This is a genomic window from Thalassospira sp. (assembly GCF_040218635.1).
Classification (GTDB): domain Bacteria; phylum Pseudomonadota; class Alphaproteobacteria; order Rhodospirillales; family Thalassospiraceae; genus Thalassospira.
The window spans coordinates 1-461373 of record NZ_JAVJRB010000012.1; the positions used below are offsets into that span (position 1 = coordinate 1).

Sequence of the window (461373 nt, forward strand, 5' to 3'; positions counted from 1 at the left end):
CTTCTTCATTGACGCGGCGTTGTCTGTTTAAAGCATAAAAGCACCAAACAGACACACCCACTGACGCGGGGTGGAGCAGCCCGGTAGCTCGTCAGGCTCATAACCTGAAGGTCGTAGGTTCAAATCCTACCCCCGCAACCAACATTAAAAAAGCTCGCCCCAGTGGCGGGCTTTTTTAATGTCTGGTAGGTGGGGCAGGTGGACTTGAAACTTATGTTCAAACCAAGTAAAGCAATGCTTTGTGCAGGTTCAGAGGAGGGGAAGCCTCTAGCTAAATCCTACAGAGGGAAAAACTCAGGATGGCTACGTCGCATAGGAATACTTCAGGTAGGAATAATTAAAAAGGCGGGAGTGTTCATTACGAAATAAGCATTGACCGTCGGGTTGCCTTGAATACAGAAACCAGTTAAGTGATATGGGTATAAATATATCTTCGTGTTTTATTTGCAAAATAGAATTGCTAGCTTATCGGGTACCTTTTCCTGTTTGACATCCTGTCTAGCAGAGCAGTGGAAGAAAGAGTCTTTCATGATCGATAAACTAACCGGTCTAATTTTACGGTCAGCTTTGAGAATTAATCCTCCCCTCTATAAATCTCGCTTAGCAAGATGGGCGGAAGAAAACGATCTGCAGCGACCGGCTGTCGTTCTTTCCTTTGATTGCGACACTGATCGGGATGCTAAGGCAGCGCTTTCTTTGCAAACTATTTTCTTCAAAGCCGGAATCCCGGCCCTTTATGCGGTTCCAGGTGAGCTATTGAGGGACCATTGGAGTATTTACCAACAGTTGCCTCGCCTTGGTGGAAGGTTTATTAATCACGGTTTCCGTCGTCACGCTGCAGTGGATCCAGATACAGGGAGAGTGTATTCGACTTTAAGCTACAAGGGGTTGTCGGAGAATGCCTGGAGGGAGGATATTCGAAAAGGTCATGAAAATATTATGGAACTGACAGGTGAAGTTCCAACCATTTTTCGAACACCTCATTTCGGAGAGTTTTGCCAGCCGAAACAATTGAAACTACTATACGATTGGTTGAGTAAATTAGGCTATACCTATTCGAGTTCAGTTACCCCACGTTTTGCGGCGCATCATGGCAGCCAGTATGAACCGACGAATGGGTTGATTGAGACCCCTCTTTCAGGGTGCTTAGCCAAACCAGCTCAACTGATTGATTCATGGGGGTTTGTTTCTGCGCCTGATGCATTAGGGGTCGAACAGCTTGTTCAGGCTTTGCAGCAATATCTTGATTTGTTTGAATGCGAAACTCCTCTTCTACTGAATATCTATTTTGATCCTGCCGACATTGTAGGAGAAACTCAGGTAATTGATTTATTGGTCTCTTTTGCATCTTGGGCCCAACCAGATTATCAAGCAGTGACAGTTGGGTTGACGGAAAGATCTTTGGTTGAGGTAAAAAGAGCGTGACGCGGAAATTACTGGTCATAGGTTACTGTTTTCCGCCAACAGCGTCACCGGAGGCGTTTGTTACAGCAAAATTGCTCCATCACCTGTCTAGACAGAAAAACATTAGTGTCGACGTTATTTCTTTGGAAGCTCTTGCTGTCGCGGGATACAGTGATTTTGAGGCAGGGCGCTATGCTAAGGAACATCTAAACCATCTTGAAGAAATTGCCCAACCGCAATTGGTTAGATGGATGACGGGACTATCAAGGCTGCCGTTACGCCCGGACCGGTGGGTTCTGATGCATTGTGTTGTGAAACGCAGAGCAAGAGAGATGATCTGTGCGAACAATTATGATGTACTAATAACAAGGTCTCAATATCACTCAGCCCATCTTGTAGGGTTAGACCTAAAAAAAGAATTTCCTGATTTACCCTGGATTGCGTGCTTTTCAGATCCTTGGAGCGGTGCAGACCATCAGAAGACGATCCCTTTATTTTCATCTTGGAGTACAAGGCAAGAGAGAAAAGTTCTTGAGGCGGCAGACAGGTTAGTTTTTCCTACTGATGGCTTGCGTGACTTTATGACGAATGCGTTGTTTCGACTTATAAGTAAGTCCATAACGCTTCCGCACAGTTTCGATCCAGCCCTATATGCTTTTGATGAACATTTAGCTAGGTTTGATGGTACAGAAGAAGTTCCGGTTGATGATGTTATCATGTTTCGCCTCTTTGGCTCATTCTATGGGGCCCGTCATCCGGAGGTTTTGCTCAAAGCATTAGATCACATAAAAGTTCCGAAGGGGAAAAGAGTATCTTTTGAGATCTATGGAAGTCCACATGAGGCGTATAAAGGGTATAATGGACAGCGTTCATCTGCTTCTAGCGACAAGGTAGAGGTGTTCTACATGGGTATTGTACCCCATACTGAAGCGTTGCGCTTGATGGGTGAAGCTGACTTCCTCGTTACCATTGACGCTCCGCAAGACGGGGTAAGCTTTTATTTGCCGTCAAAGCTTGTTGATTACATCGGTAGTGGGTCGGCTTTAGTTGCTATTTGCAGTGAGGGCACCGTTGCTACGTTAACAGAAGCTGCAGGGGGTACAGTCATTAAAAACTTCGACCCCGCAGAGATCGCAGACACGTTCCAAAGATTGATTGACTTCCCTGATGAAGGCAAAAAAAAGTCAATGATTGATACGCATGTTTTCGAAAGTGGTAATGTTGCTAAGATGATGGCGAAGCAGATTGAAGCTCTGATACAGGATCGCATATGTTCGACATCTGTTTGATCAGTGAGTGGGAACTGGAAAAAGTTCGTCAAGCTGCATGCGATTGGGACACATGTTGGGCGTGGCATGATCCAGTACTGCAGGTTGCTAGGGCACAATGGCGGAATACAACGGATCTTGGTTTTTTAGTTCTCGACAAGACACGTGGTGATAAAATTTTGGCGATTGTACCGCTTGTGCTGGTGCTACCGCATAAATTTTCTACTTTGACAGGTGGGTACTTGGAAAGTACCGGGGGACCGGCAATTGACCCAAATTTACCTGCAAAAACAGTTGGAAAAACGTGGCGCACAATTCTTGCTCATTTTAAAGATACGGCGAAGAATTTTGGTAGTCGTCGGTTGGACATATCTTGTCCCCCCCTTTCTCGATCACAGTTGCTCGCCCAAAAGGCTACTGTGAATCCGCTATGTCATCTTCCTGTAAGTGACAGTTCTAGCCAAACTTGGATTCTGCAACTTGACGATAAAAGTGAAGATGACTTGTGGCGAAACCTTGAACATCGGAGCCGAAAGCAAATCAATAAGGGCCGTCGGCAAGAGTTGTCCCATGAATGGATAAAACCGTCGCCAAAATTGCTAGAGACCTACGTGGCTCTGCATGAGCAAACTTGCAAGCGAAATAAAATCCCATCCCATCCAGAAGGATACTTCCTGCAAATATTTGGTCGGATTTCCGCGGACGGTTTAGCTAGAACAGGGATCATCCGGTGCAAATCAAAAGTTATTGCCATACAGAATTTTCTTCGGTGGCAGGACACTGCTTTGTACTGGACTACTGCCTGTGAAGATCAAGCTCTACAACTATGTGCCAATGATTTTGGTATGTGGCATGCAATTCTTGCGTTGAAACGTGAAGGGGTGGTTTGGTTGGAATGTGGAGAGGCATTTCCCGGAGCACAGTCTGGTAAACTTAAAGGACTTAATGATTTCAAAAAATCTTTTGGCGGAACGCTGTATCCTTACTTTCGCGGAACAATGAACACCCGCCCAGTTATTGAGTCAATTTTCAATGTCATTCGTCATTTACGCAAAGGCTGTTAGTTATGATGAGTGAGCGAAACGACGCTGCTCATTTTGATGCTCGAGCAGCAAGATATGAAACGGAGATTGGTGAGGAGTATTCTCAATGGCTCAAATGGCATTTGCTACAGAAATACAGTCAAAGTGGCAATCTCGTTGCGGATATCGGTGGTGCGAGCGGCCGCCATGCAATCAAGCTCGCAGAGAATGGGCGAAAGGTTTATAGCCTCGACCTGAGCGAGGGGATGTTAAGACAAATGCAAAAATTGCCCGGATGGAAGAAGTTACCAGCTTCAAACCGTCCTCACGCGATCGTTTGTCGAGGGCAGGAATTGCCTATTTCCGATAGTTCGTTCGATCTGTGTTGTTGTTTTTCCACATTGCTTCTTATGTCAGACCAAACCCAAGCGATAAGGGAACTGGTTCGTATCGCCCGTCCGGGAGGGTACGTCATTTTGGATGTAGCGATGAGGTTCAATATAGGCTGGCTGTATTGGAGACGGTTTTACCGTAAGCAGGGTTTTTCTGGTATTTACCCTTTGTCGATGCAACAGGTTACCAACCTAGCAAATTCAATGAATTGTGACATCGTTGAAAATGTTGCAACAGGTATGTTAAGCCAGATGCTCTATATCCCCTTTTTGGAGCAGCATACGCCATTGCGGAAATGGATACATAAAGAAGGAGATCATCCTGATTTGGATGGTCTTTGTACCCGTTTATTCCCAATGTTCGCAAACCGTCGTTATATTGTTCTGAAAAGAGCTATGGGGTAAGGATGAGAACGTCTCTTATCAAAAAAGTTTTGGCTAGTGATCTTGGCCAACGCTTTCTGGTCGAGGGACTTGCGCGTGGTACGGCATTCATGCTGGTTCCGCTGCTCTCGTGGTCCATGGGGGCGATTGCATGGGGTGGGTATAGCCAAACAATCAGTCTGTCTTTTGCTTTTGTGCCGCTTGTGTCTGCGGGGCTCGGTTTTTCCTTGATTCGTAGTTTGGCTGGTGAAAGGAATAGTGTGCATGCGGTGCCTTTGTTATCTCTTTCAATCGGAATTATAACTGCATTATGCTTGTTTGTAGCTGCTGCCTTATTATTTTGTGGGCCGTCGATTCTGGCGTTTCTATCCTTTCCTGACTTCTTGGTCACTTCATTGTGGTTGGGCCTCATTGTTTTGTTATCTTGGGTGTCGGCAGTGGATGCGGTAATTCAGGAATTCTTGCGGGCACAACAAAATGTTCCTTTGTCGGTCAGACTGCAGTTAATAACGGCAGTAGTACATTTTGGATGCCTCGCTCTTCTCTCTTTGTCAGGCAGTGTATCCATACATACTGCCGTTGGTGCCTTGCTGCTGGCGCGTATTGCTACGGTGGGATACGGCCTCGTGGTTGTATATCGTGTCAAGTTAGCAGAGCAGCGATTGCCAGCGAATTGGCGACGTTTAGTAATATCGGGTATTCCATTTATGATTGCGGGTCTTGCTGAATGGGCTAGCAATATGGGGGATAGGCTTTTGGTAGGCTATTTCTTGGGTGCAGAAGCTGTCGCGCTATATTCTGCTATTTTGCTGTTGCTATCATTACTGATCGCATGTGGTGCTCCTTTCTGGTGGTTGCTATTTCCTGCAATGGTTTCAGCAGAAAAATCCAGTGGAACTGATCTTTTGATTCAGACCGCAAAAAGGTACAACCTTGATTACCTGTGTTTGGCTTTGGCCGTGGGCGGGCTGGTTGTAGTTGTTGCGGAACCTTTGCTTTCTTTGATGCTGGACATGAAGGTATCAGGAGTGACAAGACTTGCTCTTTTGATGGCCTTGGCTTTGTTGTTTAATCAATTAACTACTGCATGGGAATATTTTTTGGTTCTAAGAACGGGTGGCAAAAGATTGATGGTAGTTGCTTTGCTCGTAAGTCTTTTGGGGCCTGGTTTTGGAATTCTCGTTGCTCCACTTTGGGGAGTTGAGGGAATTGCCGCTGTTTTGCTATTTGCTCGTTTGGTTGCTTCTGCAAGCTTTGGGTGGATGGCTTGGCAGTTAGGTTTTCAAGATTGGCCTCTGGCTAAAGGAGAGACTTTCTTCTTATTGCTTGCTGTGACCGTTTCTTCTGCCTGCGCACTCCTAATTGCTGTAGATACTTCGGATTCAGTCGAGTCAGTTACTTTTCGCGCTAGTGCATTTGTTGTAATTTACTCTGTCTTCTTGTTGGCGTGGTGGAAATTTATTCGACAGGAATATGATGACTCCATTTAATACTTATTCCGAAGAGATGAAAGACTTTACGTGACATGCAATTATTTTTGATGATCGTCCATTACCCTGCATGTTCTGCCAAACCCTGACTGACTTCTTGTCGACAGGGGTGTTGAGGAAATGTTCAAAGGATGAAAGTAACCCCCGACCATCCGCTCCAGCGAGCAATCCCAGTCCAAGATCAAGAACTTCTTGGCGCTCTGTACAGTCCCTAATGATGATAACGGGTACGCCAGAATAAGGGGCTTCTTCTTGAAGGCCACCTGAGTCGGTGATAACTAGGCGAGCTCTGGAAACAAGAGGAGCAAGTTGGTGGAATGGTAATGGATCACAAAATAGTATAGGTGACTGGCCGCGATGCCCCATATGTCTGACGACAGTAGACTTAACTGCAGGATTGGGGTGCAACGGCCATACAACTTGCAAGTTGGGATACACAGCCATTGCTGACTTAAGGGATTGACAAAAAAGATCTAGGGCCCCGTGTAACGATTCTCGACGATGCATCGTCACAATTACCCAAGGCTTTGTTGTATCAAGGCCAGGGATGTGCGGTAGTTCGGTGCTGTTTTGCTTGAGCGTGTTTACAAGACTATCAATACCGGGATTGCCTACAATGTGAATGCGGTCGCTGGAAATACCCTCTTCCAACAGATTAGTGCGGGACAACGGTGTTGGGGCCAAATGCCAGGTTGCTATCCGGGCAATCATCTGACGTAAGCCCTCTTCGGGCCAGGGATTATGGGGGTTATGGGTTCGTAATCCTGCTTCAACATGGACAATAGGAATCATGTTTAAGTAGGCGGCCATCGCTCCACCAAAAGCTGAAACTGTGTCCCCTTGAACAATGACAAGCTCTGGGCGGTGCTCCTTAAAAGCATGATCGGAAGCTGATACAACTCTTCGCTGTATTTCGGACGCGCTTTGAGCGTGAGTCATTAAGTCAAAATCATAATCCACTCGGACATGCAGTGCATTTGCTGCTTGCTGCAATAGGCTTCGATGCTGTCCTGTGGAATAAACTCGAACGAAATTGTCGCCAAGGAGTTGACGGATTTCTTGGATTACAGGAGCCAGCTTGATAAATTCTGGACGCGTTCCAGCGATTACTGCTATCGAGGGGGATATGTGTGCGTCAAAGCAAGATCCGTCGTTAGAGTTGTGAACGAAAGGTTGGCGGCTAGGGCCCATATTTAGTATCCTTTGTGAGTGGGCTAGCAGATGGATAGAAGTTTTGTTTTCCAGTTTCTAGCAAATCGGCCATCGCTACTCCAGCCTTGTTTGGATCAAAATGTTCAAGCAAGGCAGATCGTGTCTGGTCGCCTAAAATTTTCATTCTTTCTGGCTCATTCGTAAGATCACGTAATATCTCCCCATATGAACGACTTGATGTTGTCCATATTATTGGTACTGGGGTTAGTTCTGGGGGAGTGGCGATTGGCAGAGGATTCTGCACAATAGGTAAACCAGAAAGACCTGCTTCGATTAAAGTTTTAGGGATTTCAGCGTAAGCCGTCCAACCCATGTAAATGTTGTACTGATCTAGTCTACTCAGCAAGTGCTCATTAGGCATCTGGGGGATATGCAAAATTTGATTGAGCAGTCCATTCTTCGCTGCAAACGCTAGGACCAGAACGACTTCAGGGCCGTCTCCAATGATCGTTAAATGCCAATTCTGTTCTTTCGCAAGGGCTAAGAGTATAGGGAATGCATTTTTACCTGGAATTTGTCGTCCAAAGGTTATGATTTTGACAGGGCTTTTATCATCGAAGTGTTTTTTTTTGTGACGCTTGTTGATCGCCACTACATTGGGGATGACAAAAGTTTTGTGCATATAGGATGCACTTATTGCTGCTAACGCGGGGCTGTAGACCGGTATAAGATAGTCTAGATGCTGTTGGGCATAAATACGTGCACGGCCCTCAAATAGATCCATTAGTCGGGCTTTTAGACCTTTGTTACGGCGAGCAGGGTCAATTGTGCATGTTGTATGGATGCTGGCAACAGAACGACAATCTAAGATGCGCCCCAGAATTACAGCACATTTACCAGCAAGACCATCCCCATAAGCTCGTACGGCCAAAGGTCTTTTACTGGCGATGTCCGGTGGAATGCATGCTTTCATCAATCTCCGGACTAACAGCGAGTGGAAACCACAAGTTATGAGAATCGACAGCGGGGTAATTAATTTTGCATTTATATACTCGACCTTTTCCATTCCAGCCAATTTGACAAGGTCTGCCTGCGACGGATTATCAGGAACGAGTCCAATTATAACAATATGGTCAAAGCGTTTGTCTGGATTAAAGTAACCCGGAGTAACTTCCCCTTTGGTAACCCATTCAGATATCCGAGTTGCAAGTATAACGACCAATAGCTTCGCCGTCATGGTAGGTTGAGCGATTGATTTGAGCGCTTGGCTTTACTTTTCAGCATGAGTGACCTGCTTGCGTAAGGGAGTAGTTTCGTTTTTTTGGCGACGTAGTATAGCCAGCTGTTCCGAAACTAGGCCGAAGCAAAAGAAAATTATCCCTGAAATAGATAACAAAACGCTCGAACCAAAAACCCCACTATGTTGTTTTATTTGGTAAACACCAATAGAAATCCCAACCAAGAATGTCACAAGTGCCAGCGGAAAGAAAAAGCGCTGAGGGCTAAACATAATTAGAATGCGCATCATGATGTTCACAAATCTAAAAAAGTCGCTCATTGGGCTGATGCCACTATTTCCGTGCTTGCGCGCTTGGATGTTTCTGATAGGAACATACTTAACGAAATGTCGCCCAAGGATCAGAGCCATTGTAATCGTTGTCGGATAGCTGTAACGAGCCGGGAATAGATGAATATATTCCAGTAAAACCTCTTTCTTAATTGCTCGAAATCCACTTGTTAGATCGTCGATTTGATGTTGAGCAATCCAACTTCCCAAATGGTTCAGGACATAGTTCCCTAAATTGCGAAACTTAGAGGTTTTTGATTGTGTCGTTCGCGCTCCAACCGCCATATCGTACTCATCAAGATAACTGACCAGCTCGGGTATGTTCTCCGGTGGATGTTGTCCATCTGCATCGATCATAACGATGACATCCCCGCTGGCATGAAGACTTCCTGACGTAACGGATGCTCCATTTCCCAGATTATAGGCATGACGTATGACCATAGCTCCCGCCGCTGCGGCGTTGTTGGCAGTTTTGTCGTTGGAGCCGTCGTCAACAACAACAACCTCATAATCTGGGTTCACAGTTAAAATTCGAGATACAATACCTGCAATCGTCTGTTCTTCATTAAGTGCGGGAATTACTACCGAGACCTTGTACTGATCATGCTTCATACGCTGCGTCCAATAATGATCAATCCTGAAGCTATCATCCCAATACCAATCCACCGAACAGGCGGGATCGGCTCATGGAATAGCAAAAATGCGACTAAAACGACCAGTACATATGCACAGGCACTTACGCTAATTGCAATGTTCAACGGCGTTAAGGAAAGAGAGATGAACCAAAAAACTGCGGCCAATCCATATGACATCACACCCAAAATGACATTTGGAGAGGTCACAACATGCGACAGAACTTCCTTCTTCCAAGCCAAATCAATTTCGTCGGCCCCTCGTTTCAGAAAAATATTGCCACCAATTGTGAAGACCAAAAAAACGGTCAAAAACATAACTGATTTCATTTTTCCGGGTCCAAATTTCTGAATTGTCATGCTGAGGTTGGATTATGCAAGTCCTTCAGGACTTTAGCATTTTCTCAAGTGAAAGGGCAATGCCGTTGATATATATTGACTGGAAAGGTATTACCTTAACGTGGGATAGATAGCTGTTTTCTGATTGGTGAGGTTAAGCGCTCGTATCTAAACGTATTCGAGAGCTAAGGGAAGGAATGACGGCAGTTATGTGGAAGATCGCTTTTCCTTTCGTGGGAGACTCTGTAGGTGGATCCCATATATCCGCTCTTTCTCTCATCCAAGCTTTGCCGACCGATAAGGTTGAAGCACGGTTGGTCATACATGAGGAAGGTCCATTGACATCATATTGTGATCGATTGGGCTTGCCTTACGAAGTTGTGGATCTTCCGTTTGTTGGTGCAACTGGTGGACTGAGAGCCCTCCAGCAATTGACTTTTTCAGCGCCGCAGTTGGCCATGTGGTTGCGTAGCCGCAATTTTGATCTGGTTCATGCAAATGACGGTCGAATGATCCATTCTTGGATGCCTGCTGCGGCACTGGCAGGATTGCCAAGATTGGCTCATCGCCGCACGAAATGGGTTCCATCACGAATTAGCGACAGATTGTTTGGTTTTGCTGAAAGAATCGTAACTATATCTGATTTTGTTTATGAAACAGTTCCGCCTGCTCTGAAGGCAAAGACTTGTATTGTTTCCAATCCAGTCGATTTTCCTGACTTCGATAAGGGAGAGGGACGAACTTCGTTGCGGGAAATCACAAGAAATGACGATCCTGTCGTTATGTTTGTTGGTACCCATCAAGAACAGAAACAGCCGCATGTTTTCATTGAGGCCGCAGCCAGAATTGTGGACGAGCGTCCTCGAACAAATTTTGTTTTAGCGGGCAGAAAAACTGAACTGACAAGCACACTAGAGGCTCAGGCATTCAGATTGGGGATCGGGGACCGAGTGTTCTTTACTGGGTATAGTGAGCACGTATTGCGGTGGCTTGCGGGTGCGGATGGGTTGATCGCACCAGCTATAGATGAGGGCCACGGACGTTCTTTGCTTGAGGCGATGCAGGCTGGGATACCAGTAGTTGCTTCAAATTCTGGCGGGCATGTAGAAGCCCTAGGAAATGGTCGGTGGGGAGATTTAGTGGATGCCGGTGACAGCGATGCCATGGCGAAGGCTATGCTAGATCGATTGCGGTATTCTAAAGTAAACCTTGCTCGCTGTGAAATGGCAGCTAAACACGCTCGGTGTGCTTATAGCTCAGTCAGTCATGCGAGGCATATGTTCTCGATTTACCAAGAGATGCTGGTATTATGAAACAAGGCGTGACCTTTGTTGTCGAAAGTATGGGCGGTGGAGGGGCTCAGCAGGTAATTGCTCACTTGATCCGCCATTGGTCGGCTAGAGGGGTTGAAGTTGCACTGATTACCTTTCAGGGACAGGAAGAAGACAAGGTTGAATTGCCCAAAGAAATTACACGAGTTATCCTTGATGGGCAGGGTGCCATGAGAAGCAGTAATGCGTTTCAGGCTGGTTTTTTCAATCTTCGACGTCTTTGGAGATTGCGTCGAGCCGTAAATTTACTTGAACATCATACCGTTTTCCCCTTTGTCGGAACAACTTTGGTCTTGACCATTTTGGCCCTATTCATGTCTGGAAAAAGAGTGATTGCCTGTGAACGTAATGATCCGGGCCGACAGAGTTTGGGCAAATCGTGGAATGTGATGAGATGGCTTGTTACTCGCTTTGCCTGGAAAGTGACGGCAAATTCTAGAGGTGCGCTGGAATCTATGAGTGGCTGGGTTCCAGCAAGCAAGCTTGTTTGGGTCCCGAATCCTATTCGTCGTGATAACTCTAGAATAAAATATGTTTCGGACCGTCCATTTGTTCTCGCTGTTGGGCGTTTGAACAAACAAAAAGCCTATGATGTTTTACTTGAAGCCTTTGCAGAGTTTTTGACTGCAAACGCAGAATGGAATTTGGTGATTTTGGGGGAGGGGCCAGAATACTCGCATTTACAGCGCCTGATTTGCGATTTTGGACTTGAGGATTGTGTCTTCATGCATGGATTTAAAGATCCTTTTGCTTATTATCGAACTGCTCAAATGATGGTGCAGGCCTCTCGTTACGAAGGGTTGCCAAACACTGTGCTAGAGGCGATGAGCTGTGCCTGTCCGGTGATTGTTACGGACAGTCAGACAGGACTGAAGGGGGTAGTTACAGACAGAAAAACAGGTTTAGTAGTGCCTGCAAATGATGTCGCAGCACTTGCTGAAGCTATGAAGTCGCTCGCTAGTCGATCTGGTTTGGCGCAAGAGATAGGACAGGCAGGTTGCGCGGAAGTTGCTGTATTTTCCGATGAACATGTCATGGAAATCTGGGATCAGTTGATTGCGGTTGGCCCTAAGGTAGAGGAATGAAACAGGATCTTCAGGAAAATTCGTGAGCAAGTTTAGAAAGCCGAAAATTACAATTGTGGTCGGCAGCTTGGAACGCGGTGGATGTGAGACTCATCTACTACAAGTTATGCCAGCCCTTGTTGCTTTGGGATATGAAGTATCCGTCTTCCTGCTCTTTGGGGAGGGGGTTCTTGCTGACGCTATGAGGGCGAGCGGAGTTTATGTTGATGTCGGTCACCCAAAATGGCAGTCAAGGAAGGTGCCGGGGGGGCGTATTGTTAAGCTAGCTTCTGCCGTGGCTCGTTTGATCAGGCATTTGGCAAAGCATCGACCTGACATCATCCATTTCTTTTTGCCGGCAAGTTACTTGATAGGAGCCCCAGTTTCCTTGTTGATCCCGGGGTTGATACGCGTGATGAGTCGTCGAAGTCTTAATAAATATATGGACCAAAAACCTTGGGTGGGAGCAATTGAGCGAAAGTTACATGGGCGCATGGATGCGATCTTGGCCAACTCGCAGGCCGTTCTGAGGGATTTAGTGGTCGCGGAGCACGTCAATCCAGGAAAGGTTGGAGTGATATACAACGGTGTTGCAAGAAGTGCTGCGGATTCAGGGCAGAATTCAAGTAATTGGCGTGCGAAAGTAGGGGCCGTTCCCGATAGTTTATTGATCTGTCAGGTTGCCAATCTGATTCCATACAAGGGGCATGTTGATCTATTCAATGCTCTTGAACGACTTAAGGATCGGGATTGGAAGCTGGTTTTGGCTGGGCGGGATGATGGGCATGGAGATTTCTTAAGAAGGCTCGCAACAGATACGGGATTAGTGGATCGGATATGTTTTGCTGGACCTGTGGAACTCATCGGCGAGCTTCTGGAGGAATCGGACATACTGGTTTTGCCTTCTCACGAGGAAGGGTTTTCCAACGCATTGCTAGAGGGGATGTTGGCAGGCCTTCCATGTGTGGCGAGTAATGTAGGTGGTAATGCGGAAGCTCTTGGCTATGGTTCAGCTGGGATATTGGTGCCGCCGAAAAATCCAATAGAGCTGTCCGAAGAGCTGGGTAAATTAATGGATGATTCCAGTTTGAGAAGGTCAATTGGTGAGATGGCTAGGAGCAGAGCTCAAAGGAAGTATTCCTTGCAGGCGTGTATCGATCAATATGATGCTTTTTATACAGCAATCTGGCGCAGGGAAGATTTGCATAGATTGGAAGGGTTTAAGCATCATGTTTCTAATGAATTGACTCGGTTCAAGGCAAAGTGAATAAAGAGAAATATTGGAAAAGTTTTGGCCGGTAGTTAGGGTGCTCCATCAATTTATCACCTTTGGTTGCCGAGGAGCGGCTTCTTACCTTGTTAGGGTAATTACCAGCACACCTACCTTGCTCGAAACTATGGGACACAATTTCTATGATCCTTATGGATTTTCCTTATACAAAAGACTATCGATCCCTAAACAATAATCCAGCACGCTATGCACGTCTTGACAAACGCTTAGAGGATTTGTCAGGCGAACTAATGCCTCTACGAATTGCCATACTGTCTAGCTACACGGCGGACGGCCTTAGACCGTTTTTGCGTGTCGAATTAGCGCGCCGGGGGCTGCTTGCAACATTGTCTGTCATGCCCTTTGGCCAATTTGAAGAGCTGATTCTTGACCCGGCTTCCTTGTTGTACCGCGAAGACCCGGATGTAGTGGTGATTTTGACGCGGCCAGAAGAGATGGCTGCAGATGGGACCGGGCAAGTTCAGGATGACCTGTTGAATGCTAACGTTGATAGAATCCGACTCTGGGTTGAAAATATTCGGCATTTCAGCGATGCTCAAATCCTAGTGTCTAGTCAATCCATTTCGACACCATCACTGTGGCATATCAGTGATGTCATGGATTGTCACTCAGGACCGGAGCTAATGGTCGCGCAAGCAAACAGGCAGTTAGCGACGATTTGTGGAACTGTCTCGGATTGTTATCTATTTGACAGCGATGCTGTAATCAAGACTACAGGTTTGCAGGAATGGTCTGACGAGAAGATGTATTATCTTGGCAGAATACCTCATTCGACGACCGCAAAAATTGCCCTTTCTAATGCTCTCGCACGACACGTTTCAGCGTTGAGAACATTGCCGAAAAAATGCCTAGTGTTGGATGCTGACAATACTCTTTGGGGAGGTGTAATTGGTGAAGATGGTTTAGGGGGAATCAGATTGGGGGGGGCATGGCCCGGCAATGCTTTCCAAAACTTTCAGCGTTACATTCTAAGATTACGCGAAAAGGGTGTAATTCTTGCTCTGTGTTCAAAAAACAATAAAGAAGATGTCGAGACGGTCTTTTCCGATCATGAAGATTGCCTGCTCAAATTGGAGCACTTTGGTGCCATAAGAGCAAATTGGAATGATAAGGCTAGTAACATTACGGAGTTGGCGGAAGAGTTAAATATTGGTGTCGATTCAATGGTTTTTGTCGATGACAGCCCGGTGGAGTGTGGTTGGGTTCGGGAAAACTTACCTCAGGTAACGGTAGTTCAATTACCTAGTTCTCCACTGGCATATATTGCGACGGTCGAGGCCTTTGAGGCTTTTGATATCTTGCGTTTGACGCAAGAAGATAAGCACAGGGCAAATCAATATGGCGAAGAACGCCAGCGTAAGGTGGCCCGATCGGAAGCAAAATCTCTCGAAGATTTTTTGTACAGTCTAGGAATGAAGTCCCAAATTGAGCCAGTTAGTCCTAGTAGTTTAGCTCGAGCGGTTCAATTGATACACAAGACAAATCAATTCAATCTGACCTTGCACAGGCACAGTGAGGCAGAGCTGTGTTCGCTGCTGGATGCTGGTGCGATAGCTTTGACCCTTAGACTTGAAGACAAATTTGGGGATAGTGGCATTGTTGGTTTGGCGATCGGGGTTCCTGTTGATGACAGTGATACGCAAAGCAAGGAATGCCAGTGGCGCATTGATACATTGCTTTTGAGTTGTAGGGTGTTGGGACGCGGCGTAGAGGACTTGCTGCTCGCCAGTCTCGCCAGTTATATTGAAAAGCGGCTTAAGAAAGGCTGTAACTTGATTCTGATTGGTGAATTTATACAAGGGAAAAAAAATTCTCAGGTCGCTGACTTCTACCCGAGCAGAGCGTTTGATGCTCTGGATGATGAAAAACGTTTATGGATAAGGAACTTAAACAAAACTCCGCTGGAGACACCAGCATGGTTTGATTTGGAGTAGGCTTGTGAACATGGAAGGCGCAGCTTGGATACTAGATGTTCTTAACGAGATATATGCTTTTGGTGTTGCGTCCATTTTTATGTTTGCTGCTGGCCGTGTCTTGTCAAATATAGAAACGATCGTGCCAAAAACTGATGCGGTGATGGGCCGGAGTATATTTAGTTCATTTGCGGGGGCTCTGATCCTTGCTGTACTTTCAGTGTTGGCGCTGACACGTGGTTCACCATCTAATAACGATGCTGTTTACGAGGCTTTTAGCTCTTTTGGCCTTCTCGGGCTTGTAGGTTGTTGTCTTGTTGTAATTTCAGGAGCATGCGGGTTAGCAATTTTTCACCGCTTATCGGGTCTTGACCCGGTGAAAATGGTCTATAGGATTCCAAGGTTACTATTGGCTATCTGCGCCTTGTTCGGATTTTTGGCAGCCCTTCAACCGGTTATAGCAGCTTGGAACGTACCGGGTTGGGGAGATGCCATCTTCTGGGATCGAATTTCACACACGATTGCACGTGGAGATGCGCCTTTCGGGTATGATTATTATTTGCCTGTTTATCAGTTTGGAACGGCGCTGTTATACAAGGTTTTTGGGCATCAGTTCTTTGTTCAACAGATGATGAATGTTCTGTTGGCCCCACTAACCATTCTGCTGTTGGCGGCTGCTTTGCATGAAATCACCGGAAAAGTATTACCGGTGCTAGGGGTCGCAATGCTAGCGGCGAGTCAGGATTATTTGCGCTATGAGTCGCAAATTCAGCAAATTACAAGCTGGTATGTTCCAGCCATTGCTTTGACAATGTTTGCCGTAGCTAAAGTTATCAATAGACCAGGGCAAGCTAGCTTCGTTCTGCTGGGGGGGGCGGCAGGTCTGGCTTTTTCCATTCGAAATCAGGGAGCGTTCTATGATTTTCTCATTTTGTTGGCGCCGCTATTGGGGAGAAAATTGCCATCTAAAGCGGCGCAAATCCGTGGGTGCCTGTTGGCTGGTCTCGTGTTCATCGTAGTTTTAACTCCGTGGACTTTACGTAACTATTGGGTTGATGATCGTCTTTCTCCGACAGGGGCACAGACGGGCATTCACATGGCCCTTGGCTTACACCCTGATGGGTTCCATGGTATCCGGCGAGACTTGGTGGATCCAGAATGGAAGAAGATGATAGGTTCGGATACGGGCTACGAAGAAAAGAGCCTGGTTCAAAGAAATTACATAAAACAACGTATTAAAGAGGATTTAGGGTACTTTTTTCAAGGAGCCTTTTGGCGTAGTGTTGCCTTCTGGGGATTGCTACCTGACGGTGTTTGGGCGGAAGGAGGCCCGGTGGCAACAGATTGGCGGGAAAGTGGTGTGGAATGGCTTCTCAGTAATGGTGTTAAGATATTGTTACTAGGTGCATTTGCTGTAAGTTTTTTATTAGTTGGTTTTTTTGTTTCATGGTCTTTAGCAGGTTTTTTTTTCCTCGCTGTATTTGCAAATATGATGGTGGTTTTATTTGCAGGTTTCACTGAGGAACGGATTCATTATCCTGTTTTGCCTATAATATTTGCATCATTGTTTGTTGGCTTATCTCCTCTAGTGAACAAAACATTGACTGGTCCTGAAGTTTTTCGAATGCCCGGAAGGCATGTAATTACTGTTTGCGGGATAATAATGATATTGTCATCAATTTATCATGTTAGTATTGGTAAGTATTTACTTTACAGCACTATTAATGCTCGGATTACAAGTGACGTCAATACAGCTTCGATACAGGCTGATCTTGAACGTTTTTCAGTCTTGTCCTCAAGCACAGAACTTAGATCATTTCGTGCAGGCGAATATGCTAGGGTGAGATTGGCATTAACTAATCACCATCTGCCGGTGAAGTGGTATGCTCGCGAAATACAAGGTTTTCCGCTTTGGGCATCGGACCCAAGCCAGCCAACCGTTTATCGAAGCTATTTCTTACCTGAAGGTGCGAGCGGCTATGTCTGGGGACTATCAGAAAAGGTTGGGTTGGTGCTGGATGGGATGCGGGCGCCGCGGCAACCTATTGAAGATGATATCTGGGATATGATCGTAGAAATTCGCGAGGTCGAACAGACAGGCATGGTTTTTGCCCAAGCAATAAGCGGCTTACCTCGCGGTAGAGCTGAAGCCAACGAATTGCGCTAAGGCCTTGAACGCGTCCGCTCTTCCCTTTAAAAAAAACATTCCGAATACAAGTGGCTTCCTCCCCTGTTTGGGTTGGTTCTGAAGACAAAAAGAAAGAAACGGCATGCATGATTTTGAAAATAGACTTAAACAGGTAATGGCGGATATCTTAGAAGTGGAAGTGTCTGATATTGTAGAGAATTCAAGTCCGGACACAATTGAAAGTTGGGACTCTTTGCAGCAATTAAATTTGGTGTCTGCGCTGGAAGCTGAGTTTTCAATTGCTTTGGTCCCGGATGACATTGCAGACATGCTTTCATATGCGTTGGTCCGCGACATTGTTCAGGAACGTTTAGGTGCGTGACTATGTATGAGCTGGGGCAACGCTTTACTACGGGTATCGATATTGACCATGCTTTGGTAGCAAAGTTTGCCGAGTTTTCTGGTGACTTGAACCCAATTCACGTTGATGCAATTGTCGCGCGTGAATATGGTCACCCAAAACCGGTAGCCCATGGGGCAATTTTGGTAGCTATTATATCTCGTATGATTGGTATGGAGATACCTGGCCCAGGAGCTGTTTGGCTAAGTCAAAATGTAGAATGGCTGCAGCCTGTCTATGTAGGTGATCGGATTTCTGTGACGCTGGAAATCACAGAATATTCAAAAGGGGCTTCACTTTTAACGCTGGCAGTCTGTGCTGTAAACCATGACGGAACCAAGGTGATGCAAGGACAAGCCCGAGTTAAGCAGGGGCACAATCTGGCACGCACGAGAGAAAAAAAAATGGACAAAAAAGGTCTGGCGATTCTTACTGGAGGCTCTAGGGGGATAGGTGCAATGATCGCTGCAGCATTAGCCGAAGACGGCTACGATGTTGCAGTAATCTTTCGCAGTAATAGGGAAGTAGCGAAAAAGGTTGCGACATCTGTTCAGTCGTTTGGCAGGAAATGCCATTTAGTCCATGCTGATTTAACCATCCCGGGCCAAGGAACAGAAGACCTTATCGCTTTAGGGCCATGTAATTTGTTTGTCCATGCGGCTTCTGCTGATATTGGAACTGTTCGGATTGATGAAGGTGGATGCAGCAGTCAAGATTTGTACGACTTGCACTGGCAGGTAACCTGTAAAGCCGCAATGGAATTAGTTAGGCTTGTAATACCCAGTATGGTGGAGGCTGGGCACGGGAGGTTGATTTTCATGGGAACTTCTGCACTGGATAGTTTGCCGCCAGTCGGTTGGTCTCCCTATCTTATGGCAAAACATGCGTTGTGGGGATATGTTCGCAGCCTTGCCGTTGAGCTGGGGCCGAAGGGAATCACGTCGAACATGGTTTCACCATCAATGATTGTTACAGATTTGACGAGAGGTGTTCCGCATCGGGCAAAGGAGGTTGAAGCACGCAAAAATCCTGTACGCCGACTTGCTCAACCTGGAGATGTGGCCGACGCCGTAAGGTATTTGGCTTCCGATGGGGCATCATTTGTAAATGGACAAAACATTTTTCTGACGGGCGGGATTTAAGAGCAAATGTATAGTGTTGTAAAGGCGACACTAGATGATCAGGAACCGGTGATTTCTTTTCTGTTGCAACACCTTGGTGGTCGAGAAGACGCATATCGTCGTATTTTTCGCTTCAGTTCACATTTTTGCATTGATGAAAGTAACTGCCCACCCCCGGGGTTTTGTATCAAGGGAGATGATGGCTCTATTGCCGGGTTTATTGGTTTTCTGGCATCTCGTCCGGCATGGTTAGCGGATCGGTGGCTGGTGAATATGACTAGTTGGGCTGTTTCGGCAAATGCGAGAAGCCTTAGTTTAAAGTTGTTGCTAGAAGCCACACGTCAGGAAAACTGGATCATCACGAACTACTCAGCAACGGAAGCTGTACAAGCAATCCTGCCACGTTTCCAATTCCACCAGATCGACAATGCCGAAGTCTCACTTTCTACTGTGATCCCCGGCATCTTCGGGGGGGGGAGGGCTTTGTTCGTTCGCTTGGGGCAAGCGGCAATCGATCATATTAACGATGTTGATGAAAACAGAGTTCTACAGCAACACTTTGATGCAGGTGCCGTCATAATGTATGTCCCGGGATCGGGGCGAAGCTATGTTTTCTTTAGAAAAAGATGGGGGCGCATGCATGCTTTGCAGTTCATGCATGCCTCTTTTGGACCAAGTCAGATTTTGATTAAAGACTGGAAAGCGTTGGCAGCAGTAGCATTTATTAGGTTCCGAGCTGCGAGGGTCATAATGGACGAGCGCTTTCTTCCCATTGGCGTGGTTCCTGCAGAGAGAAAGCCAAGAGCTATGTTTGTTAAAGGCCTTGGTGAAGGGGATACGGTCCCTGATCGGGCGTATAGCGAGCCGATTCAGTCCCTAGGGGTCTTTTAATGTCGCGGCGGTTGGTCCACATTCAGACCGCAGGGTTTGCAACGCCAAACGGCAGGGCCTTTCTCATGCCATTGTTGTTGCATAGCCAATTGCTTCTAGATGCTGGGATCGAGTTGAAATTGTTTTCAGCAGAATATGCAAAAGACGATCTTCCAGACTGCGATTATCTGATTGTTGACAGTAAGGCTTTGTCCCCTCGATGGGCCAAAGGGAAAGACCGAATTTTATCAGAGATGCAAAAAAATCGGTCTAGAGCGGGAGCGTTGATATTCTGCGATATTTCAGATAGTGCGTCTTGGGATCATGCTCAGATCCTTCCTTTTGTTGACCTGTACTGCAAATCACAACTTTTGGTTGATCGATCATTGTACCTACAGCCACTTTATGGCCACCGTTATTATGCAGATTATTATCATCGTTTTTTTGGTATCAAAGATGACCAGAACGAGAGCTCTGAGCCGGTTTCAAACCCTGATGACCTTAAAAAACTGTGTTTAGGTTGGAACTCGGGCCTCGCTGACTACAGTTTGTTTGGACCGTTGCGTATGGCGCTATATGAGAAGGCCCCTTTGAAGACTTTGCTACGCTTTCCTTGGAATTGTAAGGCCCCATCTGTCGGGCGCCTAATGAATGCAAGTTTACGTATGGGGACAAACTACTCACGCCGTTCTGTTGCATTTCATCGAAAGCATCTTGCGGATATGCTCGGTTCACGCCTGCAAACAGGAAAACTGTCACGACTGGCATATTTTAGAGAGCTCAGCCGAAGCAAATTGGCCGTATCTCCTTTCGGCCTTGGCGAAATTACTCTTCGGGATTTCGAAGTCTTTTTGGCCGGTGCGATGCTTGTCAAGCCTGATATGAGTCACATGGAAACTTGGCCAAACTTTTATGTGCCGGGAGAGACATTCCTATCCTATAAACTCGATTTTTCTGACTTTGAAGTAGTCCTTGAGACTGCACTGAGTGATGAACACAGATTGCTTGAAATTGCTCGGGAAGGACAATTACGTTATCTAGCGTATGTGTCCGGACCGGAGGCGGGACTGCTATTTGTCGATCACTTTAAGGCTATTCTTGATCGTAGTATAATTAGGAAAGGTCATGACTGAAAAAGAAGGGCGATGGTTCTTTCATTTATCAATGTCTTTAGATCGGGCCCAGCCTTACGATGACAGGACGGTTATCTACCGGCAAGGTAGTGTGGTACTCTCAGCAGACAACATGCATCCGATTATTCGTCAAACAAGTGTTGTTTTGGCTGACCTTGGAGAGTTCGAAATATTTCTTATCGGACATCCGGCTGTTGACGGTCAAATAAATGATGAAGCTGTATTCGCCCTAATGCAACGGGGCCTATCATCCTCGCTTGAAGATGAGTTGGTGCGTCTTAATGGTAGTTTTGCCATTTTAATAGTTAGTCATTTACAGCAGCAGATTCTAAGTATTGTTGATAGGTTTTCATCAATACCCTTTTTCTGGCATTGGGAGCAAGGACGACTTGATATTGCGAGTAATCTATCTGTGTTGCGGTCGGTGTTGCCGACGCTTGCTGTCGATGACATGGCTGCAGCAGAGTTTCTCTATTTGCGTCGTCTGATGGGCGAAAAGACGCTTCTGAAAAACACCTATTACCAGCGCAGCGCCAGTTTAGTTCGGTTTACACCAGATAATGAACCAGTTAGTAGTGTCTGGTGGCAACCAGATTTTTCCTTGTCACCGATCGCGGATAAGGAGTTGCCTGAGGTCATCGGAAGTACCTTGCAATCCGCGATGTCTTTGTATCTTTCCGATAGCAAGAAAGTTGGATTGTTGCTGAGTGGGGGCTTGGATTCTCGCGCGCTTGTTGCTGCATCGCCAACACAGTTGGATTGCTATACGACCTGCATGCAAGAAAACAACGAAAGTGATGTTGCCAGAGATGTCGCCGCCGTCGCAGGAATGCCCTTCACCTTTTTGCCCCGCAAGTCGGGTATTCTAAATGATTACTTTGAGACGGCTGCATTTTTGACTGGTGCGCAGCAGATATACAGTGAATGCCAGTTTATGGGCTACGGAGATAGGTTGTCGAGGCAGTGCGATGTCCTGCTAATTGGGCTTGGACTTGATATTTTTTTTGGCGGGCTATACCTACCTACCTGCCTTGGAACTTTGTTTGGTCGGCCTGCTATTCATTCACGCCTTTTGCCTTTGGGGGATGATTTACCGGAAACTTATCTGAAAAATGTATCCTATCGCTTGAAGCAGTCGGATTTCTGGTCTCTTGTTCACTCAAATAGTAGGCAGGGTATCGAACAGGCGTTGCGCGAATCTGTTGAGAATATAGAGGACCGTGGCAGAAGATTAGGTGCTGAAGGGTATACTTTGTGGGAGTATTTTCACGGTCATAATTTGTCCCGCCACTATTCATTCCCAATGATGATGTCAGTCCGCAGCTTCATGGACTGCAGAGCCCCAGCCTTGGAAAACAACGTTTTCGACTTGTCTTGGCGAATGACCGGTCGTCAAAAGCTGAATGGAACAGCCTATCAAAAGGGACTTGTTCAATTGGCTCCCGAGTTGATGGAAATTCGAAATGCCAACACGAACTATCCTGCAGGTGTGTCTTTGTCTAAGCAAACCTTTTCAAAAGTGATGCAGTTTGCAAAGCACAAATTATTAGGTTCTGACATGCAACGTAGCCCATCGAGAGCAGACAGATCATGGCCTACAGCGAAATCACAGCTTGCTGCATCACCGCGTCTTGAGAATCGATATAGATTTCTTCCGCAATCAGAAGCCCTTGCCAGCTTGTCTTTTCTGAACATGGATGCAATTGCTGAAACCATCGCGGCCCATGATCGGGGAGCACATGATCACGCAGTACTAATCAATTTATTGTTGTCGCTGGAACATTTTTTGATTTCTTCGCAAGTGAAGCACTGACCGTTCCAATCTCTAAATCTTCCGAAGAGCGTAACCATAATTCTATGTTGACCAGGTGGGCTAACGGAGGCATCCCTGGAGTCGATGAGCCCCGACGGAAATTCTCGACCATCGAGCGTAATATCTTTTGGTTAGCATATTGACCAAGACGCGAGGAGCTCTCGGTTAGCAGGGGCAGATACCCTCCTAACCCTTGTTCGTCCCTCAACCATTCGTCAAGTGGCAGATTGAGGCCAACCTTGCGCCGAAAGACTACGTCTTTAGGAAGCCACTTGGCAGCAATCTGTTTCAACAAGGGTTTGGTTTCTCCACCAGGAACTCGCAAGCCCATGCCAATGCTATTTACTATTCTTGCTAGTGGTAAATGTGTGAATGGCACCCTTGCTTCGACACTAGCAGACATAGCCATTTTATCTTGCCGCATTAACAACGATGATAAATAGCTGGTTTGGTCCACCGCCATCATACGCGTGGGGAAGTCATTGAAACGACGAGCTGTTTCTTCTCTTGCGCCACCTTGCCAATTTAGTTCTGGGAACATGCTTTGCATCTGCATGAAATCAAAATAGATTGATGAAACAACTGCTGCATCGTTGCCGTGGAAACGATGAAGGAACTTATAGCGCTGAAGAAATGGCCAAAGCACTCCCGGTACAAGCTTGGCAATGCGGTTAAATTTGTCCAGTTGTTGCCAGCGGGCATAACGGTCATAACCACCGAAAAATTCGTCAGCTCCTTCACCAGTCAACACAACCTTATGCTTCCGCGCCAGTTCCTTGCACAATAATTTTAGCATTACGCACCCAAAATGAGGAACTGGGCCATCCATATACTTTACGGCATCCGGTAAAGCTTCAGCGAAATCCTCGCCGGAGAGGGAAATGTTTTTGTGTCGAACAGGATACTGCAGCGTAACCATGTCACGCCACTTCCCTTCGTCATACCGGTCATCATTTATGCTTACAGCATAGCTATCAAGCGGCTGATCCGCATACTTTGATGTCATCGCCAGTACAAGACTTGAATCCACGCCACCTGATAGCTGTAGCGCATATCCGACATCACTTTGCATATGATCTTTGATCGATTGGCTGATTGCTTCTTCACATTGAGCGAGGACTGTCTCCTCGTCCAATTGTTCACTTGGATTAAGGGTGTCAAGTGGGTCCGAAAAGACAGTTTCTGACCACTCTGATCCATCTAGGCGAAAACGCGCGAATCTACCGCCAGGCAGCAAATCAATATCTCTGTAGTTTGACAGACGTCCGGCAGCAAAGCGATGCATTAGTAGCTCACTAAGAGCATTGGCGTCAATTTCTGAACGGTTAATCAAACGTCTCAGTGGCCGCGCTTCGCTGGCAAATGCGGTATAGCCGTCCTTACGTGTTAAATACAATGGCTTGATGCCAAAGCTATCACGTGCAGCGTATCCTTGTTGTAAGTTGTGATCAATGATAACGCAGGAAAACATGCCTTCTAAACGGGCGAAAACTCCGGGTCCCCATAAGATAAACCCTTGCAACAATGTTTCAGTATCTCCTTTGGTGCGAAATACGCAGCCAAACCCTTCGAGTTCGTAGCGTAATGTTTTATAGTTATATATTTCCCCGTTAAAAACGAGTTCATAGCGCCCTGTCTCGTCGCGCATTGGCTGGTTAGACTGAGCATGGGGATCAATTATTGCGAGCCGCCGAAATATCAATACAGAATTAGAATGACACATGATGCGGCCATCGTCTGGGCCACGGTGATATAGGTCACGGTCAATGCCATCGATTAACTTGGGGCACCATTGTCCATCTTGATTATGCTTTCCGGATCCAATAATCGCAGTAAATCCACACATTAGGTACTATCCTTACCGCAATAATGGCTAATCAAGCTTATATACTCATGGCATGGCATAACCATAAAACCTTCTGCCCAAGCTTCGTTACCGTCAGTTTTTAACCACCTTGAAGTCCACGCATTAAGACCTAGGGTGAAATGCACCCAATCACGCGTTTTCATTTGCGATTTATGAAAACGAATGTAGGTGGCCTTTTCTCGTATGACAGTGGAAATATCAACGACCACATTGGGAATAATCGCAGAATAGACTTGATAAGCATACACTTCGCTGGTCTTTAGTGCCATCCGCGTGGCTTTCCATGAGTTGTACAGAACTTCATTTGCGTGTCGGTGATCAGGGTTGTCGTCCAAGACGAAGGGAAGCATTAATATGTCTGGCTGCAGCTTATTGATGATTTCAGTGAGATTGTCTGCTTTCCAAGGATGCTTCCCAGCTGTATTGCGGCCAAAAAATGGTGTCCAACCTGCTTCTTGGCATAAGGCGCGACTTTCTGCTTCACGGATCTCAAACTGATCAACTTGCCCAGAGGAGAGGTAGAAAATTGAGATTTCACAGTGTCGTTTTCTTGCCATCAGAAGAAAGCCACCTGGGCCGATTATTTCGTCATCTGGATGCGGAGCTATGACTAGGATTTTACGGTTTTTCGGAACCATGGCCGACAGTGGACGTATATGATTTGTATAAACCAAGCTCGAGATCAGATCGCGTGCTTTTGTCAAATCCTCCACGTTAGTTAGATTGCTGACCAAGAATTTGTATCTTCGCTTGGCCCAGATCAGAGCTTCAAAACGTGTGATCAGGTTTTTGACCTTGCGGAGCATATCAGGCGTCCTAGGATTCGGAGAAGTCTTTAGGTACTATATTGTTACTTTGATTTCCGGAGTTGCATGGTTCGGGTTAAGTTTAGGTCAATACTTGGCAGAAACGGGAACGGAAAATGGCTGGTTTTTTCTAACTTGAAATGCAATTTTAACGCTTTGTTGATTTTCAAGGCGGTATTGCAGTGTTCCAGAGCAATGTACTTGCGATAGTCTATGTTATATCTTTTAGACATTGATCGCTCTGAAGTAAGTTTACGGCCCAACGTCCAGCCAAGTCCCCCTTCGCATGGAATACCAACATGAAATGCGGCTTCTGGTGCGAGGATACGATGAATTTCTTTAAGTCCTTCATTGAGAAAGTATATGTGTTCTAGCGCATAAATTGATACTGCGCGCGTAAAAGCATTCGCCTTGAACGGTATAGACAGGATATTTCCTTGCACGAGCAGCGCATCAGGGAAGATTTGTTTAATTTTTTCTAAACTTTCCATGCGGATATCCAAGCCCACAAATCGACTGTTATCCTTAACAAAGGGCCAATGATAACCTTGACCGGTCCCGATATCGATTGTCCAGTTGGATGCGTTCCCAGCTTTACTTTGGTGTTTATCTTCCCAGAAGGCGACTTTTTTGTGTGATGATTCGTGGATCATCCTAAATACCGGGTTAGATTCGGTGAAATAAGACGAAGAATCATCGAAATTGTCGCTCATTTTGAGGTAATCCGGATCCTTGTAGCTATCTGGTAAACTCTTTGATTCAGTAGGCAACATGCAAATAATGCCATTGATTACGGCGAAAATCCGTTCGCAACCCTTGCAATATAGAGCGTGCTCGTTTTTCTGAGCAATTTCTCCAGCGCAGTCAGGGCATTGCAGAATATTGATAAAATTACAAGATAACATGACAAAACCGAACTTGTCTCAGCGTTTTGGATGAAGGAGACCGAACGCACTCCTGACCAACTGGAAGTAATTTTCTTTACCAAAAGGGTCTATTTATGTAAGAAAAGCGAAGTACGTTAAGATATGCAGAAATGCAAGTATTTTTAAGCCGTAGTTCAGGGGCAGGCACAAAAATGAGAATCGCCGTAGTCGAACCTTGCTTGGAAAATAAAAAGAATGTCATCAGGGACGTTATTTACGGTTGCTGGTGCGGTGGCAAGAGGATTGGCGGAGCAACAGTTCCGCCGTTCGAGCTGTTGACAGTTGCGACGATCTTGCAGCAGGAAGGCCATGACGTAGTCTTTGTAGATGCTCAGGCTGAACAAATTGAGATTGATGAGGTTAAGAAACGGATTGCTGGTGCTCGTCTTGCCATCATGTCGACGTCGGTGATGACAGCAAATAGTGATACAGATTATCTGCGCCAATTGAAAGCAGCAAATCCGCAGATGTTGACTGCTGTTTACGGATCTCACCCCACTTTTCAGCCTGAGGCTACGCTAGAAAAGGGGGTGGATTTTGCAATTCAGAGAGAGCCGGAATGGGTGATCCGTGATCTAGCGCGGGCGCTTAACAATAATGACATGGTGACCGCGCGCGCGGTACAGGGTACTGTTTCTAAAGATGATAACGGCGAAGTTATCAAGAACAAGCGTTATGATTACATTGAAGATCTCGATCAAATTCCACCGTTAAACGTCAATTTCCTGCCTAAAGGCGTTGATTATTTCAACCCGATCGTGAAAAACTTACCGTATATTACTGTCTCTAGCTCTCACGGTTGTCCAGCTAAATGCAGTTATTGCACGGCTCCCTTCTTCCACGGCACTCGCACCCGCTTCCAGTCAGCAGGAAAAGTTGTTGAGGATATTGGCTACTATCTGCAAAACGGGATGAAGGAGATTTATTTCCGAGATGAAACGTTCACCGCTGACCGGCAACGGGTTTTCGATATCTGTGCTGGCATAGACAAGCGTGGTTATAAATTCTCTTGGATCTGTAACGCGAGGGTCGACACCGTTGACTTTGAAATGCTGACAGTCATGAAAAAAGCTGGCTGCCACCTGATCAAGTTTGGCGCAGAGTCCGGTAACCAAGATGTGCTAGACGCGGTAAAGAAGGGGATTACCCTTGAACAAACGCGTGAAGCATTCAAATGGTGCAACGAGGTGGGCATTGCCACACATGGACATTTCATGGTGGGAATGCCGGGTGAAACCTACGATACCATGGAAGAAACGCTCGACTTGGCCATTGAAATCAAACCGACCACAGCAACTTTCGGTATCTGCACGCCATATCCAGGGACGCCCTTGTTCCGCGACGTGAAGCGTATGGATGAGAGCATTGACGACGGTGCGAAAAATGCAGCGATGGATCGCTTGCATGTTCAGGGATCTTTTAACCATCTTTACTGTGATGTAGATGCTGATGATCTGAGCAAAACGGTTAAACGTTTCTATCGTCGCTTCTATTTGCGCCCTTCCTATATTTGGTTGCAACTTACCCGGATTCGAAACAGTAACATGTTGCGTAATGTTGTGATCGGCGGCATGAACGTATTCAACTTTGCAACCAACAAAAACAGCAGTTAAGGTCTCTTCTTATGAGGCAGTTTTTGGATCTTGCGTTGGAAACAATACCGAGGGTCTTAGGTGGGACTGACAGGGACTCCACAGCAGAAAGCTATGGCAGTTGTGATCGGCAGTACTGGCATTATCGACTACATGACATGTCGAATGCCAGACTGCAGGAGGCAGGCCTGTTATTTGCTCTGGCGTATAGTATCGATTCACCGGAGAATCCCTTTTTTCGATCGCAGAAGCTATTAGCATGGATTCGGGGAGTTTGGAGGTTCTGGCTTGCTGACAGAAACAGCGACGGTTCTTGTTCGGAAGTCTACCCTAACGAACGTAGTTTCTGTGCTACTGCCTTTTCCGCAGCAGGGTTTTGTGAAACTATTCGTCTAACCGGTGGCGATGCTGGCTGGCAGCAAGAATTAGTAGACGCTAAAAAAACAATAGCCTGGCTGGCAATGAATACCAATCCGGATGTGGCAAATCAGATGGCCGCTAGTGCTCTTGCCCTTCAAGCATGGAAGAAATTATCCGGAGATGATGAATTTAGTGCTGTATCTCAACGCAGAATCAGTGACTGTATTGCGCTGCAGAACGATTCAGGGGTGTTCCCGGAATACGGTGGTTTTGATACCGGTTACCAAACTATTACTATGTCCGTGCTTGCATGCTTGCTCAAATGGCTGCCTAAGAACAGCTTAGAAGCCGTAGACGTATTGTCTGCCTTGAAAAAGGCAGAGCAGGCCGTCAATAGGGTTGTTGATGACAAAGGTGGCATTGATGAATCTGCGTGCAGCCGAAATACTGACTACCTTTATCCCCACGCATTTGCGGCTTTAAAAAGTTCTGTTTTACAACGCATAGAGACGGGCTTAAGTGGGCGGTCAGTTCTGCGGCCTACTTGGATGGATGATCGCTATTGTATCGCCTTGGCGGCGGATTATTTGTATGCCTTTAGGGAACTTGCACATGTTGATGACGACATCCCGGCTCATTCTACTGCGCCTGTTTAACGTGACATTGGGGCGCTCAGCGCTTGCGAACAAGATATTACGCAGAATTCTGATTAACGTATTGATACAAAAGAAGGATCAATCAAAGAAATATATGGCTAGTTCGCGATTTTTCAGTTTTGGTGAGCTGGAATAGAGCGAAATGTGCGGTATAGCGGGTTTTTTGGGGCCAGAAGCGTCTGAGCACGTATTACATGACATGATGTCGACTATGCTTCATCGGGGACCCGATGGGCAGGGTGTATGGACTGGAGCAGACGATAATATTGCTCTAGGGCATCTTAGGCTGTCGATCATCGACCTTGATCATGGCGGTCAGCCGATGACCAGCCCTGACGGGAGATATGTCTTCGTTTACAATGGAGAGGTCTATAATTACGCGGAATTGCGAGGCGGGTTGGAACAGCAAGGTTGGCAGTTCCGGACGGACTCGGATAGTGAAGTCCTGATGGCTGGCTTGATCCTTGAGGATACTGGATTTCTGATTAAAACAATTGGGATGTTTGCATTTGCCCTATGGGATCGTAAGGAGAAGGAGCTGCTTCTGGCGAGAGATCGTATGGGTATTAAGCCTCTTTATTATACTCTTTCAAAACAGACGGGTTTGGTTTTTTCTTCTGAATTTAAAGCCTTGGTTAATTGGCTTCCTAATGGAGCCAGCGTGAATCCTTCTGCGCTAGATGATTACTTGACCCTACGTTATGTAGCTGGACCAAAAACCATGGTCGCGGGAATTAACAAGTTTCCGGCGGGCCATTGGGTTCGCTTGGGTTACGATGAGATACTGTCAGGTTCATTCCAGCCCGTACGCTGGTGGTCGATGCAGTTCAATTCTACCGGTCCAGCGTTCACAAGAGCCGAAGATGAAGAATTGGAATTTTTGCTCGAAGATGCGGTTCGGCTTTGTATGCGCAGTGACGTACCTTTCGGAGCTTTCTTATCCGGTGGTATAGATAGTGGTGTCGTTGCCGGGTTGATGGCCCGGCATCATGGTCAGGCCATCCGTACATACTCTATTGGGTTTGAGGGAGAGGAAGACGAGCTTGCCGAAGCTGCGCAGGTTGCTCATGCGTTGAATGCCAAGCACAGTGAAGTTGTTATGAGGCCGGAAGATCTAAGGTCTTTGCCGGACATTGTACACCGGATTGATGAGCCGTTTCCTGACCCGATTGTCATTGCAATGGATATGTTAGCTGCCCGGTCTGCCGAAGACGTAAAGGTAATTTTGACAGGTGAGGGAGCAGATGAGATTTTTGGTGGCTATGTCCATCATCCTCACATGCAGCTTTTCGATTGTATTAGTAAAGTTCTACCGAAATGGTTGACCGGTACGGCAGGTGCGGGCGTAAACTTGATCCCGATAGCCTTATTGGATGCTATGGTCGACTATCAGGTGAAGCCAGGTAAGCTTGGGAGGGATAGGCTTGCGAAGATTGTCGTCAATTTACCAGACAAGGCACGCCGTTATCTAACTTACGTGGGGCTCTTTCCTGAGGATTTGCGGGAGGTACTCGTTTCGTCCACTTTTCATCCCGGTCAGGGAGAGGCTACATTGGATCGTGTAAGTAGGACATTGTCAGTTTGCGAACAGGATGGAGTACATAGTTTTCTCGACCAAGTGATGGCGATGGAGTACGAAACTTGGCTAACAGACAATATATTGTTTAAGCAGGACAAAGTCCTGATGGGACATTCACTCGAAGGGAGAGTACCGTTCTGTGATCATCGCTTGGTCGAACTCGCTGCAAAGCTTCCGTTGGGACGCAAGCTAAAGAGGGGAAGGAACAAGATTGCTCTGCGAGATATGGCTACAAAGATCCTACCAAGCTTACCTCAGATAGGTAAGAAAAAGGCGTTCATGATTCCTATGAACGGTGCTTGGGGGGGAGTGTTAAGAGAAATGGCAGGTGACTATCTGTTGTCAACACGGTTTCGACAAAGCGGTATCTTCTGTCCGAAGACCATTGATAAATTGCTAAGTGGTTTTCCTTCATCGACTTTATTGGAAGGAAAACAGATTTTGGCATTAATGATGTTTGCCATGTGGCAGGATAGGGTACTAATTCCTTCGGCTTGAGCCGACCTGACTATATGAAAACCCTCCTAAAATGACCCAGACAACGAAGTCTACAGCAAAAGAAGTTTTGTTGGCCTACGTCCTGATAGCGGAATGAGAATTGTGTCGTTACCCCGTAATCTCAGCGAGCAAAGAGGGTGTGTTCTCGATAATTCATTGATCAGGCGTGTTTTTTGATCTTCGATCAACTTCATATTCACTGCGCAATAAACTCATCATGTACGCATCATAGTACAAGCCGTTGCGATATATTATCTGCCGCCGGACACCTTCTTTTTGAAAACCAACCTTCTCATAGGAACAAACTGCCCGTTTGTTTTCTGTGTTTACGCCAAGGTAAAGTGTTTCCAAGTTCAGTTTGTCAAATGCATAGCCTACCACTTCCTTAAGTGCGGCTGTGCCCAAGCCCTTACCTAGGGCGTCTGTTTCGCCAATGAGAATACGAAACTCGCCACGCCGGCAAACCCACTGGATTAAGTATAGGCCGCAGAAGCCGACGCTTTCGCCGCTTTCTTTGTTTTCTATGATGAAAACGACATTGTCAGAGCTGTTAGTGAAGCTGTCATATATCGCTTCAAGTTCTTTGTCTGGGATAGGGCGCGAGCCCGTTTCCATATAGCGGGTTGCTTCGGGGTTTTCCATCCAGCGCCGAATGTTTAGCAAATCTTCCCGTCTCACGCCACGAAGGCCAATTAGGTTATTTTCAGCAAAATACGTCATTCACTTTCCTACGTGTCCCAAGACGGTGCTTTTTGGCCATCGACATAACCGCGTTGCAAGATTGATGGTTCCGTTTCGGCATTGTTAGGGTTGCGAGATTCTCGTATTGGAAACTGCCAATCGTCACCGCTTATTTTCAATCGCTGCTCATCTACGTTTTCTGGCACGTAAGCGGTGATAGCAGATCTATGCAAATTCCACTCACCTCTAGATGAGCAGCTCCATAAATTCTGGTTTCGATGTTTTTCAAGTTCTTGTATCAGGCTTGCCTCGGAAATGCCGAGCCAACGGGCAAAGATGGCACTATCATCAGGGATAATGTCTTGATACTTAGCGACTTGGGAAATGCCTTGCTCTCTGGTCATGCGGTGCAAGCGGATTTCTCTACTCGCATGGTCGCTGACCTTTCCGTATCCATGTTTTAACAATTTAATATAATCATGAAGTCCACTATAAAAGGCGCAATCTACATGATTATAGTGATCGAACGTACGTTTTTGAGCACCTGTTTCAAAGCCATAATGTTGAATCATCTCTTCATGTTGGGCTTTGGAATCCCATCGGATATAGTTCCCTAAATAGATGCCGCGCACTCCGACCTGATGTAACTCGCGATCATTAGGGTAGAACAAAGGAGCCAGCATACGTTCAGGTAGGCCATCACTTTCGTTCACAAGATCTTCAGCCTCGAACCCCATCAGGTCGTGATCTTTACGATACTTCCGGGTCATCTCAACTTCATCGGTATGCGAAAACATACCGACCTGATCTAATCCTTGATGTGCCCCCCAGATGATCAGGGGAATTTGGTGACGGACAGCCATTTGAACAGGAAAAACAGACTGCCCAGCAAGGCAGTGCCAGTAGATGCTACCTAGTTTGTCAATTGTCTTTTCAGTGATACGCCGCAGAGATTCCTTGCCGAGTATCATTGTTTGACAATCTAAATCAAAAACAGTGCGTAAATAAGACATATTACGATGGCCTCGGTCGACCATATAATGGGTGTTATAGGATACAAGCAGCGGGTTGAGTTTCAATTTGCGCCGAATAGTATCTACAATAAACCAGGAATCCCTTGCCCCTGAAACAGGCACTATACAATCATACTGCCCGTTGTTACGGCTTCTATAGGCATCAGTGATGCTGCGAAGGCGGCTAAACCTAAGATCCCAGTCCAGATCATCTTTTTCTTCATGGATACGGCAACCACTACACACTCCGTCTGCGTCAAATATCAGACCAAGAGGATGATTTTCTGGGTAGATGCATCGAGCACAAAACTTCATATTACTTCTTCCGCAGGATGAATGAAGCGTGCCTGCTTCAGGCTATCTTCAGTATATTTTCTAAGTCTGCCGCGTTCTGAAAGACAGCTTCTATTGTAACTGATTGGTAAGTCTTGGCGCAGTTGGGCATCACTTTCCAGAAGCATGGAGCGAATGAGAAACAGGCTATGTTCGGTATAATGCAGCATGTTACCAATTGCTGCGGCGGACACGCCACCAATTGCCAAAACATTCGCTATATCAAGCGGTTGCCCAGCTCCACCCATAGCTATTACCGGAACATTAGCTCGTTTAGCCAATATTTTCAGAAGAGAAAGGTCATACCCATTTCTTCGACCGTCTCTATCTACCGAATTTATAAGCAGTTCACCTGCTCCGAATTCTTGCAATTGTTCAATATGCTCTTCAGGACTGAATGGCGCGATAGATCCGTCCTTGTCGCGAATGGTATAACTCCCAGTCCTATCCGTGACGATATCCATGGCTCCAATTACTGCTTGTTGTCCCAACACGACTGCAGTTTCGGCAATCAGCTGAGGACGATCAAGGGCATGTTGGTTAATTGCCACTTTGTCTGCTCCATCATGGACTGCTCGGATGGCGTCATCAGCGTTGCGAATGCCTCCTGCGTATCCGAGAGGGACAAAAATTTGTCCCGCGATACGTTGGATCAGATTGAAATCTGGCCCGTTTCCGTGATGGCGGGCGGAGATATCGACAAGCAAAATTTCGTCAGCCCCCCAGCGATAAAAATATTCTGCTGTGATCACAGGGTTGCCAACGGGAAGGTAACGATTGAACCCGATCGACTGGACGGCAAGTCCGTCCTTTACTAGGATTACAGCAATCAAACGGTTCTTAAGCATGTTCCGGAAGCCCCCCGTTCTCTGCCTTGGTGTGTAGTCCACCATTGGCGAATGAGAGGAATGTTTTAATTAGTTTCAATCCGTTTAAATGGCTTTTTTCTGGGTGAAATTGAGTTCCAAAAATATTATCTTTCCAGATGGCTGCCGTTACCCGTGTTCCGTAATGAGTAGTCCCGACAACATGGGCTTCAGTGTCCGTAAGCGCAAAGCTGTGGTCGAAGTAATAATGGCCATCAATAAAAGACAGTGTTCTTGGAGCTATGAGGGGGCGGATCCACTCTACCTCGTTCCACCCGACATGAGGTAGAGGCAGGCCATGGATATTTTCCATTTGCCTTACGCTTCCCTTGATCAAACCTAACCCACGGCAAGCATGAGGCTCCATACCGGTTTCTGCAAATATTTGCATGCCGAGGCATATACCGAATACTGGAATTGTTCTCTGATTTGCAGCGTCTCGAATTGCGTCCCCAAGGCCGCTTCTCTCTAGTCGACGCATAGCTTCTTCAAAGGAGCCAACACCAGCTAGTACGAGAATTTCAGCTTTCTGAACTTGTGTGACTGTCTTTATGATTTGGCAGGGGGCTCCAAGGCGACCAAACGCATTGGCCAAGGATGTTATGTTTCCCGTGCCATAGTCAAGAATGGAAACTATTTTCATGACAGACTCCGGTTACCACACTGATTCGGCATTGTTGTGGCTGTAAATAGCCTCTTTCAATTCCCATTCGCCATGATTGTTAAGATGCCACAAGTCCTTGTTGCGATATGATGCGATTAGATCGTCCAGTTCTGATCGTGGAATATCTAAATAGTTTGCTAGTTTGTCTAGATAGATTTCGTTGCATTTACCGTCATACTTGCGAACAAGCTCAATCCCTTCATCTCGGGTGATTTGCCCGTGCCGAACCTTAACGCTAGCTTGTTGGGTAACCTTGCCATAGCCTAGTTTTAAATATTTGAAGAATTGGTTGATATGAACAAACTCTTCATCCAAGGCATCTGCAGGATTGATGGAACCCGTCCATTCAGGGTTTGCATCGTCACCAATTCGTGGTTCAAGTCCGTGATTGAGAGCAAAGTCCGTATTAACGATGTCATTGAAGTCACGCATGAAGTATCCAAGATAGACAATGCGTATATCTGCTTTGTCGAACTCCCATTCATCAGGATAGCAATAGGGGACAAGCTCGCTGATTTTTACCCCAGCAGGAAGCCAGTCGGCCACTTTAGCCCCACCCAGTGTATTATGGCTGCGCTGGTTGTTGGCGTCGCTGTCAAAACTACCGACCTTACCGCCAAAGGTGAGGCTAGGGTTCTCGCCAAGAAAAATAAGGGGGATACCATAGGAGATAGCAGTCTGAGGTAGCGTAGCATAAAGAGCGAGTTCAGTGGCTCGGAATAGGTTGCCGTGTTGATGTAATGAGTAGTTCATTAGCTTTTTAGATACGACGGGAGCAGGCGACAATACATGCAGATCAAAGCCGCATTCGGCGAGGTTCGCTAAATTATGGGCCCCTCGTTCTGTCATCTCTTCTGGCGGGTAAGTGCAGCAGACTAGAAGCGGGTTCAGTCCGAGTTCATCTCTGACGTAGAAGGCTTGTCGAGTACTGTCTTTTCCGCCGCTGACACCGACGATACAATCATAGTGACTGTGGCTGTGGTCCCTTCCCCATTTTCCTATACGGTGAAGTTCATTCAGCCGCTCATTCCAATCAATATCCTCCATTGTCTCTGCTACGCGGCAGGGGAGGCATACACCTTCTTGGTCAAACACTGCATCTGGCCAAGTGTCAGGGGTTAGGCATCGTTTGCAGTAACCAATCACTTTCGCTCTCTTTAATTTTTTTGAAGACTATCTATTAAGGCATCAACGGCTTTACTAACTTGTTCATCGTTGTAGCTTTCAAGATTGAGTGTATCGAATTTTTCCATGTCAATGGAGAGTCGTTCAAGAGCTGAGGCTAATTTAGCACCATCAGTGCGAGCTTTGTCCCTATCTACATGCCCGTCAAATATATGAACAAGAAACTCTCGAACTTGACTCTCTTGCTTTACAGTAAGGACATGGTCAAGAAAGTCATAATTGTTATGCTGCCCAAAGCTTATTACCGGTACTCCGGCCAATGCGGCTTCTAAGTTCGCAGTTCCCGAAATATTTGCAACGGCGTCTGCTTTTTGGGCGACTTTCCAACCTGGTTCGCGAGGATCCATCAATTCGACATTTTTCAGCAAATCAAGAGTTCTGTAGAAGTCTCGCGGACGACGACCGTAAGAATACACTGCTTCCTTGACAACCAACGTAACATCTGCAGGCAAATCTCGGGATATTTTCGCAATAGTCTCAAGCTGATAGAAGTATTCAGGTGACATGGCCTGTAGGGAATATTCAGGTTCTGTCTGCAACGGGAAGTAAATGAATTTTTTGTTTTTTAAGTCGCTTAACTTCAGGGTATGGTTTTTAATTATTTTCTTTTGAGTCCAGTAGTAATTTATGTAGTAATTTATGCGTTCGGATAGATAATACTGGCTTGAGTCGTCGTATTTTTTGAATTTCACATAAATGAATCTATGCAAGGCGTTGAGAATGTTTTTTATTATTAGTATTTCTGGCGATAATGATTTGTAGCGTGTCTTGCTTATGACGTCTTGGTAGTATTGCTGGTTCATATTAACATCCTCTGATGTTTCAATCATTTTATAATGATCCTCAATGCGAGGGAACTCAATGAATTCGTTCTCCGCCCAAAAGTAAAAGTTCTTATACCTAGTGGCGTAAAAATATCTAAATGGAATACCGTGCTTACGTGCTACGACAGCTTCTACCTTCAGGTGATTGACGAATAGCGATATGTTCTTTTTTTTGATTTCTTGCTCCCAAAAATCAATAGCTTCACTGAAGGCGTGAAGTGATTGTGTCTGAGTAGCGTGCTTCGCTGCTGGAGATAGGGGGTGGTTCACACCGCCAAGCGAGTATCCTAAGCCAGTTTCGCGACGATGCATGTACATGACACCAAATGGGGTATCGTATTTCTGCTCCTGTTTTTTGGCTCTATCTTGGACTGTTTGTTGGTTGAGGTTTGTTTTAAGGAGGTTTTTGCCAAAAACATCGTACACGACAATTTCATCAATTAAATTGTCGTCAACATGCTTGCTATAGGATTTTACGCCTTCTGATGTCCCTACATAAATAATTGTATAGTAGCCATAGCGCTGTTTTAAATGCCTTAGCATTGCCAAGTTCAGGCGAGAAACTTCGGCCTGCATGAACAGTGCAACTGACTTCTTGTGAAGGTGTTCTTGGGTCATTTAAATGAGCTATGTCCAGGCAATTATCAGGGGGGGGGTCGGGGCAAAGCCGTATGGCGATATTTTTCTCACTATCTCGTCGCTGCAACACCCGATTTACTGAGGTTTCTAGAATATATAAAGGTATGGGTCAACGATTTATCTTTTACAGTGTTTGTGCCAACTAGAAACAAGATATTCATGAAATCATCTTGGTCAAATTAGGTTGAATTTGATGGCTACACTGCATATTGTCGCTGCTTATGAACAACTTGGTTCAGAGGGTGAATGTCGCCCTTGTTTCATGTGTATTGTAACAAACATTAGATTTGAGAGTTTTTTGTAATGCCGGGTACCATTACTGCCCGATTGCGGCACCTGCGCCATGGAAAGTTAAAGTTCATGTCCCCAGTTTGGCAAGTTATGGGGAAGATGTTTCGATTTGGAGTAAAGAGCTTTGCCGATAAGGCTAAGGTTAGCCAAATGATCGGAGCGTATGGGCCTTTCAAGCTGTCTGCTTATTTCGCATTTTCTAATTTCGAAGCTTGGGGAAGTGGGCATAATAATGGTTTTGTCGCGACTGTTGAGGCTTGTCGAGGCAAAACATGTTTTCTGGATGTAGGCGGACATATCGGTCTTGTTGCCTTGCCGGTGGCCAGCGTTTTGGCGACAGGAGCCAAAATCTTTGCATTTGAGCCTAGTAAGGTAAATGCATCCTGCTTGCGGCAGCATGCCCAATGGAATGGTTTTGATAACATCACAGTTATTGAAGCACTGGTTGGTGATGAAGCTAAGCTAATGCGCTTCTTCGAAAGCGCTGAGGTCTCAGGGCAGAATGCGCAGGTTGTGAAAAAGAACCCTGCCGCTTATGAAGAAGTAGAGCGTCAGCAGATAACGCTTGATGAATTTTGTGCTGAACATGGACTTGTTCCGGATGTCATCAAAATAGATGTTGAGGGGGCGGAATTAAAAGTTCTCGCGGGTGCACGGGAACTACTTCATGAGCACAAACCAACGATCCTTTTGAGTGTACATCCTTTTGAAATAGGATTAATGGGGGAGAGTATTGAGAATCTAACGAGTCTTATTGCTTCCCTAGGGTACAAATGTACCGAAATAGACGGTGCACCTGTGCAAGAGTTTCGTCTGTCTGAATATTTGCTAACACCTGAGAAAGTTCCAGAAATTGTTTAATAGTGTTTTTTCTACCCTATCGGATAGGGGGGCTCCTGCTCTAATCCGGGCTGTGTACGGGCATTTTTACAGCCTGTTTTATCGTAAAGTATTGCGTAGGCGATTTGTGTGTCGGCCAGTCTATGATTACCGCATGTGGCTCGACCTAGAGGACAGAGGGATTTCACGGACATTGATTTTGTTCGGTGAAAGGGAGATCGAACACAAGCGCATGCTTGAAATGATTCTCAAACCAGGTGTCAGGATTTTCGATATTGGTGCTAACATTGGCTATTATGCCATTATGGAAAGTAAGAAAATAGGAGAGGATGGGCACATCTTGGCAATAGAGCCGTCTCCGTCCAATGTTAAGCTTCTAAAGCGTAATTTGGAGCTTAACGCGGTCACTCACATAACGGTCCGTGAAGGTGCCGTCTCGGATACTGTTGGTACGAAACAGTTTCACCTTGCCCATCAAAGCAATCTCAATACTTTTCACAATAGTGGAAGTGGAGTAGAGCACCTCAATGGAGAATCTATTGACGTTCAGACCTACGCGTTGCCGCAGTTGGTCGATGAGTATGGTGCTCCAGATTTGATCCGTATGGATGTAGAGGGTCATGAGGTTGCCATCCTGCGCGGATTAGTGGAAACATTGAAGGCTGGTACAGCTAAGCCTCAGGTCATTTTTGAAACTCATTTGTCACGTTATCATGGCGATAACGCCTTTGCGCCTGTGCTGCGAGAGTTGTTTGATTTGGGGTATACTGTTCCGTTGGCGGCATCGTCTTGGGAGGCGGGAAGCAAAATTGTCGATAGTAAAGGTTACAAAGCAATTGAAACTGTAAAATCTGACGCCGTTTCAAGAAATATTTACAAGGACATCTCCTGCGAGGATGCGATCAGTCTGATATGCCACGAGGGGGGCTTGCGTACGGTGTTGCTTGCTCCTTCTGCATTATAAAAAACGTTGGATCGAAAAATGTTCAATAATAAGTCTATTCTGATTACAGGCGGGACAGGGTCATTTGGCAAAAAATATGTGGAAACGATTCTAAGTCGCTATAAACCTGCTAGATTGATTGTATATTCCCGCGATGAGTTGAAACAGTATGAAATGGAGCAGCAATTTAACGACAATTGCATGCGTTATTTCATCGGAGACGTACGTGATGGCGAGCGGCTAGATATGGCAACTCGTGATGTGGATTTTATTATTCATGCAGCCGCGCTCAAGCAAGTCCCCGCTGCGGAATACAATCCGATGGAAGCTATCAATACGAATATCCACGGTGCAGAAAATGTCATCAAATCGTCGCTTAAAAATGGCGTGGAAAAAGTCATTGCGTTGTCAACGGATAAGGCTGCAAATCCAATTAACCTCTATGGGGCGACCAAGTTGGCTTCAGACAAGCTGTTTGTTGCAGCCAATAACCTGAGTGGCTTCAATGGAACTAGGTTTTCTGTAGTACGCTATGGCAACGTTGTCGGTTCAAGGGGGTCCGTGGTTCCATTTTTTCGGAAACTGATTGCGGAGAACTCGGACCATTTGCCAATTACGGACAAGGACATGACGCGTTTCTGGATCACGTTGCAAAACGGGGTTGATTTTGTGCTTAAGAACTTCGAGCGGATGCATGGCGGTGAAGTCTTCGTTCCCAAAATCCCGTCTGTTAGAATTTGCGATCTAGCTGAAGCAATGGCACCAAACCTTCCCGTGAAGTTTGTTGGTATTCGGCCAGGTGAGAAATTGCATGAAGCGATGTGTCCTTTGGATGATTCTCATCTAACTCTTGAATTCAAAGATCACTTTGTCATTCAGCCAACAATCCAGTTCTATGGTTCTCCCCACGACTATTCTTTGAATAAACTGGGGGAGAAAGGTCAGCCCGTTGAGCGGAGATTTGAATATGTTTCTGGCGGCAATGACTGGTTCCTGTCAGTTGAGGAGATCGCTCAGCTGAACAAAGAGCTGAACCTATGATCCCATATGGCCGTCATCATATTGATAACGACGACATTGAAGCAGTGATAGCTGCTTTAAAAAGTGATTCTTTGACAGGTGGAGCATGTGTCGGTCGGTTTGAGGAGGACTTGGCTCGTTTCACGTCCTCTCGAAATGCGGTCGTTTGTAATAGTGGCACTGCAGCCCTACATTTGGCACTCATGGCGCTAGATATAGGGGCTGGAGATATAATAGTTGTGCCTTCTTTGACGTTCTTGGCAACTGCTAATGCCGGTATTTATGTCGGCGCGGACATCAAATTCGCCGATGTAGATCCAGAAACAGGTCTTCTTACTTCTGAAACCCTTAATGCAGCCTTGAGGGAGCTTCCTGCCGAAAGGGTTAAAGCAGTATTACCAGTCCACTTGAACGGTGCTATGTCCGATGTACGTTCGACCAGCTTGCCTTCGGGCATGGGGCATGTCGCTATCGTCGAAGATGCTTGTCACGCAATCGGTGGTGCATACTCTGGATCTGATATACTCGTTGGATCCGCGCCTTGGGCAGCGATGACCTGTTTTTCTTTTCACCCAGTAAAAACCATTGCAATGGGCGAGGGGGGAGCGATAACAACAGAATTTGACGACCTCGCAGAACGATTGCGTCTGCTGCGAAATCATGGAATGGAGCGTGATGCCGCACGCTTTGTTATGCCAGACCAAGGTGTCGATTCTGTAGGAAAACCATTTCCTTGGTTCTATGAAATGGCGACAGTTGGTTATAATTATAGAGCCAGTGATCTTCATTGTGCTCTTGGCACAAGTCAGTTGAAAAAGGCTCCGGGTTTCCTCGCAAGGCGCCGAGAACTCGCCTGTCGCTACAATGACTTGATTGGTGAGCTTGCTCCAATTGTCAAGCCAGTTCCGCGATCTGCGCCTGACGGAGATGGGTGGCATCTCTTCTCCGTCCATATTGATTTCCATGCTGTGGGAAAACCCCGTGAACAAGTAATGCAGGAGCTACGTGAACGCGGCATCGGGAGCCAAGTTCATTACCTGCCAGTACACAGGCAACCATTCTATCAACAAAAATACGGGAAACAGCATTTACCCGGAGCTGACTCCTATTACCAGAAACAACTTTCTTTGCCTCTTTTCCCGGCAATGGAAGACACTGATGTTGATCGTGTTCTGGAAGCCCTTGCTCAGGTTTTGAACCTGCGGGCAGTCGTATGAGCGCAGTGATGGCGATTGGAACAGCGCAGTTTGGTATGGACTACGGTATTAGCAATGAAACCGGCAAGCTTTCGTCCAAGGAGACCAAAGATGTTCTTGACCGGGCAAGAGCAGCAGGTATTGGAATTCTGGATACAGCGCCTGCATATGGTGCAAGCGAACGGATTCTTGCGGGTTCTCGTCTGGACGGCTTTTCCGTCATCACAAAGACGATCCACTTGCCATCTGATGCGGCTAGCCAGTCCGAACTGGAGCTCGAGAAAATCGTACGTGCTGGTTTAGACAGATCCTTGGAGCTATTGGGGGCTGTTGATGGTATGTTAGTTCATCAATACTCTGATCTAATGGGGACCTTTGGTCCACGATTTTGGGATATTTTGACAGAGTACCGGGGAGCAGGTCTTGTCCGGAGGATTGGCATGTCAATCTATGACGGAGAGCAAATCGATCACCTGCTAAGTCATTTTGATGTCGATCTTGTTCAATTACCCTTTAACATCCTTGATCAGCGGTTGCTGCATAGCGGTCATTTGGCCCGTTTAAAAAATGCGAATGTAGAAATTCATGCTAGATCTCTATTCTTGCAGGGGTTGTTGGTTGATCTCAAAAGTCAGGAACTTGACTATTTCACTCCATGGAGAAAGTTGCTGACTGAGTGGAATGTTTTTGTCGCGGATTCTGGTCGGACGGCACAAGATATCGCAATTTCCTTTGTTCGAGGTCAGAAAGAGATTGATGTTGCTGTTATTGGCGTGACGAGCTGCGGCGAACTCGAAGAGTGCTTGCAGTCTTTTGAGAAGTCCACGGTGAATAATGCCGAGAGTTTGGCTTGTGATGACGCACAATTGTTGAACCCCGGAAATTGGAAAATCTGATGATTGTTCGGCTTGGGATTATCGGGTTTTCGGAGGGAAATGGTCATCCTTATTCTTGGTCGGCTATTTTCAATGGATACGAACCAGAGTACATGAAGGATTGTGATTTCCCTATAATCGCGGAGTATCTAGCGGAACGAAAATGGCCTGACGATCAAATTCAATCGGGCAGAGTTACTTACATCTGGACTCAGGATTCTAGATTATCTGACCGAATAGCTAGAGCCTCCAAAATTGACAATATTGCTTCTACTCCCGAAGATATGATTGGCAAGGTTGACGCTATTTTACTGGCTCGGGATGACGCACAAAATCATGCCAAATTTGCTGCCCCCTTTCTAGATGCAGGGTTGCCTGTATATCTTGATAAACCGATGGCCCTGTCCATGCGTGATCTTACCACCTTGCAATCTCTGTGTAAGTTTGACGGGCAAATATTTTCATGTTCAGCACTGCGCTACGCCAACGAACTGCAGCTTAGTGAGAAACAACGGTACGAGATCGGAGAATTACAGCGGATCGTTGGCAGAACTCCTAAGAGTTGGGATAAATATGCAGTGCATGTCATTGAACCTGGATTGCAGATGTTGGACCCTGCTGATCAACCCATACGGCATGAGAGACGGTATTCCAATAAGGATGCTGTGAGATTGACTTCTCATTGGGAGAGTGGAGTGGAAACCGTTTTCGAAAGTCTTGGTTCTGAGAGCAAAGAAGGAATAAGCTTAGAAGTTGAAGGTAGCAACGGGAAAGTAATTCTAAAGTTTCACGACAGTTTTTCGGCGTTCCGTTCTGCGTTGCTGGCTTTTATGCGTCAGATCGAAGATCCGCAGACTGACAATAATTTCGGCCTTGTATATCGATCAGTTTCTCTGATTGAAAAGGGGCGGAGTCAATGACTGTTCTGGTTACTGGGGGAACAGGTAAGATAGGCCGGGTTCTGGTAAAGGGGCTGATTGAGGATGGATATCAGGTACTGTTCACTGGGCGTCGAAAGGACCGTGTCCGTGAATTGATATCGTCCCTTGCCGTCAGCAATGATCAAGTCAGCGGTTTAGCGGTCGACTTTACGGAACCACATGCCATTAACATAATTCTTGATCATTGCGATCTCAACAAGGTTTCGATTTCAGGGTTGGTCAACAATGCAAGAAGTCTTGAATATCTGACCATTGAGGACGACGGTAATATTTGTCGGGAAAACTTCATAGGTGAATATATTGTTGATGTAGTTATCCCTTATGAGTTGTCGATGGCGCTTGTCCGAAAAATGCCGAATACGCTGAAGAACATAGTAAACATTGGCTCCCAATATGGTCAAGTTGCAGCAAGTCCACGTCTGTATGATGACTATGAGCGGCAATCGCCGTTGCATTATGGTGTAGCTAAGGCTGCGCTCGCGCATTTGACCAGAGAGTTAGCTGTTCGATTGGCTCCAAAGGATATTATGGTCAATACAATTTCTTATGGCGGCATTGAAGGTAGAGTTGACCCAGCTTTTCGTCAACGATACGCGAGTCTTGTACCAATTGGTCGAATGTTGCATGAAGAAGAAGTTTATGGAGCAGTACAGTTCTTACTTTCCCAACGCAGTTCTGGCATAACAGGTCAAAATTTGCAAGTTGACGGGGGCTGGACCATATGGTGAGAGCAAGGCGAGTTCTTGCCGTGATTCCTGCACGCGGTGGCTCCAAACGAATTCCTCAGAAGAACATAATTGATTTTTTGGGCAAGCCAATGCTCGCGTGGACTGTTGAAGCAGCGCTTCAAAGCGGTTGCTTTGATAGAGTATTGGTTAGTACAGACGATCAATCTATCGCAGAAGTTGCTAGACAGGCAGGAGCTGAAGTTCCTTTCCTTCGCGCTGCTGCGTCCGATGATCATGCCCATGTGTCAGCAGCTACTCTGTTAGCACTGGAGCAAGCGGAGGAATACTGGCAGGTTACATATGACCTAGTCGTGCAGTTAATGCCCAATTGCCCTCTTCGTGACGCGAAAGCTATCAACAAAGCTGTTGATAGCTTCATCCGCGGTGATCGAGATTTCCAGATTAGTTGTTTTGCCTATGGTTGGTCTAACCCTTGGTGGGCAAACACTCTGTTGGTTGATGGTAGCCCGAGACCAAAGTTTCCAGAAGCAGGTCAGGCGCGATCTCAAGATTTGCCTGAATTGTACTGTCCTACTGGCGCAATTTGGATCGCACGGGTCCCTGCTTTTCGTAGTGCGGGAACATTTTATGGGCCCGGCTACAAGTTCGAGCCTATGCCAATTTGGGCGGCTGCGGATATTGATGAGCCGGATGATTTGATTTTAGCGCGTGTTCTGGCCGCAGGCCGTGCTGCCATAGGAACAATACAAGTATGAAGCTCCCCGGCTATTTTCGGAGGGACCTGAATATGATCAGGCAACTGGTTGCGGTTGCGCCATTACGCCTGATCATATGTGTTGGACTGTTGCTTGTTGCTGGACTTGCAGAAGGTGTCGGTATCGTTGCGCTGTTACCTGTGCTGACCATTGTAACGGAAACAGGAAATCCCGATGGTCCAGCTACGATTGTGATCAACTTTCTTGAACAAATGGGCGTTCGTCCAACTTTGGGAGTGCTCTTGGCAGTTCTAGTGACGGGTATATTGGTCAAAGCCTTTCTCTTGCTGTTGTCTCAGCGTATTGTTGGTTATGCAGCAGCGGATTATGCTTATGAACTGCGCGATCGGTTGCTGAAAGCTCTAAGTTCGGCATCCTGGAGCTATTTTGTTCGTCAGAAAACGGGATCTCTGACCAATGCGCTGATAACAGAAACGGCACAATCTGCATCTGCCTACAATGCATTGAATAATTTCTTCGCTGTATTGATGCAGGTGTTTGTTTTCGTGATGATGGCCCTTTTGTCGTCATGGGAAGTGACTGTCGTTGGTCTTGGCGGCGGTTTTTTGATGGTGCTGATTTTAAACCGAGCTGTGGGCCGTGCAAGGGCGGCTGGCGCAAGACAAGCGAGGAATATGCAGGCGCTGACTACGCAATTCGCGGACAGTTTGCTGCTGGTTAAACCACTGAAAGCCATGGGTATGGCCAATCGGTTGAATGAGGTGGTTAGTCCTGACAGCAAGAAAATTAACGTTGCACAACGGGACTTGCTTATCGCTGTTGCATCGCTGAGTGTTTTTCAGGAACCTCTTTTCACTACTCTCCTTGCTGTGGCAATTTACGTCGCCATCAATTTTGGAGGATACGAATTATCTGAATTGTTATTCTATGGCATTTTGTTGCATCGAACCGTAGGAAAAATAGGACAGATGCAAATCCAGTATCAGAAATTAGTTGCTCAACAACCATATTTCTCATCCCTTCAGAGTATGCTCAAGGCCACGGAAGCTCAGGCTGAGCAGCGAGGAGGGCATCTGCCTCCTCCTATTGTATCAAAAGAAATACGATTTTCAGATGTCAGCTTTGCTTACGATGTAGCTCAAGAAAAAAATTCAGTATTTGCAGTTCTGAGTCATGTCAACATGACCTTCCCAGCCTATAAGATCTCAATGATTTACGGTCCTTCCGGTAGCGGAAAGAGTACTGCTGTTGACTTGTTGCTGGGGCTGTTTCGTCCCCAATCGGGTGCGATTCTAGTGGACGGTCAGGATCTAGCAGATACAAATTTGCAGGCTTGGCGAGATGTTATCGGCTATGTCCCACAAGATCTGTTTTTGTTGAATGATTCCGTTCGGGAAAATGTTGCCCTCGGGAACTCTGAATATAGTGACGATGACATTTGGCAGGCTCTGAAACAAGCCGATGCGAAGTCGTTTGTGCAGCAGATGGCTGACGGGTTGTACAGTTCCGTTGGTGAGCGGGGAAATCTTCTTTCAGGTGGGCAGCGACAGCGAATTTCCCTTGCCAGGGCGTTGTTGCGAAAACCCTCTGTTCTGATTCTTGATGAACCTACTTCAGCTCTTGATGCGGGATCTTCACTGCATTTTGCTGAGACGCTAGAAAAGCTAAAAAGTCTTGCTACTGTAATTATTATCTCACATCAGGAAAGCTTGATTCAGATTGCCGATTACCGCCACGATTTTGGTGTAATATCGCCAGTTTTGAGGGAAAAGACATGAAGACAATCATTGTCGGCCTTGGTCGTATTGGCAGCGAGAACGATTGTACCGACTTTGGATATTCCCGAAGCCATGTCGGCGCCCTTTACTTAAATGGGGGGTTCGAATTGGTCGGGGCAGTAGAGACTAACTTTGATAGAGCCTCTGCAGCACGTCAGCAATGGCGTTGGCCCTCGGATTTTCCCATTTCAGAAAGTCTGACTACATTCAAGGGTACTGAGCCAGAACTCGTGGTTTTGGCCACAGGTCCGAATGGCCGGGCTGATCTTGTACGACAGGCAATAGAACTTTCCCCACGCCTCATCCTCATTGAAAAGCCAGTCACAACAAGCCTAGTTGAGGCGGTTGAAATTAACCAACAGCTGGAAAAGGCAGGTATTGCAAGTCAGGTGATGTTTCATCGCCACTATGATCCACGACATTTGGCCTTGAAGGCTGAACTTGGCGAAAGTAGACCTCTTTTTGTACAGGCTCGCTACAACAAGGGGCTTTTCAATTATGGTAGTCATATGCTGGATCTATTACAAAGCCTGTGCGGTTCAATAGCGACAGTTCGTCATATACCTATGGACCGGGACGTTTCGGAAGCTATTGATCCGTCTTTGTCTTTTCATTGCTGCTTTGCAGCCGGAGGATCCGCTACGGTGCAAGGTATGGATAGAGTGCCCTATGACCAGTTTGAAATGGATTTATTTTTCAGCGATAAAGTCGTTCAGCTGAATAACGGGGGCTGCGAAATCCTAACTAGGCAAGTCACTGCAGATCTTTACTATCCGGGGTATGCTCATATGGCTCATCCTGAAACTCTGCAAACTGTTGCTGACTTAACTTCAGGCCCTGTGCGAGGTTTTGACGGTCTTTATACCGCAATTGCCAAGTTTCTTGAGTATGGCAAAAGTTTGTCTGGGTGTGATATGGGGGGCGCTGTTATTATTCAAGCAATCCTAGAAGCAGTTAAGGAGTCTGCTCGTCGGAAAGGTCAGGAAATTTCTGTTGAGGACGTTTTGCCGCCGGGCAATCATCATTTTTCGATGTGACGCGTTACAGTTCAAGCTGCTGCAGACGACTGGTAAGTCATGATACTATGATGTCTGTACAAAGTTCATATTGGTTCAGTCTTCTTGGAATTGAGTATGAAAAAACGTATTTTTGGGCTGGTTCAGGCAAGAATGGGTTCCAGCCGATTGCCTGGAAAAGTTATGAAACCACTGCTGGGAAATCCGTTGGTAGGCCATATATTTGATCGACTTGGAATGCTGCAGGGATTGGAAGGCATCATTCTGGCTACTACGTCTGATCGACGAAACTATCCGCTTGTTAAGTATGCAATGGAACGCGGGGTTGTTGTCCATCAAGAGACAGCAGAAGATGATATTACCGGACGCCTGTATCATGCCGCACACGCCTCGGGTGCAGATGCCATTTTGAAGGTTAACGCCGATTGTCCGCTTGTGGACATTCGTATTATGCAGGACCTTTTGAACAAGTTCTTTGATCAACCGGACATACATTATGTTTCGAACAAAATAGAATGGACTTGGCCAGAAGGTATGAGTGCTGAAGTTATCGCAACTTCTGCTCTTTCTTGGTGTGATGATCATCTTAAAAATGCCGTCGATAGGGAACTGGTTTGCAACTGGATCCGTGATCATAAAGACAAGTTTTCTCAGCTTTCAGTCGTAAGTCCTTTTAATTGGTATACACAGCTTCCTTCATTGGCAGTTGACACTCCCGACGATTTTGTTCTAGTCGAGAAGTTGTTGAAACTTCACGGAAATAGGGGGGAGGCGCTCGCCTTTGAAGCCATTCCTGCTTTGTTGAAAAGAATGAATAGCAAAAACCATGAATAAGCTCAATTTGCCCGCAATTCTGGGCGGCACCCCGATACGTTCTATTCCTCTTCCGCGTTACAACATGATTGGTGCCGAAGAGAAGGCTGCGGTGATGGATGTTCTCGATAGTGGGGAATTATCCGGTTTCGTTGCGAGTGCAGGTCCTGAGTTCCATGGCGGGAAACAGGTGCAGGCATTGGAAAAGGCCTTTTGCGAGAAGTTTGGCAGTCTGCATGCGATATCAGTAAATTCCGCGACGTCTGGTCTGCATTGTGCCTTGGCGGCCATGGGAATTGGTCCGGGAGATGAGGTTCTCGTCCCGCCATATACTATGTCCGCAAGCGCGACGACTGTACTGTTTACCGGTGCGGTGCCAATTTTTGTCGATGTTGAAGACAGTTATTTCTGTATTGACCCGGAAAAGGTAGAGCAAGCGATAACAGCACGAACGAAAGGGATCGTTGCTGTTAATCTTTTTGGTCAATCTGCCAACTTGAATGCTTTGCGAAAGATAGCAGACGAACACGACTTGTTCCTGGTTGAAGACAATGCTCAGGCTCCCGGGGCGTTGCACCATGAAAAGTTCACTGGAACTATTGGCGATGCCGGTGTCTTCAGCTTTAATCGTCACAAGACCATGCAATCAGGTGAAGGCGGTGTAGTCTTAACCAATGATGGCGATCTGGCATTGCGGATGCGATTGATGCGTAATCATGGTGAAGTTGTCGTGGGGGCGATGAATATTTCAAATATTGTCAATACGGTAGGGCTGAATTACCGGATGACAGAAATGGAAGCAGCAGTAGCAAGGATCCAAGTGTCAAGGCTAGACGCTCTGAATGCGCCCAGAATAGCTCTTGCCAACAGGCTAACAGAGGGGCTTCAAACTTTGGATGGCATTATGCCTCCGCAGATTGCCGAAGGTAACTCCCACGTTTATTATTTTTATCCTCTGTTATTTGATGCGTCGCAAACAGCCCTTTCAAGAGAACAATTTTGCAAGTCAGTAGAAGCCGAAGGTTTTACCCTAAGAGCCGGTTACGTTAAGCCATTGTACCTTGAGCCATTATATCAGCAAAAGATTTGTTTTGGACGGGAAGGTTTCCCATTCTCCGCTAACACAGCTAACAGAAATCTAGCGTATGAAAAGGGGATTTGTCCGGTTGTAGAAGATCTTGCTGAAAACCGGCTGATGGTTACAAACATAACTTATCCACCGCTAACGATCTCGGATATGGACGATTTCGTCGAAGCTTGCCGACGGGTTCTTGCCCATGCTGAAGACATTATTGATGCCGGGATTACTTAATGAAACCTATTCTGTTTGTTGTTGGACAGGCTGCTACAGCCGCTTATCTGTTGCCGCTGTGGCGGCGATGGATGAGAGAGGGGAAATACCGGGAACAAGACTTGGCATGGAACATTGTCATTAATGACGTCGTGGCCAGATACCTTGAACGAGAGAATGTCTCCGACATGCCGATTATTCTTGATCACGCGGACCTGTCCTTGCCAGAAATGTTCTCTACAAGTGAATATTGTATGGTTATGTCTGCAAGTTTTGCCCCCATCGAACAAAAATATATAAGACGAGCTCGTAAGGGGAACATACCGGTCGCCCGGATCATTGATACTTGGTACGGATATCATCGTCGACTAGTGGAAAGCAGTGAAGAACTTTCCTCTGGGGATAAGGTTCTTGTTATTGACGAATTTGCATTCCAAGAAGCTCTGGCAGAAGGGATAGCTCAAGAATATCTTGAAATAGCGGGGCAGCCTGCTTGGGAGAGCATTGTTGAAAAACCGCCCCAGAACATGCGTGATATCCTGTTTATCAGTCAACCAGTAGAACGTTTCTATGGGCAAAGCCTTGGTTACACTGAAAAAAGCGCATGGGAGGAATTTCGAAAGGCAGTCTCGGATTACCCCAACCTTTTTGACAAGGTCTATTTCGCACCTCATCCCGATGATGATATGCAGGCACCTGTGCATGACGACAGAGTTATTGTGGTAACCTCTGGTCTTCAAGCCCTCAACCATGTTGGAACTGTGGTTGGTATGTTTTCATCTTTAGTAACAGATGGCCTTTTGGCAGGGAGGAGAACTATCAGTTTTCAGCCAGATGCTACTGGACCTGATCTTTGCGCGATGGGTCGGGTAGGTATCATCACAAGGGCGACAACCACACAAGAGTTGATTAAAGCACTACAACATAGAGATAATACTCATCTGGAAAGTCTGAAGTCTGTCCTTGTTGGCAGTACAGATCGGTTAGCGGATTTTTGCCGTGAGTTCATCAAAACGAACATGAAGAAGCCATGAACAATATTGCTAACTACGATATTTCAACTATGGTTTTACGTCCGGATGGAGTGGAAGGTTTTTACTGGCCAATTCGGAACGACGAGCTGGTTATTCTTCGGGACCATTTCCTCCAAGGTCTAACTGAATTTGTGCACGGGAATAGTCTTTCGCAAGAAGAGAAAGAAATGGTGATTTGTTTTTTCTCTATTGTAGGAGAAGTAAGTAAAGTTTGGAAAACTCAAACTTTGATCCGCCGTGCAGAATCTGATGGAAAAACGCCTGTCTTTCCTAGCGTCGCAGCATTTTCAAATGCATTGAATTGCGGCCAGAAATTTCATTCAAACAGCGTCCATCAATTGCTGGTAAAAGGTCTTCCTGAACAGCCTGAATGGAAACAATGGTTGCGTTGTTTTCGCAGCATGTGGAAACGTGAACCTCTTCCCCAGTCCTGTCTTTCTTTTGTCGACCTGAAACAGGATACTGTTTCGATTGCAACGGGTCAAACCATAAGACTTCATGCCCAAAAGACTGATGAGCCGGTGAAATACTTGCCGTTGCGATATTGGTTTAGTCCGCTCACAGCACAAGAACTCAATTTTGATAATGCTCGATATAAGGACATTGCAGAATCTATTGTCAATATAGCTTCAAAGTCCTTTGAAGAAACGGGTGAAGCTCTTTCTGAGACTGGGCGTGACTACTTACTATGGTGGTTGTGTCAAGTATATGCCTATGGTCAGGGGTATCTGAACCGCATATCGCGCAAACCCGAAACCATCCCTTTGAAACTCTGGCGCGGGACAGGAGGCTTGTTTTGGGGGCGTCTGTTAAGTATTGCAACACGCAGGGCAGGCGGCACGGTCACGGGGCATGATCATTCTCATGGTCAAGGAGCTTGGAAAAGTAGCAGTGATAGCTTAGTAGAATATCCATTTTGCGATGAGTTCTATGTGCATACTGATTTGCAAGTGGAAATGTCTAAGCGAAATTTGCGCGAAGAATATTGTTTCCCTGTTGTTCCTGTTCTCAAATCATTGGCGCCAAGTGTATCGGTCAATAAAGGCTACAACAAATACACGAAGCGGAACCCTTCCTCGAGGAAAGTACTGTCGGAGATTAAACATCCTAAGATTATGTATGTTGGAACGTTATATAACCCAGAGATGGTGAATTTTTCTCCTTTGGTACCTATGCAGATAATGGTTGATTGGGAAGCACGGCTTTTTGCGAAGTTTGTATCGTGGGGGTGGAGGGTTATTTATAAGCCTCATCCAGAGAGTAGTATAATGCCGTCCAATGTACTTTGGGAGCATCCCATGATTACTTTGGAAAATCGAAGATTTGAATCTGTCTGCAATGATTGTGACATGTTATGGTTCGCTCAGTCTAATTCATCTTCATTCTTACATGCTTTATACAGCGATAAACCTATTACCATAGCAAATACCGATCACAATCCTTGGCACGAAGAAGCCAAAAATTTGGTTGAGAAACGGTGTGTTCTGGCAAGCATTGACATGAATGAGAGTGGTCGCTTTATGACGGATTGGCACCGACTGCGCCAGGAGATTGAAGCCAGCTTTAGTCGGACAGATAATTTGTTCCGTGACGCGTTTTTTTTACGATAAATCAGGAAAAGATGATGACCGGAAACGGGAATGATCGCAAAAATTCATTGCTGAAAAGATTTAGCAATCAATATATTAAATCGAAAACTGGATCAGTGTTAACCACATTGCCGCCAGTGCCAAAAAACATGATGGTAGAGCTGTCAAATGCTTGCAATCATGCGTGTATTTTTTGCACTAGTCCAAACATGACCCGAAAGATTTCCCGTATCAATAGTGGGTTGCTGGACGACATTATGCGCCAAGGGCGTGAAATCGGCGTTGACGAAATCGGATTCTATACGACGGGTGAGCCTTTCGTGCACAAGGATCTAGAAAAATTCATCGCGCGGGCTAGCGAGTTGGGATATCGGTATATTTACATATCCACCAATGGTGCCCTAGCGACACCTGACAGGGCAAAGAAAGCGATTGATGCAGGGTTGAACAGCATTAAATTCTCGATCAATGCGGGGACAAAAGAGGCGTATAAACTCGTTCATGGATATGACGACTGGGACAAGGTCATGTCCAATCTGAAGTTCATTTCATCGTATCGGAAAGAAATAGACCGTCCTTTAAATTTGTTCGTAACGTATATTGTTACCAAGCAAAGTGCCCCCCAGATGGAGGTGTTCAAAGAAGAAGTTTCCCATCTAGTTGATGAGATACTTTTTCACCCAGTGCATAATCAATCCGGCCAAATGAATGATACTAAAGATAAACTGAGCGTTGAACAGGCTCAGAAATCATTCAAAACGGACAATATATGTATGATGCCTTTTAATCGGCTGCATGTAACATGCGAAGGTTTTCTTACGCTTTGTTGTGTGGACTACCAAAACTACTTGGTCGTTGGTGATTTGCAAAAACAGAGTCTTCTGGACGCTTGGGGTAGTCCTGTTTTTCAAGATATGCGGCAGCGTCATCTGGATCAGAATCTAAAAGGAACTTTGTGTGGAAATTGCTGGCTCGGTTGCAAAGATAAAATTGATCCGGTGACACCAGAAGCCGCGACCATTCTTGAAATGCCGAACTTTTACGAGGAAACGGCGGAAAAAGTCCAGGAACGCATTGAAGGAAAATCGAAAAAATATAGCTAAAGATATTAATTAATTTGGTGAGTGGAAACATTTACTTGGTAAATCTACTCTACATATTCTTACGGCACTGAAAAATGAGCCGGATTGTTTGGATACACAGGCAATCATGTTTTCGTTGCTGTTTAGCAATGGCCCGTCCCAGTGGAACCATCTGAGTCCTTTGTTAAAAGGGGAAGCTACCCCAAAATCAAAAAATAGTTGTCCGGTGCTGGCTTGGCTCAAAGATTCTTTTGATGCGACATGCTTATGTAAGCCATTCACAAATTCTGTCGGTGTGATGTTCTCAGAAAAGGGCCATGTATCATCACTTCCTTTGGTGAGGTTGAGGGCCAATGTTCCTGTACGTGGGGAGATCCATACAGGTTCAGAAGTGCCTACGCAGGGATTGTGGTAATAGGAACCTGGAATAGGAATAGCTCGACGGTCACCAGATTGAATTAGAAATGTTACACACAAAATCATTGCAACGGCAGCAAATAGTGGAATTTTCCAAGCAAAGTTTGTCGTGAACTCGCCTTCCTTTTCTTTGCCAAAGAAAACCCAAATTTGTTTGGTACCGGTAGCTACCAAAAGAGCATCTACCGGAATGGTGACAGCAAATATCCGGTTACCACCAAAAGGACTTAGGAAAGGAGAAGAAATTAAAATACCGGCTGTTGACCAAGCTAGTAGACCAAAGTGGGGGCGACGGAAATGGCGAATAGAAGACCCAATACCTACGAACCAAGCTAAAATAAAAAATGCCCTTAGTGGTGTAAGCGCTGACTGATCTTCATCGATATAATGCAGCAACAGCTGAAGATGATTAATTCCCCCTTTTATATAGTTTTGTAAAAAGGTGATCGGGTTAGTAACGATGTTGTCGATTGCGATGAGGTAAGCTGCCTTAATTGCATCGACGGTAGCGCCATTTTCAAAAATCTCCGGGTGTTCGTTAAATACCCGCAAATAGTTCATCGGCGTTCCCTGAGCATTGCTGGAAAGTGCATAAAGTATATAGGAAAAATTGGACTGTGACTGTTCTACCCCCCCATCTACTAGCCAAGCAATCAATGGAATAAAGGCAAAAGCTGTAGCTATTCCTACTGTGGCTGCAGTTAACACTTTCCAGCATCTGTCAATATTAGTGGAGATCAACCATCCGATCAGTGCCGGGAAAATGAACATTGCACCGCTTCGGGCTTGCATACCAAGGCACAGTAGGAAAAAGACGAGAGCGAGGCACGAAACATTTGGTCTTTCAGCTTGCTGCCACATTAGTGCGAAGGCGAGGCAACCCAAAATCAAACCGATGTTTTCCGTGAGAGTAAGTCCGTTGCAATACTGTGCCGCAAAAAGGAAAAGTACTAACCATGCTGATATTGTCGCGCTAGTGCCACAGCTACGCCAAATGTGTGAGGTAAAGTACATTACGGCAAGAGATAAAATCACAGCCTGAGTGAGCAATGCCGATGCAAGGTTAGTATTTGAAAGCCAGAGTAATATCGAGAGAAAGACTGAGTAGAAAGGACGCATTGTGCATGCTGGATTGATCGCATCGGAATGAATAAATTCCAGTGCACAAGTATAGTACCCACCTGCATCATTCCAAGGAATTAAGCCGGCGAGAGCATTTGGGTGACTAAACCCACTCCATGATGGGATGATTGTGGTGATTGGGAATGCAATGATCGCTATAGCGACAATCGCCAAACGTTGGGGATAGCTCTGTTCTAAGCTTAAAGCTAGTGTTTCCCGCAAGGAAATGACAATGGCAAAAATTACGCAACCCCAAGATATCAAAACAATAAATGGGTTAAGGATGTTGTCAAAATTTCCCAAGGCGCAGCACATTCGTAGTGTTTATGGTAGGAGAGATTTGATACATATCATAGAATAAACTCTAGGCAATGTACATTTAGGACATCCAAATAATTGGTAACGTATGTGTCAATTGATTCTGCGTGTTCAATGTCTATTAAAGATAATTCGTTTTAGAGAACATGCAGTTTCCATAAACATTTTACAGCGACGGAAATCATGATTACAGGAACCGAATATTACGTTTTCGATAAAAATGCGTCAGACTTCTCTCTCGACGCTGCGCTTGAGCAGTTTAAACGAGAAGGATTCGTAGTTCTCCGCAACAGCTTTCCCGCTGAGCAACTGATCGAACTGCAGCAACAGGCAGAATTGGTTATGTCACGGCCTGCTCTCAATGGCACCCGGGGATATTACTGGAAGCATCAGAAAAAGGTTTTTGATGCATTCATGTTAGGTCGCTCCGCAGTGCACGCGATTTTGAATGAAGATATTATTCATCTTTCAAAACGATATCTTGGTAGTGAAATTAATCTAGTTGAGTGTTTTCTGAAAAGGGACGAGTCGTCAGGAGAGGTTTACTTCCCTTTCCATTCTGACTTCCATATTGGATGGAAGGCGAAGGATATTGTCGGCCCCTTGGAGCAAAAAGACTTTGACAAACCGTTTGCTACAGGCGCGATGGTTTATTTGCATGATACAGTTGATGGTGCCTTTTGTTACGCAAAGGGAACTCAGCATCTGCCACCGGTAGAGCAGTCAACGCTTGCTTGCCGAACAGCTGAAGAACAACAATTAATCATGGACAATTTGGTTCGAGTTGAAGGTAAAGCTGGCGACATAGCCATTTTTGATGACCGCGGCTTTCATGGCCCTGATCAACCCTACATATCCGATAGAACTGTACTTATTTATGACTTCTACAGTCAAAATTTCTTCGGAGATTTTGTCAAAGCAGAAATGCCTATATTTGTGAGTGATCTAGGTGGTCTTTCCGAGTTGCAGAAAAGTGCATTGGGCTTTGATGCCTCGGTTGCTTTTGAGTATGACGATTATCATGTCCATCTGTTCCCCCGCTATCATCCTCGCACATATAAGATGTTGACACTTGTGATGAACATCTGCAGAAAAGTGGCCCGCCTGCGGCGTCAATTGTCGTTACGCTTGAGCAGGTTGCGAAACTGAGAAAAAGAGTTCAAGCAATGTCAATGGCACGTAAGTTGTCAAAGTTTCTTCCAGCGGGAAGGCGGGAGCAATTACGCCAAAAATGGCACCGTTGGCAAGCTGACAGAAGGTATTTCCAAAGCGGTGGTACCTTTTCTCATGATGTCATTTTGCAGTGCGACATTGCCGAAAAGACAATCAGTGTTAATGGTAGGTCACTGCGTGTTTCGGGTACGGTGCGATCTGAACGCGAGCGAAAGCGCTGGATTGGTTTCGCCGAAGACAAGAATGACTTCTGTGTCGATTGGTACGGTCAGCTGTCTACGAAAAGTATGTTGTGGGATATAGGGTCTGCTAACGGTCTTGAGGGGTTTCTGGCTTGGCAAGCGAGTGGTTGTAAGGTTGTTTTCTTTGAACCTTTTACCCCGAGTATTGAGAGTATATTGAAAACGGGATCTTGGTTGGCTCGAAAACACGGTAGAGACACGCTGTTTGGGGCCAGTGGGGATATTGAGGTGGTTCAAGCAGGCGTTGCTCCTGTTAGTAAATATGACAGGATTGAAACCCACGGCTTGCCAGTTGCGGGGACAACGAACAATTCTCTGGCAGACAGTAAAGACCTATACTGTTATGGCGGTCGACAGGGTGTTAAATCTAGTGTGTGCCAATGGTTACCTTTTGTTGCTCTTGATGATATGGTTGCTCTACACGGATTTTCTTTGCCTACCCACATGAAGATTGATGTGGACGGTTTAGAGTTAGGGGTTCTAGAGGGGGCTGTCGATATTCTGAAAAGTGGCTCGATCGAGAGTTTAGTTGTCGAAGTAAATGGACAGAACAGGGAAAAGGTGCCTGAGTTTCTAGAAAGATATGGATACCACAAGACAAACGAGTACCGCCATATTACAGGTGAATTTTATACTGCAGATTATCTTTTCGAGAGATAGTCACTCAAACTTTGCGATTTTTATTGCTGAAGCCATGTCTCAATGGTCTTGGCGACTAATGAATAACCCTCTACAGAGTAGTGCGATCCCTGAAATCGGAAAAGGCTGTCTCGGTTATCCGCTTGGCGTAATACTGGCCGAAGGTCGAGAATCTCAAAACCCGACTCTCGCGCTAAATTCAGTGCCAGATCATTGTTCCGTTGATGATAGCTTGGTTGTGCCTCAAATACAGTTTGCCAGCCGGGCTGATAGACAAAAACTAATCGAATGCCATGTTGTCGAGCTGTGGCAACAGCCTCGTCAAATACGCGTTTCAATAATGTGAAGTCGGGAGTTCCTGTAGGGTTGGTAGCTCCAAGTTGATACCGCAACAATCCAAGTGCAAGCATTTCACGGAAGTTAAACTCATTAATGAAGCTTTCCTTCAAGGGGGTCGTGCTTTCCTGAGCCTCTTTCGCTTGAAGGTAGCCGTCTTCTGAGAACTTCAATAGGAACTGTTGAATTGTATCCTGCTTCTGCAATAAGTTCTGTGAGAAAGAGGGGGTCTCAACATACCTTCTTAGAATTGAGTTTTGCTTTTCCCAGTTCAAATCTGATGGGAAATCGTTGCCGTCATAATACATCCATAGAGCGGTTTGGGGACGGTGGGGTACGACATACTCCTTTAGCGTAGCCAACTGCAGGAGCGGACCGTCTCCATACTGTCCAAAATTAAGAACAGATAAGCCGAAGCCACGTAACTTTCCGGCCGTTTCCTGACCGTCGGGAACACAGGAGCCTATGGTAAATGAATCTCCTACCATGGCAATATCGAGATCGGTTACAAGATAGTCTTGTTCGCTATTTCTAAAACCAAGGTGATCGGCCTCAAAGTTGATCCAGTAACCTCCTTCCCGACAAAAAACAACTTCACGATTTGCAACCCCGTTGATGGGAAGTAGTATTTCTCCTCCAATCTCAAAGCCGCCGTCAGAGTTTGCCTGAGGGTACCAGTTGTAAGGGGATGCATAGCGCATCGCTGCGGGATTGGTTTTCCTTGCCCGTGCAATCGCGTCTACTGTTGTCAATCGCTCTACGCTATGTCCAAGTTGTGTATCGAGAATGTCGAACTGTTCTGTAACGGTGGTCGGACGCGCAGAGTAGCGCAAGATGTGTAAGCCGAATTCGAGGGTAAAAAGCCCTACAACAGAAAAGAATGCCACCAGAATGATGTTAATAGCGATGTCTTTCCTGCCGACAAATAAGGTTGAGAAAGCTAATAAAGAAATGATTAGAAAGACGCCAAAATTGACAAAAAAAGCGTATCCGTCAAACAGATAAATTTCTGGTTTCAGCGTTGATCTGACAACAAGCAATCCTGACCACCCGATAATCGCAGCCGCAACGAATATCATTCCCCATCTTGATTTAATGTATTCAATCATTACCAATTACTTTATTGAGCCAAGCGACCGAAAACAGCTTGTAAACATTAGCTGGAAAGTCGTTAAATGTAACTTCTATACCAAATTTTTATCGTGCACTTGTGATAGGCACAAGAGATTTCTATCCACGATACCAGTGGTCAGATTCTCGGGCGGCTGGCATGAGAGTGATTGATCCTTGAAACTTTCCTGTGCTGGATGGTATACAGCATCCGATTGTCAAACACCCTCCTTTATCCCATCTCATGGGATTTGCCGGAAAGTCCGTAATATGCATGAACATCAACAAGAATTCTCTAGGCATAAGGCTCCGGGCAATAGAAACTTCGGCTTTACTGTTGGCGGTATTTTTTTACTGTTGGAGGTTTGGAGGTACTGGTCTTCCGGTGATGTAGATCTCTTTGGTATGTTTTTGTTGGGTATAGGCGGGGTTCTTGTCGTTGCAGCCGGTTTGGTGCCGCGAATTTTAACTCCGTTTAACCGAGCTTGGATGAGGCTTGGAGACGTTCTGTTCAGGTTTGTCAATCCAGTTGTCATGTTTCTGATGTACAGTGTTGCTATTGTACCAGTTGCGCTGATTGTGCGTTTTGCAGGTAAGGATCTGTTGAATTTGAAACGGGATGATGAAGCCAAAACTTACTGGATTGAACGGAACCCTCCGGGGCCCGAACCCGACAGCATGAAAAACCAGTTTTAGGAAAACTTGATGTCTATTCTTAAAGAGCTCTGGGCGTTCATGCGCCATCGGAAGAAATTTTGGCTTATGCCTGTGGTGCTGATCATGGTCTTGTTCGGTGGGTTGATTGTCCTTGCGAAGGGGACAGCAGTAGCACCTTTTATCTATACGTTGTTTTGATCAAGTTTGAGCCTTTGCGAGCAAGGACTGCTTTATCCTCAAGAGAGAAAAAATGAAGATACTGGGTATATCTGCATTCTATCATGACAGTGCTGCAGCCATGCTTGATAACGGACAGATCGTTGCTGCAGCTCAAGAAGAGCGGTTTACTCGGATAAAGCACGATGCAGCCTTTCCTGCAAATGCCATTGATTATTGTCTGGATGAGCTGGGCATAAGCCTCAATGAGGTGGACTATGTAGCTTTTTATGACAAACCGTTCCTGAAATTCGAGCGCTTACTGGAAACGTATCTCGCCTTTGCGCCAAGGGGGTTCCAATCTTTCAGAAAGGCAATCCCTATTTGGTTGAAAGAGAAACTCTTCCAAAAGGACTTGCTGCGTAAGGAGTTGCAGCGGCATGCTCCGGACTTTGACTGGGAGAATAAGCTGCTTTTTGGTGAACATCATCAAAGCCATGCTGCCAGCGCCTTCTATCCATCGCCTTTCACCGAAGCAGTTGTTCTGACTATGGATGGTGTTGGGGAATGGGCAACGACTTCCGTTGCGATCGGGCGCGGCAACAAATTAGAGATGATGAAGGAAATCCATTTTCCGCATTCTCTTGGTCTCCTTTATTCTGCTTTCACATACTACACTGGATTTCGAGTCAACTCTGGCGAATATAAGCTCATGGGGTTGGCTCCATATGGAACGCCAAAATATGTAGATGTGATTCTGTCAAATTTGGTGGATGTAAAAGATGATGGGACTTTCCGGTTGGATATGTCCTATTTTGATTACTGTACCGGACTAACGATGACCAATGGGAAGTTTAATGCGCTATTTGGTCGTCCCGCGCGTAAACCTGATAATGATCCACTTGAACAGTTTCATATGGATATTGCATCATCCATTCAGGCTATTACAGAAGAAATAGTTCTTCGGTTGACGCGTGACTTGGCAAATCATTACGGGATAGAAAACCTCTGTCTGGCTGGCGGTGTAGCATTAAACTGTGTTGCGAATGGAAAGGTGCTGAAAGATCGCGCCTTCCAGAATGTTTGGATTCAGCCTGCTTCTGGAGATGCCGGAGGTGCTTTGGGAGCTGCTCTGTGTGCAAACTACAGGTTCTTGGATAAAGAACGGTCAACAGTTCCTGAAAAGGACAGCATGGCAGGTAGCTACCTTGGACCTGAATGGAGTGATGAAATTATTTCTCAACGTTTAGATGCGGTTGGTGCTGTGTTTACTCGTTTTGATGACGTCCCATTGATTGACATGACAGCGGATGCTCTTGCTGAGGAACGAGCAATTGGATGGATGCAGGGGCGTATGGAGTTTGGGCCACGTGCGCTTGGTGCGCGTTCCATCTTGGCAGATCCGCGTTCTCCGAAAATGCAAAAAATGCTCAACCTAAAAGTAAAGTACCGGGAATCCTTTAGGCCGTTTGCTCCTAGTATCTTGATTGAGGATCTTCAAGATTGGTTCGAGCTCGATACGGCAAGTCCTTACATGCTATTGGTTGCGGAGGTTAATGAAAAACATCGCAAGAATATGAGTAAGGAAGAGGAAGCCCTGTTTGGTATCGAGAAATTAAACGTGTCTCGTTCCGAAATACCAGCAATCACACATGTCGATTATTCAGCTCGTGTTCAGACTGTGCATCAAGATACAAACCCTCGTTACCATCAGTTGATTTCGGCGTTTAAGGAACGAACTGGTTGTCCCGTGTTGGTGAACACGAGCTTTAATGTCAGGGGAGAGCCAATAGTATGTACACCTGATGATGCTTTCCGCTGTTTCATGGGGACAGACTTGGACAATCTCGTTATAGGAAATTATTTCTTGAGAAAGGAAGATCAGGATCTTTCCTTGGGATCTGATTACAAGAATACCTTTAAACTTGATTGAGCATTTTCCAATTGAACAGGATATCTAATTTACAGGGGCAATATCCCGAGAGGTTCGGCGGCCTATTGGCAACGCTGTTGCTAGTCCCCTTTTTTCAACTGACAATCAATAATGTACAATGGGACCTTTCAAGTAGCCTGCAATGGATTTTTGTGGTTGTAGCCTTGTGTCTTATTGTTGCCCCCAGCCTCCATAAGCCTGTGGACCATCGACTTGACGCTGTGACAGTGTTTTTAGTTCTGTACGCTGTATGGTTGCTGCTTACGTCCACCTTCTCTGAATATACTCAGCAGTCCCTCAAAAGAGTCTTGCTTTTAGTTGTTCCGACGGGAATTCTTTATTTGGGACTTTCCAAGTGGAGTAAATTGGAAAGAATATTCATCGGCTTTTCCTCGGGAATTATTCTTATTTCTGCCTTTAATTCAGGACTTGCGCTGTTGTTCGCCATCAAGGTTTATTCCGACACAGCCCGTGACAGTCTTGCGCTGTTTGATTTTGGTTTTCTGACAATTAGTCAAATGGGGGCGGGGCGAACTTTCGAACTGGCGTCAGGGGATGAGCTCTACATCTTGCGTTTCTCGGGACTGATACCCAATGCTAACGGTTTGGGTCTTCTTTCTGTCCTTTCTCTTTCTTTATTGCCTTTTTGGCCAGTCAACTGGCGGGCCTATAAGAGGTTGCTCGTGTTATTACTGTTGACTGGCGTTGTCATCAGTTTCTCACGTATGGCTTTTGTGATGGCGATTGGTATTCTAATTTATCATGGCGTTGTCCGTTTCCGGAGGCAAAGACTTCTTCATTGGGTTCTTCCGTTCATTCTTATATCCCCGCTGATTTTAGTTGTCGCATTTCAATCGAATTTGATGCCTCAGAGCGTCTTTAGTCAACATCATGAATTCTTGCAATTTAGGGAGCGGGCTGACACTTGGTTCATGACCCTAGATACAATAATGGAGAGACCTTGGATTGGAACAGGTTATGGATTGGCAAGTGATCTCCTTTTCTCAGATCAAGAGAATAGAGCCATACATTCAGTGTTTTTGAATGCGTTGGTAGAAACAGGGATTATTGGTACTATTCTTCTGATCTGTTTTTGTTTGAAAGCAATAACAAGCCCTGAAAGTAGAGATAAAAAAATATCGGCTATTATTTTTGGATTTTTGATAGCTGAGGTGTTTGATCTAAGCTTGGGGCGTTTCCACTATTTGCATATGATTTTCATAGTGCTAGTAGCTGCAAATCTTCTTACATTCCCCAAGAGGAATCAAAACTATTCTAGTGAAGGTTAGTCTTTGACATAAGAAAATTTGAATATTGAATTTTTTGATCAATTCACTTCATATGTTTCCAACGAAATCAAGAAGCAGTCGGAAGACTTTGTTAGTCTGCTCTGCCTCTGACCTCATTATGTAGCCATTTCCAAGTGTGGACTGATTGACTTGTGTTTCCGCTACCAAAGATTTCGTATCTATTTTGGTTTCTGTCACAAATAGAGCCCCCCAGCCTCACAGCCGGGGGGCTCATTTCAGAGCCCAAAAGCTCCAAAAATCCTCAGTGCTTAAACCGAGCGCTTAAGCCAGATCAAACCGATCTGCATTCATAACCTTGGTCCAAGCCGCGACGAAGTCTTTGACGAACTTCTCGTGGTTGTCGTCCTGGGCGTAGACTTCGGCATAGGCGCGCAGGATCGAGTTGGAGCCAAACACCAGATCAACGCGGGTTGCGGTGTATTTGGTGGTGCCCGATTTGCGATCAACGATGTCATAGGTGTTATCGCCGGTTGGTTTCCAGCTATAGCCCATGTCGGTCAAGGTGACGAAGAAGTCGTTTGACAGAACACCTTCGCGGTCGGTGAAGACGCCGTGTTTGGTACCACCATGGTTGGTGCCAAGAACACGCATCCCCCCGATCAGAGCGGTCATTTCATGGGCGGTAAGCTCCATAAGCTGTGCACGATCAAGAAGCATTTCTTCTGGCGTAACCACATAGTCCTTTTTCGACCAGTTGCGGAAGCCATCAGCCAATGGTTCAAGCACATCAAATGACGGGGCATCGGTCATGGCATCGGTGGCATCGCCACGGCCCGGTGCAAACGGAACGGTGATGTTCACACCGGCATCCTTGGCCGCCTTTTCAACCGCAGCCGACCCACCCAGCACGATCAGATCGGCAAGCGAGACTTTTTTGGCAAGACCGGCCTGAATGCCTTCAAGGGTTTTAAGAACCTTGGCAAGGCGGGCTGGTTCGTTGCCTTCCCAATCCTTTTGCGGGGCCAGACGAATGCGCGCCCCGTTGGCACCGCCACGTTTGTCCGACCCACGGAAGGTGCGGGCGGAATCCCATGCGGTGTTGATCAGATCGGTGCTTGAAAGGCCCGATGCCAGAAGTTTGGCCTTAAGATCGGCAATTTCAGCATCAGAAAGCGTGTAATCAACAGCCGGGATCGGGTCCTGCCAGATCAGGTCTTCTGCCGGAACGTCCGCACCAAGGTAACGCGATTTCGGGCCAAGGTCACGGTGGGTCAGTTTGAACCAAGCACGTGCAAAGCAATCAGAGAAATAATCAAAGTCGTTATTGAATTTCTCGATGATCGCACGATAGGTCGGGTCGACCTTCATCGCCATGTCGGCATCGGTCATGATCGGCATCAGACGGATCGACGGGTCTTCAACATCAACCGGTTTGTCTTCTTCCTTGATGTTGATCGGTTCCCACTGGGTGGCACCGGCCGGGCTTTTTTTCAATTCCCATTCGTAGCCGAGCAGCAACTGGCAATAGCCATTGTCCCACTTGGTCGGGTGGGTGGTCCATGCGCCTTCGATGCCCGAGGTCACAGTGTCACGACCGATACCGCGTTTGGTATGGTTGTTCCAGCCAAGGCCCATTTCGGAAATGTCGGCGGCTTCCGGGGCGTCACCCAGAAGATCGGCATTACCGTTGCCGTGGGTTTTCCCAACGGTGTGACCGCCAACCGTCAAGGCAGCGGTTTCTTCGTCATCCATTGCCATACGGGCAAAGGTTTCACGGATCTGACCCGCGGTTTTAAGCGGATCGGACTTGCCGTTCACCCCTTCCGGGTTCACATAGATCAGGCCCATCTGAACCGCGGCAAGCGGGTTTTCCATGGTTTCAGGTTTGGACACATCGTCATAGCGGGTATCACTTGGGGCAAGCCATTCGCGTTCGGCACCCCAATAGGTGTCTTTTTCCGGATGCCAGATATCTTCACGACCACCGGCAAAGCCAAAGACCTTAAGCCCCATGGATTCATAGGCCATGGTGCCAGCCAAAATCATCAGATCGGCCCAGGACAGCTTGTTGCCATATTTCTTTTTGATCGGCCACAGCAGACGGCGGGCCTTATCAAGGTTGGCGTTATCCGGCCATGAGTTCAGCGGGGCGAAACGCAGATTACCGGCACCGCCGCCGCCACGGCCATCGGCCAGACGGTAAGAACCGGCAGAATGCCAGGCCATACGGATCATAAGACCGCCATAATGACCCCAATCGGCCGGCCACCAATCCTGGCTGTCGGTCATGAGGTTTTTGACGTCGGTCTTAACAGCTTCAAGATCGAGTTTTTTGAATTCTTCAGCATAATTGAAGTCCGCACCAAGCGGGTTGGTTTTGGTGTCATGCTGATGAAGGATGTCGAGGTTCAGCGCCTTTGGCCACCAATCGGTAGCGGTCTTGCCGGTCTCGGTCATGCCACCATGCATTACCGGACATTTCCCTGCGGTATTTTTTCCGTCCATTTTCTCTCTCTCCGTCGTGGCTGAGATGTTCTTGCAAACAGCTCCTTGATCCGTGTCGTGCTGCGTCAAGGCGATATGGGGACAAAACGGCAAATCCCGATTTGCTGTTTTGTATCGCCTTATGGTTGAGGCTCCTTAAGTCGTTGATTTAAACAAACCCGGTCTGATTGCGCCAGTATTTCTACGTGAAGCTTTCATGTTCAAGGTAATGTTCAACTTAAGGATCGCAACAAAACATGGTCACAAAATTCGATGCGCGGGTTTCCCCAACGCTTTAAGGAGGCTATCAAGCCTGAAGTAATAGGGGAAATAGTTATTTTATGTATTTTTGATAGCTTTAATCGATAAGTTGACAGGGGGACTTTGTGCGGGGCATGGGGCCGTTACTTTTGTGCACAGCCAACAGACTGTTTTGATACATTCGAACAGGGCGGATTGACCAAGTGCCTTGCGAATAGTATGAGGAATAAAATCAAAATCGATCATATCGATCTTTAACGGTTGGGAGCCGCGTCATTGATGGAACAAAAGACCTTGCCAACATGGGTCGCGGTTGATTGGGGCACGTCCAACCTGCGGGTCTGGGCGATGGATGATAGCGCTAACATCCTTGGCACCGTTGAAAGTCCGCTTGGCATGAATGCGATTGCCGATGATCCCGAGCTTGGCTTTGAAGGCGTTCTGATTGGCCTGATCGAAGGCTGGCTTGTGGAGGGCGCGGCACCTTTGCCGGTCGTGATCTGTGGCATGGCCGGGGCGCGGCAAGGGTGGCTTGAAGCACCTTATTGCGAAGTCCCTGCGGCACCGGCCGATCTGGCGATGGGGGCGGTTCATCCCGAAGTGAGTGACCCGCGCATTTCGGTTTCAATCCTGCCCGGTCTTTGTCAGCGCGGCGATGCCGATGTGATGCGCGGCGAGGAAACCCAGCTGGTCGGCTTTATGGCACAGAACCCGGATTTTTCCGGTTGGGTCTGTTTGCCCGGAACCCATTCGAAATGGGCGCGGTTGTCCGGTGGTCAGATTTTGGCATTTCGCACCTATATGAGCGGTGAGGTCTTTGCCCTCCTGTCGCAAAATTCGATCCTGCGTCATTCGGTCGATGAAACCTGGGATGATGTGGCCTTTGTCGACGCCGTACGATCGGCCAATGCCCAGCCAAGCGGTTTCCTTCATAGCCTGTTTACCGTGCGCGCTGGCGCGCTTGTCGCCAAGGATGGCGCGGTTGTGCCGCCCGGCGCGTCGGTTCTTTCAGGGGCTGTGATCGGGGCTGAAATCGCCGATGTGCTCAGCCTTCTGCGTGCAGGCGACGAGATTGCCCTGATTGGCACGGGGAAGCTGGCATCGCTGTATCAGGCGGCCTTGGTGGTGCATGACCATAAGGCAACCCCGATGGACGGTGCGGCCATTACCTTGGCCGGATTGGCCCGCGCACATAGCGTTGTTATTGGCTAGCCAACCGTCGTTGTGGTTTGGGGTGTTCCCCGATACCTTTCAACAGATTTAAGGCCCGGTTGACGGGCATGACAGACAGGATTACCAAAATGGCACTTCCAACCCCGGTCAACTCCCAGATCACGGACACCGCAACGCCAAACGGCCATCGCAAACTGATTGCGATTTTGCGCGGGGTGGAACCCCATGAAGCCGCCGATATGGCGCGTGCCCTGGTCGCGGCCGGGATCACGATGATTGAAGTACCGCTGAATTCGCCAGAACCGTTTAAAAGCATCGCCTTGATGAAACAGGCCGTGGGCGATGCCGCCATGATTGGCGCAGGCACGGTTTTAACCCCGCAAGATGTCATCGATCTGAAGGCTGCATCGGGTGAATTTGTTGTCTCGCCCAATTGCGATATCGAAGTGATCGCCAAAACCAAGGAACTGGGCATGGGATCGTGGCCCGGCGTTTTGACGCCCACCGAATGCTTTGCCGCGATCAAGGCCGGGGCAGATGGGCTTAAGATTTTCCCCGCCAGCATCATTGGTGCCGATGGCATCAAGGCCATGCGCGCGGTCCTGCCCAAAGACATGCCGGTTTATGCGGTTGGCGGGGTCGGGGCGGATGATTTTGCGACCTATGCCAAGGCCGGTTGTGACGGCTTTGGCCTTGGATCAGGCATCTATAAACCGGGCATGAGTACCGATGATGTTTCCAAGGCGGCTGTTGCCTATGTTGCGGCCCACGATGCGGTGTTTGCATCGGCTGGGTAAGCGGCTTTAAAAATGTAAGTGCTTGATAATGTCTTCAGAATAGTCGATTTTGAAGGTGTCCAGTTCATCAGAAGCAACGCACACTGTAAAAACAGGTGTTGTAACTGGGCGACTCTTTGGGGGAAGAGTCTAACTTCTGGGGACAGCCACAGTGAGCTATCTTGTCAACCATCAGGTGTTTGCATCGCAAGATTTGCATCAGGCACGTGAACTTCTGTTTGATCTTAACAGCATCGAAAAACTTGATGTTGTCGGCAAGAACAGCGAAGTGGATATCGCCATCCATGCCGCAGAACTTGGCGATATCGGCCTGCTATACGCATCCTTGGGGATCCGGCGGGTTCGTATCCAGACACCTTCCATTGATGATGAAGACCTGTTCTTTATGTTCGTTACCAGCGGTTCAGCACAGGTAAAGCATGGCCCGCATGAATGTGCGGTGTCGACTGATATTGGGCTGATCCGCAATATGCAATTGCCGCTATCGGCGATCGAGGACAATTTTTCCGTCCTTGGCATGCAATTGCCGGTGTCAAAGCTGCGCGCCCATGCGCATGTATTGTGGGGCCTTGATGTTGCCCGCGGTGATCTGGTGTTTGATCCTATGATGGATCTGGCGCGACCGGAAACACAGCATGTTCGCAATACCTTGGAATATGTCACCAATGCGCTTGACGGACCGCTTCGGCACTTGACCAGCCCGCATCTTCGCCGTGAGTTGGAAGACCTTCTTTTGACAAACATCTTAACGATGTTGCCGAACTCCTATGCGGATCGGCTGAAAGACAGGCCCTCATCGACAGCGATGCCCTATTACGTCAAACGTGCGCGCGATTATATTCATGATCATGCCGATGAACCGATTGGTCTGGATGATCTTGTCGCCTATGCGGGCTGTAGTTACCGGACATTGCAACGTGCCTTCGGGGACGTGTTGGATATGGCGCCGATGGCCTATGCAAAACAGGTTCGTCTCAGCCGGGCGCATGATGATCTTTTGATGGCGGGCGACGAAGACACTGTTGCCACCATTGCCCGAAAATGGGGGTTTGATCACGTTGGCCGCTTTGCCCGCATCTATGCCGGGCAATATGGCGTTACACCGTCAGAAGCCCTGCGTCGGCGCAATTAATCAGTTAAGAGAGCGCGGCAAATGCCAAAGGTCCGAGAACTGGGTTTGACCCGGCGGGTCAGCACAGGCTAAATTCCTGCCATTGCAAGAACTCCAAGAATGGGAGGATCCATTGGATCTGGGAATTAAAGGCCGTAAGGCGATTGTCTGTGCGTCGTCAAAAGGGCTTGGTCGCGGCTGCGCGATCAAACTGGCTGAGGCCGGTGTTGATCTTGTGCTGAATGCCCGCTCTGAAGGGCCGCTGAACGAAACTGCTGAATATATCCGCGATACCTATGGCGTCGACGTCACGACAGTTGCCTGCGACATCACCACCGAAGAAGGCCGCAAAAAGGTTCTGGCGGCGGTCGATGCGCCTGACATTCTGGTCAATAATGCCGGTGGTCCGCCTCCGGGTATTTGGTCCGATTGGGGCCAGGCCGAGTGGGAAGCCGCCGTGCAGTCAAACATGCTGACCCCGATCCTTTTGGCAACGGCAGTTTTGCCGGGCATGATTTCGCGCAAATGGGGCCGGATTGTTAACATCACATCCGGGTCGGTCAAATCACCGATCCCGCATCTTGGTTTGTCAAACGGGGCACGTGCCGGTCTGACCGGCTTTGTCGCCGGGACCTCGCGTCAGGTCGCCAAGGATGGCGTGATTATGAACAACCTTCTGCCCGGTCAGCATGACACTGATCGCATCAACGCCTTGATGACCAACAAGTCGAAGAATGAAGGCATCAGCCTTGATGAAGCGCGCAGCAAAACCCAGGCAGGTCTTCCGACCGGTCGTTTTGGTGACCCGCTTGATTTCGGTGCGACCTGTGCCTTTATGTGCAGCGAACATGCCAAATTCATGGTGGGGCAGAACGTATTGCTTGATGGCGGAGCGTTTAACTCCACAATGGGCTGATATGTCGCCTTTCGGCACAGGTTGGTCTGCAAACGTCCGTTTGCTGTGCTTCCGGTGCTCACGTACGCAAGTACGCTGCGCGCCGGTTCTCGCAACCAGATGTTTTCGACACACCCTGTGCCGAAATCCAACACATCACTAGGTGCCCAAAGTAAAACTGTATACGTGAATGGCGTCGTTTACTTTTGTCTATGTATTGCGCGAACTGGGGTTTGACGCGGCGACCAGCAAGGCAAAACTGCCCCGGACCTATGTCGGGTGGTCAACCGATGTGGATGCACGGCTTGCGACCCATAATAGCGGCAAAGGGGCCAGGACCACGCGCGGGCGGCAGTGGGAACTGGTTTATGTCGAACGGTTTCGGACCTTTGGTCAGGCCATGAGCCGCGAATGGCACCTTAAGCGTGATCGCAAACTGCGGAAGGCTCTGGCCGGGGAATAAATTGGCCATGGGGCGGCTGCTTTGATCAAAACAGGGCTTGCATCAAAGGGCCAAGTAACAGATATGTCCTTGCAAATATCTTCTATAAACCGGGGTAACACCAGATATGGCATTCGTTCGCAAAAATCCGCTGAAACTCAATAAATTGCAGCTTCGAACCCTTGTTCTTGCTCAGATCATCGCCAATGATCCGAATTCCGGGCAGGTCGATGAAGAGACCGGCGAAGGGACTCTTTTGCGTGTTCCCCATGCCCATGGTGATCATGTGCATGTTGGCCAGTACACTGTTGCGGCCCGTGATGCCAGCGGTTTTGAAAACCCGTCCGTCTGGGTGGTTCTGACCCGCAAAGGTCTGGTCAAGGAAGGCTATCCGGCCGCTTTGGTCCTGACCAAGGAAGGCATGGCCTATGATACCGGCCTTGGCGATCATTTCCTTGAAGAAAGCGATCACTAGGGCGGCATCGAACCGCCCGATTGGCTTCGCGCTGACATTAAAAAGCCCTGCAATCGCAGGGCTTTTATTTTGGCACAAGGGGTGGGGCGGTTATTCGACGTGGATGAATTTCCCGCCCTGAATGGTCACGAAATAACTGTTGCGGTTGCTATCGCCAAACTGGTCAAACACCAGTTCCTGATTAAGGCCCATTTGCGGGGGCAACATGGTCAGCGCATCGGCCAGCCGCTGATCAGGATGCTTGGTTTTAAGCGCGGTAAGCAGAACCGTTGCCGCGTCATAGGTCAGGACCGACGTGTAGCCGGGCGCCTCGTTAAACATGGCGGTATAATCGGCAACGAATTTTTGAAAACGCGGATTATCGTCATAGCGATCATAGGCCTGAACCAGTTCCATGCCTTCCACCGCTGCCCCGCCCAACTCAATCAGCGTTGCTGATCCTGCCCATTCAGCTGCGGCTAACGGAACATCGGAAGACAGTTTTCGGATTTCCCTGGCAAGTTCGGCGCTATCGGCGCTATCGGTGATCAAAACGATGCCACTGGGGGAGCCTTCGAGCAGTTTGGCGGCGGCATCGGCAAGTGAAATGCCGTTAACATTGATCCAGACCTTGGAAATAACCCGCCCGTCAAGTTCGTCAAATTCCAAAAGAAATTCGCGATACCAACTGTCGGTGAAGGCTTCGTTTTCGCCGTCAAGGGCAATGGAAACCGTGCTGTGATCAAGGTCGATGCTACGCTTGGCATATGCACGCGCATTCTGACGTGTTGTCGCGTTCATGCGAAACATATAGTCCCGAAAACCGGCGAATTCGGCGGCAGATACGGTCGGAGATATGGTGACAATGCCAAGATCGTTAATCACCGGCAGCATCGCCATGCCAATTGAACTGATGATCGGGCCGACAATGGCGTCAACGCCAAGTTCCTTGAACTCCCGGACATGGTTTTGTGCGGTTTCGGGTGATTTTTCGTCATCCCGTGGAATGATTTCAACCATCCGCCCGTCAATGCCGCCTTCGTCATTGGTTTGTTGGGCGGCAAGTTTTAAGGCATTAAGCGATGCGGTCCCCGCATCAGACCCCGGTCCGGACAGGCCGGCAATGAAACCGATTTTTATTGGTCCTGATTGATCACATGCGGCAAGAAAAAAACATCCAAGAATGACTGAGCATAGAACCCTGTTTGACCACATATTTTTTCGGTGCCTGTTCTCATCTATGCCCTTGCGAGGCTTTTGTTGTTTTGGTCAGAAATATCGTCTGCCATTATCGATATGGGGTCACATACACATGTCTTCAAGCGAATAAAGACGTCTGTGGCATGTCTTGTCAGCCAAAATCACGCCGGGCCTGAAGCACGCGGCCAAAGGTGGTGATCAGGCACAATGCACCAAAGATTGCGGCTATTTTTGCAAACCATTCGGGAAACAGGCATATCAGGCACAGAACAACGATTGTTTCGCTGCCTTCAGTGATGCCGGTCAGGTAGTAGAAGCTTTTCTTGCCCTGCTTGTCATGATTGCGATTTTGCTTGGTGGCAATGATGGCATAGGCCAGAAAACTTGTTCCGGTGCCAACAAAACAAAAAATCAAAAACGCCGCCATCAAGGCATGTTCAGGTCGTCCGATGGCAAAGGCCAGAATGATGCCGGCGTAAAACAGAAAATCGGCGACAATATCGTAATAACCGCCCAGATCGCTTTCCTGTGTTTTGGCATTGGGATGACGCGAACGTGGGGCCGCATGACGGGCAACTGCCCCATCAAGCCCGTCCATCACCCGCGATGCCAGGATCAGTACAAGGGCAGCGGAATCCAGTTTCAAAACAAGGCAACCAGCAGCCAAAACACCCAGGAAAAAGCCGAACCCGGTAATGATGTTTGGCGTGATTCCGGTGCCCGACAGGGTTTTGGCAACCGCATTAAGCGGCTTGTCAATCAACGGGCGCAGGCGGGCATCAAACATTTGGACATCATCCGGTTAAGCTGTTGTGATCGCGACTATAAACCTAACGGCGGACAATTGATATTCACCAGTTCGTATGTGCCAACTCTATTGGACCTAGGGGATTATTCCCCCTCCGGGATCAGGTGGTAATAAGGGCTTTCTTCCAGCACAGCATCATCGGCATGAACAAGTTTGTTTTGGCGAATGACAGCTTGGATTTCTTCGGTATAGACGTGCCCGCGTTCGGAATACCGTGTCAGGGTTTCGGCCAAAATCATGCCCGACAACGGTTCGTTGTTGGCGAGCATCTTTGCCCGGAGATCGCGGAATTCCTGATAGGCCGATCCGGTATTAAGGTTCATCATATAGGCCCGAACCGACCCGAACGGCGATTTGAAAGCAGCAATTTTGTAATCGCCAAGATGGCTGCGCTGTTCTTCGGGGGTGATGCCTTCGCCGTCATATGTCCATTGGCCAAATAATGCATTGCCCGCTGCGGCAAAGCGCGAAGTTCCCCATCCGCTTTCGATCGCCATTTGCGCCATGGCAAGGGATGGCGGGATCGGGCCGATGCGGCTTTGAAGCTCGGTGATGGTGGCCGGATCATCTGCATCTGTGCTGATCCGGTATTGGGTTGCCAGCTCGGCAATGACTGCACTGTCATTGGTGCTGATCGCGGTTTTCAAGGCCTGTTGCTGAAAGGCGATTTCATCATTTGCCAGAACCGTCAATGGACCAAGGGTGCGAAAGAAAATGCGTTTCTTGGCGGTGACAGTTAGTTGATCGGCGATCTCGTCGCGCCAGGCGCTTGGGATGGTTTGCAGGAAAAGACGCGGGATCGTGCGTTCACCGGCATCCCATGCTTCTGGCGTATAGCCCAGATCGTCAAAGAACTTTTCCAACTGCTCATAACCGTGAAGCTCGACACGGATGACGTCGCTTTTTTTCGGGACGGGCAGGGTGATGTCGGCGTGGGCCAGGTTTGCGACAAAGCTGCTTGCCAAGAGTGCGAAGATGACCGTCGCACCAAGTTTATGCCTTAAAGCGGTGTATGGCATGGTGTTCTCCCCTTGCCCGTTCCAACAGATTGCAAGACAGGGGGAGGTTACCACGTTTTGGTGAAACCAATGAAATCACAAACAAGCTCAGCGCCGAAAATCTTGCAAACGGGTGCGTTGTTTTCCGTTTTCATCAAAGTTTTCGGGCGAAATCCAGGCTTCGAAGGCGGCTTTGATCGCCGGCCATTCTTCGCTGGTGACGGAAAACCATGCCGTGTCGCGGTTGCGGCCCTTATAGACCATATGGTTGCGGAATGTACCTTCATAGCTAAAGCCAAATCGTGCTGCCGCCGCCCGTGACGGTGCATTTTGATCGTCGCATTTCCATTCATAGCGGCGATAGCCCAGCTCATCAAAGGCCCGCTTCATCATCAGATACATCGCCTCGGTCCCGCCGATAGTCTGTGAAAGTGCCGGGGCATAATTGATATTGCCAATTTCAATCACCCCATGGGCCGGGTCCATTCGCATGAAGGCGGCAACGCCGACGGCCTTTTTGCTCGTCACATCAATGATGGTGTGAAGCATCGGGTCGCTGGCCGCCGCCATGCCCTCTAGCCATGATTTATAGGCATCGAAATCATCAAAGGCATGGGTGAACAGATAGGTAAAGCGCGCCCCGTCAGAAGCCGCGTGATTGGCCTCAAACAGGTGTCGTGCATCGCGGGCAACGTCAAGCGGGCTGATAATCACGTGCTGACCGATCATATCGCTGCGCGGTGGCAGATCACACGGGGTCCAGTTTTCAACTGGACGGCCGACGGGCTTACCAAAGGCGTCTTTGTGGGACGATGTCATAAGGGTATCCTGATCTATGTGGCATATGGCACCTAAAATGAAAGTAATTGGTTCTGTAAGGAAGGGCCAGTTTGGCGAATGTGACAGGACCAATTTACATCATTGTGACGGGGCGGCCTGATCGACCCTTTCAATGACGTCTCGATTGGCAATTGTGTCGTGGCACAGCAACGGCACTTCAATGCGTTTGATCGGGGGTAAATCGGCCGGAATGATGTCGGCATATCACCGTCTGAATTGTCCACAACACTGAATGCCAGCCTTGGCGTTGGAAACAAAAGAACCCCCGACATGAAACATGCCGGGGGTTCTCATATCGGATCTGATGAGGGATCAGATCGAAAGATCAGATATCGGGGAACCATGCCCCCAGAACGCCGAATTCTTCGAGTTTGGCAACGATGGCCTCAGCAGCCTTTTCGGCACTTTGATTTTCGGTGCTTACCACGATCTCGGCGTTTTCGGGCCGTTCATACGGGCTGGAAATACCCGTGAAGTTTGCGATTTCGCCCGCACGGGCCTTTTTATAAAGGCCCTTTACATCGCGCTGTTCACAGACTTCAAGCGGGGTGTCGATAAAGACTTCGATAAACTCGTCTTTTTCAACAAGGCTGCGTGCCAGTTGGCGTTCGCTTTTGAACGGCGAGATGAAGGACACAAGCGTGATCACACCGGCATCAACAAACAGCTTGGCGGTTTCGCCAACACGGCGGATGTTTTCCACCCGATCCGCATCGGTAAAGCCAAGATCCTTGTTCAGGCCGTGACGGACATTGTCACCATCAAGGGTGTAGGTGTGCTTGCCCATCGCATGGAGCTTTTTCTCCACCAGATTGGCAACGGTTGATTTACCCGCACCCGACAGGCCGGTGAACCACAGAATGGCCGATTTTTGACCTTTCTGATAAGCACGCGCCCCTTTGTTGATGTCCATTTCCTGCCATTTGATGTTGGTCGCACGACGCAGGGAATGGTTGACCATACCCGCACCAACAGTGGCATTGGTAAAGCGGTCAATGATGATGAAGCGCCCGGAATGACGGTTATCATCATAAGGATCAAACGCCAGTGCCTTGTCAGCCGAGATATTGGCAATCCCGACTTCATTGAGCTCAAGCGTCTTGCTGGCCATATGTTCAAGCGTATTGACATTGACCTTGTATTTCAAATCGCTGATCTGGGCATTGGCCACCTGTGCGCCCATCTTGATCAGATAGGGACGACCGGGCAGAAGATGATCTTCATGCATCCAGATGATGCGGGCTTCGAACTGATCGGCAAAATCGGGTTTGGCATCAGATGCGGCAAGGATATCGCCGCGCGAAATGTCAATTTCGTCTTCAAGGGTCAGGGTGATCGCCTGACCGGCAATCGCGACATCAAGGTTGCCATCAAAGGTAACGATGTCTTTAACCTTGCTGGTCTGACCCGATGCGGTCACGACAATCTCGTCACCCGGTTTGATGGTGCCCGATGAAATCGTGCCTGAAAAACCCCGGAAATCAAGGTTCGGGCGGTTAACCCACTGAACCGGAAGACGGAACGGTTTTTCAATCGCGTCTTGTTCGACCTGTACGGTTTCAAGATGCGAAAGCAATGTCGGGCCATCATACCAAGGCGTATTGGCACTGGCTTCGATCATGTTATCACCGCGTAGCGCCGATAGCGGAATTGCTGCGATTGATCGATATCCAAGGTCTTTGGCAAAGGTATGATAATCGGCAACAATGGCGTCAAACTTGGCCTGATCATAGTCGATCAGATCCATTTTATTAACCGCAAGAACCACGTGTTTGATGCCCAAAAGCGACGTGATGAAGCTATGGCGGCGGGTCTGGGTCAGAATGCCTTTGCGCGCATCGATCAGGATCACGGCGACATCGGCGGTGGATGCACCGGTGGCCATATTGCGGGTATATTGTTCGTGGCCCGGCGTATCAGCGACGATGAATTTGCGTTTGTCGGTCGAGAAGAAGCGATAGGCAACATCAATGGTGATGCCCTGTTCGCGCTCGGCCTGCAGACCATCAAGCAGAAGGGCGAAATCAATCTCCCCGCCTTGGGTGCCAACCTTGCGGCTGTCTGCTTCAAGGGCGGCCAACTGATCTTCAAAAATCAGTTTGGAATCCCAAAGCAAACGGCCAATCAGGGTCGATTTACCATCATCAACACTGCCACAGGTGATGAAGCGCAGAAGGCTTTTTTCTTCCTGAGATTTCAGGTAGCCGAGAATATCATCAGCAATCAGGTCGGATTGGTGTGCCATTAGAAATAACCCTCCTGCTTCTTCTTCTCCATCGATCCGGCCTGATCGTGATCAATCATGCGGCCCTGACGTTCACTTGATCGGGTCAGAAGCATTTCCTGAATGATGTCGGGCAGGGTGGCGGCCTCGGACTCAACAGCACCCGTCAGCGGATAGCAGCCAAGCGTTCTGAACCGCACCGATTTCATTTCCGGTTTTTCACCGGGATTAAGCGGCATGCGGTCATCATCGACCATGATCAAGGTGCCATCGCGCTCAACCACCGGGCGTTTGGCCGAATAATACAGCGGCACAATCGGAATTTGTTCAAGATAGATATATTGCCAGATATCAAGCTCGGTCCAGTTCGAGATCGGGAAAGCACGGATGCTTTCACCCTTGTTGATCCGGGCGTTATAGATATCCCACAATTCAGGGCGCTGATTTTTCGGATCCCAGCGATGGGTTTCGGTCCGGAAGGAAAAGACACGTTCCTTGGCACGGGCCTTTTCTTCGTCACGGCGGGCACCGCCAAAGGCTGCATCGAACTTATATTTGTTCAGCGCCTGTTTGAGCGATTCCGTCTTCATGACATCGGTATGCAGGCCCGACCCATGGGTGAACGGGCCAATGCCGCGATCAACACCGTCCTGATTGATGTGAACAATCAGCTCAAACCCGTATTCCGCAGCGACCTTGTCGCGAAATTCGATCATTTCGCGGAATTTCCAGGTGGTATCAACATGCATCAACGGAAAGGGCGGCGGGGCGGGATAGAATGCCTTACGCGCGAGATGCAGCAGGACAGATGAATCCTTGCCGATGGAATAAAGCATCACCGGCCGTTCAAACGATGCCGCAACCTCGCGGATGATATGAATACTCTCTGCCTCTAGCTGGCGGAGATGGGTCAGATTAGGCTGCATTCTCTTTCCTGACGATTAATCAACACAATTTATTGTGTTTATAAATGTATTTCACTTAGCTTTGATGGGTAATATGGAATCGCCCGGATGGCAAGTGTGATTTCTATTTTTACACAAATTTTTGTAGTCGTTTCAAATTGAACATCGAAATATGTGTTTAATATGTCCGAAAGAAGGCTGCAAGCCTGATCCTCGAAGTTTGCAATCATCGCTTCCTGACCTTTCGGGGTGGAGGTTCCCCCTGACGGATAAGTGTGACAAGCGTCACAGGAAAGTCGTGTCGCCAAAAAGTAGTATTAGATTGATGTAATTCACTTTGATCTGGTTTGGGGGCAGGCATGAAATTCGACATCACCATTTGGGGCGAGGCCACCGAGGTTATTCGTAAAAACCTGACGATCTTTGCGGTTGTCGTCGGGACATTGTGGCTATTGGATAGTGTCATTTATGCCATCAAACCCGAAGCCGATGCGTCGCAAGCCCCAACATTTATTGTCGGTATGTATCTGGCCATTGCATGTCATGTGACGGTTTTGCGCAATATAAGCGGCTTTAAGGCAGTCGGGACCCTTGAAAAGTGGGCTTTCTTTCGGTTTTGGCTCCGCGGCTTTGCCGTTGCCATGGTCAGCTTCATTCCGGCACTTTTCATTTTGGTACCTGTGCTGAGCATACCTGAAGTCAAGGCCGCAGATGAAACTGTCAGATACGTCTTTGTGATGGTGGTTACGCTTGCATTTTATGGGGTGTGTACGTTGGTGATGCTTGGTCTGTTCGGAACCTGGATGCCCGCAGCGGTTATGGCAGATGGCTCCTCGATAAAGCGTGCATTTGCACGCGGGCGCAAAACAATCGGCTATGTGATGTCGCGACTGATCATTGGCCCGGGGGCAAATATCATCCTGTTCCTTGCCACGATTTTTCTCCTGCCCGCGCAATTTTCCGAAGCAATCCGGACTTACACCATCCAGGCGGGCAATCTGAAATTCGTTCCCTTTGATATGGCGATGAACGGGTTCGGATATCTGGTCTGGGCGACGGGTATTGTTCTGGTTGCTGTTGTCTTGTCTCGTGCCTACCAGCTTGGTGAGGCACGATTGGCAGACGGCAATGAGCCGGAAGGCGAACTCAAAGAAGCGGAGGCAATTTGATATGACCGAAGAGAGTAAGATCGAGCAGACCGAGCAGGTCGAACCGAAGCAACCCGGTATCTGGAAAGCCAGTTTTCAGCTTCTGTGGCAGTGCCGGACAAGTTTCCTGATTGCGATTGTGCTGATGCTTGGTTTGGTTTTCTGGCAACTGACCGGCAGTTTCGCAGGACAAGTCTATGTTGTTTACCTGCTTGGCTTTGCAATATGGGGATTTCTTGCGCTTTCGCTGTTTAACGCGACGATGAAGGGGCGCGGCGATGTTGCCGCACTTAAGGTCATAGACAAGCCGCACCTAAAGCTTTTTGCCGGGCGTTACCTTTTGGTTCAGGTTCTAGTCACCTTGCCGTCATCCTTGATTCTGTTTGTCATGACCGGAAGCTTTATGCTGTCGGTCGAAGACACGGTGAAGGTCGAAAATCTGGTTGCTTTGGGGATAACGGCACCTGTCACGTTTGTCGCCCTTTGGATTGCCATTGTGTTTTTTGCCACCCTGTTGCCTGCCGCACTTGCAGGCGATGGCAGTGGTATCGGCCGCTCCTTCGCGCGTGGCAAAAAGACAGTCTGGTACGTCACCGGTCGTGTTTTGATCGGTCCTGTCGTCTGGCTGTTTCTCACCTCTATTATCGTCAACATTGTCCAGACCGCAGGTGGAGAACCCCTTATCTCGTCTGACGGCGTGTTTCTAACCAATACGACAACCGTGATGACCTTGGCGATATCAAGCCTGCAGTATGGTTTCATTGGCGGGATGCTCGCCGTTATCGTGACGCGCGCGTATCATCTTGGTGAAAAGCGGTTAGCTGCCAGCGATATGCCTTCACGCGAAGAACCCGCCGAAGCGCAGGCAAGAACGATCTAAAGCACATTGAATACAGACCCCATTCATCGCCATATCAATCGCACTCAATCGCAGTGGCACTGTTTGGTAATTTATTTGGTAATGTATCGAAATCGATGAACGCATCCTCACGCCCATTCACGACCTGGATCCTTCAGGCTGGCATGACCCTGTTGTGGCAGGGGCGCGGGGTTGTTGCCATTTCTGTGGCAGTGACGGTTCTGATCGCAGCCCTAAGCATTGTCATGCCCGGCCCGGCATTACTGGACGATGATGGCGCAATCAACCTGATCGGCGCGATCTGGCAAGGGGGCCTGTTTGTGATCTATGCCATTCCTCTGATCCCTGTTGCCTACGGGGCCCATATCGCTGTCCTGCGCGGCGAGGTCGGGTTTGCCGCCCTGCAATCACAAGGCTGGACCGGCATGATGCGGTTTGGGCGGGCGATGATCTTTGCCGCAGTCATGTTGGCGATGTTGATCAATCTTTATCAGCTTGTTTTTGTGCAGGACCTTCTTCTGATGACGGCAGGCCGGATCGATGCCGCGCGTGCCGTTCGCCTCATTCTTGGCGGAGCGGTGGCATTTCTGGTCCTTGCCATCGTCGTATTGTTCGGGACATGGGGCGCGATGAGTCTTCAGGTCGGGCAGGTCGGACAGGTAAAAGTTGGCGATGTTTTGGCAATCGGGCGGGAAAATTTCTGCTTTCTGGCTTGGCGCATCACTGCTGTTGTCTTGGTCCTGCCGGTTCTCTCGGCCTTGGTTTTGCCAATGATGGGGCAGGTAGTGGCGGTCATGGTCGCCTTGGGAATGCCCGCCGATCCGGCATTTCTGATCGTCCGTTCCGCATTTTCCGGTTTGATCGCCTGTTTCGCCGTGATCTTGATTTCCGTGACTTTTTGTCGTGCTTGGCTGCGGTCGGTAAATGCGTCTTGAAGCCAACAGTTCAGGGGTGACAGGGATTTGGGTACAGTGCGTGAATTGTAATTTTGTTTCAAGTTTAACTCACACATTAAAATAAACTTGATTTAGGTCAGTGTTCCTTGCCAAATAAGGGCAATGTTGCTGACCTAAAGAGAGTTGCCATGACCATCCAGTGGAATGAAATGATCGTGCCGGATGCCCGTGCTTTGCGGGCGTCTGAAATCCGTGATCTGTTGAAAGTGGCCGAACGGCCAGAGATTATTTCATTTGCCGGTGGGGTGCCGGACCCGAAGCTTTTCCCGCTTGCGACTTTTAATGCGGTCTATGGCGATCTGACGGGGGATGAGGTTGCCGGTCGGCGCAGTCTGCAATATTCGATCAGCGAAGGCCTTCCGGGCTTGCGGCAATGGATTGCCGATGATCTGGCTACCGCCGGGGCCGCGCGTGATATCGAAAACATCCTGATCACCTGTGGCGCACAACAGGGGCTTGATATGCTCGCCCGTCTGTTTCTGGAACCGGGGCGCGAGATCGTTCTGGAAAAGCCAAGCTATGTCGGTGTCAATATGGATGATGACGGGCCGGTCATTGCCGAACTGGATGCGGCCTTTGCCGCGGGTGCGCGGATTGCCTATCTGTCGTCGGATTTTCAAAATCCGACGGGCCGGTCTTATTCACTAGACCGCCGTTTGGCCGTGCTGGAAACCGCGCGTAAATATGGCGCGATCATTTTGGAAGACGCCGCCTATTGCAAATTGTCCTATGAGGGCGAAATGCTGCCATCACTTTTGGCCCTTGATGAAGTCCATGGGGATCTTGATGCCGGAACGGTTATTCAACTGGGCACGTTTTCCAAAACATTGGCACCGGCCTTGCGGATTGGCTGGATTACCGCACCGCGCCCGGTGATCCGTCAGCTTGTTTTGATGAAGCAGGCCGGGGATTTGCACGTTTCAACGATCAATCAGGAAGTCGCCTTGCGTGCGGCAACTGCCCTGTTTCCGGCACATCTCAAAACCCTGCAGGATGCCTATCGCAACAAGCGCGATACAATGTTGACTGCACTGGATGAAACCATGCCCGAAGGTGTTTCTTGGTCGCAGCCACAAGGCGGCATGTTTATCTGGCTCACGTTGCCTGACAACATCGATAGTCGCGCATTGCTGGCCGAGGCGATGGAAGATGCCCATGTTGCCTTCGTCCCCGGTCAGGCGTTTTTCTGTGATCAAAGTGGCGCTAATACCGCCCGCCTAAGCTTCGCCACCGAAAGCACGGATCGTATCCGCGATGGCATTGCACGGCTGGCTGATTTGATTGTGCGCAAAGGCAATCAATAGATTGAACAAGCTCTGTGAATTCGCGCGGTGGAAAGGGGGATCAGGCACGTGCCAGACGCCCTTGCGCGAGGAGCGAACTTACGGCGAATTGTGAAACGGCGGTGGCGGCGCTGCAGGACTTAACGGCGGTAAATAAAGGCTAAATGCGTTGTAAGAAGAAGCGGCCCCTTCGAAAGAATAGTTGTGATGCCTGTCACTGGAAACCGGCTATTGTGCCCCTAACATTGGTAGCAGGGTGCTTTGAAAAACAACCGTGATCGACAGAAGGCAGCAGGTAATGAGCAGTTCAGCACCGACCAGCCAAGCAGATGAGAAAGATCAGGCCGCGGATAATGAGGGAAAACCCGAATTTGAAAGAGGGTTGTGGCACCAAAGCTTCATGGACGCTATCGGCATGGCGCGGCTGCTTTTGTCGGTTGGTTTTGTGGTCGCGCTTTTACAATTGGCCAAGTATCTCAAGTTGTTGGAGGGCATTGGAGATCCCGACGGTCTGATTCTTGAGGGACTCACACTTTCGATCTGGATCATTGTTGGTTACGTCGTTCTGCGGAAAGTGTTGGCACATCACATCGGTCCGGAAGTGTTGCCAGAAATCCGAAGAAGTACGGTTGCGCTGTATTTTGGCGTGACCACGGTAATTCTTATGATTTCATCAATTCCGTCCATGCTGCTCTATTATTTTATGTTTCCAGGGATCGTTCACAGCATCCAGCATTTGGCGATGGCAGGTGTCGGTGGTGGTGGGTTGTTGTTTGGTGTGCAATTTATTGCGGGGGTCGCTTTTATGATCTCTTTTGCATTGTGTGCGGGTGTCGCCGGAACGCTTTTGCCGCAACTGGTTCTTGAACGTAGAGTCCCCTTGCGCTGCTTTATGCGCCGGGCTTTTGATTCTTTTGGCTATGTCCTGGTAGCTGTTGCGGGCAGTTTTATTGGCTGTGTCGTTTTGAAGTTTGCCGCAGCAATACTGACGATATGGTTTATGACTTGGACACCTGAATATCGACCGTTCGGTTTGAATATCGCATGGCAAGGATTTTTGGGTGCCAATCTTCAACTCTTTTTCATTGCGTTGATGATTGTCTTGGTGATGAATGCTGTGGTTCGCGCCTATATAACCGGTGAGCAACATTTGGCCACGGGCAACGAGAAAATTGAAAATACCAGTTTTGCCTCGCAGTAGATCAGGTTCTGGTGATCGTTGCGGACGCCTTCGTTTTGGAATGCTGGCAACAAGATGCGGGCAATAGCTGCCCCATGATTAAACGCTTTGGGCCAGACAAAGCTTCTCCAACGCCAACGAGCTTTGCGTTTGTTTGCGTTCTTTATGCCTCAGCACCATGAATTTGCGGGGCGGGATCGGGAAGCTGGCGCGCGCCAGACGGCCTTGGGCGATCAGCGAACTTACAGCAAACTGTGAAACGGCGGTGGCCGCTTGGCCGCTTTCAACGGCGGTAATAACGGCCTCGTTGCTCGGCAGAATCAATGCTGTTTTAAGCCGGGTGGGATCAACGCCAAGATCACGTAGCGCGCTTTCAAATTCCGATCTTGTGCCCGATCCGGCTTCACGCAAAATCCAGTTGGTTTGCGTCACCAATGCTTGCGCGGTGAGCGGGCGGCCATCTGCCCATGGATGTTTTGGGCCGACAACCACAACAAGGGCATCTTCGGCAACTTCGCGTTTGGCAAGGGCCGGTTCGTCTATATCGCCCTCGATAAAACCAATATCGGCCGCCCCGCCGCGCACCGCATCCGATACGGTTTTGGTATTGCCAATTGTCAGATGAATTTCAATGCCGGGATATTGATCATGAAATTGCATCAGGAATGGCGGCAACCAGTAACTTGCAATCGTCTGACTGGCATAAACATTCAGATCACCGCGCTGCATCCCGCCCAATTCGGCCAGTGTCAATTCCGCAGCCCGCGCACGGGCAAGGGTTGCTTTGGCTTCATCCAAAAACAATCGCCCGGTTTCGGTAAGCTCGATCCGCCGTCCAACCCGGTTAAACAGCGCCACCCCGTAAAACCGTTCAAGGGTCTTGATGGCGGAACTGACTGCTGACGGGGTCAGGCCAATCGCCTCTGCCGCGCGGGTCAGATGTTCGCGTTCGGCAACCGCGACAAAGATTTGCAATTGTTCAAGCGTCATCATGGCAAAGGCTCAATCGTTCAATTAAATCGAATGAAATATGAGTTTTTATTCGATAGAAGTAAATAGTCAGGCATGAGATTTTCGGGGTGTTGTCAAAACACAGGAAAATCATGTTTTTTAATGCACGCATCAAACCGATCTTGCCGGGGCTTGCTATTACGCTTCTGGTGGCCCTTGCCGCCAAGCTGGCCGAGCAGGCCGAACAGGTGCTGTTTGGCCGTGGCTGGGTTGAAAGTCTGGTCTTTGCCATCTTGATCGGGGTGGTGGTGCGATCCGTGTTTGGTCTGGCCCCACGTTACTGTGCCGGTGTGCGGTTTTGCGGCAAGACGGTTCTGGAAATCGCGATTGTGTTGCTGGGCGGAACGATCAGCGCGCAGGCGATTGGCAGTGCGGGTGGTGGTCTGATTGTCGCGATCATTGCCGTGGTCTGTGCCAGCCTGTTTGTCAGCTATCACATTGGCCGCGCCCTTGGTCTTTCCGAACATCTTTCGTTGCTGGTGGCGTGTGGCAATTCGATCTGCGGCAATTCGGCAATTGCGGCGACTGCCCCGGTGATTGATGCCCGGTCTGATGATGTGGCCGCCTCAATTTCCTTTACTGCGGTTCTGGGGGTTTTGTTTGTCTTTGTCCTGCCGATGCTTCATGCCGGTCTTGGCTTATCCGCCACCCAGTATGGTATTTTTTCCGGGCTAACGGTCTATGCCGTGCCGCAAGTTTTGGCCGCAACCGCACCGGCAGGCGCACTAGCCGTGCAAGTCGGAACTTTGGTCAAGCTGATCCGGGTTTTGATGTTGGGGCCGGTGATCTTTACCCTTGCCGTGATGGGCGGGCGGGCACGTGAAACCAGACTTCCCGTCGCACAGGTCGTGCCCTGGTTCATCATCGGCTTTATCGCCATGATGGCAGCACGATCATTTGGACTGTTGCCGGAATTCGCCTTGGGCACGATGAAAACAGTTTCGTCGTTCCTGACCATTCTGGCGATGGCCGCCCTTGGGCTAAGCGTTGATATCCGCAATGTTATGCATGTTGGCGGGCGGGTTGTGGTGGCGGCCCTGTTGTCGCTGATATTCCTGTGTGTGCTAAGCGGTGTGGTTCTGGTGATTTTGGCCTAACTCCGAACAAAAAAGCCGACGCCAGTTAACCCGGCGTCGGCCATTTTTTCATCGTCAGATGACAGTTCCCTTTGTCGGGTTACTGCATGTAAGTGTTGCTGTCATTCATGACGACAATCGAGGATGCAACAAGCTCGCGTTCCGTGAACAGACCAGCTGCATCCATTTCCCCGGCGACCGAAACGCGATCCCCGGCCTTGATTTTCTGGCGAACCTGCTCATCGGTACTGTTTTCCGGCACGTCGCTCGTATCGACGGTGATCGATGTGTTGCCGGTATTCAGGGCAATTTCATCTTCGCGAACTTCTGTCACCTCGCCGGTGAATGTCACCCATTCGTCACCTGTTGGCAGACCACGGTTATTTACAAACCCGGTGCGATCTTCGCCGTTGGTGTAATAGGCACCGCGTTCGGGAAGGAAGATCGACGTGGCGACAATCCTTTTATCGGAAAAGAAACCTTCGGAAACTTCGCCATTTACGCGAACTTTGTCGCCTTTGTTGACAAAGCCCTGATCGAACCAGCCGTAATCGGACATGTCGACGGCAATTTCGCCATACCCATAACTCATCGTGAACTGATCATCGGTAATTTCTTTTACCGTCCCTGACAGATGAACCGATTCATGGTCGTTCAGGGTTGCAGGGTTTTTCTGCATCGACTGCTGTGTCGTTTCCGGAACCTGTGGGTTTTCTTTCTGCTGTCCTGCAGCCATCGCGGGCGCTGTCCCTAAGGCAATCGCGGAAAGAGCGGTCAGTGTAATCATTGAGCGTCGCATAATGTGATGCTCCTTTTTTATGTTGGAATTCAGTTCCGGGCGCTTTGCGTCCCGGGGTCGCTTTCCAATTGCAGAACACATGCAGCGGGGGTGTTGTTCCAGATTTTTTCGCAATAATTTTATGACTGCGAGAAGGAGATGCACAAAAAAGCCCGCTGCCACATCGGGGGGAGGGACAGCGGGCAAGGAAGAAGACGATGCGCAATCAAATGGACATGCCAGCAGCGTCTTCTGGGGTTCCGGTTTGTGTGAGATCATGGGAGGAGATCACACGCTGCGAAACGCCACGGGTAGGAAATATCTTCGTTCAGTGTCCTAGGGTTCTCTGGTGATCGGGGCTTTCTCCTCAGCCGTCTTAAGGGCGTTCCATTCATCATCGCTAAAGACGCGGGATCGCGTCAGGAAACGTTTGCCTTCCGGTCCTTCAAGCGAAAACATCCCGCCCCGTCCATCAACGACGTCAATGATCAGTTGTGTGTGACGCCAATATTCAAATTGTGCGCGACCGATGAAAAACGGACTGCCTTCGATTTCCCCCAAAAGCACGTCTTGATCGCCGGTTTTAAATTCCCCGTCGGGAAAGCACATCGGCGCACTGCCATCACAACAGCCCCCCGACTGATGAAACATCACCGGCCCGTGGATGGTTTTAAGCTTCCTGATCAGATCAATCGCCGCACTGGTTGCGGTGACCCTGTCAGGGATGGTGTCTGATCCGGTCATGGGTGTCTCCGTAAGATGAAGGATGAAACAAAGCCGGACGCATGAGGGAGGATATGCGCCCGGCCGCGATCATCGTTCGATCAGAAGAAGCCCATCGGTTTCGGATCGTAGGAAACCAGAAGGTTCTTGGTCTGCTGATAATGGTTCAACATCATCTTGTGGTTTTCACGTCCAATGCCGGACTGTTTATAGCCACCAAAGGCCGCATGGGCCGGATAGAGATGATAACAGTTGGTCCAGACACGACCGGCCTTGATTTCCCGGCCAAAGCGATAAGCACGTGTGCCATCACGGGTCCAGACACCGGCACCCAGCCCATAAAGGGTATCATTGGCAAGATGAAGGGCTTCGGCGTCGTCTTTAAACGTTGCGACCGAAACCACCGGGCCAAAGATTTCTTCCTGGAAAATCCGCATGCGGTTATGGCCCTTGAAGATGGTCGGCTGGATATAGAAACCATCTGAAAGATCACCACCAAGTTCGGCGCGGCCACCACCACACAGGGTTTCTGCCCCTTCCTGTTTGCCGATATCAAGATAGGACAGGATTTTTTCCATCTGCTCAGAAGATGCCTGTGCGCCCATCATGGTGTCGGTATCAAGCGGGTTGCCCTGTTTGATATTGGCAACACGGGTCAGGACATTATCCATGAACTTGTCATAGATGGTTTCCTGAATAAGCGCGCGCGACGGACAGGTGCAAACTTCACCCTGATTAAGGGCAAACATGGTCAGGCCTTCGGCGGCTTTCTGGCGGAAATCATCATCGGCTGCCATGATGTCGTCAAAGAAGACGTTTGGCGATTTACCACCCAGTTCAAGTGTCACCGGAATGATGTTTTCCGATGCATATTGCATGATCAGACGCCCGGTGGTGGTTTCGCCGGTAAAGGCCACCTTGGCAACACGGTTGCTTTGCGCAAGCGGTTTGCCGGCTTCCACGCCAAAGCCCTGAACGACGTTCAAAACGCCCGCCGGGATCAGATCGCCAACCAGTTCAAGCAATACACAGATCGATGCCGGGGTTTGTTCGGCCGGTTTCAAAACAATGCAGTTGCCTGCTGCCAATGCCGGGGCCAGTTTCCAGACCGCCATCAGGATCGGGAAGTTCCACGGGATGATCTGGCCAACCACGCCAAGGGGTTCGTGGAAGTGATAGGCAACTGTGTTGTCGTCAATTTCACCAAGGGAGCCTTCCTGTGCGCGGATGGCACCGGCGAAATAGCGGAAATGATCAATCGCCAGCGGAATGTCGGCCGCCATGGTTTCGCGGACAGCCTTGCCATTGTCCCATGTTTCGGCAACCGCAAGCATTTCAAGATTGGCTTCCATGCGATCGGCAATTTTATTGAGCATATTGGCCCGTTCGGTTACGGACGTTTTGCCCCAGGCCGGAAAAGCAGCATGGGCGGCATCAAGTGCCTTTTCGATATCCTCAGAACTGGACCGGGCGATTTCGCAGAACGGTTTGCCGTTTACTGGCGAGACATTTTCAAAATACTGGCCTTTGGTCGGGGCGACCCATTCGCCGCCAATATAGTTCTCATAGCGGCCTTTAAAGCTGACGACGCTGCCGGCGTCATTCGGGTTTTTATAGATCATTTTGCTTCCTCCGAGATCTACAGGCGATTTGTTCGCCCGTTTTTGATTGTGACGCTGCCGTATCCGCAAAGGTCGTGCCACTTTTGATCGGGCAGGGGGCGTTGCACACTAAGGCCGCATTTTCAGGTGGTTGGGGCGATGGGGATGGTGTTTGACGCTGTGCCAGCGGATCGGTTGGAACAGGGCAATTGGCACAAATTGTTCCAAAAATGGAACATCTCAGATTGTGCTGTGATTTTGCGGTGAAACTGTTTGGCGTGCAGGGGGGGCGTTATGGTAGGATTATGGCTGTGATCGGATGCGCCATAAGCTGCGCACCGGAAATTTCCGGGTCAAAACGCCGACGCAAGGGAGATAGCGTCTATGTCAGGAAATATTCCCGGCGGACGGATAGAAGCAGCACTGCAACTCAGCGGTGGTGCGCAAAATCGTGCGGTGCTTGAAAGCTGGCAGCGGTGTGAAAACCGGTTTGGGCTGGCCCATGACACCTTGCGCCGTCCCGAAGTTATGCCCGAAAGCCAGACCCGGCAATTGCGTGATCGCAACGGGCGGCTTTATCACCATGCCCACGATCTTGTGCGGACCCTGTATCGCAAGATCGATGCATCAGGCTATGCGGTGTTTCTCACTGATAATAGTGGCGTGATCCTTGATAGTGTCGCGGCCCATTCGTTGCTGCCATCGTTTCGCACCAACGGTCTTCTGCCCGGCGCAATCTGGAGCGAGGAGCGCGAAGGCACCAACGGCATTGGCACCTGCATTGTTGAAGGCCGCCCGATCACGATCCACAAGGACGAACATTTTCTTGCCCAGCATTCGGTTCTGACCTGCACAGCCGCCCCGGTTTTTGATCCGGATGGCAAAGTCTGTTCGGTTCTGGATGTGTCTGCGGTGCGCGATGATATCAAACGCACAGATTGTATGCGTGTGCGCGGCATGGTCGCCGATTATGCCGATGCGCTTGAACGGATATTGTTCTTTGACGAGCGATCCGGTGATGTGATTTTGCATCTTCATCCGGAATCCCGCCATGTTGGAACCACCCGCGATGCAATGATTTCAATTGCGCCCGATGGCACGATCAGCGGGGCGACATCGACCGCACGGCGCATTTTAACGGCGACCAATGCATCCATGGACATCGCCGATATGTTCGAAATGGATGTTGATGAATTACTGTCAAAATTCAGTCAGACAGAAGGCCAGAATCAAGGCCGTTCGTCATCGGCTATGGCGCTTAATATTGCCGGTGGCGGGGTGCTGTTTGGCAGCCTGACAGTTCCCGAACGGATGCGCCGGAAATATATCGGGCGCTCCACCCCTGTTGCTCACAAGGTCAAAACACCGGCCAGACCGGTTGTCGATATCGCCGATCGTGACCCGGCCTTTCGGCGCATTTTTGATATCGGGTCACGCCTGCATGCGCGCGATATCAATGTGTTGATGTCCGGTGAAACCGGCAGTGGCAAAGAATATCTTGCCCGTCACATTCATGAGGCAAGCTTTGGCAAATCGCGAAACTTTGTCGCCATCAATTGTGCGGCCTTGCCCGAAGGATTGATTGAAAACGAATTGTTTGGTCATGCCGGGGGTGCGTTTACCGGGGCGGCGCGCGATGGATTTGGCGGGCGTATCCGCGAAGCCAATGGCGGTACGCTGTTTTTAGATGAAATCGGCGATATGCCGCTTGCCGCGCAAGGACGCCTGTTGCGTGTTCTTGAAAGCCGGATGATCGAACCACTTGGCAGCACAAAGTCGATCTCGGTCGATTTTCGTCTGATCTGTGCCAGCAATGTTGATTTGACTGCTGCCGTTGCAGATGGGCGGTTCCGCGAAGATTTGCTGTATCGGATCAAGGGCGCAAGGCTTGCCGTGCCGCCCTTGCGTGAACGCAGTGACCTAGTTGATTTGATCGGAAGGCTTTTGGTGGGGCTATCTGGCGATCATGTGCAGTGCCAGGATGACGTATTGACCCTTTTGACCCGGCATCGCTGGCCGGGCAACGTGCGCGAACTGATCAATATTTTACAATATGCCAGCGTCTTTGCCGATGACGGGGTGATTGAACGCCATCACCTGCCAGATGATTTCCATGTGGAAACCATCAACGATCAACCCTCTGCCCGCCAAAGCATCGCGCAAGCCGAAGGCGTTGCATTGCGTGCGGTGCTTGATGATCATAAATGGCATATCAGCAACACTGCCAAGGCATTGGGAATCGGGCGTAATACGCTCTATCGCCGGATGGCACGGTTGGGGATTGAAAAGACCTGATATCCTTTTAGATCATCGATTTGGCATATCCTTGGCTATCCGTTGGTGGGGGTGCCAAGCAGGCCGTTTATGCCGTTTTCCAAGATATTCCTGTTACGGGTTGCCCTGATTGGCGAACGCGTCCACTTTTCATCTCGACATAAAGCGTTTTCAGAATGTTTTCATTGTAGAACATGCTGTTATTGTTTTAAGTAACCTAGGGCGCAAACTCATTCACATAATCGCCCCGGTCACCCGTATTTGTGCGGATACGCGAAACAAAACCGCAGGAAGATCTACATCTTTCAAGGTTTTGCGACAAAGTAGGCCGTGCAAATACGGGTGATCCGAAGGACAACGGATATAAGAGAAAGCTCTGCGTCAAATTCCTTGACCGGGGATCACCCCGCTCGGCGGACTTTTCCTAGTGATTTCTCTTATATCCGTTGCCGGGTCGGTCATGTGAATGAGTTTGGGCCCTAGAGTTTTACAGGATTATTTTATGTGTGGAATTGCCGGTTTATGGCTATCTGGGCAGGGTGACACCAGCGGATTGCACGATACTGTTTCGCGCATGAACGAAGCGTTGCACCATCGTGGCCCGGATGGCGGTGATGTTTGGGTTGATCCACCGTCAGGGTTGGCGCTTGGTCAGCGCCGCCTGGCGATTATTGATCTGTCAGATGCCGGCAAACAACCGATGCATTCGGCCAATGGCCGCTATGTCATGGTCTATAACGGCGAAATTTATAACGCGCCGGAACTGCGCGAAAAGCTGGCCTCGGCCAATATCGCATGGCGCGGCCATTCCGACACCGAAGTCATCCTTGAATGTCTTGCCCATTGGGGTGTTCGCGAAACGGTCAAACGGCTGATTGGCATGTTTGCCATCGCCCTTTGGGACCGCGAAGCCGACAAACTGACCCTGATCCGGGACCGGTTGGGCATCAAGCCGCTGTATTGGTCACGCTTTGAAGGCAACATCGGCTTCGCATCCGAAGTCAAAGGCCTTCTGGCAGGCAATGTCATTTCGCGGGAAGTCAATCAGACCGGGCTTGAAGCCTATTTGCGCTTTGGCTATGTGCCGTCGGGCCATTCGATCTATGCCCACGCCAAGATGCTTAAACCCGGCCATATTCTTGAGATCACATCGCACGATCAGGCAACTGAAACCGCCTATTGGTCGGTGGAAGATGCGGTTCTCAATGGTCAGAAACACGCCTGGAGCGGCGATGATCAAAGTGCGATTGACGCACTTGAAGAATTGCTCCGCGATGCAGTTTCGCGCCGCATGGTTGCCGATGTACCCTTGGGCGCGTTTTTGTCTGGCGGAATTGATTCTTCAACCATCGTTGCCCTGATGCAGTCGGTCTCGGACCGTCCGGTCAAAACATTTTCGGTCGGGTTCGAAGACGCCGCCTTTAACGAGGCGGCCTTTGCCGGTGAAGTCGCCAAGCACCTTAAAACCGACCATACCGAATTGTATGTCACGCCCCAGGACGCGCTTGATCTGGTGCCGAAGCTTTCAGAAACCTTCGATGAGCCGTTCTTTGACAGCTCAGCCATCCCGACCTATCTGATTTCGGCCCTGACCCGTAAGGAAGTCACAGTTGCCCTGTCAGGCGATGGCGGGGATGAAACATTTGGCGGCTATACCCGCTATCTTTGGGCAAAGCAGCTAAGTGCCGCCGCCAGCAGCATTCCATTTGGCGCATCATTGGTTGCCAAGGGCCTGACCATGTTGTCGCCCGAACAATGGGATAATCTGGTCGGGCTGGTGCCCGGTAAGATGTCGACCAGTGCGATTGGCGATAAAATCCACAAGGCCGCACCGCTGTTGGCGATCAAGGATGATCTCGATCGCTATCACGCGCTGCTGTCGCTGTTTGATGCGGATAAACTTCTGGGAAGCCGGTCATCGCGCAAAAAATTCCGTGTGCCGGGCGAAAAATTCTGTCGCAACCGCAATCTTGATTATGTTTCATCCATGCAGGTCATGGATACGATGATGTATATGGTCGATGACGTTTTGACCAAGGTGGACCGGGCATCGATGGCCAATTCGCTTGAAGTGCGTGTGCCGCTGATTGATCATCGGGTGATTGAATTTGGCTGGCGCTTGCCCGCACGTCTTAAAATGAACGGATCGGTGGGCAAGTACGCCCTGCGTCAGATCCTGTATAAATATGTCCCGCGTGAATTGATCGACCGGCCCAAAACCGGGTTTGGCGTGCCACTAGCACAATGGTTGCGCGGACCTTTGCGCGAGTGGATGGGCGACCATCTGGCCAATGAGGCGCTGTATCAGGATCTTGGTCTGGATCGTAAATATATTGCCCGGCTGCATCAGGAACATATGTCGGGTAAGCGCAATTGGGGGCATCAGCTTTGGACGATTTCCATGCTCTCGGACTGGCAAAAACGCTGGCTGGCCTGATCAGCTACCCGGACCAGATATAGCTCCAGTCATAATCGAAGTGATAAACGCCCCGCCTGAATATCAGGCGGGGTTTTCTATTTATTTCACTAATGAACTTTTCGAATGACGTGGGTCATGAGGCTTCTGGTCCGGAAGAGCGTTGTCTTTGCGGCATGTCTGTATCAATAAAATGTCACAAATTGAAACTTGAAAATTTTCGAAAATGAACTATTTATCATGGCAAAGAGAAATTCCTTTGCTGAAAGAGGCCCCGGATGGCTGGCACTTCAAACTACGATCTGATCATTATTGGCGGTGGCATTAACGGTGCTGGCATTGCGCGGGATGCGGCGGGCCGGGGCCTTAAAGTGTTGCTGTGTGAAAAAAATGATCTCGCCAGTGCGACCTCATCGGCCAGCACCAAGCTGATCCATGGCGGGCTGCGTTATCTGGAACATTATGAATTCCGCCTTGTCCGCGAAGCCCTGACAGAACGCGAAGTTCTGTTGGGCAATGCCCCGCACATCATCTGGCCGCTGCGCTTTGTCTTGCCGCACCGCCGCGATCTGCGCCCGGCATGGATGATCCGTCTGGGATTGTTTTTGTATGACCATCTGGGCGGGCGCAAAAAATTGCCGGCGTCCAAGGGGATTTCATTTGCCGATCATGTCTCGGGCGCGCCGTTGCGCGAAAACGTGACCAAGGGATTTGTTTATTCCGATTGCTGGGTTGATGATGCCCGGCTTGTGGTGCTCAACGCAATCGATGCCAAAGCCTGCGGGGCGGAAATCCATACGCGCACGGAATGTGTGGGCGCCAAACGGGTTGATGATGTCTGGCAGGTCACATTGCGTGATCAGGAAAGTGGCGAAAGCCGATCAGTCTCCGGTCGTATGTTGATCAATGCCGCCGGCCCGTGGTGTGCCGATCTGATCAACCCGGAAACCGGTGTTGTGAAATCCGACACCAAGGCCAATATCCGCCTGGTCAAAGGCAGCCACATCGTCGTGCCCAAACTGTTTGACCATGATTATTGCTATATCTTCCAGAATGGCGATGGCCGCATTGTCTTTGCCATTCCCTATCAGGATGACTTTACCCTGATCGGGACCACGGATATTGATTTCAAAGGCGATCCGGCCAAGGTCAAAATTGATCAGGATGAAATCGATTATCTGTGCAAACTTGCCAGCGGCTATTTCAAAAAACAGGTCGGATCAGATGATGTTGTCTGGACCTATTCCGGCGTGCGCCCGCTCTATGCTGGCAATGGCGAGGGCGCAAATGCATCGAAGGTATCGCGTGATTACACGTTAAAGCTTGAATCCGATGGCAACACTGCCCCGGCGTTGCATGTATTTGGCGGCAAAATCACCACCTATCGCAAACTTGCCGAACACGCGCTTGCGATCATTTCAAAGGAATTCGGGATCAGGGATGTGCCCTGGACCGCCGCCGAACCCTTGCCGGGTGGTGATTTCCCCGATGCATCGTTTGAGAATGCCTTTATCGATTACGCCCATCGCTATGACTGGATGGATCAGTCCATGCTCAAACGTCTTTTGCGCGCCTATGGCAGCCGGATCGAGATACTGATTGGCACCGCATCCAGCATGGCTGATCTCGGCACCTGTTATGGTCATGATCTGTATGAGACAGAACTGCGCTATCTGATCGATCAGGAATGGGTGCGCGAGATTGATGATCTGATCTGGCGGCGTTCCAAACTTGGGTTGCGGTTGTCTGCCGATCAAATCGCCGGGCTAAGATCCCGTCTGGCAGAAGAAAAAACCGGAGCCTATGTCATCGCGGCACAGTAAAAGCAGGATTGCGCGATACCGGACTGTTTGGTCAGGTATCACGCATCTTGTTCAGGTGTGGTGGGGCTGATTACGGCTGCATGTCAGCGCGAAGTTGATCAAGCAACGCGCGCAATTCGTGCTTGCGGGCAGGTGTTATATCCCGCCAATCATGATCGTGAATGGCCCCTTCAAGGGCATACAGGTAATTCACGCTGATTTTCTTTTCGCTGCCAAAGCGAAATAAAAGACGGCGCATGGTATCGGCAATCCCCGCTGCAATCAGGTGATCACGGGTTTCAATCCCGATTTCAAGAAGTTCGCGGCGGGAAGTCGGGCCGATATTGCGCAGTTTTTCCATGCTTAGGGTCCAAACTCATTCACATAACCGCCCCGGTCACCCGGATTTGTGCGGATACGCGAAGCAGAACCGCAGGAAGATATACATCTTTCAAGGTTTTGCGACAAAGTAGGTCGTGCAAATCCGGGTGATCCGTAGGACATCTGATATAAGAGAAAACTCTGCGTCAAATTCCTTGACCGGGGACCACCTCGCTCGGCGGTCTTTTCCTAGTTTTTTCTCTTATATCAGATGCCGGAGCGATTATGTGAATGAGTTTGGACCCTAGGTCCGATCTGCGGGCGGGGTAGCGATATCCTTTTGCATGACGGTGACGTCAAGGGCGCGATAGCCAAGGTGGGCATAGAAATCCTGCGTTGCCGTGTTTTCCGAACGCACCATCAATTGCATGCGCCAAACACCCTGATCGCGTAGCCAGTTTTCCCCGACCTCGATCAATTTGCGGCCAAGGCCCGATTTCTGATGAAGCGGCGCAACCGCCATATAATAGATCCAGCCGCGATGCCCGTCATGCCCGGCCATGACCGAACCGATGATGTTATCGCTGTTATCTTCCCAGACCATAAGGGTCGCCTCATCCGAAGACAGGGCAAATGTCACATCCCATTCTGGCGGGTTATAGGGGCGATAAAGCCCGGTTTCCTGCCAAAGTTGGCTTAAGGCTGGAATGTCATTCAGGGTGGCGGTTCTGGGCGTTGATTTAATGTTCGGGGCTGTCATTGTTCAGATCACTTTGGGGCGTTGAGGTCAAAACGATCTGATAGAATGATAAGTGTCTGTATCGCCGTCAAACCAAAAATCATGACAAATCAATGATCTAAAGATAACGCCCCCAAGGGGGGAACCTTGGGGGCGCAGGGGTTGGTCCGGAGTATCGGTTGGGAGAAAATTCTCCGGACCGGGTGGGGACGGTGTCAGGTATGCGGTCTTATCCCATGCAGCCTTAGCTGATTGGGCGGCCGGTCACACTGCTGAGTTCCATTTCGCGAACAATGTCACCGGCATTGTTGGTAACTGTCGCGCTATAGGTGCCGCGCGGGGTTTGCGCGATTTCGCCAAGTTTAAGGTCCCCTTTGCCAAACCGGATCACCATGGCATTGGCAAGCAAGCTCATCTGATTGGCATCGAACTTGCGGTTATAACGCTCCGCCCGATCAGGGCGGGGCAGGAGTTTGCGCAAAGTCCGGCGTTCGTCCCGGTCCATACGACCGGTTTTGGCATCAAACTTGATCACGTCAACAACGCCGCCATCGGTATTGACCAAAAGAACATCGATCTTGCCGGGCTCTTCCGCCAAAAGCGCATCGCCGGTTTTAAGATCAGTCACGTTGGTTTTCAAAAGCATGGCATCAATCAAAATGCGGGCCTCTGCCGGTGTCAGGGGCGTTGTGCGGTCGCGGTCTTCGCGGTGGCTGTGATCGCCTTTGCCAAATCCGCCGCGCGGGCCGTCATGTTTGGGGCCGCTGTGATGGCCGCCTTCAAACATTGCCCATTCACCGGGGCCGCCATGCCCGCCATATCCGCCTTGACCGGCATAAGAAGCTGCAAACGGGGTGGCAATCAAAGTGGTAGCAATCAGGGCTGCTGCGATTTTAAGGTTGGTTTTGCGTTTCATCGTGAACCTCGGTTTGGTTGTGGGGACTGTTTTCGTTGAGGTCGGTTATCGCTGATGATTGTCGCGAAATGATCCCGAAGAACGGGCAAAATGGTCGCAAGGTTTGGCAAAATGCCCAAATGCGACAATTTGATACAAATTGCCGTTTCTGCCCCGATTACCAACGCGCTAAGTTAGAGTGAGAAAACCGTTTCAGTTACAGGACCATTTATGAGCGACCAGCCCCACATTCTTGTTGTCGATGACCATCGTGATATTCGCGATCTTTTGGGGCGTTATTTGCGCCAGCACGAATACCGTGTGTCATTGGCATCGGACGGGCGCGAATTGCGGCGCATGATGGGTGATGATCTGTCGCCTGATCTGATTGTGCTTGATTTGATGATGCCCGGTGAAGACGGGCTAAGCCTGTGTCGCTGGCTGCGCGAAAATCATGATGTGCCGGTGGTGATGTTAACCGCCCTTGGCGAAGAAACCGACCGCATCATTGGCCTTGAAATGGGCGCGGATGATTATCTGGCAAAGCCGTTCAATCCGCGTGAATTGCTTGCCCGGATCAAGGCGGTGATGCGCCGCGCGCAAAGCTTGCCTGTCGGGCGCAAGGGGCCGCTGCCAAGCGGCGAAGTCCATTTTGATCGCTGGGTACTGGATCGAACGCGCCATGAATTGCGCGATGGCAGCGATGTTGTCTTGCCGCTCAGTTCCGGTGAATACGGCTTGCTCTGTGCCTTTGTCGAACATCCCAATATGGTGCTTAACCGGGATCAGTTGTTGGACCTGACCCGTGGGCGCGAAGCGGTTCCTTTTGATCGCAGCATTGATAATCAGGTCAGCCGCCTGCGCAAAAAGATTGAACCCGATGCCAGGAACCCGGTTCTGATCAAGACCGTCTGGGGTGGGGGCTATATGTTTACCTGCGAGGTGGTCGAAAAATGACCAGCCGCCGCTTGATCAAGCGCCTTTGGCCACAAAGCCTGACCGCCCAACTTGTCTGTCTGTTGCTGGGTGCGATTATCCTGACCCATATTGTGTTGGGCGTGTTGCTGGCTGAAGAACGCCGGGATGCGTTGGCGTCTGAGCGGCGCGGCAATGCCTTGACCCGTATTGCGGCGATATCGCGCATTCTGACCACCACGCCACAGGAAAACTGGCACGATGTTTTGCGTGTTGCGCAATCGCCGCAAACCCGCTTGCGCCTTGTTGATACGCCAAGCTTTGATGTCAAGAATGGCCTGAATTCGGAACGTCTCACCGGACGTTTGAATGAGTTCCTTACAACGTCGATTGACGCGCAAGGATGGGTCAATGTTTTGTCAGAGGATGCCTGTTGGGCGGAAAGAAAGTCGCTTCGCAAGGCGCAGAAGGCCTATCTTGATGGCTCGAATGGACAATCTGAACCACAAGCAGAAACCCAGTCCGACGTGGCCGATCATGAGGATGCAGAAGACGTCCTTGAAGACGCGATGGAGGCCCGACAAGAAGCCATGGCGGCGCGTGGACGCGATAAACCACATCATAATGGCGCGGACAAAGCACCTTGGTCTTTGCGCTATATGGAACGATTTGATTGCCACGCAGCACCGGTGATGCAACTTGTTGTTCCAATCACCTCAACGGTTTCGGGGGTAGATGCCCCCAATTCTGATGCGGCCAATGCGGGCCCGACAATCTGGCTGGAAGCCGTGATTGGCGGTGTTGTGCCGCCGCCGTGGTTTGTGTTTGATAATTTGCTGCGCGTGCTTTTATCCGCCCTTGTGATTGCCGTGATTGCCTTCTTCCTTGCACGCCGTATTTCGCGGTCATGGGGTGTTTTGGCGCGTGCCGCAGACCGGGTCGGGCGTGGGGATTACCCTGAACCGGTTCCGGAAACCGGGGCGATCGAAATCAGACGTGCGGCCAAGGCCTTCAACCGGATGACCGCGCGTTTGAAACGATTTGTCGAAGACCGCACCCGGATGTTGGCCGCGATCTCACATGATCTGCGCACCCCGATCACGTCTCTTCGGTTGCGCGCCGAATTTGTCGATGATCCGGAAAACCGGGCGCGGATTATTGAAACGCTTGATGAAATGGAACAGATGGTCGAAGCGGCCATGGCCTTTGCCCGTGAAGAAACGGCAAATGAAGAAACCCGCAAGATCAATATGACGGCCTTGGTTGAATCCGCTGTTGAAGACCTTGCCGAAACCGGCCGCCCGATTTCCTTTACCGGGGATGGCGATGCACGGGTTTATCCATGCCGACCGCTTTCGGTCAAACGGGCGTTTGGCAATCTGATTGCCAATGCGCTGAACTTTGGCACCCATGTTGAAGTTGCCGTTCGCGATGCCGATGACGGGGGCTTATGGATCGAAATTGCCGATGATGGTCCGGGCATTCCGGTCGATAAACGCGAACAGGTGTTTGAACCGTTCTTTAGAATTGAACAATCACGCAATCGTGACACCGGGGGAATTGGCCTCGGGATGGCGATTGCCCGAACCGCCATTCGCGCCCATGGTGGGGAAATATACCTTGAAGACGCGCCGCAGGGCGGGCTTTTGGCCCGGATCTATCTGCCGCCAGCGGCACCTTAATCGGGGTTTAAATCACGGTTGCCTTTTTAGGGTTATCCAAGATTTCAACGACTTATGATTTTTTGTCAATTGGGCCTTGCAATTTTAATGACCAATAGTCATTTGTGGGCCGGGAAATAGATTGTTTCCAAATCAATAATTGCGAAATGGCATTGCTGTTCTATCTATGCGGTGTAAAAATAAGCACGAAAACGGACGGAGCGAACAATGAACAACCAGCAGCAAGATTCAGGCGTTGTAACGTCTTTACCCGGGACCAATACGGCCCAGGCTGCGCGTGGTTTCGTGCGCTCGGTCAATGACTGGCTCATGGAATGTGCGCTTGATGATACCGATATCAGCGAACTTCTGTCGGGCATGGTCAGCCGTCTTGTTGCATCGGGCATTCCGGTTGATCGAGTGATGGTGGCGTTTAAAACCCTGCATCCGCTCTATGAAGGCGTGTCTTATATCTGGTCAAAAGAAGCTGGTGACGTCGAACGTTCCACCCATATGGGGGTCGGGGACACGGACACGGACTGGACCGAAAGCCCGATGAAATGGATGCTCGATAATGATGTCAGCTTCATGCGTCGTCATTTGATCGGTCCGGGGGCCGTTCTTGATTTTCCGGTACTTGAAAGTTTCCGCCGTAATCGCGGGACCGACTATTACGCGCTGATGACGCCGTTTGTGACCGACCGCGACAGCACGCTTGATAGCAACCGCATCTTCATGACCTATCTTACCCGTCGACCAAGTGGCTTTTCCGACGAAGATCTTGCGATCCTGTCGGGCATTCAGCGCCGCTTTGCCGTGTCGTGCAAAATGCGGATCAACCACGAAGAAACCAGCACCATTCTTGAAACCTATCTGGGATCAGATGCCGGAACCCGTGTGCGCAATGGCCAGATCAAGCTGGGCGACAGCACCAAAACACGTGCGGTGATCTGGTTCTCCGATATGCGCAATTCCACCTCGGTTGCGACCCATGTTGGCGATGATGCATTTCTGGGTGAAATGAACGATTTCTTTGCGGCAACCGCCGGGGCGGTGCTGAAACATGGCGGGCAGGTTCTGCGCTATATCGGCGATGCGACCTTGGCGATCTTCCCGATTGATGATGATGAAAACAATCTGGAAAATGCCTGTATCTCCGCACTCTATGCCGCAGCAGAAGCCCAGCTAAATATCGACGAGCTGAATGGCAAACGCGAAGAAGTCGGCAAACCGCCATTTGATTACGGGCTGGGCATGCATGTCGGCGATGTGATTTACGGTAATGTCGGGGTTTCGGAGCGCGTTGATTTCACGGTGGTCGGGCAGGCCGCCAACGAAGCCGCCCGGATCGAACAACTCACAAAGCAGCTTGGCAAGCGCGTTCTGGTCAGCCAGACCGTCGCCAGCTTCATTTCCTGCCCGACGGTCGAGATGGGCGCTTATGAACTGCAAGGAACCGGTGTCAGCGTCAAACTGTTTGCCCCGGACTTCTCCGAAGCCTGCCACCGGATCGAATTGATGCGGGCGGGTTAGGGGCCAAAGACTTCCAGAACCAACAAAGGCCAGATCACAGATTGTGATTCTGGCCTTTTTCATGAAACATTGATGTTCACTCAAGCGAGGCTGTCAAAATCCTTCACCACACTGCTGGCCGATGTGCCGACATTGGTGAATGTTTTCTGCGCATCGGTAACGGCCTGTGTCGCAGCCTTGATGATATCGGCATAGGGATCGACTTCTTTTTTCACCAGCATCTGTTGCATGGCAACCCCGGTGGTGGCTGATGCCATCGACATGATATTGCGCAAATAATCGGTGGAATCTTGCACGGCATAGGCCGCAGCCTGCGCAACCTTTTGATAGGCAACCCCGTTGGCGCCCGGAATAGCCCCATTCAGAACTGCGTGGTTGGTGGTGCCGACCGCCTGAACGATTTGCGGGTTAAGGGCGGTGCTAAGCGGCGGGGTATTGGCCGGGCCGGGCGGGCTGACATCCGGATCACTTGCCGACGATCCATCCGACGCATTGCTGCTATCAGCAGCACCACCAGACGCAGCAGAAGCACCATCTGCGCTGCTATCACTGTCCGCGCTGCCGCTATCGGCACTTTTGGCATTATCGCCACCCCCGGATGCGCTCGCATCACTGCTTTTATCATCGGTACTGGCATCCGGGCTGTCAGGTGCTTCTTTTGCGGTATTGTCTTCGTCTGCCATCTTAAACCTCATGCGGGGTTGGTGGATGTGTCAGTGCATTTGATGCTGCTGCCGTGATCATACGAATGGGCAGGGCGGGTTGTGACAGTGCGCTATTTGGTGCCGCCACCACCGCCCATGCCACCACCTGAACTGTCCAGGATCATTTTGCACGCGCTTGATGTAACGGCATTGCCGATCTGTTGCAGGCCGCCTTGCGTTTGCATGGCGTTTTGCATCGACAGACTGATGGAATGTGCCATCGTCTGATACACAAGCCCCATGGCCTGTGCTGGCGCCTCGCCAAGGACCTTGACGTTGGTCTGTGTCACGGCGTCGGTTATTTGTGAATTTACAGGGGTGTTGTCTGCCATTTCACGCCCTCGCGTTTGTGACCATTGCCCGGCGCAGAAATACCGGACGGGTCAGGTGCCTAGCGGCGGGTTGCTGCCAAAATAACCAAGAGTGTCAATAACGTATCGGCGTTGTCAGACCGGCCAAGCTTGGCCGTTGCCTGTGCGCCGGCCATGGTATTGACCGAGTAAAGCTGCATCACGCCCTGATTGGTTGCCGCCTGCGAACAAATCGATGCCTGTTGTTGGGCCTGAACCGCGTTCTGGAACAGGATCGATGTTGAATGTGCGGCACTTTGATAAATCGAACCCATTGCATTTGCGGGTGCGGAAGCAAGTACGCTGACCGAGGTCTGTGTAACTGCGTCGGTAATCTGACCGTTCACCGAGGTTGGAATAGCCATGATATCCTCCGAAAAGGCGGTCCGGATGACCGCACATCTTAAGACGCATAATGCGAAGAATTGTGATCAAATTCGTTTGGTGTCCTGCACCTGCTCGGTGCGACTGGCCTAACCCGCTTGGGCTGTGATCATCGCGACGAGTTTGGATGTCGATGTATTGACGACTTGCTGCATATTGCCCTGGGTCAGGGTTGCGTTTTCCATGGCAAGCCCGGTGGCATGGGAATGTGATTGCAGGGCCATCGACACCGCCTGTGCCGGGCTTTCACCCAGAACCTTGACGTTGGTCTGGGTGACTGCATCGGTGACTTGTGGATTGACGATGTTGCTCATGTTTCGCCCTCTGTCATCTCACCGCCCTCGTCATATGGCCCGTCGCCCTGCGCATTAAGGTCATCGGCGGTTTCATAGCCATCAGCAAGAAACTGCTTGTCGATATTGCCCCAGGCACTTTGATACCAATGTTCTTCATCCGCGGGCGGCGCGCTAGTACCTTTTGCCTGACTTGCCAATATGGCGCTCAGGTCGGGTTGTGGTTCGGATCCGGCTTGGCCGGTGTACCCGGTGTCCCCGCTGCGCTCTGCGGGGTCATATTCTGCATGGCCCTGGTAAAAAAATTTGGTTTGCTGTCCTGAACGGAAAGTGTCGATTTCGCACATTCCATCGTGGTCGCAAGGCTGGCCACAGACAGCTGTTGCTGTTCATTGACCATGTTGGCAAACAGGATGCCCTGTGCCTGTGCTTGCGACAAATAGGACTGCATGGTGCCCATGGCCGGGCCATTGCCAATCACGGATGTATTGGTCTGGGTGACGCTGTCGGTGATTTGCGCGTCCACTTCGTTGGGATTGCTCATCGCTGTGATCCTTACTGGTTACGACGGTTCATGATTTGCAGAACGCTTTGGCTCATGGTGGTCATGCCGATCATTGCGTTTTGCTTTTGCGCGGAAACCATATTTGCCATCAGGACATTTTGCGATTGTGCCTGACCAAGCATTGACTGCAGTGCCGCATAGCCCGGACCAACACCAAGGGTGGCGACATTGGTCATCGAGACACTGTCGGTAATCTGGTCGGAGACCTGCTGAAACGACTGTTTGGCGGTCGGACTGGCTTGGGCCTGTTGGGATTGCGTGCCGTCTTGCTCAGATGGTGCCGATGGCATGTCCGTCTCCTTGGATAGCGGTTTGGGAACTTACCGGTATGACGCGGGGAAAAAGGGTTTGTGAAAGAAAAAGCCCGGCAAGCTTTTGCATGCCGGGCTGGTTCGGCGGCGAAACCAATCTGGTGTTACGACACAGAAGTGCCGGTCGTTGCCTTGAGCGCCGACAACAGCGAAAGCATATTGTCGGGAACGTCGCTGTTTGCGAGCTTGGATGTGGCCACTGCACCCGCCATGGTGTCGACAGAGTAAACCTGAATGACGCCCTGATTGGTGGCTGCCTGAGAAGAAATGCCGACCTGTTGCTGGGTACTGACAGCGTTCTCATAGAGAATGCCATGAGAATGCGCCAGCGACTGGTAAAGCGAGCCCATGGCCATTGCCGGCGCATCGCCCATGACCTTTACATTGGCCTGGGTGACAGCGTCGGTAATCATGCCATTGACCGGAGTGTTATCAGCCATTGTGTATCTCCTGGTTGCCTAAAGAAGTGCCGGAATCCGGCCCTTTTCCGCGTGGTTTGCGGGATCAGTCAAATGACGGGGGGCCTGATTGGTTGTGACGGAACTTGTACAAAAACTTGGGCGGCGTAAGGGGTTGCGCGCCTTATATAAAATCGGGCGGTCGCTGATGGAAACGACCGCCCGATTTGAAAGTGACCCGATGGGCAAGATCCTTGGAAAGGATCAGCCTTTGGTCGCCTGAAGTGCGGTCAAAAGCGAAAGCATATTGTCGGGCACGTCGCTTTTGGCAATTTTGGAGGTCGCAACAGAATCTGCCATCGTGTCGACCGAATAGATCTGGATGACGCCCTGATTGGTGGCGGCCTGCGAGGTGATGCCGATCTGCTGCTGTGCGCTGACGGCGTTTTCATAAAGAATGCCGGTGGAATGTGCGAGGGACTGGAAGATCGAGCCCATTGCCATTGCCGGGGCTTCGCCCAGAACTTTCACGTTAGCCTGGGTGACTGCATCAGTGATCTGACCATTTACGGGGGTCGGAATCGCCATTGTAAAGTCTCCTTCGTGTGCTTGTACTATGTGCTGCTTGCTGTTGTGATCCTGACGGGGTTTCGCCGTCCCGTTTTCAGTCTAAAGACGTCAGTGCTATGGGGTTGTGACGCTTCTTTTCGATTTATTTGCCGATTTTTTCGTTTAAAAACGGCATGTCGCTGGCCGATATTCTGGCTATTGAATGCCAGACCCTTTCAGGTGTTCTCGCGCCAGCTGGACGCGTTTACGCACCGCGCAATTGCTAAGTCCAAGCGCCTGTGCAATTTCGTCATAACTGCGATCCTGCACGCAGCGCATCAAAAGCGGCTTGCGCAGTTTTTCCTGCATCGCCAGAAGAACTGTTTCGAGTTGATCCATGCGCTCGCCCGTCAAATATGATTCTTCCGGGCTGGGAATGGTCGGGGCTGTCATCGGGGATGCCGGGGTATCGGCACTGCCGTGGGTTTCTTCATGATATTCTGCCTTGCGCCGGTTCTGGCGATGCAAATCAATGCAGGCATTATGGACAATCCTTGACAGCCAGGCGCGGTGGTTGCGGATTTCATCCATCGAATCTTCAAATTTGACAGATGCCTTTACCATCGCTTCGGACAGCGCATCCTGCGCGTCATCCATATTGCCCGACATCAGTTTCAGGCATTGTTTTAGAAGATTGTCCTGCTGATCAATCCAGAGCGGCCAGAAATTCGGTGCTGCCGGACCGGCTTGCGGATGAAGGTCGCTTGGAACCTGCGCATCTGCATGTTGGTCATGTTGATCAGGATGATTGGACGGGGTGGGCCAGCCCGGTGCTTCGGGAAATGCCGGGGTCTGTGATGGCGTTGGTGCGGGTGTTGGTGCTGGTGTTTCTGGCGCGCCCGGTGTTGGCTGGCGCAAATTCGTTCGTTCCAGCCCGTTTGGCAAAATACCCCGCAGGATATCAACCGGGTTTACGCCGGGCGGTGTGCCAAATCCCGGAAGCGCACCGGCGATAACGTCTTCTGGGCGTGGGCCTGTGGTCGATGGCTCCAGCCCGGGGAACCCGGCAAGCGGATTGAAATCCGCAGGATACCCCGGTGGGGGGCTGTAACGCTGCTCCGCACGGCTTGGCCCCGGGGATTGCTTTGATCGGTCGGGTTCGTCGGCCGGGGCGTAGTGCTGTAGCGGGGGTTTTTCCGATGGCTGAGTGATAAAACCCGCATCCAGATCGGCATATCGATCAAAACCGTCCTGCAGAAAACTCGCAGCAGTGCCGCCGTCATCCGGACTGGCACCGGTTTCTTGCAGCTTTGCCAGATAATCCTCGGCGATACGTGCGCGCTGATCGGGTTTTAACCGCGACCAGATCGATGTGACATTATCGCCATCACCCAAGGCCTGATTCAGGGTTTGCTCAAGGCAGTGTGCGAATTTAAGTTCGGCCTCGGTCAGGGTAGCCGCATCTTGTTGGGTGTTCTTTTCGTTCTGCACTATAGACCCCTCCAGTTGATGGATTGCAACCTTAGGCTGATTAAGTTTACGGCGCTTATTATGACGCACTTTGAAAAAGATTGTGAAATAAATAGTTTTTACATCTTTAAGTTGTGTCATGGCGCACGTCGTCGCAGCCTGTCTGGTATGGCTGTGGGTACGAATGGGACGCTAGGGTCCTGACCCTGGACTGCACGTTTTCGCGCTTTTTATTGGTCTTGGGCGGTGTGTTCGATCTGTCCTGTTCCTCAGGGCAGATGTGCCCGATGTCGTGTCAGGCAGGCCTCAATAGGCAACCAATCCAGATTGTTTAAGGTTTTTTGGTTGAACGGTTGCCACCTGTTGTGCGTTTGCTACTTGCCGGACCGGATGTTGCTGCTTGGTCTTGTGCTGGAAAGGCATTGGCAAGTGCGGTTTCCACCTTTGCGGACAATACCTGCATGCGTTGATCAATTTCACGGGTGATGAGATTGCGAATTTCAGTGGCAATATCAAACATCACCTGTTGATCGCCATGCCGGTTCGGGTCGGACGCCATATGCGGCGCACCTTTTTGCCGGCCAATCGGGGGCTGCGGGGTCTTGGTTCCGGCTTTGACGTCTTCGGCATGGTTGGCAATGGTATGTCGCTGTTCCAGAACCTGGGTGCGCGCACGTTCTGCGGCCTCGGTCATGGCCTGCTGGGTTGCCATATATTCCTGATTGAAGGCCTTTCTGACAGCATCCTTGCGGCCGCTGGCGGTGGCCTTGTCATTTGGTGCCTGACCCGACATCAAGCATCTCCTTTGGTACTTGCAGCACCCTTGGCGGGTTTGCTTGCGCTTGCCGTGCTGCTGGCCTTGGAGCTTGCGCCCGACGCCTTGCTAGGAGCAGGTGCTGATGTGTCGCTACCTTTTGTGGGATCAGCCGCAGCATCCTCAGAAGATGCATCTTGATCCGCAGTGCCGGTTGCGGTGCTGCCTGATTGCGGTTTTGCATCCGTTGCTGCATCCGCCGGTTCCGGCGGCAGGATAAATCCGTATGGCGCAAGCCCGGCATCATCGGGGATTTCCGCTAATCCGGTCAGGCTGGTTTCCAGACGACCACTGGCATTGGCCACCATGCTGGCAGCGCGACAGGCGGCATTATCGCCTTGCGCCACACAGCTCAGAATAGCTGTCGGTGTCGTGGTTTTTGTTTCGGTCAGAAGCTGGGCCGTAACGTTAAAGCTGGTTTCCTGATTATATTGCACCAAAATCACAAGCCCCGCCCCCTTGTCGCCGTCGCTTGGCGGGGTGATCTGGGCCCGGAACGGGATGCTGTAATTGGGCGCAACCATAATGGCCCCGCCAATGATCGGGCTGGGCAGGGTGCCAATATATTCAAGCTGGGCCGGGATTGGCGCACGATCGGCAAAGACCAGTCGGATCAAGGCCAGATTGGGCACGGCTTCGCTCGATGTTGATCCGATCGACTGTTCAAGATGAAGCGCAAAGGGGCCGCCGCCATAGCTCGGAACGTCGGAGAGTTGCGGGCTGCTGTCATCGGTTGCGGTTGTGTCACACAAAAGCGCGCGCAACTGTGACGGTGCCGATGTTGGCAAGGACACCGAAAGTTGGCACTGCGCATCCGGTGATGGCCCGACGTCAACGCGCCATTTGCTTAAGGTGGCGGGAATGTCCGCAGCACTCAGCTTCGCGCCAATCGCACTTTGGGCATTTGTGCGCCCCGGCGATAACGGCAATCCTTGTGTCATCTTGATCGCCCAGTCGGGCGTATCTGCATCCGCCGTCGCAGTGCCCTGTAAGCATGGCATGGCGGTGCGAAACATATCATCCTTGATCACCGGACCGGAAAGCTCGGTCGTGCTGCCATCGCGATGGCTGGTGCGAAGCCCCCATTGTGCGGTTGTGCCCTCGGTGGAGGTTTCAGAAGTTTCGGAATTAAGGTTGCTCATTGTGGATGCCTCGCTTTTATCAGGGGCGGACAGAAAGTTAAGACCGGTCGCCCTGGCGATGATGTTTGCCGGATCAGGGATGCTGTCATTGAAGTTCGGTGTTGGTGCGGTGTGTGCGGTTGATCCTGCGCCACCCGCGCAGCTCTTGCTCTCGCCGTCAAACAGGAACCGCTGAATGATTTCAAACGCGGTTTCGGTCGGCGCGTCCTGCATCCGACTTTGGGAAGTCGGGGAAACCAGATTGTCAGACGCATCGGATGGCAATCCCGTCAGACCAAATTCCCGACACAGGGCGGCCATGACGTCCAGCGCGACCTGCGGTTCATCCGATTTCGTGGGCCGGCTCTGGGATCCCTGCTTGGTGTCGCCCGTATCAGATGTGCTGGTTTTGCTTTTGGCCTGATCTGGTTTGGGCGCGTCACTGTCTGTCATGCATGCATTCCCCAGTATTGCTCTTGCAGCAGACAAAGGGGCGAAGTTTTCAGCCGCAATTGATCTGCAAGGATTTAAACGGTTCCTTGCAATCAGACGCGTTAGGCAGGAAGGATGTGAATTGATTTTTGTTTAAAGCAGGCAGCTGGCCGCATTATCCTGCTTTAGAAGCAAAGCGGGATTAAGTTTAGAGATATATCTGCCGAACGAGGGACTAAAAGCCGCAATCATAGTCCTTTGGGACAAAAAAGCATGTTCCGCCACACCGAGAAACAAGCCGGTAATTGTTTTGTTTGAAGTAGTCATAAGCTTTAGAGTGGATGACGTCTTCGATATCGTGCCCGTGAATTTCACACAGCACAATCGTGGGGTTGTAATGGGATATTGTAAAACCGTGAAGTACGTCTAATTCGTGACCTTCAACGTCAATACTGAGAATATCGATATGTTGTTGAGGCACAGTCTCTTGCAGGATTTGGTCGAGCGGGCGAACAGGGATTTTGACCGTTTCGTAGTCTTGCTTAAGGATTTTGGACCATTTATCAGCAAACGCTTTGTCGAGGGTGTTAAGAGCGAAGCTTGCCGAAAATACATATGACTCCGCTTCGCCTGTTTCTGAAGAAACGCCAGTAAGCAAGTTCTGGTCACGACGACGCAAAGATTGGCAAAGCCGAATGTTCCGTTCCATCATATCGATGTTTATCCCGGACCATCCTTTTTTATAGAGGCGATAGAAGTTATTGCCAATCCTTGGGTTGTTGCATCCAACATCGACATAAAATCCACGTTTATTTTTCAGGTCAGGCATTAACAGAAAATGGTCAATGAGGATGTCTTCGCCCCACTGGGAGAAGGCCGTCGACGGTTTCGATTTCGCGGATTTATATAGCGCGTAGCTAAAGGAGTTCTTCCAGTATTTATTCTTTAACCGTTTGACGAAACCCATCTTCTTCCCCTCAGAGACCAGAAACTGATCGCAAGTTAAGGTGATAGTGACTGCAAGGGCAAATCTAAACTTCGTCAGACCGAGCAAAACGGGCCTCAAAAACACAAAACCCGCCGAAAGAACAGCAAGCTGTACCTTGGCGGGTTTTTGCATTTACAAAATGGTGCTGGTGATAGGATTCGAACCTACGGCCTACGCATTACGAATGCGTTGCTCTACCAGCTGAGCTACACCAGCACGATTCATTTTGTGGCGCGGAAAATACGGTCAATCACCGGGGTTGGCAAGTGGTTTATTGTTCTTTTTGCGAACATGGTCCTTCGTTACCGCCATGTCTTAAAATCAGCGGCAAGAAGCATAATATCACATTGACCATACTGTATTAATGCGGCTTAGATGTGCGCCGTCAGAATTAATGCTTCGGGGGGCAGAATATGTGTCGTTGGCTGAGTTACGTCGGTGATCCGGTTTATCTTGAAAAACTGGTGTTTGAACCACGCCATTCACTGGTCGAACAAAGCCTGCATGCCGAACAGGCCAAAACACCCACCAATGGCGATGGTTTTGGCCTTGGCTGGTATGATGAACGCACCACCCCGGGGCTGTATCGTGAAATCCTTCCGGCGTGGAACGATCCGAATTTACGCTCCCTTGCCCATCATATTCGATCCGGGTTGTTCTTCGCCCATGTGCGGGCATCGACCGGCACCCATACCAGCCGGACCAATTGCCATCCGTTCGCCCATGACAATTATCTGTTCATGCATAACGGTCAGATCGGCGATTACCCGTTGGTGCGCCGATCACTTGAAGGCATGGTGTCAGATGAATTTTATGACGGCCGGCAAGGATCAACCGACAGCGAACTTATTTTCTGCCTGATGCTGACCCTTGGCCTGAAGGACGATCCGCACCGCGCCATCCGCCACACCATAGAAGTCGTGGAAAATGAAATGAAACTTCGCGGCGCAAAAGCCCCGTTTCGTTTCACCGCCTGTCTTTCAAACGGCAAAAGCATCTGTGCGATCCGTCATGCCAGCGACGACAAACCACCATCGCTCTATTGGCGCAAACGCGATGACCATGTGATTGTTGTGTCTGAACCACTCGATGCCGACGCCGATAGCTGGACCGCGGTTGCCCCGAACCATACGCTGCATGTCGATGGGAATATGGTTGTCAGCGAAGATGCGACATTGGTGTGCTAGGCGCCTTCCTAAGACACCACAACAATCTGGCTGCGCGCCTTGACCAAGGCACGTTGCAGCGCATCGCCCGGTGCCGCGTTGAGTAACACGGTCTGAAAATCACTGGCATGGCCATCACGACACAGCGCCTTGCGGCCAACCTTTTTCTCGTCGATCATCAGGATCGCGTGATCGCAACAGGCGACAAGGGCACGGCGTGCGCGGACTTCATCCATGTTAAAATCAAGCAAATCACCCTCATCTGACATGCCGCCGACACTGACAATCCCGAAATCGGCCCGCATGCTGCCAAAGAAATCGGCACTGTCTGCCCCGATGATATCAAGATCACGGGTTCGGACCGTCCCGCCGGCCATGCGGATCGTGACGTTCGGCGCGTTTTGCAATGTCATCACCACATGCAGATTATTGGTCAGAACCGTCAGTTTCCGGTGCGATGATAAATGCTGGGCGGCAAGTTCGGCTGTGGTGCCGGTGCCAATCGCAATCGTGCAGCCCTCGGGGACGAGTTCGGCAATCTTGGCTGCAATCGCCATTTTACCCGACCGGTTCCAGACTTCGCGTTTTTCATAGGCCGAATTATCCGGATCAGGTGCTGGACCGGCCAAGCCATGGCGGCGAAACACGCGCCCCTGTTCTTGCAGATCGCGCAAATCGGTGCGGATGGTCTGGACCGATACGTTAAATCGGCGTGCAAGTTCTTCGACCGCCATAAAACCACATGATTTTACAAGCGCGACAATGCGGTCACGTCGGCGATGAAGCGGCACGGCATCGGGCGTTTCAGTCACAACAAATACTTTCGTTCGAAAGGTGTGGTTTCGTTTGGTGCCTGAGTATAGACAGGGCTGGTTACGCGTGGAAAGCCCGTTACACCTATTGAAACATTTAATTCTTGGTGTTGTCACACAACTGTTATCGAAATCCCGATAGCTTCCCGGTCGAAACATTTTCGAACGAAACCTAATACCAACGGCTTTAGTTATGGATCGGTTTGATGGCTCCAAATTCGTTCACTCGGCAAGGCGCTTCGCGCAGTTCATATCGGGTATATGGGCAAGCGACGGAACGCAGCCGATGGACGAATTTGGCCCATCCGAAGGGCTGGTCAAACTGGTCCATAACTAAAGTCGTTGGTATTTCACTAAGGGATGCCGATCATGCGTAACGTTCTTCTTGCCGCGGTGGCCTCTGCCGCAATGATGCTGCCGATTGTTGGTCAGGCTGCTGAAAAGCTTGTTGTCTATACCAGCCAGCCGACCCAGGATGCCCAGACCACTGTTGATGCCTTTATGGCTGCCAACCCGGATGTTGAAGTTGAGTGGGTCCGTGACGGCACCACCAAACTGATGGCGAAACTTCGTGCTGAAATTGCCGCAGGCGATCCGCGCCCGGACGTGCTTCTGATTGCCGATACCGTAACGCTTGAAGGCATGAAGGGTGAAGGGCTGTTGCAGGCCTATAAATCACCGGAAGCCAAGGCGTATGAAGACGCCCTTTATGACGCCGATGGGTTCTACTATTCGACCAAGCTGATCACCACCGGTATCGTTTACAACACCGCAGTCAAAGCACCGGCATCTTGGGCCGAACTTTCTGATCCGGCGGTTAAAAACCAGCTTGTCATGCCAAGCCCGCTTTATTCCGGTGCGGCTCTTATTCACCTTTCAACCCTGACCGAGAACAAAGACCTTGGCTGGGATTATTATCAGGCACTGGCCGCCAACGAAGCCCGCGCACAGGGTGGCAATGGCGGTGTGTTCAAGGCCGTTGCATCGGGTGAAAAACCCTATGGCGTGGTTGTCGATTTCCTGGCCATCCGTGGCAAAGCCAGTGGGTCGCCGGTTGATTTCGTCTTCCCGAAAGAAGGTGTGACCTATGTGACCGAACCGGTCGCAATCATGAAAGACGCCAAGAACGTTGATGCGGCCCACAAGTTCGTTGATTTCGTTCTCTCGGATGCCGGTCAGAAACTGGTTCTCGATATGGGTTATATCCCGGCACGCAATGACATGGCACTGCCAGAAGGTTTCCCGGCACGTAAAGACATCAAACTGATGGCTTTCAATCCGGCGATTGCCCTTGAACAGGCCGAAGCGAACAAAAAGAAATTCGCTGATATCTTCGGGGCTGAGTAATGCAGGCAACAGGTCGCCTTCGCGGCTTTCTGCCCGGCGTAACTGCCCGTAAACAAGGCAACCGGTCATCTGACCGGTTGCTTTACTGGTTGTTGGTGCCGGTCTTTGTGATTTCCATTCTGCCGATTGTCCGACTTGCCTTTGAAGGCGTTGTCGTCGGCGGGGTGCCGTCGCTTGACTATTTCCGCGATGTCCTGGGATCAGGCTCCACCTGGCAGGCAACGGGCAATAGCCTCTATACCGCCGGTCTTGGCACGATCATTTCGCTTTTGATTGGCGGGGCATTTGCCTTTTTGGTCGCCCTGACGGACGTTCGGGCCAAGGCGGCATTGGTGTTCTGTTTCATGATCCCGATGATGATCCCGCCACAGATCACCGCCCTTAGCTGGGTGCAGCTGACCGGGCCAAGCAGCGCGCTTTTAAATGCGTTCGGGATGGCACCGGCCATGGGATCGCCCCAGCCATTATATTCTGCCGAAGGCATCGCCTTGCTGTTGGGGATCCAGCATGCATCGATTGTTTTTCTGACACTACGTGCGAATTTGCGCATGCTACCCCGTGAACAGATCGAAGCCGCCCGTCTGGCTGGCGCACGCGGCGGGCGTTTGTGGTGGCAAATCATTTTACCGCTGACCAGCCCGGGCTTGATTGCCGGAACGGCGATGGCCTTTGTTACCGCCCTTGGTAATTTCGGCATTCCGGCCATGCTGGGCATTCCGGCCAATTATCCGACCTTGCCAACATTGATCTATCAAAAGCTTGCCGGTTTTGGCCCGTCGGTTCTGGGCGAGGTTTCCGTTCTTGCCATGCTGATCGGGGCGATTGCGATTTGCGGTGTCGCCCTGCATCACAGATTACTGTCCAAACGCGATTACCGTTTGATGGGGATGGTCGGACGCCCGCTTGATATTCGGTTGGGTGCGCGGCGGAACATGGTTGAAACCGTTCTATGGACGGTACTTGTCGCCATTCTGGTCGTGCCCTTGATGGCGCTAATTGCAACGTCTCTGGTTCCGGCCTTTGGCGTGAAACTGAATTTCGAAAATTATAGTTTCGAGGCCTTCCGCGAAATCCTGTTCGTGCAGCCTTCAACCATCCGGGCCTTTCAAAACAGCTTTATCTTGTCAGTCGGGGCGGCGGTGACTTTGGTTCTGGTCTGCTTGCCACTGGCCTATGTGATGGTCAGACGCCCGTCGAACCTGACCAAACTGATCAACCTTCTGGTCGAAGTACCTTATGCGCTGCCCGGTGTGGTGTTGGCGATTGCCTGCATCTTGTTGTTCATCCGCATTCCGCTGCTTGATGTCAGTCTGTATGGCACGCTTGGCATTATCTTTATCGCGTATCTCGCACGGTTCCTGGTGATTGCCCTGCGTCCGGTCATGAACAGTTTTAGCCAGCTTGACCCGGCCCTCGAAGAAGCCGCCCAGGCCTGCGGGGCAGGGTTGTTGCGCCGGTTGCGCGATATTCTGTTGCCATTGGCGGCACCCTCGGCTGCCGCCGGTGCCTTGCTGGTTTTCTTAACCGCGTTCAATGAACTGACCGTCTCGGCCCTTTTATGGTCGTCGGGCACCGAGACATTGGGCGTTTTGATTTTCAATCTTGATGACAGTGGCGACACCGTTCTGGCCTCGGCCGTGGCGGTCGTGGTCGTGCTGGTGGTGATCGCGTTGATGAGCTGTTTTCAGCTGGCTTCGCGTCGTTTGCCCAAGGGAGTTGTGCCATGGCAGACATAAATCTTTCGCGCATTACCAAATGCTTTGGCGATTATCGTGCGGTCAATCAGGTATCCCTTGATATTGCCGATGGTGAATTTGTTGCCCTGTTGGGGCCGTCAGGATGTGGCAAAACCACATTGCTGCGCCTTCTGGCCGGGTTTGAAGAACCCGATGGCGGGCAAATTTCGCTGGGCGGGCAGGTGGTGGCAAGCCCGCAAGACGGGATCATGATCAGCCCCGAAGATCGCAATCTGGGGATTGTCTTTCAATCCTATGCCCTGTGGCCGCATATGTCGGTTGCGCGCAATGTCGGTTATCCGCTTGAAGTACGCGGTATTGGCCGGGCCGAACGCGACCGCCGCATTGCCGAGGCGCTCAGCATCGTTGCCCTTGAACCCTATGCCGATCGCAATCCGTCGGAACTTTCCGGCGGGCAACGTCAACGTGTGGCATTGGCGCGCTGTCTGGTGATGGAACCGCGTGCGGTGTTGCTTGATGAACCATTGGCCAATCTTGATGTGCATTTGCGTGAAACCATGCAACAGGCATTTCTTGATTTCCATCGTCGTACCGGGGCGACAATGATTTACGTCACCCATGATCAATCCGAAGCCATGGCGATGGCGGACCGGATTGCCGTGATGGATAAGGGCCATATTCGCCAGATGGCCGCCCCCGAAACCCTGTACCGCGAACCCGCCGACTTGATGGTGGCCGGGTTTGTCGGGGCCGGTGCAGTGTTGCCGGTGCGCGATGTCGCACTTCAAACCGGTGGGACATGTTCGGTGCGCTTGGGCGAAGCCCAAATTGCCGCACGGATTTGCCCGAAACTGGCCGGTGGGCATATTAACGGGCAGGCGGGATTATGCCTGCGCCCCGAAGATGTCTGGGTCGAAGATGGCGCGCCGTTGCGGGGATTGGTTGAAGATTGCGTTTATCTTGGCGGACGGTTCCGTTTGTCCGTCCGGGTCAATGATCATCAAACACTTCCGGTATATGCCACCCGTCGTGCCCGCATTGGCGAGCAGGTCGGCCTGAAGGTTTCCGATGGTTGGGTGTTTGACCGACTGCAAGGTGAGGTCGCCTGATGTCTGCCCGCATGCGTGTTCTTTCTGGCCTTGGTGAAAAAGGCCCGGCTTGTTTACGGCTTGAATTTTTTAACCGGCGCTGGCTGCTTGATTGCGGCGTTGGCCCGGAAAGCGATCAGGGGTTTGACCCGGCGTGGCTGAACAAAGTTAACGCTGTTTTCATTACCCACGATCATATCGATCATATCGGGGCGGCTGATGAAATTGTTGCCGCCGGTCTTCCGATTTATTGCACCGAAGTCACCGCGAAATCATTGCCCAAGGGGGCCAATGTCATTCCATTGCCGCCCGTTGGGGAAATTCAGGTCGATGGCGTGACGGTCACCACCGGGCGTACCGGGCATTCCTTTGGCGGGGTGTGGTTGCATTTCGAACTGGGCGGCGGGGTTCTGTATTCCGGCGATTTCTGTCAGGAATCGGATTATTTCCTCTATGACGCGCCGCCCGATGCGGCAACGGTTCTGCTTGATGCGTCTTACGGGATGGAACAGCTGACCCAACAGGTCCGCATCGATAGTCTTCTAACCACCATGACCAAACTTGAAGGCCAAATCCTGTTTCCTGTGCCGCCAAGCGGGCGGGCGGCTGAAATGGCATTGTTGTTTGAACGCCATGGCCTGACCGACTGGTCGATGGATGATCGATGCTATGGGCAGGTCAAACAGGTGCTTGATGCCCATGGATCTGATTATGTCGATGCCGATGCGATCCGGCGGTTGCGAAATCTCAAAGACAAGGCAAAGCATTTTAACCCGAAGGCCCGGCTTTTGCTCTGTCATGCGCCGTGCGCAACCTTTGGCAAGGCGCTGGAACTGATTGATCTTTGGCGTGATGCCGGGCGTATGGGATCAAGTGCGCATGTGATTTTCACCGGCTTTATGCCGCTCGAAGCCCGGAAAATGGTTGAAAAGGGCCATGCCCATTTCCGGCGCTGGAATGTGCACCCATTGGCAAATCATGTGATTAAACTGGCCAATGAATGTCATGCGATGCAAGTCGTGCCGCTTTTTAACAGCCGGCCAGAGGATTTTGGTCTTGTCGACGGGTTTGATGGACGGTTACAGCTCGCCGATCGGTTCTATTTGTAGTGCGTGTTCTTTTTCCAAAAAACGGTGATGCCCGGTCATGATTTATGCCCCTGAGAAGTTCGAATTTCCCAAGGTGCCCTTTGTTTTCATTCGGCACGGCGAAACCGGTGCCAACCGGGCTGGCATCATTGCCGGTTCCAGCGAGCCACCCCTGAATGAAACAGGGCGCGCGCAGGCAAGTGCAATTGCCCCCTTGATGGCGCAGGGCACTTGGCAGTCGGTCTATGTCAGCCCGCAGGACCGTGCGCGCAAAACGGCACAATTAGCATTGCCCGATTATACCGCCCACGTTTTAGACGGATTGCGCGAACGCCATTGGGGCGATCTTGAAGGACGCCCGGTTGGTGAACTTTGCCCGCGGTTTGAAACCCCGCCAAACGGCGAAGGGTTCGATGCCATGTGTCAAAGGGTGTCCTTTGCCATGCAACAGGCCCTGGCCGAAGTCAGTGATGAACTGACCGTGATTGTCGCCCATTCCGGTGTGGCGCGCTGCATTCTGTATATGACCGGGTTTGAGGCCGACGGCCCACGTGTGCCAAACGCCACCCCGATCCTGTTCCGCCCGACAAAGACCGGGTGGGAATATGACTATTTGACCGAAACAATGATCAAGGAGATCTCCGCGTGACCAATCCCGAAGCCGATGCGCAAAGCACCCCTCAAACCGCGCAAAATATGCGCGATGCGGTGGTGTTTGATATGGATGGAACACTTGCGCATTTCGACGCCGATGCTTTGGGGCATCTGGTTCATGGTGTGGAAAAACAATGGGATGCGTTTTTTGACGCCATGGATCTGGCCAAGCCGATTGAAAATATCGAACGATTGCTGCGCATCCTGCACGCATCGGGCCACGCGATTGTGATTTGTTCAGGACGCCCGGCCGGCTGGCAACATCGCTCCGAAGCATGGCTTCGCGCACATGACATTCCGTTTGATGGCATCTATCTGCGCCCCGAAGATGCCGATCATCGCACCGACGAAGAAGTCAAAGAAGACCTTCTGGCGCAAATCATATCCGACGGATTTAACCCCTGGCTGGTGGTTGATGACCGTCGACGGGTTGTCGATAAATGGCGCGACATGGGACTGACCTGTTTGCAATGTGCACCGGGTGATTTCTAGGTGTGATTTTAGGCGTGATTTTTAATCCTCATACAAATAAAAACACGCACAAAAAAAACCGGCGATGAAATCTCATGCGCCGGTCTTTTGATTGTTCAATGAAAGTGAATAATAACGTTTATTATTCAAAAAATTTTATATATCCACCATATCCCTCGGCCTCAAGATTCGTGACCGGGATAAAGCGCAGCGATGCGGAATTGATGCAGTATCGAAGACCGCCGCGATCCTGCGGACCATCGGGAAAAACATGGCCCAAATGGCTATCCCCGTGCTTGGATCGAACCTCGATCCGGCGCATGCCATGCGTGTTGTCTTCTTTGGCAATGACATGCGCGCTATCGACCGGTTTGACAAAACTTGGCCATCCACAGCCGGAATCAAACTTGTCACGGGATGTAAAAAGCGGCTCGCCAGATACGATATCGACGTAAAGCCCGTCTTTCTCATGGTCCCAGAAATCATTGCGAAACGGCGGTTCTGTGCCGCTTTCCTGTGTGACGTGATGTTGTTCGGGGGTCAGGTTCTTGATGGCGTCGGGGTCTTTGCGATACTGGGTCATTCGGATCACTTCACATCTTGCATAAACACGGGCTAAATTCCTTGTTTCCAAAGATGGTCGGATTGCGCCAGATGTCCAGTATCTTCACATCAAAGTTATGTGTGTCGTTATCCCTGACACCAAGGGGCGCGTTTTGTCTTGCCGTCATAGGCACGGGCAAAACCATTATTGATCAGATCCAGATCAAGCGGGCTGCCATCAATGCGAACAGATGCAACCACGCGACCGCCATAACGCCCCCATTCCGGTTCGCAAAACTCGACTGCCTTGGCTGATTTTAAGCGTGCTCGGGCATAGTCGCGGGCCTGCTGGGCGAGTTGCTTTTCGCTTTCACATTTGCCGCGAATTTCCGGTGTATCGACCCCGCGCACCCGCACCGACATATTGGCGATTTCACCGGGAAGCCCGGGAATGGCGACATAGATCGTATCGCCGTCATAGGCAAACTCCCCCTTATATTCGCGCAAGGGCCAGCCATAGCAGGCCGCATAGGATGGTAGGGCAGCAAACAGCGTGGCTGTGGTTGCGGCAATAATAATGGTTTGGCGGGTAATTTTCGATGTCAGGCGGGCAAGTCTGGTCATGGGTGCTGCACTTAAAGTTTGAGGCGTGAAAGGATCTGGGCAGCGCGCTGTTCGACCGGACCTTTGCGAATTTCGATCAAATCATAACCGCATTCGTGATAGGTCCGGCACAGCACGACATATGTTCTGACGGCCTCGGAGAAGCTTTGTGTGCGCGCAGTATCGGTTTTATAGATTTCCGCCCATGGCGGAAGGACAAAGGCGGTTCGGCGATAGCGATATGTTGTGATCGCATTTAACAGCCCCTTGTCTTCAGGCAGGTTTGACAGACGGCGATGGGCCAACGTGTCGGGCAATCCGCGGTCACAGAAAACCGTGCGCGGATGGCATTCCATCCCGGTTTGCCACGCCCGGATTGATCTGCGGGCCATTAACCCGGCATAGGCGGCGTTGTCTTCCCACGGCAGGGCATTGCCGCCGCGCTCGATCTGTTCTTCGATTACGGCACGCGCAACTTCCGGGCTGGTGTCATAGCCGCGCTGGTGAAGATGATCGATCAATGTGGTTTTACCAACACCGGGGCCGCCGGTGATGATGACAAGGTTGGATGTGTAAGGCGTTTGCATTCATGTTTCCTGCACAATGCGCCGATATGAACGGGCTTTGCGGCAAGGGGATGGCATTTCTGTTGCTGGTTTTAGGCATGCACAAGGATGTGCAAGGACGCGCTTTTTATCGCCTTGGCAAAGCTTGTCAATCGCCAAGGAAACCGGATGACGTCAGGGTTGAGAAGTACGTTGGAAAGACACGCTTTGTTTAAGAACAGCCTTCAAGAAGGGTGATGGCATCGCTGCCGGCATGGATGGCGGTGACGAAACCTTCTTCATTGATCTCAAAGCGGATACCACGTGTTTTTTCCGCATCGCGCCACCATGTCACATAGCGACCATTTGCCCCAAGATATTCGTGTTCTTCTTCGATCAGGGTTTGGCCGTCAAAGGCGGCATAAACGTCTTCTCTTGACGCACCCAGCGAAATGCCATTGGCGGTTTTAACAAGGCTGGTCGCGACATCATATTCGTCCGCATAGATGGAAATGCGGGCCAATACGTCATCCATGATCAGATATCCCAACCCGGATGGATCAGAGTTGCTTTGCAAAAACGCACAGCTTTCATCGTCGCCTGCGATGAACTGATCAAGCTGATCGCCGATAATTTTCCGAAGACCAACTTTATCCAGACCAATTTTGGCGGGGCCGTATCCCTGTTCTGACAAAGTGGCAAGGCGGGTCGCGATTGCATCTGTAATGGTCAAATCGATTGTCGCAGTGTTCGCGCCAATGCGGATGTCACCAAGGGATGCTGTTTGATGCAGGTGAAGCTGCGCCCATGGCCCGCCATTGACCCAGGCATTTGGCAACATCAAACCTGTCGCAGGCTCCAGACAAAGTTGATTGCTGTTGCCCAGAAGGTTTGCGTGGCGTGCGCTGATATCGGCGGGGATATCCATGCAAATTGTCTGCGGGATATCTTCCTTCCACGTGACGGGAATGCCGGTTCCGTCGCAATTTGCCGGATCGGGGCGCAATTCGCACAATCGCGGCACGATATTGTCCATCACGAAATCAAGCCGCATCGGATCACCACCGGCGGACGTGATCAGCGTATCAAGCATATCGACATTGGGTGTCAGCGATTTATAGGAAAAATCGTCCCACGCCGTTGTGGCACGCAGATCAAACAACGCGAAAGCAGGGCCATCCTGTTGCGTTTCATCAAGCTCGGTTGCCTGTACATCCATCGCGATCAGTGCGCTGGACACGGTCAGAACGGAACCAATATATCGGGAGGTGCTGGGCACGTTTCATTCTCATTTGGAAAATGTCTTTGTTGTATGACAGTAGTTTACGCGAGTTTTGCTGTAACGCACAGATATAAACAGATATAAACCGAACGCCCTAATTCAAGGAGGGTACTTTACGGTAAGGGCCGCTCGATCCGTGCCAATACGTGATCAGAGACAAGCTGTGCCGATGGCGACAGGCGATGTCCACGCGCAGTGATCAGGCTATAGGGTTTAATTTCAATCACCCCGTCAAACGGCAATTCCGTGATCAGTCCGCCACTTGCCAGAAGGCTTGTGACTTCTTCGGCCATCGGGGCAATTGCGTCGGTATCGGCCAATGTCGCCAATGTCACCAAAAGGGACGCCGAATTCAGACTTGAATGGGGCAGGGGCAAATGGCGTGAAATAAACGCATCTTCAATCGTGCGCCGCATCAGGTTGCCCGGAGGTGGCAAAATCCATTCAAATTTGGCAAGACGCGCAAGCGTGATCGGTTTGTTGCCATCTAAAAGAGGATGGCCGGAACGCACCATAAGGCGGATTTTTTCGCTTCGGATTTCGCGGATGTTGAACTGGCGCGGGTCCATATCTTCGGGCACACGGCCAATGACAAAGTCATGATCACCCGCCAGTAAATCCTTGATCAATAAATGCGATGGCCCAACCCCGACATGGGCTTCCAGTAACGAATTGACGGCTTGCACACTTCGGATCGCAGGCACGACAAGATCAACCGCCGCAGCCGTTACTGCGCCGACAAAAACCGTGCCGCCACCATGTTTGATGTCTTCGATCTCGCGTTCGGCTTCGCGGATTTCAATCAGCATGCTGCGTGCACGCCTGGCCAACGCACGTCCGGCATTGGTCATTTCAATGCCGCGGGGGCTGCGCACACATAGTCTGGCTTCCAGAATGCCTTCCATTTCCGAGAGCAATCGCGATGCCGCGGGCTGCGATGTTTTGAGCATGTCAGCGGCAAGGCTGATTTGCCCGGTTTCTTCCATCGCAACAACCATGCGCAGATGGCTTAGCTTCAAACCGCGCTGAAACAGGTTGCCGGAACGAAAAAGAAGTGACTTGGCAGAGCTGAGCGGTTGGCTGTTTCGGATTGCTGTCATTGGATTTCCTCCCTTGGTGGGGATTGTATTATATCAATTTTGATATGCAAGTTTTGAAATTGCTTATTTGATTGTTATGTAGCGCATCTGAATAATGTCGCCGTGCCCTTTGGGAAATGGGGCACTTTATTAATTGAAAACAAAGACACGACATAGGCGGGCTATAAAGCCTGATAAAGTCGGGCGACATAAAATGGCGAATATGCCGTGTCTTGTAGGGAGGATAGCTATGAAACGTCTCAGTGCCGTAATGGCAGGGGTCGCCTTTGGCGCGGCTGCAATGTTGAGCCCGATGCTTTCGGGTGGTTATGCACATGCGGCTGATAAAGGGTATGTCGGTATCGCAATGCCGACCAAATCTTCGGCACGTTGGATTTCTGACGGCAATTCAATGGTCAAGCAGTTCGAAGAAGCCGGTTACAAAACCGATCTTCAATATGCAGAAGACGACATTCCGAACCAGCTTTCCCAGATCGAAAACATGATCGTCAAAGGCGTTGATGTTCTGGTGATTGCAGCAATCGACGGCACCACTCTTTCGAATGCGCTGGCAAATGCTCAGGCTGCAGGTATCAAGGTCTTTGCTTATGACCGCCTGATCGTTCAGAGCCCGGATGTTGATTACTATTCCACATTTGATAACTTCAAAGTTGGCGTTCAGCAGGCAACTTCGCTGGTTGATGGTCTGCTTGCAGCAGGCGAGCCACCTTTCAATGTCGAGCTGTTCGGCGGATCGCCGGATGATAACAACGCATACTTCTTCTATAACGGTGCAATGTCGATCCTGCAGCCGCTGATTGATGAAGGTACGGTTGTTGTTAAATCCGGCCAGATGGGCATGGACAAAGTCGGTACCCTTCGTTGGGATGGTGCGGTTGCACAGGCACGTATGGATAACCTTCTGTCGGCTTACTACACCGATGACAAGGTTGACGGTGTTCTGTCGCCATATGATGGGCTTTCGATCGGTATCCTGTCGTCGCTTAAAGGCGTCGGCTATGGTTCCGGCGACATGAAAATGCCGGTTGTTTCCGGTCAGGATGCTGAACTTCAGTCGATCAAATCGATCCTTGCTGGCGAACAGTATTCCACGATTTTCAAAGACACCCGTGAACTTGCACGTGTCACCGTTTCCATGGTTGACGATGTTCTTGCCGGTCGCGAGCCGACCATCAATGACACCAAAACCTATGACAACGGTGTGAAGGTCGTTCCTTCCTATCTGCTTGAACCAGTTATGGTTGATAAATCCAACTGGGAAGAAATCATTCTCGGTTCTGGCTACTACACTGAAGACGAAGTGAAGTAAGCCAACGCTTTAGCACTGGAACCCGGCGGGTATGTCATTTGGCGTGTCGCCGGGTTCCAATGTCTGACACGGGTTAATCTGCTTTGAATTACGGCGCTTTTGGCGCAGATTTCAGGCGGTGCAGAAACCCGGCGGGTTTTTCCCAGACACTAAGACCAAGTAGATTAGAGACGCCGTCAACCCCCGACGGCAGTGGGAGGACCGGATGGATACCATCCTGGAAATGAAGAACATCACCAAGACCTTTCCCGGTGTGAAAGCGTTGGATGATGTCAGCCTTAAAGTCGAACGTGGAGAAATTCACGCACTTTGTGGCGAAAACGGTGCTGGCAAGTCCACCCTGATGAAGGTTCTGAGTGGTGTTTATCCACATGGCACCTATGAAGGCGACATCCTTTATGATGGTGGCGTTCAGGAATTCAAAGATATCCGCGATAGTGAAGAACGCGGCATTATTATTATTCACCAGGAACTGGCGTTGGTGCCGCTCCTGTCGATTGCCGAGAACATCTTTCTGGGCAATGAAATGAGCGAAAACGGCATTGTAAACTGGCCTGCGACCTTTGCGCGCACGGGCGGGTTACTGTCTAAAGTCGGCCTGAAAGAAAATCCGGCGACACTGGTAACCAATATCGGTGTCGGCAAGCAGCAGCTTGTTGAAATTGCCAAGGCGCTTTCCAAAAAGGTGAAGCTGCTTATTCTTGATGAGCCGACCGCAAGTTTGCAGGAAAATGACAGTCAGAAGCTTCTCGACCTTCTGCTGGAATTCAAGGCGCAGGGCATTACATCGATCCTGATTTCGCATAAATTGAACGAGATCAACCGGGTTGCGGATCGCATCACGGTTATCCGTGACGGTAAAGCGATTTCGACCCTTGATGCGCGTGCCGGTCAGATCACCGAAGACGATATCGTCAAGGACATGGTCGGGCGCGACATGGCAAACCGGTATCCGGAACGCACGCCAAATATCAGCAAGGATAAGCTGATGGAAGTGCGCAACTGGTCGGCAACCCATCCGCTGCATCCTGAACGCAAAGTCGTTGATAATGTCAGCATTGATGTTGCCGCAGGCGAGGTTGTCGGGATTGCCGGATTGATGGGGGCAGGACGTACCGAACTTGCCATGAGCATATTTGGCAAATCGTACGGAACGGAAATTTCCGGTGAAGTTCTGATCAATGGCAAAGTGGTCGATGTTTCAACCGTGCAAAAGGCGATTGCATCGGGGCTTGCCTATGTCACCGAAGACCGCAAGGAAATGGGTCTGGTCCTTGATGAAAGCATCACGACCAACATTACCCTGGCCAATCTTGGGGGCGTGTCGGAACGCGGTGTCTTGAACGATGGTGCCGAACGTTCCGTTGCCGAGGAATACCGCGAAAAGATCAATATCCGCACACCCAATGTCGGGCAAAAGGTCGTCAATCTTTCAGGTGGCAACCAGCAGAAAGTTGTTTTGTCAAAATGGCTGTTTGCCGCACCGGAAGTCCTGATTTTGGACGAGCCGACCCGTGGTATTGATGTTGGCGCGAAATACGAGATTTATACGATTATCAACCAGCTGGCAGCCGACGGTAAAGGGGTCATCATGATCTCGTCGGAAATGCCGGAGCTTCTAGGCATGTGCGATCGCATCTATGTGATGAACGAAGGTGAGATCAAAGGGCAGCTTGCAGCAAAAGACGCAAGCCAGGAAGCAATCATGCGCATGATCCTGAAGGCGTGAGGAACAGACAATGAGCGATACTGATAACAAATCAATTGGTTACTATCTGCGCACCCATATCCGTGAATACGGCATGGTTGTTGCGCTGGTCGCCATTCTGGCTTTCTTCCAGGTTCTTACCGATGGCATCATGCTTAAACCGGTGAACCTGACCAACCTGTTCTTGCAGAACAGTTATATCATCATCATGGCCGTTGGCATGTTGCTGGTGATTGTCGGCGGGCATATCGATCTTTCGGTTGGGTCGGTCGTTGGTTTTGTCGGCGCGCTTGCCGCTGTCATGATTGTGCATTGGGATTTGCCGACGGTCTTTGTCGTCCCGGCATGTCTGGTTGTCGGTGCGGTCATTGGTGCCGCTCAGGGGTACTGGGTAGCCTATTGGCGCATCCCGTCCTTTATCGTCACGCTGGCGGGGATGTTGGTGTTCAAGGGCCTGACACTTGCCCTTTTGGGCGGGGCATCGGTTGGTCCGTTCCCACCTGAATTCCAGGCCATGTCGTCGGGCTTTGTGCCGGACTTCTTTGGCGGGTTGATCGAAGGACGGTTTAACGTCTTTTCGATGACGCTCGGTGTTACCTTGGCAGCGCTGCTTCCGATCCTTGGTCTGCGTTCGCGCGCCAAACAGGCAAAGTTTGCTGCTGTTGACGAGCCGATGGCCGTCTTTATGACCAAGTATGCGGTTGCCGGACTGGCGATCCTGTTTGTGACCTATTTGCTGTCGACCTATCGCGGCTTGCCAAACATCCTGATCATTATGGCGCTTCTGATTGCGATCTTTACGTTCATCACCAACTCAACGACCATTGGTCGCCGCATCTATGCGCTTGGTGGGAATGAAAAGGCTGCGAAGCTTTCAGGGATCAATACCAAACGCCTGACCTTCTTGACCTTTGCCAATATGGGCATGCTGGCCGCCCTTGCCGGGCTTGTGTTTGCCGCACGTCTGAATACGGCAACGCCAAAAGCCGGTCTTGCATTCGAGCTTGATGTGATTGCCGCCGTCTTTATCGGTGGTGCATCCATGTCGGGTGGCGTTGGCAAAGTGATCGGTGCGGTTGTCGGTGCGCTCATCATGGGTGTCATGAATAACGGTATGTCGATCGTTGGTGTTGGTATCGACTGGCAGCAAGTGATTAAAGGTCTGGTGTTGCTCGCAGCCGTGATCTTTGACGTCTACAACAAAAACAAGGCGTAACAATACGATGACGCGGAACGACACAGACATGGATGAAAACAGCCAACAAAGCCGGTTGGGTGCCATTCTGTGTCGTTCAGAGTCCCCTGTGCGGACGTCCCAGCTGCACACAACCGGACCCGTCTCGATAATAAGTAAAAAAGGAAAACGGGCATGACAAAGTTTAAACCGGCACCTTGGCCGCGCACCTTGCGGTCACAAGAAGGTTGGTTCGGCGGAACCAGCAAAGACAATATCTATCACCGCAGCTGGATGAAGAATCAGGGGCTGCCGTCTGACCTGTTTGATGGTCGTCCGGTGATTGGCATTTGTAATACATGGTCGCAATTGACCCCGTGTAACGCCCATCTGCGCGATCTTGCCGAACGGGTTAAACATGGCATTTACGAAGCAGGCGGCTTACCGCTTGAATTCCCGGTCTTCTCAGCAGGTGAAAGCACGCTGCGTCCAACGGCCATGATGTTCCGTAACCTTGCGGCCATGGATGTTGAAGAAGCCCTTCGCGGGACCCCGCTTGACGGTGTGGTTCTGATGGTCGGTTGCGATAAAACCACCCCGGCACTTTTGATGGGGGCGGCCAGCGTTGATATTCCGGCCATCGTGGTCACCGGCGGGCCGATGCTTAACGGTAAATGGCGCGGTCAGGATATCGGGTCGGGTACGTCGTTGTGGCAGCTTTCCGAAGACCGCAAAGCCGGCAAAATCAGCACCGAAGATTTCCTTGAAGCCGAAATTGCCATGTCGCGTTCGCCCGGTTCGTGCAACACGATGGGCACGGCATCAACCATGGCCAGCATGGCAGAGGCCCTTGGCATGGCGCTTTCGGGCAATGCCGCGATCCCGGCTGTTGATAGCCGCCGTCGTGTGATGGCCCATATTACCGGTCGCCGGATTGTTGATATGGTCAAAGACGACCTTAAGCCGTCTGATGTCATGACCAAGGAAGCGTTCGAAAACGCCATTCGGGTCAATGGTGCGATTGGTGGTTCGACCAATGCCGTGATCCATTTGCTTGCGATTGCCGGACGTGTCGGCATTGATCTGACCCTTGATGACTGGGATCGGTTGGGTCGCGATATTCCGACGGTTGTTAACCTGCAGCCATCGGGCAAATACCTGATGGAAGAATTCTTCTATGCCGGTGGTTTGCCGGTTGTGATCAAGGCACTGGGTGAGGCTGGTAAGCTTCACAATGATGCCCTGACGGTTTCGGGCGAAACCATGTGGGATCAGGTCAAGGATGTGCGCAACTGGAACGAAGACGTTATTCGTCCGTTCGAAAACGCATTGACCGAAAGCGGTGGTATTGCGGTGGTTAAAGGCAACCTTGCGCCAAATGGTGCGGTGCTTAAACCGTCTGCGGCAACACCGGCACTTCTGACCCATCGTGGCCGTGCGGTGGTGTTTGAAGACATCGATGATTACAAGGCCAAGATCTATGACGAGGCGCTTGATATCGATGAAAACTGCATCATGGTTCTGAAAAACTGCGGACCCAAAGGCTATCCGGGGATGGCCGAGGTCGGCAATATGGGCTTGCCACCCAAAGTGCTGCGCAAAGGCATCACGGATATGGTGCGTATTTCCGATGCGCGGATGAGCGGTACGGCCTATGGCACCGTGGTTCTGCACACATCACCAGAGGCCGCAGCCGGCGGGCCGCTTGCCGTCGTGCGCAATGGCGATATGATCGAGCTTGATGTACCGAACCGCAAGCTGCATCTCGACATCAGCGATGAAGAACTCGCCCAGCGTCTTGCGGATTGGAAAAATACCGTTCCGGTCCCGGCCAGTGGCTATGCTTCGCTGTATTACAAAAGCGTTATCGGGGCGGACAAAGGTGCCGATTTCGACTTCCTCGTCGGTCATCGTGGCAACGAAATTCCGAAGGACAGCCACTAACGCATATCTGAACGCATCCAAATATCCTTGGATAGATGCATTCAAGACATCAAAGCCGGTCAGCAAGTATATTGCTGGCCGGTTTTTTTTCGCATGAATTAGAGGGGGAATGTAATTGAGCGCAATCAATCAAAGATTGAAATTTTCAATGGAAAGACCATACTCCTAACAGGGTTAAAGTGCGTTCGGGACAAACGCAATCTGGGGAGAGAGTTATGTTTAAGCGGTCTGCGACGATGCATTTGCGTGCGCTGATCTTGGCAGGGATCGGCTGTTGCATATCTGGGGCAGCTTGGGCGCAATCGTGTTCCGCTTTGCGCGATCAGGCACTTGTCCCGACGGATCCCGCACTATGCAAGTCACTGAGTGCGACGGTGGCTGATCCATCTGCCTTGCCGCTTGACCAGTATGAAACAGCTCTTTCGAAATTCTTCGATAATTGGTGTCATCGCGAAACGGATGCCGGGTGGGTGCGCGACAAGTTTGTCCGCGATACCGGGCCTTTTACCGCCAGTCGGGATACGACCGGTCATGAAGGACAGTGGGTTGGTACCTATCACGGGACACATTCGCCCGTCGTGATCTGGTATTCGCCCAATATGGTCACTTGGTTGTCCGAAAACCGGGGTGCAGAGGACAGCCGGCCCAGTGCTCCTGCCGACATTCCAGACGGTGCGATCATGGTCAAGGAAATGTATCCGCAACCAGCGTCGGCTTGCGCGGGGGAGGATCCCACGCACCTTTGGCCAACCAGCGGTGCGGCGATCATGGTGCGTGATAGCCAAGCATCTTATGATGGCTGGTTCTGGGGATGGTATGGGTGGCCGGGATCGGGTTGGAAGGTTGATTGGCCCGCCGGGACCAGCAACGGACCGGCCAATATGGGCTTTGGGCAATATTGCGTGAATTGCCATGGTTCTGCCCGTGACATGACCTTTGCCGAGTTAAAAAACCTCGAAGGTCATCCGGGGCAGCCGGAAGTGTTCTTGTCGCAGGATTTCTTTGCCGGTCAGTATCTGGGCCAAGATGGGGGTGTTGCCCCGTCGGTCAAGAAGAACGCCCCGTCAAGCGGGGCAGGGGGCGATATTCACAGCTTGCGTGCGCAACATGAAAAAGTTCCTGATCCACTGGGCACTGCCCGTAAAAACGCACATCCTGACATGGCAGCGATTTTAACCGCCTTTGCCAAAACGGGTAGTCCATTTGACTACAATCTGGCACCACCAAGCAATATGCCATCTCAAAGCTATGACACGGTCTGGATGGGGGCGGACGGACCAGCACCGCATAACCAGTTCATGACAAGTGATCAATGTGCCGGGTGCCATGATGCGGGCAGCACAGGCTTGCAGTTTGATATGACAATGCCTGATCCGGACGGGGATCTTTTGCTGAATATGTCGCCTTACGCGACATGGCGGTCATCCCCGATGGGATTGGCGGGCCGTGACCCAATATTCTTTGCCCAGGTCGCAAGCGAACTGCAGACCTTCCACAGCGATCAATCCGATTTGGTTCAGAATACATGCTTTGGCTGTCACGGGATCATGGGGCAACGACAGTTCCAGATTGATCATAATATGGCGCAGCAGACCGATGCGGCGTCCGGTGTTCAAACGGCGGTTGCATGTGGTGATTTTGACCGATCCATGGTGAATGCCATTCCGTATCCGGCGAACAATCCCGGTGCCGGTCATGCATCTTATGGCGCGTTGGCACGCGACGGTATTTCCTGCATGTCGTGCCATCAGATGGTGCTGGGAAAGGATGCGACGGAAAAGTTCAAGGATGCACCCCAGAATGCTTGTGTTGTGAAGCGTCAGGAAACGCTTAACCCCGACAATACAGGCTTTGCCAAAACCTTTACTGGCAGTTTTCTGGTGGGGGATGCGGATACGCTTTATGGGCCGTTTGACAAGCCGCAAAAACATCCAATGGAATATACCCTTGGCATTACACCGGCCAAAGGGGATGCCATCAAGACATCGGAAATGTGCGGCACATGTCACACTGTGCATCTTCCCGTCCTTAAAGATGGCAAGCAGGTTGGGACTGTTTATGAACAGACAACCTATGCCGAATGGGCGTTTAGTGATTTTAGAACAGGCTATACCATTGATGGGGCTTTGCCCGGTGGTGCGGGGACAATGGCGCTGAGCTGTCAGGAATGCCACATGCCATCTGGCGATGACAAAGCCAAATTCCGCAGCAAGATTGCCTCTATCCAGGAATATTCAAACTTCCCGGCCTCGGCCAATACGTTTGGGCCGGAGCTTCTTGATCTTGAAGTCCGTGAAGGTTTTGCTCGCCATACACTGGTCGGGTTGAACCTGTTTCTGGTCGAAATGTTCCAACAGTTCCCTGAAATCATGGGCATCCCGACGGCTGATCCTATGTTAGGTGCCAAAGGTGTTGATCCGCTGGCCTATACCGAACGCGCCATGATCAAGCAGGCGCGCAGTGATACGGTCAATATCAAGATCAAGGGTTCAGCAATTCAGGATGGGCTCCTGACAAGCGAGGTCGCAATTGCCAGCCTGACCGGGCACAAGTTCCCGTCGGGCGTTGGTTTTAGACGTGCCTTTGTGACGTTTGAGGTCCTTGATCAGGATGAAAAGGTGATTTGGGCATCTGGCCGGGTTAATGGGGCCGGGGTTATTGTTGATCAAGGCGGGACACCTGTTGAAGGTGAACTATGGTGGGACAATCAATGCAGCGCGCGTATTGATCCGCTTAAACGGGCCCATCAACCGCATTATCAGACGGTGCGTGCACAGGACCAGGTCCAGATTTATCAGGAGTTGGTCAGCACCCCACCACTTGACGGAAGTACGAATTATAGCTGTGGGCACAATGTCGCGCCCAAAGGCCAGTTAACGACAAGCTTCCTGTCGATCTGTGCCGAGGTCAAAGATAACCGTCTGCCGCCAGCAGGGTATCTCCCGCTAGATGAACGCATCAAGATCGCCAATGCGATTGGTGCGGGAGAAGACCTTGCAGAGGATGCAGGCTTTACCGCAATTGACGCCGATCCTGATTATCTCCAACCAAGTGCAACGGGGGGCGATCACGTGACATATGAAGTCAAACTGTCAGACATGACCGGTACCCCGGCATCAGTACGGGCGAAGCTGTCCTATCAGGCGACACCGCCATTCTATCTACAGGACCGCTTCTGCACGGCGAAAGGCGATGACACAGAACGCCTTGCTTATCTTGTCGAGCACCTTAACCTTGATGAGACTGCCGCCAAAGACTGGGCGTTTGAAATCGTCAATACAGGGGCTGTGCCAATCAAGTGAGGTGACGTGTTTTCTAAGGAAGAGGGCTTTTGAATTTTATGCCTTATTTGTTCCGGCTGTGCCGTCCTGAAATACGTCGTCTCCTATGGGTGACAACGTATTTCAGGACGGCACAGTTGTTTGCTCAAGGTGCTGTTTTGTGGCTGAGGGCGTATCTTTCCTCGTTCATAACGACATTAAACGCCGCTCTGTCGGTGGGCCTTTATCGCTATAATCTTACGATTATTATTCCCTATTGCCTTGCGATGACTTGGGTCGGCTTTGCTATTTTAAACTTCCTATTGGCGAAGTTTGATCACTCTGGTTTTCTTGCGATGGCTAGAAGGTTCTTACCGGCTACCCGATGAGTAAATCTATCAAGAGCCCGACTTAACGGGAATGCATAACGGTCATATGCGACCAAGCCTGACCGTGAAACATCCCCGGATTTGCTGCCAACTAATTTGTAGAGCAGGGTGGCGAACACACCAAGGATGTCGGCATATCGACAATCGAGAACATCAAAACCTGATGCCTCAAGTTTGTGAATAAGCTCTTTGCGCGTGTAGCGACGATAATGTTCGACTTTCTCATCCATTGAGGAGAACAGCATTGGCATGGCTGGAACATAGATCACGCACGTGCTTGTGGGCTTTAGAACCCGATGAATTTCTTTTATTGCAGCGGTGTCATCTTCGATATGCTCAAGGACATTCAGGCTGTAGGAAAATTCGACACTTTCGTCAGACAAATCTTGGGACTGACCATAAGCTTGAAGGCCGGTTGATGAGATTATCTCGGCCTGCTGTGTGTCGGGTTCAACACAAAGAACTGTTCTTTCAGGCGTTGCAATGCGCTTTGCAAAGAATCCGGTACCTGCGCCAAAATCAAGAATAGAACCGGATTTAGGTGCATGGTGATTGACCAAGTATGTCAAAAAGTCGTTATAGTTTTCAGCAAGCGACATAATGTCCAGGTTGTCTTTGCCCGTATAATCAAAATTCTGCGTCTTGTTCAAATCTTTTTCGACGCCCCGTCTATAAAGGCGTCTCCCCAAAGTGTTTAAAGTGTGCCCCAGCATATCAATCGTGTTTAGAGATCGTCTAACCAAATGTCACGAAGTAAAACCTTTATGTGGGCCTGCTTGATATTTTGTCTTTTGAGATGATTCTCTCCACCGCATTGATCAGATCGCGATAGTCAGTGATGACTGCATCAGCACCAAGTGAAAGCGCGCGCCCATCACTGACTTCCAGTGCAACCGCAATAGCATGAATGCCTGCAGCGCGGGCGGCGTTTACATCGTTTGCGTGGTCCCCAACCATCAGGGCGATGTCATTGCTGTCTGGGGTATGGCCCAGTTGATCAAGAACATGACGCAGGAAACGGCCATCGGGTTTTTTGACATCAAAAGAATCACCACCGGCAATCACGGTAAACAGATCAGAAATGCCAAGTTTTTGCAGGATCGCCTTGCACGGGGCTTCGGGCTTGTTTGATGCCAGCGCGATTGTCCAGCCGTCTGCTTTGAGATCGCGCAGGACATTTTCCGCATTTTCATAAAGACGGGTATCGGCGTAATTGGTTTCGCCGTATCGCGTGTTGAAATCGACATTCAGCCCATCAAGCGTTGTGTCATCGGGTGTTTGCCCGCGAGCAGCAAAGGCGCGCTTGGTCAGCATCCATGTGCCATCACCCAGCATGGCCTCGATATCATGACGGATGAGCGGGGCGTGGTCATGGGCGGCGAGCAATCCATTCATGGCAAACAGGATGTCATCAACCCCGTCAATCAATGTGCCGTCGAGGTCGAACATGATGTATTTTGCCATGATGTGGGGCTCCTGAAATGGATTTTGGATTTGGTGTTGGTGGCTTTAGGGGAACTTAACCGAGTTCGTGTCATTAACAAACGGTAACATCCGCTAACAGGCGGTAACAAAACGTGATTCTTTATGGGCTTTTGCTGCAAAAGAATATGTTCTAAGACTTGCTGCAATTGTGATCATCAGGGGTGGCGCAGATACTGCGCGCCGCGTCAAAAGGGGATGCTGCACGAAAACTGCAGCAAGCGGATTGATAAATGTCACTTGAGTTAAGTGTTGTTGTTTTGGCTGCCGGTATGGGCACGCGCATGAAAAGTGCCCTGCCCAAAGTGATGCACAAGGTCGCTGGCAAGCCGATGGTCAATCATGTCATTGATACCGCCGCCAAGCTTAATGCCGGGAAAACCATGATCGTGGTCGGCCCGGACATGCCCAAACTGGTTGAGGCGGTTTCGCCGCATCCAACATTTGAGCAAACCGACCGTCTGGGAACAGCACATGCTGTTTTGGCAGCAAAACAGGGCCTTTCGGGGCTTTCGGGCAATGTGCTGGTTTTGTATGCAGACAGTCCTCTTTTCACCGCCGAAACGTTGGAACGTTTGGTTGCTGCGCGGGAATCCGGGGATCATGCGGTTGCGGTTCTGGGCTTCAGGCCCGATGATCCGACCGGGTATGGTCGCTTGGTCACCGATGGCGCGGATGGTGAACTGGTCGCGATTGTCGAAGACAAGGAATGTAACGCACAGCAGCGTGAAATTGATTTTTGCAATTCCGGTGTGATGTGTTTCCGCGCAAAAGATATGATCGCAATCCTTGAGGCGATTGATAATGCCAATGCCAAGGGTGAATATTACCTGACCGATGCGGTTGCCGTGGCACGCGCCAAAGGGCACAGCTGTGCGGCGATTGAAGTCGATGAAGAAGAAACACTTGGTGTGAATTCACGTGTGCAACTTGCCGTCGCCGAAGCCATCATGCAGGACCGTCTGCGCGATGCCGCGATGGTTGATGGCGCAACCCTTATTGATCCTGCATCGGTTTTCTTGAGTTCTGATACCAAACTTGGCCGCGATGTGATTGTCGAGCCGAATGTGGTGTTTGGTCCGGGTGTTGTCGTTGGCGATAACACCGTGATTAAGGCGTTCAGTCACCTTGAAAGCTGCAGTGTTGGCGATGGTGCCGATATTGGCCCCTATGCACGGTTGCGGCCAGGTGCTGTGATCGGGGCGGGGGCGAAGGTTGGTAACTTTGTCGAGATTAAAAAAGCCATCCTCGAAGACGGGGCCAAGGTCAATCACCTGAGCTATATCGGCGATGCCCGTGTCGGGGCGAAGGCCAATATCGGGGCCGGCACGATCACGTGTAATTATGACGGTTTCCGCAAACAGCATACAGACATCGGTAAAGGCGCGTTTATCGGATCAAACTCATCGCTTGTTGCGCCGGTTGAAATTGGCGATGGCGCGATTGTGGGCGCTGGCAGCACGATTACCGGCAAGGTTGCCGCGGATGCGCTGACCCTGACCCGGGCTGAACGCGTTGAAAAAGCAGGATGGGCGGCAAAGTTTCGTGAAAAAATGCGGGCTTTGACCGGTAAGAAATAATCCGACAGACGGAATTTGAATTTGCCGCCTGACGCTGTCGGGATGGCGTAAGATGACAAGCGATTTGAAGCAGGAAAATAACCAATATGTGCGGCATTATCGGGATTATCGGCAAGGACAGTGTGAGCGAACGTATTCTTGAAGGGCTTAAGCGCCTTGAATATCGCGGCTATGACAGTGCCGGAATTGCAACATTGGTTAATGGCGATATCGAACGTCGCCGTGCCGAAGGAAAGCTGATCAATCTTGCGACCCGCCTTGGCGAAAGCCCGCTTTCGGGTGATGTCGGCATCGGCCATACCCGCTGGGCGACCCACGGGGTTCCAACCGAAAATAATGCCCACCCGCATACCGATGGCAAGGTTGCAGTTGTTCATAACGGCATCATTGAAAACTATCAGGACATCAAGGCCGAGCTTTCGGGCAAAGGACGCGTCTTTGCCACCGATACCGATACCGAGGTTGTCGTTCATCTGGTATCAGATTTCCTCGACCAGGGAAAATCCCCGCGTGACGCGGTTGCGGCCACCCTTCATCGGATAGAAGGTGCCTTTGCACTGGTCATTATGATTGCAGGGCACCATGACGTGATTTTCGGTGCCCGTCGCGGAACACCACTTGCCGTTGGTTTGGGTGATGGTGAGATGTATCTGGGATCGGATGCCATGGCGCTTTCACACCTGACCAACAAGCTGATTTATCTTGAAGAAGGTGACTGGGTCGAAATGACCCGTGATAGTGTTCAGGTCCGTGATGAAAATGATGTGGACGTAATCCGCGAAACCAAATTGTCCGCCGTTTCGGGCGCGATGATGGGTAAGGGGAATTATAACCACTTCATGCAAAAGGAAATCTTCGAACAGCCAGCCGTGATCGGCGATACTTTGCATGCCTTTATCAATCCGGCGACCCAGACGATTAAATTGCCGGATATGCCGTTTTCCTTTGCCGATGCGTCGCGCCTGACCATCGTTGCCTGTGGCACCTCGTTCTATGCCGGGCTTGTGGCAAAACACTGGATTGAACGGTATGCTGGGCTTGGTGTTGATGTTGATGTGGCATCCGAGTTCCGCTATCGCTGTCCGCCGCTGCCAAAGGGTGGTGTTGCGCTGTTTATTTCGCAATCCGGTGAAACACTTGATACGTTGGCAGCCCTTCGCTATGCCAAATCCAAAGGCCAGAAAATCGTTTCCATCGTCAATGTCGCCGAAAGCACCATTGCGCGGGAAAGTGATGTGGTTCTTTTGACCTATGCCGGTCCTGAAATCGGCGTTGCATCGACCAAGGCATTTACCACCCAGCTGACCGTTCTTGCCTGCCTGGCGGTGACCATTGGCCGTGAAAACGGGACGCTGAATAAGGACGAGGAAGCTGCGATTGTCAGTGCGCTGACCGAAGTGCCAAAGCATGCCGCCGAAATCCTGCATCATGATGAAGCCTTGAAAAAGCTGGCACTGGATATCGCCGATGCACGTGATGTTTTGTATCTCGGTCGTGGGCTTGGCTATCCGATCGCGATGGAAGGTGCCCTTAAGCTTAAGGAAATTTCCTATATCCACGCCGAAGGCTATGCCGCAGGTGAAATGAAGCACGGCCCGATTGCGCTGATTGATCAGTCGGTTCCGATTATTGTCATTGCACCGTCTGATGAACTGTTTGAAAAAACCGCATCAAACATGCAAGAAGCCGCTGCACGCGGTGGGCGCGTGATCTTTATTTCCGACGCGCAGGGCCTTGCCAAACTTGGTGATATGGCATCCGCCACGGTGGAATTGCCAAAGGTCGCCGATTTCGTCGCACCGATCCTTTATACCATCCCGGTACAGATGCTGGCCTATCACGTGGCCGTGCATAAGGGGACCGATGTTGATCAGCCGCGGAATTTGGCGAAATCTGTGACGGTGGAATAAAAAACAGTCCGAAGGTTTCATTGTGGCCGCTTGAATGTTGATAGGCATTCAGTGCGGCCACAATTGTTTTCGCCAGTGTGTTTTGCCAGCCATTGGGCGATCACAGGATTTTGCCCCAAAGACGACATATCAACGACAAAGTTGCAAACCAGTAATTGATTGTGCTGTTGGCGGCGCCTTTTGGCGTCGGCTGCCGGGTGTTATTTCGCGCGCCCGGAACACAGAAATCGAAAGAGTTTGCGATGAAGGTTGTGGTGACAGGTGGGGCAGGGTTTATCGGATCGGCCGTTTGTCGGCTTTTCGCCGGCCAAAAGGGCTGCGAGGTGCTCAATCTCGACAAGCTTACCTATGCAGCAGATTTGCGAACGGTTGAGGCTGTTTCCGCGTTACCGAATTACAGCTTTGCCAAGGTGGACATTTGTGACAGGGCCGCGGTTGAGCAGGTGTTTTCGGACTTTCAGCCTGATGCGGTGATGCATCTGGCAGCCGAAAGCCATGTGGATCGTTCCATTGATGGTCCTACGGCATTTATTCAGACCAACCTTGTCGGGACGTTCACCTTGCTTGAAGTGGCGCGGGACTATTTCAATGGCCTAGACGAGGCCAGAAAGCAGAGCTTTCGGTTTCATCATATTTCGACCGATGAGGTGTATGGCAGCCTTGGTGATGAAGGGCTGTTTACCGAAGAAACACCCTATGCGCCCAATTCACCCTATTCAGCCAGCAAGGCGGGGGCGGATCATCTGGTGCGGGCCTGGCATCATACCTATGGACTGCCGGTCATTATCAGTAATTGTTCAAACAATTACGGACCCTATCAGTTCCCTGAAAAACTGATCCCGCTGATGATCCTTAATGTTCTGCAAGGTAAAAAGCTTCCCATCTATGGGGATGGTCTGAACACCCGTGACTGGTTGCATGTCGAAGATCATGCCAAGGCCCTGTTTACCATCCTGACCAAAGGCAGGGTTGGTGAAAAATACAATGTAGGTGGCTGTAACGAGGTCACCAATCTGGATGTCGTTTGCAGAATCTTTGACGCCGTCATGGACCTTGTCCCAGAGGCAGGAGGGCAGAAATTTGAAGATGTCATCGCATTCGTTCCCGACCGACCGGGCCATGATTGGCGCTATGCAATTGATCCGTCAAAAATGCGCGACGAGCTTGGCTGGAGCCCTGAATACAGCTTTGAAACCGGCCTTGCCCAAACCGTGGAATGGTATGTCGAACATCGCGATTGGTGGGCGCCGATCCAAAAAAGCAAATATGCCGGACAGCGGCTGGGACAAGGAGCCAGCACATGATCAATGCGTTGGTGTTTGGCCAAAATGGTCAAATGGGCAGAAGTCTTGCCGCCTGTAGCGCGCAGTTTCCCGAAACGACAGTACAGTTTCTTGATCGCAGGGCATGTGATTTATCAAAGCCTGCCAAAATTACAGCGCTGATCGATCTTTATCGACCGGATGTGATCATCAATGCCGCAGCCTATACCGCCGTTGATCAGGCAGAAAATGAACCTGATCTTGCCCATAAAATAAACTGTGATGCTGTTCAAACCATGGCCGAAAGGGCTGCGGATCTGTCCATCCCCCTGATCCATGTTTCAACCGATTATGTGTTTGGTGGGCAAGCAGAAAAACCTTATCGGGAAACGGATACTGTTGCGCCACTCGGGGTGTATGGTGCGACAAAATTGGCGGGAGAAGAAGCCGTTCGGGCGATCAGCGACAAGCACCTTATTTTACGAACGTCGTGGGTCTATAGCCCGTTTGGCAAGAATTTCGTTAAAACCATGCTGCGGTTGTTAAGCGAAAAAACTGAAATAGGGGTTGTGGACGACCAACAGGGCTGCCCGACCAGCGCGCTTGATCTGGCGACGGGGATTTTGCGCATTTTGCCCGATGTAACCCGTGGGGATTTTGCGCAATTTGGCACCTATCATCTGGTTTCGGATACGCAGATGACTTGGTGCGCGTTTGCCCGAGAAATACAGGCAAAAGCGACCGATCTGCTTGGCACGGAATGGTCAGGCGCGTCGTGCGAGATCAAAGCTGTGACAAGTGCCCAGTTCCCGACGGTCGCGCAGCGACCCGCTTATTCTGTGATGTCGACTGAAAAATTCATGACCCATTTCGGGTTTGGCTTGCCCCAGTTTGATCGCAGTTTGAGTGCAGTTTTGCAAAAACTGGCAGGAGGGGCATGAACATGCGGAAGGGAATTATCCTTGCCGGTGGCACCGGGTCACGTTTGCATCCATCGACGCTGGTTGTCTCCAAACAGCTTCAGCCGGTTTATGACAAGCCAATGATCTATTATCCGCTAACGACCCTTATGCTGGCAGGGATCAAGGATATTTTGATTATCAGTACACCACGCGATGTGCCGCTTTTCCGCGAGCTGTTGGGCGATGGGGCGCAATGGGGATTACGTCTGGAGTATGCCGTTCAGACGGAGCCACGCGGGCTGGCAGATGCGTTTATTGTTGGTGCCGATTTTATTGGTGATGACCCCTGTTGCCTCATTCTGGGGGATAACATCTATTTCGGGCATGGCTTAACCCAATTGCTTGGCAATGCGATGCGACAAACATCCGGGGCAACGGTCTTTGCTTATTTCGTGCAGGATCCCGAGCGCTATGGCGTGGTTGAATTTGATCGTGCAGGAATGGCGCTTGATATCGAAGAAAAACCAACCGAGCCCAAATCAAACTATGCGGTAACGGGGTTGTATTTCTATGATTCCGACGTTGTCGAAATTGCGAAGTCAATCAAGCCATCGGCGCGCGGGGAGCTTGAAATTACGGATGTGAACAAGGCGTATCTGCACCGTGGGTCGCTGCGTGTGGAGAAGATGGGCCGGGGGTATGCCTGGCTTGATACCGGGACGCATGGGGCTATGCTTGATGCCGCCGATTTCGTCCGTACTGTCGAAAACCGGCAGAGCCTGAAAATTGCATGTCCCGAGGAAATCGCGCTTCGAACCGGGATGATTTCCATGTCCCAGTTTGAAAAACTCATTGCCGGTTTTGGCGCAAGCTCCTATCGCGGATACCTTCAGACGGTGTTGCGGACATTTGATCAAATATGATCAATGATCAAAAGGCAGGGGATCGGCAATAGTCGGCAAAGCTCATGGCCTGTGCGTCTTTGGGTGACAGGTTGACGGCATCTGTAGTGAGCGGCCAGCCTATGCCAAGGTCCGGGTCATTCCACATGATGGAGCATTCAGAGTCCGGAGCATAAGGTGCCGATACCTTATAGTGAACTTCGGCATCAGGGGTGAGAGTCATAAAGCCGTGGGCGAAGCCTTTGGGAATGAAAATCTGGTTCCATTCATCCGCACTTAGTTCCGCAGAGACCCATTTCCCGAAAGTTGAAGATCCGGCACGTAGATCGACAGCGACGTCAAAAATGCGTCCGTGAGTCACATAAACAAGCTTGTCCTGGGCAAAGGGCGCACATTGATAATGAAGCCCCCGCAAAACCCCGACAGGATTTGACAGGGAATAGTTGTCCTGAACGAATGTTGAGGTAATTCCGGCACTTGCATATGCCGTCTCGTTATAGGTTTCCGAGAAGAAACCACGATTGTCGCGAAACTTTTTCGGGAAAAGCAGTTTGATGTCAGGGATTGCGAGGGTTTCAAACTTCATCATTAAGACCTGATGCGCAGAAATTGAACCAGCAGCAAAGAACATGGAAACCAGACGAAACGGCTTATCGTATCTGGGCAGGATGTTAAAGATCTAACTGCCGAACGGCTATGCTCTGGTATTGTTGGTGATGTAGTCTGGATAATAGACTGACCGATCTCATCATTGTCAGCAGTATGCGATGTTATTCGTGAGGCGGTGTTTTACAGGGGCGTATAATGTCGGGCCGGTTTTCTGTTTTAGCGATTTTGTTGTCCGGCATTCTTGGCGCATGTACGCACAGCGCCCGCCTGCAAGATAATGTGGCGGCGTGGTCCTGTGGCGAGAAACTTGAGCATGTCGATGCGCTGGTTGATGAAAACGGGGTGCGTGATGCATCTGCTGCGCGGGTTGCCGGGTTTGCGTATCTTCGGGCCAACCGGAATTCTGCCTTGCTGGCCAAGCAGCTTGACGCTGATGAGGATGGTAAGCCTGACCAGCCAGAGATGTGGGGCGACTTCATTGCGCAAATGCGCGGTCTTGACCGGGCGGCGCGACAAAGTGAAATGGCCAACCTTCCGGTTGCAGCGGGTGTCTCATTTGATCAGGTCGATGATTGTGCAAATGAGATGACGGCATCCCTGACGCCGGACCATTATCAGATGCTTTCAACTGCGGTATTCGTACCGGATGACTATCTTGATTTTCAGCGTGTTGCCGGGCTTTACCCACTTCCTGCCTTTGCGGCCCATTTCGGGTATGAGGGATGGAAGCAGGAGAATTTAGAAAGTTTTGCGCAATCGCCGTCGGTCTTTGCGTCATCTGGTTTCTGGCGCAGTTATGCGGCGTCAAATCAGGGTGTTAAGGCGGATGGTGGTTTCATCGCCGATTTGCCGCGTGACGGTTTTGGGCGGTTGGTGCCGACATCGACCGAGCTGGAAAAGATTGCGCAAATCTATGCGCCAGAGCTGCGTGTGCGCGAGGATTCTGACAGTGACAAGATAGGATATCCGGTCTTGGCCACGCGGAACGCCATTTCAGAAATTGATACGACACAGCCCACCATATTTTACCGGCTAAGCCATGGCTATTTTAACGGCAACTGGTATTCGCAGATTGTCTATAGCGTCTGGTTCCCGGAACGTCCGGGAAACGGGATGTTTGATATTCTGGCCGGGCACCTTGATGCGCTGGTTTGGCGGGTAACGCTTGACCATGACGGCAGGCCGTTGATTGCTGATAGCATTCATGGATGTGGCTGTTATCACTTGTTCTTTCCAAGCAATGGTTTGAAACGCATTCAGGCACCCGAAGATGGAGATATCCGCGAGACGGCGGAAAGTCCGGCCGGGTTCGTGGATGGCGATATTCTAACGCGACCGGTTTTGTGGGTTGATGCCACGAGCCACTATCTGATGGCGGTTACTGCGACAGAGAATCTCCAACAACCCGATGCTGCAAGCACGGCGGAGCTTGTCCTGGAGCAGTCATTGACGAGCATTAAGCTTGGCGATGGTAAAGGCTATGCCAGTTTGTATGACGAGGACGGATTTGTGCCCGGCACAGATCGGCTGGAGCGGTTTATTCTGTGGCCGTTGGGGATCGAGCGACCCGGTGCGATGCGCCAATGGGGCCATCATGCAACAGCCTTTGTCGGACGGCGTCATTTTGACGAACCCGGCTTGATCGGTCGTTATTTCGCGCCGCGTGATCTGCCGTAATGCACCGAAACCGGCTGTATATTTAAATATAGCTTCGGGCTTGCATGTTCGGGGCGAAAATGGTGTGATCGGCCCGCCTTGTTGAACGGCGTTTACGCCCGGGCGCTCCCCGCGCCTGAAATCAGCAGAAATCGTGACATTTCTGCGTCTTTTTGTATCTACCTATTGACTTTGAACAGGCACTCCAATAAATGCTATTAGCACTCGCCGGGGGTGAGTGCTAATACGGGCTCATCCCGGTTAGTCGTAGTTTTAAACGAGCCTTAAAATTTAACACGGAGTTGTCTAAAATGAAGTTCCGTCCGTTGCATGATCGCGTTCTGGTCCGTCGTGTCGAATCCGACACCAAGACTGCCGGTGGCATCATTATCCCGGATACCGCGAAAGAAAAACCGCAGGAAGGCGAAGTCGTCGCTGTGGGTTCTGGCGCGCGTAAAGAAGACGGCTCGATCGTCGCTCTTGACGTCAAAGCAGGTGACAAGGTTCTGTTCGGCAAATGGTCGGGCACCGAAGTCAAGGTTGACGGCGAAGAGCTGCTGATCATGAAAGAGTCCGACATTATGGGCATCATGGAATAAGTCAGCCCTTTTGGGTGATTTAAGTCCACGTTCATCCGTCTCATAGAGAGGAAAGAATATTATGGCTGCTAAAGAAGTAAAATTCTCCACCGACGCACGCGCTAAAATGCTGCGCGGTGTCGACATCCTGGCAGATGCTGTCAAGGTGACCCTCGGCCCGAAAGGCCGTAACGTTGTTATCGAAAAATCCTTTGGCGCACCGCGCGTGACCAAAGACGGTGTTTCGGTCGCCAAAGAAATCGAACTTTCTGACAAGTTCGAAAACATGGGCGCACAGATGCTGCGCGAAGTTGCGTCGCGTACCGCCGATATGGCTGGTGACGGCACGACCACCGCAACCGTTCTGGCACAGGCCATCGTTCGTGAAGGCAACAAATCTGTTGCTGCCGGCATGAACCCGATGGACCTGAAACGCGGTATCGATCTGGCGACCAACAAAGTCATCGAATCGATTTCGAGCCGTGCACGTAAAGTAACCGGCCGCGATGAAATCGCACAGGTTGGTAACATTTCGGCAAACGGTGACCGTGAAGTTGGCGACATGATCGCTGAAGCCATGGAAAAAGTTGGCAACGAAGGTGTTATCACCGTCGAAGAAGCCAAAGGCCTGCACACTGAACTCGACGTTGTCGAAGGCATGCAGTTCGACCGTGGTTACCTGTCGCCTTACTTCGTAACCAATCCTGAGAAAATGGTCGTAGATATGGATGCTCCTTACATCCTTCTCTTCGACAAAAAAATCTCCTCGCTGCAGCCGGTTCTTCCGTTGCTCGAAGCAGTTGTTCAGACCGGCAAGCCGCTTCTGATCATTGCTGAAGACATCGAAGGCGAAGCATTGGCAACCCTGGTTGTCAACAAGCTGCGCGGTGGTCTGAAAATCGCTGCTGTTAAAGCACCGGGCTTCGGCGACCGTCGTAAAGCCATGCTCGAAGACATCGCCATCCTTACCGGTGGTCAGGTTGTCTCCGAAGATCTTGGCATCAAGCTTGAAAGCGTGACCCTTGATATGCTTGGTACCGCGAAATCGGTTACCATCACCAAAGAAGAAACCACCCTCGTTGATGGTGCTGGTGAAAAAGCACAGATCGAAGCACGCGTTGGTCAGATCCGCGCTCAGATCGAAGAAACCACCTCTGATTACGATCGTGAAAAACTGCAGGAACGTCTGGCGAAACTCGCTGGCGGTGTTGCTGTGATCAAAATCGGCGGCGCTTCGGAAATCGAAGTTAAAGAACGTAAAGACCGTGTTGACGATGCTCTGCATGCGACCCGCGCTGCTGTCGAAGAAGGCATCGTTGCTGGTGGTGGTACGGCTCTGCTGTACTCTGTCCGTGCGCTTGAAGGTCTTGAAGGCGAAAACCACGACCAGACCATCGGTGTTGACATCGTGCGTCGTGCACTTCAGGCACCGGTTCGCCAGATTGCTCAGAACGCAGGCGTTGACGGTGCGGTTGTTGCCGGCAAACTGCTTGAGCAGGATGACGTCGAGTTCGGTTATGACGCCCAGAAAGGCGAATACACCAACCTGATCAAAGCTGGCATCATCGACCCGGCCAAAGTTGTTCGTACTGCTCTGCAGGACGCAGCATCGGTCGCAGGTCTGCTGATCACCACCGAATGCATGATCGCTGACAAACCGGAAGACAAATCCGGCGGCGGCGCACCTGACATGGGTGGCATGGGCGGTATGGGCGGTATGGGCGGTATGGGCTTCTAAGCCTTACCAATCAAACCGACCTTTTCCCTACAGGAAGGGCCCCGCAATTGCGGGGCCCTTTTCTGTTATACGGTCATATTAGTCCGAGATCAGATAGACCAAAGCCCGGCAGTTGATGTGCCGGGCTTTGGTGTGTCGCCTTATCCAAACAGCTTTTTCAATGTCCGTGGCTGACAGCGCAGATATTGCGGGGCGGCTTTGACTTCGGCGCCAAGTGCAGCCGCCGCATGCCATGGCCAGCGCGGGTCATAGAGAATGCCGCGCGCAAGGGCGATGGCATCGGCCTGACCGGTAAAGGTAATGGCTTCTGCCTGTTCGGCTTCGGTGATCAGGCCGACCGCAATGGTGGTCATGCCGGTTTCGGCTTTGATGCGGGCGGCAAACGGCACCTGATAGTTCGGGCCAACCGGAATTTTCTGGTCAATGTGAAGACCACCAGATGACACGTGGATAAAATCGCAATCGCGGGCTTTAAGGCCCTTTGCCAGTGCGACACTTTGATCAATGTCCCAGCCATCCGCGACCCAGTCGCTTGCCGAAATCCGCACACCAACCGGATAGTCTGCGCCAACAGCATCGCGGATGGCGTCATACACTTCAAAAACGATCCGGGTGCGGTTTTCAAACGATCCGCCATATTCGTCATCGCGTTTGTTGGCATGCGGTGACAGGAATTCATGGAGCAAATAACCATGTGCCGAATGAATTTCAATCGCGGCAAGGCCAAGGCGCACTGCACGTTTGGCACTTGCGACAAAGGCCTGCACAATTTCGGCGATGCCGGCCTTGGAAAGGGATTCCGGGATCGGATCGCCGTCGCGGAACGGAACGGCGGACGGGGCGAGTACCTGCCAGCCATTGGCGTGATCAGGATTAATCGCACCACCACCATCCCACGGCTTTTCACAGGATGCCTTGCGCCCGGCATGGGCCAGTTGAATGGCGATTGGCATATCAGAATGGCTGCGGATGGCGGTCAGGGTCTTGGCAAGGGCTGCTTCGGTTTCATCATCCCACAGGCCAACATCGCCATAGGTAATGCGGCCTTCGGGGGCGACCGCTGTGGCTTCGATAATCAGAAGTCCGGCACCTGACTGGGCAAGGTTGCCAAGATGCATGTTATGCCAGTGGGTGGTTTTGCCGTTATCAGCCGAATATTGGCACATCGGGGCAATGATGATGCGGTTATCAAGGGCAAGCTTGCCCAGCGAGAAGGGGGAGAAAAGCGTGCTCATCTATCATCCTTGTTATGGCGGTTGGCGGCAATGCCGCCAGACAATGAAATGAAGCTAGTCTGAAGGTGACCTTCGCGCCAGTGTTATGGGCGCTGATCCATGGTTATTCCAAAAGATGGAATGCCAGATCCCAATGATGGCAAAGGTTTTCAAAAAAGTTCGGGAAAAATTCAAAAAAATGATCCGGGCTACTTGCGGAAATTTTCCCCTGATCTATCTCAAGGATGCAAAGGGACATGGTGTCCCGATACGCGTCAAGGTTGCAGCCTGGTCTGGACTGATGGCGCAAGATTGCTCGTCTGTAATGGAGGGTACTATAATGACTGGTCTTCAGACTCTTAACGGATCCCGTCGTCTGTCTTCTGCACCGACTTACGGTGATCCTTTCACCTTTATTGCCCGCGATGTTGATCGCATGATCGGCTCGATTTTCGGTCATCATGCAACGCCGTCCAAGGCGTCAGCCGAAGGCGGTGATGTTGCCGAAAACTGGCTGAGCCCACGCATCGACGTGTTTGATGCCGAAGATCACATTGAACTTTCTGCCGAACTTCCCGGTGTCGAACAGGACGATGTTGATGTGTCCGTACTGGACGGTGTTTTGACCATCACGGGTGAAAAGAAATCCACCCGTGAGACCAATGAAGGTGCCCGTGTTGTCGAACGCAGCTTTGGCAGCTTCAAGCGGTCATTCCGCCTGAACGATACGATTGATGCGGATAATATTACGGCATCATTCAAGAATGGTGTTTTGCTTCTTACTCTTCCCAAAGTAGCAGAACAGAAACCTGAGCCGCGCAAAATCGCGATCAGCGGCTAAGCCTTTTCTCTCCTCCCTTGAGAATGTCTCCCTAGTGTTGCCTGACGGGCGGTTTTTACCGCCCGTCTTTTTTTATGATTAACGCCCGGCATAGCCGATGCAGTGATCAAGCGGCATATCCAGCAACCCGGTCTCGTCAAACCGGTTAAGGGCATCAGTCCAGGGCGCAAGGTCGATATTTTGTGCGGTGATCCAGTCGGGATTGTAATATGTATCGCAATAACGATCGCCGCCATCACACAGCAACGTCACGACAGACCCGGTTTGACCGGCCTTCTTCATTTCCGTGATCAGCGACAGGGTCGCAATCAGGTTGGTGCCGGTTGACCCGCCACAGCGACGGCCAAGATGCTTTGTCAGATAGTGCAGGGCGGCAAAGCTTGCGGCATCGGGGATGCGATACATGCGATCAACCACGGTCGGGTTAAAGCTTGGCTCTACCCGTGGGCGACCAATACCTTCAACCCGTGACCCTTTGTCCCCGGTGACCGAACAGTCGCCGGTTTCATAACCGTCATAGAAGACCGAGTTTTCCGGATCCGCGACACACAATTCGCATCCCGCACCAAGAATGCGACCGTATCGGATATAGCGGCCAATGGTCGATGATGTGCCGCCTGTGCCCGCACCAACAACCACCCAGCGCGGGACGGGGTGGGCTTCGCGTTTGAGCTGATCAAAGATGCTTTCGGCAATGTTGTTATTGCCGCGCCAGTCGGTTGCCCGTTCGGCATAGGTGAACTGATCCATGTAATGGCCGCCAAGTTCACGGGCAAGACGTTGGGATTCTTCGTAAATCTGACCACTGTGATCGACCAGATGGCTTTCGCCACCGTAAAAGGCGATCTGATCAATTTTTTGCTGAGACGTTGATTTTGGCATCACCGCAATAAAGCGCAGACCCAGCAATCGGGCAAAATAGGCCTCGGACACGGCTGTTGAGCCACTTGATGCCTCGATAATCGGGGTGTTCTTATCGATCCAGCCATTGCACAGACCATACAAAAACAATGACCGCGCAAGGCGATGTTTCAGGCTGCCCGACGGGTGGGTCGATTCATCCTTCAGATACAATCCGATGCCATCAAGTTTTGGCAGATCAAGGCGAATCAGATGGGTGTCTGCGGATCGATTGAAATCGGCTTCGATGATGCTGATGGCTTCAGCCACCCATTGGCGGTCATATGTCATGAAACGTCCTGATGATCGGTTATTTCTGTGTGGTGCGATGGGCGATAGCCCCGTCGGGCAAAGGTGTAGGGGATTATAATACAGAAAACTACAGTGAAATTGTGTCGATACATTTTGCCCGATAACAGGGGCAAGGGTGATGCATGCGATGAAATTAACGTAATTTTTAAGAGATAGGGCTTGCTAACACTTTTTTCAAAGCTAACCTCTAGAATACAAGGTTGATGATTCTTTCGATCTTATTGGATGGCCCGAACATTATGGCTAAAGACGACAAAGATCCGTTCCATATGCGCCATGGTGCATCAGAAATTGGTGCGGCCTATGACGTGCCCGTGCGCGTTTCAACGGTGATTGGCAAAAGCCAGATTCAGGTGGCGCAGCTGATGCGCCTGACACGCGGGGCGGTATTGGAGCTGGACCGTCGTGTCGGGGAACCGGTTGATATTTACGTCAATAACCGTCTGGTCGCCCGTGGGGAACTGGTGGTGGTGGATGAAAACCTTGGCGTGACGATCACGGAAGTGGTCAAAACCGGGACAATTATCGAAACCCATCATTGATCCTTCATTGCCGATGAAAAAATTCAAACCACCGTGTCACACTGGCCGGTGGTTTTGTTTTGGGCCTCTGGAACTTTAAGACGCGCCAAACGTTTGGCGGGGAAAGTCCTTTAAAATGCCACATTGCAGCCAAAGGCTGTGACGGTGTTTCCTGACCTCAGTTAAAACGAGGGCGAATTCCATGCTGAATTTCCTGACATCGGGTCTTCTGACCCTGATTGGTCTTGCGCTTGCTGTGGGCGGTGCCTGGCTGATTTCGCTTGGTGGCAGCTGGTACTATGCGCTGGCAGGGCTGGCGTTTCTGGTCGCGGCCTTCTTGTCGTTCAAACGTAAACCGGCACTGTTGCCGTTTTATGCGGTGTTTTTGGTTGCCAGTCTGGCGTGGGCCGTGTGGGAAACCGGGTTTGACTGGTGGCAGCTTGGCCCGCGTGGCGGGCTTACCGTCCTGATTGGTTTGTGGCTGATCACACCGGTATTTCGCAAGACATTGACCTCGGGACAACCGGTGCCCGATGTCAAACCAACCCGTTCCTTCCTGCTTGAAGGCAGTGTGGTTCTGGCGGTAATTGTTGCGGTTTATTCCATGATGAATAATCCAAACGAAGTTACCGGGGTGTTGCCCGGTGATCCGGTGGTCAGCAGCCCGTCTTATGGTGGAACGGAGCCCGATGGCGATTGGCATCAATATGGTCGCACGCCATACGGGCAGCGCTATTCACCGCTTGATCAGATCAATATTGAAAATGTCACATCCCTTGAACAGGCATGGGTTTATCAGACCGGTGATATGAAGCGCGTCGATGACGTGCCCGAAACGACCTATCAGGTCACGCCGCTGAAAGTTGGCGAAACGCTTTATCTGTGCACACCGCACAGCTGGGCAATTGCGATTGACGCAGATACCGGACAGGAAAAATGGAAATTCGATCCCGGCATTCCGCAAAATCCGGATCGACAGCATCAGACATGCCGCGGTGTGACCTATTACAAAGACCCGGGAGTCACGGAAAACGGGCCATGTACAGCGCGTGTGTTCTTGCCGACATCTGATGCGCGCCTGATTGCGCTGGATGCCGATACAGGCGAAGTTTGCCCATCCTTTGGCGATGAAGGCACTGTGCATCTTGAAACGGGCATGCCGTACAATCCGGCGGGGTATTATTATTCGACCTCACCGCCAGTGGCGGCCGACGGGAAGCTTATCATCGGCGGGGCGGTGAATGATAACTATTCAACCAAGTCGCAATCCGGTGTCATCCGTGCGTATGACATTAACACGGGGGAGCTGATCTGGAACTGGGATTCGGGTAATCCGGACCAGACAGAACCCATTCCCGAAGGCCAGACCTATACCGCCAATTCGCCCAATAGCTGGTCGGTTTCGAGTGCAGATGAAGTGCTTGGCATGATCTATGTGCCGCTGGGCAACAAGGTGCCCGATCAGCTTGGCATGAACCGCGATGAGAATGTTGAAACCTATTCATCCTCCATCGTCGCCCTTAGCCTTGAAACCGGGCAGGTCCAATGGGTGCGCCAGACCGTCCACCATGATCTTTGGGATATGGATGTTCCGGCCCAGCCAGCATTGTTTATATTACATTTAATATAGTTCGTTGTTATTCAAATCCCTGATTTAAAAGATTAAATACAAATATATTATTATTTTTGTTCACACAAAAACTGTTCAGTCAAATTATATAGGTGGTTAGAAGATAAGTGCATCAACACTAATTCGATGAAAATAGATTTCTGGCTACCAAGTGTAAAAAGTCGACAGATGAATTTTGGGAACGGATCAGAAGAGATTTAAAGTTCTGAGTGCTGGTTGGTATGTCATTTAAAATGGGCGAGGGGTGAACTGTCCTGTATTAAAGTCAGCCTTGTCTGGTTCACCCCTCGCCCAATCAGTCAATATTGGGATGCTAGTAACTTGCTCGACGTAACCTCAGTGCATTCGCAATGACTGATACCGAGGATAAGCTCATGGCTGCAGCTGCAAACATTGGTGAGATGAGAATGCCAAAGAACGGATAGAGCAGACCCGCAGCAACAGGCACACCGGCTGCGTTATAGACCATCGCAAAGAAGAGGTTTTGCCGGATATTGCGCATCGTTGCTTCCGAGAGTTCTCGGGCTCTAACAATCCCGCTCAAGTCACCTTTGACGAGGGTGAAACCAGCACTTTCAATTGCAACATCAGCGCCCGTACCCATCGCAATTCCGACATCAGCCTGAGCAAGAGCAGGGGCGTCGTTGACGCCGTCACCTGCCATGGCTACCTGATGGCCTTCAGCCTTGAGTTCCATAATTAAATTGGCTTTGTCTTCTGGGGAGACATCGGCCCGAATCTCGTCAATGGAAAGTTTATTGCCAACGGATTTTGCTGTTCGTTGGTTGTCACCGGTTGCCATGACGATTCTGAAGCCTTGCTTCTTGAGCGCCTTTAAAGCCTCCAATGTCGTGTCCTTGATCGGATCGGCTACGGAAATGAGCCCGGCAATTCTTCCATCAATAACGACATGCATTACCGTCTCCCCCATATCTCGCCGATCATTTGCTGTTTTATCAACAGTAGAATGATCGATATTGAGAGTCTGAAGGAGTTTACTATTACCTAGGGCAACCGACTTGCCATCCACCTTTCCGGTGACGCCCTGACCGGTTACAGCTTCAAAGTCCTCTGCCTTATCAAGGGACAAGCCGCGCTCCTGAGCAGCACTAACAATGGCGTCAGCCAATGGATGTTCGGATCCTTTTTCGAGCGCCGCAGCGGCAGAAAGAACTTCCTCCTCCTGATAGTCTGATTGAGCGATTACACCTGCTAGTTTCGGTTTACCCTCTGTCAAAGTCCCGGTTTTATCGACGATGAGCACATCGACCTTCGCAAATCGCTCCAGGGCCTCTGCATTTTTAATGAGCACACCAATTTGCGCACCACGACCGGTAGCGGTCATGATTGACATTGGTGTTGCCAAACCAAGAGCGCAAGGACACGCAATGATCAGAACAGCGACTGCTGCGACAAGCCCGTATGACAATGACGGATCTGGTCCCCAGATGGCCCAAGCGACGAAGGCAACTAAAGCAACTAGGATAACAGCAGGCACAAACTTGCCTGCAACCGTGTCTGCAACCTTTTGGATTGGCGCTTTGCTTCGCTGAGCATTGGAGACCATATCAACGATTTGGCTCAAGACAGTATCTTTACCAACCCGTTTGGCTTGGATAATCAGGCTGCCATTCCCGTTGATTGTTGCTCCGGTTACATCATCATCTGGATTCTTTTCAATTGGAACGGGTTCACCCGAGATCATGGATTCATCAACTGACGATCGTCCTTCAACGACAACGCCATCGACAGGTATCTTGTCACCTGGACGAACTCTCAAGCTCATTCCGACGGTCACATCTTCAAGAGGAACTTCCCGTTCAGAACCATCATTTTCAATAATGCGGGCTGTTTTTGCAGCAAGACCCAATAACGCCTTGATTGCCGAACCGGTTCGTTCCCGAGCCCCCAATTCCAACAGTTGGCCAAGAAGCACAAGTACAACGATGACAGCTGCAGCTTCGAAGTACACACCGACATGTCCCTGTGCATCTCTGAATCCATCAGGAAAAATGTCAGGAGAAATCACTGCGACGACGCTAAATATATAAGCTGCGCTAACACCCATCCCGATCAATGTGAACATGTTGAGAGAACGGTTCACCACAGAATTCCATCCACGAACCATGAAAGGGAAGCCAGACCACAGGACGACAGGCGTTCCAAGAATTAACTCAACCCAAAGAGTAACGCGTTCTCCAATCATTTCTCGGATGAAACCCAAACCAACAAAGGGCCCCATCGTTAGGACAATCAGCGGCACCGTAAGAGCTGCGCCTAACCAGAATCTCTTTTTGAAATCCTGAATCTCGGGGTTTGGTTCGTCATTTTCTGTTGGTATATCCATCGGTTCCAGTGCCATTCCGCAGATCGGACAGGAACCAGGTCCGGATCGTATGATCTCTGGATGCATCGGGCAGGTGTAGCGGCGAGAAGCGGATGACGAAGCGCTGTTTGCAGCAGATGTCTCTTCTTCTGCGGACAATACACTTTCAGGAGCGCTATCGAAATTTCCCTTACATTTTTGGGAACAGAAATAATATGTCTCACTGCCGTACCGCGAGTGTGGCGTATCGGAATCCAGAGTGACCGACATACCGCAAACAGGATCGGTTGCATGTTCTGCTTGATCGGACGTTCGTTGATTATGCTGGTGCTTCTTATGATGATGCTCAGACATGGTCTGCTTCCTGCTGTTATGCCTCAATGTCACTGCGGTTTATCAATGTCCTGAGTGATCGTGACTGTGCGCCTTGGCCGACTGGTTTATCCAATTTGACAGGAACCAACGTTCAAAAATGAACACAGAAACAATCATCAAGGTTGCAATGAGAACAATGGATGGGTCGCTTTGCAATTTCATGCCGGCGAAAACGAGCAATACGATGATGTCAAAGACAATCGCTGTAAGCATAACAAAGCCGCGTGCACCTATTTCCTGCCGTAGATACTTAAAGCATCCCCAGTGGATGAGCACATCCATGACGAGATAGAAAAACACTCCAAGTGAAGCGATCCGGCTTAAATCAAAAAAGATTGTCAACAGCGCTGCCACGACAACCGTGTAAACAAGCGTGTGGTCTTTAATTGAACCTGACATTCCAAAATGACTGTGTGGGATCATCTCCATGTCGGTCAGCATGGCGAGCATTCTTGAGACAGCAAACACGCTTGCAAGCAAACCGGAGGCCGTCGCAACGACTGCGAGTAGCACAGTCAGATAAAATCCGGTGGGGCCCAATGCAGGTGCTGCGGCTTCGGCAAGGGCATAGTCTTTGGCTTTTATGAGTTCATCCAAGCTGAGGCTTGAGCCAACAGCGAGCGCCACGAGAATATATACGACAACACAAATCAGGATTGAGTACGTGATGGCACGGCCAACATTCTTGTGTGGGTTCACGATTTCAGCACCGCTGTTTGTGATCGTAGTGAACCCTTTGAAGGCTAGAATTGAAAGAGCAATTGATGCAACAAAACCGGCTAATGGAAAGCTCGCGCTGTCGGTTGATGAGGGTTCGAATGAATATCCGCCAACCCACAGAGCTGCAATCGCGAACAACGCAATTCCACCGATCTTCAATGCGGCCATGACCATTGAAAGCAGGCCAACCGATTTGTTGCCTGCTCTGTTGACAGCATATGCAAAAATGATCAGGCAGACACCCAAGACCGGTATAAGAACTTCAAACTCTGTCAGGTCAAAAGCCCGCAAAACATAGGTTCCGAATGTTCTTGCCACCAAACTCTCGTTGATGACCATCGAAAAGGCCATCAGCAATGCTGAGCCACCTGCTATGGCTCCTGGCCCGTATGCTTTTTGAAGGATCATTCCAATCCCGCCCGCTGACGGGAAAGCATTTGACATCTTGATGTAGGTGTATGCACTAAGAGCAGTGACAAGTGCGCCAAACAGGAACGACAACGGGAACCACTTTCCCGCAAGTTCGGCAATTTGTCCCGTCAAAGCAAAAATTCCTGCCCCGATCATAACACCGGTGCCCATGGATATGGCGCCAACGAGCGAAATGCTATTTTTCTTGTATTCTGACTGATGATCCATCTCTGCCTCACATTTGATGTTGTTGGTACGCGATGCCGTTTGCTTCCTGTAGCTCACGTACGTAACGAATGATCCGCGATACCTGTTCCGAACTTACCTGAGGTTGGGGCGGCATATCGCCGAAGGGCCAGTGATGTTGTTTCGCCCCGTTTTGGACAGCTAGATAGAATGCGCGATCTGAATGATGTCCCGGATTGTAAATCTTGTGCATCAGTGGCGGGCCTTGTTCCGTACCGGTTGCATTGCGTCCGTGACAAGCAACACAGTTCATATCGAAAAGCTGTTTTCCTACCATTGCTTCCTTGCTGAAGCTGGGGAGCGCAATCCCGTTATCGGTCAGTTCAAGATCTTTGATGTCATCTTTCCCGGGCAGAAACGAATTCAGGGTCATGGCGATGATCCCTACTGCGAAAAAACCGATGACCAAATACTTTGACCAATTGATTTCTTTTTTCATTTTCACCGGGCCATTATTTGTTGCGTATGCATCGAATTTTCGATGAAAGGTGATGAGGATGTGAATTGAGCAACCTTAGCCAGACTGAGGCTGCCTATAATTTCGCTGAACTAGCCTTGCGATACATGAATTTGTCGGCTAATTGCGCTGCTACCGACATAGGTATCTGGCGACATTTCAAATTTCGAACGGCAGGCATCTGAACAAAAGTAAAATACGTCACCGCCATGAATGGTTGTTTTGGCGATACGTGGGTCTACAGTTTGATGACAAACCGGATCCGTGGCGGAATGAGGGTGCTCCCATCGGATGGCCTCAACGTTACCATCCGCTTCGCTCTTATTGCGGGTGTGCTTTTTGTGGCGAAACATGTGGGCACCGCAGCCAAAGCGCATCATCAAAACGATGAAGGCTCCCCAAAGCAACCAACTGAGAATATTTTCCATTTCTCTTTGCCATCCCATAAATACCTTTAAGTCCGACTGTTTTGTATGAAAACAGCATGGTGCCGAATACCGACGCTCAATCTGTATGCAAGCCATCGGCACGCGCAGAAATCAGAACAGTTATTCGCTATTTGTTTGGGAGGATCAGAATATGGGAGGTTGGAAAATCCATGACCGAGATACCGGTTGAAGGGACATTTCTTCTATCCCGTTCTGTACAGGAGAAAACTCGGAAATCGGTAGGATAATCTCGGTAAGGACCGCTGATGTGGAGTGACAAGAAACCTGAGGGCAGCACGAAGTCAGATCATGTTGGTGATCAATGTCGAAATCACTGATTTCTGCAGAATGCGCAGGAAAGGAGCCACTGGACGCGACTGCAATATGGGGAGCAAGCATTATAGTACTGATCCCGACAAGCAGGATCAGTACGGCGCGTATAAGTGCTTGCTGTGCATTCATTGATCAAATTCCCTCTGGGCAGAAGGTAACACATATGCCCCTGAATATCGAGTTACGTTGACCTACCTCAACTATGGGTAAGTTTTTTTTACCCTGCTTCAGATAGAACCGTTACATCTGCAAACTGATTGTCCGTAATCTCGATTTCCTTGGAGATGTAAGGTTTGATTTCGGAGTATCTGACATGAGCATCGGCTTGCGCCTGATAGTAACGAAAGAGCTCTTTGAGCGGAGCGCCCATGTCTTTGTATGCAGTTAATACTGCGATTAGTGCTCCGAGCGTGAGGTCGCCCTTTATCACCAGATACCCCCCTATTGTGTAAAAGAAGAACGGCGTCATCTGAGATATAAAGTTGTTTAAAGACTTCATGGCGAACTTGTTTTTGTGGATAGAAAGACGAAGATCGTGAAGTCGTTTGTACGACCCGTAAATATCCCGAGCACTTGGCTGGTGGTCGTTTGAGATATTCCCGATCTTCTCCCCGAGAACCCTGACTTCTTTCAGCCGCGTTCGAGACAAAGCATTAATTTTCTTTTGAAATCTGGGAATGACAAAAATCTGAAGCGGCAACAGTGCTGTTGCGGCGATGCCCAAGACCAAATCTTGCACGAGCATGAAAGCCAGAATAGTCAGGAACGTGCCACCTTGTAACAAAGGTAATACAATGGACTCCGATGCATACCCAGCTACGGGCTCTACCTCCTGAACAATAACCGGAATTAATTCCCCGCCTCTGGGGGACGGCTTTCGAAAGCTGAATTTTGAGATGTCGAGCCGCAGGCGGCGTGACATGTGTTCTGCCAACGCACCGGATTGCAAATTGACCTGGTATTTCAATCCACCATGTAAGCCAATTGCCAAGAGGAACAGCATGCATAGTGCAAGCAACGTCTGCGTCTGTGACAGTTCTATACCCATATACATGATTGGGAAGTGTCCGGACTCTATGGCGTTGTTGATGATTAGCTTCGGTAGTTCGAGACTCATGTAAAGTGCCGGTAGTGACGTTATTGCCAGCAGGCCCAGTTTTAGCTGTCGTTTCCATGATGCTCTGAATATGTACTGCAGGAGCGGTGTTCCGTTCTTTGAGAAGGATTTTTGAGCCTGCCACGCAAGAACAGATTTGCGGCGTTTTAAAAGCCTGTATCCCGTTGCACTGAGAATAATAATAAGTGCAACCGGAACCCCAAACACAACCAAATGGAAGACAAAATGAACCCACCAGTGTGCATCGCTTGATATGTAGTGCGTTAAACGGTGCCCCATATCGTGGACGATTTCCATCATCTGTGTCAGGTTCCTTCAAAAGGTTCGATAAAAACAGACAGGGAGGAAAATCCTCCCTGTCATATGAAGCTTAGAAAAGAAGGCGGAGACCGGTCACGAGGTAAGTTGCTTCGTAATCCTCGCCGTCGTCTTTTGCAAAGTCTGCGGTTTTGCCAAGTTTGCGTTCATAGGCAACCCCAATGTATGGTGCAACGGCTCGGTCGATTAGATCATAGCTAAGCCGCAGTCCGATTTCTGCGCTTGAAAACCCGCGCCCGACCTCAATTTCGCGATCCTCAGAGAATGCTGCATTCAGCTCAAGCGAAGGCGTGAGGATTAAACGATTGGTCAACAAGCCTTCGTACTCAACATCAAGTCGCGCACTACCGTCTCCGGTTTCGCTGACAAACAGGTCAGCGTCGACTTCAAACCATTGAGGAGCAAGCCCCATGATACCAACCGTTCCATACCAACGATCTGTTGTGCTTGGCGTATCCAGACGAATACCGGCCTTGGCATCAAAGAAGTCACTGATTGGTGTTTGCAGGACCAGCCTGTTCTCGAAGTTTTCGTAAAGGTCGTTTTTGAGATCACGCTCGCCTTCGCCTTGCCAGCGCAGCTTCAACTCATCGGTTCCGACAAATGCGTCACCATCCCAAACAAAGAGATTTTCGTCTTCATCACCTGATCGGTATTCAAACTGCTCCATTTGAATGCCATAGAAGATGTGATTGTCTGCTTTGGCAGTGAACGAGAAGGACAGGATCGTGGCAAGAACACCACCACCAATCGCGGCCAGTGTTAGGGTTTTCATTGTTATTGAACTCCATTCTCAAGTGCTGCGACGGCTGGACCGCCCTCAACAATCACTTTGCGGAACATTCCAGAAGCCATGTGATAGCTCAAATGACAATGGAACGCCCATTGCCCTGGTTCATCAACTTCGGTTTCCGAATAAACAGTCATGCCTGGATTGATATTGATGGTGTGCTTTACCGGATCCCATTTACCGTTACCGGTATCGAGGATTGACCACATCCCGTGCAAATGCATCGGGTGTGACATCATGGTCTCATTGACGAACTTGAACCGTACCCGTTCGCCATATTTCAAGCGGATAGGTTCTGCATCTTCGTATTTGACGCCATTGATCGACCAAGTATAGCGCTCCATGTTTCCCGTAAGACGCAGTTCAATTTCACGCGTTGCCGGCCGCTCCGGATACAAGGGCTTCTGTGCTTTCAAGTCGGCATAAGACAAGAACTTGCCGCCATTCGCTGCTTTTGGTGTCAAACCACTGCCAGCGGCATAGAAAGGATCATCTTTGGACATCGCCATCTGAGAGTGATCCATCCCGGCCATATTCGAATGGTCCATTCCAGCCATGCTGTTCTCGTTACCACTGCTCATTGAGGAATGGTCCATCCCGGGCATGTTCCCGTGATCCATCCCCATATCAGCCATTGTCAACAACGGAGCGTCCATGCGTCTGGCTGGCATTTCAGCTTTCAGCCCTTCTTGCGGCGACAGCGACCCGAATGCATAACCCGAGCGCCCCATCGATTCCGCCATGATTGCGTAAGGTTTATCTGCGGTCGGCTGAACAATCACATCGTAGGTTTCTGCAACCGAAATGCGGAATTCATCAACCTTGACCGGTTGAACGTTGTTGCCGTCGGCCTGCACAACAGTCATTTCAAGTCCCGGAATGCGGACGTCGAAGTAAGTCATGGCAGATGCATTGATGAAGCGCAGGCGCACACGTTCATTGGCCTTGAACAGGCCTGTCCAGTTCTGCTCTGGTGACTTTCCGTTGATCAGACCGACAAATCCCTGAACATCTTCGATGTCGGTCGGCATCATGCGCATGCTGCCCCAGTCACCACGTTCCGACAACGTCGCACCGAAGCCATTTTCAGAGACATCACTGATGAAATCGCCAAGGGTGCGTTGGTTGCGATTATAATAATCGGGCATCATTTTGAGGTTGCGCAAAATACGTGCGCCGGAATGCGGGTGCTTGTCTTTCAGGACAACCACATACTCCCGGTCGAACTTGAACGGTTCTCGCTTTTTGGGTTCGATAATGATCGAACCATACGCTCCGTCCGGCTCCTGAAAACCGGAATGGCTGTGGAACCAGTAGGTACCGCTTTGCGAGACTGGAATGCGATATGTGAATGTTTCACCAGGAGCAATTCCCGGAAAACTGATCTCAGGTACGCCATCCATCTGATAGGGGAGGATCAAACCATGCCAGTGAATGGACGTGCTTTCATCAAGATTATTAGTCACATTGATAACGGCCTCTTCACCTTCTCTCAGGCGCAAGGTCGGGCCGGGCGAAGATCCGTTATAGCCAATTGCTTTTGTTTTCATTTCCCCTGTGTCGATTGTTACGTAGTCGACTGACAGGTCATATGTTGCTGCGTTCGCTACTGATGACACAGCAATAACGCTTAGCGCACCGAGAAGGGCACTACCAAGAAACTTGTTCATTTTTTGATATCCTTTGAGCCGGGTGCGCCAGAGGGGATAGGTAGGGTTTCCCTCTGGCACAAGCCCCAAAAGCAGTGATTACTGCAGGCGTACTTTCCCAACCATGCCACTTTCATAATGGCCTGGCACGTTGCATGCGTACTCAAGTTCCGCATCTTTGGGGAAAGTCCAGATCACCTCTGCAGAATCACCCGGCTCCAAAAGCACACTATTCGGGTCGTTGTGCTTCATGGTTTTACCGTTCCCCATGTCCATTTCCATCATGTCCATGTTGATTTTGTCTACTTCAAGGGCTCCGTGTTCCATCATCATCATCATTTCTTCCTGATGATCTGCATGCATTGCTGCAGTTCCAATGTTGAATTCATGAACGAATTCACCCTTGTTTTCGATCAGAAAACGAACTGTTTCGCCACCTCGGACGATAATTTTCTCTTTGTCGTAAAAATTGTCTTCCATCGTGATTCTGATGGTGCGCCGCACATCAGATATCTCGCCTGGTGCCCCGATTTCCGATGCACCGTCATTATGACCGCCACTATGACCCGCACCCGCAAAGGCAGGTGATTGAAGACCGACAAGCGCGCCAAGAATAAAGGTTGAAACGCTAACACGACGCATAAGGGAATTCTTGAAGTTGGGCATGTATATGCTCCTAATAGATATTCAGTAAGAAGGCCCTCGTCCCATGTTCAATCACGACAACAGTCTGCGCTGCTGTAATTCAGGCAAAACGCTGTTTCATTCGAGGAACAGTGATTGAACCAGGCAAAGGGATGTTCGGAAAATCTGAAATATCTCAGGAACGCGGAGGCTTGCCTCTAACGTCCAAATCTGCGGAAGTCAAAGTCAGGTCCTGATACCAGTATGTTACCGCAAGCACCGTTGGGCTGGAAGACAGAACACCTTCTACTTCTTTAACGAACGGGCCGCAAACCGCCATACCGCAAAGATCCGCATGCATGTCACGTCGATCATGTTGCGAGCTATCAGAAACATCCATCATGACGCCGTGATGATTGTCATGGCCATGTCCCGAACCTGCTTGCACACCCTCAACCCCCGACAGCAGAACTGTCATGGCTATCGCGATTGCAAGAAAGCAGGAAAGGATGCGCACGGAATGTTCCTTAGTGATGCATTGCAACATATGCAATATCGGGCTCCCCCGGTTTCGTCAAGTGGCAATATTGTGGCAAAGACAGACTATTTCACGAATTTACATCTGCTGCTTGAGCCATCAGCAAGGTGAAAACAATAGATTACTGCATTCATCGCCATGAAATCACGTTATGCGCTACAGATGAACAACCTGTTGTGCTGAGTTATTCACTAATCTGCGGGTATGACTTGCTAACAATCAATTTATAGATGAAGCACAATCAAATCTTATTAAATGCTGCGTAACCCAACAATTCCTCTGGTCTCTGGATATGGGCACAGAGGTGCGCCAGATTGACAGCAGTAGGATTTACTGTAGTTCGATATAGACAGCATCGCATCCTTGGGATAGAAGTAGACCATGCTCAATCGCATCAGGTTTTTGACCATACTTTTGATAGCTGCTTTTGCCGTCGGGACAAGTTTCCAGACGGTCAATGCTGCTGTTATGGAGGTCGGTATGCCGATGGCGGAATTGGCAATGGACAATTGTCAGGATTGTTCTGGCAGCGGCGACAGCATGCCGGACTGCGATATTGCGTGTCCTCAAGTATCGACGATCGCAATTGCGCCTGTACAAGTTGCAATACCTGCGCTCGCCTCGGTCGCGCATTTTGGGCCGACAGGCAGCCTTACCAGCCGCTCAAACTCTCCCGATCCATTCCCTCCCAGAACCAACATTCTGAACTGATATCTCTTTAACCCGATTTGGTTTGAGGATATCAGTGTCATGGGGCATCACCGCGATTTCTCATGACATGCTTCGTGCCCGCAATTTTTGTTGTGGGCCTTACAGCTTCTTCAGACAAGGTTGGAAATCATGTTTTCCGATCTACGGGTGCCAAAATGTCGGCTTTGGTCGGTATTTCTTGGCGCAGTCGCGACATGCACCAAAGCATAGCTTCAGCTTCACTCAACGAGCAGGCGGCAATCCGCCCCGGCCTTGAGCGTCCCGCTTTTACTGGTGCCCGGCCTCTGAAGATCAAACCTTATAGGATCATTGTGAGCGGGATTCGGATTACGTTCTGATGCTCCAACTCCTTGAGAAACTTGCATATGAAAAGAAATACCATAGTCGCGGGCTCTGTTTCCAGACGTGCGCTGCTTCGCGGTCTCGTGACATGTGCTGGCCTCTACCTGTTGCCAGCAACAACCCTTGCCGCGGTTAGTGAAAGCTCAAACAGTGCAATTGCTTTTGATAGCAATGCGCTGATTATTGCACGCGGGTCATTGCTTCTGTATCGCGATAGGGATCGAAACTGGATAACATTGCCGGAGATGTCGGCAGGTTCCATTCTCACACTTGCAACACATCCGGAACGGCCGGGCCGAGTTATTGGTGGTCTGGATACCGGCAGGATTGTTCTGTCTGTAGATGGCGGGAAAAGTTGGGACGTACGTGGGCAAGGACTGCCAAAAGCGGCAGTCACTGCCATCACAACTGCGGCGACAAACCCAGATACCATATATGCCGCCATTCGCGGTGACGGCTTATGGCAGAGCGATGATGCTGGTCAGTCATGGGTGTTTGTCATGGACCGGCCATGGTTAGCGAATGCCGAGCGAGATCTGACAGCACTGTCTTCAGTCGATCTGGCAACCGGAATGGGTGGGATCTGGCTATATGCCGGAACCGATACCGGTGTAACGCGTGTGCCGGATTGTTTCTGCCGTTGGCAGGATGTTCAGCCGGGCGATGCCATGGATGCTCTTGCGTCCGGAAAGCAGGCAACTCCCAAAGTACCCTTACCTGAGGGTGAACCTGTGAGTGCGCTGGTCAGTGCGGTATCGCGACCGGCCACACTTTATGCCGGATTGCCATCCGGAATTTGGCAATCGCAGGATGCGGGTGTCACCTGGTTAAAGCGTTCAGAAGTTATCGCAACAGCACTCGCGGTTCATCCGCTACGCGCTGATGATCTCGTAATTGTGAATAACGACGGGGTTTTACAAAGCCCAGACGGTGGCAGGACGTGGACCGCCATTGCGAACATATGATGATGGAGAAACAGATGAGAAAATTAGTGATTGTGACAGGTGTTGCGATTCTGGCTGTTGCCGGAAGTGCTGCATTTACAATGTTTGCTCCGGGAAAAGGAGAGGCGCAAACGAACGTGACAGTAGCTGGTGAGAGAAGCAAATCGATCACAATCTATCGGGACCCGAACTGCGGATGCTGTGATGCCTATGGCGAATATCTTGAGACCAATGGATATCAGGTTACCCGTGTCGATGATCGCGATTTCGACAAGCGATCCGTTGCCGCCGGTGTCCCGGAGCAAGGGCTGGGCTGCCATTTGGCCGAGATTGACGGATATGTCGTAAGCGGGCTGGTTCCCGCCGAGATCATTGAACGGATGCTTGATGAACGCCCGGATATAACGGGTATCACGCTGCCCGGCATGCCACCAAATGCGCCGGGCATGGCACGTGAAAAAACCGGGACGCTGAAAACCTATGCGTTCGGAGAGGACGGCATTGCCGTTTACGCCAATGAATGAGTGTTTTGGACAGATGATGGATGGTTCGATGATGGGTGGCCCGATGATGATGCTGATGATGGCAGGAGGCGGTCTTGTGTTTCTTCTGATCCTTGCGATCCTGATCATGAGCGTTCTCGCGTTGTTTAAATATCTTCGGGGCGGGAAATGAGTGCGGTATCGCCCGGATCAATGGTCACCGGATTAATGGCTGGCGTCGGCATGGCTTTGTTGTTCGGCGTGATGGATGCCAGCGCGAAGCCCGAGAATCTGACTTTTCTCGAAAAGCCGCTCACTCCGGAACAGATAGCACTGGGCAAGGATGACTATGTTGAATTTTGCGCATCGTGTCATGGCTCAAATCTTGAGGGGCAGAAAAACTGGAAGCGCCGCCTTGACACCGGGCGGATGCCCGCGCCGCCACACGATGCCAGTGGCCACACATGGCGCCATAGCGATCAGGAACTGTTTGCGATCACCAAGTTCGGGGTTGGCGCTGTCGTGCCGGGGTATGAGAGCGATATGCCTGCATTTGAGGATGTGCTGAGTGATGAGGAGATCATCGCGGTACTCGGTTATATCAAGAGTGTCTGGTCGGACGAAGAACGCGAATTCCAGCACAATCTCAATCTTAAAGACGGGAGGGCGAGATGATTGCAGTCCCCAAAGAACATCGCCCGCAGAAACGGTTCAACCGGCTGATCTATTTCTTACCGCTTGGCATAGCATTGATATTGGGTGTGGCCCTAGCGAAGGGATTAACTCTTGATCCCAACACACTCCCCTCTGCCCTGTTGGGTAGACAGGTCCCGGAATTTGACCTTCCACCGGTAAAAGGTCGAACACAAGGTTTGTCGAGTACAGATATCAGAGGTGAGGTGTCGCTGGTCAATGTTTTTGCCTCCTGGTGTGTTGCGTGTCGCGAAGAGCATCCCGTGTTTATGAAACTGGCTCGCGACGGCACCGTCCCACTGCATGGCCTGAACTATAAGGATCAACCTGACGACGCTGCAGAATGGCTCGATAGTCTTGGTGATCCCTATACGAGAACCGGCGCGGATATTAATGGACGTGTGGCGATCGACTGGGGCGTCTATGGCGTCCCCGAGACCTTCGTTGTCGATGCGAAAGGGAACATTGCATACAAGCATGTCGGGCCGGTGACGGAAAAAGTGATGGCCGAGACCATTCTGCCAAGGGTCGAAAAATTGCGTAATGAGGCCTCAGGTGCCGGAACTGCGGAGGCACCTCGATGAAGAGCCTCTTAGTGCATATGAACCTGAAAGTGGGGTTTGCCGCTGGCATCATACTGGTGGTTGTTACCACATTGACCATAGTTTCGTTACGCAACGAGAAGAATGTCACCGATCAGGCAGCGGACAATGTAAGGCAGAGTCAACAGCGCTCGTTTGTCATGCATGATGCTCCCCGGCCTCTTCCCGAGTTCGGGTTCGAAAACGTCGAAGGTCAACCCATGACATTGAGTGATTTCGAGGGAACGGTCGTCTTGCTGAATGTCTGGGCTACTTGGTGTGTTCCATGCCGGGAGGAAATGCCGACTCTGGATGCCCTGCAGGCCGAACTCGGCAGTTCGGAGTTCAAAGTCGTTGCCTTGTCGATCGACCGGGCCGGAGTGGATGTCGTGCAGGATTTCTATACCGAAATCGGTATCCGGAATCTGGACTTCTTCATCGATCCAACCATGAAAACCACGACGGCTCTGGGTATCCCCGGTTTACCGACGACGCTTCTGATTGACAGGAACGGCCGCGAGCTTGGTCGACTTGTCGGACCGACCGAATGGGCGACAGCAGAGATGATAAAATTTCTTGAAACCCACATCTACACCGATTGAGGAAGGATCCCCTATGACTGAAATACAACGGACCAAATCCGGCAATACCTCGCTTGGACATGACGTGGTTCATGCCGTTCGATACTACCTGAAGGGACGTCGCGGTTTGCTCGTGCTGGCAGGAACCGCACTTGTCGCCGGACTTGCATTTAACTGGAGCTGGCTGGTTGCCGCCGGCATCGCGCCTTTGCTCCTCTCCGTTCTGCCGTGCGTAGCGATGTGTGCGCTGGGTTTATGCATGAACAAAAAGGCCTGTTCGTCGAAAAAGAGCGCCAGCGATATCGCCCCTTCCTCCGATGAAATCCCGAAAAACAGTCTTCCCGGCAATGAGGCCGGAAGGTCCCCGGCTGCATCAGGCGCAAATATAGCGTCTTTAACTCCGCAGTCGGGACATGAGTCCACAACCGAAAGGAATGTTAAAGATGCGTAAGTCAATCAAACTCACCGCTATTGCCACAATGATGGTCGCGGGACTGGCGACAACAGCCCTTTATGCCCAGGAAGCCCAAACTCCGGACATGCAATCCCCGATGATGGAGCATGACGGCAATTCCGGCATGGGGGATATGCAGGGCATGATGGGTATGATGAAGATGATGAGCCAGATGGGTCCGATGATGGAGCAGTGTACTGAAATGATGGCTGCAATGACCGATCAAATGCCGAAGCCTTCCGACAAATAACATCGTGACATGACACCCGCCCGGGACAAATACCCGGGCGGGATTTTCTACGGGATCGTTTCATGACATCGCATAATTTCAACCGGTTACGTTTCATCCGTTCTATATTATGGGGGATGGTTGTTCTTGCTGCCCTGCTCTTTGGCGGCGCATATATCTTCCAGGCTTCCGACCGCAAGCAAATGTCGTCGGGGGCCGAAGGGACGGGAGAAGCCGCCATTCACTCTGATTTTTCCTTGACCGATCATCAGGGAAACCGTGTGACCGAAGCAAGCTTTCCGGGGCGTTGGCAACTTGTCTTTTTTGGTTTCACACACTGCCCTGATGTTTGTCCGACCACACTTGCCTATATGGCGGATGCGCTTGACCGAATGGAATCCGAAGCCGACCGTGTGGCACCGATATTCATTACAATTGATCCGGTACGCGATACACCTGATGTCATGGCTGAATATGTCGAGGCCTTTCATCCGGCGCTGATCGGATTGACCGGTAGTAAGGAGGATGTCGCTGCAGCCGCCGAGGCTTTTCGGGTCTATTACGAAAAGTTGGACGACGATACAGCACCGGACGGCTATTTGATGGCCCATTCCGGGCATCTTTATCTGATGGCACCGGATGGGCGTTACCTGACTGTCTTTCGTGAAGGAGATCAGCCGGCAGAAGACATGGCAATCCGGATTCTCGCGATCATGAATGGGAGTACAATATGAAAAGAACAGCCATCGCCCTCGTCATGACCTTGCTATCAGCACTACCGGTTTCTGCCGGAAACCTTGTCGAAATATCTGACGCCTGGGCACGTGCCACGATTCTGACATCCCGTCCGGGTGTGGCATATCTTACGATCACAAGCGCTGCGACCGACCGCCTTCTGGAAATCACCACAGCTGTGGCCGACCATGTGATGATACATGATGTCGTCACGGTCGATGATGTTCGCCGGATGCGACATGTCATGGCTCTGGATGTTCCGGCCAACCGCCCGGTCACTCTGGCGCCGGGGGCAATGCATCTCATGTTGACGGGATTGCATGAAAAACTCCGTGAAGGTGAGAAGTTTCCCATGACATTGCGCTTTGAAAACGCAGGCGAGATTAGCATTGACGTCGCCATTCTTGGCATAGCTGCCGCCGGGCCGCAGGGGGAAACAGAATGATCCGGTGGTTGTTTTTGATCCTGGCGTTGACGGCCTCACCAGCTTTTGCGAATCATCCCGGTGAACACCTTGACGAGGTGATGGCGGATAAAGAGCCATATTTTGAGGTGACAAACACCGGAAAGGTTCCAGAGATAGAACTTTTTAACCAAAATCAAGGTCGCTTTAATTTGAGCGACCTTGATGATCAGATACTTATTTTAAGTTTTGTGCCAAGGGATTGTGGTGCAGCCTGTGCAGAACAGCAAACCCTACTGGCGTCCTCTCAGGCGAGGCTGAATATTAGCCCGATGCGGGAAATGGTCACGTTCATTACCGTTCATTCCGAAGATTTTTCAGATACTCCTTCTTGGGATCTGGTGAACTGGCGGCCTGTTATGCCGTCTTCGGATATCAGTGCTGTAACTGTTGCCGATAAATTCGCCAAATTGAGCCAGCGTGACGGGTCTGCGCCGATGATTCATATTATCGATCGGAATACCCGCCATGCCGGTATTTTTCACGGCACGAGTTTCAATCAGATGAATCTGATCCTTTACGTGAACGGATTGACAAACGCTGTCCACCCCCCAAAGCCGCCTGTTGAAAAGGGGTGGCTCGATCAGTTAACAGACTGGTTCTCAAAAGTAGGAAAAGAGCCCTGAACAAAGATAGGCTTAGCACTGTTTGGTTAGCTGACCTTCCTGTTCTCTGAATACTTGGTTCCTGATTTTACGGAATACAGATTAATGCCTGAACTTTCCAATATCGGCATAATAAGCGCGTTCGCCGCAGGCCTCATATCGTTTCTCTCGCCATGCGTGCTGCCTCTGGTTCCCGGATATATCTCCTATATCGCGGGTGGTGCCTCTCTTTCGACCAGAACGGAGGCAATCCGAGTTGGTCGATTGTCATCTCTTGGTTTCAGCCTGTGTTTCGTTTTGGGCTTCACCACGGTTTTCGTCCTTCTGGGGGCCAGTGCAACAGCACTTGGTCAGGCCCTGCTCGGGTACCGGTTCGAGATGAATCTGATTGGTGGCGGCATTGTCATTCTGTTCGGGCTGTTCATGCTGGGAACGCTCCGTCCGGCGTGGATGATGCGAGAAGCACGCTTTCATCTTGATCTGCCTGGTGGGCGTGTGACTTCGGCATATGTGCTTGGGCTTGCTTTTGCGTTCGGGTGGACGCCCTGCATTGGCCCTATTCTCGGTGCCATTCTGACTGTCAGCGCCGCGTCGGCAACTGTCAGCGATGGTATTGCTTTGCTGATCGTATATTCCGTGGGGCTTGGTGTGCCGTTTCTCTTGGCAGCACTGCTTACCGAGAGTCTGTCTGTCAGATTGAAATCCATAGGACGCTTTGGGCGTTATCTCCGTGCAGCGGCGGCCTTGATCATGATTGCTATGGGGACGGCGATGATGACCGGTTATATGTCCGCCTTTGCGTTCTGGCTGCTGGAAACATTCCCGCTTTTGGGGCGCATTGGTTGACGGGCCAGGAAGAACCTTCCAACACTTAATGGCTTTCTTAGCAGTGACTTGTGCGCGCTATTTTTTGCCGAAAAATTGGAAGAAAACAGCAAAGTACACGTCGTGTGAGACACTTCGAACAAAATACTTGACCTTCCAGTGACTGGAACCTTCATACTTGCTTAAACAGCAGACAATCAGAGGTTCAGATGCAAAACCATAATCACGTGCAAATAAAACTTGATGGCATAACCTGCTCCTCTTGCGTAGCAAGAATCGAGCAAACTCTATCCGCGATGAAAGGTGTCGGAGAAGTATCGGTCAATCAGGCGAATGAGACAGCCCGAATGAAGGTCGACAAGGCGCAAAGGCTTGTCGAGATTGCTCAAGCGCTTCAGAAACTTGGTTATGCCCCCCAATATGGCAACGTAACTCTAAGTGTGAATTCAATGTCATGCGCCTCTTGTGTTAATCGCATCTCAAAGTCGCTTGGCCAAGTCACCGGCGTAATAGACGTAGCCGTCAACCTTCCAGCTGAGACTGTAGCGGTGAAATTCCTACAGAATGTTGTCTCTCCGACTGAATTGTCCTCCCAACTGACTGCTTCCGGTTATCCATCTGAGATCAAAGAAACAACGGACAGTTCTATCAAGAATAAACAGGTTGCGCGTGAAATAGCCTACCGTACGCTTTGGGCTGCTTTGCTAACTCTGCCTATTTTTCTGACCGAAATGGGCGGTCATATCATCCCGGAACTTGCTAATGTTATCGAAAGCACGATCGGGCAGCAAACTTACTGGACGCTGCAATTTATCTTAACAACAGCAATTCTTGCCGGGCCGGGCAGATACTTCTTCATCAGAGGTGTCCCTTCTCTTCTGAAAGGTTCTCCAGATATGAACAGTCTGGTCGCACTCGGAACGGGAGCGGCTTATATATTCTCTACCGTTTCCACATTTCTTCCTGAACTTATACCTGTGGAAGTTCGCGCAGTATATTTCGAAGCCGCAGCAGTCATCATTGTTCTCATCCTGCTTGGCCGTTTTCTGGAAGCCCGTGCAAAGGGGAGGACTGGAGCGGCGATCCAAAAACTTCTGGGACTTCAAGTTATAGAAGCACGAGTACAACGCGATGGCGAAAGCGTCATTGTTCCTGTTGATGACCTTCAAGTTGGCGATGTTATTATAGTGCGCCCGGGTGAACGAATCCCGGTTGATGGTGTAATTGTTGAGGGAAACAGTCATATTGACGAGAGCATGATAACGGGCGAGCCAATTCCTGTTGCCAAACAAGCTGATTCAAAAGTCACAGGAGGAACCGTGAATGGTGCAGGAGGCTTCAGTTTTCGCGCAACTCGTGTTGGTGAAGACACAACATTATCGCAAATAATTCGGATGGTTGAAGAAGCCCAATCCACCAAACTTCCCATTCAGAGTCTGGTTGATCGCGTAACTCAATGGTTTGTACCTGCAGTCATGTTTTTTTCTGCACTAAGTGTCTTGGCATGGTTTTTGTTCGGTCCTGAGCCAGCCGTTACAATGGCGTTGGTGGCAGGTGTTTCTGTTCTAATAATAGCCTGTCCTTGCGCAATGGGGTTAGCCACACCAACCTCCATCATGGTTGGAACAGGTCGTGCAGCTGAAATGGGTATTTTGTTTCGCAAGGGAGACGCACTTCAGGAACTTCGTTCCGTTCAGATCGTTGCGCTCGACAAGACTGGTACTTTGACGGAAGGGCGGCCAGAGGTAACCGATTTTGTGGTTGCTCAAGGCTTCACAAAACTTGAAGTTTTAAGGTATGTAGCTGCTGTTGAAGCCAGATCGGAACACCCGATTGCCAACGCAATCGTATCTACGGCGCGCCGTGAGAATATTGACGCAGACCAACCAGTTACAGATTTCACCTCATTCACTGGTTACGGCGTCCGAGCAAAGGTTGATGATGCAACTGTCCTAGTTGGAACTGAACGCCTGATGCGACGAGAACAGATTGATCTCAAAGATTTTCCTGCAGTTGTTCAAAAGCTCTCACGAAACGGGCGAACAGCATTGTACGCAGCAATTGACGGACAGGTTGCTGCTGTTATCGGAGTGTCAGATCCTGTAAAGCCTTCAAGCAGGGACGTGATAAAAGCGCTTCACAGCCTTGACCTGAAAGTCGCAATGATAACAGGTGACAGTCTTGAGACTGCACAGGTAATTGCAGAGGAAACTGGAATTGATCATGTAGTTGCTGGAGTGTTGCCAGACGGCAAGGTTGCGGCCTTGAATGATCTTCGTGGAGAGGGGCGGAAGATTGCATTTGTTGGTGACGGTATTAATGACGCACCTGCTCTCGCTCATGCCGATGTTGGGATCGCGATAGGCACAGGCACTGACGTGGCAATTGAGTCGGCAGATATTGTTCTGATGTCTGGCGATCTTGGCGGCGTCATCAATGCCTTTGAAGTATCCAACCGGACGATGCGAAACATTCAGCAAAATCTGTTTTGGGCTTTTGGCTATAACACCGCACTTATCCCTGTTGCTGCAGGTCTGCTTTATCCTTTCTCTGGAATTCTGCTCACTCCTGTTCTCGCAGCAGGCGCAATGGCGTTGTCTTCGGTCTTTGTTTTAACAAATGCATTGCGGCTCCGTAAAATTGTGCCGGTAATGCGTATGTTGTGATCGCGTGATTGGATTGAGAAAGAACTGAAAAGTTCTATTAGATCGTGAGTGCGTCAAAGTACCGGTAGGAGAAGTTCTTCTCGGCAAGAACCTCTCTTACCCAATACCGGATTAAGGAGCGATTAAATGACGACCTCAAGTGATGAACAATTGGAGTATGTAGTTTTGCATGCTTTCAAACATGCCTGCAGCTGCGAAAGGCTTGATATTGCCGAATTTATGCTAAGAGCCCTTGAAAAGCTTGATCAGGAGCGAACGGAACATGACACCGTGGATCGTCCATTGATGGATGCGTATCGTGATTTGACGGCAAGCTCACAGCATCACAATAATTGATAGCTGGGGTGGTAAGGTCAATTGGAACACTTGAATTAACATTTCAAAGTATCCTTCATCTTTCAGCAAACCGAGTTTCACATGGCACGGCTTGATTCGTGTGAAGAAGAGTTGGTGGTTTTCTCAATTGGCAACTGAATGCAGCACAGGTGTTCCATGTCTGCACCCAATTAAAGAACGGGGTACAGAAACAGACTCGCCATAGGCCATTGATTGTTGCCCCAGACATTTTATCGCCTGATCCGACGCAGGAAGTACGCCAGAAATGGGCAATAGGTCATGCCGTGAGCGATTTTTGCCCGCAACGGACACTGCTCTTAACCCTTGATAGCCAGAATGCGTTTGGCGCCGTTCAGTACAATGACCCCGGCGATGGTGCCGATGATCAGGTCCGGATAATTGGACCCGGTCCACGCGACCAAAACGCCGGCGGTGATGACCCCCAGATTGATCACCACGTCATTGGCCGAGAATATCCAGCTTGCCTTCATGTGCGCCCCGCCCTCCCGATGTTTGGATATGAGCAGCAGACAACTGGCATTGGCAATCAATGCGACGAATGCGATAGCCATCATCACCAACGATTCAGGCTCACTGCCAAATACAAAGCGTCTCACCACCTCCGCTAGTGCTCCAACAGCCAGAATTAGCTGCAGAACACCAGCAAGATGCGCGGCACGCACCTGCATTCTTATGCTATGCCCAACAGCATAAAGGGCGAGCCCGTATACCGCCGCATCTGCGAAATTATCAAGAGACTCACTAATTAGGCCAGTGGACTGGGCTGCCAGGCCGGAAATCATTTCTATTAGAAATAGGAGTGCATTGATGCCAAGCAACCAGCGCAGGGTGCCTGCTTCTTGTTTGATAGAGGTAGTTGAGGCTTCGGCGGTCTTGATGGTCTCTGGATCGGCTGCGGTGCTTTCCTGAAGCGTAGCGCCTAGCCCCAAGGTCTCCAACTTTGTAGTGATAGCGGCAACTTCGCCATTGTGTACGACCTCCAACTGGTGGTTCGACAAGTCGAAGGACAAGGTCTGAATCTCCTTAAGGCCATTCAGGGCGAGGCGGATTATTCGTTCTTCTGACGGGCAGTCCATTTTTGGCACTGCATAAATACTGATCCATTGCTCTGATGCTTCGAAGGCGTTCGGTTCATCGGTATTCGATGGCGGAGGTGCATCACTACCAGAAAGGCTATCACAGAATATACTCATGACATGGTTCCACTTTAAATTACAGTGTTACCATTCAAAACTATATAGTAACTATAAGGTCAATAGGGTGGAGAGGACAAATGCGCATTGGTCAGTTGGCACGGTTAGTAGAGATCGACACACAAACAATCCGCTTCTATGAACAGCAGGGCCTATTGCCGTCGGTAGGGCGGAGAGAAAACGGCTACCGCGTCTATACCAAAAAGCATGGTCAACGGTTGAGATTTATCCGTCGCTGCAGAATTCTGGGTCTATCTCTGGCGGAGATTTCCGAACTACAGCAGCATCAGGATGAGCCTCATCAGCCTTGTAATGCGGTCAACGTTTTACTTGATGATCACATATCTCATGTGCAATCACAGATTGCCACTCTACAAGCGCTAGAAATACAACTCGTTTCACTAAGAGAAAGTTGCAAAGATGGACGGGATGTAGAGGAATGTGGCGTTCTTTCTGGGATCAATGATAAAGAGACGCATAAGAGGTAGAGGGGTTTTACTGTGGAACAAACCGAAAAACCAATATTTTACTCTTGCCGATTTAATTATATAAACAGAAACTTTTTTGGTTTATCTTGCTAAATACTTCCTATTTTATATATTACTTGGGGCGTATCCTTTTTTGTAATCTGGCATTCCATCATAAGTTTTTGTTGATATTTAGCTCAAGGATTTGGGAATAATTGAAATTTACTTCATTTGTTGGCATGCTGACAATGTTGTAAAAATTGATAACTGGCCTCTTTGTCCTTTTGATGAAGCCGAACTCACAAGCTACTACTTCAAACGTGGAACAAGGCTTCCAGAACAGGGCACTCAGGCACATCTTTTCCTGAACATTGAGCTGCCGTTTCCGCCAAAACCTGTTCGATCCGTTTCAGGTCATCAATTTTTGTGCGCACGTCAGCAAGATGGCTTTCCGTACGCTGTTTGACCTCCGAACATGTTTGCAACTGACCATCTATAAGAGTCAGCAACCCCCGGATATCTTCAATCGAAAAACCCAGATCACGGGCGCGCAGGATAAACCGCAACCGGGAAACATGTGTTTCGTCATACAGCCTGTAACCCGTTTTGCTGCGCCGCGGATCGGGCATCATGCCGGTCTTTTCATAATAGCGGATCGTTTCAAGATGACAGCCTGTCACCTTCGACAATTCTGCTCGCTTTAGTCGCCTCCCGGAATTGTGATCGTCCATGTGATCAAAACCTTCTTTAATCTGTAGCAGCTACAGACTGTATCTTAACTGCGAATCGAATTCGAGGTAAATCACATGAACGATATCAAATCGGACGACCTGTTGTCGGATGACGGGAAGCAGACAAAAAGAGGTCTGCTTGCAACTGGTGGAGTGGTCGGAGCCATTCTTGCATCCGCCTGCTGTGTCGCACCACTCCTGCTTCTGATGCTGGGGGTGTCGGGGGCCTGGATCGGCAATCTGACGGCTCTTGAACCTTACAAACCACTCTTCGCGACGGTGGCTCTGATATTTATCGGGCTGGGGTTCTGGCAGGTCTATTTCAAGACCAAGCCAGCTTGTGACGACGGGTCTTACTGCGCCCGTCCGGAATCCGCACTGATCACCAAAGCCGCCCTGTGGTTCTCAACCGTGCTGGTGGGATTGGCCCTGACAATCAACTGGTGGGCACCGCTGTTCTATTAGGAGAAATCGAGATGAAACGAACAGGCATTATTCTGGCCGGGGCATTTGCCCTGGGACTGGCTGTCATATATCCGGGAGGCTACCTCCCAACTGCGGCGCTTGCTGCCAGCGCCACAGCGCAGGATGAACAAACAACCGTTTTCGACATCGAAAACATGACCTGCGCCCTGTGTCCGGTGACGGTCAAAACCGCGATGGAAGCCGTCACCGGCGTAGAGGCCGTAGACGTCAACTTCGATAAAAAAACCGCAACTGTCACCTTCGACCCGTCAGTCGCCAATGTGGAAACCATCGGGATCGCTTCGACAAATGCCGGTTATCCGGCCAAGGCGCGGGATTAAATAATGCGTGGCAACACCATTTTCAAAACCGGGATCGTCGGAACAATTTTTGCTGTGATCTGCTGTTTCACACCAATCCTTGTTGTCTCGTTCGGGGCCCTTGGACTCTCGGCATGGCTGGGCTGGATAGACTATGTCCTCATACCCGGATTACTCCTGTTCATTGCCCTGGCACTGTACGGCTACCGACAACGAGCCCGTGCGCGCGCTTGCTGCGAGACCGATACACAACCAACCACCCGGAAAGGAAAATAATATGAACAATTGTTGTTCGACCGACAAACAGGAATATGACCTTGCTGTTATCGGCGCGGGTTCGGCCGGTTTTTCGGCGGCGATTACGGCCGCTGAACAGGGCGCAAGGGTCGCACTTATCGGCAAGGGAATGATTGGCGGCACATGCGTCAATGTCGGGTGTGTTCCCTCCAAAACCATGATCCGTGCCGCAGAGGCCGTGCATGGTGCGGGGGCCGCTGCGCGTTTTCCCGGCCTCTCCGGAAACGCTCATGTCGCTGACTGGCAGTCCCTGATCAAGGCTAAAGAGGATCTGGTTTCCGGTTTGCGTCAGAAGAAATATATCGATCTGCTGCCCGAATATGATGGTATCGATTATCTCGAAGGGGACGTTATATTTAATGACACCGGTCTTCTGCTTGACGGCAAAAAGCTTGTTGCAAGAAAGACAATCATTGCAACCGGCACATCCCCGTCATTTCCCGATATTCCAGGCATTGAGAATGTCCCCTGTCTGACCAGTACAACGGCACTTGAACTTGATCAGCAGCCACGATCACTTCTCGTGATTGGCGGCGGATATATCGGTTGTGAACTGGCTCAGATGTTTGCACGGCTCGGCAGCTCGGTTACGCTGGTGACACGGTCACGGCTTCTTCCCGAAGCAGAACCGGAAATTGCTGCATCGCTCACTCAGGAGTTAAGGAATGAAGGGGTATCCGTTCGCACGGGCCTCACCTACGAGAGGGTTGAACGGAAGAATGATAAAACGGAACTGACCATTAACGTTGATGGCCAGGCCGAGGTTCTTTTTGCTGAACATATCCTGGTAACGACAGGCCGTAAGCCGAATACAAACGGATTAGGCCTCGAAACGGCCGGAATTGAAGTAAATTCGAATGGCGGAATTGTTGTGGACGCGTACATGCGGACGACGCGTCCTGATGTATATGCTGCGGGCGATGTGACCGGGCGCGACCAGTTCGTTTATATGGCAGCTTATGGCGCCAAACTTGCGGCAATAAATGCCTATAACCGTGACGAACAGACATATGACAACACAACGATGCCCTGGGTTGTCTTCACTGATCCACAAGTTGCTGGCGTAGGTCTCTCCGAGGTTCAGGCACAGAAACGGGGCTTTGTGGTCAAGACATCTGTCGTGCCGCTTGATCTGGTGCCCAGATCACTTGCCGCCCGTGATACACGCGGTTTGATAAAACTCATTGCAGATGAAGCAACTGACCGCTTGCTGGGCGCTCAGATACTGGCACCCGAGGGCTGTGACAGCATTCAGACAATGGCGCTGGCCATACGGTTTGGGATGACCGCCCAAGAACTTGGCGACACGATTTTTCCCTATCTGACCACAGTCGAGGGCCTGAAACTTGCCGCTCAGGGCTTTGCGAGAGATGTCGCCAGACTGTCCTGTTGTGCCGGGTAACACCATGCGACGATGATAAGGAATTTACAAACGTGACACCGGACCTGTTCAACCTGATCTTTCTTGCGCTGGGCTTGGGATTTTTGGGATTTATCGAGCCCTGCACGATTGGCGCGCATATGCTGTTTCTCAACAGCCAGTGTGACCGTTCACTGCGCATGCGGGTTGGGGCTCTAGCTGCATTCATGCTCGCACGCCTTCTGGTCATGGGCGGTTTCGGCGGCGTGATCGTCATGCTGGGACAACGCATGATCGGGGTTCAGACCGGGGCATGGCTGATCTTTGGGGCACTCTATATGGTCATCGGAATTGTCTTCCTGTTCGGTGCAGGGGGACGGTTTCGGCGGCGTATCCGGATTGCGCCAGTCGGATGGCGGATCACGAAAAACCCATGGGTTCAGGGCGTTGCGTTTGGCCTGAATATTCCCGCCTGCGCCGCGCCGATCCTTTTCGGCCTGATGGGGGCCGCAACCGCAACAGGCTCCGCCGCAAAGGGTTTCATTCTGATGGCGGTCTTTGCGCTGTCGTTGTCACTTCCATTGGTACCGTTTTCGGTCGTGCCGCAACTTACTTCGCTTCTTGTCGGACTTGCAGACTGGATGCGTCCGCGCCGCTGGTTGACCGGCTTTGTTTTCGTCGCCCTTGGCCTATGGTCAATCTGGTTCGGGCTATTTGTCAATCTGGCAGACTGGGCAAAGGCATGAACTTGGGGAGGCGCCTCTCTGCTGATCTGCGGAAGTGATCTGTCGTAAGTGGGATGATTTATGGAAGATGGGAGACATGTGCATTAGGAGAGGCTTGGCGTAGACACCACGATTGATGTAAAAGGCTTGTTAAGAGTCTTCCTGTGTCGTGGAAGGCCCATTACGTATCAGAACCTTCTGCTTGTGTCATACGTACTGCCTGGCGAATTCTTGAAGCCGTTTGTCGTTCCATCTCGCGCATTTGAAGCAGCATTGCTGCCATCAGGTCTCTCGCCGTCCCGGTTTCCTGTTTTAATTTGGCGATTTCCTGACGCAGACTCATGATCTCATTTTGTTTTGATGATTTTGCTGTTGCCTCAAATGATTTCAGTCTCTCAAGCACTTTGGGATATTTGTACAGTGTTGTCCGGCTATGCCCGGCTTCGCGCGCAACCATACTTTTGTTGATTTTGGGTGTATTGCTGGAATTGGCTTTCAGAGCATGACGCGCGAGGAGCCGATCAATCGCCATCATGAATGCGGCTTCAACAGATGTGGGTGACATGGTTTCATTACCCGGGATTGTTGTTTTCTGCAGCTGCAGCTTCGGTGGTTTCAAGCTTGTTTAGCACCATAATACATTGTTCGAGGCGTTGTTTGCAGAGTTGTGCGAGAGCAAAGTCATCATTGGTTGTTGCCGTTTTCAGATCATCTTGCAATTTGGCCCGGCGGTCTTTCCAGAAGGGCAAATGAGTCTCGTCAAGGACAAGGTTTTGACATTCCCAACATAAATCCGGGCGTGCGGCCGACCATAGCGGCGCACTGATCACCCATCGGGCAGAGCAACCGATGGTACAATTCCCGGTTCCCTGTCGAAACAGGCAGGTTCCGAGGGATGTCTTTCCCCAGCGAATATCATGTGCCCGTATACCCGAGGTACGAACCAGTTCTTCAATATCGCGTGGGCGGTCATCTTCGGGACGGTTGTCCAGAGATTTTCCGAGTTGATTCGCAGTCTCTTTCAGTTTTCCACTGAGGGCCCCCGAGACGTTTTTTCTGCCGGCAATCATTTCGCCAATGAGAGAGACCGTTGACTGAACCGCAGCATCATCAAGGATCTGTTTCAGTTCTGGATCCGCATTTATATATCCCTGTTCCGTCATCGCCATACTGATGTGTTTGAAATGCTCCCGAAGCACCGGGAGCATGCAGCTGTCGCTTCGGATGACATATTGGGCGAAGGATTTGCGCCATTGATGAGAAGTAACAGTCCAATCCTTAACACCGCTTCTGACAAAGAACCTTCTCTGGCAGCGATTGACCCAACTTAAAGTATGGGCTTTCACATCTTTGGTCAGGCTTTTTGTTCGGCTAAAACCGACAATCAGTTCGTTGATGTTTCTTCGAGTGCGCCAGGGGGCGTACAACCTTTCGATGACAGATATTGCCTTGACCGGAACAGGAAGGTGATCACTCCCGACCGGGCGCAGTCCGGTGACCCAGGTGACCGGGCGAGGCGTTTTCGTCGTCTTGTAGATATGACCGGAAAGATAAAATATCTCATGAAGACCGCTGGCCGACGGTTCAATTTTTATGCAATCGGGCAAGGTATTTTGTGCCAGTGGCGTATCAGAGGCTTGCAGTCCCAGCAATTCACTCACTCTGATACCCGTCAATCCCTGGATGAGGATCAGGCACGCGTCAGTCAGAGAGTTGATGCGATCCCGTAAATGCTGCCTGTCTGGTGCATATTTTTCGGCAACCAGCAGGTCTTTGGTGTCCGCGAAATGCCGAGCCTGTAAAATGATATCCTCTGCTTCATCAAGCATGCGCAAGGCACTGGTCATTATGTGTAAAAATATGGGGTCCGGGACGGGCGGGACGGATCCCTGTTCCCTGCCTGCCAGCTGTTTCGCGACCTCGAACGCCGTCATGCCATGCCAGGGGGCGCTGCCCGGTACAGGAATTCCGGCTTTTGCCAGAACAGGGGCCTGATATCCCAAAGAAACAGGTAATGCGAGATGTTCCATAAGATACAGGGCATTGAGATTGGCTTTATCGCGTTTATCAATCAGCAGGTCATCAAGATATTGGGCGAATGCGTTGGTATCAAGCGCGCCGAAATGAGCGTAGCCGGATTTGCCCATCCAGCGGGCAAGATAATGAACCCGCCGGGAGAGCTTGCCCATTGAGCCCGGCTTGTATCTATGTCGCTGTCTTGGGTCGACAATCAATGACCAGACCAGTCGACGATGCGCGTCGAGCAATATCGCCCATTTAGGATCAACGAATTTACTGCCGTCCGGCATGATGAAATCCCAGCGTATGGTGCTGGCTGCAGCGTCGTGACCTGGCGTCAGATTGTCGAAGAACCATCTGTCATCAGACCAGCGGGAATGGCGGTTGATCCTCGTTTCCCGCAGATCTTCCGCTGCCATGAGATGATATGCTGTAGCGGTTTGTATAGGGTTCATGTCATTCGATCAGAATGGCGTGGGTTCTTTGAATGTTTTTGGCCTCATGCCAAACACTCTTGGCCGGGAACTTGCTGAGCCAATTGTTCAGGGCCTTTTGTACCGTTGACCAATATAGCCAGCGACCTGGCGGTAAATCGTGACGTGCTTTCTCAATGGCATTGTGGAGATGAAGCAGTTGTGCCAAAGCGTGTGAATTGTCGGGGATCACGGCGGCGCGAGGACATAGCGGACACTCTCCCCAGGCGGTGCAGAGTTGTCCTGTGGACTGGGATGCGAGAGGAGAATCATAGGGGTCGGTGCATTCAAACCCCGGCGTTGCGGCGCGACCTGTATTGTCTGGAATATTGATACGGTCATCGGACTTTCCGGATGTCCGGATATATCGTTCCCGTCGGTTCAAAAGATTGCCCAATGTTTCCCGTCTGCGGTGCCGGGCCGCTTCCGACACATAATGCGTTTCCGTTGTCTCTGTGCGCCAATGATTGAGAATTGCCTGCTGTGCCTTGATATCCCCGTTACTGAGTTGATTGACGATCTCCGAGATGGTGGGGCGAATGTTCGACAAGCTGAAATCAGGGAGTTGATTATCTTTCCTGAAAGCAGAAAGTGCGTTAGGGAAGGTGCAGGTTGCATTGAGATAATGATGAACCCTTCCGTAATTTCTGCCCTGAAATATGAAGAGCATGTCATGGTTGGGATCGTGCTCGGCATTTGGTAGTCGGCCGGTCAGCTTTTCGACATTGTGGAAAATGGTAACCGGACTATCAATCTCTGTGCTGTCTTGAGGATAGGTTCGAATCTGGTCTCCCCGCGCGCGTTTCTTCCCGCCGACCACCCGATATCTTGGCGATAATTCGGAACTTCCTTTCAGCAAAGGACTTTTTCGAATATCCGATTTGCAGAGTGCCAGTACGGTTTCCGGGTTGAAGGCGGTTCTGATCGCCATCATCAAGACAAACGGGACTAGAGAGCGCTTCGTTGCATAGAGCCACGGGGCGATACCCTTAATTCCTCCAAAAAACTCGATCTGTTTTCTTCGGCCATCGCAGTCAGCAAAGAATTGTTTGCTGTTCATCACATAGCCATCATACTGATCTTCAATCACTGCCAGTAATGTCTCAAGCTTGTATTCGGTAGGCGACGCGCCAGCCAGAAGTCGTTCTCTGCCAGCCTCGATAAGGTCGTTTCCTTCTTCGCATTTGCTCATCCATGTCTGCATCTCTTTGATGCAGGCGCGTTCAATGTTCACAAGATCGGTGATAGCCAAAATGGGTCGATGAGAAACTTGCTCGTTCACACCAGGCCACGGATTTGGCTTGATATAAGCATCCCCGGGCACTTTGCTTGCATATTGTGGATTTTGTTTAAGATAGCGCAGCACAATACGAAGTGGGGAGATTAACCCGGCTTTTGTTTTGCTTGTGAGCTGTTGGGTATCGAGCCAGAAAATATACGCGTTGAAAAGAGTTGTGGTCAGATCCGACAGTTCAAAATGTGTTTTTCTGTACTCGCAAAGGAAAGTAAAGAAGCGATTGAGAGCATGAACCTTGTTGGCTTGGGTAGAGGGACCAAATTTGCGAATATGAGAAAAAATTGCAGTGGCGAACGGAATGGACAGATGTTCGGCTCTGAGCCAGTCGTCACTGACCTTGATTTCTGCGCTGCCACGGTTGGACTTTCCGGAACGGGGACAGTTCAGCGTGAGTTGTGAGAGTTTCCCGTCAGGAGACAGCCTTTTAATAATTCCATATTGTTTCTCTTCCTTGTCCGACCCTGCCAATTTGTCGTCTGCGAAATTTGGTACCGCAGGACGATGCGAGAGAAAAGACCTGTCCATGCGCTTTCTAACCATCGCGGAGCGCCTTGAGATAAGTATTCAGAGTATCTGTCATGAGTGCTTCCCGAATTTGTACACTCCGCAGATATGTATTGATTGTTGTCGTTATGTGACTATGTCCAAGTAATGTCCGAAGGCTAAGCCAGGGTTCTGCTTTGCCCGCGCGAACCAGTTCAAAATACATGGTAACCGCAAAGGTATGACGCAGGTGATGAAAGCTGTGCAGGGCTTCGGGGCGTGCTGCCGGGCCTCTTGTGCCGTTTTGATGGGGGAAGCGCACAAGACCGGCTTTCAGGACCGCGCGCTGAAAGTGGCGCCAGATGGAATGTGCTGTCAGGGCTTCACCCGGGTTTCTTTTTGCATGGACGTGATTGACAAAAAGAGTCTCGACAGGCGTTTTCGCGCATCGCACTGCTCGGGCCCGTTCGGTTTTTACGTAATGTCTCAGGTCGTCATAGATTATGCTTGGTATGATAACAGTGCGCGGCTTCAGGCCTTTGGTTTTATACAGAGGCAATGCGACATTGCTATAGCTGCTATCTTTCTTGAGATTTTTGTATTGTGACAGAGTGAGGCTGGCACATTCGTCAAGTCGCATGCCGGTTGCGACAGCAAGGCTGGCGATGAGCCGGTCTCTGCATGGACGACAATCCGCTTTGTTTCCAGGGATTGAACCAAGTTCGGCGAGTACCCGTTGTAGAGCGTCCGGAGAAAATGCCTCTGCTGTCTCGCTGTTATAGGTTCTCGGAAGCAGTTTACTCGTTTTGACTCTATTGTCGCCGGTTCGGATATGCGCCATCGAGGTAATTGCATAATTTCGGGGTTTGATGCGTTCTTCGTAGAACTCTTTCGTATCAAATTCAATCAAACCCTGTCTGGTTGCCCATTCATAAAAATCCACTATGGTGCTGAGCCGACGGCGTATTGTTGTTGTCGCGTATTTTTTGCCGGTTTTGGGCGATGTGCTGCATAAAAGCTTGTCGCGATACAATTCGATGTCATCGAAACAAACAGTATCCCAGTGCTGTTGAAGCAGGCCCAGATATGAGAACCACTCATACAGGTCATAGGTTAAAGCTGTTTGTGTGTTTCCTACCGACGGAATCCTCGCGGATCGGACGCATTTGTCATGGAGATAGAACAACACGGGCTCAACAACCCTGCCTCCGTCGCGAACAAGATAGTGGAAACCCGCAGGGAGACTGTAACGTTTTACCTTCTCCCACTCGGTATCGCAGGTAATCGTTGCAGGGCGTACGATATCCGTTGCTTTGGCAACTGTGTAGTAGGGGGCTGACAGCATCCTTCCCTCTTTTCGATGTTGGAAGATTGGCTGGTGTCTGTCATTCCGGGGCTGTAACGGCAGCCTTGCCTGCAGCGCCAGCATGCTGGCGCTGCAGGCAAGGCTTCTGGCACTTTGGCAGTAAAGATTGTAGATGTGAACGGTGCCTTTAATGTCATATAACCTTGCTTGATATTACCAGTCAGGACGGCCAAACGGTGCCCGCCCTTGTCGGTCCGACCAAGCAGGGGGATATTTATGTCCTTGATCGCCGGACGGGCGAGGCAATCATTCCGGTCAAAGAAGTTCCGGCACCTGGCGGGGCAATTCCCGAAGACTTTACCGCGCCGACCCAGCCGGTATCTGATTCGACCTTTATGCCCGATCCCCTGACGGAAAAGGATATGTGGGGCATTACCCTGTTTGATCAGATGGCGTGTCGTATTGCGTTCCATCAGTTGAAGTATGAAGGCCGCTATACCCCGCCATCCTTGCAAGGGTCGCTGATTTACCCGGGTAACTTCGGGACCTTTAACTGGGGCAGTGTTGCGGTTGATCCGGAACGTCAGGTGATGTTTGGCATGCCGACCTATCTTGCCTTTACATCGCAATTGATCCCGCGCGATGAAGTGCCGCCACGCGGAACGGAAAAGGCCAGCGAGATGGGCATTAACCGCAATATCGGCGCACCTTATGCCGTAAGCATGGGGCCGTTTGTATCCCCGCTTGGTATTCCGTGTCAGGCCCCGCCATGGGGGTATGTCGCCGGTGCTGATCTGCGTACCGGCAAGATCGCCTACAAACATAAAAACGGCACTGTCGAAGATATGACGCCGTTACCGTTGCCATTCGAGGTCGGTGTGCCGGGAATTGGCGGTCCGATCATAACCAAGGGCGGTGTCGCGTTTCTTGGTGCGGCAGTGGATAACTATTTCCGCGCCTATGATGTGTCGACCGGCAACCAATTGTGGGAAACACGTCTTCCGGCCGGTGGGCAGTCGACCCCGATGACCTATCAGACCAAAGACGGTACGCAATATGTGCTGATTGTTGCTGGCGGGCATGGGTCAATCGGAACAACGCCGGGGGACTACGTGATCGCCTATAAGCTGTCCGAGTGACCGGCTTTAAGTGGATTTGAGACAACAAAGGGACCTGTCATACAGGCCCCTTTGTTATGTTTATTGGGGGAGTTTATCCAGCGGCCTCGTTGGTCAGGCGATCATTGATCCGCTTGATTTCTTCGGGGCGCAGGCGGGGTTCAAGGGCGGAAACTGCCGCCTTGGCATCCATCGGTTTTTCTTCTTCTGCCCCGGTGGGCAGGGATATTACGCCAAGGGTTGCGCGTTTTAACCAGTAATAAGATTCCGCATAATTTTGCGGAACACCCCAGCCGCGTTCAAGCATCGCCCCGAACATGAATTGTGCGGCATGCATGTTTTCCTTGGCGGCAATCTCAAAATAATGGGCGGCTTCGACAAAGTTTTGCGATGCGCCGCGCCCATGGAAATACTGTGCCCCGATCAAATAGGCGGCATTGGCATTGTGCGGGTTGATGTGAAGGGCGCGTTTGAAATACTCGGTCGCGCGGAACTGATCATAGTTCAAGCCGTGCCCGTTAAAATACAGCAACCCGATATAATAGGTCGCGCCACCGTGATTGGCTTTGGCTGCTTGTGAAAACCATTTGGCGGCCTGCTTGTAATCAACCGGTCCTGTTTCGCCGCGATAATACAACAGGCCAAGGGCATATTGTGCAAACGGATCATGATTGTTTGCCGCCACATGCCACTGGCTTTGCGCCAAGGCAAAGTTGCCAGATTGATAGGCGCGATACCCTGACTGGTATTCCGCACTCATCTGTGTCGCCGGGCTAGGGGATGGCAGGGCCAAGATTGCGACGGAGAGGGAGACGGCGAATGCGACATTTCGAAAAAGATGTGAAACAACGGATCGAGATGGCGCGGTCATTTTTGTCATGAATGGGTTTTGAACAGGGGGATCACTTTGCGGGCGCGTTTTTCGATGGCCTCAAGGACATTGTTGATATCGGAGCTTTGCTTGATGCGCTCCCCGCTATGCAGGGCAAGAAACTGGCCGGCGTTCTTGTGTTCGGGACCAAGCTTGATGACCGCAAATAATGGGGTCTCATGGGCGCTGCGAAAGATTGAAAACATCGCCATGCCATCCAGATGGTCAATCGCATAATCACGCCAGGCGCCGCTTGCGACCTGACGGGAATATGTATTCATGAGCCTCATAAGTTCAGCCCGGTCAAAATGCACAAAGCTTTTGGCTTTGCGGTATTTGGCCAAATCGAACAATGTTCCCATGTCATGCTCCGGCAGTCTGGACCCTAAAGTTAGCTTCATTCCGCATGCCCGAAAATGACAGCTATATGACACGGTAGCGTGGATTGGCAATTGCCTCAAGTTTCAATGAAAAAAACCAGCCGCGCAGTTAAACCTGCTGGCTGGTTATGATCGAACGATCAAGGGCTTGGCGGTTAAAGACTGCGTGAGCGGGTCGGTGGCCAGTCCACAGTCTGGGAGCCCGTGTTATAGGGGTCGGGCGTGCGATAACAGCTGACCGCCGCCAGCGTGCGATAACAATAAAGTGGGGGTTCAGGCACCGGGTCTTTTTTGCAATAGGATTTGCCATCAATCTTGCGGATGGTCGAGCAATCCTGACCGGTGGAAAGGGATACGGCATGATCAATAAGGGTTTTGTCCGTATTGATGATGCTGATCACGTCAAAGGCCAGATACCATTCGCCGCCGGTAAACAGGCTGGTTCCGGCGATGTCTGACATGGTTGTGCTGCAACCAGAAACGCTTGTCCCCAGCAAGGCCGCAAACAATCCGGCAAGGATGCGTTGTCGAATGATACGTTTGGCATCTAAGCGGCTATGAACAATCTGGCGGCGTTTCATGATGGTCTCCGTCCAGCCACCGGGCAATTTTGACCGATGACATTGTGAAATCTGTTCCCTTGGCATTTACCAAAGCAAACCTTGTGCCGAATTCGCCATATTGGTCTGTCTGTTTTTGATATGGGCGGTTTTAGTGTTGTTTTCAGCCTGTTTCGCGCAATTCTGTTGGATCGAATATGCATCTGATGGGCGTGCTTTCGCGCTGAGATCTATCCTTGATGATGTGCGCCAATCCTTTCCAAGCGGTTTAAACCGGCATGTAACGGCAAAGACGGGCAGGCAATTCTTTCCCTTTTGTGAAGAAATGCCGTAATTTGCCCAAAATTCTGGTTTTGTTTGACGATGAAATTGGCGCGAAAAGCGGTTTGATATGGGTGGAATCCGGTAATCGGGTAAAATAATCGCCTGAAAGCTGTGATTGGTGTCGAGCAGACTTGACCCTGTGCGTGCTGGCGCGTTAAATCCTTGCCAGATTTATTTTCAGATAAGCGGGCAAGTTGCCCGCTTTATTGTGACCGGATTGGAGCCGTTTTCGTGGTTGATATTTTCCAGGAAGTCGAAGAAGACCTTAAGCGTGAACGCAGTGAAGAACTGTGGCGCAAATACGGGAAATACGTAATCGGTACCGCTGCTGTTATCGTGTTGGGTGTTGCGGGCCGTGAAGGCCTGAAAACTTACGAGCAGACGACCAGCATCGAAAACGGTACGCGCTTTGCCAATGCCGTCGAACTTGCCCAGGCAGGTGAAGACAAACAGGATGCCGCACTTGAGGCACTTGATGCGATCATTGCCGATGGCAATGCCGGTTTTGTCGCCATGGGCCATTTCCAGAAAGCTGCGATTTACCTGCGCGCCGGGGCAACCCCGTCTGCTGTAAGTGAACTTGAAGCCGTTGCTGCGAATGACGACATTGATCAGGTTTATCGTGATCTTGCCGTTGTCCAGATCGCCATGAATAGTGCGACACAAAGCAATGCCAAAGACCTGATCGCGCAGTTGGAGCCGATCGCGGTTCCGGAAAATGCCTGGTATTACTCGGCACTTGAAATGATTGCGTTGCTTCATGTTGCTGCCGGTGATGTTGCAGCGGCCAAACCGCTTCTGACCGATATTGCCGATGATGGTGACGCGCCGTCTGGCATGCGGGCACGCGCAAGTGAAATTCTCAAGGCCGTTGGTGCCTGACCAGATCTAGGCAAAGGTTGGCCGGAAAATGATCTGGCCAACAGGACGTGAGCTTGAATTAGGGGATATGGTTTTGACCACACGCGGTATTAAGTCACTTCTGTGCGTTATGGGGCTGACGGGCCTTTTGGCAGGGTGTTCCAGTTGGCTGGGCGAAGCAGAAGCACCACCGTTACCGGGTGAGCGTATCTCCGTTCTGGCCTTGCAAAGCACGGTACAGCCTGACGTCGAACTATCTGATCAGCGTGTCATTCTGCCAGAACCCGAACCGATGGTTGACTGGCCGCAGAATGGCGGGTTCCCGAACCACGCCTTGCATCATGTTGCTTTGGCAAGTGATGTCCTTGAACAGGATTGGTCGATTGATATCGGCGAAGGGTCGATGGATGACAATCTTTTGCTTAATCAGGCGATTGTTGCCCGTGGCGTGATCTTTACCATTGATGCCAGTGCCGAAGTTCGCGCCTTTGCAGCCGGGTCAGGCAAAGAAATCTGGTCGCTTGAACTCGCCCCTGAAGACGAACAGGACAGCACCCTGCTTGGTGGTGGTCTGGCCTATGAAGGCGGGATCATTTACGCGACGACCGGTTTTGCCGAAATCATTGCGATTGACGCGCCAAGTGCAACCATCCTGTGGCGTGAACAGGTCAGTGCGCCGATGCGTTCGGCACCAACTGTGCGCGGCGGGCGAATTTTTGCCATCACGATTGATAACCAGACGATTGCGCTCAATGCCTTGACCGGTGAAAGCCTTTGGAACCATCGCGGTGCATCCGAGGGGGCATCATTTATCGGTGGCGCCAGCCCGGCTGTTGACCAAGGGGTGGTGATTTCGGCCTATTCAACGGGTGAGATGTATGCGCTGCGTGTCGAGAACGGGCAGGTGATCTGGTCTGATGCACTGGCCGGTGCCGGGCGGACCGATGCGGTTTCTGCAATTGCCGATATTCGGGGTTTGCCCGTGATTGACAATGATCTGGTGTTTGCGACCAGTAACTCCGGTTTGACCGTTGCGATTGACCTTCGCACGGGGTACCGGGTCTGGGAACTTGAGGCCGGTGGTATCCAGTCGCCATGGGTTGCCGGCGATTATATTTACATTCTTACCAACACAAATGATCTGATTGCCTTGCGTCGGAAGACCGGACAGGTTAAATGGGTGACAGTTCTGCCACGTTTTGTCGATCCCGAAGACCAGGATGAGCCGATTGTCTGGACAGGTCCGGTTCTGGTTGGTGACAGGTTGATCGTTGGTAACGAGCAGGGCGAAGTAATGACTGTTTCCCCTTATAGCGGTGACATTCTTGGCAAGGACGAATTGTCCGGGCCAATTACCCTGCCGCCATCTGTTGCAGGTGACAGCCTTTACTTCCTGACCGCGGATGCCGATCTAATTGCATATCGCTGATCAGTAATAGAAGTTTTCCGCAAGGGTTCCTTGCAAGATTTGCGGTGCGCCGTGGGCTTTGATGCCTCCGGCGCATATCGCCGTTTATAACGAGAGTCTGAAAGTCAGATGTCGCTAAAAGTAGCTATTATCGGTCGCCCCAACGTCGGGAAGTCGACCTTGTTTAACCGTCTGGTCGGCAAAAAGCTGGCCCTGGTTGATGACCAGCCCGGTGTCACCCGCGACCGCCGTTATGGCAAGGCGCGGCTTGGTGATATGTCGTTCGATATTATCGATACCGCCGGTCTGGAAGAAGTATTTGATAATTCCGTCGAAGGCATGATGCGCCAGCAAAGTGAAATGGCGTTTGAGGAATGCGATATTGCGCTGTTCCTGATTGATGCCCGTGCGGGTTTGACCCCGCTTGACAATCACTTTGCCGATTGGCTGCGCAAACGCCACAAGCCGGTCTATGTCATTGCCAACAAGCATGAAGGCATTGCACAGGACCCGGGCCTGTATGAGGCCTATGGCCTTGGCCTTGGTGATGTTGCCCCGATTTCGGCCGAGCATGGTCTTGGGATCGAGCTGCTTTACGACATGCTTGAGCCGCATTGGAAAGAATGGAAAGACCGCGTTCGTGTTGCCAAGCAGCACGCCCGTGAAGAAGCAAACGAGTTGGCTGGTCTGGACGCAGATGATGCGGATGACCAGATCGAGGATGATGACGCCGATTATGGTGGCGAGGCCTTCCCATCGTTTGAAATCGAATTCAACGAAGATGATGAAGACGAAGACGGCGAGCTGATCGACGAAGGTCCACGGGATAATTCAAAAATCCAGTTGGCAATCGTTGGTCGCCCGAATGCCGGTAAATCAACATTGCTGAATCAGCTTTTGGGTGAGAACCGCGTTATGACCGGGCCGCAGGCCGGTTTGACCCGCGATTCAATCGCGGTTGACTGGGCCTATGAAGGCCGTCCGATCCGTTTGGTCGATACGGCCGGTATGCGGCGTAAGAAAAAGATAGATGACCGTGTTGAACGGCTTTCGGTTGCCGATACGTTGCGCGTGATCCGTTATGCACAGGTTGTTGTGTTGATGCTTGATGCGACCAATACGATGGACAAGCAGGACCTGACGATTGCCCGTATGGTGCTTGAAGAAGGCCGTGCCTTGATCATTGCTGTCAACAAGTGGGACACGATCACGGACAAGGCCGGTGTCATGCAGGCCCTTCGGGACAAGCTTGATACATCCTTTGCACAGGCCAAAGGCATTCCGGTTCTGACATTCTCGGCACTGACCGGGCGGGGCACCGAACGTTTAATGCCGACGGTTCTTGATATCCACGATATCTGGAGCCGCCGTATTTCGACCTCGAAGCTTAACCGCTGGCTTGAAGTTGTCAGTGAACGTCACTTGCCGCCGGTCATTTCCGGGCGTCGTATTCGCCTGCGTTATATGACCCAGGCCAAGGCGCGCCCGCCAAGCTTCTTTATCAACTGTTCCAAGGCGGCAGAGCTTCCAGAAAGCTATACGCGCTATCTGATCAATGGTTTGCGCGAAGATTTCGATATGCCGGGTGTTCCGATCCGTATCAATCTGCGCAGCAGCGAAAATCCGTTTGCGAACAAGAAAAAGAAACGCTGATTTCAGTAGCTTGGTAGTGAACCAATTTAGAACCGCCCTGTTGTCGCAGGGCGGTTTTTACTTTATGGTGTAAATATCTATACGAAAGTATGGGATCTCAGCGGGAAATGTATATGTTTAATGGTAGTGAAAGCTTGTATGCAGGCCTTTCCTTTCAGGCGTATCCAATGTGGCGATGTCATCGATAACCCAAACGGGCGGGGCTGATGCGACTAAAACACGTTTTGTTGATCTGTTTTCTCGTGCTTTCGGCATTGCCGTTGATCCTAAGTATCTGGACACTGCACAGTCATAGCTCCGCGCAGTATCGCAAGCAGATCGCTTCCAATCTTGATGCCATTTCCGAACTGGCAAAACAGCGTCTTTTAGCCACTGTCGATCACATTGATGATAATGCGACACTCTTGGCCAATAACGAAGCCGTGCGTCGGCATCTCGTTGATTTTGCGCGCACACGTGCCTACGAGCTCTATGAAGAGATGGAAGCAAGCCTGCGTGAAGCAGAACATCAGATGGACAACATCATTGATGTCACGCTGTTTGCGCCGAACGGGCAGTTTTTGGCATCTGTCAATCAGCGCGCGACATCGTTTGATCCCAAATTGTTTCTTGATAAGGAGCGTGCGATTTTTCTGGTGCATTCTCAGGAACTGATCATGCGCAGCATCACGCGTATTATGCGCGCGGGAGTCATACTTGGCTTCATGGTGGTTGATTTCGACGCAGATTTTATTCTTGATCTGGTCGAGGACAGGACCGGCCTCGGCGAAACTGGTGAATGGCTGTTTGCTGTGCGCGATGCAGAAGGACATGCGCTGTTTGCCGTGCCGTTGAGATATGACCCAACGGCATCGTTCGTGCGCCGGGTACCCAAGGATCGCCTTGATGTTCCGATTACTCAGGCGATGCTCGGCAATGAGCTTCTGATGGATGAAGCACCCGACTATCAAGGGATACCGGTCATGGCATCAACCCGCTACCTGCCGTCCATGGATTGGGGACTGGTTGCCAAAATCAATGAGTCGGAGATTGCATCGATTATTAGCGCAGCCAATCGGGTTTTGGAACTGATCGGTATCGGGATTCTGGTCCTCGCAGTTATTGCTGCGATCTGGCTGTCCGGGGTAATTGCGCGACCGGTCGAACAGCTTCGTCGATCCACACTCAGGGTGATTGATGGTGACTTTGATGTGGAGCCGATTGATGCCGGTTGGCGTGAGGCCAAGGATCTGGCGTCGTCATTCGCTAATATGGCTATCTCACTTCAGGACCTGCGCGCGAACTTGCAGGAAAAGGTGTCTGAGCGCACCCGTGAACTGGACGAAGTTAATCAACAACTTATGGAGCTGTCTGTTCGCGACCCGCTTACTGGCGTACATAACCGTCGATATGTGACAGAACGCCTTGATGAAGAATTCGCACGTTCACGGCGCTATAATGGTCAACTGGCGGTTGCGATCCTTGATATTGATCATTTCAAGAAAATCAACGACACGCTTGGGCATGCTACGGGTGATGAAGTTCTGATCGGTATTGCTTTTTGCGTTCAGCATACGCTGCGATCATCTGATCTTTTCGGGCGGATTGGCGGAGAAGAATTTTGCATCGTCATCCCCGAAGCCGAACATCAAGGCGTTATTTTGCTTCTGGAACGTATCCGCGAGGAAATTCGGGCCCTGCCGTTCCAATTTGAAGGCAAGCCAATTTCCGTGACATGCAGTTTTGGTGCTGCGTTCCTTGACGAAGAAATTCTAAGCTCGACGACATTGGTTGAATGTGCCGATAAGGCGCTTTATCACGCCAAATCAACTGGTCGGAACAAATTGGTCGTATATTCCGACATCCCCAAGGATGAACTTGAGGCGTCGACGCCAAGTAACATCGGGTAAGCTGGCACTGAAACCGCCTGGTCAAAAAAACTTCAGGTTTCAGATGGTTGGCGCACCTTGCATGTTGCTGATTTCAAAATTCTGATTCGTCTGTAACCCAAAACCGCCCCCCGGAAACGGGGGCGGTTTCTGTGAGAGCTGTGAAGCCGTGAAGGCATGCTGACCCTTGAGCTATCAAGGGTAGCGTGGGGGATTAAGCCGGGAAAAACCTTCCTGAATGTAATAGGGATAATGAGGATAGGGCGGCATGCGTTTGCTGACCCGATCAAGACGGTCGATTTGGTTTTGTTCAAGTGACCAGCCCACGGCACCAAGATTGGAGACAAGTTGGCTTTCATTGCGGGCACCGATGATGACCGATGAAACGGTTGCGCGGGTCAACAGCCAGTTGATGGCGATTTGCGGAACGGTTTTGCCGGTTTCCAATGCGATTTCATCAAGCACATCGACGATGTCATACAGCATTTCATCCTTAACCGGCGGACCGAATTGTGCTGTTTCATGCAGGCGACTGCCATCGGGGATTGGTGAATTGCGCCGGATCTTGCCGGTCAGGCGACCCCAGCCCAAAGGGCTCCAGACCAAAGCCCCCAGTCCTTGATCCTCGGCGAATGGCATCAGATCCCACTCGTAATCCCGCCCGACAAGGGAATAGTAAACCTGATGGGCAACATAGCGGGAATATCCATGCTGATCGGCAACAGACAAAGACTTCATAATTTGCCAGCTGGCGAAATTTGAAACGCCAATATAGCGTATCTTTCCAGCACGGATCAGGTCATCAAGCGTTGCCATGACTTCTTCTGGCGGGGTTGATGCGTCAAAGGCATGAAGTTGCAGCAGGTCAATATAATCGGTGCCAATCCGTTTCAAAGCCGCATCTGTTGCCGTGATCAAGCGATCACGTGATGTGCCATATTCGTTGGCATGATCGCCCATCGGCAGGCCAAGTTTGGTTGAAATCAGGACTTTGTCCCGTTTGCCTTTGATTGCACTGCCAAGAACCGTTTCGGATGCGCCATCGGAATAGACATCTGCGCTGTCAAAAAGGTTCACGCCGTGTTCCAGACTGATATCAACCATTCTGCGGGCACCGGCTTCATCAACCGTTCCCCAATTGGAAAAAAGCGGCCCCTGACCGCCAAAGGTTCCGGCACCAAGTGATAATGCCGGAACGCGCAAACCGGACCGGCCAAGCTGTCTGTATTCCATTTCGATCTCCTGTCTTTATCGGAAAGTGTGGTGAGCCCGAATATGGACAGAAGATCGATTTTCAACTAGAGGTAACCAAGGAACATTATTTGTGAGTTGAATTCAACATGGGGCGACTAGATACAAATCGATCCGGGGAAATGGAAGTCTTTGTCCGTGTTGTCGAACGCGGTGGTTTTTCCGCAGCGGCAAAAGATTTCGGTATGACGCCATCCGCGGTCAGCAAACTTGTCGGGCGTCTGGAAGGCCGGTTGTCCGCACGATTGTTTAGCCGGTCGACACGCAAGCTGCGCCTGACCGAAGAAGGGCAACGTTATTATGATCGGTCCGTTCGCATCCTGGCAGATATCAACGAGGCCGATGACGAGGCATCCAGCGTGGTGCGTCCCAAGGGAAAGTTGCGCGTTAGTGTGAATATGCCGGTTGGATTGCATCGGATCTTGCCGCTTGTCCCGGAATTTCAGCAACAATACCCGGATGTCGATCTTGATATCACCGTCAGTGACAAGGTCGTTGACCTGTATGAAGAACGGGCAGATATCGCTATTCGAAGCGGGCCATTACAATCATCCGGATTGATCGCGCGAAAACTGGGCGAGTGCAGAATGGTGATTGCCGCTGCACCGGATTATCTGATGCGATATGGGGTGCCCAATGAAATCGGCGACCTTACAGACCACATTCTGGTTGGATATAATTTCCCGCGCGCGATGAGCGAATGGCCGTTCATCGTGGATGGAGAAAGAAAATCCGTCATGCCCGGTGGCAAGGTGTGCGTCGGGGATGCGGAAAGTGCACGCAAGGTTGCCTTGGCGGGCGGCGGAATTGTCCGACTTGCAGAGTTTCATATCCGCAAAGACGTGGAAATGGGTACGTTGAACGTCCTTCTTGACCAGTTTAATCCCGGCCCGGGTGTTGAGATACATGCCGTCTATATCGGGCAGGGCGGACATATGCCGGCCCGTGTTCGGGCGTTTCTTGATTTTTGTATAGAACGTGTCGATCTGACATGAAAAGGCCGGGACAAGGGGGCATGTTCCGACATGCCCAAGAACGAACTGGAGACATCTACGGCAAGTAATAATGAAGGCGTGGGCAGTAAGGCGGAGCGATCCAAAAAACAGTCAGCTTTGAAATGTGTATTCTGAAGAATCCGTTTTTGGAAAAGTTCCTGTCGCACCCTATTCCTGTGGAATAGATGGGCCGTTATCAATGATCTCGCGGATATGATCGGGAAGGTCGGCTTCGGTAAAGCCTTCCTGCATCGTTCCATCTTGGACAAAAGCGAATATATCGGCCAGATCCTGTCCGGAGAAATCAATCTGATATCCAAGGTCAGCTTGTTGGAGATGAAGCATTGGCTCTGCACCGCGCCACATCCGGGCAAAGAACTCAAACGGATCTCGCGATTGATTTAGGTTTGAGGCATCCAGACTTGGTCCGGTGTCTCCACCCACATTGTTGATGGAATGACAGACAACGCAGCCGCGGTCTGCGAACAGGCTTTTACCGGCATCAGCATCCATTTTTGGTAATGAAATTTCAGATGCCCCAGTCTCGTCTGCATATGCTTCGGAAGCGCTTGCGAGGGCGGCGAACGTGCAAAGCGTTACTGCAATGGCAAATGCGCCCAGCGGGCGGCAAGCTTGGTTGTAAAAGGCCGATCTCATTTTATGCCCTGCTCCGATGCGGGTGGGTCGTGGTTTATCAGGCTATGCTATCGGGCCTTACCTACGAATGGCAATGCATTGGTGCCGTTCGCAGAAAATTTGTTTTCTTGCTAAATGCGTACGGGGCATTTTGAAAACGAAAAAAGGGCCCAAGAAGGACCCTTTGATACGTGGTGTCTGAACATGTGATGCTAATACGCGTCGACAATTTCGCCATGTTTGGTGCAATCGGCTGCGGCCAGATCGACAAACACATCCATGATGCTTTCAGGTGTCGCCAGGGATTGCGGATCTTCACCCGGATAGGCTTCTGCCCGCATTTTGGTGCGGATGCGTCCCGGATTGACCAGATTGACGCGCATGGAACGTTCTTCGACTTCCTGGGCATAAGACAGCACAAGGCTTTCCAGTGCGGCCTTGGTGGACGCATAAAGCCCCCAGAAGGCGCGACCCTTTGCCGAGGCATTCGATGTCACGAAAATCGCCCGACCGGCATCAGAAAGCTGCAAAAGCTTGTCCGTGGTGCGGATCAGGTGGAAGTTTGCCGTGACATTGGTGGCAAAGGTGTTCTGGAAAATTTGACTGTCGATATGACCGACCGGGGCGATTTCACCCAAAAGAGCGGCATTGCCAACAACGATATCAAGTTTACCAAAACGCTCATAGATCGTCGGGCCGATGGCATCGATCTTGTCAAACATCGTCAGATCAAGCGGAAGCAGGGTGATCTTCCCCCCTTTTTCCGTGATCTCGTCACTGAGTTCTTCAAGCGCGCCAACATTGCGGCCAATGGCAATCACGTGCGCGCCTTCGGCGGCATAGCGTTTTGCAATGGCATAGCCGATCCCGTGCGACGCACCCGTTACCAGTGCAACGCGTCCTTCAAGCCGAAGTGAATTGGTCATGCAGACTGCCTTTCGACCAACTGGCTCAGCTTGCGGTTTTTGTTTTCCGCATTGTGATCGGTCAGATAGATCGGATAATCACCGGTAAAGCATGCATCGCAGAAAGCCGGGCTTTCATTGTCGCGGCCCGGAAGGCCGGTTGCGCGATACAGACCATCAATGGTGACAAACGCAAGGCTGTCGACACCAATAAGTTTCGCCATGCTTTCAATATCGTGATTGGCCGCCATCAATTTGTCTTTTGACGGGGTATCAACACCATAGAAGCACGGGTTCATGGTCGGCGGGCTTGTGATGCGCATGTGAACTTCGGCAGCACCGGCCTGACGGACCAGATCGACAATCTTGGTCGAGGTGGTGCCACGCACGATCGAATCATCGACCAGAATAACGCGTTTGCCCTTAAGCTTGCCGGGGTTGGCGTTATGTTTCAGCTTCACGCCAAGGTGGCGGATCTGATCAGTCGGTTCGATAAAGGTACGGCCAACATAATGATTGCGGATAATGCCAAGTTCAAACGGAATGCCGCTTTCTTCTGCGTAACCAAGGGCCGATGGCACACCGGAATCAGGGATCGGCACGACAACGTCGGCATCGATTGCTGATTCACGGGCCAGTTCACGGCCAATATGTTTGCGCACGTCATAAACGCTTGTGCCTTCGACAATGCTGTCAGGGCGGGCGAAATAGACATGTTCGAAAATGCAGAAACGCGATTTTTGCGGTTTGAACGGCTTGATCGAGCGCAATCCGTTATCGGTGATTTCAACAATTTCGCCCGGTTCGATGTCGCGGATGAATTCTGCGCCAACGATATCAAGGCCGACCGTTTCCGATGACAGGATATAGGCATCATTAAGCTTGCCCAGAACCAAGGGACGCACACCAAGCGGATCACGCACACCGATCAGTTTCTTCTGGGTCATCACGACCAGAGAATAAGCCCCTTCAACCTGACGGACCGCATCGATCAGACGATCAACGATCTTTTCATACAGGCTGGTGGCGATCAGGTGGATGAAGGTTTCGGTGTCCGAGGTCGACTGGAAGATCGAGCCACGCTTGACCAGACGTTCGCGCACAGCAAGCGAGTTGGTCAGGTTGCCGTTATGGGCAATCGCCAAGCCGCCAAATTCAAAATCGGCGAACAGCGGTTGAACGTTTCGAAGGCCTTTTCCGCCAGCCGTTGAATAGCGCACATGCCCAACGGCACGATTGCCCGGCAGGCTTTTGATTACATCCTCTGAACCAAAGATATCACCAACCTGACCAGAGGCCCGGTGGGCGGGGAAATCTTCGCCGTCATAGGAAACAATGCCTGCGGCTTCCTGTCCACGATGTTGTAAGGCATGAAGGCCAAGAGCCGTCAGTGCCGTAGCATCGGGGGAGCCAAAGACGCCAAAGACGCCACACTCTTCACGTAGCTTGTCGTCATCAAATGGATTGGTCGTCAGCATGAGTGGGTTCCGCTCTCTCGCCGGTGGCGTACGGATAACGCAAATTCTTGCGAAACCAACACGCCTCACTCGTTAGTGGTCGCCTCAATCAGGCGATCCAAATCATCGCGCGAGGGCCTTGTATACCCGTTTAGGGGCTTGGGTCCAGTCCCTTTTGGCTCCGGGCCAAGAAGTTGACGGTAGGTTTGCTCGTTCGCATCGGCGTTACGCTGAGCACGCGCCAGTTCTTCGGCTGTGGTATCGAATATTTCGTCAGGAGCCATGCGCATAATGAGGAACGCGCCTTCTTCCAAAACCGGACGGGTGCGGGCATCGCGGACCCAGTCGGGTTGCGAATCTGCCGGCAGAAGCCACGACAGGGCAAGAAACCCGATACAGACGATCAAGCCACCACGCAAAAGACCAAACACAAAGCCAAGCGTACTATCAAGACTATCAAGGCCGGAATTTTGGACCGCGCGGCCAATCCGGCCACTAATGAACGAGAAAATCAAAAACGAAATCAGGAAAAGACCAACCCCGGTCGCCAGATCGGCAATCAATTCAGACGGGATCAAATCACGGACATATGGACGTGCAACCGGATAGCCATAAAGCGCACACAGCCCCGCCCCAAGCCAGCCCATCATCGACAGGGTTTCGTGGATGAATCCGCGGAAAAAGGCAAACAAACCCGATAGCAGCACGATGCCGACGACAATCAGATCAAACACATCACGTGCGCCAAGATCGGGAAGGGCGGAGAAATCCATTTGTTCGTAAACCTTGTCAGTAAGCTTGGAAGCCTGGGCATTGATACGTGTTGGGCCGCAAAGGGGGGCGCTTAATACATGCCTTCGCGCGGACGCACTTTGTCGCGGACATCGTCGCCGAAGAGGTTTACCAAATCCTGAAGATGGCCGATTTCGGTCTGATTAAGGCCCTTGATCGATACCTTTTTCTTGGTCTGCATGCCGTTTTTCGGGGTGTAGGCATTGCCAAAGCCAAGTTTGGTAGCCTCCTTCAAACGCGATTCGAGTTGCCCGACCGGGCGTACTTCGCCCGAAAGGCCAATTTCACCGACAATTACGGTTTCATTTGGAACCGGTTTGTCTGCCACGGCCGAAATCAGCGCGGCGGCAACCGCCATATCGGCGGCAGGTTCGCCAACCCGCAAGCCGCCAGCCACGTTCAGATAGACATCGAACTGGCCAAGCGCCAAGCCACAACGGGCATCAAGGACGGCCAAAATCATGTTCATACGGGCCGAATCCCAGCCGACAACCGCACGGCGCGGTGTTGCCAGGGCCGATTGTGCGACCAATGCCTGAATTTCGACAAGCATCGGGCGGGTGCCTTCCAGTCCGGCAAAGACGGCTGTGCCACTAACCGGGCTGTCGCGATCGGCCAGAAACAATGCCGATGGATTGGGAACTTCGACCAGACCGGCATCACCCATTTCAAAAACGCCGATTTCATCGGTCGCGCCGAAACGGTTTTTGACCGCCCGCAGGATGCGGAATTGATGGCCGCGTTCGCCTTCGAAATACAAAACCGTATCGACCATATGTTCCAGAACACGCGGCCCGGCAATCTGGCCTTCTTTGGTGACATGACCCACCAGCAGCACGGCAAAGCCTTTGCGCTTTGCCAGACGGATCAGCTCCAGGGCACAGGCACGAACCTGTGACACGGTGCCCGGCGCACTATCGAGGGTGTCGGCATACATGGTTTGGATCGAGTCAATGACCACGACTTCGTGGCTGCTGGCTTCCAGTGTGGTGATGATGTCGCGCAGGCTGGTTGCGGCAGCAAAATCAACCTTGGTTTTGCTCAGGCCCAAGCGCGCGGCCCGCATGCGGACCTGATCAATTGCTTCCTCGCCCGAGATATAGGCGCATTTATGTTTGGCAGCCATGGCGCCAACCGCCTGAAGCAGGATGGTGGATTTACCAATGCCCGGATCACCGCCAACCAAAAGGGCCGAGCCCGGAACAAGGCCGCCACCACAGGCGCGATCAAGTTCGGCAATGCCGCTTATGATGCGCGGCGGGCTGGCACTTTCACCTTCAAGTGCGACGAAATCGATGGTCTTGCCCTTTGCCCCGCCGGAAATGCCACCCGCAGCCTTGGGGCCGGTTTCAACCCGCTGTTCTTCGATGCTGTTCCATTCGCCGCACGCATCACAATGGCCGGTCCATTTACGATATTCCGCACCGCAGTTTTGACAGGTGAATCGGCTTTGGGTTTTGGCCACAGAATGCTCCGCAGGTCATGAAGGGGGCAGACAAAGCATTTATCTGCTGCGTGGGACGAGGACAATTTCAGAGATGTTTAAGGTCAAGGTCAAGGGGACCTTCGATTTCACCGGAAACGAATTGCTGCAAAAACGGGTTATCAGCCTGATCAATATCGGCAACCGGACCATCCCAGATGATCTTGCCTTTATACAGCATGGCAACACGGTCGGCGATTTTACGTGCACTTGCCATGTCATGGGTAATGGTCACGGCACTTGCGCCCAACTCGCGGGTGCATTTAACAATCAGGTCGTTGATGACATCACCCATGATCGGGTCAATGCCCGTGGTCGGTTCATCAAAAAACAGGATTTCCGGTTCTGTTGCAATCGCACGGGCAAGGCCAACACGTTTTTGCATGCCGCCCGAAAGCGATGACGGGGTCATATTGGCAATTTCAGCACCAAGGCCAACATCGGCAAGTCTGGCAATCGCAAGATCACGTGCCTGACGTGGTTTCATGCCTTGGCCTTCAATCAGGCCAAAGGCAACATTTTCCCAGACACTGAGGGAATCAAAAAGGGCGGCACCCTGAAACAGCATGCCGGTTTTCGCCAACATGGCATCACGATCAGACCGGTTGGCGCCGATCATTTCAACGCCGTCCACCGTGATCGATCCCTGATCAGGGGATAAAAGGCCCAGCACGCATTTCAGGGTGACAGATTTACCCGTGCCCGATCCGCCAATGATGGCAACCGATTCCCCCGGTGCGACATCAAGGTCGACACCCTGAAGGACTTTCTTGGGGCCAAAGGCCTTGTGAACATTGCGCAGGGATATCTTGGCAGGAGTGCTCATGATGTTGTCAACCGACCCTTATCGCGTGAAGAACAGTTCGGTGACGATATAGTTCGAAATCAGAATCAGAATGGAACTTGATACGACCGCATTGGTGGTTGCCTGACCAACACCCTGTGCGCCACCCCGCGAATTATATCCGTGGTAGCAGCCCATCAGGGTAATGATAAAGCCAAACACAGCGGCCTTTACCAGGCCCGATACAACATCAAGCTGTTCAAGATACTGGAACGTATTGCGGATATAGGATCCTTCGTTAAAGCCAAGCTTGTTGACGCCAACAAGATAGCCGCCCAGAACCCCGATAATATCGCCAATCAGAACCAGAATCGGCAGGGTGATCACACCCGCAACCACACGCGGCACAACCAGATATTTGAATGGATTGGTCGAAAGGGTGACCAGCGCATCAATCTGTTCGGTCACACGCATGGTGCCGATTTCAGCAGCAATTGCTGCACCCACACGCCCGGCAACCATAAGGCCGGCCAAAACCGGACCCAGTTCGCGGGTCATGGAAATGACAACCACGGTTGCAACCGCACTTTCCGCAGAAAAGCGCGAAAACCCGGAATAGGATTGCAGGGCCAGAACCATACCGGCAAACAGGGTGGTCATGGCGACCACCGGCAGCGAGAAATAACCAATCTCGCGCATCTGTTTGAAAATCAGCCGGAAATAGATTGTCGGCGTTACCATGTGGCCAATCGTACGACCAGCAAACACAGTTACGCGACCGACAAGGGCCAAAAAGGTCAAAAACATATGGCCAACCGGCGCAAAGATCGGCATCTGTACTTCGAAGTCCCCTGTTATCGGCCCGTTTTAGATTTATGGCCGGTTCTTATAATTCAGCCTTCTGTATAGACCCGCCGGTAGCGATGTCCAAGAGAAGTTAGAATCTCATAACCAATTGTACCAGCAGCAGATGCAACATCGTCAACCGTCATCTTGTCATCAAGAAGCGGGACCATATCGCCAGCTTTGATCGATTTGCCCGGAAGGTCGGTGATATCAACCGTGATCGCATCCATCGACACGCGCCCGACATAGGGAACTTCATGCCCCTTGATCAGCATTTTTCCGTTGTTGGAAAGCGACCGTAACCAGCCATCGGCATAACCAACCGCAAGGGTTGCGATTTTCGATTTGCGTTTGGCGGTCCATGATCCGCCGTAACCAACCGTTTGGGCGGCGTCAATTTCGCGAACCTGAAGCACTTTGGCGTTCAGGGTAACGACGGAGCGCATCGGATTGGTGGTTTCAGGCGTCGGGTTGCCGCCCCAAAGCGCAATGCCCGGACGGCAGAATTCCAGATGGTAATCATCGTTGCGGAAGATCGCAGATGAATTACAAAAACCACGCGGGGCCGGTGGCAACCGGCGATACCATTTCATGAACAGATCGTACTGTTGCTTGGTGATCGGGTTTTCAGCCTCGTCAGCGGCGACCGGGTGGGTCATGTATCCGGCTTTTTCAAACCCATACAGAAGCGATGAATAACGGTCGACCAAGGTGCTGACATCAAGTGGTGTCAGGCCAAGGCGGCTCATGCCGGTATCAAGATGAATAAAGGCCGGGGCAGGGCGTTCATATTCCCGGCACAGGTTTGACCACCGTTCGATCTGTTCAAGATCGTTGAGAACCGGAATGACGTCATTTTCGATAAAGAATTCTTCATCACCGGGCAGAACACCATTGAGAACCGCAATCCGTCCGCCGCCGCGCAAAAGCGGGAACAGGTCGGCGGCTTCGTTGGCCTGCGCGACAAAGAACAAACGGCATCCTTGCTTTTTCAGGACCGGGACGATTGTTTCCGCACCCAAACCATAAGCATCGGCTTTTACCACGGCACCGCATGTGCGGCCGGTATAGCGTTTGGTCAAAGTCTTGTAATTGTCGGCAACTGCTTTCAGATTGATTTGCAGTTCCGCGCACTCGGCCGCACGGCCGACGGCGGGAAGAACGGTCATTCTTAATACCCCGTGGAATCCGTTTGCGGACGGGCTTACGCCCGATCCCTATTCATAATCTTCTTCAGTGTGATCAAGATCGCCAAACTTGGTGTAGTTCCCGTCAAAATACAAACGCACGTTGCCCACCGGGCCGTGACGCTGTTTGGCGACGATGACTTCTGCGGTGTTGTAGACATGGTTCAAACGTTCCTGCCAGTTGGCATAGCGTTCACCGAATTTATCGGTCGCTTCGCCCTGATTCTGGGCGGGTTCAGAACGTTCGAGATAATATTGTTCACGGTAAATGAACATAACAACGTCGGCGTCCTGCTCGATCGAGCCGGATTCACGAAGATCCGACAGCTGCGGACGTTTATCGTCGCGCTGTTCAACCGCACGCGAAAGCTGCGACAGGGCAAGAACCGGAACTTCAAGCTCCTTGGCAATTGCCTTGAGCATTCGGGTGATTTCCGAGACCTCCTGCACACGGCCATCGCCACGGAAGTTGGTCGGCGGGGCCAGAAGTTGCAGGTAATCGACGACGATCATTGCAAGACCGTGCTGACGTTTCAAACGACGGCAACGGGTACGAAGGGTCGATACCGGAAGGGCCGGTGTATCATCGATATAAAGCGGAACGGTATTGAGTTCCTGAGTGGCGAGTAACAGGCGTTCAAAATCCTGTTCGTTCAGATCACCACGGCGCATGTTATCGCCTGACACTTCAGCAGCCTGAGACAGCAAACGTGCCGCCAACTGTTCTGCGGCCATCTCAAGCGAGAAGACGGCTACGGCACCGGTACGGATTTCATCTTCAGAATCATTGCCTGCCGCACGGTTTTGGTGTGATGCAATCGCGGCGTTAAAGGCAATGTTCATCGCCAGGGCCGTTTTACCCATCGACGGACGACCTGCAAGGATCAGCAAATCCGAAGGATGCAGACCACCAAGTTTGCGGTCAATATCGCGCAACCCCGTGGTAACACCGACAACGCGACCGGCATTCTTGTAAGCATGGTCAATGTTTTCATACGCCTTGGCCATGGCCGGGCCAAAGGCCACAAAGCCCGATTCGGCTGAGCCCGCGGTGGCAAGCGAGAACAGTTTCTGTTCGGCTTTTTCAATCTGGATGGTGGCGTCAGTATCAAGTTCGTACTGATAGGCATCATTGACGACATCTTCGCCAAGTTCGATCAACTCACGTCTTAGATAAAGGTCATAAACCAGTTTGCCGTAATCACCGGCATTGATGACCGAGACAAGGTTGTTTGACAGTTCCGCCAGATATTGCGGCCCGCCGATCTCGGCAAGGGCTTCGTCCTGCTTGAAATAGGCTTTGAGCGTGACCGGGTTGGCCAACTGTCCGCGTTCGATCTGCTTGCCGCAGGCTTCGAAAATGCGGCCATGTCGGCCATCGGCGAAATGTTCGGGCCGCAGGATATCAGACACACGTTCATACGCAGCGTTGTTGTTAAGAATCGCGCCAAGAAGGGCTGCTTCCGCCTCAAAGTTGTGCGGAGCCATACGTTCAAGCACCATATCGGCACCGTCACCGTGGTCTATATCAAGCGGAGCAAAGAGGGCGTCTAAATTGGGATCTGTCATGGGCGGAAAAGGTACCAGTCATCCGGTTGGCCGCAAAGAGTTAATCGGTATAACTCATAGCGGGTATTCCGCAAGCGCAGAGGTCGTCCGCTGCCCGGGTTTTGAAATGTTTTTACAAATCAGGCCCGAAAAGAAGACGACAAAAAGAAAACGGCACGTCCTTGCGGACATGCCGTTTCCCAAATGATCTTAGAAGAACCAAGCAAATTATGCTTTGGAATCTTCTTCGTTCGGAGCATCTGCAGAAGCTTCTGCCGGAACTTCTTCTTCGAAGAGTTCTTCAGCAGCTTCCAGAGCTTCTTCTTCTTCAGCTTCCATTTCCTCGATGGTGCCAAGAACAGCAGAACCTTTACGGAGCTGTTCAGCGGCATCTTCTTCGGAACGTGCAACGTTGGCAGTCACTTCAATAGCAACTTCCGGGTGCAGGCTGATTTTAACCTGGTGCAGACCAAGGGTTTTGATCGGCTGATCAAGAACGACCTGGGTACGTGCAACAGTGTAACCGGCTTCGGTTACTGCATTTGCGATATCGCGTGCAGTTACCGAACCGTAAAGATGACCAACGTCGGATGCCTGGCGAACGAGGGTGACAGCGACGTCACTCATCGTTACGGCAACCGCTTCGGCTTCTTTGCGGCGGTCAAGGTTGTCAGCTTCGAGCTGTGCTTTCTGTGCTTCAAACACGGAAAGATTCGCTTTGGTTGCACGAAGGGCCATGCCCTGCGGCAGCAAGCGGTTGCGGGCGTGGCCCGGCTTGACGGAGACTACGTCACCCATCTGACCGAGTTTTTCTACCCGCTGGAGCAGAATAACTTCCATCACCGATCCTCCTCATTGCTACGGGTCATCGGTTCTTTCCCCCGCAGCCTGATTAAATGCTCAACAATTCCAAGTCCGGTGATCGCAATAAACGACCAACTAGACAGAACCGCGACGATGTAGAACACCGTCAGTATCATACGTTTTTGCGGCCATCGGGCAGCCTGCCCATGTACCAGCGCCAATCCCTGAAACAGGAACGGCACTGCCAGTACCACCGCGACGTTTCGCGCCACATAAGCCAGGGAACCATCGGCAAAGCCGACCGTAAACCCGGCCAAGGCGAACGCAAACAGTGACCAGCCAGGCAAGGCAAAAGAAGCCATACTTGGTGTCGGACGCAGGTTTTTGCCTGCACGCACCAAGATTGCCTGTGCGATTGCCGCATTGGCGAACAGCATTAACAGCCAGCTCACCGAAGCAATCGCCGGGAAATACGTCTGGAACATTCCAATCAAACCCTGAACTTCAGGTGTCACAGGGACACCCATTTCCGAGTATGTCTGGTTCAGGAACTGCGAAACGAAGTCCTGAAGATCCAAACCTTCCGCCGTTAGTGTTCCGGTAATGATGATCATTACCGTCGCGACCATAACGGCCATGGCACCAACAACAATTCCGGATGGAAGAAAGGCAATATTGCCATTTGCATCCTTCCGAATGATCAGTGCCATGCGGGTCAACAACATCGCCGGTCCGGCAAACACGACCATAAAGACCGTGAAAGGCAGTAATCCCCCCAAAAGAACAAGGGCACTACATGCGGCAACTGCCGCAACCAGCAGGCGTTTGGGTCCTTGCCACAATCCCGTAAGGAAAAGCGGCAGATGCCCGAAATATGAGAGCAACAAAGCAACAGGATTTCCTGATAAGACCAACAGGAACAGGACGGCACTGCCAAGTCCTGATCCAATAGCTATTAGGGTGTCACGTTGCATCATTTACTCCCGGCCTGAGACCGCAAAAGGGTCTCTTGCCGACTGCCTCAGACTTGATCTGAGTACGGCAGCAGCGCCAGGAAACGTGCACGTTTAATGGCTTTCGCCAGTTCGCGCTGTTTCTTGGCCGAAACCGCAGTGATACGGCTCGGAACGATTTTGCCGCGTTCGGAAACGAAACGCTGCAGCAGTTTGACATCTTTGTAGTCAATCTTCGGCGCATCCGCACCCGAGAACGGGCAGGTTTTACGACGACGGAAAAACAGACGACGTCCAGCCATGATATATACTCCTCGCTATCTGTTAGCCGTGCTGACGGGGACCGCCGCGGCGATTACCGCCACGTGCGCCGCGCTCGTCGCGGTTACGCAGAATGGCTGACTGTTCTTCTTCGAACTCTTCAACCTTGACAGTCATCTGACGCAGAACGTCTTCGTTCAGGCGCATCAGACGCTCATATTCCGCGATCGTGGCGTTGTCGGCTTCGATCTGGAAGAGAGTATAGTGGCCTTTGCGGTTCTTTTTGACACGGTATGTCAGGGAACGCAGGCCCCAATATTCGGTTTTGGCAATCTTGCCGCCGAGACCTTCGATGGTCTGGGTCAGCTTTTCGTTCAGGCTTTCGACCTGTGCGGTCGAGAAGTCCTGACGTGCGATAAACACGCTTTCGTACTTGCTCATAATACTCCTAATCACTCCTTGTGGCTTATCTCTTCCTAACATGACCTCGTGTCATGCAGGCATAGCCGGGCAATCCCGGCAAGGAGCCGTGAGACCGCGGAATATACACTTTTCGCCCAGTAGTGCAACGCCAAATGCACCTTTTCCACAATTGCGAAACATCGCACTGTGTTTGTGAAAAACGGCAGGAACGCAATGCTTTCGAAGTTGGTCCCCAAGGGGGGGCAGCGTTGCGGTTTTGGGATAACTGTTATGCGGATGGCCGGGAAGGCCGTTTTTATCGTGTCTCGTCGTTATATCTTAGGGTTTAAGATCCTGAAATTGATCGACTTCGCGGGATGTGCCCGTGTTTCCTGCAATTTGATGTCACAGGAAATCAAAAGGTGGGGCAGGGTGGGGCTTTGGTTGCGCGGGGCTTAGGTGTTTATGGGGTGTTTGTTTTGTGCGCTGCGCAACAGCTCGTTCTTCGTAAATCACGGGAACTATGTCATAAGCGCGAGATGGGGACTTAGTTGCCTGTGGCTTGCAATCGGGATTGAACATGCCAAGTTTGAGGCAACGAAATTCCGAATACGGTCTGATTGACGCCATCTCTCCTTGACAGTGCGGTCGCGCACGTTATCAAGGGTGGCTTGAATTTTAGGGGCCGAATTTCGGCACAGCCTTCGTAGAAGCTGACAAGGGTATTATAGATATAATGACACGCGCACTCGTTTTCCCCGGTCAGGGGTCGCAAGCGGTTGGTATGGGCAAGGAACTGGCAGATGCATTCCCGATTGCCCGCGAAGTTTTCCAGGAAGTTGATGACGCGCTTTCACAAAAGCTAAGCGCATTGATGTTCGAAGGACCGGAAAACGAACTGACCCTGACTGAAAACGCACAGCCTGCGTTGATGGCCGTCAGTCTTGCGGTTACCCGCGTTCTGGAAAACGAAGGCGGATTTACCCTGACCGATAAATGCGATCTGGTTGCCGGTCATTCGCTTGGCGAATATTCCGCCCTTGCCGCGGCTGGTACTTTTGCCATTGCCGACGCGGCGCGTTTGTTGAAAATCCGTGGTCAGGCCATGCAGGCCGCAGTCCCGGTTGGTGTTGGCGCAATGGCGGCTCTTCTTGGGCTTGATTATGTCGATGCAGTTGCCGTTGCCGAAGAAGCAGCGCAAGGCGATGTTTGTACGGCGGCAAATGACAATGCCAGCGGACAGGTTGTTGTGTCCGGCCACAAAGCGGCTGTTGAACGCGCGATTGAGATTGCCAAGGAAAAGGGTGCGAAACGCGCAGTTCTTTTGCCGGTATCTGCACCGTTCCATTGCGCACTGATGCAGCCTGCTGCGGATCGTATGGCCGAAGCACTTGGTGAAGTGACGATGAAGGCGCCTGCCAAGCCGCTTGTTGCAAATGTCACAGCAGAAAAAACCATTGATCCGGAAACCATTCGTAAACTCCTTGTGGAGCAGGTTTGTGGCACCGTGCGTTGGCGTGAGTCGGTTCTTTATATGAAAGAACAGGGCATCACCGATCTGGTCGAGATTGGCACTGGCAAGGTTTTGACAGGTATGGTTCGCCGTATTGACCGTGATCTTAGTGGCGTTGCCGTCAATAGCCCGGCAGATATCGAAGCATTTCTCGGCACTCTTTGAATTGAGTGTTGTGACGAAGACGAACCCAAAGGGAAAAGAAATACATGTTTGATCTTGCAGGGAAAACAGCACTTGTAACCGGTGCCACCGGTGGTATCGGTGGCGAGATCGCCAAAGTTTTGGCGCAGGCCGGTGCGAAGGTTGCTCTGTCGGGGACCCGTCAGGAACGCCTTGAAGCCGTTGCTGCCGAGATTGGCGAAAATGCTGTTATTGTTCCGGCGAACCTTTCGGATTCTGCCTCGGTTGATGGTTTGATCAAGCTTGCTGAAGAAGCACTTGGCGGTCAGCTTGATGTTCTGGTCAATAATGCGGGCATCACCCGTGACCAGTTGGCAATGCGCTTGAAAGACGAAGACTGGCAGGCGGTTATTGATGTGAACCTGACGGCTGCTTTCAAGCTTGCGCGTAATTCGCTGCGTGGCATGATGAAGCGCCGGCACGGTCGTATCATCAATATCACCTCGATCGTTGGTGTGACCGGAAATCCGGGTCAGGCGAACTATGCTGCAGCGAAAGCAGGCATGATCGGCTGGTCTAAATCGCTCGCACAGGAAGTTGCTGCGCGCGGTATTACAGTGAACTGTGTCGCACCTGGTTTTATTACGACGGCCATGACCGAAGAGCTTGGAGATGCCCAGAAAGAGAAGCTTTTGGGCGGGATTCCGGCAGGCCGGATGGGCGACAGCAAAGAGATCGCAGCAGCGGTTCTGTATCTTGCAAGTGACGAAGCTGCTTATGTCACAGGACAGACCTTGCATGTGAACGGCGGAATGGCGATGATTTAACCCGTTGCGGGTTGCCTTCTTTTCTGTTTAAAAGGGGCCGCTATACCAAATATTGAAATCGGCAATTGTGTGTTGTCGGTTTCCGGTTCCCGGGAGGTCCTTCAATAGGGGGAAGATAACGGGCACCACGTAAACACTAACTGACAGAAAACCTATTGAAGGATTTGAGCTATGAGTGATGTCGCAGATCGCGTGAAGAAGATCGTTGTCGAGCACCTCGGTGTTGAAGAAGACAAGGTCACTGAAAACGCTAGCTTCATTGACGATCTGGGCGCTGACAGCCTGGACACGGTCGAGCTGGTTATGGCGTTTGAAGAAGAATTCGGTTGCGAAATTCCGGATGACGCGGCTGAAAAAATTCTGACCGTCAAAGACGCGATCGACTTCATCGAAAAGGCGAACGGCTAATCTTGCCGTGAGACACGGGCGCCCGAGGGCATCCTCAGGCGCCCTTTTCGTCTTTGCTGGATTCATAAAATAAAGGCGTAATGCGGGATGAGACGCGTAGTTGTTACCGGACTTGGTGCTGTAACGCCGCTGGCTAGCGGTGCACAGAATACTTGGCAGAAACTGCTGAACAGCCAATCCGGCATCAAAAGCATCGACACGTTTGACGTGTCGGATATTCCTGCCAAAATCGCAGGCCTCGTGCCGCGCGGTGAGGGTGACGGACTTTTCAATCCAGAAGATCATGTCTCGATCAAAGACATGAAAAAGATGGACGATTTTATCGTCTATGGGATTGCAGCTGCCGATCAGGCACTTGCCGATTCCGGTTGGAAACCTGAAACAGATGAAGACCAGGAAAATACTGGTGTTCTGATTGGTTCGGGTATCGGTGGTTTGCCAAGAATCTCCGAAGCCACCGAATTGGTGAATAACGGCAAAACCCGCCGCGTCAGCCCATTCTTCATTCCGTCTTGCCTGATCAATCTGGTCTCTGGCCAGGTATCGATCAAACACGGACTTAAAGGCCCGAACCATGCTGTTGTGACAGCATGTTCGACCGGTGCACACGCCATTGGCGATGCGTCACGCATGATCATGCTTGGCGATGCCGATGTGATGGTTGCCGGTGGTGCGGAAGCCGCTGTTTGCCGTCTTGGCATGGCGGGCTTTGCCGCAGCACGTGCTTTGTCCACGGGATTCAACGATACCCCGACCGAAGCATCCCGTCCCTGGGATGAAGGCCGTGACGGTTTTGTCATGGGCGAAGGTGCGGGCTGTGTCGTTCTTGAAGAATACGAACACGCCAAGGCGCGTGGTGCACGTATTTATGCAGAAGTCGGCGGCTATGGCATGTCCGGTGATGCGTATCACATTACGGCACCTGCGGCAGATGGCAACGGTGGTTTCCGTTCGATGCGTAATGCGCTTCGCAATGCCGGTGTGAACCCGGAAGATGTCGACTATGTGAATGCACATGGTACGTCGACTCCGTTGGGTGATGAAATCGAACTGGGTGCGGTCAAGCGTCTGTTTGGGGATCATTCATCGAAACTTTCGATGTCATCGACGAAATCGGCTACAGGTCACCTGCTTGGAGCGGCTGGCGCGATTGAAGCTGTGTTCTCGATCCTTGCGATCCACGAAGGCGTGGTAGCACCGACCTTGAACCTGCACAATCCGTCCGAAGCCTGCAAAGGCATGGATCTTGTTCCGCTTGAAGCGAAACAGCGCAAGGTCAATGTTGCCCTGTCGAATTCGTTCGGTTTTGGCGGCACCAACGCGTCGCTCGTGTTCAAGGCCGTTTAAAACAGCAGATCCAACCTTACCGGGAGTTTTCCCTTGAAGCGTTTTCTGCTTGTTCTTGGCTTACTAATCATCACCGCTGCCCTCACCGTTGGTGGGGCGGCGGTGTATGTTTATGTGCAATACACTTCACCGAGTAAATTGGTGCAGGGTCGCGATATCATCATCCCGCAAGGGACCGGTGTTCGTGGTATTGCCGAAATTTTCCGCCGTGAACATATCATCACCGAACCGCTGATCTTTCTGGCGGGGGTTCGCGTTGGCGGGCTGGATCGATCGCTTCGTGCCGGGGAATATCATTTCCCTGCACGGGTAAGTCCCAAACAGGCGGCCGAAATTCTTGCCAATGGAGATACCGTAAAACGGTTTGTCACCATCCCCGAAGGATTACGGTCCGGCGAAATTATTGACCGGATCAATCTGGTTGATGGTTTGGACGGTGAAATCACCGAAATTCCGCAAGACGGGACGCTGTTGCCGGAAACCTATCAATTCTCGTATGGCGATACGAAACAAAGCATCATTGATCGGATGCGGGCCGCCCATGACGACATGGTCGAACAACTTTGGCCCGGACGGGCTCAGGGACTGCCATTTGATACGATTGAAGAGGCACTTGTTCTGGCCTCCATCGTTGAACGTGAAACAGGTGTTGCTGCCGAACGTGCGCGCGTTGCCGGTGTGTTCGTCAATCGATTGAATGCCAATATGCGCCTTCAATCTGATCCGACGGTTGCCTATGCAATCAGCCCGGATAAGCGTCTTGATCGTGCGTTGACGCGTAAAGACCTTAAGTTCGAAAGCCCTTACAACACATATGTTACGCGTGGTTTGCCACCGTCGCCGATCACCAATCCCGGGCGTGAGGCATTTTACGCGGTGCTTCATCCGGCCCCGACGGAAGATGTGTATTTTGTCGCCGATGGCACCGGGGGCCATGCCTTTGCCCGCACGCTCAAAGAGCATAATCGCAATGTCGCCAAATGGCGGCGCATCCGCGACGGGCAATAACAGGTCGCTTGGATACTTTGTGCTCCATCAACAGCTCGACGAGGCATAGGAAAATTAAGAAAGGCGCCGTCCAATGTTGGACCGGCGCCTTTGTCATGTGGTGCTGATGCCTCAGTTTTCTGAGTTTTGTTCAGATGCTGCTGTTTTCTTGGGAATTCGCGAAGCAGCCAGATCAAGCACCCATTGTGGCGTGATCTTTAATGCGCCGATGATCATGTTCATCGGCCACGGGAAGGCGATCATGCCTTTGTTTTTCTCAAGCCCCTTTGCGATCTTGCGCGCAGCCTTGTCGGCCTGCATGAAAAAGGGCATCGGGAAATCATTGGCATCGGTGATGCGGCTTTTGACGAATCCGGGACAGATGACATTGACCTTGATGCCATAAGGGGCCAGTGCCCCACGTAGCCCTTCGCCATAGACACGTACAGCTGCTTTGCTGGCGCAATAGGCCGGGGCGGAGGGCAAGCCACACCAGGAGGCTTGGGACGCGACCAATGCGACCTGTCCCCGCCCGCGCACGCGCATGGCATCGATTGCCGGGTCAATGGTGTTGAGTACGCCCGCGACATTGGTTGCGAATATATCGCGCACCTGTTCGGGGCTTTCGCCCTTGCCACCGGTGCCTGCTGAAATGCCGGCATTGGCGATCACGAGGCTTAGCGGGGCAAGCTCGTCGCAATGGGTGACATAGGCCGTCATGGTTTCACGGTTGGTTACGTCCAATATATCGGCAAAGACATTTGCGCCTGCTGCACGGCATTCATTTTCCACAAGGCGCAAGCGCGTCTGATCGCGGCCACTGATGAACAATGTGACGCCTGTACGGGCGAAATGACGGGCAAGAGCGGCACCAATACCGGAACTGGCACCGGTGATCAAAACGGCATGATACTGAAAGGACATTGTTGCTCGTATGCGGTTTTAAAAATATGCGTTATCGATTTTTGCCGACCATGCTGCACCTTTGGGGCAGGATTATGAAATACCGGCAAAACATACCATATTGTTGATAACATAGATCTCGCCAGTGTTGGCCCTTGGCGTGCATCGGGCCAACCGTTATAAGCGGGAAAACATGAATTATACTGGATGAAAATATGACCGTATCAAGCATGACCGGCTTTGCCCGCACCGATGGTGCGGCAGAAGGCTTTGGCTGGACTTGGGAATTGCGCAGCGTCAATGGCAAGGGGCTTGATGTTCGTGTGCGTCTGAATGGCGGGTTTGAGCGACTTGAAACCAAAGTCCGCGATGCGGTTGCTAAACGGTTCAAGCGCGGCAATGTCGGGGTTACCCTGAATGTTGTTCGATCTGCTGATACCAGTGCCTATCAAGTGAACCGGGAATTGCTATCAGATCTGATTTCTCTGGCGGAGGAATTTGACAATACCAGCAGCCTGTCGGCGGGCACCATTGCCGATTTGTTGAATGTCCGCGGTGTGCTGGAAGTTGTTGAAACCCATGAAGACGAAGCAATGCGGGATGCCCGTGATGCAGAGGTTCTTGCCAGCCTGAATGATGCAATTGATCAGATGGCTGCGCATCGTGCGGAAGAAGGCGAAAAGCTTGATGCGATGCTTCGCGGGCATGTTGATAACATCGAAGCAACGGTTACCCGTGCAGAAAGCTGCGCATCTGTGCGCGTGGACGCGATCAAGGAACGGTTGAAACGCCAAATCGAAGAACTGATGGATGCGGGCAAATTTGAACCAGAACGGTTGCATCAGGAAGCAGCCTTACTTGCAACCAAAGCGGATATCCGCGAGGAAATTGACCGTCTTAAGGCCCATATCACCGGTGCACGCGATATGCTGACCAAAGGTGGTTCCATTGGGCGTAAGCTTGATTTCCTGTGTCAGGAATTTAACCGCGAAGCCAACACGTTGTGCTCGAAGGCCAACGACGTCGAGCTTACCAATTGCGGGATGGAGCTTAAAGTGATCATTGATCAGCTCCGCGAACAGGTACAGAACGTCGAGTAAGCGGGCAGGGAAGGAACACGATATGGTAGATCAGAACAATCGTCGTGGCGTTATGCTGGTTTTCTGTGCCCCATCGGGGGCAGGTAAAACCACCATTACCCGTCAGTTGCTTGAAAAAGACGACAGGATTTCATTGTCTGTGTCGGCAACCACCCGTGAAGCCCGGCCGGGCGAAGAAGAAGGCACACATTACTTCTTTAAATCGGTCGATGATTTCAAACATATGATTGCCAATGATGCGCTGCTTGAATGGGCGGAGGTGTTTGGCAATTACTACGGCACGCCAATAGCACCGGTCGAAAAGGCCCTTTCCGAGGGGCGTGACGTGCTGTTTGACATTGACTGGCAGGGTGCGCGCCAATTGCGCGAAAAGGGCGGTGCGGATGTTGTATCGGTCTTTGTCTTGCCACCGTCATCGGCGGAACTTGAACGGCGTTTGCGCGATCGTGGGCAGGATGCAGATGGTGTGATCATGAAACGCATGGCCAAGGCCGGTGCGGAAATCAGCCATTGGGAAGAATTCGATTACGTTTTGATCAATGATGATCTGGAACGCTGCCTTGCCGATGTTGAACATATCATCGGGGCCGAACGGATGAAGCGCGCACGGCAATCAGTTCTGCCGGGCTTCGTCAAAAAGCTTCTGACTGATTGATCGGGAAATTCAAAATGGTCGCTTTACGAAGCGGCCATTTCGTCATGAACCTGTGTCAGGCGGACAAAGTCGGCCACACTGAGTTCTTCGGCACGGGATGTTTCCGTAATCCTGGCGGTGGTGAGCAATTCACCTACATTGATATTGAGTGTTTTTAGACTGGCACGAAGCATTTTGCGCCGCTGACCAAAAGCAGCTTGTGTGATTTTGGCCAAGCTGGTCAGGTTGATGTCCGCCCCGCGATCTGCCTTGGGGCGCAATTGCACGACGGCGGAAGTTACCTTTGGCGGCGGGGTAAAGGCGCTGCGGTGGACATCAAACAGAATGTCACAATCGCATAGATACTGACACAGGACGGAAAGCCTGCCGTAGGCTTTGCTTTTTGGTCCGGCGACAACCCGTTCGGCAACTTCTTTCTGGAACATCAAAGTCAGGCTGGCAAACTGATCGATTTGCATCAGCCAATTGATCAAAAGCTGCGTTCCGACATTGTAGGGCAGATTGGCGACAATCTTGCGTGGTGCCGGGCCAAGGGTTGTGACATCGACGTCAAGCGCATCGCCATCAATTACATGCAGTGCATTGGGGTAATGGGCGCTGATTTGGTCAAGAACCGGCTGGCAGCGTGGGTCACGCTCAATGACTGTCAGGTTTTTTGCACCATTAAACAGCAACGCACGGGTCAGGCCGCCGGGGCCGGGGCCAATTTCGATCACGGTCGCTTCTTCAAGCGGCGCAGCAGCACGGGCAATCCGACCCGTCAGGTTCAGATCAAACAGAAAGTTCTGGCCAAATTTCTTTTGTGCCGACAGGTTATGGGTCGCAATCACCTCGCGAAGGGGCGGAAGGCCATCATTGGCGAGGGTGCCGGTTGTGCTGTTGTCTTCTGACACGTTAGGTCAGGCTCCTGTCGAAAGGCGTTTTGTCGCCATCTCTGCAGCCATTTTAAGGGCCGCGATAAGGCTATCAGGACGGGCGATGCCTTTGCCCGCAATGTTCAATGCCGTACCGTGATCCGGTGATGTTCTGATAAATGGCAATCCCAATGTGATATTGACACCCCCATGAAAATCAAGCGTCTTGACCGGGATCAGGGCCTGATCGTGATAGGGGCACAATGCGACATCGTAGTTCGCCCTGGCTTCTTCATGGAACATGGTATCGGCCGGAAGCGGACCAATGACATCAATGCCAAGATCACGTAAGGCTTGAATGGCAGGTGCCATGATCGTTTGTTCTTCGCATCCCATGGCGCCATCTTCACCCGCATGCGGGTTTAATCCGGAAATTGCCAAACGTGGATGTTCGATGCCGAAATCCCGCTTTAGAGCAGATGCGGTGATCTGGCAGCGCTTAATGATCAATTCAGCAGTAAGCTGCTTGGGGACATCAGACAGCGCAATATGGATCGTAAGCGGCACGACACGCAGTTTTGAATTGGCCAGCATCATCACCGGGATTGTTCCGGGGCCGGCTAACTCTGCCAGAAATTCTGTATGACCGGGATGTTTGAACCCCGCTTCGTAAAGCGCACTTTTCTGAATGGGATTGGTGACAACGGCGCTTGCCGCACCGTCACGTGTATGTGCTACGGCTTTAGTGATGCTGTTAATGACAATGTTGGCCGTTTTCGCCGAAGCGACACCAGAAACGGCTATCGCGTCCGCATTCTCAATCGCAAGAACCGGCAGGGCATCGGCAAATACATCGCGTGTTTCAGCGATGTCTGAGACGAGTTTGAAAGGAACATTTGTTCCAGCCTGTTGTATTGCGTTCTCAACAATATTGAGCGGAGAAAGAAGGCAAAATGGTTCTATGCCCGCATTTTCCCGCTGCAACCAAGCCTTGAGAGTAAGCTCTGGTCCGATACCACCGGGCTCACCAACTGTCAGGGCGATTGGTGCGATCTTAGTCATCTTGGCTCCGTTTCTGGTCGGATCGATCACATACGGATATCGATAAAGGCCTGTCGGCGCAGTTCACGAAGTTTCCGGCGTGCGAGAATATCAAGCCGTTCCATACGCAGGCGGTTTTCAACTTCGTTGCGGCTGGGCAGGTTGCTTTCTTCCGTTTTGTTGCAAATCATGACCAAAAGTGCCCCGCCATCGACACGAATGATGTTGGACGGCTTTTGCGGTTCAAGATTGCTAACCGCCTGACTGATGGGGCCGGAAAGCTCTGTCGGGGAAATGCCTTTCATTTCACCGCTCAGCTCGGAACCAAGGTCAACAGCAACATTCGCCAGTGCTTCACAGCTGTTAGCCGTTTCTTGCGTGTTGTTAAGCATGGCAAGTTTCGCATCAATCTGGTCTTTGGGCATGTCGGATGTCAGCGGGACAAATAGCTGGTAAAGATCCAGCCGAACATCGGTTACGACATTTGCATCGCCAACGCGGCGATCGAGAAGCTTTATGATGTAATAGCCACGAATGGTTTGAACAGGTTCGCTAATCTGGTCTGGTTCAAGTTGGTTGACGGCTTGTTGTAACTCGCTTGCCAGTTCGCCTGAATACAGCCATCCAAGGTCACCGCCATTGGCCGCACTCGCACTTGCCGAAAACTGACGCGCGAGGCCGCTAAACTCGGCACCCTGTTTCAAGACGTTGAGAATTTCCAGCGCACTTTGATAGACACGGGTACTGTCTTGCGGATTGTCGACCGGAAGGAAGATTTCCTGAACCCGATTACGTGGTTTGCCTTGGTTGTTGACGATCCGTTGCAGGTTGTCATCAATCTCGGCATCGGAAATCTGAACTTCATTGCGCATGGAGCCAAGAAGTTTTTGCCAGGCGACCTGTGGTTTGATCTGGTTTTCAATCGTGCCAGGCGCAATTTGGCGTTGTTCAAGGAAACGGTCTAATGAATCAGTCGGAAGACCGGCATTCTGTTCAATGATAGATTTCCCACGCGCAATATCTTCGTCAATAACTTCAAGCCCACGGCGCTCTGCTTCCTGCATCTGCAAGGTTTCATTGATCAGTTGCTGCAATACCTGCGGCGCCATCTCATTGCTTTTTTGCGGTGTCATTTGAATGTTTGACGACACGGCGATCAGCTTGATGCGCTCAACCAGATCGATGATTGAGATTGGCTCGTCATTCACAACAGCAGCGACACCGACGGGCGACTGTGCATATGCCGGTGCACGAAATGACATCAGGACAATAACAGCCAGCAAGAGGCAGACATTTGTGATTTTTGGAATCGAAAGTTTGGAAATCATCTTTTTCTTACAATCCGGCTGAGGACGCGAATTCGCCCAATGTCTTGAATACCAAGCGGAACAGAAACTCATCAGATTCGCCCAGATCCTGATCCTGATAGAATGTACGGCGGATGCGGCCATCAAATATGAAGCATTCGTCTTCATAGATAAAACCAACGCCATATTCCAACGGATCACCTTGATCTACATCGTAGCGGCTATAGGCCATCCCTGACCAGAAATCGCTGAATTGGCGGTCGGCACGGAAGTAAAACTCTTCGCGTTCATTGAATTCCTCGCTGCCTGCGTCATCGGTGAAGTGAACATATGTCGTGTTCACACGCAAGGTATCGATTGATCCAACACTTGCGGCGACTTGATTGCGTCGGGCTGAAAGGTTTTCATTGTCCAGACGATAGCGATAGGTCAGATCAAGATATCGACTGGGAGAAACCGTCACGCGACCGACATAGTCTGACAAATGTTCATCCAAACCAGATCCGTCGGCAAAGGTGTCATTTGCGTTTGCCCGGTAGCTCTGCCCAAACATCGCGCTGGTATAACCGCCCTCTGGGCCGTAAATGCCCCACTCAAGTCCATAGCTGGTCCTGAAACCATCTTCTGCACGGTCTATCCCACCGAAACGATCATGTGAGAATAGGTTGATGTCATCAAATTCAAAGGATTGGGAATCTTCGTTTGATATCTCGTCCGGGTTTCCGCCATTTGGTGACCATGCGGCCATGGCTATCGGCGTTATCACCTGATGATATTTACCTTGGTCACTTACGAAGGGCATTTGCCAGTCGATGGCAGCCAAAGGCAGAATGCGTCCTGTATATCCACTATAGTCACTCTTGCCGTCACGCTCGACGTCTGACACCATGTAGTTGTCACTTCGAACGGACAGGCTAAGTTTGGTCACATCCCCCATTGATCCGACATAAGGCAAGGCCCAACCTGCCTTGGCAGAAACGCGATGGGAATCTGCACCATCTTCTCGGGTGAGTGACAGTCCGTCGAGATCAAGAGTTGTGAAGCTACCATATTTCGCAGGCTCGGTTTGCCCGTGGAACTGCATATGAGGCAAAACAATGGGCGTCGTATCCCGGTCATCTTCAGACTTCAGGCCCTGAAAATAGTAACCGTCCATCCTCGTATAACTGGAATCTCTAAAACCTTCAGTAAACAGGTTGGAAGTTAAAACCGAAGGCGACCCAAATCCATATCGGGAGAGATAAGTTTTCTGACTTGCCTGTTCGGCATCAAAGCCCCAGCGCCAAGTAGGATCAATGTCAAAGCGTCCTTCTGCGTCGATATGACCTTGCCAACGATCATCGCTGTCGCGGGTCGTACTGCCATAGAGCTCCATCTCACCACTATCAAAACGTTGGCGGTATTCAGTGGCGAGTACGGGGCCTTCGTCCACTGTATAGGTTGGAGTGAAGGTCATATCTTTGCTGTTATCAATCGCCCAATAGTACGGTTGACTGAAATAGGAGCCGACATAGCTCGTGCTGCCGAAAGAAGGGGCCAGAAGACCAGATTGCCGTTTGACGGTGGGATCAGGATGTTGAAAATATGGCGTATACAGAACTGGAACACCGGCAACTTCAAGTCTAGCGTCTTTATATTCAACCGTTTTGCTGTTGGCATCGTGCAAAACGCGCGCAGCCCGAATTCTCCAAAGTGGTGTGCTGTCTTCTTCGTCAGCGCACACCTTGCATGGGGAATAGACAGCTTTTGCAATCTCTGTGAAATTACCCTGACTACGGCGCGCACCTGAGCCGGCAATTCGGGTATTTTCATCTAAAAGAACGTAGATGTCCTTGACGATCCCGTTCTTGAAATCCCCGCTAATCTCGACATAGCTGGCAAAGGTTACTTCGCCGGACGGTTCTGTGATGCTGACATTGCCTGAGGCGGTCAGGACATCTTGTGAACGATCATAATTGACCGTATCGGCCAGAAGAATACGACCTTCGCGAGAAATTTCGACATTTCCGCGCGCGGTTACGGTTTGCAGCTCGCGGTTATAGTCAACCTCATCAGCACTAAACAGGATGGCCGGTGATTCCTGACTTTGTGGCTCCGTCGCCGCTGTTTGCGCGTGTGCTGGGAACATGCCAGCAATGCTACCAACGAAGAATACACCGCAGCCCAGTATGGTACTGGTTGCCAGTCTTTTGATCATTCCCCCCGCCATGGCCATATGTCTAGCCATCCTCAAGATGTAGCAATGTCGAAATCCCCAATAGCAACGAAATACCGGCAGGTGCCCATGCGGAGAGTATTGGTGGAATCCCACCCGAAACACCCAGCGCTGAAATTACGTCGGTACAAAAATAAAGAATAAACCCTGTTGTAACACCACCACCGATAACAAGGGATGCCCGTCTACGTCGAGAAAATTTAAGACAAAATGCCGCAGCAATCAGAACCATAGCACATAAAAGAAGTGGTCGAGACAATAGGCTGTGGAAGTGAATGCGATGGCGCGTGGCGTTAAATCCTGCGCGTTCGAGCAAACTGATGAACGGCTTTAAATCCCAGAAAGACATTGTTTCAGGCGAGGCAAAGCTGTCTTGAATTTTCCGTGCAGTCAGATTGGTGGGCAGTTTTAGTTCATCAGAGAACTTGCTGGCCTGTCCTGGGGTAAATGTCCAGGCATTGTAAAAATGCCACGTTCCAGGTTGCAGAACGGCACGTCCGGCATCAACGCGGGTTGTGAAATCATCCGAGTTTTCAAACCGGAAAACAGTTACATTGCGCAGATCAATTTGATCGCCTTGTTGGCTGCGAACTTCCCGAGCATAGATCACAGCTTGCCCATCTTGCGTGCCTTGGCGTAGCCAAAGGCCGCTTGAAGACAGATTCATCACACTGACATTGTTCTGAAGGTAACGTGCTTCGAGCGTTTCATAACGCTGCAAAAGGATAGATGAGAGCGGATTAAGAGCCGCAACCTGAATGGTGCCAAGGATCAAAGCACACAGAATTGGCGGCAACATAAACTGCCATGCTGAAACACCAGCAGCCCGCGTGACAACCAGTTCCTGATTTCCGGTAAGTTTCCAGAACGAAAACATCGACCCGAACAAAACGGCAAAGGGCAAAACCTTTTCCGTCATAAACGGAATCCGGCTGGTGGCCATTTGTACAACGATACTGACGGTCGCATCTGGCTTGCCACCGGCACGGCGCAACAGTTCAATGGTGTCGCCAATCACGATCAAACCAATCAGAAGAGCCAGAATAGAGAGAATGGAAATCAGAACATGCTTGCCAAAATACCATGTCAGGATCGGAGAAATTCTCATGCCTCTGCCTCATCCATTGCGGCACGTTTGGCGCGTATCTGAGGCCCGCGGAACGTCCAATATAGTCCTAATATGATCGGGAGGAACGCGTTGGCATACATCAAAGGTACAAGTGCCGGGTTCTTACCAGCCAGATTTTTCATCGCAATGCCCAATGCCTGGCATAGTACCATCACGCCAATCGCAATCAGAAGACGACCGGTTTGTCCTCTGCGCGAAAAACTGCTTGAAACCAGAACGGCAAGAGCAATACAGGCGAAGGCAATTGCGTTTAGCGGTGAAATAAGCCGGTCATGACCCTCGGCCCGGAACGCCCCAATATCGTTTTGCGAAATGTCAGGGACGACCCCTGTTAAAAGATTAAACACACTACGTTCACGTGCTTCACGGTAGCGGATGGTTGGGTCTTCTGCGCTATGGGCGATATCAACAGCATAGCGGTCGAAATACAGGATCGACATTGTACCGTCATCCGGGTTCACTTCCTGCCGGTTACCGTCAAGCAAGACAATCCTTGGGCCTTCATCGGTGCGCAACAATGCACCATGTTTCGCCATCATGGTCGTTTGCGCAGCAGGGTCGCGGGAATCATGTACCAGAATGCCCAACAATTCATTGTCCCGACCGACTTCGCGCACATAAACCGTCAAACCATCAAGATCGGTAAAGCTTCCTTCCTGCAAAAGAACGGAAGAGAAGTCGTTCCGAATGGAAAACTGTAATTCTTTGAATTGCTGGTAGCTATAGGGCAGGTAAAACAGGGTCAGGAAATAACAAACAGCGGTCGATATCAGCGCAACCATCAAAGCGGGCTTGGCCAAAGCCCACTGGCTCAACCCGGCTGATCGCATAATGATCAATTCACGATCCTGAATCAGCTTATTGTAGGTAAAGACAACCACAAAAAACAACGAGATCGGGATAATGATCGTCAGGAAGCTTGGAAGCAGCAAGGATGTCAGCTGTAAAAAAACCGAAATCGACAGGCCCCGATTCACAATCATTTCGACAAATCGTAGGCTTTGCGATAGCCAAATGACGCAGAGAAGCCCCAGCGTCACAAACACCATCATAATCAACTGCTGTTTAAGCATATATCGGGTTAAGCGATTCATCGGGCGGATTATAGAGAAGCAATCAAAAACCGAAACAGGAAATTATCGCCAAACAAGGTCAATTCGTACGGAATTTCCGAATGTTGGCGCGCGAAGAGGTAAAGTTGATCGCACTCTGAACAGGTGCGGTAGAAGTGATCATGCCATCGTCATCTTTTGATAACGATGGCATGGGGCAATCTCAAAAAAGAGTTTGTCAAAATAGTGGCCGGGTTTCGTGTAGTTCAGCCGCGTCGCTGTTTTCAATTTGGGTCGCCATGAAGGTCGCTTCTGGCAAGAGCTGCGCAAAGAAGAACTGACAAGTTTTGATCTTGGATGTTTGAAAGTCACTTTGCTTAGTCGAACGTGCGGCCGCCATCATGGAGCGCAACATCAGCCAACCGGAAATGCACAACGCTGCCTGACGCAAATAGGGTGATGCAAGAACCTGTGTCATGTCACCATTCATACCGCAGCGTTCAAGAACGGTTGTGGTGCTGGCATCAAGTAAGTCGACAGCTTTCTGTAGTCTTTCCGATGCCGTCTGAACGGCCTTTGATGAGGGAGAGTTCTGTGCGTCTTCGATTGTTTGTTTTACATTTGCCAAAAGGCTGTTGAGACCATCTGCCTGATCGCGAAGGACCTTGCGGCCGATGAAGTCAATTGCTTGAATGCCATTTGTTCCCTCGTAAATCGGGGCAATGCGGGCATCGCGCAAATGCTGGGCTGCACCGGTTTCTTCAATGAAACCCATGCCGCCGTGGACTTGAACGCCAAGAGATGCATTGTCAACGCCAAGATCGGTTGACCAGCCCTTGACCAGCGGGATCAAAAGATCAGCACGGGTTTGCGCTGCTGCCCGATCTGCCTCATCGGCCAAATGGTGGGCAAGGTCAAGCTGGGTCGCAGCATAAAGGGAGAGTGCCCGTGCGGCTTCGGTTGAAGCCCTTATGCGCGTTAACATGCGTTGAACGTCACCATGGACGATAATCTGCGCGTCGCCATCAACATTGGCAGCCCGGCCCTGTTTACGGGTATGCGCATACTCAAGCGCCTGTTGATAGGCGCGTTCGGAAATGGCGACACCCTGTTGACCAACCGAAAGGCGGGCATTGTTCATCATCGTGAACATATAAGCCAAACCCTTGCCTTCTTCGCCAATCAAATAGCCTGTTGCACCGCCCTGATCGCCAAATGAAAGAACCGCCGTCGGACTGGCGTGAATGCCAAGTTTGTGTTCAAGCGATACACAGGTGACGTCATTGCGTTCACCGATTGATCCAGCTTCATCGACCAGATATTTCGGGACGATGAAAAGTGAAATACCTTTGACGCCAGCAGGTGCATCAGGCGTTCTGGCCAAGACAAGATGAACGATATTTTCCGTCATCTCGTGATCACCATAGGTGATGAATATTTTCTGACCTGAAACGCGATATGTCCCGTCACCTTGCGGGGTTGCCATACTGCGCACCTTTGAAAGATCCGACCCCGCCTGTGGTTCAGTCAGGTTCATTGTGCCGGTCCATTCGCCGCTGATCATCCGCGAAAGATACAATTTGCGTTGCGCATCCGACCCATGCGCAACGAGGGCCTCAATCGCACCAGCCGTCAACATAGGGCAGAGCGCAAAGGCCATGTTTGATGAATGCCACATTTCAGCAACGGCAGCGCCAAGAAGAACGGGAAGTCCCATGCCTCCTTCGGCTTCAGGGGCCGTGATACCTTGCCAGCCACCGTCGCAGAACTGCTGATAGGCTTCTTTCCAGCCGGTCGGTGTGCGCACAGTGCCGTCATCAAGAAGTTTTGCACCTTCCTGATCGCCGATGCGGTTCAGGGGCGCAAGAACGGAAGAGGCAAGCTTTCCGGCTTCTTCAAGGATAGCATCCACCAGATCAGGCGTTGTTTCCGAATAGGTCGGCAGGTGGGCAACCGTATCCAGCCCGATCACGTCATGGATCAGGAACCTGAAATCGGCAATGGGTGGTGTAAAATCGCTCATTAAAAAAGACGTCTCCCTGAAATGTGAGCCGCCCGCTCGGAACAGTCGGCTTTTTGCCAACCTTGTTTGTTAGATCACAGCATAACGGTCGATTGGATCAAGATCGAGTCTGTTTCGCTGATCTTGGTCGAAAGACTTAATTGTCGTTGTTTGTGGGCGCGTTCAGTGAAAGAGGACTGGCAAAGTCGGGGAAAGCTTCCGATATGTGAGTTCACGTCCAATTGATCGGTTATCAGTCGAAAACACACCCTTAAATCAGGCGAGGGGTCGCCAATCGCAAAAAGGCAGGCTAGACTTGGCTGATAATGCCGCCGGGTTGTAATCCGGTATTCAAGTTGAATGACAGGAGTGGGCTATTGCTGCGTAAAGGATTATTGCCGGTTTTGTTTGCTGTGCTGATTTCGTTCGCCGGGACAAAGCTGGTCGCCTGCGCCGGGCCTGCTTGGCCGAGCGACGAGGAACGCAGATTTCTTGACGCCTATCGCGACAGCGTAGCTGCCGGGGCGACAGATGATCAATTTGCCCATGCCGATAAACTATATGTCGAGGCCCTTCAGGTTCTTTCTGAAACCTATGTCGAGAAAATCGACCGGGCTGCGTTTGTTGAAAATAGCATCGCCTCGCTCAATGGCCTTGAAATTGAAGACATGTCACCGATCAATATCGTTGGCGCCGCCCTTGATGACAGTTTGCACACGCTTGATCCCCATAGTGCTTATATGACCGATGATATGTTCCGCCGCCTGCAGGAAAGCACGGAAGGCAGCTTTGCCGGGGTCGGGATTGTCATATCGCTTGATGATGAAAAACATATCCGCATTGTTTCCCCGATTGACGATACTCCGGCGGCCCGTGCAGGTTTAAGGCCTGATGACCGGATTACGCATATTGATGGTCACCAGATGAAGGGCGAACCGATTTCCGAGGCAGTGCGTCTGATGCGTGGTCGTGTGGGGGATCCGGTAACCTTGACCATTTTCCGGGTGGATAACAGCTTTGATGTCACAGTTAAACGTGCGCGGATCGAAGTGCCATCGGTAACCGCCGGGATCATTGATCAGGATATCGGATATATCCGTGTGTCGCGCTTTGATGCGACAACACTTGATCAAACACAAGAATATCTATCGGAACTGGAAGGCCGGATCGTAACGCCGCGCGGGATCATTGTTGACCTGCGCCGCAATCCGGGCGGGTTGCTTGATAGTGCAGCAGATATTGCCGATCAGTTCCTGACAAACGGATTGATTGTTGCGACCGAAGGACGTGGCGAGCGTAAAATGCGCAGCTATGAAGCCGATCGGTCTGATTATTTTGATCAGGTACCGATGGCCATCTTGCTGGATCGTGGGTCGGCATCTGGCGCCGAGCTGATGGCGGCTGCCTTGCGGGAAAACGGTCGCGGTGTGATCATTGGCGAACGGTCATTTGGCAAAGGGTCGATGCAGCGCATCATGCCACTAACGTCGGGTGGTGGACTTAAAATCACCACCGGATATTACACCACACCTGAAAACCATATCGTTCAGGGCCACGGCGTGATACCGGATATTGAAGTCAATCGCGCAGATGCCGAAGAGTTCGAACGCGAAATCGATCTGGAACACGCTTTGCCATCCCGTCGTCGCGACCCGCGCCAGTCATTGGCAAGTTTGGATGCAACGACGTGCGAACAGGATATCGAGATCGAGCGTCTTGGAAAATCCAACCGCGATAACCTTGAAGAAAAACCCGAAGACGGCGAAGAGGTCTATCGCGATTCCGTTTTGGAATGTGCTGTTGGTTATTTCGATAATGGCCCCTTGGCGACTTATCGCAATCAGGTTGAGCCGCTTTTACGCGCGGGCCTCTAAGAACTCACAAGATAAGAAACTAAAAAAGCGCGGCCCATGCAGGCCGCGCTTTTTGGTTCAATCAGGTCTTTGGTCGTATCCTAGCCGCGCGCGAGCAAATCAATCAGGCTGGACGTATCCCAGCGATTGCCGCCACGATCCTGTACCTGAGCATAGAATTGATCAACCAGGGCTGTGACAGGAAGACGTGCGCCATTGCTTTTGGATTCTTCAAGACAGATGCCAAGATCCTTGCGCATCCAGTCAACTGCAAAACCAAAGTCGAACTTGTTTTCGACCATGGTGGAACCGCGGTTTTCCATCTGCCAGCTGCCAGCAGCTCCTTTGGAAATCACATCAAGAACCTTTGACATATCAAGTCCGGCTTTCACGCCAAAATTGACACCTTCGGAAAGGCCCTGAACCAGCCCCGCGATGCAGATCTGATTGACCATTTTGGTCAATTGACCGGATCCGCTTTCGCCCATCAATTTGCACGAACGGGCAAAGGCATCAATGACGGGTTCTGCGCGATCAAAGGCGGCTTGATCACCGCCACACATCACCGTCAAAACACCATTTTCAGCCCCGGCTTGGCCGCCAGACACGGGTGCGTCGATGAAGGAAATTCCTTGTTCTTTTGCTGCGGCGTAAAGTTCGCGCGCAACGTCAGCAGACGCGGTGGTGTTGTCAATTAAAACAGCACCTTTATCCATGCCCGCAAACATGCCTCCATCGCCCAGCATCACGTTGCGCAGATCATCATCATTGCCGACGCAGGAAAATACGAATTCTGCACCCTTGGCTGCTTCGGCCGGGGTTGGTGCGGACGCGCCACCAAATTCGGCAACCCATTTTTCTGCCTTGGCAGTGGTACGGTTATAGACGGTAACGTCGTGACCTGCCTTTTGCAGGTGACCGGCCATTGGATATCCCATGACACCCAGACCGATAAATGCACATTTTGCCATTGTTTGCCTCCCAAATACTGTTGGATGCCAGTAAAGGTGGCAGGAGAGATATTGTCAATGTGTGCCGCTGTTACCAGGACAATGTTTTCACGATCTGGAAAACCTGCGGGTTATGGATAGCGTTTATCCATCATCAAGTTCTTCCGCGACACTGTGAATGACCCTTCGATCAAAGACCAGAATTTCAGGCCGTTTGCCGGGGTAGTCGAACTGCGACAGGTAGTAGCGCATGGCATTAATGCGCGCCCGTTTCTTGTCGTCGGATTTAACGATGACCCATGGGCTGTCGGTTGTTGATGTGTGAAAGAACATGTCGCGCTTGGCTTCTGTATAGGAGTCCCAAAGGTTCTGGGATGCCAAATCAACCGGACTAAGTTTCCACTGTTTCAATGGATCAGACTGCCGTTGCTTGAACCGGCGGCCCTGTTCTGACTTGCTGACGGAGAAATAGAACTTGGTCATGCGAATGTCTGACCGGATCAACATCCGTTCAAGTTCCGGCACGGATTGCAGAAACTCGCTGACGTCAAACATGCTGCAAAAACCCATAACGCGTTCAACCATGGCGCGGTTGTACCAAGACCGGTCAAACAGGGCGATTTCACCGCCACTTGGCAGATGTTCTATGTAGCGTTGGAAATACCATTGGGTAAGTTCACGGTCGTTTGGTTTGGCAAGTGCGACAATGCGGGCCCCACGTGGATTAAGATGTTCGGTAAACCGTTTGATCGTGCCGCCTTTGCCTGCGGCATCGCGTCCTTCAAAGATAACCATGGATTTCAGGTTTTCGGCCTTGATCCAGTTTTGCAGCTTTAAAAGTTCGATATGCAGTGGGGCAATCAGTTCAAGATACTGTTGGCCGGGCATCTTTTTTGCCCGCGCATTGGGCTTAAGGTCTATGTCGGGTGGTAAATCATTCTTGCTGACGTGAATGTTGACTTTATTTTGGCTGGCGGGGCGGTTTTGCCCTGCTGGATGATCGTCAATCCGGTCCATCGTCAGATTTTCGCAATCCAGCAACAAATGGTCTTTGGTTTCGCGATCAAGTGCGGCCATCGACGCAGCCTTGTTTGCGGCGGACCGACTTTTCTCTGTGCGACGTGTGGCATCAGAAAGTGTCTTGGCACTTTCGTCGGTGACTTTGGCTTTGGTCGATTTTCGAGCCTTTTTTCCAGACGCCATGGCTGCATTTCCAAGTGATATCGATAAAGAATATCGATAATCTTGCGGTATTGCTGTGGCGACTGCAATCGATCAATTCTGTATCGGTCAGCCGGGATAGGGGCGCCTGTAAAAACACCCGATCAACGACATCGCGTCATCAACCGGGTGAAAAGTTTAGGTTGTGCGGTGGCACGAAGGGCAGGCCCGTAACTTTGGGGGATAAGCGTGGGGCTGCTTAAAACAACGGGCCTGTTCGGTGACGGTCGGGGTTAGATCGATTTGAATGACCGTCGGTATTCTTCTTCTGCATCTGCGCGGGTAATGCCGATATCGCGAAGTTGCTGATCATTGAGCGCAAGCAACATCCGGCGTTGACGACGGATTTCGGTAAATCGGGCAAAACGTTCTACCTGCAGTGTTAGGTAGCTCGTCAGCCACGCGGCTGCGGAATGCAGCGATGCCGTGACATTTGAAAGCGAATTGGCAGACGTGTCGCATGAGTCCTGATGTGCAGGAGCAGGGCAAGCTTGATAAGCCATGATCGTCTCCATAAGTTAATATTGCTAATGCAATGTTTGCTGTTGGAGCCATTGTGTGGCTATATTTTGATGAAGACAAACGAGTATTTCTGATTGAATGGATTAGAAATACTAATTCGTTATTATTGGGAGATTTCAATGCGTCTGCCGCCACTGCAATCGCTGCGCGCGTTTGATGCCGCCGCCCGGCATCTGAGTTTCACCCGTGCCGCCGAAGAGCTGTTTGTAACGCAGGGTGCGATCAGTCAGCAGGTACGCCAGCTTGAAGACTATTTGGGGTTCAAGCTGTTTCATCGCTTGCCACGTCAAATACATCTGACCGAAGAAGGCGTTCAGTTGGCCCATGCGACAAGTGCAGGTTTCTCGCGCATTTCAGATGAGATCGAACGTCTGATGCTGGTCGAGGAAACCGGGGTTGTCACGGTAAGTGTATTGCAAAGTTTTGCCGTTAAATGGCTGGTTCCGCGTCTGGGCCATTTCCGCGAAGCCTATCCCGATATTGATGTCCGTATTCATGCCGATGACCGGATGGTTGATCTGCGGACCGAGGGAATTGATCTAGCCGTGCGGTTCGGCAACGGGAAATACCCGAACCTTAATTGTGAAATGCTGATGCGCGATGAGTCGTTCCCGGTCTGCAGTCCTGCATATCTTGCCGCACATCCGACCCTTTGCGAACCGAGTGACATTGCCGGTCATCAATTGCTGCATGATGCCACTGCGATCATTGATCATCCGCACGCCGCCGATTGGGAATTTTGGCTTGATGGGGTTGGTGCGTCAGGTGTCGATGTCAGTCGGGGGTTGCGGTTTAATTCCGGCGACATGGTCATCCAAGCTGCTTTGATGGGGCAGGGGATTGGTATGGCTCGAACCAGTTTGGCGGCCCTTGATCTTAAGGTCGGAAATCTTGTTCGACCTTTCCCGCAGACAGTGGCATCAAACGGGGCCTATTATCTGGTTTATCCCGAAGAACATCTTAGACGTCCACGTGTTCAAGCCTTTGTGAACTGGCTTAAAAACGAAGTTGCCGCGACGCTTCGGGAAATTGATGATGACGGGACGATGGCGCCGAACTGAGTGTGGCTTTGCCACAGGTGATAAGTGGTAGCCGAAGCATTCAAATCAGGCCAAGGTCGCGCAATTCATCGGCCATATCGTCGGGCAGGGTTTCTGTGCCGCCGCCTTGTTGGTCATCCGGGGCGCATTTGTCTTCTGTAAGGTATCGCCAGCCCTGAAAGGCCCGGTGCGGATAGGGGCGGGTTTCAATTAGTTCGGGATCAAGCACGATACGGCAATATTTTGTGCCTTCCTCGTTCACAAAATCTTCCAGATCAAGGATGCGCTGTCGGCAGCGAATAGCCCCTTTGAACACCCAATAGATTGATCCGCCATCAAGGATCTCGGCTTTGCGTTTTGGCGTCATGCGGGTTGTGTGAAACACCCGGCCATAGGTGGCCTGAAAATAGGTCTGCCATTCACGCAAACCTTCCGGTGTTTCCGTTCCGACGCTCAGCTTGATGATGTGAAGGGGCATTTTGTGACGGCTTTTCATCGCAGAGAAATATTCTGTGTCCTGACCTAGAACCAGTACGATCAGGGGTCAAGGGTGGATTATAAATACACATAAATAAATGTAGTTAAGTCTATTTCACAAAAAAACTTGACCAATAGGGGTTGATCAGCCAAATTCTGCTGCAGAAAAGGTCCGCCCGCAGGACCAAACCCGAGAGATTTACAGGCTGAGAGAACCGAATGTCCCTGCAAGTTGTCACGGCAAACCGTCTGGGTGACGGGTTGGTGGTGTTTCTGACTGCTGATGGTGGTTGGAGCGAAAGCATCAATGATGCCTGCACGGCCGATGGCAAAGAAGCTGCGAATGCGCTTCTTGCTGACGCAAGTGCCCCCGAACTCGACGTGATTATCGTTGGGCCGTATCTGATTGATGTCGAACAACAGGACAGTGGACTGGTTCCGACAAAATACCGTGAAGTTCTGCGCACCAAAGGTCCGAGTGTTCGTGAAGACCTTGGTTATCAGGCGGTATAAGGAGAGACCCGATGTATCGTTATGATGATTTTGACCGCCAGCTTGTCCAGGAACGCACCGAGCAGTTCCGCGAACAGGTAAGGCGCCGTTTGGCCGGTGACATCACCGAAGAACAGTTCCGCCCCTTGCGCCTGATGAACGGTGTGTATCTACAGCTTCATGCCTATATGCTACGCGTTGCTGTTCCTTATGGGACGCTTCGTTCTGATCAGCTGCGTGAACTTGGCGCCATTGCGCGGAAATATGACAAGGGCTACGGCCATTTCACCACGCGCCAGAATATCCAGTATAACTGGCCGAAGCTTGATGAGATTCCTGATGCGTTGCTTGATCTTGCCAATGTCGAGATGCATGCCATCCAGACGTCAGGCAACTGCATCCGCAATACCACGACCGATCAGTATGCCGGTGCCGCGGCCGATGAAATCGAAGATCCGCGCCCATATTGCGAACTGATCCGCCAGTGGTCGACGTTCCATCCGGAATTCACCTATTTGCCGCGCAAGTTCAAAATCGCAGTGACAGGTTCGCCCAATGACCGTGCGGCTGTTAAGGTCCACGATATCGGCCTTCGCATGCATTACAATGATGCAGGCGAAACCGGCTTTGAAGTCATTGTTGGTGGTGGGCTTGGCCGCACGCCATTCGTTGGCAAAACTGTTCGGGACTTTATCGGCAAGAACGATTTGTTCTCCTATCTCGAAGCCATCTTGCGGGTTTATAACCGCTTTGGCCGTCGCGACAACAAATACAAAGCCCGTATCAAAATCCTTGTTCACGAACTTGGTGTTGAAGAAGTTCAGCGCCTTGTCGAAGAAGAATGGGCACAGATCAAGGACGGGTCGCTTAAGATCGGTGATGCTGAAATTGCGCAGTATATTGAACAGTTTGCTCCACCGGCTTATGAAGACCTGTCTGACGATGATGCTGATTTTGAACGTCACAAGGCGGAAAATCGCGGATTTTCCAACTGGGTACGCTCGAACGTCATCGAACATAAACAGCCGGGTTATGCCATTGCCAACGTATCGCTGAAACCGATTGGCGGTATTCCGGGGGATGCAACCGATATCCAGATGGAACTGGTTGCGGATCTTTCGGAAAAATACAGCTTTGGCGATGTGCGTGTGACCCACGAACAGAACCTTGTTCTGCCACATGTCAAAAAGGCCGATCTGTTTGCCGTTTGGACCGCCCTTGAGGGGGCCGGTCTTGGCACGGCAAACCTTGGTTATGTCACCGACATTATTGCCTGCCCGGGGCTTGATTACTGTGCATTGGCAACGGCGCGGTCGATCCCGTTGTCGCAGCGCATTTCCGAACGGTTTGGTGATCTGGATCGTCAGCACGATATTGGCGAGCTGAAAATCAAGATTTCCGGCTGCATCAATGCCTGTGGTCATCACCATGTCGGGCATATCGGTATTCTTGGCCTCGATAAACGCGGCAAGGAATTTTACCAGATTACCCTTGGCGGTGATGCCAGTCAGGATGCCTCGATTGGCAAGATTGTCGGGGCCGGTTTCTCCGAAGCCGAAGTGGTTGACGCCATCGAAAGTCTGGTGACCAAATATATTGATATCCGCGATGGCGGCGAACGTTTCATCGATACATACCGTCGTGTCGGCATGGACCCGTTCAAGGAGGTGCTTTATGGCGATCGTTAAGAATGACAGCGTGATCGAACAGGAATGGATCACGGTTGAAGCCGAAGACGACCTGCCGTCAAGCGACGAGAACCTGATCGTGCCGTTGGCTCGGTTCAAGGAACAGCGCGAAGATCTTTTGGGCCGCAATGGTGGATTGGGTGTTTTGCTTAATCCCGGTGATGCCCCTGAAGATTTGGCAGACGATCTTGATCGCCTGTCGATCATTACGGTGAATTTCCCGGCCTATACCGATGGCCGTGGCTATTCTTATGGCCGTGTTCTTCGCGAACGCATGGGCTTTAAGGGCGAGTTGCGGGCAATTGGTGACGTTCTGCGCGATCAGATCCTTTATATGCATCGCTGCGGGTTTGATTCCTATGATCTGCGTGTCGATGGCGAAACGGCTCTTGCCAAAGTACGTGCCGCACTTAAGGAAATGACGGTCTATTACCAGCCGACCGGCGATGATCGGGCAACTGCACTTTCATTGCGCGAACGCCGCCGTGCGGCAATGGATCAGAAAGCTTCCTGATCTTTGCATTCGATTTGAGATTTTATGAAGGGCGCCCGGTTGGGTGCCCTTTCTTTTTGTTGGTCTTCCAGGATTCAAAGTCTGTGGCGTTCTGCTTATTGTCCCGAAGGGGCGCTCAGCGTCATGAGAAGACACGGACCCTTGGCGGTTTCATATTCGCGGCCCGCAACAAAGCCGATGGCCTCGTAGCATCGAATGGCGCGTTCATTTTCCGGATCGGGATCGATCCCGATCATGGGCGCGCCACGTTCGAATAACGCCATGGTCAGGGATTTTAAGAACATCTGCCCATGCCCGCATCCCATCATGCCCGGAACGCCGATAAAAGCATCCAGACAGCGTGTCTGTTCGGGCAGGGGATCAAAATGCGCCTGTGGCCATTGATGCGCGTCGTAATGTTGAACGAACGCAAAGGGCCGATTGCGATAGGACACAATCAGGGTCGCCATTTCGGCCAGTTCGACATCTTCGGTGATAAGTTCGATCTGCTCGACCGGATCGCCCCACCAACGAATGACTTCTGGCAGATAAAGCCATCGGCGGATCATCGGTAGGTCGTTTGGGGTGGCCCGTCGGAAGCTGTATGGCGACGGACCAGTCATGCGTTATTCCCCGGCAGTGTCTCGTTGGGCAGCCAAGGCCAGATTGACCTTCGATGCGCTTGATCTGCCGATTTGATCACAAATCCAGCGTCCTGTCTCGGCAAGCTTTTCAAGATCAATCCCGGTTTTAATGCCAAGCCCGTTCAACATATAAACAACGTCTTCGGTCGCGACATTGCCGCTGGCGCCTTTGGCATAGGGGCAGCCGCCCAATCCGGCGACGGAACTGTCAATTGTTGCAACCCCCATCTGAAGAACCGCAAGCAAATTTGAAAGTGCCTGACCATAGGTATCGTGGAAGTGGGCGGCGAGTTTTTCGGTCGGGATATGTTTGGCAACGGCGGCAATCATTGCCTGTGCCCTGGCCGGTGTGCCCGTGCCAATCGTATCGCCCAGACTGATTTCATAGCAGCCCATGTCATAAAGCGCCTTGGCGACATCTGCGACCTTTTGCGGGGCGATGTCGCCTTCATAAGGGCAGCCCAAAACACACGATACATAACCACGTACGGCAAGGCCTGCTTTGCGGGCAGCGTCGGCCACCGGGGCAAAACGATCAAGGCTTTCAGCAATCGAACAGTTGATGTTTTTCTGCGAAAAGCTTTCCGAAGCCGCGCCAAAAACCGCAACTTCGGTTGCTCCAGATGCAATGGCGGCTTCAAGCCCCTTCATATTCGGGGCGAGAACCGGATAGCTGACACCGGCTTTGCGGGTGATCTGAGCCATAACCTCAGAAGCATCGGCCATTTGCGGGACCCATTTCGGGCTGACAAAGGCGGTGGCCTCGATCACCGACACACCGGCATCATTTAACCGATTGATCAGATCAACCTTGGTTGCAGTCGCAACCATCGTCTTTTCGTTCTGAAGGCCGTCACGCGGGCCGACTTCAACGATTTTAACGGCGGGTGGCAGATCGGAAAGCAATGCCATTATTTTGCTTCCTCAATCGCAATCAGTTCGGCACCATCATCAACCTGATCGCCAACGTCAAAGAAGACTTCCTTGATCGTACCGGTCACGGGGGCGGAAATGGTGTGTTCCATTTTCATGGCTTCCATCACGACAAGCTTGTCGCCCGCAGCAACCGATTGCCCGGCCTTGGCCATCACGGCGATGATTTTACCGGGCATCGGGGCGGTTAAGCCACCCCCGGCGCCTTCATTGCCACCGGCCGCGGCCAGTGGGTCAAAGATATCGAGACGATCTGCACGGCCATCGCGGAAAATCATCAGACGATTGCCATCGCGCAAGACTGTCGCGCGTTTGCGAACATTGTTCAAGCTGGCATGAATAGCACCATTTTGATCATGTTCGCCGTTGACGATGATAGTGCTACCATCGGGCATATCCAAGGCATAGCCGGTATCGCGGTAATGGACTTTGACCGCAATATCGTCGCCGTCGTGACGCAAGATCAGATCATGATGATTGTCATCATTCAGGCGGAAACCAGCCGTGCTGTTCCAGGGCGAATAAGGATCATTGCTTTGGGCGGCATGAAGGGCGGCTTCGGCATCGCGGGTCAGAAGGATATCAAGGGCGGCAAAGGCCAATGCTTCGTTATCGGGCGTAATCGGGGCCGGGATCAGATCGTTTTGATACATCGGGATGAAGCCGGTTTCGACTTCACCAGCTTCGAACGCCGGATGGCGGGCAATGTTGCCAAGAAATTCGGTATTGGTTGTCACCCCGACAATCTGAACATCATTTAAGGCAGACGCCATGCGGCGCAGGGCCGATTTGCGATCCACATCCCACGTGATCAGTTTGGCAATCATGGGATCATAATGGATCGAAACTTCACCGCCTTCATAAACGCCGGTATCAACGCGGACATGTTCGGTTTCACGCGGCATGCGCATATGAACCAGTTTACCGGTGGCGGGCAGGAAATCGTTCTGCGGATCTTCGGCATAGATGCGGACTTCAAACGAATGACCATTGATGGTCAACGCATCTTGTGATTTCGGCAGGGCTTCGCCATCCGCCACGCGCAACTGCCATTCGACCAAATCTTCGCCGGTGATTTTTTCGGTCACCGGATGTTCGACCTGAAGCCGGGTATTCATTTCCATGAAATAGAAACTGCCCGATGCATCAAGCAGGAATTCAACCGTGCCAGCCCCCTGATAGCCAATGGCCTTGGCAGCATCGACGGCTGCCTTGCCCATTTGGGAACGGAGTTCTTCGCTCATGCCTGGCGCCGGGGCTTCTTCAATGACTTTCTGATGGCGGCGCTGCAGGGAACAATCGCGTTCAAACAGATAAACCGCATTGCCGTGGCTGTCGGCAAATACTTGAATTTCAACATGGCGCGGTTTGACGATCAGCTTTTCAATCAGGCAATGGTCATCGCCAAAGCTGCTTTGTGCTTCGCGTTTACAGCTGATCAATGCGTCCTTGAAATCAGATGGCGTATCAACCGCCCGCATGCCTTTGCCGCCACCACCTGCCGATGCCTTGATCAAAACCGGATAGCCGATTTTGTCGGCTTCGGCGGCCAGAAGATTAGGGTCCTGATCCTCGCCGTGATAGCCCGGAACCAGCGGCACACCGGCCTTGCCCATGATCTTCTTGGCTTCGGATTTTGATCCCATTGCACGGATCGCACTTGCCGGTGGGCCGACAAAAACACAACCTGCCTTTTCCAAGGCATCGGCGAAACCGGCATTTTCCGACAGGAACCCATAGCCCGGATGCACTGCATCGGCGCCCGATTGCGCAATGACTTCAAGTAAACGATCAGTGCGCAAGTAGCTGTCTTTGGGGGCAGGACCACCAATATGATAGGCCTCATCGGCAAGTTTGACATGCAGGGCATTGGCGTCTGCATCAGAATAAACAGCAACGGTCTGGATGCCCATGCGGCGGGCGGTTTTGATCACGCGGCAGGCGATCTCACCGCGGTTGGCGATCAGAATTTTGCGCGGCATGTTATTTCTTGCTCCAGTTCGCAGGACGTTTTTCAAGGAATGCACCAACGCCTTCGCGGCCCTCATCGCTTGCGCGTTGATCGGCAATGCGACGGGCGGTGTCGTCAATCACGTCATCAGAAATCGGTTTGTTGGCAACGGCATAAATCAGGTTCTTGGCGGCATGCATGGCATCCGGGCCATTGGCCAGCAGGAGATGCGCCATTTCATCGCCCCGGGCAGTCAGTTCATCGCCAGAGACAACCTCATGCACCAGCCCGATATGCTGGGCGATTTTGGCATCAAAGCGTTCTGCACTCAGGAAATAACGCCTTGCCTGATTAACCCCGATGGCCTCGACCACATAAGGTGAAATTACCGCCGGGATCAGACCGAGTTTGACTTCCGAAAGGCAAAAGCTTGCTCGATCCGACGCAATTACGATATCGCAGCACGCGGCCAGACCAACCCCGCCACCAAAGGCGGCCCCGTTGACCAATGCAATGGTCGGTTTCGAGGTGAAGTTCAAAACCTTCATCAGTTTTGCAAGGGCGCGGGAATCGGCAAGGTTTTCGGCATGGCTGTAACCGGCCATGCGTTTCATCCAGTTAAGATCGGCACCAGCCGAAAAGCTTTTGCCTGCCCCGGTCAGAATGATCACGCGGACAGCAGGGTCAGCATCAAGTGTTTCGATCTTTGCGGTCAGATCAGCAATCAGCAGATCGTCAAACGCATTATGGATATCCGGGCGGTTCAGCGTGATGCGCGCAACGCCATTATCGGCAATTTCGCAGATGGCGGCATCAATAATGTTATCGGCGTTTACATTGGTCATGACAGCCTCACATTCTGAACACGCCAAACCGGGTATCATCGACCGGTTTGTTAAGTGCGGCTGACAGGCCAAGGCCAAGAACCATACGGGTATCTGCCGGATCAATCACCCCGTCATCCCAAAGGCGGGCAGATGCGTAATAGGGGTGACCTTGTTCCTCGTACTGGTCGCGGATCGGGGCCTTAAAGGCTTCCTGTTCTGACTCGGGCCATGTTTCACCGCGCTTCTCGGCGGCATCGGCGCGAATTTGGGTCAGAACATTTGCGGCCTGCTCACCACCCATGACCGAGATACGGGCGTTCGGCCACATCCACAGGAACCGGGGGCTATAAGCCCGGCCACACATGCCATAATTGCCTGCGCCAAACGATCCACCAATCAGGATGGTGAATTTCGGGACATTGGCGGTGGCAACGGCGGTAACAAGCTTTGCGCCATCCTTGGCAATGCCGCCACTTTCATATTTGCGGCCAATCATAAAGCCGGTGATGTTTTGCAAGAAGACAAGAGGGATGCCGCGCTGTGCACAGAGTTCGATGAAATGCGCACCTTTAAGGGCACTTTCAGAAAACAGAATGCCGTTATTGGCAATGATGCCGACCGGATAACCGAATATGCGGGCAAAGCCGGTGACAAGGGTTGTACCGTATTGTGCCTTGAACTCGTCGAACTCTGACCCATCGACAATGCGGGCAATGATTTCGCGCACGTCATAGGGTTTTTTGGTGTCACTTGGCACGACGCCATAAATCTCGCGCGGGTCATAGGCCGGTGCGCGGGGCGCGGTCAAGGTTACGCCGGGGTTCTTTGTCCAGTTCAGGTTTTTGACGATATCACGCGCAATCGAAAGCGCATGCGCGTCATCCTGTGCGTAATGATCCGTCACACCTGATGTCTTGCAATGCACATCCGCCCCGCCCAAGTCTTCGGCAGAAACGACTTCACCGGTGGCTGCTTTGACAAGCGGTGGGCCACCCAAAAAGATCGTGCCTTGATTGCGCACGATGATGCTTTCATCGGACATGGCCGGGACATAGGCACCACCAGCCGTGCAGGAGCCCATGACAACCGCGATCTGCGGGATGGCCTTGGACGACATGGTTGCCTGATTAAAGAAGATGCGCCCGAAATGATCACGATCCGGGAAAACGTCATCCTGACGGGGCAAGTTGGCACCGCCACTATCGACCAGATAAATGCAGGGCAGATTGTTTTCCAGCGCGATTTCCTGTGCGCGAAGATGCTTCTTAACCGTCATGGGGTAGTAGGAACCACCCTTAACGGTGGCATCATTGGCGACAATCACGCATTCAACACCCGATACGCGGCCGATGCCGGTAATGATGCCCGCAGCAGGAACATCTTCATCCCCATACATCCCATGTGCGGCAAGCTGGGAAAGTTCCAAAAACGGTGAGCCGACATCAAGAAGCTGGCGGATACGTTCACGCGGCAAGAGTTTTCCGCGGCCTGTATGTCGGTCACGGGCGCGTTCGCCGCCGCCCAGTTTGACCTTAGCAATCTGGTCACGCAGATCACGGACCTGCTTTTCCATATGTTCGGCATTGTTGCGGAAGTCTTCCGAGCGGGAATTCACCGCAGATTTCAGTACCGTCATCGTCCGTCTACACCGTTTTGTTGTGGGCAGTCGTGCCCGAATGAGTGGCGTTCTGGCTGTTGTTATGCGGTAAGTTTACGTAAGCGTCAATATTAAATCGGTATTTTAGTACCGGAATTGTCTATATACAATAATCAAGGGCGTTGGTCTAGGTTTCCTGCCGTTTTCAGCCCGCAAGGTCGAAAACAATTCATCGGTTAACCCGATCACATTGAGCGGTCATTCGGTGTTTGGATCGGTCAAATCGCGCCGGAGTTGGTCTGCTTTAAACCCTAGTCGCTTTGACTGCCGCCAAGCTCTTTGCGCAGCTTAATCCACTGCTCCAACTGGTCCAGGCGATCATTTCCGAAGAACGGTTCATCTTCATAGAAGAAGAATGGGGATCCGAATGCGCCCATTGCAATGGCTTCGTCGGTGATTTCGCGGGTGTGGTTTTTCCAGCGCGGGGTTTCGATGGCTGCGCGCATCTCGCTGGGGTTGATCGAATGGCGGGTTGCTGCGGCAAAGACGTTTTCCGGATTGGCCATATCCAGCCCGTCGGCGAAATATCCGCGATAGATATCCTTGGCGAATCTTCGGGCAAGGGCGGGGGAACGGGATTCAAGCCAGTAAAAGGCCCGGGTCGGGACAAGGGCCGAATAGGGGAAGTTTTCCGGGATTTTAAAAGGTGTCCGTTGAAATTTGGCACAACGTTCCATGTCGTGGCGGAAATATTTGCCGCGAATCGGTTGACCTAAAAGGGGGCTTTGTCCGGTTTGTTTGAAAGCAGCCCCGATCATGAACGGGCGCCAGATCACTGTTACACCGACGCGCGATTCGAATTCTTCCATGCGTTCGGCGGCAAGGTAACCATAGGGGGAAGAAAAATCGAAATAGAAGCTTACTTCGGACATGTTCCTACGCCTTACCTGTTTGGTTTGTTTTGGGCAATAGCAATCCCCCCACAGGTCTTGTGCCTGTGTAACTTGGAGCTGATTGTGCGGTATTAAGCTATTGCAAAGCAACCAAAAAACAATGTCTTACGGGATGGTGATGCCCGGGCGCACTTTTACTTCTTCCATGACGACATATGTATGAGTCTGGCTGACGCCCTGAACCGAAGAAAGGCGTTCAAGGAATTCGCGATAGGCATACATGTCTTCAACCCGGAGTTTGGCAAGGTAGTCAAAGCCACCGGCGACCATATGACATTCTTCGATTTCCGGAAGTTTGCGAATGGCGGCTGCAAAGACGTCAAAAACGTCCGGGGTTGTGCGGTCCAAAGTGATCTCGACGAAGACGACCAGTGACTGGTTAAGTTTGCGCGGATCAAGGGTCGCCATATAGCCGGTGATAAAGCCATGCTGTTCAAGGCGACGCACACGTTCAAGGCAGGGGGTCGGGCTTAGATTTACGCGACGCGAAAGCTCGACATTCGACATGCGACCGTCATTCTGAAGTTCGCGAAGGATCTGTTTGTCGATCTTATCGAGGCTTTTGTGGTTCTTCTGCATTTTAAACATCTAACCAGTGTTTGTGACTATTCAAAACCAATTTATTTAGACGATATATCGTAATTAATCGAAAAATGGCAGCACATTTTTTCTATGTCATAATATTGTCTGTCGTCATAGAGGTGCCATCAGGCCCTGAAATAAAGAGATACTGATCTCTTTTCTCAGGATCAGTGAAAGTCGAGATGCAGGGAGAAACCGTACAAAATGTTCCGCACTGAATTGCCCCAACCAAACGCCATCCGCCAACAGATCCGCGATGCCTATCGCGCAGACGAAGAATCTGCTGTCGAGCGCCTTATCGAAAAAGCACGTTTGTCGCCGGAGCAAACTGCACGTGTTCAGGACCGCGCTTATCAGCTGGTGTCGCGTGTCCGTCAGGCAGACAACGGCAAAAGCGGTATTGATGCGCTCCTGCATGAATATGAACTGTCGAGTAAGGAAGGCGTGATCTTGATGTGTCTGGCCGAAGCCCTGCTTCGGGTTCCAGATGCAGTCACTGCTGACAAGCTTATTCAGGACAAGTTGTTTGATGCCAATTGGCAAAGCCACCTTGGCCATTCTGACAGTTTCTTTGTCAATGCGTCGACTTGGGGTTTGATGTTGACCGGGCAGGTCATCAAGTTTGGTAAGGCCGAAAAAGCCGATCCGGGGCGGTTGCTTAAGCGCATGATTGCGCGTTCCGGGGAACCGGTTATCCGCAAGGCATTCAATCAGGCAATGCGGATTATGGGCCGTCAGTTCGTGATGGGCCGTAATATTGACGAGGCATCGGAACGGGCCAAGGCAAACGAAGAAAAAGGCTATCGCTATTCCTATGACATGCTCGGTGAAGCTGCCCGCACGATGGATGATGCTGATCGCTATTACAAAGCATATGAAAAGGCGATCCACGATATCGGCCGGGTTGCCAATGGCCGTGGTCCTATCGACAGTCCGGGTATTTCGGTAAAGCTTTCGGCCATTCATCCGCGCTATGATTTTGCCAATTATGAGCGCGTTGTGACCGAACTTACCCCGCGTCTTAAGAAGCTTGCTCTTCTGGCAAAGCAATATGACATCGGTTTTACCGTTGATGCCGAAGAAGCCAACCGTCTTGACCTGTCGCTTGATGTTATCGGTGATGTGTTTGCCGATCCTGATCTTGATGGTTGGGAAGGCTATGGCTTGGCGGTTCAGGCCTATCAGAAGCGGGCTTATTACGTTCTTGAATGGCTGGCTGATTTGTCGGTCAGGGTTGGGCGTAAGATGATGGTGCGCCTTGTAAAGGGTGCGTACTGGGATACCGAAGTTAAGTTCAGCCAAGAAAACGGCTTTGACGGGTATCCGTGCTTTACCCGTAAGGCATCAACCGATGTTTCCTATCTGGCCTGTGCCAAATTGATGCTGTCGCGCCGCGATGCGTTCTATTGCCAGTTCGCCAGCCACAATGCCCATAGCGTTGCTTCCATCCTTGAGATGGCGGGCAATGATCGGACTTTTGAATTCCAGCGTCTGCATGGCATGGGCGAAGCGCTTTATGAGCAGATCGTTGATAAAGCGGGCGAAAACATTCCATGCCGCGTTTATGCGCCGGTTGGATCGCATGAAGACCTTTTGGCGTATCTGGTACGCCGTCTTTTGGAAAATGGTGCAAACACCAGTTTCGTGAACCGTATTCAGGACGAACAGCTTCCGATCGAAGAAATGATCGCTGATCCGGTTGATAAGGTTGCTGCCCTGCCGCGCAAAGGCCATCCGAAGATTCCGGCACCGATTGATCTTTATGGTGCAGGGCGGGTCAATTCACGCGGGATTGATCTGACTGATACCAACAAGCTTTTGCCGCTCAATGCCAAGCTTGCTGAAATTCAGAATAAAACATGGAACGCCGCACCGCTGATTGACGGGAAACTGGTTTCGGGCACGGCGGTTGACGTGATGAACCCGGCCAAGCTGACGGAAAAAGTCGGTGATCTGGTTCAGGCAACCGAAAAAGACGTCGATGCCGCGATTGTCGCTGCGGTCAAAGGATATGACGTCTGGAACAAAACACCGGGTGCAGATCGCGCAGTGGCATTGCGTCGTTTGGGTGATCTTCTTGAAGATCATATGGACGAATTTATTGCGATCTGTCAGCGCGAAGCAGGCAAGCTGTATTCCGATGGCGTCGCCGAAGTACGCGAAGCGGTTGATTTCTGCCGTTACTATGCAAACCGTGCCGAGGAAACCTTCCGTGACGGCAGCCCGCTTGAAGGCCGTGGGGTGATTGTTTGTATCAGCCCGTGGAACTTCCCGCTTGCGATCTTCCTTGGTCAGGTCACAGCCGCCCTTGCAGCAGGAAATGCTGTCATTGCCAAGCCGGCAGAGCAGACTTCACTGGTTGCAGCCCGTGCCGCAGAATTGATCCTGAAAGCAGGGGTTCCGGGTTCGGCATTCCAACTTGTCCCGGGGCCGGGACGTGTGATCGGCAATCAGTTGATCAATGATCCGCGCATTGCCGGTGTGGCCTTTACCGGGTCGACCGAAACAGCACAGCTGATCAATCAGGCACTGGCAAAACGCCCCGGTGTTCCGTTGCCGCTGATTGCCGAAACCGGTGGTCAGAATGCGATGATTGTGGACTCGACCGCCCTGCCGGAACAGGTCGTTCAGGACGCGATCATTTCGGGCTTCCAGTCTGCCGGGCAGCGCTGTTCGGCACTGCGCGTTCTGTTTGTGCAAGAAGACATTGCCGATAAGCTTTGCCATATGCTGGTCGGGGCGATGAAGGAGCTTCGGGTTGGTGATCCGAAATTCCTTGATATCGATGTCGGGCCGGTGATTGACGAAAAATCACGTAAAACCCTTGAAGCCCATGCCAAGCGCATGACCAAGGAAGCCAAGCTTCTGCATGCATGCGATGTGTTGCCGGAATGCAAAGACGGGACATTCTTTGCCCCGCATTGCTTTGAAATTCCATCGATTGATGTTCTTGAACGCGAAGTGTTTGGTCCGGTTGTTCATGTGGTCCGCTATAAAGCTCGTGATCTTGGCAAGGTTCTTGATCAGATCAATGCATCTGGCTATGGCCTGACCATGGGTATTCATTCGCGTATCGATAGTACGGTACGTGAAATTTCCCAGAAACTGCGCGTTGGGAATTGTTATGTGAACCGTAACATGATCGGTGCGGTTGTCGGTGTTCAGCCATTTGGCGGGCAGGGCAAGTCCGGTACTGGGCCGAAGGCCGGTGGACCGCACTATGTCGAACGTTTTGCCAAGCCGGTTGCGACCTCGGCAACGCTTCAAAATGAAACGGGCTTTGATGATCGCGCACCGATCATTGTCAAAGACGTTCTGGCCGCATCCGAATATGGGGCAATGCTTTTGGCGCAGGAAGAATGGCAGGCGGTGAATGGTAATGACCGTGTGCAGATTCTTGAAAAATTTGCCGCAAAGCTCAATGCATCCTCAAACGATGCACTGATTTCCGGCGCACACCATGTCGCGGATTTTGCCGCCCTGTCGGAGAACGGGTTTGTTGCCCCAAAACGGATGCCGGGGCCGACGGGCGAGACCAATGACCTTTATTGTCTTGGGCGTGGTGTTTATCTTGTACAGGCAGACAAGGATGTCGATGCGGCACGGGTGATCCGTCATCTGGGGGCGGCATTGGCTGCAGGCAATGCCGTGATCCTTGCCGGCGATCAGAAATGGCTGGCGAAGCTTTCTGCCGTTGTTGATCAGGTAGGGCTTCCAGACAAACTGGTAAAGGTCGTCAGTGCTACAACCGGTCTTGGTGCGATGTATGACGGTGCGATTGCCGGTGTTTCCTGTGTCGCACCGCTTGATCGGGTGACGGCGTTCAAGCAATTGTTAGCCAAACGCGACGGTGCGATCTTGTCGCTGATTTCTGATAGCGGTGTTGACGATGATGGTGCGCTTCCGGATGAAGCGTTCCTGCATCGTTTCGCAACGGAAAAAACCATTACGATCAATACGACGGCTGCGGGTGGCAATGCGTCACTGATGTCGATGGATGAAGAGTGATCCAAAGCGATCTGAAAGGGTCGGCTTTGAGCCAAGATGAGCCTGCCGGATAGAAATATCCGTAGCTTGGACCGGGAAGAAATTCCCGGTCCTTTTTCTTTCATGCATTTTTCTTTATGTAAGTTATTGTGCAATAAATTGAGGTTGGCCCCAAACTGGGCTTTTTTTGGTCAAAATTGCCTGCGATACATACAAGTATCGGAACAGATCGATCCCTGCCGCGTTGCATGTGCTGCATCAAGTGAATGGACTAAATACGGATCGGTCCAAAAATAGTGAACCATGCCAAAAGGCATGCAAAGGAGAACTGGAATGATCAAGGTTAACCAAGGTTGGCGCCGTGTTTTGAAGACGGTTTCAGTCTGTGCAGTTCTGGCCACACCGCTTGCGGCTTGTGGGCCACTGCAGATGCCGCTGGAAGACCGTGCTGGCAACGACCAGTGGCTTGATACCCAGATCAAGTCAGGGATCCTTGGCGAGTTCACCAAAGTTGATCATACCTATCTGATGGATGTGAATGTCGACATCTGGAAGCAGGAAGTGATGGTCACCGGACTTGTCGATTCCAAAGGCAAATATTACGACGTCATTTCACTGATCAAACAGGATAACCGTATCAAGACGGTTCATGATCATCTTGTCGTTGCCGATGAAGAAATGATCGAAGCCTATCATCGGGCCGAAGACGAATATGGCAAGAATGCTGTTCCAACGGATTCGGCGACCCAGTCGGTCTCCGATAGCTGGATTGAAAGTCAGATTAAGGCATTGTTATTGGCTGAAAAAGGTGTGAGCTCGGTCAACTACCGTTGGCAGTCAGTTCAGAACATCGTCTATATCATGGGCGACGCTCAAAGCGATGTTGAGCTTGAAAAGGTGCTTTCGATTGTTCGACGGATCAAAGGTGTCTCGCGCGTTGTTAGTCATGTGAAGGTGGTCTGATCTCCTTCTGATTAAACGATTTTTTGGAAATTCCCTGCAAACGCGCCAGTTTGTGGGGAATTTTTTTGTCTAAATTTTCTAAAAGTGTTTGAAAGTTATTCGCATTTGCCGTAGAGCTTTCCAACCGTGATTAATAACTGATTGCAATTGCACCATGTATGTCTGCATCTGTAATGCCCTTAAGGAAAAAGACGTAAGACGCGCCGCCGAGCAGGGTGGGGCGACACGTCCGGCGGACGTATTCCGCTTTCATGGCTGTGCTCCGCAATGCGGAAAATGCGCCTGCCATATGCGTGCAGAACTGATTCAGGCGAAAACCTGCGGCAATTGCGATTGCGATGATGCAGCAGCCGTTACCGCAAATTACGAGCCAATTGCCGCAGAATAAAAGGCATCTCGGTGCAGCAAACGTGGCGATGAACATGAAAAAGGCGAAGCCGTTTGGGCCTCGCCTTTTGTTTTGTTCGCGTCATGCGCCTTCTCAGGCTGCGTGCTTGACCAAACCAAATCGTTCTTCGGCAAGACGATCGGCAACAAAGCCGGTTGAAAGGTTTTGCTGTTTGGCGCGATCAAATATCTCGCGCACAGTTCCTGCAATGCCTTCGATATGTTTGTTGGTGTCGGCAACCGGTTTGCCTTCGCGGCAATAATGGACCTCTATGACACCACCGGCATTGATCACGTAATCGGGGGCATACAGAACATCGGCTTCACGCAGCATGTTGCCATGACGGTCATGTTCAAGCTGATTATTGGCTGCCCCGGCAATGATCCCGGCACGTAAGGTTTCAATGCTGCGGTCATTGATGACACCGCCCAATGCGCACGGGGCAAGAATGTCGGCATCGACAGCAAGAATGTCATCAACTGAAACTGCTGTGGCGTTGAACTCGTTCACAGCTGCAGCCACACTGTTGTTGTTCAGATCCGCAACAATCAGTTTTGCCCCGGCGTTATGGAGCATCGCACACAGGTGATAGCCGACATGGCCAAGCCCCTGCACAGCAACGCGCAAGTCCCTTAGGTCTTCGGTGCCATGTTTAAAGCGCACAGCTTCCTTCAGGCCGATGAAAACGCCATAGGCGGTAAAGGGCGATGGATCGCCCGTGCGGGCGGGATCTGATCCGTCATTGATGCCACCGACATGCTTGGTCTGGCTTGCGATCTGTTCCATGTCGGCCGGGCTGGTGCCGACATCTTCTGCGACGATGTAGCGCCCGCCAACCTGCTCGACAGCACGGCCCATCGCGCGAAACAGGTCGGGCGTTTTCTGGCTGCGCGGATCGCCAATGATCACGGATTTGCCACCACCAAGCGGAAGATTGGCAAGGGCAGATTTATACGTCATGCCGCGCGACAGGCGCAGCACATCATGAATGGCTTCCTGTTCACTGGCATAGGGCCACATGCGACATCCACCCAATGATGGGCCAAGATGGGTGTTATGGACGGCGATGATGGTTTTCAGGCCAGTGGCATCGTCACTGGCAAACACGACCTGTTCATGGCCATCAAATGCGGTATCGGAAAAGACGTTCATCCTTTGCAGCCTCCTGGCAGCATCATTGTTCTGGTGCAGGTTGACGCCTGCTTATCCTTGTATGTTTGATGCATTGGGCGGCGGATCAATTTTAAATTTACCCGAACGCGAAAAAAGAACGTTTCGGTTGGGGGCGGTGTGCTGCGTGGAATTTTATGATCATTGTTGATTCGTTTTGAAATATTGTTGCGCGACCTGTGCGGTGCAGCATGGTGGCCTTGGCGCGATTTCGTAAAATAAGTGTCCCGAGTTGATTCTTTTTGTCGGCTTGATGCGAACGCCCAAACAGCATCACGACCAATTTAGGAGGCAAAAAGGGGCGATTTATTTTTCATCTGCCTCAGATGCGTGAATTTCGTGCTGATTGGCGCTGCCGGTGGTGTTCTGAGTGATGCAGCTATGAAAAAAAGACACTTGAAACCGGACCGATTAATCTAGAAATACAAATTAGCCGGATGATTTACGGCTCGTTAAGGCACGAAACGTAGACTCGCGGTTGGGTATCTTGTGGTTGAGATTCCCGGATCAGGACACGACGGCGTCTGGGCGGCGCCGCCGGACAAAAAAAGTAAGGAGATCGGCGGAAATGTCTGCATTCACAGACCATCGCCAGACCGTTTTCGAAGTTGAACTGCACAACCAGGCCGTTCGCGAATGCGTCAAGGAAAACCGTTCCCACGACATCTTTGACGATCGCTGGGCCGATGTGCAGACCCATGAAGTCGCTGCGAGTGACGAGCTGAAGGCTCTTGCCATGATCGAAAATAGCTATCCGTCAGAAGACGGGTTCGTTGTCGATCACGTCAAACGCCTTGGCTAAGGGGACAAGAATTCTGGTCATTGATCACATCAAAGACCAAAACGAAATGGGCGGGATGATTCCCGCCCATTTCGTTTTTAAGCCATGAAAATGGATTTCTGTTGGCGGGTTAGGCCAAGGCGCGGTCGACAAAGTCCAGTCGATCCTGCCCCCAGAACATTTCACTGCCGACAAAATATGTCGGCACACCAAAGATGTTCTGATCGCGGGCGGATTGACAATTATCATCATAAATTTTGGCGGTTCCCGGAAGATCTGCATCTTCAAGATACTCGGTGGAAAGCCCGCTTGATGCCAAGGCCTCGCGAATGATCTTGGGATCGGTGACATCGCGTTCACGCAACCAGATATCGCCCATCAATGTTTCGGTCAGTTTCGTGACGTCCTGACCATCTTCCTGAACCGCAATAATGGTCCGTGCGGCAAGCGTTTCATCAATGGGGAAATATTTGGGCTGAAGATTGATCGGGATGCCGAGATGTTCAGACCAGCGTTTAAGTTCAACCAGTCGATAATCCTGACGGGGTTTAGGCCGCTTTGCCAAAGGCACGCCGCCGCCATGTTCCCATACATCGCCTGCCCGGCAGGGTTTGTGGATGATGTCCACACCATGTTTTTTGGCGATTTCCACAGCCCGGCGAAAGCCAAAGAACGACCACGGGGACTGCACAAAGAAGTAATGAATAATGAGGGCCGACATGAAGGTCTCCTGTTTCGCAGACGTGTTTTTATCGTCGCGCTACAGTGCCCAAGCAGATCGATTGCGTCAAATGGCAGATTACATGATTTAGACGAAAACCACATCATAACGTCGTGATCACAGACGGGGTGTGGAATGGTGTTTGGTGCGCTTGGACGACTGGGATGGATCAGTAATCCAGCCACCAGCCATATTCATCAAGTCCACCCAGAAGCGCACCATCAAAGCCAAGCTTCATGATGCCACCCAAATAGCTGCCTTCGCTGCCATAGATGATGCTTTGCCATGAACGCGACCAGTAATGGACATGGTGTTCCTGTCCCCAGCGGGCGAGAATATTGCCTTCACTGATAAAATCGGGCGATCCGGGACGCCAGCCACTTTTCCAGTAAAAACGATAGGTCTCGGCCGTTGCGATATTGATATAGGCCAGAATGGTTCTTGGTGTTCCGGTCTTTTTGTAGCGCAACCGTTTCATATCATCATAGGTCAGCGGGATGGTGCCGCGATGGAACGGGTCAATGATCAGGGTATCGTAATTGGTTGCAATCAGCGCATTCAGATAGGCATCTTTGGTGCCATAAGGTGAGCTGTCGAGAACCATCGCAAAGTTCTTGGATTGACGGATATTGTCGATCACATACGGATTGGAGCCAATCGGTGTATTTGGCACCTTGGCAAGCGATGAGAGCTGCATGCCCGGTGGTGGTGCGGCATAATACAGGGCGTCCAGACCTGAAATCTGCTGTCGGGCTTTTTGCATGTCGTCGAGCTTGTTGGTGTAATCAACAACAAGATATTGCAGGCCTTCAAGCTTAAGCCGTTCAAGGTATCCCAGAATATATTTGGTTTCCTCGCCCTCGGTGGCTTCACCGTATTTGTGGTTGAATCCATAAAACGGTGCTTCGGTCATGATCCCGTCAAGGGCACGCAGATAGTTGCGGGCCGGTTCTGCCGTGCCGCGTGCGGCAAACAGGGTGGTTTCAAGATATTCGGTCAATTCAAGCCCGTTCATGGCAATGATCGAAAAATCACTGCGATAGCTTTTTGCCCAACGGCTGATGGCGATGACGTATTCGCGCATTTCTTCGGTGAAATTGACTTTGGGTTTTCCGGTGTTGATCCCTTGACCCGGTGCGTCGCTTAGACTGTTGGGCGACGGGGTAAAGGGTTCAAGTTGCTGGGCATGCACACGTAATGGGCTGGCTGCCAGCATGGCACCTCCAAGTCCAAGGATGCTGCTTTCAAGGAAACGACGGCGTGACAGGCGGTTTTCTAATATCTGCCCAGATGATGCTTTGCGTACATCTTTGCCGTTATGTGCCTTTATCTGGCGTTCCTTGCCCATGGTTTTACCCGTAACTGGTTGCAGATGGCGGCTTTAAGATGCCGCCGAAACTTTGCTGTGCTGTCCTAGAAGATCGGTAACAGTCGCGCCAATCGCAAGTGATGCGGTTAACCCCGGTGATTCAATACCATAGAGCATTACAAGACCATTAAGGCCGTGCAGTTTTTCATCGGCGATCATGAAGTCGTGCGCAGGCTCGTTCGGGGATTGAATTTTGGGACGCACACCGGCGTAGCCGGTCTGAAGGGCGTCTTCATTCAGGTCTGGGTAATATTTGCGAATGGCACTGGCGAATGCCGCACGGCGTTCTTCAGGGACATCGTAATTTGGTTCATTAACCCATGTGACGTCCGGGCCAAATCGCGCCTGTCCACCCATATCAAGGGTCAAGTGAATGCCAAGACCAGCCTGTTCCGGCGCAGGATAAATCAGGGTCGAAAACGGTGCCTTGCCTGACAGGGTGAAATAACAGCCGCGCGCATAATGTTGTGCGGGCACGGTGTTTTGGGGAAGGCCAACGAAGTTCCGGCCAAGAGTTTGGCTATGCAGCCCGCCGGCAACAATCAGCTCAGCACAGGTCAAACTCATTTCTTCGCCGTCGGCGTCGTGGGTGTTCACGGTATAAAGGCCATTCTCTTGGCTTACCGATTTGACTGTGGTATTTAGGGCCAGTGTCGCGCCATGATTTTCAGCCTCTCCCAACAGGGTCACCATCAATTGATGGGAATCGACAATGCCGGTTGATGGGCTTTCAAATGCGCCGACACAGAGAAGGGCGGGTTCACGTTCCTGTGCCTCGGCCTGACTAAGCCAGACCAAATCAGTCACGCCATTTTCGTGTGCCTTGGCTTTGATGGCATGTAAGGCATCAATTTGATCTTGTGCGGTGGCGACAATCAGTTTGCCGGTGCGTTTATGGTCAATGCCGTTTTCTGCGCAGTAGCGATACAGCATTTCCCGGCCGGAAACGCACAGTTCGGCTTTCAAGCTACCTTTTGGGTAGTAGATCCCTGCATGAATGACTTCGCTGTTACGGGCACTTGTTTCCGTGCCAATGGCGTCATGTTGTTCAATGATCAGGACTTCACGGCCCGAACGGGCAAGCGAACGGGCACAGGCAAGTCCGACGACGCCTGCACCGATGACGATGGTTTGAATATCTGCAGTCATGTTCAATTATTTCTTGTTGGGGCGATAAGATTAGGTTTCGGATTTGACGGTTAGATCAGTTAGCCTGGCGGAAATAGACAGCCTGTCCCTGATTGTCTTTCCCGTCACCCGTAACAACAGACGGCGCTTCGCTGGTGTAGTGACCCCGGGCAAAGCTGCTATCGTTACAATAGACATACCAACTGCCAAACGGCAGGGTTCCACTTTGATATGCACCACCTTCATGACGCCAGATACCTTCGCAATGGCGTTGGGCATCATCAAGGATCATGGTGCCTTCACCAGAAGGCTGATCAAAGCGAAGTGCACCGGTGCCACGCACGCTTTGCCAATTGGTGACAATGGAAATGCCATCGGTCGGGGGCGGGGTTGTTTCACCTTCCGGCTGCATGGTGTCCATATTGTTCATTGGTGCGGCGATCTCGGCGGTGGCGGCAGTGTTTTCTGGCAGTTCAAGGTTGAGCTGACCAAACAAACTTGCCGCAAATTCCTGTGCATCAATCATGGTGATGTTGTTTTGTGGCGAAACAGAACCAGATTGTGCTTGCAGTTGTGTCGGTGTGCAATAATAGCCAAGAATACGGCTACCGCGCTGGATTTGAGTTCGCGGGTCCCATTGCCCGACAAAGGTCACGCATTGTGATCCATCGCGGACAAACGGTGACAGGGCGACGGGGCCATAGCGGGTGTCCTGGACAAAATTCTGCCCGTTGATGCTGGTGCGATCCTTTAGAGAATCGAACATTGCCAGCAATTTTTCCGGTGCCATGGCCGTGCTGAATCGGAAACCGGGTGCGGATGTCGTGTAAACGGTCTCAAGATAAAGATCGCTGGCCGAGCTTGTTGGTTCCTTTTCGGTGCGTGGTGCAAACCAGCGGCCGACAAATACGGTGCTGTTATCGCGGTACTGACGCAAAAAGGTGTTTTGTCCCTGAACGCGTGAATTAAATGTCACCGGGCTCTGGTCGTTGGGAATTTGTTCAAACCCGCCTGCTTGCTGTGCAAATGCAGTCTGGGTCGTCGAAACCAGAAGGCTGGCAAATATGCCGCCGATCAAAGCCGCCCGATACTTCACGTTGCGTCCTTTCAGTTTGTTTTCATGCACATTTTTGTGTTGCGCTACCCTTATCTTTACCTTTGTGCACATAGATTAGCTAGTGGTCAGTCATAAGACTTCTGTCAGATGGGTTTCTTTTGCCTTGATTTTTAGCGTCAAAGTGGCTCATTGGGGAGATTGGTCATGGGGACACGATGAATAAGCCTGAATAACGGAGCAAACAGTCATGACGGTGCAAGAGACCAGCGCGGGCGGGGAAAGCGCAGGCCAGCAAACCGCGACGGACAAACAACCGCCGTCCAACCGCGCCCATGTGATCGTTATTGGTAATGAAAAAGGCGGGTCGGGCAAGTCGACCACGGCGATGCATCTGATCGTTTCCCTGATGAAGATGGGGTTCAAGGTCGGGTCGCTTGATATTGATGCGCGGCAGGGGACTTTGACGCGCTATGTCGAAAACCGCACGGCCTTTAATGACAGAAAAGGTCTGCATCTTCCGCTTCCGGATCACCGCCCGATCTATCGCAGCGAATTGCCGGATGCCAATGAAGCCAAGATCGATGAGCGCAATCGCTTTACGACCGCCCTTGGTGAAATGGTTCTGTCTTGCAAGTTTGTTGTGATGGATTGTCCGGGCAGCGATAATTATCTTTCGCGTTTGGCGCATGCCTGTGCCGATACCCTGATTACCCCGATCAATGACAGTTTCATTGATCTTGATATGCTTGCCCGGATTGATCCCGATACCCTTGATATCAAAGGGCCAAGCATCTATGCCGAAATGGTGTGGGATGCGCGCAAGCGTCGTGCAGGTATTGATGGCGGTACGATTGACTGGATCGTCATGCGGAACCGGCTTTCACATCTGGATGCGCGCAACAAACGTGACATCGCCGAAATTGTCGAAAAACTGGGCAGTCGCATCCGGTTCCGTTCGGCGCCGGGCTTTGGGGAACGTGTGATTTATCGTGAATTGTTCCTCAAGGGGCTGACTTTGCTTGATCTGCGTGAAAAAGGGGTGGGTATCCCGATGAGCATGTCTCATATGGCAGCCCGTCAGGAAGTTCGATCCCTGCTTGAAGTGATCGGGTTCAAACCAGCCGAAGGGGAAGAGTTGCCGATCTGACCGTTCCCGGCCTATATCTTAAAGGGCACATAGCTGTGTCTTCTCGGAACGTTTAGCAGGCAGGTTATCCTTGGCACGCAAAGATATCATTTCCGAAACATCCAACCGGCAGGAAGTCGATGACTTCCTGAGCCGGGCACGTGGATTGTCTGTGTCTGCCCCGGCATCCGGTCCGTCACAAGGGCGGTTGATCTTTGCCATGGATGCAACGGCCAGCCGTCAGCCAAGCTGGGATCGGGCTGCTGAAATTCAGGCGGAAATGTTTGATGCAGTGGATGGCGTTGGGGCCCTTGATATCCAGCTTGTTTTCTTTCGCGGGCTATCGGAATGCAAGGCAAGTGGCTGGTGTCGGAATGCAAAGTCATTACGTAACTACATTTCAAAGGTCAGTTGCCACGCGGGTCATACCCAAATCGAACGGGTCTTGGCCCATGTCGAACGAGAATCGGCCAATGGCAAAGTCGATGCGCTGATTTATGTTGGCGACTGTATCGAAGAAAATCCCGACCATCTGGCCCCGATCGCCGGCAAACTTGCCCTTAAGGGGGTAAAGGCATTTATGTTTCAGGAGGGATATGATCGGGATGCCAGTTTTGCCTTTGGCGAAATAGCCCGGATCACCGATGGTGCCTTTATGCAGTTTGATGCAAGTTCGGCCAAAAAGCTTCGCGATCTTTTGGGCGCGGTGGCAAGTTATGCCGTTGGCGGGCAGAATGGTCTTTCCGACTATCAGAAAAAGACAGGGTCAGACGACGTTCTGAAACTTGGCCATCAATTGCGGAAAAAATCCTGATGTCCTGGGTATTGATCGGGATTGCACTTTTTGTCGGTGTCGGCTTTTTCATTCGCTGGATGACAGAAGCCGAGCCTAAAGATGTCCGCAAAATTGGTCTGTTCGTCATCATCATCCTGTTGATCTTATTGGCAGGGTGGCTTCTCCTGACCGGTAAAATTGCCGCAATGACCGCGGCATTGGCCGCTGCTTTACCTTTTTTTGTGCGGATGATGAAGCTTGGCTTTTTATGGCCACTTTTTCGCAGGATATTCGCTGCGTCACGTCGAACGGCCCGACCGGGAAGTTTTGGCAGTCGTAGCGCAGGAGCAGGCAATACGTCTGAAATCAAAACAGAAATTCTGCACATGTTGCTTGATCTGGAAACCGGGCAAATGCGCGGTGGTGTGGTGAACGGACACTATGCCGGAGCAGATCTTGACAGCTTGGGGCTTGACGACCTGCAGTTGCTTTATGTTGAATGCTGCAACGCAACCGATCAAAGCCAAGCGGTTCTGGAAGCCTATTTTGAACGCCGTCCTGATTGTGGCGGATGGAAAAATTGGCAACAGGCGGACAACGGTGCAGGTGGTGCAGGGAACGGCCGCGACGATGATACGAGAAGTCATAACAAAGGGAATGCCAACGCTGCGGATATGAATGTCGATGAGGCCCGTCAAATTCTGGGTGTGGATGCAAATGCAAGCCGTGCAGACATCAATCGGGCCTATAAAACTCAGATCAAGGCGGTTCACCCTGATCACGGTGGATCGGACTATCTGGCGGCAAAAATCAATGCGGCACGAAGCCTTTTGTTACGGCGATGTAAAGATTAGCGTGAATTATGCACGCGCTTGCTTGATCCGTGTTCTGGAATTGTGGCAGAAGCATACTTGCGGGCAATTCTGAAGCAGATGAGCGTGCGGCGGTTGAAAAGGGAAGATTTGAATGTCTAGAAGAATCAAGAAGGCAGTATTTCCGGTTGCAGGGATGGGAACCCGTTTCTTGCCCGCCACCAAGGCAATGCCGAAAGAGATGCTGCCGGTCGTCGACAAGCCCCTTATTCAATATGCAGTTGAAGAAGCCATTGCAGCAGGCATCGAAGAATTCATCTTTGTGACGGGCCGCGGCAAAAGTGCGATTGAAGATCACTTTGACCGGTCTGCTGAACTTGAAGCCATCCTGAAAGAGCGCGGGAAAGAAGACGCGCTGGCCAAAGCACTTGAAATGATCCCGGAACATGGTCGGGTGACCTATACCCGTCAAGGTAACCCACTGGGCCTTGGGCACGCAGTGCTATGTGCAAAATCACTGGTCGGGGATGAGCCATTTGTCGTTTTGTTGGCAGATGACCTTATCCAGTCTGATGTCCCTTGCATGAAGCAGATGGTCGACAGCTATGGCCGCACGGGCGGTAACATGGTTGCTGTGATGGATGTGCCACGCGAAGAAGTTCACCGCTACGGTGTTCTTGAAATCGAAGGCAGGAATGGTCGGTTGGTGAGCGCATGTGGCATGGTTGAAAAACCAAAACCGGAAGAAGCACCATCAACCCTTTCGGCCATTGGACGTTACATCCTTGATCCGGGTATCTTTGAGGTGCTTGAAAATATTCCGCGCGGTGCCGGCAACGAAATCCAGCTTACTGATGCCTTGGCGGCCATGATCGGGAAGGTGCCGTTCTATGGATATAATTTCGAAGGTCGTCGTTTTGATTGCGGCAATAAAATCGGCTTCTTGAAAGCCACAATGGCATTTGCTTTGGCCCGTGAAGATATGCGTGATGATGTGCGTCAGCTCATTCATGAATTTGCCAAGGGCGAAGCCGCAGAATAATCATTTAATTTCAATTATAACCGACCGGAACGGTCATGTGACCGTTCCGGTCGGTAATTACTTACTAGGGTAAAACATCCATGCGCGTAGCAATGATCGGGACCGGATATGTTGGGCTTGTATCTGGTGCCTGTTTCTCCGAGTTCGGCACAGATGTCATTTGTGTCGACAAGGATGTGGAAAAAATCGCACGTCTTGAAGAAGGCATCATGCCAATCTACGAGCCGGGTCTGGATGTTCTTGTTGAGAATAATGTCAAGGCAGGCCGCCTGACCTTTACCACCGACCTTAAAGTAGGGGTCAAGGATGCGGATGCGGTCTTTATCGCTGTTGGCACGCCAACCCGTCGTGGTGATGGTCATGCTGATCTAAGTTACGTTTATGCCGCAGCCGAAGAAATCGCCGAGGCGATGGATGGCTTTACCGTCATCGTGACCAAATCTACAGTTCCAGTTGGTACAGGCCGTGAAGTTGAGCGCATTATTCGCGAAAAGCGGCCGGATGCGGAGTTTGCGGTTGTATCGAACCCGGAATTCCTGCGCGAAGGATCGGCAATTGGCGATTTCATGCGCCCTGACCGCGTGGTGATCGGCACCAGTGATGAGCGTGCGCGCGACGTAATGTCGGATTTGTATCGCCCGCTTTACCTGATCGAAACGCCGATTGTTTTCACCTCGCGCGAAACTTCGGAAATGATCAAATATGCAGCCAATACTTTCCTGGCGGCGAAGATCACGTTCATCAACGAAATTGCTGATCTGTGTGAAAAGGTCGGCGCTGACGTCCATGACGTTGCCCGCGGTATTGGTCTTGATGGCCGTATTGGCAAAAAGTTCCTGCATCCGGGACCGGGTTATGGCGGGTCGTGCTTCCCGAAAGATACCCTGGCACTGGTACGCACCGCTCAGGAACATGGCAGCCCGCTTCGCATTATTGAAACTGTGGTTGATGTGAATGCCAAGCGTAAAAAAGCCATGGCGGATCGCGTTATTACCGCCTGTGGTGGGTCGGTTGCAGGTAAGACGATTGGTGTTCTCGGGTTGGCATTCAAACCCAACACCGATGATATGCGCGATGCGCCAAGCCTTGATATCTTGCCGATGCTGATCGCAGCGGGTGCGATGGTCAAGGCATATGACCCTGAAGCCATGGAAGAAGCCAAGAAGCTTCTTGAAGGTATTGAATATTGCGACAACGCCTATCAGACGATTGACGGTGCGGATGCAATGGTCGTTCTGACCGAATGGAACGAGTTCCGCGGCATGGATCTTGAGCGCATCAAAGATGCATTAAACCACCCGATCGTCGTTGATCTGCGTAACGTCTATGACCCGACCGAGATGGCTGAAAACGGTTTCAGCTATTCCTGTGTCGGTCGTGCATCTATCGGAGGCTAATCCAAGTTATGACGAATTCTGCCGGACACAATTTTGATCGCTCTGTACTACGTGAATATGACGTGCGCGGTGTTGTCGGGGATACCTTGCATGCGGCTGATGCCAACGCATTGGGTAAGGCCTTTGGCACCATGGTGCGCCGATCCGGTGGAAAACGTGTGGCCTTGGGACGCGATGGACGGCTGAGTTCGCCGGAGCTGGCTTCGGCATTGGCAGACGGTATTTTGTCAACCGGCTGTGATGTCGTGCTGATTGGTCGTGGCCCGACGCCGATGCTGTATTTCACGGTTTATGATCAGAAAACCGACGCGGGTATTATGGTAACCGGTTCGCATAATCCGTCGAATTATAACGGGTTTAAAATGGTCAATGCGGGCAAATCAGTGTTTGGCGATGCAATCCAGGAATTGGGCAAGATTGCCGCTGCCGGTGATTTTGAAACCGGGCAGGGCACTGCAACGCATCTTGATATCGAAGATCGCTTTGTCGCACGTCTGGTGGAAGAACTTGATTGTGACGTTCCTGATCCGATGACAATTGTCTGGGATTGCGGCAACGGGGCTGCTGGTGATGTGGTGCGTAAACTCACCGCAAAGCTTCCGGGCAAACATCACTTGCTGTTTGACGAAATTGACGGTTTGTTCCCGAACCATCATCCCGACCCGACGGTAGAAGCCAATCTGGTTGACCTGAAGGCCGCTGTTGCCAAACATAATGCCGATTGGGGCGTTGCGTTTGACGGTGATGGTGACCGTATTGGTGTGATCGATGGCAAGGGCAATGTTCTTTGGGGCGATCAGTTGCTTCAAATCTTTGCTGCGGATGTTTTGCAGCGGCAGCCAGGTGCTGCGATCATTGCCGATGTGAAGGCAAGCCAGACCCTGTTTGATGAAGTCACCCGTCTTGGCGGCAATGCCATCATGTGGAAAACCGGCCACTCGCTGATCAAAACCAAAATGATCGAGGCAAAAGCACCTATTGCCGGTGAGATGAGCGGCCATATCTTCTTTGCTGAACGGTATTACGGTTATGACGATGCGACCTATGCTGCGGTCCGTCTCTATCGCATTCTGGTGCAAAGTGGCATCAGCCTTGCACAGTGGCGCGAAGCAATGCCCGTTGCAGTCAATACGCCGGAAACCCGCATTGATTGCCCTGATGATCGTAAATTCGCACTGATCGAAGAAGTGCGTGCGCGTCTTGATGATGCAGGGGCAGAGGTTAGCGGCATTGATGGTGTGCGTGTCAGTACCGATGATGGTTGGTGGTTGCTGCGTGCATCAAACACCCAACCCGCCATTGTGGCACGCTGCGAAGCAGGCGATGACGCAGGACTTGCCCGTCTTAAAGTTCAAGTTACCGATCAACTTGTGAAAAGCGGACTGTCGTCAGATGATTTCTTTGCGTTGGGTGGCGGGCACTAAGCCTCACCAAACTTATTCGTTTGAGACAAAATTAAAGGCCGTCAGAGTGATCTGACGGCCTTTGGTGTATCTGAGTTACGTTACTGTTTGGCTAGCGTTAGCCGGCCTCACCCGAGTTTACCGGGATGCATGCAAGGTTTTCACGACGCAGGGCAGCACAAGCAGCGCGGGCTTCTGTCTCGCCATCAAAGCCAAGCAGTCTGGCACGGTATACAACACCTGTGCCGCTGGCCTGCTGTTCGACTGTCGCACGGGTCAGGCGCAAGACATCGGGTGCTGTGCGGGCTGCTGCAAGAACAGCTTCCTGTGCGCGGCGCTGATCGCTAAAGGCGCCAACCTGAATGGCCCAGCCGTTGGTGGTTTCCGGTTTAAGTCGGGTGACAATGGTTTGGGTATCGATCCGTCCGGGTTGCTGTTCGGCTTCGCGCATGGTGTCGCGTTTGGCGATCAAAAGCTGCGTATCTGCAGGCAATATCTTGTCATCCGGGCTGATGCGCGGGCGCGGAACTGTGATCTCGCCTTCTTTGGTCAGTTTGATATAGGCCTGATCCAGAAGCTTTTTCATCTGATCATCGCGGGTACGTGCGGTACGCCCCCCAAAGACAACACCAATCAGGCGTTTGCCATTGCGGTTGACCGAGGCAACAAGGTTAAAGCCAGACGCATTGATATAGCCGGTTTTGATCCCGTCGGTACCGTAATAAGACGCCAGAAGATTGTTGTGGTTGCCATAGGTGCGATTGCCGAACTTGAACTTCTGGGTCGCAAAATAATGATAATAGCTGCCGTAATTCTTGCGCAGCGCGATTGCCAATTGGATCATGTCGCGCGCGGTGGTCATCTGGCCGCGATTCGGAAGGCCGGATGCATTGCGGAACGTTGTCCGTTTCATGCCAATGCGGCGTGCTTCAGACGTCATCATCTGGGCGAACTTGATTTCTGTACCACCAAGATGTTCCGCGACGACAACGGCGATGTCGTTGGCTGATTTGGTGACCAAGGCCAAAATGGCGTCTTTTACGGTAATCGTTTCACCGGGATTGAGCCCCAGTTTGGACGGCGCCTGTCCCCAAGCACGCTTGGAGACTTTCATTGGCGTTGAAAGCGATACCTTGCCATGTTCAAGGGCATTGAAAACCATATAAAGCGTCATGATTTTGGTCAGAGACGCTGGATAAACTTTATGATCCGGGCGGTATTCATGGAGAACTTCCCCACTTTCGCCATCAATGATCATCGCAGTGTAAGTGCGCGCAGATGCATCATTCGGGGCAAGTATGGTCGTCAGCAGAAGGGCAGTCAGGCACAAAAATGCAGCCAAACAGCCGCGCATCCCAAAGGGGCGCTTTGCAAAAAGTGCTTTGGCCATTGCATTTGGCCCGGACGGGGTCATTAAACGCATTATACGGACTCGGCTTTCGATCATCCCCAAGAACTAAATATGACCAATCTCGCATCATAGCCTTAAACAAATGTTTAAGAACGTCGATTTTCATCTTAATCAATACGCGGCCTTGCAGCGGCCATCTTTGTACGCGAAAGTTCTATTTATATCTGCTGTCCGACAAAAAATCGAGGATCGAATGGTTAAATTAATTGCCCCACTTCTCAACAAGATAAGCATCAAGCGTGCGAATTTGAACAGTTTGGCTGTTCTGACATTGGCTGCTGTCGGGCTCGCAGGCTGCACCTTTACGCAAAATAGCGACGTCAGTAATCCATTGGTGCGCAAATCGACCTGGTTTTCTTATCTGAATGCCGATGATCTTCGTGTGGCCTGTTCTGCAGGGGATGCTGAAGGTCGGATTCGCATCATCTATAATGCAGACTATTACAAAGAAGTTCGTGTTTTTGAGCTGAACCCACAGCTGGCGAACCAGCAGTTTGAACTGACAAGTCGTGTTTTTGGTCCGGCCCAGGTCAGTAACATCAATGTTGAGGTTACCGCACCTCTTGGCGCATTTAGTGGCGATGTCACGACCGACGTGATCGATCGGGATGGCTATCTTAAAATCACCGATGCACTCCAGAATGACGGATTCGGAACGCAACAGCAGCGTGACGGCGTTCGGCTTTATTCGGATGATTATTATTGGGTCGCCCTTGGATGCTCATCAGGCTACGTGACGCTGGGCACCTGGATGTCGGGAGTCGATGACCTGCAAGCGCTCACTTTCCCAACTGTTCTGTCTGAGATGTCGAGTATCGAAAGTGACTTGCCCAAGCCACCAGCCAAGGACAAAGCCCGTTCGCAAAGTGCAGCGCAGAGTGCTGCTATTATGAATGACGATTCCCGGACATTCTATCGCACGGTGCGCGGAAACATGCTGCGTTAGGCCTGTTCGCTCGGTGATCTGATTTCAAATGGGTGCGCTGATAAAAGCGCGCCCATTTTTGTTTGTCCCGCATTGCGAAATCAAATCTATCGGCTAGGCATTTGTTCAAATTGGTATTTTGTCGTTGAGGTAGGCTGATGCTGAGTTTGATTGGCTAAAAATAAGAGTTATTTGATGGCGGTCGTGATTGATTGTCACGAAAGTGTTCTTGACCTGAGGGGGCTATTCCATCTAGGGTTATGCTGCAATGCAACATAGCCTCGGGGCGATATCCCGAATGGCAGGAGGTTGAGGCAATGGCTGTTTCTAAACAGAACTCCTCTGTGAAATCAGGGAAAAAGGTATCTGCGCCGGCCAAAACGATAACCCGTTCGGCTGTTTCTGCGTCAGATCAGACTAAATCCGCTTCCAAACCCGTATCAACAACGGTCTCTGCATCAAAGACGATACAGTCACCAAAGCGTGTGGTTATGACATCTTCAGAGATTGAAGCGGCGGCCAAGCATGCCGATGTTGACGTGACCGATAGCGTCAAAAAAACGGATGCCGCGGTTGTCAAGGAGCCGGTTAGTGCTGCCAGCCCGGAGCCCGCGTCGCATAAGGCGGAAGCTACGGAAACGAAACCAAGCGACACAAAAGCGCTTGAGCCTGAGTCCGAGCCGGCCAAGGCATCTGCATCAGGTTCTTCTGTCGCGGAAAAACCTGCATCGCGGGCAACGGCAAAGAGTGCATCTTCTCCTGCTGCGGCACAAAAGAAAGCTGCAGTGGTCACGCCGTCCGCGCCGTCATCTTCTTCTGAAATTGAAAAGGCGAGTACTGTGAGCACGAAAAGCAAAACTGCAACATCCCCCAAAGCGGCTGCGCCTGTTGCTGCTAAACCGGCGACAGCCCCTAAAAAGGTTGCTGCTGTACCTGCTGCGCAATCAACGAAGCCAGCAAAGACAACAGCAGAGCCAAAACCAAAATCCAAGCCAGTAGCCAAAGCAGCAGCGAAGCCGGCAGCCAAGCCCGTGCCGAAAACGGTTGCGCCTGAGGTTGTTAAGGCAACAGCGCCAGCGCCGAAGGCAAGTCCTGCTCCAGCTTCTGCTCCGAAACTTGTCGCAAAAGAAGCAGCAGAGCCGCTGGCAGCCAAGTCTGACAATGTGTTTGGCTTTGGCGCGATGTTTATGGATCCAAATGCGATGGAACCCTATCTGCAGCTGTGGAAAACGCCGGAAATTGATGCAATGGTATCGGCCAGTCAAGATGCGCTGGAAGAAAGCGTTTCGGTTGCCAACGAAGCCTTCACAAAACTGTTCGAAACAATGACCGGGCAATCAGATGTTTTTTCTGGTGCCGGATCACGGGTGGTAGCGCAATGTGAAGAGTTGCTCGATACGCAACAAAAGAGTTTTGAGGAAGTCTGGCAGGCATCCATGGCGCTGTTTGAGAAAACGGGCGGCATTGGGACTGAGCTTGCAACATGGATGCAGCGTGAGATTGAAGCATCACAGGCAGACATTGACGCCCTTACCAAGGTCGAAAGTCTGTCGGACATTCAGGAGTTGCAAACTCGGATTCTGAGCCGTTGCTATGAAAGCAGTGTCGCCGAAGGCGAGAAAGTTCAGGAAATCATGATGTCGGTGATGGCAGATAGCTTCAATGCGATGACCAAAGCGGCAAATACTGTAACGAAATGATGCGAAGTCGATTGTCTCAACCGACCGTAGTGTGAATATGATAGCGGGCATGGCATCTGGTCATGCCCGTTTTTTTATGGGGCAGAATTTTAAAACAATGCCGGTTTTCTGCGCTGCGAACGCAATCGTGTTTACGAAGTTTGTCGGGTGATCTTGCAGCGGGTTAATCTCAGCCTAAATGAATCGTGGATAGACAATAATTTAGTCGTGCCAATTTGTTCTGCGGCCTTTGAAACAGTGTGGCAATGACCTATCATGGAGTTCATGCAGGAAATAAGGGTTCCGGTAAGTAGAAGATGACTGAACAGGATAATGACGGCGTTGATCTGCCGAATACGGGGATCGTAACAAAGACACGACCCAAGACGAAAAAGCCGTCCATGTATAAGGTGTTGTTGCTAAATGACGACTACACCCCGATGGAATTCGTTGTTCAAGTGCTGGAACGGTTTTTTGAAAAGGGTCGCGAAGAGGCTACCGAAATCATGCTTCAGGTTCACCGCAAGGGAGTTGGGGTATGTGGCGTGTTTACGTATGAAATTGCGGAAACCAAGGTTAACCAGGTCATGGACCTGGCCCGCCAGAACCAGCATCCGCTGCAGTGTACCTTAGAGAAGGAGTGACATATGTTATCGCGCAATCTTGAGGAAAGCCTGCACCGTGCGCTCGCATATGCGTCAGAGCGCCGTCACGAATATGCCACTCTTGAACATCTTCTTTTGTCACTGACCGAAGATCAGGACGCGCTTGCAGTGCTTAAAGCCTGTCGGGTGGATGTTGACCGGTTGCGCTCAGACCTTTTGGAGTTCGCTGACAGCGAACTTTCCGGTCTGATCAGTGCGCGGTTGATTGATCCGAAGCCAACCGCTGGCTTCCAGCGCGTCATTCAGCGTGCCGCCATTCATGTCCAGTCGTCTGGTCGCGAAGAAGTCACGGGTGCAAATGTGCTGGTTGCGTTGTTCTCTGAACGGGAATCGCACGCGGTTTATTACCTGCAACTTCAGGACATGACCCGTCTTGATGCAGTCAATTATATTTCCCACGGCATTGCCAAAGCGACCGAGCTCAATGAGCGTCGCATTCCACGTGGTGCTGACGAAGAACCGGTTTCGGGCATGCCACCAGAAGGCGAAGAAACCGGACCGGCAGAAGGCGAGGCGCTTAAAGCATATTGCGTGAACCTGAACGCCAAAGCACAGAAGGGTAAAATTGACCCGCTGATCGGCCGTCAAAGCGAAATTGACCGAACCATTCAGGTCCTGTGCCGTCGTACCAAAAATAACCCTCTTTATGTGGGGGATCCGGGGGTCGGTAAAACGGCCATCGCCGAAGGTCTGGCGCGCCGGATCAATGATGGCGATGTGCCAGAAGTTCTGGCCGATGCAACGATCTTTGCCCTTGATATGGGCGCATTGCTGGCGGGTACCCGTTATCGCGGTGACTTTGAAGAACGCCTGAAAGCGGTCGTCAAGGAACTCGAAGAATATGACGGTGCTGTCCTATTCATTGACGAAATTCACACTGTTATTGGCGCGGGGGCCACATCCGGCGGGGCAATGGATGCGTCCAATTTGCTCAAACCTGCCTTGGCAAGCGGTTCCTTGCGGTGCATTGGGTCGACAACCTACAAGGAATTCCGCGGTCATTTTGAAAAAGACCGTGCGCTTGTACGTCGTTTCCAGAAAATCGATGTTGATGAGCCTTCTGAAGAAGATACCGTCAAGATTCTCAAAGGTCTGAAGCCGTATTACGAAGACCATCACAAGGTCAAATACACCAACGAGGCCATTCGTTCAGCGGTTGAGCTTGCATCACGATATATTAATGACCGCAAGCGCCCTGATAGTGCGATTGATGTCATTGACGAAGTCGGTGCGTCAAGGATGCTTGTTGCGCCGAGCAAACGCAAGCGCACAGTAAGTAAACGTGATGTCGAGGAAATCGTCGCGAAGATTGCCCGCATCCCGCCAAAATCGGTTTCGACCGACGACCGTAAGGCATTGGCCAATCTGGAGCGTGATCTCAAGACTGTCGTGTTTGGTCAGGACAAGGCAATTGAATCGGTTGCCAGTGCAATTAAACTGGCACGTGCAGGGCTGCGGGAGCCTGAAAAGCCAATCGGCAGCTACCTGTTCTCCGGCCCGACCGGGGTTGGTAAGACCGAGGTCACCAAACAGCTCGCGACTGTGATGGGTATTGAGTTCATCCGGTTTGATATGTCTGAATATATGGAACGTCACAGCGTTTCACGCTTGATCGGTGCGCCACCGGGCTATGTCGGTTTTGATCAGGGTGGGTTGTTAACCGATTCCGTCGATCAGCATCCGCACGCCGTTGTGCTGCTTGATGAAATCGAAAAGGCCCATCCGGACCTGTTCAATATCCTTCTTCAGGTTATGGATCACGGCAAGTTGACCGACAATAATGGCAAGACAGTTGATTTCCGGAATGTCGTCTTGGTCATGACGACCAATGCCGGTGCTTCGGACATGGCCAAGCCACCAATTGGTTTTAAGCGCGAAATGCGTATCGGCGAAGATGAAGAGGCGATAAAACGCACCTTCTCGCCGGAGTTCCGCAACCGTCTGGATGCGGTTGTTCCGTTCGCTAATCTGAAACCGGAAGTGGTCAAGATGGTTGTCGACAAGTTCATCTTGCAGCTTGAAGTGCAGCTTGCTGACCGCAACGTTTCGATTGAACTTACCGAAGCCGCCCGGACGTGGCTTGGCGAGCGGGGCTATGACATTGCGTTTGGTGCACGTCCGCTTGGTCGTGTCATTCAGGAACATGTTAAAAAACCGCTGGCCGAAGAGCTTCTGTTTGGCAAATTGTCCAAAGGTGGGGCTGTTCTGGTCGACATCGAAGATGATGCCGTCATTTTCCGTTATCCGGAGGATGAAGGTGGAAAGAAACAGCAAAAAAAGAACCCGGAGATGGCTGATTGATAAATCAGTTCTCTGGTCTGGAGATGTTGTTAATCATTGGCAGTTTAGATTGGGGCCCGGGGAAGTGATCCCCGGGCGCCGTTTTATAAAGAATGCCAAAGTACAATGAGCCAAGCTGCACAAAGAAAATTTAGAAATGAAGTCGAGGAATTCCTGTCCCGGCTAGAGTTGCGTGCGCGTAAGCTGGTTGCGTTGGCCAATGATCTTGAAAAGCGTGCGGAAAACTCCGACATCACCGGATATAGACCGTTCCGCGAAGAGGTTGATAACTTCAAAGCGCTGTCTCTGGTGATTATGGAGCGCCTGAACAAGCTGGAAAAGCATCCTAAGAAAGAAGAGCTTGAAGAGCAGTTTCATAAACTTCAGGTCGTGATGCTTAAGATCGTGATCAAAACCAGTTTGAAGTTTTTCCATGTGATGAGTGGGAAAGAGAACTTGCCGCTTGGGGCGCGTGAGATGTTCCAAAGCGAGTTGCGGACGCTGTATGAGGCAGAGCGGATGATCTCTGATCCACGCTATATCAGTCAGCTTGACGGGACCGCGCGCGACGACCTTGATCGTGCAAAATCAATCCTTCAGGAAATTATCGAGAAAGCGCCAGCCCTTTTGAATTTTGGTACGCGAAAGAAAAAGCGCGCCAAATGAGACTAGGATGATCTCCTTGTTTTGGACCCTTGTTGAAGCGTCTTTGCAAAATGCAAAGAAATATAGTCGCATTTTGCAATCTTTGCATTTTGAAATGCAAAGATGTCTTGATCCTGTCCAAAAGGGCAGGAATCGGAGAGAACCAATCCCCCCAAAAAGTGGGGTTTTGACAAAAAACAAAAGTTGGCACGCTTCCTGCTTAGGTGATGTCGGACAGTTGTTCTTTGCAGGGGCGCACTATGCGCCTGGAACAACGTAATCTTCTGCAGTTTGCTCGTGTCCCAACCAAACTCAGCGGCGGTTTTTCCGCCGCTTTTTTCTTGCCTGATTTTCAAAGATTTACGATGGCGCTCTTGTCGATGCGCTCGCAATCCACATATCACAAATGTGGAAAGTAGCCTTTTGTGTCTGATATTGGTCACCATTTCTAAATTAAGTTGTAGCAAGATGAATTCTTTAGTATAGATATCTATACTTTAGTTTAGTGATATTTATCCTCGGGATGATAACGTCTGGGAGGCAAGCTAATGATATCTAAGAAAAGTATGATTTTTGGGGGCGTTGTTGTTGCAACGCTATTGGGCTCATCGTTCGTCGCGACAGCAAAGTCAGAGCTTCCGGGTGATCCGAATGTTCTTATTACCGATGCGATGATCAAAGATGTTCGCGAGTGGTTGAAAAATCCGGTTGTTGGTCTGTCGATAACCTCACAGAACAAACTTCGAAAAGATATGACGCAGGATGAGATCGATGCTGCCGATTTGCAATGGCGTGCCGAACGAGAAGCGGAAGACCAGCCCCTTGTTGCCGCCATTCTGACAAACCCGCTTTCCAGTTACCTGACACAAGTCCAAGCGCGATCAGGTGGGTTGTTTGCCGAGATATTCGTGATGGATGCTGCCGGACTGAATGTTGGGCAAAGTTCAATCACATCAGATTTCTGGCAAGGCGATGAAGCAAAGTTCCAGAATACCTATCCCAATGGTCCTGACGCCGTTTTTATTGACGAAGCAGAATATAACGAAGAATCCGATACGTGGCGTTCGCAGCTCAATATGACCATGAGCAACGAAGAACGTCAGCCCATCGGTGCGGTGACCATTGAAGTCAATCTGAATGAGCTTGCACGTCGCAGCAGTCAGTAGGGAGAAAAGCCATGAACTTCTTCAAAAACCTTTCCATTCCTGCAAAGCTGACAACCTGTTTTGCTGTGATGATCGCGGTAATCCTGATGGTCGCGGCAGCGGGCATGTTTTCGACGATGAAAGTACAAGGTGCGAACGAGCAGCGCGACTACCTTTCAGAATTTGAACGTGATTATCGCAATCTTGATCGTTCTTATCTTATGGCCCGTCAGGAACTGATTTATTTCCTGACCACCGGCGATCGTGCAGGGCTTCTAAGTTATCAGAAGTCACTTGAGGAAATCGACATTCGTACAGATGTCCTTAGAACCTACGGAGCCATCGGCCCGGATGTTGCCAGTCTGATCGACGAAATGGATGGCGCGATTGATCGCTGGGAAGAAATCGCAGCTGAGCAGGCGAAACTGATGCATCACTATCTTACGGTGAACCATGCGCGTGCAATTGAAGCATCGGGTGAGCCTCGCGAGCTTTCTGATCGCGTAAGTATGATTGCAAGCCAACTTGCCAAAAACATTGATGAACGGGTGCTGGATGTTGAAAATCAGGTTGCTCAGGCAATGAGAATTTTTCAGGTCACACTTGGCATTGGTGTTGCGTTGTTGATTGCGATGGCTGCCTTGTTTGGTGGCACCCTGTCGCGCATGATTGCAACCCCGATCCGCAAAATGACCGAAGCTATGGGCAGCCTTGCATCGGGCAATCTTGATATAGAAACCCTTGATATGAAGCGCTCTGACGAAGTCGGTGCCATGGCCAAATCGCTTGAAGTTTTCCGTGAAAATGCGCGTGAACGGGCCCGTATGGCAGAGCAGGAAAAGCTTGAAGCTGAACGGCAGGTTGAACGTGGCAAGCGTATGGGCGTTATAACGGCTGGTTTCGATGAGAAAATTCAGGATGTTTTGAATTCGGTGAAAGTGGCCCTTGATGAAGTTCGTTCTGCATCCGAGACATTGAGTTCGCACGCCGTACGGGCAAATCAGGATGCTCAGAACGTGGCCGAACAGGCCCATGAATCTTCTGCCAACATTGAAACGGTTGCATCGGCAACAGCACAGCTTTCAGCATCGATTTCTGAAATCTCGTCGCAGATTGCCCGCATTACCGAAATTACACAAATGGCCGTTGAGGAAACTGAACGCACCAATGAGCGTGTCGAGAAGCTTAACGAAGCCGCCCAAAGTGTTGGCGAGGTTGTCAATCTGATCAGTGATATCGCCGATCAGACCAATCTTCTGGCCTTGAACGCAACCATTGAGTCCGCCCGTGCTGGTGAAGCAGGTAAAGGCTTTGCCGTGGTTGCCAATGAAGTGAAAAACCTTGCATCCCAGACGGTGAAGGCGACGGAGCAAATCACCGCCAAAATTTCAGAGATGCAAAGTGAAACCGGTGCCGCGTCCGAGGCCGTTCATGGCTTTGCCGATACCATTCATAAGATCGATGAATTGATGTCGGTTGTTGCCAGTGCGGTTGAAGAACAAGGGGCTGCGACAGAAGAAATTTCACGCAGTGTCGAAGGGGCTGCGAATGGCAATAACGCCATTTCCAGTGCTGTGAAAAACGTTGCCGATGCAACAACTGAAAGCGGTGATCTTTCCAATGGTCAGCTTGACAGTGTTGGCAAATTGGCCGCGGCCAATGATGAGCTTCGCACGCATGTAAACGGCTTCCTGGATGACGTACGTACCGTCTGATCAGAAGCGGATTTTCTCCAAAGGCGCGGTGTCAAAACCGCGCCTTTTCCTTATGTGCGAGTCTTATGTGCGGCGTTGCGTCATATCCCCGGCAGTAGACCGCTGCTTTACTCCTGACGATAGGGGCTGTGTTCGGCCAGGATAAAATCACGATCCTGCGCGATATGGTTTTGTTCCTGACGCAGGAATTGCGCAACGGCACGTTTCAGGCCGGGATCGTTAATCATGTGGGCGGAATGGGTTATCACCGGCTCATATCCGCGCTGGATTTTATGTTCACCTTGCGCACCGGCCTCCACCGTTTTCAAACCATGTTCGATTGCAATATCAATTGCCTGATAATAACAGGTTTCAAAATGCAGAAGCGGGGCGCGGTCCATTGTGCCCCAGTTCCGTCCGTAAAGCGTCTCTGACCCGATCAGGTTCAATGCACCTGCAACCATGTCATCATCGTGAAATGCCGCAACCAGAACCGTGCGATCGCGCAACCGTTCATGGAGCAGTTCAAAGAACTCACGGGTCAGATAAGCCTGCCCCCATTTGCGATCCGATGTGTCGTGATAGAAATGGTAAAACCGGTCCCAGTGATGGGGTTTAAGGTCATCCCCGCGCAGGGCCTCAAACCTGTAGCCGGCTTCAAGAACCTGTTTGCGTTCTTTGCGCAGGTTTTTGCGTTTACGTGAATTCAGCGCACCGAGAAAATCATCAAAGCTTTGATAACCGCGATTATGCCAATGGTATTGAATGCCGGTCCGGCGCAGAAACCCGGCATCTTCCATAAGTTGACTTTCACCCTCGCTGCAAAAGGTAACATGCAGTGTGGCAATGCCAAGTTGTTCGGGCAATGCCGCCAAACCATTGATCAGGATACGGCGAATGCTATCGGGATCAGGATGATCGGGGGCAACCAACAGACGCGGGCCAGGAACAGGGGAAAAGGGCACGGAAGATTGCAGTTTTGGGTAATATTTCCCGCCGGCCCGCTGATAGGCCTCTGCCCAGTTCCAGTCAAAAACATATTCACCATATGAATGGGCTTTGACGTAAAGCGGGACAATGCCCGATATAGTGCCGTTCTCATCGCTCAGTACCAGATGAAACGGTTGCCAGCCAGTTTGGGCCGTTGTTGAGCCGCTATCTTCCATGGCCGATAGAAAGGCAAAGCTGACAAACGGATTGTCCGAACCTGCACATTTATCCCAGTCGACTTGTCCGACTTGGTGGATGTCGGTCACGGTTTTTATTTCAGCAGGCAAAATTCGATCCCCTGATTCGATCCGATACGGGTCTTGGAACAGTGCTTAACCCTTTTGGGGCCTTTGTTTTTGTACGCATTAGCCGGTATATGCGTTCAGAAGATAGGGGCAATGCATATTTACGCAAGGGAAAGCCTTTGACGGACGCGCTTCAAGGTCCTATTTCATTGGGCCACAGGCCGTTATGGAACGGTCTGACAAACGGCTCGGGATTATCCCGTGTCGCCCCTCGCGAAAAAAAAAGGATGGTGCGCCGTGAACAGCAAGCTTTCGTTGGAGAAGGACAAGATCAAGATCGTCCTGCTCGAAGGTATCCATGAAAACGCTGTAAAGATGTTCAAAGAGGCCGGCTACTCTAATGTCGACCATTACCCTGCTGCGCTCGACGCGGACGAATTGAAGTCCGTTGTCTCCGATGCGCACTTTCTGGGCATCCGTTCTCGCACCAAACTAACCGAAGAAGTGATTGACGCGGCGCCCAAGCTGACCTCTATCGGGTGCTTCTGTATCGGGACCAATCAGGTTGATCTGACGGCTGCTGCAATGCGCGGCATACCGGTGTTTAACGCACCATATTCCAACACCCGTTCGGTTGCCGAACTGGTGCTGGGGCAGGTCATCATGTTGCTTCGTGGTATCCCGCAGCGTAATGCGGCGGCCCATGATGGCGGTTGGCTGAAAAATGCCAAGGGTTCTTATGAAGCACGTGGCAAGACGCTGGGTATCATTGGCTATGGCCATATCGGGACGCAGCTTTCGGTTCTTGCTGAATCGCTTGGCATGAATGTCATTTATTATGACGTCATCAACAAGCTTGCGATGGGCAATGCAACGACCTGTTCTTCGATGGATGAATTGCTTGCGAAGTCTGACGTGGTTTCGCTGCATGTTCCTGCCAATGAGCAGACCAAAAATATGATCACCAAGGTTGAAATCGCCAAGATGAAGCCCGGCGCGCATCTTGTGAATGCAGCACGTGGCAATGTCATTGTGATTGATCATCTGGCAGCCGCCCTTGAAAGCGGACATCTTGCAGGGGCTGCACTTGATGTATTCCCGGTCGAACCTGCGGGTAAGGATGAAATGTTCGAAAGCCCGCTTCGCGGCATGAGCAACGTCATCCTGACCCCGCATATTGGTGGTTCAACCCAGGAAGCGCAGGAAAATATCGGGGTTGAGGTCGCTGACAAGCTGATCACGTATTCCGATAATGGCTCGACCTTGGGTGCTGTGAACTTCCCGGAAGTCTCGCTTCCGGTCAAGGATCGCAGCCATACGCGCTTTATGCATATTCACCGCAATATTCCGGGCGTTCTGTTGAAAATAAACGACGTGTTTGCCCGCCGTGGTGTGAATATCAGCGGCCAGTATCTTCGTTCCGAAGGTGGCGTTGGCTATGTGGTTGTCGAAGTCGACGAAGAAATCAAACCGGGTGCGGGTGTTCGCAAAGAACTCGCTGCCATCGAAGGGACACTCCGTGTCCGCTTCCTGTTCTAATCCGATCTGATTAAAATAGCGGACCAAACAAATGAAGGGGCGCGAGCCAGAAGGTGCCCGGCCTTAATAATTTTACATTCTCTTTGACAGGAAGTTTCTAATTCGAGCGTGGTGTGGAGCCACAATGTGCTACGTAACGTAATCACCAGAAAGCGTTTATTAAAAAGCCAGCGGATGATGTCCGCTGGCTTTTTGAAACTCCGTCAACTTAATAAGTTGGGTTAACCCACTATGATCGTTGAATATGCCTTACTGACCGGTTTTAAGTTTGGTCCACATGCGGGTGCGGGTCCGCAGATCGCGCGATTCCGGCTCGACTTTTGAACGCAGACGTTCTTTGACTTCTTGGGTCGGGTAAACGCCCGGATCAGATTTCAGACCTTCGTCGATGAACTCCATGGCAGCTTCGTTCGGGCTGGCATATTCAACATAGTTTGCCAGATCCGCACCAACATCTGCACGTAGGACGTAATCGATAAATTTGTGAGCCAGATCAGGGTTCGGTGCATCTTCCGGGATCATCATCGCATCAAACCAGATCAGCGTACCTTCTTTCGGGATCACATATTTGATTTCGTTGCCATTGCTGGCTTCTTCTGCGCGAAGGGCTGCCTGACCGACATCACCGGACCACCCGATAGATACACAGACGTTACCATTGGCAAGGTCGTTGATGTATTGCGAGCTGTGGAAATAGGTGATGAACGGACGGACTTTTCCAAGTTGGCCCATCGCCGATTCGATGGTTTCCTTGGTCGGCGGACCATCTGGTGAATTCCCAAGATAGAAGTTCACAAGCGGAGCGATCTCGCCCGGATCATCCAGCATCGTCAGTCCGCATTTCGAAAGCGGTTCGGCATATTTCGGATCGAAAACAAGCGACCAACTATCTATCGGTGCGTCATCGCCAAGTGTTTCCTGGACTTTGGCAACGTTATAGCCAAAACCGTTGGTGCCCCAAAGATAAGGCACTGCATAGGTGTTGTCGGGATCGTATTTTGCCTGCTGCTGCAGGATTACCGGATCAAGGTTGCCATAGTTCGACAGCTTTGATTTATCAATCGGCTGGAACAGCTTGGCCCGGATCAGGCGTTCTGCATCTGCAAGGGTCGGAACCACGATGTCATAGCCGGAATTACCCGCCAGCAGCTTGGCTTCAACCAACTGGTTGCTGTCGTAAACGTCATAATTGACCTTTACGCCATATTCTTTTTCAAAGTTCGCAACGGTTTCTTCGCCGATATAATCAGACCAGTTATAGACGTTGAGAACTTCCTGTGCGGATGCGCCAAAGGCAAAGCCGGAAACGGCTGTTGCAAGCACAATCATGCTTGAAGTTTTAAGAAGAGATTTCATTTCGCTGAGCCTCCCATGTGGCAGCGTTTGAAAGTTTGATGGTCTTGTTGTTTGGTTCCCCCAAGACCAAGGGCACTTCTAATATCCTTTGAATGGATCAGGATATTGTCAAACACAAGATGGAAAATTGTGCATTTTTCGCATCATGTGAAAATTTAGGCATAAGCAATGCAATAATCTTGCGCCGGGCGCGATCTCCCGGCGCAAAGTTCGATCACTGATTTTAAACGTTGAGCAAAAGATGCTCGCGTTCCCATGCACTGATCACGGTTTGATAGGCATCCCATTCGGCCTCTTTAACCGCAACAACAGCGGCCGAGAATTCGTCGCCCAACAGTTCTTTAAGCGGTTTGCAGCGATGGAATTTCGCCAAGGCTTCGTGAATGTGACGCGGTAGGGAATGCGCCCGGTCATAGCCCGATCCTTCGATCGGGGCGGTCGGGTCGATTTCCTCGATAATGCCAAGCAATCCACAGGCAAGCGATGCCGCAACCGCCAAATACGGGTTGGCATCCGCCCCCGGCAGGCGGTTTTCAATGCGGCGTGCTGCGGGCGGGCCGTTTGGCTGACGCAGGCCCACGGTTCGGTTATCAAGTGACCAATGCATGTTGATCGGGGCATCCGACCAAGGCTGCAAACGGCGATAACTGTTCAGGTTCGGCGCCAAAAGCGGCATGGCGGCGGGAAGGTAACGTTGCAGGCCGCCAATATAGTTCAGGAACATTTTCGAGTTTTCACCATCATCATCGGCAAACAGGTTCTTGCCGGTTGTGATGTCGAGAAGACTCTGGTGAATATGCATCGAGCTTCCCGGATGGTTGCCCATCGGTTTGGCCATAAACGTGCCATAGACGCCGTGCTTGAGCGCGGTTTCACGCAATGTGCGCTTGAACAAAAATGCCTGATCGGCCAGTTCAAGCGGTGCGCCATGGTTGAAGTTCATTTCAAGCTGGGCCGGGCCGGATTCGTGGCTCATGGTATCGGCGTCGATATCCATGGCTTCGCAATAGTCATACAGGTCTTCAATCAACGGATCGAATTCGTTGATCGCATCGATTCCAAACGCATTTGATGCGCGTTCCGGGCGTCCCGAACGGCCAATTGGCGGCTCTAGCGGGTTGTCAGGATCGGTGTTTTTCGCCACCAGATAAAATTCAAGTTCCGGTGCGATAATTGGCTTCATGCCGCGTTCTTCAAAGGCCCTCAGAACACGTTTAAGAACACCGCGCGGAGAGATCGAAACCTCTTCGCCCGAGAAGTGAAAACAGTCGCAGATGATCTGTGCTGTCGGCTCTTCATACCAGGGCACGACGCGAATGGTTTCCGGGTCGGGAACCATGACGACGTCTTTCTCCGCAGGATCAAGGAATGCATCGGTTTCTTCCGGGTATCCGCCAGTGACAGTCAGGCAGAAAATGGCCTCCGGGATGGCAAGGCTTTTGGCCTCCAGCCCACGTAGGAATTTCTGCGTTGGCAGAACCTTGCCACGGGCGACCCCTGACATGTCCGGTACAATGCATTCGACTTCTTCGATTTTTCGCTCAGATAGCCACTTCTTGAGATCGGTGCTCATATGTAGTCGGGCGCTTTCACGCCAGTCCTTCAAAATTGCATTTTCTTGCGTTTTTCGGGCCATTCCCGGCAAATTTCGCAAGAAAGGATGTTGGTCTTCGAAGAGTTTTGTATTTAATTTTGTCTTTATTTCAATTTGTCGAATTATAGACGAATTATTGTGGGTATTGTCGAAGATATCAATTCATATCTCTGGAACGCTTCCACCATATTGCGCTATAGTCGCTCCAGATTATTATAAGGGTAGCGTCTGGACGCTGGTCAAGGAGGTATTATGAAAATCGCACATCCATATCTTATGTTTCTTGGTGATGCGCCGGATGAGCTGGCTGCAAAAACCGCACTTGGTATCAAGCAATGGCGCCCTGAATGGTGCGTTGGACAGCTGAGCCTTCCGGGCTGTAAGGCTGATCTTGGCTTGCAGGAAATGTCGATTGCCGAGGCAAAGGCAGCAGGTGTCAAGACGCTTGTGCTTGGCGTTGCCAACCGTGGTGGCATCATTGGCCCGGCATGGATGGAAACCCTTCTCGCGGCAATCAATGCCGGAATGGATATTGCCAACGGCCTGCATACCCGCCTTTCCACGATTCCCGAACTGGTCGAAGCTGCTTCTGCCAAGGGTGTCAGCCTGTTTGACGTCCGTCATTTCGATGGCAAGGTTCCGGTTGGGAATGGCGAAAAGCGTTCTGGTAAGCGTGTTCTTGCTGTCGGTACCGATTGCTCGGTTGGTAAAATGTACACCACCCTGGCGATTGATGCGGAAATGAAAAAACGCGGCATGAAATCTGATTTCCGCGCCACCGGCCAGACCGGTATTTTCATCGTCGGCCAAGGTATTTCGGTTGATGCGGTGATCTCGGACTTCATTTCGGGTGCGGTTGAAACCATTGCACCGGCAAATGATCCGGACCACTGGGACGTGATCGAAGGGCAGGGCAGCCTGTTCCATGCATCCTTCTCGGGTGTGACGATGGGCCTGATCCACGGATCGCAGCCTGATGCGCTTGTGATTTGTCACGAACCGACCCGTGAACATATGCGCGGTCTTCCGGGTTATAAATTGCCGGATCTGAAAACCTGCATGGACGTTAACTTGCAACACGCCAAACTGACCAACCCGAATTGCGTGGTTGTCGGCTTTGCGATCAACACCAAGTCGCTTGACGACGCAGCAGCAACCAAACTTCTGGCTGACATCGAAGCAGAATTCGGTCTGCCGGCGGTTGATCCGGTTCGTACCGGCGTTGTGTCCATCGTTGACAAGCTGCAGGAGATTTAAGTTGCCCAAACTCAATGTGATTTCCGAGGTTTTCCCCTTAGCGCAGGTTTTTAAAATCTCGCGCGGGGCACGGACCGAGGCACATGTGGTCAAGGTGACGCTGTCTGATGGCGAATTTACCGGCTATGGGGAATGCGTTCCCTATGCCCGGTATGGTGAAACCGTCGATGGTGTGATTGCCGACATCAATGCGCAGGCAGACGCGCTTGATCACGGCATGACGCGCAAGGAACTTCAAGATGCCATGAAAGCAGGGGCAGCCCGCAATGCTGTTGACTGTGCATATTGGGATATGGAAGCCAAGCGCACCGGCCGTCGTGTTTGGGAAATGATCGGGCATAAAGCACCAGAAGGTTTGGTCACAGCCGAAACGCTCAGCATCGATACGCCGGACAAAATGCGTGAAGCTGCACGCAAAATTGCCCATGCGCCGTTGCTGAAGGTCAAACTGAACGGCGAAAACGTTCTCGAATCGGTGCGTGCCGTCCGTGAAGGTTCGCCCAAGGCCCGCATCATTGTTGATGCCAACGAAGCCTGGTCGCTTGAACTGCTTGAAGATATCGGTGCCGAACTTGACGCGCTTGGCGTTGAAATGATCGAACAGCCGCTGCCGGCCGGGCAGGATGACGGTTTGATCAATATCGACTGCCCGGTTTTGCTGTGTGCGGACGAATCTGTTCATACGATTGCCGACATTCCGCGTCTGGCCAATCTGTATGACATGATCAATATCAAGCTGGATAAGACCGGTGGTCTGACAGGCGCGCTTGAGCTTGCAGAAGCAGCCTCCAAGGCCGGTATGCAGATTATGACCGGCTGCATGGTGGGAACGTCGCTTGCGATGGCCCCGGCCATGATTACCGGTGCCATGTCACGCATTGTCGATCTGGATGGCCCGATCTGGATGGCCAAGGACCGTGAACATGGGCTGAGCTTTGATCACGGTGTCATGGGCTTGCCCGATCGTGAACTTTGGGGCTGATCCCGGCTTTTGAAATCTCACAGGCTGTCCGTGTGATGACCTGAAATGCATGAACGCCGCGTTGATTTTTCGACGCGGCGTTTTCATTTGTAACCACGGGGTGGGGCGAAGTCCGCAACTGGTTTCCGGAATGCAAAAAAGTTTAACTTTTTTAACCTCGGTCAAAATCTATCAAATTGTTAATTTTGTGTTTATTTATCAATGGATTGGTGTGGCAGTGTGGGGAGAAAAGGCCCCAAAGCGGCAGTTCCTTTGGCGTTCCCACCTCTAATGGATAGTTGTATCTTTGGTTAAATAAGGGAACGATGATACCCAAGTCCCGGGGCTGATAGGCTCCTGAAAAGATTGAAGTTGGAGCTGTTCTGCGTGCTATCTGGCCCTTTCAGAGATAGTAAGCGCATCGCTGGACCTTTGCGATGTTGCTATCGAGACTTCCTTTACACGCCAAGGCATGCGGAATTGATGCATCTTCGGCGTAAGGAGTCGATTCAGCTTTCCGCGCGTTTTGCAGCTTTGTTCGTTTTGATCTTGTTGGCGATTACCCCGTTCTGGGATGGTGTAATCGCCGCTGATATGATGTCCTCGCAGACCTTTGTGATGCGTGCGCTGGTCGCCGCAGTCGCGGTGGTTGTCATTACCAACCGGGCAGTCAGTGCGCGGTGGCGCCGTCATTTCCCCTATCTCCCTATGTTGATGCTGATCGTTGCGGCATGTTTGCTCTGTGTCTTTGGCGGCAATGATCCGCTGGCGACGGAGAAAATGCATTCCACGCATAGTTTCCTGATGCTGGGGATTGTGGTCATGATCGCGATCATGCCCGTAACATTGGTCGAGGCCGGAATACTCTCGCTGCCGATCCTTGCGCTTGTCATTGTTGGCGGGCAGGGTGGCTTGGCAACCGGCATGATCCCGCTTGAAATGCTGTTGGCTGTTTTGGTGCCGCTCGCGGTATTTTCCGCCCTTGTTCAGCTTTATCGGACTATTACAGCTGCGCATGAAGTCGCAATTGATCCGCTCACCGGGTGCTATACCCGCGCGTTTGGCATGGAAATGATCAAGGTGACCTTTGACAGTGCCGTGCGCAAAAAGGCGCCTTTTACGGTTGCATTCATTGATCTTGATGATTTCAAGCAGATCAATGATCGCTATGGTCATGATTATGGCGATCGCATATTGGGCGAAGTCGGCGACAGTCTGATGAACAGGTTCCGTCGCTCGGACCTTGTTGTCCGTTGGGGTGGGGAAGAATTCCTGATCCTGCTGCCTGAACTGGATATGTATAGGGCACAAGAAGTCCTTGAACGTGTCATGGCGCCGGGCTTGGCCAAACTTGAAAGCGGGCAGGTGCAAAAGGCAAGTGTCGGCTTGTCCGAACGTCTGGAAGACGCCATTGCCTTGCCACAGAACCTGATTGAACTAGCCGACCGTCGGATGTATGACGCCAAAAAACGCCGGGATCATGATGACATGATTGCCGATGGCCTCTCGGGCCGCTATGCCCCGGCAAAGCGAAGCAAGGCATCCACACCCTCCGGTTCTAGTGTTCGGTCTGTGGATCAAAGTGCTAACTAGCTTCCATAGAGCTGTTTTGACATGAAGTGAGCTGAATGGCGGCGAGCAGGCTTTCAGCTTCGCTGTTGTCGCAAGTGCCAATGGATAGATGACGTCGCAAGCATAATCGTAGAGAGATCCGAGGATCCTAGACTGCAGATAGTAAAGAGACTTTCCGCTTAGTATCTACTATGAGCCATTTTCTGATGTTAAGTCGGAGTTCTTTTGCTTGCCTGTTGCATCACCAATAACTCATATATTGCCCGCCAGCACGTTCTCTGAGGATGCTACACAACCATAGTATTCTTTAGGTTGTCTCAAAAAGTTGATCCTAAGCTGTATGTTTTTCTAACTGCAAAGGAATGCTAGTGTGCCGCTAAAAAAGCATCACTTTCTGGAGGTTTAGATAGCAGTCATATCCCATAGCCGTGAAACGTTAAAGCAAGTCTCTAATTTGATAGAGGTTGCTTGCGGGGAATAAGGCATCTGAAAATGATTGGGCGATAATGCTGATTGATTCAGATGGCTAAAATGTTAAACCGGATTAAAAGTTTTTAATTTTATTGTAGGCAGCGAGATGCAAGATCAAGCGACCAAAGGTGGGGCGAAAAAAATACAGTCAATGTATGAGTGTGCTCCGTACCCGGATTTGGGTGCTAACTTGAAGTCAATGGACATATACTGGAATGCTCTGTCAGAAGAAGTTGATAGAAATAGTAATTTGAGGTTTTTAGATGTTGGATGCGGTACCGGGCACTATCTCGTTGGTGTAGCTAAAAAGTTTCCGCATTGGAAATGCTATGGTACAGATCTCTCGGGGCCATCGTTGAGTGTTTGTGGCGATTTATCTAAAAGGCACGGTGTTCAAAATCTGACACTTGAAAAGGGTAACTACGCCGAAAATATTCCATTCGAAGGTACGTTTGATATTATTTCTGCGCTTGGAACTATCCACCATTGTGAGAAGCCTGTGGCAGCTCTGAAAAATGTTGCTCAGTCACTCTCTGATGACGGCTACCTGTTTGTGCATCTGTATGGATCACGGTTGGATAGTGGGCGGTTCGATGTAAAGGAAATTCTAAACATATTTGAGCCTGATCTGACGAATGTAGAAAGGCGGTTTGAGATATACGATGCGCTCATGAAGCACCGTGAAAAACATTGGCTAAAGTCGTTTGTTCAGAAGCCGCTGATTGAAATACTCATGATGCCACGAAACAAGCTACGGAACATTGTTCGCCGGCTAAAAGGTTACTCTTGGTCTCCTGGATGGACCGTGCGATATGACAAGCCAAGCGCTCCTTGGATAGACCATTTTTGTAATCCATGTGAAAAAGCTTACAACGTCTCTGAAGTCCTTGAGCTGGTTGATGGTGCGGGCTTGAAGATCGTCAAGATGATTGGCCATGGACGCGAGCATCCTCAGCTTGTTCCTGAGCTGTGGTCTGGATCGTACGAGAAGCTGTCCCAAGATGACCGGTGGCGTCTATCCGAGTTGTTGGCTTTCGGTGGCGGTAGTTTCAATATGATACTGCAAAAAAATGCCGATGCGACTTCGCTTGACGGCATCTAGAATTTTGCAGATTTCTTCTTGGTAAGGTTTTGAAAAGTATAGTGAGTTCAATTGTGGCTATTAGCCTTTGATTGAGCTCCATTTTGCTTGTTCGAATTATCTTAAGTACCTGATGTTAATGACGGTCGGTGTTGTATGCAGCATAGGATGTTGTGTCTCTTTAAGTTGAGGTTTCCATTTTGCGTAGGGGCGGAGGATTAGCTATGCTCGCCATGGCGTCCCTAGTCCAACAACTGAGAGCCTCGTCGCTATCTTTGACCCCTTTTTTCTTGCTCGATGCGAAGTAAGGGCAGAATCGGAGGGTGCAAATGTGGCTTTCCTGACCACGTTCTGTTCGATTCTCTCCGTCCTTTCGAACATTTCCTTTTCTTCGATGGTCAAAAAATAACCGCTATCTGAGAAAATTGAAGGCGTTTCAGGGGCATTTCGATGAAATTATGATTAAAAAACACGCATTAATATTTTTGATAAAAAAATAGTCAAAAAGCTATTGCGTCCTCGCCATCAAATGGGTAATGTCCATTTGTGCGCTGCGGTAGGACGTAGCGCATTCCGGCGAGCGACTAGTCGCTCGTTTCTTGGACGTTTCCTCCCTAGACTTGGGCCGCTGTCACAGGCGGCCTTCTTTTTTGCCTAAATTCAAGGGTTTGGGTTGTTTGGGTGTGCGGGAAACTAACCAGCTGGTTGATCGACTTCGTTGAATGTAACAGTTTGTGCATTGCGGGGTGAAAGCCGAAATCAGATCAATCACAACTCTCTTTCAAATCAGCAAGCCGGTCTTCTCTATCAGAGCGCGACAGGGTCGGGCTTTTAAGTTCTTCGGTGATTTGGCGCACTTGGCGGCGAAGGGTCACTTCGCTTGGGGGGTGATGGTTCTCTGATGCACTTTCGAGTGCACGGGCAATGCGGGTGCTCGCGTTGTCTTGCGCCGTCGCATCTTGTGGTGACCATGTGTAAAAGGCGGCGCAGTTCACGTCATCCCGCCAGTCCCAGCTATTGAGTACGAGATCGTAATAGGCAATGCCGGCGGCGATAATAAGAAGAAACGCCCAAGGCTTGCCGTACCCAAACTGACGCGGGGCACCGGGTAGGTGTTGCTGATCAACTTGCATAAATCCGTATTTCTGATGGTTTCTGTAAGCGCAGTCTATCATCAGGGCATGTGATAACTGCAAGTCGCCAAGAAAAAGGCGCTTTCGCAGAATGTTGTACTGCGAAAGCGCCTTATCTTGATTGGTCTGGTCTGTTGCGCGTCTATTTCTCGCGCGTTGGATCGCCGTCCGGGGAATTGCCATCACCATCGCCAAGCCCGCGCTGCATGATCACGCTATCGACCCAGCGGCCAAGTTTAAAGCCTGCGGACTGCAATGTTCCGGCAACCCGGAAGCCAAGACGGGCATGCAGCCCGATCGAGGCCACATTGGCCGAATCCCCGATCACCGCAACCATCTGACGATAACCAAGGGCGGTACAGCGTTTGATCAGTTCAGACAAAAGCGCACGGCCCGCGCCCTTGCCAACAACGTCGGGCGCGATATAGATCGTGTCTTCGACGGTAAAGCGATAAGCCGGGCGGGTACGGTATGCCCCGGCATAGGCAAAACCTTCGACCCGGCCGTCAATTTCCGCGACCAGATAAGGCAATCCGCGTTCGCGCACATGCTGCCAGCGCGTGGTCAGTTCGGCGATTTCTGGCGCACGTTCTTCAAAAGATGCCAGGCCATGCAAAACATGGTGGCCATAAATTTCTGTGACCCGCTCGAAATCTTCGGGTTCGGCATCGCGAATGACAAGATTGACAAGCGCAAGGTTCGCATCGGTATCGGTCGCGGTGGTCATGAGAACGGGTTCCCGTCGAGATCATGGAAGGACGAAATCAGATTGGTCATCTGATCGCGCAGGACATCAAATCCGCGATGCGGCGTGATCGTGGTTTCATCCATATACAGGGATCGAGAAAGCTCGATCTGAAGGCTGTGCACATGTTCTTGCGGGCGACCGTAATGGCGTGTGCAATACCCCCCGGCATATGGATCATTGTGCGCCGGGTGAAAACCCAGGCCCCGAACACGTTCATCCACAAACCGCGTCAATGACGGGTGGCAGGAACTTCCATAGCAATCGCCAAGCACCAGATCAACGCGGTTTTTCGTGCTGTCGACCGAATCACCGGGCATGGAATGGCAATCAATCAGAATGCAGTAGCCAAATTCGGCCCGGGTTTGATCAACCAGTTTCTGCAAGGCGCTGTGATAGGGCCGGTAATAGGTTTCAATCCGCTCGAACGCTTCTTCGACGGGCAGGCGGGTTTTATAAATCTCGACCCCGCCACTGACCACACGCGGGATGGAGCCAAGCCCCGAAAGCGCGCGCATGGAATTCACCTCGGCATTGCTGGGAAGGTCGCCGACAAACATCCGTGGATCAAGCTCGAACGCCGCCCGGTTCACATCAACATAGGCGCGCGGGAAGGTCGCACATAAAAGCGGCGCGCCCAGTTTCGGTGCGGCGGTAAACAGTTGATCAACAAAGGCATCTTCGGATGCGCGCAGCTCAAACGATCCGATGCGCGCACTCTTAATCAGGTCTTGCGGGTATTGCCGCCCTGAATGCGGGGATGCAAACACCACGGGCAATGTTTGCCGCGCTGGCAGGATAACGGTGGCAGGCCCGCTAGAGGCGATTTCCGAAGGCAACTGGTTCATTGTCTTGGTAACGTCCATCCCTGTTGACGGTGTCTTTGATTATCCCGCGATCTTTCAAAAGCATATCACGTCAAATTCGATGCCGCATGCTCTTCTAGCATATGGGAATTGCAGCAGAATTGATGAAGATTTTTTGTCAAAAAACCATTTCTGGGGTTGCGCCTTTGTCTGCCTTGGGCTAAATACCGCCTCGCCGACGCAAACGGCACGGGCCATTCCTTCTTACCCGGAAGGGGCGGTCTTTGAAAGATGGATTTGCGGGCCTATAGCTCAGTTGGTTAGAGCGTTCGCTTGACATGCGAGAGGTCACAAGTTCGAGTCTTGTTAGGCCCACCATCTTTTCCACACATAGGGGCCTATAGCTCAGTTGGTTAGAGCGTTCGCTTGACATGCGAGAGGTCACAAGTTCGAGTCTTGTTAGGCCCACCATTCCCGCCCCGCCGGTTCACCGTGCGGGGTTTTGTGTGTCTAAACGGAATGGCTGCGAATAAGGCGTGTCGGATCACATCGCCAAATCAAACACCACCAACCCGCTAATGCCACCTTCAAGCAATCCGACCAACTGGCCACCCAGTTCTTTGTGGGTCGGGTGTTCAAGATAGGCATCGCGGGCGGCTTCGTCATCGAAATCGATTGAAAAACCATGCGCAAAACCTTGCTCAAGGCCTTCCGGGCTGACTGACGCGCCGCCGTCAAAGCCCCGCATGCCGGGGATGGCACTGCCAAGATCGGCAAGCTTGGTAAACAGGGCATCAATGGTGGTTTGTTCGACAGTCGGTTGTACTTTGAACAGAACGATATGACGGATCATGGTCGGGCCTTTGTTTGAATAAGGAACAATGCCTGATTTCTCGTTCGTTCCGGATGCCCTGTCAACATATCCCGTGCCGGTTAGCGACCCTGCATACAGGCCTTGATCGCATCGCCGATGATCGAGACACCCTGATCAAGCTCCTCGGCCTTGATCGTAAGCGGCGGGGCAATGCGAAACACGCCGCCCATGCCCGGCATCTTGACGATATTCATGCTAAGCCCGCGTTTAAATGCCTCGGCCATGATCGCGGCCCCCATGTCGTGATCGGGTTCGCGGTTGCCGGTTGGCTTGATGATTTCCATGCCCAGAAGCAACCCGCGCCCGCGCACATCGCCGACACAGTCATATTGATCCTTAAGCTGTGATAGCCCGTCAAAAAGCTGTGCGCCCATCTGACCGGCGCGTGCGACCAGATTTTCATCGCGCACCACATCCAGCACGGTCAAACCAACCGCAGCGGGCAGGGGATCGGACACATGGGTGGTGTAAAACAAAAAGCCCTTTTCATAGGCGGCTTCTTCGATGGCAGGCGTGGTCATCACGGCCGATAACGGCAATCCCGCCCCGATGGTTTTGGATAAGGTCAGGATATCGGGTGTTACCCCGTACCGCTGAAACGCAAACATATGGCCGGTGCGGCCAATCCCGGTTTGGGCTTCATCCAAAATCAAAAGCATCCCGCGTTCTTCGCATTTCTTCTTAAGCGCTGCCAGATACCCCTTGGGCAGTTCCAAAATCCCGCCGCTTGATAAAATCGGCTCGGCGACAAAGGCGGCAAGATTGCCGGTCGACTGGTTGTCGACCAGCTCAAAGGCATCATCAAGTTCGGTCTGCCAATCAAGCGACCCGTCGGCATGTTTGAACCGCGGGCGAAAGGCATTCGGGGCCGGAATGGCAAAGGATCCAACCGCGGCCGGGCCATATCCCTTACGCCCGGCACTATAGGTTGCCGATGCCGCCACCCCGGTCATCCCGTGCCAGCTTTTGGAAAACGCCACGATTTCATGCTTGCCAGTCACAAGCTTGGCCATGCGAATGGCGGCTTCATTGCTTTCGGCACCGGTCGACAGCAACAACACCTTTTCCAGTCCCGGTGCCAGTTCCGCCAACCGTTGCGCCAGATCCACCACCGGGCGGGTCAGCATGCTGCTAAACAGATGGGCGACGGTTTCAACCTGTCTTTGCACGGTTTCGACAATGCGCGGATGCCCGTGGCCCAAAACCGCCGACATCTGCCCGGATGTGAAATCAAGGATCGCGCGCCCGTCGGCATCATAAACAAACGATCCCTTTGCCCGTTCGATAATCGCCGGATCAAACGGACTGCCATAACGGATCAGATGGTCTTGCGCAGCTTTCCAGAATTTCGGATCGGTGTTGTTTGACATGACGGGCCCCCATGCATGCGTGTGTCGATAAACAGACCCAAAGCCTATCTTGTGGCGCGAAAGCGGTAAAATTGATAATGCTGACATTCCGGTATTGGAAAAATTGATATCCACGTGCGACGGAAAGACACCATGCAGGCCCTGCTTGATCTCAAACTTCTGACAACCTTTGTCCGTGCCGCCCATGCCGGAACGCTAAGTGCTGCGGCCATTCAGGTCGGGCGCACCCAGTCGACTGTGACCATGCAGATACAGCGCCTTGAAGACGCCCTTGGCCAAACCCTGTTTCACCGCTCGGGCAGCGGGGTCAGGCTTACGGGGGCGGGGGATCGTTTTCTGGGCTATGCCGAACGCATTTTGCGCCTGCATGATGATGCGATCTCAAGCTTTTCGGATCAGGGCCTGCGCGGTGCGATCACGTTTGGCTGCCCCGAAGATTACCTGATCGCGTTTTTCCCGGCCTTGCTCAAAAGTTTCGGCTCGATCTATCCCGATGTCGAGATCAAGGTGGTTTCCGCCCCGACCCCGGAATTGCAAAAACTTCTGCATGCGCGCCAGATCGATATGGCGCTGGTCTCCACCCCGGATATCACACCCGCCACGGCTCCCGGCAGGACACCCAACACAACATCTGGCAGCGACACCATCCGAACCGAACAACTCGCCTGGGTCGGCAGTAAACCAACGCTGGAGCTTCATGATTTCGGCAAAAACATCACCCTGAACGGGGCAGGGGAAACCAACGGCAACGCCAACATCAATACCGACACCAACACCAACACCAAGAACCGGCCATCTGCACGATCCATCTCGTCCGCCCCGTCTGCCCCGATCCCGCTGGCCTTGCCCGCCGCCAACGCTATCGACCACAGATCGGCCCGCGACGCCATGCAGGCCGCCGGATTGCCCCACCAAATCGCTTATGCCAGCAACAGCCTCGCGGGTCTGATCGCCGTCACGCGTTCCGGCCTCGCGATCAGTGTGATGATGCAAAAGGCGGTGCCAAGCGACCTGTTCATCCTGAAATCCCCGCTGCCACCCTTGCCAAAACTCGGCCTGCGCGTGGTCAAATCAGAATTCAACCCGACCCCCGCTACAGATGCCTTCGCGGATCACATCAGCAAGATGCTGCCGTTTTTGTGAGGTGAATCAGGGGGAAAACCCAAAACCCAGTTTTCCAGACGTAATCCCTCGATGCGCTCGAATTCACGGGTGTTATTGCTTACAAGGATCAGACCCCAGAAAACTAGATAAATAAATCTGTCCCCCTTTTCCGCATGCGCGCCAGATCGATATGGCGCTGGTTTCCACCCCGGATATCACACCCGCCACGATTTCCGGTAGGGCGCCCAACACAACACCCGGCGGCGATACCATCCGAACCGAACAACTCGCCTGGGTCGGCAGTAAACCAACGCTGGAGCTTCATGATTTCGGCAAAAACATCACCCTGAACGGGGCAGGGGAAAACAACAGCAACGCCAACACCGACACCAAGAACCGGCCATCCGCACGATCCATCTCGTCCGCCCCATCCGCCCCATCCGCCCCAATCCCGCTGGCCTTGCCCGCCGCCAATGCCATCGACCACAGATCGGCCCGCGATGCCATGCAGGCCGCCGGATTGCCCTATCAAATCGCCTATGCCAGCAACAGCCTTGCCGGTCTGATCGCCGTCACGCGCTCCGGCCTTGCCATCAGTGTGATGATGCAAAAGGCGGTGCCAAGCGACCTGTTCATCCTGAAATCCCCGCTGCCGCCGCTGCCCAAACTTGGCCTGCGCGTGGTTAAATCAGAATTCAACCCAACCCCCGCCACCGACGCGTTTGCTGATCACATCAGCAAGATGCTGCCATTTTTGTAGAACTTCAGACAGCATGTCAGGTGATCTAGCTATGCCTTTTTTGTTAGTGCTTGGAGGGCATCGGTGCCGATCAATATCGTTGAGCGTCGTGGTAAATAACCGTTAGACTGAGTTCGGTTTGGTCGGTCGGAAAATGTTTAGGGTCGGTAAGGATGCGGGAAAAACGCGAAATAGATCGGCAGCGTGAAGCAGCCTTCTCATTAGAGGTGGGGGGTGATGATGACAAGTCTGGGATCAAAGAGCTTATTTCGACGTCCCATCGTCTATACACGCTAACTGAGCAGGCAGTTTATTCTGTTCAGCTAGCTGACGATATTGATCCGGAGAGAACCAACCCGAATATTCCAAACCTCAGTCAAAAAGTTATATCGGCAGGATATGGTGACGAGATTGTCGGCAAAGTTTTACTGACTGCGATGATGCTATTCCACGAAAACAATTCCCAAACGAGTCAACTGCATGACGACCTGTTTGAGGTTACCGTTGAGTTAACCAAGCACAACATCGAATTAAGGTCGATGGTTGCGAGTTTAGTCGAAGAGATATCTTCAGAAGAAGAAAAATTCTGCTCGGGAAAACAGAAGGTTAAATCTTTCCACATTCCATCTATTACCGACTTAAATACAAAATTGCACGGTATTATGGTGAAGCTGGATAAAACGAAAGATTGTATTTTGAAGTTGTATCGAATTCATTTTTTGCCGGACCATAGTGGTAGGCCTATGTGGCATGAATATCGTGAGGCTTTAGCTAACCTTCCAAAAATGACAGATACTTGTCTCGGCGCCTGGGATGAACAAGCAAAGTTTTTGTCTCTGGTAAGAAACGTAAGAAATTGTAGTGAACATCCCAAATCCGGACAGCAACTTGTATTAACCGATTTCCAGATGCAACCAGATGGTTCTGTTAATCCGCCACTTATCGAAGTCGAGCATAAGGAGACTCCGATTAGACTTTTGCCTGTCGTTGAATTTGTTGAGTTTCTGTGCAATACGATCTTGAGTTATTCTGAGTTATCGTACGCTTTAATCAAATCTATAAAGTTACTTGAACGCAATCCGCTGAATGAGCGTGTTTCCGAAATGCCAGAAGAGGCAAGACGCCATCCATTTGTGCGTTTATATAGAACTCTCAACTTTGATGGCGTAGAGCGAATACTGGGATGATCAATTCGACGCGGAAAAAGGGGACTAAAAAGGGGACAGTCCCCTTTTTATAATACATAGCGCTTTACCTGACAGCGACACGAAAAGCCGGTCACCAGCATCTTGTCGGCCCCGTCGCATCGACTTTCTTTTTCCAGCGTAGATCATAAAGCTCACTTGATGCTTCCTGAAAGTGGAGTGTGGCGGGGTTCTTCCTTGCCTGACGGGGGGATATATCCAATTCCTTGTGTTGCGGTGCTCAAGTGATGTATAAATAGAGTATCATTTGATTTTGATGGAGGCTGTCATGTCCTCAGGTCTCGCACAAGCCAGGCCCGTTTCTGACACCGGTGCCGGGTTCTGGAAGGCGGTGGGTATCCCAGCGCGCGGGCCTGCTTTGCATGAAGCATTGCAGCAAGGCATTCCCTATGCGACCTATGGCAAGCTGGCATCTGCTGCCGGTCTGGACCGCAAGGAACTTGCAAAATATGTCGTTATCCCGATGGCGACCTTGCAACGCCGGGCCAAGCTGGGCCGGTTCAAAGTCGATGAAAGTGACAAGCTGTATCGCTTTGCCGAAGTGCTTCATGCCGCGACCAATCTGTTTGAAGGCGACCGGGATCAGGCGCGCCATTGGTTGTTAAGCCGCGTGCAGGGGTTGGGCGGCGCATGTCCGGCGGAAATGATCGCAACCTCGGCCGGGACCGATGCGGTGCTTGATCTGATCGGGCGGCTGGAACATGGCGTCTTTGCATGACGGCGGTTCGCGCCTACCGTTTGCTCAAAAGGAAATGGAAAGACGCGGCATTCGACGGGGAAGGGGCGCGGCGTTATGGCGGGCGCTGGAACAGCCGGGGAAAACCCGCGATCTATCTTGCCGGTTCGCAATCGCTTGCGATGCTTGAAGTCATGGTCCATCTGAATGATTACCGACTGCTATCAAGCTATATCCTGTTTGAAGTCCGGCTTCCCGTCGATCAAATTTCCGATATGTCCGACGACCAGATTCCCGATGACTGGCAGGCGCATCCCGCCCCGACTTCAACCGCCGAGATCGGCGATGCGTGGCTTGATCACAATGCCGGTCTGGCACTTGCGGTGCCAAGTGTCATTGTCCCGCGCGAAAAGAACTATTTGCTAAATCCCCGCCACCCTCTGTTCGCCAGCGTTGCAGCCCATGCGACCGAACTGGCATTCGATCCCGACCCAAGGCTTTAGGGTCCATGCTTAACTGACCAGCTTGGCCAAATACTCCACCGGATGCTGCGGTTTCACACCTTCATAGCGCTTGACCTGACAGCGACACGAATAGCCGGTGACCAGCATGTTTGCCGCCCCCGTCGCATCGACTTTCTTTTTCCAGCTTAGGTCATAAAGCTCGCGCGAGGTTTCCTGATGGCGGGTTTCGTGGCCGTAAACACCGGCCATGCCGCAACACCCGGTCTTTTCGGTCGCGAGTGTAAGGCCAAAAGCCGCGAAGATTTTCTGCCATTTAACGCCAACATCGGGGATCGATGTTTTTTCCGTGCAATGGGGAAACAGGCTTGCCGGGGCGGGAGTTGTGGCACCGTCTTTAAGGCTGGGGGCGGTTAAGCGCCCCTCGGAAATTTCGGCAGCCAGCCATTCATGGAACAGATGCACGCGGTAGTCCGGGCGGTCTGAAAGGCGCTGGGCGTATTCCTGGCGGTAGGTCAGGGTGACGCTGGCCTCAATCCCGACCATGGCGATGCCGGATTTTGCCAAACGGCCATAAACAATGTCGTTTTGCCTGGCCTGATAATCGAACTTTTTCAGGAACCCTTTGACATGCATCGCCTTGCCATTCGCACGATAGGGCGGCACAAACACGCGGTAGCCCAGATGTTGCAGAAGGTCGACATGGGCCAACACAACATCGGTGTCATAATGGGTGGTGAAGCAATCCTGAAGGATCATCACCGATTTGGCCTTTTCATCCGGGCTTAAGCCATCAAGGTCAGCCTGTTTAAACCGGCCAATCCCGCGTGCTCGCAGGCCCGATTTCAGGCTTTTGGTATGAAGCTTGGGAAGGTCGGTCAGGCCGATGAGTGTTTTGAAAATCCATGGCATCGGCGGGATCGATTGCAGCGCGTTAAACAGGTTGGGCGCGATGGCCAAAAACGGTGCCATACTTTCCAGCGAGGCAATGACATAGTCCTTTGCCGGGCGTTTATAGCGGGTGTGATAGGTTTCCAGAAACCGCGATTTCATTTCCGGGATATCGACCTTGACCGGGCATTGTCCGGCACAGGCCTTACATGACAAGCACCCGGCCATGGATTCATATACATCATGGGAAAAATCACGGGCATTGATCACGGCGAGATCCTGGTTCATCGGATCGGTGCCAACGGAGAGCTGCCGGATCCATTCGCGGATCATGCCGGCCCGGCCCTTGGGCGAATGCACACGGGACCGCGTGACCTTATAGGACGGGCACATCGCATCCATCAGATCCCAGTTAAAGCACGCGCCGTTGCCGTTACACCGTGTGGCGTTGAGGTATTCATCACGAAGGGCATCTTCGATCTGACGGTCAAGCTGACCGCGCATCGGGGCCTCGTCAATTTTGGTTACGGGTGTGTTCTTGGAATAGGGCGATGCGATCTTGCCGGGGTTGAGTTGTCCTTCCGGATCAAAGGCTTCTTTGATGCGACGGAGAACGTCATAAAGCTCCGGCCCGAAATAGATCGGGGAATATTCGCCGCGGAACCCTTTGCCATGTTCGCCCCAGATCAGACCGTTATAGCGCTTGGTAAGGTCCGCAACAGCATCGGACACCCGACGAATGCGCGCTTCGTCTTCTTCATCGCACATATCAAGCAACGGGCGCACATGCAAACAGCCAACATCGACATGGCCAAACATGCCGTAATCAAGGCCTTCGGCGTCAAGAAGCGCGCGGAATTCGGCGATAAAATCGGCAAGGTTTTCTGGTGGAACGGCGGTATCTTCAACGAACGGGGTCGCGCGGCGTTTGCCTTCCAGATTGCCCAAAAGCCCGACGGATTTCGCGCGGATCGACCAGATGGCGGCGATTTGTCCGGGGTCGGTGGCCTGCACAAAGCCGATCGGGGCATATTTCTCGCCCGGATTGCCATCAAGATAGGCGCGGAGTTCGTCCTGTTTGGCGGCAACCTCATCAGCAGTTTCGCCAACAAATTCAACAACGTTAAAGCCGCGGGTTTGAACGGTGCTTCCTTCGGTGCCTAGCAATTTGCCCAGCATGTGCCAGCTTTCATCCTGCTCGGCCAGTTTCATCACCTTGTCATCGATGCTTTCAATTGCGACCGGATCAAATTGAACCAAGGCACCGACATGGCGAAGCGCACTATCAAAGCTGTCGTAACGGACCACCGTGATCGCTTTGTGCTTGGGCAACGGAATGACGCGAAGGGTAATTTCCTTGACCATGCCAAGGCTGCCTTCTGCCCCGGCGATCAGGAAGGACAGGTTCATATCCCCTTGATCTGAAACGGCTTCTTTAAGGTTATAGCCGGTCAATCCCCGGTTCATTTCCGGGAAGGTCGCCTTGATCTGATCGCGCCGCGGGGCGATTTCATCAAAAACTTTGCGATAAAGCGCCCCCATGCGGTCCGTGCGCGCCATGATTTCCTTGGCATCAGAAGCACTTAGGGCCGATGTTTTGAAATCCGTGCCATCAATCAGGACCGTGGTCATGTCATGGATGTAATGGCTTGTTTTTCCATAAATCCGCGATCCCTTGCCCGAACTGTCCGACCCGATCATGCCGCCGATGGTCGCGCGGCTGGCGGTGGAGACGGCGGGCGGGAAGAAAACGGCATGTGGTTTCAGCCATGCATTAAGCTGATCAAGCACCACGCCGGGTTGCACATGGACAAGGCCGTTTTTCGCATCAAATCCCAGTATGTTATTGAGATGCTTGGATGTATCAAGAATGATCGTGTTGTTAAGCGACTGACCATTGGTGCCGGTTCCGCCGCCGCGCGGGGTGATTTTGACCTCGGAAAATTTATCGCGCCCGGCCATTTCCATCACGACATTGATGTCATCAGAACTGCGCGGCTGAAGCACCGCACGCGGCATGACCTGATAAACGCTATTGTCGGTGGCGTGGATCAAACGGGTGGGGAAATCAGCATGGATTTCACCGCTAAATTTCCCTTCTGCCTCAAGCGTTTTCAAAAAGCCGAGTGACAAACTGTCAAGCGACCGGTCCGGTGTCAGACGCGGCAGTTTTTTGATCACGCTTTTGGGGACAGACATCGGGTTCTCTCTTGCTTCGACCGGGAGTTGTTTTGGCGATTTTTTCGGTCGGTTTGTTGGGTCATTTTAATGGCGATTTTAACGGCGATTTTCGCCATTTGACCTGATCGTGATTAAATACACAAATTGAAAATTCTGAACTATTATGCAGTTTTAGTTCATAATCAAAAACAAGCATCAACAAATTGCCCGGATCGGGCGAATTTCCGTAAAATCAATCCTCATACAATTGGAAAGTCGGTCATGTTGTCATCGATTAGTTTGCGTCACATGCGGGCCTTTGCCGCGATTGCCGATCATGGATCTTTTACCGCCGCGGCGACGGTTTTGGGGCTATCCACATCTGCATTGACCTCGACCATTCGCCAGTTTGAGGATGTGACCGGGGCCGCCCTTTTTGATCGGACCACACGCCAAGTGACTTTGACCGAAACCGGGGAACGCTTTTTGCCCGTTGCGCGGCGATTGATTGGTGATTTTGAAGAAGCACTTGGTGATCTTGATGCGCTGTCCAAGGGGATTGGGGGCAAAATCCGCATTGCGGCGGCACCATCGGTTTTGACCCGCATTTTGCCCGGCGTGATCCGGGGATTTATTGCCGCCCATCCCGATGCGCGGTTACGGTTGGACGAGCTGAATGCCAAGGATGTCCATGAGGCGGTTGCCAATAACGAGGCCGATTTTGGCATTGCCGGGGAATGGCAGGACCTGCCCGATATCAATTTCAGCCCGCTTTTTTCCGACCGGTTTGGCGTTTTGTGCCGCCCGGATCATCCGTTTGCGCAAGAATCCGAAATTGCCTGGTCTGAACTGGCCGATCAGCCGTTTGTCGGGCTGGGCCCGGAATCCGGCACACGGGCAATGATGGCGGGACAGGGGATTTGGGCGGCAGGCGGTGGTGCCGATGATATTGGCCGAAATCCAGACGCACGTCATGCGGTCGATATCAGTCCGAGCATCACCCGCGCAGCCGCCCTTGGCGTCGGGGCAGCACAGAAGGCCTTGCGCACGGCAGATGAGCTTGACCGCGCGATGGACCAGATCGCCCGGGTGGGCAAGGCCAAGCAACGCGGTGCCGCATCGAAGTCGGCAAAAGCGTCCAAAATGGCGGGGATGTCAGGAATGTCGGTGAATGCTGCCACCGATCCGGCGGCCCTGTTGCGCCCGGTGGTCGAAACATCGAACACCATCACGCTGGCCGCGATGGTATCCGAAGGGATCGGAATTACGGTCCTGCCGGAACTGGCCGCGCGCATCGCAACCGGGGCGGGCGATCTGGCCGGATCGGGCAAACTTGCCTTTGTGCCGCTGTGTCAGCCAACCCGCCACCGCCAGATTGGCGTGATCACGCGGCAGAGCAAAAGCCTGTCGCCGATTGCGCGGATCTTCCTTGCCATGGTGATGGAACAGGCGCCGAAAATGGATTTACCGGCGGCGATTGAGTGGGGATAGGTGTGGTTAGCGAAATTATGACTTGCGAGAGGTTGTTTTTGTACTTTGCTTTCGCAAGAACAACAAACGCCTCGCAACTGGTTGCGAGGCGTTCTTGTTTCGGTCAGCTATCAAACTCTATTTGCAAAACTTCGCGATCAAAAAGATCATTCAGGATTTTGCTGTTTTGGAATGATTCTCGGCCAAGTTCGTGAAAGCCACCAAGCATCAAACCAAATGATACTGCGGCAAGATCTTCGAACGTTGTTGGGTATTCCGGTTCATAGGAGACGGACAAAGTTCCACCTGATGTTCTGATAGCTGATTGTGCAATGTCGGCCATATGGTTTTCAAATGGACTTCGAGGCGGGTTCTCTTCGATCTTCTTCTGGAGAACTTTCAGGGTTTGGTCGCGATAGGACTTTCCATCAAGCGCCATACCATTTTTAACACTGAGATATTCGGCAATCGTGTCCTCAAGGCCGAGGTCTGTCAGTGTGAGTGACATGGCTTGAAGATTTGCCGTCCGCGCATCCTGAAGCAGCTTACCCATGATGGAGAAATTACTGGATGTTAGTCGGTCGATTGGCGGTAGATGTATGCTGCCGATGCCGATCTGGAGGTCGCCTTCAACCACATCAGGGAGGCTGAAATTGACCAAAGTATCGAGAGCACCATTTACATTATCGTATTGATATTCGATGCCGATATCCCCCCGTACTGCGTCCATTCCAATCAACAAGAGCGGCGGGGGAGAGCTCCGGCGCTGGAACAGGGGCGGGGCTTGGTTTATCTGGATCGGGAATTGCGCACCTTCAAGAAAGATATCGACGCTTCGAAGGTGCCCACTGCGCTCATCAAGATCATAGTTCGAGATCGTAAGTGCTTCGACAGTGTTTTCCATATCTCCAAAGTCCATTCGGACTTTGTGCAGTGTTACGCTTCGCCCAATGAGAGATGCATCCAGATCCCGATAGCGAATAGCGCGATCAAGTTGGTTGCTGCGCAGGAACTCGGCTATTTCAGCTTCGGCTTCATCAGCAACCTGATTTTGGAAGATGAAATATCCACCAACCAAAACAAGAGCGCCAACGCTACCTGCGATCAGTGCAATTTTCCCGCGTTTTTTCGGGGAGGGTTCGGCCATATGGCTGTTTTCCTGTTTCATAAGGCTTACTCCTTTCGCCCGGGCCATTGCGGATACTGTGATCGCACATAGTCGATGACATCTGCTTCACCCATGCATATGCGGTCATCACATTTTGTGGCCTTTTCAACCGTGATGATGCTGAGCAAGGCATTATCGATTTTTTGGCCATCCCCCATGCCGGAAACGAAATACCATTCGTCTTCCTCAAGCTCCGCTCCGGTCAGATACACTCGCGAAGGCCATTCGGCGCGATAGCCAATGCTGTCGCGGCTTCCGACACGAACAAATGTGCGTACAGGCAATTTGCGTTCGAGTGAGAATGCGTTGGCGGCGATGTCGTAGGGGTTGTCGAACGATGGGTGTCCGTCGTGATGAAGAGCTGCGAGCTTGGCGGGGACGGCATTATCACCGGCGAGACTTTCAAAGAGTCTTTGGGCTTGCATATTCGCCTGTTCGCTCTGGAGACGACGGAGTTCTTGTTCATGCGCACGTTGTGCGGCAAGGCGTTCCTTCTCGGCCTTTTGCTGCTCTTGCTCGGCTTTTTGTAGAGCGATCCGGTGCTGTTCACGGGCGGCGGAAAATTTCGCTGCGTCATGGTGTACAAGCAGGTAATCGAACTGCTTGCCGGTGTGGATTTTAACATCAACGAATTCAGCCTTGAGTTCGTAATGCTTGGGCCAATTTGTGATGAGGCCGACGTCTTTTAAGCGGGCACGGTATGTTACGCGAACTTCGTTTCTTGTCGCTTCAAGCCGGTCAACAGCAGCGCGACCGAGTGCATCGGGCAAATAGATTTTGCGATTGAAGGTGTCAGGTAAGTCTTCGAAGCTGACATAGACCTCGCCCCCGAACTCATTGTCCCTAAAATCATCGTGCCAACTGCATTCTGATTTGTATCGCTGCGTTCTTGGTGTGAAGTTTCCGATGTCAAGCATTGCGGTATCAAAATCGTAGTTCCGATCGACACGAAGTTTGTGCGAAAATTCAAAGAAATTTGGAGTGGTTTTTGCTCTGCTTAGAACATCAGGCTTAACCTCTTTTCGCCAATCCCGTAGTGCAAACTCATTGCTGCGAACAGATAAATAGCGATCGCAACTTCCCATTGTTGCAAGTTGGTCGATAACCCGGTCGTCATTCAAAGCTTCAGAACCATAGTGGGCAGCGAGCCAAAACACGCTGTCCTTTGTCAGAGGAATAGCTTTTTCTTGGGCGACGGCAGGAATGGGTTCTGGCTGTTTTTTCTTTGGCGCGCGATTTTCCTTTGCGGGAGCCGGGATGGGGGCCGCAGTGTCGGGGACGTCAGCTTGTACCGTCGGCGTTTGGTTTGTGCTTTCCGTTGTCTCGGCTTTTGCTGTTTTTGCCGGGTCATCTGGCACAATCGTCCAGCCGGTCTCCTTGCTGATGCGAAAACCTCGGGTGGTTGCGCCTGATGCATCATTTACAACAACCTCGGCGGTCTCCATTTCCGGGCATTCGGTGTCGAAAATCTTGGCTATTTTGGGAAACAGTGTTTCTTCGGTGCCGACCAGAGGGCTTTCATTTGTGCGTGATAGCTGTAGTTGGGTGTCGGTCTTGCACCAAGCGTCCCCACCAACACCAAACAGTTCGACGCCGAGTTTGGAAGACCGCGCGATTTGTTTGGTTTCTGCTGCTTGCAGGTTAAAGGGAAGGGCAAGCAGCGTGGCTGAGAAAATTAGTGATACTGCAGGGTTAGCAGAGCGTTTGAGCATTATCCAAGCTCCCATACGCCATCGGGTGATTTGCATGCAGAGTAATTTTGCTCTTCCGTTTCGCTGCCATCGCTGACCTTCATGGAAAGGTCGCGGCAGGTGGTCTGTACCATCAGCGTTTCAGTTTCGAATTCGGCATCAAGATCAATGACATCGTCGTCGCTTGCGACGATTTCTTCATTGGCAATTTTTTCTGCATCGGGGTCACTTGCAACCTCCACTGCGGCGGTTTGTATCTCGGGTGCTGTGTCGATCTGCCCGACGAGCGTGTGGTAAACATATCCGATGGCTTTGCCATCCTGTCCGACAAGATACCAATTTCCGTTTTCAACACTGCCAATCACATTCACAGCGGTATCTGCAGGAAGTCCACGCAAAATACTGGCGTCGGTTGTCGGCGCAGAGCGGACATTGGCACCTTTAAGAATGGCCCGTTCATCCCCGATAATGGTCATGCCAACGGGACTGGCAACGACTTTGGGGCGTTTGACTTCGACTTCTGCTGTTACCTGGCGGGTGTTTGTCGGGGTGATTTCCGCATGGGCGCCTGTATCAGGATTGTTCCATGTAACTTGTTCGCCGTCTCCACCAGCATCAAGTGTTTGGATGGTGGTTTGCTGTACGGCTTCCGTATCTTTTGGATCGAGCATTTCGCCGACCCAGTCGCCAATGAGATATCCTGCTGTCGCGCCGATGGCTGTTGCAACAAGCTGTCCTGCTCCTTTGCCAAACTGGGCTCCTAGAACGGTACCTCCGACAACACCTACTATTGAGCCAATAGTTTGGCCGGTTGTTTTGTTGCACCCGCCTAGAGCCAATAAAGACATCAAGACAAGAGCCGTGCTCCCCCGCAGCATTGCTTTGCTCATAAACAGTTCCCCTTAGTTGCAATTTTATGGTTCAGTTCTCATTAGAATATTATGCAACTTGGCGATATGTCTTCCTGTTCAAAAGGTTAGCAACTTATGATTTAAATGCTTATCCAAATAAAAGGCCTTTGGATTGCGGTCATTCTGATGGCGAGGGCAGCGGCACTTGATCGTGTGGGCCGTCCATGAATTTGTACGTTTCGCGCGATTCACAACGGGCTTCTTTGGATGGGGCATTTCATCATATTGATCGATCTATGTGCTTTGACGACCTTGCGCCTAGCAAATCCGAAATTCTACGACATATCATCATGGTAGGGTGGTCCCTTGCGGATTGTGTGAAGCAGGAGTTGGCATGAGCGATACTGATCGTGGCGCGGTGGCGCAAGATAACGACAAGGCCAAGACCAAGACCAAGAGCACTCGTAAATCCAAAAAGCCGCAAAAGCATATCAGCCTCGCCCTTCAGGGCGGGGGATCGCATGGGGCGTTTACCTGGGGCGTTTTGGACCGGTTGTTGGAAGATGAGGAAATCGCGATTGAGGCGATTTCGGGGACCTCGGCCGGGGCGATGAATGCGGCGGTGGTGACCTCAGGTTTTGCCAAGGGCGGGCATGACGGGGCGCGGGCCGATCTTGAAACGTTCTGGCAGGCGGTGTCCGAAGCCGCACGCTATAGCCCGCTTCAGCGCAGCCCGATCGATATTTTGTTTGGCAACTGGTCGCTTGAAAATTCGTTGGCTTATATGTGGCTTGATATGAGTGCGAAGATGTTTTCGCCCTATGATCTTAATCCGGCCGGGGATAATCCGTTGGCGGCGATTTTAAAGGATGTGGTGGATTTCAAGGCACTGAATGAAAGTCCGGCCAAGCTTTTTATCACCGCAACCAATGTTGAAACCGGGCAGGGCCGGGTGTTTCGCAATCCCGATATAAGTGTTGATGTGTTGCTGGCATCGGCCTGTTTGCCAACGATCTATAAGGCGATTGAAATTGACGGGGTGCCCTATTGGGACGGGGGATATTCCGGCAATCCGAGCCTTGGCCCGCTGGTGCTTGAATGCGGATCGGATGATACGGTTCTGGTCCAGATCAATCCGGTCAAGCGGCCGGGCATTCCCAAATCATCGCGTGATATTGCCAATCGGCTCAACGAGGTATCGTTCAACAGCAGCCTGATGAAGGAATTGCGGATGATTTCGATCCTGCGCAAGGATGCGCCGGAGCATGTCTGCGAAGCCAGCAAATGGGGGGCGATGCGGATGCATTGCATCGCAAGCGAGGCGATGCTTGAATTTGATCAGTCTTCGAAAATGAATGCGGAGTGGAGCTTTATGACCAAGCTGCGCGATACCGGTCGCGACGCCGCATCGGCGTTTTTAACACGGCATCGCCGCGATATCGGGGTTCGGCCATCGCTTGATCTGGATTTGTTTGCGCCAGATTACATGAAGCAATAACGATCATGGTCTGTGAGACGGGGCAATTGTCCATTCGGGTGAATTGCGCAGGGGGATCGGAAGGCGTAGAGTTCGCTTGCGATTTTTTAAAACCAACAAAAAGCGTCACCTTTTATGCCCCAAAGCGAATTTGAAAAGATGCAGGCAGGGGATTGGTATTCCTGCCTTGATCCGCAATTGTCCGAAATGCGCCATCGGGCGTTGGATGCATGTCATGAACATAGCCATCTTTCCCCGGCAGAGCGGGGAAATATCGGATCGAAACTGCGCGCATTATTTGCCAAATGTGCCGGAGACGTGCGGATAGAAGCGCGGTTTCATTGTGCCTATGGCATCAATATCCATCTGGGCCACGATGTATTTTTAAATGTCGGCTGCGTGATCCTTGATACCGCGCCGGTGCAGATCGGTGATCATTCGATGCTGGGCCCGAATGTGCAGATTTATTGCGCCGATCATCACCGCGAACCGGAATTGCGCAAACAGCATCTTGAGGTCGCAAAGCCCGTCACCATTGGCACCAATGTCTGGGTCGGTGGCGGGGCGATTATTCTGCCCGGTGTGACGGTCGGCGATGATGCGATCATCGGGGCCGGGGCGGTGGTGACCCATGATGTGGCGGCGGGGACAACCGTGGTTGGCAATCCGGCGCGGGTGTTACAGCGATAAAGCATTCGCGATAAAGCGTCGGGACCCCCGCCTGCGCGGGGGTGACGGGATGGCGGGGGACTTTCGGACACTTGAAGCGTCATGCCCGCGCTAGGCGGGCATCCATGGGTGTGATTGATGACGTGCAGAGTTTGATCAGCCACAGACCTTGGGCAGGTCATATTCACCGCGAATTTCCGATAATCCGTCTGCCAGTTCGCGCCGGCGTTGTTCGGCGGCGGTGTCATCGGCGATATTCGGGTCTTTGGCGATGATATCGGGATAAAGGGCGCGGGCGCGGTCTTCTTGTCCCTGATCGGAATAATTCAAGGCTTCTAACCACAAACCGGCAATGGCGAAATCGGGGTTCGAAGCGGCCTGTGCCGTGGCCGCATTGGTTGCGGCACTGGCATGGTCGCATTTGGCAAGTGCGGTCAGCCCGGCAAAGGCATCATCGCCAATTTTCGCCTGAATACGATCACGCTTTTCTTTTTGGGCGGCTTCAAAGGATTCTTTGGTGGCGGCATCGGCAGAGGCGCCGGAAATTGCCCCGGCGGTGGCCCCGGCCGCCCCGCCATAGACGGCGGACCGGGCGGCGGCCTCAACCGGATTGCCGCCAAAGATCGCAGCGGTAACGAACCCGCCAACCGCACCGGAAATGGCGCCAAGGCCCGCCCCCTGACCGGCATATTCACCGGTTTTGCCGGTACAGCCGGACACTGCAACACTCAGACCAAGGACAGTCGCAAGAACAGTAAGGCGCATGTGAATTCCGATCCGGTTAAATGACAACTTTGAAAACCCGTTGCCAAAACTATTGCACGGTCGGGTTTTGGGCAAAACGAATTATTTGGTCACTGTGAAGGGCATCATCCCAAGGTGCCAAAAAAAGATGGCAACCAGGTCAGATGACACTGGTTGCCAAGAGTTCTTCCGGGTGAGGGAGGGGCGGTTTTGGTTCGACCGTCAGGCGATATCGTCCAAGGTCGGGCGGCGTTTGCGGCCGGTAATCATGGCGCGGATCAGGTTTTCATGATGGCGCAGGCTGGCCAGGATCACCCCGGCAATGTGAAGCAGGACAAGGGCGAGCAAGCCGTTGGCAAGAAATTCATGGGTTTCTTCGACCCAGTCAGCACCCCAGAAAGCATCGGTCGTATACATCCAGCCGGTCAGCGCACAGCCCGACATCGCCAGCAAAAGGGCAACGATCATGGCAGCCCCCGCCGGGTTATGACCGACATAGCGGCGTTCGCGCCCCTGAAGGATATCGCCAAGATATTGCTTTGTTTCAGAGGGGCGTTTGATGAATTGGGTAAAGCGGGCATAGCGGGTGCCGATCAGGCCCCAGACAAGGCGAAGGCCAATCAGTGCCGCGGCAGCATATCCTGCCCAGTGATGCAGGCTGTCCCATTCGTCTGCGGTGATCCAGGCAATCGCAAAGCTTGCGGCCAGTCCCCAGTGAAACAGACGAACAAACGGGTCCCATACTTTTACCGGCATGCTGGTTTCTCCTTTATGTCGGGGCAGTGGTATTTTGTTAATTGGTCGGGCGGGATGGTGGGGAGGGTTCAGTCCCCACCGAAAACCGGGTATGTGCGGTATCAATCGCCTTCTTTGACGAGTTCGAAGCTTGCCGGATTGAAATAGGCTTCAATCTTTTTGCCATCGGGTTTGATGGCATAGACTTCGTAGCAGCCGTCATCTTCCTTGATCTTGCGGATGTCCCAGCCGTCTGCGGTGAGCTTTTCCTTAAGCGCATCGATGCTTTGCCAGTCGGCCTTGGGCGCGTTGCAGTAATTATCGTCGGCAAAGGCCGCAGTGGAGGAAAGCGACAGAGCCGCCCCGGCAAGCAGGGTGACGGCAAAGGTCGCGATCTTGGCAGTGGTGAAAACAGTGTTTTTCATGGCATGGTTCCTTCATAAGATGACATGGATTGCTTGGTTCGGAGCCGATGATGCCGATGTTTTCTGACAACGAGCTGAAAGGGCTGTGATGGTCGTTCAGCGGGATGTCAGGAAGTCGGTATAGGCAGGGCGTTTTATGCCGACGAGAGATGTGAGGGACGTTTGCGCATTCTTCTGGTGGAAGATGAATTGATGCTGGCCGATGCGGTGCGCGATCATTTGCTGGCCGCAGGTGAAGCGGTTGATCACAGTGCCAGTGTTATCGATGCCGAAATCATGCTGCGCGGCACGAATTATGACGTGCTGTTGCTTGACCTTAATCTGCCTGATGGCAAGGGGCTTGATCTTTTGCGGGCCTTGCGCCGCGACGGATCGGTCATACCGTGCATTATTCTGACGGCACAGGATCAGATATCGGACCGGATCGCCGGGCTGAATGCCGGGGCGGATGATTATCTGGTCAAGCCGTTTGATCTTGATGAACTTGCCGCACGTCTTGCGGCGGTGTCACGGCGCTATAGTGGTAATCCGAACCCGTTTGTTGCCTTGCAGGGTGGGATCGAGGTTGATCTTGCCGGTCGGGTCATTTTGGTCAATGGGGTGCAAACCGATCTGACATCGCGGGAATGGGCGCTGTTTGATCAGATGGTCAAACGACCGGGGCAGACCCTTTCGAAGCGTCAACTTGAAGAAGCGCTTTATGAATTCGGGGCCGAGATCGAAAGCAATACGGTCGAGGTGTATGTCAGCCGTCTGCGGCGCAAGATTGGCAAGGACGTGATCAAAACCGTGCGCGGTGTTGGTTATCGGGTTGAGGGATAATGAAACTCACAGCGCAAAACAGCCTTCAATTCACCCTGACCAAACGCCTGACAATCATTGTCGTGCTGTTCTGGATCATTGGCGCGATCTTTGCCGCCTATACCGCCCGCCACGAAATGGAAGAGGGGGCGGATACTGCCCTGATCGAGACATCCCACAGAACCGCGACCCTTGTTCTGGATTATCTGATTACCCATCAGGTCGCGGGCGAGATTTTGGTCATGCCCGAACCGGCCTTTGAGATCGTTTTGGGTGTGGACGGTGATGATGACGGCGACGACGATGTTGATGATGACGACTTCATGCAATATCAACTGCGCAATCGCGCCGGGGATGTGCTGTTGCGCTCTCAGAATGCGCCTGGTACGCCGTTTGATGCCCCGCTTGTCGCAGGTTTTGCCAATAGTGACAATCTTCGGGTCTATACCAGTGTGACGACAGATGGTGCGCTGTTCATGCAGGTGGCGGAACCGACCGAACACCGGACCGAGGCGATTATTGAGACGGTGGTCTCGCAATTCACCCCTTTGATCTTTCTCGTGCCGATCACCATTCTGGCGATTGTTTATGGCATTTCACGCGGGCTGGCCCCGGTGCGCCAAGTCCTTGACGAGATCGAAGCCCGCGGGGAGGGCAATCTTTCGCCGATTGTGCAGGACGATCCGATTGAAGAAATCCATACCATTGTTGCTGCGGTCAATCGCCTGATGGGCAAGCTTGAAGCCGCCCTGAGTGCCGAGCGCAGCTTTACTGCCAACAGTGCCCATGAGTTGCGCACCCCGATTGCCGTCGCCCTTGCCCAGACCCAGCGTCTGGTGCTGGAACTGCCGCAAGATCATCCGGTGCAGAAACGCGCATTGCAGACCGAGGCTGCGTTAAAACGGTTATCGCGCCTGTCAGAAAAGCTTCTGCAACTGGCCCGGGCCGAAGCCGGTGTTGGCACCAGCCCGACCGGTGAAAACCAGAAACTTGGCGCGACATTGGCACTCGTGATCGAAGATATCAAACGGGCCGGTGCCGATGGCGGCGTGATTGATTTTGATCCTGCCACAGCAGATATGCTTGAGGCCAATATCGATCAGGATGCCTTTGCGATCTGCATGCGCAATCTGATCGAGAACGCGCTGAAACATGGCGGTGATGAAGAACCTGTCAAGATTACCATCAGGGGATCTGACACGATTTGTGTTTCAAATGGTGGGGCGCCTGTATCGGCCAAGGATCTGTCAGACCTTAAAGCGCGGTTCAAGCGATCCAACAGCAAGGCGGATGGGTCCGGATTGGGATTGGCGATTGTCGAGACCATCGTGCGCAACACCAACGGGACCCTTACCCTGTATTCGCCGCGCCCGGATAAGGCAGACGGGTTTGAGGCGGAGCTTCGGTTGCATCGGAGTTAAGGGGATTGCCGTGTTTTCGTCGTCATGCCAGCGCAGGCGGGCATCCATTCTTGCGGCGGTGCGGATTGTCTGTTTTCTTAAACCCGCAGAGATGACGCAGTGGTTATAGATTCCCGCCGTTGCGGGAATGACGGGTGTTGGTGGCTTATTTGCCAATCCCGACCTTGATCGCGAATTTGCGCAATGGCCCGATGCGGTTAATCGCGCTTAGGCCGGCATAGCGCAGATCGCGCAGTGGTTTTGGCTCCAACATCGACGCCCGGTTCAAAAGATCAATGCCGCCAACGCGGGCCAGTGTTTTGGGCAATTGGCGGCGTTCATAGGATTTCAAAAGCGGGGTCGCGCCGATATCCTGCCCGTGCAATTTTGCCTTTGCCATCAGATCGGCCAGTGTTTCGATGTCATGCAGGCTCATATTGAGCCCTTGTGCGCCAATCGGCGGGACGACATGGGCGGCCTCGGCAATCAGGGCGAGGCGGGCGGCAATCAGGCGGTTGGGAATTTGGGCAATCATCGGCCAGACCGCACGCGGGCTTGCGACAGTGAGCGGGCCGAACAGGTTCATGGTGTCGTGGGTGATTTCGGCTGATAACGCTTCGTCGCTCATCGCGTTCAGATCATCAGCACGCGCAGCCGGTGTCATCCAGACCACGGACGAGCAGGGCTTGCCACCCAGATCGGGCATCGGAACAAGGGTCAGGGGCCCGCCGGTCCGGTGAATTTCGGTCGAGATATTATCATGCGGTTTGTCATGGGTGACGACAAAGACCATGGCACTTTGATCATAGGCCCAGCGTTTATGTTTGATCCCGGCCATGTCGCGCAAAGACGAATTGCGGCCATCAGCGGCAATCACGACTTTTGCCCGGATGGTTTCATCATCCGACTTGTCATCTGAGATGGTAACATCGGCAAAACGCGCAGTGTTTTTAAAGCCGGTCACAGTCGTGGAAAAGCGGAAATCAACATTATCAAGCTGGCCAAGCTTTGCCATCAGGGCAACGCGGGCGGCCTTGTTCGACACGTTCCAGCCAAAGAAACCCTGTTTGGTTTCAGCCCCGTCAAAGTCGGCGGTTTCCCGCGGGGTTCTGGTTTCGCCACCGGCATCGACAATCCGCATGACGCGCAGTTCCGCCCCCGTGGGTTTGATGGCATCCCACACACCGGCTTTGGTCAGGGTTGCGATCCCGGGTTCGAGAAAGGCGGTGGTGCGTAAATCGGATCCTTCGCCGATGTCGGCGGGGGCAGGGTCGACAATCACGATCTGATGTCCGTCGGCGGCAAATCGTGCCGCGGCACTCATTCCGGCGATCCCGCCGCCTGCAATCAGAATATCTGTTTCGATCATGATCGTATTTTCCCATCTTCACGCATAAATACCGGCCAGTTACCGCGCATTTGTGTCGGGCAATGTGCCCGTTTGATCGGTTATACGCAATCATTTTGGGGTTTGGTTTGATCCAAATCGTCGCCTTGGTGCGATCAGGGCGGCTATGCGACGCCAAGGGATTGCGTCATCGGGCGGGATCGGCCATTTTGGATCGGTGCACACCCCGCTGCACCGGCCAAATCGGCTGCCTGCCACCATAGGAAAATTAACATGCTTGCCTGGTTTTATCTGTTCATTGCGATCAGCCTTGAGGTTATCGGGACTGTATCGCTTAAATTCTCCAACGGATTTACCGACTGGCGGTTTTCGGTTCTGACCCTTGTTGTCTATGGGTTGAGTTTCTGGGTTTTGTCGCTAACACTGCGGGTTATTCCGATTGGCACGGCCTATGCGGTTTGGGCCGGGCTGGGTACGGCGGCCATCGCGATCATTGGCTTGGTGTTTTTCAAAGAACCAATGACCGCGATGAAGGGCATTTTCCTGTTGATGATTATTGGTGGGGTTGTCGGGCTTAAGGTGGTCGGTGGTAAAAGTTAACGGCGTTAAGTTTTCTGCGCCTTGATCGTTCGGATCGCGTCTTCGATATCGCGATGTTTGGGGTTCCAGCCCAGTTCACGCTGTGCCTTGGCACTGCTGAAATGCTGGCTATGGGCCAAGCCGCGGGCCCAGTCGCCCAGACGTGCCATCGCGGTTTCGGCTGTGATGGTTTCAACCCGTGTGTTTCCCGACCCGAAATGTCTGGCGATCAGATCTGCTGCCGCACGGTTTGAAAGATCATGGATGGTTGATCCGATATAGCTTGAACCGGGTTTGGCCTTTTCAAGCGCCAATCGGTAAAGATCAGCCAGATCGTTAGCATGGACCAAGGGTTGATAAATCTCATCCCCGCCAATGACGGTAACGCGGTTTTGCGTTTTTATGGTGTCGATATCCCGGTCAAAATGCCCGGTTCGGCCATCTTCGCCACTGGTATAAACGCAGGCCGGATGAAGGATGATGCCGTCGATTTTTTCATCCGAAAGAACGCGGTTGATGCCCGCGATCCCCCATTGAAATTCCGGTAACGGGGCAAAGGCGGTGGTTTCATCCATCATCGGGTCTGAGGGCGAGGATTCTGGATACATCCAGATGCCGCCGGTATAGATCAGGCGCACCGGGCGGGCTTGGCGATGCAGGGCCGGGATCAATTGATCGAGAAGGGTGGCATCAATCTTCGCCATTTGATCGGAAAAATCACAGGCGGTGTGAATGAAACTATCGATTTCGGGTAAATCCGCGCACCAGATTTCAGGTTCGGTGATATCGCCCATGATCGGGGTTGCCCCGGCGGTGATCAGGTTGTTTTTGCTGTTCTCGGACCGGGCAAGGGCGAACACCTTATGATCATGGGCAATCAGGTTTTTAAGCACCGCCGATCCGATCAGGCCGGTGCCGCCGGTGATGAAGACACGCATCATAGCTCTCCTTTTGGATGTGATGCGGTGCTTATCGGACCTCAACCGCGATTGAGGTCAAGCGGGTTTTAACGGCAACCGGGCACAAAAAAGCCGGGCGATGGCCCGGCTTGATTTCGATGTTGTTGATCAGGCTTAGTTAGCGAATTCGAAAATGCCATCAATCTCGACCGCGACACCAAGCGGGAGGGAGGCCACACCAACAGCGGATCTGGCATGTTTGCCAAGATCGCCAAAGATTTCGACCATGGTATCGGACGCGCCATTGACGACTTTGGGCTGATCGGTGAAGTCCGGGGCGGAATTGACGAACGCGTTCAGTTTGACGACACGGGTGACTTTATCAAGATCGCCAATCGCGGATTTAAGCTGTGCAATCAAGACGAGCGCGCACAGACGGGCTGCCTTCTGGCCGGTTTCAACATCGAAATCCTTGCCAAGTTTGCCGACAAATTTCAGCTCGCCATTTTCCATGGTGATCTGACCCGAGATGTGGACAAGGTTGTTTGACACAACATAGGGCACGTAATTGGCAAATGGCGCGGTGGCGATCGGAAGCGTAATGCCAAGATCGGCAAGATGGGCATCAATTTTTCCAGCCATGTGGATTGATCCTTTTTACTGTGGTGGCGTGTCATTTTGCCAAACTTAACGGCCTTGGGTTCTGAACAAAACAGTTTCTTTTCTTGTGCGACGCAGCATTATTGCAATGTGGTTAATTGCTTGAAGCTGTTTCACCGAGGTTTGAAAAAAATGAAATTGCCTTCACGGCCAAAGCACCGCACAACTATAGGGATAAAATTCATGCGCAATATCAAAGGCAAGGCGTGTTTTTTAGTTTGATATCAAATGATTGAAAGTCGCAAAATATGTCGTTTCGCAATCAGGTCGGAAATTTGCACGGTGCGTGGCTTGCCCTGATCGGGGTGCTTGTCATTTGCCCGGATGCCTTATTGATCCGCCTGATTGAAGTGGACGATATGACGGCGTCATTCTGGCGGATCGGTTTTCTGGCGGTTGCGACCTTTGTGATGGCCTTGATCAAAGGGCACTATAAGGGGCAAGGGTTTGTTGCCTCGGTCATCCCCGGACGTCATGAAATTCCCGCCGGTCTGTTTTTTTGCGGCACGACGATTTTCTTTATCCTGTCGATCCGCAACACCGATGCGGCAAACACATTGGTGATCATTGCCGCCACCCCGTTGATTGCCGGTGTGATCGGGGTGTTGGTGTTTAAACGCAACCAACCGATGCGGACATGGGTGGCGTCCGTTGTGGTGTTTGTCGCCCTTGCCTTGATTGTCGGGGCCGGGTTTGGCGGGGAAAATGCCCTTGGCGATGTTCTTGCCCTGTGTGCTGCGACCTGTATGGCCGGGTTCTTTAACGTCATTGGCGCACGGCCGCAGATCAATGAAATCAAGGCCATGCTGTTTGGCTCCTGTATGGGCGCACTGATCCTGCTGCCGATGGCGGAGCCGTTTAGTGTGACGGGCATGGACTGGGTTTGGCTTTTGATGTTGGGGTTCTGGGTGCTGCCGGTATCGTTTTTGTTTATTTCCGCCGGGGCACGAAAAATCCCCGCCGCCGAGGTCGGTTTGATCATGCTGAATGAAGCGATCCTTGGGTCGTTTCTGGTGTGGCTGGTGATTGACGAAACACCGGGCCGGATGACCCTTATATGTGGCACAATCGTCATCGTGACATTGGTGTTCCACAGTCTTCTGGGTATTCGCGAAAGTCGCCGTATGCGCGCAGCTGCACCACTTTAAGATCACGGTAATTGACAGATCGGCTTATGCGGTTTAGGTGAGTGTACTCATTGAGTGAACTCATCCAATCGGAGAGGCCCCATGAATATCCGGGCGACCAAACGCGAAGAAACCCGTCAAAAGATACTTGAAGCCGCACGCAGCTGTTTTGCGAATGGCGATTTTGACAGCGCATCAACCCGCGAAATAGCCAAGCGGGCCGGTGTGGCCGAAGGCACAATTTTCAATCATTTCCCCACCAAGGAAGAACTGGTGATTTGCTGCATCGGGGCGCAAATGGCCGAGGCAATTGAAATCGGTCTTTATACCATGGACCCGGAATGGTGCTTTGTGGACAGGCTGATGCATGTGGCATCTTATCGCTTTGCCCAGATCGGTCTTAATCCCGGTATGTGGCAGGTGATCATGCAGCATGTGGTGTTCAGCCCGCGCAAAGGGGCGGTGCAGGACCTGATGCAAAGCAGCGGTCTGATCAAGGCGATTCAGGGTTTGATCGAAGAAGCGCAGCTTTCAGGGGAACTAAACGCGAATTTGTCGCCGGAACTGATCCGTAAAAGCCTGATGGCGCTTTTCCTGTTTACCATCCACGAACATATGAGTAGCCAGAATTTCGACTGCGAAGATATGTGTGCAACATTGCGCGAACTGGTCGAAGCGCAGGTGATGGGGCTTTGGGCGTCAAAGCCGGAATTGGCGGCCTAGAGCGGAGCGCAGCTTAAATCTGACGCGCTTTAAATGCGCACTATTCCCCGATCAGATGCAGGGTGACTTTGCGCCGGTGCGGCGCATGGCGATGTTCAAACAGATAAATCCCCTGCCAGGTGCCCAGCATCGCCCGGCCATCGCCAACCGGAAGGGTCAAAGACACATCGGTCAGGGCGGATTTGATGTGGGCGGGCATATCGTCGGGCCCTTCGCAGGTGTGGCGATACAGGGACGGGTTTTCCTGCACCAATTGGGCAAAGAAGGTTTCGAGATCACGCCGCACATCCGGATCGGCGTTTTCCTGAATGGTCAGGCTGGCCGATGTATGGCGGACAAAGACGGTCAACTGACCACAAGACAGGCCGGTTTGGGCGATCCATGATTGAACCGGATCGGTGATTTCAAACAGGCCCTGACCGTTGGTGGTGATTTCAAGCGTGGTCTGGTCTTGTGTCAGCATCGTATTTTATCCCGTCATGTCCTTACGTGCCGGACGGGAAGGCGTTCCGTCAGGCGGCAGCTTTGGCGTTGTTTTGATCGTAAAACCGCACAGCCGTCATGGCAAGGTTGCCAAATTCATAGCTGTTATGGATCAGATCGGGCGTGAAACCGTCTGATGCCGCGCCAAGGGCGACGTAAAACGGCATCAAATGATCGTCTTCGGGGTGGGCCATTTCTGCATGCGGGGCGAGCTTGCGATAATTTAGCAAGGCATCAATGTCGTGGGTTCGGGTTTTTTCAACCATCCAGTCGGTGAATTCCCTGGCCCATGGATCAATCGGCCCTTCATTGCGATCAAGTACGCGCAGATTGTGGGTCATCGCACCACTGCCAATGACAAGAACCCCCAGATCGCGCAATCCACGAAGCTTTTTGCCCAGTTCATAATGATCTTTGGGGCTGCCATGGCCGAGCATGGAAAGCTGAAAAACCGGAATGTCGGCAGTCGGGCGGGCGAGGATCATCGGCATCCATGCCCCGTGATCAAGGCCACGCGCGTCATCGGTGGCAATATCGATCTGATCGGCAATTTGCCCGGCCAGGTCGGGATCACCTGCGACGTCATAATGCAGATCATACAGCGGTTTCGGGAAGCCAAAGAAATCGTGGATGGTTTCTTGCTGTGCTGCGGTCGAGATGGTCGGGGCATCGGTCTGCCAATGGGCGGAGACGATCAAGATGGCGCGGACACCGTCGGTATGGCGGCCAAGCTCACCGACAAAGAAATCAAAGGCGGGTGTGTTTTGACGCGCAACCAGCATCGGAGAGCCGTGCGAGATAAACATCGGGGCCAGATTTGCGGATGGGGGTTTTGCGGTTGCGTCGGTCATGTCGGGCACCTTGATCAGGGACAGTATCGATCCTGACTATGAGCGTAATAGCGGGCAATGACCAGATGCGGTTCGTAAACAGTCTGTTGCCATTGCCCGGCGAAAGATCGGATGCCGGGCAATGGGAATTTGATTTTGGGAGTTCCGTGATTAGGCGCGGCGGCCAAACAGCATCAGCAGCACACCACCGACAACACCTGCAACCCCGGCAATCAGATACCAGATGGTTTCATCGGTATAGCGGCCAACCAGGGTTTCGGAAATCTGATCAACAGCACTTTCCGATGCGTTATAGCCGGTTACCAGAAGGGCAACGCCAACCACAAGAATGACAACGCCAAGAATACGGGCCATGGACATGATGTTTGCTCCTGCCTTTTCTCTATTTTGCTTTTGAACATATTGAACAGAAAAGATAACGCCGCGTGATTACGGTTGTTCCAAGGCAGCGTAAAACATCCTGTCGGGGCGGGTTGACGGGGCATTGCCCATGGACTGAAATCAGAACGGCAAGGACATGCTGATTTCGACCGTACTGGTTTCAGTGTCATCATTATCATTGGCAACCGACATCCTGTGGCTGAGGGCAAGCTCGCTGGTAAGTCCGCCGATATTAAAGCCAAATCCGGTGCGCATGCGCTGATTGCCAAATTCGTTGAGGTTGCTGGCAAAGAACGGGCTTACAATCCCCATCTGGCGTCCGGCCTGATCGGTCAGGGCAAAGCCATAGGTGATGGTGCCGCCGATAGTGTATTCGCGGTAGTCAGACCGCCCGGCAAGATAGGTACCCTCAAGGGCGGCATTCAACCCGGTGATCGCATCAGACAGGCGCACACCGCCGCCAATGTTAAACGCGGTTTTGTCATTGTTGATTTCATCGGTGAAATCATAGACCAGACCGGTTTCAAGGAAGGGCGAGACGGTCAGGCTTTGGGTCGGGGCGAAGTCATAGGCGACCTCGATGGCCGGTTTGATCTGACGGGTGTTGGAGCGACTGCTGGTATTTTGTGTGCCGTTGCTTTCGGTATAGGCATCGACGGTTTTGCGAGCCGCCAAAAAGGCCAGAGACGGGGTTAACGATACCGGCAAGGTATCAACCGGACGGAGCCGATAAGACGTGGTCAGCGCGGCATACCACATGTCTGATTCTGTGGTGCCCGACACCGCCTTGTTGTCGCGCATCACATCAATGTCGCCCGTGCCATAGCCCGCTTCGCCAGAGATGGTCAGGTTTTCAATCGGGCGATAGATGGCATAGGGGGATATCGTCCATCCCCGTTCATTGTAACTGCCATTGTTAAACGACGTGGTCAGGTCGGTATCGGTGTAACCAAGCGACAGGCCCGCGATCAGGGCGTCGGCAAAACGGTAATCCAGACCGAGATTATAGCCCCAGACATCACCGTCATAGCGGCTGTCCGTGGTGCCGTTGACATAGTCGTTTTCAACCGAGGTAAAGGAGCCATGGCCCCACACCGTAAAGGGGGATGTGGTGGCAAAGGCCGAACGGCCATCGACACCGGCGGCACCACCAACATCGCCTTGGTCGGTCGGGCCAAGGCCGAGCATATCCATGCCAAGGCCGGTGGAGCTGTCAAAACTGCCCATCATCGCCATGCGGCGCAGTGCGTCATCGCGATCCGTGATGCTATTGCTGTTGCGGCCCTCATCGGGTGCTATGTCGGTCAGGCTGGTGCGATGGGGGCTGGTTTCGCGCATTGAGGAGGTAAGGCCCGGCACATTGTTGGTATTGGAATTGTTGGCGGCACTGATTACGGATGAGACGCGCGATGCGATATTTTGTTGAACAACCGTGGTCTGGGAGCGCGAGACGGCCGCGATCACAGCGGATGTGGTGCTGGCGGAGGATGACGCGGCAGGTTCTACTTTGAGTGCGCAGGCACCTGTCATGTTGTATGTCGCGCCGATGCCTTCAAAGCGAAGGACGCCGTCTGTGGTGTCGGCTGGGATCTCGAAGGACAGGGTGATGGTGTCGCCATTTTCAGAGCTACCGGTCGTGATCGTCTGCGAATTGGCCGCGTTGTTATTGTCCGTATAGGTAAAGGTATAGTTGATTGTCGAAGCAGGGGCCGCATGTGTGAAGGTAATCTTGGCGATCTCGTTCGCACTAAAGGCGCTGGAGAACTGCGCGCCATTCGAGGTTCCTGAGAAACTGTTTAGGGTGTTACAGCCATCGCTTAGCGCAAAGGCACTGTTGGCAAAGGGCAGGGATAGGCCCGTAAGGGCCAATGCACACAGGCCGTTTTTCACGAGAGTTTTGCACGCGGTCACGGGAGAACGATCAGATCGCTCCTGTTTGCAGGTGCTTCTGTTCTTATGCATTGTTCGCCATGCCCATATCCTTTTTGATCGGTGCCGACGGATCGGTCCCGTTGCAGGATCAATAAAGGCATTACGCGGTGAGGGTTATCCTTAAGGACGGAGGTGTGTCGATTTCTGACCATAAGTGGATAATGATTGACCATAAGTGGACAGCGAAGGCTGTCAGGTGCGTGATTTGGTCAAGGAAAATGTCGTTCAGGACAGGGTGCTGATCACATCATCACTGCGAGTCAGCGTGCAATATTCTGATGCCAGAACGGCGGCATAAAGATCAAAGACGGTTTGCGCATCAAACCGTTTGCCGTGGGCATCCGTGACATCAATCGCGGTGGTGGCATCAAGTGGCAGGTGGCAGTCAAAGCCAAGGCAGTGCGCGGCACGGATCGATACATCCATCGAATTGTGAATGACAACGCCGGTAAAGATCAGGCGCGTAATGCCGCGGTCGCGCAGATGTTGTTCAAGATCGGTGCCGATGAAGGCGCAATTAACAGATTTGGTGATGACGGTTTCACCATCCATCGGGGTTGCTTCGTCCTTGAACGGTTGACCGGGGCCGTCCGCGTAAAAGGTTGAGGCCGGATTGGATTCTTCGTGGCGGATATGGATCACGGGCAGATTGCGCGCCCGAAATGTGCTGAGAAGCTTGGCAATCACATCGGCATAGCCGGGATTGTTTTTTGAATCCCATTTCGGATCGTCGATGGCCTTTTGCACATCAAGGACGATGAGGGCGGTGGCTTTGTCGATGCGAAAAGTCATCTTCATATGAACCGTTTAAGGAGTTGGTTGAGAGGTTCGTCCGCAGTCTTTGGAACCCGACGAAATCCATTACCTTTGTTTTGATCTACCCTATACAGGTTATTCTCGACAGGTGAAAATACTATGCGACTGTTATCTTTTTGCCTGTAGATAATCCCATTTTGATCATGCCACCAATCACCATTGATACTGTTAAGGGCTCTTGATAGGCAGCCATTGACGGAACCAATTGTGCTAGGTCGTCGGTCCAAAGAAATTGCCGTGAGTTCACGAATGCACTTTCTGACCGCGTTCGGAATGTAAGGGGGGAGCGAAGAGATATCTAATATCTTAGATTTTATACACTTTCGCTCAATAACTCGGTCGACAAACTGGGAGCGGTGAAAGTCATCATCTAGTGCCCGGTAAGCTTTTGCGTCCTTTGTGTTAAAGTGTTCCATAATATCGTAAGGGAATTTCCCTCCGCACAATTGGTACAGTATGCAACCAAGTTGGTAGTAGTCTCCCTGCTTTGTATATGTACCATCAATGAACGCTTCAGGAGGCTTGTAAAGTAATGTGTGCTGAGATGCCGTGGTTTGACCTACTGCATTCGGTAGCAACTTAACGCTTCCAAAGTCTGCGATTTCTGGAACATCGTTGTTCAAAACAATGTTTGCGGGTTTTAGATCCCTGTGAACTAAGTTGCGTTGATGAAGTTCGCTTAGTCCGAGAGCGATATTCGTGGTTAATGTAATTGCTCTTCGGAGTTTGCATCTCTCAGAAATTAAGCGGTCTAAATTACCATCTTGCCGCCAAGGAGTTATAAAAAAAGCCCATTCGTCGTCGACGTTTCGAGCTTCATAGATATTGATCACGTTGGGGCTATTAATCTCTTGCAAAACACGTGGTTCGTCATGGCGTGCGTCACCAGGCTCTCCGTAGTAATATTTGATAGCAACTTCAGCATTAGAGACTTTGTTTCTAGCCGAGAACAAATGCCCATTTCTCCCGTCATGATTCTCGCCAAAATCAGCATAGTGGACTGCGAGTTCGTTTAGACTCAGGGCAATTGCTTCAGGTAGATTTCTTGTATCAATATTCTGAAGTTCTATCATTAGGGCCTGCTTGTTAGAGGGCGGAAATGGCAGATTTCAGGGCATCTTCAACAAACTTCTTAGGTGCACTTTCAAGCTCTATCTTTTGCGTTTTTTTAGAGCTTATGAAAACGACTTCACATTCTGCCGAAGCAAGAAGCAGGCCCTCCATTTTTAAGCCCGCGGGGCCCATAGAACGAAAACCTTTTTCGTTTTTTTGTTTTATTGCAATTTTGTTGGGGGTCGCATCTTTAAGTAGCCCGCTAACAGCGACTTGAAATGTTTGTAGGTCCCCAGATGATCGCGTGCTTGATAACGCAATTTTGTTGTAATCTAGGATGTCAAAATTCTCTTGCTCGCCCTCAATAACGATGTAGCACATCTGATGGGCATTAAAGTCTATTCCAATAACTTTCATACTTAATTACCTCAGAAATAAAAATGGCTGCGAACTAAGTCGCAGCCATTTTTGCACGTTATATTAGAATAATATACGGATTTCACGCAATATTTGTGAAAGTTACGAGCAGCCCGTCGTGCCGCCACAAGAGTCACATTTCAGACAGGTGCCATTCCGGACCAGCGTGAAGTTGCCGCAATCGGGGCAACCATCACCCTCGTAACCCTTCATGCGGGCTTCGCGGATCTGGTCCATTTTCTGGTCGACCTTGGCCGAGACTTCTTCGCCGGCCGTCAGGATCGCAGTGGTCTGCGGTGCTGCCGGTGCGGCGGTTGTGGCTGCGGCACTTGCCGTTTCGGCAGTGTGGCTGTGGCCATGGCCGTCGGTGCCTGTCGATTTGACTTCGACAACGCGTTCTTCGGTCTGGGCACCGCCATCGACAACATAAAGGTTGCGACGCACGAAGCCGCTTGATGCCACCTTGCGGATGGTTTCAATCGCCTGATCCCCGGATTTCTTGGCAGCTTCGCCAAGATCGCCTTCGGCCACACCTTCACCAACGGCATCGGGAAGGATGTCGGATGGCTGAACATGGGCGAGGTCATTGCGACCAAGATAGGAAATCGCAAGTTCGCGGAACATGTAATCAAGGATCGAGGTCGACATCTTGATCGCATCATTCCCGGAAACCATGCCCGATGGTTCAAAGCGGGTGAAGGTGAAGGCTTCGACATATTCTTCGAGCGGAACACCGTATTGCAGGCCGATGGAAACGGCGATTGCAAAGTTGTTCATCAAGGAACGGAAAGCCGCACCTTCTTTATGCATGTCGATGAAGATTTCACCAAGTTTGCCGTCTTCATATTCACCGGTACGCAGGTAAACCTTGTGACCGCCAACGGTGGCCTTCTGGGTGTAACCTTTGCGGCGGCCCGGAAGGGAACGACGGTCGCCACGGATGACGCGTTCGATGATTTTTTCAACGATCTGCTGGGATGCGGCAGTTGCCTTGGCGGCAGACGGCTGATCAGCGTAATCGTCTTCTTCAACAAGGGCAGAGTTCAGCGGCTGGCTGAGTTTCGAGCCATCACGATAGAGCGCATTTGCCTTCAGACCAAGACGCCAGGACAGCATATATGCGTCTTTACAATCCTGGATGTTCGCACTGCTTGGCATGTTGATGGTTTTCGAAATCGCACCCGAGATGAAAGGCTGCGCTGCGGCCATCATACGGATGTGGCTTTCAGCCGAGAGATAACGCTTGCCAGTACGACCGCATGGATTTGCACAATCAAAGACCGAGAGGTCTTCGTCACGCAGATGCGGGGCACCTTCAAGGGTCATCGCGCCACAAACATAGGTGTTTGCCAGTTCGATCTGTTTTTTATCAAACCCAAGGGCGGCCAGCATGTCAAAGTCCATGCTGTTGATCTGTTTGGCATCAAGACCAAGCTGGTTGATGCAGTAATCATCGCCAAAGGTGTATTTGTTAAAGACAAACTTGACGTCGAATGCGTTTTTAAGCGCGCCTTCAACCTTGGCAATCGCGTCGTCGTCAAAGCCCTTGGCTTTGAGGTCATCATGGGTGATGGACGGCGAGCCTTTGAGCGTTCCGTGACCGACTGCGAATTTTTCAATGTCGCGGATCTGGTTTTCGGTATAGCCAAGGGTTGCCAAGGCAACCGGAACGGTACGGTTGATGATTTTGAAATATCCGCCACCGGCAAGCTTTTTGAACTTCACGAGTGCGAAGTCAGGCTCGATCCCGGTGGTGTCGCAATCCATCACCAGACCAATGGTGCCGGTCGGGGCAATCACGGTGGTCTGTGCATTGCGATAGCCATGCTTTTCGCCAAGCTCGATCGCCTTGTCCCATGCGGCACGCGCGGCAACCGGAAGTTCGGCATAGGGGCTGTCAGCAGCGACCAGCGGAACCGGATTGATGGCAAGGCCTTCATATCCATCCTGTTCGCCGTAAGCTGCACGGCGATGGTTGCGCATAACACGCAGCATTTCGCTGGCATTGTCGCCATAGCCCGGGAACGGACCCTGTTCACCCGCCATTTCGGCCGAAGTGGCATAGGAAACACCACACATGATCGCGGTCAGGGACGCGCCAATCGCACGGCCTTCGTCGCTGTCATATGAAATGCCCATGCTCATGAGCAGGCCGCCAATGTTGGCATAACCAAGGCCGAGCGTGCGGTAGCGGTAGGAAAGTTCGGCAATACGATCGGACGGGAACTGTGCCATCAGAACCGAGATTTCCAGAACAACCGTCCACAGACGGACAGCATGTTCATAGGCCGCAACATCAACGCCACCATCATCAGAACGGAAGTTCATCAGGTTCAGGGAGGCAAGGTTGCACGCGGTATCATCAAGGAACATATATTCCGAGCACGGGTTGGACGCATTGATGCGACCCGAATTCGGGCAGGTGTGCCATTCGTTGATCGTGCTGTCATACTGGATGCCGGGATCGGCACAGGCCCAGGCGGCTTCGCCAACTTTGTCCCACAGATCACGTGCAGCAATGGTTTTAGCAACTTTGCCATCGGTACGACGGATCAGTTCCCAGTCACCGTTATCCAAAACAGCCTGAAGGAAGCCGTTCGAGACACGAACCGAGTTGTTCGAGTTCTGACCCGATACGGTCAGATATGCCTCGGAATCCCAATCAGTGTCATAGGTTTTGAAGCTGATTTCGGTGAAGCCCTGACGGGCGAATTCAATGATTTTATTGATATAGCTGTCCGGGATCATGACCGCACGGGCACCCAAGACAGCTTCTTTAAGCTGCGGGTTGGCACGCGGGAGGAAACGATCTTCGGAGTCAGCAGCGCCATCCCAGTTGGTGCAGGCTGCAAGAACTTGGGTCAGGTGCTTTTCAGCAAGTTTGGAACCGGCGACAAGGGCAGCAACTTTCTGCTCTTCGACGACTTTCCAATCAATATATTCTTCGATATCGGGGTGATCGATATCGACAACAACCATTTTGGCCGCACGGCGGGTGGTGCCACCCGATTTGATTGCGCCAGCAGCACGGTCACCAATTTTCAGGAAGCTCATCAGGCCGGAAGAACGACCGCCGCCCGACAGATTTTCACCGCCGCCACGCACATTCGAGAAGTTCGAACCTGTACCGGAGCCGAATTTGAACAGACGGGCTTCACGGGTCCAGAGATCCATGATGCCGCCTTCATTGACGAGATCATCGGCAACAGACTGAATAAAGCAGGCATGCGGCTGCGGATGTTCGTACGCGCTTGCCGATTTGGTCAGTTCGCCGGTTTTGAAATCAACATAGGAGTGACCCTGTGCCGGGCCATCAATGCCGTATGCCCAATGCAGGCCGGTATTGAACCATTGCGGAGAGTTCGGAGCACCCATCTGGTGGGAGAGCTGATAGCGCATTTCATCAAAGAAAGCCTGCGCATCGGATTCGGCGTCAAAATATCCGCCTTTCCAGCCCCAATAGGTCCAGGTGCCTGCAAGACGGTCGAAGACCTGCGTTGCGCTGGTTTCGCTGATATAGCGTTTTTCAGTCGGCATTTTTTCGAGCTTGGTCTTGTCAGCAGCCTGACGCCACAACCAGTTCGGAACGTCTTTTTCCTTAACCGGCTTCAGCGCAACCGGAACACCGGCCTTGCGGAAATATTTTTGCGCCAGAACGTCACTCGCCACCTGGGACCAGGAGGCGGGAACGTCAATGTCATTCATTTCAAAAACAACCGATCCATCGGGGTTTTTGATTACGCATGACGATTTGCGAAAGTCGATGTCTGCGTATGGGCTGACACCTTCCTGAGTGAACTTTCTGGTAATCCGCATGGTCTGCTCCGGTTATGATCAGACGTGAAGCCGTGCGGCGCTTTGCGCCTGCCTCGCCTGACTCTATATAGTTTGCTCTATGCATAAACGCCGCCCCTATGACCATTTTTTTGGCCTTTGCGAGATCAGCGCTAAATCCGTATTCGTGTGGAGTGGTCCCCCCTTGGAACCATCCGGTTCGTGGGAAGACTATAATGGCAAAATTTTGCCACAGTCCACCAATCTTTGTGGTTGACAGCGTTTTTTACCACAACATGTAGTGGGTCAGTTGCTGTCTTGCTGATTCGATGCTGCTGGGATTCTCGTTAACAATCTCTGAATCCGGCGCTGATGCCCGGAAAACTGCGGTTCTTGTCGCAGCGTGATTGTGTGTCGGTCCTAAGACTCGGACTACATGTTGTGTCGGGACGGGGTGTCCTTCACAAGATAAACACAAGCTAACGCCGTTTGCGTTGCATTTCCAGTGCGAAGCTGAAAACTTGTTGATCTGCCGTGATTGTTAGCATGCGAATATCGATTAACAGTTTGATATTTATGTTAAAATTCTGTTTCTGTTCTGGGTCGAATTCAACGTGATCCATGCGGTCACGCCAACAACAGACATACCGCATATTGTGGATAACCGGGTGGACAAAGGCCCCAGACATATATGGATCAATGAGTCGTCGCCCCACCAGCAGTTGTGGGTCGTTTTGAACCGATGGATATCATCAGTCCTTGATCTTGTTTCCAGTCCGGGTTGGGGCCATTTACAGGCAAATGACAATGACCGGGGGAAAGTTGGGGGAATGTCGGGGGCAGGAGACCTTGAAACATTGACTTTGCTGCAACATCACGACATATAAGTCACTTGTTCGACAGGGGGTATTCCGCGTAACCCCTGTGCCGCTTTGGGGACGGTTACGTCACCGGGGCGGACAAACCAAATCTGGAGAGAGACCCAACATGGCCACCGTCGGCACCCGTATTTATACTGCGCTGTTTGGCAAGCGCGTTGGCGAAGACCGTTTCGGCAATATCTATTACACCGAAAAGACTCCGGCCACGGGCCGCCGCACCAAACGTTGGGTCGTTTACAAAGGTATTGCCGAAGGGTCGAAAGTTCCGGCTGAATGGCATGCATGGCTGCATCACACCGTTGATGCGCCGCTGTCAGACAAGGCGGAAGACCGGTATGACTGGCAGAAAGAACATCTGCCGAACCTGACCGGGACCAAACATGCCTATCGCCCGGCCGGCCATGAATATAGTGGTGGCAAGCGCGCGAAAGCGACCGGTGACTATCAGGCTTGGTCGCCGGAAGGCTGATTGGCCAAGCAAGATCAAAATATAGAGCGGGCGCGGGGCAACTCGCGCCTGTTTTTGTCTTAAGCGGTTTCGTTTGTACGGTTGTGTTTTAGTGCTGTGCAATCCAATATGTAGAACAAAGACATACAAGACGGATAAGGTCCATGAGCAATAGACTGATCGAAACCCTTGCTGGTGCTGCTGTTATTGCAGTTGCGGTTGTATTTGCGGGCTATTCCTATTCCCGTGCGGGCCTTGATACCGTCGAGGGATATGAGCTTAAAGCCAGCTTTAACCGCATTGACGGTCTGGCTGTTGGCAATGATGTGCGCATTTCAGGTGTGAAAGTCGGAAGTGTCACCGCACAGGACCTTGACCCGAATACCTATATGGCTGTTGTGAAAATGTCGGTGCGTTCTGATCTGACCTTGCCGCTTGATAGTTCGGCGAAAATTGCGTCTGACGGGTTGTTGGGTGGCAAGTTTGTCGCACTTGAACCGGGTGGCGATATTGACATGATCGAAGAGGGTGGCGAAATTGAATACACCCAAGGATCGGTCAATCTTGAAGATCTGATCGGTCAGGTTATTTATTCGTCCACCAGCAGCAAAGAGTGATCAAGCTCCCGGCATCGGCCATCAATAATTGTTGGACCGCCGGGAAAACCAGACGGCCATGATTTTGCCGGTTTTGCGCGCGAATGTGCGAAATATGGTTAGGGTTATGTGGTTTAGGTTATGTGGTTTGGCCTATGACGTGATGCGGATTGGAAATGATATCCTTTCGTATCAGCACTGTCGGAGCGGTTGATGAAGAAGACCGAAAACATGCAGCATTTTCCAACATGGCAGGCAACCGATGGTTCGCCATTATCCTGTGTGGAAAAGATCAAAGTCCTGAATGACAATTTCGGCGAATTGCGCGAAATGATGCAGGATGCGCTTGAAGATGCGCTTTTGATGGGTTGCGATGAAGGGCAATTTCGCACCGTGATGCGCGAAGTGGTCGCTGAACTGCACAATCCCTATGATAAAAGCGACAAACAGGACTGAAGAGCCAGATGAAACGATCCTTTGCGATTGCCGCGATTTGTTCGACATGTGCAATGATCGGAACGGGTTATGCCGCACTTGATTATCGTCCGGCCCCGGTTGCCCAGCTACAAGGGCTTGATAAAATCACCGCGCGGATTTCGACCTTTGACGTGCCGGTCGGGCAAACGACCAAATTCGGCACATTGTCGATCCGGGTCGATGCCTGTTACCGCACACCGCCAGAAGAATTGCCCGAAAGTGCGACCTTCCTTGATATCGCCGATGTGCCCGATGATGGCCGTGCGGCGCGGGATCAGATTTTTTCCGGCTGGATGTTTGCATCAAGCCCCGGTTTATCCGCGCTTGAACACCCGGTTTATGACGTTTGGCTTAAAGAATGTCTGAACCCGGCAGATGCGGCAGAAGCTGATGCCGCGCCACAGGCGGGGCAGGGGCAACCCGCACCAGAGCAGCCTTAGAAACAATCGCGCAAAAACGCGGTTTGCGACAGAGTGATTAAAAGCTGACACCCAAAGGGCAGTCAGCTTTTTTCGTGGCATTTTCTAAGCGTTCCCGCCGAAATCCGATATGTGCCGACATATTTAACTGTTCTTATGTTGTCGTAAATATGGCAAATCAACATTCTATTGTTTCCAAATAAGAACATGTGTGTTGCCCCAGCACCGGCTTGAGAGCCGATGCGCAGACTGTCATTCTCATTCCACATATTTTGCGATGCAGCATTGCAGGTCGCGACATGAACATGAGGGAAAAGACAATGTTTAACGTACTTAAAAAAGCCGGTGTTGTTCTGGCAATTACCGCGGGTCTTACGGGTGCCGCTGTTTCCGCACAGGCGGCAGAAACCTATAAACTGGATCCATCACATACCAGCGTCATCTTCATTGTGAACCATCTTGGTTTTTCAAATTATCAGGGACGTTTTGGTGGCGCATCGGGCGAAGTGACGATTGATCGCGACGATCTGGCCGCATCATCAGCCGAAATCACCATCGATCTGACCCAGGTTGATAGCGGTTTTGAAGGCCTTGATAACCACATGAAAACGGCTGATTTCTTTGATGTTGAAAATCACGGAACGGCAACCTTCAAAAGCACGTCTGTCGAGCTTACCGGTGATAACACCGCCAAAATCACCGGTGATCTGACCCTTCTTGGTCAGTCCAAACCACTGGTTCTTGACGTGACCCTGACCGGTGAAGGCGACCATCCGATGACCGGTGATCATATTCTTGGCTTTGCTGCCAATGGCACCGTGACCCGTTCGGAATATGGCATGACCTATCTGGTTCCGGCCGTTGGCGACGAAGTGACCTTGCAGATTTCTTCTGAGTTCCTGCTTCAGAAATAAGTTCGATATGCAGATGAATGGCGGGACTGGCTTGGATAAAGTCACCCGCCATTTTGTCTTTGTCGGTCTAAAGGACGGTTGCGATGGTGATTAAAAGTCATGAAAAGGGTTTTGGCGGTGTAACCAAAAGCCTGCATTGGGTGATGGCGGCATTGGTCATTACGGTGTTTTCCATTGGCTGGTATATGGATTTACTGCCGTTGGGCCTGGCCAAGCTTGAATGGATGTCGCGCCATAAGTCATTGGGTGTGACGGTTCTTAGCCTTGCTGTGTTGCGCATTGTCTGGCGGTTGTGCGAGCCAACCCCAAAGGCCCTTGGCAATCACAAAATCGAACGTCTGGCGGCGAAGCTTGGCCATCTTGGGTTATATGGCGTGATGATCGCGATGCCGCTTTCGGGTTGGGTCATGTCATCGGCGGCAAATTTCCCGGTCAGTGTGTTTGGCCTGTTCACCCTGCCAAACCTTGTTGCCCCCAACAAGGAGCTGTTTGAGACCTTGCGAACCGTGCATTGGGCATTGTCATGGGCGATTGTTGGCCTTGTTGGCATCCACATCGCCGCCGCCCTGAAACATCATTTCATCGACCGCGACGCGACACTGCGCCGCATGTTGCCACACGGTGCTGCCACTAAAGGAAGCGCCAACCTGTCAGAGGATCAAAGCAATGTCTAAGATACTGAAAAACATTCTGGCAGCAGGCGTAATGGCCAGCGTCGTTGGATTTGTCGGTTCCGCGCAGGCGGCCGATGAATGGGTTGTCGATGCCACTGATAGCGAGATCGAATTTAAGGGAACCCAGCTTGGCGCCGAGTTTGAAGGTGAGTTTAAGGCCTTCACTGCGACCATCGTGTTTTCTCCAGATGATCTTGCCGGATCGTCGGTCAGTGTTTTGATCGATATCGCATCGGTTGATACCCAGAATAGCGATCGCGATAGTCAAATCGTCTCGCCCGACTGGTTTGATGCCGGGCAATGGCCCACAGCCCAGTTCGTGACAAAGTCGTTTAGCGAAATTTCACCGGGCAAGTATCAGGCGGTTGCCGATCTGACGATCCGTGATGTGACGCGCGAAGTTACGTTGCCATTTGATCTTGAGATCACCGGCGATAAGGCCGAGGCCAAAGGCGAAGTCATCATCAAGCGAACCGATTTTGGCGTTGGCCAAGGCCAATGGAGCGATACCGCGCAAGTCGGCGATGATGTCACGATTGAAATTGAGATCGAAGCGGACCGTAAATAACCAAGCCCGAACAGATATATAACTCAACGCAAAAACCGCCCCGTGAGATACGGGGCGGTTTTTTGTTGGCGTTTGCTCTGTTCCGGTTTCTTAAATCACATCGTTAGGCTGTGGCACTTTTGCGAAGGTCCGCCAGGAAGCTTTCGACAGCTTCGTCAAGCGAGCGGGCTTCATCGACCAGTTTTTCAGCCGAATGAGAAAGCTGTGCCGTGCCAGACGTCACACGACCAGCATTTTCATTCACCGTTTCAATCCGCTGGGAGACTTCGCTGGTGCCGTTTGCCGCCTGCGAGACACTGCGCGAGATTTCGCCGATTGCGGCATGCTGTTCTTCAACAGCGGCAGCAATCGCGGTTGAGCTATCAGCGACCTGTGCGATGGTTTCGGAAATCAGCCGGATCGCTTCGACGGCTTCGGCGGATTCATTTTGCACCGAGAGGATTTGCTGATTGATTTCTTCGGTTGCCTTGGCAGTCTGGTTGGCAAGGTTTTTGACCTCGGATGCGACCACGGCAAAGCCTTTGCCTGCATCACCGGCACGGGCGGCTTCGATCGTGGCATTGAGGGCCAGAAGGTTGGTCTGTTCGGCAATGTCACCGATCAGTTTTGCAACATCGCCGATTTTCTGGGCGGCGTCGGCAAGGCCGGCGACCGTTTCATTGGTGCGCGCGGCTTCCTGATTGGCCCGGTTGGCGACATCGGCCGATTGCGAGATTTGATGGGCGATTTCGTCAGAAGATGCGGTGAGTTCTTCGGTTGCGGCCGAGACGGCCTGGACATTGGCCGATGTCTGGGTTGTGGCCGCGGCAACAGCCGCAGAAAGGCTGCTATTTGTGTTGCTGGCTTCTTCCATATTGGCCGTTGCCTGCTTCATCTCCGAGATCGAAACCGAGATCGCCTTGATCAGGCCTTTGACCCGTTTTTCAAGGCTGTTGGCCATGTCCAGCACGCTCGAACGGCGTTTTTCATCGGCGTCGGTTTCAAGCTGTTTCTGGCGCGATTGCAGATCATGGTTTTGTTGCGCCTGTTTGCGGAAGGCGACAACCGTTTTTGCCATGTCACCGACTTCATCGCGGCGGTCCTGACCTTCAATTTCACCCGTCAGGTTCCCGTCAGCAATATGGGTCATGCGGGTTGAAAGTTTGCGCAGGCCCGATGTGATATCGCGTCCGATCAGCATGCCGATACAGGCAATAAGAAGGATGATGACGGCACTGATGGCGATCAGTTTTGTCGCGCTTTGATAGAAGATTTCGTCAACATCGTCGATATAGATGCCGGTTCCGATGACATGACCCCATGGCAGCGTTTGAGAGAAGGACAGTTTTTCAAATGTAAGGTCCTTGTCTTCACCCGGTTTTGGCCAGAAATAGGATGAAAAACCGCCGCCGGGTTTGAGGCCGACTTCAACCAGATTGCGGATGAAAAACGTCCCGGTCGGGTCTTTGGTATCACCCATGGGTTTGTTGGTCAGTGCGGCGTTCGCGCCATGCATGACCATCACGCTGTCTTTATCAAGGGCAAAGAAATACCCCGTGCCATCGTCATAGCGCCCCGCAGCCATTTCGGCATAGAAGGCGGCGATTGCGGCGTCCTGATCCATTTCTTTTGCCGTGACCTTGGCTTGGTAATCGTCGGCCAAGGAGACTGTAAATTCTGTAAGAGACTGAATTTTTTCTTTGCGGTCTTCAAGCAGGATGGTGCGCAGGCTTAAAAGTTCAAACGCGGTAATACCGATCAGGCCGACTAATGCAAAAACCGAAAGAATAGTGATCTTATGGCCGATTTTTATTTGTTGTAGCATCGACGTTTCTCCGAAGAACTTGGTCTTGGGGCTGGAAAAGTCACCAGTGCTAGACGATGTCCGATAAAATGATCCTTAAGTATATGATTCTATACGTAGGAAGGGGTTTAACCCAATTGGCGATCTGGACTGCAAGTTTCAATAAGATGTCGAAAATAAACACGTGCCATAACCCAAAAAACGCCTGACATCAGAATGTGATGCAGGCGTTTTTTGGGTTTAGATCGAACGGTTCAGGAGCGTCGGCATTCCGCAAGTTGCATCGGCGCAAAATCGCGTGTAATGGGCCCGCAATTAACCCAGTCGGGTTTTAAGGAATTTGACGGCAATCATGATGCCGTCTTCGTCAATGCCGTGCTGTAAATTGGGGCGTTCATGCAAGGCAACGTCAATGTCGTTGGCACGCAAGGTTTCCGTTGCAAGGCGCGATGCTTCAATCGGGACGACCGGATCAGCCGTGCCATGGATCAGAACCATCGGCGGGCGGGATTTTAGCTCAGCAGCAAAGGCGGCTTCGCCCAGAAGGGCACCGGAAAAACCGACGACGCCCGCGATCTGTTTTTCACGGCGCGGGGCGGCTTGCAGCGACATCATGGTGCCTTGCGAAAACCCGATCAGGGCAATCTTGTCTTCGGTGATGCCATGGGTTTCCATCACATGATCGATGAAATCATGGATGTAGGATGCGTTTTTATTCGCCCCTTCGGCCATGGCTGCAAGCGCACCGGACATGGTTTCAGGCGCGCGGCGCAAAAATTCAGGATCATATTCGGCAAGACTGAACCATTGGCGACCAAACGGCGACATTTCGCACGGGAAGGGCGCGTTTGGCGAATAGAATGTCGTGTAGGGCAGGGCGCGAGCGAAATGCGGTGCCAGGCCAATCAAATCATTCCCGTCGGCGCCATAGCCGTGCAGCAAAATAACCACGCTTTTGGTGGTGCCCGATGTGGCGGGCAATGTCGGCCCGGACAGTAATGTGTTGGTGCTCATTATGACTTTCCTGATTATTCCTTTGTCCCTGCTTAGCAATGCAATCGAAGGACCACCAGCAATTTTTGCACTGCACCGCATCTGAGTGATTTGGGGAGCGCATTGTTCGGGCGTGCTTGAATGCTCAGCCTGTGGATAAAATTGTGGATGAATTGCGAGGTATAATAAGAATTTCGGAATATTTCCGGGTGTTTTTCTACTTTGTGATGAGATTGCTATGCCTTGGTATAGGGATTTGGAATTCTCCCTATTACGCGGTGTTGAATCTGTGAAAAGAAAAAGATCTATTTAAAACAATGAATTACCATGAGTGTTCGACGGATCATGTCATCTGGTATTTCAAAATAGCTTGTTGGTCGTCGAAAAATGGAAACCGAATTCCGCGAAAAGGTAGGTGCAGGAGATCGGGAAATTCAACGATGTGGATTTTTTGAGTACCGGAAGGCAAAAAACCCGTCTTTTGCCTTGCCTTAATGTGTGTAACAAGAAATCTTCCGGTTCACCGGAACGCCCCACAGCATCGATTTGATGAGAGACCGAGATGAACCGCACGCGCCGCTGGTTCGGCAAAGGGGATCGACGTGTTTTAGCGTTGACCCTGCCGATTATTCTTTCCAATGCAACGGTTCCCCTGCTGGGTGCCGTTGATACGGCTGTTGTCGGTCATCTTGACAGTCCGCATTACCTTGGTGCGGTGGCAATTGGTGCCTTGATCTTTTCCTATGTGTTCTGGAGTTTCGGCTTTTTACGCATGGCAACGACGGGTCTGGCCGCACAGGCCTATGGCCGTCGTGATCCCAACGGGGTGCGCGCGGTTTTCGCCCGTGCCGCGTTGATTGCAATTGTCGCCGGGCTTGCCGTGATGGTTTTGCAATGGCCGATCATTGAATTGGCCATGTCGCTGATTGCGCCGACGCCTGCGGTTGAAGCCGCCGCACGGGACTATTTTCATGTCCGCATCTGGGCATCGCCTGCGACCTTGATGCAATATTGCATGCTGGGCTGGTTGCTTGCCATGCGTGATAGCAAGGCGGTGTTTATCTTTCAGGTGGTTTTAAACTCGCTCAACATCATCCTTGATATTCTGTTTGTCCAAGGATTTGGTTGGGATGTGCGCGGGGTTGCCGGGGCGACTGTTATTGCCGATTATTCCGGTGTGGTGCTGGGGTGGTTCCTGATGCAGAAGCATCTCAAACGGCTGGGCGGCAGTTGGCGCGGGATTGGAATCCTTGATCGGGTGCAGCTTGCCAAGCTGATGAAGATCAATGGCGATATCTTTATCCGCACCATGGCGCTGACATCGGCCTTTGCGCTGTTTACCAGTTTTTCCGCCCGGTTTGGCGAAGTCACCTTGGCGGCCAATGCGGTTTTGCAGAACTTTTTGATGTTCGGGTCTTTTGCGCTGGATGGCTTTGCCCATGCGGCAGAAACCCTTGTCGGGCAGGCTTATGGTGCGGAGCGGCGCAAGCAGTTCTTATGGGCGGTCCGCAAAACAACGATCTGGGGCATTGTGTCGGCCTTGGCGATGGCGGTTGTGTTTGCAGCTATCGGCCCATGGGTGATTGATGCATTGACCAGTATCGAAGAAGTCCGTGCGGCATCGTATGAATATCTGCTTTGGGCGGTCATTCTGCCCATCACGGGCGTGCTTGGTTTTCAGTTTGATGGCGTGTTTTTGGGCGCCATGCAGACCAAGCAATGGCGCAACATGATGTTGGTCTCGGTCGCGATTTACGGGGTGTTTGCGTGGATCGCGGTCAGCATGGGCAGCAACCATATGCTGTGGGCCGTTTTTAACGGGTTCTTTTTACTGCGCGGGGTGACCTTGGCCGTGCTGTTCCCGACGATCATTCCGGATCGTCGTAAGGCAGTCGCCTGAGACAGCATATCAGATCACGTCTGCCGATCCGTATTGGGCGGCATTCAGATGATATGGCGATTGGCGTTGGTGCGGGGAGTTAGTCGGTTTCAGCGACGGGAAGTGTCGTGCTGTTTTTGACTTCATGCAGGGTGAAGCTTGATTTCATATTGGCGACACCGGGCAGCTTCATCATGACTTCGGACAGGAAACGCTGATAAGAGGCCGGATCAGGCACGACGATGCGCATCATATAATCCTGATTGCCGACCATGGCATAGCAATCAACGATTTCCGGATGTTCCTGCACGGCGGTTTCAAACCGGCGGAGCGACGGTTCATCATGCTGGGTAAGCGACACCGTGACAAAGACATTCACACCAAGATGAAGATGCGACGGGTTGAGAAGGGCGACATATTTGCGGATGACGCCGCTTTCTTCAAGCTTGCGCAGACGCCGCAGGCAGGGGGAAACGGACAGGCCAACCTTGTCAGCCAATTCGACCATGGAGATTCGCCCGTCTTCCTGAATTTCACGAAGAATTTTGCGATCAATTGCGTCGAAACCGTTGCGCGCCATGGCGTGCCACACTCCTTTGGACGATAAAATACTGGCCGAAAATCAAGCCCGTTTACATCAGATAATTGTTGGCATCATTTGCCAAAATTACAATCATCTGTAAGTGTTTTCTGCTGCGCGATAAGCCATGACTTGGCGTTTCTGTCAATCTTTGCGTCGTTCAAGACCGTATTTTTTACACTGTATAAGTGTTGTTGAATGGATCCTGACCCTGTTGCATTCATCTCTATTGCACTTGCCAGAACAGATGAATGCCAGTATGTCGTTCAATTCCTTGGAATGCTTGGCTTTGTGAGCAGTCGCAGCGGAACTTATCATTGCCGTGTCCTACCTTCGCAGTATAGTATAATCGTACCAATTTACTTATTTTGATTGTGGTTATTCTCCTGTCGGGAGTTGGGAGAGGTTGGCCAAAGCCAGCCACGTTATGGAAAGGCACATATGGTGGACGCTGCGCAAAATACGCCGGGATATAACCTGGTCACGATTGGCGAGCATAAAATCAATATCCGTCCGGCAGTTGTTGCGGATTTGCAAAATGTCGTTGGTCTTGATGACCGGACAACGGGATTGCGGAAACCGGAATATTGGGACGATCTGTACACCCGATATGGCAACCGCAAAGATTCCCGTTTCTTCCTGATTGCAGAAGAAGACGGCAAACTGCTTGGCTGTATTTTCGGCGAAGTGCGTTCCTGGGAATTCAATTCGGTTCCATGTGGCTGGGTCGGGACGGTAAGTGTCGAGCCGAACCTGCGTATGGGGGGGATTGGTACGATTTTGTATAACGAACTGTGCCGCTGCTTCCGCAAGGCCGGTGTGACCAAAATCCGGACCATGATCCCGCGTGATGCCACCGATCTTATGTCTTTCTTCCGGTCCCAAGGCATGATGGCAGGCCCGTTCATTCAGCTTGAAACCGATATGGAAGAGGGGGCTTAAGCCATGATGTCTTTGCAAAAGGCAACCTTGTTTGCCCTTTATGCCGTTTTGGAACTGGCCGAAGACACCGACCGTCAGCTTTCAGCATCGGAAATTGCCGAACGCTACAGCATATCGACCAACCATCTGGCAAAGGTCCTGCGCGATCTTGGCCGGGCGGGACTGGTTGAATCGGTGCGTGGTGCCGGGGGCGGGTATCGTTTCTGTGGCAATGCCAAGCGCACCACACTTTTAGATGTGGTGCAATTGTTTGAAGAAGTCGGCACAGGCCCGTCAAACAGCATTGTGCAAAATACAAATGCCGGTTCGGCCCTCGCATTGGTGATGGACGAGATCGAAGAGATCACCCATGCCACGTTGCTGTCGATTACGATTGAAACCATGCTTAAACTGATGCGCAAGCGTCGCCCGGAAAAGCAGAAACCAACTTCGACCGGATTGTTCCGCGCGGTATAACGCAGCACAACAATCAGTTTGAACAGCAAAAAGGCCGTCAGAAAAATCTGACGGCCTTTTTGATTTGGTTTGAAACAGGCAGCTTAGCTTTCGCTTGGTGCTGAAGCTGTTTCAGATGCGTCGCCGGTGTCCGCAGCAGCAGCCTTGGGGGCTGCTTTCTTGCGTGGACGGCGCGGCGCACGTTGTTTCTTTTCTTCGGTCTTGGCCGGTGCCGGTGCTGCTTCAGCCGATGATGGTGCAGCAGGTGCAGCAGATGTCGGTGCAGAAGTCTCGTCGGCCGGGCTTGCGTTTTCGACCGGTGCCGTATCTGCGGCCTTTTTAGCCGGACGGCGCGGTGTTTTTGCGCGGGTAGAGCGTGGTGATTTTGCCGCCGGTTTCCGTGTCGCCGGGGCCTTTACAGGTTCCTCAACGTCATCAGATGGTTTGCGGCCAAGGCTGGATGCCGGAACCGGGGTCAGCAAGAACGCCGGAACATGATCGCCAAAGCCGATACCCGGTTTGTCATCGCGGTCATCGCGATCACGGCGGTTATTATTGCGGTTTGAACGGTCATTGCGATCATTACGCTCATACCGATCGTTGCGGTCATTGTTGTTGCGTGTTTCGCGCGGTGCCGGGGCTGCTGCCTTTTGCGGTTCAGTCCGTGCAGGTGCCTGTGCCGGGGCAGCGGGTGCTGGTGCGGCCGGTGCAGCAGCAGGTGCGGCCTTGGCCGGTTCCTGCGGTGCAGAAGACGGCTGCGTTGACGCAGATGCATCACGGTCACGCTGTGGCCGTGCCGGGCGGGCAGAACGTTCCGGTTTGTCATCACGTCCGGCAGGCTTGCGGCTTTTCTTGTTGCGGCGTTTTTTGCCGGTAAAGTCGAGCTCAAGCGTTTCAATGCCGTCAAGTTCGGTCAGCGGAATATCCATGCTGATGGATTTATTGATCGCTGCGACCAGTTTGCCGTCTTCGGGCACGGCAAGGCTGTAGGCCTTACCTGCGCGGCCTGCACGGCCGGTACGACCGGTACGGTGAACGTAATCTTCGGCATTGAACGGGACGTCGAAGTTAAACACGTGCGATACGTCGGCAACGTCAATACCGCGTGCGGCAACATCCGAGCAAATCAGCAGCGTGATTTCGCCGGATTTGAATTTGGCCAGCGTTTCGGTACGTTCGCTTTGTGCCAGATCGCCATGCATGCGACCGGCATTAAAGCCGTGCTTGGTCAGCGATTTGAACAGAATGTCGACGTCTTTTTTGCGGTTACAGAACACAAAGGCGTTCTTGACGTCTTCGGCACGGATCAGACGGCGAAGGGCTTCGCGCTTGTCCATGTCGTCAATGACAAGAAGCTTGTGTTCCACCGTGGTCGCCATGGTCGAAGGCGGTGATACGGTGATTTCTTTTGGATTGGACAGGAATTTGTCCGCAAGGCGTCGGATTTCCTTGGGCATGGTCGCCGAGAAGAAAAGCGTCTGGCGCTGCTTGGGCAGCATGTTGACGATTTTTTCAATGTCGGGGATGAAGCCCATGTCGAGCATGCGGTCAGCTTCGTCGATCACAAGCAATTTGCAATCAGAGAGCAGAAGCTTGCCACGTTCAAACGTATCGATCAGGCGTCCTGGCGTCGCGATGATCACATCAGCGCCTTTTTCCAGAATTTTGCCCTGCTCGGAAGCGGACTCGCCACCGATAATCAATGCTTTGGACAGTGACAAATATTTGCCATAGGTGTCGAAGTTTGCCGCCACCTGCGTCGCAAGTTCGCGGGTCGGTTCCAGAATGATCGACCGTGGCATCCGCATGCGCGCCCGGCCGTGATGCAAGATATCAAGCATCGGCAAGGTGAAGCTGGCTGTCTTGCCCGTCCCTGTTTGTGCACAGCCCAGAATGTCGCGTGCCATAAGCACCGACGGAATTGCTTGTGCCTGAATGGGGGTCGGGGTGTCGTAGCCGGCGTCTGCAACGGCTTTGAGGATATCTTCGCTCAGACCGAGATCGGCGAAATTCATATGGTTCGTTTTCCCGCAATGATATGCGTTGAAGTTAATCGAGTGCTATAAAAGCTGTTTGGGTCGTAAAGCGAAGACTTAATTAAGTCAAGAAAAACGCCGTAAAAAACGTGTTGAAAACCGATTTCGCACCCGCCGAGAGGCTTGTTCGCAACAGTTTGGCAGCGTAACCTGCAAAAATACATAAAGATCAGGGGAGAAAAGCCGTGCTGATGAATGCCGCGCGTTCAAGTTTGCTTATCATCGATGTTCAGGAAAAACTCTATCCTGCCTGTCAGGAACCCGAACAAACAATCGCCAATTGCCGTTTTTTGGTGACATGTGCCAATCGGCTTGGTGTGCCGGTGATTGTCACCGAACAGTATCCCAAGGGACTTGGCCATACAGCACAGCCCATTCTTGATCTGCTGGAAAAACCAGACGATGCGGTAGATGGCGGCAATGTCGTGAGCAAAATCGCATTTTCCGCCATTCCGGCAGACGGTTTCATCGAAAAGATGGAAGAAAATGCCGGTCGTGATCAGGTCGTTGTTGTCGGGATGGAAACCCATGTCTGTGTTTTGCAAACCGTGATGGAACTGATCGAACGTGGCCGGGATGTTTACGTTGTCGCAGATGCGGTCACATCACGCAGCATGCATGACAAGATTTTCGGGCTGGAGCGGATGCGCGATGCCGGGGCCAAGATCGTCACACGCGAAAGCGTGATGTTTGAATGGCTGCGCGTTGCCGGGACTCCGGAATTTAAGGAACTGAGCGCGCTGATCAAATGACGCCAGTGACCGATCAGGTGGCTCATGATGGCGGGCATGTGTCCGGCGATGGCATGCCGGTCGTGTTTTTGTCAGGCATGCTGGCCGATCAACGCATGTGGCAGCCCGCCCTTGCGGCATATGACGAGCTTGATGGTTCCCGTAACGCGATAGCGCCGGTTTTCTGCGAGCTGTTTGACCAAGACACGATTGCCGATATGGCGCGGGTGGTTTTGGCGGCTGCGCCAAAGCGGTTTGCGCTGGTGGGCATGTCGATGGGGGGCTATGTCGCGTTTGAAATTCTGCGACGGGCCCCGGATCGGATCAGTCATTTGATGTTGGTCAACACCCGCGCGACTGAAGATGCCCCGGCCATTCGGCGACGGCGGATGTTATTGGCGCATCTGGTGGCGGAAAATACCCCGTTCAAGGGCGTAAATGACGCGATGCTCGATGATTTGATCCATCCCGATAACCGAAATGATGACGACCTGATCCGGCTTTTGACCGAGATGGCCGATGCATGCGGGCCGGATGTGTTTAAACGCCAAAGCAAAGCCGTGGCCGAAAGACCCGACAGTTTGCCGGTCCTGGCCGATATCACCGTGCCATGCTGTGTCATGGTGGGCGAGGCGGACCGCGTCATCAGCCCGGAAAGCCACCGGGATATGGCAAATGCCATCACCGGGGCATCGTTTGTCACGGTGCCCGGTGCAGGACATTATGTGCCGCTTGAAACCCCGGATGTATTTGCGCGCAGCTTAAGCGATCTTCTGGCGCGTTAAGACCGAGTGTCGCCGTTAGCAAACCGCCATCATCGGGGAGCAATATCTGTCGTTATTCTTGCGCAAATGCATCGGGAAGAGCTGATAGCTGATGGTGTCGGCACTGTTTCTAAGTTGCTGTTCGAAGTCAGTCTGAACGAAGCGTGCGCGGGTTCCCGAAATGATATCGTCGCCCGAACAGAAACCGAACCGGACAATCACCCGATCCGCTGTCGTATCCGTGCCCGTTGATTGCGGATCGGTGCAAAGACCATCGCGCATGGTGCTTTGGGTCGGGCTTACGACAACGACAAGACGGTTTTCGGGTTTGATCGTTTGATTGTCGGCAATGTCGGTGGCGTCCGTGACATAGGTCAGACGCGGCGCATAGCCGTGATTGGAAAGGGCGGTTATCCATGTTTCATCAGGGAAGGTGTCATCCTGATCGACGATTTCAAGCATCATGATCTGGCTTGGTGCGCCCGCAACCTTGAAGCTTTGAACTTCACTGACATCGTAAAACGGGGCCTCGATAAGGGCCGCGCCACAGGCGCTGAGCAGGGACATCGCGCCCACAGCCGCGAACGACGACATTTTACGAAGATTAAGCAGTCTGCGCGAGATCATTGGATTTCTCCTTTGACGGGTTTTTCTTATCTTACGGTCGCACGGCCAAAGATGGATGACAAAAAACGTGAGGTCACGTCATCGTTATCACAAAAATCCTGCGCGAGCCCCTAAAACACCGATCTGCCAATGGCACGGATCAGCATTTCAAGCGCGCGGATGCCTGCTGCCGAGTTGCCCCGTCCATCAAGGCGTGGGGACCAGACACAGACTGAAAACTCGCCTGGCACAATCCCGATGATCCCGCCGCCAACGCCGCTTTTGGCGGGGATGCCGACCGTAAAGGCGAAATCACCAACCCCGTCATACATGCCGCATGTCAGCATCAGGGCATTGATGCGTCGGGTTTCTTCGGCGGCGATGACCGTTTGCCCATCAATGCCGACACCTTTATTGGCAAGGAAGAAGGCTGCGCGCGCCATTTCGCGTGTCGTCATGGCGACGGAGCATTGTTTGAAATAGGCCCGCACCACGTCTTCAACCGGGTTGTCGAGCTTGCCGAAACTTTTCATCAGATAGGCAATGGCCCGGTTGCGGTCGCCGTGCAGGTCTTCGGACAGATACATCGTGTTATCGACCCGGATATCGGGATTGCCACTGAGCTGCCCGAGAAATTCCGCAACCGAGCGATCCGGATTGGCATAGCGCGATGTGATCAGGTCTGCCACCCGGATGGCCCCGGCATTGATAAACGGATTGCGCGGAACACCGTTTTCCTGTTCGAGCTGTATCAGAGAATTAAAGGCCGAGCCGGATGGTTCACGCCGGACAGCCTGCCAAAGAGCGTCACCATGGGCACGTTGGGCCAGTACAAGGGCGAACATTTTCGAAATGCTCTGGATCGAGAAGGGCTGATCGGCCATGCCAATGGCAAATTCCTGCCCGTCGGTTCCACGGATTACCATTGCAAAATGATCATCCGGCACGTCCGACAGGGCGGGGATGTAATCTGCCTTACGCGCGTCACCAAAGTCTTCTTTGGCGACATGGTCGGCGATCTGTTCAAGGATGGTGGCATAATTGTGCGGCATTATGCGATCCTGTTTTGGTATGGCTGGGGAAAGCGGACAAAAAACCCGGCACAAAAGGCCGGGTTTTTTATATTGGTCAAGTGCCGGTTTAAACGTCGATATCTTCGACGAAGCGAGCATGTTCCTGAATGAACTGGAAACGAAGTTCCGGCTTTTTACCCATCAATCGGGTGACCAGATCCTTGGTTTGACCGCGTTCATCGGGCAGAGCAGCATCGGGCAATGTCACACGCAGCAAGGTGCGTTTTTTATGCGCCATCGTGGTTTCGCGAAGCTGCTGCGGGGGCATTTCACCCAGACCCTTAAATCGGGAGATTTCGACCTTGGACGGGTTTTTAAATTCGCCGTGCAAGATGGTTTCTTTTTCCGCGTCATCCATCGCATAGATCGACTTTCCGCCCTGGGTCAGGCGATATAGCGGTGGCATGGCAAGGTAAAGATGGCCGCTTTCGATCAGTCCGGGCATTTCCTGATAGAAGAAGGTCATCAGAAGGGATGCGATATGCGCGCCATCGACGTCTGCATCGGTCATGATGATAACGCGTTCATAGCGCAGATCACTGATGCGGAAATCAGACCCTGAACCGCAGCCAAAGGCTTCGATCATGTCTTTGATTTCCTGATTGGCCATCATCTTTTCGTAGGTCGCAGACGCCACGTTCAGAATTTTACCGCGCAGCGGCAAGACAGCCTGTGTTTCGCGATCACGGGCCTGCTTGGCGGAACCGCCTGCAGAATCACCCTCGACCAGGAAGATTTCGGTGCCAGCCGCGATGGATCGCGAACAGTCGGCAAGCTTGCCCGGAAGACGCAGGCGGCGGGTGGCCGATTGACGTTTGGTTTCTTTCTTTTCCTTGCGGCGCAGACGGTCTTCGGCGCGCAGGATGATGCGTTCAAGAAGCTTTTTGGCGTTTTCAGTATCGCCGGTCAGCCAATGGTCAAAATGGTCACGAACAGCGGTTTCAACCAGCTTGGTCGCACCCTGTGTGCCGAGTTTTTCCTTGGTCTGGCCCTGAAACTGCGGGTCTGGAATGAACAGCGACAGCATGACAAAGCCACCGCCAAAGATATCTTCGGCGGTGATGGCGGCGGCCTTTTTCTGACCGGTCATGTCGCCATATGATTTGATGGCCTTGGTCAGGGCATAGCGGAAACCGGCTTCGTGGGTGCCGCCAAGCGGGGTCGGGACGGTGTTACAATAAGAATGGAAATAGCCTTCGCCACTTTCGGGCCAGCCAATTGCCCATTCCACCCGTCCGGCACTTTCACTGAACTTGGCTTCACCGGCAAAGGGGCGTTCGGTGATCAGGTCGCGGCCTTGTAGCGTCATCTCAAGATAATCGAGAATCCCGTTGGGGAATTTCAGGACTTCTTGCTGCGGGGTCGGGTCGTCGCTTGTCAGCAAGGACGGATCAACCGACCAGCGGATTTCAACACCCTTGTAAAGATAGGCCTTGGAGCGTGCCATGCGGAAAATGGTCGCGGCTTTAAGCTTTAAGCGCGAACCGAAAATTTCCGGGTCGGGGCGGAAAATTACCGTTGTTCCGCGACGGTTGGAAACCGTGCCGCCATCCTGAAGGGGGCCCAAAGGGGTGCCTTTGGAATATTCCTGAAACACCAGTTTGCGATCACGCGCAACTTCAACGCGGAACATATCGGTCAGTGCGTTCACGACAGACATACCCACACCGTGCAAACCGCCCGATGTTTCATATGCCTTGCCCGAAAACTTACCGCCTGAATGCAGCGTGGTCAGGATGACTTCAAGGGCCGATTTATCCGGAAACTTCGGATGCGGGTCGGTTGGAATACCGCGCCCGTTATCGCGGACAAGAACGGTGTTGTCCGGTTTCAGTTCCAGTTCGATCCAGTCAGCGTGCCCTGCGACAGCTTCATCCATCGAGTTATCAAGGATCTCTGCGACCAGATGATGCAATGCTGCATCATCCGTGCCACCGATATACATACCGGGACGGCGTCGGACAGGCTCTAGGCCTTCAAGAACTTCGATATCCTTGGCGGAATAAGCTTGATCTGTGGATTGGTTTGAATCTTCAAAAAGGTCGGTCATGCCCCGGAACGCAACTTCTTTTATTGTTTTAAAACAAGGTCCATCGCCGCATATCTGTTGATCGATATTGAAGGGTTGGATGCCTCGACGTTAAACGAGTACCATATAGTTACTGGTCTGTGCCATATGTCGGTTAACACAGCCCATAAAAATGTGTTTTCACGTCCAATGCAAGGGGTGGTCTTTCAATGCGATCACATTTTCTTGGCAAGGCGCAGAAAACCGTGACCGGGAGGTCCAATAAAAAAATGGCATGCTATATTGTGCATGTCGAAAACAGGAGTGAGCCTGATGGCGATTGAGAATGAGCAAACAAAAACGGTCGAAAACACCATGCCGCGCGGGGATTTATGTACCCGGACACTGGCGATGCCAGCCGACACCAACCCGAGCGGGGATATTTTTGGCGGTTGGCTGATGTCGCAGATGGATATTGCCGGTGGTGTTTTGGCAAGCCAGATCGCCGAAGGCCGTATCGCAACCATCGCCGTTGATGGCATGACATTCCTGCGCCCGGTCTATGTCGGGGATACGGTATGTGTGTATGGCGATATCGAACGGATCGGCAATACATCAATCGTTTTGCATCTGGAAAGCTGGGTGCTGCGCCGCAATCAGCCGCCGCGCATCAAGGTCACAGAAGCAACCTTTACCTTTGTCGCGATTGACGCCGAAGGCCGTCCGCGGCCGGTGCGGGTAGATGAGGATCAGGCATAACAGCATAGGTTGAGGTGCGGGTGGCTTGTGCGGAGTTGGCTCTGAGATGTGAGCAAGCTTTGTTCATGCCACTATGTATCGAGCAAGTCAGGCTTTTCGCGGCCTAGAATACGCATGATGTGCACGGAATTTTCATCTGTGCGGTAATAGATGGTGTGTGCCCCAAATATGCAACGGCGATAACCCGCGCGGATGGCGTCTATCGCCTGATATCGTCTTCTGCAAGTTTGCTGAGATGGAACGAAGGCATCAGGATTTGATGTCAGCTTTGACAGCGGTGCGAATGTCTTCCTTACTCATGGTGGAAGGTCCGCTTTCTTCCGCAGCGATCAGTGCGCCGCGGACACGCTCAAGCTCGGCCATTCGCATTTGCTTTTCACGCAGGGCTTCGCGGACGATTTCGCTGTCGGAAGCATACTGGCCAGTGGCAAGCTGCGCTTGTATCCATGCTTCCTGCGTTTCGGTAACGGTAATGCTTTTTTTGATCATAAAGTGATCTCCCGAGGACTGTTATCCTACTTTATCCTACCGTCTTTGGGCCTAGGGGACAAATGATTGGTTGTGGGTAAAACGACAAAAGCCCCGTCTGTGATGTTCAGGCGGGGCTTTTTATGCGCGTGCGCCGGAATTACCAGCTTGCCTTCGCCACACGGATGAAGTTTTCACCCATGATTTTATCAACGTCATCGGTTGAGTAGCCGATTGATATCAAGGCATCGGCGAGGGCAGGGAGCTTGCGCGGGTCAAACACGGCAGCACCGCCTGCACCGGGGCCATAGCCGCTTGTGACCGGCCAGTAATGGGCGCGGTCGACGCCATCGGGGAAATCATCACATCCGGCGACGGACGGCATGGTATCAAGCCCGATGCCGACATGGTCGATCCCGACCAGTTTCACGGCATAGTCGATATGTTTGATCATATCGGGGACTTCGGGGGCGTTGTGCGATTTGATAAAACGCTGGAACCCGCAAATGCCGATTACCCCGCCGGTATCGGCGCAAGCCTTGATCTGTTCATCATCAACGCAGCGTTCATGCCCCCCAAGCACCTTGGGGTTGGCGTGGCTGAACACGACCGGTTTGGTCGATACCCGCATGATATCAAGCGAGCTTTGCCGTCCGGTGTGCGAGCAATCCATGATCATGCCATTGGCATTGACCGATTTGACCATTTCAACGCCAAGATCGGTCAGGGGGATATCAACATCGTGACAGCCGCCCGCGACCGAATTGTTGCGGTTATAGGCAAAGTGGATCTGTTTGACACCAAGCTTGGCAAAAACCGGGATCATATCGGGCATGTCCTGCAGCATGACCGATCCTTCAAGATCAAACCCGACGCCAAGCAATCCCTTTTCCTTGGCAATTGCCAGATCATCGAACTGTTCGATCTGCATGTATTTGTCGGGATGGGCCGCGATTTTCGCACGGAAGGCCGCAATGACACGCATGATATGCGCGATGCTGTTCATATCCATGCCGACATTGACACAGACATAATCGACATTGCCCGCGATATATTCATCCAGAAGGCTGGCCGGGGTTTTCGGATCAAGCGGCAGGCAGGCATGGGCATCCCAGGTGAAGCTTGGGCGGTAGGTTGGTTCGCGTTTGGCGGTGGTGGCGATATTCATTCAAACAAATCCTGTTTTGGCGTCCCGGCGGATCAATCCCAATCGACAAAGGTATCGACAACCGCCCGGTCATATCCCCCCGCAGCCTTATAAAGCTGTTGGGAGTATGGGTGTTCAAGCGTTCCCTCGGCAAGCTGTTCGGCGGTGGCGCGTTCGACAATGCGGCCATGGTTCATGATGGCGATATCGTCGCACATATGGGCAACCACGGCGAGATCGTGACTGACCATGATATAGGTCAGGCCAAGTTCACGGCGCAAACGGCCCAGAAGGTTCAGGACTTCGGCCTGAATAGAGACATCCAGTGCCGATGTCGGCTCATCAAGTAGCAGGATTTTCGGTTCCAGAATAAGCGCACGCGCAATCGCCACACGCTGGCGTTGACCGCCGGATAACTGATGGGGATAGCGGAAGCGAAACGCGTTATCTAGCCCGACCTGATTTAGGGCCTCGACTACGCGGGAATCGGAATTGCCAAGCCCGTGAATATCAACCGGTTCGGTCAGAATGCGGTCGATGGTATGACGGGGATGGAGGGAGCCAAACGGGTCCTGAAACACCATTTGCACCAGACGGTAAAAGGACTTGTCGCGTTTATCGCCCAGTTGCTTGTTATTGACGACAATGTCGCCTTCCCAGTCATCGACAAGGCCGGTGATGGTGCGAAGGACCGTCGATTTACCCGAACCGGATTCGCCGACCAGACCAAAGGATCCGTTTTTAGGGACTTTGATATCAACATCCTTGAGGACGTGATTGTCATCGAACCAAGCATTCAACTTACTAATTTCGATCATGGTGTTTTCTTATCCCTCTGCCCAGCTTGCTTCACGTTCAAGGATTGGCAGATCGGAATGATCACCATCCATTTTCGGCAAGCAGTTCAAAAGGCCCTTGGTATAGGGGTGTTTGGCATTATGCAGTTCGGATGCACGGATTTCTTCGACAACATGGCCCTGATACATCACCAGAACCCGGTCGCAGAAACTTGAAACCAGTTGCAAATCATGACTGATGAAAATCAATGCCATGCCGCGATCCCGCACCAGATCATCCAAAATCGCCATGACTTGAAGCTGAACCGTGACGTCCAAAGCGGATGTTGGTTCATCGGCAATGATCAATTCCGGGTCCGGGATCAGCATCATGGCAATCATCACGCGTTGGCCCATACCGCCTGAAGTTTCATGCGGATAGGCGTTGAAAACGCGTTCCGGGTCGCGGATTTTAACCGCTTCAAGCATCTCCAACGCGCGGCGTTTGGCTTCTTTGGCGTTGACCTTGTGATGTTCGCGGTACGCTTCAATGATCTGATCGCCAATGGTCATGACAGGGTTCAGCGAATATTTCGGGTCCTGCATGATCATGGAGATGCGCGCACCACGGACCTTGCGCCATTGTTTTGGCGTCAGGGTCGCCAGATCAAGGTCGTGGAACTTCATTTCATCGGCGGTGATGCGACCATTGGCCGCCGTCAGGCCAAGGATGGCCCGCCCGGTTTGCGATTTGCCCGAACCGGATTCGCCGACAATCCCAAGCCGTTCGCGGCCTAGGTCAAAGGACACACCGCGCACGGCATGGACTTTGCCCTTGGGCGTATCAAAGGTCACTTCGAGGTTTTTGACCGATAGAAGGGTTTCGTTGCTCATGGATCAATCTCCGCCGCGTGGATCAAGAACATCACGCAGGCCATCACCCAAAAGGTTGAAGCCCAGACTGACAATAAGAATTGCTATGCCCGGAACGGTGGCAACCCACCACTGTTCAAGCAAGAACTGACGGCCATCGGAGACCATAGCCCCCCATTCAGGCATGGGCGGCTGTGCGCCAAGCCCCAGGAAACCAAGGCCGGCCGCAATCAGGATCATCCCGGCCATATCAAGGGTGACACGCACGACAAGCGAACTCATGCACATCGGTGTGATGTGACCAGTGATCAGGGCAAAGTTCGATGTGCCCTGAAGGCGGGCGGCTTCGATAAAGTCTGATTTGCGAACCGTGATGGTTTCCGCCCGGGCAATGCGGGCATAGGGTGGCCACGCAGTAACCGCGATGGCAAGAATGGCATTTTCAATTCCCGGTCCGAGGGCCGAGACAAAGGCCAGTGCCAAAATCAGTTTCGGGAAAGCCAGAAAGATATCGGTGATGCGCATCAAAACCGAATCAACCCATCCGCCAAAGAACCCGGCCGTCGTTCCGACCAGAAGGCCAAGCGGGGCGGCTGTAATGGCGACAAGCCCGACAATCAGCAAGGTATATTGCGCGCCATATATAACACGCGACAGAATATCGCGCCCTAATTGGTCAGTCCCGAACCAGTGTTCGGCACCTGGGGGCTGAATGCGGTTGGTAAGATCGGCTGCCAGCGGATCATAAGGGGCCAGAAGCGGCGCAAATATCGTCACCAAGATCAAACCAATGACGATCGACAGGCCAATCATGGCCAATTTGTTTTGCGAAAACTTGATCCAGCCCAGCCACGCACGGCCACATTTAGCCTGAAAACGTGATTGGGGCGCGTCGGCGATCAGCCACTGTTTCAAGCCGGGTTTTGCGAATTTGGAGATGTCTGTTTGTGTGGTCATTTTTTATCTCCGCGCCCGTGGATCAAGCAGGCGATACAGTACGTCTGAAAGCATGTTCACACTGATAAAGACCGCACCAACGACAACCGTGCCGCCCAGAACCGCATTCATGTCGGCATTAAGCAGGGAGTTGGTGATGTAAAGACCAAGGCCCGGCCATGCAAAGATGATTTCGGTCAGAACCGACCCTTCAAGCAGGTTGGCATAAGACAATGCAATCACGGTGACCAAGGGCACCATGACGTTGCCCAATGCATGGCGCCAGATGATGCGATGTTCGGAGATGCCTTTGACCCGTGCGGTCAGGATGTATTCCTGACTAAGCTGTTCAAGCATGAAGGACCGGGTCATGCGGGCAATATAGGCCAGCGAGAAATAGGCAAGGATGGAAGCGGGCAGAACTATATGCGACACGGCATTCCAGAACAGGTCCATGTCGCCTTCGATCAAGGTATCCACCAGCATCAAGCCCGTGGTCGGTTCAATGAAATCCATATAGAACGAATCAAGACGTCCCGGACCAGCGACCCAATCAAGCTTCATGTAAAAGACCAGAAGCCCCATCAGTCCGAGCCAGAAGATCGGCATGGAATGCCCGGCAAGGCCGATGACGCGGACAATGTGATCAGGCCATTTGCCTTTGTTGATCGCGGCAAAAACACCGGCCGGAATGCCGATGATGACACCCATAATGGTTGCAATGGTTGCCAGTTCAAGGGTGGCGGGGAAGACGCGTTTAATGTCTTCGATCACCGGGTTGGCGGTTAAAACCGACTGACCGAAATTCCCCTGAAGGACATTGGAAATATAAATAAAGAATTGCTGCCAAAGCGGCAGGTTAAGCCCCATTTCTTCGCGCACCCGGTCATAGACAGCTTGTGGGGCACGGTCGCCGACGGCGGCCAATACCGGATCGATCGGTAGAACGCGGCCAATCAGGAATGTAACCAGAAGCAGACCAAAAAATGTGATGGCCAGCGAAAAGACAATGCGCAGGAAGCTTGCAGCTTTGCCAGAAGAGAGACGGGCGCGTGTGCGCCCGTCCCGGTTTTTGCGTGTAACAGCGGACATTACGACCGTTGTCTCCTTCGTCAAAAATTAGTCTTTGGTCACAAAACGATAATAGTTGTTATCGAACGACGGGCCGAGGACGAAGTTGTTGACGTTACCGCGCATGGACGCGATTTCAGTTTCCTGGAACATCACAACAAACGGACCGTTTTCGAGAACCTGTTTCTGCAGGTCAACATACATGGCGGCACGTTTTGCATCGTCACGTTCAAGGGTTGCTGCATCGGTTGCTGCGGTCAGAGCACCAGCATCCCACGCATTACGCCATGCAAGCGGTTTTGCAGATGCATCGTCGGAGTTATCCGGGTTCCAGGCAAAGGTCGATGCGTTGGTGTGCGGATCCTGATAATCCGGGCCCCAGCGACCGATATAGATATCGTGCTGACGTGCGCGGTATTTGGTCAGGGTCTGTTTGCCATCGCCCGGAATGATTTCCAGATTGATGCCAGCCTGTGCCCAGGTTGCCTGAATCGACTGCGCCATTGCCATGATTGCGGTGGTGTTACGCGTATCCATGGTCACGCTGAAACCGTCAGCCAGGCCTGCTTCTGCGAGAAGCGATTTGGCTTTTTCGATATCAAGGCTGTACGGGTTTTCGTTATAGGCACCGAGGAAACCTTCAGGCAGGAAGGCCTGATGGATTTGCGAGCGACCAGCGAGAATGGTTTCGGAAATACCTTTGTAATCGACAAGATATTTCAGAGCTTCGCGGACTTTCGGGTTCGACAGATATTCATTTTTCTGCGACAGGCCAAGATACCAAAGCGCACCTTTACCTTTGGACATCAATTTGATGTCGTCGTCGCCCTTGATCGATGCCAACTGGTCGGCTTCAAGGTTACGCGCAATATCAATGTCGCCTTTTTCAAGCAGAAGCTGCTGGGATGCTGCTTCTTTGACGCTACGGATGATGACGCGCTTCATTGCAGGCGCGCCGTCCCAGTAATCGTCATTTGCGGTCAGGCTGAGGCTTTCACCCGCGGTCCATTTGTTCAGCTTGAACGGGCCGGAACCTGCATAGTTGGTTTTCAGCCATTCGTGACCAAGGTCGCCATCAACTTCATGGGCGAGAACTTCTTCTTTGTCGATCACTGCGCCGACACCTGCGGTCAGGCAATACAGAACGAAGCTTGGTGCGTATGGTTTGTCGAGTTCCATGACCAAGGTCGACTCATCGGTCGCACGGATTTTTTCTTTGACGTTGTCAGCCGTCAGGCCGAACTGTCCAAGAATGAAGGCCGGAGACTGATCGAGCAAAATCACGCGCTGGAGCGAGAAGGCCGCGTCTTCAGCAGTCAGGTCATTGCCCGATGCGAATTCGACGCCGTCACGGATTTTAAAGGTGAAGGTCTTGCCGTCTTCGGAAACTTCCCAGGTTTCGGCCAGAACGCCATAGATTTTCGATACATCGTCATTATCGAAACCAATCAGGCGGTCATAAGTGTTACCGGCATATTCCGCGCCCGAGAATTCGAAAATCTGGGCCGGATCAAGTGTGATGATGTCATCAATCGCGAATGCCATGACAAGGGCATTTTTCGGCGTTTCAGCCTGTGCCGCCATTGGAGCAGTCGCGAGTGCGGTCCCCATGACCAGCCCTGCAATTAGTTTGCGCATGATGCGCCTCCCGTTTTGTTGTTGTGGGACTGCAGGCCAAGGCGAGGACTGTAGGGCAGGAAACAACACCCCACTGGCGAAAGGATAAATATCAATCAGCCACGCAGTTTGCCGGTTCATGCCCACAGGCCCAAAAGTGGGGCGGCCTGCAAGTACTTCGTTTAATGCGTGTAAAGGTGAGCATAATTTATACGATTAATCAATGACCAGACGGTCAGGAATGCTGCAAAAATGCCCAAATGCCAGATTTTATCTGAATTACAAATCGGAATAGTTGATTAACTGCCAACCGTTGTGCGCATGCATTGTAATCGTGCTGTCGGGTTGGTCTTTATGAAGATGGCAAGGGCGGGGGAATGATTTTTGAGACAAAAAAAGCGCCAGCGGAAAACCGCGGCGCTTCTTTTTGTACGTCATTCCCATCGGGAGGGAATGGCGCGAGTGACGAGACTTGAACTCGCGGCCTCCGGCGTGACAGGCCGGCGCTCTAACCAACTGAGCTACACCCGCATGGTGCGTGGCGCGGTTTATATAAAGACCACCCAAAGCTGGCAAGTGTTTTCTGACAGATTTTCCAAAGAAAAATACATCACGGGATGTGGGTGCGGATGTGGTGCTGTGTTTGGTGGGGGATGTTTGAAAAACAAAAAAGCACCAGCGGAAAAACCGTGGTGCTTTTTTGTTTCATTCCCATCGGGAGGGAATGGCGCGAGTGACGAGACTTGAACTCGCGGCCTCCGGCGTGACAGGCCGGCGCTCTAACCAACTGAGCTACACCCGCATGGTGTGTGGCGCGGTTTATATAAGGGGTGGCACACTCTGGCAAGGGCTTTTTTGCAAAAAAAAGACCGTGCGTATTTCGTGCGGCGGAGAATCAAAAAATATCGCCTGATAACAAAGAGTTATGCTTTTAAACACGGGGGCCGAAATTGAAGACTTTTCGCGCCCATTCCAAGATTGGTTTTGGTCGATATTACGGGGTTTACCGAGGGGATGCCGAGGCAGGGGGGCGGTCATGAACCAAGCCGGTCATCACGGCTGATTTTTGAGACAAAAAAAGCGCCAGCGGAAAACCGCGGCGCTTCTTTTTGTACGTCATTCCCATTGGGAGGGAATGGCGCGAGTGACGAGACTTGAACTCGCGGCCTCCGGCGTGACAGGCCGGCGCTCTAACCAACTGAGCTACACCCGCATGGTGCGTGGCGCGGTTTTTAGCAGCCGGTCACCAGGGGCGCAAGCGGTTTTTAAGCCGGAATAAAAATTTCTTTCGATGTTCTTCCATGGGTAGAACCTGTTGCGCGGTTTGGTGCGTCAGGGTTCATTTTGAGGCGTGAAAGGTCGGATCAGCGGCCTGGACGCCGTTAAACATCGCAGCACAGAGGCCGCGATTGAATGATGTGCGGGAATTTTGAGGAGGGGTAGCGCAAGGAGGCTCCCCTTGCGTTTAAATGTCTATTCGCGTGGCTTTTCGTAGCGCTCTGCCAATTTGGTCAGGGCGGCAACGGTTGCCTGTTCAACGGTGGAGCCAAAGCCGGTCACGCGGCCCGCCAGAATGACATAGAGTGAGTCAATATGGAGCTGGGAAACAAGCAGCTGCTTTTCGTTTGCTGTTGTGCGATCTGCGACGAAATTTTCCATCGATTTGGCGATCTGGGTCATCAGCGGATACTGGAAGGTCCCGCCAAGGGCCTTAACCGAATAGGCCAGATCGGAGCATGCGGTAACGGCTTCGGGCCGTTTGGTTTTGTCACCAAGGGACTGAATGACCAGACGGCGGCAATCCATCAGATCTTTGCCGACGTCGCGGACAAACGTTTCGGAACTGCGCTGAACAACCTGTTCAAGTTCTTCAAGCTGCTCTGGGGACAGATTGATGTCAAAACCATTGATGAAATTGACAGCCCGCTGCTTCAAATCAGTCTGAGCAGGGATAATCTGTACGTTTTTTCTTTTCTTCGGTTCTTCCGGCTTCACGATTGCTCCGCTTCCCCAGTCAAAGTGGGTCATTACAGGCTCCTACGATCAGGGCCATCAAACTGGACCTGTCTGCGACGTCGGTCGGGGCCAAAATACGTTCCGGTATTTACGAAAACGCGTGGCCGGGCAATGACCGAAACCAATCGGCTATAAAGTGCCTTGGCATTAAACGGTTTTGCAAGAAATTCCGTAACCCCAAGGTCGCGCGCGGTGGTCACATATTTGTGTTCCGAATGCGCGGTCAGCATAATCACCGGAACAAACCGGTTCGGTGAATTGGTCGAATTGCGCATGACGTCAAGGAACTCAAGACCGTCCATGCCACGCAGTCGCCATTCACAGACAACAATATCGATTTTCTCGCTGCGTAAAATCTCAAAGGCATCATTTGGCGTTTTGACACGCTGAATGTGACTGGCACCGAGATATGCCAGTGTGTCGTAAACTACCTGAGCTGAAATCTTGTCCCCGTCAACGATCAGAAAACTGATTTTACTAAAGTCGATTTTCGCGTTCATCCGGCCTCGTTTCCTGAGCATCATAACGAATTGCGTCGCTGTTCAGGGCCCCCAACAGCAGCAAGTCACGTATATTGCTGTTGTATAAACCCTTATACCTTTGTCTGGTTTCCAGCAAGATTAAACCTTACCCGAAAGGGGCCGGAATTCTGACAAATACTGACGTTCAGCCAGTTGGTAGTGTTGAACAATTGACGTTTTGGTCTTTTTTTTATTGGTGCTCGTGTCCGGCTATTAGCCCACCTATATTGGGGAGGAATGGGCAATAGTAAAGGGGCAGATATTTTATTTCAGCGGTTCGGTTGTGCCATCACCATCAATGACTTGTACGGCAACACCTGACTCCTCGAACATTTCGGTCGAGATTTTCATATCCTGTTCCCAGCGTTCAAGAAAGTCGTCGGTCAGTTTGCTTTTATCCACGAACACCTCGCCGATCCCGGCCTGAATGATGGCGCGCGCGCAGTCGCAGCACGGGAAATGTGTCACATACAACGCACAACCATCAAGGGACGTGCCGGTATAGCTGGCATTATAGATCGCGTTGCGTTCGGCATGTTCGGTATAGGCGTATTTTTCAGGGCGCTGGTGGCGGCTTTCGACTTCGTCATCAACACCGCGTGGAAACCCGTTATAGCCAACAGCGCGGATTTCTTTTTTCGGGCCGATGACGACCGCACCGACCTGCGTGCTGCGATCTTTTGACCAGTCTGCGATATGGGCTGCAAGACCAAGAAAACGATGATGCCATTTATTCATTGAAAGGGGCCCTGTCTGCGTCAATGTAATAGATCGGTGTGATAGATCAGTGTGCGTGCCGTTCGACATGCGTTTTGTAAACGCCTTTCGTTCTTTAAAGAGGGTGCTTCTTGTCATTGTCCAGTGAAAAATCACATTTTTGTAAAGGCTTTTAATGAAAAGTCCCTGTTCAAATAGGGGCTGATTGACTATTAAGGGGGTACCCCCAGAAAAATATCAGGACGCTCTTGACGCCTCGCCGCAGATGCAGGCCGATGTGGCAAGGGCTGATGTGTAAACCAAATAACAAGAGGTAGCAGCCGATGCGCCGTCAACGTAAGGCGAAAATCATCGCGACCCTGGGGCCGGCAAGTTCAAAGCCAGAGATCCTTGAGAAAATCGTACAGACAGGTGTGGATGTGTTCCGCCTGAATTTCTCGCATGGGGAACACTCAGAACATCTGGCCCGGTTTGAAGCCATCCGTGCTGTCGAACAAAAGCTTGGCCGCCCAATCGGGATTTTGATGGACCTTCAGGGCCCGAAAATCCGTGTCGGCACCTTTGCCGATGAAGAAATCGTGCTTGAAGCAGGCGACACGTTCAAATTCGATATGGACAAGACGCCGGGCGACAACAAGCGCGTTGCCTTGCCCCATCCTGAGGTTTACGCAGCCCTGAAGCCGGGCGCAAACCTGTTGCTTGATGATGGCAAGCTGCGCATGCGCGTTGAAAAATGCGATGATAAATCCGCAGAATGCACCGTCATTACCGGTGGACCCTTGTCCAACCGTAAGGGTGTTAACCTGCCGGACGTCATGTTGCCAATGTCGCCGCTGACCGAAAAGGACCGTATCGATCTTGATTACGGTCTGGAAATGGGTGTTGATTTTGTCGCACTTTCATTCGTACAGCGTCCCGAAGATGTTGCCGAAGCCCGCAAGATTATTCAGGGCCGTGCGGCCATCGTTTCCAAACTGGAAAAGCCGCAGGCGATTGAACATCTTGCCGAGATTGTCGATCTGTCTGACATGATCATGGTTGCCCGTGGCGATCTGGGGGTTGAATGCCCGCCGGAAGATGTGCCGATCTTGCAGAAACGCATCATCAAGGCGTGCCGCGAAGCTGGTAAACCCGTGATCGTTGCGACCCAGATGCTTGATTCGATGGTGGCAAATCCGGCCCCGACCCGTGCAGAAGCATCCGACGTTGCGACCGCCATTTATGACGGTGCCGATGCGGTGATGTTGTCTGCGGAAAGTGCGGTTGGTAAATACCCGCTTGAAACCGTTTCGATCATGGACCGCATCATGGTGCGTGTTGAACAGGACGAGCTGTATTACCGCATGCGTGATGCCAACCGTCCTGATCCGGAACATAACGCACCGGATGCAATCAGTGCGGCGGCCCGTCAGGTCGCAGGGACCATTGGTGCCAAAGCAGTTGTGACCTATACCACGTCCGGTTCGACGTCGCTTCGTGCGGCGCGCGAACGCCCGGAAGTGCCAATTTTGGGTCTGACCCCGAAAATCCAGACCGCACGTAGGATGACGTTGTGCTGGGGCGTGCATGCGGTGTTTACCCGTGATGCCACCAACTTTGCAGAAATGGTCGGCATTGCATGTGAAGTTGCCCAGCGCGAAGAATTTGCCAAGGCAGGCGATTCGCTGGTGATTACCGCCGGTGTGCCGTTCGGGACGCCCGGTGCGACCAATATTTTGCGCATTGCGTGGCTGTCGAACTAAGCCATTCGCGCACAATCGATACATTCATGTTTTGCAACGGGCGGCCATTTGGTCGCCCGTTTCTTTTGGTGCGTGCGGCGCGCGATGCATGGGGCCGCATCAATATCAGGCCGCATTAAGGGGTGGGTGAGGGCGGAATGCGGTTGGTTGGCATAGGGCTCTGTATTGTTAATGTTTTTTTGAGTCTTTGCGTTGATAGTCTATCGGTGATCAAAGCTGTATCTAACGATATCAGTTTTGATGTTGGGGACTTAAATTTAGACGTCTTGTCTGGTTGTGTATCGCTGTCAGTTCCGGTTAAACTGTTCTGACAAAACATAAAAATGATCGTGTCAGTATAAACTGATGCTTATATGCCGCCAGGCATGGGACCAGGGGAATAGCTGCGATAATGCTGAGTTGGATGTTCAATCGGCAGAAAAACACAGGCGACGCGGGGCTTGATGATAAAGCCACAGCGAAGCTTCGTGATCTTGCGGACGCAGTCCGCACAGTCGCACCTGAAGCATTTGGCTCAGATGCTGGTGGAACCCGTGGTCGTTCGATCCCGCGCAAAAATTCTTCTGATGAAATGGCAGACCCATCGGGTCTTGAACATGCGGCGCGTCTTTCAACTGAAATGGCATATGCCGAAGATGAAGACGATGATGCACCAGATTTCGACAGCGACGTTCGTATGGATGTGGCCCGGCGCCTGCGCCGCCATCTAAATGATGTCAGCCCGTCAGACCGGCTTGAAATGGTCGACGAATTCGTCGCCGCCATTGCCAATATGAGCGATTGTTTCCGCCCGCAGGTCATTACACTGATCGAACAGGAACTTGGCCATACGCCGTATATGACCCGTCAGGCTGCAACGCGCCTGCGTCAGGATATTCAGGCGATTGGTCGTGTGTCGATTGGTGAATATGTTGAACTTTTAAGTGATTCCGACTTCCTTGATATCATGCGTGGGCGTGGTGAATTTGTTCAAACCGCCGCCGAACGTGCGCGCGCCGAACTTGAAGCGGCTGCCAATGCACGCTTGATTGAACAGCAAGCTGAAAAAGAAAAAAGCAGCTTGCTGAACCGGTTGCTGTCTTCGGACGATGCGCCGCGCAATGTTGTGTCGATGGCACCGCATTTTGCCGAGCGCAAAATTGATAAGCCAAAAGCACCGGCCAATGATTTGTTGGGCGGACAAAATCGTACCTCGCGACAGGCACAGCGCCGGATCGCACATTTCATTATGGCATCCTTGTTTGATACCCTGGTTGAGCAGGGCCGTATGCGCACTGAAGTTGCGCGTGCCTTGCGCCAGTCTGTACGTCAGCGGATTGAAAAGGCCCGGTTTGAAAACCGGACACCAATTCATGCGATGGATGACGGTATGTCGATCGATGTCACAGATGATGTGATGATGGATCAGGACAGTATTGCGGCATCAAACGAGAAGATGACGATTGATCAGTATATTCTTGATGCGGTGTCGCGCAATGATGACGCGCTAGTGGTGCAGTCACTTGCGCATTACGCGCAAATTCCGATCAATGCAGTGTCAAAGATCCTTGATTCCGGTAGTGCACGGGCGATAACCGCCCTTGCATGGCGTGCGGGCATGACGGCACCGTCTGCGGTGGTCTTACAGATCAGCAACGGTATCCCGGAAGCCAATATCGAAAGCCCGGCTGCGGGTGGGCGCTTTGCCATGTCCTCTGCGGATATGGATTGGTATATCGATTTCTTTAACGACATGAAGCCTGCGACTGCACGGACCCGTGTTGAAAAAGAAACCGTCACGCCAAAGCGGACGCAAAATCTCCGTCCGCGTGCAGGCCGCAATAATGGCGGGCTTGAAGGACTTGTCTCTGACAAAAGACCCAAGGGTCTTAAAGGAGACTGAGTGCCATGAACAGACATCACGGCATCTCATATGACGGGCTGAAATATGCCCTGAACATCAAGGAAAGCTATCAAAGCGGGGAGCCGCTTACCGTCATGGGGGCAGCTAAACAGCCGCGTCTTTTGATGCCTGAGCATTTGCTGAGCAATGATCTTGCCTTGATGCAATATGATGATCCTTTGGCCTTGGCCGTGATTGCAACCCGCGATCCCGAAAGCCCGATGGCGCTTGCCGCGGCCATTCGCATGGGGCCGCATGCGAAATGCAAGGAACTGATTACCGGCGTCTTTGAAGTGGTGTCTGATGCAACCAAGCATGAACTGGTTGCCGATTGCGCCAAACTCCTGACCAAGAACGCCTTTAGCCCCGAAGCCTTCCATCTTGTCCGCACGCGTGCATCGAACCATGTTGTCGAAATCCGCGAAGCTTATCGCCGCGCCATGGCGGGCAATTTGCGGGCCTTGCTTGATGGCAAAATGGCCGCACGTGAATTCGTTGAAGAATTTATCGAACTGGCATCCAACGGCAATTTGCGGATTGATATTTATCGTCGGTTGGTGATGAAATTGATGCGGTCTGACGCAGTGCGTCCGAGTGTGAAATTCATGCTGCTTGAGCGCCTTGACCGTTTCCCGCAGATGGTGAAGCTGCAGATTGTTAACGAAGTTAACTCTGCCCCCGAAACACCGGAATATCAGACGTTAAAACAGGAATTGCGCTGGATCTATGATGCCAAGCAAAAACAGCAAAATCCGCAACCATCGACCAAAGCAACCGTCTCCCATCCGTCTGCTGCCGATCTGATGAGCCGTTCACAGATTGATTTTGGGGCGGCAGCGGGGATGCATCGCCGCAACAGCGTGATCAAGCCAGCAGAACCGTCCTTAAACCGTTATGCCGCCAATCCACCGATCATGCGCAGTGGTGGATTTAGCTCGCGCGAGCTTTCTTCCTGGTTGAACTAATCCAAACCCATCCGATCAAACCGAAATTGTCCTGATTCTAGTTGCTCTGCTGTTCTGCTGATTCGATATCGCGGACAGCGTCTTCGATCACCCGTTTGACGATACGTTCGTGCGTTCCGTCTTCAAAGATATCAGCCAGCGCATTGTTGATCGGGGTGATCAGATGACTTTTACCGAGTGACTTGGGGATTCCAAGGTAGTTTGCGTCAAGTTTGTAAGGCGGCGAGATGATGACAAACTCGTCCTTGTGGCTGGAAAGCCAGTTATTGCTTGCCATCACACTGGCAAAGGCGATTTTCCCCGGACTGAGAAGAACAGCATCGACCCGGTCCTGTGCCAGCATCAGCATCTGACCTGCTCTGTCAGAGGATTCCAGTACATTTAGCAATCCAAGCGTCCGGGCATTTTCAAAATCATCGCCATATGAAGCGCCGCGCTTTACGCCAATGATGTAGCCGCGCATGCTGTCGAGCCCTTCAAACAAAAAGGCGCTTTCCCGGTTGGTGACGAAAACCAGTTCATCGAAATACATCGGTTCGCTGTAATCAAACGTGATTTGGCGTTCCTGGGTTTTTGACAGTCCGATGATGGCACCCATGCCCTTGCGGGCAGACTCATATGCCCGGTTCCACGGCACAAATGAATAGGTGAATTCAATGCCGGTGCGCCGGGTGACTTCGTCCAGAACTTCGATATTTACACCTTGCGGCGCGCCATCAGCATCCAGCCAGTTTTTCGGTAGTGCATTGTCGTCGGCAAAGATATGTAAGGACTCGCCAGCCTGAAGAGCCGGGCTCAGGGACATCAAAAAGCATATGAGGACGACAAATTGTTTCACTGAGGCTCCGAAAATGTTGGATGTAGGAGGTTAGACTTAACCCATACGGGGGGCTTATCCTGTTAGCATATACGCATCTTCGGTTCGTGATTAAATGCCGTGGCGTAAAAAACTCAGCCTGCTTTGCGCGACGATGCGGAATTTTGCTGTGTTGCCGTGGGAGCAGGAACGTCTTTAAGGCGCCCTGCCTGCTTTTCCAGATATACAGTGCAGATCACGCGCAACAGCGATGCGAAATTTGGAATGTCGCCGCGTTGGGTAACGACTTCATCGTGGATTTTGCCAAGAAACTGCGGGGTGGTGAAGCCTTCGCCAGACGCGATTTCATCAAGAATTTGCCAGAAGCGCAGTTCAAGACGCAGGCTGGTTACCATACCGTGGATACGGATGGACCGGCTGACACATTGATAAAGTTCTGGTTCGGTCCCGGAATAGATTTGACACATTTGGACGGCCTTTCCTGTCATCGCTGAGGCGCAAGCAGCCAACAGCTTTCTGTAATGGGCAGAACCATGGTCAGGCAAATGTCGCCCAAACGCAATCAGCGATTGGGCGACACAGGATCACAAAGTGATTTTGGTGCCAAGCGCGACCAGGAAAGCCGCCATCCATTTCGGATGTGCTGGCCATGCCGGTGCGGTGACAAGGTTTGCATCGGTGCAGGCATCATCAATGGCGATATCGGCATAGATACCGCCACCCAGTTTTACTTCGGGGGCGCAGGCAGGGTAGGCCGATACACGGCGTCCCTTGATCACGTCGGCTGCGGCCAACAATTGCGCGCCATGGCAAACCGCGGCAATCGGTTTGCCAGCATCGTTGAAATCACGGACCAGACGAATAACGTCCTCGTTCAGGCGGAGATATTCCGGGGCACGGCCGCCCGGGATGACAAGCGCATCATAGTTTTCTGCACGTGCAGTCGAAAAATCGGCATTCAGGGCAAAGTTATGACCCCGTTTTTCGGAATAGGTCTGATCGCCTTCGAAATCATGGATGGCGGTTGCGATGGTATCGCCGGACTTTTTATCCGGGCAGACGGCATCAACGTGATGGCCGACCGCAAGCAAAGTCTGGAACGGAACCATGGTTTCGTAATCTTCGGCATAGTCGCCGGTAATCATGAGAATTTTTTTGGCAGACATTTATAGATCCTCCCGCTTGTTATGAAGTGCCATTCAAGGGCCAGAGAACTATACGCCTTGAAGTTGGGCTGCGGGTAACAGCGGGGTACTACGTGGGCAAAGTACCGATAATTTTGATCAAAAGCCGTTGTGATTAAGCATAAAAAAAGAGGCCCAAACGGACCTCTTTTTAAAGTCAGGTGATTTTGACCAATCAGCTTTTGGCTGCGGGGGTGGATTTCGCCGCCGTGGTTTTGGGGGCTGTTTTGGTCGTTGATTTTGCCGTAGATGCACGCGAACGGGTGGCCGGTTTCTTGGCCGGTGCTTTTGCAGCAGGTTTTGCTGCTGTTTTCGTCACACTGGCAGTTTCCGGTGTTTCTTTGATGTGAAGATCGCGCTGCGGGAACGGGATCGAGAAGCCGGCAGCTTCAAGTTCCGTTTTTGATTTACGGGTCAGATCAAAGAAGGTCGGCCAGAAGTCAGCCGTAGCGACCCAGCCACGTGCGGTCAGATCAACCGAGCTTTCACCAAGGGTGGCAACGAAGCTCATGGGTTCCGGGTCTTTGAGAACGCGTGGGTCAGAGGCGACCAGTTTGGTCAGGAATGCGAGAGCAGCATCGACGTCGTCGTCATAGGAAATACCAACTTTGATATCGAGACGACGGGTCGGGTTGCGGGAATAGTTTTTGATCGCACTGTTCCAGATCTGCGAGTTTGGCGCAGAAATAAACACACCGTCAGGTGTTTTAAGAAGGGTTGTGAACAGGGTGATTTCAACAACCGTTCCTGAAACCGATCCGGCTTCGACAAATTCGTCAATCTTAAGCGGGCGCAGGATCAAAATCATCACGCCGGCGGCAATGTTTGACAGCGTACCCTGCAATGCCAGGCCGATCGCGAGGCCGGCAGCACCGAGAACTGCGATGATGCTGGTTGTCTCGACGCCGAAATTCGACAGAACGGCGACAAGAACAAATATCAAAATCGCATAGCGAACGATACTCGAGGCCAGCGGTTTCAGGGTCGAATCGACAAATTTTACATTTTTAAGGGAATGACGCACCAAAGCGGCTGCGCGACCGGCAAACCACCAGCCAACGATAAGAATAAGAATTGCGCCCAGCAGGTCCATGCCAAAGCCCAGCGCAAATTCTTTTAGCATTTCTGTGATTGTCGATACTTCGGTGTCGATCATTTCAACCTCGTCCGCTCTGTGTCATTGTTTTAGGGGCAAAACCTAGTAATTTGGTTCGAATGGTTAATCAGATTGTGCGAATACGCGACGCAAGGGCACAAAAAATATATATCTTTTAAGCTTTTGTGACATATCTGTGCGTAATATCCGTCTGACTTCTTGAGGCAGGCGTTATATTTGCAAATTCCTGCGTCAAATTTTTGCCCAAAGAAACTCCGCACACTACGGGTTTCCATGTATTTCGTAAATATAACGTCTGCCATCCAAATCAAATTAGTAGATCTTGACCCTAGTGATTGCTACTTATACGTCAGTATGGAACAATAAGCATTGCAGGTTTAGGCGTCCTTGAAAAGTGTGCAAGGATAACCAATTCATTGTAGGGTATGGAACAAAATACGTTTTGGATCGTTTAGAGACATAATCTCACCATCTTTGGTGATAAAGTATTATCCGAATAACAACCTTAACGACAGGGGTTAAGACATGCAGCTTCGTCCGTCTCTTCTTTGTGCTCTTGGTGGCGTAGCCCTCCTGAGCGCATGTAGCAGTGTAGATAATTCCGGTACCGCCATTGGTTATGGTGGTAACCCACTGACCTACAGCAGCTCGGTTTCCTCAGCAATTGCTGGTCAGGAACCAACCACTGCATTCGGTAAAGCGCTGAAAGCTGAGTATATTGCTTATGCACAGCGTGAAGCCGATGAGTGGTACGATTACTTTGATGCTGATTTCTTTGCGAAAAAAGCAGGAAAAGTAGCCACTGACGAAAAAATTCTTCCAGAAGATCCGGCCAACTGGCGTTTCGATGCGGAAGAAATCGCACAGAAACGTTCGGTTCGTGATGAGCTGATCGCGTTGCTGGACGATGGAAAACGCGAAGAAAAGCCTGATACCGCAGCGATTGCCCAGGCCCGCTTTGATTGCTGGGTCGAGGAAAGCGAAGAAGGTTGGCAGACTGAGCTGATCAGCCAGTGCTGGAAAGACTTCGAAGCAGCAATGGCAGAGCTTCGTGCAGTAGAACCAGAGCCGATGGCAGCGCCAGTTGTTGCAAAAGAAGCCCGTTTGTTCACGATCTTCTTCGACTTTGACAGTGTTGCAATCACACCGGTTTCCGAGCGTGTTCTTGATGCTGCTGCCGAGCAGTGGGCTTCGAGCATGGGCGATGTTTCCATCGTTGGTCACGCCGATGCATCCGGTTCGGCTGCATATAACCTGAAACTGTCTGAGCGTCGTGCCGAGGCTGCTTTGGGTCAGTTGACCAATCGTGGCATCAAAGGTGACATGATCGGTAGTGACGCAGTCGGTGAAGGCGAACTTCTTATCCCGACTCCGGATGGTGTTCGTGAGCCGCGTAACCGTCGTGTGACGATTTCGGTCGATTAATCACCGTCATTTACCAAATCTTTGGCAACGAGGTGGCATTATGCCACCTCGTTGTTTTTATATGTGCTTTTGTCTAAGGCAGATATTTTCGCAGTAATTGCTGTTGAATTTTGTTTCAATACGCATAATGTCTGCTTGGTATCGATGTATAAAGTGAGAGGCGGGGACACATGATGAAGGCCATCAAGACGGTCTTTTCACGGCGCGCAGGGGGCGTCGTACTTGCACTGGCAGTTGGGTTGATCACGATGACACCAGCAGCCCAGTCGGCGGATATTACGCCGGTTGTACCATTTGAAAAATATTTCGCTGATCAGCGTGGCGACGGCAAGTATCTCCGTTTCAATGCATTTTCCGGTGAAATCCCCGGCAAGCGTATCAAGGCGCTTTTGCGGTCCGGCCAGGTTATTGGTGACCGTGTTCTTCTTGCAGAAGATGTCGCTGTGTATTTCCCCGATGGTTATATCGTTCAATCCCAGGCCCGTTTTGGCAAATACATTCCGAAAGCCGGCGTTCATCCTGGTGGTATTGCGAACCGCGACCATTTGATGGAAAACCCGCGTTACGCGTTGGTTGACCGGTTTGATTCGATTTTGGGCCGCGAATGTGCCCGGACCGAATATGCCAATGGTTTTGCCGCCCTTCGGATCAAACCCGATGGTGTCCTGTCGCTGGTTCTTGAAACGTCAGGCATGTTTGATGCACTTATCGATGAACAGACCACGACCTATAGCGTGACCAGTGCCGTTCAATCGGTGTTTATCGGCAATCAGGGATTGATGCCCGAACTCATCGCGAAATGCGGCCGCGGTTAATATCCGCGGACATATAAAAAGCAGGAAGGCACCGAAATTTCGGTGCCTTTTATTTTGTCTGAATGTCGGCCGTGAAATGACTGGGGCGGATCCTTAAAAAATCCGCGGGATTTCAATGGCAGGGCAGCGATCCATCACCGCGATCAGCCCATGTTTTTGTGCCTTGGCAGCCGCATCGGGATTGATCACGCCAAGCTGCATCCAGACCGATTTGGCACCTATGGCAATGGCGTCATCAACCACACCGGCGGCATCGTCGCTGTTGCGAAAGATATCAACCATATCGACCGGTTCGGTTATGTCGGAAAGTTGGGCAACGACGGTTTGACCATGGATTTTATTGCCTGCCTGACCCGGATTGACCGGAATAACATGGTATCCGCGACCCAGCAGAAACTTCATAACGCCGTTTGACGGGCGTTCCGGTTTGGGGCTTGCGCCAACCAGCGCGATTGTTTTGGTCGTTTCCAGTAGGGTTTTTAACTGCAGATCATCGGGATTTTCAAACTGTGTCATCTGTTCCATCCATGTTGGGGCGCATTATATATGGATAGTTATATGATTGCCGATTGATCGCAACTCTGATCCGTTGGGATCAGCCTCTGATGAGCCAGCCCTCGCGGAAAGTTGATGGCAAGTTTAAATGACGCGGGCACTCAAATGCGCTTTGTATAAGATAGAAATCTAAACTTTATAGGCTGCTTTTGCATGTATCCATGGCTTGATCCGTCCGGACGCTTTTCTGTTTTCAAGCTGACCGTTTTTGTCGCACTTCTGATACCCGGTGCCTTTTTGCTGTGGCCGGTGATTTTAGAGGGTGGGGCGACAATTCCGGTTAAGGAAGCGATCCTTCAAAGTGGTGATTGGACCATCCGAATTTTGCTGATCACGCTTTTGATCACCCCGTTGCGGCGGATCACCCGGTTTTCAAAGCTGGTGCAAGTCCGCCGTCAGGTCGGGGTGGCGGCATTTTGCTATGTGATTATTCATTTCGCCCTTTATGCCATCAGCCAGAATCTTGATGTCGTGCGGATCGCAAGCGAGATCGTCTTGCGCATCTATCTGACAATCGGGTTCGTGGCCTTGTTGGGATTGGCGGTTTTGGCCGCGACATCGACCAAGTCTGCGATGCGCAAGCTTGGGGCCAAATGGACGAAGCTTCATAAGCTTGTTTATCCGATCGCCATTCTGGGTGTTGTGCATTTCTTCATGCAGTCGAAAATCGATGTCAGCGAAGCAACCTTGATGGCCGGATTGTTTGTGACCTTGATGCTGTATCGCTTTGCCCATTGGCGTGGCTGGTCCCTGCGGTCCGTAACGACATTGCTGGGGATTGCGATTGTTGCCGGTTTAAGCACGGCAGGCATTGAATATGCGTGGTATGCGCTGGCAACCGGTGTTCCGGCAGATCGGGTGGCCTCGGCCAATCTGGAATGGATGTGGCCGATGCGTCCGGCCTGGAATGTTTTCCTAAGCGGGATTGGCATGATCATTGTCTGTCAGTTCGGACGGGATGGCGTGGGCCGTGTATTGATTGGCAATATCCTGACCAGTGTACGGCTTAAACCGCAGCACTCGCGCGCCGAGTAAGGGCTGTTAGCAACCCGGCACCAATCATAACCCCACCCCCGATACGCGTCAGGCGGCGCATGGCAGACGGATTGCGAAAACGTTCGCGCAAGGCGGCCGCCATGATCGCCCAGATCGTCACATTGATCGCTGCCAGAATAACAAAGGTTGCGGTCATGATGATGAACTGGGGCAAAAGCGGGCTGTTTGCGGTGACAAACTGCGGCACGAACGCAATGAAAAACACGATCCCCTTGGGGTTCAATGCGGTGACAACGTAAGCCTGCAGGAACATGCGCGACGGGCGGTTGCGTTTTGCATTCGGGTTATCTTGAAGTGCCCCCGGTTTTTCACGCCACATCTTCATGCCGAGATAAATCAGATAACCGGCCCCGACCAGCTTCAGCACGGTAAAGGCTTCAGCCGAGGTCGCAAGAAGCGCACCCGCACCGGCCAGCGATATCGTCATCGCGGTTAAATCCCCCAGCGCAACCCCCGGAACCGTGGCCCAGGCCGTTTGGCGACCTTTGCCCAGTGCGTAGCTGACAACAAGCATGATTGTCGGGCCGGGAATGGCCAGAACGATGGTGCATGCAAGGGCGAAAGCAAGCCAGATTTCGATGGGCATGGGGGGCTCCGTAGAAAGAGGTGTCTCAACACATTGACGCAAGTTATGTGGTTTGCAAAGAGTCTGACAGTCTTGGGTGGGTGTATTTTTGATCAAGCGGTGATACTTACGCGTCTTCTTGTACGTGGTCAAAAAACATGAAAACAAGAAGGCGAGGCAGGCACGGTGACGCAAAGAGTAACGGGATCGGCGGATGGATTGGTGATGGCACGATCAAGCGCAGCTAGTGTTGATGGTTCCGAATTGTTGAGCTTATCGAACAGTTTGCACGGTTCGATCAAACTGGGTGAAGAAACGCAGACGGTTACGATCGCAATCGAGCAGGATGGCTATATCGCGGGGGAAGTTGAAAGCGGGCCATCCGCGATCACGCTTGAACTGTTGGGCGCGGATGGCGAACCGATACGCCAGATTGCCAAATACGTTACCGGGATGACGCGATTTTATCTGGTCGGCCCCTATGACAATCCGGTTTTGCGTATGACTGCCCCCCGTGATGTACGGATAGATTACCAGTTCATTTTGCGTCACTTGGTGCCGGTTGCCGATCAGGTTGTCCCAAAGGTGACCTATCAAAGCCCGTCCATTTCCAGGCAGGCTGACCTGATTGCCACGGGCGGAACGTCAGATGGATTCTGGGCTGCGGTCGCGCGCAACGGTGCACCGATGATTGAACCGTTAGATCATCAGAATGTCGTGATGACTTTTCTTGCCCGTGGATTGAAACGCAATGGCCAAATATTTGGCGCGCCAAGCAGTGATATTGAGTTTCTAGAGCAACTGGGTCAGAGTGATATCTGGTTCAAAAGCTTCATCGTGCCAAACACTACCCGACTGTCTTATAAAATTGCCTGCGATGTTCCTGAATTTGATGGGGATGAGCAGGCGCGTCGTCTTGCCCTTTTGGCAACCTTGCAGGCCGATCCACTGAACCCTGATGTTTGGCCGGTCAATGCGCCGGATGCCTATAATCAGAAATCCGTTATCGAATTGCCCGATGCCCCAAAGCAACCCGGTATGCAGGGCACAAATGCACCAGTCGGATCGATTGACAGTTTTGCGTTTGAAAGTGCGACACTTGGCAATCAGCGCGATATCACCCTGTATCGTCCGCACGGGTTTGATCCAGACAGTCCGGAAAACGTTTTGCTGGTTCTGTTTGATGCAAAAGAGTACCGCGATGAAGTCCCGACCCCGAAAATCCTTGATAACCTGATTGCCGATGGTGTGTTGCCGCCGGTCTCAGTTGCCTTCATTGCCAATCCCGACAATGCGGCACGCGGGCATGAATTACCGGCAAACCCGGTTTTTGCCGGTGTGGTGGCAGGTGATTTGATGCCGCTTATTGGCAAAAAACTTGGTGTGGATATTCCGGCCAGCCGAACGGTTGTTGCCGGTTCAAGTTATGGCGGGTTGGCCTCAGTGACCATTGCGCTGCGCCATCCAGATGTGTTTGGCAGTGTTGTTTCGATGTCCGGGTCGTTCTGGTGGAGCCCCAAGGACACGCCAGCTGATCAAAACGAATATGTATCCCATCAGGTTGCCATCACCGATGCCAAGCCGGTGCGGATGTTTTTAACCGCTGGCCTGTTTGAAACCGGGCGGATGGGCGTTGCCGGGATTTTGGAAAGCAATCGCCATCTGCGCGATGTGTTTTTGGCCAAGGGATATGACGTTACCTACCGCGAATATGCCGGTGGGCATGATTATCTGGTGTGGCGTGGGGCACTTGCCGATGGATTGATCCATTTATTCGGGCGATAGGACGTGAGCCTAACTTCCTGACAGCAAAAAGGCGGCAATGTGGGATGCACATTTGCCGCCTTTTTGATTGAGCGTGGTCCGGTATTTCAAGGTCTATTCATGGCGCCATGTTGGGTGACGTTTTTCGACAAAGGCACCGATCCCTTCGCGGGCATCGTGTTTTTGCATATTGTCGGTCATGACACCCGAAGCATAGGAATAGGCATCTGACAGCGGCATTTCGAGTTGGCGGTAAAAGGCCTGCTTGCCAAGCTGAACCGTCATGCCCGACCGTTCTGCAATACCCGCCGCAAGGGCATCGGTGGTATCTTCAAGCGTGTCATCCGAAACGACATCGGAAACCAATCCCATCGAAAAGGCGGTTTCGGCATTGATCGGATCGCCGGTCAGCAACATCCGCATCGCATGTTTGCGCGCGATGTTACGGCTGAGGGCGACCATCGGTGTCGAACAAAACAGGCCGATATTGACCCCCGGTGTCGCGAATTTTGCCGATTGGCTGGCAACCGCCAAGTCACAGCTGGCGACAAGCTGACATCCGGCCGCTGTTGCCATTCCGCGCACCCGTGCAATGACAGGTTGGGGTAGGGTGACGATCCGCATCATCAGGGCACTGCATTGAGCAAACAGGGCTGCGTGCTGATCACACTGGGAAATGCCGTTCATTTCCTTAAGGTCATGACCGGCACAAAAGACCGGGCCTTCGGCGGCAAGAATGACGCAACGAATGGTGCTGTCATCGGCGATGGCATCAAAGGCGCTATGAAGGGCGGCCATCATTGCACCCGAAAGCGCATTGCGACGTTCCGGGTTGTTCAGGGTCACTGTGGCGCACCCGCTATCATCGGTGCGGATGACAAGGGGCTTTTCTGTGTCAGTCGCGGTCATATTGTATCCTCCCGTCTGCCCGTATGGGGGCAGCGTTTTTTATTTTCTTCTACCAACTGACGTAGTAGAATTGCACGCAAGGGGTTAAGTCAAGAAAACCCTATGCAAGTGCAGCGTTGGGCGGTGCCGTAAACGGTATGTACGTTATAATTCGACCAAGTGGTTGTGGATGAGCGAAAATCATACGCGGAAGCCCGGACGGGCACCGGGACGTTTTGTTTCTACCCGGGCAGTTCTGGAATCCACCAAGCCGGCAAAACCTGTGCGGGCAACGCCGATCAAGCGTTTTGACCGCAAAGACGTTATGGAACGTGATCTGGAAAGATACCGTGCCGAGGCACGTGCGCGTTTGCTGCAAAACGGGTTTGATATTCCGCCATTCCTGATGCCAAAGCCCAAACCTTCTGAAGATGACCTTGACGGTGACGATGTTCCGGTGATGGATCCGGATGCGCAGCGTGAAATTCGAAGTGCCGTGATGATGGGGCCAAAACCGGCGCCACTGGCGCGCAGTGGCAGTGCTTCTTCTGGCGGTTCTTTGGCAAGTGACGGGGCGGGCAGTGCGAAGCCAAGCCGTCATGTTCATGTGCAAGCCAAACCGCAGGGGTTTGGGGGGGCGCCGACAGCACCGGTGGCAACAGGTGCGCAAGCGGGATCCGCGGCACAGGCCGCAGCCGTCGCCCGTGAAAAATCGGCCTATGACGAATATATTGAAAGCCTGAACGGTGCGCCGAGATTGCTTGATAGCGTGCGCGAAGATGGCGACAGTTCGGGCAAGAGCGAGACGGGCGATATCAAAGGCCGGGTTGATGATCTTAAAGAAAAAGAAGTTCGTCAGTCCCGGATTGATTTGCCGGAAAACACATCAAACTGGGCGGCACGTGACGCCGCCGATGCACTTGATCAAAAACGCAGTGCGATGCTAGCAAAGCAGGAAAAAGCACGGGCAAAGGCTTCGCGGGGCAACAGCGCACCTTTGAACTGGAACAAGATAATTGCACGTTTTGCCGCATATATGATTGCAGCGGTGGCGGTGGGATATGTTCTGGTTCTGACCGTGAATGAATTTTCGTCGATTTTGGGTAATTAGGGTTTGACCCGGTTTCAAGATTGAAAGGGTCAGATCACGTTGTGGTCTGTTCTACCAATCTCCTGACGTATCCTTGCCGAACCCGTGCCACAATCCCCATATAAACAATTGTGGAAGCACGGTATTCCGGGCTTTCGAGGCGGCTGTTTGGGGAATGATCGCCTGACGATGCAAAAGGACCGTTTGGTTTGCAAATACGCCAAACAAGCGGTTCCTGAAAAGACCATCAGAATGACTAAGACGGGGTTGTGCGCGTAAGACCGGACGATAAGGGGGCGTCATGATCAGGATATGCAGGTAGGCATATCAAGAGAATGGCGGACGTTGTGTGTTTACCCTTGTTGCAGGAGGCAGTGTTTGACGCTGTTATATCGCCATGATGCGTGACGAAAATGGTCAGGAAGACCACCAACCTGTTTATCTTCCAGAAAACCGACATCACTGGGCATCCAATGATGAAGTCGGAAAGCCAGCGGTTGATCTTACCCGCGGGCCCGTTCATATGCGGTTCAAGCGCAAAACGAAGACCGGACCGACATTGTCGGCCGGGGAATGGATGCGAGAGAACCTGCCGCAAATCGGATCAACAGCAATCGTCGTGATTGTGGTTCTGTGTGTGGTGGTCGCCCTTTATACCGACTTGGCCGGGATTGTTTTGAGATGACTCCGTTTTAAGTGTGATGAGGGTTTGCGGGGACGGTGTTTTGCTGTCTGGGTCCGCAAGAACGAGGACTTTTGACGATCGTCAGGTGTATGATTTTGGGCCGCAGTGGCGCAAATTATTGACGTTAACGTAAACGTTATGTCAGGCTGTCTTCCTGTATGAAAGATGCTGCATCAAAGCAGCACCCATGGGAGGCCAACCAATAATGACCAAGTCACAGACCCGGAGCGGGATAACGCCGGCGGATTTTGACGCCATCATGCGCGAAAAAGTCCCGTTCGTTGGCGATATGGGGGTGATGACCGAAAGTCTGGAAAATGACACCGCCATATTGCGGTTGCCGTTCAATGAACGCTATCTTCGGCCGGGAAATGTGGTGTGCGGGCCCGCGATCTTTGGGCTTGCCGATATCGCCCTTTATGCTGTGGCGTGGTTGGTGGTGCCGCAAGCTGACCTTGCCGTAACGACAGAGGCCACCGTGCATTTCCTGTCGGGCGCCAAGCCCGGGGATCTGATTGCCGAGGCAAAGATATTAAAGGCGGGCAGGCGGCTGTTGATTGCGGAATGTCATATTCGATCCTGCGTTGATAATAGCCTGTGCGCGCATGTGATCGGGACTTACGCGATGCCACCGGCAGAAAAATAATCGAAAATCGTGTGGTAAAATAATACCTCTTTACATAAGTTATTGATTTATAACGAAATATTCCTGTTGTTTTCTTGTTGAATGCTGGCATAATGCGCCGACTTTCAACGAGGGACGTTTCCCTCCGTGGAACCCAGTTTTCGAGTATAGAAATAATGAAAACCTTCACTGCGACACCGAGCGACATCGAGCGCAAATGGTTCGTGGTCGACGCTGAAGACGTCGTCCTTGGCCGCCTTGCTGCTGTTGTTGCCAACCGTCTTCGTGGTAAGCATAAAGCTATGTTTACCCCGCACATGGATTGTGGCGATCACATCGTCATCGTCAATGCCGAAAAAGTCAAATTGACTGGCCGTAAACTTCAGAACAAGAAGTTTTACTGGCATACCGGTTATCCGGGCGGCATCAAAGAACGTACCATGGACAAGCTCCTCAATGGTGAGCACCCGGAACGTGTGATCATCAAAGCTGTTGAGCGTATGATGTCCCGTGGTCCGCTGCGTAGCCAGGTTCTTTCCAAGTTGCACGTTTACGCTGGTACCGAGCATCCGCATGATGCTCAGCAGCCTGCAGTACTCGACGTTGCGGCTATGAACGAAAAGAATAAGCGGAGTGCTAAGTAATGGCCGAAACTAAAACTCTTGATGATCTCAAGGATCTGGCACAGGGCGGCGAAACCGTTTCTGCAGCAGCAGAAGGCACCTTGCCGGAGCCGAAGATCGACGCACAGGGCCGTTCCTATGCAACTGGCCGTCGTAAGAACGCAATTGCACGTGTCTGGATTAAACCGGGCTCAGGCAAAGTCACCGTCAATGGCCGCGAATTCGAAGATTACTTCGGTCGTCCGGTTCTGCGCATGGTGATCAACCAGCCGTTCGGCGCTGCTGATCGTAAAGACCAGTTTGACGTTGTTTGCACCGTTAACGGTGGTGGCCTTTCTGGTCAGGCCGGTGCCGTTCGTCACGGTATCTCGCGCGCTCTGATCACTTATGAGCCAGCACTGCGTCCTGCACTTAAGTCCGGTGGGTTCCTCACCCGTGACTCCCGTGCAGTTGAACGTAAAAAATATGGTCGTGCTAAAGCCCGTCGTAGCTTCCAGTTCTCGAAGCGCTAAACCGGCACGCTTACGCAATATGCGATTTCAAGATGGCCCGCTGGTTCAGCGGGCCATCTTTTTTTGTGCCTTTTTCCCAGATAAGGCACGGCTTAACCCCCCGATTTGAAAGGGACCACCGATATGCAGTACAGAAAGCTGCGCGACGCTGACCTTGATGCCGCAACCGCATTCCTTGCCAACCATGCTGCCACCAGCATGATCCTGCGCGGGAATTTGCGAACTGCCGGTATCGAGCGACGTCGTCATCCGCTTTCTGGAAGCTATTTTGGTGAAGTTGCCAAAGATGGTGCGATCAGTGCCATCATCGGGCAGTTTGGCAATGGCAATGTCTTTGTCCAATCGGGCGATCACGCAACGATCCCGACTGATCTGACACAGGCGTTTGCTGCGGACCCGCTTGGTCCGGTGGCCGGTGTATTCGGGGATGCTGATCAGGCCGCCGATATGTTGGATCAGCTTGGCCTTTCAGATGCGGAATTTAACATCAATGCGTCAGACATTCTCTATCAGCTCAGACTTTCTGATCTGATCGTGCCGGTCAATGCGCGGGCCGATGATTTTCAGATGGTTGATGCAAACCAGGTTGATCGCAGCACCTTGTTGCGGTGGTTGCGCGCCTATGAGATCGAAGCCTTGGGGGCGCAAGACACCCCGGGACTTGACAGCAAAATCGCATCGCGTCTGGTGCATGCCCTTGATGCCCGCAATTTGTGGGCGTTGATTGTTGATGGCAAGCCGGTCAGTCTTTCGGGATTTAATGCCCAATTGCCTGATATGGTTCAGGTCGGACCGGTCTGGACACCGCCAGAACATCGATCCAATGGCTATGCCCGTATTCTGGTGGCAAAGACGCTGCTTGCCATACGATCGCGCGGGGTTGCAGATGCTATCTTGTCGACAGATAGCGAAGCCGCCGCCCGGGCGTATGAGGCACTTGGTTTTAGCAAGATCGGGCGCTATCGCTTGGCCCTTTTTAAAAGCCCGGTTAAGCTTGCTCAGATGCTTGAAGCCCAACCTTAAACCGGATCGGGGCCTGCTTTGATACGCAGCCTGTTATCGTGTGCGATTACCAAATTGTTCCTGCCAACGGTTCTGATCGTTTTGGCAGGAACAATTATGCCTGCGTCTTTGGTTGGTGCTGCATGGGCGCAAGATGGGCGTATTGATCTTTCGCAGGTTCTTTATCGGTTTGAAAACCGTGCCCTGAACCTTGGGCGATATGGCACGGTGGCCACCTTTCAGCAAAAGCTGTTTGTGCAGGCATCGCAGTGTGCATCCAGACCGGCAAATAGTTATGGCCGGGCGGATGGTATTGTCGGGGGCAAAACACGCCAAGCCATTGTCGATCTGCAACCATGTCTGAATTCCGCCGTCCGGGCCGCGGTCGGGGCGGAAAGTTATGGGGCGATTACAGTTGGGCTGTGGCGGTTATTGATGCCCGCCAACATGCCGCCGCCCGATGCGATTGAACGGGCCAATCATTTGACCTTTGCCCTTGAGGGCACGGATTACGACGTTATTCAGTTCAATTTCTGTCAGTCGAAAAACCCGCGCAGCGGCAAGACGTTTCTGGAAGGCGATTCTTATTGCCATACCAACGATCCGCGCGCCTATCTGACGTGGGGGCCGCGCGGGGCAACGGCGGGGGCCGGGGCGGAAATTCAACAGATATTGTTTGCCGCTGAACGGGCCAATCCCGGATTGCTTGGTGCCGCTTTTGGGCCCTTTACCGAAGACATGCACAGATTGGCGCTTGGCAATAATGATGCGGCCTTTGATGTGCTGTGCGCGATCTGGGTCGATGATCAAAAACGCAGCGAATTTTCAAGGCGATTTGCCGCCTATGGTGCACGGCCGGAAGTGCAGGCATCCTATCGCCGGGTGTATGATGCCGCCAATGCTGATGGAGGCAAGATAGCGCGATTTTTCAAATTATATAATGCCGTGAAACCGGTCATAAAACGTGATCCGACCGAGATTGATCTGGCCTTTTTCATCGACCGTGCAACCCATGGATCCGTACCGCCCGGTGACATTAGCCAACTGGTCAACCGCATGACTAAATTCGCAAGCCGGACACGGAATGTGCCAAGTCCGGGGGAGCTGCGCAAACAGCTTGCCGCGTGGTTGCCTAGCCATCACAAATATAATGACCGTCTGGCCCGTGATGCGATTTTTTTGGTTGATGACCCTGATGTCGTGGTGTCCGATGCCCACCGACGGATGTGGTTACAGCGATCCGGCCTTAAGGCCAGTGATTTTGGACTTTCGGATCAGCGATATGTCGTAGGCTATCCGGTTGCCGCCCCGACCGGGTATGAGAAAATCGAAAAATTCTATACCGTGCTGCCCGAAGACAAACGTGCTTGTCCATCCACAGTTCGGCGTGCGCGTAAGCCATAACCGGGTGTCAATGTGCCGTATGTTGAAAACGCATGGGGACATTGCGGTTTGTCAGGGATATTTGTCGTCTAATAGCTTGCATCTGATGGGCTTGTTTGCCAACATCCGCCCGTTATCAATGCCTGCAGACTTGCGGGTGAGCCTTTAGGAGCAAAATTTAAATGAGTGACGTTAAGGTCAAAGTCGGAATTCTCGGTGCCAGTGGCTATACCGGGGCGGAATTGGTTCGTATTCTTGCGCACCATGCTGCCGCGGACATCACCCTGTTGACCGCCGACCGACGCGCCGGACGTCCTTTCGGGGAAGTTTTCCCGCATCTTGCCCATATTGATCTGCCAACCATGATCAAGATTGACGATGCCGACTGGTCGACAGTTGATCTGATTTTCTGTGCGCTGCCGCATGGCACGACGCAAGAAGTGATTGCCGGTTTGCCGGATCATGTAAAGGTTGTCGATCTGTCGGCTGATTTCCGTCTGTTTGATGCCGCGACCTATAAGGAATGGTACGGGGCGGAGCATGTCGCGCAGGATTTGCAGAAAGAAGTGGTCTATGGCCTGACCGAACTGCACCGTGAAAAGATCAGATCAGCACGTATTGTAGCCAATCCGGGCTGCTATCCAACCCCGGTGCAGCTCGCCCTGACGCCGCTTTTGGGAAGCAAGCTGGTTCATGCTGATGACATCATCATTGATGCCAAATCCGGCGTAACCGGTGCAGGGCGTTCGCCCAAGGAAATGACCCTTTATGCCGAAGTGACTGAAGGCATTCATGCCTATGGTACGGGCGGGCATCGCCATGCGCCTGAGATCGAACAGGGGTTGGCATGGGCATCCGGGCAGGACGTGGTTGTGAACTTTTCCCCGCATCTGATGCCAATGAGCCGCGGCATTCTGGAATCCATCTATGTCAAAATGACCGATGGCACCACGGCCGAAGACATTCAGGATGCATTGGCAAAACGGTTTGCCGATGAGCCATTTGTCCGCGTTCTGCCATTTGGTGTGACACCGCAAACCCGCCATGTCCGTGGATCGAATTACGTTCTGATGGGCGTGGTCAAGGACCGCGTTCCGGGCCGCGTGATCATTGTTGCGGTTGAAGATAACCTTGTAAAAGGCGCTTCTGGTCAGGCGGTTCAGAACATGAATGTCATGCTGGGCCTGCCAGAAACCATGGGGCTTGAGATCGAGCCGCTGTTCCCGTAAGCGACAAGACCCAATCTGAAATTGGAAAAGGCGCAGCCATATTTGGTTCTGCGCCTTTTCTTATGGCTTCATCGCGCGTTCGAGAAGCTCAAACACCTTGGGGTTTTCACATTGTGCGACGTTAAACCGCATCAGGTTGCCGGCCGATTGCGACAGGCTAAAAACATTCCCGGGGGCCAGAACGATGCCTTCGGCCAAGGCAGCGCGTGCGGTTTGTGCCGCATCAATGCCATCGGGCAAGCGGCACCAAAGGAAAAGACCCGCATCGGGTGTGATTTCTGGCGTGATGCCAAGGGATTGTAGCCGGTTTGCCGTTGCGGTCATGCTTTTTGCCAGCCGGTCCCGGAGGCCCGCCATATGTTTGCGATAGGAGCCGTCTTTTAAGACCGCGTGGATCAATTCAGGGGCCAGATTGCCACTTGAAAAACCGGTTGCGATTTTAAGGTCGGTTAACCCGTCGATCCAGTCGGTGGAGGCAGCGATATATCCGCATCGTATTGAGGCCGAAAGTGTTTTGGAAAAACTTCCGATATGGATGACCCGGTCTATCCCGCCAAGTGCAGCAAGGCGGGGAGTAGGCGTGTTTTCAAAATCGGCAAAGATATCGTCCTCGATCACGATCAGATCATGTTGTTCGGCAATTTTAAGAACACGGTGCGCAACGTTGGGCGAAAGTGACGCTCCGGTCGGATTATGCAGCCCGGAATTGGTAATATAAAGGCGGGGCTTTTCGCGGGCGACAACCTTTGCAAAGGCATCGGGATCGGGGCCGTTTTGCGTAAAAGGCACGCTGATGATGTTGGCGCGATGGGCACGGAGCAGGGCCTGAAAATTAAAGTAACACGGATCATCAATCAAAACCGTGTCACCCGGTTCGATCAGAAAGCGACACAGCATATCAATCGCGTGTGTGCCGGACTCGGTTAAGATAATTTGATCGGGACCGGCTTCAATGCCGTGTTGTGCCATGCGCCGCGACAACACTTGGCGCAAAGGGGCCAGGCCAAGGGGCGTGCCATAGTCCGTCAGAACGTCATCTTGTGCACGCGACAGATTGCGCAAGGCCTTACGGATCGATGTTTCGGGCATCCAGCTTGGCGGGAGCCAACCACAACCGGGTTTGAGCATATCGGAGCGTGCATCAAGAGATTGGCGCGATACCCAGAACGGATCAATCGCACGATCAAGTTTGGGGCCGATCTGCGCAATTGAAAGCGGGGCGGTGTGCCCCGATACATAAAACCCCGATCCGCGACGTGACTGGATAACGCCATCGGCAACCAGACGGTCATAGGCCTCAACCACGGTTGAATTTGAAACAGACATCTGTTTCGCACAGGCCCGAATGGACGGCAAACGGTCCCCTGATAGAAGGCTGCGCGCATTGATCCGGTCGCGAATGACCGCCATGACCTGTGTGACGAGGGTGCCATCCCCGATCATGGTCTTTGCCTGAATGCCCGCCACTGTATTGCCTTTGATATGAGTACAGTTTGATGAAATTGTACTTCATTGTGTCTGGTGTCGATCCGGCAGGCAAGCCAAAGATACGCCAACAATCATGATGGAGGCGATAGTGGCTATTGCACGGACACAAACACAATCACATTCACGAAGTGGCTGGATCAGCGGGCTGGTCGGGATTTTGATTTTCAGCGGTTCTTTACCGGCAACCAGAGTTGCGGTTATGGATTTTGATCCGCTTTTTCTAACCGTGGCGCGGGCGACAATTGCCGGGGTGCTGGCCCTTATGATTTTGATGGTATCGAAAACAGCGCGGCCCCAGAAAAACGACCGGGTATCGCTTTTGGTGGTTGCCGGTGGCGTGGTGGTTGGCTTTCCATTGTTAACCGCACTTGCGCTTGAACATATCAGTTCAGCCAGATCAATTGTGTTTATCGGCTTGTTGCCATTGGCGACGGCGATTTTCGGCATGCTGCGCGGTGGGGAGCGGCCAAGTGGTATGTTTTGGGTGTTTTCGATCCTTGGAAGCCTCCTTGTTGCAGGCTTTGCCGCAAGTGGCAGTGATGCCGGTTCACTGCTTGGTGATCTTTATATGTTGGGCGCGATTGTTGTTTGCGGGCTTGGCTATGCCGAGGGCGGGAAACTTTCACGCCATATGGGCGGCTGGCAGGTGATCTGCTGGGCGTTGGTGATTTCGTTGGTGCCAATGGCGATCCTAAGCACGGTGACGTTGCCCGACAGTGCCGCCGGTATTGGGTTTCAGGCATGGATCGGCCTTGCCTATGTGTCGGTCTTTAGCATGCTGATCGGGTTTTTCTTCTGGTATCGCGGATTGGCGATTGGCGGGATCGCAGCCGTGGGACAGTTGCAATTGTTGCAGCCGTTCTTCGGATTGATGTTGGCATCGTTGATATTGGCGGAGCCGGTTGGTTGGTCGATGATTGTTGTCACAGTTGGTGTGGTTGCCTGTGTTGCCGGGGCCAAGAAGTTTGGACCCTAAGGATTGATGCTATTTGGCGGGGTTGGGATCACGTGGGCCTTTGTCGGGCCAGTATTGCCGATGGATTTCATCGACAAATCCTTCGTCAATCAGGTCCTGCATAACGCGGGCGATTTGTTCTGATCTGGCTATCAGGGGGGATCTGCGTGACAGGACCATGTGAATATCATTGTGATGGCCGCTGCGATAGGGGGCCTTGGCGATGGTGTATTCCATATGGTTGCGACGGATTTCGAAATCCGCATTGGCATCAGAACCGACAATGGCATCAAGCCGTTTGGCGGCAAGCATGCGCAGCAGGATAATCTCGCTGCCAGCTTCGAATTTATCCAGGGTTGTATCGCTGTCAAACGGTTCGAAATAGCGCGACTCAACCACGGCGCCCACGGTGATGTTGCGCAGATCACCATATTCCTCAATCGGGGCCGGGTTGGTGACATTGTAATAGAAAACCGGCGTGACCTGACTGTAGGGCGGTCTGATATAATGGGCGAACCCGGCGCGTTCTTCGGTATAGGCAAAGCTTGTCAGAACGTCGATATAGCCATCTTCAAGTGTTTTGAGACAGCGCCGCCAAGGGCATTCATGCAGATGAAGTTCAAGTCCCATCCGATCAGCGATTTCGCGCAGCAGGCTGATATCGATGCCATGACGTGTGCCGTCTTCGTCTTCGATGGCAAAGGGTTCCCAGACGGAAAAGGCGGCAACCATCAAGCCCTGATCTGAGGATCTTGGTGATGCTTCATGTGCGCCAGCTCTACCAACCGTGCCTAAGGCAATAGCCGCCAGACATGATGCAAAGGCGATTGAAACAATGGTTCTGGCCCGTGTTTTAATCCTGATTGGGTTCATTGTGCCTGCTTTGAATAACCCGGCGATGATCAAGAATTGTTGCGACAGGGTTTCCTTCTGTTCATGTTAGAATTTAAACTGCCAAATCAAGGGATGCTGTGTCGAGTGATGTTTGTCACTGTGCCGGTGGCCCTAAGTGAACACCCATTATGAAAGGTCTTCTGACCATGCGTCTGTCCTATCGCGGGGTAATGCCCACCATCGACGAAACCGCGTTTATCGCCCCGAATGCAACGATTATCGGTGATGTTGAAATCGGTGCAGAAACCGGCATCTGGTTTGGCTGTGTCATTCGCGGCGATGTGCATGAAATCCGGATCGGATCACGCACCAATATTCAGGACCTGACGATGGTGCATGTCGCCAAGGGTAAATTTGGCACCTATATCGGGGATGACGTTACCATCGGTCATGCGGCGATCATTCATGCCTGCACCCTTGAAGATCGAAGCTTTGTCGGGATGGGCGCAACTGTGATGGATGGGTGCGTGATTGAGCAGGGTGGCATGCTGGGTGCCAATGCCTTGCTGGCACCGGGTAAACGCATTCCGGCAGGTGAATTATGGGCCGGGGTTCCCGCACGCAAAGTGCGTGATCTGACACAGGAAGAAATTGAATTCTTCAAAGTGTCTGCGGATCGTTATGCCGATCTTGCGCAGGAATATTGTGTGTCTATTCCTGCCGACCTTAAAGCCAATGGTTAAAGCTTGCGTTGATATGTGGCCTTGAATTCCGTTTGTCGGGTGGGCATGTTTTCAGGCAGGTACTGGGTCAGTGCTGTCCTTCGACAGAGATGGCGAAAAATTATAAAACGCAGGTTGGAACATAAACTTGGAAGATTTGGTGTGACGGGGCCTTGGCGGATTTATGTCGGGTTTTTGGTGCTGCTTGGCTTGATCGCGACGGCACATCCGTCATATGCCAACCCCATGCAGACCTGCGAACGCCCTTTGACCGTCCGGGTTGCCGAAACCTATATCCCGTTCAGTTTCAAGAATGAACAAGGTGCTGCTGCTGGTAAGGATGTCGCCTTGATCAGACAGATTATGGCTGATCTCGGGTGTGAGGTTACGTTCGTATTCTTGCCGTGGAAACGGGCCTTGCTTGAGCTTGAACAGGGACATCTTGATATTCTGCCGTCGGCGTCGATCACCCCTGAGCGGCAAGTTTATGCGCTTTTTTCGCAACCCTATCGCAATGAGGTTTCCGGCCTTGTGGTCCGCAAAGAGGATAAGGGGCGGTTTCTTCTCCAAACAATCGATGACATCATTCTCTATGATATGAAACTTGGTCATGTGCGCGGTGCCTATCGCGGGGAATTGTTTGAACAGTTTCAAAAATTGCCCGGTGCACCAATGCAGTTAACAGATGTCAGCATTTCAGAGATCGGCTTTAACCTGTTGCTTAAAAAACGTATCGACGGGCTGGTCGGTATTCCTGCTGTTACCTTGGCGCATGCCGAAAAGATGGGAATCGCCGACAATCTGGTTGCTCATCCATTTTTATTCGGCTCCGACCCAATCCATCTTATGTATTCGCGCAAGTCGATCTCCCCAAAACTGGTGGATCGTATCGATGATGTTTTGACGCAGGCCATCGGGACGTCAGTCTATCAAGACCTTTATGGCCTTGATGCATTGGACGCAATTTCCGAGAACTAAATTGCAGTACGATCTTCTTGCCTGTTTCCCACGCTTGCGGTAGCAAGACCGTCAGTTAATCAGAAAATAACATGCCGCGCGCCACCACGCCGGCCCAGCACGAAACGGACCGGAAAAATGACGCGTTGGCAGGCAAATGCTGTGATCGTCTTTGTTGCCCTTATTTGGGGCACGACTTTTGTTGTTCAGCAAACCAGCATGGAAAATATCGGACCGCAATATTTTACGGGTGTTCGTTTCCTGTTGGGTGCTTTGGCCGTCTTACCATTTGCGCTGCGCGATCTGCGTAAATTGAAACGTGTTGACCGTCCGCTTAATCGGATGGACCATGTCGGGCTTCTCGTACTTGGCATTTCGATGTATCTCGCCAGTATTTTGCAGCAAATCGGCATCATGCAGACGACAGTAACCAATGCGGCCTTCCTGACCGCGTTTTACGTTCCTGCGGTTCCTGTTCTGGCCTATCTGGTGTTTCGGACCCGTCCGCATTGGTCGGTTTGGCCGGGTGGGGCAATGTGTGTTTACGGCACCTATTTGCTCAGCGGTGGTGATCTTGCAGGGCTTGGAGCCGGTGATTTCTGGGTGATGGGCAGCGCGCTTTTCTGGGCGACACAGGTTGTCTTGATCGGTGTGATGGTGACGCGGACGAACGCACCGGCCTTGGTTGCGGCATCCCAGTTCCTGATTACCGGCATTCTTGGCATGGTGATGGGGGCGTTTACCGAAACGTTTAGCTTTGCCGATATCTATAATGCCGGTTTTGAAATTCTGTATGCCGGGATTATGTCAGCAGGGATCGCCTTTACCCTGCAGGCCGTTGCGCAGAATTACACCGAAGCATCCGATGCGGCGATCATTATGAGTGCCGAGGCGGTTTTTGCCGCGATTGCCGGGGCGTGGTTCCTTGGCGAACGATTAGCACCGGCGGAATATGCCGGATGTGGCGTTATTCTGGCCGCGATCATTGGCGTTCAGTTGATCCCGATGATGCGCCGCAGGCCACAGATCGCGATCTGACCTTGGGCCTGCCATTGACTTTTATCAAGGCAGGGTTCAAGTCTTTCAGTGTAAATGCGTTGCGTTCGCGATATTGTGTGCAACGCGACCTTGACCATTCCGCGTTCAGATCAAAGTACCTTTCATGCGTCACCCAAGCCACATTTACCCCGATTTTATCAAGTCGGGCAGCCTTGCCCGATTGGTTATTGCGGCGTCAGTTGCTGTGACGATTGGCTTGGGGCTTGGCAATGGCGCAAAAGCCGAAGATCAAACCGGCTTTTTAAAAGGTCTGGTCGCGCAGTCTGCCATTTCAGTGCAAGAAATCGCCGCGGCTTCAACATCACCATCAACATCGCCCTTTGCCGATCTGAGTGCATTGGGCGAGGCGCTTTATTTCGATCCGAATCTTTCGGTCAATCGAACGCAGGCCTGTGCGAGTTGCCATGAACCTTCAACCGCATTCCGCGATCCGCGGATTGATGTTGCGGGGGGCGCATTTTCGCTGGGCGATGATGGCAAAAGTCTTGGCGACCGCAATACGCCGATGGCGGCCTATGCGAAGTTTTCTCCGCCATTTCATGTCCGTGAAGACGGTGTTGCGGTTGGCGGGCAATTCTGGGACGGGCGCGCAGTTGATCTGGCCGAACAGGCCGGGGGGCCGCCCCTAAACCCGATTGAAATGGGGATGCCTGATAAGGCTTCTGTGGTGTCCCGATTGCAGGAAGACGATGATTACATTGCCGGGTTCAAGGCATTGTTTGGTGATGATGTCTGGTCAGACAGTGATGCGGCTTATGGTGCGATGACACAGGCGATTGCAGCCTTTGAACAGGGCGATCAGTTTGCACCGTTCGATAGCAAATATGACCGGTTTCTACGCGGTGATTATAAAATGACGGCGCAGGAAGAATTGGGGCGGGTTTTGTTTTTCTCGCAGCAATTTACCAACTGCAATACCTGCCACATGCTGAAAACCAGCCCGACGGCAGAAGGCGAAACCTTCACCAATTACGAATTCCACAATATCGGTGTGCCGCGCAATGTTGCGACCCGTCATGCCAATGACAAGGATGTCGATTTCACTGATAACGGATTGCTCGATAATCCTTTGATCGATGATCCGGCCTATCGCGGCAAATACAAAACACCGTCCTTGCGCAATGTTGCGGTGACCAGTCCCTATATGCATAACGGTGTGTTTTCAGAACTTGAAACCGTGGTTCGGTTCTATAACAAGTTCAACAGCAAGGCCAAAGCCAACCAGACCAACCCGGAAACCGGTGAAGCCTGGGGCGCAGCAGAAGTGCCAGAAACCATTTCGCTGAGCGAGCTTGAAGAAGGCGATGCGCTTGATACCAAACGCATCAAAGCAATTGTCGCGTTTCTTAAAACCCTGACCGATGCGCGCTATGAACCGCTTCTGGCAGAACAGGAAGCTGCGGCAAAGAATTAGGGGCTAGATCATATCCCCTAGCCCCTCGGTTCCCCGCCCGGTTCTTGCCCTAGCTTTTCAGCGTTTCGATCACCGCACTTTGCGCCAGATGGCCAAGGCCGTCTTTGGTTGCCTTGGCAAACACATTGAACGCCGCATCGCCCACCGGCAGGGTCATTTTGAATTCTTCGGCCAATTTTAGGGCATAACCCGCATCCTTGGCGCGAAGGGCGGTGGTGAAATGGATGTTTTCAGTGTGATTTTTGCGCACCATGTCGGGCACTGTCATCAGGCCCGATGCGCTGGCATTGGCACCAATGGCAAATGTTTCAGCCACTATGTTGCCATCCAATCCTGCACGCTGGGCAACCGCCACCAGTTCGGCAGCAGCGGCGATATGAACTGCACCGAGCAGATTATGCATTAATTTGTAAGCCGTGCCGGACCCGATCGGGCCGAAATGAACAATCTTTTTGCCGGTGTCATCAAGGATCGGACGCACGCGATCAAGCACATCGGATGCCGCCCCGATCAGGAAGATTGTATTACCGGCTTCAATGTCGGCAGGAACGCCGGTGACCGGAGAATCGATATAGGGGCAGCCGGCGGCTTCGATCTGTTGTGACAATCCCAAAACAAATTCATGGGACAGGGTAGAACATTCAATTGCCACCGTGCCCGTGGTCATGGCCGCAAGCGCACCATCGTCGCCCAGCCAGACCGCCTGTGCCGCTGCATCATCGGACATAAAGGATATCACAACATCGACATTGCGCGCGGCATCCGCCGGTGTTGCGCAGGCGGTTGCGCCAAGGGCCACAAGCGGTTCAATCTTGGCCGTACTTCTGTTCCAGACCTGAACGGCATAGCCTTTTGACAGAAGGCGTTTGATCATTGCCGCAGCCATGCGGCCGGCACCGAGAAATCCGATTGTTTTGGTCATGATGGGGTTCGTTCCGTATTTTAAAGTATGCTTTTGGGCAGCAATTTGCGATTGGCTGTGCCACAATTTGCCATGAATGTAACACGCCAAGCCCTTGAATAAAGGCGATTGTGCATGTGACAGAGCAAAAGCAGGAAAATGACGTGACCGGTATCAAGGTTTATTACGCGGCGGTTCTGGCGGGGCTGACCATGCTGTGCCCGTTTGGCGCATCTGCCGATTTTGTGCAAAACGATCTCAAAGCTGATCCCAGCGGCCAGTTTTATTGCGGTGACGCGATGGAATGGTGCTTTGGTATTGCGCAAACATCGAGCGGTGCCAAGGATAGTGACGCGGTTGATACCCCTGTTCTTCTTGTTTTGCGTGCGGGCAAGGAAGTCACCCGTCAGGAAATCATTCAGCGCAAAAGCAGCGATGATGATGTGGTCAGTTGGCGCAAAACCGGCATTTGGCCGCAATGGGTTCATGACCCCGACAACAGTGGCGCATTCCTGATGGGGATTGTGACGACCACATCGGTTGGATATTCCGGCGGTGGGGCGTCTGTTGCGATGTTGTCGCTGATCCGGGTTGATCCGCAATTGGGAATGCCACCGAAACTCGACATGGTTGCAACATTCCCGTGGGAAGCATCGAAAATGATCAGGGCCTGCTTTAGCGAACAGGACATGATCGATCGCAATCAACTGTGCCATGACACATATGATTTTACGGCGGAGATCACTCCGGTTTCGGATGCGAATGTGGGGGGAGGAACGATGCCGTCACTGCATTATATGGCAGGTGCCAGCAAGTTCCCGCCCAACGCGGATTTGACAACGGACTCAAATACCCGGCCCGTGGACGGCAAACAGACCATGGTGCAAACACCGGATCCTGCATGCCAATTGGATGCGGTTTTCAGGTTTGATATCAATGCACAAGCATATGATATTGATCTACCGCTTGAGGGATGTGAGGCCTATTTGATCCCGTAAAAAAACGCGCTGTGGAAAACACAGCGCGTTTTTTTTGTGTGTGATGATCGCGATGATGCTGGATCAGGACAACCTGACTTTTACGTAATCACCCGGTGCCGGGCCAATCACCTTGAGCTTGCCATCGCCGGGCTTGCGGGCATCGACCTTGCCACCGGAACGGCGGCTGATCCAGTTTTGCCAATCGGTCCACCACGATCCTTCATGCTGGGTGGCTTTGGCCATCCAGTCTTCGGGATTGGCCGGGGTGCGGTTGTAGGTCCAATGGCAATATTTGTTCGCCGCGGGCGGGTTGACCACACCGGCAATGTGACCTGACGCAGAGAGAACAAATTTCACCTGACCGGACAAGAGTTGCGTTCCGGCATAGGTTGCCTGCCAGGGTGCGATATGGTCTTCGCGGGTGGACAGGAAATAGGCCGGAATTTTGATATCGCGCAGATCAATCGGTTCGCCAAGAATCGAAATGCCGCCCGGTTCGCGCAACAGGTTCTTGTTATACATATTGCGCATATAGAAACTGTGCATTGCCTTGGGCATGCGCGTGGAATCGGAATTCCAATACAGCAGATCAAACGGGAAGGGGTCTTTGCCCAGCATATAATTGCTGACGACAAAGGACCAGATCAGGTCATTGGCGCGCAGCATATTGAACGACATGGACATATCCCGGCCATCAAGATAGCCGTCCTTGGACATCTTGTTTTCAAGGCTTTTGATTTGTTCATCATCGACAAAGACCGACAATTCGCCGGATTTTTCAAAATCCATCAGGGTGGTGAAGAAGGTCGCCGATTTGATCCGCTCATCACCGGTTTTGGCCATATAGGCCAAGGTGGAGCTTAAAAGCGTTCCGCCAAGGCAATAGCCAATTGCGTTGACTTCTTTTTCACCGGTCGCCTGTTCGATCAGATCAAGGGCGGCAAGGATTCCGTCCTTGGCGTAATCTTCGAACGACTTTTCGGCAAGTTCGCTGTCGGGATTCACCCAGGACAGAACAAACACCGTATGGCCCTGATCAACCGCCCATTTGATGAACGAGTTTTCCGGGCGCAGATCAAGAATGTAATATTTGTTGATCCAGGGCGGGACGATCATAAGCGGGCGTTTGGCGACCTTGTCGGTGCTGGGTTTATATTGCTGCAGTTCCATCAACGGGGTTCTGCCGACAACCGATCCTTCGCTGGTGGCGACATTTTCGCCAATCTTGAAAGCATCAAGATCGGTCATGCGGATTTGCAATTTTCCCTTGCCGCGTTCGAGATCGCCCAAAAGGTTCTGAAGCCCCTTAAGAAGGTTCTCGCCACCTGTTTCAAGGGTGGTGCGCAGAACTTCCGGGTTGGTCATCAGGAAGTTTGTCGGCGAAATCGCATCGACAAACTGACGGGTATAGAATTCGACTTTTTGTGCGGTCCTGTCATCAAGCCCATCGACATCATGAACAACATTTTGCATCCATTGCGAGGACAGAAGATAGGACTGCTTGATGAAGTCAAACAGTTCATTGTTTTCCCATGCTTCATCCTTGAATCGACGGTCGCCTTTGAGGGGGGAGGCCACAGGTTCGGATTCTTCGCCCATTAAACGCAGTGTGGTGTTATGCCATAGCGTGTAATATTGCTGCCAAAGGTCGATTTGTGCGTCGACCAGTTTGGCCGGATTTTGCATGATCTGGTTGGTGAGTTCCGCAAAGGCCGAGCCGATATTAAGCGGATCCGGGTCCGAAATTTCCGGGTCTTCTGCCTGTCTGGCAAGGAAGTCAGATACAAGTCGTTGACTTCTCTCGGCTATCTCTGCCATTGCTGAAGATAGTTTTTCGGGATCGGGATGGGTGATTTGGGTTTCGATGGCCTGTTGATCGCTCATGGGGCATTCCCTTATGATACCGCCGCAGATACTTTGTTATTTCAAAACGTTTTAAGCTTGTTTGCATTATCGCAAGACTTTTAACGTTTGATGTTGCAGGTATCTAAATGACGTTCCGGGTTGAAACTCTGCTTGATCCCAAGCTTATCATGGTCTTAGCCTAGCGCGTCGTTAAGGGGTAGTACAAGAATTATAAGGTGACGATTCTGCGGTAATTTTCAACGCAGAAGTCATCCAACTGAATTTGGAGCAGCGAAAACAAATGGGCGTTCTGAAATCGACGACAGGGCAGTGGTCGTGGCAGGAAACTGCAAGGGGGAAGCTGCGGTTGGTTCTGCAGACCGGATCTGCACTGGCCGTGGTACTGGCATTGGGCGCCTGTTCGTCTGTTCCTGACGCGATCAACCCGGTTGAATGGGGCAAATCCGTCGGTGAAATGTTTGACGGTGACGAAGACGCCGCTGCTGCGAAATCCGACGAAGCGATTCCCGGTGAAGACGGCGAATATCCGAACTTGGCCGATACACCGGCCAAACCGATTGTCACTGGCGATCAGGAACGTGATGCCTTGATTGCCGGTTTGGCGGCCGACCGTGCCAATGCACAATACAGCCAAACCGGACGCCGTCAAAGCAGCCCGCCGGTTAATGCGCTGCAAACTGCACCAGAGACTGTTGTGTCCCAGCCGGTGATTGCACCGGCACCATCAACCCCGGTCAGCAGCAGCGCAATGGCTGAGGCAACCACGACGGCAACAGAGACGAGTGCTGCGACCACGCGCGCTGTGACCTCTGCACCGTCGGGATCGACGATTGCCGATGAATGGAATGCGAAATCTGCGGTTTCTGGTCCGGTTCCAACCCCGCAAGCGGCACCTGATCGTCCGGGCGTTGTTGCCGGTGCAGCAGCAGTCGGTGCCGGTGCTGCGGTTGCGGCGAGCAATTCCGATGACGCCAAGGCACAGCAATTGGCGGCATACGAGGCCGCGCAGGCAGGGCAGGCAACTCCGGCAAGTCCGACAACTCCGGCAAGTGCTGCTGAAACAACGCAGATGTCTGCATCGTCTGGTAATGATCCGGTGATGGATCAGTATCAGCGCCGTCTTGCCGAAGGTGCGGGCGTGTTTGCCGACGAGCCTTCTGCACAAGTCGCGCAGGCGGAGTCCTTTGACTATTCGCTTTATTCCGATAACGGCTCGGTCGTTGTTGATGAAAGCCAGTTTGGTGGTTCCGATCCGGCATACGGCGAATCCACAATGGTCGACATGACCGTGACCAACGATGCGATGGCGTCGCGTCTTGGTGTCCGGTCAGTTGATCAGCTTGCACCGGCGATTAATGCAGAACAGATCGCGCAAATTCAGTTTATGCATGGTTCGACCAATCTTGGCGGCACGGATAATTCGGTTTTGTCACAGGTGGCAAATACCTGGCAGCAGACCGGCGGTATTCTTCGGGTGATTGGCCATGCATCCATGCGCACGGGCAATATGTCGCTTGAACAGCATCTGGCGGTGAACCGTCGCGTTTCCGAAGGTCGTGCTTCGGCTGTAGTATCGCGGTTGCTTTCCCTTGGTGTCAGCCCGGATGCGATCTTTGTCGGGGCCGATGGTGCTGCGGATCCGCGGTATTATGAAGGCGTTCCTGCCGGTGAAGCCGGGAACCGCCGGGTTGAGATTTATCTCGATTACTGATCGCTTGGTGATCAGGCCGATTGATTTGAAAGCCTGAAATCCTTGCGGACGGTGTTATTTTCAGCGCGAAGGGAGCAATCCTTTCGCGCTGTTTTTATTTGATCATAAGGTAGCCGAGATCGGCATTGGCGTTCGGGGGCGAACCTGATTTTGGTCAAGAGCACCAAAATCGAACCATCACAGTGCTGCAAAAAACACTTAGGCACGGTTTGAACGCATTAATTCGTTGAGTCCGCATCCCATAAAAGGTAAATCCTTCGAATTGTACGCCGCGAAGGGCCTATTTTAAGGGTGCTTACGCAATTTTTATGAATTCGAGGATGTGCTTTTCGCATAATATTCGAAAATCGACAATTTGATGAGGATATCGGATAATGTCCCAAGACTTCCACCGCATAAAACGTCTCCCGCCTTATGTATTCGCAGAAGTAAATGCGATGAAAGCGGCGGCACGGCGAGCGGGTGAGGACATTATCGATTTCGGCATGGGCAATCCGGACCCGGCAACCCCGCAGCATATTGTCGATAAACTGGTTGAAACGGTTCAAAATCCGCGCACGCATGGCTATTCGATGTCGCGCGGTATTCCGGGCCTGCGCAAAGCATTGGCAGCCTATTACGGCCGTCGTTTTGGTGTGGATGTTGATCCGGAAACCGAAACGGTCGTGACCCTTGGCTCCAAGGAAGGGCTTGCCAATCTGGCCGCGGCCATCACCAGCCCCGGCGATATCTTTTTGGTGCCCAACCCGTCCTATCCGATCCATGCATTCGGCTTCATCATTGCCGGTGCGGCCCTGCGCCACATTCCGATTGGCCATGATGATCAGGGCACTTTCAACACCGAAAGCTTTATGGAACAGCTTCACCGCGCGGTGAAACATTCTGTGCCAAAGCCAAGTGCGGTTGTGTTGAACTTCCCGGCCAACCCGACATCGCTTGTGGTTGATCTGGCGTTTTATCAGGAAGTCGTCGATTTCTGCCGTAAGCATGAAATCTATGTTCTGTCCGATATTGCCTATTCGGAAATCTATTTTGATGGCAATCCGCCGCCCTCGATCCTGCAGTGCAAAGGGGCAAAGGATATTGCGGTTGAATTTTATTCCCTGTCGAAAACCTATTCGATGGCGGGATGGCGCATCGGCTTTGCCACCGGGAACAAGAAACTGATCAATGCGTTGACCCGCATTAAATCATATCTTGATTATGGCGCCTTTACCCCGGTTCAGGTCGCAGCAACGGCGGCCCTTAATGGCCCGCAAGATTGCGTTGAGGAATTCCGCAATCTGTATCGTGACCGACGCGATATCTTTATCGAAGGTGCGCAAAGTGCCGGTTGGAACATTCCAAGCCCGGCGGCAACGATGTTTGCATGGGCCCCGATCCCCGATGCCTTTGCCGAACTGGGATCGCTTGATTTTTCCAAACTGCTTTTGCAGGAAGCTGGCGTTGCCGTCGCACCGGGGCTTGGCTTTGGCGAGTATGGTGATCGTCATGTGCGTATTGCGCTTGTTGAAAACAAACACCGCATTCGGCAGGCCAACCGCAACATCAAACAGTTCTTCCAAAAATGTCCTGATGCAGAATCTGCACGTGAACTGTTGAAGAAATCCGTCTGATATCTCATAAAGCATTCTGTGTTTCGCCCGGGACATGTCCCGGGCGTTATTTTATCAGGGCAAGGTGACCTGTTTTTGTCACATGCGCGCTTTGTTTTCTAACCACGTACTAAGGAGTTATCGTGAAAGACGTCGTCAAAATCGGTGTGGCAGGCCTCGGAACGGTCGGTGCCGGAACCGTTAAACTGCTGAGTGAACATCGCGACATTCTGACCGACCGTTCGGGTCGCCAGATTGTTGTTACAGCGGTATCGGCGCGTGATCGAACTCGCGATCGTGGTTTTTCAACAGATGGCCTGACCTGGTACGACGATGCCCGTGATCTGGCAGCCGATGCGGATATCGACATTCTGGTTGAATTGATCGGTGGTTCGGACGGTATTGCCTATGACGTTTGCAAAACCGCCCTTGAAAACGGCAAGCATGTTGTCACCGCGAATAAAGCCTTGATCGCCCTGAAAGGTGTCGAACTGGCCCAGATTGCCGATGCCAACAATGTGACCATTGCCTATGAAGCAGCCGTTGCAGGCGGTATTCCGGTGGTCAAGGCCTTGCGCGAAGGTTTGGCAGGCAATGCCATTACGCGCGTGACAGGCATCCTGAACGGCACGTGTAACTTTATCCTGACCACCATGCGTGAACAGGGCCGTGATTTTGCCGATGTTTTGAACGAAGCCCAGAAACTGGGCTACGCCGAAGCCGATCCGACTTTTGACGTTGATGGCATTGATGCTGCGCATAAGCTGGCCATCCTTGCCAGCCTTGCATTCGGCGTTGAAGTTGATTTCGATGCAGTGGCGGTGGAAGGCATTCGCAGCGTATCGGCCCTTGATATTCAACTGGCCGAAGAACTTGGCTATCGCATCAAGCTTTTGGGCATTGCAAAGCAAACCCCCGAAGGCATCGAGCAGCGCGTATCGCCAGTGATGGTTGATCGCGGCACCCAGATTTCCAAGGTCGAAGGCGTGTTTAACGCAGTTGCCCTTGAAGGTGACTATGTCGGGCCGGTGGTTCTGCAGGGCCGTGGTGCGGGTGAACGTCCGACCGCGTCGGCTGTGGTGGCCGATATCATTGATATTGCCGCAGGTCGTACTGCGCCGGTCTTTGGCGTGCCGGCAAGCCGGTTGAAAAAGAACGTGCGGGCGTCGCTTGAGAAACATACCGGTGCCTATTACCTGCGCTTGATGGTTTGGGATCGTCCGGGGGTTATGGCCGAAGTGACCGCGACCCTTGCCAAGCACGGGGTTTCGATGGCGTCCATGATTCAGCATGGTCGGGCCGAAACCGAAGGCGGCGTTGTGCCGGTGGTGATTGTTGCCCACGAAACAACCGAATCAGCAATGTCGGGTGCAGTGGATGATATCGCAGCGTTCGAAAGCAATTCACAGCCGCCGGTTCTGATGCGGATCGAAAGTTTTGCATCTTAAAACTTTAAAGCTCAAAGCGCCTCGCACCTGTCATGATGCGGGGCGCTGTTGTAAGGTCAGGTTGCGACGCCTGACGTAAAAATGACAAAAACCAAGACAACAACGAGACGGAGCCCCCAGACTCCGCATCACACTACGAGGAAGACAAAATGGATCGAAATCTAGCGCTTGAAACCGTTCGCGTGACCGAGGCGGCAGCACTTGCGTGCTCCGGCCTGATGGGCCGCGGCGATGAAAAGGCTGCTGATCAGGCTGCTGTTGATGCGATGCGTAATGCGCTTAACAGCATGGACATCAAAGGCACGGTCGTCATCGGCGAAGGTGAACGCGACGAAGCCCCGATGCTGTTCATTGGCGAAGAAGTTGGTACCGGCAGTGGTCCGGAAATCGACATCGCCCTTGATCCGCTTGAAGGCACGACCATCTGTGCGACCGGTGGCCCGAACTCTTTGGCGGTTGTTGCCATGGCCGAAAAGGGCGGTTTTTTGAACGCGCCTGATACCTATATGGAAAAAATTGCTGTTGGCGGTGGTCTTCCGGAAGATGTTGTTGATCTTGATGCAAGCCCGCTGGAAAACCTTAAAAGCCTTGCCTCTGCCAAGGGCTGCGATGTTGCCGATCTTGTGGTTTGTATCCTTGATCGTCCGCGCCATCAGGACATCATTGCCAAAACCCGCGAAGCAGGTGCACGCATCATGTTGATCGGGGATGGCGATGTTGCCGGTGTGATTGCGACCTCGCAGAAAACATCGGGCATTGATCTTTATATGGGCACTGGTGGCGCACCAGAAGGTGTTCTTGCCGCAGCGGCCCTTCGCTGCATTGGTGGTCAGTTCCAGGGACGTCTGGTTTTCCGCAATGATGACGAAATTGCCCGCGCGAAAAAATGGGGTATCGAAGACCTTAATCGCAAATACAAACTTGGCGAACTTGCCAAGGGCAATGTGATGTTTGCGGCAACCGGTGTGACCGATGGCGCAATGCTGCGCGGTGTGCGCCGGTTCGCCAATGGAGCCGAAACCGAAAGCATCGTGATGCGTTCGCAGTCGGGCACAGTACGCTATGTCCGTGCGGTTCACGATTTCAGCCGCAAGATCTGGTACAAATAAAATCTGCTTTTGCGGAATATGCAAAGGGAGTGCTCGTTATCATATCGGGCACTCCCTTTTTTCGTTATGACTGTCGTCTAATCGCTTGCAGGGCAGGGCGGTCTGGGTTACATCCTCCGCCCCCATCCAAGAACACCTTTTGTCGGAGCCCGCCAAATGTCGGAAATTATTGCCCTTGATTTCGGTACGACCAACTCTGTCCTTGCCGTTGCGGACAGTGCGGGCAATGTGCAATCGGCAAAGTTTGAAGTCGGGACCAATAGTTTCGATACATACCGCACCATCCTGTATTTCTGGGAAGAACAGGAACTGACATCCCCCGGTGCGCCGACATTCACAAAAAGCTGTTCCGGGCCGTTCGCGATTGACGAGTACCTTAAGGAAAGTCACGACTGCCGTTTGATCCAGTCGATGAAATCATACCTTGCATCCAAGGATTTTGACGGCACCGAAATTTTCGGCACGACCTATTCGATCGAAGATTTGATCGGAACTTTCCTGACGCAAATCCACCATTTCGCCCAACATAGCCTTGGCTGGTTGGGGCAGCGGGTGATTTCGGGCCGTCCGGTTGCCTTTGCCGGTAGCAATCCGGACAACGATTTCGCCGAAATGCGGTTGCGCAGTGCCTATGAGCAGGCAGGCTTTGACATCGAAGCCATGGTGTTTGAACCCTTGGCCGCGTCCTATTATTACGGGCGTGAACTTGATAAACCCGAAACGGTGCTGGTGGCCGATTTTGGCGGGGGGACCAGTGACTTTTCACTGATCCGCTTTACGCCGGGTCTTGGCATTGCCGGGGTGCAGCCGTTGGCCCATACCGGCCTTGGTGTTGCAGGGGATCGGTTTGATTACCGCATCATCCAGAAGGCCGTCTGGCCGCGCCTTGGTTTCGGGTCAGAATACAAATCGATGGGGGCGACCTTGCCGGTGCCGCGGCAATATTTCACGGCGTTTTCGCGCTGGCATGAACTTGCCATGATGAACCAGCCCAAAACCATCAACGAAATCAAAAGCCTGATCCGCTCATCAACCAAACCCGATGATATCGAAGATCTGGTGGCGATCATTGAAGAAGAAATGGGTTTCCATCTTTATCAAACGGTGTCCAAGGCCAAGGCTGAATTGTCATCTGCCGACAGCGCGCTTTTGCAATTCTCCCACGGCGGGGTCGAAATTGAAGAACGCCTGACCCGTGCCGATTTTGAAGCCGCCATCGCACCCGATATGGCCGAAATTGAACTAGCGGCCAAAAACTGCCTGTCACAGGCCGGTGTTGATGCCCGTGATGTTTCCAAGGTCTTTATGACCGGCGGCACATCCTATGTCCCGGCCGTGCGCAAAATATTTGAAGACGGTTTTGGCAAGAACCGCATCGAAGTCGGCCAGCCGTTCCTGTCCGTGGCGCATGGTTTGGCGTTGATTGCGGCGGATGAGGGGATTGTTTGATCAGCAAGCGAAACCCAAGCCGCGACGTCTTTTGATCTTTCATTATCTGTATTAAAGCTAGAATTTCAATTGGCAAAAATTGCCAATAAAATTGACAAATTTTGACAAGAAACGTTACTCTCGACCGAAACGTGGAGGGTGTTGATATGGCAACCATGAATGTTTCCTTGCCAGACTTGATGAAAGAATGGGTCGAGCGTCGTGCAGATAGTGGTCGTTTTAGCAACGCAAGCGACTATGTGCGTGACCTGATCCGCAAAGATCAGGAACGTGAGCAAGCCATCGAAGTGCTGCAGGCGGCGATCACGGATGGTGTTGAAAGTGGTGAGCCCAAAGCATTCGACGCTACGGAATTCAAGCTGAGAATGCGCGCGCGCCATGTCGTCAAATAAGCTGACGGGTTATTTACTGTCGCCAAGGGCGTTGGATGACCTTGATGATGTTTGGCGCTATACGGCGGAAAACTGGACGCTCGATCAGGCGGATAGCTACATCGACGGACTGGTTCGTACGTTCGATGCGATTGTCGCAATGCCCGAAATTGCACGAGAACGACCAGAGTTTTCACCGCCCGTTCATATTCACAGTCACCAAAGTCATCTTATCGTTTACCTGATCGAACGCGATCAGGTTGTGATCTTGCGTATTCTGGGCGGGCGACAAAACTGGCAGGAAATTTTGCGCGCGACGGAACAGTGACGGCGAAATTTTCCACGATACGCAATGGCCCTTTCTTTTCAGTTGGTTCAACCACATCTATCTTCAAATGAAACGGAGACAATCGGCAACGGTGTTTGAAGGTCCGTAATTGAAAACAGGGAGGACAGCGGATGAATATGGAAAGCGAAACCCACGTCATTGAAAGATTGACCGGGCAGATCGTACCGGCACTTCCTTTGCCCGCAACCGACGGGGAGTCTGTTGATTTATCCGACCTTGCCGGGCGCACGGTCGTGTATGCCTATCCGCGTACGGCCAAGCCCGGATTGCCATCACCGCAAGGCTGGGATGAAATTCCCGGTGCCAAGGGCTGCACGCCGCAATCCTGTTCCTTTCGCGATCATGCTGCGGAACTAAAAGCATTCGGGGTGGCCAACCTGTTCGGGATGTCGAGCCAATCGACGGAATATCAGAAAGAAGCCGGTGAGCGCCTTCATTTGCCATTTGCCCTGTTGTCGGATGCGGATCATCGTTTCAAGGAAGCCATGGCAATGCCCGATTTTGAAATTGCGGCGATGCGGCTGTTCAAACGCCTGACCCTGATCATTGATGATGGCAAGATCACCAAGGTTTTTTATCCCGTTCCCGATCCGGCAGCAGATGCGCAAAACGTTTTGAATTGGTGCCGGGATAATCCACCGACTTAGTTGTGAACTTGGCCGCAGACTTGGTTTCCACGCCACAGACAAATTATCCGGTTTAAGCAGGATCAAGATTACGCTATTTCATTGGGCATGACAGATCATGCGCAAGAAACGACTTTTATGGGGATCGAGCGATCCGCGACCGGAAAATGGTGGCGTGAACGCGCGAATGATGAACGTCTGGCAACGACAATTTCGCAACGCTTTGGCGTGCCCGAGATTGTCGGCCGGGTGATGGCATTGCGTGGCATCGGGCTTGATGATGCCGAAAGTTTCCTGTCGCCAACATTGCGCGATCTTATGCCTGATCCGTCTTCTTTGCAGGATATGGACAAGGCCGCGTCGCGCATTGCCGATGCGATTGAAAAGGGCGAAAAGATCGCCGTCTTTGGCGATTATGATGTTGATGGCGCCACCAGTACCGCGCTTTTAAAACTGTTTTTCCGGTCGGTCGGTGCCGATGTCCCGGTTCACATCCCGGACCGCATGAAAGAGGGCTATGGCCCCAATGCGCCTGCGTTGCTGGAGCTGCAGCACAAAGGCGCCAACCTGATCCTGACGGTCGATTGCGGTATCAGCGCCTATGCGCCGCTACAAGAAGCCCAAGATGCCGGGATCGACATCATTGTTGTCGATCACCACGCAGCCGAACCCGAATTGCCGCCGGCGGTTGCGGTGGTTAATCCCAATCGTCTGGATGATGAAAGCGGCCTTGGGCATTTGTGTGCTGCGGGTGTCGCGTTCCTTTTATGTGTTGCGATGTTGCGCGAATTGCGCAAACGCGGCTGGCTTGAAAAGGCAGGCATTCGCGCACCGGATTTGCGCAACTGGCTTGACCTGGTGGCATTGGGAACGGTCTGTGACGTGGTGCCGTTGCGCGGGTTGAACCGGGCCTTTGTGACGCAAGGTTTAAAAGTCATGCGCCATCGGTCAAATATCGGCATGGCTTCCCTTGCCGATATTGCCGGGGTGAACGAAACACCCAGTGCGTATCATCTTGGATATGTCCTTGGCCCGCGTGTGAATGCCGGTGGGCGCGTTGGCGAAAGTTTCCTTGGCACGACCCTGCTTTCGGGGGAGAACCCGCCAGAGGCGCTAGATATCGCGCGTAAGCTTGATGAATATAACCGCGAACGCAAGGCGATCGAAGATATCGTCCTTGATCAGGCAATCAGTGCGGTTGAAGGACAAACCAAAGTCGGATCAATGGTTCTGGTCGGCGGGGAAGATTGGCATCCCGGCGTGATCGGCATTGTCGCAAGCAGGCTTAAGGATCGCTATCACGTGCCATCTTTGGTGATGGGGATGGTCGACGGGGTCTTTAAGGGATCGGCGCGTTCTGTGCGCGGGATTGACCTTGGCGCTGCAATCATTGCCGCCCGTCAATCGGGGCTTTTGATCAATGGCGGTGGGCATGGTATGGCAGCCGGCTTTAGCCTTGATCCGGAAAAACGCGATGCCTTTGAGGCCTTCCTTGAAGAACGTTTTGCCAAGATCATTGCTGAAAACGACATTCGCCCGACCATCACGGTTGACGGGGCACTTCATGCCCATGGCGCGACACTTGATCTGATTGATGCGCTTGAAAAGCTTGGGCCGTTTGGTGCGGGCAATGCAGAGCCGCGATTTGCCTTTATCGATTGCCGTGCGGTCAAGGCCGACGTTGTCGGGGCCGATCATGTGCGCTGTATCCTGACCGGGGCCAATGGCAAGGGCCGACTTAAGGCAATTGCGTTCAGGTGCCTGGACAATGACATGGGCCAGACATTGATCAAGCATGGTGGGCGGCCGCTTCATGTTCTGGGGCATTTGCGCCGTGACACATGGCAGGGGCGTGATGGCGTCCAGCTGATTATCGATGATGTGGCGCTGCCGGTTTGATGGTGGTGTGTTGGATGGGCTGAAAGTTATTGATGTCTTTAGACTAAATTCATCATACTAATTGAGTTTAGTGTTCTGGATATCTTCCCGTCCAGCGTAACAGAGTATCCTGTTTGATCCTTTCTTATGATCTGCAAAGCCGACATATAGGCCGATATAGCGCTAAGATTCCTGCGATGCTCCGCTGTTGCGTGGGGTTGGGAATTGTGGTGGTTTTATCTGTGTGTGCAGGCATTGTGCAGGCCAGCTCCCTTGATGAGTTGGGGCCGGAAGATCTAAGAAATGCGCAGAACGTTACCCTTCTGACCGAAGATTACCCGCCGTATAATTTTACCGAAGCTGACGAGCTGCGCGGGGTTGGTGCTGATGTGGTACAGGCCATGGCGAATGCCATCGGATATCACAAAAGGATGGAAGTCCTGCCGTGGAAACGGGTGATGCTGCGTCTTGAGGACGAAGCTGAAATCGGTGTTTTTTCTATGACCCGAACGCCGCAGCGTGAAGAGATGTATGCGTGGGTAGGGCCGATTGTTAAGGCCCGCGTCGGGCTTTATCAATTGACAGAGCGACGTTCGCTTGTGCATTCGGTTCAAGGGCTTCGATATGTTGAAGCCATTGGGGTGCAGGCTGGTGGCGCGCATGAGCAGGCATTGCAGGAATATGGTTTTGAAAATCTGGAACCAATCTTCAATCAGGGCAGTGGTATCCAGATGCTTGCCGTCGGTCGTATTGATCTTCTGGTGTCATCGGATATCGAGCTTTTCGAACAATTGAAGAAAACGGAACTGACACTTGATGACCTTGAATTGGTTTATAGTTTTGGCCGTGGCGATCTTTATCTGGCGTTTTCAAAGCAAACTTCAGTTTCGGCCCTGACAGCTTGGCAAGCAGCCTATGACCATATTGTTGAAAATGGCCAGTTTGATATGATCATGGAGAAATATGGCATGATCGGCGATCAATACCCGCTATTTGAAGGTGATCTGTCAATCGGACAGTAGGCCATAAGCTGCTCATATTTGCCATGTGTGGCAAAGACTTGCCGTAATCCCAAGATGGGATTATGCCAGATGCATCATGACACACCATTCCACGACGCCACCTTCATCTTCTTCGCATGGGATCAAAGCCTTTTTGCTGGTTTTGGCTCCGATCCTTCTTGCCTTTTCGCTCAGCCAGTTTTTCAGATCCGCCCAAGCACTTCTGGCGGAGCCGCTGCGCAATGAGCTTGCGGTTACCCCGGAACAGCTTGGCCTGATTTCAGGCAGCTTTCATTTCGCCTTTGCCTTGATGCAAATTCCGGTTGGCGTGATGCTGGATCGGTATGGTCCGCGTTTGACCAACGGTTTTTTGATGATGTTTTCATTTGCCGGGGTGGTCATTTTTGCCAACGCGCATAGCGTCTTGGGGTTAATGATCGGCCAGGCGGTGATTGGCCTGGGCTGTTCGGCGGCCTTTATGTCGGCATTGGTGTTAGCCGCACGTTGGACGGCACCGGAAAAGTTTGCGGCAGCGTCCGGTCTGATTGTGTCATTCAGCCTGCTTGGCGTTCTGGCATCGTCAACGCCCTTGGCGGCCCTGGTCGAAGCCCATGGCTGGCGCAATGTTTATTACGGATTGGCGGGCTTAACCGTGATCGCTGTTGTGCTTGATCTTTTGTTTGTGCGCGATACGCCTCCGGGCCGTGCGCCGACAGATCAAAAAGGCGAAACCGTGATGGAGGCCCTGCAAGGCATGGTTTCAGTCTGGAAAAACCGACAGGTCTGGCTTTTGGCCGGGGTGGCATTCTTCAGCTATCCGGCAATCCTGACCGTGCGCGGGCTTTGGGGCGGGCCATATTTGCACGATGTGTTTGATCTTGGTGCGGTTGAAGTGGGGAATATCCTGCTGATCATGACGATTGGGATGATCCTTGGACCACCGGCCTACGGGCAATTATCGCGTAAGATGGTGGGCAAAACCCACGGGCTTATTGTCTTTGCTGTTATGGTCGGGGCAGGGGCGTGCCTTTTGCAGGCGTTTCTGGGCCCTGTAGGCGTCGGTGTGGCTGCGACACTCCTGCTGCTGCACGGTTTTCTTGGATCAAGCGCAACGCTTAATTATGCCGCCTCACGTCAGGCTGTGCCCGAACATCAGATTGGCCGGGCACTGACGACGATCAATCTGGCAACATTTGCCGGTTTGTTTGTCCTGCAAGGCATTGCAGGCATTATTATCGGTCAATTCGATGCGGGCGCGCCTGATGGGTATCGCTGGATGTTTGTGTTTCTGGGAACCGGTCTTGGCGTTGCAGGCATCAGTTTCTGGTTTGGGGCACGGCGCAAAAGAGGCTGATGTCAAACTGGTTTTGCCGATGAGGTCGCCCGCAGAATTGGGTGGTCTTGCCTTGTTTGGCCGGGCAAGCATAAAATAAACCAAGCGGTTAAACATCAAGGCTTGGTTTTTGCGGGTTTTGGCTGGTTATGGCCTTATTTTGGGTGGGGGATTAAAAAAAACGTCACAGGGGCGAAAAAGCCGCTTGACCTGACCCGACCCAATCGCTAAAAACCGGCCTCGTTAACGCGCTGCGTCCCCTTCGTCTAGAGGCCTAGGACACTGCCCTTTCACGGCGGCAACAGGGGTTCGAATCCCCTAGGGGACGCCACTCGTTAACACAGACTGTTTTTGGTGACCGTGTCCCCTTCGTCTAGAGGCCTAGGACACTGCCCTTTCACGGCGGCAACAGGGGTTCGAATCCCCTAGGGGACGCCACCGAAACACAGTCCACATAAAATCGCTTTGCGATCTGCGTCCCCTTCGTCTAGAGGCCTAGGACACTGCCCTTTCACGGCGGCAACAGGGGTTCGAATCCCCTAGGGGACGCCATCTTTTCCAAATAAAGATGGTTTATTGAATGCCCGCAGCAATTGGCTGGCGGGCATTTTCTGTTTTCAGCCGGTGTTTTCAGGTATTTCGGCCGATAGGCTAAATGTGGCAATCAAGCCGCCTTCTGGATTATGTTCCAGCCACAGATGTTCTTCGTCTTCCCGGCACAAATCACGGCACAGCGACAGCCCGACGCCAGATCCAATTTCGCCAAATGTACCCTCGGTCGATTTGTATGATGTGGTGCCTTTGGTGAACTCAGCGATCACTTTATCGGAAACACCCGCCCCACGGTCAATGATGCGGATGTGAATTGCGGTTCCGACAACGGCTGCCTCTATCAGAATCCTGCTGCGTGGATTGGAAAACTTGATCGCGCTGACAAGCAGGTTGCGGCAAATCATCTGTACATGCGGGGCAACACCATAACCGACCAGGTTTTGTGGGCTGTAGGTTACCGTGATCGACTTTGCCTCAAGTAGGGGGCGCACAGTCGCGATGGTGTCTTTGATAAGCTGGTCAATGTCAATTTCAGTCCGGCTTGGCTTGCCTTCGTCGAAAAGAGTACGTCCCCACACCAGAAGATCGTCAAGAAACCTGAGCGTTTCTGAGGTTGAAGAATGCAGCTGGCGAATATTTCCCAATGCCTGCGCCTGATTACCGGCAACAAGATCCTGTTGGGCGAGTAAGGAAAGACCAGACAGCCCGTGAAACGGCGTTCGAAGGTCATGGGCAAGGACGGCGAAAAGGCGGTTTCTGGCTTTGGCTTCGGCACGCAAGGACGTGTTAAGCGATATGATAATCATGCCGGTAAAGCCGACGGCTGTCAGAAGCAGGAAAAGAATGACGTCAAGGAAAGCGACCATGTGGATGGTCGATGCCGTCATAAAGTTCGCTATTTCCTGATGAGCAAGCCACGTATAGGCAGCACGGAAAACATGATAGAGGCCGTGTACTGCGAATGTTAGCGCCATCACCGTTTCCGGCGCGGTCCGACGGCCCTGTTTTTGGAACCAAAGAATATAAAAACAAATAAGTGAAAGTCCGGCGAGTGCGGCTGAAATCACGATAATACGCGTCGAGACACTGGGGATGACTTCACTGTAATAGACGAACAGTATGGCAACGATGCCGGTGATAATTCCGGTTATCAGATAGCTTGGCTTGCGATTGGTATAGATTTCCAGGCCAAGCCAGTAAAATCCATGCGCGAGCGTGATCAGGGTATTGGCGACAATGACCGACGCAATATCGGGAATGGCCCCGCGAAATCCCAATAAGATAAACCCGATAGCGTTTGATATCCCGCCAAAGGCCCAAAGGGTTGTGCAAACGCCGCGACGCGCGACCAGTGAAAGCGATATGAATGCAATGGCTTGAACAACGGCCGACATGGTTGCGATAAAGGCAAGTGTGCGGATATCCAATTCAACGCCAAACATTCATTCTCCCCTCATGGTCAGTGCATACCGCTTTGTTTGTTTTGAATGCGGATGCTTATTTTTCTATAGGGGTTCATTTTGGATGAACTCAGCTGCATTGCAATATCGGAGCAACTCAATTGTTTGATATTTATGCGTCTTGCTATGTCTGATGGCGGGTTGGCAGGGTTTTTAACTTAGAACGGGAAGCGCCGTTGAGGTGACTTTCCTTTGTGCTGACGATACCGCCGGGTCAGGCTTTCGCGCAGCTGTTCGGCCGTGGGGCGCGGGAGTTCGATGATTTTGCGCACAGGGGCTGCTTCATCCTGTATCGGGGCATTGTCGTCGACAATGACAGCCGCCGTATCGGCAAACAAATCCACCGGATCTGCCTGATCGGCCGCAAACAAGTCCGTCAACCCGACCCCCAAAAGCCGATATTTCGTGCCATCGATTTCCTTTTTCAAAAGGGTCAGGGCAGCGTCAAGGATGACGTCTTCGCGCAATGTCGGATAGGTCAGGCGCATGTTCCGGGTGCGGGTTTTGAAATCCGATGATTTCAATTTCAGGACCACGGTATGGCCTGCGATTTCCTTGCGCGCCAGATCGCGGGCGACCCGTGATGTCAGGCGGGTTGCGATTTCGGTCAATTCTTTGATGCCAGCGACATCTTCGTTAAAGGTGGTTTCCGAGGACAGGCTTTTACGTTCGCTGCTTTGTTCCACGCGTCGGTTATCTTCGCCGCGTGAAAAGTAATAAAGCCGTTTGCCAATACTGCCATAGTGGCCCTGCAAGCTATGGATATCGATTTCCTGAAGCTGTCCGATGGTGGTGATGCCATCGGAATGGAGTTTGCGTTCCATTGCGGGTCCGACCCCCCACATCATGCGCACAGGCTTGTCGGCCAGAAAATCAACAGCCTCGGCCGCACCAATCATGGAAAAGCCAAACGGCTTGTTCAGATCGGATGCGATTTTGGCAAGAAACTTGTTATAGGAAAGCCCGATTGAAACAGTGATCCCGACCTCGCGCAGCACCGTTGCCTGCAGCTCGATCAGGCATTCGGCGGCGGACTTGCCATGGGTATCGCGCACATTTGTCAGATCCATAAAGGCTTCGTCGATGGAAAGCGGTTCGATATCGGGGGTCAGGGCACGCATCATGTCGCGCACGCGATATCCTTCGCGCTGATACTTTTTCATATCCGGTGGCAAAAAGACCGCATTTGGGCATAGCTCACGCGCCTTAAAGGCCGGCATGGCTGATCGCACGCCATATTTGCGTGCAACGTAACAGCAGGTCGATACAACGCCGCGGTGGCCCCCGCCAATGATGACGGGTTGTTCAGCCAGTTCCGGACGGTCACGTTTTTCGATTGAAGCATAAAATGCATCGCAATCAAGGTGACCAATCGAAAGTTCCGGAAGCTCTGCATGGGCAATTGCGCGTTTGCATCGACATATCGGGCAGGGCATGTAAGAACCCGCACCGCTTTTGGGCAGCGGTCGATCAAGATGCTGTCGCCATTTGTGATGGCAGTCTGGGCAAAGCGCATAAAGCATGCTTATTTGTACCCTTTTTGTTCTGATCTTGCCAAGGGTAGAAGTACGCAATATGTTGCTTTGCCGCACGCTCCTGTCGGGGTTTGTCAGGAGCAACCAATAAAAAAGCCGGGATAAATCACCCGGCTTTCGTCATTGGTTGGTTTGAATGGTCAAACGGCTGGTTATTTCTGTTGCTGAGCTGCTTTGCTGGCGCGTTTTGCGCGGCGCTGACGGGCGATCATTTGATCGATATAGCGCCCCTGGAACAGGGTGATGCCAAGTGACTGGCCAAACTTGATCGCGGTTGGCGAATCGCAACGGCATAGGATCACGCGCTCGCGGCCTGAATTTTTCACCAGACTGTCCATTTCGCCGTATTTTTTACGAATGACGTTATCGGTCATTTCTTCGCGCCATGCGACTTTGATAAAATCGGCTTTCAGGCTTTTGCGATCAACAAATGAAAGCGATTCCACCGTAAGGTTATCGATCAGAATACGATAACCGCGCTTATGGAAATCATCGCGGACCTTCAGATAGGTTTCCAGATTGGAAAACAGATCAACCTGATTAAGTTCAATGATGACGTTGCCTGGCCATTTACGACGAACGGTCTCGTCGAATTTTTCGAAATCTTTCGATGTCAGCGTGCCAAGGTTCAAATTAAGCGAGAACGAACTTGCATGTGTTTTGAAGGTTCGCTTGCACAGATAATTGAGCATGCGTTTATCCAGCACTTCGGTCATGTGCTGAAACAGCCAGCGGTTCGATGCAAGATCGATACTGGGCATCAGGGCATTACGCAGATCGGTGATCGAGACAAAAAACTCGTCAAAGACCGGGTGCAGTTCCTTTGAGCTGCCATGCGCAAAAACGCATACCGGTTGCTGACGGATATGTTCGGAAAGATCGGCGGTGTGAATGGTTTCTTCAAGCTGGGCAAGGTTTTCGGCATCAAGCGGTTGAAGTGCCTCGTCCTTTTCGCGCTGCATTGCTGTGCGCATATTGATGCTTTTCTGCAGCTTCTTGGCACGTTCATCAAGATGCTGGCACAGCAGTAGGAATTCCTGAAATTCTGTATTCAGGTTGTACCAAGTGCAAAAACCGGTTTCTTCGCTTTCATCTTGTGACAAAGGATCGTCACGGAAAAGATAACGCAGCGTGTCAACAGCCGGTTCGACGTCTGCGATTGATTTATCTTTCCAGATAAACAGCAGGTCGTTGTTGCTCAGCACAAAGATGCGGCCGACATACAGCTTTACGTAGCTTTCAAAGGTATTTGTCGCAACGCGGATATGATAATCGCGGCGATGAAACGGTTTCATCCGTGACAGGTGGATTTGCACAGCGCGATGCCCGTATTTGCGGGTTTCAAGCCGTTGTACATAATCCAGCAACAGGTATTCCTGAAGGGCCTGCTGGCCATATTGCTGCGGTTCAATCACGCGCGACCCCTGAAAGATAAGTATATTTTTTCATCGTTATGGGTTGGTTCCATACACCCAAGAGCGAAGAATGATCAAATCATAATGTTCTGAAGGTCGGGTTAATGCCCCAAACATCTTCTATTCTTATATGAACTATACATATGGAAGGGCAAGGGGGGCGTTCGGGTTGGCCCTTAAATTACCAAGCGAACTAACTTTAACGAATTATTGGCAAGCAGGATGCAAAATCAATGCGGTATGGGGAAGTTCATGTGGGTTTTCGCTGGCATATGCCAAGGCGATACCGCATGATTTTCAGAAATAGGCTTTAAAGAATAGGGGATTGGCGCCATGCAGGTATCCGCAAAGCGGACCGGAAACTGGCTGAAAATCAGCAAGGGGATTGCTGTGATCGGTATGGTTTCATGGGTGTCGGCCTGTGCGCCGTTGCTGGATCAGGATTTTTGGGACGAAGCGACGTCCTTTGCCGATGATAATTATACGGCACTTGGTCTGCAGCAACTTGCGACCGGCGACTATGCGTCCGCCGAGAAGTTTTTTGACGAAGCTTTGCGCAAAAATCCACAAGACGGTCATGCATTGTTGTGGCGATCTGTTCTGTATCAAAATACCAACCGTCCTGATCGCGCCAAAGATGGCTATGATACATTGATTGCGATGAACCCGGCGGGCACGGTGTTGATGTCATCGGCAACCGGCACGCAGCCGCGCCCTTTGCGCGATGCGGCTGAATTCAACCTGATGCGATTGCAGCGGGGACTGCCGGGATCGCTTAGCATCAATGATCAAATCGTGAGCGGGTCACCCAGCCTTGGCGCTACCGCACCTGCATCGGCCATGGCGGGAAATAACATGGGTCAGGCCATGACCAGCGGCCCGATCAAGGCAATGGATATTCCACCTGGTGCCGCCATGTCAGCAGGCGACGAAGCCATTGCCAAACGGTTCGCGATTTTGCGCAACCTGCAATCTGTTGGTCTGGTCACACCAGAAGAATATTCCGCACGCCGGTCAGCCAACCTTGGGGCTTTGTTGCCCATGAGCCAACCAGCACCATCGGCATTTTTGAACAATCCGCCGCCCGAAGGTTCACAGGTCGAGCAGCGCCTTAATCAATTGAACCGTGCCTTGCAGATTGGGGCAATCACCGTGCAGGAACATGTTGCGGAACGAACGGCAATTTTGGATGCGCTTTTGCCCGCGCAGCCACGTCAACGTGCCAACCCGTTGCCTGCACCACAAGGATTGATGGATGCCGCCCGTCAGATTGCGCGGATCGAAGATCTGCAAAAAATGAAACTGGTGACACCTGACGAGTTCAAACGCGAACGTGATGCGATTGAAGCGGCAATTGTGGAGCCGGCACAAGGCAATGTCATGACCCTGAATGCAGGCGAACCTGTCCGTAAGGTGGCAACCGGATCAAGTCGCCCGGTTCAGGCAACTGAAGAAGCTGTCAACATGCCAAGTGGCGGTGCTGCGATGGCAAGCGGTGGTCGTTCTGTCCATCTGGCATCGTATCGAAACGAAGGGCAGGCCGAACGCGGCTGGCAGATATTGCAAGGCCGGTATAGTCAGTTGGCCCCGCTTCAGCATGGTGTGACCAGCGCGAACATTCCGGGTAAGGGCACCTATTATCGCCTGATGGCCACGGGGCTAAGTGATGCTGCGGCAAGTTCGCTTTGTACGGACTTAAAGCGCCGCGGGCAATTCTGCGAGGTTAAGTAGGGCGCTGGCTACAGAGACCCTATATAAAGATCAAAGCAATGCCGGTGGGGACGAATGGTTGCCACCGGCATTGTTGTTTCTAAACGGGTTTGGCCCCTGAAACTTTGGGATATCCTGATCGAGATGATTTTTATCTTTAGCGATTTTGGTGTGAACGGCCCCTATAGCGGAACAATGCGATCGGTTGTGATGCGCAATGCGCCCGACATTTCAGTGGTCGATTTAATGGTTGATGCCCCGGATCGAAATCCCAAGGCATCAAGCTATTTACTTGCTGCCTTGAAACGCGAGTTCGCGCCCGGTGACGTGGTGCTGGCAGTGGTTGATCCCGGTGTCGGCAGCAACCGCAAGGGGCTTGTGGCCGAGGTGGACGGGGTTTTCTATGTCGGCCCGGATAATGGATTGTTTGAAATGATTATCCGCAATGGGCAAGACGTCACCCTGCGCTGCATCGATTGGGTCCCGGATGATGCATCTTCGAGTTTTCATGGGCGCGATATCTTTGGCCCGGTTGCCGCATGGTGTGCCACCGGTCGGGACTTCTCATCGCGTCCTTTGGACGTATCAGAACGGTTCAAAGATGGCCAATCCTGGCCCGATGCGCTTGCCGAGGTGATTTATATCGATACCTATGGCAACCTGATGACCGGGTTGTGCGGCAAAGACATGCAAGAAAATCTGATCGTTCATGATCATGTCTTGCCAAAGGCACGTACATTCTCTGACGTTCAATTGGGGGAAGGTTTTCATTACTGTAATTCGATCGGCCTTTGTGAAGTCGCAGTTAATTGCGGACGGGCAGATCGGGTCTTTGACGCTGTGATCGGAACACCGGTTTCGATAGGGGATTGAGCGATCTACAATCCATGATTGGATTGTCTGGATTAAATGCTATCTTTCAAAGATGTTACAGCAATGATCGATATCGAACTGTCAATGCATGCTCGAGGTCTGTTGAATGACGATTGAGGTTAAGTTCTGGGGAGTCCGCGGGAGTATTGCGTGCCCGTCTCCCGATCATGTGGTGTATGGCGGCAATACAAGCTGCCTTGAAATGCGGATTAACGATCAGGTGCTGATCTTTGATGCGGGTACAGGGATCCGTAACCTTGGCAAGGATCTAATCCGCCGCAAGGTGACCGAGGCGACCATCTTCCTGACCCATACCCATTGGGATCATATTAATGGCTTTCCGTTCTTTGTGCCCGCCTATAACCCGGATGCTTCCTTTCGCGTGATGGCGGGGCATTTAACCGCACAAGGTGGTGTCGAACGGGTGTTTTCGGCGCAGATGGCCGATCCGACATTTCCTGTGCCGCTTTCAGCAATGAAATCCCGCCTAAGATTTGAAGATTTCAAGGTCGGGGATGAACTGTATCCAGGCGAAGGTATCATGATTAAAACCGCACCTTTGCGCCACCCGAACGGGGCAACTGCCTTTCGCGTGGAATATGGTGGCAACGCGGTTTGTTTTGTGACCGATACCGAACACGAACCAGACAAACCTGATCAGATTATCCTGGAATTCATTCAGAATGCCGATCTGGTGATTTATGACAGCACCTACACCGATGAAGAATTCCCGCAAAAAGTCGGCTGGGGCCATTCAACATGGCAGGAAGGTATCCGTTTGTGCCGGGCCGCCAATGCCAAACAACTGGCTCTGTTCCATCATGACCCGGATCATAATGATGCTGTGATGACCGTGATTGAACAAAAGGCAAGGTCAGTCTGGTCCGGTGCCTTTGCCGCCCGCGATGAAATGGTTTTACGCATTGAATAGAATTAAGGGGCCAGTGAATGGCCCCTTGATGCGTTTGCGAGATGACAACGGGTGGCCGCGCCGCCCGCATTAGAAGACGCGGGAATATTTCGGGAATATCCGGATTTCTATCCGCCGGTTTGCTTCGCGGTTTTCCGGGATCGGATTGCCGAAATCATCGTTGTTTGGCAGTTTCGGTTTGGTGTCGCCATACGAAATGGCGCGCATTCGTTTCTGAGCAGGATCAACGCCCAAGGCACCAAAGAACCGGACGACCGCAATCGCACGTCCGGATGCCAGTTCCCAGTTTGACGGGAAACGCGGCGAGCTGATCGGGCTGTCATCGGTGTGGCCGGTAACTTCAATCTGAAAGCCCAGATAGCGCGGTTCTTTTAAAAGATCCGCGACGTCTTTTAGGAACGGTACGGCGTCTTTGATCAGATTGGCCGATCCGGGCTGAAAGAACGACCCGCTGCCCATTTCCATCAGAATGCCTTCATCATCGGTCGAAACATTGACCGCACTGTCCATCGCCATATTGAAAACAGTATCGCGCAGATCGGTTTCAAGGACTTGGGTCGGGCGGATGATTTCACGTTTGCCGATCTGTTCGGCAATGCCTGCCTGTACCTTTTCAAAGACCGGGAGTTCGACCTTTGAAAAGCTGACCAGCATGACGAAAAAGGCCATCAGCAAGGTGATGGCATCGGCATAGGTTGCCAGCCAGTCCTCATTGACTTCTTCTTCCTTAACGGGCTGCATGCCTTTGCTACGGCGTGCCATGACACGGTATCCCTTATTTCGCAGACTTATCGATATTGAAGTGAATGGCCGGATCCAGGAACGAATTCATCCTGTCCTGAATGGCGCGCGGGCCCTTGCGGTCGGCCAGCATGATCAGACCTTCGGCGATCAGGTAATTGCGAAACCGCATGATTTCTTCACGCTGCTGGATCTTGCTGGCAGCCGGCATAAAGAAGAACCGCGCAGCGACAATGCCATACAGGGTCGTGATCAACGCAATCGCCAGACCCGCACCCAATGATGTTGGGTCATCGGCCATTTTATCAAGCATGATCACAAGGCCAACCAAGGTCCCGATCATGCCAAATGCCGGTGCGGCAGCCGCCATGCTTTTAAGGATTGAAACAGGTACGAGATTACGGTTGAACGCGTTATCGATAGCGTTATGGAGCATTTCAGCAGTTTCTTCGCCGTCATATCCGGTAATGATCACTTCCATCGCCCAGCCAAGAAATGGTTCGTCCTTGCCAACACGTTCGGCTTCTTGTTCGAGGGCGTTGATGCCTTTTTTCTGAAGAAGATAACCCCATTTGACAACCCGGCCGACTTCACCGGTCAGTTGTCCGCGGCCCATCTGAGGGGCGCGGAAAATCTTGAAAATAAGCTTCAAGGCAAGCAGTACATAGCGTGCTTCATAGGCAATGAAAGTCGCAGCCAAGGTACCGCCAATGACCATCAATGCGCTAGAAAGGCTGACAAATACCAAATAGTTATCGGTCGAAATGAATATCGAGCCAATGAACAATCCAAGGCCAACCATAATGCCCAAAATCGTCGTAAACGACATTGTATCCCAAATCCCCCAGTGTCGTCGCAAGCCTCATCGTGTCGAAGATTTATCTTCACGACAAGTTTATACATAAGCAGTCTTTCATTTTTACGTAAGAATAGGCCTGTAAAACATTGCCGTGAGGTTAACTTGATGCTCAATTTACAGCTAAAGTAGCATTCATGCATGCGATGTCATTTTGGCTTTGAGAATGCGCGATCGGCGTTTGGTTGATTTCCTGCGATGCGTCGCGTTCCGGCGGTACTTGTCAGGTGGCTGTCAAACAGGCATAAACACCCGGAAATCTTAGCCCGAAATTACATCAAATATGCAGGACAAGGTGATGACGCTTTCCTATAGCGATACCCGTAAAAAGCTTGATCAGATCACCGCTGAAATGCTCGAGCTGATCCGCAAATATGATCTTGATGCCGCAAGCCCGTTTGATGTGATCACAGTCGCGCGCACCAAGATCACGGATCAGAAAGATTATATCCGCTTTCTCGAACTGTCCTTGGAAGGGCGCATCTACGGCGAATATGGCGATGCCCTGCAAAAGCAGATTGATGAGCAGGCCAAAATCGAAGCGGCCAAAAAGCTGAACTAGCGCATTTGGCAAAACTGCCCGATTGATGAAATGAACGGCCTGTCATCCGGAACGGAAGGCGGGCCGTTTTGCATTGGGCTGTGCGATATTTTGGCGGTTTTGTTCTAATGTCAGGAAAAGCTAATTTGGGGGAGTTTTACAAATTAGGCAGCTTGTCACAAAATCTTCCTGATCTTGTCACCGTACTGCGGTTGAGTGGCCATGAACATCGGACTATATGGCTGCTGTAACAGATGCACTGAAAAACAGAGCATCGCTTTTCGGTGGATTATCCCCCGAAAACCAAACGAGCAACAGGATGGCTGACATGGAAAAGAGTTATGTCCAGACTCTGATGGAAGTCGAAAAAGTATTCGGTCAGATCAATGACCATGACTATCGCCTGTACCGGGCTGTCTGGGGAAACCGACAGGCCGCACAATCAGGTCTTTCGCGCGGGAGCCGTGCGGAAATCAGCAAAAAGCTGGCAAATGATTTTGTCGTCGCTGCGAAACCCGCCAGAACGGCAATCGTTCGCGGGACCACATTATACGCGGCTTAGGCCAAATCGGGATATCTGGCAAGGCGTCCGACGCGGATGTACCTTGCCATCTTGAACGGTTTCAGGCATTCAATTGTCGCCGAATGTAAGCAGGCTGTGCCAAGCGCTGTCTTGTGATTGCATCGGTTGTTCACCTGAAATCTGGCCGGAGTATCCCATGTCGATTAAGTCGTTGATCCGTACCATTCCTGATTACCCGAAAAAGGGAATCATGTTTCGCGATATCACGACCCTGTTCGAAGACCCCGAAGGCCTGCGGGACGTGATCGACAGCTTTGCTGCCGAATTTCAGGACCAAAAGATCGATATGATTGCCGGGATCGAAGCCCGTGGCTTTGTCATTGGTCCGGCAGTCGCCCTTGCCCTTGGTGTCGGGTTTGTCACCATCCGCAAAAAGGGCAAATTGCCCGGCGAAACCATTGGTGTCGAGTACGATCTGGAATACGGATCAGACGTCATTGAAATCCATAAGAATGCGGTCAAACCGGGAAGCCGTGTTTTGATCATGGATGACCTGATTGCAACCGGCGGAACAGCACTTGCCGCGATTGAGTTGATTGAAAAAGTCGGGGCAGAAGTCGCCGGCTGCGCTTTTATCATTGATTTACCCGACCTTGGTGGTGCCAAAAAAATCCGCGATCGTGGTGTTGATGAATTCCATCTGGTTGAATTCGAAGGCGATTAATCACAGCATAAAATTGGTGTTTTTCGAATTTACTGCCGTTTTGTGCGATTTTGATGTATAATCCCTGAGTTGAATTAGGTTTCACCGTTTGCCGCCCTGCGGCAAGGCAGAGAAAGATGATTGCACCGATCCAGACCGCACAGAATGTTTCCCAAGTCAGCCAGTATGGCCGACTTGCGGCTGCTGGTGCGCGCGGTGTGGCGACGGTTGATCGCAACAGCCCGGTCGAAGCATCTTCTCAGCATTACACCTATAATCCAGATGAAGACGGGATTTTGTTCAACGCCTATATCGATGGCAAGAACAAACGACAACCCGGCCAAGGCAATCATGGTGATCAGAAAGATCAACGTGCAGAACAGCGAAACCTGTCTGCAGCGCGGCGGTCAACTGATCGCGACGGGGCGGTCGAGGCAACAAGTGGCGAAGATTTTGCCAGCATGCTTGATCCATCGATCCCGTTTGATCTGTCGGTCAATAGCGGGGCGTCGTTCTATGCGGTGGTGAATGCTGTGACCCATGGTATGGGCATACGCGGCACACAGCTAGACGCCATGGTCTGATCCCGAAATTTCTGAAAAATCATCTGTGATGCTTGTTGGTATCTGCCATAGGCCGTATGATTGCTGATCATCGTCACGTCAGACCATCAGGCACAGCATGAAGAACAAGCCGGTCCTTCACACGGTATTCGAAGCCGCATTCAGATTTATCGATCTTGCCCTGAACGACAACGAATATCTGCAACCGCAGAAGCTGCATCGTTTGTTGTATCTTGCCCAAGCCTATTACGGGGCGAATTACCACGGCAATATGTTGATGCCGGCGATCTTTGTCGCCGAAGAATTCGGGCCGGTTGAACCCAATCTGTATGCGGTGATGGAAGAATGCCGTCCTGATGTGCGTCTCAAGGCGATTGATCCGAAAACAACCCACTTCCTTGAAAGCATCTGGTCGCAGTTTGGTCACCATACTGTCGAACATCTCAGCATGACGGTGCGCAATCACCCGCCATTCACCAAGGCCTATAAAGAAGGGCTGGGTACGATTATTCCCTATGATGAACTGGTTGATTTTTATGCCTCGGTCCGCAAAACGGCAAGCACACCCGAAGCAAAAGAAGTCGTGCGCCCACGTGTGATGCGTTCGCACAGCGGAAAGCCCGTTGCAACAACCGACTGGCTGCCACGCCGGATCAAATAAGATCAACTAAAGCATATTGCATTTAAGATCTGGAATTTCCCGAAAAACCGAAAACCGGTTTACGTGCCCCAACGCGGTGCAAGAACGGGGTTTATTGCCCGATGGTCATGTCTGTGCAGGGATCACTGCGCACGATATCGTTGGTAAACCACATAAAATCAATGTCATCAATGGCACCGAACCGCATGGCATAATCTGAAATGCTGGATGGTGTATCGCTTGGGTCGTCGGCCTCGATCAGGCTGATGACCGCGATATCTTGGTCATCAAGGTCCGCATCAAACCGTTGCAAATGCCACGGGACGGCAATTGAATTACGGACATGCATGGCCCCGGCAATCAGAAACGCGCCCTGCGTGTTTTCAACTTCGTTTGCATCAAACATGGCACGGGCAAGCGACGCATCACGGGCAAATTGCACGGTTGAAAACCCGCCCAGCATGCTTTCGGGCAGCATGTTGCAATGGCCTTCGGCAATCTCGACGTTGAAACGTTCAAGAATGTCCTTGGGGATTTCCGGCAAAGCCAGTTGTTGAGCAAGATCATCGGGCAGGGCGGAAACGCCGTCTGAAATCATCGGGCGCAGAACGTCCTCAGGCAAGTTTCCGGCAATCATCGGCAGATTGTTGTCTTTGGCGGCTTGGGCAATCGGGGCGTAGTCATGCCATGACGGCCATCCGCGATTATCCCAATCAAGTGCCGGGCCAAGGTCGGATGCCGGAAGTTCCTGCCAGTTCTGATCAAGGGATGTTTGCTGATCACGGGTGAACATCTCCCAGATCACCGCCCGATGACGTTGATCTGCCTGACTTAGGGTCGCGATCAACTGGGCTTGATGATGATGATGGATCGGGTTGTCATGCTTTTCGCCGATCAGAATGTATTTCCGATCCATCAGGCGACGGACAAATTCGTCAAACAGGATGTATTCTCCTGCCTGCACATCAAAAATCAATCCCGGTGCCGGGGGCAGGGCATTGGCATCCAATATTTCGCGGTTTGTGCTTTTGGCCTCATCCGCATGGGATAAATGCGGGATTCCTGCCAGAAGGACAGTCGATGCCACAACCCAAACACCGACATTGCAGGGCAAAGATCGTGTGAAGAACCACGCGCTAGGTTGCTTTGGCATCGACTGTTTAATTCCTGACTGCTTATAGGTCTAAGCTACTTGCTTAACCGCAGGGCTGTTTCCAGGTCGTTAACAAGATCATTTACATCTTCGATGCCAACCGACACGCGCAGCAAATCAGCCGGTACCGGGCTGGTCGGACCTTCGACGGAGGATCGATGTTCAATCAGGCTTTCAACCCCGCCAAGCGACGTTGCGCGTTTGAAAATCTTGCACTTGTTGTGGAAATCAATCGCGCGTTTTTCACCGCCTTTAACCCGGATCGACAGCATGCCACCAAATCCACCACGCATTTGTTTTTTCGCAATGTCGTGACCGACATGGCTTTCAAGGCCGGGATACTGGATCTGTTCGATTTCAGGGTGGTTTTCAAAATGCTTGGCAATCGTCATTGCCGTTGAACAGGCGCGTTCAACACGAACTGAAAGTGTGCGCATCCCGCGCAGCAAAAGCCACGTTTCAAATACACCCAAAACAGCCCCGCCTGATGCGTGCTGTTTACAAACACGTTGCCAGAATTCGCTATCCTTCGCAGTGGTCAAGGATCCTGCCAATACATCGCTGTGGCCGTTCAGGTATTTGGTGGCTGAATGCATGACGATATCTGCACCAAAATCAATCGGGCGGGTCAAAAGCGGGGTCGCGACCGTGTTATCAACGACAACCTGTGCACCAGCCTTGTGGGCAATTTCGGCAACTGCGGCAATATCAGTGATCTGCCAATCTGGATTGGCCGGGGTTTCAAGCCAGACCATTTTGGTTTTGCCCGGTCTGATATGCTGATCCCATTGATCGATATCGCCATTATCGACAAAATCAAATGAAAGACCGGCCCGCACACCACTATCAAGCATGAAGCTGCGCAGCGCCCAATACATCACCTTGGGTGCGACCACATGATCGCCGGGATTCAGCGCATGCAAAACGGCAACGGCGGCTGCCATGCCTGATGCGAACAGGCGGGTTTCAACCCCGCCTTCAAGCGCATTGAGAACTTCGCAAGTTTGATCATAGGTCGGGTTGTCCGCACGGGTATAGCAACGCCCATCATGGTAGCTAAGATCCGTGTTGCGTTCGAACGTGGTCGACGGGTAAAGCGGCGGCGTGACGGATCGGGTCGCGTCATCGACCCAACCAAGAGCCTGCGCAGTAAGTGTAGCCGGGGACTGTTTTTGTGTCTGATCAGACATGGTGGCACCTGATTATGTTGAGATTTGTTGGCGCGCAACATAACTTGGTTCGCGCCGCACACCAAATCGAAAACCGCATATCCATGATTCTGAAAGTCCCCACATGACGAATTACCCTGAAATCACCCTGCCAAGCGAATGTGACGTTGTTGTTATTGGCGGCGGCATTCATGGCGCTTCAAGTGCCTATTACCTGACCAAGGCGGGCATGAAGGTCGTTCTTCTGGAAAAGGACACCGTTGCCTCACACCAGTCGGGCCGGGCATGGGGGTTTGTGCGCCAACAGGGCCGCGATCCGGTCGAACTGCCCTTGATGATGGAATGTAACCGCATCTGGCAGGGGCTGGAGAAGGAACTGAATGCCGATCTGGAATGGCGTCAGGGCGGGGTTTTGTTTGTTGCCCGTGATGACGGGGAAATGTCCGAGTTCGAACACTGGATCGAAGAAACCAAGGGATTTGGCATCGAAACCCAGGTTCTTGATCCAAAAGGGGTCGCGAAAATTACACCGGGCATCACCAAGCCGGGCGTTGGCGGGATTTACACCCCATCAGATGGTCAGGCCGAACCGAAAAAGGCCGCACCGGCGATTGCCAAACGCGCCCGTGAATTGGGGGCTGTCATTGCCGAAGGATGTGGTGCGCTTTCGATTGAAACCCAAGGGGGCGTAATCAGCTCGGTCGTATCTGAACGCGGGGAGATTAAATGCAAATACGTGATTTGTGCGGCGGGTGCCGCCACCCATAAATTCGTCGCCCAACTTGGCCGCCGCCTGCCACAACAGACCACACGCGGCACGGTTATTCGAACAACGCCGGTCCCCGACATTTCCGCCGCGGGCACATTGGCTTCGGGCCTTGCGTTTCGTCAGCGCACCGACGGATCAATGAACATCGCCGATGAATTCATGACCGATATTGATCTGACTTTGGGGCGGTTTAAATATGCCAAGGCATTTGCGCCGGGGCTGTTTGACAATTGGGCGACGTTCAAGTTTCACCTTAACAAGCGCTTCCTTGACGATATCGTTGATCGCCTGCCGGGATCAGACGCAGCAAAGCAGCCAATGATTGGACGACGGACCAATCAGGCGGAACCCTATGAAGTGCGGGTCAGCAATGCGATGGCCAATCTGCAAAAGGTTTTCCCGCAGATCAAAAAAGTCGACGTTGTTGATAAATGGGCGGGCGATATTGATGTCACCCCCGATGCTGTGCCGGTGATTGACCAGTTCGACAGTCCCAAACATTTCTTTGTCGCAACCGGTTTTTCCGGGCACGGTTTTGCCATGGGGCCGGTGGTTGGGAAAGTGCTGGCGGACTGGATCACAACCGGACAACCATCGATCAGCCTTGCTGGCATGGAACTATCGCGGTTTGAAGACGGGTCTGTAAGACGGCCGCGCACGCGGGTTTGATGGTCATACCGATCAACTTCATTTGCTGAATTTTTATCCGGGCCGCATGTTTCGCACATGCGGCCTTGACGTTTGGCGAAATGCCTGTCAGATAATGTTATGTTATAACATAACATTTGAGGTTAAAGATGAAACGACTAACTGCTGCCATCACCGGTTTGATCCTTGTTGCTGGGGCCGGGGTTGCTTCGGCACATGGTATCTGGATTGCGGAACGCTGGGGCGAGCATGGCCTTGTCTATGGTCATGGGGCAGAAGACAGATCCTATGATCCGGCCAAGATCAGTTCGGTGAAACTGATTGATCAAGACGGCAATGAACTTACCGGTTCGATCACGGCACATGATGATTATGCAGTTCTTGATAAGACCGATGACGCAGCGATTGCGCTGATTGATTTTGACAATGGCTTCTACACCAAGGACGCCAATGGCAAATGGCACAACCGGCCAAAATCGGAATTCCCGAATGCCGAAACTGCGGGCCGTTACATCAAACATACGATTTCAATCCTGCACCTGCATGGTGATATGCCAGCAATCGCACCGCAGGATCTTCAGATTATTCCGCTGTCAAATCCGACGGCACTTGAAGCAGGCAGCAGTTTGAAACTCCGTGTTCTCTATAAGGGTGACCCGTTGCCGGGCATTTTGATTATTCCTGATTACGTCAATATGCCTGAACAAAATGGTGCAACAACCGATGAAAAGGGCATTGTTGAAGTTGTCGTTCGCAATAACGGACTTAACGTCATCGCTGCCAAGCATTCGGTTGATCTTGTCGATGACAAGGATGCCGACCTTGTGCAGCATTTCGCGACATTGTCATTTGTCGCCGGTGGTGAACACAGCCATTAAAGGCAATGTGCTTTAGACCATGACAATCCGATAAGCCAACGCTGGATACTTACTCTCGCTCCAAACCTGACGGGTCCGGTTGGCTTGGCCGGCAGCATGCTTTCGTGCTGCCGGTCTTTTCTTGCCAGTAATCCAAATGCCGTCATTTTCTGAACGGAAGCAGGGTGATGGCGTTATCTAAAGGCTGCGGCTCATCCGCAGGATAATCGCCCCGCCCAAGGTCATCATGGTTGAGGACACCTTCACAAGGTTCAGCTTCTCTCCCATGAAAAACACCCCGATCAACAGGGCAAAGACAATGCCGGTTTCACGTAAGGCAACAACAAGTGGGATCGGGGCCTGGGTAAAGGCCCACATGACGGTGGCATAGGCAACAAAGGATGCCGTGCCGCCAACAAAGAAGACCTTTTTACCCTTTTTGGCGATATCCAACATGATGCGCGGGCGCATGACACTGGCAATGATGGCAAAGATCACAACATCGCCGATGGTCTGATAGGCATAGTAATCAAGCGCACTTCCCGCCAGTCGCGCACCGGTTCCATCCACCAGTGAATAGCTGCTGATAAAACAACCGGTGATGATCGCGGCAATCGCCGCATTGCGATTGCGCATGCCATCGGCCTGACGGGTGATGCACATGCTCAAGATACCGACACCGATCACGAAAATCGCCATCCATTCGCTGACTTGCAGCGTGACACCGAGAACCAGCACAGAAACCGCCGCAACAATCAACGGCGATGATCCACGGGCAATCGGATAGACCTGACTAAGATCACCCAGCCGATAGGCCAGAATCAAAAACAGCTGATAGCCGATATGAAGTCCGACGGAGCCGATCAGATAGGGCCAGCTTTCATGCGCAGGCACATCGACAAATGGAAGCAAGATCAGAACAATTGGCACATGGCCCAGCACGATGGCCGTCATGCTCATCAATTTGTCCGGGCCACCCTTGACCAATGCATTCCACACGGCATGCATCAGGGCAGCACCCATTACGGCAAGAAAGACGGTCAAACTCATCGTGGGGTATCCGTGAAAGATGTTACGGTTTTGTGACGCAATCACGGATGTTTAGCACGCGGTTTGAAAAACGACCAAACCGATCTGATGGGGGCAGCTATGCCGGGGACGGGGTATGCTGGATGTTTGGCGATGTTGTCTGTTGGGGTTTTGCTTTGCCCTCAAAGAACCGGGTCGCACCAATTGGTGGGGCGATGAAATCCTCCAACCCGATCCCGTTATCCTGACAGGCTGATGCCAATCGGATTGGCGGTTCATCGACGGGTTCAGCCGTTAAAACAAACGTGCCCCAATGAATGCCAAGGGCCTGTTTAACACCCATTACCTGCATGATCTGAACGGCTTCTTCGGGGTTGCAATGGGCATTGCGCATGAAATCGCGCGGATCATATGCCCCGATCGGGATCAGGCCGAAATCAATCCCGCCATGCTGTGCGCCAAGTTCGCTAAAAAGCGCCTCGTTCCAGCCGGTATCGCCAACAAAATAGAACCGATAACCGTCGGAAAATTCAAGGATATAACCACCCCACAGCATTTCCTTGCGGTCCTTGGTCGTGCGGCTTGACCAATGGTTGGATGGTACGTGGGTTATGGTCACGCCGGGATGGGAAAGCTGATCATCCCAATCCATTTCGTCATAACGATCCGGCGTAATTCCGGCCTTTTCCAACAAAACGCCGTTTTTAAGTGGCAGGACATAGCGCGGTGCGTTGCCAAGAGTGGCCAAGCTTTCCAGATCGAAATGGTCGTAGTGATTGTGTGACAGCAACACCAGATCAAGCTTTGGCAACTGATCCATGGTCAAGCCAGGCTGGCTATAGCGTTTTGGGCCGATGCGTTTAAACGGCGATACGCGCTTGGAAAAAACCGGATCGGTCAGGATGTTCAATCCGCCATACTGCACCAGAACCGTGGCATGGCCGATCCATGTGACCTGCAAACGCGTCGGATCAGGATTTTGGATGGCGTCATAATCTGGGGTCTCGACCGGGGTTTTGCCGTGCTGATGTTTGGCTTTGGGCCAGTTGTCATCGCCGAAATAGCGACGTTTCAAAAAACGCCAGAGCGACCGTTTGACCGGATCGGGTAAAGGATGGCGGTTTTCAAAACCGGTTTCGGTGTGATGGGCGGGCTTGGTTTTGATCTGCACGTGGCTTCCTGACCGTGAAAATGACATGACCAAATACGTTTGGCACAGTGTCTGGTGACCATAAGGTAAACGATCACTGCGGTGATGCAAGCAACTGGTGGGATAGGAAGAACGCCCGATCGGGCATGAAAAAGGCCGGAACGCATTACACGTTCCGGCCTTCGGGGCCGGTCTGTATCCATGGGGATACAGACCAATACTTTCGCATCCACCGGGACAGGAGGTGCGAAAGCAGGGGGGAACTTTGGGTTAGTCAATGACCGTGGCATAGGTTTCCAGGGCCGGGCTTTCTTCGATCAACCCTTGTTTGACCATGTAATCGGCAAAACGGGCATAACGTTTTTTATCAAGGGCTGCCGGGCGCAGCGCAAAGCGCGGCAGGGTATCGGCCCATGCCTTGATGTTTAGTTCGTCATCAAGGTTGGGATAGGCCGCGATAAAGGATTTCCAGCTGTCATCAGGATGGTTGATCAGATACTGAACGCCTTCTTCAAGGGCTGCCATCATGCGGGCAAAACGCGGATCATCTGTGTTGTCGTTGCGCACCGTCAGGATCAGTTCGTCATACGGCGGTACACCTTCTTCTTCGACGAAGAATGCCTTGCCCGGTTTGCCTTCGATTTCCATCTGGTTCAGTTCAAAATTGCGATAGCCGCCAATGATGGCATCGACCTGACCGGAATAAAGCGATGGTGAAAGCGAGAAGTTCACATTGATGAGCTCGACCTCGTCAATCGACACCCCGTGATTGGCCAGCATGGTGCCCAGAAGTGCATCTTCAAAGCCGGCCAGCGAATAGCCGATTTTCTTGCCCTTAAGATCGGCGATTTCCTTAATCGGGCCGTCTTGAAGGACAATCAGGCTGTTAAGCGGGGTCGCCACCAATGTCCCGATCCGGGTCAGCGGCAATCCTTGGGCGGCCTGAACATGCAGCTGTGGCTGGTAATTGACTGCAACATCGCCCTGACCGGCGGCAACAAGGCGCGGTGGGGCAGACGGATCAGATGGTTCGATCAATTCAACATCCAGATCATGCTTGGCAAAGAAACCCTTTTCCTTGGCAACAATCAGCGGCGCATGATCAGGGTTCACAAACCAGTCCAGAAGAATGACCAGCTTGTCCGCGGCAAAGGCCGGTGTTGCTGTGCCGATCAGACTTGCCGTCATTGCGGCACCAAGGGTTGCTGCTTTGATCATGGATTTCAGGGGTAACATCGATGAAACTCCGTATGAATGCGTTACTTTGGTATTTGTATGAGGATTTGTTTCGCTGCCAAATCGGCAGAACGATTGTGTTTAGCCAACCGGTTTCAAGCTGTCGGGTTGCCAGGGCAGGGCAGCCCGCAACACACGATCCACAATGAAATATTGCGTGATCGAAAACGTACACAGGATCAGAAGACAGGCAAAAACCATATCAATCTGAACCCGGGCATTGGCGTGCAGCATCAGATATCCCAGCCCGTGACTTGACCCAACCCATTCGCCAATTACCGCGCCAATCGGGGCAACGGCGGTGGCAACGCGAAAACCCGATGCAAAGGCAGGTAAGGCTGCCGGAAGGCGAATATGGGTCAAAAGCCGCCAGCGACTTGCCCCCATGGTCCGCGCGAGATCAAGCCAGCCCGGTTCCGTTCGGGCCAGCCCATCAAAAAAGGCGACGGTGACGGGAAAGAATATGATCAAGGCAGCCATGGCGATTTTGGAAGCCAACCCGAACCCAAGCCAAAGTACTAAAAGCGGGGCCAGGGCAAAGAACGGAATGGCTTGGGATACCAGCAAGATCGGCATCAACCAGAACCGAACGGGTGTAAACAGCGCCATTGGAATGGCCGCCAAGGTGCCAAGAGCCGCCCCGGCAAACAGGCCAATCACGGTTTCGGCAATGGTATATTGCGCATGATCAAGCAGAACCGCATGGCGTTTGATCAAGGTGACCCAAACATCCGCCGGGGTTGGCAGCATGTATTTCGGCGCCCCCGTCAGGGTGACGATCAATTGCCAGGTTGCAATCAGCGCCGCGATAATAATGAACGGGCGGGCAAGCTTAAGCCAGCGCCGTTCGGAAAGCGGTTTTGATTTTGTATGAGGATTTAAAAGCGGGCTCATATCGCAGCCTCCGCCATATCCGCACCCAGTTGACGTAGCAATTCTGCTTGCTGTGCCAATATCGCGGGGTCGGCGATGTTGCGCGGGCTTTGACCCGTTGGCGTAACCGCATTTCGCAAACTTGCCGGGGTGCCCGATAATACATGGACATGATCGCCAAGGCGCAGGGCTTCTAACGGGTCATGGGTGACCAGCAATACGGTTTTACCGCGCAAGACCTTGGCAGCAAGTTCCTGTAATCGCAGACGATTGATCGGATCAAGGGCCGAAAACGGTTCATCCATCAGGACAATCGGCCGATCTTCCATCAGGGTTCTGGCAAGGGCTGCGCGTTGTTTCATGCCGCCTGAAAGTTTGGCCGGGCGCAGATGTGCCGCATCGGTTAAGCCGACATCGGCAATGAGGCGTTCAGATCGATCATGATCCGGGCGTTCACCGCGCAGAACCGCGCCAAGTTCGACATTTTCACGCACGCTGCGCCATGGCAGCAATAAGTCCTGCTGGGCCATATAGGCAACCCGACCGGCCAAGGGAAAGCCATCTGAACAGGTGATGTTACCGCTAACATCGCCTTGCTCCAGCCCTGCGAGATATCGCAAAAGCGTGCTTTTGCCAACGCCACTGGGGCCAAGCAAACAGGTAAAGCTACCGGCCTGTAAGGTCAGGTCAAGGTCATGGAAAATATCAGCGCCGCCAAATGCCACACGGGCACCGCGCAGGTGAATATCGAACTGGGTGGGATTGGAAGCCGAACGGGTCGGTTGTTTGGTGTCAGTCATACGATCCTTCCTACGCCGGTCTTAACCGGTTCAGGTTCAAAGGGTCGTTTGGCAACACCAAACCTCTCAGCCGATTTACGATCGGCCCCCCCGGAGATGTCGGGACTATGCGCAGTTACATCCGGCACGTCAAGGATTGTGACGGTCCGACTGTTAAGGTGTGATGACTTTCACCGCGTGATCTTGCGGTGGCAGGCGACATGATTGTATTTCTCATTTTGGGGCACATCAGAGGATATCGAAACCAGTCCATGACCGATAATCAGGGATATACCATTCAACCCGGTGTAGCCGAAAACCACCGGCGGGCGGCAGCAGCCCTGTTTTGGGAAGCGTTTCGGGAAAAACTTTCACGGATCATGAAGCCGGAAGCAAAGGCATTGGCTTTTTTAAACCGCGTTATGGATTCTGGACATGCCATCAGTGCCGTGTCTGACGATGGGCGCCTACTTGGCCTTGCGGGGTTCAAAACCAAAGACGGTGCCTTTGTGGGCGGGGGATTGTCCGACATCTGTTCGGTTTACGGGGCGTGGGGCGGATTGTTGCGCGGGATTATGCTGGAATTGCTCGAACGTGATCTTGAACCGGGAACGCTTTTGATGGATGGCATCTTTGTAGACCCGGTTGCCCGCGGGCAGGGCGTAGGCACCGCGCTTTTAACTGCGGTTGCCGATGAGGCCCGCGCGCGGGACCTTTTGCGGGTGCGCCTTGATGTGATTGATATTAATCCCCGTGCCAGAGCCCTTTATGAGCGGTGCGGATTTCGGGCGATTGAAACGCAGGATATTGGCCTGTTTCGCCATCTGTTTGGCTTTCGCGCGTCAACAACCATGCATCTTGATCTTACTGCGCCGACAGCATGACGGATCTTGTGGCTGGTTTGTGAGCACGTCGGTCTGTGAGGTTTATTGCACGGTAACGGTCTGATGTATCCAGTTTGCCATATGATCAATCACATCGGGCACATAGGCATATCGGCCCATTGCCGCGAAAAGAAACTGGCGTTCTTTGGGCATTTCCGAGGCCAGTTGATAGTTAAACAGATTACTTCTAAGTAAGCCGTGGGTGGCATCGGGGATCAGGGTGACGGCATTTTGGGGATGGCGACCGATCAGGATGTTTTGATAAATCCTGGAATCTGTTAGGGCATCGACATTTAGATCATCGACACCGAACAAGGCAAGAAAGGGCGTCTTTAGGTGCATCAGATCGTTCTTGGCGTCGGCTGAGATGTTGCGCTTTACAAAACTATAGCGATCCATTGTCATCGGATCAGGGGACGTCGTGATGGCAAGGTAGGTTTCATAATCGGCATCCGGTGCGAAGATCACCGCGTCGCGTTTGCGGCTTTCCGCGATCTGTGTGTCGATATCGTGATGGGCTGTACCGGCGGTCAAAAGACGTTGGCGCATATAGTATGCTCCTTGGTCCTGCCAGTTAACAGCGCCCCCAATCACAACATTAAACGCAAGCTCGGGGATTAGTTTTCCGGCCTTGGGAATGACCCAGCCTGCCTGTGAAAAGCCGATAAACCCGACCTTGTCGGCGGGCACCTGGCGCGTGGCGACGATCATGTCATAGGCCGCAACGGCTTCGTGCGCCCGGTCATCCATTGATTGATCAAGCCAGTTGCCGGCACTTTGGCCAATACCGGCCTTGTCCCAACTGTAAATGCCAATTCCCTGATCGAGAAGCGCGTTGATCAGCGGCAAATAAACCTCTTTGGAAAACCGGTCTTGTGGTCCGTCGCCATGCACCAACAGGGCGATGGGGCCGTCATGGTTTGTGTCGGGCAGTACGAGGATTCCCGAAAGCATATTTTCATGATGGGTGAAGGACAGTTCCGTTATGTCCCGGTCTGAAAGATCAAAATCCGACAGGCCGATCAGGGTGAAACCAATCAGCAAAGCACAGACCAGTGACGTAAAAAGAAAGACCAAGAGCAAGGGGCTACGTAAAAGGGGGGTGACGGGGCGCATTCACGTTTGGGCCTTTCAGATTGGCGTGACGCTTGACGTTTGACAGTTCCGCCATATGTCGTAATGGATCGCAATCAGAGCTTGCGTGAAGTCTGACAAACGGTCAATCCTGAGAATGGTCTTGTAACACCATCTTCATGCACCATTATTGTCCCAGTTTCTCCGTTTCAGTTGGCCTTACATCGTGACCTTGTCTGACCATCGAGTGCCCAACCACACACCGCGCATGATCGCGGCCGAGATTTATCGTGGGTCCAGTTATGGCCCGAAACATCCATTGGCGATCCCGCGTGTGTCGCTGGTGGTTGATATGGTCCATGCGATGGGCTGGGTGGATGACGACACCTATCTGACCGGGCCGGTGGCAACGCCCGATCAATTGGCCCGGTTCCATGATCCTGATTATATCAATGCCGTCATACAGGCCGAACGCGATCAGATTTTACCCGAAGAGATGATGGTCAAATTCGGGTTGGGCAAAAACGGCAATCCGATTTACCCGGAAATTTTCCGGCGTCCGGCGACGGCTGCCGGATCGTCCATCAAGGCAGCAGAGCTGATCGCCGATGGCGGGATTATTCATCATCCTGCCGGGGGGACGCATCATGGATTGCGCGACCGGGCATCCGGGTTTTGTTACTTTAATGACCCGGTTCTGGGGATCTATGCGTTACTCGATTCGGGGCTGGATCGCGTACTTTATGTCGATATCGACGCCCATCATGGCGACGGGGTGCAGATTGCCTTTGCCGATGATGACCGGGTTTTGACGTTTTCCATGCATCAGGAAGACCTGTGGCCGAAAACCGGCGCAATCGATGACATTGCGGGCGGTATGGCGCGGAACCTTCCGATGCCTGCCGGGATGCATGATGATGAAATGCGCTATGTCCTGAATGAATATTTGATTAATCTTGCATTAACTTTTGTGCCGCAAGCTATTGTTTTACAATGTGGTTGTGATACACTTTTGGAAGATCCACTGTCAAAACAGCTTTTGGGCAACCAATCAATCTGGGAAGTCGTGGGGACGATGAGCCGGTTGGCACCAAGATGTCTGGTTTTGGGTGGCGGAGGATATAGTCCATTTGGGGTGGCACGCTGTTGGTCCGGGGTGTGGGCGACCATTAACGGGATCGAAATACCGCCTGTGTTACCTATCACAGCGGAAAATATCCTGCGTGTCATAAAATGGACGCATAGCCGTGGAAGAAAACCCGCAGACACGTTGTTTACGACATTGGCGGATCCATGGCGCGGTGGCGCAATCCGGAACGAGGTTCGGGAACGCGTCAGAAGACTAAAGGGGTATGGGGTATGAAGTCGTTCTTTCAGATGGCTTTGGTTGTTTGTTTTATCAGCGCAGCAGTTGTTGCGGGGCTGAACGCGAAGGCAACCGGGTTTGAACGATCGCGCATTCTGGTCGATGGCGAAGTATATAATGTCGAACTGGCCATCTCACCCGAAGAACGGTCGCGCGGATTGATGTTCCGCACTGAAATGGCCAAGGATGCGGGCATGCTGTTTGATTTCGGCGGGCCACGCGATATTTCGATGTGGATGAAGAACACCTTTATCTCGCTTGATATGCTGTTCATCGATTCCAACGGCATGATTATTGGCATTGAAAAACGCACCGTCCCGCAATCAGAAGCCATCATCGCATCGCCCAAGCCTGTTCGCTTTGTTTTGGAGCTAAATGGTGGAGCGTCAGACAAAATGGGCTTTGAAGTCGGCGAAAAGGTAGAAGGCCTGCCGCGTTAGGCGCGATATCAGGCCGCCTTTGGGGCGCAAAAGATCAATCAGGAATAGCAAGGCCGCAGAGGATATCTGCGGCCTTTGGTTTTTCTGCAATTTTTTCTGCAAAAAGGCACAATACAGGCTTGCCCAGTCGGGAGTGTGGTGCTAAACCCTCCCTCGTTCGGGGAGTAGCGCAGCCTGGTAGCGTACCTGCTTTGGGAGCAGGGGGTCGCGAGTTCGAATCTCGCCTTCCCGACCATCTTCCCCTTTTGTTGTTCGACCGGTTATCCAACGGGATTTCCAATTCACGACAAAAGGTGTAAAAGATGATTTGATTGCAGGGGTTAAAGAAACCCGTACTACTGCCATCACCATCTTATCCCGACGGTCAAGACGAGGGTCCCGATGAAGGTCCGTGTTTATAAACCTGCCAAGAACGCCATGCAGTCCGGTCAGGCTGCGACCAAGCACTGGGTTATGGAATTTGAACCGGGTGCGAAAAAAGTCGCAGATCAGCTGATGGGATGGATCGGGTCTACCGATACCCGTGGTCAGGTGCGCATGTATTTCGAAACCCTCGAAGAAGCACAGGCCTTTGCTGCGAAGCATAAGCTGATTGCGGATATCGAAATGCCCAAGCCACGTAAAATCCAGATCAAGGCATATGCTGATAACTTCGCGTTTAAACGCGTCGTCTGATCTGTTGATGGCCTCATGGCTTTGACCTACCACCGGGGCGGATTTCCGCCCCGTTTCGTCTGACAGGGGACGTAAAACCCTAAATCATATCGGGCAGGCGTCCAATGCCATGCCCCGGGGTACAGCAAACCACCCCACCCAGCGGTCCCTTAGCTCAACTGGATAGAGCAACAGACTTCTAATCTGTAGGTTGCAGGTTCGAGTCCTGCAGGGATCGCCATCTTTTCCATCCTTTCCCAAAATGCCGGTTTTTCGGGAACCCTTTTGTTTTTGCCGGTTTTGGCATCCAGATATACGCACGCGGCTAAAATCAAAGACACATTTGCAACTATTGCGTATAGTTCGTTGTGTATGCAGCATCTTTTCCGCGAAGTGGAAAATCAAAGAATAAAGAATTGCAGATCTATTGGTTGGTGTGTCGGGTGAACATCTGCATATGCGGAATGAATATTCCGGGTTGATCCGCCTTCTTACGGGGACAAAAGCCTTTCGGTCCGGGGTGCATTCTATTCTGTTGTTTTCGTAAGCTCGTTTTTGCCGGGGCGAGGGTGATTTCCCAATGATTGACAGTTTCACGAGGGAATCATGAAAAGCAAACTTTTGGCGGAATTTTTAGGGACATTCTGGTTGGTTCTGGGTGGGTGCGGCAGTGCTGTTCTTGCCGCTGGATTTCCAGATGTCGGGATCGGGCTTTTGGGTGTTTCGCTTGCATTCGGTCTGACGGTTTTGACCATGGCCTATGCCGTTGGCGGCATTTCGGGTGGACATTTCAATCCGGCGGTGACGCTGGGGCTTGCCGTTGGTGGGCGATTTGAATACCGCAATGTTGTGCCATACTGGATTTCACAGGTGATTGGCGCGATTGTGGCGGCCGCCGTCCTTTATGTCATTGCCTCAGGCACATCCGGTTTTGTTGCCGGTGGCTTTGCATCAAACGGGTTCGGGGACTTGTCTCCGGGCGGCTATAGCATGGTGTCGGCACTGGTCGCGGAAATCGTGTTCACCGGCTTCTTTATCTTTATCATTCTGGCGGTGACATCCCCCGGCGCGCCCGCCCAATGTGCCCCGGTTGCCATCGGCCTGACCTTGACCCTGATCCATCTGGTATCGATCCCGGTGACCAATACATCGGTCAATCCGGCCCGCTCCACGGGGGTTGCATTGTTTGCGGACACCGCGGCAATGGGGCAGCTTTGGCTGTTCTGGGTTGCGCCGCTGGTGGGTGCGGCACTTGGTGCATTGGTCTGGAAAATGCTGGTTGCAGCCAAAGACAAGTGATTGGCTGCACGAACAATTATCAGCGGCACGTTTCAGTCTGAAACGTGCCGTTTTTGTTGGTGGTACCTGTCGATAGGCTATCGGCGTATCAAATGCGCAATACCTACCGCGCCGCCAAATACCGCCCCGGACGGTGATTGAGCGCGATAATCAGGTTGAGCACGACAGCGCCCAAGATCGACAGCAGGACTTTATCGAACGGCAGGGTCAGGAAGGCGATGAGCAGGATGACCATATCGACGCCAAGCTGAACATAGCCTGCGCGGATGCCGAAGTTTTCCTGCAGATAGAGGGCGAGGATGTTGACCCCGCCAAGGCCTGCGCGGTGGCGAAACAGCATAAGAAGCCCAATGCCCATCAAGGCACCGCCGGCAATCGCGGCATAGACCGGGTTGAGCATGTGAAAATCAACCATCATCGGGGTCAGTTTCGAGAATCCCGAAACCAGACCAACCGCGATAAAGGTTTTGACGGTGAAGGCCGTTCCCATGCGCTTGAACGCCAACCAGTAGAACGGCAGGTTGATCACAAAGAAGATCATGCCAAATGACAAGCCGGTGGCATGTTCGATCAGAAGGGCCGCACCGGCTGTGCTGCCGGTGACCAGAACGCTTTCGCTATAGAGCGTCACACCAAGCGATACCACCATGGTTCCGAGCACAAGGGCCAGGACATCCTCATACAAACGATGCGAAATATCGTCTTTTTTCGATGTGGTTTTGGCCGTGTCTGCATTCGTATCCGGGCTGGTGGGTGCAGCATTGGTGTTGGGTTGGGTCATTTAGTCGCGACAGTCTTTTGTCTGATGAATGCCGTCAGATTACGCTTTTCGCAGGTGCGAAACAAGTTGGTGGCATTGGTTGGTCATTAAACGCCTGTTTTTGGTGTGGCGATGGGGCGAAACGCAAAAGACCGACCTCAATGAGGCCGGTCCTGGTAATTTTATATGCCAATCACGGGATGGGTTGGCGGTATTAAGGTCTTGAAATTAAGCCACCAACTTAGGCCGCATCATCCCATTTCGGGGCGAATGACGGATCAATCAGGCGGCCATCCGGATTGGCCAGCGTAAAGATTTTGGCCATGTCATCATCGGACAATTCAAAATCAAAGATGTCGAAATTGGCGGCAGCATTTTTTGGTGATCCGGATTTGGGAATTGCCATGACACCGTCTTGTTGCATCAACCAACGCAAGGTGACCTGCACACCCGATTTGCCGTATTTGGCACCGATTTCCTGTAAGGTCGGGTCATTAAGAACCGTTCCGCGGGCAATCGGGCAATAGGCGGTCAGAAGCATGTTGTGCGATCGGACATTTTCAAGAACCTTCGCCTGACTGATATAGGGGTGATATTCGACCTGATTAACCGTCAGCGGGCTATCCGTCAGATTGATTGCCTTGTCGATCAGGGCAGTCGGGAAGTTTGAAATCCCGATCATGTGCGTCATGCCAAGGTTTTTGACCTCGTTCAATGCGGCGATGGTTTCATCAAGCGGAATTTCATCTGTCGGCCAGTGCAGAAGCAACAGATCAACATGGTCAAGGTCAAGCTTACGAAGGCTTTCGACGACCGAGGTCTGCAAATCCCCGCTTTGGAATTTGTCGAACCAGACCTTGGTGGTTAGAAAGTAATCGTCGCGTGCAAGACCGGATGCCTTAAGGCCGCGACCAACACCTTCTTCGTTGTGATACATCTGAGCGGTATCAAAATGGCGATAGCCGATTTTGGCGGCCTCCTTGACCATGGTGGCCGCATCGTCATTATTAAGCTCGTAGGTCCCAAAGCCGAGGGCCGGAATTTTGCTACCCTGCCAGTTCCGGTAAATCATGATTTTTACCCCCTGTTTAAAGTTTGATTGTTGTGATTTTGGATGCTGTCACCGTGATGTGCAAATGACGATAAGGTGTCAGTTCACCCGATATGCGCCAAATTTAGGCCACATCCAGCCCATCGCAACCTGTACGATTGGATAATCGCGCTGTTCAATGGGAGAAGGACGTGGGGCTAAGGTGCTTGTGTTGAATGATCTTTTCGCAAAGAAAAAGGGCGACCATGTCGCAGGGCCGCCCAAAGTCTTAGAGTGAGGCTTATCAAGCCAAGAACGAGATTGCCTGAATTTATGGCTGACATCCTTGATGTGGCTCAAACCCGCCCAAGTTTTTAGGAAACTGCGCCGTTTTCACTGGTTTCACTGACCGCCGCGTTCAAATGATAGAGCGATTCCCGAATGACCTGCGGGCCCAGATCCTTGGTGATGAAGACGATTTTTGATCGATGGTCATTGCTTGGCCATGCCGGAAGGGACGCGGGCGGATGAAACACATGTTGAACCGCATGAATGGCAACCGGGTTTTCTTCGCCGACAAGGTTCAGGATGCCTTTGACGCGCAAAAGGCTTTCGCCGCGCATCTGGGTAAAAATCTCGGCCCAGGTGACGAACGCATCCCAATGGATCGGTTCATCAAAGGTAATGCAAAAGGATCGAATGTGATCGTCGTGGCGGTTTACGTCGTGGCTGTGACCATGCGCATCGCTGTGGGCATGATGGTGATGTTCGCCGTGATCATGGTCATGATGATGGTCATGGTCATGGCCATGCGTGTCGTCGCCATGCTGCTCATAGGCTTCGTCATGCAGCCATTTCTGGACATCCATGCTTTTGGTCGTCGGATCATACAGCCCGGCATTAAACAGTTTTGAAACCGCAATATCACCATTGATCACGGCATATATCGGGGCGGCGGGATTAAGCGCGCGTAGACGGGTTTCAAGTTGGATCCGGGTGGCGTCATTAACCAGATCGGCCTTGGTCATCAAGATGCGGTCGGCGACTGCTGCCTGTTTGATGCTTTCGGGATGGGCATCAAGTTGCCCTTCGCCGTGAATGGCATCAACCGTGGTCACCACGCTATCAAGGCGAAACTTGGTGGTTAAAAGCGGATCGGTCATCAGGGTATGAAGGATCGGGGCCGGGTCGGCCAGACCGGTGGTTTCAATGATCACGCGGTTAAATTTCGGGATTTCGCCGCGCGTGCGTTTGACAAACAAATCACGTAACCCCGAAATCAGATCACCGCGCACCGAACAGCAAATACAGCCGGAATTCAGCAAGACGATGTCTTCGGAGATTTCACGCACCAGCAAATGATCCAGCCCGATATCGCCAAATTCATTGATCAGAACGGCGGTTGTTTCCATGCCATCCTGTGTCAGAAGGGCATTTAAAAGGGTTGTCTTGCCACTGCCGAGAAAGCCGGTAATGACGGTTGTGGCAACGCGATCAAATTGTTCGTCAGAGATGGCCATGATATATGTGTCTTACTTTTTACCATACAGGTCTTCGACCGAGACTTCCGGTTCGGAAATGACGGTTTCGACCCCGTCACGGGCGGCAAAATAGAAACAGTTGCGCCGTCCGGTGTGGCAGGCAACGCCAAGCTGATCAACCATAACCAGAACCGTGTCCATATCGCAGTCATAGCGAAAATCGACCAGTTTCTGTACTTGGCCGGAGCTTTCACCCTTGCGCCACAGCTTGCCCCGCGAGCGGGAGAAATAGCACACCCGGCCCGTATCAAGGGTTTCAATTACGGCATCGCGGTTCATCCACGCCATCATCAGGACTTCGCCGCTGTCATGCTGCTGCGCGATTGCCGGGATCAGGCCGCTTTCATTGAATTTAAGCTTGTCGGCAATCAGTTGATTTGAACCCGTCATGGGGGAACTCCGGTCGATGGTGGTTGACTTTTCGCGTTCTGCACGTCAGAAAATGATATATTATAACATTTCATCAGATGCCACGGCTTTTTAGGCTTTTGGTCTAAACACTGCCGAAGTGCCGTTGATACGAGATAGCGAACGATGAGCGATCTTTTCCCGAAAAAGGGCCATGATCACGACAGATGTGTGCATAGCGCACTTACGCAGGCGGAGAAAGTCTGTGACGTCGAAAATGCGCGATTTACCGATATGCGCCGCAAGGTTTTCACCTTGATTTGGCAATCGCATAAGGCGGTGACGGCTTATGAACTTCTGGATGCGCTGACATCGGAAGGACAGCGCGTGCAGCCGCCGACGGTTTACCGTGCGTTGGAATTTTTGACCGATCTTGGATTGGTGCACCGGATTGAATCGCTTAATGCCTATTTCGGCTGTGACCGGCCCGATTGTGAACATCTGGGGCAGTATTTTATCTGTACCCAATGTGGCCGTGTGGCCGAGGCCGTCAATGAAGATATGAGCAATGCGGTTGTAAAGGCCGCAGGTCAGGTCGGCTTTGACATTCAGGCAACCACGGTTGAAATCAAGGGGCTGTGCCATGACTGCGCCACTCATTGAGGGCAGGGGGCTTACCCTTTCATTTGGCAGTGAACGTGTGCTTGATCAGGTGTCGCTTTCAATCCATGCCGGTGAAATCATCACATTGATTGGCCCCAACGGGGCTGGAAAATCAACCTTGGTCAAAACGCTTTTGGGGTTGCAGAAACCTGATGCGGGGGATGTTTTGCGTAAATCCGGTCTTCGGATTGGCTATGTTCCGCAAAAACTTGCGATTGATCAGGTTTTGCCAATGACCGTGAAGCGGTTTTTGACCCTGACCCAGCGTGCAAGTCGGCCCGAATGTGAAAAGGTTCTGGATCAAGTTGGGGCCGCCCACGTCATTGACGCGCAGATGAGCAGCCTTTCGGGTGGTGAATCGCAGCGTGTGATGTTGGCGCGGACATTGTTATTGCGCCCGGAACTGCTTGTTCTGGATGAACCGACCCAAGGGGTTGATGTGACCGGGCAGGCGGGATTGTATCGTTTGATCGATGACATCCGCCATGAGCATAATTGCGCGGTTCTGATGATATCGCATGATTTGCATCTGGTGATGGCAAAGACCGATCAGGTGGTATGTTTTAACCGCCATGTATGTTGTTCGGGCATTCCCGAAACCGTGCGCCAACACCCGGAATATCGATCCTTGTTTGGCCTGCAAGAAGCCGATGCGATTGGCATCTATACCCACGAACATGATCACGAACATGATATTTCCGGCCATGTGGTGGGCGGATGTGGTCATGATCATTCACATGACCATGATCACGGGCATAGTCATGCGCATCATAAACATGACCACCACACTCATACCCGGAACGACGCGGCCAGTCAGCAAGAGGCAGTAACCCGAAAATGATGGATGATTTTCTGCTGCGTGCTGTGGTTGGTGGTGTGTTACTGGCCTGTGTCTGCGGGCCGTTCGGGGCGTTTATTGTTTGGCGGCGGATGGCGTTCTTTGGCGATATGCTGGCCCATTCGGCGTTGCTTGGTGTCGCCCTTGGTCTTTTGATCGGGGTGGATGTCCGGCTTGGCATGATTGCGACCTGTCTTGCCAGTGCCGTGATCCTTGCCGTCGGGCAACGGCAGGCCCGGTTTGGCAGCGACACGGTTCTGGGCATGCTGGCCCATTCGACATTGGCCTTGGGCATGGTGGCATTGGCCTTTGTCCAAGGGGTGGCTGTTGACATCATGGCCTATCTGTTTGGCGATATTCTTGCCATTACCATGGGCGATATCTGGCTTTTGGCCGCGGGCGGTATCTTTGCCGTCGGGGTTTTGATCTGGATGTGGCGACCGCTTTTGGCGCTTACTGTCAGTCCGGAAATTGCTGCGGCTGAAAGCATCCCGGTCGAACGGTTACGCTTGATCTTTATGTTGTTGATGGCGCTTGTGATTGGCATGGCAATCAAGATTGTCGGGGTTCTTTTGATCACAGCCCTTTTGATCGTGCCAGCCGCCAGCGCGCGGTTCTTTGCCAGAACGCCCGAACAAATGGCGATTGGGGCTGCGCTGTTTGGCGCGGCATCGGTTTTAGCCGGTATCAGCCTCTCATGGCATGTCGATACGCCTGCCGGGCCAAGCATTGTGATTTCGGCAGCAGGGTTGTTTCTGCTGTCCGGGGTTGTGGGGCAGTTCTGGAAACGGATCGCGGTTTAGCGATCCTTAGCAATCCAGTGTGCCGGGCCAAAAGGTTATTGTTCCAGTTCGGACATCATGGTGTTGGCCAGTCGCAAACGACCGGCAAATACTTTGCTCAGGTTCAAAAGTAGAATTGTAGCAACATCCTGATGGGTGTCGCGCAAGGCGGCAAATTCGGTGCGTTCGATTGACAGGCACAGCGCATCGGTCGCCGCAACAATCGTTGCGGAGCGCGGCGCGCCATCAAGGACAGCGAATTCGCCAAACATGGTTCCTTCGCTAAAGGTATTGATGCGTTTTTTGCGGCCGGTGCCCGGTACATCAATCAAAACATCCACCCGCCCCGATACCAGGAAATAGGCCCGGTCGCATTCATCATCCTGTGCGAAAATGACATCACCCTTTGCGAACCGTTGCCGTTTTGTCGTGCGACCAAGTATCGAGATTTGCGCACGCGTCATGCCTTTTAAAAGAAGGCTGTTGGCAAACAGGCTGCGTTTGTTATTGCGCAATTTTCCGCCAAACCGTTGCAGCAACAGTTCTTCGCAATGGCCAAGGGCGGTGTCGGTATCATCAAAAAAGTTTTCTTTGCCAAGGGCCTGTATGACGCCATTGGCATCAAGGGTCAGCCATATCCACCGTGGTCTGGCTTTGCCGTGACGGGGGCTGGACGGGTGATCCGGATTTCTGGTCTTGGTTTGGAGCGTGCGATTCCGGCGTTCCGGTTCGATATGGCTCACGAAAAGCTGTTTGCCGGCTTTGGCGCATTGCAAGTGCAGGGCGCGCAGGGTTGCCGCACCGGTGCTGTCGATTGATGTAGCATGACGGAAATCAAGGATCAGGTAATCCACGCCGTTTTCAAGCAAGTGGATGGCTTCGGTGCGCAGATTGGCGCATGAGCCAAAGAACAAAGCACCTTGAAGCTCGATGATACCGATGCGGTCGCCTTCTTGTTCCAGCCATTGAATGGATGTTGCATTGCGCAGGATGCGTGAATGAACGCGTGACCCGCGATAGCTGCGCCGTACGGGGCTTTTGCTCATACCCAGAACAAACAGGACGACAGACACAAGAACCCCGGCGCATACGGCAATCGCCAGATCAAAGACAAGGGCGACGCTGACAACGAATATCCCGATCAAAACATCGCCAAGGATGACCCGTGGATAGGGCAGGCGCTTTGTTGCGAGTTTCCATGCCTTATCAACGGTGGCGCGGTCAATGGCCTGAAGGGCAATCGCAATCAACATGCCCGCCGTTGCCCAAAGGGGCAGTGCGGCAACCACCGGGGCAAAAACGATCAGGCTTAGCGCGAACAAGATTGCTGTTCCGGCATTGGCAGCGCGTGTGCGCGCCCCGGCATCGACAATGGCAAGGGACCGGCTTAACGCGCCAGATCCCGGAAGGAACCCGATAAAGCCCATCGCGGCATTCAGAACGCCGTGCAGGCGCAATTCGGCATTCACATTGCTATGATGTCCGACACGGGCATCAATGGCGCGGCTTGAAATGACAGTATCAAAAGATGTCAGGAGCCCGATGGTCAGCGCACTGGTCAAGGCAATGTCGAGATTGCCGGTCAGGGTGTCGAGAACAGCCGGAAGATCAAAAAGAATTGGTTTGTGCCAAAGAGATGAAATTTCAATCACCCCGACCAACGGGGCCTTGGCCAAGGGGAAAAATGAAACACCGATATAATAGACCGCCATGCCAACGATCAGCCCACAGGTTGCAGCGGGCATAAACCGGATGCGTTTGCCCAAGGCAAAATGGCCAAGTACGGTCATGGAGCTGACCACAAGGGCGAAGATCAGGATGTTGCTGTCGTGGCTTTCGATAAGTCCCGCGATAGAGGGGGCTGTGCTGCCAAGGGCAGTTGGCACTGTGCCAAGTATCACCAGAATGGCGGATGCGTTGACAAAACCAGACAGAACCGGATCAGGCACATAGGAAACCGCATGACCAAAACGCAAAGTTCCGGCGATCATCTGGAAAATTCCAGCCCCGAAAACGGCAACAAAGGCAATAACAAGTGCCTCTTGCGGGCTGGAGCCACGATGAAGGGCGATATGAATGGCCGATGCAATGATCAGTGCCGTGACAGCACGCGGACCGGAGACCAAAAAGCGGTTTGGACCGAAAAACCCTGATACAATGCCAAAAAGAATGGCGCAGCCAATGCTGGCCGCAATGCCAAAGGATGCCCATTCTCGTCCCAATGGATAAAGCGCAATCAGACCATAGGCAACCGCTTGGGGAAAAGTCGCGAACATCCCGACACAGGCAGGTCCGAAATCAAAACGAAGCGTTCCTAATTTTGCAAAGACAGTACGTGCCGTCATTTCCCGATCCAGCGGACTGGACAAGAAGCAGGAAAGTTTCCGTTAGCAAAGCCGTGTTTGGCGCTAAGGCCCCGTATAAATCGCGTCATTTTTTCCGGTATCATAAGGCGCCATACCCTGATGGCTAATTGGTTCATATTTTCAGACGGTTAATCATATCATCGTGTAATTTAGAATGTGATATTTTTATCATATCAACCATCGGTATGATGGGAGTCTATTTAAGAAACGAAAACCGGCGCAGGGCATTCTGCGCCGGTTGTTTTTTAGATATGAAAGCCGATCACGCAGTTTTCAGCCGCTCAAACCCGGCTTCAAGATCCGCAATCAGGTCATCGGCGTCTTCAAGGCCGATATGCAGGCGGATCAGTTGGCCGTCTTCTTCCCATTTGGTGGCTGTGCGGATTTTGGCCGGGTCGGATGGCAAGATCAGGCTTTCAAACCCGCCCCAGCTAAAGCCCATGCCAAACAGTTCCATATGGTCGACCATGTTGGCGAGTTGGGTTTTCTCGACCGGGTCCATCACGAAAGAAAACAGACCGCTTGCGCCGGAAAAATCGCGTTTCCAGATTGCATGGCCGGGATCATCGGGAAGGGCGGGATGGAGAACGCGTTTGACCTCGGCGCGTGATTGCAGCCAATTGGCAACTTTAAGGCCGCTTTCATGATGTTGTTTCAAGCGAACCCCAAGGGTGCGCAACCCGCGCTGTGCGAGATAGCAATCATCAGGCCCAATCGCATCACCGGAAATCAGGACCTGTTTTTTGATCGTCAGCAGGTCTTCTTCGGTGGCGGTTGTGATAGTGCCCATCATGACGTCGGAATGGCCGACGATGTATTTCGTTCCGGCCTGAACCGACACATCGACACCCAATTCAAACGGACGGCACAGAAGTGGTGATGCCCAGGTGTTATCAAGCAAAACCTTAACGCCGCGTGCATGGGCTGCATCAGCGATTGCCGGGATGTCTTGCATCTCGAAAGTTAGGGAACCTGGACTTTCACACCAGACCAGAACCGTGTTATCGCGGATAAGCTTTGCGATGTCGCCGCCGATGGTCGGATCGTAATATTCGGTTTCAACCCCGAACTTTTTAAGAAACGCATTACACAGGTTGCGAGTCGGGTAATAGGTGCTGTCGGTGACCAGAATATGATCGCCCGGCTTCACGAACGCCAGAATTGCGTTGTTGATCGCTGCAACCCCGGACGATACGCATAGCGTGCCATAACCGCCTTCAAGTTCAGCAACGGCTTCTTCCAGAAGAAATCGGGTCGGTGTGCCGTGGCGACCATAGGTGACCTTGCCCGGTGCAGATGCGCCAGCCTTTTCAAGTTCAGCAAGGCTGTCAAACAGGATGGTAGATGCATGCAGAACCGGTGGATTGACCACGCCGTGATACTGGCTGGACCGGCGACCTGCATGGACAAGCCTAGTAGCAGTTTTTTTGGGGCTTTGGGCGGACATTGGTGGTGCGTCTCCTTGGGCAGAAATCCTTTTAACTTGGTGTATTAGTCAAACCATCTTGGTGGCAGTCCATCAAGGGTTTTTACGCAAAACCTATTGTGAAATCAGCGATCCGGGTTATTTCTGTGAGATCGGCCAACCGGTTGCCGCCCCATCTGATCCGAAACCAGCATCAATATCGTCAAAGGAGCCCCCGTGATCGAACTTCAGGATTTCCGTGCCGCACGTCGCGCAATTTCAAGCCATATGCGTCTGACCCCGGTGTTTGGCGTAACGGGTTTTTCCGATAAATCGGGCTTTGCCGCAATGGATCAAATCCCTGAAATGTTTCTAAAACTTGAAAACATGCAGGTCACGGGATCATTCAAGGCGCGTGGGGCGATGAATGCCGCCCTGTCACTGGATGAGGATAAGCGGTCTTCGGGACTTTGCACGGCATCGGGGGGTAATCACGGCATGGGGGTGATCCATGCGGCGCGCACCCTTGGTGTGCCGGTGAAAATATTCTTACCGACCAATACGCCAAAGCCAAAAGTCGAAAAGCTGCGCGCACAGGGTGTTGATGTTGCCCTGATCGGGGCGGTTTGGGATGATGCGAACCGTGCGGCGATGGATCATGCGCGGGAAACCGGCATGGCTTATATCCATCCCTTTGCCGATCCCAAAGTGATTGCAGGACAAGGCACGATTGCGCTGGAGCTGCTTGAACAGCAACCTGATCTTGATACGCTTGTTGTTGCCATTGGCGGTGGCGGGTTGATTTCCGGTGTTGCAACGGCGGCCCGCATGCTGCGCCCGTCTATTCGGATAATCGGGGTAGAACCAACCGGGGCGGCGACCCTGTTTGAAAGCCTGAAAGTCGGTGAGGTCGTGACCCTGCCAAGTGTCAATACAGCCGCGACCAGCTTGGCCCCGCGTCAGTCATCTGCCTTGAATGTCGATCTGATTGGCAAGAATGTTGATCGCATTGCCTTGGTGACGGACGAGGAAATGCAAAAAGCCGCAAGCTGGCTTTGGAAGGACCTTGGCATTGCCGTTGAGCTTTCAGCAGCAGCGGGTATTGCCGCCGTGATGACTGGGCGACTGGGTGTTGATGATCCGGGCCGGGTTGGTGTGATTGTATGCGGTACGGGAACCGACGGGATCAATTAAAAGGTCCTAATCGAAGACGATCAAGCAAGATATCAACGGGCGGGCAGGGAACTGTCCGTCCGTTTTGTTTTGGCACCGGATTGGTTGATGCTGTTCGGGCAAATAAAAAGGGATGAAACCAAACGGCTTCATCCCTTTTTAAATCAGACGCCATTCGAAAACGGATGGCGCGGAATTATATAGCGTCGCAAACCGCCAAAGAGCCAAAGCCCCCTGGATCGGAATTACATCTTAGGCTCGACCACTTGACGACCACGGTACATACCGGTGTTCGGGTCAATGTGGTGCGGGCGATGCAGTTCGCCGGTTTCTTTGTCTTCGCGGTACGAGCCCTTGGCGAGCTTGTCATGCGAGCGACGCATGCCCTGACGGGACTTGGTCACTTTTTTCTTTGGCACTGCCATGGGTCATCATCCTCTGGCTTGGGTAAACTCAGGCGCGCTTGTTACCTTGCACGCTCGGGAAAGTCAACGATCAAAGTTCCTGAATCTGCATTATTTGCATTTTCAGGGTCGCTGTCGGCATCAGGCGCGTCACCATCAATTTGGCCATCATGATCAACATGATGATCAATTGGCGGGATCAGCCCAACATCGCGCGGATCATCAACAATGTCCGTTCGCTGGTCGTATACAACAAAGCCAGCCTTTTGGTAAGCCCTCAATGCACTTGGATGATCCAAAGTGCAGGTATTTACCGTCACGCGGGTCGGTTTTAAGCTCCAGGCCGTGTCAATCGCCCAGTTTAAAAGGTATTTTCCAAAACCCTTGCCGATAAATTCCGGCAGCAATCCCATGTAATGAAGGTCAATTACGCCGTCTTTTTCAAGATCGGATAGCTCCAGCTCGGCAAAACCGGCAGGAACGCCTGCGACATAAAGCACGAAAACATGGGTTTCAGGCGCAGCCAGGATCGGGGCAAGTTCATCATCGCTCATCAGGCGGCGTTGCCACCAAAGCCACGGTTCGCCGACTGTATTATATAAGTAGCGATAAAAGGACAGTGTCGGGTTTTCTGCCCGAACAATCGCGACCTTGCCCGGCGGGATGATGGCGGGTGCGCGTTCGGGTGGGGACTGCATTTCAAGGAAGCTGATAACAACTTCGAGTTTGCGCGGATTGGATGGGGTCATTGAACTAAGCTCTTGCGCATAATCGTGTTTCGATTGGTATCAGGGGATGCCTGATCGGTGACATTGTTGGGTAATTCATAGCCGAGTTTGGCGTAAAAATCACCCGCAGCGGGGCTTTCGATTGTGACCCGGATCTCAGGCAGGCGGGAAAATCGCAAAATATCTTCGGCAAGATCGACCAGTGCACGCCCGATGCCATTGCTTTGAGCGTGCGGGGCAATCGCCAGATAATGTATCCAGCCAAAGATACCGTCATGGCCGGTCATCATGGTGGCGATGATATGGCCGTCATCAGGATGACGCGCAACAATCAGGCTGCCGTGATCGGCATTGATGCAGTTTTCAATATCCTGGCGGGCATCGCGAATGGCCGGGATTAACCCGGTTGCAATCCAAAGCACCGTGATTGCGGTGATATCGCCATCTGAGGGGGATTTAAGCTGTTCAAGCAAAATGCCCGCTCCGCTCTTGGCGGCATCCGCGCTGTTATCAGCAAGGGTTTGGCCATATGGCGAGGGAGCGGGCATTTGATTACTCGGCTTATCTGGAAACGAGAATGTGCGATCTATGCCGGGCCTGTTACTACCGGGCTGTCTTCGGTGGTGGCCCATTGTGCCCAGGAGCCGTCAAACACAGCGACCTGCTTGTGACCAGCGATATAGGCCCCCATGGCAAGAACGCATGCTGTAACACCCGAACCGCAGGTCGCGACAACAGGTTTATCAAGATCAACTCCGGCATCATCGAATGCCGCCTTGATCGCATCCGCATCCTTAAAGGTGCCATCGGCATTCACCAGGACGTTAAATGGCAGATTGTAGGATCCCGGAACGTGGCCCGATTTGCCCCAAGGATCGGCAACGTCGCCCCGGAACCGTTCGGCAGCGCGGGCATCAACAAGTTGTTCGCGCTTGGTCTTCACGTTCGAAAGTACCTGATCAAACTCGCGCAGCAAGAAGCTGTTGGCGCGTGCCGTGAAATGGCGTTCGCGCGGCGGAGTAGGGGCATCGGTTACCGGATGGTTTTCAGCAATCCATTTCGGAAGCCCACCATCAAGTACGACAACATCGTGATGACCAAAATGGCGGAGCATCCACCATGCGCGACACGCGGCAAGGGCAGAACCGGTCTGGCCATAAATCACAATGCGGACACCATCACCAAGACCAAGCTTGCGCACTTTGGCGGAAAACTTGATGGCATCGGGCATCATATGCGGCAGTGGAGCACTGTCATCCGCTGCAATTTCGTCGATATCAAAGAAGACAGCGCCGGGAATATGCTGTGCGTTATAAATGTCGCGGGCGTTTTTATTGTCAGCTGGCATGTACCAGCTTGCATCAACAACGCGCACGTCCGGCGCGTCGATGTGATCCGCCAGCCACTGGGTGGAGACCAGGGCATCGGAAAGTGGGTTACTCATGGACAAGCTCCGGTTAGCAATGGTGGGTATTGCATGACCCCGGTTGGTCCCGGGATCGTTTTATCATGGTCCTGTAATTCTTAAATTTGTAACGGCAGAGCTTCATGCTGGCAACCTGCAAGGACTTGAGTGGATCAGTTCAGCTCAGATTAGGCATCGTATGTCATCGACGGTAATTGTGATGTTTCTATCATAAGGGACGCCCGTTTCAGGGTCCAATTTCTTGGTTTTTATGGCGTTGATGATCTCTAAGCTATTCTGTTCATAAAGTTTTTTGTGGATGGTCTGATCCAGAGTTTTCAGATGCTTGTTTAAAGCGGTAAGCGCTTCAAGCTCAATCAAAATGAGGATTGTGCCCAGTCGATGATCTTTGGTTTCATGGTCATCATCTAAATGGCCTAAGTTTGGATCGATAACATCAAGCTCGATTTTGAGGCCTTCGAGAGGGTCCGAGCCACGATAATTGAGAAATTGAAGCTGTACTGCATCCATCTTGCTTCCTCCATTAAACGTCAAAAACGATGTTGATGCGCCGGTTCTGGCGGCCTTTCTTTTCGATTTTGGCGACGGAAACCGGGCCGATTTCGCCAGTCTTTTTGACATGCGTTCCGCCGCAGGGTTGAAAATCAATTCCCTCGATCGTCACGGTCCGGATGGAATTGCCATCCATTGGAGGTTGGACCGACATGGTGCGGACCAGTTCCGGGTTGGCTTTGAGTTCGGCAATGCTGATTTCGCCGTCATAGACATCCGCATCGCGGGCGATCAGTTCATTTAGCTTTTCAGTGATTTCGTCTTTGTCCAAGGCAGCATCCGGCAAGTTGAAATCAAGGCGTGCCTTGTGGGCAGCAATATTGCCGCCGGTAACATCCCCGTCAATCACTGCGCATAAAAGATGCAAACAGGTGTGGAACCGCATCAATTTGTGCCGGTTGTCCCAGTCCAGTTCGGCCGTGACCGTGTCGCCAATGGCAGGCAGGGCATGGTCATCTTCGATGATGTGCAAAATACGTCCGGTTTCGCGGTCCTTCACTGTCGTTGCGATGGGAAGAACAGAACCTGATGACGTTTTCAATACCCCGATGTCGCCAGCCTGACCGCCGGACATGGCATAGAAAACGGTCTGATCAAGCTCGATCCCGCGTTCAGATATGCCTGTTACGACCGCATCGCAGCTTTTGGCGTAAGCGTTTTGGCGAAACAAAAGGCGTGTCATTGTTCTTTATCCTTCCCTGTTGGTAGCGCAAAGGCGAGGCGCACGTCTGTTTGGTTTGGGGCGACGTGCGCTTAAGTGGGCGGCCCAAAACGGATCAGGCCATGTGCCCTTGATTGTTGTTCATTGTGGTCATGGTGTGACCCTAGTGCGCAGCTTGTCGAGGGTAAAATTGTGCTCAGACAATGTGATGTGTGTATAAAAGTATACAAAAATTAATATGTAGCGTTGTTTTTTGTACGTAATGTATGGTACTGGGGTTGGGTAAATCAGGAGTGATGGCAACCTTGGCAGCAATAATTCACGTCAAACTTACGGGCGAAGGCGACTTTGGGCCGGTGGATCTCGAATGCGCGATCCCGCCTGCGCGCCTGCCCGTTGTTATGGCAGCGTTGTTTGGGCAGCCTATGCAGGTTCCGGGTGTTTCGCTGTCTGATGGCATGTCGGGGAATGGTGTGCCTCAACAAGGGGGGCAATACCCGTCGCGTTTGCATGTGCCGAGACAGGATTCGGGGCAGTCCGGTGGGGAGCATTTGGGTGGCGTGACACCAGGCGGGGCTGGCAATGACGGGCCCCGTGGTGGATACGACAGGTTTGGTGTCGGGGGTGAAGTGCTTCAGAAGACGGCAGGTTCAGCATATGCATATGATCCGGCTGGGGGCGTTGATCCTGGTGCCTTTCTCACAAGTTTTCTTGGGTCTCTTGGTGATTTGATTGGCCGTATGCAGCCGCGTGGTTTTGCCGAAACCATTTTGGTGGCGGCAATCTGGCTGCATTATCGGGATGGGCGGGGCTTTATCACACGTGATGATATTCGTCGTGTTTTACGCCGTCAGGAACATGTGCGGATGCCACGAAATTTCAGCCGTGATTTCCATGTGGCATTATCACGTGGCTATCTTGAACCGGTTGAAAATGAAGACGGATATGTTGTCTCCGGGGCGGGATATCAGTGGTTTCGTCTGGAATGTCGAAAATAGTACAAAATGTCGAAAAATATGTTGACTGAATGTATGGTTGATGTATCGTTTTTACTTAGGGACATAAAAACGGGTGGGACAGAACGATGCGGGAATGGGAAGCCAGAACAAGCTGTCGGGTATGGCGTGGACGTTACGTGATCCGTGGGGACGTTGATCGTATCGCCAGTGACTTTGTTGAACTTCAAAAGAACCGTTTTCCGGGGCTTGAGACCCGTAAGGTTTCGCTCAAGGTTGTTGCCATGGCCGTGATGTCGGTTTTGGCAGAAGAATGCTGTGAAGACGGGGTGACAGCAGCGGAGCTTTCCTTCCTTTTGACCACCTGCCTTGGGATGCCGATTTCACCAACCCGCATTGAAAAAGAAATGGCGGGTCTTTCTGGCATGGTCTGGACGGGCGAGTGGGGCGGTGAGACGCTTTACGTCATGGAAAAATGCGGACTGCGTTTCTTTGACAATGCCCGCAATCTGGCCCTTTCAGAAAATGACAATGTTGTGCGGGATGAATCTGCCAACACACAATCGGGCGAAGATGCTGCCGAGGTGGCCGGAACGCCAATGATCAGTGCGTCCATGGTCAAAAGCCCGGCACCCCATGCACGGTACCGCGTTGTCAGCTAAACAGTTTCTGACAAATACCCAATTCAGCACCCGTTGGTTCGTCCGGCGGGTGTTTTGCGTTATGGGTTCGGGCGCATAGGGGCGCGTATTTAGCGATCTGGCGTCTGTGTCATCCAGATCAGGTAAAACGGGCTTGTACCGTTATGCTTTTGTCTGCTGCCATGACGTTGCTGCATAAACAGGCTTGACGGACCTTGTTTTCGGCCTTATCCATTTTGGTATGGAAAACGCGATCATTCATCACAACGCCTATTTTACGTCGTACACATAGTACGGCGCGTGTTGATTTGTATCTGATCAAATGAAAACAGGCTGCCACAGGGCGGCCTTTTGTTTTTCATCCCCGGTTTGCCCTTGGTGGTCCCACCACGAAGGAAAACCGAAATGACCCATCTCTCTGTTAATGACCGTATCCCGGCACTTGAATTCGCGCCTGAGGCCCTGAAAAACGGGATCGAAGTCATCTCGCTTATTCTGATGGCGGGGTTTGCCAAAACAAGTGCCGAAGCCCACGAACTTGTTATGGGCGGCGTGGTATGGATCGAAGAAAAGCAGATATCTGATCCGCAACATCAAGTTCTTAGCTATGCCTTTGATGATGGGGAAATCTTGCGGCTTTCGGTTGGTGCCGGCAAGCAGACAACGATCCGGCGCATCGGATGAGCCTTTTGAATTGTGCGGGGCGGATGTTGGGATACCCCTAAAACAATGACATCTGCCCGTCTGCGTTGGGGCGTTTGAAGCCTTTGCAATCAAGATCAAGGGATCTTCCGGTCAGGCTGTGCTTTTTGCGGGCTGCTTTGAAGCGATTGGCAATCAGATCGGCAATCGGGCCGGTGCCGCGCATGCGGGTGCCAAATTCTGATTGGTACATTTCGCCGCCGCGCATTTGCCGGATCAAAGACAGGACTTTTGCCTTGCGTCCGGGGTAATGGGCTTCAAGCCATTCTTCAAACAGATCGGCAATTTCAAGCGGCAGGCGCAGCACGATATGGCTAACCGATTGCGCCCCGGCATCGGCACAGGCGGCAACGATGTTTTCAATTTCCGTGTCATTCAGGCCCGGAATGATCGGCGCACATAATACGGTAACCGGAATGCCGGCATCGGTCAGTTTGCGAATGGCATCAAGGCGCCTGTGCGGGGCCGATGCGCGTGGTTCAAGCAGGTTCGATAACCTGTGATCAAGGCTTGTGACCGACATCGCAACCGATGCACGGTTCTTGGCGGCCATTGGTGCGATCAGGTCAATGTCACGGGTGACAAGGGCACTTTTAGTGATCAGGGAAAAGGGATGCTGGCAATCAGACAGGACCCCGATAATTGATCGGGTCAGTTTTTTATCGCGATCAATTGGTTGATACGGATCGGTACTGGTGCCAATCACAATCGGTGCAGGGGAATAACTGCGCGCTGAAAGCTGTTTGCGCAAAAGATTTGCTGCATCCGGTTTCCAGAACAGCCTGGTTTCAAAATCAAGCCCCGGCGATAGGCCAAGATAGGCGTGTGTTGGCCGTGCAAAACAATAAACACAGCCATGCTCACACCCCCGATAGGGATTGATCGAACGATCAAACGGTACATCCGGGCTTTGATTGCGGGTGATGACACTGCGTGCACCATCAATGCCAAGGGTGGTTTTGATGCGCGGCGGTTCGTCACCAAGCAACTGGTTGATCCACCCGTCATCAACCGATTGATGGACATGGCGTTCAAACCGGCCATCGATATTTGACACTGCGCCGCGGCCTTTTTGGCTACGCGCTGGAAGAAGATCCGGATTGGAATTCGGGTCATACCAACCTTCGCCGGGAAGGGCTGTTGTTAGGGCGTCCGATGATGGTCCGATGGTGTTTCGCATATGGAAAACACTAAAGAACAAAATAGGAACATTCAAGCAAAAAGCACCATGATCAAGTTTACGGGCATCTTCATGTCAGGGGCATGTTGTGCCATTTGTTAAACTGATTGAGCCGGTATTTGTTCCACCGCCAACACTGCATGTGCTTAAATTGCCGCTGTTCCCGGAGCCGGAGAGATTTGTATTGTTACTGTTAAAGAATATCAGGTGGTTGTTTGTCGCCCCGCTGACATTGAGCGTATTATTCTCGAATACGAGGTTGTCTGATCCGACTGCTGAGAGAGCGTAGGCAAAGTTACTATTGCTGCTGGTTGTGATCGTGTTGCCGCGAATGACGGTATTTTGTGCGTTCCCCAGAACCTGTATGCCAAAGACCGTGTTGTCCGTTGCGGTGGTGGTCAAGGTGCTGTTGATAATTTCAACGTTATCCACGCCGTCAATCCGCACCGCTGTGACCGCCTCTGTTGCGGGGCCTGAAACAGTAACAGTAACGCCAACAAGGCGACTGTTGGCGGCCATATTGAAAATATGGTGCGGCGTGCCGAAGCCGACCGGAGGGGCGCCATCGCCGCTTAGGCTGGCGCCCGGTGTGGTGATGGTCACAGTGCGACCGGAAGGTGTTTTAACATCAAGATTGCCCGTTCCCATGATGGTTTGGCCATCCTGCACATCAAGGCGGTCGTTGACATTGGTAAAGCTGCCGTTAAGGACCACGGTTGAATTGGCACCGGCGGTTGATATGGTGTTGGCAAGGTCGGTGCTTGACGTTGTTGTGCTGCTGACAAGCGTAATGGCGTTACCGTCGGCCGTGCTGGTGATTTCCTCGGCCTCGGTGAATTGCCCGGCCTGACTGACGATATCAATGTCGCGGATGATCGGATCGGTCATCCGCCGTTCCATCGCGGTAAGTTTGGGTTTCGGGCTGTCACCAAACCCCTGTAACGGAATGCGCAACCGGAAACTGGCAAAACCTTGGGTGCCACGCGGATCGTCATGCTGGATTTCTGCCCCCAGCGAAAAGCGCGATCCTTCCCACAGAAACGGGATTTCATGAAAGGTCAGGTCAAGGCGTCCGCGAGGCCCCTGCACCGTGTCGACATTTTTTTCGGTAAAGCGATAGCCGCCAGCATAGGCGCGTAGCTGTTGTCCGGCATCGGTATCAAACAGCGGAACACGCCAGCCAATTTCGGTATCAAAGCCGCGAAGGGCACGTTCCTCGCCTTGGGAGTACATGATCGACGCGCCGGAGAAATCGACGGTGCTAAGACTGTCTTCCATATAGTTCGTGGTGCCAACTGGAACATAGCCATTGGCACGAAAATCCCAATCCATCGACAGGGCCTCGACCCCAACGGTGACCTGATTGAATTTATTGCCATACGGGCTGTGGCGGCGGTCAAAATACCCGTATCCGCCAATATTCCAGCCATTATCCAGCATTTGACGGATGCCAAGGCCAAAGTTGCCCTCATGGCTGTTATTGTCATCCATTCGTGCGCGTATGCTGCCAAAGCTCAGCGTGTCGTCATCCTGCCAAAGAGGGATGAACAGATCCGTCTCGCCAAGGTTTCGATCCGTCCCGGCTTTGCCTTCAAGATCGATATGCGGGCCCCATTTTTCGGGTTCATCCGGTGTTTGTGCATGGACGCCAGAGGCAGCCAAAATCGTCGAGCCAAACAACAATCCAATCAGGGTGGTTTTTTTTATACGCATCACAAAATCTGGGCAGCAGGCATCATTGCGCAACAGCAAGAGGCTGCCGCACTGTGATGCATCAGGGGGATAAACGCGTGGGAATTATAGTGTCCCGCTCATGCATGACTGTTTGTCATGTCTTTGTTTTCTTGCGGTAAAGTTACCGACAAAGACCAGCGCGAACCACAGATATTCTTTATCGTTTTCGCAAAAGTTATCATTATCCGAGGGCGGGAAAGATGAAAGTTGCATCAATGTATGGCGACAATTGCGGCCTTGCCGGTTTTTACAATCCATTTATAGTTTGATAACGAACCTTGCCATGGAGCCACGCCGATGGATTGGACACAGTTTTTAAGTTTTGCGCTTGTGACGTCGCTTTTGGTGATGTCGCCCGGACCCAATGGTGTTTTGATTGCCAAAACCGTCCCGACTTCAGGGCGTGCAGCCGGGTTTGCCAATGTGGCGGGCTTTGTAACGGCCTTCTACATCCACGGGACGCTTTCGATCCTTGGTATATCGGTTATTCTTGTGCAGTCGGCACAGGCTTTCATGGTCGTGAAATTGCTGGGGGCAGCGTATCTTTGCTGGGTCGGGTTCAAGGCATTGCGAGATGCCTGGCGCGGTGTGAAAACGGTTGCAGAAGTGGCACCGGCCAAACGCAAGCGCACGCTTGTTGTGGCATATGGTGAAGGGTTTTTAACCAATGCGCTGAACCCGAAAGTTTCGATTTTTTATCTGGCAGCTTTCCCGCAATTCATCCCGGTGGGTGAGGGTGCGGTTGGATCGGCCTTTATGCTGGTCTGCGTGCATGCCGCGATCAATGCAATCTGGTTCGGAGCCATGATCATGGTGTTGGCGCGGCTTACCCGCTATGCGGCAAGCGGGCGTTTTCAGCGCGCGCTTAAGGCAACCACGGGTGCGGTGTTTATTGCATTTGGCATCAAGCTGGCGGTATTGCGCCCGTAAGGATTTGGGTGGCGAATTGATCCGGCCCGTCGGTATTTGATGCCGGCGGGCTTTTTATTTACCCGCAATGATCAGCGCCATGACGGCGGCAAACAGGGCCAGCAGGATATCGCTTGCGGCACTGCTGCCCATTGCAAAGGCCTCGAACGCTGCGATCGGTAGAATGATCGAGGCGAGAACCAGAAACACCGGATTGAACAATTTCTGTTTCATTTTACGCACCTCCAACCATGTTCGCGATGAGCAACATTCCAAGTGCCATGAAACCGCAAAGGGCGGTGAGAATCACACCCGTTTTAAGAACAACTGAAAGCACCGGTCCTTCTTTACCCGAAAGCCCGACGGTCGAGCAGCCGACAAGGATTTTTGATGGGGCCAGCATACTGCCAAGAGATGCGCCCGTCGCCTGTGCTGCCAGAATAAGGGCGGTCGAAAGCCCGGAAAGCTCGGCGGTATGGCGCTGGAACATGCCAAACACGACGTTGGAATTATTGGTACTTCCGGTCATGAAAGCGCCTAGCGCACCAATCGCAGGTGAAATCACCGGATAGGCAATGGCAAAGCTTCCCGAAAAGATCGCAGCGCCGCCTTCTGCCAAGGCATAGGTCATACCGGCATGATCCATGATAATGGCAAGCCCGATCACGGGCACCATGCCAATACTGGTCGGAAGGCCGCTTTTAAGCGTGCGTTGCCAGATGCGTTTGCCAATGCCGTTATCGTAATGTCCACGGAGTTTGAAGAATGTGAAACTGATCGCAGCGGTATAGAGCAACAGCGCACCGGGATGACCGAAAATGGCAATTGCCTTGGCACTCTGGGCTTCAATGATCCAGCCGGTCGAGGTGACGGTTTCCGGGAAGTCGAGGGTAAAGCGGATATTGCCCAGCAGCATTTCAATGGCGGGAACAAAGGTCGCGAGTGTCACCAGAACAATGAAGACCAGATAGGGAGTGAGTGCTTCGAGAAGTGGCATATGCTGATGATCATCGGCAACCTGTTCGGCGATATCATCAGGATGTGGTTTCCAGAACCGGGTGACAATGATCGAGGTAACAAGGCCCGCAATCCCGGCGGTTAAACCGCCAAGGGTCCAGACCCCGTAATTGGCCATGCAATATTGAACGATGCCCATCACACCGGAAATCAGAACCAGTGGCACAATCCGGCGACGCACGGTTCGGAACCCGCCATCAAGCCACAAAACGGCAGCCCCGCAGCTAAAACCAGACAGTCCCAGAAGGATCGCGGAATAGTGGGTCAGTTCGGAGCCGGGAATGCCGGTCACACCGATCAGGGCTTCGAAAGATGTCGCCATATTGCCAAACAGAACCGACCAGCTATGCCCGATCATGGGGGCTGCCACGGCCAGAACCGGGGAAAAGCCCATGCCCAACAAAATTGGCGCAACCACGGCAATCGGCACGCCAAATCCGGCAACCCCTTGCAGGAAGCTGGCAAAGACATAGCCAAGGATCAGAAGTTGAAGCGGGCGGTCATCGGTCAAGGATCGGATCGCGCGGCCAATTGTTTTGATCGCGCCGGCTTCTTCGGCGGCGAAATACAGGATTAAGGCCGCCCAAACGATATAGAGAATATAAAGGGCCAGCATCACGCCTTTGGCTTGCGCGATGACCAGCATTTCGGTTGGTGCGCCAAAGAAGAACACCGCGATAATGACGGTAACAAACCAGGCCGCAGCGCCCGCGCGTGCAGCCCCCCAGTTTGCTTTGATCATTAGAAACAGGATTGTTGCAATCGGCAATGCTGCCAACAAAAAATCGCTCATGGAAGGCGCACCATAACCTTTTGAAACAAAGGAACTGTCGTCAACAATCTGACGGGACGCGCATATTGTCCGAGCATGGATGCAAGTGCAAGTAGTGTGAGTTGGTATTTCGTATGATGAAACGAAAATGCCGGGATCGGAAGGAACCCGGCATTCGTATTTTGGCGTGTGTGGTGTGGCTTACGCGCAATCTTGCGCGCTGCTTTGCGCGTTCATTTCGTTAAACAGATCAGCCGCCATTTCAAACGATTTCCGACGCGCAGCCTGATCATAGATATTTGCTGTGACCATAATTTCATCGGCATTGGTCATATAGGCAAATTCACGCAGTTTTTGCGCGACCGTGTCACGCCCGCCGATTGCGGCATAGCGCATGGCATGATCAACCCCGGCCTTTTCAACCCGGTTCCAGATTTCGCTCATATCTTTGACCGGTTTGGGCAATTGACCCGGAACGCCGCGCCGCAAATTCAGGAATTGCTGCTGCATCGAAGTCGCCAGATATTGGCCTTCTTCGTCACTATCGGCGGCAAAGAAACCCATGGCGGCAATTGCGTAAGGTTTATCAAGCTGATCGCTTGGTTCGAACCGGTGGCGATAGAGCGAAAGAGCATCCATCAACATGTCCGGGGCAAAATGCGAGGCAAAGGCAAAAGGCAGGCCCAATCGTGCGGCAAGGTCTGCTGAAAACAGGCTGCTGCCCAAAAGCCACATCGGGACTTGTGATCCATAGCCCGGTACCGCGCGAATGGGCGGATTGCCTTCCAACGGAGCCAAGAATGCCTGAACCTGCAAGACATCCTGAATGAAGCGTTCTTCGGATCCATGCATGTCACGCCGCAAAGCGGCTGCCGTTCGTTGATCGGTGCCCGGTGCGCGCCCGATGCCAAGATCAATCCGGCCGGGATGCAGGGCATCAAGGGTGCCAAACTGTTCGGCAATCACCAACGGGGCGTGGTTGGGCAACATCACACCACCGGACCCGACACGGATGGTTTTTGTTCCTGCGGCAACATGGGCCATGACCACGGATGTTGCCGCACTGGCAATGCCGGGCATGTTGTGATGTTCTGCCAGCCAGTAACGATGGTAACCAAGCTTTTCAGCATGTTGGGCAAGATCAAGTGTGTTGCGCAAGGCATCAGATGGATGTTCGCCCGCATTTACCGGGCAAAGATCAAGAAGGGAATATCGGAGCATCAACCAGACTTTCGGTTCGGTGCAGGCCAGTATGGAAAGGCGCACCTGATTTCACAGTTGGCATTAATCTAGCCTGAAATGACGGGCGTGCCAGTCCCCAAGCGAAATGGTGGGTCATGTCGCGTGTTGAATGGGCGCAAATCTGTTTGGAAAAGTGTGCGCAAACTGCCCATTCTATGTGGAGGCGTCGTCTTCGACCGGGATTGTTTTGCGATGGGCAGCGAGTGTCCGGTTGACGAAATTACGAAGGGCGATGGAAATATCATTGCTGCGATAGGCCAGTGACAATTCGGCAATCGGCACATCGCCATCAATCTCGCGATAGACAACGCCATTGGCCTGAAGCTGTGTCATCGGTTTTGGCACCAGTGAAAAACCGAGTTCAGCCGCCACGAAATTAATTACCGATCCGAGCTGCGGTGCGGACTGGCCCAGATGTGGTTCAAACCCCGCTGTGCGACAGGCGGAGACGACCTTGTCGAAATGGGTTGGGCCAACGGCACGCGGGGTCAGGATCAGCGCATCTTCAGCCAAATCGGCAAGGGCGACTTTTTCATGCCGGGCTGCTGGATGACCGGCGGGCAGGACCAGAACCATGGGTTCGGATGAAATCACATGAAGGCGAATACCGTCGCCTGCAATCGCATCCTGACGCAAGAAAACTGCATCAAGGCGTTCTTCCTTTAATCCTGTGACAAGCTGGGCTGAGTTTGCTTCTTCAAGCGTAATATCAACACCGGGATAAGTCCGGCGGAAATCGCGAAAAATGCGCGGGACGGATGGACTGAATGCGGCAGAGGCCGTGAAACCAACGCGGATGGAGCCAACTTCGCCGCGCCCGGCACGTTGGGCCGCACGGATGGCCCTATCGGCCAGATCGGGGAATTGCGCAACCACGCCCAAGAAGGCCGATCCTGCTTCGGTCAGTTCCGCACCATGCGGGACCCGGTGAAACAGGGCAGTGCCGATTTCAGTTTCAAGATCGCGGATTTGCTGACTAAGCGGGGGTTGTCCGATGCCGATGCGCGCCGCGGCACGGGTAAAATTGCCTTCGCGGGCAACGGCAAGGAAATAACGGATATGGCGCAGTTCCATGATCGGGAGTCTTTCGGTATAGCCAAAACATATCAAGAATGATTGTTCCATATATTGGACGGATGGGTGTTGGAATGCAATCATAAGAACTGCCTTACGAACCATTCCAAACGAGGTCGCAAATGCCTGTTTCTCGCGACAATGACCCTGAGCCACATTCTGCCGGTCGTGCTGATACGGCACACCAAACTGACACGTCGCCCCAACGTGCCCAAAACCCACTCGCGTCCACCAACGCCAAGACACCTGCTGAACCGGTTTGGATTACACCGGGATCAGCAGCCTTTCGCCGTATCAGCATCGCGCTTTTCCTTGCCGGTTATGCGACCTTTTCCCTGATTTATTGTGTTCAGCCACTTTTGCCGGAACTGGCCAATCATTTTGCCGTCGGGCCTGCCGAAAGTTCACTGGCATTGTCACTGACGACCGGATTTCTGGCCTTTGCCATATTGCTGGCGGGGGCCGTTTCCGAGGCAGCCGGGCGCAAGCAATTGATGCTGGTGTCGATGTGTGTTGCATCTATCCTGAATTTGATCGCGCCGTTTCTATCGGACTGGCACGCGTTTTTGGTGGTTCGCGCCCTTGAAGGATTGATCCTTGGGGGTGTTCCCGCCGTTGCCATGGCCTATCTGGCAGAAGAAATCGATCCCAAGGGCCTTGGCATGGCGATGGGCATTTATATCAGCGGAACCGCGATTGGTGGTTTAAGCGGCCGTGTTGTGATTGGGTTTCTAACCGACCTGTTTGGCTGGCATGTTGCCTTGGGCGCGATGGGGGCACTTGGTCTTGTTGCCGCCCTTGGATTTGCTTTTTTGTTGCCAGCTTCGCGTAATTTCGTTCGGCGTCCGGGGTTTCAGGTGCGCTATCACTTGCGCGCATGGAAGGGGCATTTAACCCATGCCGGGTTGCCGTTTGTATTTTTGACCGGCGCCTTTGCCATGGGGTGCTTTGTCACGGTTTTTAACTATGTCGGCTTTCGGCTTTCAGATGCGCCTTATGGGCTGAGTCAAAGTCAGGTCGGGTTGATTTTTGTGGTCTATCTGTGCGGGTCGGTTACGTCATCCATTGCCGGCGCATTGTCTGACAAATTGGGGCGCGGTCCGGTTTTGGTCGTGGGGTTGCTTTTGGCAGGGGCCGGTGTTGCGCTGACCATGCTGGAAAGCCTGATCGGGATTATTGGTGGTATTGTTGTTCTGACCAGCGGATTTTTCGTTGCGCATTCTATTGCCAGCGGCTGGGTCGGCCGGTTGGCAAATGGTGCAAAAGGCCATGCATCATCGCTGTATCTTTTGGCCTATTATCTGGGTTCAAGCATCATGGGATCAGCTGGCGGCTGGTTCTGGGCGCATGGCGGGTGGAATGCGGTGGCGGGCTTTGCAGGCATGTTGCTGGTTGGCGCGCTTTTGTGCGGGCTTTATCTGTGGCGGTTGGCATCGCAGGCGGCACAGAGTGTGCCGGGTGTTGTAGGGGCCCAAGCCAATTGAATGTCTAAAGAAAACCCCTGCCAATGTGATGGCAGGGGTTTTGGCATTCAGGCCGTGTCGTGCAGGCTTAAAGCCACGCGGGGGTCGGTAGGCCTTTTTCCTTGAGGAACTCTGGGTTCCAAAGTTTGCTTTGATAGCGGGTGCCAAGGTCACACAGAACGGTGACGATGGTTTTGCCCGGACCGAGTTCGCGGGCAAGGCGCACCGCACCGGCAATATTGATCCCGGTGGATCCGCCCATGCACAGGCCTTCTTCCTTCAGAAGGTCAAAGACGATTGGCAGCATTTCTTCATCCGAAATCTGGAAGGGGTGATCAATCTCGACACCTTCAAGATTGGCGGTAATGCGGCCTTGGCCGATACCTTCGGAGATCGAGCTTCCTTCGGATTTCAGTTCGCCAAATTTGTAATGGCTGTAAAGCGCTGCCCCCATCGGATCAGCAAGGCCGATCTGGATGTTTTTGTTACGCTCTTTTAAGGCAAGTGAAACACCGGCAAGCGTGCCGCCGGTTCCGACTGCGCAGATAAAGCCATCAACCTTACCGTCCGTCTGTTCCCAGATTTCAGGGGCGGTGGTGTCAATGTGGCCCTGGCGGTTGGCGATGTTATCGAACTGATTGGCCCAGATCGCGCCATTGGGTTCGGATTGCGCCAATTCTTCGGCCAGACGGCGCGACACATGAACATAGTTGTTCTGATCGCGATATGGAACAGCCGGAACTTCCCGAAGGTCGGCACCCAGAAGACGTAAGAGGTCTTTCTTTTCCTGGCTTTGGGTTTCCGGGATAACGATCACGGTACGATAGCCAAGTGCGTTGCCGACAACGGCAAGGCCGATTCCGGTATTGCCTGCTGTACCTTCAACGATCACGCCGCCCGGTTTTAATTGACCGCGGGCTTCGGCGTCACGAATGATGGCAAGGGCAGCACGATCTTTGATCGATCCGCCCGGATTTGCGTATTCCGCCTTGCCAAGAATGGTGCATCCCGTCAGCTCGGAAACCTTTTTCAGTTTCACAAGCGGGGTGCGGCCAATGGCTTCGACGGTGCCATTGCGAATGTCCATGACAGACTCCAAACATGGTTGGTTTAAAACTTGATTGATTGTTGATTGAGCCTTTTATACACAAAAGTCAACACAGTTTGAAAATTATAACTTAAAAATAGTGTGAATTAGTGGGTTTGTCGAAAAACACGCAAACGTCGCTAAGCCCCGGCTTCTTTGCGGATGCGGTCGCGATTGATCATCAGCCACTGAACTGCAATGGTCGCGGTTGCATTGCAGAGTTGTCCTTTTCGCAACATGGCAAAGCATTCTTCTGCTGAAACGCGAAAGACACGGATGTCTTCGCCTTCTTCTTCCAAGCCGTGAATGCCACCAGCATGCGTAGTATCAACGCGCCCATAATAAAGGGTGACGGTTTCGCTGGAGCAACCCGGTGTGACATAGAAACGCGAAATGGTTTCAAGCGGGCCAATGATGTCACAACCTGCTTCTTCGATGGTTTCACGTCTGGCAACGTCTTCGGGTTTTTCACCGACTTCAATGATCCCGGCGACAATTTCGGTCAGCCAGATCGGCATGTCGGGATAGTGGTTCTGTACCGACAGGGTGCCGGGACGGAATTGTTCGATCAGAATGACTTCGTCACGGATCGGGTCATAGGGCAGAACCGCAACCGCATGCCCGCGTTCAAGCACCTCACGTTCAAGAACGGCACTTTTGCCACCGTCAAACCTGTCATGTTGCAGGCGATAGACATCCAGTTTGAAATAACCATTCCAGCCGCGTTTGCGGTCAATGATGTCGACGTTTTTTTGATCCATGGTGAGATCGTCCATCCTGAATTTGAATTTTGGCAACTATAAAGGGTGTTGTTTCTGTTGTTGATCGGTTTCGGGTAAGTTTTTATTATCCATATGGATATAATACTTAGACGTATTGATTGTTAATTGCCTCGACCAAGCTTGGAGTCAGGCTGTTCGTCGGAATAGGTAGGGCATCCCTTGGTTTTAATTAAGCCTGATCTGTTGTAATCTGTATGGGTTGAATTTGCGGCGCAGCATGCGCGGTGTGACGCATTTGAATTCAGAGTTTCGGGGGAAACAGGACGTTGATGCGATTTGAACCAACGGAAATCGCACGCCTGTATGGGCGGTCTCGTGTGGGCGTTGTCGTACACAAAGATTTGCAAGCTGTGTATGTCAATGACGCCTATGCGAAGATGCTCGGACGCCGCGATGTTAAGGATTTCATGAGTGAACCTGACATGCGGCAATATATCCCGCCAAGTTTCCACCATGAGGCAGCAAAACTTTCAGAAGGCTATCAGGGGAGCAACGGCTTCCATGGCTGGAAGAAAGTTTACAATATCCGGACTGACGGGACCCCTGTCTGGATGGAAATCAGCGATGAAACGGTCGAATGGGATCAGGGCAATGCTGTTCTGACGACAGCACAGGCGATTGATAATGGCACAACCGCCATGCAGGTTGATCACATGCTTGGCAGATCCTTTATCGGCGTCATGGTTCATCGCAACATGAACGCTCTTTACGTCAATGAATCGTTTGCGCGTCTGATGGGGGCGGAAAGTGCCAGTGGGTTCATGGAGAACCCCGATATTCTGCGTTTTATCCCGGAAGATAACCGCCCGCGTGCTATCAAGCATGTTGCAGATATTCTGAGCGGTGAGCGCCGCGGGGATCGTCATCGCGTGCTTGATATTCTTGATGATGGAAGTTCTGTCTGGCGCGATCTGACCGATGAACGCATTCTGTGGCATGACGGGAAACCGGCCATTTTAACAACCGCGCATGACGTGCGTGAAGAAGTTGAAATGCATCATGAACTGGTGCGGGCGAAAGCCGGCCTTGAAGAAGCCGTCACCGAGGTTATTCGACTGGTGCCATCTGCTGTGGCGATGCTTGATATCGGTTTGAACGTTGTTCATCACAATCATGAATTTGCACGGCTGTTTGGTCAGGAAAAAGCAGCCGGTGACGATCAGGCCTTTGATATCTCTGCCTTGCATGAATGCTGTGCCAAGATGAAGCTGCATGGTCATGGCCATGCAACACTTGATGAAATGCAAACACCTTCTGGCCGGTTGGCTGATATTCGAATGAATATGATGGAAGGGGGCGGTGTCATGGTCTCGGCCACCGACATCACCGATCACAAGCGCAAAGAGCAGATGCTTGATACCCTTGCATCAACCGATCCGCTGACACGCGCACTAAACCGGCGCGGGTTTGAGATTGCGGTTAGTCGCCTGCGCGAAATTCGCCATTTGAAAGACAAAAGCTGGCTGTTTGGCCTGATCATTCTTGATCTTGATTATTTCAAGGAGATCAATGACACATACGGGCATGCAGTTGGCGACAGGATCCTTGAAAAAGTCGCTGAAACGTTGCGTCAGGCCCTGCGTGATGATGACCTTGTTGTTCGTCTGGGCGGAGAGGAATTTGCTGTTTTGTTGCCGTCGGCAACGGCGGCTGTGACCAAACGAATTGGCGAACGTCTGGCAAGCATGATCCGGGCGATCGAAGTGCCAGTGGACAAAGCCGGTGAAAATTTTGCCAAAGTCACGGCAAGCTTCGGGGCGACCGTCGGCGGCGAAGGGCGGCAGAAATTTGTCGAACTGTCTGATGCCATGAAGGTTGCAGATGAAGCAATGTATGCCGCCAAAGAGGCGGGGCGTGACCAGATGATCTTTAAAACCCACGAAAATGAGTCTGATACCTAATCGGGCTATCTGTTTTTTTCCTTTCTTGTAAAATCGAATTTTACACCTGACCGCCATGCGGATGGGGCTACTTGTTTGTGGGAGAATTGCGGATGAACATTCGTGCTATGACCGATGATGACGGGGCCAGCGTTGTTGATATTTATGCGCGGGGTTTGTTGTCGGGAAACGCGACCTTTCAAGATGATGCCGGGACGTGGGAAAGCTGGAGTGCCGGGCATTTGAATGAATGCCGGCTTGTCGCCTGCGATGATGATGGGCGCGTTGTCGGTTGGGCCGGGTTATCAGGGGTTTCTAACCGTTGTGTGTATCGCGGTGTTGCCGAGATTTCCGTATATGTCGATCCGGACTTCCACGGTCAGGGCCTTGGCAAGGCGTTATTGGCCGCCTTGATTGCTGCAAGCGAAAAGGAAGGGATCTGGTCGCTGGAAGCAGGCGTTTTTCCAGAAAACGAAGCCAGTATTGCCCTTCATCACAGGCTTGGATTTGAGACGGTCGGCCGCAAACGTGGTTTGGGCCGTATGAGCTATGGCCCCATGAAAGATCAATGGCGCGATGTGATGCTTTTGCAGCGACGCAGTACGACCGTGGGCGTTGAATAACTTAACTGCTTATGTCGTTCCAATAAGGGTGCGTGAGCTTGTGATTGTCTGATCGCGATTTCCGCATGCTTTGCGCAAAAACACGTAGATGATCTTTAAATTCCTATGCCAATAGGGTAATCAACAAGCTGAACCCGCGAAAACGCATAGACCAAATATACCAAATACACCAACAGGAGAGCGCCACCGTGAACGAGATCAGCAAAATTGCGCCGGTCGCGATTTGGGAGAATTTCCAGAAGCTTTGTGACACCCCGCGTCCGTCGACCAAAGAAGAAGCGGTTCTGCTTCTTCTGGAAAAAATGGCAGATGACAAGGGTTTTGCTCATTTCCGCGACAGCGGTGAGAACCTTGTGATTACGGTTCCGGCAACGCCGGGCTATGAAGATCGTAAAATGACGATCTTGCAGGCCCATGTCGATATGGTGACACAGGCCAATTCCGGTTCGACCCATAACTTTGATACTGACCCGATCCGTATGCTGGTTGAAGGTGAATGGATTACGGCGGATAACACCACCCTTGGTGCTGACAATGGTATTGGTGCCGCCGCAATGATGGGCTTTATGACCGAAGACGGTCTTGAACATGGTCCACTTGAGCTGCTGTTCACGGTTGATGAGGAACGCGGCCTGACCGGTGCGATGAACCTTGAGGCCGGGCGCCTGAAAGGTGACATTCTTCTTAATCTTGATACCGAAGACGAATATGAGCTGTGCGTTGGCTGTGCAGGCGGTGGTGATCTTGTCGCCAGCCGGACCTATAGCCTTGAGGCCGTCGGTGCAGGGCAGGTTGCACGTGAGATTGCATTGACCGGTCTTAAGGGCGGTCATTCGGGCATCGACATTATCCTGGGCCTTGGCAACGCCAACAAACTCATGGCGCGGTTCCTGCGCGGCGCAATTCGCGATTTCGATGCGCGTATCGTTGCCATCAATGCCGGTACGGCGCGCAATGCCATTCCGCGTGAATCTTTTGCCACCATCGTTCTGCCGGAAGGCAATGCTGGGGCGTTTGATGCCGCCCTTAAAACCTTTGCCAGTGAAGTTCAGGACGAAATCGGTGCGATTGAACCGAATTTCGCAATTGCTGCGAAGAATGCCGAACTTCCAGAAAATGCAATGAGTTCGAAGGATTCCAGGGATTTCAACAATGCCTGTGTTGGCGCACCAAACGGTGTTCAGGCCATGAGCACGTCTGTTGAAGGTGTTGTTGAGACATCGATTAATCTGGCAATCATCAAACTTGCTGACGGTAAAGCCGATGTGACGCTTTCGGCACGCAGTTCGATCAATTCGGCACGCGATGCGATCCGTGAAGCGGCTACCGCTGTATTTGAAAACATCGGCGCATCTGTTGAATGGGGCGATGCTTATCCAGGCTGGAAGCCAAACGCGAACAGCGAAGTTGTTGAACTGATGAAATCGGTTCACCGCGATATGTTTGGCAAAGACCCGGAAATCCGCGTTATTCACGCAGGGTTGGAATGTGGTGTTCTGGGATCGAAATATCCGCATTGGGATATGGTTTCGTTCGGCCCGACAATTAAACGCGCACACAGCCCGGATGAATGTGTCCATGTGCCAAGTGTCGCACGTTTCTGGGATTATCTGCTTGCCGCACTTAAAGCGATCCCGGCGAAGGCATAAGGCCGCTGCGATTGCATTTTTTACTAAGTGTTTATGATGCGACTGACCGTTTCGGTCAGTCGCATTTATTCGTTGTGCACCACGTATCACGCGCCGTCGCCCCGTTGCCCGGAACCAGTGCATCAAGGTTTACAAAGCCGGTTTCGCCAAGGGGTGTTTCGATTTCAATCCAGAAATCCTTATTGTCTCCGGCGATATAAACCGTTTCAAACCGGGTAAGGCGACGAATGATGCTGTCATTTACGCTTGGGCCTTTGCGCATGTTCAGGAACTCGCGGTCGACATAATAAGGATCGCGGTCTTCCCCGATCAGCTGTTTGACCTGTTTGGTGATTTCAGTGCCTTGGCGGGCGACCAGTTCGGGTATTTGACGGGTGACAAAGCCCTGACCCGGGCCAAAAGCAATAAGGCCTGCAAAAATCAGAACAAATAGCGGGCTTAGATGCATGAGTGCATCAAACATGCCAGCACGTTTCCATTCATCACGGACGCGGCGGGTGGGGGTGCCATCTTCCAGTCGACGCAAGCTTGTGCGGATTTGCTCGGCAAGGGCAGACCGGTTGGTGCCAATGAAATCAAGTGCCTGCATCAGGACTGCGCGGGCAAGGGGCTTGTTGCCTGATCGTTCAAACGCGGTTGCCTGAACAAACAGCATCTTTGAATTGCCTTCGGGCGGGAGGGTGCCGCCGCGCATATTGCCAAGAATGGCTTTCCATGCCGGGACAAAGCTGCGCCAGCCCCAAAATCCACGCAGCCATGTTTTGAAACTGGCCTTCAATGCCATCCGCTTTGCGCCTTTGGGGGCAAGGTTGGCCGAAATGGTTTCGGTGCGGGACCCGTTCAAAAAACCGCGGACAATCTTAAATTCAACCAGTCTTGGTTGGGCTGATACAACGCCAGTGACAGCGCACTGAATAAACCCTTGGGCATTGCTGTCTGTTTTTTTGCGGTTGTGGCGGCGTGCACCCGGATGAATGTTGCTTTTGCGCGTGTTGGCCTTGGCTTGTTGTTCGCGGTAAGCTTGATTGGCGCGGGCAAATTTGTCTTCGGTGGTCGGTTTTTCTTTTTCCGCTTTGCGCCCTGATCCGGCAAAACCCTGCTTGGTGCGATTGGCATTCTGCGGCCCGGCTGCATTTGGCCCATACCCTGTGCTGCCAGACTTGGCCGACGCACCATTGTTTGCAGAGTTTTTTGCGTTGCCTGCGGCCTGTGCCGGTGGTTTGCGTTCGCCCGTCAGGATTTCATAAGCTTCGGTGATGTCTTTGAATTTGTCTTCCGAATCTGCATGCGCATTGCGATCAGGATGATATTCAAACGCCAGTTTACGATAGGCGAGTTTGATTTCCTTTGCACTCGCGCCCGGTGCAATGTTCAGCATGCGATAATAAATGCCGAGACGGTCATTGTTCATGGTGAAAGAAAATTCCTGTCCTAACGAGGTTCCGGGCGCGAAAATTCAGCTGGTCGCGATATTGGCGACAGCATGGTGTGGTGCAATCATATGGTCGAAATCTTAACACGTTGTCACTTTTGACTAATTGCCATATTTTGCAAGAATCACTTGAGCACGTATTTCGAACAAACAGGTAGATGCCTTGAAACTCAAATTTTGGCAACGCAATGTCGATGAAGACGGCGACATGTCGGAAGAGGACGGACAGTCCGAGGGCGAAGCGTCCGAGTTTGAAATGCCACCGGGCCATCATCTTGGCTTTGGCACACGCATGCGGGCCAAGTGGGAAGGGTATGATGACCCGGTAGAGTATTACCTGCTTCAGCTTGAAATCGATGTCTATGCCGACTGGTTGCGCAAAATGCGCATGTATATGGCGCGTCCGGTTGAGCCAGAGCTTGAAGATCTTGATCTTGACGAAGAAATTGGCCGTTGGCCGCCAGAACGTATCCGGCTTTATGACAAGCTGTTTGATCGCGGGATCATGATTCCCGGTGGTCACGAATACGCGCTTGAACTGGCAAAGCCGCTTGCGCTTGATGAAACTCTGAGCTGTCTTGAGATCGGTGCGAAGCTTGGCGGGGTTGCCCGCATTCTGGCTGATCGATTGGGCGTGTGGGTGACGGCCTTTGAGCAGGACGGCGAGCTTGCACTTCTTGGAATGGAACGTTCTGTTCAGACCGGGGTTCAGAAAAAGGTGCCGGTTCAGACATTCGACCCGTTGCAGCCGGAATTGCGCAAAGGCTATTTCAACGTTGTTTATTCTTTTGGCGAATTGTTCAAGATTCCCGAAAAAACAACATTCCTTGAATCCCTGACCGGTACATTGCGTGAGCACGGGCAGATTCTTTTGACGGATTATGTTCTGACTCGTGATCTTGATGATGCTGATCTGGCAAAATGGTCCAAACTTGAAGATGATGAACTGTTTCCGTGGACGGCGCAGGAATATAAATCACGGCTTGGCGCGTTGAAATGTGATATCCGCATTGCCAAGGATGAGTCGGAAACGCATCTGAAACATGTCAAAACGGCTTGGATGACGATGCTTTCCGATATTCAAAAAAGCGGTTTGGACCCGGATGTGATGGATTATTTGGTTCCAGAGATGGAAATGTGGATGAATCGCGTAAAAATGCTTGAAAATGGAACGCTGGCCTTTTATCGGTTCTACGCAACGATCAACTAATCGCTCAGGTTTCTGACTGCTGCAGGCGACTTTGACGGGACAAGTTCTTTTTTCTGTCGCCGCAACCTGTTTTAAGTGTTGACAGGGGCATGTCGTACTTCTATTTTCCGGCTTCCTCGAAGGGGCCAAGTTTCTAAGGTTTAAGATTATGAAGATCCGGAACTCATTGAAATCCGCTAAGCTGCGGGAAAAAGGCTGCCGTATCGTGCGCCGCCGTGGCCGCGTATACGTGATCAATAAAAAGAACCCACGTTTCAAGGCTCGCCAGGGTTAATTCCCGGTATCTTGTTTCTACAGGTTTTACAAAACGCCGCACCGGTTTATCCAGTGCGGCGTTTTGTTGTTTGTCGTTTTGCGATTGGTGTCGTCTTTCAAACCTTAATCAATGCCATCCAGCGTGACGGTATAAACGGCCGTCGTTTCGCTGCGCCCACGTAGCAGGACTTCTTTGGCAAGAAAGGCGCGGGACGGGTCACTTAGCTGATTGCGTGTGGTCTCACCAATCAGGATTTTTGTCCCCAGTTCCTTATTCATGGCTTCAAGCCGGGCCGCACTATTGACCGCATCGCCATTGACGGTGAAGGACAGTCTGTCTGGTGCGCCGACACTTCCTGCAACCAGCTCGCCCGTATTAACCCCGCAACGGCATCGCAAGGTTATGCCATTGAACTGTTTGGCATGAACAAGTTCCTGCAGCGAGATCGCGGTCTCAAGTGCGGCATCGGCATGATCGGGTAATTCTCCAACCGCGTTAAAGACAGCCAGAATTGCATCGCCCTGATACTGGGTGATGATCCCCTTGTTATTTTCAATAATGGCCGTTGCATCGGCGAAATAGGCGTTCAGGGTATCGACAACGTCTTGGGGGTCTGCCTTTTCGCTCATACTTGTGAAGCCCTGCAAATCAACAAACAGGATGCTGGCAACGCATTTATGTGGTGCGATTGTGCCTGCATCGCTTTCGGAGGCAAGAAGTTGTTCGGCAATTGCTGGTGGCAGGAACTTACCAAACAGCCGTCCAATGCGTTCGCGGTCATTCAGGGTGGCGACCATATGATTAAACGAAGTCGCAGCATCATTGAACTCTGTGACGATGCTTGAAGGGAGCTTGGGAAGGGATCGAAGGTCGCCGTCCTCCAGCTGCCGGGTCGCAGACGAGAACCGTCGTAACGGGCGTGAGAAATAGTGGGCAATGGCAGCGGCCCCGATTAGTGCACTCAGCAGTACCGCAGCACCGATCATAATTAGGTTATCGATGCGACGACCTTCGGTTTCAAAAACGGATGGTTCGAAATGCATGCCAAATGTAATCGGTACTGCCGAAGATTGCAGTGCATCGCGGGTAACAATAATGCTGTAGATCGAGTTGATCTGGACCTGGGAAACATCAAGGCGCTGATCAAGTGCGTATTTAATGCTGTTGCCCAAATCCACGGGGTGCCAGCGCGCGCGTTGTGCAAGGACCGCATCGCCAATTTCATCAATGCGTGGCAGGACACTTGTGGTTTCTTCGATGGTTTTGGGGACAAATGCGGTGTCGTCTGCGCGCATGTTGACCCGTTGCCAGTTTGACAGGCTGGGATGGGCGATAATGTGATCATCGACGATGATAAAGGCCGTGCGCCCGTCGCCTTCTTCCTGTTTTGGAAGGGTTCGCGACAAGCCGGGCAATGTCAGATATTGAATCAACAGACCAAGATATTGGCCATTCTGGAAAACGGGAATGGCTTCGCCGATAACGACCTGACGAAGTGCACTTTGCCAATATGGAAACAGGGTTTGGCTTGGCCCTGGACCAAAAAGCGGGAGCTGTTCAGCAAGAATGCCATCAAGAAGGTCCGCTTTTGTATTCAAAAACTGATGTGTTTTAGGATCATAGCCAAAAAAATCGCCATCGGGTGTTGTCAATCCTATGGCGGCAATGTCCGTCTCACTGGCAATAAGCGAGGAAATATTATCGATCCAGAAGGAAGGGGTTTTGGGATCAACCCGCCCTTCGGCAATTTTCGAGGCAATCCATCTATTACGGTTGGCAAGACGGGTGATGCGATTTTCGACAGCGCGTTCGGCATTGGCAAGATCCGCGCTGGTCATGGTGATCCAAAGATCGCGGGTGTTTTCAATTGTTGTTTGCACGCCGAAATAAAGCGACATGCCAACGCCGCCAACGCTGCTTAGGAGTACCCCGCTGAGCAATACAGCGAAAATTGAAAGGCGTCGTTGACGTCGTGCCATTAAAGTTCCCCTGGGATTGGTCGGCCGTTATGGGACGTTGATCGTCCCGTTCGTGGCCAATTTTGCCCGTTACTTTATGCAACAATGACTTTAAAAAGGGGAAGGCCCATGTTGGGTATTCTCCTTACTTAGTTTTGTCAGACGGAACCGTGTAAAGTCCCGTCATGCTGTGGCGGCCGCGCAACAGGACTTCGCCTGCTTTGATCACCCGGTCCGGTTCTACAAGCAAAACCCGCGTGGTTTCAGAAATCAGAATGTCGGTGTGAAGAACCTTGTTTTCCTGTTCCAGCCGTGAGGCGGTATTGACCGCATCGCCGTGAACGGTAAAGGAAAGTCGGGCCTTGGCACCAACATTACCTGCAACCATCGATCCCGTATTTACCCCGCAGCGGACTTTGATTTTAAGCCCTTCAAAGGTTCTGGTTGTGACCTGCTGTTGAAGGGCAATGGCGCTATCCAAGGCAGCGTCAGCATGGTGATCAAGATCATCAAACACGTTATAGACTGCCAAAATTGCATCGCCCTGGAACTGGGTGATGATACCGCCATGGGATTCGATGATTTGCGTCGCACAGTCGAAATAGTCGTTTAGCATCGCAATAATCTGGTTGGGATCAAGTGCCTCACACATGGTTGTAAAACCAGCGATATCAATAAACAGAACGGTTGCTTCTGATTGTTGAGGGGGCAAGACCCCGGAATCGTTGCCCGATGCCAGAAGTTTCTTGGCAATCGATTGCGGGACGAACTTACCAAACAGGCTGGTGATGCGTTCACGATCATGCACAGCCATCATCATATTGTTGAATGACCGGGCTGCATCGTCATATTCACGAATGCGACTTCCGACGAGTTGCGGGACGTCAACAGATGCGATGTCTTCATCCTCGAACGCGCGCGCAGCAGCGGCAAAGCGTCGAATTGGTTTGGTGAACTGTTTGGACATAAAGATCGCAACCAGGATCGCAAGTACGAGAACACCACCACCAAGAATAGACGCAAGAACAAGGCGATTCCATTCATCATCAAACAGTCGTTCGTCGAAATGCATGCCAATAACCACCGGCGAAATCGGTGCGTTCAGGACCTGCCGGGTGACGATCAGGTGATATTTATCATCAAGATCAAGGCCTGACAGCTTGAGGCCGCCACTCTGACGCGTGTCGTTCTGATCGTTTTTGATGTTCTCGGATTTGCCCAGATTGGCAAGAACCGGATCACCAATGTCATGAATGGTCGGAAGGGGGATCGGGCTGCGTGCTATGTCCGCACCATTGATCAGGGCATTTGCTGTGTTCTCGCCCCAATCCCTTAGGCGCGGATGTGCCATGACACGGTTGCCTGCGATCAGGATAAACGGGGTGCCCGGCAGGTTTTCGCGTCCTCTGAGCAAGCTGTCTGACAGATTGGAAAGTGATAGATATTGAATGAAGGTGCCAACATAGTGCCCGTCATAAAATAGGGGCACCCAGTTTGTCAGAACGGTCCGGTTGAAATACGGGTCCCAGCGCGGAAAGCCGGTGCGATTGGTGATCGGGCCGCGGATTTGCGCCAGTTCGGAAAACAGCATGTCGTCAGCCGGCAGGGTGCGACGGATGTCGCTCATATCTTCGGGGTTAAAGCCGATAAATTGCCGTTCGCCGGTAATCAACCCATAGGCCATGACATCCATGCCTGCTGCCGCAAGCGCGCGCATGGCATTGGTCCAGCCATACTGAAAGCTTGGATCAAGGGATCCTTCGGCGACCTGTTGGGCAACCCAGTCGGATCGTTCATCCACTTCGTTCATGCGTTCATTCATGGTGCGCTGAACTGATGTCAGGTCGATATCCGCCAGCATGACCCAAAGATTTCGGGTGTTTTCAATGGCAGTCCCAAGGCCGACATAAAGGGAAAGACCGACGCCGAAGACACTGGTGCTAATGAAGCCAGCCAACAGGACGGAAAGGACAGAATATCTGCGTTTTGATCTCACTCAGTGTTTCTTTCCGAAAATAGGTTCCCCAACCTTTGGAGCATCTTAGCGGCGATCGAATTTGGTGGAAAGGATGATTGAACTTGAAGTGCGCTTTATTCCGGATAATTCCCCGATCCGGTCCAATACGGCATCCAGTTCCTCGGGGGTATTGGCCGCAACTTCGGCAATCAGGTCATATTCACCGGAAATGGCAAGGCAGCGAATACAGTGCGGAATGTTCTGCAATGCGCCAACAACACCTGCGGATTGCTTTTGTTCAAGCTGGATCATGACTTCGGCGAGCAAAACCGGACGGGCATTATCGCCAAGCCGCACCGTATATCCCACAATGGTTTGCGACTTTTCCAGTCTTTCCAAGCGTTCCTGAACCGCACTGCGTGACAGCCTAACATCACGGGCAAGTGCCGCGGTCGGGATTCGGGCATTTTCCTGCAATCTGGCAATCAGGCGGCGGTCGGTTTCATCAAGCTGACGTTTCATCGGTTCGACCCATAAAAATGACGGGTTATTCAAGTGTTTTAACAGTATTGCCGGGTTGAAAGCGTTAGTCCAGAGGCGGAGCATAAACAGGTCAAAACAACAACATTATCAGGGCGGATAGGGCTGTTTGTTCCATTCCGACCGTTTGTCTGGGAGTTCTAAAAATGAAAAAGATTTTGATTCTTGGTGCCGGTAAAATCGGGCGTATGGCGGCCGTGATGCTTAATGAAAGCGGCGATTATGCGGTAACCTTGGCCGATGCCAATGGCGATATGCTGGAATATTGCGCGCAAGATCATGCCGCAACCCTGATAAAGGTTGATGTTACTGATGAAGCTGCCTTGACCGAAGTCGCGACTGGTTATGATGCGATCTTGTCGACCTGTCCGTTTTATCTGAATGTGGCGATTGCCCGTGTGGCACGCGCGGTTGGTGCATCTTACTTTGACGTGACGGAAGATGTCGAAACCACCCGGGCCATTCGGGAAATTTCCAAGGGTGCCGATGGGGCATTTGTTCCGCAATGTGGTCTGGCGCCGGGCTTTATTTCAATTGCTGCGCATGATCTGTTCAAGCGGTTTGATACGGTTAGAAAGCTGCGTTTGCGGGTAGGTGCCTTGCCGCAAAACCCGACCAACCGTTTGAAATACAATCTGACATGGTCGACCGATGGGCTGATCAATGAATATCTAAATCCATGCGAAGCGATCCTGAATGGCAAACGTGTCGAAGTTTTGCCGTTAGAAGGCTATGAGCGCTTTACAATTGATGGCACTGAGTATGAGGCCTTTAATACATCAGGCGGTGTTGGCGCATTGTGCGACATGCTTGAAGGTAAGGTCGATAATCTTGATTACAAAACTGTGCGCTATCCCGGGCATCAGGAAATTCTGAAAATCCTGATTGAAGATCTGCGCTTGGGCGAACGCCCCGATATGATGAAAGAAATTTTTGAAAACGCACTTCCGGTGACGCAGCAGGATGTGATCGTAATTTTCGCCGATGCAATCGGTACCCGTAATGGCGAGCTGTGCGAAGAAAACTTCATCCGCAAAGTTCACGGCACTGAAATTGGCGGCAAAAA

Annotated in this window: 431 protein-coding genes, 12 tRNA genes, 2 pseudogenes and 1 riboswitch (1 of these 446 only partly in view); of the genes and pseudogenes, 237 read left to right on the plus strand and 208 right to left on the minus strand. The window is 51.7% G+C overall.

What is annotated here, in order from left to right:
- Window positions 1–64: 64 nt before the first annotated feature.
- The 6 genes from RIC05_RS13875 to RIC05_RS13900 all read left to right on the plus strand — a co-directional run bounded on the left by RIC05_RS13875 (window position 65) and on the right by RIC05_RS13900 (window position 5960).
- Window positions 65–141, plus strand: a tRNA-Met gene (locus RIC05_RS13875).
- Between the two features lie 387 nt (window positions 142–528).
- Window positions 529–1425, plus strand: a complete 897-nt coding sequence (locus RIC05_RS13880; protein WP_350045338.1) for a polysaccharide deacetylase family protein — start codon at window positions 529–531, stop codon at window positions 1423–1425.
- On the plus strand, window positions 1422–2693 hold the full coding sequence (locus RIC05_RS13885) for a glycosyltransferase family protein (protein ID WP_350045339.1): 1272 nt from the start codon (window positions 1422–1424) through the stop codon (window positions 2691–2693). Before RIC05_RS13880 ends, RIC05_RS13885 begins: the two co-directional genes overlap by 4 nt.
- Window positions 2675–3736 carry a GNAT family N-acetyltransferase gene (locus RIC05_RS13890; protein WP_350045340.1) on the plus strand — a complete coding sequence of 354 codons (1062 nt, stop codon included), beginning with the start codon at window positions 2675–2677 and terminating at the stop codon, window positions 3734–3736. Before RIC05_RS13885 ends, RIC05_RS13890 begins: the two co-directional genes overlap by 19 nt.
- A gap of 5 nt (window positions 3737–3741) precedes the next feature.
- The gene (locus RIC05_RS13895; RefSeq protein WP_350059762.1) at window positions 3742–4491 is read left to right on the plus strand and encodes a class I SAM-dependent methyltransferase; all 750 of its coding nucleotides are present in this window, start codon (window positions 3742–3744) and stop codon (window positions 4489–4491) included.
- A gap of 2 nt (window positions 4492–4493) precedes the next feature.
- Complete coding sequence (locus RIC05_RS13900; RefSeq protein WP_350045342.1) at window positions 4494–5960, plus strand: lipopolysaccharide biosynthesis protein; 1467 nt, start codon at window positions 4494–4496, stop codon at window positions 5958–5960.
- 3 nt (window positions 5961–5963) lie between these two features.
- Here RIC05_RS13900 and wecB read toward each other — a convergent pair whose 3' ends face one another.
- Genes wecB through RIC05_RS13920 form a run of 4 tightly spaced genes read right to left on the minus strand, consistent with a single transcriptional unit; the run spans window position 5964 to window position 9671 of the window.
- The gene (wecB, locus tag RIC05_RS13905) at window positions 5964–7151 is read right to left on the minus strand and encodes a non-hydrolyzing UDP-N-acetylglucosamine 2-epimerase (RefSeq protein ID WP_350045343.1); all 1188 of its coding nucleotides are present in this window, start codon (window positions 7149–7151) and stop codon (window positions 5964–5966) included.
- Complete coding sequence (locus RIC05_RS13910; protein WP_350045344.1) at window positions 7141–8349, minus strand: glycosyltransferase; 1209 nt, start codon at window positions 8347–8349, stop codon at window positions 7141–7143. The genes wecB and RIC05_RS13910 overlap by 11 nt, the downstream gene beginning before the upstream one ends.
- Before the next feature lie 33 nt (window positions 8350–8382).
- Complete coding sequence (locus tag RIC05_RS13915; RefSeq protein WP_350045345.1) at window positions 8383–9291, minus strand: glycosyltransferase family 2 protein; 909 nt, start codon at window positions 9289–9291, stop codon at window positions 8383–8385.
- Complete coding sequence (locus RIC05_RS13920) at window positions 9288–9671, minus strand: EamA family transporter (protein WP_502989553.1); 384 nt, start codon at window positions 9669–9671, stop codon at window positions 9288–9290. Before RIC05_RS13920 ends, RIC05_RS13915 begins: the two co-directional genes overlap by 4 nt.
- A 188-nt stretch (window positions 9672–9859) precedes the next feature.
- On the opposite strand from RIC05_RS13920, the gene RIC05_RS13925 reads away from it, so the two are divergent.
- The 10 genes from RIC05_RS13925 to RIC05_RS13970 all read left to right on the plus strand — a co-directional run bounded on the left by RIC05_RS13925 (window position 9860) and on the right by RIC05_RS13970 (window position 22714).
- The gene (locus RIC05_RS13925; RefSeq protein WP_350045347.1) at window positions 9860–10963 is read left to right on the plus strand and encodes a glycosyltransferase family 4 protein; all 1104 of its coding nucleotides are present in this window, start codon (window positions 9860–9862) and stop codon (window positions 10961–10963) included.
- Entirely contained in the window at window positions 10960–12066 is a 1107-nt protein-coding gene (locus tag RIC05_RS13930; RefSeq protein ID WP_350045348.1) for a glycosyltransferase, read from the plus strand. Before RIC05_RS13925 ends, RIC05_RS13930 begins: the two co-directional genes overlap by 4 nt.
- Before the next feature lie 22 nt (window positions 12067–12088).
- Complete coding sequence (locus RIC05_RS13935; RefSeq protein ID WP_350045349.1) at window positions 12089–13312, plus strand: glycosyltransferase; 1224 nt, start codon at window positions 12089–12091, stop codon at window positions 13310–13312.
- A gap of 146 nt (window positions 13313–13458) precedes the next feature.
- The gene (locus RIC05_RS13940) at window positions 13459–15270 is read left to right on the plus strand and encodes an HAD-IIIC family phosphatase (protein WP_350045350.1); all 1812 of its coding nucleotides are present in this window, start codon (window positions 13459–13461) and stop codon (window positions 15268–15270) included.
- 10 nt (window positions 15271–15280) lie between these two features.
- Window positions 15281–17416, plus strand: coding sequence for a glycosyltransferase family 39 protein (locus RIC05_RS13945; protein ID WP_350046127.1), 2136 nt, complete (start codon window positions 15281–15283; stop codon window positions 17414–17416).
- Between the two features lie 103 nt (window positions 17417–17519).
- Window positions 17520–17759, plus strand: coding sequence for an acyl carrier protein (locus RIC05_RS13950; RefSeq protein ID WP_350045351.1), 240 nt, complete (start codon window positions 17520–17522; stop codon window positions 17757–17759).
- 2 nt (window positions 17760–17761) lie between these two features.
- Window positions 17762–18919 (plus strand): SDR family oxidoreductase, encoded by a 1158-nt coding sequence (locus RIC05_RS13955; protein WP_350045352.1) that lies wholly within the window; start codon window positions 17762–17764, stop codon window positions 18917–18919.
- A gap of 6 nt (window positions 18920–18925) precedes the next feature.
- Window positions 18926–19789, plus strand: a complete 864-nt coding sequence (locus tag RIC05_RS13960; RefSeq protein ID WP_350045353.1) for a hypothetical protein — start codon at window positions 18926–18928, stop codon at window positions 19787–19789.
- Window positions 19789–20901: a glycosyltransferase gene (locus RIC05_RS13965; protein WP_350059763.1), complete on the plus strand. Its 1113-nt coding sequence runs from the start codon at window positions 19789–19791 to the stop codon at window positions 20899–20901. Before RIC05_RS13960 ends, RIC05_RS13965 begins: the two co-directional genes overlap by 1 nt.
- Window positions 20894–22714 (plus strand): asparagine synthase-related protein, encoded by a 1821-nt coding sequence (locus tag RIC05_RS13970; RefSeq protein WP_350045355.1) that lies wholly within the window; start codon window positions 20894–20896, stop codon window positions 22712–22714. Before RIC05_RS13965 ends, RIC05_RS13970 begins: the two co-directional genes overlap by 8 nt.
- On the opposite strand, the gene asnB (RIC05_RS13975) is transcribed toward RIC05_RS13970, so the two are convergent.
- Genes asnB (RIC05_RS13975) through RIC05_RS13985 form a run of 3 tightly spaced genes read right to left on the minus strand, consistent with a single transcriptional unit; the run spans window position 22659 to window position 26292 of the window.
- Complete coding sequence (asnB, locus tag RIC05_RS13975; RefSeq protein WP_350045356.1) at window positions 22659–24560, minus strand: asparagine synthase (glutamine-hydrolyzing); 1902 nt, start codon at window positions 24558–24560, stop codon at window positions 22659–22661. The genes RIC05_RS13970 and asnB (RIC05_RS13975) overlap by 56 nt on opposite strands.
- Complete coding sequence (locus RIC05_RS13980) at window positions 24560–25387, minus strand: PIG-L deacetylase family protein (RefSeq protein WP_350045357.1); 828 nt, start codon at window positions 25385–25387, stop codon at window positions 24560–24562. The genes asnB (RIC05_RS13975) and RIC05_RS13980 overlap by 1 nt, the downstream gene beginning before the upstream one ends.
- Before the next feature lie 44 nt (window positions 25388–25431).
- Window positions 25432–26292: a methyltransferase domain-containing protein gene (locus tag RIC05_RS13985; protein WP_350059764.1), complete on the minus strand. Its 861-nt coding sequence runs from the start codon at window positions 26290–26292 to the stop codon at window positions 25432–25434.
- Between the two features lie 131 nt (window positions 26293–26423).
- Here RIC05_RS13985 and RIC05_RS13990 point away from each other — a divergent pair, with 131 nt between their 5' ends.
- The 3 genes from RIC05_RS13990 to asnB (RIC05_RS14000) all read left to right on the plus strand — a co-directional run bounded on the left by RIC05_RS13990 (window position 26424) and on the right by asnB (RIC05_RS14000) (window position 30998).
- Window positions 26424–27926 (plus strand): B12-binding domain-containing radical SAM protein, encoded by a 1503-nt coding sequence (locus RIC05_RS13990; RefSeq protein ID WP_350045358.1) that lies wholly within the window; start codon window positions 26424–26426, stop codon window positions 27924–27926.
- 137 nt (window positions 27927–28063) lie between these two features.
- Window positions 28064–28921, plus strand: coding sequence for a hypothetical protein (locus RIC05_RS13995; protein WP_350045359.1), 858 nt, complete (start codon window positions 28064–28066; stop codon window positions 28919–28921).
- Between the two features lie 142 nt (window positions 28922–29063).
- The gene (asnB, locus tag RIC05_RS14000) at window positions 29064–30998 is read left to right on the plus strand and encodes an asparagine synthase (glutamine-hydrolyzing) (protein ID WP_350045360.1); all 1935 of its coding nucleotides are present in this window, start codon (window positions 29064–29066) and stop codon (window positions 30996–30998) included.
- A gap of 153 nt (window positions 30999–31151) precedes the next feature.
- Here asnB (RIC05_RS14000) and RIC05_RS14005 read toward each other — a convergent pair whose 3' ends face one another.
- The 6 genes from RIC05_RS14005 to RIC05_RS14030 are packed head-to-tail and all read right to left on the minus strand — an operon-like array spanning window position 31152 to window position 37182.
- A complete protein-coding gene (locus RIC05_RS14005; protein ID WP_350045361.1) occupies window positions 31152–31718 on the minus strand; it encodes a GNAT family N-acetyltransferase in 567 nt (188 codons plus the stop codon).
- A gap of 8 nt (window positions 31719–31726) precedes the next feature.
- Window positions 31727–33007, minus strand: coding sequence for an N-acetyl sugar amidotransferase (locus tag RIC05_RS14010; RefSeq protein WP_350045362.1), 1281 nt, complete (start codon window positions 33005–33007; stop codon window positions 31727–31729).
- Window positions 33004–33873, minus strand: a complete 870-nt coding sequence (hisF, locus tag RIC05_RS14015; protein WP_350045363.1) for an imidazole glycerol phosphate synthase subunit HisF — start codon at window positions 33871–33873, stop codon at window positions 33004–33006. The genes RIC05_RS14010 and hisF overlap by 4 nt, the downstream gene beginning before the upstream one ends.
- Window positions 33866–34534, minus strand: coding sequence for an imidazole glycerol phosphate synthase subunit HisH (gene hisH, locus RIC05_RS14020; RefSeq protein WP_350045364.1), 669 nt, complete (start codon window positions 34532–34534; stop codon window positions 33866–33868). Before hisH ends, hisF begins: the two co-directional genes overlap by 8 nt.
- A 12-nt stretch (window positions 34535–34546) precedes the next feature.
- Window positions 34547–35701 (minus strand): N-acetyl sugar amidotransferase, encoded by a 1155-nt coding sequence (locus RIC05_RS14025; RefSeq protein ID WP_350045365.1) that lies wholly within the window; start codon window positions 35699–35701, stop codon window positions 34547–34549.
- A gap of 11 nt (window positions 35702–35712) precedes the next feature.
- Window positions 35713–37182, minus strand: coding sequence for a hypothetical protein (locus tag RIC05_RS14030; protein ID WP_350045366.1), 1470 nt, complete (start codon window positions 37180–37182; stop codon window positions 35713–35715).
- Between the two features lie 381 nt (window positions 37183–37563).
- On the opposite strand from RIC05_RS14030, the gene RIC05_RS14035 reads away from it, so the two are divergent.
- From RIC05_RS14035 to RIC05_RS14105, 15 genes are all read left to right on the plus strand, one after another.
- On the plus strand, window positions 37564–38355 hold the full coding sequence (locus RIC05_RS14035) for an FkbM family methyltransferase (RefSeq protein ID WP_350045367.1): 792 nt from the start codon (window positions 37564–37566) through the stop codon (window positions 38353–38355).
- 133 nt (window positions 38356–38488) lie between these two features.
- A complete protein-coding gene (locus tag RIC05_RS14040) occupies window positions 38489–39298 on the plus strand; it encodes an FkbM family methyltransferase (protein WP_350045368.1) in 810 nt (269 codons plus the stop codon).
- 18 nt (window positions 39299–39316) lie between these two features.
- Window positions 39317–40318, plus strand: coding sequence for a UDP-N-acetylglucosamine 4,6-dehydratase (inverting) (gene pseB, locus RIC05_RS14045; RefSeq protein WP_350045369.1), 1002 nt, complete (start codon window positions 39317–39319; stop codon window positions 40316–40318).
- Entirely contained in the window at window positions 40315–41514 is a 1200-nt protein-coding gene (gene pseC / locus RIC05_RS14050; protein ID WP_350045370.1) for a UDP-4-amino-4,6-dideoxy-N-acetyl-beta-L-altrosamine transaminase, read from the plus strand. Before pseB ends, pseC begins: the two co-directional genes overlap by 4 nt.
- The gene (locus tag RIC05_RS14055; protein ID WP_350045371.1) at window positions 41511–42389 is read left to right on the plus strand and encodes an aldo/keto reductase; all 879 of its coding nucleotides are present in this window, start codon (window positions 41511–41513) and stop codon (window positions 42387–42389) included. The genes pseC and RIC05_RS14055 overlap by 4 nt, the downstream gene beginning before the upstream one ends.
- A complete protein-coding gene (locus RIC05_RS14060) occupies window positions 42389–43288 on the plus strand; it encodes a Gfo/Idh/MocA family oxidoreductase (protein WP_350045372.1) in 900 nt (299 codons plus the stop codon). Before RIC05_RS14055 ends, RIC05_RS14060 begins: the two co-directional genes overlap by 1 nt.
- Window positions 43285–44037, plus strand: coding sequence for an SDR family oxidoreductase (locus RIC05_RS14065; protein WP_350045373.1), 753 nt, complete (start codon window positions 43285–43287; stop codon window positions 44035–44037). Before RIC05_RS14060 ends, RIC05_RS14065 begins: the two co-directional genes overlap by 4 nt.
- Before the next feature lie 20 nt (window positions 44038–44057).
- On the plus strand, window positions 44058–44753 hold the full coding sequence (locus tag RIC05_RS14070) for an acylneuraminate cytidylyltransferase family protein (RefSeq protein ID WP_350045374.1): 696 nt from the start codon (window positions 44058–44060) through the stop codon (window positions 44751–44753).
- Window positions 44754–44785: 32 nt separating this feature from the next.
- Entirely contained in the window at window positions 44786–46492 is a 1707-nt protein-coding gene (locus RIC05_RS14075; protein WP_350045375.1) for an ABC transporter ATP-binding protein, read from the plus strand.
- The gene (locus RIC05_RS14080; RefSeq protein WP_350045376.1) at window positions 46489–47529 is read left to right on the plus strand and encodes a Gfo/Idh/MocA family protein; all 1041 of its coding nucleotides are present in this window, start codon (window positions 46489–46491) and stop codon (window positions 47527–47529) included. The genes RIC05_RS14075 and RIC05_RS14080 overlap by 4 nt, the downstream gene beginning before the upstream one ends.
- Before the next feature lie 96 nt (window positions 47530–47625).
- Window positions 47626–48342, plus strand: coding sequence for a cytidylyltransferase domain-containing protein (locus tag RIC05_RS14085; protein WP_350045377.1), 717 nt, complete (start codon window positions 47626–47628; stop codon window positions 48340–48342).
- A complete protein-coding gene (locus RIC05_RS14090) occupies window positions 48335–49633 on the plus strand; it encodes a DegT/DnrJ/EryC1/StrS family aminotransferase (protein WP_350045378.1) in 1299 nt (432 codons plus the stop codon). The genes RIC05_RS14085 and RIC05_RS14090 overlap by 8 nt, the downstream gene beginning before the upstream one ends.
- On the plus strand, window positions 49633–50646 hold the full coding sequence (locus RIC05_RS14095) for a hypothetical protein (protein ID WP_350045379.1): 1014 nt from the start codon (window positions 49633–49635) through the stop codon (window positions 50644–50646). Before RIC05_RS14090 ends, RIC05_RS14095 begins: the two co-directional genes overlap by 1 nt.
- Window positions 50643–52256: a hypothetical protein gene (locus RIC05_RS14100; RefSeq protein ID WP_350045380.1), complete on the plus strand. Its 1614-nt coding sequence runs from the start codon at window positions 50643–50645 to the stop codon at window positions 52254–52256. The genes RIC05_RS14095 and RIC05_RS14100 overlap by 4 nt, the downstream gene beginning before the upstream one ends.
- A gap of 14 nt (window positions 52257–52270) precedes the next feature.
- Window positions 52271–53338, plus strand: coding sequence for a radical SAM/SPASM domain-containing protein (locus tag RIC05_RS14105; RefSeq protein ID WP_350045381.1), 1068 nt, complete (start codon window positions 52271–52273; stop codon window positions 53336–53338).
- Between the two features lie 9 nt (window positions 53339–53347).
- Here the strand turns inward: RIC05_RS14105 and RIC05_RS14110 are convergent, their stop codons facing one another.
- Entirely contained in the window at window positions 53348–55159 is a 1812-nt protein-coding gene (locus RIC05_RS14110) for a hypothetical protein (protein ID WP_350045382.1), read from the minus strand.
- Between the two features lie 198 nt (window positions 55160–55357).
- Here RIC05_RS14110 and RIC05_RS14115 point away from each other — a divergent pair, with 198 nt between their 5' ends.
- Both RIC05_RS14115 and RIC05_RS14120 read left to right on the plus strand, forming a co-directional pair.
- Window positions 55358–56323, plus strand: coding sequence for a phytanoyl-CoA dioxygenase family protein (locus RIC05_RS14115; protein WP_350045383.1), 966 nt, complete (start codon window positions 55358–55360; stop codon window positions 56321–56323).
- A 23-nt stretch (window positions 56324–56346) separates the two neighbouring features.
- Window positions 56347–57249 (plus strand): FkbM family methyltransferase, encoded by a 903-nt coding sequence (locus tag RIC05_RS14120; protein ID WP_350045384.1) that lies wholly within the window; start codon window positions 56347–56349, stop codon window positions 57247–57249.
- Window positions 57250–57269: 20 nt separating this feature from the next.
- On the opposite strand, the gene RIC05_RS14125 is transcribed toward RIC05_RS14120, so the two are convergent.
- A complete protein-coding gene (locus tag RIC05_RS14125; RefSeq protein ID WP_350045385.1) occupies window positions 57270–58673 on the minus strand; it encodes an SGNH/GDSL hydrolase family protein in 1404 nt (467 codons plus the stop codon).
- A gap of 271 nt (window positions 58674–58944) precedes the next feature.
- Here RIC05_RS14125 and RIC05_RS14130 point away from each other — a divergent pair, with 271 nt between their 5' ends.
- The 4 genes from RIC05_RS14130 (at window position 58945) to RIC05_RS14145 (ending at window position 62709) form a co-directional block, all read left to right on the plus strand.
- Window positions 58945–59370, plus strand: a complete 426-nt coding sequence (locus tag RIC05_RS14130) for a hypothetical protein (RefSeq protein WP_350045386.1) — start codon at window positions 58945–58947, stop codon at window positions 59368–59370.
- Window positions 59371–59379: 9 nt separating this feature from the next.
- Window positions 59380–59529, plus strand: coding sequence for a DUF5989 family protein (locus RIC05_RS14135; protein WP_350045387.1), 150 nt, complete (start codon window positions 59380–59382; stop codon window positions 59527–59529).
- A gap of 52 nt (window positions 59530–59581) precedes the next feature.
- Window positions 59582–61420: a carbamoyltransferase family protein gene (locus RIC05_RS14140; RefSeq protein ID WP_350045388.1), complete on the plus strand. Its 1839-nt coding sequence runs from the start codon at window positions 59582–59584 to the stop codon at window positions 61418–61420.
- A gap of 65 nt (window positions 61421–61485) precedes the next feature.
- Entirely contained in the window at window positions 61486–62709 is a 1224-nt protein-coding gene (locus tag RIC05_RS14145; RefSeq protein ID WP_350045389.1) for an O-antigen ligase family protein, read from the plus strand.
- A gap of 282 nt (window positions 62710–62991) precedes the next feature.
- Here the strand turns inward: RIC05_RS14145 and katG are convergent, their stop codons facing one another.
- Window positions 62992–65175 (minus strand): catalase/peroxidase HPI, encoded by a 2184-nt coding sequence (gene katG, locus RIC05_RS14150; RefSeq protein ID WP_350045390.1) that lies wholly within the window; start codon window positions 65173–65175, stop codon window positions 62992–62994.
- A 519-nt stretch (window positions 65176–65694) separates the two neighbouring features.
- Here katG and RIC05_RS14155 point away from each other — a divergent pair.
- The 6 genes from RIC05_RS14155 to RIC05_RS14180 all read left to right on the plus strand — a co-directional run bounded on the left by RIC05_RS14155 (window position 65695) and on the right by RIC05_RS14180 (window position 70308).
- The gene (locus RIC05_RS14155; protein ID WP_350045391.1) at window positions 65695–66627 is read left to right on the plus strand and encodes a 2-dehydro-3-deoxygalactonokinase; all 933 of its coding nucleotides are present in this window, start codon (window positions 65695–65697) and stop codon (window positions 66625–66627) included.
- 89 nt (window positions 66628–66716) lie between these two features.
- On the plus strand, window positions 66717–67385 hold the full coding sequence (locus RIC05_RS14160) for a 2-dehydro-3-deoxy-6-phosphogalactonate aldolase (protein WP_350045392.1): 669 nt from the start codon (window positions 66717–66719) through the stop codon (window positions 67383–67385).
- A 151-nt stretch (window positions 67386–67536) separates the two neighbouring features.
- Window positions 67537–68517, plus strand: a complete 981-nt coding sequence (locus tag RIC05_RS14165) for an AraC family transcriptional regulator (RefSeq protein WP_350041550.1) — start codon at window positions 67537–67539, stop codon at window positions 68515–68517.
- A gap of 112 nt (window positions 68518–68629) precedes the next feature.
- The gene (locus tag RIC05_RS14170) at window positions 68630–69412 is read left to right on the plus strand and encodes an SDR family oxidoreductase (RefSeq protein WP_350045393.1); all 783 of its coding nucleotides are present in this window, start codon (window positions 68630–68632) and stop codon (window positions 69410–69412) included.
- Between the two features lie 169 nt (window positions 69413–69581).
- Entirely contained in the window at window positions 69582–69854 is a 273-nt protein-coding gene (locus RIC05_RS14175; protein ID WP_350045394.1) for a GIY-YIG nuclease family protein, read from the plus strand.
- 106 nt (window positions 69855–69960) lie between these two features.
- The gene (locus RIC05_RS14180; RefSeq protein WP_350045395.1) at window positions 69961–70308 is read left to right on the plus strand and encodes a hypothetical protein; all 348 of its coding nucleotides are present in this window, start codon (window positions 69961–69963) and stop codon (window positions 70306–70308) included.
- Window positions 70309–70398: 90 nt separating this feature from the next.
- Here the strand turns inward: RIC05_RS14180 and RIC05_RS14185 are convergent, their stop codons facing one another.
- The 6 genes from RIC05_RS14185 to cysD form a co-directional block, all read right to left on the minus strand.
- Window positions 70399–71502 (minus strand): ABC transporter substrate-binding protein, encoded by a 1104-nt coding sequence (locus tag RIC05_RS14185; RefSeq protein WP_350045396.1) that lies wholly within the window; start codon window positions 71500–71502, stop codon window positions 70399–70401.
- A 136-nt stretch (window positions 71503–71638) separates the two neighbouring features.
- Window positions 71639–72274, minus strand: a complete 636-nt coding sequence (locus tag RIC05_RS14190; protein WP_350045397.1) for a CDP-alcohol phosphatidyltransferase family protein — start codon at window positions 72272–72274, stop codon at window positions 71639–71641.
- A 104-nt stretch (window positions 72275–72378) separates the two neighbouring features.
- On the minus strand, window positions 72379–73314 hold the full coding sequence (locus tag RIC05_RS14195) for a glucosaminidase domain-containing protein (protein WP_350045398.1): 936 nt from the start codon (window positions 73312–73314) through the stop codon (window positions 72379–72381).
- An 87-nt stretch (window positions 73315–73401) separates the two neighbouring features.
- Window positions 73402–74112, minus strand: coding sequence for a GNAT family N-acetyltransferase (locus tag RIC05_RS14200; RefSeq protein WP_350045399.1), 711 nt, complete (start codon window positions 74110–74112; stop codon window positions 73402–73404).
- A 346-nt stretch (window positions 74113–74458) separates the two neighbouring features.
- Entirely contained in the window at window positions 74459–76378 is a 1920-nt protein-coding gene (cysN, locus tag RIC05_RS14205) for a sulfate adenylyltransferase subunit CysN (protein WP_350045400.1), read from the minus strand.
- Window positions 76378–77271: a sulfate adenylyltransferase subunit CysD gene (gene cysD, locus RIC05_RS14210; protein WP_502989559.1), complete on the minus strand. Its 894-nt coding sequence runs from the start codon at window positions 77269–77271 to the stop codon at window positions 76378–76380. The genes cysN and cysD overlap by 1 nt, the downstream gene beginning before the upstream one ends.
- A 350-nt stretch (window positions 77272–77621) precedes the next feature.
- On the opposite strand from cysD, the gene RIC05_RS14215 reads away from it, so the two are divergent.
- The 5 genes from RIC05_RS14215 to RIC05_RS14235 all read left to right on the plus strand — a co-directional run bounded on the left by RIC05_RS14215 (window position 77622) and on the right by RIC05_RS14235 (window position 82709).
- Window positions 77622–78431 carry a hypothetical protein gene (locus RIC05_RS14215; RefSeq protein ID WP_350045401.1) on the plus strand — a complete coding sequence of 270 codons (810 nt, stop codon included), beginning with the start codon at window positions 77622–77624 and terminating at the stop codon, window positions 78429–78431.
- 1 nt (window position 78432) lies between these two features.
- Entirely contained in the window at window positions 78433–79290 is an 858-nt protein-coding gene (locus RIC05_RS14220) for a hypothetical protein (RefSeq protein ID WP_350045402.1), read from the plus strand.
- A 95-nt stretch (window positions 79291–79385) separates the two neighbouring features.
- Window positions 79386–80204: a hypothetical protein gene (locus tag RIC05_RS14225; protein WP_350045403.1), complete on the plus strand. Its 819-nt coding sequence runs from the start codon at window positions 79386–79388 to the stop codon at window positions 80202–80204.
- Window positions 80205–80353: 149 nt separating this feature from the next.
- On the plus strand, window positions 80354–81529 hold the full coding sequence (locus tag RIC05_RS14230; protein WP_350045404.1) for an aminotransferase-like domain-containing protein: 1176 nt from the start codon (window positions 80354–80356) through the stop codon (window positions 81527–81529).
- A gap of 277 nt (window positions 81530–81806) precedes the next feature.
- Complete coding sequence (locus RIC05_RS14235) at window positions 81807–82709, plus strand: hypothetical protein (RefSeq protein WP_350045405.1); 903 nt, start codon at window positions 81807–81809, stop codon at window positions 82707–82709.
- Between the two features lie 78 nt (window positions 82710–82787).
- Here RIC05_RS14235 and RIC05_RS14240 read toward each other — a convergent pair whose 3' ends face one another.
- The gene (locus RIC05_RS14240; protein WP_350045406.1) at window positions 82788–83681 is read right to left on the minus strand and encodes a LysR family transcriptional regulator; all 894 of its coding nucleotides are present in this window, start codon (window positions 83679–83681) and stop codon (window positions 82788–82790) included.
- Window positions 83682–83791: 110 nt separating this feature from the next.
- Here RIC05_RS14240 and RIC05_RS14245 point away from each other — a divergent pair, with 110 nt between their 5' ends.
- Entirely contained in the window at window positions 83792–84796 is a 1005-nt protein-coding gene (locus RIC05_RS14245; RefSeq protein ID WP_350045407.1) for a YeiH family protein, read from the plus strand.
- Between the two features lie 79 nt (window positions 84797–84875).
- On the opposite strand, the gene RIC05_RS14250 is transcribed toward RIC05_RS14245, so the two are convergent.
- The 3 genes from RIC05_RS14250 to adh all read right to left on the minus strand — a co-directional run bounded on the left by RIC05_RS14250 (window position 84876) and on the right by adh (window position 87898).
- Window positions 84876–85832, minus strand: coding sequence for a NirD/YgiW/YdeI family stress tolerance protein (locus RIC05_RS14250; RefSeq protein ID WP_350045408.1), 957 nt, complete (start codon window positions 85830–85832; stop codon window positions 84876–84878).
- Window positions 85833–85889: 57 nt separating this feature from the next.
- Window positions 85890–86297, minus strand: coding sequence for a DUF779 domain-containing protein (locus RIC05_RS14255; protein ID WP_350045409.1), 408 nt, complete (start codon window positions 86295–86297; stop codon window positions 85890–85892).
- Window positions 86298–86377: 80 nt separating this feature from the next.
- The gene (adh, locus tag RIC05_RS14260; protein WP_350045410.1) at window positions 86378–87898 is read right to left on the minus strand and encodes an aldehyde dehydrogenase; all 1521 of its coding nucleotides are present in this window, start codon (window positions 87896–87898) and stop codon (window positions 86378–86380) included.
- A 363-nt stretch (window positions 87899–88261) separates the two neighbouring features.
- Here adh and RIC05_RS14265 point away from each other — a divergent pair, with 363 nt between their 5' ends.
- The 3 genes from RIC05_RS14265 to glpD all read left to right on the plus strand — a co-directional run bounded on the left by RIC05_RS14265 (window position 88262) and on the right by glpD (window position 94390).
- On the plus strand, window positions 88262–90172 hold the full coding sequence (locus tag RIC05_RS14265; RefSeq protein WP_350045411.1) for a sigma-54-dependent Fis family transcriptional regulator: 1911 nt from the start codon (window positions 88262–88264) through the stop codon (window positions 90170–90172).
- A gap of 481 nt (window positions 90173–90653) precedes the next feature.
- Entirely contained in the window at window positions 90654–92588 is a 1935-nt protein-coding gene (gene asnB / locus RIC05_RS14270; protein ID WP_350045412.1) for an asparagine synthase (glutamine-hydrolyzing), read from the plus strand.
- A gap of 257 nt (window positions 92589–92845) precedes the next feature.
- Window positions 92846–94390 (plus strand): glycerol-3-phosphate dehydrogenase, encoded by a 1545-nt coding sequence (gene glpD, locus RIC05_RS14275; protein WP_350045413.1) that lies wholly within the window; start codon window positions 92846–92848, stop codon window positions 94388–94390.
- A gap of 70 nt (window positions 94391–94460) precedes the next feature.
- Here glpD and RIC05_RS14280 read toward each other — a convergent pair whose 3' ends face one another.
- The 3 genes from RIC05_RS14280 to RIC05_RS14290 form a co-directional block, all read right to left on the minus strand.
- The gene (locus RIC05_RS14280; RefSeq protein ID WP_350041524.1) at window positions 94461–94730 is read right to left on the minus strand and encodes a TfoX/Sxy family DNA transformation protein; all 270 of its coding nucleotides are present in this window, start codon (window positions 94728–94730) and stop codon (window positions 94461–94463) included.
- A gap of 264 nt (window positions 94731–94994) precedes the next feature.
- Window positions 94995–95450, minus strand: a complete 456-nt coding sequence (locus RIC05_RS14285) for a GNAT family acetyltransferase (RefSeq protein ID WP_350045414.1) — start codon at window positions 95448–95450, stop codon at window positions 94995–94997.
- Window positions 95451–95673: 223 nt separating this feature from the next.
- Entirely contained in the window at window positions 95674–96345 is a 672-nt protein-coding gene (locus RIC05_RS14290) for a hypothetical protein (RefSeq protein WP_350045415.1), read from the minus strand.
- Between the two features lie 210 nt (window positions 96346–96555).
- Between RIC05_RS14290 and RIC05_RS14295 the strand changes: the two genes are divergently transcribed.
- From RIC05_RS14295 to RIC05_RS14305, 3 genes are all read left to right on the plus strand, one after another.
- Complete coding sequence (locus RIC05_RS14295) at window positions 96556–97281, plus strand: response regulator (RefSeq protein WP_350045416.1); 726 nt, start codon at window positions 96556–96558, stop codon at window positions 97279–97281.
- Window positions 97278–98921: an ATP-binding protein gene (locus tag RIC05_RS14300; protein WP_350045417.1), complete on the plus strand. Its 1644-nt coding sequence runs from the start codon at window positions 97278–97280 to the stop codon at window positions 98919–98921. The genes RIC05_RS14295 and RIC05_RS14300 overlap by 4 nt, the downstream gene beginning before the upstream one ends.
- Before the next feature lie 207 nt (window positions 98922–99128).
- Entirely contained in the window at window positions 99129–100433 is a 1305-nt protein-coding gene (locus RIC05_RS14305; RefSeq protein WP_350045418.1) for an adenylate/guanylate cyclase domain-containing protein, read from the plus strand.
- A gap of 80 nt (window positions 100434–100513) precedes the next feature.
- Here RIC05_RS14305 and RIC05_RS14310 read toward each other — a convergent pair whose 3' ends face one another.
- The 14 genes from RIC05_RS14310 to RIC05_RS14375 all read right to left on the minus strand — a co-directional run bounded on the left by RIC05_RS14310 (window position 100514) and on the right by RIC05_RS14375 (window position 109028).
- A complete protein-coding gene (locus RIC05_RS14310) occupies window positions 100514–101116 on the minus strand; it encodes a hypothetical protein (protein ID WP_350045419.1) in 603 nt (200 codons plus the stop codon).
- 92 nt (window positions 101117–101208) lie between these two features.
- On the minus strand, window positions 101209–101469 hold the full coding sequence (locus tag RIC05_RS14315; RefSeq protein WP_350045420.1) for a RebB family R body protein: 261 nt from the start codon (window positions 101467–101469) through the stop codon (window positions 101209–101211).
- 59 nt (window positions 101470–101528) lie between these two features.
- Window positions 101529–101852, minus strand: coding sequence for a RebB family R body protein (locus RIC05_RS14320; protein ID WP_350045421.1), 324 nt, complete (start codon window positions 101850–101852; stop codon window positions 101529–101531).
- A 108-nt stretch (window positions 101853–101960) separates the two neighbouring features.
- Entirely contained in the window at window positions 101961–102185 is a 225-nt protein-coding gene (locus RIC05_RS14325) for a RebB family R body protein (protein WP_350045422.1), read from the minus strand.
- Window positions 102182–102364, minus strand: coding sequence for a hypothetical protein (locus tag RIC05_RS14330; RefSeq protein ID WP_350045423.1), 183 nt, complete (start codon window positions 102362–102364; stop codon window positions 102182–102184). The genes RIC05_RS14325 and RIC05_RS14330 overlap by 4 nt, the downstream gene beginning before the upstream one ends.
- Window positions 102365–102372: 8 nt before the next feature.
- Window positions 102373–102708: a RebB family R body protein gene (locus tag RIC05_RS14335; protein WP_350045424.1), complete on the minus strand. Its 336-nt coding sequence runs from the start codon at window positions 102706–102708 to the stop codon at window positions 102373–102375.
- An 11-nt stretch (window positions 102709–102719) separates the two neighbouring features.
- Window positions 102720–103019, minus strand: a complete 300-nt coding sequence (locus RIC05_RS14340; RefSeq protein WP_350045425.1) for a RebB family R body protein — start codon at window positions 103017–103019, stop codon at window positions 102720–102722.
- A gap of 125 nt (window positions 103020–103144) precedes the next feature.
- Window positions 103145–103480, minus strand: coding sequence for a RebB family R body protein (locus RIC05_RS14345; RefSeq protein ID WP_350045426.1), 336 nt, complete (start codon window positions 103478–103480; stop codon window positions 103145–103147).
- 222 nt (window positions 103481–103702) lie between these two features.
- Window positions 103703–104026 (minus strand): RebB family R body protein, encoded by a 324-nt coding sequence (locus RIC05_RS14350; RefSeq protein WP_350045427.1) that lies wholly within the window; start codon window positions 104024–104026, stop codon window positions 103703–103705.
- Window positions 104027–104203: 177 nt separating this feature from the next.
- Window positions 104204–105478, minus strand: a complete 1275-nt coding sequence (locus RIC05_RS14355) for an RNA polymerase sigma factor (RefSeq protein ID WP_350045428.1) — start codon at window positions 105476–105478, stop codon at window positions 104204–104206.
- Between the two features lie 310 nt (window positions 105479–105788).
- Window positions 105789–106250, minus strand: a complete 462-nt coding sequence (locus tag RIC05_RS14360; RefSeq protein WP_350045429.1) for a hypothetical protein — start codon at window positions 106248–106250, stop codon at window positions 105789–105791.
- Window positions 106250–107845 (minus strand): hypothetical protein, encoded by a 1596-nt coding sequence (locus RIC05_RS14365; RefSeq protein ID WP_350045430.1) that lies wholly within the window; start codon window positions 107843–107845, stop codon window positions 106250–106252. Before RIC05_RS14365 ends, RIC05_RS14360 begins: the two co-directional genes overlap by 1 nt.
- Before the next feature lie 214 nt (window positions 107846–108059).
- Window positions 108060–108944 (minus strand): FkbM family methyltransferase, encoded by an 885-nt coding sequence (locus tag RIC05_RS14370; protein WP_350045431.1) that lies wholly within the window; start codon window positions 108942–108944, stop codon window positions 108060–108062.
- A gap of 8 nt (window positions 108945–108952) precedes the next feature.
- Window positions 108953–109028, minus strand: a tRNA-Thr gene (locus RIC05_RS14375).
- Window positions 109029–109225: 197 nt separating this feature from the next.
- Here RIC05_RS14375 and RIC05_RS14380 point away from each other — a divergent pair.
- Window positions 109226–109999 carry a class II glutamine amidotransferase gene (locus RIC05_RS14380; RefSeq protein ID WP_350041517.1) on the plus strand — a complete coding sequence of 258 codons (774 nt, stop codon included), beginning with the start codon at window positions 109226–109228 and terminating at the stop codon, window positions 109997–109999.
- An 8-nt stretch (window positions 110000–110007) separates the two neighbouring features.
- Here RIC05_RS14380 and RIC05_RS14385 read toward each other — a convergent pair whose 3' ends face one another.
- Window positions 110008–110790, minus strand: a complete 783-nt coding sequence (locus RIC05_RS14385; protein WP_350045432.1) for a DeoR/GlpR family DNA-binding transcription regulator — start codon at window positions 110788–110790, stop codon at window positions 110008–110010.
- Between the two features lie 369 nt (window positions 110791–111159).
- On the opposite strand from RIC05_RS14385, the gene RIC05_RS14390 reads away from it, so the two are divergent.
- Genes RIC05_RS14390 through RIC05_RS14415 form a run of 6 tightly spaced genes read left to right on the plus strand, consistent with a single transcriptional unit; the run spans window position 111160 to window position 117156 of the window.
- Window positions 111160–112137 carry an ABC transporter substrate-binding protein gene (locus RIC05_RS14390; RefSeq protein WP_350045433.1) on the plus strand — a complete coding sequence of 326 codons (978 nt, stop codon included), beginning with the start codon at window positions 111160–111162 and terminating at the stop codon, window positions 112135–112137.
- Window positions 112137–113873, plus strand: a complete 1737-nt coding sequence (locus tag RIC05_RS14395) for an ABC transporter permease (RefSeq protein ID WP_350045434.1) — start codon at window positions 112137–112139, stop codon at window positions 113871–113873. Before RIC05_RS14390 ends, RIC05_RS14395 begins: the two co-directional genes overlap by 1 nt.
- Window positions 113861–114943 carry an ABC transporter ATP-binding protein gene (locus RIC05_RS14400; protein ID WP_350045435.1) on the plus strand — a complete coding sequence of 361 codons (1083 nt, stop codon included), beginning with the start codon at window positions 113861–113863 and terminating at the stop codon, window positions 114941–114943. The genes RIC05_RS14395 and RIC05_RS14400 overlap by 13 nt, the downstream gene beginning before the upstream one ends.
- Entirely contained in the window at window positions 114943–116031 is a 1089-nt protein-coding gene (locus RIC05_RS14405; protein WP_350045436.1) for an MBL fold metallo-hydrolase, read from the plus strand. The genes RIC05_RS14400 and RIC05_RS14405 overlap by 1 nt, the downstream gene beginning before the upstream one ends.
- A 37-nt stretch (window positions 116032–116068) precedes the next feature.
- Window positions 116069–116659 carry a histidine phosphatase family protein gene (locus tag RIC05_RS14410; protein WP_350045437.1) on the plus strand — a complete coding sequence of 197 codons (591 nt, stop codon included), beginning with the start codon at window positions 116069–116071 and terminating at the stop codon, window positions 116657–116659.
- Window positions 116656–117156, plus strand: a complete 501-nt coding sequence (locus RIC05_RS14415; RefSeq protein ID WP_350045438.1) for a phosphatase domain-containing protein — start codon at window positions 116656–116658, stop codon at window positions 117154–117156. The genes RIC05_RS14410 and RIC05_RS14415 overlap by 4 nt, the downstream gene beginning before the upstream one ends.
- A 121-nt stretch (window positions 117157–117277) precedes the next feature.
- Here the strand turns inward: RIC05_RS14415 and msrB are convergent, their stop codons facing one another.
- From msrB to RIC05_RS14440, 5 genes are all read right to left on the minus strand, one after another.
- Window positions 117278–117718 carry a peptide-methionine (R)-S-oxide reductase MsrB gene (msrB, locus tag RIC05_RS14420; RefSeq protein ID WP_350045439.1) on the minus strand — a complete coding sequence of 147 codons (441 nt, stop codon included), beginning with the start codon at window positions 117716–117718 and terminating at the stop codon, window positions 117278–117280.
- A gap of 107 nt (window positions 117719–117825) precedes the next feature.
- A complete protein-coding gene (locus tag RIC05_RS14425; protein WP_350045440.1) occupies window positions 117826–118302 on the minus strand; it encodes a thermonuclease family protein in 477 nt (158 codons plus the stop codon).
- Window positions 118303–118313: 11 nt separating this feature from the next.
- A complete protein-coding gene (locus tag RIC05_RS14430; RefSeq protein ID WP_350045441.1) occupies window positions 118314–118868 on the minus strand; it encodes an AAA family ATPase in 555 nt (184 codons plus the stop codon).
- Between the two features lie 190 nt (window positions 118869–119058).
- Window positions 119059–120105, minus strand: a complete 1047-nt coding sequence (locus RIC05_RS14435; RefSeq protein ID WP_350045442.1) for a hypothetical protein — start codon at window positions 120103–120105, stop codon at window positions 119059–119061.
- 116 nt (window positions 120106–120221) lie between these two features.
- Window positions 120222–121208 (minus strand): LysR family transcriptional regulator, encoded by a 987-nt coding sequence (locus RIC05_RS14440; RefSeq protein WP_350045443.1) that lies wholly within the window; start codon window positions 121206–121208, stop codon window positions 120222–120224.
- A gap of 229 nt (window positions 121209–121437) precedes the next feature.
- On the opposite strand from RIC05_RS14440, the gene chvE reads away from it, so the two are divergent.
- From chvE to RIC05_RS14465, 5 genes are all read left to right on the plus strand, one after another.
- Window positions 121438–122517, plus strand: coding sequence for a multiple monosaccharide ABC transporter substrate-binding protein (chvE, locus tag RIC05_RS14445; protein ID WP_350041504.1), 1080 nt, complete (start codon window positions 121438–121440; stop codon window positions 122515–122517).
- Window positions 122518–122722: 205 nt separating this feature from the next.
- On the plus strand, window positions 122723–124246 hold the full coding sequence (gene mmsA, locus RIC05_RS14450; RefSeq protein WP_350045444.1) for a multiple monosaccharide ABC transporter ATP-binding protein: 1524 nt from the start codon (window positions 122723–122725) through the stop codon (window positions 124244–124246).
- A gap of 10 nt (window positions 124247–124256) precedes the next feature.
- Complete coding sequence (gene mmsB, locus RIC05_RS14455) at window positions 124257–125441, plus strand: multiple monosaccharide ABC transporter permease (RefSeq protein WP_350041502.1); 1185 nt, start codon at window positions 124257–124259, stop codon at window positions 125439–125441.
- Between the two features lie 153 nt (window positions 125442–125594).
- Complete coding sequence (araD, locus tag RIC05_RS14460; protein WP_350045445.1) at window positions 125595–127343, plus strand: L-arabinonate dehydratase; 1749 nt, start codon at window positions 125595–125597, stop codon at window positions 127341–127343.
- Window positions 127344–127558: 215 nt separating this feature from the next.
- Window positions 127559–130645 carry a hypothetical protein gene (locus RIC05_RS14465; RefSeq protein WP_350045446.1) on the plus strand — a complete coding sequence of 1029 codons (3087 nt, stop codon included), beginning with the start codon at window positions 127559–127561 and terminating at the stop codon, window positions 130643–130645.
- 295 nt (window positions 130646–130940) lie between these two features.
- On the opposite strand, the gene RIC05_RS14470 is transcribed toward RIC05_RS14465, so the two are convergent.
- Together RIC05_RS14470 and RIC05_RS14475 are read right to left on the minus strand one after the other, a co-directional pair.
- Window positions 130941–131642 (minus strand): class I SAM-dependent methyltransferase, encoded by a 702-nt coding sequence (locus RIC05_RS14470; RefSeq protein WP_350045447.1) that lies wholly within the window; start codon window positions 131640–131642, stop codon window positions 130941–130943.
- A gap of 112 nt (window positions 131643–131754) precedes the next feature.
- The gene (locus RIC05_RS14475) at window positions 131755–132456 is read right to left on the minus strand and encodes an HAD-IA family hydrolase (RefSeq protein WP_350045448.1); all 702 of its coding nucleotides are present in this window, start codon (window positions 132454–132456) and stop codon (window positions 131755–131757) included.
- Between the two features lie 251 nt (window positions 132457–132707).
- On the opposite strand from RIC05_RS14475, the gene glmU reads away from it, so the two are divergent.
- From glmU to rfbA, 5 genes are all read left to right on the plus strand, one after another.
- Window positions 132708–134054, plus strand: coding sequence for a bifunctional UDP-N-acetylglucosamine diphosphorylase/glucosamine-1-phosphate N-acetyltransferase GlmU (gene glmU / locus RIC05_RS14480; RefSeq protein WP_350045449.1), 1347 nt, complete (start codon window positions 132708–132710; stop codon window positions 134052–134054).
- 86 nt (window positions 134055–134140) lie between these two features.
- Entirely contained in the window at window positions 134141–135964 is a 1824-nt protein-coding gene (gene glmS / locus RIC05_RS14485) for a glutamine--fructose-6-phosphate transaminase (isomerizing) (protein WP_350045450.1), read from the plus strand.
- 242 nt (window positions 135965–136206) lie between these two features.
- Window positions 136207–137268 (plus strand): dTDP-glucose 4,6-dehydratase, encoded by a 1062-nt coding sequence (gene rfbB, locus RIC05_RS14490; protein WP_350045451.1) that lies wholly within the window; start codon window positions 136207–136209, stop codon window positions 137266–137268.
- Complete coding sequence (gene rfbD, locus RIC05_RS14495; RefSeq protein WP_350045452.1) at window positions 137265–138167, plus strand: dTDP-4-dehydrorhamnose reductase; 903 nt, start codon at window positions 137265–137267, stop codon at window positions 138165–138167. Before rfbB ends, rfbD begins: the two co-directional genes overlap by 4 nt.
- Before the next feature lie 2 nt (window positions 138168–138169).
- On the plus strand, window positions 138170–139051 hold the full coding sequence (gene rfbA / locus RIC05_RS14500) for a glucose-1-phosphate thymidylyltransferase RfbA (protein WP_350045453.1): 882 nt from the start codon (window positions 138170–138172) through the stop codon (window positions 139049–139051).
- A 7-nt stretch (window positions 139052–139058) separates the two neighbouring features.
- Here the strand turns inward: rfbA and rfbC are convergent, their stop codons facing one another.
- Window positions 139059–139616, minus strand: coding sequence for a dTDP-4-dehydrorhamnose 3,5-epimerase (gene rfbC, locus RIC05_RS14505; RefSeq protein WP_350046129.1), 558 nt, complete (start codon window positions 139614–139616; stop codon window positions 139059–139061).
- Between the two features lie 218 nt (window positions 139617–139834).
- Here rfbC and RIC05_RS14510 point away from each other — a divergent pair, with 218 nt between their 5' ends.
- The 3 genes from RIC05_RS14510 (at window position 139835) to groL (ending at window position 143611) form a co-directional block, all read left to right on the plus strand.
- Window positions 139835–141316, plus strand: coding sequence for a hypothetical protein (locus RIC05_RS14510; RefSeq protein WP_350045454.1), 1482 nt, complete (start codon window positions 139835–139837; stop codon window positions 141314–141316).
- Between the two features lie 290 nt (window positions 141317–141606).
- Window positions 141607–141894, plus strand: coding sequence for a co-chaperone GroES (groES, locus tag RIC05_RS14515; protein ID WP_350044231.1), 288 nt, complete (start codon window positions 141607–141609; stop codon window positions 141892–141894).
- Between the two features lie 61 nt (window positions 141895–141955).
- Window positions 141956–143611: a chaperonin GroEL gene (gene groL / locus RIC05_RS14520; protein WP_350045455.1), complete on the plus strand. Its 1656-nt coding sequence runs from the start codon at window positions 141956–141958 to the stop codon at window positions 143609–143611.
- A 140-nt stretch (window positions 143612–143751) separates the two neighbouring features.
- Here groL and RIC05_RS14525 read toward each other — a convergent pair whose 3' ends face one another.
- On the minus strand, window positions 143752–144846 hold the full coding sequence (locus tag RIC05_RS14525; protein ID WP_350045456.1) for an NADH:flavin oxidoreductase/NADH oxidase: 1095 nt from the start codon (window positions 144844–144846) through the stop codon (window positions 143752–143754).
- 319 nt (window positions 144847–145165) lie between these two features.
- Between RIC05_RS14525 and RIC05_RS14530 the strand changes: the two genes are divergently transcribed.
- Window positions 145166–145666: an Hsp20/alpha crystallin family protein gene (locus RIC05_RS14530; protein ID WP_350045457.1), complete on the plus strand. Its 501-nt coding sequence runs from the start codon at window positions 145166–145168 to the stop codon at window positions 145664–145666.
- A 78-nt stretch (window positions 145667–145744) separates the two neighbouring features.
- Here the strand turns inward: RIC05_RS14530 and RIC05_RS14535 are convergent, their stop codons facing one another.
- Complete coding sequence (locus RIC05_RS14535) at window positions 145745–146857, minus strand: PLP-dependent cysteine synthase family protein (RefSeq protein WP_350045458.1); 1113 nt, start codon at window positions 146855–146857, stop codon at window positions 145745–145747.
- A gap of 260 nt (window positions 146858–147117) precedes the next feature.
- Here RIC05_RS14535 and fliN point away from each other — a divergent pair, with 260 nt between their 5' ends.
- Window positions 147118–147420 carry a flagellar motor switch protein FliN gene (gene fliN, locus RIC05_RS14540; RefSeq protein ID WP_350045459.1) on the plus strand — a complete coding sequence of 101 codons (303 nt, stop codon included), beginning with the start codon at window positions 147118–147120 and terminating at the stop codon, window positions 147418–147420.
- Between the two features lie 181 nt (window positions 147421–147601).
- Entirely contained in the window at window positions 147602–149029 is a 1428-nt protein-coding gene (locus RIC05_RS14545) for an outer membrane protein assembly factor BamB family protein (protein ID WP_350045460.1), read from the plus strand.
- Between the two features lie 313 nt (window positions 149030–149342).
- On the opposite strand, the gene RIC05_RS14550 is transcribed toward RIC05_RS14545, so the two are convergent.
- The 9 genes from RIC05_RS14550 to RIC05_RS14590 all read right to left on the minus strand — a co-directional run bounded on the left by RIC05_RS14550 (window position 149343) and on the right by RIC05_RS14590 (window position 159340).
- The gene (locus RIC05_RS14550; protein WP_350044224.1) at window positions 149343–151709 is read right to left on the minus strand and encodes a heavy metal translocating P-type ATPase; all 2367 of its coding nucleotides are present in this window, start codon (window positions 151707–151709) and stop codon (window positions 149343–149345) included.
- Window positions 151710–151751: 42 nt separating this feature from the next.
- The gene (locus tag RIC05_RS14555) at window positions 151752–153089 is read right to left on the minus strand and encodes an APC family permease (RefSeq protein ID WP_102785557.1); all 1338 of its coding nucleotides are present in this window, start codon (window positions 153087–153089) and stop codon (window positions 151752–151754) included.
- A gap of 7 nt (window positions 153090–153096) precedes the next feature.
- On the minus strand, window positions 153097–153546 hold the full coding sequence (locus RIC05_RS14560) for a c-type cytochrome (RefSeq protein WP_114090730.1): 450 nt from the start codon (window positions 153544–153546) through the stop codon (window positions 153097–153099).
- 110 nt (window positions 153547–153656) lie between these two features.
- Entirely contained in the window at window positions 153657–153992 is a 336-nt protein-coding gene (locus RIC05_RS14565) for a YHS domain-containing protein (RefSeq protein ID WP_350044223.1), read from the minus strand.
- A 550-nt stretch (window positions 153993–154542) separates the two neighbouring features.
- On the minus strand, window positions 154543–155742 hold the full coding sequence (locus tag RIC05_RS14570; protein WP_022733250.1) for an ABC transporter ATP-binding protein: 1200 nt from the start codon (window positions 155740–155742) through the stop codon (window positions 154543–154545).
- Between the two features lie 70 nt (window positions 155743–155812).
- Entirely contained in the window at window positions 155813–156535 is a 723-nt protein-coding gene (locus RIC05_RS14575) for a copper resistance protein B (RefSeq protein WP_022733249.1), read from the minus strand.
- A 2-nt stretch (window positions 156536–156537) separates the two neighbouring features.
- Complete coding sequence (locus RIC05_RS14580; RefSeq protein ID WP_350044238.1) at window positions 156538–158280, minus strand: copper resistance system multicopper oxidase; 1743 nt, start codon at window positions 158278–158280, stop codon at window positions 156538–156540.
- A gap of 18 nt (window positions 158281–158298) precedes the next feature.
- Window positions 158299–158865: a cupredoxin domain-containing protein gene (locus RIC05_RS14585; protein ID WP_082822664.1), complete on the minus strand. Its 567-nt coding sequence runs from the start codon at window positions 158863–158865 to the stop codon at window positions 158299–158301.
- Between the two features lie 154 nt (window positions 158866–159019).
- Window positions 159020–159340: a hypothetical protein gene (locus RIC05_RS14590; protein WP_350044222.1), complete on the minus strand. Its 321-nt coding sequence runs from the start codon at window positions 159338–159340 to the stop codon at window positions 159020–159022.
- Window positions 159341–159742: 402 nt separating this feature from the next.
- Between RIC05_RS14590 and RIC05_RS14595 the strand changes: the two genes are divergently transcribed.
- The 15 genes from RIC05_RS14595 (at window position 159743) to RIC05_RS14665 (ending at window position 170008) form a co-directional block, all read left to right on the plus strand.
- A complete protein-coding gene (locus tag RIC05_RS14595; RefSeq protein ID WP_350044221.1) occupies window positions 159743–160072 on the plus strand; it encodes a hypothetical protein in 330 nt (109 codons plus the stop codon).
- 365 nt (window positions 160073–160437) lie between these two features.
- Window positions 160438–161379: a WD40/YVTN/BNR-like repeat-containing protein gene (locus tag RIC05_RS14600; RefSeq protein WP_196871078.1), complete on the plus strand. Its 942-nt coding sequence runs from the start codon at window positions 160438–160440 to the stop codon at window positions 161377–161379.
- Between the two features lie 14 nt (window positions 161380–161393).
- Window positions 161394–161882: a DUF411 domain-containing protein gene (locus tag RIC05_RS14605; RefSeq protein WP_196871077.1), complete on the plus strand. Its 489-nt coding sequence runs from the start codon at window positions 161394–161396 to the stop codon at window positions 161880–161882.
- Window positions 161883–161898: 16 nt separating this feature from the next.
- On the plus strand, window positions 161899–162033 hold the full coding sequence (locus RIC05_RS14610) for a hypothetical protein (RefSeq protein WP_279627503.1): 135 nt from the start codon (window positions 161899–161901) through the stop codon (window positions 162031–162033).
- A complete protein-coding gene (locus RIC05_RS14615) occupies window positions 162030–162515 on the plus strand; it encodes a c-type cytochrome (protein WP_063089329.1) in 486 nt (161 codons plus the stop codon). Before RIC05_RS14610 ends, RIC05_RS14615 begins: the two co-directional genes overlap by 4 nt.
- Window positions 162512–163117, plus strand: coding sequence for a DsbE family thiol:disulfide interchange protein (locus tag RIC05_RS14620; RefSeq protein WP_063093935.1), 606 nt, complete (start codon window positions 162512–162514; stop codon window positions 163115–163117). The genes RIC05_RS14615 and RIC05_RS14620 overlap by 4 nt, the downstream gene beginning before the upstream one ends.
- A complete protein-coding gene (locus RIC05_RS14625) occupies window positions 163114–163716 on the plus strand; it encodes a TlpA family protein disulfide reductase (protein ID WP_223305185.1) in 603 nt (200 codons plus the stop codon). Before RIC05_RS14620 ends, RIC05_RS14625 begins: the two co-directional genes overlap by 4 nt.
- Before the next feature lie 13 nt (window positions 163717–163729).
- Window positions 163730–164146, plus strand: coding sequence for a hypothetical protein (locus RIC05_RS14630; RefSeq protein WP_197464517.1), 417 nt, complete (start codon window positions 163730–163732; stop codon window positions 164144–164146).
- Entirely contained in the window at window positions 164139–164399 is a 261-nt protein-coding gene (locus tag RIC05_RS14635) for a hypothetical protein (RefSeq protein WP_063093933.1), read from the plus strand. The genes RIC05_RS14630 and RIC05_RS14635 overlap by 8 nt, the downstream gene beginning before the upstream one ends.
- A gap of 62 nt (window positions 164400–164461) precedes the next feature.
- Complete coding sequence (locus RIC05_RS14640) at window positions 164462–165112, plus strand: SCO family protein (protein ID WP_063093931.1); 651 nt, start codon at window positions 164462–164464, stop codon at window positions 165110–165112.
- Window positions 165109–165558 (plus strand): copper chaperone PCu(A)C, encoded by a 450-nt coding sequence (locus RIC05_RS14645; RefSeq protein ID WP_062956573.1) that lies wholly within the window; start codon window positions 165109–165111, stop codon window positions 165556–165558. Before RIC05_RS14640 ends, RIC05_RS14645 begins: the two co-directional genes overlap by 4 nt.
- Window positions 165555–166202 (plus strand): thioredoxin domain-containing protein, encoded by a 648-nt coding sequence (locus RIC05_RS14650; protein WP_062956572.1) that lies wholly within the window; start codon window positions 165555–165557, stop codon window positions 166200–166202. Before RIC05_RS14645 ends, RIC05_RS14650 begins: the two co-directional genes overlap by 4 nt.
- A gap of 84 nt (window positions 166203–166286) precedes the next feature.
- Complete coding sequence (locus RIC05_RS14655; protein ID WP_350045461.1) at window positions 166287–167027, plus strand: cytochrome c biogenesis CcdA family protein; 741 nt, start codon at window positions 166287–166289, stop codon at window positions 167025–167027.
- Between the two features lie 188 nt (window positions 167028–167215).
- Window positions 167216–169672 (plus strand): heavy metal translocating P-type ATPase, encoded by a 2457-nt coding sequence (locus RIC05_RS14660; RefSeq protein WP_063093927.1) that lies wholly within the window; start codon window positions 167216–167218, stop codon window positions 169670–169672.
- Window positions 169673–169798: 126 nt separating this feature from the next.
- The gene (locus RIC05_RS14665) at window positions 169799–170008 is read left to right on the plus strand and encodes a hypothetical protein (protein ID WP_062956569.1); all 210 of its coding nucleotides are present in this window, start codon (window positions 169799–169801) and stop codon (window positions 170006–170008) included.
- Between the two features lie 317 nt (window positions 170009–170325).
- On the opposite strand, the gene RIC05_RS14675 is transcribed toward RIC05_RS14665, so the two are convergent.
- Window positions 170326–171222, minus strand: a complete 897-nt coding sequence (locus RIC05_RS14675) for a cation efflux transmembrane domain-containing protein (RefSeq protein WP_062956568.1) — start codon at window positions 171220–171222, stop codon at window positions 170326–170328.
- An 80-nt stretch (window positions 171223–171302) separates the two neighbouring features.
- Here RIC05_RS14675 and cadR point away from each other — a divergent pair, with 80 nt between their 5' ends.
- Complete coding sequence (gene cadR, locus RIC05_RS14680) at window positions 171303–171710, plus strand: Cd(II)/Pb(II)-responsive transcriptional regulator (RefSeq protein ID WP_063093925.1); 408 nt, start codon at window positions 171303–171305, stop codon at window positions 171708–171710.
- Window positions 171711–172003: 293 nt separating this feature from the next.
- Here the strand turns inward: cadR and RIC05_RS14685 are convergent, their stop codons facing one another.
- Window positions 172004–172378, minus strand: coding sequence for a MerR family transcriptional regulator (locus RIC05_RS14685; RefSeq protein ID WP_369813470.1), 375 nt, complete (start codon window positions 172376–172378; stop codon window positions 172004–172006).
- A 117-nt stretch (window positions 172379–172495) separates the two neighbouring features.
- Here RIC05_RS14685 and RIC05_RS14690 point away from each other — a divergent pair, with 117 nt between their 5' ends.
- The 5 genes from RIC05_RS14690 to RIC05_RS14710 are packed head-to-tail and all read left to right on the plus strand — an operon-like array spanning window position 172496 to window position 175608.
- On the plus strand, window positions 172496–172885 hold the full coding sequence (locus tag RIC05_RS14690; protein WP_062956566.1) for a mercuric transporter MerT family protein: 390 nt from the start codon (window positions 172496–172498) through the stop codon (window positions 172883–172885).
- A gap of 11 nt (window positions 172886–172896) precedes the next feature.
- Complete coding sequence (locus RIC05_RS14695) at window positions 172897–173226, plus strand: heavy-metal-associated domain-containing protein (RefSeq protein ID WP_062956565.1); 330 nt, start codon at window positions 172897–172899, stop codon at window positions 173224–173226.
- 3 nt (window positions 173227–173229) lie between these two features.
- Window positions 173230–173481, plus strand: coding sequence for a mercury resistance system transport protein MerF (gene merF / locus RIC05_RS14700; RefSeq protein WP_063093920.1), 252 nt, complete (start codon window positions 173230–173232; stop codon window positions 173479–173481).
- A gap of 1 nt (window position 173482) precedes the next feature.
- Entirely contained in the window at window positions 173483–174904 is a 1422-nt protein-coding gene (gene merA / locus RIC05_RS14705) for a mercury(II) reductase (RefSeq protein ID WP_063093918.1), read from the plus strand.
- A 32-nt stretch (window positions 174905–174936) separates the two neighbouring features.
- A complete protein-coding gene (locus RIC05_RS14710) occupies window positions 174937–175608 on the plus strand; it encodes a cytochrome c biogenesis protein CcdA (RefSeq protein ID WP_063093916.1) in 672 nt (223 codons plus the stop codon).
- A 160-nt stretch (window positions 175609–175768) separates the two neighbouring features.
- On the opposite strand, the gene RIC05_RS14715 is transcribed toward RIC05_RS14710, so the two are convergent.
- Genes RIC05_RS14715 through RIC05_RS14730 form a run of 4 tightly spaced genes read right to left on the minus strand, consistent with a single transcriptional unit; the run spans window position 175769 to window position 181288 of the window.
- Complete coding sequence (locus RIC05_RS14715) at window positions 175769–176152, minus strand: hypothetical protein (RefSeq protein ID WP_063093914.1); 384 nt, start codon at window positions 176150–176152, stop codon at window positions 175769–175771.
- A 7-nt stretch (window positions 176153–176159) separates the two neighbouring features.
- Entirely contained in the window at window positions 176160–178025 is a 1866-nt protein-coding gene (locus tag RIC05_RS14720; RefSeq protein ID WP_157097758.1) for a site-specific integrase, read from the minus strand.
- A 37-nt stretch (window positions 178026–178062) separates the two neighbouring features.
- Window positions 178063–179916, minus strand: a complete 1854-nt coding sequence (locus tag RIC05_RS14725) for a site-specific integrase (RefSeq protein WP_277277483.1) — start codon at window positions 179914–179916, stop codon at window positions 178063–178065.
- Complete coding sequence (locus RIC05_RS14730) at window positions 179909–181288, minus strand: tyrosine-type recombinase/integrase (RefSeq protein WP_277277485.1); 1380 nt, start codon at window positions 181286–181288, stop codon at window positions 179909–179911. Before RIC05_RS14730 ends, RIC05_RS14725 begins: the two co-directional genes overlap by 8 nt.
- 80 nt (window positions 181289–181368) lie before the next feature.
- Here RIC05_RS14730 and RIC05_RS14735 point away from each other — a divergent pair, with 80 nt between their 5' ends.
- On the plus strand, window positions 181369–182304 hold the full coding sequence (locus tag RIC05_RS14735) for a PQQ-binding-like beta-propeller repeat protein (protein ID WP_350045462.1): 936 nt from the start codon (window positions 181369–181371) through the stop codon (window positions 182302–182304).
- 73 nt (window positions 182305–182377) lie between these two features.
- Here the strand turns inward: RIC05_RS14735 and RIC05_RS14740 are convergent, their stop codons facing one another.
- From RIC05_RS14740 to RIC05_RS14750, 3 genes are all read right to left on the minus strand, one after another.
- A complete protein-coding gene (locus tag RIC05_RS14740) occupies window positions 182378–183043 on the minus strand; it encodes a tetratricopeptide repeat protein (RefSeq protein WP_350045463.1) in 666 nt (221 codons plus the stop codon).
- A 116-nt stretch (window positions 183044–183159) separates the two neighbouring features.
- Window positions 183160–183516, minus strand: coding sequence for a DUF2794 domain-containing protein (locus RIC05_RS14745; RefSeq protein WP_350042193.1), 357 nt, complete (start codon window positions 183514–183516; stop codon window positions 183160–183162).
- Window positions 183517–183689: 173 nt separating this feature from the next.
- Entirely contained in the window at window positions 183690–184115 is a 426-nt protein-coding gene (locus tag RIC05_RS14750) for a hypothetical protein (RefSeq protein ID WP_350045464.1), read from the minus strand.
- Between the two features lie 534 nt (window positions 184116–184649).
- Here RIC05_RS14750 and RIC05_RS14755 point away from each other — a divergent pair.
- From RIC05_RS14755 to RIC05_RS14770, 4 genes are all read left to right on the plus strand, one after another.
- Window positions 184650–185300, plus strand: coding sequence for a tetratricopeptide repeat protein (locus RIC05_RS14755; protein WP_350045465.1), 651 nt, complete (start codon window positions 184650–184652; stop codon window positions 185298–185300).
- Window positions 185301–185328: 28 nt separating this feature from the next.
- Complete coding sequence (locus tag RIC05_RS14760; protein ID WP_350045466.1) at window positions 185329–186708, plus strand: PQQ-like beta-propeller repeat protein; 1380 nt, start codon at window positions 185329–185331, stop codon at window positions 186706–186708.
- A gap of 108 nt (window positions 186709–186816) precedes the next feature.
- Window positions 186817–188340 (plus strand): ribosome biogenesis GTPase Der, encoded by a 1524-nt coding sequence (der, locus tag RIC05_RS14765; RefSeq protein WP_350045467.1) that lies wholly within the window; start codon window positions 186817–186819, stop codon window positions 188338–188340.
- 206 nt (window positions 188341–188546) lie between these two features.
- The gene (locus RIC05_RS14770; RefSeq protein WP_350045468.1) at window positions 188547–190229 is read left to right on the plus strand and encodes a sensor domain-containing diguanylate cyclase; all 1683 of its coding nucleotides are present in this window, start codon (window positions 188547–188549) and stop codon (window positions 190227–190229) included.
- Between the two features lie 174 nt (window positions 190230–190403).
- Here the strand turns inward: RIC05_RS14770 and RIC05_RS14775 are convergent, their stop codons facing one another.
- Window positions 190404–191441: an aldo/keto reductase gene (locus RIC05_RS14775; protein ID WP_350045469.1), complete on the minus strand. Its 1038-nt coding sequence runs from the start codon at window positions 191439–191441 to the stop codon at window positions 190404–190406.
- 140 nt (window positions 191442–191581) lie between these two features.
- Here RIC05_RS14775 and RIC05_RS14780 point away from each other — a divergent pair, with 140 nt between their 5' ends.
- Window positions 191582–192454 carry a LysR family transcriptional regulator gene (locus RIC05_RS14780; RefSeq protein WP_350045470.1) on the plus strand — a complete coding sequence of 291 codons (873 nt, stop codon included), beginning with the start codon at window positions 191582–191584 and terminating at the stop codon, window positions 192452–192454.
- Between the two features lie 168 nt (window positions 192455–192622).
- On the opposite strand, the gene RIC05_RS14785 is transcribed toward RIC05_RS14780, so the two are convergent.
- The 13 genes from RIC05_RS14785 to rpsF all read right to left on the minus strand — a co-directional run bounded on the left by RIC05_RS14785 (window position 192623) and on the right by rpsF (window position 204551).
- Entirely contained in the window at window positions 192623–193111 is a 489-nt protein-coding gene (locus RIC05_RS14785; RefSeq protein ID WP_350045471.1) for a c-type cytochrome, read from the minus strand.
- 191 nt (window positions 193112–193302) lie between these two features.
- Window positions 193303–194016 (minus strand): SDR family NAD(P)-dependent oxidoreductase, encoded by a 714-nt coding sequence (locus tag RIC05_RS14790; protein ID WP_350045472.1) that lies wholly within the window; start codon window positions 194014–194016, stop codon window positions 193303–193305.
- Entirely contained in the window at window positions 194013–195473 is a 1461-nt protein-coding gene (purF, locus tag RIC05_RS14795) for an amidophosphoribosyltransferase (RefSeq protein WP_350045473.1), read from the minus strand. The genes RIC05_RS14790 and purF overlap by 4 nt, the downstream gene beginning before the upstream one ends.
- A gap of 65 nt (window positions 195474–195538) precedes the next feature.
- Complete coding sequence (locus RIC05_RS14800; protein WP_350045474.1) at window positions 195539–196225, minus strand: CvpA family protein; 687 nt, start codon at window positions 196223–196225, stop codon at window positions 195539–195541.
- A gap of 71 nt (window positions 196226–196296) precedes the next feature.
- Window positions 196297–197709, minus strand: coding sequence for a DNA repair protein RadA (gene radA, locus RIC05_RS14805; protein ID WP_350045475.1), 1413 nt, complete (start codon window positions 197707–197709; stop codon window positions 196297–196299).
- A 67-nt stretch (window positions 197710–197776) separates the two neighbouring features.
- Entirely contained in the window at window positions 197777–198553 is a 777-nt protein-coding gene (locus RIC05_RS14810) for an ABC transporter ATP-binding protein (protein ID WP_350045476.1), read from the minus strand.
- Between the two features lie 18 nt (window positions 198554–198571).
- Window positions 198572–199345, minus strand: coding sequence for an MlaE family ABC transporter permease (locus RIC05_RS14815; RefSeq protein ID WP_350045477.1), 774 nt, complete (start codon window positions 199343–199345; stop codon window positions 198572–198574).
- 59 nt (window positions 199346–199404) lie between these two features.
- A complete protein-coding gene (alr, locus tag RIC05_RS14820; protein ID WP_350042206.1) occupies window positions 199405–200526 on the minus strand; it encodes an alanine racemase in 1122 nt (373 codons plus the stop codon).
- 48 nt (window positions 200527–200574) lie between these two features.
- Window positions 200575–202113 carry a replicative DNA helicase gene (locus tag RIC05_RS14825; RefSeq protein WP_350045478.1) on the minus strand — a complete coding sequence of 513 codons (1539 nt, stop codon included), beginning with the start codon at window positions 202111–202113 and terminating at the stop codon, window positions 200575–200577.
- A 207-nt stretch (window positions 202114–202320) separates the two neighbouring features.
- Window positions 202321–202932 carry a 50S ribosomal protein L9 gene (gene rplI / locus RIC05_RS14830; protein ID WP_350042208.1) on the minus strand — a complete coding sequence of 204 codons (612 nt, stop codon included), beginning with the start codon at window positions 202930–202932 and terminating at the stop codon, window positions 202321–202323.
- The gene (locus RIC05_RS14835) at window positions 202932–203870 is read right to left on the minus strand and encodes a DUF2232 domain-containing protein (RefSeq protein WP_350042209.1); all 939 of its coding nucleotides are present in this window, start codon (window positions 203868–203870) and stop codon (window positions 202932–202934) included. The genes rplI and RIC05_RS14835 overlap by 1 nt, the downstream gene beginning before the upstream one ends.
- 47 nt (window positions 203871–203917) lie before the next feature.
- Window positions 203918–204151, minus strand: coding sequence for a 30S ribosomal protein S18 (gene rpsR / locus RIC05_RS14840; RefSeq protein ID WP_007090355.1), 234 nt, complete (start codon window positions 204149–204151; stop codon window positions 203918–203920).
- A 22-nt stretch (window positions 204152–204173) separates the two neighbouring features.
- Window positions 204174–204551, minus strand: a complete 378-nt coding sequence (gene rpsF / locus RIC05_RS14845) for a 30S ribosomal protein S6 (protein WP_350042210.1) — start codon at window positions 204549–204551, stop codon at window positions 204174–204176.
- Window positions 204552–205248: 697 nt separating this feature from the next.
- On the opposite strand from rpsF, the gene fabD reads away from it, so the two are divergent.
- The 5 genes from fabD to mltG all read left to right on the plus strand — a co-directional run bounded on the left by fabD (window position 205249) and on the right by mltG (window position 209738).
- Window positions 205249–206190 carry an ACP S-malonyltransferase gene (gene fabD, locus RIC05_RS14850; RefSeq protein WP_350045479.1) on the plus strand — a complete coding sequence of 314 codons (942 nt, stop codon included), beginning with the start codon at window positions 205249–205251 and terminating at the stop codon, window positions 206188–206190.
- Between the two features lie 44 nt (window positions 206191–206234).
- On the plus strand, window positions 206235–206975 hold the full coding sequence (fabG, locus tag RIC05_RS14855; protein WP_350042212.1) for a 3-oxoacyl-[acyl-carrier-protein] reductase: 741 nt from the start codon (window positions 206235–206237) through the stop codon (window positions 206973–206975).
- A 171-nt stretch (window positions 206976–207146) separates the two neighbouring features.
- On the plus strand, window positions 207147–207383 hold the full coding sequence (locus RIC05_RS14860; RefSeq protein WP_007090351.1) for an acyl carrier protein: 237 nt from the start codon (window positions 207147–207149) through the stop codon (window positions 207381–207383).
- 87 nt (window positions 207384–207470) lie between these two features.
- The gene (gene fabF / locus RIC05_RS14865; RefSeq protein WP_350042213.1) at window positions 207471–208730 is read left to right on the plus strand and encodes a beta-ketoacyl-ACP synthase II; all 1260 of its coding nucleotides are present in this window, start codon (window positions 207471–207473) and stop codon (window positions 208728–208730) included.
- Window positions 208731–208763: 33 nt separating this feature from the next.
- Window positions 208764–209738 carry an endolytic transglycosylase MltG gene (gene mltG, locus RIC05_RS14870; RefSeq protein WP_350045480.1) on the plus strand — a complete coding sequence of 325 codons (975 nt, stop codon included), beginning with the start codon at window positions 208764–208766 and terminating at the stop codon, window positions 209736–209738.
- A 111-nt stretch (window positions 209739–209849) separates the two neighbouring features.
- Here the strand turns inward: mltG and RIC05_RS14875 are convergent, their stop codons facing one another.
- Window positions 209850–210641, minus strand: coding sequence for an SDR family NAD(P)-dependent oxidoreductase (locus tag RIC05_RS14875; protein WP_350045481.1), 792 nt, complete (start codon window positions 210639–210641; stop codon window positions 209850–209852).
- A 194-nt stretch (window positions 210642–210835) separates the two neighbouring features.
- On the opposite strand from RIC05_RS14875, the gene RIC05_RS14880 reads away from it, so the two are divergent.
- Together RIC05_RS14880 and gmk are read left to right on the plus strand one after the other, a co-directional pair.
- Window positions 210836–211720 carry a YicC/YloC family endoribonuclease gene (locus RIC05_RS14880; RefSeq protein ID WP_350045482.1) on the plus strand — a complete coding sequence of 295 codons (885 nt, stop codon included), beginning with the start codon at window positions 210836–210838 and terminating at the stop codon, window positions 211718–211720.
- A 22-nt stretch (window positions 211721–211742) separates the two neighbouring features.
- Window positions 211743–212375, plus strand: coding sequence for a guanylate kinase (gene gmk / locus RIC05_RS14885; RefSeq protein ID WP_350042217.1), 633 nt, complete (start codon window positions 211743–211745; stop codon window positions 212373–212375).
- A gap of 23 nt (window positions 212376–212398) precedes the next feature.
- Here gmk and rsmA read toward each other — a convergent pair whose 3' ends face one another.
- The 7 genes from rsmA to RIC05_RS14920 all read right to left on the minus strand — a co-directional run bounded on the left by rsmA (window position 212399) and on the right by RIC05_RS14920 (window position 221996).
- Entirely contained in the window at window positions 212399–213268 is an 870-nt protein-coding gene (rsmA, locus tag RIC05_RS14890; RefSeq protein ID WP_350045483.1) for a 16S rRNA (adenine(1518)-N(6)/adenine(1519)-N(6))-dimethyltransferase RsmA, read from the minus strand.
- A 6-nt stretch (window positions 213269–213274) separates the two neighbouring features.
- Window positions 213275–214291, minus strand: a complete 1017-nt coding sequence (gene pdxA / locus RIC05_RS14895) for a 4-hydroxythreonine-4-phosphate dehydrogenase PdxA (RefSeq protein ID WP_350045484.1) — start codon at window positions 214289–214291, stop codon at window positions 213275–213277.
- Window positions 214292–214317: 26 nt separating this feature from the next.
- Window positions 214318–215598, minus strand: coding sequence for a peptidylprolyl isomerase (locus RIC05_RS14900; RefSeq protein ID WP_350045485.1), 1281 nt, complete (start codon window positions 215596–215598; stop codon window positions 214318–214320).
- A 7-nt stretch (window positions 215599–215605) separates the two neighbouring features.
- Window positions 215606–217792 (minus strand): LPS-assembly protein LptD, encoded by a 2187-nt coding sequence (locus RIC05_RS14905; RefSeq protein WP_350045486.1) that lies wholly within the window; start codon window positions 217790–217792, stop codon window positions 215606–215608.
- Window positions 217793–217796: 4 nt separating this feature from the next.
- On the minus strand, window positions 217797–218900 hold the full coding sequence (lptG, locus tag RIC05_RS14910) for an LPS export ABC transporter permease LptG (RefSeq protein ID WP_350045487.1): 1104 nt from the start codon (window positions 218898–218900) through the stop codon (window positions 217797–217799).
- Window positions 218897–220015: an LPS export ABC transporter permease LptF gene (lptF, locus tag RIC05_RS14915; RefSeq protein ID WP_350045488.1), complete on the minus strand. Its 1119-nt coding sequence runs from the start codon at window positions 220013–220015 to the stop codon at window positions 218897–218899. Before lptF ends, lptG begins: the two co-directional genes overlap by 4 nt.
- 196 nt (window positions 220016–220211) lie before the next feature.
- A complete protein-coding gene (locus RIC05_RS14920; protein WP_350045489.1) occupies window positions 220212–221996 on the minus strand; it encodes an acyl-CoA dehydrogenase family protein in 1785 nt (594 codons plus the stop codon).
- Window positions 221997–222352: 356 nt separating this feature from the next.
- Between RIC05_RS14920 and RIC05_RS14925 the strand changes: the two genes are divergently transcribed.
- Entirely contained in the window at window positions 222353–223849 is a 1497-nt protein-coding gene (locus RIC05_RS14925) for a S41 family peptidase (RefSeq protein WP_350045490.1), read from the plus strand.
- 80 nt (window positions 223850–223929) lie between these two features.
- Here the strand turns inward: RIC05_RS14925 and RIC05_RS14930 are convergent, their stop codons facing one another.
- The 4 genes and pseudogenes from RIC05_RS14930 to RIC05_RS14945 all read right to left on the minus strand — a co-directional run bounded on the left by RIC05_RS14930 (window position 223930) and on the right by RIC05_RS14945 (window position 226502).
- On the minus strand, window positions 223930–224316 hold the full coding sequence (locus tag RIC05_RS14930) for an NAD(P)-dependent oxidoreductase (RefSeq protein WP_350042246.1): 387 nt from the start codon (window positions 224314–224316) through the stop codon (window positions 223930–223932).
- 6 nt (window positions 224317–224322) lie between these two features.
- Window positions 224323–224802, minus strand: a pseudogene (locus tag RIC05_RS14935) (NAD(P)-dependent oxidoreductase); the annotation flags it as partial.
- A gap of 120 nt (window positions 224803–224922) precedes the next feature.
- On the minus strand, window positions 224923–225981 hold the full coding sequence (ppk2, locus tag RIC05_RS14940; protein WP_350045491.1) for a polyphosphate kinase 2: 1059 nt from the start codon (window positions 225979–225981) through the stop codon (window positions 224923–224925).
- Between the two features lie 251 nt (window positions 225982–226232).
- Window positions 226233–226502: a DUF1127 domain-containing protein gene (locus tag RIC05_RS14945; RefSeq protein ID WP_350045492.1), complete on the minus strand. Its 270-nt coding sequence runs from the start codon at window positions 226500–226502 to the stop codon at window positions 226233–226235.
- A 138-nt stretch (window positions 226503–226640) separates the two neighbouring features.
- On the opposite strand from RIC05_RS14945, the gene gcvA reads away from it, so the two are divergent.
- Window positions 226641–227582: a transcriptional regulator GcvA gene (gene gcvA / locus RIC05_RS14950; protein ID WP_350045493.1), complete on the plus strand. Its 942-nt coding sequence runs from the start codon at window positions 226641–226643 to the stop codon at window positions 227580–227582.
- Between the two features lie 40 nt (window positions 227583–227622).
- On the opposite strand, the gene RIC05_RS14955 is transcribed toward gcvA, so the two are convergent.
- Complete coding sequence (locus RIC05_RS14955) at window positions 227623–228057, minus strand: DUF1489 family protein (protein WP_350045494.1); 435 nt, start codon at window positions 228055–228057, stop codon at window positions 227623–227625.
- A 200-nt stretch (window positions 228058–228257) separates the two neighbouring features.
- Between RIC05_RS14955 and RIC05_RS14960 the strand changes: the two genes are divergently transcribed.
- Genes RIC05_RS14960 through RIC05_RS14970 form a run of 3 tightly spaced genes read left to right on the plus strand, consistent with a single transcriptional unit; the run spans window position 228258 to window position 230732 of the window.
- Window positions 228258–228551: a DUF2849 domain-containing protein gene (locus tag RIC05_RS14960; RefSeq protein ID WP_350045495.1), complete on the plus strand. Its 294-nt coding sequence runs from the start codon at window positions 228258–228260 to the stop codon at window positions 228549–228551.
- An 11-nt stretch (window positions 228552–228562) separates the two neighbouring features.
- On the plus strand, window positions 228563–230218 hold the full coding sequence (locus tag RIC05_RS14965; protein WP_350045496.1) for a nitrite/sulfite reductase: 1656 nt from the start codon (window positions 228563–228565) through the stop codon (window positions 230216–230218).
- Complete coding sequence (locus RIC05_RS14970; RefSeq protein WP_350045497.1) at window positions 230205–230732, plus strand: DUF934 domain-containing protein; 528 nt, start codon at window positions 230205–230207, stop codon at window positions 230730–230732. The genes RIC05_RS14965 and RIC05_RS14970 overlap by 14 nt, the downstream gene beginning before the upstream one ends.
- Before the next feature lie 95 nt (window positions 230733–230827).
- Here RIC05_RS14970 and RIC05_RS14975 read toward each other — a convergent pair whose 3' ends face one another.
- From RIC05_RS14975 to RIC05_RS15005, 7 genes are all read right to left on the minus strand, one after another.
- On the minus strand, window positions 230828–231334 hold the full coding sequence (locus tag RIC05_RS14975; protein WP_350045498.1) for a GNAT family N-acetyltransferase: 507 nt from the start codon (window positions 231332–231334) through the stop codon (window positions 230828–230830).
- 3 nt (window positions 231335–231337) lie between these two features.
- A complete protein-coding gene (locus tag RIC05_RS14980; RefSeq protein ID WP_350045499.1) occupies window positions 231338–232267 on the minus strand; it encodes a hydroxymethylglutaryl-CoA lyase in 930 nt (309 codons plus the stop codon).
- Window positions 232267–234270, minus strand: a complete 2004-nt coding sequence (locus RIC05_RS14985) for an acetyl/propionyl/methylcrotonyl-CoA carboxylase subunit alpha (protein ID WP_350045500.1) — start codon at window positions 234268–234270, stop codon at window positions 232267–232269. The genes RIC05_RS14980 and RIC05_RS14985 overlap by 1 nt, the downstream gene beginning before the upstream one ends.
- Before the next feature lies 1 nt (window position 234271).
- Window positions 234272–235084, minus strand: coding sequence for an enoyl-CoA hydratase/isomerase family protein (locus tag RIC05_RS14990; protein ID WP_350045501.1), 813 nt, complete (start codon window positions 235082–235084; stop codon window positions 234272–234274).
- Between the two features lie 7 nt (window positions 235085–235091).
- Window positions 235092–236702, minus strand: coding sequence for a carboxyl transferase domain-containing protein (locus RIC05_RS14995; protein WP_350045502.1), 1611 nt, complete (start codon window positions 236700–236702; stop codon window positions 235092–235094).
- 272 nt (window positions 236703–236974) lie between these two features.
- Window positions 236975–237595: a 2-hydroxychromene-2-carboxylate isomerase gene (locus RIC05_RS15000; protein ID WP_350042239.1), complete on the minus strand. Its 621-nt coding sequence runs from the start codon at window positions 237593–237595 to the stop codon at window positions 236975–236977.
- A 126-nt stretch (window positions 237596–237721) separates the two neighbouring features.
- A complete protein-coding gene (locus tag RIC05_RS15005; protein ID WP_350042240.1) occupies window positions 237722–238195 on the minus strand; it encodes an Lrp/AsnC ligand binding domain-containing protein in 474 nt (157 codons plus the stop codon).
- Between the two features lie 207 nt (window positions 238196–238402).
- Here RIC05_RS15005 and putA point away from each other — a divergent pair, with 207 nt between their 5' ends.
- The 3 genes and pseudogenes from putA to RIC05_RS15020 all read left to right on the plus strand — a co-directional run.
- Window positions 238403–242206, plus strand: coding sequence for a bifunctional proline dehydrogenase/L-glutamate gamma-semialdehyde dehydrogenase PutA (gene putA / locus RIC05_RS15010; RefSeq protein WP_350045503.1), 3804 nt, complete (start codon window positions 238403–238405; stop codon window positions 242204–242206).
- A 312-nt stretch (window positions 242207–242518) separates the two neighbouring features.
- Complete coding sequence (locus tag RIC05_RS15015) at window positions 242519–243148, plus strand: BON domain-containing protein (RefSeq protein ID WP_350042242.1); 630 nt, start codon at window positions 242519–242521, stop codon at window positions 243146–243148.
- Between the two features lie 154 nt (window positions 243149–243302).
- A pseudogene (locus RIC05_RS15020) lies at window positions 243303–243431 on the plus strand ((2Fe-2S)-binding protein); the annotation flags it as partial.
- Between the two features lie 198 nt (window positions 243432–243629).
- Here RIC05_RS15020 and RIC05_RS15025 read toward each other — a convergent pair.
- Window positions 243630–244688, minus strand: a complete 1059-nt coding sequence (locus RIC05_RS15025; protein WP_350045504.1) for a Glu/Leu/Phe/Val dehydrogenase dimerization domain-containing protein — start codon at window positions 244686–244688, stop codon at window positions 243630–243632.
- A 586-nt stretch (window positions 244689–245274) separates the two neighbouring features.
- Here RIC05_RS15025 and RIC05_RS15030 point away from each other — a divergent pair.
- Window positions 245275–245508: a hypothetical protein gene (locus RIC05_RS15030; RefSeq protein ID WP_350042244.1), complete on the plus strand. Its 234-nt coding sequence runs from the start codon at window positions 245275–245277 to the stop codon at window positions 245506–245508.
- A gap of 109 nt (window positions 245509–245617) precedes the next feature.
- Here the strand turns inward: RIC05_RS15030 and RIC05_RS15035 are convergent, their stop codons facing one another.
- The 4 genes from RIC05_RS15035 to RIC05_RS15050 form a co-directional block, all read right to left on the minus strand.
- Window positions 245618–246208: a 2-hydroxychromene-2-carboxylate isomerase gene (locus RIC05_RS15035; protein WP_350045505.1), complete on the minus strand. Its 591-nt coding sequence runs from the start codon at window positions 246206–246208 to the stop codon at window positions 245618–245620.
- A 169-nt stretch (window positions 246209–246377) separates the two neighbouring features.
- Window positions 246378–247556, minus strand: a complete 1179-nt coding sequence (locus RIC05_RS15040; RefSeq protein ID WP_350045506.1) for a hypothetical protein — start codon at window positions 247554–247556, stop codon at window positions 246378–246380.
- A 33-nt stretch (window positions 247557–247589) separates the two neighbouring features.
- A complete protein-coding gene (locus tag RIC05_RS15045) occupies window positions 247590–248726 on the minus strand; it encodes an NAD(P)/FAD-dependent oxidoreductase (RefSeq protein ID WP_350045507.1) in 1137 nt (378 codons plus the stop codon).
- A 55-nt stretch (window positions 248727–248781) separates the two neighbouring features.
- Complete coding sequence (locus RIC05_RS15050; RefSeq protein ID WP_350045508.1) at window positions 248782–249801, minus strand: hypothetical protein; 1020 nt, start codon at window positions 249799–249801, stop codon at window positions 248782–248784.
- A 208-nt stretch (window positions 249802–250009) separates the two neighbouring features.
- Here RIC05_RS15050 and RIC05_RS15055 point away from each other — a divergent pair, with 208 nt between their 5' ends.
- From RIC05_RS15055 to pgmG, 6 genes are all read left to right on the plus strand, one after another.
- Window positions 250010–250909: a division plane positioning ATPase MipZ gene (locus tag RIC05_RS15055; protein ID WP_350043246.1), complete on the plus strand. Its 900-nt coding sequence runs from the start codon at window positions 250010–250012 to the stop codon at window positions 250907–250909.
- Window positions 250910–250979: 70 nt separating this feature from the next.
- Entirely contained in the window at window positions 250980–251702 is a 723-nt protein-coding gene (locus RIC05_RS15060; RefSeq protein ID WP_350045509.1) for a VWA domain-containing protein, read from the plus strand.
- Window positions 251702–252517 carry a J domain-containing protein gene (locus tag RIC05_RS15065; protein ID WP_350045510.1) on the plus strand — a complete coding sequence of 272 codons (816 nt, stop codon included), beginning with the start codon at window positions 251702–251704 and terminating at the stop codon, window positions 252515–252517. Before RIC05_RS15060 ends, RIC05_RS15065 begins: the two co-directional genes overlap by 1 nt.
- Window positions 252518–252629: 112 nt before the next feature.
- On the plus strand, window positions 252630–253517 hold the full coding sequence (gene galU, locus RIC05_RS15070; protein ID WP_350043249.1) for a UTP--glucose-1-phosphate uridylyltransferase GalU: 888 nt from the start codon (window positions 252630–252632) through the stop codon (window positions 253515–253517).
- Window positions 253518–253597: 80 nt separating this feature from the next.
- Entirely contained in the window at window positions 253598–254914 is a 1317-nt protein-coding gene (locus tag RIC05_RS15075) for a UDP-glucose dehydrogenase family protein (RefSeq protein ID WP_350045511.1), read from the plus strand.
- 8 nt (window positions 254915–254922) lie between these two features.
- Window positions 254923–256338 carry a phosphoglucomutase/phosphomannomutase PgmG gene (gene pgmG, locus RIC05_RS15080; RefSeq protein WP_350045512.1) on the plus strand — a complete coding sequence of 472 codons (1416 nt, stop codon included), beginning with the start codon at window positions 254923–254925 and terminating at the stop codon, window positions 256336–256338.
- 97 nt (window positions 256339–256435) lie between these two features.
- On the opposite strand, the gene RIC05_RS15085 is transcribed toward pgmG, so the two are convergent.
- Entirely contained in the window at window positions 256436–257707 is a 1272-nt protein-coding gene (locus RIC05_RS15085; RefSeq protein ID WP_350045513.1) for a serine hydrolase, read from the minus strand.
- A 103-nt stretch (window positions 257708–257810) separates the two neighbouring features.
- Between RIC05_RS15085 and RIC05_RS15090 the strand changes: the two genes are divergently transcribed.
- Window positions 257811–258674, plus strand: coding sequence for a hypothetical protein (locus tag RIC05_RS15090; protein ID WP_350043253.1), 864 nt, complete (start codon window positions 257811–257813; stop codon window positions 258672–258674).
- Window positions 258675–259065: 391 nt separating this feature from the next.
- On the opposite strand, the gene RIC05_RS15095 is transcribed toward RIC05_RS15090, so the two are convergent.
- Window positions 259066–259680, minus strand: coding sequence for a hypothetical protein (locus RIC05_RS15095; RefSeq protein ID WP_350059765.1), 615 nt, complete (start codon window positions 259678–259680; stop codon window positions 259066–259068).
- Window positions 259681–259684: 4 nt separating this feature from the next.
- Between RIC05_RS15095 and RIC05_RS15100 the strand changes: the two genes are divergently transcribed.
- From RIC05_RS15100 to RIC05_RS15125, 6 genes are all read left to right on the plus strand, one after another.
- Window positions 259685–260353 (plus strand): phasin family protein, encoded by a 669-nt coding sequence (locus RIC05_RS15100; RefSeq protein WP_350059766.1) that lies wholly within the window; start codon window positions 259685–259687, stop codon window positions 260351–260353.
- 296 nt (window positions 260354–260649) lie between these two features.
- The gene (clpS, locus tag RIC05_RS15105; protein ID WP_350045515.1) at window positions 260650–260976 is read left to right on the plus strand and encodes an ATP-dependent Clp protease adapter ClpS; all 327 of its coding nucleotides are present in this window, start codon (window positions 260650–260652) and stop codon (window positions 260974–260976) included.
- 3 nt (window positions 260977–260979) lie between these two features.
- Window positions 260980–263298, plus strand: a complete 2319-nt coding sequence (gene clpA, locus RIC05_RS15110; protein ID WP_350045516.1) for an ATP-dependent Clp protease ATP-binding subunit ClpA — start codon at window positions 260980–260982, stop codon at window positions 263296–263298.
- A 105-nt stretch (window positions 263299–263403) separates the two neighbouring features.
- Window positions 263404–263943, plus strand: coding sequence for a hypothetical protein (locus tag RIC05_RS15115; protein WP_350045517.1), 540 nt, complete (start codon window positions 263404–263406; stop codon window positions 263941–263943).
- Window positions 263944–264470: 527 nt separating this feature from the next.
- Entirely contained in the window at window positions 264471–265088 is a 618-nt protein-coding gene (locus RIC05_RS15120) for a hypothetical protein (RefSeq protein ID WP_350045518.1), read from the plus strand.
- Between the two features lie 11 nt (window positions 265089–265099).
- Window positions 265100–266782 (plus strand): methyl-accepting chemotaxis protein, encoded by a 1683-nt coding sequence (locus tag RIC05_RS15125; RefSeq protein ID WP_350045519.1) that lies wholly within the window; start codon window positions 265100–265102, stop codon window positions 266780–266782.
- 107 nt (window positions 266783–266889) lie between these two features.
- On the opposite strand, the gene RIC05_RS15130 is transcribed toward RIC05_RS15125, so the two are convergent.
- Entirely contained in the window at window positions 266890–268038 is a 1149-nt protein-coding gene (locus RIC05_RS15130) for a GNAT family N-acetyltransferase (RefSeq protein ID WP_350045520.1), read from the minus strand.
- 255 nt (window positions 268039–268293) lie between these two features.
- Here RIC05_RS15130 and serA point away from each other — a divergent pair, with 255 nt between their 5' ends.
- Window positions 268294–269535, plus strand: a complete 1242-nt coding sequence (gene serA, locus RIC05_RS15135; protein WP_350045521.1) for a phosphoglycerate dehydrogenase — start codon at window positions 268294–268296, stop codon at window positions 269533–269535.
- A gap of 249 nt (window positions 269536–269784) precedes the next feature.
- Here serA and RIC05_RS15140 read toward each other — a convergent pair whose 3' ends face one another.
- Together RIC05_RS15140 and RIC05_RS15145 are read right to left on the minus strand one after the other, a co-directional pair.
- On the minus strand, window positions 269785–270891 hold the full coding sequence (locus RIC05_RS15140) for a polyamine ABC transporter substrate-binding protein (RefSeq protein ID WP_350045523.1): 1107 nt from the start codon (window positions 270889–270891) through the stop codon (window positions 269785–269787).
- Between the two features lie 223 nt (window positions 270892–271114).
- Entirely contained in the window at window positions 271115–272464 is a 1350-nt protein-coding gene (locus tag RIC05_RS15145; protein ID WP_350043451.1) for a glutamine synthetase family protein, read from the minus strand.
- A gap of 273 nt (window positions 272465–272737) precedes the next feature.
- Here RIC05_RS15145 and dgcN point away from each other — a divergent pair, with 273 nt between their 5' ends.
- The 4 genes from dgcN (at window position 272738) to RIC05_RS15165 (ending at window position 277848) form a co-directional block, all read left to right on the plus strand.
- Window positions 272738–273742 carry an N-acetyltransferase DgcN gene (gene dgcN, locus RIC05_RS15150; protein ID WP_350043452.1) on the plus strand — a complete coding sequence of 335 codons (1005 nt, stop codon included), beginning with the start codon at window positions 272738–272740 and terminating at the stop codon, window positions 273740–273742.
- 1 nt (window position 273743) lies between these two features.
- Window positions 273744–274724, plus strand: a complete 981-nt coding sequence (dgcA, locus tag RIC05_RS15155) for an N-acetyl-D-Glu racemase DgcA (RefSeq protein WP_350045524.1) — start codon at window positions 273744–273746, stop codon at window positions 274722–274724.
- A gap of 462 nt (window positions 274725–275186) precedes the next feature.
- Window positions 275187–276296: a GGDEF domain-containing protein gene (locus tag RIC05_RS15160; protein ID WP_350045525.1), complete on the plus strand. Its 1110-nt coding sequence runs from the start codon at window positions 275187–275189 to the stop codon at window positions 276294–276296.
- 556 nt (window positions 276297–276852) lie between these two features.
- A complete protein-coding gene (locus RIC05_RS15165; protein WP_350045526.1) occupies window positions 276853–277848 on the plus strand; it encodes a class I SAM-dependent methyltransferase in 996 nt (331 codons plus the stop codon).
- A 743-nt stretch (window positions 277849–278591) separates the two neighbouring features.
- Here the strand turns inward: RIC05_RS15165 and RIC05_RS15170 are convergent.
- Genes RIC05_RS15170 through RIC05_RS15180 form a run of 3 tightly spaced genes read right to left on the minus strand, consistent with a single transcriptional unit; the run spans window position 278592 to window position 280553 of the window.
- Window positions 278592–279143, minus strand: a complete 552-nt coding sequence (locus RIC05_RS15170; RefSeq protein ID WP_350045527.1) for a hypothetical protein — start codon at window positions 279141–279143, stop codon at window positions 278592–278594.
- On the minus strand, window positions 279103–279687 hold the full coding sequence (locus RIC05_RS15175; RefSeq protein ID WP_350043457.1) for a GNAT family N-acetyltransferase: 585 nt from the start codon (window positions 279685–279687) through the stop codon (window positions 279103–279105). Before RIC05_RS15175 ends, RIC05_RS15170 begins: the two co-directional genes overlap by 41 nt.
- Window positions 279684–280553: an N-formylglutamate amidohydrolase gene (locus RIC05_RS15180; RefSeq protein ID WP_350045528.1), complete on the minus strand. Its 870-nt coding sequence runs from the start codon at window positions 280551–280553 to the stop codon at window positions 279684–279686. The genes RIC05_RS15175 and RIC05_RS15180 overlap by 4 nt, the downstream gene beginning before the upstream one ends.
- Window positions 280554–280812: 259 nt before the next feature.
- Between RIC05_RS15180 and RIC05_RS15185 the strand changes: the two genes are divergently transcribed.
- Window positions 280813–280889, plus strand: a tRNA-Val gene (locus RIC05_RS15185).
- Between the two features lie 16 nt (window positions 280890–280905).
- A tRNA-Val gene (locus RIC05_RS15190) sits at window positions 280906–280982 on the plus strand.
- Window positions 280983–281055: 73 nt separating this feature from the next.
- Here RIC05_RS15190 and RIC05_RS15195 read toward each other — a convergent pair.
- Together RIC05_RS15195 and RIC05_RS15200 are read right to left on the minus strand one after the other, a co-directional pair.
- On the minus strand, window positions 281056–281364 hold the full coding sequence (locus RIC05_RS15195) for a Dabb family protein (protein ID WP_350045529.1): 309 nt from the start codon (window positions 281362–281364) through the stop codon (window positions 281056–281058).
- An 80-nt stretch (window positions 281365–281444) separates the two neighbouring features.
- Window positions 281445–282755, minus strand: a complete 1311-nt coding sequence (locus RIC05_RS15200; protein ID WP_350045530.1) for an aspartate aminotransferase family protein — start codon at window positions 282753–282755, stop codon at window positions 281445–281447.
- A gap of 132 nt (window positions 282756–282887) precedes the next feature.
- Here RIC05_RS15200 and RIC05_RS15205 point away from each other — a divergent pair, with 132 nt between their 5' ends.
- The 5 genes from RIC05_RS15205 (at window position 282888) to RIC05_RS15225 (ending at window position 286982) form a co-directional block, all read left to right on the plus strand.
- Window positions 282888–283898 carry a LysR family transcriptional regulator gene (locus RIC05_RS15205; RefSeq protein ID WP_350045531.1) on the plus strand — a complete coding sequence of 337 codons (1011 nt, stop codon included), beginning with the start codon at window positions 282888–282890 and terminating at the stop codon, window positions 283896–283898.
- A 151-nt stretch (window positions 283899–284049) separates the two neighbouring features.
- Window positions 284050–284619: a type 2 periplasmic-binding domain-containing protein gene (locus RIC05_RS15210; protein ID WP_350045532.1), complete on the plus strand. Its 570-nt coding sequence runs from the start codon at window positions 284050–284052 to the stop codon at window positions 284617–284619.
- Window positions 284620–284771: 152 nt separating this feature from the next.
- Window positions 284772–285785: a hypothetical protein gene (locus RIC05_RS15215; RefSeq protein WP_350045533.1), complete on the plus strand. Its 1014-nt coding sequence runs from the start codon at window positions 284772–284774 to the stop codon at window positions 285783–285785.
- Window positions 285786–286071: 286 nt separating this feature from the next.
- Window positions 286072–286521, plus strand: coding sequence for an Xre family toxin-antitoxin system antitoxin (locus tag RIC05_RS15220; RefSeq protein ID WP_350045534.1), 450 nt, complete (start codon window positions 286072–286074; stop codon window positions 286519–286521).
- Window positions 286518–286982 (plus strand): RES family NAD+ phosphorylase, encoded by a 465-nt coding sequence (locus RIC05_RS15225; RefSeq protein WP_350045535.1) that lies wholly within the window; start codon window positions 286518–286520, stop codon window positions 286980–286982. The genes RIC05_RS15220 and RIC05_RS15225 overlap by 4 nt, the downstream gene beginning before the upstream one ends.
- Window positions 286983–286991: 9 nt before the next feature.
- Here the strand turns inward: RIC05_RS15225 and RIC05_RS15230 are convergent, their stop codons facing one another.
- Window positions 286992–290030 carry an FAD-binding and (Fe-S)-binding domain-containing protein gene (locus tag RIC05_RS15230; protein ID WP_350045536.1) on the minus strand — a complete coding sequence of 1013 codons (3039 nt, stop codon included), beginning with the start codon at window positions 290028–290030 and terminating at the stop codon, window positions 286992–286994.
- A gap of 243 nt (window positions 290031–290273) precedes the next feature.
- Here RIC05_RS15230 and RIC05_RS15235 point away from each other — a divergent pair, with 243 nt between their 5' ends.
- Complete coding sequence (locus RIC05_RS15235; RefSeq protein WP_350045537.1) at window positions 290274–291482, plus strand: LysR substrate-binding domain-containing protein; 1209 nt, start codon at window positions 290274–290276, stop codon at window positions 291480–291482.
- A gap of 103 nt (window positions 291483–291585) precedes the next feature.
- Here RIC05_RS15235 and RIC05_RS15240 read toward each other — a convergent pair whose 3' ends face one another.
- From RIC05_RS15240 to RIC05_RS15250, 3 genes are read right to left on the minus strand one after another with little or no spacing between them, the layout of a single operon-like run.
- On the minus strand, window positions 291586–292629 hold the full coding sequence (locus tag RIC05_RS15240) for an aq_1923 C-terminal domain (protein WP_350045538.1): 1044 nt from the start codon (window positions 292627–292629) through the stop codon (window positions 291586–291588).
- 5 nt (window positions 292630–292634) lie between these two features.
- Window positions 292635–294341 (minus strand): hypothetical protein, encoded by a 1707-nt coding sequence (locus tag RIC05_RS15245; protein ID WP_350045539.1) that lies wholly within the window; start codon window positions 294339–294341, stop codon window positions 292635–292637.
- Window positions 294341–295210, minus strand: coding sequence for an SH3 domain-containing protein (locus RIC05_RS15250; protein WP_350045540.1), 870 nt, complete (start codon window positions 295208–295210; stop codon window positions 294341–294343). Before RIC05_RS15250 ends, RIC05_RS15245 begins: the two co-directional genes overlap by 1 nt.
- A 355-nt stretch (window positions 295211–295565) precedes the next feature.
- Between RIC05_RS15250 and RIC05_RS15255 the strand changes: the two genes are divergently transcribed.
- Both RIC05_RS15255 and RIC05_RS15260 read left to right on the plus strand, forming a co-directional pair.
- Window positions 295566–296669: a patatin-like phospholipase family protein gene (locus RIC05_RS15255; protein ID WP_350045541.1), complete on the plus strand. Its 1104-nt coding sequence runs from the start codon at window positions 295566–295568 to the stop codon at window positions 296667–296669.
- 114 nt (window positions 296670–296783) lie between these two features.
- A complete protein-coding gene (locus tag RIC05_RS15260; RefSeq protein WP_350045542.1) occupies window positions 296784–297338 on the plus strand; it encodes a sugar O-acetyltransferase in 555 nt (184 codons plus the stop codon).
- A gap of 135 nt (window positions 297339–297473) precedes the next feature.
- Here RIC05_RS15260 and RIC05_RS15265 read toward each other — a convergent pair whose 3' ends face one another.
- The 3 genes from RIC05_RS15265 to RIC05_RS15275 form a co-directional block, all read right to left on the minus strand.
- Window positions 297474–298082, minus strand: a complete 609-nt coding sequence (locus RIC05_RS15265; RefSeq protein ID WP_350045543.1) for a YMGG-like glycine zipper-containing protein — start codon at window positions 298080–298082, stop codon at window positions 297474–297476.
- Window positions 298083–298283: 201 nt separating this feature from the next.
- Entirely contained in the window at window positions 298284–298817 is a 534-nt protein-coding gene (locus RIC05_RS15270) for a cytochrome b/b6 domain-containing protein (protein ID WP_350045544.1), read from the minus strand.
- Between the two features lie 101 nt (window positions 298818–298918).
- Window positions 298919–299221, minus strand: a complete 303-nt coding sequence (locus tag RIC05_RS15275) for a PepSY domain-containing protein (RefSeq protein WP_350045545.1) — start codon at window positions 299219–299221, stop codon at window positions 298919–298921.
- Window positions 299222–299383: 162 nt separating this feature from the next.
- Between RIC05_RS15275 and RIC05_RS15280 the strand changes: the two genes are divergently transcribed.
- Entirely contained in the window at window positions 299384–300043 is a 660-nt protein-coding gene (locus tag RIC05_RS15280) for a response regulator (RefSeq protein WP_350045546.1), read from the plus strand.
- Complete coding sequence (locus RIC05_RS15285; RefSeq protein ID WP_350045547.1) at window positions 300043–301443, plus strand: sensor histidine kinase; 1401 nt, start codon at window positions 300043–300045, stop codon at window positions 301441–301443. The genes RIC05_RS15280 and RIC05_RS15285 overlap by 1 nt, the downstream gene beginning before the upstream one ends.
- A 145-nt stretch (window positions 301444–301588) precedes the next feature.
- Here RIC05_RS15285 and RIC05_RS15290 read toward each other — a convergent pair whose 3' ends face one another.
- Complete coding sequence (locus RIC05_RS15290) at window positions 301589–302791, minus strand: FAD-dependent oxidoreductase (protein ID WP_350045548.1); 1203 nt, start codon at window positions 302789–302791, stop codon at window positions 301589–301591.
- 252 nt (window positions 302792–303043) lie between these two features.
- On the opposite strand from RIC05_RS15290, the gene RIC05_RS15295 reads away from it, so the two are divergent.
- Window positions 303044–303370, plus strand: coding sequence for a DMT family transporter (locus RIC05_RS15295; RefSeq protein ID WP_350041298.1), 327 nt, complete (start codon window positions 303044–303046; stop codon window positions 303368–303370).
- Between the two features lie 5 nt (window positions 303371–303375).
- Here the strand turns inward: RIC05_RS15295 and RIC05_RS15300 are convergent, their stop codons facing one another.
- Window positions 303376–304287, minus strand: a complete 912-nt coding sequence (locus RIC05_RS15300) for an NAD-dependent epimerase/dehydratase family protein (RefSeq protein ID WP_350045549.1) — start codon at window positions 304285–304287, stop codon at window positions 303376–303378.
- Between the two features lie 135 nt (window positions 304288–304422).
- Window positions 304423–304890 carry a RidA family protein gene (locus RIC05_RS15305; protein ID WP_350045550.1) on the minus strand — a complete coding sequence of 156 codons (468 nt, stop codon included), beginning with the start codon at window positions 304888–304890 and terminating at the stop codon, window positions 304423–304425.
- A 266-nt stretch (window positions 304891–305156) separates the two neighbouring features.
- Between RIC05_RS15305 and RIC05_RS15310 the strand changes: the two genes are divergently transcribed.
- Together RIC05_RS15310 and RIC05_RS15315 are read left to right on the plus strand one after the other, a co-directional pair.
- Window positions 305157–306056 carry a DMT family transporter gene (locus RIC05_RS15310; protein WP_350045551.1) on the plus strand — a complete coding sequence of 300 codons (900 nt, stop codon included), beginning with the start codon at window positions 305157–305159 and terminating at the stop codon, window positions 306054–306056.
- A gap of 81 nt (window positions 306057–306137) precedes the next feature.
- Complete coding sequence (locus RIC05_RS15315) at window positions 306138–306758, plus strand: TetR/AcrR family transcriptional regulator (RefSeq protein WP_350045552.1); 621 nt, start codon at window positions 306138–306140, stop codon at window positions 306756–306758.
- A gap of 40 nt (window positions 306759–306798) precedes the next feature.
- Here RIC05_RS15315 and RIC05_RS15320 read toward each other — a convergent pair whose 3' ends face one another.
- The 8 genes from RIC05_RS15320 to RIC05_RS15355 form a co-directional block, all read right to left on the minus strand.
- The gene (locus tag RIC05_RS15320) at window positions 306799–307221 is read right to left on the minus strand and encodes a secondary thiamine-phosphate synthase enzyme YjbQ (protein WP_350045553.1); all 423 of its coding nucleotides are present in this window, start codon (window positions 307219–307221) and stop codon (window positions 306799–306801) included.
- Window positions 307222–307270: 49 nt separating this feature from the next.
- Window positions 307271–308092 (minus strand): DODA-type extradiol aromatic ring-opening family dioxygenase, encoded by an 822-nt coding sequence (locus tag RIC05_RS15325; RefSeq protein WP_350045554.1) that lies wholly within the window; start codon window positions 308090–308092, stop codon window positions 307271–307273.
- Between the two features lie 150 nt (window positions 308093–308242).
- A complete protein-coding gene (locus RIC05_RS15330; protein WP_350041291.1) occupies window positions 308243–308452 on the minus strand; it encodes a DUF3185 family protein in 210 nt (69 codons plus the stop codon).
- A gap of 141 nt (window positions 308453–308593) precedes the next feature.
- The gene (locus tag RIC05_RS15335; RefSeq protein ID WP_350045555.1) at window positions 308594–310363 is read right to left on the minus strand and encodes an autotransporter domain-containing protein; all 1770 of its coding nucleotides are present in this window, start codon (window positions 310361–310363) and stop codon (window positions 308594–308596) included.
- 267 nt (window positions 310364–310630) lie between these two features.
- A complete protein-coding gene (locus tag RIC05_RS15340) occupies window positions 310631–311197 on the minus strand; it encodes an isochorismatase family protein (protein WP_350045556.1) in 567 nt (188 codons plus the stop codon).
- A 2-nt stretch (window positions 311198–311199) separates the two neighbouring features.
- Window positions 311200–312294, minus strand: a complete 1095-nt coding sequence (locus RIC05_RS15345) for a protein kinase domain-containing protein (protein WP_350045557.1) — start codon at window positions 312292–312294, stop codon at window positions 311200–311202.
- 13 nt (window positions 312295–312307) lie between these two features.
- Complete coding sequence (locus tag RIC05_RS15350; protein ID WP_350045558.1) at window positions 312308–312691, minus strand: DUF3010 family protein; 384 nt, start codon at window positions 312689–312691, stop codon at window positions 312308–312310.
- A gap of 102 nt (window positions 312692–312793) precedes the next feature.
- Window positions 312794–316507, minus strand: coding sequence for a vitamin B12-dependent ribonucleotide reductase (locus tag RIC05_RS15355; RefSeq protein WP_350045559.1), 3714 nt, complete (start codon window positions 316505–316507; stop codon window positions 312794–312796).
- A gap of 945 nt (window positions 316508–317452) precedes the next feature.
- On the opposite strand from RIC05_RS15355, the gene RIC05_RS15360 reads away from it, so the two are divergent.
- From RIC05_RS15360 to RIC05_RS15390, 7 genes are all read left to right on the plus strand, one after another.
- Window positions 317453–317815: an NADH:ubiquinone oxidoreductase subunit NDUFA12 gene (locus RIC05_RS15360; protein ID WP_350041287.1), complete on the plus strand. Its 363-nt coding sequence runs from the start codon at window positions 317453–317455 to the stop codon at window positions 317813–317815.
- 143 nt (window positions 317816–317958) lie between these two features.
- A complete protein-coding gene (gene mlaD, locus RIC05_RS15365; RefSeq protein ID WP_350045560.1) occupies window positions 317959–318411 on the plus strand; it encodes an outer membrane lipid asymmetry maintenance protein MlaD in 453 nt (150 codons plus the stop codon).
- A gap of 192 nt (window positions 318412–318603) precedes the next feature.
- Window positions 318604–318846 carry a hypothetical protein gene (locus RIC05_RS15370; protein ID WP_350045561.1) on the plus strand — a complete coding sequence of 81 codons (243 nt, stop codon included), beginning with the start codon at window positions 318604–318606 and terminating at the stop codon, window positions 318844–318846.
- Between the two features lie 8 nt (window positions 318847–318854).
- A complete protein-coding gene (locus RIC05_RS15375) occupies window positions 318855–319307 on the plus strand; it encodes a DUF2155 domain-containing protein (RefSeq protein WP_350045562.1) in 453 nt (150 codons plus the stop codon).
- Between the two features lie 299 nt (window positions 319308–319606).
- A complete protein-coding gene (locus tag RIC05_RS15380) occupies window positions 319607–320200 on the plus strand; it encodes a YceI family protein (RefSeq protein WP_350045563.1) in 594 nt (197 codons plus the stop codon).
- Between the two features lie 83 nt (window positions 320201–320283).
- On the plus strand, window positions 320284–320874 hold the full coding sequence (locus tag RIC05_RS15385) for a cytochrome b (RefSeq protein ID WP_350045564.1): 591 nt from the start codon (window positions 320284–320286) through the stop codon (window positions 320872–320874).
- Window positions 320867–321442, plus strand: coding sequence for a YceI family protein (locus RIC05_RS15390; protein WP_350045565.1), 576 nt, complete (start codon window positions 320867–320869; stop codon window positions 321440–321442). Before RIC05_RS15385 ends, RIC05_RS15390 begins: the two co-directional genes overlap by 8 nt.
- A gap of 103 nt (window positions 321443–321545) precedes the next feature.
- Here the strand turns inward: RIC05_RS15390 and RIC05_RS15395 are convergent, their stop codons facing one another.
- Window positions 321546–323246, minus strand: a complete 1701-nt coding sequence (locus RIC05_RS15395) for a methyl-accepting chemotaxis protein (RefSeq protein ID WP_350045566.1) — start codon at window positions 323244–323246, stop codon at window positions 321546–321548.
- A 294-nt stretch (window positions 323247–323540) separates the two neighbouring features.
- Window positions 323541–324239, minus strand: a complete 699-nt coding sequence (locus RIC05_RS15400) for an alpha/beta hydrolase (RefSeq protein ID WP_350045567.1) — start codon at window positions 324237–324239, stop codon at window positions 323541–323543.
- Between the two features lie 541 nt (window positions 324240–324780).
- On the opposite strand from RIC05_RS15400, the gene RIC05_RS15405 reads away from it, so the two are divergent.
- Complete coding sequence (locus RIC05_RS15405; RefSeq protein ID WP_350045568.1) at window positions 324781–326118, plus strand: MATE family efflux transporter; 1338 nt, start codon at window positions 324781–324783, stop codon at window positions 326116–326118.
- Window positions 326119–326197: 79 nt separating this feature from the next.
- Here the strand turns inward: RIC05_RS15405 and RIC05_RS15410 are convergent, their stop codons facing one another.
- Window positions 326198–326677, minus strand: coding sequence for an Lrp/AsnC family transcriptional regulator (locus RIC05_RS15410; RefSeq protein WP_350041277.1), 480 nt, complete (start codon window positions 326675–326677; stop codon window positions 326198–326200).
- Between the two features lie 441 nt (window positions 326678–327118).
- On the opposite strand from RIC05_RS15410, the gene RIC05_RS15415 reads away from it, so the two are divergent.
- Together RIC05_RS15415 and RIC05_RS15420 are read left to right on the plus strand one after the other, a co-directional pair.
- Entirely contained in the window at window positions 327119–327619 is a 501-nt protein-coding gene (locus RIC05_RS15415) for a GNAT family N-acetyltransferase (RefSeq protein ID WP_350045569.1), read from the plus strand.
- 3 nt (window positions 327620–327622) lie between these two features.
- The gene (locus RIC05_RS15420; protein ID WP_350041275.1) at window positions 327623–328075 is read left to right on the plus strand and encodes an Rrf2 family transcriptional regulator; all 453 of its coding nucleotides are present in this window, start codon (window positions 327623–327625) and stop codon (window positions 328073–328075) included.
- 83 nt (window positions 328076–328158) lie between these two features.
- Here the strand turns inward: RIC05_RS15420 and RIC05_RS15425 are convergent, their stop codons facing one another.
- Window positions 328159–330069, minus strand: coding sequence for a DEAD/DEAH box helicase (locus RIC05_RS15425; RefSeq protein ID WP_350045570.1), 1911 nt, complete (start codon window positions 330067–330069; stop codon window positions 328159–328161).
- Between the two features lie 212 nt (window positions 330070–330281).
- On the opposite strand from RIC05_RS15425, the gene RIC05_RS15430 reads away from it, so the two are divergent.
- Window positions 330282–330842, plus strand: coding sequence for a hydrolase (locus tag RIC05_RS15430; RefSeq protein WP_350046130.1), 561 nt, complete (start codon window positions 330282–330284; stop codon window positions 330840–330842).
- Window positions 330839–331606 (plus strand): alpha/beta fold hydrolase, encoded by a 768-nt coding sequence (locus tag RIC05_RS15435; RefSeq protein WP_350045571.1) that lies wholly within the window; start codon window positions 330839–330841, stop codon window positions 331604–331606. Before RIC05_RS15430 ends, RIC05_RS15435 begins: the two co-directional genes overlap by 4 nt.
- 15 nt (window positions 331607–331621) lie before the next feature.
- Here the strand turns inward: RIC05_RS15435 and RIC05_RS15440 are convergent, their stop codons facing one another.
- The 3 genes from RIC05_RS15440 to parE form a co-directional block, all read right to left on the minus strand.
- Entirely contained in the window at window positions 331622–332212 is a 591-nt protein-coding gene (locus RIC05_RS15440) for a hypothetical protein (protein ID WP_350045572.1), read from the minus strand.
- Window positions 332213–332322: 110 nt separating this feature from the next.
- Window positions 332323–333243 carry a glutaminase gene (locus tag RIC05_RS15445; RefSeq protein ID WP_350045573.1) on the minus strand — a complete coding sequence of 307 codons (921 nt, stop codon included), beginning with the start codon at window positions 333241–333243 and terminating at the stop codon, window positions 332323–332325.
- An 88-nt stretch (window positions 333244–333331) separates the two neighbouring features.
- Complete coding sequence (gene parE, locus RIC05_RS15450) at window positions 333332–335314, minus strand: DNA topoisomerase IV subunit B (protein WP_350045574.1); 1983 nt, start codon at window positions 335312–335314, stop codon at window positions 333332–333334.
- Window positions 335315–335605: 291 nt separating this feature from the next.
- On the opposite strand from parE, the gene RIC05_RS15455 reads away from it, so the two are divergent.
- On the plus strand, window positions 335606–336031 hold the full coding sequence (locus RIC05_RS15455; RefSeq protein WP_350045575.1) for an acyl-CoA thioesterase: 426 nt from the start codon (window positions 335606–335608) through the stop codon (window positions 336029–336031).
- Between the two features lie 71 nt (window positions 336032–336102).
- Here RIC05_RS15455 and RIC05_RS15460 read toward each other — a convergent pair whose 3' ends face one another.
- The 14 genes from RIC05_RS15460 to RIC05_RS15525 form a co-directional block, all read right to left on the minus strand.
- Window positions 336103–336306: a type II toxin-antitoxin system RelE/ParE family toxin gene (locus RIC05_RS15460; protein WP_350046131.1), complete on the minus strand. Its 204-nt coding sequence runs from the start codon at window positions 336304–336306 to the stop codon at window positions 336103–336105.
- The gene (locus RIC05_RS15465; protein ID WP_350045576.1) at window positions 336281–336520 is read right to left on the minus strand and encodes a type II toxin-antitoxin system ParD family antitoxin; all 240 of its coding nucleotides are present in this window, start codon (window positions 336518–336520) and stop codon (window positions 336281–336283) included. Before RIC05_RS15465 ends, RIC05_RS15460 begins: the two co-directional genes overlap by 26 nt.
- A 139-nt stretch (window positions 336521–336659) precedes the next feature.
- Entirely contained in the window at window positions 336660–337667 is a 1008-nt protein-coding gene (locus RIC05_RS15470; protein ID WP_350045577.1) for a dipeptidase, read from the minus strand.
- A 32-nt stretch (window positions 337668–337699) separates the two neighbouring features.
- Window positions 337700–338464 (minus strand): ABC transporter ATP-binding protein, encoded by a 765-nt coding sequence (locus RIC05_RS15475; protein WP_350045578.1) that lies wholly within the window; start codon window positions 338462–338464, stop codon window positions 337700–337702.
- Window positions 338465–338473: 9 nt separating this feature from the next.
- Complete coding sequence (locus RIC05_RS15480; protein WP_350045579.1) at window positions 338474–339316, minus strand: ABC transporter ATP-binding protein; 843 nt, start codon at window positions 339314–339316, stop codon at window positions 338474–338476.
- A 3-nt stretch (window positions 339317–339319) separates the two neighbouring features.
- Window positions 339320–340252 (minus strand): nickel transporter permease, encoded by a 933-nt coding sequence (nikC, locus tag RIC05_RS15485; protein WP_350045580.1) that lies wholly within the window; start codon window positions 340250–340252, stop codon window positions 339320–339322.
- A 3-nt stretch (window positions 340253–340255) separates the two neighbouring features.
- Entirely contained in the window at window positions 340256–341323 is a 1068-nt protein-coding gene (locus RIC05_RS15490) for an ABC transporter permease (RefSeq protein WP_350045581.1), read from the minus strand.
- Window positions 341324–341350: 27 nt separating this feature from the next.
- Window positions 341351–342940, minus strand: coding sequence for an ABC transporter substrate-binding protein (locus RIC05_RS15495; RefSeq protein ID WP_350045582.1), 1590 nt, complete (start codon window positions 342938–342940; stop codon window positions 341351–341353).
- Window positions 342941–343373: 433 nt separating this feature from the next.
- A tRNA-Asp gene (locus RIC05_RS15500) sits at window positions 343374–343450 on the minus strand.
- Between the two features lie 194 nt (window positions 343451–343644).
- Window positions 343645–343721 (minus strand) — tRNA-Asp (locus RIC05_RS15505).
- 334 nt (window positions 343722–344055) lie between these two features.
- Window positions 344056–344132 (minus strand) — tRNA-Asp (locus tag RIC05_RS15510).
- Window positions 344133–344392: 260 nt separating this feature from the next.
- On the minus strand, window positions 344393–344947 hold the full coding sequence (locus tag RIC05_RS15515; protein ID WP_350042557.1) for a transcriptional regulator: 555 nt from the start codon (window positions 344945–344947) through the stop codon (window positions 344393–344395).
- Window positions 344947–345435, minus strand: a complete 489-nt coding sequence (locus RIC05_RS15520; RefSeq protein WP_350042558.1) for a response regulator — start codon at window positions 345433–345435, stop codon at window positions 344947–344949. The genes RIC05_RS15515 and RIC05_RS15520 overlap by 1 nt, the downstream gene beginning before the upstream one ends.
- A 285-nt stretch (window positions 345436–345720) precedes the next feature.
- Entirely contained in the window at window positions 345721–346194 is a 474-nt protein-coding gene (locus tag RIC05_RS15525) for a deoxycytidylate deaminase (protein WP_350042559.1), read from the minus strand.
- A 302-nt stretch (window positions 346195–346496) separates the two neighbouring features.
- Here RIC05_RS15525 and pyk point away from each other — a divergent pair, with 302 nt between their 5' ends.
- The 3 genes from pyk (at window position 346497) to RIC05_RS15540 (ending at window position 350762) form a co-directional block, all read left to right on the plus strand.
- A complete protein-coding gene (pyk, locus tag RIC05_RS15530; RefSeq protein ID WP_350042560.1) occupies window positions 346497–347915 on the plus strand; it encodes a pyruvate kinase in 1419 nt (472 codons plus the stop codon).
- Window positions 347916–348306: 391 nt separating this feature from the next.
- Entirely contained in the window at window positions 348307–349797 is a 1491-nt protein-coding gene (locus RIC05_RS15535) for a DUF2336 domain-containing protein (RefSeq protein ID WP_350045583.1), read from the plus strand.
- A 5-nt stretch (window positions 349798–349802) separates the two neighbouring features.
- Complete coding sequence (locus RIC05_RS15540; protein ID WP_350045584.1) at window positions 349803–350762, plus strand: hypothetical protein; 960 nt, start codon at window positions 349803–349805, stop codon at window positions 350760–350762.
- A gap of 37 nt (window positions 350763–350799) precedes the next feature.
- Here the strand turns inward: RIC05_RS15540 and RIC05_RS15545 are convergent, their stop codons facing one another.
- From RIC05_RS15545 to RIC05_RS15560, 4 genes are all read right to left on the minus strand, one after another.
- On the minus strand, window positions 350800–351600 hold the full coding sequence (locus RIC05_RS15545) for a substrate-binding periplasmic protein (RefSeq protein WP_350045585.1): 801 nt from the start codon (window positions 351598–351600) through the stop codon (window positions 350800–350802).
- Between the two features lie 113 nt (window positions 351601–351713).
- A complete protein-coding gene (locus RIC05_RS15550; RefSeq protein WP_350045586.1) occupies window positions 351714–352046 on the minus strand; it encodes a ribbon-helix-helix domain-containing protein in 333 nt (110 codons plus the stop codon).
- A gap of 117 nt (window positions 352047–352163) precedes the next feature.
- Complete coding sequence (locus RIC05_RS15555) at window positions 352164–352745, minus strand: DJ-1/PfpI family protein (protein ID WP_350042565.1); 582 nt, start codon at window positions 352743–352745, stop codon at window positions 352164–352166.
- 193 nt (window positions 352746–352938) lie between these two features.
- On the minus strand, window positions 352939–353919 hold the full coding sequence (locus RIC05_RS15560; RefSeq protein ID WP_350045587.1) for a mechanosensitive ion channel family protein: 981 nt from the start codon (window positions 353917–353919) through the stop codon (window positions 352939–352941).
- A gap of 486 nt (window positions 353920–354405) precedes the next feature.
- On the opposite strand from RIC05_RS15560, the gene RIC05_RS15565 reads away from it, so the two are divergent.
- Window positions 354406–355305 carry an OmpA family protein gene (locus RIC05_RS15565; RefSeq protein ID WP_350042567.1) on the plus strand — a complete coding sequence of 300 codons (900 nt, stop codon included), beginning with the start codon at window positions 354406–354408 and terminating at the stop codon, window positions 355303–355305.
- A gap of 173 nt (window positions 355306–355478) precedes the next feature.
- A complete protein-coding gene (locus RIC05_RS15570; protein WP_350042568.1) occupies window positions 355479–356120 on the plus strand; it encodes a hypothetical protein in 642 nt (213 codons plus the stop codon).
- A 93-nt stretch (window positions 356121–356213) separates the two neighbouring features.
- On the opposite strand, the gene RIC05_RS15575 is transcribed toward RIC05_RS15570, so the two are convergent.
- Window positions 356214–356636: a CoA-binding protein gene (locus RIC05_RS15575; protein ID WP_350045589.1), complete on the minus strand. Its 423-nt coding sequence runs from the start codon at window positions 356634–356636 to the stop codon at window positions 356214–356216.
- A 192-nt stretch (window positions 356637–356828) separates the two neighbouring features.
- Here RIC05_RS15575 and msrQ point away from each other — a divergent pair, with 192 nt between their 5' ends.
- Window positions 356829–357710, plus strand: a complete 882-nt coding sequence (gene msrQ, locus RIC05_RS15580) for a protein-methionine-sulfoxide reductase heme-binding subunit MsrQ (protein ID WP_350045590.1) — start codon at window positions 356829–356831, stop codon at window positions 357708–357710.
- Here the strand turns inward: msrQ and RIC05_RS15585 are convergent.
- Window positions 357682–358317 carry a LysE family translocator gene (locus RIC05_RS15585; protein WP_350045591.1) on the minus strand — a complete coding sequence of 212 codons (636 nt, stop codon included), beginning with the start codon at window positions 358315–358317 and terminating at the stop codon, window positions 357682–357684. The genes msrQ and RIC05_RS15585 overlap by 29 nt on opposite strands.
- A gap of 204 nt (window positions 358318–358521) precedes the next feature.
- On the opposite strand from RIC05_RS15585, the gene RIC05_RS15590 reads away from it, so the two are divergent.
- Window positions 358522–360081, plus strand: a complete 1560-nt coding sequence (locus RIC05_RS15590; RefSeq protein WP_350045592.1) for an alpha/beta hydrolase-fold protein — start codon at window positions 358522–358524, stop codon at window positions 360079–360081.
- A gap of 93 nt (window positions 360082–360174) precedes the next feature.
- Here the strand turns inward: RIC05_RS15590 and RIC05_RS15595 are convergent, their stop codons facing one another.
- Window positions 360175–360969, minus strand: coding sequence for an enoyl-CoA hydratase (locus RIC05_RS15595; protein WP_350045593.1), 795 nt, complete (start codon window positions 360967–360969; stop codon window positions 360175–360177).
- Between the two features lie 169 nt (window positions 360970–361138).
- Between RIC05_RS15595 and RIC05_RS15600 the strand changes: the two genes are divergently transcribed.
- The 8 genes from RIC05_RS15600 to argC all read left to right on the plus strand — a co-directional run bounded on the left by RIC05_RS15600 (window position 361139) and on the right by argC (window position 368097).
- Window positions 361139–362059 carry a hypothetical protein gene (locus RIC05_RS15600; RefSeq protein WP_350045594.1) on the plus strand — a complete coding sequence of 307 codons (921 nt, stop codon included), beginning with the start codon at window positions 361139–361141 and terminating at the stop codon, window positions 362057–362059.
- Window positions 362060–362435: 376 nt separating this feature from the next.
- Window positions 362436–362723, plus strand: coding sequence for a hypothetical protein (locus RIC05_RS15605; protein WP_350042575.1), 288 nt, complete (start codon window positions 362436–362438; stop codon window positions 362721–362723).
- A gap of 205 nt (window positions 362724–362928) precedes the next feature.
- On the plus strand, window positions 362929–363369 hold the full coding sequence (locus RIC05_RS15610; protein ID WP_350042576.1) for a PaaI family thioesterase: 441 nt from the start codon (window positions 362929–362931) through the stop codon (window positions 363367–363369).
- A gap of 155 nt (window positions 363370–363524) precedes the next feature.
- Window positions 363525–363992: a 50S ribosomal protein L13 gene (gene rplM, locus RIC05_RS15615; protein WP_350042577.1), complete on the plus strand. Its 468-nt coding sequence runs from the start codon at window positions 363525–363527 to the stop codon at window positions 363990–363992.
- Window positions 363992–364483 (plus strand): 30S ribosomal protein S9, encoded by a 492-nt coding sequence (gene rpsI, locus RIC05_RS15620; RefSeq protein ID WP_350042578.1) that lies wholly within the window; start codon window positions 363992–363994, stop codon window positions 364481–364483. Before rplM ends, rpsI begins: the two co-directional genes overlap by 1 nt.
- 123 nt (window positions 364484–364606) lie before the next feature.
- Entirely contained in the window at window positions 364607–365506 is a 900-nt protein-coding gene (locus RIC05_RS15625; protein ID WP_350045595.1) for a GNAT family N-acetyltransferase, read from the plus strand.
- 96 nt (window positions 365507–365602) lie between these two features.
- Entirely contained in the window at window positions 365603–366889 is a 1287-nt protein-coding gene (locus RIC05_RS15630; RefSeq protein ID WP_350045596.1) for a hypothetical protein, read from the plus strand.
- Between the two features lie 161 nt (window positions 366890–367050).
- Entirely contained in the window at window positions 367051–368097 is a 1047-nt protein-coding gene (argC, locus tag RIC05_RS15635; protein ID WP_350045597.1) for an N-acetyl-gamma-glutamyl-phosphate reductase, read from the plus strand.
- A gap of 60 nt (window positions 368098–368157) precedes the next feature.
- On the opposite strand, the gene RIC05_RS15640 is transcribed toward argC, so the two are convergent.
- A complete protein-coding gene (locus RIC05_RS15640; RefSeq protein ID WP_502989554.1) occupies window positions 368158–369564 on the minus strand; it encodes an aminotransferase-like domain-containing protein in 1407 nt (468 codons plus the stop codon).
- Window positions 369565–369673: 109 nt separating this feature from the next.
- On the opposite strand from RIC05_RS15640, the gene RIC05_RS15645 reads away from it, so the two are divergent.
- Window positions 369674–370561, plus strand: coding sequence for a DMT family transporter (locus RIC05_RS15645; protein ID WP_350045598.1), 888 nt, complete (start codon window positions 369674–369676; stop codon window positions 370559–370561).
- 9 nt (window positions 370562–370570) lie between these two features.
- Here RIC05_RS15645 and RIC05_RS15650 read toward each other — a convergent pair whose 3' ends face one another.
- Entirely contained in the window at window positions 370571–371413 is an 843-nt protein-coding gene (locus RIC05_RS15650; protein WP_350045599.1) for a substrate-binding periplasmic protein, read from the minus strand.
- Window positions 371414–371562: 149 nt separating this feature from the next.
- On the opposite strand from RIC05_RS15650, the gene RIC05_RS15655 reads away from it, so the two are divergent.
- From RIC05_RS15655 to RIC05_RS15670, 4 genes are all read left to right on the plus strand, one after another.
- On the plus strand, window positions 371563–372117 hold the full coding sequence (locus tag RIC05_RS15655; protein WP_502989555.1) for a gamma carbonic anhydrase family protein: 555 nt from the start codon (window positions 371563–371565) through the stop codon (window positions 372115–372117).
- Window positions 372118–372258: 141 nt separating this feature from the next.
- Window positions 372259–373074: a substrate-binding periplasmic protein gene (locus RIC05_RS15660; RefSeq protein ID WP_350045600.1), complete on the plus strand. Its 816-nt coding sequence runs from the start codon at window positions 372259–372261 to the stop codon at window positions 373072–373074.
- A gap of 117 nt (window positions 373075–373191) precedes the next feature.
- Window positions 373192–374091: a DMT family transporter gene (locus RIC05_RS15665; RefSeq protein WP_350045601.1), complete on the plus strand. Its 900-nt coding sequence runs from the start codon at window positions 373192–373194 to the stop codon at window positions 374089–374091.
- Window positions 374092–374215: 124 nt separating this feature from the next.
- Entirely contained in the window at window positions 374216–375526 is a 1311-nt protein-coding gene (locus RIC05_RS15670; RefSeq protein ID WP_350045602.1) for a cytochrome-c peroxidase, read from the plus strand.
- A gap of 49 nt (window positions 375527–375575) precedes the next feature.
- On the opposite strand, the gene RIC05_RS15675 is transcribed toward RIC05_RS15670, so the two are convergent.
- Window positions 375576–376538, minus strand: a complete 963-nt coding sequence (locus RIC05_RS15675) for an NAD(P)-dependent oxidoreductase (protein ID WP_350045603.1) — start codon at window positions 376536–376538, stop codon at window positions 375576–375578.
- Window positions 376539–376564: 26 nt separating this feature from the next.
- On the opposite strand from RIC05_RS15675, the gene RIC05_RS15680 reads away from it, so the two are divergent.
- Window positions 376565–377425, plus strand: coding sequence for a hypothetical protein (locus RIC05_RS15680; RefSeq protein ID WP_350045604.1), 861 nt, complete (start codon window positions 376565–376567; stop codon window positions 377423–377425).
- Between the two features lie 63 nt (window positions 377426–377488).
- Here RIC05_RS15680 and RIC05_RS15685 read toward each other — a convergent pair whose 3' ends face one another.
- Entirely contained in the window at window positions 377489–379291 is a 1803-nt protein-coding gene (locus RIC05_RS15685) for a PHA/PHB synthase family protein (RefSeq protein WP_350045605.1), read from the minus strand.
- 262 nt (window positions 379292–379553) lie between these two features.
- Here RIC05_RS15685 and RIC05_RS15690 point away from each other — a divergent pair, with 262 nt between their 5' ends.
- The 14 genes from RIC05_RS15690 to RIC05_RS15755 all read left to right on the plus strand — a co-directional run bounded on the left by RIC05_RS15690 (window position 379554) and on the right by RIC05_RS15755 (window position 392695).
- Window positions 379554–380984 carry an OmpA family protein gene (locus RIC05_RS15690; protein ID WP_350045606.1) on the plus strand — a complete coding sequence of 477 codons (1431 nt, stop codon included), beginning with the start codon at window positions 379554–379556 and terminating at the stop codon, window positions 380982–380984.
- A gap of 374 nt (window positions 380985–381358) precedes the next feature.
- A complete protein-coding gene (locus RIC05_RS15695) occupies window positions 381359–382600 on the plus strand; it encodes an LL-diaminopimelate aminotransferase (RefSeq protein ID WP_350042594.1) in 1242 nt (413 codons plus the stop codon).
- Between the two features lie 122 nt (window positions 382601–382722).
- On the plus strand, window positions 382723–384027 hold the full coding sequence (locus RIC05_RS15700; RefSeq protein ID WP_350042595.1) for a homoserine dehydrogenase: 1305 nt from the start codon (window positions 382723–382725) through the stop codon (window positions 384025–384027).
- Between the two features lie 149 nt (window positions 384028–384176).
- A complete protein-coding gene (gene glpX / locus RIC05_RS15705) occupies window positions 384177–385136 on the plus strand; it encodes a class II fructose-bisphosphatase (protein WP_350045607.1) in 960 nt (319 codons plus the stop codon).
- A 156-nt stretch (window positions 385137–385292) separates the two neighbouring features.
- Window positions 385293–386585: an Hsp70 family protein gene (locus RIC05_RS15710; protein WP_350045608.1), complete on the plus strand. Its 1293-nt coding sequence runs from the start codon at window positions 385293–385295 to the stop codon at window positions 386583–386585.
- A gap of 146 nt (window positions 386586–386731) precedes the next feature.
- Window positions 386732–386977 carry a type II toxin-antitoxin system ParD family antitoxin gene (locus RIC05_RS15715; protein ID WP_350045609.1) on the plus strand — a complete coding sequence of 82 codons (246 nt, stop codon included), beginning with the start codon at window positions 386732–386734 and terminating at the stop codon, window positions 386975–386977.
- Window positions 386964–387284 (plus strand): type II toxin-antitoxin system RelE/ParE family toxin, encoded by a 321-nt coding sequence (locus RIC05_RS15720; protein WP_350045610.1) that lies wholly within the window; start codon window positions 386964–386966, stop codon window positions 387282–387284. The genes RIC05_RS15715 and RIC05_RS15720 overlap by 14 nt, the downstream gene beginning before the upstream one ends.
- Window positions 387285–387415: 131 nt before the next feature.
- Window positions 387416–387952 carry a peroxiredoxin gene (locus RIC05_RS15725; protein ID WP_350045611.1) on the plus strand — a complete coding sequence of 179 codons (537 nt, stop codon included), beginning with the start codon at window positions 387416–387418 and terminating at the stop codon, window positions 387950–387952.
- Between the two features lie 117 nt (window positions 387953–388069).
- A complete protein-coding gene (gene recJ / locus RIC05_RS15730; protein ID WP_350045612.1) occupies window positions 388070–389830 on the plus strand; it encodes a single-stranded-DNA-specific exonuclease RecJ in 1761 nt (586 codons plus the stop codon).
- 209 nt (window positions 389831–390039) lie between these two features.
- Window positions 390040–390831, plus strand: a complete 792-nt coding sequence (locus RIC05_RS15735) for a substrate-binding periplasmic protein (protein WP_350045613.1) — start codon at window positions 390040–390042, stop codon at window positions 390829–390831.
- 76 nt (window positions 390832–390907) lie between these two features.
- Window positions 390908–392164, plus strand: a complete 1257-nt coding sequence (locus tag RIC05_RS15740) for an MFS transporter (protein ID WP_350045614.1) — start codon at window positions 390908–390910, stop codon at window positions 392162–392164.
- Window positions 392165–392398: 234 nt separating this feature from the next.
- Window positions 392399–392474, plus strand: a tRNA-Glu gene (locus tag RIC05_RS15745).
- Between the two features lie 31 nt (window positions 392475–392505).
- Window positions 392506–392581 (plus strand) — tRNA-Glu (locus tag RIC05_RS15750).
- Window positions 392582–392619: 38 nt separating this feature from the next.
- Window positions 392620–392695: transfer RNA gene (locus RIC05_RS15755), tRNA-Glu, on the plus strand.
- 65 nt (window positions 392696–392760) lie between these two features.
- Here RIC05_RS15755 and RIC05_RS15760 read toward each other — a convergent pair.
- The 3 genes from RIC05_RS15760 to RIC05_RS15770 form a co-directional block, all read right to left on the minus strand.
- Window positions 392761–394137 (minus strand): sensor histidine kinase, encoded by a 1377-nt coding sequence (locus RIC05_RS15760; RefSeq protein ID WP_350045615.1) that lies wholly within the window; start codon window positions 394135–394137, stop codon window positions 392761–392763.
- A 176-nt stretch (window positions 394138–394313) separates the two neighbouring features.
- A complete protein-coding gene (locus RIC05_RS15765; protein WP_350045616.1) occupies window positions 394314–395678 on the minus strand; it encodes a DNA polymerase IV in 1365 nt (454 codons plus the stop codon).
- 164 nt (window positions 395679–395842) lie between these two features.
- Window positions 395843–397105: an EAL domain-containing protein gene (locus RIC05_RS15770; protein ID WP_350042301.1), complete on the minus strand. Its 1263-nt coding sequence runs from the start codon at window positions 397103–397105 to the stop codon at window positions 395843–395845.
- A 333-nt stretch (window positions 397106–397438) separates the two neighbouring features.
- Here RIC05_RS15770 and RIC05_RS15775 point away from each other — a divergent pair, with 333 nt between their 5' ends.
- The 3 genes from RIC05_RS15775 (at window position 397439) to RIC05_RS15785 (ending at window position 400619) form a co-directional block, all read left to right on the plus strand.
- The gene (locus tag RIC05_RS15775; protein WP_350045617.1) at window positions 397439–398836 is read left to right on the plus strand and encodes a tetratricopeptide repeat protein; all 1398 of its coding nucleotides are present in this window, start codon (window positions 397439–397441) and stop codon (window positions 398834–398836) included.
- 54 nt (window positions 398837–398890) lie between these two features.
- Window positions 398891–399688: an SAM hydrolase/SAM-dependent halogenase family protein gene (locus RIC05_RS15780; protein WP_350045618.1), complete on the plus strand. Its 798-nt coding sequence runs from the start codon at window positions 398891–398893 to the stop codon at window positions 399686–399688.
- A gap of 106 nt (window positions 399689–399794) precedes the next feature.
- A complete protein-coding gene (locus RIC05_RS15785) occupies window positions 399795–400619 on the plus strand; it encodes an MBL fold metallo-hydrolase (RefSeq protein WP_350045619.1) in 825 nt (274 codons plus the stop codon).
- Between the two features lie 69 nt (window positions 400620–400688).
- On the opposite strand, the gene RIC05_RS15790 is transcribed toward RIC05_RS15785, so the two are convergent.
- Window positions 400689–401381 carry an OmpA/MotB family protein gene (locus tag RIC05_RS15790; RefSeq protein WP_350042297.1) on the minus strand — a complete coding sequence of 231 codons (693 nt, stop codon included), beginning with the start codon at window positions 401379–401381 and terminating at the stop codon, window positions 400689–400691.
- Window positions 401382–401394: 13 nt separating this feature from the next.
- The gene (locus tag RIC05_RS15795; protein WP_350042296.1) at window positions 401395–402189 is read right to left on the minus strand and encodes a motility protein A; all 795 of its coding nucleotides are present in this window, start codon (window positions 402187–402189) and stop codon (window positions 401395–401397) included.
- Between the two features lie 325 nt (window positions 402190–402514).
- On the opposite strand from RIC05_RS15795, the gene RIC05_RS15800 reads away from it, so the two are divergent.
- The 5 genes from RIC05_RS15800 (at window position 402515) to RIC05_RS15820 (ending at window position 405207) form a co-directional block, all read left to right on the plus strand.
- Entirely contained in the window at window positions 402515–402778 is a 264-nt protein-coding gene (locus RIC05_RS15800) for a hypothetical protein (protein WP_350045620.1), read from the plus strand.
- Window positions 402779–403085: 307 nt separating this feature from the next.
- Window positions 403086–403319, plus strand: a complete 234-nt coding sequence (locus RIC05_RS15805; protein WP_350042294.1) for a hypothetical protein — start codon at window positions 403086–403088, stop codon at window positions 403317–403319.
- 157 nt (window positions 403320–403476) lie between these two features.
- A complete protein-coding gene (locus tag RIC05_RS15810) occupies window positions 403477–404004 on the plus strand; it encodes an adenine phosphoribosyltransferase (RefSeq protein ID WP_350045621.1) in 528 nt (175 codons plus the stop codon).
- 116 nt (window positions 404005–404120) lie between these two features.
- Window positions 404121–404567, plus strand: a complete 447-nt coding sequence (locus tag RIC05_RS15815; RefSeq protein ID WP_350045622.1) for a hypothetical protein — start codon at window positions 404121–404123, stop codon at window positions 404565–404567.
- Between the two features lie 97 nt (window positions 404568–404664).
- A complete protein-coding gene (locus RIC05_RS15820; RefSeq protein ID WP_350042291.1) occupies window positions 404665–405207 on the plus strand; it encodes a Panacea domain-containing protein in 543 nt (180 codons plus the stop codon).
- Between the two features lie 91 nt (window positions 405208–405298).
- Here the strand turns inward: RIC05_RS15820 and RIC05_RS15825 are convergent, their stop codons facing one another.
- Window positions 405299–406339 (minus strand): ChaN family lipoprotein, encoded by a 1041-nt coding sequence (locus tag RIC05_RS15825; RefSeq protein ID WP_350045623.1) that lies wholly within the window; start codon window positions 406337–406339, stop codon window positions 405299–405301.
- 35 nt (window positions 406340–406374) lie between these two features.
- Window positions 406375–407529 (minus strand): trans-sulfuration enzyme family protein, encoded by a 1155-nt coding sequence (locus RIC05_RS15830; RefSeq protein WP_350045624.1) that lies wholly within the window; start codon window positions 407527–407529, stop codon window positions 406375–406377.
- A gap of 103 nt (window positions 407530–407632) precedes the next feature.
- Between RIC05_RS15830 and RIC05_RS15835 the strand changes: the two genes are divergently transcribed.
- Both RIC05_RS15835 and RIC05_RS15840 read left to right on the plus strand, forming a co-directional pair.
- Window positions 407633–408946 carry an NAD(P)/FAD-dependent oxidoreductase gene (locus RIC05_RS15835; protein WP_350045625.1) on the plus strand — a complete coding sequence of 438 codons (1314 nt, stop codon included), beginning with the start codon at window positions 407633–407635 and terminating at the stop codon, window positions 408944–408946.
- A gap of 128 nt (window positions 408947–409074) precedes the next feature.
- Window positions 409075–409803: a DUF4198 domain-containing protein gene (locus RIC05_RS15840; protein ID WP_350045626.1), complete on the plus strand. Its 729-nt coding sequence runs from the start codon at window positions 409075–409077 to the stop codon at window positions 409801–409803.
- Window positions 409804–409980: 177 nt separating this feature from the next.
- Here the strand turns inward: RIC05_RS15840 and RIC05_RS15845 are convergent, their stop codons facing one another.
- The 5 genes from RIC05_RS15845 to RIC05_RS15865 all read right to left on the minus strand — a co-directional run bounded on the left by RIC05_RS15845 (window position 409981) and on the right by RIC05_RS15865 (window position 414870).
- On the minus strand, window positions 409981–410832 hold the full coding sequence (locus RIC05_RS15845; protein WP_350045627.1) for an EamA family transporter: 852 nt from the start codon (window positions 410830–410832) through the stop codon (window positions 409981–409983).
- Between the two features lie 97 nt (window positions 410833–410929).
- Window positions 410930–411982 carry an MBL fold metallo-hydrolase gene (locus tag RIC05_RS15850; protein WP_350045628.1) on the minus strand — a complete coding sequence of 351 codons (1053 nt, stop codon included), beginning with the start codon at window positions 411980–411982 and terminating at the stop codon, window positions 410930–410932.
- Window positions 411983–412231: 249 nt separating this feature from the next.
- A complete protein-coding gene (locus RIC05_RS15855; protein WP_350045629.1) occupies window positions 412232–413197 on the minus strand; it encodes an ABC transporter substrate-binding protein in 966 nt (321 codons plus the stop codon).
- A gap of 81 nt (window positions 413198–413278) precedes the next feature.
- The gene (locus RIC05_RS15860) at window positions 413279–414091 is read right to left on the minus strand and encodes an ABC transporter permease (RefSeq protein ID WP_350045630.1); all 813 of its coding nucleotides are present in this window, start codon (window positions 414089–414091) and stop codon (window positions 413279–413281) included.
- Window positions 414088–414870, minus strand: a complete 783-nt coding sequence (locus RIC05_RS15865; protein WP_350045631.1) for an ABC transporter ATP-binding protein — start codon at window positions 414868–414870, stop codon at window positions 414088–414090. Before RIC05_RS15865 ends, RIC05_RS15860 begins: the two co-directional genes overlap by 4 nt.
- Window positions 414861–414972, minus strand: a riboswitch (TPP riboswitch). It overlaps the preceding gene by 10 nt.
- Before the next feature lie 149 nt (window positions 414973–415121).
- Here RIC05_RS15865 and RIC05_RS15870 point away from each other — a divergent pair.
- Window positions 415122–415733: a GNAT family N-acetyltransferase gene (locus tag RIC05_RS15870; protein ID WP_350045632.1), complete on the plus strand. Its 612-nt coding sequence runs from the start codon at window positions 415122–415124 to the stop codon at window positions 415731–415733.
- Window positions 415734–415775: 42 nt separating this feature from the next.
- On the opposite strand, the gene RIC05_RS15875 is transcribed toward RIC05_RS15870, so the two are convergent.
- Entirely contained in the window at window positions 415776–416810 is a 1035-nt protein-coding gene (locus RIC05_RS15875) for an alpha/beta hydrolase family protein (RefSeq protein WP_350045633.1), read from the minus strand.
- Window positions 416811–417054: 244 nt separating this feature from the next.
- Between RIC05_RS15875 and RIC05_RS15880 the strand changes: the two genes are divergently transcribed.
- The 6 genes from RIC05_RS15880 to aqpZ all read left to right on the plus strand — a co-directional run bounded on the left by RIC05_RS15880 (window position 417055) and on the right by aqpZ (window position 420566).
- Window positions 417055–418170, plus strand: a complete 1116-nt coding sequence (locus RIC05_RS15880) for an acetoin utilization protein AcuC (protein ID WP_350045634.1) — start codon at window positions 417055–417057, stop codon at window positions 418168–418170.
- Window positions 418167–418613 carry a DUF192 domain-containing protein gene (locus RIC05_RS15885; protein WP_350045635.1) on the plus strand — a complete coding sequence of 149 codons (447 nt, stop codon included), beginning with the start codon at window positions 418167–418169 and terminating at the stop codon, window positions 418611–418613. Before RIC05_RS15880 ends, RIC05_RS15885 begins: the two co-directional genes overlap by 4 nt.
- 158 nt (window positions 418614–418771) lie before the next feature.
- Window positions 418772–418848 (plus strand) — tRNA-Pro (locus tag RIC05_RS15890).
- A 146-nt stretch (window positions 418849–418994) separates the two neighbouring features.
- Window positions 418995–419288, plus strand: a complete 294-nt coding sequence (locus RIC05_RS15895; protein ID WP_350043686.1) for an ETC complex I subunit — start codon at window positions 418995–418997, stop codon at window positions 419286–419288.
- 143 nt (window positions 419289–419431) lie between these two features.
- Window positions 419432–419508, plus strand: a tRNA-Arg gene (locus RIC05_RS15900).
- A 365-nt stretch (window positions 419509–419873) separates the two neighbouring features.
- Entirely contained in the window at window positions 419874–420566 is a 693-nt protein-coding gene (gene aqpZ, locus RIC05_RS15905; protein ID WP_350045636.1) for an aquaporin Z, read from the plus strand.
- Window positions 420567–420669: 103 nt separating this feature from the next.
- Here the strand turns inward: aqpZ and RIC05_RS15910 are convergent, their stop codons facing one another.
- The 4 genes from RIC05_RS15910 to hisI all read right to left on the minus strand — a co-directional run bounded on the left by RIC05_RS15910 (window position 420670) and on the right by hisI (window position 424287).
- Window positions 420670–421347, minus strand: coding sequence for a YitT family protein (locus tag RIC05_RS15910; protein ID WP_350045637.1), 678 nt, complete (start codon window positions 421345–421347; stop codon window positions 420670–420672).
- Between the two features lie 220 nt (window positions 421348–421567).
- Window positions 421568–422398 (minus strand): aldo/keto reductase, encoded by an 831-nt coding sequence (locus RIC05_RS15915; RefSeq protein WP_350045638.1) that lies wholly within the window; start codon window positions 422396–422398, stop codon window positions 421568–421570.
- Between the two features lie 332 nt (window positions 422399–422730).
- Window positions 422731–423876 (minus strand): CobW family GTP-binding protein, encoded by a 1146-nt coding sequence (locus RIC05_RS15920; protein ID WP_350045639.1) that lies wholly within the window; start codon window positions 423874–423876, stop codon window positions 422731–422733.
- Between the two features lie 12 nt (window positions 423877–423888).
- Entirely contained in the window at window positions 423889–424287 is a 399-nt protein-coding gene (gene hisI, locus RIC05_RS15925; protein ID WP_350045640.1) for a phosphoribosyl-AMP cyclohydrolase, read from the minus strand.
- Between the two features lie 144 nt (window positions 424288–424431).
- Here hisI and RIC05_RS15930 point away from each other — a divergent pair, with 144 nt between their 5' ends.
- The 3 genes from RIC05_RS15930 to RIC05_RS15940 are packed head-to-tail and all read left to right on the plus strand — an operon-like array spanning window position 424432 to window position 426549.
- Window positions 424432–424908 (plus strand): Fur family transcriptional regulator, encoded by a 477-nt coding sequence (locus tag RIC05_RS15930; protein WP_350043739.1) that lies wholly within the window; start codon window positions 424432–424434, stop codon window positions 424906–424908.
- Entirely contained in the window at window positions 424889–425749 is an 861-nt protein-coding gene (gene znuC / locus RIC05_RS15935; protein ID WP_350045641.1) for a zinc ABC transporter ATP-binding protein ZnuC, read from the plus strand. Before RIC05_RS15930 ends, znuC begins: the two co-directional genes overlap by 20 nt.
- The gene (locus tag RIC05_RS15940) at window positions 425746–426549 is read left to right on the plus strand and encodes an iron chelate uptake ABC transporter family permease subunit (RefSeq protein ID WP_350045642.1); all 804 of its coding nucleotides are present in this window, start codon (window positions 425746–425748) and stop codon (window positions 426547–426549) included. The genes znuC and RIC05_RS15940 overlap by 4 nt, the downstream gene beginning before the upstream one ends.
- A gap of 35 nt (window positions 426550–426584) precedes the next feature.
- Here RIC05_RS15940 and RIC05_RS15945 read toward each other — a convergent pair whose 3' ends face one another.
- Together RIC05_RS15945 and metC are read right to left on the minus strand one after the other, a co-directional pair.
- Window positions 426585–428873, minus strand: coding sequence for an SLC26A/SulP transporter family protein (locus tag RIC05_RS15945; protein ID WP_350045643.1), 2289 nt, complete (start codon window positions 428871–428873; stop codon window positions 426585–426587).
- Window positions 428874–429156: 283 nt separating this feature from the next.
- Complete coding sequence (gene metC, locus RIC05_RS15950; protein ID WP_350045644.1) at window positions 429157–430341, minus strand: cystathionine beta-lyase; 1185 nt, start codon at window positions 430339–430341, stop codon at window positions 429157–429159.
- 195 nt (window positions 430342–430536) lie between these two features.
- Between metC and RIC05_RS15955 the strand changes: the two genes are divergently transcribed.
- Window positions 430537–431493, plus strand: coding sequence for a threonine ammonia-lyase (locus tag RIC05_RS15955; RefSeq protein WP_350045645.1), 957 nt, complete (start codon window positions 430537–430539; stop codon window positions 431491–431493).
- A gap of 224 nt (window positions 431494–431717) precedes the next feature.
- Here the strand turns inward: RIC05_RS15955 and rpmF are convergent, their stop codons facing one another.
- The 6 genes from rpmF to RIC05_RS15985 all read right to left on the minus strand — a co-directional run bounded on the left by rpmF (window position 431718) and on the right by RIC05_RS15985 (window position 435264).
- A complete protein-coding gene (gene rpmF / locus RIC05_RS15960) occupies window positions 431718–431897 on the minus strand; it encodes a 50S ribosomal protein L32 (protein WP_007090029.1) in 180 nt (59 codons plus the stop codon).
- 41 nt (window positions 431898–431938) lie between these two features.
- The gene (locus RIC05_RS15965) at window positions 431939–432625 is read right to left on the minus strand and encodes a GNAT family N-acetyltransferase (RefSeq protein WP_350045646.1); all 687 of its coding nucleotides are present in this window, start codon (window positions 432623–432625) and stop codon (window positions 431939–431941) included.
- The gene (locus tag RIC05_RS15970; protein ID WP_350045647.1) at window positions 432622–433152 is read right to left on the minus strand and encodes a GNAT family N-acetyltransferase; all 531 of its coding nucleotides are present in this window, start codon (window positions 433150–433152) and stop codon (window positions 432622–432624) included. The genes RIC05_RS15965 and RIC05_RS15970 overlap by 4 nt, the downstream gene beginning before the upstream one ends.
- Before the next feature lie 38 nt (window positions 433153–433190).
- Window positions 433191–434048, minus strand: coding sequence for a 3-mercaptopyruvate sulfurtransferase (gene sseA, locus RIC05_RS15975; RefSeq protein WP_350045648.1), 858 nt, complete (start codon window positions 434046–434048; stop codon window positions 433191–433193).
- A gap of 144 nt (window positions 434049–434192) precedes the next feature.
- The gene (locus RIC05_RS15980; protein ID WP_350045649.1) at window positions 434193–434540 is read right to left on the minus strand and encodes a hypothetical protein; all 348 of its coding nucleotides are present in this window, start codon (window positions 434538–434540) and stop codon (window positions 434193–434195) included.
- Between the two features lie 13 nt (window positions 434541–434553).
- Window positions 434554–435264: an alanyl-tRNA editing protein gene (locus RIC05_RS15985; RefSeq protein ID WP_350045650.1), complete on the minus strand. Its 711-nt coding sequence runs from the start codon at window positions 435262–435264 to the stop codon at window positions 434554–434556.
- Between the two features lie 284 nt (window positions 435265–435548).
- Here RIC05_RS15985 and RIC05_RS15990 point away from each other — a divergent pair, with 284 nt between their 5' ends.
- From RIC05_RS15990 to RIC05_RS16000, 3 genes are all read left to right on the plus strand, one after another.
- Window positions 435549–436241: a hypothetical protein gene (locus RIC05_RS15990; RefSeq protein ID WP_350045651.1), complete on the plus strand. Its 693-nt coding sequence runs from the start codon at window positions 435549–435551 to the stop codon at window positions 436239–436241.
- A gap of 86 nt (window positions 436242–436327) precedes the next feature.
- A complete protein-coding gene (locus RIC05_RS15995) occupies window positions 436328–436861 on the plus strand; it encodes a hypothetical protein (protein WP_350045652.1) in 534 nt (177 codons plus the stop codon).
- Between the two features lie 384 nt (window positions 436862–437245).
- A complete protein-coding gene (locus RIC05_RS16000; RefSeq protein ID WP_350043751.1) occupies window positions 437246–437524 on the plus strand; it encodes a tyrosyl-tRNA synthetase in 279 nt (92 codons plus the stop codon).
- Between the two features lie 37 nt (window positions 437525–437561).
- Here RIC05_RS16000 and RIC05_RS16005 read toward each other — a convergent pair whose 3' ends face one another.
- Together RIC05_RS16005 and RIC05_RS16010 are read right to left on the minus strand one after the other, a co-directional pair.
- On the minus strand, window positions 437562–438722 hold the full coding sequence (locus RIC05_RS16005) for a PA0069 family radical SAM protein (RefSeq protein ID WP_350045653.1): 1161 nt from the start codon (window positions 438720–438722) through the stop codon (window positions 437562–437564).
- Between the two features lie 75 nt (window positions 438723–438797).
- The gene (locus tag RIC05_RS16010) at window positions 438798–440435 is read right to left on the minus strand and encodes an inverse autotransporter beta domain-containing protein (protein WP_350045654.1); all 1638 of its coding nucleotides are present in this window, start codon (window positions 440433–440435) and stop codon (window positions 438798–438800) included.
- Window positions 440436–440753: 318 nt separating this feature from the next.
- On the opposite strand from RIC05_RS16010, the gene RIC05_RS16015 reads away from it, so the two are divergent.
- Window positions 440754–441386: a LysE family translocator gene (locus RIC05_RS16015; protein ID WP_350045655.1), complete on the plus strand. Its 633-nt coding sequence runs from the start codon at window positions 440754–440756 to the stop codon at window positions 441384–441386.
- A gap of 54 nt (window positions 441387–441440) precedes the next feature.
- Here the strand turns inward: RIC05_RS16015 and RIC05_RS16020 are convergent, their stop codons facing one another.
- The 4 genes from RIC05_RS16020 to RIC05_RS16035 form a co-directional block, all read right to left on the minus strand.
- Complete coding sequence (locus tag RIC05_RS16020; RefSeq protein WP_350043755.1) at window positions 441441–441599, minus strand: hypothetical protein; 159 nt, start codon at window positions 441597–441599, stop codon at window positions 441441–441443.
- 1 nt (window position 441600) lies between these two features.
- The gene (locus RIC05_RS16025) at window positions 441601–443175 is read right to left on the minus strand and encodes an L-lactate permease (RefSeq protein ID WP_350045656.1); all 1575 of its coding nucleotides are present in this window, start codon (window positions 443173–443175) and stop codon (window positions 441601–441603) included.
- Window positions 443176–443355: 180 nt separating this feature from the next.
- Window positions 443356–444375 carry an LLM class flavin-dependent oxidoreductase gene (locus RIC05_RS16030; protein ID WP_350045657.1) on the minus strand — a complete coding sequence of 340 codons (1020 nt, stop codon included), beginning with the start codon at window positions 444373–444375 and terminating at the stop codon, window positions 443356–443358.
- A 174-nt stretch (window positions 444376–444549) separates the two neighbouring features.
- The gene (locus tag RIC05_RS16035) at window positions 444550–445470 is read right to left on the minus strand and encodes a LysR family transcriptional regulator (protein ID WP_350045658.1); all 921 of its coding nucleotides are present in this window, start codon (window positions 445468–445470) and stop codon (window positions 444550–444552) included.
- A gap of 122 nt (window positions 445471–445592) precedes the next feature.
- On the opposite strand from RIC05_RS16035, the gene RIC05_RS16040 reads away from it, so the two are divergent.
- Window positions 445593–446954, plus strand: coding sequence for an MFS transporter (locus RIC05_RS16040; RefSeq protein ID WP_350045659.1), 1362 nt, complete (start codon window positions 445593–445595; stop codon window positions 446952–446954).
- A gap of 67 nt (window positions 446955–447021) precedes the next feature.
- Here the strand turns inward: RIC05_RS16040 and RIC05_RS16045 are convergent, their stop codons facing one another.
- Together RIC05_RS16045 and RIC05_RS16050 are read right to left on the minus strand one after the other, a co-directional pair.
- Window positions 447022–448020, minus strand: coding sequence for a cysteine synthase A (locus tag RIC05_RS16045; protein WP_350043759.1), 999 nt, complete (start codon window positions 448018–448020; stop codon window positions 447022–447024).
- 140 nt (window positions 448021–448160) lie between these two features.
- On the minus strand, window positions 448161–448781 hold the full coding sequence (locus RIC05_RS16050; protein WP_350045660.1) for an NUDIX domain-containing protein: 621 nt from the start codon (window positions 448779–448781) through the stop codon (window positions 448161–448163).
- 290 nt (window positions 448782–449071) lie between these two features.
- On the opposite strand from RIC05_RS16050, the gene RIC05_RS16055 reads away from it, so the two are divergent.
- From RIC05_RS16055 to RIC05_RS16065, 3 genes are all read left to right on the plus strand, one after another.
- Window positions 449072–450703, plus strand: a complete 1632-nt coding sequence (locus RIC05_RS16055) for a diguanylate cyclase (protein WP_350045661.1) — start codon at window positions 449072–449074, stop codon at window positions 450701–450703.
- 92 nt (window positions 450704–450795) lie between these two features.
- Window positions 450796–451305: a GNAT family N-acetyltransferase gene (locus tag RIC05_RS16060; protein ID WP_350045662.1), complete on the plus strand. Its 510-nt coding sequence runs from the start codon at window positions 450796–450798 to the stop codon at window positions 451303–451305.
- A 188-nt stretch (window positions 451306–451493) separates the two neighbouring features.
- Entirely contained in the window at window positions 451494–452954 is a 1461-nt protein-coding gene (locus RIC05_RS16065; RefSeq protein WP_350045663.1) for an aminoacyl-histidine dipeptidase, read from the plus strand.
- Window positions 452955–453009: 55 nt separating this feature from the next.
- Here RIC05_RS16065 and RIC05_RS16070 read toward each other — a convergent pair whose 3' ends face one another.
- Entirely contained in the window at window positions 453010–454365 is a 1356-nt protein-coding gene (locus RIC05_RS16070) for a DnaJ domain-containing protein (protein WP_350045664.1), read from the minus strand.
- Between the two features lie 184 nt (window positions 454366–454549).
- On the opposite strand from RIC05_RS16070, the gene RIC05_RS16075 reads away from it, so the two are divergent.
- Together RIC05_RS16075 and ykgO are read left to right on the plus strand one after the other, a co-directional pair.
- The gene (locus RIC05_RS16075; RefSeq protein WP_350042769.1) at window positions 454550–455596 is read left to right on the plus strand and encodes a phosphoethanolamine methyltransferase; all 1047 of its coding nucleotides are present in this window, start codon (window positions 454550–454552) and stop codon (window positions 455594–455596) included.
- Window positions 455597–455744: 148 nt separating this feature from the next.
- Window positions 455745–455870, plus strand: coding sequence for a type B 50S ribosomal protein L36 (ykgO, locus tag RIC05_RS16080; protein WP_007090004.1), 126 nt, complete (start codon window positions 455745–455747; stop codon window positions 455868–455870).
- 104 nt (window positions 455871–455974) lie between these two features.
- On the opposite strand, the gene RIC05_RS16085 is transcribed toward ykgO, so the two are convergent.
- The 3 genes from RIC05_RS16085 to RIC05_RS16095 form a co-directional block, all read right to left on the minus strand.
- Complete coding sequence (locus RIC05_RS16085) at window positions 455975–457831, minus strand: adenylate/guanylate cyclase domain-containing protein (protein ID WP_350045665.1); 1857 nt, start codon at window positions 457829–457831, stop codon at window positions 455975–455977.
- A gap of 124 nt (window positions 457832–457955) precedes the next feature.
- Window positions 457956–459806: an adenylate/guanylate cyclase domain-containing protein gene (locus RIC05_RS16090; RefSeq protein WP_350042767.1), complete on the minus strand. Its 1851-nt coding sequence runs from the start codon at window positions 459804–459806 to the stop codon at window positions 457956–457958.
- Between the two features lie 45 nt (window positions 459807–459851).
- Window positions 459852–460289, minus strand: coding sequence for an Lrp/AsnC family transcriptional regulator (locus RIC05_RS16095; RefSeq protein ID WP_350045666.1), 438 nt, complete (start codon window positions 460287–460289; stop codon window positions 459852–459854).
- Window positions 460290–460453: 164 nt separating this feature from the next.
- On the opposite strand from RIC05_RS16095, the gene RIC05_RS16100 reads away from it, so the two are divergent.
- Window positions 460454–461373 carry the 5' portion of a saccharopine dehydrogenase family protein gene (locus RIC05_RS16100; RefSeq protein WP_350045667.1) on the plus strand. It continues 163 nt past the right edge of the window, so 920 of the gene's 1083 nt are visible here — the first part of the coding sequence; it begins with the start codon at window positions 460454–460456; its stop codon lies off the right edge, out of view.

Excerpts from the sequence above, each read along its gene's own strand:
- RIC05_RS13880 (WP_350045338.1), top strand. The coding sequence starts at position 529 with ATGATCGATAAACTAACCGGTCTAATTTTACGGTCAGCTTTGAGAATT.
- RIC05_RS13890 (WP_350045340.1), top strand. The coding sequence starts at position 2,675 with ATGTTCGACATCTGTTTGATCAGTGAGTGGGAACTGGAAAAAGTTCGT.
- RIC05_RS13895 (WP_350059762.1), top strand. The coding sequence starts at position 3,742 with ATGAGTGAGCGAAACGACGCTGCTCATTTTGATGCTCGAGCAGCAAGA.
- RIC05_RS13900 (WP_350045342.1), top strand. The coding sequence starts at position 4,494 with ATGAGAACGTCTCTTATCAAAAAAGTTTTGGCTAGTGATCTTGGCCAA.
- wecB (WP_350045343.1), bottom strand. The coding sequence starts at position 7,151 with ATGGGCCCTAGCCGCCAACCTTTCGTTCACAACTCTAACGACGGATCT.
- RIC05_RS13910 (WP_350045344.1), bottom strand. The coding sequence starts at position 8,349 with ATGACGGCGAAGCTATTGGTCGTTATACTTGCAACTCGGATATCTGAA.
- RIC05_RS13915 (WP_350045345.1), bottom strand. The coding sequence starts at position 9,291 with ATGAAGCATGATCAGTACAAGGTCTCGGTAGTAATTCCCGCACTTAAT.
- RIC05_RS13920 (WP_502989553.1), bottom strand. The coding sequence starts at position 9,671 with ATGACAATTCAGAAATTTGGACCCGGAAAAATGAAATCAGTTATGTTT.
- RIC05_RS13925 (WP_350045347.1), top strand. The coding sequence starts at position 9,860 with ATGTGGAAGATCGCTTTTCCTTTCGTGGGAGACTCTGTAGGTGGATCC.
- RIC05_RS13930 (WP_350045348.1), top strand. The coding sequence starts at position 10,960 with ATGAAACAAGGCGTGACCTTTGTTGTCGAAAGTATGGGCGGTGGAGGG.
- RIC05_RS13940 (WP_350045350.1), top strand. The coding sequence starts at position 13,459 with ATGATCCTTATGGATTTTCCTTATACAAAAGACTATCGATCCCTAAAC.
- RIC05_RS13945 (WP_350046127.1), top strand. The coding sequence starts at position 15,281 with ATGGAAGGCGCAGCTTGGATACTAGATGTTCTTAACGAGATATATGCT.
- RIC05_RS13950 (WP_350045351.1), top strand. The coding sequence starts at position 17,520 with ATGCATGATTTTGAAAATAGACTTAAACAGGTAATGGCGGATATCTTA.
- RIC05_RS13955 (WP_350045352.1), top strand. The coding sequence starts at position 17,762 with ATGTATGAGCTGGGGCAACGCTTTACTACGGGTATCGATATTGACCAT.
- RIC05_RS13960 (WP_350045353.1), top strand. The coding sequence starts at position 18,926 with ATGTATAGTGTTGTAAAGGCGACACTAGATGATCAGGAACCGGTGATT.
- RIC05_RS13965 (WP_350059763.1), top strand. The coding sequence starts at position 19,789 with ATGTCGCGGCGGTTGGTCCACATTCAGACCGCAGGGTTTGCAACGCCA.
- RIC05_RS13970 (WP_350045355.1), top strand. The coding sequence starts at position 20,894 with ATGACTGAAAAAGAAGGGCGATGGTTCTTTCATTTATCAATGTCTTTA.
- asnB (WP_350045356.1), bottom strand. The coding sequence starts at position 24,560 with ATGTGTGGATTTACTGCGATTATTGGATCCGGAAAGCATAATCAAGAT.
- RIC05_RS13980 (WP_350045357.1), bottom strand. The coding sequence starts at position 25,387 with ATGCTCCGCAAGGTCAAAAACCTGATCACACGTTTTGAAGCTCTGATC.
- RIC05_RS13985 (WP_350059764.1), bottom strand. The coding sequence starts at position 26,292 with ATGTTATCTTGTAATTTTATCAATATTCTGCAATGCCCTGACTGCGCT.
- RIC05_RS13990 (WP_350045358.1), top strand. The coding sequence starts at position 26,424 with ATGCAAGTATTTTTAAGCCGTAGTTCAGGGGCAGGCACAAAAATGAGA.
- RIC05_RS13995 (WP_350045359.1), top strand. The coding sequence starts at position 28,064 with ATGTCGAATGCCAGACTGCAGGAGGCAGGCCTGTTATTTGCTCTGGCG.
- asnB (WP_350045360.1), top strand. The coding sequence starts at position 29,064 with ATGTGCGGTATAGCGGGTTTTTTGGGGCCAGAAGCGTCTGAGCACGTA.
- RIC05_RS14005 (WP_350045361.1), bottom strand. The coding sequence starts at position 31,718 with ATGACGTATTTTGCTGAAAATAACCTAATTGGCCTTCGTGGCGTGAGA.
- RIC05_RS14010 (WP_350045362.1), bottom strand. The coding sequence starts at position 33,007 with ATGAAGTTTTGTGCTCGATGCATCTACCCAGAAAATCATCCTCTTGGT.
- hisF (WP_350045363.1), bottom strand. The coding sequence starts at position 33,873 with ATGCTTAAGAACCGTTTGATTGCTGTAATCCTAGTAAAGGACGGACTT.
- hisH (WP_350045364.1), bottom strand. The coding sequence starts at position 34,534 with ATGAAAATAGTTTCCATTCTTGACTATGGCACGGGAAACATAACATCC.
- RIC05_RS14030 (WP_350045366.1), bottom strand. The coding sequence starts at position 37,182 with ATGACCCAAGAACACCTTCACAAGAAGTCAGTTGCACTGTTCATGCAG.
- RIC05_RS14035 (WP_350045367.1), top strand. The coding sequence starts at position 37,564 with ATGTCCCCAGTTTGGCAAGTTATGGGGAAGATGTTTCGATTTGGAGTA.
- RIC05_RS14040 (WP_350045368.1), top strand. The coding sequence starts at position 38,489 with ATGTGGCTCGACCTAGAGGACAGAGGGATTTCACGGACATTGATTTTG.
- pseB (WP_350045369.1), top strand. The coding sequence starts at position 39,317 with ATGTTCAATAATAAGTCTATTCTGATTACAGGCGGGACAGGGTCATTT.
- pseC (WP_350045370.1), top strand. The coding sequence starts at position 40,315 with ATGATCCCATATGGCCGTCATCATATTGATAACGACGACATTGAAGCA.
- RIC05_RS14055 (WP_350045371.1), top strand. The coding sequence starts at position 41,511 with ATGAGCGCAGTGATGGCGATTGGAACAGCGCAGTTTGGTATGGACTAC.
- RIC05_RS14060 (WP_350045372.1), top strand. The coding sequence starts at position 42,389 with ATGATTGTTCGGCTTGGGATTATCGGGTTTTCGGAGGGAAATGGTCAT.
- RIC05_RS14065 (WP_350045373.1), top strand. The coding sequence starts at position 43,285 with ATGACTGTTCTGGTTACTGGGGGAACAGGTAAGATAGGCCGGGTTCTG.
- RIC05_RS14075 (WP_350045375.1), top strand. The coding sequence starts at position 44,786 with ATGATCAGGCAACTGGTTGCGGTTGCGCCATTACGCCTGATCATATGT.
- RIC05_RS14080 (WP_350045376.1), top strand. The coding sequence starts at position 46,489 with ATGAAGACAATCATTGTCGGCCTTGGTCGTATTGGCAGCGAGAACGAT.
- RIC05_RS14085 (WP_350045377.1), top strand. The coding sequence starts at position 47,626 with ATGAAAAAACGTATTTTTGGGCTGGTTCAGGCAAGAATGGGTTCCAGC.
- RIC05_RS14090 (WP_350045378.1), top strand. The coding sequence starts at position 48,335 with ATGAATAAGCTCAATTTGCCCGCAATTCTGGGCGGCACCCCGATACGT.
- RIC05_RS14095 (WP_350045379.1), top strand. The coding sequence starts at position 49,633 with ATGAAACCTATTCTGTTTGTTGTTGGACAGGCTGCTACAGCCGCTTAT.
- RIC05_RS14100 (WP_350045380.1), top strand. The coding sequence starts at position 50,643 with ATGAACAATATTGCTAACTACGATATTTCAACTATGGTTTTACGTCCG.
- RIC05_RS14105 (WP_350045381.1), top strand. The coding sequence starts at position 52,271 with ATGACCGGAAACGGGAATGATCGCAAAAATTCATTGCTGAAAAGATTT.
- RIC05_RS14115 (WP_350045383.1), top strand. The coding sequence starts at position 55,358 with ATGATTACAGGAACCGAATATTACGTTTTCGATAAAAATGCGTCAGAC.
- RIC05_RS14120 (WP_350045384.1), top strand. The coding sequence starts at position 56,347 with ATGGCACGTAAGTTGTCAAAGTTTCTTCCAGCGGGAAGGCGGGAGCAA.
- RIC05_RS14125 (WP_350045385.1), bottom strand. The coding sequence starts at position 58,673 with ATGATTGAATACATTAAATCAAGATGGGGAATGATATTCGTTGCGGCT.
- RIC05_RS14130 (WP_350045386.1), top strand. The coding sequence starts at position 58,945 with ATGCATGAACATCAACAAGAATTCTCTAGGCATAAGGCTCCGGGCAAT.
- RIC05_RS14135 (WP_350045387.1), top strand. The coding sequence starts at position 59,380 with ATGTCTATTCTTAAAGAGCTCTGGGCGTTCATGCGCCATCGGAAGAAA.
- RIC05_RS14140 (WP_350045388.1), top strand. The coding sequence starts at position 59,582 with ATGAAGATACTGGGTATATCTGCATTCTATCATGACAGTGCTGCAGCC.
- katG (WP_350045390.1), bottom strand. The coding sequence starts at position 65,175 with ATGGACGGAAAAAATACCGCAGGGAAATGTCCGGTAATGCATGGTGGC.
- RIC05_RS14155 (WP_350045391.1), top strand. The coding sequence starts at position 65,695 with ATGGAACAAAAGACCTTGCCAACATGGGTCGCGGTTGATTGGGGCACG.
- RIC05_RS14160 (WP_350045392.1), top strand. The coding sequence starts at position 66,717 with ATGGCACTTCCAACCCCGGTCAACTCCCAGATCACGGACACCGCAACG.
- RIC05_RS14175 (WP_350045394.1), top strand. The coding sequence starts at position 69,582 with ATGGCGTCGTTTACTTTTGTCTATGTATTGCGCGAACTGGGGTTTGAC.
- RIC05_RS14180 (WP_350045395.1), top strand. The coding sequence starts at position 69,961 with ATGGCATTCGTTCGCAAAAATCCGCTGAAACTCAATAAATTGCAGCTT.
- RIC05_RS14185 (WP_350045396.1), bottom strand. The coding sequence starts at position 71,502 with ATGTGGTCAAACAGGGTTCTATGCTCAGTCATTCTTGGATGTTTTTTT.
- RIC05_RS14190 (WP_350045397.1), bottom strand. The coding sequence starts at position 72,274 with ATGTTTGATGCCCGCCTGCGCCCGTTGATTGACAAGCCGCTTAATGCG.
- RIC05_RS14195 (WP_350045398.1), bottom strand. The coding sequence starts at position 73,314 with ATGCCATACACCGCTTTAAGGCATAAACTTGGTGCGACGGTCATCTTC.
- RIC05_RS14200 (WP_350045399.1), bottom strand. The coding sequence starts at position 74,112 with ATGACATCGTCCCACAAAGACGCCTTTGGTAAGCCCGTCGGCCGTCCA.
- cysN (WP_350045400.1), bottom strand. The coding sequence starts at position 76,378 with ATGGCACACCAATCCGACCTGATTGCTGATGATATTCTCGGCTACCTG.
- RIC05_RS14215 (WP_350045401.1), top strand. The coding sequence starts at position 77,622 with ATGAAATTCGACATCACCATTTGGGGCGAGGCCACCGAGGTTATTCGT.
- RIC05_RS14220 (WP_350045402.1), top strand. The coding sequence starts at position 78,433 with ATGACCGAAGAGAGTAAGATCGAGCAGACCGAGCAGGTCGAACCGAAG.
- RIC05_RS14225 (WP_350045403.1), top strand. The coding sequence starts at position 79,386 with ATGAACGCATCCTCACGCCCATTCACGACCTGGATCCTTCAGGCTGGC.
- RIC05_RS14230 (WP_350045404.1), top strand. The coding sequence starts at position 80,354 with ATGACCATCCAGTGGAATGAAATGATCGTGCCGGATGCCCGTGCTTTG.
- RIC05_RS14235 (WP_350045405.1), top strand. The coding sequence starts at position 81,807 with ATGAGCAGTTCAGCACCGACCAGCCAAGCAGATGAGAAAGATCAGGCC.
- RIC05_RS14240 (WP_350045406.1), bottom strand. The coding sequence starts at position 83,681 with ATGATGACGCTTGAACAATTGCAAATCTTTGTCGCGGTTGCCGAACGC.
- RIC05_RS14245 (WP_350045407.1), top strand. The coding sequence starts at position 83,792 with ATGTTTTTTAATGCACGCATCAAACCGATCTTGCCGGGGCTTGCTATT.
- RIC05_RS14250 (WP_350045408.1), bottom strand. The coding sequence starts at position 85,832 with ATGATCTCACACAAACCGGAACCCCAGAAGACGCTGCTGGCATGTCCA.
- RIC05_RS14255 (WP_350045409.1), bottom strand. The coding sequence starts at position 86,297 with ATGACCGGATCAGACACCATCCCTGACAGGGTCACCGCAACCAGTGCG.
- adh (WP_350045410.1), bottom strand. The coding sequence starts at position 87,898 with ATGATCTATAAAAACCCGAATGACGCCGGCAGCGTCGTCAGCTTTAAA.
- RIC05_RS14265 (WP_350045411.1), top strand. The coding sequence starts at position 88,262 with ATGTCAGGAAATATTCCCGGCGGACGGATAGAAGCAGCACTGCAACTC.
- asnB (WP_350045412.1), top strand. The coding sequence starts at position 90,654 with ATGTGTGGAATTGCCGGTTTATGGCTATCTGGGCAGGGTGACACCAGC.
- glpD (WP_350045413.1), top strand. The coding sequence starts at position 92,846 with ATGGCTGGCACTTCAAACTACGATCTGATCATTATTGGCGGTGGCATT.
- RIC05_RS14280 (WP_350041524.1), bottom strand. The coding sequence starts at position 94,730 with ATGGAAAAACTGCGCAATATCGGCCCGACTTCCCGCCGCGAACTTCTT.
- RIC05_RS14285 (WP_350045414.1), bottom strand. The coding sequence starts at position 95,450 with ATGACAGCCCCGAACATTAAATCAACGCCCAGAACCGCCACCCTGAAT.
- RIC05_RS14290 (WP_350045415.1), bottom strand. The coding sequence starts at position 96,345 with ATGAAACGCAAAACCAACCTTAAAATCGCAGCAGCCCTGATTGCTACC.
- RIC05_RS14295 (WP_350045416.1), top strand. The coding sequence starts at position 96,556 with ATGAGCGACCAGCCCCACATTCTTGTTGTCGATGACCATCGTGATATT.
- RIC05_RS14300 (WP_350045417.1), top strand. The coding sequence starts at position 97,278 with ATGACCAGCCGCCGCTTGATCAAGCGCCTTTGGCCACAAAGCCTGACC.
- RIC05_RS14305 (WP_350045418.1), top strand. The coding sequence starts at position 99,129 with ATGAACAACCAGCAGCAAGATTCAGGCGTTGTAACGTCTTTACCCGGG.
- RIC05_RS14310 (WP_350045419.1), bottom strand. The coding sequence starts at position 101,116 with ATGGCAGACGAAGACAATACCGCAAAAGAAGCACCTGACAGCCCGGAT.
- RIC05_RS14315 (WP_350045420.1), bottom strand. The coding sequence starts at position 101,469 with ATGGCAGACAACACCCCTGTAAATTCACAAATAACCGACGCCGTGACA.
- RIC05_RS14320 (WP_350045421.1), bottom strand. The coding sequence starts at position 101,852 with ATGGCTATTCCAACCTCGGTGAACGGTCAGATTACCGACGCAGTTACA.
- RIC05_RS14325 (WP_350045422.1), bottom strand. The coding sequence starts at position 102,185 with ATGAGCAACATCGTCAATCCACAAGTCACCGATGCAGTCACCCAGACC.
- RIC05_RS14335 (WP_350045424.1), bottom strand. The coding sequence starts at position 102,708 with ATGAGCAATCCCAACGAAGTGGACGCGCAAATCACCGACAGCGTCACC.
- RIC05_RS14340 (WP_350045425.1), bottom strand. The coding sequence starts at position 103,019 with ATGCCATCGGCACCATCTGAGCAAGACGGCACGCAATCCCAACAGGCC.
- RIC05_RS14345 (WP_350045426.1), bottom strand. The coding sequence starts at position 103,480 with ATGGCTGATAACACTCCGGTCAATGGCATGATTACCGACGCTGTCACC.
- RIC05_RS14350 (WP_350045427.1), bottom strand. The coding sequence starts at position 104,026 with ATGGCGATTCCGACCCCCGTAAATGGTCAGATCACTGATGCAGTCACC.
- RIC05_RS14360 (WP_350045429.1), bottom strand. The coding sequence starts at position 106,250 with ATGTCGGGTCAGGCACCAAATGACAAGGCCACCGCCAGCGGCCGCAAG.
- RIC05_RS14365 (WP_350045430.1), bottom strand. The coding sequence starts at position 107,845 with ATGACAGACAGTGACGCGCCCAAACCAGATCAGGCCAAAAGCAAAACC.
- RIC05_RS14370 (WP_350045431.1), bottom strand. The coding sequence starts at position 108,944 with ATGCAAAAACCCGCCAAGGTACAGCTTGCTGTTCTTTCGGCGGGTTTT.
- RIC05_RS14380 (WP_350041517.1), top strand. The coding sequence starts at position 109,226 with ATGTGTCGTTGGCTGAGTTACGTCGGTGATCCGGTTTATCTTGAAAAA.
- RIC05_RS14390 (WP_350045433.1), top strand. The coding sequence starts at position 111,160 with ATGCGTAACGTTCTTCTTGCCGCGGTGGCCTCTGCCGCAATGATGCTG.
- RIC05_RS14395 (WP_350045434.1), top strand. The coding sequence starts at position 112,137 with ATGCAGGCAACAGGTCGCCTTCGCGGCTTTCTGCCCGGCGTAACTGCC.
- RIC05_RS14400 (WP_350045435.1), top strand. The coding sequence starts at position 113,861 with ATGGCAGACATAAATCTTTCGCGCATTACCAAATGCTTTGGCGATTAT.
- RIC05_RS14405 (WP_350045436.1), top strand. The coding sequence starts at position 114,943 with ATGTCTGCCCGCATGCGTGTTCTTTCTGGCCTTGGTGAAAAAGGCCCG.
- RIC05_RS14410 (WP_350045437.1), top strand. The coding sequence starts at position 116,069 with ATGATTTATGCCCCTGAGAAGTTCGAATTTCCCAAGGTGCCCTTTGTT.
- msrB (WP_350045439.1), bottom strand. The coding sequence starts at position 117,718 with ATGACCCAGTATCGCAAAGACCCCGACGCCATCAAGAACCTGACCCCC.
- RIC05_RS14425 (WP_350045440.1), bottom strand. The coding sequence starts at position 118,302 with ATGACCAGACTTGCCCGCCTGACATCGAAAATTACCCGCCAAACCATT.
- RIC05_RS14430 (WP_350045441.1), bottom strand. The coding sequence starts at position 118,868 with ATGCAAACGCCTTACACATCCAACCTTGTCATCATCACCGGCGGCCCC.
- RIC05_RS14440 (WP_350045443.1), bottom strand. The coding sequence starts at position 121,208 with ATGACAGCAATCCGAAACAGCCAACCGCTCAGCTCTGCCAAGTCACTT.
- chvE (WP_350041504.1), top strand. The coding sequence starts at position 121,438 with ATGAAACGTCTCAGTGCCGTAATGGCAGGGGTCGCCTTTGGCGCGGCT.
- mmsA (WP_350045444.1), top strand. The coding sequence starts at position 122,723 with ATGGATACCATCCTGGAAATGAAGAACATCACCAAGACCTTTCCCGGT.
- mmsB (WP_350041502.1), top strand. The coding sequence starts at position 124,257 with ATGAGCGATACTGATAACAAATCAATTGGTTACTATCTGCGCACCCAT.
- araD (WP_350045445.1), top strand. The coding sequence starts at position 125,595 with ATGACAAAGTTTAAACCGGCACCTTGGCCGCGCACCTTGCGGTCACAA.
- RIC05_RS14465 (WP_350045446.1), top strand. The coding sequence starts at position 127,559 with ATGTTTAAGCGGTCTGCGACGATGCATTTGCGTGCGCTGATCTTGGCA.
- RIC05_RS14475 (WP_350045448.1), bottom strand. The coding sequence starts at position 132,456 with ATGGCAAAATACATCATGTTCGACCTCGACGGCACATTGATTGACGGG.
- glmU (WP_350045449.1), top strand. The coding sequence starts at position 132,708 with ATGTCACTTGAGTTAAGTGTTGTTGTTTTGGCTGCCGGTATGGGCACG.
- glmS (WP_350045450.1), top strand. The coding sequence starts at position 134,141 with ATGTGCGGCATTATCGGGATTATCGGCAAGGACAGTGTGAGCGAACGT.
- rfbB (WP_350045451.1), top strand. The coding sequence starts at position 136,207 with ATGAAGGTTGTGGTGACAGGTGGGGCAGGGTTTATCGGATCGGCCGTT.
- rfbD (WP_350045452.1), top strand. The coding sequence starts at position 137,265 with ATGATCAATGCGTTGGTGTTTGGCCAAAATGGTCAAATGGGCAGAAGT.
- rfbA (WP_350045453.1), top strand. The coding sequence starts at position 138,170 with ATGCGGAAGGGAATTATCCTTGCCGGTGGCACCGGGTCACGTTTGCAT.
- rfbC (WP_350046129.1), bottom strand. The coding sequence starts at position 139,616 with ATGAAGTTTGAAACCCTCGCAATCCCTGACATCAAACTGCTTTTCCCG.
- RIC05_RS14510 (WP_350045454.1), top strand. The coding sequence starts at position 139,835 with ATGTCGGGCCGGTTTTCTGTTTTAGCGATTTTGTTGTCCGGCATTCTT.
- groES (WP_350044231.1), top strand. The coding sequence starts at position 141,607 with ATGAAGTTCCGTCCGTTGCATGATCGCGTTCTGGTCCGTCGTGTCGAA.
- groL (WP_350045455.1), top strand. The coding sequence starts at position 141,956 with ATGGCTGCTAAAGAAGTAAAATTCTCCACCGACGCACGCGCTAAAATG.
- RIC05_RS14525 (WP_350045456.1), bottom strand. The coding sequence starts at position 144,846 with ATGAGCACGCTTTTCTCCCCCTTCTCGCTGGGCAAGCTTGCCCTTGAT.
- RIC05_RS14530 (WP_350045457.1), top strand. The coding sequence starts at position 145,166 with ATGACTGGTCTTCAGACTCTTAACGGATCCCGTCGTCTGTCTTCTGCA.
- RIC05_RS14535 (WP_350045458.1), bottom strand. The coding sequence starts at position 146,857 with ATGACATATGACCGCCAATGGGTGGCTGAAGCCATCAGCATCATCGAA.
- fliN (WP_350045459.1), top strand. The coding sequence starts at position 147,118 with ATGGCTAAAGACGACAAAGATCCGTTCCATATGCGCCATGGTGCATCA.
- RIC05_RS14545 (WP_350045460.1), top strand. The coding sequence starts at position 147,602 with ATGCTGAATTTCCTGACATCGGGTCTTCTGACCCTGATTGGTCTTGCG.
- RIC05_RS14550 (WP_350044224.1), bottom strand. The coding sequence starts at position 151,709 with ATGTCTGAGCATCATCATAAGAAGCACCAGCATAATCAACGAACGTCC.
- RIC05_RS14555 (WP_102785557.1), bottom strand. The coding sequence starts at position 153,089 with ATGGATCATCAGTCAGAATACAAGAAAAATAGCATTTCGCTCGTTGGC.
- RIC05_RS14560 (WP_114090730.1), bottom strand. The coding sequence starts at position 153,546 with ATGAAAAAAGAAATCAATTGGTCAAAGTATTTGGTCATCGGTTTTTTC.
- RIC05_RS14565 (WP_350044223.1), bottom strand. The coding sequence starts at position 153,992 with ATGGAAAATATTCTCAGTTGGTTGCTTTGGGGAGCCTTCATCGTTTTG.
- RIC05_RS14570 (WP_022733250.1), bottom strand. The coding sequence starts at position 155,742 with ATGATGGAAATCGTCCACGATATGGGGCACCGTTTAACGCACTACATA.
- RIC05_RS14575 (WP_022733249.1), bottom strand. The coding sequence starts at position 156,535 with ATGAAAACCCTAACACTGGCCGCGATTGGTGGTGGTGTTCTTGCCACG.
- RIC05_RS14585 (WP_082822664.1), bottom strand. The coding sequence starts at position 158,865 with ATGCCCAACTTCAAGAATTCCCTTATGCGTCGTGTTAGCGTTTCAACC.
- RIC05_RS14595 (WP_350044221.1), top strand. The coding sequence starts at position 159,743 with ATGCTCAATCGCATCAGGTTTTTGACCATACTTTTGATAGCTGCTTTT.
- RIC05_RS14600 (WP_196871078.1), top strand. The coding sequence starts at position 160,438 with ATGAAAAGAAATACCATAGTCGCGGGCTCTGTTTCCAGACGTGCGCTG.
- RIC05_RS14605 (WP_196871077.1), top strand. The coding sequence starts at position 161,394 with ATGAGAAAATTAGTGATTGTGACAGGTGTTGCGATTCTGGCTGTTGCC.
- RIC05_RS14610 (WP_279627503.1), top strand. The coding sequence starts at position 161,899 with ATGGATGGTTCGATGATGGGTGGCCCGATGATGATGCTGATGATGGCA.
- RIC05_RS14615 (WP_063089329.1), top strand. The coding sequence starts at position 162,030 with ATGAGTGCGGTATCGCCCGGATCAATGGTCACCGGATTAATGGCTGGC.
- RIC05_RS14620 (WP_063093935.1), top strand. The coding sequence starts at position 162,512 with ATGATTGCAGTCCCCAAAGAACATCGCCCGCAGAAACGGTTCAACCGG.
- RIC05_RS14625 (WP_223305185.1), top strand. The coding sequence starts at position 163,114 with ATGAAGAGCCTCTTAGTGCATATGAACCTGAAAGTGGGGTTTGCCGCT.
- RIC05_RS14630 (WP_197464517.1), top strand. The coding sequence starts at position 163,730 with ATGACTGAAATACAACGGACCAAATCCGGCAATACCTCGCTTGGACAT.
- RIC05_RS14635 (WP_063093933.1), top strand. The coding sequence starts at position 164,139 with ATGCGTAAGTCAATCAAACTCACCGCTATTGCCACAATGATGGTCGCG.
- RIC05_RS14640 (WP_063093931.1), top strand. The coding sequence starts at position 164,462 with ATGACATCGCATAATTTCAACCGGTTACGTTTCATCCGTTCTATATTA.
- RIC05_RS14645 (WP_062956573.1), top strand. The coding sequence starts at position 165,109 with ATGAAAAGAACAGCCATCGCCCTCGTCATGACCTTGCTATCAGCACTA.
- RIC05_RS14650 (WP_062956572.1), top strand. The coding sequence starts at position 165,555 with ATGATCCGGTGGTTGTTTTTGATCCTGGCGTTGACGGCCTCACCAGCT.
- RIC05_RS14655 (WP_350045461.1), top strand. The coding sequence starts at position 166,287 with ATGCCTGAACTTTCCAATATCGGCATAATAAGCGCGTTCGCCGCAGGC.
- RIC05_RS14660 (WP_063093927.1), top strand. The coding sequence starts at position 167,216 with ATGCAAAACCATAATCACGTGCAAATAAAACTTGATGGCATAACCTGC.
- RIC05_RS14665 (WP_062956569.1), top strand. The coding sequence starts at position 169,799 with ATGACGACCTCAAGTGATGAACAATTGGAGTATGTAGTTTTGCATGCT.
- RIC05_RS14675 (WP_062956568.1), bottom strand. The coding sequence starts at position 171,222 with ATGAGTATATTCTGTGATAGCCTTTCTGGTAGTGATGCACCTCCGCCA.
- cadR (WP_063093925.1), top strand. The coding sequence starts at position 171,303 with ATGCGCATTGGTCAGTTGGCACGGTTAGTAGAGATCGACACACAAACA.
- RIC05_RS14690 (WP_062956566.1), top strand. The coding sequence starts at position 172,496 with ATGAACGATATCAAATCGGACGACCTGTTGTCGGATGACGGGAAGCAG.
- RIC05_RS14695 (WP_062956565.1), top strand. The coding sequence starts at position 172,897 with ATGAAACGAACAGGCATTATTCTGGCCGGGGCATTTGCCCTGGGACTG.
- merF (WP_063093920.1), top strand. The coding sequence starts at position 173,230 with ATGCGTGGCAACACCATTTTCAAAACCGGGATCGTCGGAACAATTTTT.
- merA (WP_063093918.1), top strand. The coding sequence starts at position 173,483 with ATGAACAATTGTTGTTCGACCGACAAACAGGAATATGACCTTGCTGTT.
- RIC05_RS14715 (WP_063093914.1), bottom strand. The coding sequence starts at position 176,152 with ATGTCACCCACATCTGTTGAAGCCGCATTCATGATGGCGATTGATCGG.
- RIC05_RS14720 (WP_157097758.1), bottom strand. The coding sequence starts at position 178,025 with ATGGCAGCGGAAGATCTGCGGGAAACGAGGATCAACCGCCATTCCCGC.
- RIC05_RS14725 (WP_277277483.1), bottom strand. The coding sequence starts at position 179,916 with ATGGTTAGAAAGCGCATGGACAGGTCTTTTCTCTCGCATCGTCCTGCG.
- RIC05_RS14730 (WP_277277485.1), bottom strand. The coding sequence starts at position 181,288 with ATGCTGGCGCTGCAGGCAAGGCTGCCGTTACAGCCCCGGAATGACAGA.
- RIC05_RS14740 (WP_350045463.1), bottom strand. The coding sequence starts at position 183,043 with ATGAGTGCGGAATACCAGTCAGGGTATCGCGCCTATCAATCTGGCAAC.
- RIC05_RS14745 (WP_350042193.1), bottom strand. The coding sequence starts at position 183,516 with ATGGGAACATTGTTCGATTTGGCCAAATACCGCAAAGCCAAAAGCTTT.
- RIC05_RS14750 (WP_350045464.1), bottom strand. The coding sequence starts at position 184,115 with ATGAAACGCCGCCAGATTGTTCATAGCCGCTTAGATGCCAAACGTATC.
- RIC05_RS14760 (WP_350045466.1), top strand. The coding sequence starts at position 185,329 with ATGATCTGGCCAACAGGACGTGAGCTTGAATTAGGGGATATGGTTTTG.
- der (WP_350045467.1), top strand. The coding sequence starts at position 186,817 with ATGTCGCTAAAAGTAGCTATTATCGGTCGCCCCAACGTCGGGAAGTCG.
- RIC05_RS14770 (WP_350045468.1), top strand. The coding sequence starts at position 188,547 with ATGCGACTAAAACACGTTTTGTTGATCTGTTTTCTCGTGCTTTCGGCA.
- RIC05_RS14775 (WP_350045469.1), bottom strand. The coding sequence starts at position 191,441 with ATGGAATACAGACAGCTTGGCCGGTCCGGTTTGCGCGTTCCGGCATTA.
- RIC05_RS14780 (WP_350045470.1), top strand. The coding sequence starts at position 191,582 with ATGGAAGTCTTTGTCCGTGTTGTCGAACGCGGTGGTTTTTCCGCAGCG.
- RIC05_RS14785 (WP_350045471.1), bottom strand. The coding sequence starts at position 193,111 with ATGAGATCGGCCTTTTACAACCAAGCTTGCCGCCCGCTGGGCGCATTT.
- RIC05_RS14790 (WP_350045472.1), bottom strand. The coding sequence starts at position 194,016 with ATGACCAATTCACTTCGGCTTGAAGGACGCGTTGCACTGGTAACGGGT.
- purF (WP_350045473.1), bottom strand. The coding sequence starts at position 195,473 with ATGCTGACGACCAATCCATTTGATGACGACAAGCTACGTGAAGAGTGT.
- RIC05_RS14800 (WP_350045474.1), bottom strand. The coding sequence starts at position 196,225 with ATGGATTTCTCCGCCCTTCCCGATCTTGGCGCACGTGATGTGTTTGAT.
- RIC05_RS14810 (WP_350045476.1), bottom strand. The coding sequence starts at position 198,553 with ATGAGCACTCCTGCCAAGATATCCCTGCGCAATGTTCACAAGGCCTTT.
- RIC05_RS14815 (WP_350045477.1), bottom strand. The coding sequence starts at position 199,345 with ATGCCGATCTTTGCGCCGGTTGGCCATATGTTTTTGACCTTTTTGGCC.
- alr (WP_350042206.1), bottom strand. The coding sequence starts at position 200,526 with ATGACCGTTCTTCCCGCCGTCGGCCGTGCGGCCGAGTGCGCGGAACTG.
- RIC05_RS14825 (WP_350045478.1), bottom strand. The coding sequence starts at position 202,113 with ATGACAGATCCCAATTTAGACGCCCTCTTTGCTCCGCTTGATATAGAC.
- rplI (WP_350042208.1), bottom strand. The coding sequence starts at position 202,932 with ATGGAAGTTATTCTGCTCCAGCGGGTAGAAAAACTCGGTCAGATGGGT.
- RIC05_RS14835 (WP_350042209.1), bottom strand. The coding sequence starts at position 203,870 with ATGCAACGTGACACCCTAATAGCTATTGGATCAGGACTTGGCAGTGCC.
- rpsR (WP_007090355.1), bottom strand. The coding sequence starts at position 204,151 with ATGGCTGGACGTCGTCTGTTTTTCCGTCGTCGTAAAACCTGCCCGTTC.
- rpsF (WP_350042210.1), bottom strand. The coding sequence starts at position 204,551 with ATGAGCAAGTACGAAAGCGTGTTTATCGCACGTCAGGACTTCTCGACC.
- fabD (WP_350045479.1), top strand. The coding sequence starts at position 205,249 with ATGACACGCGCACTCGTTTTCCCCGGTCAGGGGTCGCAAGCGGTTGGT.
- fabG (WP_350042212.1), top strand. The coding sequence starts at position 206,235 with ATGTTTGATCTTGCAGGGAAAACAGCACTTGTAACCGGTGCCACCGGT.
- RIC05_RS14860 (WP_007090351.1), top strand. The coding sequence starts at position 207,147 with ATGAGTGATGTCGCAGATCGCGTGAAGAAGATCGTTGTCGAGCACCTC.
- fabF (WP_350042213.1), top strand. The coding sequence starts at position 207,471 with ATGAGACGCGTAGTTGTTACCGGACTTGGTGCTGTAACGCCGCTGGCT.
- RIC05_RS14875 (WP_350045481.1), bottom strand. The coding sequence starts at position 210,641 with ATGTCCTTTCAGTATCATGCCGTTTTGATCACCGGTGCCAGTTCCGGT.
- RIC05_RS14880 (WP_350045482.1), top strand. The coding sequence starts at position 210,836 with ATGACCGTATCAAGCATGACCGGCTTTGCCCGCACCGATGGTGCGGCA.
- gmk (WP_350042217.1), top strand. The coding sequence starts at position 211,743 with ATGGTAGATCAGAACAATCGTCGTGGCGTTATGCTGGTTTTCTGTGCC.
- pdxA (WP_350045484.1), bottom strand. The coding sequence starts at position 214,291 with ATGACTAAGATCGCACCAATCGCCCTGACAGTTGGTGAGCCCGGTGGT.
- RIC05_RS14900 (WP_350045485.1), bottom strand. The coding sequence starts at position 215,598 with ATGATTTCCAAACTTTCGATTCCAAAAATCACAAATGTCTGCCTCTTG.
- RIC05_RS14905 (WP_350045486.1), bottom strand. The coding sequence starts at position 217,792 with ATGGCCATGGCGGGGGGAATGATCAAAAGACTGGCAACCAGTACCATA.
- lptG (WP_350045487.1), bottom strand. The coding sequence starts at position 218,900 with ATGAGAATTTCTCCGATCCTGACATGGTATTTTGGCAAGCATGTTCTG.
- lptF (WP_350045488.1), bottom strand. The coding sequence starts at position 220,015 with ATGAATCGCTTAACCCGATATATGCTTAAACAGCAGTTGATTATGATG.
- RIC05_RS14920 (WP_350045489.1), bottom strand. The coding sequence starts at position 221,996 with ATGAGCGATTTTACACCACCCATTGCCGATTTCAGGTTCCTGATCCAT.
- RIC05_RS14930 (WP_350042246.1), bottom strand. The coding sequence starts at position 224,316 with ATGGGCGAAAGCGGATCCGGTCAATTGACCAAAATGGTCAATCAGATC.
- ppk2 (WP_350045491.1), bottom strand. The coding sequence starts at position 225,981 with ATGGCGTCTGGAAAAAAGGCTCGAAAATCGACCAAAGCCAAAGTCACC.
- RIC05_RS14945 (WP_350045492.1), bottom strand. The coding sequence starts at position 226,502 with ATGGCTTATCAAGCTTGCCCTGCTCCTGCACATCAGGACTCATGCGAC.
- gcvA (WP_350045493.1), top strand. The coding sequence starts at position 226,641 with ATGCGTCTGCCGCCACTGCAATCGCTGCGCGCGTTTGATGCCGCCGCC.
- RIC05_RS14955 (WP_350045494.1), bottom strand. The coding sequence starts at position 228,057 with ATGAAAAGCCGTCACAAAATGCCCCTTCACATCATCAAGCTGAGCGTC.
- RIC05_RS14960 (WP_350045495.1), top strand. The coding sequence starts at position 228,258 with ATGTCCCTGCAAGTTGTCACGGCAAACCGTCTGGGTGACGGGTTGGTG.
- RIC05_RS14965 (WP_350045496.1), top strand. The coding sequence starts at position 228,563 with ATGTATCGTTATGATGATTTTGACCGCCAGCTTGTCCAGGAACGCACC.
- RIC05_RS14970 (WP_350045497.1), top strand. The coding sequence starts at position 230,205 with ATGGCGATCGTTAAGAATGACAGCGTGATCGAACAGGAATGGATCACG.
- RIC05_RS14975 (WP_350045498.1), bottom strand. The coding sequence starts at position 231,334 with ATGACTGGTCCGTCGCCATACAGCTTCCGACGGGCCACCCCAAACGAC.
- RIC05_RS14980 (WP_350045499.1), bottom strand. The coding sequence starts at position 232,267 with ATGGCATTGCTTTCCGATCTGCCACCCGCCGTTAAAATCGTTGAAGTC.
- RIC05_RS14985 (WP_350045500.1), bottom strand. The coding sequence starts at position 234,270 with ATGCCGCGCAAAATTCTGATCGCCAACCGCGGTGAGATCGCCTGCCGC.
- RIC05_RS14990 (WP_350045501.1), bottom strand. The coding sequence starts at position 235,084 with ATGACCAATGTAAACGCCGATAACATTATTGATGCCGCCATCTGCGAA.
- RIC05_RS14995 (WP_350045502.1), bottom strand. The coding sequence starts at position 236,702 with ATGACGGTACTGAAATCTGCGGTGAATTCCCGCTCGGAAGACTTCCGC.
- RIC05_RS15000 (WP_350042239.1), bottom strand. The coding sequence starts at position 237,595 with ATGTCCGAAGTAAGCTTCTATTTCGATTTTTCTTCCCCCTATGGTTAC.
- RIC05_RS15005 (WP_350042240.1), bottom strand. The coding sequence starts at position 238,195 with ATGCAGAAGAACCACAAAAGCCTCGATAAGATCGACAAACAGATCCTT.
- putA (WP_350045503.1), top strand. The coding sequence starts at position 238,403 with ATGTTCCGCACTGAATTGCCCCAACCAAACGCCATCCGCCAACAGATC.
- RIC05_RS15015 (WP_350042242.1), top strand. The coding sequence starts at position 242,519 with ATGATCAAGGTTAACCAAGGTTGGCGCCGTGTTTTGAAGACGGTTTCA.
- RIC05_RS15025 (WP_350045504.1), bottom strand. The coding sequence starts at position 244,688 with ATGAACGTCTTTTCCGATACCGCATTTGATGGCCATGAACAGGTCGTG.
- RIC05_RS15030 (WP_350042244.1), top strand. The coding sequence starts at position 245,275 with ATGTCTGCATTCACAGACCATCGCCAGACCGTTTTCGAAGTTGAACTG.
- RIC05_RS15035 (WP_350045505.1), bottom strand. The coding sequence starts at position 246,208 with ATGTCGGCCCTCATTATTCATTACTTCTTTGTGCAGTCCCCGTGGTCG.
- RIC05_RS15040 (WP_350045506.1), bottom strand. The coding sequence starts at position 247,556 with ATGGGCAAGGAACGCCAGATAAAGGCACATAACGGCAAAGATGTACGC.
- RIC05_RS15045 (WP_350045507.1), bottom strand. The coding sequence starts at position 248,726 with ATGACTGCAGATATTCAAACCATCGTCATCGGTGCAGGCGTCGTCGGA.
- RIC05_RS15055 (WP_350043246.1), top strand. The coding sequence starts at position 250,010 with ATGACGGTGCAAGAGACCAGCGCGGGCGGGGAAAGCGCAGGCCAGCAA.
- RIC05_RS15065 (WP_350045510.1), top strand. The coding sequence starts at position 251,702 with ATGTCCTGGGTATTGATCGGGATTGCACTTTTTGTCGGTGTCGGCTTT.
- galU (WP_350043249.1), top strand. The coding sequence starts at position 252,630 with ATGTCTAGAAGAATCAAGAAGGCAGTATTTCCGGTTGCAGGGATGGGA.
- RIC05_RS15075 (WP_350045511.1), top strand. The coding sequence starts at position 253,598 with ATGCGCGTAGCAATGATCGGGACCGGATATGTTGGGCTTGTATCTGGT.
- pgmG (WP_350045512.1), top strand. The coding sequence starts at position 254,923 with ATGACGAATTCTGCCGGACACAATTTTGATCGCTCTGTACTACGTGAA.
- RIC05_RS15085 (WP_350045513.1), bottom strand. The coding sequence starts at position 257,707 with ATGGCCAAAGCACTTTTTGCAAAGCGCCCCTTTGGGATGCGCGGCTGT.
- RIC05_RS15090 (WP_350043253.1), top strand. The coding sequence starts at position 257,811 with ATGTTTAAGAACGTCGATTTTCATCTTAATCAATACGCGGCCTTGCAG.
- clpS (WP_350045515.1), top strand. The coding sequence starts at position 260,650 with ATGACTGAACAGGATAATGACGGCGTTGATCTGCCGAATACGGGGATC.
- clpA (WP_350045516.1), top strand. The coding sequence starts at position 260,980 with ATGTTATCGCGCAATCTTGAGGAAAGCCTGCACCGTGCGCTCGCATAT.
- RIC05_RS15115 (WP_350045517.1), top strand. The coding sequence starts at position 263,404 with ATGAGCCAAGCTGCACAAAGAAAATTTAGAAATGAAGTCGAGGAATTC.
- RIC05_RS15120 (WP_350045518.1), top strand. The coding sequence starts at position 264,471 with ATGATATCTAAGAAAAGTATGATTTTTGGGGGCGTTGTTGTTGCAACG.
- RIC05_RS15125 (WP_350045519.1), top strand. The coding sequence starts at position 265,100 with ATGAACTTCTTCAAAAACCTTTCCATTCCTGCAAAGCTGACAACCTGT.
- RIC05_RS15140 (WP_350045523.1), bottom strand. The coding sequence starts at position 270,891 with ATGAAATCTCTTCTTAAAACTTCAAGCATGATTGTGCTTGCAACAGCC.
- RIC05_RS15145 (WP_350043451.1), bottom strand. The coding sequence starts at position 272,464 with ATGAGCACCGATCTCAAGAAGTGGCTATCTGAGCGAAAAATCGAAGAA.
- dgcN (WP_350043452.1), top strand. The coding sequence starts at position 272,738 with ATGAAAATCGCACATCCATATCTTATGTTTCTTGGTGATGCGCCGGAT.
- RIC05_RS15160 (WP_350045525.1), top strand. The coding sequence starts at position 275,187 with ATGCATCTTCGGCGTAAGGAGTCGATTCAGCTTTCCGCGCGTTTTGCA.
- RIC05_RS15165 (WP_350045526.1), top strand. The coding sequence starts at position 276,853 with ATGCAAGATCAAGCGACCAAAGGTGGGGCGAAAAAAATACAGTCAATG.
- RIC05_RS15170 (WP_350045527.1), bottom strand. The coding sequence starts at position 279,143 with ATGGCAATTCCCCGGACGGCGATCCAACGCGCGAGAAATAGACGCGCA.
- RIC05_RS15175 (WP_350043457.1), bottom strand. The coding sequence starts at position 279,687 with ATGACCACCGCGACCGATACCGATGCGAACCTTGCGCTTGTCAATCTT.
- RIC05_RS15180 (WP_350045528.1), bottom strand. The coding sequence starts at position 280,553 with ATGAACCAGTTGCCTTCGGAAATCGCCTCTAGCGGGCCTGCCACCGTT.
- RIC05_RS15195 (WP_350045529.1), bottom strand. The coding sequence starts at position 281,364 with ATGATCCGTCATATCGTTCTGTTCAAAGTACAACCGACTGTCGAACAA.
- RIC05_RS15200 (WP_350045530.1), bottom strand. The coding sequence starts at position 282,755 with ATGTCAAACAACACCGATCCGAAATTCTGGAAAGCTGCGCAAGACCAT.
- RIC05_RS15205 (WP_350045531.1), top strand. The coding sequence starts at position 282,888 with ATGCAGGCCCTGCTTGATCTCAAACTTCTGACAACCTTTGTCCGTGCC.
- RIC05_RS15210 (WP_350045532.1), top strand. The coding sequence starts at position 284,050 with ATGGCGCTGGTTTCCACCCCGGATATCACACCCGCCACGATTTCCGGT.
- RIC05_RS15215 (WP_350045533.1), top strand. The coding sequence starts at position 284,772 with ATGCGGGAAAAACGCGAAATAGATCGGCAGCGTGAAGCAGCCTTCTCA.
- RIC05_RS15220 (WP_350045534.1), top strand. The coding sequence starts at position 286,072 with ATGTCCTCAGGTCTCGCACAAGCCAGGCCCGTTTCTGACACCGGTGCC.
- RIC05_RS15225 (WP_350045535.1), top strand. The coding sequence starts at position 286,518 with ATGACGGCGGTTCGCGCCTACCGTTTGCTCAAAAGGAAATGGAAAGAC.
- RIC05_RS15230 (WP_350045536.1), bottom strand. The coding sequence starts at position 290,030 with ATGTCTGTCCCCAAAAGCGTGATCAAAAAACTGCCGCGTCTGACACCG.
- RIC05_RS15235 (WP_350045537.1), top strand. The coding sequence starts at position 290,274 with ATGTTGTCATCGATTAGTTTGCGTCACATGCGGGCCTTTGCCGCGATT.
- RIC05_RS15240 (WP_350045538.1), bottom strand. The coding sequence starts at position 292,629 with ATGAAACAGGAAAACAGCCATATGGCCGAACCCTCCCCGAAAAAACGC.
- RIC05_RS15245 (WP_350045539.1), bottom strand. The coding sequence starts at position 294,341 with ATGCTCAAACGCTCTGCTAACCCTGCAGTATCACTAATTTTCTCAGCC.
- RIC05_RS15250 (WP_350045540.1), bottom strand. The coding sequence starts at position 295,210 with ATGAGCAAAGCAATGCTGCGGGGGAGCACGGCTCTTGTCTTGATGTCT.
- RIC05_RS15255 (WP_350045541.1), top strand. The coding sequence starts at position 295,566 with ATGAGCGATACTGATCGTGGCGCGGTGGCGCAAGATAACGACAAGGCC.
- RIC05_RS15260 (WP_350045542.1), top strand. The coding sequence starts at position 296,784 with ATGCCCCAAAGCGAATTTGAAAAGATGCAGGCAGGGGATTGGTATTCC.
- RIC05_RS15265 (WP_350045543.1), bottom strand. The coding sequence starts at position 298,082 with ATGCGCCTTACTGTTCTTGCGACTGTCCTTGGTCTGAGTGTTGCAGTG.
- RIC05_RS15270 (WP_350045544.1), bottom strand. The coding sequence starts at position 298,817 with ATGCCGGTAAAAGTATGGGACCCGTTTGTTCGTCTGTTTCACTGGGGA.
- RIC05_RS15275 (WP_350045545.1), bottom strand. The coding sequence starts at position 299,221 with ATGAAAAACACTGTTTTCACCACTGCCAAGATCGCGACCTTTGCCGTC.
- RIC05_RS15285 (WP_350045547.1), top strand. The coding sequence starts at position 300,043 with ATGAAACTCACAGCGCAAAACAGCCTTCAATTCACCCTGACCAAACGC.
- RIC05_RS15290 (WP_350045548.1), bottom strand. The coding sequence starts at position 302,791 with ATGATCGAAACAGATATTCTGATTGCAGGCGGCGGGATCGCCGGAATG.
- RIC05_RS15295 (WP_350041298.1), top strand. The coding sequence starts at position 303,044 with ATGCTTGCCTGGTTTTATCTGTTCATTGCGATCAGCCTTGAGGTTATC.
- RIC05_RS15300 (WP_350045549.1), bottom strand. The coding sequence starts at position 304,287 with ATGCGTGTCTTCATCACCGGCGGCACCGGCCTGATCGGATCGGCGGTG.
- RIC05_RS15305 (WP_350045550.1), bottom strand. The coding sequence starts at position 304,890 with ATGGCTGGAAAAATTGATGCCCATCTTGCCGATCTTGGCATTACGCTT.
- RIC05_RS15310 (WP_350045551.1), top strand. The coding sequence starts at position 305,157 with ATGTCGTTTCGCAATCAGGTCGGAAATTTGCACGGTGCGTGGCTTGCC.
- RIC05_RS15315 (WP_350045552.1), top strand. The coding sequence starts at position 306,138 with ATGAATATCCGGGCGACCAAACGCGAAGAAACCCGTCAAAAGATACTT.
- RIC05_RS15320 (WP_350045553.1), bottom strand. The coding sequence starts at position 307,221 with ATGCTGACACAAGACCAGACCACGCTTGAAATCACCACCAACGGTCAG.
- RIC05_RS15325 (WP_350045554.1), bottom strand. The coding sequence starts at position 308,092 with ATGACCGACGCAACCGCAAAACCCCCATCCGCAAATCTGGCCCCGATG.
- RIC05_RS15330 (WP_350041291.1), bottom strand. The coding sequence starts at position 308,452 with ATGTCCATGGCCCGTATTCTTGGCGTTGTCATTCTTGTGGTTGGCGTT.
- RIC05_RS15340 (WP_350045556.1), bottom strand. The coding sequence starts at position 311,197 with ATGACTTTTCGCATCGACAAAGCCACCGCCCTCATCGTCCTTGATGTG.
- RIC05_RS15345 (WP_350045557.1), bottom strand. The coding sequence starts at position 312,294 with ATGATAGAACTTCAGAATATTGATACAAGAAATCTACCTGAAGCAATT.
- RIC05_RS15350 (WP_350045558.1), bottom strand. The coding sequence starts at position 312,691 with ATGAAAGTTATTGGAATAGACTTTAATGCCCATCAGATGTGCTACATC.
- RIC05_RS15355 (WP_350045559.1), bottom strand. The coding sequence starts at position 316,507 with ATGCGGATTACCAGAAAGTTCACTCAGGAAGGTGTCAGCCCATACGCA.
- RIC05_RS15360 (WP_350041287.1), top strand. The coding sequence starts at position 317,453 with ATGGCCACCGTCGGCACCCGTATTTATACTGCGCTGTTTGGCAAGCGC.
- mlaD (WP_350045560.1), top strand. The coding sequence starts at position 317,959 with ATGAGCAATAGACTGATCGAAACCCTTGCTGGTGCTGCTGTTATTGCA.
- RIC05_RS15370 (WP_350045561.1), top strand. The coding sequence starts at position 318,604 with ATGAAGAAGACCGAAAACATGCAGCATTTTCCAACATGGCAGGCAACC.
- RIC05_RS15375 (WP_350045562.1), top strand. The coding sequence starts at position 318,855 with ATGAAACGATCCTTTGCGATTGCCGCGATTTGTTCGACATGTGCAATG.
- RIC05_RS15380 (WP_350045563.1), top strand. The coding sequence starts at position 319,607 with ATGTTTAACGTACTTAAAAAAGCCGGTGTTGTTCTGGCAATTACCGCG.
- RIC05_RS15385 (WP_350045564.1), top strand. The coding sequence starts at position 320,284 with ATGGTGATTAAAAGTCATGAAAAGGGTTTTGGCGGTGTAACCAAAAGC.
- RIC05_RS15390 (WP_350045565.1), top strand. The coding sequence starts at position 320,867 with ATGTCTAAGATACTGAAAAACATTCTGGCAGCAGGCGTAATGGCCAGC.
- RIC05_RS15395 (WP_350045566.1), bottom strand. The coding sequence starts at position 323,246 with ATGCTACAACAAATAAAAATCGGCCATAAGATCACTATTCTTTCGGTT.
- RIC05_RS15400 (WP_350045567.1), bottom strand. The coding sequence starts at position 324,239 with ATGAGCACCAACACATTACTGTCCGGGCCGACATTGCCCGCCACATCG.
- RIC05_RS15405 (WP_350045568.1), top strand. The coding sequence starts at position 324,781 with ATGAACCGCACGCGCCGCTGGTTCGGCAAAGGGGATCGACGTGTTTTA.
- RIC05_RS15410 (WP_350041277.1), bottom strand. The coding sequence starts at position 326,677 with ATGGCGCGCAACGGTTTCGACGCAATTGATCGCAAAATTCTTCGTGAA.
- RIC05_RS15415 (WP_350045569.1), top strand. The coding sequence starts at position 327,119 with ATGGTGGACGCTGCGCAAAATACGCCGGGATATAACCTGGTCACGATT.
- RIC05_RS15420 (WP_350041275.1), top strand. The coding sequence starts at position 327,623 with ATGATGTCTTTGCAAAAGGCAACCTTGTTTGCCCTTTATGCCGTTTTG.
- RIC05_RS15425 (WP_350045570.1), bottom strand. The coding sequence starts at position 330,069 with ATGAATTTCGCCGATCTCGGTCTGAGCGAAGATATCCTCAAAGCCGTT.
- RIC05_RS15430 (WP_350046130.1), top strand. The coding sequence starts at position 330,282 with ATGAATGCCGCGCGTTCAAGTTTGCTTATCATCGATGTTCAGGAAAAA.
- RIC05_RS15435 (WP_350045571.1), top strand. The coding sequence starts at position 330,839 with ATGACGCCAGTGACCGATCAGGTGGCTCATGATGGCGGGCATGTGTCC.
- RIC05_RS15440 (WP_350045572.1), bottom strand. The coding sequence starts at position 332,212 with ATGATCTCGCGCAGACTGCTTAATCTTCGTAAAATGTCGTCGTTCGCG.
- RIC05_RS15445 (WP_350045573.1), bottom strand. The coding sequence starts at position 333,243 with ATGCCGCACAATTATGCCACCATCCTTGAACAGATCGCCGACCATGTC.
- parE (WP_350045574.1), bottom strand. The coding sequence starts at position 335,314 with ATGACCGACCTTTTTGAAGATTCAAACCAATCCACAGATCAAGCTTAT.
- RIC05_RS15455 (WP_350045575.1), top strand. The coding sequence starts at position 335,606 with ATGGCGATTGAGAATGAGCAAACAAAAACGGTCGAAAACACCATGCCG.
- RIC05_RS15465 (WP_350045576.1), bottom strand. The coding sequence starts at position 336,520 with ATGATCAAAAAAAGCATTACCGTTACCGAAACGCAGGAAGCATGGATA.
- RIC05_RS15470 (WP_350045577.1), bottom strand. The coding sequence starts at position 337,667 with ATGAATATCGCCACCACCGCCAAACGCGAACCAACCTACCGCCCAAGC.
- RIC05_RS15475 (WP_350045578.1), bottom strand. The coding sequence starts at position 338,464 with ATGATCGAAATTAGTAAGTTGAATGCTTGGTTCGATGACAATCACGTC.
- RIC05_RS15480 (WP_350045579.1), bottom strand. The coding sequence starts at position 339,316 with ATGAGCAACGAAACCCTTCTATCGGTCAAAAACCTCGAAGTGACCTTT.
- nikC (WP_350045580.1), bottom strand. The coding sequence starts at position 340,252 with ATGACCACACAAACAGACATCTCCAAATTCGCAAAACCCGGCTTGAAA.
- RIC05_RS15490 (WP_350045581.1), bottom strand. The coding sequence starts at position 341,323 with ATGTCCGCTGTTACACGCAAAAACCGGGACGGGCGCACACGCGCCCGT.
- RIC05_RS15495 (WP_350045582.1), bottom strand. The coding sequence starts at position 342,940 with ATGCGCAAACTAATTGCAGGGCTGGTCATGGGGACCGCACTCGCGACT.
- RIC05_RS15515 (WP_350042557.1), bottom strand. The coding sequence starts at position 344,947 with ATGACCCACTTTGACTGGGGAAGCGGAGCAATCGTGAAGCCGGAAGAA.
- RIC05_RS15520 (WP_350042558.1), bottom strand. The coding sequence starts at position 345,435 with ATGAACGCGAAAATCGACTTTAGTAAAATCAGTTTTCTGATCGTTGAC.
- RIC05_RS15525 (WP_350042559.1), bottom strand. The coding sequence starts at position 346,194 with ATGAATAAATGGCATCATCGTTTTCTTGGTCTTGCAGCCCATATCGCA.
- pyk (WP_350042560.1), top strand. The coding sequence starts at position 346,497 with ATGCGCCGTCAACGTAAGGCGAAAATCATCGCGACCCTGGGGCCGGCA.
- RIC05_RS15535 (WP_350045583.1), top strand. The coding sequence starts at position 348,307 with ATGCTGAGTTGGATGTTCAATCGGCAGAAAAACACAGGCGACGCGGGG.
- RIC05_RS15540 (WP_350045584.1), top strand. The coding sequence starts at position 349,803 with ATGAACAGACATCACGGCATCTCATATGACGGGCTGAAATATGCCCTG.
- RIC05_RS15550 (WP_350045586.1), bottom strand. The coding sequence starts at position 352,046 with ATGTGTCAAATCTATTCCGGGACCGAACCAGAACTTTATCAATGTGTC.
- RIC05_RS15555 (WP_350042565.1), bottom strand. The coding sequence starts at position 352,745 with ATGTCTGCCAAAAAAATTCTCATGATTACCGGCGACTATGCCGAAGAT.
- RIC05_RS15560 (WP_350045587.1), bottom strand. The coding sequence starts at position 353,919 with ATGATCGACACCGAAGTATCGACAATCACAGAAATGCTAAAAGAATTT.
- RIC05_RS15565 (WP_350042567.1), top strand. The coding sequence starts at position 354,406 with ATGCAGCTTCGTCCGTCTCTTCTTTGTGCTCTTGGTGGCGTAGCCCTC.
- RIC05_RS15570 (WP_350042568.1), top strand. The coding sequence starts at position 355,479 with ATGAAGGCCATCAAGACGGTCTTTTCACGGCGCGCAGGGGGCGTCGTA.
- RIC05_RS15575 (WP_350045589.1), bottom strand. The coding sequence starts at position 356,636 with ATGACACAGTTTGAAAATCCCGATGATCTGCAGTTAAAAACCCTACTG.
- msrQ (WP_350045590.1), top strand. The coding sequence starts at position 356,829 with ATGTATCCATGGCTTGATCCGTCCGGACGCTTTTCTGTTTTCAAGCTG.
- RIC05_RS15585 (WP_350045591.1), bottom strand. The coding sequence starts at position 358,317 with ATGCCCATCGAAATCTGGCTTGCTTTCGCCCTTGCATGCACCATCGTT.
- RIC05_RS15590 (WP_350045592.1), top strand. The coding sequence starts at position 358,522 with ATGGCACGATCAAGCGCAGCTAGTGTTGATGGTTCCGAATTGTTGAGC.
- RIC05_RS15595 (WP_350045593.1), bottom strand. The coding sequence starts at position 360,969 with ATGACCGCGACTGACACAGAAAAGCCCCTTGTCATCCGCACCGATGAT.
- RIC05_RS15600 (WP_350045594.1), top strand. The coding sequence starts at position 361,139 with ATGAGCGAAAATCATACGCGGAAGCCCGGACGGGCACCGGGACGTTTT.
- RIC05_RS15605 (WP_350042575.1), top strand. The coding sequence starts at position 362,436 with ATGATGCGTGACGAAAATGGTCAGGAAGACCACCAACCTGTTTATCTT.
- RIC05_RS15610 (WP_350042576.1), top strand. The coding sequence starts at position 362,929 with ATGACCAAGTCACAGACCCGGAGCGGGATAACGCCGGCGGATTTTGAC.
- rplM (WP_350042577.1), top strand. The coding sequence starts at position 363,525 with ATGAAAACCTTCACTGCGACACCGAGCGACATCGAGCGCAAATGGTTC.
- rpsI (WP_350042578.1), top strand. The coding sequence starts at position 363,992 with ATGGCCGAAACTAAAACTCTTGATGATCTCAAGGATCTGGCACAGGGC.
- RIC05_RS15625 (WP_350045595.1), top strand. The coding sequence starts at position 364,607 with ATGCAGTACAGAAAGCTGCGCGACGCTGACCTTGATGCCGCAACCGCA.
- RIC05_RS15630 (WP_350045596.1), top strand. The coding sequence starts at position 365,603 with ATGCCTGCGTCTTTGGTTGGTGCTGCATGGGCGCAAGATGGGCGTATT.
- argC (WP_350045597.1), top strand. The coding sequence starts at position 367,051 with ATGAGTGACGTTAAGGTCAAAGTCGGAATTCTCGGTGCCAGTGGCTAT.
- RIC05_RS15650 (WP_350045599.1), bottom strand. The coding sequence starts at position 371,413 with ATGAACCCAATCAGGATTAAAACACGGGCCAGAACCATTGTTTCAATC.
- RIC05_RS15655 (WP_502989555.1), top strand. The coding sequence starts at position 371,563 with ATGAAAGGTCTTCTGACCATGCGTCTGTCCTATCGCGGGGTAATGCCC.
- RIC05_RS15665 (WP_350045601.1), top strand. The coding sequence starts at position 373,192 with ATGACGCGTTGGCAGGCAAATGCTGTGATCGTCTTTGTTGCCCTTATT.
- RIC05_RS15670 (WP_350045602.1), top strand. The coding sequence starts at position 374,216 with ATGCGTCACCCAAGCCACATTTACCCCGATTTTATCAAGTCGGGCAGC.
- RIC05_RS15685 (WP_350045605.1), bottom strand. The coding sequence starts at position 379,291 with ATGAGCGATCAACAGGCCATCGAAACCCAAATCACCCATCCCGATCCC.
- RIC05_RS15690 (WP_350045606.1), top strand. The coding sequence starts at position 379,554 with ATGGGCGTTCTGAAATCGACGACAGGGCAGTGGTCGTGGCAGGAAACT.
- RIC05_RS15695 (WP_350042594.1), top strand. The coding sequence starts at position 381,359 with ATGTCCCAAGACTTCCACCGCATAAAACGTCTCCCGCCTTATGTATTC.
- glpX (WP_350045607.1), top strand. The coding sequence starts at position 384,177 with ATGGATCGAAATCTAGCGCTTGAAACCGTTCGCGTGACCGAGGCGGCA.
- RIC05_RS15710 (WP_350045608.1), top strand. The coding sequence starts at position 385,293 with ATGTCGGAAATTATTGCCCTTGATTTCGGTACGACCAACTCTGTCCTT.
- RIC05_RS15715 (WP_350045609.1), top strand. The coding sequence starts at position 386,732 with ATGGCAACCATGAATGTTTCCTTGCCAGACTTGATGAAAGAATGGGTC.
- RIC05_RS15720 (WP_350045610.1), top strand. The coding sequence starts at position 386,964 with ATGTCGTCAAATAAGCTGACGGGTTATTTACTGTCGCCAAGGGCGTTG.
- RIC05_RS15725 (WP_350045611.1), top strand. The coding sequence starts at position 387,416 with ATGAATATGGAAAGCGAAACCCACGTCATTGAAAGATTGACCGGGCAG.
- recJ (WP_350045612.1), top strand. The coding sequence starts at position 388,070 with ATGGGGATCGAGCGATCCGCGACCGGAAAATGGTGGCGTGAACGCGCG.
- RIC05_RS15740 (WP_350045614.1), top strand. The coding sequence starts at position 390,908 with ATGACACACCATTCCACGACGCCACCTTCATCTTCTTCGCATGGGATC.
- RIC05_RS15760 (WP_350045615.1), bottom strand. The coding sequence starts at position 394,137 with ATGTTTGGCGTTGAATTGGATATCCGCACACTTGCCTTTATCGCAACC.
- RIC05_RS15765 (WP_350045616.1), bottom strand. The coding sequence starts at position 395,678 with ATGCTTTATGCGCTTTGCCCAGACTGCCATCACAAATGGCGACAGCAT.
- RIC05_RS15775 (WP_350045617.1), top strand. The coding sequence starts at position 397,439 with ATGCAGGTATCCGCAAAGCGGACCGGAAACTGGCTGAAAATCAGCAAG.
- RIC05_RS15780 (WP_350045618.1), top strand. The coding sequence starts at position 398,891 with ATGGTTGCCACCGGCATTGTTGTTTCTAAACGGGTTTGGCCCCTGAAA.
- RIC05_RS15785 (WP_350045619.1), top strand. The coding sequence starts at position 399,795 with ATGACGATTGAGGTTAAGTTCTGGGGAGTCCGCGGGAGTATTGCGTGC.
- RIC05_RS15790 (WP_350042297.1), bottom strand. The coding sequence starts at position 401,381 with ATGGCACGCCGTAGCAAAGGCATGCAGCCCGTTAAGGAAGAAGAAGTC.
- RIC05_RS15795 (WP_350042296.1), bottom strand. The coding sequence starts at position 402,189 with ATGTCGTTTACGACGATTTTGGGCATTATGGTTGGCCTTGGATTGTTC.
- RIC05_RS15800 (WP_350045620.1), top strand. The coding sequence starts at position 402,515 with ATGACGCTTTCCTATAGCGATACCCGTAAAAAGCTTGATCAGATCACC.
- RIC05_RS15805 (WP_350042294.1), top strand. The coding sequence starts at position 403,086 with ATGGAAAAGAGTTATGTCCAGACTCTGATGGAAGTCGAAAAAGTATTC.
- RIC05_RS15810 (WP_350045621.1), top strand. The coding sequence starts at position 403,477 with ATGTCGATTAAGTCGTTGATCCGTACCATTCCTGATTACCCGAAAAAG.
- RIC05_RS15815 (WP_350045622.1), top strand. The coding sequence starts at position 404,121 with ATGATTGCACCGATCCAGACCGCACAGAATGTTTCCCAAGTCAGCCAG.
- RIC05_RS15820 (WP_350042291.1), top strand. The coding sequence starts at position 404,665 with ATGAAGAACAAGCCGGTCCTTCACACGGTATTCGAAGCCGCATTCAGA.
- RIC05_RS15825 (WP_350045623.1), bottom strand. The coding sequence starts at position 406,339 with ATGCCAAAGCAACCTAGCGCGTGGTTCTTCACACGATCTTTGCCCTGC.
- RIC05_RS15830 (WP_350045624.1), bottom strand. The coding sequence starts at position 407,529 with ATGTCTGATCAGACACAAAAACAGTCCCCGGCTACACTTACTGCGCAG.
- RIC05_RS15835 (WP_350045625.1), top strand. The coding sequence starts at position 407,633 with ATGACGAATTACCCTGAAATCACCCTGCCAAGCGAATGTGACGTTGTT.
- RIC05_RS15840 (WP_350045626.1), top strand. The coding sequence starts at position 409,075 with ATGAAACGACTAACTGCTGCCATCACCGGTTTGATCCTTGTTGCTGGG.
- RIC05_RS15845 (WP_350045627.1), bottom strand. The coding sequence starts at position 410,832 with ATGAGTTTGACCGTCTTTCTTGCCGTAATGGGTGCTGCCCTGATGCAT.
- RIC05_RS15855 (WP_350045629.1), bottom strand. The coding sequence starts at position 413,197 with ATGTTACCCCTGAAATCCATGATCAAAGCAGCAACCCTTGGTGCCGCA.
- RIC05_RS15860 (WP_350045630.1), bottom strand. The coding sequence starts at position 414,091 with ATGAGCCCGCTTTTAAATCCTCATACAAAATCAAAACCGCTTTCCGAA.
- RIC05_RS15865 (WP_350045631.1), bottom strand. The coding sequence starts at position 414,870 with ATGACTGACACCAAACAACCGACCCGTTCGGCTTCCAATCCCACCCAG.
- RIC05_RS15870 (WP_350045632.1), top strand. The coding sequence starts at position 415,122 with ATGACCGATAATCAGGGATATACCATTCAACCCGGTGTAGCCGAAAAC.
- RIC05_RS15885 (WP_350045635.1), top strand. The coding sequence starts at position 418,167 with ATGAAGTCGTTCTTTCAGATGGCTTTGGTTGTTTGTTTTATCAGCGCA.
- RIC05_RS15895 (WP_350043686.1), top strand. The coding sequence starts at position 418,995 with ATGAAGGTCCGTGTTTATAAACCTGCCAAGAACGCCATGCAGTCCGGT.
- aqpZ (WP_350045636.1), top strand. The coding sequence starts at position 419,874 with ATGAAAAGCAAACTTTTGGCGGAATTTTTAGGGACATTCTGGTTGGTT.
- RIC05_RS15910 (WP_350045637.1), bottom strand. The coding sequence starts at position 421,347 with ATGACCCAACCCAACACCAATGCTGCACCCACCAGCCCGGATACGAAT.
- RIC05_RS15915 (WP_350045638.1), bottom strand. The coding sequence starts at position 422,398 with ATGATTTACCGGAACTGGCAGGGTAGCAAAATTCCGGCCCTCGGCTTT.
- RIC05_RS15920 (WP_350045639.1), bottom strand. The coding sequence starts at position 423,876 with ATGGCCATCTCTGACGAACAATTTGATCGCGTTGCCACAACCGTCATT.
- hisI (WP_350045640.1), bottom strand. The coding sequence starts at position 424,287 with ATGACGGGTTCAAATCAACTGATTGCCGACAAGCTTAAATTCAATGAA.
- RIC05_RS15930 (WP_350043739.1), top strand. The coding sequence starts at position 424,432 with ATGAGCGATCTTTTCCCGAAAAAGGGCCATGATCACGACAGATGTGTG.
- znuC (WP_350045641.1), top strand. The coding sequence starts at position 424,889 with ATGACTGCGCCACTCATTGAGGGCAGGGGGCTTACCCTTTCATTTGGC.
- RIC05_RS15940 (WP_350045642.1), top strand. The coding sequence starts at position 425,746 with ATGATGGATGATTTTCTGCTGCGTGCTGTGGTTGGTGGTGTGTTACTG.
- RIC05_RS15945 (WP_350045643.1), bottom strand. The coding sequence starts at position 428,873 with ATGACGGCACGTACTGTCTTTGCAAAATTAGGAACGCTTCGTTTTGAT.
- metC (WP_350045644.1), bottom strand. The coding sequence starts at position 430,341 with ATGTCCGCCCAAAGCCCCAAAAAAACTGCTACTAGGCTTGTCCATGCA.
- rpmF (WP_007090029.1), bottom strand. The coding sequence starts at position 431,897 with ATGGCAGTGCCAAAGAAAAAAGTGACCAAGTCCCGTCAGGGCATGCGT.
- RIC05_RS15965 (WP_350045646.1), bottom strand. The coding sequence starts at position 432,625 with ATGACCCCATCCAATCCGCGCAAACTCGAAGTTGTTATCAGCTTCCTT.
- RIC05_RS15970 (WP_350045647.1), bottom strand. The coding sequence starts at position 433,152 with ATGCCCGCTCCCTCGCCATATGGCCAAACCCTTGCTGATAACAGCGCG.
- sseA (WP_350045648.1), bottom strand. The coding sequence starts at position 434,048 with ATGAGTAACCCACTTTCCGATGCCCTGGTCTCCACCCAGTGGCTGGCG.
- RIC05_RS15980 (WP_350045649.1), bottom strand. The coding sequence starts at position 434,540 with ATGGATGCAGTACAGCTTCAATTTCTCAATTATCGTGGCTCGGACCCT.
- RIC05_RS15985 (WP_350045650.1), bottom strand. The coding sequence starts at position 435,264 with ATGACACGCCTTTTGTTTCGCCAAAACGCTTACGCCAAAAGCTGCGAT.
- RIC05_RS15995 (WP_350045652.1), top strand. The coding sequence starts at position 436,328 with ATGCGGGAATGGGAAGCCAGAACAAGCTGTCGGGTATGGCGTGGACGT.
- RIC05_RS16000 (WP_350043751.1), top strand. The coding sequence starts at position 437,246 with ATGACCCATCTCTCTGTTAATGACCGTATCCCGGCACTTGAATTCGCG.
- RIC05_RS16005 (WP_350045653.1), bottom strand. The coding sequence starts at position 438,722 with ATGCGAAACACCATCGGACCATCATCGGACGCCCTAACAACAGCCCTT.
- RIC05_RS16010 (WP_350045654.1), bottom strand. The coding sequence starts at position 440,435 with ATGCGTATAAAAAAAACCACCCTGATTGGATTGTTGTTTGGCTCGACG.
- RIC05_RS16015 (WP_350045655.1), top strand. The coding sequence starts at position 440,754 with ATGGATTGGACACAGTTTTTAAGTTTTGCGCTTGTGACGTCGCTTTTG.
- RIC05_RS16020 (WP_350043755.1), bottom strand. The coding sequence starts at position 441,599 with ATGAAACAGAAATTGTTCAATCCGGTGTTTCTGGTTCTCGCCTCGATC.
- RIC05_RS16025 (WP_350045656.1), bottom strand. The coding sequence starts at position 443,175 with ATGAGCGATTTTTTGTTGGCAGCATTGCCGATTGCAACAATCCTGTTT.
- RIC05_RS16030 (WP_350045657.1), bottom strand. The coding sequence starts at position 444,375 with ATGCTCCGATATTCCCTTCTTGATCTTTGCCCGGTAAATGCGGGCGAA.
- RIC05_RS16035 (WP_350045658.1), bottom strand. The coding sequence starts at position 445,470 with ATGGAACTGCGCCATATCCGTTATTTCCTTGCCGTTGCCCGCGAAGGC.
- RIC05_RS16040 (WP_350045659.1), top strand. The coding sequence starts at position 445,593 with ATGCCTGTTTCTCGCGACAATGACCCTGAGCCACATTCTGCCGGTCGT.
- RIC05_RS16045 (WP_350043759.1), bottom strand. The coding sequence starts at position 448,020 with ATGGACATTCGCAATGGCACCGTCGAAGCCATTGGCCGCACCCCGCTT.
- RIC05_RS16050 (WP_350045660.1), bottom strand. The coding sequence starts at position 448,781 with ATGGATCAAAAAAACGTCGACATCATTGACCGCAAACGCGGCTGGAAT.
- RIC05_RS16055 (WP_350045661.1), top strand. The coding sequence starts at position 449,072 with ATGCGATTTGAACCAACGGAAATCGCACGCCTGTATGGGCGGTCTCGT.
- RIC05_RS16060 (WP_350045662.1), top strand. The coding sequence starts at position 450,796 with ATGAACATTCGTGCTATGACCGATGATGACGGGGCCAGCGTTGTTGAT.
- RIC05_RS16070 (WP_350045664.1), bottom strand. The coding sequence starts at position 454,365 with ATGAACAATGACCGTCTCGGCATTTATTATCGCATGCTGAACATTGCA.
- ykgO (WP_007090004.1), top strand. The coding sequence starts at position 455,745 with ATGAAGATCCGGAACTCATTGAAATCCGCTAAGCTGCGGGAAAAAGGC.
- RIC05_RS16085 (WP_350045665.1), bottom strand. The coding sequence starts at position 457,831 with ATGGCACGACGTCAACGACGCCTTTCAATTTTCGCTGTATTGCTCAGC.
- RIC05_RS16095 (WP_350045666.1), bottom strand. The coding sequence starts at position 460,289 with ATGAAACGTCAGCTTGATGAAACCGACCGCCGCCTGATTGCCAGATTG.